Genomic DNA, 354,412 nt, shown 5'->3' with positions numbered 1-354,412 from the left:
GCTAAATACTCCTTATCGACCGATAGTGAACTAGTACCGTGAGGGAAAGGCGAAAAGAACCCCGTTTAGGGGAGTGAAATAGAACCTGAAACCGTGTGCGTACAAGCAGTAGGAGCAGACTTGTTCTGTGACTGCGTACCTTTTGTATAATGGGTCAGCGACTTAATTTATGTAGCGAGCTTAACCGAATAGGGGAGGCGAAGGGAAACCGAGTCTTAATAGGGCGACTAGTTGCATGGATTAGACCCGAAACCTGGCGATCTATCCATGGTCAGGCTGAAGGTTGGGTAACACTAACTGGAGGGCCGAACCCACGTATGTTGAAAAATGCGGGGATGAACTGTGGATCGGAGTGAAAGGCTAATCAAGCCAGGAGATAGCTGGTTCTCCTCGAAAGCTATTTAGGTAGCGCCTCATGTATCACTCTTGGGGGTAGAGCACTGTTTGGGCTAGGGGGTCATCCCGACTTACCAACCCCATGCAAACTCCGAATACCGAGAAGTGCAATCATGGGAGACACACGGCGGGTGATAACGTCCGTCGTGGAAAGGGAAACAACCCAGACCATCAGCTAAGGTCCCAAAATTATGGCTCAGTGGAAAACGAGGTGGGAAGGCACAGACAGCTAGGAGGTTGGCTTAGAAGCAGCCACCCTTTAAAGAAAGCGTAATAGCTCACTAGTCGAGTCGGCCTGCGCGGAAGATGTACCGGGGCTTAAGCCATATACCGAAGCTATGGATGCCGTACTTTGTACGGCATGGTAGAGGAGCGTTGTGTAAGTCTGTGAAGGTGAGTTGAGAAGCTTGCTGGAGATATCACAAGTGCGAATGCTGACATGAGTAACGATAAAGGGGGTGAGAGGCCCCCTCGCCGAAAATCCAAGGTTTCCTGCTCAACGCTAATCGGAGCAGGGTGAGTCGGTCCCTAAGGCGAGGCAGAAATGCGTAGTCGATGGAAAACAGGTTAATATTCCTGTACCGGTTGTTACTGCGATGGGATGACGGAGAAGGTTAGGTTAGCCAACTGTTGGATATGTTGGTTTAAGTGTGTAGGCATGCTTTATAGGAAAATCCGTAGAGCTAAGCTGAGGCATGATGACGAGTCTCAATGGAGACGAAGTAACTGATACCAGGCTTCCAGGAAAAGTCTCTAAGCTTCAGGTAACAAACGACCGTACCCCAAACCGACACAGGTGGATGGGATGAGAATTCTAAGGCGCTTGAGAGAACTCGGGTGAAGGAACTAGGCAAAATAGCACCGTAACTTCGGGAGAAGGTGTGCCCTTGTTAGGTGAAGCGACTTGCTCGTGGAGCTGAAGAGGGTTGCAGTGAACTGGTGGCTGCGACTGTTTATTAAAAACACAGCACTCTGCAAACACGAAAGTGGACGTATAGGGTGTGACGCCTGCCCGGTGCCGGAAGGTTAATTGATGGGGTTATTCTTCGGAAGAAGCTCTTGATCGAAGCCCCGGTAAACGGCGGCCGTAACTATAACGGTCCTAAGGTAGCGAAATTCCTTGTCGGGTAAGTTCCGACCTGCACGAATGGCGTAACGATGGCCACACTGTCTCCACCCGAGACTCAGTGAAATTGAAATTGCGGTTAAGATGCCGTATACCCGCGGCTAGACGGAAAGACCCCGTGAACCTTTACTACAGCTTTGCACTGAACTTTGAACCTACTTGTGTAGGATAGCTGGGAGGCATCGAAGCGTGAACGCCAGTTTGCGTGGAGCCAACCTTGAAATACCAGCCTGGTATGTTTGGAGTTCTAACCTCGGTCCCTTATCGGGACTAGGGACAGTGTATGGTGGGTAGTTTGACTGGGGCGGTCTCCTCCCAAAGAGTAACGGAGGAGCACGAAGGTACACTAAGTATGGTCGGACATCATACGGTTAGTGCAATGGCAAAAGTGTGCTTGACTGCGAGACAGACACGTCGAGCAGGTACGAAAGTAGGTCATAGTGATCCGGTGGTTCTGAATGGAAGGGCCATCGCTCAACGGATAAAAGGTACTCCGGGGATAACAGGCTGATACCGCCCAAGAGTTCACATCGACGGCGGTGTTTGGCACCTCGATGTCGGCTCATCACATCCTGGGGCTGTAGCCGGTCCCAAGGGTATGGCTGTTCGCCATTTAAAGTGGTACGCGAGCTGGGTTTAGAACGTCGTGAGACAGTTCGGTCCCTATCTGCCGTGGGCGTTGGAAATTTGAGAGGAGCTGCTCCTAGTACGAGAGGACCGGAGTGGACGTACCCCTGGTGTTCGGGTTGTCATGCCAATGGCATTGCCCGGTAGCTATGTACGGACGGGATAACCGCTGAAAGCATCTAAGCGGGAAGCCCCCTCAAGATTAGATTTCCCCGAGCTTTAAGCTCCTGAAGGGCCGTAGAAGACCACTACGTTGATAGGTTGGGTGTGGAAGTGCAGTAATGTATGAAGCTAACCAATACTAATTGCCCGTGAGGCTTGACCATATAACCCCAAGTAAGTTGGGTGCGCATAAGCGACAAAACCTTTACTTCCCGAATTAGCTTGCTTATAAAGTAAGCACCAAGTTATGCCTGGCGGCCATAGCGAGTTGGCACCACCTGTTCCCATCCCGAACACAGAAGTGAAACAGCTCAGCGCCGATGATAGTGTGGGAGTTCCCATGTGAAAGTAGGTCACTGCCAGGCTTTAATATAAAACAAGCCCGACGCGAAAGCGCCGGGCTTTTTTTATATTCAAAACTTGTGGTGATTTAACTTGAGCATGGCAACACCCCATGTGACATTTTTGTCTGGAACAAAAATGGACGCCGGTAGGCGCCCGCAGGGTGAGATGCAGGGATGCATCTCATCAAAGTAGGTCACTGCCAGGCTTTAATACAAAAAAGAGCCCATCCAATCGGATGGGCTCTTTTTTTGTCTTGAAGGTTTGCGTTATCCTGCCTGAGCATGTGACCCCCCATGTGACATTATCGCCGGGACAAGCCATATTCCAGACATGGCTTTGCATACACTCCGTCCAGGGAGATAAGCGGTTTTGCATGAGCGAAGCGAGCCCGTAGGGGCAGCCACAGGGAGGTGGCTGATAAAGTAGGTCACCGATAACTGCTCCTGCGTTATCGGCATACATCACATACCTGTGAATAAATGTCGCGCTTTTATATAAAACACCAAGTCGATATCAGAGTTATTGAGTGATATACACGTGAGCTAAAAGTTAGCCATTTGAAGATAAAAAAAGGCGCAGTTTAATGAGACGAGATCTTCCTAAACTTGATTTGATGTAAGACAAAATAAACCTTTCATAGCAACGTTATCTATTCACCAATAATAGTAAGGATAACCAAATCGTTGATATTGCCAATACCTATTATAGTATCCATTATAGGGATAAAAACCGTTATAAAAGAAAGGATCATAAAAAGGATCTCGCTGAATTGGTTGATACAGTTGCCACTTATACATTGATGAAACTTCTAGAACAGGCATGATCAACTCTTTCTGGTCTACTTTTCTTGTCTCCATTCCATTTAGGGTGCCGGTAAAAGTCAGTAACGTCCCTTTTTTGTAAACAACAGGATCAATAAATTCAGTTGTTCTTGCTAGAAAACGACCAGCACTTGATTGACTTGTAACTGGTTTACCGTAATGATTAAGTGGATATTGAACAATTTGCAGGATTGAAGCATCATTATTATTTTCTACACTCACTACTTCGCCACCCCAGCGAACATCCTGATTGGCAAAGTTTTCAATCTGCCCCTGGATTTCATTAAGTTGTAGATCATTACTTGGAGCGGTCGAGATTTGCTTTGGGATATTACTGCAACCGGACAGTAAAACCAGTACAAAACTTGTCACGAAAAATGCAGACATCTGTTTCATTGATTGAACCTTTGAAAAATTGATTTTACCTATTTAGAACAAAACCAATCTAGTATAAGTTTCATTACGAGACTATTTGCGTGGGTCTTTTTATATTTAGGGAGTTTTTTCCTAAAAATGCTGGACGGTTTTAATAATTACTGATAATCTTACCGACAATTTTCTGGTTAAATCTCCCATACTTCACATAATCGCGTTCTCCGCGCGCATCCAAGGTAATCCTGATTTTAAAACCCATTTTAGGTAATACATGAATCTGACAGAACTGAAAAAGCAGTCCGCTGCTGAATTAATGGAACTTGCACTATCCATGAATCTTGAGGGCCTTGCCCGCAATCGAAAACAAGAACTAATATTTGCACTTGTTAAAGCACATGCCAAACAAGGCGATGACGTCTACACTACGGGCGTCTTAGAATTATTACCGGATGGTTTTGGCTTCTTACGTTCGCCCGAAGACTCCTATGTCGCTGGGCCAGATGATATATATGTTTCACCCAGCCAAATCCGCCGATTTCACTTAAGAACTGGCGATACTATTAAAGGTAAAATTCGTCCACCTAAAGACAGTGAACGTTATTTTGCTTTAGTAAAAGTTGATGAGATCAACTACGAAAAACCAGAAAACTCTCGTAACAAAGTCCCCTTTGAAAACCTCACTCCATTGTTTGCCAATGAAAGATTTAATCTTGAGCGTGGCAATGGCAGTACTGAGGATTTGACAGCTCGTATTATCGATTTAGCTGCACCAATTGGTAAAGGGCAACGCGGTTTGGTTGTCGCGCCACCAAAATCTGGTAAGACCATGATTTTGCAATCAATAGCTCAATCAATCGCCTCAAATTATCCTGAAAGCGATCTGATTGTATTATTGATTGATGAACGTCCGGAAGAAGTCACCGAGATGCAGCGTTCTGTAAGAGGAGAGGTTGTCTCAAGTACATTTGATGAACCAGCAACACGTCATGTGCAAGTTGCAGAAATGGTCATTGAGAAAGCGAAGCGCCTTGTAGAACATAAGCATGACGTCGTTATTCTGTTAGATTCAATTACCCGTTTAGCGCGTGCATACAATACAGTCTCGCCTTCATCCGGTAAGGTCCTTACTGGTGGTGTCGATGCAAATGCGCTGCAACGTCCTAAACGGTTCTTTGGCGCGGCCCGAAATATTGAAGAAGGTGGAAGTTTAACCATTATTGCAACGGCTCTGATTGAAACCGGTTCACGCATGGACGAGGTTATTTTCGAAGAGTTTAAAGGTACCGGTAATATGGAAGTATTACTTGAACGTAAATTGGCTGACCGTCGTATTTATCCTGCGATTAATGTCACACGTTCCGGTACCCGTCGTGAAGAATTACTGACTAATGAAGAAGATCTTCAGAAGCTGTGGATCTTACGTAAGATTCTGGCTCCAATGGAACCCATTGAAGCAATGGAATTTCTGATGGATAGGCTAAAATCGACTAAAACCAATGTTGAGTTTTTTGACTCAATGAAGCAAGGGTAATTATCGATTTGTTGTCTGGCCAAGCTGTGCCACCAGCCATTTTTTTAATGGGGCCCACGGCCGCAGGTAAAACAGAGCTGGCAATATTTCTTGCTCAGAATCTTCCCGTAGAAATTATCAGTGTTGATTCTGCTCTTGTTTACAAGCAGATGGATATTGGTACAGCCAAGCCAGATGCACTCACGTTGCAGAAGTATCCTCATCATCTGGTGAATATTCTTGATCCTACAGAGGCTTATTCTGCGGGAAGATTTCGTCAGGATGCGTTGACGTTAATGGATGATATTACCCAGCGGGGAAAAGTTCCGTTACTGGTTGGCGGGACGATGCTGTATTTTAAAACGTTGCAATATGGCATTGCAGAGTTACCAGAAGCTGACGCACAAGTCCGATCAAAACTGGCGAATGAGCTTCAGCAATTTGGCTTGCCGTATTTGCATGATCGACTGGCCAAAATAGATCCTGTTTCGGCAAAACGTATTCATAATAATGATCCGCAAAGATTATTACGTGCCTTGGAAGTTTATGAGATTTCTGGGAAATCATTAACTGAATTAACCAAATATTCAGATTTTTTATTGCCCTATGAAGTCATAAAAATAATTCTATCGCCTTTCGATCGAAAAATTCTGCATCAACGAATCGCCAAAAGATACGAAACAATGATGCAAGCTGGATTTATTGATGAAGTCAGAAAACTGTATCGGCGTGAAGATCTGCATCCAGCATTGCCATCAATTCGGGCTGTAGGCTACCGACAGGCATGGTCTTTTCTGCGCGGAGAGTATGACGAAGCCACCTTTATTGAAAAAGCAATTATTGCTACAAGGCAAATGGCGAAACGTCAGCTGACCTGGTTAAGAGCTCAAAAAGATGGTGTCTGGTTTGACAGCAGTACAGATTTACCAGAACAACAGGTATTGGATTTTATACGTTACAAGCTGGCTACATCCGATAATGCTTGACGATTCTGTGCAGCCTTTTAGAATGCCTAATATACTATTTGAAATTTAACAATAATAACAACGATGGAGTCGACAATGGCCAAAGCCCAATCCTTGCAGGATCCTTTTTTAAACGCATTACGTCGAGAAAATGTTTCAGTTTCAATATATCTGGTCAATGGCATTAAACTACAGGGTCAGATTGATTCCTTCGATCAATTTGTCATTTTACTGAAAAACTCAGTGAATCAAATGGTCTATAAACATGCCATTTCGACTATTGTTCCTGCAAGAAATGTTCAGATAACCCAAGAAGAATAAGGGAGTTTATTGATTGTTTGATCGGCCTGATAGCAATGCAGCTTTTGAAGAGAATTCCGAACAGGAATCCGTTGTTTTAGTTCACCTTGATTTTAATGATCGGGGATTTGATGAAAAACAACAGGAATTCCTTGAATTGGTTAATTCAACAGGTACCAATATTTCAGCCGTAGTGCATGGCAAACGTCAGCGGCCTGATTCAAAGTACTTCGCCGGTTCAGGCAAGGTAGAAGAAATAGCTGAACTTGTAGCAGCCAATGATGCTGCGGTAGTGATTTTTAACCACGAACTCTCTCCCAGTCAGGAACGTAATCTTGAACAGCGGTTAAAATGCCGTGTATTAGGCCGCACCGGTCTGATTCTGGATATTTTCGCTCGAAGAGCCCGCTCACATGAAGGTAAACTTCAGGTAGAACTCGCACAATTGCAGCACCTTTCCACACGGCTGGTTCGTGGATGGACTCACTTGGAAAGACAAAAAGGGGGTATTGGTTTACGTGGTCCCGGTGAAACTCAGTTAGAAACAGATAGAAGGCTGCTTGGACAACGCATCAAATCCCTTAAGAAGCGCCTTGATAAAGTGCGTTCACAACGAGATCAGGGAAGACGCTCAAGACAACGTGCCGGTGTGCCGGTTGTTTCTTTGGTCGGTTATACCAACGTAGGAAAATCAACACTTTTCAATCGAATGACGGCTGCTGATGTTTATGCTGACGATCGTTTATTCGCTACGTTGGATCCTATGTTACGCCGATTAAGGTTAGCAGAAACTGAACCTCTGATAATTGCTGACACAGTCGGATTCATTCGTCAGCTTCCCCATGATTTAGTTGAGTCTTTCAGTTCCACTTTGGAAGAAACACGGGATGCTTCTCTGTTGTTACATGTTGTAGATGCCGCTGCACTCGACAGGGATGAGTTGATGAAACATGTTGACGATGTCCTGCAACAGATAGGTGCTGACGAGTTACCGCAATTGATTATTTATAACAAAATTGATCGCCTGGAAAATGTTCAGCCGAAAATTGAACGGGATCAGCAAGGAAAAATACGTCGTATCTGGCTTTCTGCGCAAACAGGTGAAGGCTTGGATCTATTGAGGATGGCATTACAAGAATATTTTCCTGAGCAACTCTCAGCGATTGAATCAGTCAATTAAAACGGACTTTTGGTTGCTATCGGCAACCATGTCCGTAAAATAGATTCATTCGGTTTCCACATTGAAAATCATAAATTAAATTTTGGAGCGGTACATGGCTTGGAATGAACCCGGTAGTGGTGATAAAGACCCATGGGGTAAGCGTGGTGGTGGCAATGATGGCCCCCTGATCTTGATGAAGTAGTAAAAAACCTACAGCGTAAGTTTGCCGGAATGTTTGGTGGCAAAGGTGGTGGAAATAATACTCAACCGCCAGAAGGCAATAATAATAAAGCCGGTTCAATCGGCGCTGGCTTAATCGCCGCTATTATTTTACTGGTTTGGTTGCTATCCGGAATTTATATTGTCGAACCTGCCGAGCGCGGTGTGGTTTTACGTTTTGGTCAATACAGTCACACAGCTATGCCTGGTCCTCACTGGCATTTCCCTTATCCAATCGATAAAGTTGAAGTGGTTGATGTTGCAAAAATACGTTCTGTTGAGATTGGTTATCGTTCTGCAGGTGGCAGACCAGAAAGTAATGTTTTGTCTGAGTCTTTGATGTTGACGAATGACGAAAATATTGTCGACTTAAAGATTGCTGGCCAATATCGCATTAACGATGCGGCGCAGTATTTGTTTAATGTTCGTACTCCAGACACCATTCTCCGTCAGATGATGGAAAGTGCTGTTCGTGAAGTTGTTGGGCAATCGACAATGGACTTTGTATTAACTGAGGGGCGGAGTGAAGTTGCCACTCGGACTGAGCAACGCTTGCAAGCCATGCTGGATGCTCACGCTACCGGTTTGACAGTTACCAGTGTCAGTATGCAGGATGTTCAACCGCCTGAGCAGGTTCAGTCAGCTTTTGCAGACGTGGTCAAAGCACGTGAAGATGAAGTCAGACAGAAGAATGAAGCTGAAGCCTACGCAAATGATATTATCCCAAGGGCTCGCGGGCAGGCCTTCCGTGATATTCAGGAAGCTGAAGCTTACAAGAGTCAGGTGGTTGCCAAAGCAAATGGTGAAGCCAGTCGTTTTGTTCAGGTTATGACCGAATACGAGAAAGCCCCGTTAATCACCCAGGAACGTCTCTATATTGATGCTATGGAATCTGTCTACAGTCGCAGTCAGAAAGTAATGGTAGATATTGATAGCGGTGGAAACAATGTTCTTTACTTGCCATTGGATAGAATGCGTAGCAGTGGTGGTAATGCTCCTCGTGTAGATTTAAATAACTTGAATTACCCGACAACGGGTAATAGCACCACTACATCCACAACAAGTTCTTCTGATCAAGATGGATCACGTAGCCGGGGAGGACGATAATCATGAGTTCTAAATTTACTACAATTATTTTTATTGTTGTCCTGGCATTGATCACGATGAGTTCTGCCATCTTCTTTGTGGATGAACGTGAGCGCGTTATATTGCTTCGTTTAGGTCAAATTGAACATGCTGACTTTGAGCCGGGTATTCATTTCAAAATTCCATTTGTGAATGAAGTTCGTCGTTTTGATGGTCGTATTCTCAGTCTTGATGCCACACCAGCACGATACCTGACCGGCGAAAAGAAAAACGTTATTGTGGATTCTTTTGTCCTATGGCGTATTTCCAATGTTGCTGATTACTTCACTTCGATGGGTGGAGATGAAGAAAGCGCCAAATTACGCATATCCCAGATTATCAAAGATGGGCTACGTGCCGAATTTGGGCGCCGCACGATTCAGGAAGTGGTTTCTGGTGAACGTTCTGAGATGGTCAGTGGCTTGATGGATGAAGCAAACAGGATTTCAAACGAGTTTGGTATTGAGGTTGTTAATGTCCGCATTAAGCGTATTGATTTGCCTACTGAAGTAAGTTCATCGGTTTACACGCGGATGGAAGCTGAACGTGAAAGGGTAGCGAAAGATTTACGGTCACGCGGTGCAGAAGAAGCAGAAAAAATCCGTTCAGATGCAGACAGACAACGTACCGTAATACTGGCTGAGGCAAATCGCCAATCAGAAATGTTACGTGGTGAAGGTGATGCGATTGCAACCCAAATCTATGCCGATGCGTATGGTCAGAATGAGAATTTTTATTCATTCTATCGCCGTTTAGGTGCATACAAGCATATCTTCCAAGGAGATGACATGCTGGTCATTGAACCGAAAGGTGATTTCTTCAGCAGTTTTAGTGACTTGAATACATTGGAACAGTGAGTGACTCACTGATTCAGAGTCTATGGCTCGCCACCGCATTAATGTTGATTATAGAAGGGATTTTGCCGTTTATTAATCCCACAGCATTAAGGCGAGCCATACTCCAAATTGCCACAATGACGGATCAGCAAATACGCATAACAGGATTGCTGAGTATGCTGGCTGGCCTGTTGATTTTATACTGGGTTAATTAATTTACATGACACTAAAAGAAAGTTGGTTGCTCCCTGAGGGCATCGATGAATTAATGCCTGAAGAGGCTGCACAGCTGGAACGAATGCATCGGCTGTTGGTTGATCGTATGCAAAGTTGGGGCTACCAGCTTGTTGTACCGCCTCTGGTTGAATATCTGGATTCCTTATTAACCGGCACCGCAAAAACCCTTGATCTGCAAACCTTTAAATTGATAGACCAGTTATCCGGCCGATTGCTTGGAATTCGCGCTGATATGACTCCCCAAGTTGCCAGAATCGCTGCCCATCGTTTACGCGATAATTCAGATGTATTACGTCTTTGCTACATCGGTAGCGTATTGCATACATTGCCGGCTGGTCAGGCCAGTTCACGTAATCCGATCCAATTAGGGGCTGAAATATACGGCCATGCTGGTCCAGAAAGTGATATGGAAAGTATCCAACTGATGGTCGAGTTACTGGAGATCAGTGGGGTTTCAGGTTCAATCTCTTTAGATATTGGTCATGTTGGTATTTATCGTGGATTAGCTGATTATGCAGAATTGGATGATGAGCAAGAGCAGGCATTGTTTTCTGCCATGCAACGCAAAGCCTTGCCGGAAATACTGCATTTATTATCAGGTTACGCTATTGCTGAAAACGCTAGTAATATGTTGGCGGCCCTATCCGAGTTGAATGGTGACGTTAGCGTTTTGGATAAAGCAAAACGAATATTACAGGATGCCCCTGATTCGGTATTAAAAGCACTCGACACACTGGTTGTTCTTGCTGAGATGGCAAAACAACGGTTACCAGAGATTCAATTGAATTTTGATCTGGCAGAGCTTCGAGGCTATCACTACCATACGGGAGTGGTTTTTGCGGCTTATCAGTCAAATTCGGCACAGGCGATTGCCTTAGGTGGCAGATATGACGATATTGGTCAGGATTTCGGTCACGCTCAGCCCGCGACTGGCTTCAGCCTGGATCTGAAAAAGCTGGTAACCAGTTTCCCCAAACCAACTGAAAAACGTCAGGTTATAGCGACGCAATGGTCAACTGATCAGCAACAGCTTGAATTGGTCTCAAACTTACGTGAACAGGGAAATATTGTTGTATTTGATTTACCTGGCAGTACCACACAAACTGAAAAAACATTGATTCAACAAGATGGCCGCTGGCAAGTGGTCGATACAGGAAATAACACGCGTGGCTAAAAATATTGTAGTAATTGGTTCCCAATGGGGTGATGAAGGTAAAGGCAAAGTCGTTGATCTGTTAACCGACAGTGTCTCTGCCGTTGTGCGTTTTCAAGGCGGACATAATGCAGGACATACCCTGGTTATTGAGGGCAAAAAAACCATTTTGCATCTGATACCGTCCGGTATATTGCGTGAACATGTTCAATGCCTTATTGGTAATGGTGTGGTGCTATCGCCAGAAGCATTGATCAAAGAAATGAACGAATTGGAAACCAATGGTATTCCGGTTCGCCAGCGTCTTAAAATCAGTGCTGCCTGTCCGTTGATTCTGCCTTATCACGTAGCGCTGGATGTCGCCAGAGAGTCACGCCGTGGCAAAGACGCGATTGGCACCACTGGCCGAGGCATCGGTCCAGCCTATGAAGATAAAGTGGCTCGTCGGGGGCTGCGGCTTGGCGATCTGGCTAACGAGCAAAAATTTGTGGAAAAACTGCGTGAAGTTGTCAGCTTTCATAATTTTGCCTTGATAAATTACTATCAGGCTGCTCCTGTGAGTTTTGAACAGGTACGTGATGAAACTTTAGCCATGCGTGATGTACTGTTGCCAATGATTGCCGATATTCCGGCTATGCTGCAGCAATATTATCTCAACGGTGATCGCGTGATGTTTGAAGGTGCTCAGGGCGCGTTGCTGGATATTGACCACGGAACCTACCCTTATGTCACTTCATCCAATACGACTGCCGGTGGTAGCGCAACGGGTGCGGGTGTTGGACCTTGTCATATTGATTATGTATTGGGTATTACCAAAGCCTATGCTACTCGTGTCGGCGCAGGTCCATTTCCATCAGAATTAAGCTGTGGCATTGGTAAACATTTATCTGAAAAGGGACACGAAAAAGGTTCGACAACCGGTCGTGATCGTCGTTGTGGCTGGCTTGATATGGTGGCGCTAAACCGTGCCAGCTGGATTAACAGCATTACCGGTTTATGTTTAACAAAACTGGATGTACTGGACGGACTGGAAACGATTCGCTTATGCATTGGTTACAAACGCCATGGAGAAGATGTAACCGTTCTGCCACTGAGTGCTGATGAGTTTGAGGGATGTGAACCGGTATATATTGATATGCCTGGTTGGCAGGACTCCACCTTGGGTATCACTGAGTTTGATGCCTTGCCGGAAAATGCTCGTAATTATATTAACAAGATTCAGGACTTGGCCGGTGTGCCGATTGATATTATTTCCACCGGTCCCGACCGCTGTGAAACGATTATTCGCCGTGATTTGTTTAGCTTGTAATTCCTGTTGTAAACCTTATCAAAACGCCCTCTAACAGAGGGCGTTTTTGATCATGGAATTATTTTCTATCAGGTGAAATCGCGGCATATATTGCCGAATAATCAGTATTCTCCAGACCCATAGCAATTGTTTTATCCAGTAATCGACTGATACCTTCTAATGCACTGGTATCAAGACGAAGTTGCTCCCCAACCTCGAGAAATAAACGAGTATCTTTTGCAAGATGTTTGGTCGGGAAATTAGGATCGCTGAAATCACGATTGCGCATACGATCCAGCTTTTTATCAAAGGTTGGAGCATATAAAGCACTTTCACGCAAAATCTGCATAAATTGATCAACGTCAATCCCATTCTCTTCAATCAAGGCCAGACTTAATGAAAAGGTTGCTGTAAGGCCAGCAATTAATTGATTCAACGCTAACTTAATGGTCGCTGCCTGGCCAGTCCTTCCAATATATCGAGGCGTTTCGCCAATCATTTTTAATAAAGGAAGCGCCTGTTGATAATTATCCTCTGTTCCAGCTGCCATCAGAATCAGTTTGCCGCTTCGCGCTTCTGGCAAACTTCCTAAGACCGGGCACTCAAGATATTCTGCACCGGCATTGTTTAGCTGGTGTTCAATGTGCTGCGACTGTTGTGGTGCGATCGTACCCATTTGGATAAACAACTTATCCATAAATGCGCCGGGCGCAACACTGTCCAAAACGGTAGCAATAGCATCGGCATCGCTTAACAGTAAAACGACAATCTCGCTTTTTTCAACAGCTTCACTGGCAGCACTACAGATACGGGCGCCATGTGTGTTTAAATCTGCAATTTTTTCAATACTTCTATTGTAAATACTCAACTCACATTGTTGGGTGAGAAGGTGTTGTGCCAGGGCATTTCCCATAAGGCCACCACCAAGAATACCTATTTTCATAATGACTCCAGTTTGGATGAATTAAAAAGTCTATTCTTACATAGATGCTACGTGCGTTGTGGGATACAATATGTGGGCATTTACAGCCGCTACAGGGGAAAACTGTGTACAAAAAAAACATGAGCATTGCTGATTTTGATGACGAGTTGTTTCAGGCAATTTCTGCTGAAGAACAGCGTCAGGAAGATCACATCGAATTAATTGCTTCTGAGAACTATACCAGCCCACGGGTGATGGAAGCTCAGGGCTCATTGTTAACCAACAAATACGCAGAAGGTTATCCCGGTAAACGTTACTATGGCGGTTGTGAACACGTTGATACCGCTGAAGATTTGGCTATTGAACGAGCAAAAGCTTTATTCGGTGCTGATTACGCTAACGTGCAACCACATTCAGGTTCACAGGCCAATGCTGCAGTTTATCTGGCTTTATTGCAACCCGGTGATATGATTCTGGGCATGAGTCTGGCACACGGTGGTCATTTAACTCATGGCGCAAAAGTCAGTGCTTCTGGCAAAATCTATAACTCCGTGGCTTATGGCATCAGTAGTGATTCTGGTGAAATTGATTACAGTGAAGTTGAACGACTGGCAAAAGAACATCAGCCTAAATTGATCGTTGCCGGTTTTTCGGCTTATTCTCGCATTATCGACTGGCAAAAATTCCGTAATATTGCGGATTCAGTCGGTGCATATTTACTGGTTGATATGGCTCATATTGCCGGCTTGGTCGCTGCAGGCCTGTATCCAAATCCGGTCCAAATCGCTGATGTGACAACCACAACGACTCACAAAACATTAAGAGGCCCGCGTGGTGGTCTGATTCTGGCCAAATCCAATCCTGAAATTGAGAAAAAGCTGAACTCAGCCGTTTTCCCTGGTTTTCAGGGGGGCCATTAATGCATGTCATTGCGGCAAAAGCAGTTGCTTTCAAGGAAGCAATGTTGCCGGAGTTCAAAACCTATCAACAGCAAGTTGTGAAAAATGCCAAGGCGATGGCCAAAGTCTTTATGGCACGTGGCTATGATGTAGTCTCTAAAGGAACCGATGACCATTTGTTCCTGGTCAGCTTTATTGAAGCTGGTTTGACTGGTAAAGAAGTTGATGCCTGGTTGGGTAATGCCCATATTACGGTCAATAAAAATGCTGTGCCTAATGATCCACAATCACCATTCGTTACCTCTGGTATTCGTGTCGGAACACCTGCGGTTACAACACGTGGCTTCAGCGAGCAGGATTGCACCGATTTGGCAGGCTGGATGTGTGATGTTATTGATAGTCATGGTGATGAAAAAGTGATTGCAGCTATTCGTGACAAAGTAATGACGATCTGCAAACGATTGCCAGTTTATTCATAAGTTTGAGCTGACTGATGCGTTGCCCGTTTTGCGGAGCTGAAGATTCAAAAGTCGTCGATTCGCGTCTTTCTTCTGAGGGAGATGCGATTCGACGACGTCGTATGTGTCAGGAATGTAATGAGCGGTTTACCACTTATGAAACCGCTGAGCTGAGTTTGCCAAGGTTGATTAAGCGTGATGCCACCCGTGAAGCGTTTGATGAAAATAAATTACGCGCGGGCATTATGCGGGCCCTGGAAAAACGCCCGGTCAGCATTGACGCTATTGATAATGCCGTAAAAACTATCACTCGACGCTTATGGGCAACGGGTGAAAGAGAAGTGCAAAGTCGTCTGGTGGGTGATTGGGTAATGGATGCATTACGTGAACTGGATGAAGTAGCTTATGTCCGATTCGCATCTGTTTATCGAAGTTTTCAGGATGTGAATGCGTTTCGGGAAGAAATTGAACGTATGGAAAATCGTGCATTATCTGACAAAGACAGCTGAATCTTACGGTCAGCACCAGTTTGTTCCAACGCATCATTCGAATGCGATTACAATCATAACGAACATTAATCTGTGGAGGCATTCCCAATGAGCCAACACGAACAATTTATGGCACAGGCAATACAACTTGCCTGGAAAGGATTATATACAGCAGATCCAAACCCTCGCGTTGGCTGTGTGATTGTAAAAAATGATCAGATAATCGGCCAGGGTTGGCACCATCGTGCCGGAGAAGCACATGCCGAGATAAATGCTCTGCATGATGCCGGACATGATGCAGAAGGTGCAGATTGTTATGTAACCCTTGAGCCCTGCAGTCATTTTGGACGAACTCCGCCATGTGCTGATGCATTAATCCGTGCGGGTATCAAACGTTTATTTGTTGCAATGACTGATCCGAATCCGGTTGTTTCTGGAACGGGTATTCAACGTATTGAACACGCGGGTATTGAAGTCCATCAGGGGATTTTGCAATCCCAGGCGGAACAATTAAATCCAGGCTTCATTCAACGTATGCGCCTCGGCAGACCCTATGTACGAAGTAAAATGGCGATGAGTCTTGATGGCCGCACCGCAATGGCTTCAGGAGAAAGTAAATGGATAACCGGCGCTGAAGCGCGTGCCGATGTACAGAAACTCCGGGCTCGCAGCTCAGCGATCCTGACAGGGGTCGGTACGGTACTGGCAGATGACCCGTTACTTAACGTTCGACATGTAGATGACTGGTATCCTCATGGTGAGAGCATCCGTCAGCCGCTAAAAGTTGTCGTCGACAGTGAACTGCGTATGCCGACTTCAGCCCGGATCCTCAATGACGCTAAAGTATTGTTGTTTACCGCTTGTGAGCGAATGGTTCGCGCTGATGTGGAAACCATTGTATTACCTGCGCCAAACAATCAGGTTGATTTGAGCGGTATGCTGGCTGTATTGGCCAAGCGTGAAATTAATGAAGTAATGGTCGAAGCAGGTGCAGTTTTAAATGGTGCTTTGTTACGATCACAATTAATTGATGAAATGATTTTTTATGTGGCACCAAAACTGATGGGGGATGCGGCCAGAGCCGTATTTCATTTACCGGGCATGGATCGCATGGCGCAAAATATTCAATTACACATTACCGATATACGGGCAATTGGTCAGGACTGGCGTATTACCGCAGTCCCAGAGTACAACGAGGCTTTTTAAACATGTTTACAGGTATTATCGCGGCCGTAGGCCAGCTGAAATCACTGGAATCACGCGGCGGAGATATTCGTTTGCATATTGATCCGGCCAAACTGGATCTGACTGACGTAAAACTGGGCGATAGTATCGCGGTCAATGGTGTGTGTTTAACCGTAGTCGAAATGGCGAGCAGAAGTTTACAGTTTGATGTCTCTCAGGAGACCCTACAACGAACCAGTCTGGGACAATTAAAAAAGGGTAGTGAAGCCAATCTTGAAAAAGCCCTTGCCGTTGGGGATCGTTTAGGCGGTCATATGGTTAGCGGGCATGTTGATGGTTTAGGTGAAGTGATCAGTAAAACGGCTTCGGCCCGTTCCTGGCAATATAAGATAAAAGTCCCGACAGAGCTGGAGCGTTATATTGCAGAAAAAGGTTCAATTACCATCGATGGGGTCAGTCTGACCGTGAATGGCGTATTTGATGGAGGTTTTGATATCAATATCATTCCGCATACGCTTGAAGAAACCATTATCAAACACTATCAAACCGGCACTCGGGTCAATCTGGAAGTGGATTTGATTGCCCGTTACCTTGAACGTCTGTTACCTCAGACTGGCTCCACCATCAGCCGGGATTTTCTCACTCAACAGGGTTATATTCGCTAAATGCAAATCAACAGCACCCAGGAAATTATCGACGACCTCAAGCAAGGCAAAATGGTCATCATCATGGATGATGAAGATCGCGAAAATGAAGGCGATTTAGTGATGGCGGCGGATAAAGTTACTGCTGAAGCCGTTAACTTTATGGCTAAATTCGGTCGGGGATTGATTTGCCTCACATTAACTGAAGATCGTTGCCGTCAGTTGCGTCTGCCACTTATGGTGATCGATAATCAAACACCTTATGCCACCAACTTCACTGTTTCAATTGAGGCGGCTGATGGCGTGACCACTGGTATTTCTGCAGCTGATCGTGCATTAACCATCCAAAAAGCCGTCGCACCTCAGGCTAAACCTGAGGATCTGGTGCAACCCGGACACATCTTTCCATTAAAAGCACAACCAGGTGGCGTTTTAACTCGTGCCGGACATACAGAAGCAGGTTGTGATTTGGCTTATCTGGCAGGCTGTACGCCGGCCGCAGTTATTGTCGAAATTCTCAATGATGATGGCACCATGGCCCGCCGTCCGGATCTGGAAAAGTTTGCCGAAACCCATCAGCTTAAAATAGGCACGATCGCAGATTTAATCAGTTATCGTCTGCAAAATGAAATGACGATTAAAGCGATGTCGACCTGTGAATTTCCCACCGAATATGGTGATTTCACTCTGCACAGTTACCAGGATGATGTAAGTGGTCAAACCCATCTGGCGTTAGTATATGGCGAAATTAATGCAGAACAGGAAACATTAGTACGTGTGCATATGGCCGATCCTTTAGGGGATTTACTGGCATCGAAACGTGAACCAACCCATTGGCCTTTACCGGATGTGATGCAACGAATTCAGCAAGCTGGAAAAGGTGTGCTTGTGGTATTAAGACAGCCAGAACAGAACAAACAACTGGCCGCAAAAATCGCCCGTTATCAGCAGCAGGATCAAGGCGAAGCTGCACCGTTCAAAGCCAGCTGGGATCTGAGAACCTTTGGTGTTGGCGCGCAGATCCTTGCAGATTTAGGGATACGTAAAATGCGGGTGATTGGTACTCCAACCAAGCTGACCGGTGTTTCTGGTTTTGGACTTGAATTAACCGGGTATGTAGAAGACTGAGCCAGTATTAGTGAGTCATCATATTTACATTGTGGCGGGTGAAGCTTCGGGCGAAGCGCATGCCGCTCGTCTGGTGTCCGCATTAAAGCAGCAGCAACCTTCAATCTATATAACGGGTATTGGCGGTGACAAAATGCGGGCTGCAGGGGCTGATATTAGTATTGATTTTGCTGAATTAGCGGTAATGGGACTAGTGGAGGTGATCAAACGCTATCCCAAAATCAAAGGCATTTTTAATCAGGTGGTCGAGGAATTACGTCGTCAGCCACCAGATTTGTTAATTTTGATTGATTATCCTGGCTTCAACCTAAAACTGGCAAAACAAGCCAAAAAACTCGGCATTAAAGTTTTGTATTACATCAGTCCGAAGATCTGGGCCTGGCGGGCAGGGCGCATCGAACAAATCAAACGTGATGTTGATCATATGGCCGTGTTATTTCCGTTTGAACAGGAAATCTACGAGAAAGCAGAGGTTGCCGTTACCTGTGTAGGGCATCCTTTAGTTGATGCTGTGCATACCCAGTTATCCAAAACTGCAGCAAGGGAAAAATTCTTATTAGATAAAGATATTCGGGTTATTGGTTTATTTCCCGGCAGCCGTCGCAGTGAAATTTCAGTCTTACTGCCAGTGATGCTGGAAGCGGCTGAACGAATAGAAAAACGGCATTTTCCGATTCAGATAGTCATTCCCCAGGCCCCCGGTATTGATGAAAGCTTTCTGCAACAGTATCTGGCTGGCTCATGTTTGAATGTAAGGGTTATCAAGGATGATTTTTATGAGGTTATCCAGGCCTGTGATGCGATTGTTGCTGCATCGGGTACCGTGACGCTGGAAATTGCGTTACTGGGAGTCCCCCATTTTATTACCTATAAAGTTTCTCCATGGAGTTACCGGATACTCAAACGTCTGGTGAAAATTCCCTATGTTGGGTTATGCAATATTGTGACAAAACAGCCGGTGATTAAAGAGTTGCTCCAGGATGACGTTACGCCAGTCCGGTTGGAACAGCAGCTAATGGATCTGCTTACCCATCCCCAACGGCAGCAACATGCTGAAAACATTCGTCAGCAGGTCAAACAAGCACTTGGTCCAAGTGGCGGGGCAGAGAATGCTGCCAAACTTGTACTGAGTTTAATTTAATGCAGTCAGTTGTTTTAATTGCTGGAATAGATGAAGTTGGCAGGGGGCCTTTGGCAGGGCCAGTGGTGACCGCAGCAGTCATACTCGATCCTAATAAACCTATTACAGGATTGACCGATTCTAAAAAGCTCAGTGAAAAGCGCCGCGAACAACTTGTCCCGTTAATTGAGGAATATGCTTATGCGTGGGCGTTGGGCCGGGCAGAAGTGGAAGAAATTGATCAATTAAATATTTTGCAAGCCAGCTTATTAGCGATGCAACGTGCAGTGGCCGCTTTGCCTTTTGAGCTGGAACATGCACTGGTTGATGGTAATCATGCCCCCCAATTGACTTGTCCGGTCACCACAATCATTAAAGGTGATTTAAGTGAACCAGCCATAGCGGCGGCTTCCATATTGGCAAAGGTTGCCAGAGATCGTGAAATGTTGGTGTTGGATCAGCTTTACCCTGGCTACGGACTCGCGAAGCATAAAGGGTATCCGACGGTACAGCATCAGCAAGCACTAATGGATTTAGGACCTTCACCAATTCACCGACAGTCATTTGCCCCGGTTCGCCGGGCAATGAGATAAATTAATGCAATTTCCGGCTATCGTCTTTAAGCATGGTATTATTCGCACCTTATGCTTTCGATAAATTCACTCATTAATTCATTCAAACGGATCAAAGCCGGTAAAAAAAGCCGTGCAGCAGCCGAGGGAGCCGCACCACTTATTGTGTCGCGCGCCGATCATAATATTTCTCGACAGTTAATCAGTCCCAGTGCCTTAAAAGTGCTTTATACCCTTAAAGATGCTGGGTTTGAGGCCTATCTGGTCGGTGGCTGTGTACGGGATTTGTTATTAGGTTACGAACCCAAGGATTTTGATATTTCTACCAATGCTCTGCCTGAGCAGGTGCATCGGTTATTTCGTCGCAGCCAGTTAATTGGTCGTCGTTTCAAACTGGTTCATGTGCGCTTTGGTCGTGATGAGATTATTGAAGTAGCCACTTTCCGAGCGCCACCTGAAGCTAAAAATCATGTCGATAAGCAAGGTCGTATCATGCAGGATAATGTGTACGGCACATTAGAGCAGGATGCATGGCGTCGCGATTTCACCATTAACGCCCTTTATTACAACATCAGAGACTTCTCTATTGTTGATTACACCGGTGGTATTGCCGATTTGCAGGCAGGTCTGATTCGCTTAATTGGTGATAAAACCGTCAGATATCGTGAAGATCCGGTGAGAATGCTTCGTGCTGTACGGTTTATGGCTAAATTGGGTTTAAAGCTGGAAGCCGAAACCGAACAATTGATTGTGGATCTGGCCCCATTACTCAGCGATATTCCTCCGGCCAGATTATTTGATGAAACCTTAAAACTGTATTTAAGTGGGCAGGCAGCAGTAACTCACGAGTTACTTTGTCACTACGGTGTGTTTGATCATCTTTATCCTCAAACCGCGGCTTTGTTACATCAGGAAAATAATGGTTTTCCTCGCACTTTGCTGATGAAAGCGTTGGAAAATACCGATAAAAGACTGGCTGACAACAAGCCGGTTACTCCCGCGTTTTTGTTCGCTGCATTATTATGGGAGCCATTGCGCCAACGTTGGCTGGAACTGAGTAAGGAAATGCCCGAAATACCCGCCATGCAGCGTGCTGCCGGTGAAGTATTATCCGAGCAGATTCAAACCGTCGCCATTCCCAAACGCTTCAGTCTGGTTACCCGTGATATCTGGACCATGCAACCACGATTGACACGCCGTCAGGGTAAACGTGCTTTTGCTTTGTTATTGCATCCCAAGTTTCGTGCTGGTTACGATTTTCTGGCATTGCGGGCCCAATCCGGTGAACCTTTGCAAGAGCTGACTGACTGGTGGACAACCTTTCAGCAGACATCTGCTACTGCGCAGGCCGAAATGGTAAATGCTTTAGGTAATGGCGCAGAGACAGATAAACGTAAACCTCGCCGTCGCCGCCGTCGTAAACCTGCTAATAAAAAAGTTGAATAATGCTCGTTTATATTGGACTCGGCAGTAATCTGCAAAACCCACTGCAACAGATAAAAACGGCAATAAATGATGTACAGTCATTAGCCGGAGTAACCATCATCACCGTATCCTCGTTGTATCAGAGCCCGCCCATGGGGCCAGCCGATCAACCTGATTACATTAATGCGGTGATCTCACTGGAAACATCTCTCAGTCCACATCAGTTACTTGATGCTTTACAATCTGTTGAACAACTCCATGGACGCGAACGAAAGCGGCATTGGGGTGAACGGACGCTGGATTTGGATATTTTGCTCTACGGTGAGCAAATATTAGATGATGAGCGACTGAAAATACCGCACCCAGGCATGCATGAGCGGGCCTTTGTGTTATATCCATTGGCCGAAATAGCACCGGATATTGAGATTCCCGGCATAGGTGCTTTACAGCAAATATTGCTCTCCTGCCCGCAAGGTGATTTACAACTAGTGGATAAGATTAGCTTATGAAAACATTGCCACATCGCTATATTGTTGTCGAAGGTCCTATTGGTGTCGGCAAAACCCATCTGGTTAAAAGGTTGGCTGATAGCTTTTCTGGAAATACCTTGTTGGAAGCGCCGGAACAGAACCCCTTTCTGGAACGCTATTACCTGCATCCCAAACAATCCGCATTGCCAACGCAGCTGAGCTTTCTGATGCAGCGCGTTAAATTAGCCAAAACACTACAACAGGATGATTTATTTACCTCATTGCATGTTGCTGATTTCATGCTGGAAAAAGACCGTTTGTTTGCCCAGATATCGCTCGATGATGACGAACTGGCCTTATACAACATGGTTTACGATAGTTTGACCATGCACCATCGGACACCTGATTTGGTGATTTACCTGCAAGCCTCACTGCCGATCCTGAAAACCCGGATTTCTCAGCGTGGTATCAGTTATGAGCAACATGTCGAGGATGCTTATCTAAAACGATTGGCTGATTCCTACGCTGATTTTTTCCATTATTACGATGCTTCTCCATTATTGATCGTTAATGCAGAACAAATTGATTTGGTGAAAAGTGAAGCCGATTATCAGCAATTGCTGGATCAGATCTGCACTATCCAGAGTGGTCGTCAGTATTACAATCCGTTACCGGTGAAAGAGAAAAACTCATGAGCCGTACCAGTCTCAATCAGCTACGTAAAATGAAAGCCGAGCGTAACAAAATTGCCGTGCTGACGGCATATGATTCAAGTTTTAGTCACGTTCTGGAACAGGCTGGAGTTGATATCGTATTGGTGGGTGACTCACTTGGAATGGTCATTCAAGGTCAGGAAAGCACCTTGCCAGTCACGGTCGAGCATATGATTTACCATACCGCCAATGTGATTCGCGGTAGTGAACGTCTGTTTGTGATCACCGATATGCCGTTCATGAGCTATGCCAATACTGATCAGGCTTTGCACAATGCAGCCCGGTTAATGGCCGAAGGCGGGGCGCAGATGGTTAAACTGGAAGGGGGAGCAGAGCTGGTTGAACTAATTTCTGCCTTAACCCGACGTGGCATTCCTGTTTGTGGTCATCTGGGATTATTACCCCAGTCAGTGCATAAGCTGGGTGGGTATCTGGTTCAGGGGAGAGAACAGTCTGCTGCGGATAAAATTCTGCAGGATGCGATTAGTTTGGAAAAAGCAGGTGCCGATATGCTGGTACTTGAGTGCGTCCCTGCGGCATTGGCGAAGATCATCAGTGAAGCGCTAACGATTCCGGTTATTGGCATTGGTGCTGGTGCTGACTGTGATGGACAGGTTTTAGTGTTACACGACATGTTAGGTATCACTCCTGGTAAACGTCCGCGTTTCAGCCATGATTTCCTGGCCGACAGTGGTCACATCCCTGCAGCAATAAGTCGTTATGTTGAAGCCGTTAAAAATGGTGAGTTTCCCACAGCTGAGCAACAGTATTAATGCAAATTGTTGAATCGATTCTGAGCCTGCGTGGTCAGATAAAGACCTGGCGTGCTGATCATCGGACTATTGCCTTTGTACCGACGATGGGAAACCTTCATGACGGGCATATCTCTCTGGTCAAAAAAGCCCAGACTCTGGCTGACAAAGTGGTGGTCAGTATTTTTGTCAATCCATTGCAGTTTGATGACAAACGGGATTTAGCCAACTATCCCCGGACGTTGCAGACAGATATTAAAAAGCTGACTCAGGTGGGCTGTAATCTGTTATTTACTCCTGATACTGAGGTGATGTATCCGCAGGGCAAGGATTTTCATACCTTTATTCATGTGCCTGGTATGGATGACAAGCTCTGTGGTCTTGAGCGACCCGGACACTTTGATGGTGTTGCCACAGTCGTTACCAAGTTCTTCAATATAGTGCAGGCCGATGTTGCGGTGTTTGGTGAAAAGGATTACCAGCAATTATTGCTGATTCGTAAACTGGTGGCTGATTTGAACTTGCCGATTAAGATCGTGGGCGCAGCTACTGTAAGAGAAGATAGTGGTCTGGCGATGAGTTCTCGTAATCAACATTTAAACGAAACGCTGAAACAGCAAGCTGCAGCGTTGTATTCAAATCTGCTTGAACTCAAACAACAGCTGGAGTCTGGCAATCAGGACTATTCGGCTTTACTGGCTCAAGCCCATACGCAATTAACTGCTTCCGGGTTTACATTGGATTATATTGATATTCGTCGGGCAGAAGATCTGCAATTGGCTAATCCTGCAGTGGATAAAGAGTTGCGGTTGTTGGCGGCGGGACGTGTGGGCAGTGTAAGATTGATTGACAATATTGCTTGTAACCTTGCTTGAGCTTTCTTAAAAAGCGATAATATACGGCTTACTAACGGAATTTTGCCAGCTATGCATCTGACACTGTTAAAAGCTAAATTACATCGTGCCTGTGTAACCCATTCTGAACTGGAATATGAGGGTTCATGCGCGATTGATGGCAAATTACTCGAAGCCGCCGGCATTCACGAGTATGAACAAATTCATATTTACAACGTCGCTAATGGCGAACGTTTCGTGACGTATGCAATTCGAGCTGAAGACGGTTCTAATATCATCTCAGTTAACGGTGCTGCGGCACATAAAGCCTCTCCGGGCGATCGCATTATTATCTGTGCATATACTGCTATGAATGCAGAAGAAGTAAAAAGCTTTAAACCGACGTTGGTATATCTGAATGAAAATAATGATATTACCCATATGCGTCATGCTATTCCTGTCCAAGCGGCCTGATTAAACCCCTTAGATATAACGGTTTGTGAGATTGTCACTGAACAGTCATCAAACCGTTATTTTTTTGTCATATGTGTTCTCTAGACTTTGCAGCATGAAGTTACCAGAGAAACCGTATGCTCAATATTGAACAAGCTGTTCAACAAAAATTCCCCAATTTTCAAAATCAAAAACCTTGGGTCAGAATTCCGACGTTAGGCTTTCTCCGAAAAATCACTCATGAACAGGAAGTTAATCGTTTCCTGGAACAGCATAAGCAGCTTGAAGGCTTTGATTTCATTGATGAGGTCCTGGATTACTTCAACTTCAGCTATAGCATTACGCATCGTCATCGTAACAATATTCCGGCTACAGGTCGTGTTGTCATTGTCGCCAATCATCCATTAGGTGCGTTAGATGGGCTATGTTTATTAAAACTGGTGGGTGAAGTCAGGCGTGATGTGAAAATTGTTGCTAATGACATGCTGTTGAATTTTTCAGCATTAAGTTCCTTGTTTCTGCCGGTAGATAATCTCTCCAAATCTACCCGTAAAAGTAGTATAGCCAGGATTGTTGAGTGTCTGAACAATGATGAGGCTGTGATTGTGTTTCCTGCCGGTGAAGTATCACGTATCCGGCCAGGTGGTGTTCGTGATGGTAAATGGAACAGTGGGTTTTTAAATTTTGCCAAAAAAACGCAATCGCCCATTTTGCCGATATATGTTGAAGCCAGAAACTCTTCGCTGTTTTATAGCGCCTCGATGGTTTATAAACCATTGTCAGGCATGATGCTGGCGCATGAAATGTTCAATAAAAACTCCAAAACTATCTCGATGCGGGTAGGGGAGTCTATTGCTTATCAACAGGTTGAACAATTGCCGTTGATAAAGGCCGAAAAAGCCAAGTTATTAAGGCGCCACTTATATCGACTGGCCAAAGGAAAAAAACCGCTGTTTGTCACTGAGCAGACGATTGCCCATCCGCAGGAACGTCGGGCAATCAAAAAAGAATTGCAGCAGGCTGAATTATTGGGCGAAACGGCCGACAATAAAAAAATATATCTGTTTGACTATCAATCAAATTCAGCTGTTATGCAGGAGATTGGTCGTTTACGGGAAATCACTTTCAGACAGGTTGGCGAGGGAACAGGTAAAAGACGTGATTTAGATCATTATGATCGTGATTACCGGCACTTAATTCTCTGGGATGAGCAGGAACTGGAGATAGCCGGTGCTTATCGAATTGGCGAAGTCGCTCGTATTATGAATGCAGGTCGTGATATCTATACCAGTGAATTGTTTCAGTTTACTGCGGCAATGCAGCAATATTTCCCGGTAAGTATTGAATTGGGTCGCAGCTTTGTCAGCCCCAAATACTGGGGTAAGCGCAGCCTGGATTATTTATGGTATGGCATCGGTGCCTACCTAAAACGTTATCCAGAAGTACGGTATCTATTTGGTCCTGTCAGTTTGAGTAATACCTATCCTGATTTTGCCAAGGCGTTGATTGTCAGTTTTTATCAAAAGCATTTTGCCGATGCAGAAAATCTGGCGAAGGGCAGAGTCCCCTATATATTTGATAATGAAATCAAGCAAAGGGTTAATTCAACGTTAGTGAATCATGATGCTGACAATGACTTTACGGCGGTACGCGAGCAACTGGCGCATATGAATGTAACGGTGCCGACACTCTATAAACAATACGCCGATATTTGTGAGCCAAGTGGTGTGCGGTTTATCGATTTTAATATTGATGCCAATTTCGGTAACTGTATCGATGGACTGGTGATGGTCGATCTGCAGCAATTAAAACCAGCTAAACGCAAACGTTATTTAGGTGAAAAAAATACCTAACATCACCCGTGGCAGCGTTTAAGTTTTTTTCCACTGCCACAAAAGCATTTATCATTCCGGCCAAGTTTGATGGGAGGCAGAAATTCACCATCAAGATAAAACCATAGGCCATCCTGTCGACAAAACCGTGACCTTTCATGTAATTGCCCCATCGGATTATCCAGATAAAAGGCAATAAATTCGACCTCAGCTTCATCGCCGTCTTGTGAATGTTCGATAATAGTTAAACCCAGCCATTGTATTGTTTGCATCGTTTGCTGCAAGCTGTTGGTGTCGTCTGGCTGTCGTTGAGATGGATGCAAGGTAGTCTGCAAATAATTGCTCTGTTGCATTACAAACGCACTATAACGCGAACGCATTAACTGTTCAGCCGTGACTGCAGTCTGTTTACCCTGATGTAATAAACCACAACAATCTTGATACGTTTTCCCACTAAGGCAAGGACAGTCTTGGTCACTCATTAAAATACAATCTTCATTAAGTCAGGATGTTGAAAGGTATAGTTAAGTTTTGTTTTAATTTTTTGATTACTGATTATTTTGTATTTAACTTCTGTTTCAGTGTCAAACTCGGGAGCGGGGAGCCCCATCAACTTTCTCGCATAACTATAAAATTCACGTTTGCTGGGATGGGTGTCAGCACAACCGTTAAAGGTTTCTCCCCAGGCTTGCTGTTGCAAAATGGCATCAATAATACCGAGGCAATCATCAAGGTGAATCAGATTCACCGGAGCATCTGCTTGAGGCACACGACGACCATTTCGGAAAAACCTGCCTGGATGACGGCGTTTATCAATCAAACCACTGAAACGTAAGATGGTTGTTTGGAAATGATTGCTGGTTTGAAACTGCTGTTCTATTTCCCACAAGATGCTGTCGTGGTCTTCAGCATGTTCATCCTCATTCACTTCACGATTGAGACTTTGATAAACCGAGGTGGAACTGATAAACAATATCTTTTGAATCGGTGATTTCTCGATTTGCTGAATAAGATTGGTAAAACCAGTTTGATTTTTAGAGGTAATATTTATAATCAGAATTTCGCTATGCAAAAATTCTTGGATATCGGATATCTGGTCAATATCAACATAAAATGCGCTGGCACCAGCTGTAGCAATTTCAGAGAATCTTTCACGATGACGAGTCGATGTTTTTACATGAAAGCCTTGTTTATATAGTTGAGTTGCCAGTGGTAAGCCCAGCCAGCCGCTCCCTAAAATACTGATAGTGTTAATGCTCGTTTCCTTCTAGACAAAGACATAATTTGTCTATTGTGCAGCTTGATGTAGATCAAAACAAACCACTTCGTTACATAGGCCTAACCTATAAACACGTTATGCTAAGGTTATGATCATTACCGGGAGTTACTGATGAAACAGCATATGCAGACTCAACCATTCGAACAATCCTGGCATCACCTTAGTTCAGAGGAAAGTTTGTCACTACTCGAGAGTGACAAGCATGGATTGGATTCCGAAACCGTTGAACAACGTTTGCAGCAATTTGGTGAAAATCATTTGCCTCGGGTTAAAGGGCGTTCAGCAATAGCCAGGTTATTTGCTCAGCTGCACAATTTGATCATTTATGTGTTGTTAGCTGCAGCGTTGCTTACCGCTTTGCTGGGGCATTGGATAGATTTCTGGGTAATTCTTGCGGTTGTCATATTAAACACGCTAATTGGCTTTATTCAGGAGGGAAAAGCCGAAAAAGCGCTTGATGCTATTAAAGATATGCTGGCGCCTCATGCAACAGTAATCCGTAGTGGGCATCGTCTGCAGATTGAAGCCGATCAGTTGGTTCCCGGTGATGTAGTGGTGTTGGAACCCGGTGATAAAGTGCCAGCAGATTTACGTGTTTTCAGCGCAAAAGGCTTACAAATTCAGGAAGCGGTATTAACCGGCGAATCGGTTGCTGTTGAAAAACACAGTGAGCCGGTAGCGGCAGATGCTGTGTTAGGTGATCGATTGTGTATGGCGTATTCCGGCACCTTGGTCACATCCGGTCAGGGACATGGCGTTGTGGTTGCGACCGGAGCACATACCGAGATTGGCCGAATCAGTGGCATGATTTCCGATATCGAAAACCTCACTACCCCGTTACTACAGCAAATTTCAGTATTCTCTCGCTGGCTGACCCTGGTCATTATGGTGATTGCCGGATTGGTATTCAGCTATGGTTACTGGTTGAATCAGACCCCGCCTATTGAGATGTTTATGATTGTGGTTGGTGTGGCCGTAGCGGGTATTCCTGAAGGTTTACCGGCTATTCTGACCATCACGCTGGCGATTGGTGTGCAACGCATGGCCAGTCGCAATGCCATTATTCGACGGCTTCCAGCAGTAGAAACTCTGGGCGCGGTATCCATTATCTGCTCTGATAAAACCGGTACCTTAACCCGCAATGAAATGACGGTTTCCACTGTGATGAGCTCGGTAAATAACTATAGCGTCAGTGGTGTGGGTTATTCTCCAGCGGGTGAGTTTACTATTGATGAGCAGGCCATTGAAACCGAACAGCACGAAATTTTAACGTTGCTTTTACGCTGTGCCGCTATTTGCAATGATTCGGCATTAAAGCGACGTGGTGATGATTGGCTGGCCGAAGGCGATCCGATGGAAGCAGCGATGCTTAGCGCCGCATTAAAGGCAGATTTTACACTGGAGGAGCTGAAACAATTTTACCCAAGACGTGATGTTATCCCGTTTGATACCGCACATCGTTTTATGGCCACCCTGCATCATGATCACCAAGGCCATGACTTTATTGCTGTAAAAGGTGCACCGGAAAAACTCATCGAGCTTTGCCAATTTCAGCGAACAGAACTAGGAGATGTGGAAGTTGATCAGACTTATTGGCATGCACAGATTGAAAAAATTGCAGCAGAAGGCCAGCGAGTGCTGGCCGTGGCCACTAAAACGGTGGAGCAACATACAGGGGAATTGCAGTTTAAAGATTTAGACCAGGGATTGGTGTTACTGGGCTTGATCGGGCTGATTGACCCACCCCGTGAAGAGGCCATTACTGCTGTCAGTGAATGTCATAAAGCCGGTATTCAGGTCAAAATGATTACTGGTGATCATGCCGCAACAGCCAGTGCGATTGCAGCAAAACTGGGTTTGCATCATACGAAAACAGTGTTGACCGGGCACGATCTCACACAACTCAGTGACGCAGAGTTGCAACATGCTGTTCACCAAACTGATGTTTTTGCCCGTACAGCACCGGAGCATAAATTAAGGCTGGTCAGAGCTTTACAGGCCAATGGTCATGTTGTTGCGATGACGGGGGATGGGGTAAATGATGCCCCGGCATTGAAACGAGCAGATGTAGGGATAGCAATGGGACAAGGGGGGACTGAGGCGGCCAAGGAAGCGGCAGAAATGGTGTTAGCCGATGATAACTTTGCTTCGATTGCCAAAGCTGTTAGAGAAGGACGTACGGTATATGACAACTTGAAAAAAGCCATCTTATTTTTACTGCCCATCAATGGAGGTGAATCATTAAGTATTATTGCGGCAGTAATGGCGGGCATGACCTTACCGATCACTCCTTTACAGATATTGTGGATCAATATGGTCAGCTCAATTGCTTTGGCGTTATCTCTGGCATTTGAACCGGGTGAAGAGAATGCCATGAAGTGTAAACCAAGACAACGAGATGAAAAAATGCTCTCCGGGTTTCTGGTCTGGCGTATCAGCTTTGTGTCATTACTGTTTGTTATTGGGGTTTATGGCATGTTTTTATGGACCCAGTCTCAGGGGGCTTCAATTGAACAATCCCGGACATATGCCGTGAATACTCTGGTGGTGATGGAAGTATTTTATCTGTTCAATGTGCGTTGTTTAAACAGTGCATCCTGGTCAATCAAACGGTGGTTCACCTCATCTATAGTGTTTATTTCAATCGGAATGGTCATTTTATTGCAGCTGATTTTTACCTACGCGCCATTTATGAACACATTATTTGAATCAACTCCAATTGGATTACGCCATGGTACCGAGATCATTGCGGTGGGTATTATTATGTATTTGATTTTAGAGCTGGAAAAATGGCTGCGTCGATTTATGAGCAACCATCATAAAGTTGAAGAAACAGTTAGTTAAAGAGAAAATTTGATTGCTCTCAATTGCCCAACGGTTTTATTTTCGTCGGGAAAAGTGTTTTATCAAACGGCGAAGCACCAAAATGATAAAACCGCTTAAACCAAATAAAATTAGTGCTATTGGCCAAGGAATAGCGTGTGGTTTTGGATTAATTGGTGGTTGCTTGTGAAAAGAAGCTGGAATATTACGTTCAGCTAACTCAATAGTAACCCACTCATCCCTATCGGCCGGTGCCGTTTCCACATATTCGCTAAAACTGTAAACCGGTGCATCACCATAGATCCGACTAGATGGTATTTGTGGTATTCGGACAAACCAGATGGCCTCAATAGAATCAGCAAGAATTTTTTCGTAGCTAGAAAGCGATCGTGTTGCTTGACCGGTTGTTAAACGAAGTAAATCTTCCCCAATAGCATCAAATGCTACGGCTGGTAACAGGCGAGTGGTTTCGGTGGTCAGATAATCATAAATCTGTCTGGCTGCATTCAGATCCATTTCAATAATAGCCGTATAAAAATAGGCACCAATCGCCTGAACATAGCCATTTATCCCGCGTGTAGGAATATCCCAGCCCAACGCCCGTAATGTGTCGATGCTGATGCCGGTACAGTTGGCGTCTGCGTGGTTATAAATAAAATGACCCCGATAGAAATAATTCATTACCTGATTAATAGATTGTTGAAATTCTGCTGCTGGCTGATGATTTTTAAGCGTAGCTACCAGCATGTAGGAAGGCCGATAATAATTTTGTCCGGCATTGAGGTCTGCCAGATAGTTGTCCATTGGAGTGACGGCAGCAATAATGCCTTTTTCACTGATGGTTTCCAGATTGTAAAAATTATTGACCAGCCACTCAGCGTAACTGCCATTCTCACCGAACTGGCCGGTCACTACTGCAAAATGCCCTGCCAGAGCTTCATGATCATCTCCCTGAGCACCATTAAGCATCAAGCCTAAAACCGGTTTACCAGCAGCCTCCATGGCAGAGCCGGGCGTTCGCTCCCATAACAGACGACTTTGATGTGGTTGTTGTACGCCGCCATCATCAACCTGAACCAGAGTTTGCAAATCTTCATCTTCGCTGAGTGGCAATAACTGATAATTGTTAATGGCAAAATCCAGCGGCCAGACGGTGCGCGCTATAAATGCATCATTCGTCATTTTGCCGCGTAAACGAATATCGCGTTGTTTAAAAAACTCAGTGGTATTTTTATTCCAGAATGACTGATTTTGTGGAATTTTAGCTATTGTTTCAAAATTGACTTGTGTGCCGTCATCCAGAATAAGTGATTTACCTGATTTATTGAGCCTGGCTGACTCAATTACTGTAGGGGAAGCAATCCATATGGGGATATTGTCATTAATTTCAGCTTGTTTTTCCAGCCATTTGGGTAAGCTGACTGATGCAGAAGATGGCGTTGGTAGGGAAGCAATAATCTCCTCCTCAAAATACCATTTAGCCTGATCTGATAGATGGCAGTTTGTACAACTTCCACTGGTCAGTGGAGGTTGTACCATTTCTGCTGAAACAGGATCAAAAAATGGCGTTGACTGGGCAAAACTTGTGCCCAGCAACACAATGAACAGGGAGGGTAGAAATGACATGCGGCAAGCATATCATGTGACAGCGTTGTTTTTAGCCTGGTGGATTTCGGCTTTTAAAGCCTCATCAAGTTTAAGCTGACGTGCTAGCTCATCCAGATACACTTTTTCCATAAAGCTATCTTCATCAATCATAATCAAACTGGCCAGATACATTTCAGCGGCCATTTCCTGTGTAGATGCTAATTTGGCAATTTCAGCAGGATTAACCGGTTTTTTTAACTCAGAATCTATCCAATGTTTTAGCTCAGAATCATCTGTGATTTGCGCAACTTGCTGATCAATTAACAAACGTTCCTCATCATTAATATGCCCATCAGCTTTGGCGGCACCAATCATGGCTTGTAATATTGCCTGGCTATGCAGTTCAGCTTCTGGAGCGGGTAAGCGGTCTAAGGTTTGTGGCATGGCTTGAGGTGCGGTTTGTTGATTGTTTTGCTGCCAGCTCTGATAAGCTTTAAATGCAACGGCACCCAATGCCGCCACACCGCCATATTTCAGAACACTGCCACCCATTTTGCGAGCTTTTTTATTCCCGAGCAGAAGACCTACCGCTGTTCCCGCCAAAGCGCCCCCACCAGCCCCCGTTAAAAACTGACCAATTTTATTGTCACTGGTATCGGAACTAGTATTTTGCTTGTCGAGAAACTGCTGACCAGATTGCAGAAGTTTATCCATCAGACTGCGTGTGTTCATTTGCTAATATCTCCAGGTTTGGATGTAATTCAAGTGGCTTGCCCGCATAATGTGATTCTCTGACCGCGGTTATATTAAATTGGTTTTACCTTAACTGAATTAACTTAAATGAAAATGAATCCAGCACATCAAAAAGGCTCGTCAAAAGCATTTACCATTATTTTCTGGTTGTTATTAATGGGGTCTCTGACCTTATTTTTTAATGGCTTTATTGAACAGAAATATAATCCTAACCGCCATCTGATGGAGATGGAGGCAGGTCTGGGGACAGATGTGGTGTTATTGCGAAATCAAGCAGGACACTATGTTGCTCCAGGATTTATCAATGGGCATGAAGTGACCTTTTTGCTGGATACCGGTGCAACCAATATCAGCGTGCCGGCAGGAATTGCCAGAGAGGCGGGTCTGAAGCAGGGCCGACAGGCGATGGTCAATACGGCAAATGGCGTGGTTCCTGTGTATTCTACCGAATTAGATACCGTGCAGCTGGGCGCAATCAAATTACAGCATATTCAGGCACATATTAACCCTCATATGTCAGACGATATTGTGTTGCTTGGTATGAGTTTTATGAAGCATCTCGAGATGACGCAGCGTGATGGTACGTTGACGCTCAGTTTACCTGGAATCTGATGTCTGGCCACTTTTTTCAACAGCCCATTTTTCATAATGTGAACCTGGCTCACCCGGTTGAAAACAACACGCCACCCAAAAATTACCTATCAATTCAGTTATCACTGATTTTGCACCATCACTGGTCTGCCACCATTTATTGAGTGCAAAACCTTGTGGCGCCGCCGCATATATACCTATTTCGACATTGGGGAATGCCTCACGATATAAACTGCGAGTTCGTCTGGCATGTACATCACTGGTATGGACGTTTAACCCTTTTAAATCAGTCTCTTTCAACGCCAGCCAGTCTCGCACCATTACCGCACTGAGATAGGTACGTTCCTGTGCGGATTCCGGCGCAGGAATCATAATCAGTTTTTCAGCATCCAGACCATGCTGCACCATAAATGCACCCGCCTGTTCAGCATAGGAAGCATGGGCCGGGCTTAAGAAACGGACATTCGGGCCGCCTGTGGTGATCATATATTGATACTGTTCAGCATTAAATATCGCCAGGGCTGCCAGCAAACTGTCTTCATCCTGCCAGCCTTCCACTACCAGATATGTTCGATCCGCGACTGGATCGGTAGGGGCGAGGATAACGGCCAGTTGTTTTAATAGAAGCAAACTACAAAGGGTTAGCAGTAATAAAATTATTAAACCACCCCAAATTGTTGGAAACCACAACTGGCGTTTTCTAAATAAGCTGAATTTAGACAAAAAACTATCCCTGATAATAAAACAATTATGGTTAAGTCAGAATGGCCTGGCTCAGCCTTCCTGTCCATAACGCTGATGCAAGATGCCAACGCGCTCAACATATACTTCTGTCTCGGCATAGGGGGGATGCCCTTGTAACGTTTGACCGCGCCTGGACCGGCATTGTATGCGGCCGTTGCGAGTTTGATATTCCCATCGAAAGTGTGTAACAAACCGGCCAGATATTTCACGCCACCTTCAATATTCTGTTGCACATCAAATGCATTGGTGACCCCAAGATCTTTAGCAGTACCAGGCATCAGTTGCATCAAACCTTGTGCACCTTTTTTAGATAAAGCTTTGGCATTAAAAGCCGATTCGGCATGAATAACGGCACGGACCAGAGCGGCATCAATTTTATATTTTTTGGCCATGGTTCTGACCGTGTCAGCATAATCGTCGGTATTCAGACTGATGGTATGCCAATTTATCTTTGAAGTGGGATTACAGGCATAACATTCATAAGCCAGAACCTCAAAGTCACCGTTTAACGGTTTCTTATCAGAAAAACTGAAACTTTCCCCATCATTGGAAAGTGATTTATAAATGATGGTTTTATTGCTGTGAATGGATGTGGGCTTACGAACATCGATATCAGCATTACTAAATTCCACCACACCGTCACTGTTTCGGACCTGTTTAATATCATTTGCCAGCACTTCTCCCGTCAATACGAGTGAAAGCAGTGAAATATAAAAAGGTTTAAGCGTCATGGATACTAAAAATAACGGCCAGCTGAGCCAATGACAATAACTATTAAGCCAAGAATGAGATTTGCTCGTACAAATTTGCGAATTTTATCCAGTTCATTAGCCGAGGCGATCCAGTCATGTTCTGCTACAGCCCATTTGAGTTTGCGGTAAGGGTTAAAAAATACATGCATAAACAATAGCATCATGAAAATTCCCAGTAGCAACATGATATGCACATGAATACCGACGGCTCCCATACCGCCCAGCATAAACAGCATGCCGAAGCCGGTAATCAATATCGTGATCACTGACGCCCATACCCATGGAAAAAATCGTTTAAAAACACTTGCCCAAAGTGGAAAGCGCTGTTCGGGTTCAAGTAAGGTCCCAGCAACGGGGCGTAAAAACATAAAAGCGAAAAATAATCCGCCCACCCAGATAACCGAAGCCAGTAAATGTAAACTTATTGTAATGCCCATAATAATTCTCTCTAAGTTGTTATCGTTTTAATGGGAATACCAGCAATTTTCTGCCGCCATTCCTGAGGACCCGTTTGATGTACCGAGCTTCCGCGACTATCAACTGCTACAGTGACGGGCATATTTTCTACATAGAATTCACGAATTGCTTCCATGCCTAATTCTTCAAAAGCTATCAAGCGTGAAGATTTAATTGCTTTTGATACCAGATAAGCAGCGCCACCCACCGCGATCAAATAGGTCGATTGATACTTTTTGATTAAATCGACGGTTTGTTCACCGCGTTCGGCCTTGCCTATCATGCCTAACAGACCTGTTTTCGCCAGCATGGTTTCAGTAAATTTATCCATCCGGGTTGCCGTGGTGGGACCTGCTGGACCGACAATTTCATTTTTAACCGGATCCACCGGACCGACGTAGTATATAAAGCGATTATGAAAATCCAGCCCTTCGGGTAACGGCTTACCACTATCCAGCAAATCAGCAATCTTTTTATGCGCTGCATCCCGGCCGGTTAAAAAATGACCGGTGAGTAATAAGGTATCACCAGGTTGCCATTGTTTAATCTCATCATGCGTTATTGTGTCGAGATTGATATGCCGGGTGTTTTCCGCAGCCTGCCAAGTGATTTCTGGCCAGTCAGTTAAAGAGGGCGGGGTGAATGTTGCCGGACCAGAACCATCCAACGTGAAATGCACGTGACGGGTGGCGGCACAATTAGGAATCATGGCAACGGGAAGCGAAGCCGCATGGGTCGGATAATCCTTGATCTTGATATCCAAAACCGTCGTTAGACCGCCTAAACCTTGAGCACCAATACCCAGTTGATTCACTTTTTCGTATAACTCAACCCGCAACTTTTCAGTGGCCGTTTGTGGGCCACGTTCCAGCAAATCCTGAATATCAATATCTTCCATCAGGCTTTGTTTAGCCATCAGCATGGCTTTTTCTGCCGTTCCGCCAATGCCAATACCCAGCATGCCAGGCGGACACCAACCCGCACCCATTTTGGGAACAGTTTCCAGTACCCAATCCACCAGACTATCGCTAGGATTCAAAATGGTGAATTTGGCTTTATTTTCGCTACCACCACCTTTGGCAGCAATATCAATTTCTATCGTGTTGCCGGGCACCAGTTCGGTGTAAATCACTGCTGGTGTGTTATCACCAGTATTTTTGCGGCTGCCAATCGGATCAGCGACGATAGAAGCACGTAATACATTATCCGGATGTTGATAAGCCTGACGTACGCCCTCATTAACCATATCTTCCAGGCTTTGCTCGGTCTGCCATTGCACTTGCATACCGACTTTGAGAAATATATTAACAATGCCGGTATCCTGACATATCGGCCGGTTGTTTTCAGCACACATCCGTGAGTTGACCAGAATCTGTGCTATTGCATCTTTCGCCGCCGGCGATTGTTCACGCTCATAGGCTTTGCTCATCGCCTGAATAAAATCCTGAGGATGATAATTGGCAATAAACTGCAACGCATCAGCAATGCTTTGCACAAAGTCCTGTTGGCGAATTACTGTCATGTTTATGCTGTTGCCAACTTTTGTTGAATTGCTTCAAGCACACGCTCCAAAGCGAATTCATCCGCTTCACCTGACGCACGATGTTTATATTCAATCACACCGTTATCCATACCACGTTCGCCCAAAATCAAGCGATGGGGTATGCCGATAAGCTCCATATCTGCAAAAGCGACACCCGGACGCAAACCACGATCATCAAGTAATACATCGACACCAGCAGCAAGCAACTGCTGATAGATCTTCTCAGCTTCATCACGAACACGTTGTGATTTATGTGCATTGACGGGCACTAATACCACTTCAAATGGTGCGATCGCTTGTGGCCAGATAATGCCATTCTCATCATTGTTTTGTTCAATAGTGGCTGCAACGACACGAGACACACCAATGCCGTAACAACCCATAGTTATGACCTGAGATTGTCCGGTTTCGGTTAACACCACGGCATTGAGTTTGCTGCTGTAGTTTTCACCGAGCTGGAAAATATGACCTACTTCAATACCTCGGGCAATTTCCAACGTGCCTTGGCCATCAGGGCTAGGATCACCTGCTACTACATTACGTAAGTCTGCTGTTTCTGGTTCTGGACAATCGCGGCCCCAGTTCACTCCGGTCAGATGTTTTTCATCTTCATTGGCACCACAGATAAAATCTGCAATGTTTGCCGCGGCATGATCAACAACCATTGGAATGTTCAGGCCGACCGGACCGATAGAACCGATATTGGCGCCGGTGGCTTCATGCACCTGTTCAGGCGTTACGAACGTTAAAGGAGCAGCAATTAACGGATGTTTTTCCGCTTTGATTTCATTGAGTTCATGATCGCCACGCAGTACCAAAGCGACAACGCTGTTTTTCTCAGCGCCTTCTACCAGCAATGTTTTCAGACATTGCGAAGCAGTTACTTTTAAAAAGTTGCTGACATCCTCAATGGTATGTTTGTGGGGAGTTTCAACGGTTTGCATGGCGGCAGATGCTGCAGGACGCTCACCTGCTGGTTTGACTGCTTCAGCCAATTCAACATTGGCAGCGTAATCACTGCTATTGCTAAAGGCAATCGCATCTTCACCTGAACTGGCCAGTACATGGAATTCATGTGAGGCATTACCGCCGATACTGCCGGTATCTGCCAGTACTGCACGGAAATTCAATCCGATACGCTGGAAAATGCGTGTGTAAGTTGCATACATTTCATCATAGGTTTGCTGCAAAGATGCTTGATCCACATGGAAGGAATACGCATCTTTCATTAGAAACTCACGAGCTCGCATCAAACCAAAACGTGGACGGATTTCATCACGGAATTTGGTTTGAATCTGATAAAAATTAACCGGTAATTGTTTGTAACTGCGAATTTCCTGACGCACCAGATCAGTAATGACCTCTTCGTGAGTTGGGCCATAACAGAATTCACGCTGATGACGATCAGTTATGCGCAATAGTTCAGGACCATACTTTTCCCAGCGCTGACTTTCCTGCCACAATTCAGCTGGTTGCACGGAAGGCATTAATACCTCCTGGGCTCCGGCTTTATTCATTTCCTCACGCACAATTGCTTCGGTTTTACGCAGTACCCGCAAACCCATCGGCATCCAGGTATACAGACCGGATGCCAGACGGCGGATAAGGCCTGCCCGCAACATTAACTGATGGCTGACGATTTCAGCGTCTGCAGGTGTTTCTTTTAAAGTGGAAATGAGAAGCTTCGAAGTACGCATGGAAAAGGTGATTCCTGATTATTGAATTAAAAAACTGCGCTGACACACCGTATCAGCGCAGTTGAATTTTGTTAGAAAGTACTGTGATCCCAGCCCCAGTTTTGTCGTTCGGAGTCGGTCATACTGATGTAAACACGGCTGCCACTGACGCCAATCTGCTCCTCAATCATCGAACATAAAGCATCAGATAACGCTTTGCGGTCGCTGGGCAGGCCAAGCGAACGATAATCCAGAATAGCGGTAGGCTCAGTACTGCCGCCAAAAGACATTGCAGTTTTGGATTCAACAGCCACCATCACATAACTTTCCGGTTTACCAGAAGCCTGCGCTACGGTTTTACTGGCAACTTTAAGTAAGGCTGTTTCATCAGTAATAGGCTGATTGGTCACAATATTTAAATAAGGCATGGTTACTTCTCCTGTTTACAGAATTGGTTAACTTGCTGTTTAAGCGTGCTTATTTTCTGTTGTCTTTCTTCTTCAGTTGGGCGGGTCACATTGCCCTCTGAGTCCATCACGCGCCGACCGGGATTGTCCTGGTACTGCTGTAAATTATATTTGGCAATTCGACAGTTTTCCGCTAAAGCTTCAGCAGCCTGTTCTTCCTGTTGTTGATTTTGTTGTTGCTCCTCACGGGCTTCATCGCTTGCTTTCTGTTGTTCAATCAGCAACTCGATTTCTTTTTTGCCGCTTCCGGATTCATCGACGGTGGAGGGGGGTATCCATTTTTTCATAGGGTTTATCGACAGGCGGGGTTTGTGAGTAGATAACTTCACCATCATCATCAACCCACTTGTAAGCATCCGCCTGAACCGTCATGGCAAGGACTAAAGCAAGACAGCAACAGCTTAATTGCGGTATAAACATCACGGATACCTATAAAATAAATCATTATTCTACGCCAAAGCGCTATTTCATAAAATGTCTGATAATACTGTTCGTTTTGAATTAAAAATTCCGGTGGAAAAAGGCTCCGTAAATGCCATCGATCTGTTAGCTGACCACTGTGAACTTTCCCGTCAGCAAATCAAGCAGGCGATGAGTAAGGGAGCTGTCTGGTTGCAAAAAGGTAAACGCACCCAACGTTTGCGTCGAGCGACAAAAAACTTGAATTCTGGCGAGCTGTTACAGCTTTATTACGATAAGCGTTTATTGGATCAAACCCCTGTACCCCCAAAGTTATTACATGATTTTGGGGCTTACAGTGTCTGGTTTAAACCCGCCGGTATGTTGGCACAAGGCACCGAGTGGGGCGATCATTGCAGTTTACTGCGAGTATCCGAGCTGGCCTTTGCTAAACCGAGACAGAGTTTTCTGGTGCAACGGCTGGATCGGGAAGCTTTTGGATTGATGATTATTGCCCATCAGCAAAAAGCGGCGGCTCAGTTATCTACCTTGTTTCAACAACGAAAGATTGAAAAGCACTATGAGATCGAGGTGGATGGTGACGTTGAATGGCAAAAACTGACCGTTAATTCCCCTTTGGATGGCAAGCATGCTGTCAGCCATTTTGCTAAATGTACTTATGATGCTGATAAAAACCGAACAGTGTTAGCTGTCTCAATTGAAACGGGACGTATGCACCAAATTCGCCGTCATTGCGCATCGATTGGCCATCCCGTCTCTGGTGATAGCCGTTACGGGAAAAAGACTGCAGATGGTTTGCAGTTGAAAGCCAGCCGTTTAGTTTTTGATTGTCCTATTACTCATAAAAAACAAATATTTAGCTGCTGAATACGTTGACATTAGTTTTTTTACGGCGTAATGATCTGCTATCAAAATTCTATGGAAGGGGCCTTTCATGAGTCGGACTGAGCAACAATATGTTTTAGATCCTGAATATGGTCAGTTTTATGGTGATGATGATCGCCGCCGATATCAACGACGTCAGCTGCAAACGCGACGGGAACAGATCCGTTTTGATTTGAGTCATGTGTTACGTCGTTCGGGACGTGATCGCCGATTAGTACCCGGAAATCAACAGACCAGAAAAAATCATTAATTCGGATCCGCCAGACGCATGATCCCGCCTATGTAGAGACTTTGGGAAAGGCCTCTTGCTGCCAGGAAAATGAGCAAGGCAGCCCATAATCCGTGATTGCCAAATGGCTGTAGTAGGTAAAATGCTGGCAGATAGCAACAGAATGCTGAAAACAACATGGTGTTTCGCATTTCCCGGCTGCGTGTTGCTCCAACAAAAAGTCCATCCAGCAAATATGACCATACCGCAATCAGCGGCGCAATAATCACCCAGATAAGATGCATACCAGCATAGTCAATCACCGCCTCTATACCGGTTAATAATCGAATAATCCATTCCCCAAACAACAGATATGTCAGCGAAAACAAAGCCGCCATTAATACTGACCAGAATGCAGTCAAGCTAAGTGCTTTTCTTAACATGGAGGGGGATTTACGCCCTATGGCCTTGCCGGTTAATGCCTCGGTTGCATTGGCAAATCCATCCAGTACAAATGCCATCAGAGTAATAAAGTTCAACAGCACACTATTGGCAGCCAATACTGTATCGCCTTGTCGGGCGCCCTGGGTGGTAAACAGAGCAAAGCAGGAGATGAGCAAAAAGGTTCTGATCATCACATTGCCGTGAACAGTTAAGCCATGCCGGCTTTGTTGCAGCACTTTCTTACTGAGTGATAAATGAATACCGCTTTTATTTAGCCCGTAATGATTGAGTAATACCAGTCCCACTATCAAACCGGTGTATTCAGCGATAACAGATGCCAGCGCAACGCCATCAACATCCATTCCCAGGCCCATGACAAATAAGCCATCCAGTAAAATATTTGTAATATTGATTACCAGCACCATCAGCAAAGCTGCTTTTGACGCTTCACGACCAATCAGCCAGCCCAGTATGGCGTAATTTATAAGTGTCGCTGGTGCGCTCCAGATCCTGATATCAAAGTATATGGCGGCAAATTGTTCGACGTCACCACTACTGTCTACCAGATGCAAAGCCACATCACGTATCGGCATCTGCAGCAGCAATAATATCAAGGCAATTATCAATGCCAACCAGATGGATTGCATTAATACAGCCTGCATTTTTGCGGTACTATTTTCACCATAAGCTTGTGATGTCAGGCCAGTGGTGGCCATTCTGAGAAAGCCAAACCCCCAGAAGACAAAGGTAAAAATCATGCTGCCGATCGCTACGGCGCCGAGATAATGCGCTGCACTGAGATGGCCAACCATCGCTGTATCGACCATTCCCAGCAGTGGGGTAGAGATGTTGGCGATAATCATCGGTCCGGCGATTCGCCAGACCTGACGGTGCGTTACTATGTGTTCTGTCAAATTAACTATCCATCAATATAAGCCCGTCATGTCTCGGGTACCCTGGATTCAAAAGTCGATACAGCTTGGAAAACAATGATTTTAACGAATAAAAACAGCATACCCTATGGATGTGAAGCTGATGTGGATTGAATGGTTAAGTTATGCCGCAGCCGGAATAGTGGCCGGTACGCTTGCCGGGCTGTTTGGTATCGGCGGGGGACTGGTCATTGTACCGGTGTTGGTATGGCTTTTCAGCAAACAAGGGCTGCCGGATCAATATCTGATTCATATGGCGGTTGCCACTTCACTGATGACCATTGTTGTAACATCAATGTCTTCTATCTTTGCGCATTGGCGACTGGGAAATATTTCGATGCTGGCGGTCACCCGTTTGGTTCCAGCATTACTTTTTGGGAGTTTTGGTGGAGCTCTGCTGGCCAGTTTAATCAGCGGTGATATGCTGCAGATATTTTTTGCTACCTTTGCTTTGTTAATGGCATTGCGGATTTGGCTACCTAATGCCAGTACAACGTCTCCTGCATTGTTAAACCGATTGCCTTCGAGTTTGTATGGTTTGTTTAGTGGTGCACTTTCGGCGCTAGTCGGTATCGGTGGAGGAACATTGATTGTCCCTTATCTGCTGATGGCTCGTCTTAACATTCAACAGGCGATTGGATCTGCTGCATGCTGTGGTTTGCCAATTGCCATTGCAGGAGTGATTGGCTTCATTGTGTTTGCTCCAAGTGAAATAAATCAGCAATCTGCCTGGCAAACAGGTTTCGTACATTGGCAGGCATTTCTCGGCATTATCCTGACCAGTGTGATTTTTGCCCAGTTTGGTGCCAGACTGGCAAAGCGGTTACCTGCACATTGGTTGCGCCGTCTGTTTTCGCTGTTACTGATTTGTGTCGCCGCCTATTTTTTCAGTCGATAACGTCTGGGCTTGTTGATCGTTCATCTCACAACAGAGGCGGAGATGAAAGATCAATAAAGCCCTAAAGAGATGTCGGCTTTGATGCTTGGACAGTTTCTTTTATAATTGGCGGGTTTCTTTTACCCCTATTTTTTATTGGAGCAATCGCTTTATGAATCTTGACCGAGTCGGCCCAGGCAGCAATCTGCCTGAAGATATCAACGTTATTATCGAAATTCCTGCAAATGCCAATCCGGTTAAATATGAAGTTGATAAAGCGACTGGCGCGCTGTTTGTTGATCGTTTTATGAATACCGCTATGTTCTATCCGGCAAATTATGGTTACGTGCCGAATACGTTGTCTGATGATGGTGACCCGGTAGATGTATTGGTGGTGACGCCATTTCCATTAATTAACGGATGCGTGGTGGCATGCCGTCCAGTCGGTATGCTGAAAATGACAGACGAAAAGGGCGAAGATGCCAAAGTCGTTGCGGTCCCTCATGACAAAATGTATGACCATGTTAAAGATATCAATGACGTGCCGGAATTTTTGCTCAATCAGATCGCACATTTCTTTGAACATTACAAAGATTTGGAAAAGAACAAATGGGTTAAAATCGAAGGCTGGGCAGGAATTGATGCGGCCAAACAGGAAATTGTGGACAGCGTTTCACGTTACCAAAATGAAGCGAAATAATTATCATTGAATTGATAACTAAATCTGTTTTTGCACACGGCGAACTGATGTATGTCAGTTCGCCGTTTGTCATTTTAAGACTGGAAACATCATGACACAGATAATTGTTCAGGGACCTCAACTCACTCGGGAACTGGCCGATGAAATTGCCGAAAAACTAACGGGGCAATGCCAATGGCGAGACAGTTTTGCATTGATTGAAAATACCCAGCATGCAGATTTGTCGATGTTACGACAACAGTATGCTGTCGATATTAATGTCCTTCCTGCTGAGTTTGAAACAGATAATTGCCGTTTGATAGTAATGGACATGGATTCGACCTTAATCACCATTGAATGTATCGATGAAATTGCGGACTTCATGGATCTTAAACCGCAGGTGGCAGCGATTACGGAGGCTGCAATGCGTGGTGAGATAAATTTTGAAACATCACTTAAACAACGGGTAGCGCTATTAAAAGGACTGCCCGTCGATATGCTGGATCGTGTTTATAACGAACGTCTTATGCTCAATCATGGTGCAGAGTTGATGTTAAAAACGGTGCAGCAGGCCGGAATAAAAACCGCACTGGTTTCGGGCGGATTTACTTTTTTCACCGATAAACTGAAAAAGCGTCTCAATCTCGATTTTACCCAGGCCAATGTACTGGAACATGAAAAGGGTTATCTCACAGGTAAAGTAACCGGTGATATTTGCGGTGCTCAGGCCAAAGCCGATTTTTTAATTAAATGTTGCGCCGAACTGAATATTGAAAAACACCAGGCAGTGGCAATTGGTGATGGTGCAAATGATCTGTTGATGATGGCTGAAGCGGGTATGAGCGTGGCTTATCATGCCAAACCCAAAGTGCAGCAAGCTGCCGATACAGCTTTGAATCACTGTGGTCTTGATGGTGTGTTGGGACTATTGCAACGACCTTAATCAAAGGCGTAATCTTGAATTAACAGCAGGTGCCCCCATCTGCTACAACTAACCAAATAAAGAGGTAACAACAATGGATATTATGGAGCGTATTAAGCAGGCGATTGAATCAAACCCGGTAATTCTGTTTATGAAGGGTACGCCTGAGTTTCCACAATGTGGATTTTCCAGTCGCTCATCACAGGCGCTGACTGCCTGTGGCTCAGAATTTGCTTATGTGAATGTATTGGCTGATCCTGAAGTTCGCGAAAATCTTCACCGTTATGCTGACTGGCCAACCTTTCCTCAGCTGTATATCAATGGTGAATTAATTGGTGGATGTGACATTATTATGGAACTGTACGAAAACGGTGAGCTCAAACAGATGGTTGAAGCAGCGAGTTGATTTTTGCGATGGCAGATAAACATGATCAAGATTGGCAGACCGAGCATGATTTTGCGGTTGCGCCGTCTAAACCTGATTTAAAACAACCACCCAAATATCGGGTGATCATGATGAACGATGATTACACGCCGATGGACTTTGTGGTGGAGGTTTTGGAAACCTTGTTTGATATGGGGCGTGAACGTGCCACACGAACCATGTTACAAGTGCACACTGAAGGACAGGCTTTATGCGGTATCTTTACATTTGAGATCGCTGAGGCCAAAGTGGAACAAGTGAATAGTTATGCCCAAAGACATGGGCATCCTTTACAGTGCACCATGGAACAGGAATGAGATGGCTGCAACGACAATAGGCGGATAGCAATATGCTGAGTAAAGAACTTGAACACACGCTGAGTCAGGCATTCAATTATGCTCGACAAAGATCCCATGAATTTCTGACGGTTGAACATTTATTGTTAGCCTTACTGGAAAATGGACAAGCACTGGCGGTGCTCAAAGCCTGCGAGGTGGATATCAATGCCTTGCGTCAGGATCTGACCGATTTTCTTGCAGATAATCTGCCTACATTGGCCGAAGACAGCGATCGCGAAACTCAGCCAACGCTGGCTTTCCAACGCATTCTGCAACGTGCAGTGATGCATGTGCAATCTTCTGGTGGTGAAGAGGTAACCGGTGCGAACGTACTGGTTTCAATTTTCTCTGAACAGCAATCTCAAGCGGTTTATTTACTGCAGAAGCAAGATGTCAGTCGACTGGATGTGGTCAACGCTATCAGTCACGGCAGCATCGAAAATCTGGCAGAAGAAACCAAAAGCGAAAAGATTGAAGTTGAAGATGGGAATTCCGAAAGTAAAAGTCCATTGGCGTTATATGCCACTAATCTGAATGCCGAAGCCAAACTGGGTCGGATTGATCCATTAATCGGCCGTGCCAATGAGATTGAGCGGACATTGCAGGTGCTATGCCGTCGCCGTAAAAATAATCCTCTGTTTGTCGGTGAAGCCGGTGTTGGTAAAACTGCGCTGGCGGAAGGTCTTGCCAAACGTATTGTTGATGGTGATGTACCCGAAGTGCTGGAGCAGGCAGTGGTTTATTCATTGGATATGGGCGCTCTGGTTGCTGGTACCAAATACCGTGGTGATTTTGAAAAACGTCTGAAAGGATTGTTGCGCGAAATCAAACAACAGGATCATGCGATTCTGTTTATTGACGAAATCCATACCATGATTGGTGCGGGGAGTGCAGGAAACAGTGCGATGGATGCTGCCAATTTGCTTAAACCGTTATTGGCCAATGGCGAATTGAAATGTATCGGCTCAACAACCTATCAGGAATATCGCAGTATTTTTGAACATGATCGTGCTTTGGCACGGCGTTTTCAGAAAATTGATGTGCCTGAACCATCCGTTGCAGAAACCATTGAAATTTTAAAAGGTTTAAAGCCTGGCCTGGAATCACACCACAATGTGCGTTACTCCAATGCTGCAATTGAGCAGGCAGCAGAACTGGCCGCCCGTCATATCAACGACCGTTATCTGCCGGATAAAGCGATTGACGTATTGGATGAAGTTGGTGCTGCCCAACGTATTCTGCCAAAGTCAAAACGCAAAAAAATGATTGGAATCCAGGATGTCCAGCAGATCGTTGCCAAGATTGCTCGTATTCCTGCCAAGACAGTCAGTAATGCAGATAAAGATAATCTACGTAATCTTGAACCGAACCTTAAACACGTTATTTTCGGTCAGGACGATGCGATTTCTGCATTAAGCTCGGCAATTAAAATGGCACGTTCCGGTTTGGGACATCCCGAGAAACCCACTGGTGCTTTCCTGTTTGCAGGGCCAACCGGTGTAGGTAAAACAGAAGTTACTCGTCAGTTGGCGCATATCCTTGGGGTAGAACTGATCCGCTTTGATATGTCCGAGTATATGGAACCTCATACAGTTTCCCGTCTGATTGGTGCTCCTCCAGGTTATGTAGGGTTTGATCAAGGTGGGTTATTAACCGATGCAGTCATTAAACAACCACATGCTGTGTTGTTGTTGGATGAGATTGAAAAAGCTCATCCCGATGTCTTTAACCTGCTATTGCAAGTGATGGATCATGGGACTTTAACGGATAATAATGGCCGTAAAGCGGATTTCCGCCATATTGTATTAGTAATGACCAGTAATGCCGGTGCACAGGAAATGGGCCGCAGCTCGATTGGCTTTACCAAACAAGAGCATCATATGGATGGTACGGAAGCATTGAAACGTGCATTCTCACCTGAATTCCGTAATCGTCTGGACGGTATTATTCAATTCCAGCCGCTTACTAAAGAAGCGATTCTACGTGTTGCTGATAAAGCGGTGCTTGAATTGGAAATGCTATTGCAGGATAAAAACGTGACCATCGAAATTGATAATGATGCGCGTGAATGGTTGGCAGAGCATGGTTACGATGTACAAATGGGTGCCAGGCCAATGGCGCGACTGGTACAGGAAAAAATCAAGCGTCCGTTGGCCGATGAATTGTTATTTGGCAAACTCAGCGATGGTGGCCATGTAAGAGTTATCCTGAAAAATGATGAACTGTTTCTGGATATCGTCAAAGAAACAGAATCTGTGTAACCCTAAACGACAAACCCGGTAGTTATTAACTTAACTACCGGGTTTTTTTATGTCTGTTATATTCCAGAATCCCAGCTTATCGGGACTTATATAACGGTAAGTTATTCACCTGTTTCACAAAATCTTCACATCTTTATATAACAGATGTCGCTAACTCACTGATTATCATAGAGGTGGTCCTAAGTTGTTGAATGTAAACATATATTTTAGTTTGAGCATTTTTTGACCATTTTGTGCAGAGTGCTTAAATATGAACAGCTTAGAGACTAACTCCAAAGTTAAACACAGACTTATCCACAGAAAATGTGAGTAACTTTACCGTTTGATGACACAGCAAAAAACAAGCCAAAAACCTCAAAAAAATCTTTAGAGCTCAATGCCTTTTTGAGCACGGATACCATCACGAAATGCATGTTTGACATCCTCAATCCGGCTGACGGTATCAGCCGCTTCAATGATGCTGTCCGGTGCTCCGCGGCCAGTAATAATCACGTGTTGCATTGCCGGGCGGGCAGCTAAATCAGCTATTACTTTATCTGCATCGAGATATTTCATTTTTAAGACAATATTCAGTTCATCCAGCAGAACCACGTTGATACTGTCATCCTGTAACATCGTTTTAACAATATCCCAGCCTGCTTCTGCGGAAGCTTTATCCTGTTCCAGGTTTTGCGTATCCCAGGTAAAACCATCGCCAACCACGTGATAACTCACCTGCTCAGGAAATCGACGATAAAAAGCTTCTTCGCCAGTACTCATCGCCCCCTTAATAAATTGCACGATACCGACTTTCATATCATGGCCCAATGCTCTGGCAATCATGCCAAAACCGGATGAACTTTTACCTTTGCCGTTGCCAGTTATGCACAGCAATAAACCTTTATCCTTAGTGGCTTTTTGGATCTTCTGATCAACCACTTCCTTGTGACGTTGCATGCGATCTTTATGGCGTTGGCTTTTCTCAGAATCAGTCATAATTTTCCTAAAATAAAACAAAAAATATTAATAATGCAGCTTCAAGCAGTTCCACCATTGCGCCCGCAGTATCACCGGTAAACCCGTTTAATCGACGCTCCATCAGGTAGCGTAGCAATAGAAAAACCAATAACCCAAACAACAGGGCAAACAGGCCGACACTGAATAAAGCCAATACACCGATGAGAAGCATCAACCGGCGTGTATGCACGCCAGATTGCTGTTGTTTGAGGATGCTGCCTAAACCGTGGGGCCGCACATAATCAGTGGTTAAAAACAATAATGGTAAAGCTGTGCGGGCCAGTATCACAGACCAGATTAATGCCCACCAGTTCTGTTCGGCGAGTAAAACTGTCAGCATGACAAACTTAATTAACAGCACTAATACGATTGTCACCACTGCAATAGGGCCAGCTGCCGGGTCTTTCATAATGCTTAGGGTTTTAGCTTTATCGCCAATGCCACCCAACCAGGCATCGGCACTGTCAGCCAATCCATCGATATGTAATGCCCCGGTGATGGTTACCCAGACCGCTAATACCAATATGGCGGAGACCATTGGTGACTGAGATGTCAGGTTCCAGCCCAGAAGGCTTAACACGATACCGATTAGTAAGCCGACAACTGGATAAAACAATAACGAGCGGCCAATATCCTGTGCAGTAAATTCACCCTGCAATCTGACCGGCAGAATAGTTAAAAACTGCAGGGCGATTAACAAAGCTCGCATTAGTTGATGGCTCCGGCGATGGCCGCTTCTTCAAACGTCGCCATTTGATTGTGCAGAGCGCAGGCCATTCTTAGTAACGGAATAGCAACGGCTGCGCCACTGGCTTCGCCTAACCTCATATTGAAGTTCACTAAAGGCTGAGCCTCAAGCGCCTGTAACACCACGCTATGCCCCGGTTCGGCGCTGTGATGACTGAACAGAAACCATTGTCGACTGCCCGGACTTATTTGTTCAGCACATAAAGCCGCCACGCTACTGATAAAACCATCAATCACCACCGGCAATCCGGATTTGGCGCAGTGTAAATAACTGCCGACCATGGCAGCAATTTCAAAGCCACCCAGATAGCGCAAAATGGCTAAGGGAGAATCCAAATGGTTTTTATGTAATAACAATGCTTCGGCGATAATTTGTGCTTTATGCGAAACGCCTTCAGCATTAAGTCCGGTGCCTGGACCGGCCAATTGACTGGCCGGTAGATTCAACATCGCACAGGCCATTGCACTGGCTGCTGTAGTGTTGCCAATCCCCATATCACCAGCAATATAAATCTGGGTACCATTCTGCAAGCTGCATTCGACATTATGTTGGCCAATCAGCATGGCTTGTTGGCATTCGGCTTCTTTCATTGCTGCTTGCTGGTGAAAGTTGGCAGTACCATTAGCAATTCGCTGATCTTGCACACCTTTAATCTCTTCCAATTCACTGACCGTACCAACATTGATAACGTCCAGCGAGGCATCCAAATATTTTGCTAAAACGCTAATAGCCGCGCCACCACTAGCGAAATTACGAATCATCGCCGCGGTAACAGATTGTGGATAGGCTGAAATGTTTTCCGCCATCACACCATGATCAGATGCATAAACGGTGATATGCACATGATCGGCTTGTGGCGTTGTGCCTTGCAGTGCCGCTAGTTGCACTGCTAATTGTTCGAGTTGACCTAATGACCCTGCCGGTTTGGTCAACTGGCTTTGGCGAGTTAACGCTGTATCTGCAGCATTTTGGTCAATCGTTTTGGCAGGTAATGTTAACCACTGGGTGAAATCGATCATTCAGTTTCCTTTCAAAGCATGCGGCAAACCGGCCACGGTGAGGATGACATTATCCATCAGTACGGCAAGTTGTTGATGCAGGCGGCCGGCCTCATCACAAAATCTTCTGGTTAATTCGCCCATCGGCACAATGCCCATACTGGTTTCATTGCTGACCAAAATGATGTCAGCCTGTAGAGTTGGCAAGGTCTCAAGTAATAGTTGGATTTCGTTAGTTAATAAATTCTCATCATCGGTGAGCAGCAAATTGGTCAGCCATAAGGTCAGACAATCCACCAAAAGACATTTATCTGCATCGTCCTGTTGCTGCAATGCAGCGGCAAGATTTAGCGGTACTTCGATAGTAGTCCAATGAGCAGGGCGTTGCTGTTGATGCAATGCAATACGCTGCTGCATTTCACTGTCATCAGCACGAGCCGTCGCCACATAGCAGACGGCTAATTTACTGTTGATAGCGCGTTGTTCAGCCAGTCTGCTTTTACCGGATTTTACACCGCCAAGGATCAGGGTTTTAGCCATTTGCTGCCTTTAAAATAGTCAGTAGTGCTGTGGTATCCATATGCTTCTCAACCATTTCTGCCAGTCGTTCAATATCTGCTTCACGCAAAGCATGATAATCCGAGCTACAGACGTTATTCAGTCCAGCCCATTGCAGTAAGGCATCACAGCTTGTTTGCTGTTCAAATAAACCATGCAGATACGTGCCAATAATCTGATTATCTTCGCTGATCGCTCCATCAGGGCCATGCGATAACTGTAGCAGTGGACGCAATAACGCTTTGCCTTCGCTGACACCGGCATGAATTTCGTAGCCACTGATGGCAGCATTATTGAATAATAACTGTCCCTGATTTTGCCGTAGTTGTTTCTCGGTATGCAGGGTAGTGTACATATCCAGTAAACCGAGACCTTTTTTGCAAGTGCCAGGTGAACCTTCAACGCCGGTTGGATCATCAATCTGCTGACCCAGCATTTGAAAACCACCACAAATCCCCAGCAGTTTGCCCCCGTACCGCAGATGTTTTTGAATCACTGCAGGCCAGCCTTGTTGTTCCAGCCATTGCAGATCAGCACTGACATGTTTGCTGCCTGGCAGAATGATCAAGTCCGCTGGCGGTATCGGTGAATCCGGGCCGATAAATTGTAAGTTTACGTTTGGGTGCAGGCGTAATGGATCCAGATCGGTATGGTTGCTGATACGAGGCATGACCGGCACGATAACGTTCAGTACATTGTCGGCTTTTTCCACCTGCGTAATATTAATCGCATCCTCAGCTTCCAGATGCAGCCCATGCAGATAGGGCAAAACACCCAGAACCGGTTTTCCTGTGCGTTGCTCCAACCAGTCCAGACCGGACTGTAATAAGCTGATATCACCGCGGAAACGATTAATCACAAAGCCTTTAACACGCTGTTGCTCAGAAGCTGACAGAAGATCCAAAGTACCCACCAAGTGAGCAAATACACCGCCACGATCAATATCAGCAACCAGGATCACTGGACAGTCCACGGCTTCAGCGAAACCCATATTGGCAATATCCCGATCGCGCAGATTGATTTCTGCCGGTGAACCGGCACCTTCCACCATTACGACATCATATTGTTTAAGCAGACGGGCATGCGATTCCAATACTGCAGTCATCGCGGTTTGTTTATAGTCGTGATAAAAGCGGGCATCCATGTTGGCAATGGCTTTGCCATGAATAATGACCTGAGCGCCGGTATCACTGTTGGGTTTTAGTAAAACCGGATTCATATCGATATGCGGCGGCAGTTTGCAGGCCTGGGCCTGAACGGCCTGAGCACGACCAATTTCACCACCATCTGCTGTAACAGCACTGTTCAACGCCATATTCTGCGGTTTAAAGGGTGCGACAGAGTAATCCTGTTTGACCAGCCAGCGGCATAACGCGGTTACCAGTGTGCTTTTACCAGCATCAGATGTTGTTCCCTGAACCATTAAAGTCTTAGCTGTCATGGTTGTTCGACCTTCTGTAATGCGGTTTCCAGACGTAGCCAGTCCTGTTCAGTAGCCGGTAAGCCAAACCTTAAGGCTGCCGGTCGATCGAATAATCGACAGAGAATACCTTGTTGGGCCAGTTGATGATGAATGCTGGCAGCATGAGCGGTTTTAACCCATTGAAATAAGGCGCAACCGCCGTTGGGTGCTAATTTATATTGACCGAGCAGCTCTGTCAGTCGTTGGGCATGTTGCGGTAAATACTGACGCGATTGCTGTTGCCAGTTTTTATCAGCTAATGCCTGCGAGGCAATCCATCTTGATGCTGTAGCAATCGGCCAGGGGCCAGATTTTTCGGCTATTTTCTTTAACAAATCAGGGTGTGTGATCACAAACCCGACTCTTACACCGGCCAAGCCAAAAAACTTTCCCAGCGAACGTAAAATGATTAATCCATGCTGGCAAGGAAGTGGTGCCAGACTTTGCTCTGGTGTGATATCAAGAAACGCTTCATCGACGATCAACCAGCCATTACGCATTTGCAAACGTTGTTGCCAGTTTAATAAACGTTGTCTATCAAACGTTTCACCGCTGGGATTATTCGGGTGAATAACAATCACCACATCAAACATATCAATCTGTTGATCCAGCTCAAAACTTTCCAGCGCGACCACTTCATGACCGGCTACCTGCCAGCAATGGCGATGTTCTTCGTATGCTGGTGAAAGGATAGCAACGCGACAAGCTGATCTTAATGTCGGTAAGATTTGTATGGCGGCCTGCGATCCGGCAACTGGCAGAATATGTTCACATTGATAATACGTTTTAGCCTGATCGATTAAATCATCTTCGTTTTCAGGCAGTTTTGCCCAAAGTTCTGCCGGGATCTGTTCTGGAACGGGCCAGCCATTTGGGTTTATACCAGTAGACAAATCCAGCCAATCCTTTAGACCGATACCGTATTGTTTGGCATAAGCGTGAATTCTACCGCCGTGATTAAGCATAAATGATCCCCGTAATAATCCCTATAACGGAAAGCCATAACAGCACACTGTTAGACACTAATCTTAGAGCACGCCCAATATCGTTTGCTTTAGCAATATTTGACGTGCCTAGCAGGGGACGTTGATGCCATTCACCGTGATAGCAGGCAGCCCCACCGAGTTGAACATCCAAAGCCCCTGCACCACTGGCCATTACCGGACCGGCATTTGGGCTGTCCCATAATGGTGCTTGCTGATGCCAGCAACTCAATGCCTTTCGCGTATTGCCAAGCAGGGCATAACTTAAAGCGGTCAGTCGGGCGGGCACAAAGTTTAATAAATCATCCAATCGAGCTGCCGTTTTGCCAAAATAGAAAAAGCGTTGAGTTCGATAGCCCCACATGGCATCCAGCGTATTCACCAGACGGTAGGCAACCACGCCGGCAGCACCACCGATAATAAACCAGAAAAGTGTGCCAAAAACAGCATCGTTACCATTTTCCAGCACTGATTCAATCGTCGCTTTGTTCACATCAATATGATCTTTATCCCGACTGACAATGCGGCTGGTCAATGTTCTGGCGTGTTCGAGATCGCCTTGTTGCATGGCCTGCAGAATAGGTCGGGCATGATCAAAAAGACTGCGATGACCCAGGCAGAGCGTTAATAGCACAACGGAAAACAGGGCGCCCCAGAACGGAATCTGGCTAATCAAATAAGTAATAAATGTAATTGGCACAATACAAATGATTAATGCCAGCATGCCAGCAAAAAACTGAACAAATCGTTGTTGCTTGGCGTGATTAAGATGCGCTTCGGTGTTATTAGCCAAAGCGCCAAAACCAACCAGAGGATGCAACCGTTTCGGTTCACCGACAAACCAGTCAATGATCAAAGCGCTGAGCATGATAATAAAGGTCATGACTTAGTATTGTTTTCCCAGCGGTTTTCAAAGATAAGTTCATCCAGAGGCTGACGTTGTCGCCAGTTTTCCTGCTCCAGCATGGGCTGTTGGTAAAAATCATCAACATGACCCAGACACAGAATCGCCACCGGGCAGGCCCCATTAGGAATCCCCAATAAATCGGCTAATTTTTGGGGATCAAATAAGGAGACCCAGCCCATGCCCAATCCTTCGGCACGGGCAGCCAGCCACATATTCTGAATGGCACATGAGACCGATGCCAGATCCATTTCCGGCAGGGTGCGGCGACCAAAAATATGCGACTCACGTTTATCCATCAACGAGACAACCAACACTTCAGCGCAATCCTTGATGCCTTCAACTTTCAGCTGCAGAAATTCTGTTTCACGCTCACCCAACGCCTTGGCAGTCAGCACTCTTTCATTTTCAACGATTTGATGAATAGCATTGCGGATGCCGGTATCGGTAATCCGAATCATCCGCCAAGGTTGCATCAGTCCTACGCTGGGAGCCTGCCAGGCTGCTTGAAATAATCGCTGCAGAATATCCTGATCGATTGGATCAGCAATAAAATGCCGCATATCACGACGCTCACCAATAGCGCGATATACAGCCTCACGATCCTGGTGATTAAAGCGGTATTTATCCTGACTCATGGGGTAAACCAGCGGGCAATGAGTTCAGGGGCTGACGGAAAATAAAAGTGGATATAGCTGGCTGTCAGGCGTTGTTGCTGAAACACGGCTTCACTGACTTTATTGCCGTTTGGGCATTCAGCATAGAGGATAGCTATGGGTTGATTTTCCAACAAGGAATGGTGGTAGGTATGACCACGTAAAGTGTAATTATCATGAGTAACTTGTTGCAATGCCAAGGCTGTCAGTCTGGCTTGTAATTTGGCATCAGCGGCCAGCACGCCACACATTTCAGCTTGTTGGCCATGCTTATCGGTTAATGTGCGGCACAAATACAGCATGCCACCACATTCAGCCACAACTTGTTTATTGGCATTAATGTATTCACATATCGCCTGACGCATCGACATATTTTGGCTGAGTGTTTCCAGATGCAGTTCAGGATAGCCACCAGGGAGATAAAGGCTATCTACCTCAGGAAGCGTTGTATCCGTTAACGGGGAAAAAAATATCAGCTCAGCACCCATAGCGGTTAAACAATCCAGATTTGCCTGATAAACAAAGGCAAACGCTGCATCCTTAGCCACCCCGATGCGAAGATCTTTTAATAATGCGGGTAAAGCTTCAAAAGGCTGATTGTTGATTTTGATTTGCGGTAAAACAAATTCGGGATTCAGCTGCAGGCTATCTGCCAGTCGGTCCAGACGCTCAGTCAAATCCGTGAGTTCATCAGCCTGAACCAAACCCAGATAACGGCTGGGCAGACTTTCAATTTGACGAGGCATATTAGCAAGACAAGGTAAATCGTTAGGTAAAGCGGACGTCAGCATTTCAGCATGTCTGGCACTGCCCACACGATTGGCCAGAACACCAGCCAACGTCACATCCTGACGAAAGTTGGCTAAGCCGAATGCTAAAGCGGCAAATGTTTGTGCCATGGCACTGGCATCAATGACCGCTAACACCGGGATTCCTATAATGGCAGCTAAATCAGCTGTGGAAGGCGTACCATCAAACAAACCCATCACGCCTTCAATCAGAATGATATCTGCCTGTTTGGCGGCGTCGGCAATCAATTGTCTGGAGTGAGTTTCACCGACCATCCATAAATCAACTTGATAAACCGGATGGCCGGAGGCAAATGACAGGATCATTGGGTCCAGAAAGTCTGGACCCACTTTGAAAATTCGGACCTGTTTACCCTGACGTCGATAATGCCACGCCAAGGTCGCGGTAACGGTTGTTTTACCTTGACCTGAGGCGGGGGCAGCAATAATCAGCGCAGCGCAGGTTTGCGGCTGCTGTGACATTAACGTAGCTGATTACTGCGCTGGCTCAAATTCGCAAAACGGAAGCTGATATGAATCACCGCGGCAGCAGCAATATAAAAGCTTAATTTACTCAGTTTGCCAGGATAGGACTGGACAAACCGGGTCAGATACTCAGCCATGGTTGGATCGACATAACGACCTGAAAACCAGTAAAAACCACCGCCACTGAACAGGCCGGCAACTGCGGTAACCGTCACCAGCGTCATCGCCAGTGTAAACAGAGCAGTCCAGTTAAATTGGTATTTGGATTGAAACCAGCGACCTGCCAGCCACAAACTTCCATATGCAGGCAGTAAAAAGCCATAAGATGGCGAAACACAGAAATTACTGGCGCCGCCTATGTATACCGACATCAAATCCAGCACAACAGCCAGACCTAAAAAAGCCGGAAACCACAATTTTGAGGCCAGATAAAATCCGGCGAGCATAAATACTGCCCAGGAGGCGCTGGGTAAAACGTTGATATCGGCGAAATGATGACCACGAGTCATCACCATTAATAAGACAAGAAGCGCAGCCACGATCAGTTGCTGACGTTGAGACAATAACGACATTGAGATTCTCCGATGTGCTCACCCGCACAACTTGGTTAATAGCATTTTCGGTCAACAGACCAGGATATTTCAGGCCGGTCTCCGGACTCATGAGCAGTGCTGTCACCGGTTGAACACCTTCCCGTAATAGATACAGTGGCGTAACGTTCAACCTGAACTCATTTACCGTTGCGGGGGCAGTGTCGGGTTTATCCATTGTTTGGCTGCACCGACTTCCCGTTTCATCACTTTCGTGACACCTGAAACTGCCGACAGAATAAGGATTAGCAAGCTATATTGTCAATTTGGAAATCATTAATTGTCCTTATCAGGTTTGACGATAAGCCATGGGAGATTTAAGATGCGCGCCTCTTCAGGTGCTTTGATATCCATCAGAGTTAAACGGGAAGTTGGTGAAAAACCAACACTGCCCCCGCAACGGTAAACGTTGAAAATGCATCCAATCAGCCACTGCGATTAATCGTGGGAAGGCGGGTGTACTGGCGCAAGCCACAACGTGAGTCCGGAGACCGGCCTGAAGTTCATCACAACCAACGTGTGTTGTGTGACTTTATTAATCCGGATCGCGGGTGAGCGTATCCCTAGGAGAAAATATGAAACCTTCAACAAAGGCCATGCCTTTGCGTGTCTGTGCACGACTGACTTTGGCGGCACTGGCTACTTCCACCTTCTCTGTTACGGCTCTGGCTGAACAGGAATCCCTTGATGCAATGACGATTACCGCTAACCGGATGCCTACCGAAAATGCGTTGGCACCAAATACGGTTATTACCCGTGCGGATATTGATCGTTTGCAGATTAATGATCTAGCAACTTTGCTTTCACGATTTCCCGGTGTGGATATGACACAAAATGGTGGTTATGGAAAAGCAAGCAGTATTTTTATACGTGGCAACAATAGCGATCACGTTCTTGTTTTAGTCGATGGTATAAAATGGCAGTCCGCTACATCGGGGGGGACAGCATTACAAGATTTTCCTGTTGAGCAAATTGATCGAGTTGAGATCGTTCGAGGTTCTAGAGCTGGGCTTTACGGTTCAGATGCTATTGGTGGCGTGGTTCAAATTTTTACCAAGCAAGGCAAGTCTGGTGAAACAAAACCTTATTTTTCATTAGCTACTGGTACAAAAAATACTCAAAAAGCGACAGCAGGTATTAGTGGCGGAAATGAAAAAACCCGCTATAACGTGGGTTATAGTTATTTAACAAGTAACGGGATAGATGCTCAGGACACTTTAGATGATCCAGTTAGAACATATGCTACGCCTGATCATGATGGTTATCGTAATAGTAGTCTTTCCTTCAATGTTGCTCACCAAATAAGCAATGACTGGTATGTCGGGGCGAACTTTTTAAGAGCAGAAGCATATAACGAATATGATAACGGCCGATTTGTCTTTGGTACTAAGACAAAACAGGAGCCTATTTATCAAAATGTGATTCAACAAGTGATGGGTGTTAACACTAGGTATAAACTCAATGAACTTTGGACGATGAGTTTTGAACTTGCTGAAAGTCGAGATCTTTCCCAAATAGTTCAACAGAGTGAGAATGACTCTAAATTTAATACGCGCCATAGAGAGGCCAGTTGGGTTAATACGTTAACACTTAACGAAAATCACCGAGTCAATCTTGGCTTTGATTATGATCATGACCGTGTTGAAAGTAGCACTGATTACGCTGAAGATTCCAGAGAAAATAAAGCTATATTTGCAAGTTGGCAGGCCAAGGTTAACAAAAATGAGTGGCTACTCAGTGCTCGTTATGACGATAACGAAAGTTTCGGTAATCGAACAACTGGTACAGCAGATTATGGATACTGGCTTAGTGATGACTTAAGATTTTCACTAAACGCTGGAACTGGTTTTAAAGCACCGAGTTTTAATAGCTTATATTTTCCAGGATTTGGTAACCCTGATCTTAAATCTGAAAAATCAACTTCATATGGTGTCGGCTTGGATGGAACTACCACATGGGGACGTTGGGCTGTAAATGCCTATCAAAATAAAGTACATGATTTGATTGCAAATACTACTGATCCTGTTACTGACATTTTTGGCCCATATAACGTTAATGAAGCGAAAATTAAAGGGATTGAATTCGAACTGCATACTTCATTATTTAATTGGGATTTGAGTGCAGATGCGTCATTCTTAAATCCTGAAAATGAAGAAACGGATAATGTTCTGGCAAGAAGGGCAAAACGTTTAGCCAATTTCCATGCTGATCGTCAATGGAGTAAGTGGTCTACAGGAGCAAGCTGGAGGTTAAGAGGCGAAAGTTATAGTGATGCAGATAATGACGTTAAACTTAGCGGCTTTGGATTACTGGATCTCAGGGCTGCATATAATATTGATTCTGATTGGACCATTCGTTTGACCGGACAAAATATGCTGGATAAGGACTATCAGACTGTTGATAGATATTACAGCTTGGGCAGAACAGTTATGTTATCTGTCCATTATCAACCCTAATTTATCAATTTAATAACGCTCGGCCACCACTGGCTGAGCGTTATTCTTAAGTCATACTTCATTCCAGAGTAAGCAAGCTGTTGGATATGTGTTTTCTATTCTTTGATATAGCATTTAAAATGCTTTATGGATAAAGCTGGTCAGCAATAAGGCTTATCTTTTAGAATGGCAGGATTTTCCAGCTATTTCAGAGTTGTCATGACCGATCTTAAAGACAAAGGTTTTGCCACCCGTGCAGTACGTGCCGGACAGGTAAGAACGCCCGAAGGCGAACATTCAGAACCGATTTTCCCAACTTCCAGTTTTGTGTTTGATAGTGCAGAACAGGCAGCAGCAAGGTTTGGCGGTGATGAACCTGGCAATATCTATTCGCGTTTTACCAATCCAACCGTGCGTACTTTTGAACAACGCCTGGCGTCATTGGAACAGGGTGAGTCCTGCGTGGCAACAGCTTCGGGCATGTCCGCTATTCTTGCTACTTTTATGGGCTTATGCGCTGCCGGAGATCATATTGTTTCTTCACGTAGTGTGTTTGGTACGACACGGGTTTTGTTTGATAAATATCTGAGCAAATTCGGCTTGCAGACAGACTATGTACCGTTAACCGATCTGGCAGCCTGGGAAGCGGCGATCAAGCCCAATACCAAAGCATTATTTCTGGAAACGCCTTCCAACCCACTCAATGAAATTGCTGATTTAGCTGCATTATCGGCTTTGGCTAAGCAACATGGCTGCCTGTTAATTGTTGATAATTGCTTTTGTACACCGGCGTTACAGCAACCTTTATTACTCGGTGCCGATATCATCATTCATTCTGCGACCAAATATATAGATGGGCAAGGACGGTGTGTGGGTGGTGCGGTGGTCGGCGATGCACAACGGGTTGGAGAAGAGGTATACGGCTTCCTTCGGTCAGCTGGTCCAACCATGAGTGCGTTTAATGCATGGACTTTTCTGAAAGGTTTGGAAACACTGGATTTACGCATGAAAGCGCATTCAGCCAATGCCAATCAGCTGGCACATTGGCTGCAGCAGCAGAAACAGGTTACCCAGGTATTTTATGCGGGGCTCGAGTCACATCCAGGACATCAATTGGCAAAACAGCAACAATCTGATTTTGGTGGCATTATTGCGTTTGAACTCGAAGGTGGACAGGAAGCTGCCTGGAAATTGATTAATGCCACACAGTTTATTTCGATAACGGCCAATTTGGGGGATACCAAAACCACTATCACCCATCCGGCCACAACAACGCATGGTCGAGTGTCAGTTGAGGCGCGAGCTGAATCAGGTATCAGTGATGGCATGATACGTTTATCGGTAGGCTTGGAAAATGTTGAGGATATTCAACAGGATATACAGCGCGGTTTGGATCTGCTTTAAGCCTGACAAGTAAATAACTGAACTATCGGCATAAAACCTGCATATTGAGTCTGAAATAAAACAATTCGCGTCAGGAAATCGTCAGTAATGACATTTTCTGCCGCTTTTCAAGTCAAACAGGTTGTTTTTATGCAGAGAATATTGAAGCTAGTACTGGTACTGCCGCTCATTTGGTTTGCGTTACCCGGAATCGCGGATACTAACCCAAACGCTGATGTACGCATCATTATTGATGTCTCTGGCAGCATGAAACAAAATGACCCCCAGAATCTACGATCGCCGGGCCTGAGATTATTAGGTGGGTTGATGCCGGGTGATGCTGAAAGTGGTGTCTGGACCTTTGCCCGCTACGTAAACATGCTGGTGCCATTACAAAAAGCTGATGATACTTGGCGAGAACGCGTTCAGCAAAAATCCTCCGAAATTCACTCTCATGGTTTATTTACTGATATTGGGCAGGCGCTGCAAAAAGCCACAGCGAATGTCAAAGTTTCTGATCCAGCCAAGCAACGCAGCATTATCCTGTTATCAGATGGTCTGGTTGATTTGCATCAGGGAAAAGCATCCAGCGATCAATCACGCCAAAACATCATCAACAAGTTGTTGCCACAAATAAAACAAAAAGGCTTTCGAATACACACGATTGCTTTGTCCGAAGATGCTGATCACGAACTGCTTAAACAACTATCACTGGCTACAGATGGCTGGTATCACCAGGTGGATAATGCGGATGAGTTGGAACGTGTTTTTCTGCATTTGTTTGAACAAGCCACTCAACGTGACTCGGTTCCACTTGTGGATAATCGATTTACCATTGATACCAGTGTCAATGAAATGACGATATTGGTGTTTCGTGAAAATGAAACCGATGTCACCCAACTGGTTCAACCGGATCAAAAAAATCAATCATATGAAACTCATGAGTCCTCAGTAAACTGGATGCAGGAAAAACATTTTGATTTGATTACCATCGATAAACCAATGTCCGGAGAGTGGTTTATTGATGGCAATATTGATCCGGATAACAGGGTAATGGTATTAACAGACCTGCGGATGGAAACAATTGATCTGCCAAATAATATTCTTGCTGGAGAGCAGTTTGATATTGTCGCCAAATTAACCGACCATGGTAAACAGATTGATCGACAGGATTTTCTGCAACTGGTTACGGCAGAGTTAAGCACTCAACCACTGCAGGGTGAACCAATCAATAACAAAATGACCTTAAATAACCAGACGGCGACGTTTATGGCAAATTTGGGCAAGCTGTTTGACAGCGGACAAAATGATATTGTGATCACAGCAAAAAGTGATACATTCGAACGTCAGCGGCGACAATCCGTCAACGTAGTAGCGCTGCCATTTGATGTCACTGTTACTCAACTGGATGTTGATAGTCGCAGTCATCGACTGTCTATGTCTGCTGATGCCAGTATGATTGATCCTCAATCTCTGCAAATCTCTGCTTTACTCAGTGCACCAGATGGCAGTGAATTCCCCTACGAAGTATTACGGCAGTCTGAAAATGCCTGGCAGTTGACAGTGGCCGATTTACAACCTGAAACCGCTTATCAATTATCGTTGCAGATCCGGGGAAAACTCCGGCTGGCCGTAATGTTTTTTTACAACCCAAGCCTATCCAGTTGTTTGACGAAGCAGCCGGTGCGTCACTGACAATTACTTCAGAAACGCCTATTGCTGCCGAAAAGGTTAATGATGAGCCATTTGAACCGGTGATAATAGATCCTGTTGCGGATGAACCTAATGCAGAAATACCTAAATCAACCTTCGAGCTTTCTGACACAGTCATTTTAGCTATTGGTAATGCCATTATTGTGTTGTTATTAATAATGGGATTCTGGTTTTGGCATCGCAGCCGTCGCCGGCAGCTTTTACCTGGAGACTTATTATAAATGTCGATGACTGATCCGGTTTTTCAATGGCTTGCCTATGAGCTGGCAGCCATCTTTGCTGTTTTGTTTATCTGGATGTTTATCCGTGCGCATCGCAAACATAAACGCACCAAAGCTGCAGCGGCACGTACTGCCAAATTAATCAAAAATAACTACGAGCAACGTGTGACTGCATTAGGCAGTCAACTGAGCGAACGCTATGGATTAAGCGGTGAAGCACTGGATTCAATGGTCGAGGAATTGGTGCTACGTGAAAAAGAAATTTTTAAATCAATTGTTAATTTGTATTCTGAGCAAGACGAAAAAACACTGCATAACTTTCCTGACCAAATCACCTCGCTAACTGACGCAACCCTCAGCATAATGCAGGCTGATAACGAGCAGCATCCTGATGCCCCGGAGATAGAGGCGGTTGATGAAGAACTGGTCGAGGAATCTGCGGTTGATACTGAATTACCAGAAGAACTGTCAGAGCCTGAAGTTGATACTGAACCGGAAGAAGAACCTGTAGCAGATTTTGATGGTGTATTTGATGATGAGAATGCAGACACCATTGTTGAACAGATGGAAAAGCTTGATGACGAAACGGTTGTTGTCGAAGAGCTAAGTGATACAGATGAAAATTTTGATATTGAACTGGCAGAAAGCGAATCAGATGAAGTCGATGTCGATGATATTTTTGCTCAAAACCAGATTGTTGAGGAGTCTCTTGCCAGTGAATCAGATAATAATCCTGCTGATTCGATGACAGATTTTGATTTGGCTGCGGATGAACAGGCCAAAGAAGATGAACCAGAACCAGAACCTGAACCGGCAAGCAGCTCGATGCGGATGGCTGATTTTCTGAAGACTGACTGGAATCCGGTAATTCCTGATGTTTACGGTAAAACATCCACTGAAACGGAAGTTAAAGAAAACCAGCCAGATATTGAAACCGAGACCGAAACAGTCAGTGCTGCGACTGAACCAAAAGGTATGAAGGCCCACTTGAATAAAGCCTGGACCAATCAGGTGCCTGATATTTATGGAAAATCCACAATTCCTGTAGCAGGTAATGAGGAAATAACTGACGACGGGGCAGCATTTGAACATCAAGAACTGAAATTTCATGCTTTTGAAAGTGATGACTTAGCCCATCAAGGGTTAACTAAGGCTGTTCAGCTAGCCGATATTGAATTAGATATTGAACAAATTGACGAAGTGGATTCAGACGCAAAAGATATGATTTCGGCTACCGAAATTGATGATCTTATGCGTGCCACTGACATGTCGTTAGAAAGTGCTTCTAATGATCTTGAGCAGGAAAATACAGAGTTCGAAAACGTTATTGAAAATGATGCAGAAACCAGCCTCCCTGAAGAAAATAAATTAGCAGAATCTGATATCGATGCCATTGAGTCACATAATGAGCCTGTTGAACAGTCTGAATTAGACACTCCTTTGGCGGAGTTGGATGAGTCAGTTATATCGGATCTCACTTCTGAAGAGACTGCAGAACCTTTCGAACGAACAGAAAGCATTGAACTGGCTGGAAGTGATAATGCAGCTGCCGAAACATTAGAAGAAACTCTGCAACAAAATGAAGAAGATTATCCATCTGTTTCAGAACAAGATTCGTCTATGGATGAACAGGAGATGATAGCCGAGCAGGCAGAGTCTACTGATCTAAACCAACAGCCATTTGAAGAATCTTCAGAACCTAACACTGAGGCAGAAATAAACAGCTTTGCTGAGGAGTTTGCTGAAACGGACTGGGATACAGATTTGTTTATTGAGCAAGCTGATTCCGCTGGGATGGCTGAAGCTCAAGAACCGTCTGCCAGTCAGAATGTACAGGATATCTCCGAAGCAGATCAGCCGTTTGAACAAATTGATTCTGAGGAAATTGCAGCACAGAATGCACATGAAGAATCCGTACAGCCAGAACCAACAGAATTCGAAAATATTGAAGAAACCGCATCAGTAGATGATTCAATTGCTGAGGACATTGAGTTTGCAGTGCAGGAAGAGTCGAATAGCCAGAATTCGCCAGCCAGTGCTGATGTTGAAGTTGATTTCACCGAGCAGCTTTCACCAGAAGAAAAGATGGCAGAAAACTCAATCGAACAACCCGAAGAGTTAGTGTCAGCAGACACTGAAAATGCTGAAGAAGCCTTATCAATGGATGATTTGAGTTCACCAAATATCGAGTCTGATGAACAGCAAGAATCCATTAGTCAGAACTCGGATAGTCATTCTGAAGCAGCTGAATCGCTGGAACAATTTGCATCTACTGAAATGTTACCAGAAGAATCAGCTGAAACTACCGAAGATAAAGATTCATCAGAAATTAACATTATTGAAGAAGCTTCAGACATAGCTGATTCAAATCTTGAAAGCAGTGAGTCCGCTGAACCAGAAGCACCGGTTAGCCAGAATTCATTGGAAAATGTTGATGATGAGGTTGAATCAGCTGAGCAGTTTTCACCAGAGGATATGCTTGCAGAAAATTCAGTTGAACTGCCTGAAGAGTCAGTCTCTGCAGAAACTGAAAATGCTGAAGAAACTCCATCAGCCGATGATCCAAATGCAGAAACAGAAAGTCTCGAATTTGCTGAACTGGATGAGCTGATTAATGGAAATGCTCAGGTTTCCGCTGAAGAACCCAAACCCTTCGCTGAAGCTCCGCCAGCCGATATGGAACTGAATGATACGTCCTCAGCTGATCAACATAAGACTGGATCGGAGCTCAACAATCAAAGCGACTCGATTGAAGAGAGCCAAACAGAGGGCTCGGTTGCCGAAATTCAAACCGAAGCGCCACAAGATAATGAGACTGAAAGCTTATCTGAAATAATGGCGTCACAGCCAAACGATGAAGACGCAATCAGTGATAACCAAACTAAGAATATTGCGGAAAAGGCAGAAGAGCCATTTAATGAGATTGATAAGCTGCGAGCCAAACTGCGGGAGCGAACTGAAAGATTAAAAGCAGCAAGGCAGCAACGGCTAGATGAAACTCAGGCGGAGAATCCATTTGCTGAAACAACATTAGAAGATTCAGCCACTCCCAATCAAAGTCTTCAGCAATCATCTCCAAACGACGCAACAGATATTGCTGCTCTTCAAACTGATCCATTGACCGAAAAGGTCGATACTGAAAATGAATCAAATGATTCTGTTACACAAGATGAGACTTTTCAGTTAACTGAAGAGGAACACTTGCAACAAAAGCTATTAGCCGCGCAAATGTCCGAAGAGGATACTGAACAGACAGACTCAGATGAAAGCCAAACTCCTGCTGAAGCTGAATTATCATCAATTGAGCAGATGGAGGAGAATGAAGCAGAAGATGAAAGCTCTCAATTCCAATCCTCTGAAGAATTAGCAGCACCTGTTGATGATATGGATAATATTTTTGAGAAGGAGACCGAACTCGCTTCTCATGTTAATGAATTGGAAATTTTAGAACAGGATCAAAGTGTAGATAACGAATCGATTCAATTAAATGATGACGTAGAAGCTAATATTTCACCAAATAAAACACCATCGTCAGAAGCTGACGAATGGGTAGCAGAGCTGTTAAATGAAGAGCATCTGGCTGATTCAACGACTGATTTACCGACGGAATCTTTGACCGATGATGACTCAGCAAGCGAAATAATGCAGGCGAGTGAACAAACTATTGGGTCAGAAATAGATCGAACTGAAACAATTTCTGCCGAAGCCGAAGCCGAAGCCGAAGCCGAAGCCGAAGCCGAAGCCGAAGCCGAAGCCGAAGCCGAAGCCGAAGCCGAAGCCGAAGCCGAAGCCGAAGCCTCAGAAGAGCCAACAAAGGCAGAGTTGGATTTTGCCGCCGCACTGGCCGCAGAACAAGCCCAGGCTGAACAGGACCGGAAGCAGACCCAGTCAGAAATAGCCGGTTTTGATATTCCAGAACAGCCCGAGTTACCTGAACCGGAACGTCTCGAATCATTACTTAAAGATGTCGAGAAGTTGCAGGCGACACAATCAGATAATAATGCATCGCTGATTCCTCCAACACAGGAGACACCACTTCCGGATCCTGCGCAATTAGAGAACCTATTGACCGATGTAGATAAATTAACGGCCGTTAAAAAACCGGTGAAAAGTAGAAAGAAACGCAGTGAGTTGCAGGCGATTCTCTCAACAATACCGTCCTTTTCTGGCAGTAATAAAACAAAATACAAATAATCTGAGCATTTTATTGGACTCAGATAATGTGTAAATAGCGATATTTTTAAACGGTCTGATTAACGTTTTGCTAAAATTTCCGTCGTTTAAGCACGGAAAAAATTATGTCAGACCAAATTCATCAGGTAGCCATTATCGGTGGCGGTGTCTGTGGCACCGCGCTACTGTATATGCTGGCTGAATATACTGATCTCAATGATATTGTCCTGTTGGAAAAGTATGCCGGAGTGGCTAAGGTCAACTCCAATGGCCGTAACAACAGTCAGACGATCCATTGCGGTGATATTGAAACCAACTACACATTGGAGAAAGCCACTAAAGTAAAGGCCGCCGCTGAGATGCTGGTGAATTTTGCTGCGGACTTACCTAATGTTGATCAGGTGATTTTCAAATATCCGAAAATGGTTTTAGGTGTAGGCGAGCAGGAATGTCGTCAGCTTCGCCAACGTTACCAGACTTTCCGTGAAGTATTCCCCAAGATGAAGCTATTGGAGAAGTCCGATATCGCTACCTATGAACCCTCAGTGGTTATGGTTAATGGTGAAATGCGGGCGGAACCCTGTGTTGCGCTTGCCGTTTTGGATGATTACAGTGCAGTGGATTATCTGCGTTTATCTGAAGCCTTTGTTGATAAAGCCAAAGCAAAAACCGATAAACAAATCCAGTTAGTGTTTAACAGCGAAGTCGATGACATTGTCGAAAAAGATGGTGTATTTTCGCTGGTCACCGGCGACAAAATCATCCAGGCTCGCAGTGTGGTTGTTTCTGCTGGCGGACACAGCTTATTACTGGCACAGAAAATGGGGTACGGGTTAGAGTTCTCGTGTCTGCCAGTAGCAGGAAGTTTTTATTTCACTCCGCAGGTTCTCCGTGGCAAGGTCTATACCGTGCAAAATGATGCGTTGCCGTTCGCAGCGGTACATGGTGATCCAGATGTGCTGGTCGAAGGTAAAACCCGTTTTGGACCAACAGCACTGTTACTGCCATTGTTAGAGCGTTATAACAACAAAACTTTTTTTGATTTTCTGCGTGTTCTGCGTCTCGATAGCCGGGTAATGAGAGTATTCTGGGACTTATTCAGAATTAAGGATATCCGTAATTACATTTTTAAAAACTTTCTGTTTGAAGTGCCGTTATTACGTCGCTGGCTGTTTTTGAAAGATGCCCGCAAAATTGTTCCTGGCCTGCAATTGAAAGATATTGAATTCGCCAAAGGATTTGGGGGTGTCAGACCTCAGTTGATTGATAAAAAAAATGCCAAATTGTTGATGGGGGAAGCGAAGATTAATCCTGGCTCAGGCATTGTTTTTAACATGACACCATCGCCTGGTGGCACCAGCTGTCTGGAAAATGCTGAAACCGATATGCGGCTGATTGCCAGCCGTTTAGGTGCAACAATTAATGAATCTCAGCTGAAGCAAACACTTCATAAATCAGCAACAACAAATTAATGGCTTCATCACCTTACATTACTGCTGATGGCATGTTCAGGATGAACCAGGAGCTTAGTGAGCGCTGGCAGCGACGCAGGCACGTGGTTCAGGCGCTGGCGGCTGCAGCGGCAGAAGGCGATCGCTCTGAGAATGCAGAATACATATATCGCAAGAAAGAACTCAGAGAAATAGATCGGCGTATTCGTTATCTTCAAAAACGTATTCCCGATTTGATGGTGATTGATCGTATTCCAGATAATCAGGATGCGGTGTTTTTTGCGGCCTATGTAACACTGTTGAAAGATGATAAGGAAGAAGTCCAATACCGCATTGTCGGCCCAGATGAGATTGACCACGCCAAAGGCAATATCAGTGTCGATTCACCTTTGGCGCGGGCGTTGTTAAAAAAGCAGATTGATGATGAAGTTAGCATCCAGGTTCAGGATGGTGGTCATCGTTATCTGATTCTGGACATTAACTATTAATTTGCCGGCTGAATCCGGTAAATTTCGCCATCATCCGTAGAGACATATAACCAGCCTTCAGGGCTTTCAATAACATCGCGGATACGTTTATTCATTGTACGCAGATAGCGTATTTCATCTACAACTTCGTTATCTTGAATTTTGACCCGGTTCAGATGCTGTAACGCCAGTGCACCGGAAAATAAATCACCTTGCCACTCCGGGAAAGCATCACCCTGATATTGCACCAGACCACTGGGTGCAATTGACGGAATATAGACTTTTACCGGATTTTCCATACCGTCTACTTCTTTCTTGCCAACGGAAACTGGAGCGTAATATTCCTTGCCGTGAGAGGCTTCCGGCCAACCATAGTTTTTACCGGCTTCAATCAGATTGATTTCATCGCCACCGCGTGGGCCATGTTCAATGCCCCATAGTTGCTGGGTCTCGACGTTATAAAACAAACCTTGCGGATTACGATGCCCATAACTCCAGATTTCCGGCAAGGCATTACTCTCTCCAACAAAAGGATTGTCCTGCGGGACACTTCCATCAAGTTTCAGTCTTAGAATAGTGCCATTGTGATTGCTTAGCTCCTGAGCTCTATCACGTTCCCCACGATCCCCAATCGAGAAAAATAGATGACCCTGTTGGTCAAACACAATTCTGCTACCGTAATGCTGGCCTTTGCTGGTACGAGATTGAGTGACTAGCAAATCGATCCAATCACTTAGGGTGTTTCCATCCAACTTGGCGCGGGCGAGAGTGGTAGCTCCCTGACCATCTACATTTTTACTGTAAGTAAAATAGATCCAGCCACTTTCGGCATAATCAGGGGATAAGGCAACATCAAGTAAACCACCTTGGCCTTCAGCTTTAACTTCAGGTACGCCAGATATCTCAGTGCTCTCACCAGAATTCAGATTTATCTGGCTTAATTTGCCCTCACGTTGACTGACCAGCATTGTGCCATCCGGCAAAATTGCCATTCCCCATGGGATTCCTAATCCATCTGCAACCTTGTCAATTTGCAACTTTTTATCATTGACGCTACCTGCATGGGCGGTCATTGCAGATGTTAAAATCAATAAAAAAAACAGTTTACTGATCAACTTCATCTAACGACTCCTTAATTTAAGAACTACAGGACAGCATTGAGCAGCCAGGTTTATCTCTGGCCCAGTCCGGGCGTTTGGCAGCGTAATGATGATACTGTGGCTGTTCATCATAAGGACGGTGCATGACTTCCAGAAGTTCATGAATCATGCTGTAATCACCCTCATGGGCTTTATCAATCGCCTGTTGTGATAAGTAATTGCGTAATACATATTTCGGATTAACCAGGTTCATTCTGGTTTTTCTATCCTGATCGCTGGTGCCATCCTGTTGCACGCGTTGCTGATACTGACGCAACCAGTCACCGATATCTTTTTTATCTTCTTTCGATAAAGCATCTGGTGCGTAATAAGCTTCCATCAACGGTTCCAATAGTGCTTCATCGCTGAGGTCCTTCTGTTCACAGCTGACATCGGCTAATTGGCGATAGAAAATCGTCATATCGGTTTCAGCCAATAACAGAATTTTCTGTAACTGCTGATTCAATTCATGATCATCATCACCCTGATACTCGTTCAGCCCCAGCTTATCGGCACGCATCTGTTGCCATTTGTTGGTGTAGAGCTCGACATAATCGGTAAGAATCTGTTGTAACGGCTCAACTTCATCAATCAATGGATATATCGCGTTGCCGAGTTGCAGCAGGTTCCACTGGGCAATCTGTGGTTGGTGTCCAAAACGGTAGCGTTTACCAGTGGCATCGGTGGTGTTAGGTGTCCAGTCAGGATCGTAATTATCAATCCAGCCATAAGGGCCGTAATCAATAGTCAGCCCTAAAATCGAAGTGTTATCAGTATTTAATACACCATGCACAAAACCAACACGCATCCAGTGCACTACTAAATCTGCGGTGCGTTCACAGACTTCTTTAAACCAGGCCAGATAGGTTTCTTTGGAGGGTTCGCCCAAGTGTGGAAAATGATGGCGAATGGTGTAATCAACCAGTAAACGAAGATTGTCGACATCGCCTCGCGAGTTAAACAATTCGTAATTACCAATGCGCAGGAAAGAAGGCGCGACTCGACAGACAATCGCACCTGGCTCAGTTTGCGGGCGGCCATCGTAAAACATATCGCGGACTACGCCTTCACCGGTTGTCACCAGACTTAATGCACGGGTTGTGGGTACGCCAAGATGAAACATGGCTTCACTGCAGAGAAATTCACGCACCGAGGATCGTAATACGGCCAGGCCATCAGCCGAACGGGAGTAGGGGGTTTCACCGGCACCTTTGAGTTGCAACATTTGCAGCTGGCCGTGAATATCCTGAACCTCACCAAGATTAATGGCACGGCCATCGCCCAGTTGTCCGGCCCAGTTGCCAAACTGATGTCCGCCATAGCACATTGCATGAGGCTGCATACCTTTTAAAATTTCATTGCCGGCAAACACGTTAGTAAATTGTCGGCTTTCGCAATCCACCGGTCTGATGCCCAGGTCAGTGGCTAAATCCATGGAATAAGCGACCAGTTCAGGATCGGCAACGGGTGTTGGGTTTACAAAGGTATAACAGGCACCAAGCACCTGACGGCGAACATTTTCAGTATCCGGATCCGCGGGGAGCTCCCGTACAAACCGGTTATCGAACTGCAGCCGTGTCATTGGCGTGGTGGTGGCGTCGTTGGGATTAAATTCTTCAGTAGTCATAGTCTCTATTACAACAGATAGCAGCCGGTGAAAACACCGGCTTTTCGTATTGTTATTGACTGACTAATAGAGTCGGAAAGTTCCTAAAAAAGGACTTAGGGTTTTAGCCCAATGCTTTACGTTGCTGCTGTAACTGACTTAAAGACTGTTCCAGCTCTGCCAGTTTTTCACGTTCTTTGGCAACAACATCTGCGGGCGCCTTGGCAACATAGTTTTCATTACTCAGTTTGCCAGCGGATTGCTTGATAATTTTATCCAGCTTACTGATTTCTTTATCCAGACGGGCAATTTCAGCATCCTTATCAATCAGACCTTCCAGTGGAATCAGGATTTCCATTTTGCCAACCAGTGCAGTAGCAGCGGCAGGCGCTTCACCGCTGAGGAATTCGACCGATTCCAGATTAGCCAGACGGCTGATAAAGTCGTGGTTGTCATGTAAACGTTGTTTATCAATGTCAGCGGCATCCTTGAGCAACACTGGTAATTGTTTTTTCGGGGCAATATTCATTTGTGAACGAATAGAACGAATACCGTTAATAAACTGCATTACCCATTCCATATCGGCAACGGCAGTGCTATCAATTTTACTGCTGTCAGCTACCGGATAGGCTTCACGCATAATGGTAGAGCCTGTTTTACCGGCTAACGGTGCGATGGTATGCCAGATTTCTTCGGTAATAAACGGCATAAAAGGGTGTGCTAAACGCAGCGTGGCTTCCAAAACCCGAACCAGGGTACGGCGGGTACCACGTTTGGCGGCGTCACTTGCAGCATCATTGTTTAATACCGGTTTGGACAGTTCCAGATACCAGTCACAATAGTTATTCCAGACAAATTCATAAATGGCCTGCGCTGCCAAATCAAAACGGTAGCTTTCGATAGCCCGGGTAACATCCAGTTCGGTTTGTTGCAGTAAAGAAATGATCCAGCGATCAGCTAGGCTTAATTCAACGTCAGCGTTATCAATACCGGTATCCTGACCTTCGGTATTCATTAATACGTAACGCGCAGCATTCCATAGTTTGTTACAGAAGTTGCGATAACCCGCGATACGATTCATATCAAAATTGATATCACGGCCGGTAGTGGCTAATGAGGCAAAAGTGAAACGCAGCGCATCAGTTCCGTGCGGTGCGATACCTTCCGGAAATTCCTTACGGGTGGCTTTTTCAATTTTAGCAGCCAGCTGGGGCTGCATCATGCCACTGGTACGTTTGGCGACTAGTGATTCCAGATCGATACCGTCAATAATATCGATAGGATCCAGCACATTACCTTTGGATTTCGACATTTTCTGACCATGTGAATCACGTACCAGACCATGGATATAGACTTCTTTGAATGGCACGTCATCCATAAATTTGATGCCCATCATCATCATCCGGGCAACCCAGAAAAAGATAATGTCAAAACCGGTGACTAAGACACTGGTCGGGTACCAGGTTTTCAATGCCGCATCATCAGCCGGCCAACCCAGGGTGGAAAAGGGCCATAAGGCAGAAGAGAACCAGGTATCTAAAACGTCTTCATCCTGTCTCAGCGCAACAGAGTCCGCTAATTGGTGTTTTTGGCGCACATCGGCTTCATCGTGACCGACATAAATATTGCCTTGTTCGTCGTACCAGGCAGGGATGCGGTGTCCCCACCAGATTTGCCGTGAAATACACCAGTCCTGAATGCCATCCATCCAGTTATAAAAGGTTTTATCCCAGTTGGCCGGGACAAATTTGATTTTACCGGACTGTACTGCTTCAACTGCGGGGGCTGCGAGGACATCGGCTTTGACATACCATTGGTCGGTCAATAACGGTTCGATAACGGCATTGGAACGGTCACCACGTGGCACCATCAGTTTGTGGTCTTGAATGGTTTCCAGTAAGCCTAAAGCCTCGAAATCGGCAACAATTTGTTTGCGGGCTGCATAGCGATCCAGGCCACGATATTTTTCCGGCGCATTGTCATTAATGGCGGCATCAATGGTCAGAATATTGATTTGTTCGAGGTTATGACGGTTACCGACTTCGGCATCATTGAAATCATGGGCTGGGGTGATTTTGACGCAGCCACTACCAAATTCCGGATCAACATAATCATCACCGATAATTGGAATTTCACGGCCAACTAATGGCAGGGTGATGGTTTTGCCGATCAGGTGTTTATAGCGTTCATCTTCGGGATGTACTGCCACGGCCGTATCACCGAGCATGGTTTCAGGACGGGTAGTGGCGACTACAAGATGACCGCTGCCATCGGTTAAAGGATAACGGAAATGCCATAAATGGCCGGCTTCTTCTTCTGATAATACTTCCAGATCAGATACGGCGGTATGTAATACCGGATCCCAGTTCACCAGTCGTTTGCCGCGATAGATCAGGCCTTCTTCGTGTAGTTTGATAAACACATGTTTCACGGCTTCCGACAAGTTGTCATCCATGGTGAAACGATCACGAGACCAGTCCAGAGAAGAACCAAGACGGCGTAACTGACGGGTAATATTGCCACCGGATTCGCCTTTCCAATCCCAGACCCGATCAATAAATGCATCACGGCCTAAATCATGGCGGGTTTTGCCTTCGGCATTTAACTGTCGTTCGACCACCATCTGTGTGGCGATACCGGCATGATCAGTACCCGGTTGCCACAACGTGTTATCCCCTTTCATGCGGTGATAACGGGTCAGCAAATCCATTATGGTGTTATTAAACCCATGACCCATATGCAAACTGCCGGTGACATTTGGCGGCGGCAACATAATGGAGTAGGGCGTGCCTTCACCAGAAGGTTTGAATTCGCCGTTTTGTTCCCACTGTTGATACCAGCGTTGTTCTATTGCATCGGGATTATAGGTTTTGTCCATGCGTCTCTGCGTTTATCTGTTCGGAAAAAGAAAAGCGGGCATTATACCCGCTTAATGTGTGCCCGGTCATGAGTGAGCCGGATTGTCTTAATTGTTTATTTGATGCGTATCCAGATGATAGCCACGATCCTTGTAAAACTGATAGCGAACGCGTCCTTGTTTTTTGATCTCTTCATCGCCATTAATAATTTCTGCCAGCCGTTCAAACTGGCTAAAAAAAGTGGCTGAGCCGGGTTTAAATTGATTAATACATCCATTAATTTGGGTGGGGCAGTGTTTTCATGGCTGATTAATACCGGTGCTTCGATTTTGTTATCCGTTGCAAAAATCTGGTGCGGTACAAAACTGTCTGGGCGAAAAGCCCATAAAGCCTTATCCATCGCTTCACTCTGATTCTGATCTTCAGTATTAATAAACACCTGATGACCCTGAAGATAAGCCTTTTCCGCCAGCCGACAGGCAAATTGCTGTCGGTCAAGCGGATCGGTTGTAGCTAAAATATAAAAACTGACTTTAGTCATGAACGAACTATCAGCCTTCCAGGCGGTTGAGAATATATTGCATCAATAATGGCACTGGACGGCCAGTTGCGCCTTTTTCCTTACCGCCATTCCAGGCGGTACCGGCAATATCCAGATGTGCCCATTTGAATTTCTCAGTGAAACGGGACAGGAAACAGGCCGCTGTTACACTGCCAGCTTCTTTACCGCCGACATTGGCGATATCGGCAAAATTACTGTCCAGTTGTTTCTGATAGTCATCCCATAACGGTAATTGCCATGTCCGATCGAAACTATCATTGCCAGCTTTAAGCAGGTCATCGGCCAGATCCTGGTTGTTTGCCATTAAACCCGTTGCATTGCTGCCTAACGCTACAATAATCGCACCGGTTAAGGTGGCAATGTCGATAACGGTGTCGGGATCAAAACGTTCGCTGTAGGTCAGGGCATCACACAGCAGTAAACGACCTTCAGCATCAGTATTCAGAATCTCAATGGTTTGACCGGACATGCTTGTTACCACATCACCGGGCTTGTTGGCATCGCCATCGGGCAGGTTTTCTGAGCTTGGAATCACACCGATAACATTAATGGGTAGCTGTAGTTCGGCAACGGCTTGTATGGTACCCAGTACGCTGGCGGAACCACACATGTCGTATTTCATTTCATCCATACCCTGAGAAGGTTTGAGCGAAATACCACCGGCATCAAAGGTCAGGCCTTTGCCAACCAAAACAATAGGTTTACTGTCGCCACCACCACCGTAATTCAGGGTAATGAGTTTTGCTGGTTCACGGCTGCCGCGTGAAACCGACAGGAATGAACCCATACCCAATTCAGCGATATCACTTTCTTCAAGTACATCAACGACCAGGTTATCTAAATCCTGTCCTAATTTTATGGCTTGTTCTGCGAGGTAGGTTGGGGTGCAGATATTACCCGGCAGGTTACCGAGTTCACGTGCCAGATTCATGCCCCTGCCAATGGCTGCTCCAGTATCACAAGCTTTTTCAAGGGTATCAATATCTGCTTCGCTAGCCATAAAGCCCAGTCGGGTAAGCGGTTTTTCAACCGGCTTAAACTGACTTTTTGTCTGACTGTAGCGATATAAAGCGGTTTCAGTATTGATAATCGTCTGACGAATTTTCCAGGCAGTACTGCGTTCTTTGACAGGTGTTTCTGCTAAACAGCTGACCGCTTGTGTGGCAGCACTTTCGTTTAACCATTTGGCCATCGCAATACAGGCTGCATTAAAATCATTTTCACTGGTTTTTTCGAATTTTCCGCAACCAACCAACAATATTCTAGGGCTGGAAATGCCTTCAATATCCTGTAGCAGCATTGTTTGACCTGGTTTGCCACTGATATCGCCACGTTCGATTACGCGTTGAATCATTCCTTTACTTGCCGTGTTTAATGTAGCCGCTGCGGGACTTAGTTGGTTGCCTTCAAAAACGGCGACGGCAATACAGTCGATTGACTGTGTTGGCAAAACATCTTTGGTCACAAAATACTGCATGGATTTCTCCTGTTGATGTAGATGGTTTAGACTGCGCTTTTTATTGCAGTGAACTGACTGCCTATTCTAACGAAGACCACTGAATAATGCCCGCCCTAAGACGAATATTTGTTGAGCGTTTCAGCCTGATAGACCGATATATGCTGCGAGAGTTTTTAATTTCTCTGACAGCCGTCATCGGTGTGCTATGGCTGATTTACGTGGCGACGCGTTTTGCCCGCTATCTGGCTCAGGCGGCTGTGGGTAATTTACCGGCAGAAGTCATTTTCAATTTGCTCTGGCTGAATTCCTTTGGCGCATTATCCATTTTACTGCCGATTGGTACATTTTTAGCGGTATTGCTCAGTTTGTCACGTATGAGCTCTGATAACGAACTGACGGTGATCGCGGCCTGTGGAATTGATGGTAATCGTATATTACGCAATGTGGTTGTTTTCAGCGGTACAATGGCGATTATTACAGGCGTTCTGGCATTACTGATTGTTCCAGATGTCTTATCAGGTCGCTATGAAATCGAACAGAAAGCCAAGATTGCTGCCAATACTACAGGTTTGGTCGCGGGGAGTTTTAAGGAAAGCCAGAACGGCGACTGGACCTTTTATTCACAACAGCTCAGTGAAGATAAAACCCACATGGAAAACATCTTTATTGAGATTCATCGTGATGAAAAACCCTTAATTTTCAGAGCTGAGCGTGGACGTTTTGATATTGAATCTGAAACCGGTGATAAATACCTGGTATTGGAAGACGGCTATCGTTACGAGGGTAATGCCGGTGATTTGGATTTCCGCATTGCTGAATACGCAACGCATAGCATGTTGATTGAACGTGGCGAGTCGGTCCAGGTTCGCGAAAAACATAAATCTCTACCCACTGCGGTGTTATGGGAGCGTGGAGAACCTCAGGATCTGGCTGAAATTCAGTGGCGGGTTTCCAGTGCCGTCATGACGATCATTTTGAGTGTAATAGCCATCACCCTGGCGCACACTGGTCCAAGGCAGGGACGTTATGCCGGATTTTTCCCGGCGGTGTTGGTCTATGTGATTTACAGCAATTTATTAGGCGTGACCCGAGCGTGGGTAGAAAAGGGCGATCTGGCTCCGTGGATTGGGGCGATCTGGGTACATCTTTTGATGATTGGCATTATGCTGATGTTACAAAATCGCCTGAAACTCAAACGATTCTGGCAACAACGTAAGCGACCCAAAACAGCATGATTCTGCAACGCTATATCAGTAAAACCATATTAGGCAGTACCGCTTTGGTACTGGTGGTATTAATGTCGCTGTATACCTTTATGGATTTTATTACCGAGCTGGATGACCTGGGTAAAGGTGATTATCAATTACTGGATATACTGACTTATTTAGCCCTGTCGATGCCGAAGCGAATCTATGAATTACTGCCTGTTGCTGCTTTGCTGGGGAGCGTGATTGGTCTGGGAACATTGGCGTCGCAAAGTGAATTGGTGGCAATGCGTTCGGCAGGCGTATCGGTAAAAGACATTAACAAAGCTGTTTTGATTGTCGCCGGTATTTTAATGATTATCGCTGTCGTTCTTGGTGAATTGATCAGGCCTATTACTGAACAAAAAGCCTTGCAGGTGCAAACCTCCGCACAAACCGGAACTGAAGGAAGTCAATCAGAATTTGGTTTCTGGACCCGCGATGGTAACCATTTCAACCATATCGAACGGATACATCGCGATGGTCGTTTTGAAGGGGTTAAGGTCTACGAATTCGATGATAAGCATCAATTGAGGATTGTTACTAAAGCCAGAGAGGCCCGTTACGATAATAATGAATGGCTGATGTTTGATGTGGTGCAAAGCACAATTGATGAAAATGGCGTGGAGGTCAGAGCGATAGAACGCGCTAAATGGCGTTCCAAGCTCAATCCTGGCATGTTGAATGTGGTCGTTGTCCCGCCAGAGTTTTTACCGGTATGGAGTCTGATTGAGTACGTTTCCTACCTTAAATCCAATCATCAGGCTGTTGGTCAATATCAATTGGCATTCTGGAGCAAAATCATGATGCCGCTGAGTTCAGCAGTAATGGTGTTTTTGGCTGTGCCGTTTATTTTTGGTCCATTACGTTCCGCACCGATAGGGGGACGTATTCTGGTAGGTGTTCTGGTTGGGATTGGTTTTCATTTATTTAACCAGAGCTTTCAGCATATGGGGCTGGTGTTTGGTGTTTTACCCTGGCTTGCGGCATCACTGCCAACCATCATTTTTGCCGGCATAGGCATCTTTATGCTGCGAAAGGTGCGTTAGTTAAGGGAGACCCCACGAATCTCTTTATCAAGACCATGAGATTCAAGCAGTATCGCAATCTGCGCACTGTGATCTTTTACCATAGCATTAGCCGCTTTGTAGGATTGTGGATCATTATCACGGAAAGACAGCATAAGATTGACAGAAACTTCCTTAAGCTCGGCAAAAATCGTGGTTAGTGCCTTTTCAGGCCGCTCAGCCAAAAACTCCTGGTTACTGGCCGCAACCAGCTGATTCTCAGCATCTAACAGACTAAAGCTCGGTGAAAAGCCTCGCAGATGCCAGACATTAAATCCTCTGGGATCGTTTCTTTGTTGGTAGAGCTCAAAATACTTTTTTAGCAGTTCCACCTGATTGTAATAACGCTGACTCATCAGGCTGACAAATTGAGGAAGATTATCTTCCGTAAGTGCTTCAAATTCCGAGGCAAAAGATGCCGCTTTTTTCTCATCCGCTTGTACTGAATGAATAGACACAAGCAAAGACAGCATTAATAATCCTAACAGCTGGCGGAGAGTGTTTCTGAACATAAAGGTTAGGAGATAGGACTTCACTGAAGGAACGTTTACAGTCATGATGCTCACCATTGAAAAACATGGGTTGATTATCAATGAGCGTAATGACTTAGTAAAGAGAATGCGTAATGACAGAAACAAAAAAGGCGGTGAGATTTCTCACCGCCTTTTTATTAACGCCCGATAACGCTTGTTATCGGTTGCCTTATATGGCGTCCCCAAGGGGATTCGAACCCCTGTTACCGCCGTGAAAGGGCAGTGTCCTAGGCCTCTAGACGATGGGGACCTAAAACTGTTTTCTTTCGTTTCTTGGTGGAGCTAGGCGGGATCGAACCGCCGACCTCTTGCATGCCATGCAAGCGCTCTCCCAGCTGAGCTATAGCCCCCGAAAGGAAGCGCATACTATAGGGATTGAGTTTTTCTCTGTCAACAGAATATTTGAAAATATTTACATGGACTCCAGATGGTTCCACGGAGATTGTGGTGGCTAGGAAGCCAGCAGGAATGCCATGGTAAAGCTAAGTTATTGATGAATGGTCAATATATTGATTTTGGCCAACTTAATTAAATAGGGGATTTGATGAAAGCACATTTCTGTGCGATAAATTGGCAGTTATTTATTGAATATAGAAGGCCGATTTTTCGGTCATCAAGGCTCACCGGGGATATTGATGCGCAAACTGATAATTCTATCTGCAGGTTTTGTTTCCTGTTTTGCTCCTCTTGTTTTCGCAGAGCCATACCATGTGCCCAGTCACTGTCCCCGACCAGACGCCGATTTTTTTCTCCCTGAAGATGCACTCACCGAACAAAGTGAAGTTGATGTTAAAGCTGATACCGCTCAGTTGGTTGATTTAGGTACTTCTGTATTTACTGGCAAAGTAGATATTCGTCGCGGAGGGCAGCAATTAAATGCCAACCGTGCAACTTACAACCAAACTACCGGTAAAGTGACTGCTCAGGGAGATGTGCGTTTACGTGATAGTCAGATGTCAATATTTGGTGATCAGGCGGAATGGAATATCAATGAAGATCGCGGCACGCTGATTGACGCGGAATATCAAACCAAACAGATGAATGCGCGCGGTGAAGCGAGTCATGTGAATCGTCAGGGCGTACAGTCCACCCAATTAAAAAACGCTACATATACAACCTGTATGGAAGACGATGAATTCTGGAAGTTAAAGGCCGGAGAAGTCGATCTGGATCATGAGGAGGGCGTTGGCCGGGCTTATGATGTTGTGCTGCGTCTTAAAGATGTCCCGGTTTTTTATACGCCATACATCAGTTTTCCGTTAAGTGATGAGCGTAAATCGGGTTTTCTGATTCCTTCCATTGGAAGTTCCAATGAAACCGGCTTTGATGTCAGCACTCCTTATTACTGGAACATTGCACCCGATATGGATGCGACTCTGACACCACGTTATATGTCAGATCGTGGCTTGATGTTGAATGGTGAGTTTCGTTATCTCACAACGCAATCAGCAGGCTTGATTGATGCTGGATATCTCGGCAGTGACAGTCTGCGTCAGAATGGTGATGAAATAAATCCCAACTACAATGAAGACCGGAAACATTTTTTGTATCAACAAAATGGTGTTTATGGCAGCAGCAACCGCTGGGCCACACTGGTTGATTATAACTATGTCTCTGATCGTGATTATCTGGAAGATTTCAGTAGCAATTTAAGCCTGAGCAGTACCACGCATTTAAACCGATTATTAAATGTGAATTATTACGGTGATATCTGGAATTTCGGGGCCACAGTGCAGGGCTATCAGAATCTGTTGGAAGATGTTGAAGATCCTTATCAACGATTGCCGCAATTAACATTGAATGGATTACTACCTGATCAGGCCTATGGACTTAGCTATGAATTCAAGTCTGAATTTACAGCGTTTGATCATGACGAGTTGGTCAAGGGGCAACGATTCAATATGGAACCTGGTGTCAGCCTGCCGATGGGTACCGCAGGTTTTTTTATTACTCCCCGGGTTGCTTTAAACCACACATACTACTCACTGGATAATTTGCAAACCCAAACCCGTTTTGAGGAGAGTAACATTAGCCGGACTTTACCCATAATCAGTATTGATAGTGGATTGGTTTTTGAAAAACCGTTGAAATTTGCCGGCAATAATATGATCCAGACTTTAGAGCCCAGAGCATTTTATCTATATAAACCTTATCGGGACCAGGACGATATTCCACTTTTTGATACAAATTTACGTACCTTTGGTATGGGAAGCATGTTCAGCCATGAACGGTTTACCGGGCCAGATAGAATTGGTGACGCAAATCAGATAACGGTGGGCTTGACAAGCCGTTTTATCAATGAAGAAACTGGTCGTGAAAAATTACGGATGACATTGGGACAAATCCAATACTTCTCAGATCGTAAAGTCAATTTAAGACAAGATGCCAGGGAGACCAGCTCCGATTCTGATTATATTGCTGAAGCGGTGGCTAGCATTACGAAAGAATGGGCGCTCGCTGGCCAGATTCAATGGGATCCAGACAGCACCACCTCCAATATGTCTTCTCTGCAATTACGCTATCGCGGAGAAAATGGAGGAGTCTTCAATATTGCTCATCGTTATCGACGTGATGATGGCATTAACCAGTTTCCGATTGAACAGGCCGATGTGTCTGGAAGTCTGCCGATTAATGATCAATGGAGTGTTATTGGCCGCTATTATCGCTCTTTGATGGATAATACGACGTTAGAAGCTTTGGCAGGTGTTGAATACCACAGTTGTTGCTGGGCAACCCGGGTAGTTTTCCGTGATTACATAAATGATATCAATGCTGACAGTCGCAATAAAGCCATCTATTTTGAAATTGAATTGAAAGGGCTGGGGCGCTTTGGTAAGAAATCCGGTGGCCTGCTCGAGGAAAGTATTCGAGGCTATGAATAAATATAAGCCAGCAGATTCAACTTTCCAATAGATGTTTTTGTCATTAACTCATCTATCTACATTTGAGGTTCTTTAGGTCTTAGACGCTTTGAAACGCTATAATAACGGCCAACAATTTACGGAGTTTGAATAGTTCATGATTAAATATTTGCTTGTCGGCTTATTGCTTGCGAACAGTGTATGGGCAGCGCCGCTTGATCGTATTGTTGCTGTTGTTAATAACGAAATTGTCCTGGATAGTGAGCTGGTCGAGATGGAGCAGACTGTTCGTCAGCAGCTTCGCCAGCGTAATGCCGCAATACCATCCTCTGATATTCTGCGCCGACAGGTCCTTGAACGTCTAATCATGCAAAAACTGCAACTGCAGCGGGCAGAAATGTCAGGTATTCGGGTGGCAGATGACGCGTTGAACGCTGCCGTCCGCCAAATTGCTGAAAACAATAATCTCACCATACGTCAGTTCCGAGATGCACTTGAAAGTGACGGTTATGATTTCACTGAATTCAGAGAAACCATTCGTGAAGAAATGGTTATCAGTCGGTTACGTAAGAGCGAGGTCGAAGATTCTATTGTCGTTTCTGAGCGTGAAGTAGATAACTTTCTGGCAACCCAAAACCTGCAGGGCGATTCTGAGCAAGCCTTCAGACTGTTACATATTTTAGTTGGTATTCCAGATGCACCAACTCCTGAGCAAGTACAGGAAGCCGAAAAAAGCTTGCTGTTATTCAGGATTTATTGGCGGAGGGCGGTGATTTTTCAGAAATTGCTGCAGGATATTCGGATGGTCAAAATGCGCTGGAAGGTGGCGAACTAGGCTGGCGTAAACAGGCTGAATTGCCAACCTTGTTTGCCAGTGTTGTACCCAATCTGGCCGTTGGCGAAGTGAGCGACGTTATACGCAGCGGCAGTGGCTTTCACCTGGTCAAACTGGCTGAAAAACGCAGCGAAGAAACCCATCTGGTTAAACAGACCAAAGCTCGACACATCTTAATCAAAACCAATGAGCTGGTGACTGATGAAGCCGCGGAAAAACGACTTCAGCAATTACGCGAGCGAATCCTCAATGGCGAAGACTTCGCCGAGCTGGCAAAGGCACACTCTGAGGATACCGGATCTGCCATTGACGGCGGAAGCCTCGGTTGGACAAGTCCCGGTGTTATGGTTCCAGAGTTTGAAGAAGTTATGAATGGTTTGGCTGAAGGTGAAATGAGCGATGTTTTCCAAAGCCGTTTTGGTTGGCATTTAATTCAGGTCGAGGAACGCCGTGAACAAAATATGGCAGATGAATTTAAGCGCAATAAAGCGCGTGAACAGTTAAAACAACGCAAAATTGAAGAAGAACTTGAAAGCTGGCTAAGAGCAATGCGCGATGAAGCCTACATTGAGTATCGTGACCTTTGAGTGAGATTTGTCGTATAGCGCTAACTTCAGGTGAACCCGCTGGAATTGGTCCCGATCTGTGTATTCAGCTGGCACAACAGGCCCAACGTCACCAAATAATCGTTATTGCTGATCCAGAGCTGCTTCAGCAACGTGCAGATGAATTAGGGCTACCCATAAAACTGATTGAATTTGATCCAGATTCGGCTCCCAAACCAGTTGAAGCTGGTTGTATCGTCTATCTGGAAAGTAAGCTTGCAGAAACAGTGGTGGCGGGGAAGTTGAATCCTGCTAATTCAGCCTATGTTATTAATATATTGCAACTCGCGCTGAATGGTTGTCTGGATGGGACTTTCGATGCTGTTGTTACCGCACCAGTGCATAAAGGTGTCATTAATGATGCTCAGGTTCCTTTTAGCGGCCATACCGAGTTTTTCGCTGATGGTGCTGGTGTCAATAAAGTGGTGATGATGTTGGCCACACCGGAGCTTCGTGTGGCCTTGGCTACGACACACTTACCGCTTCGCGACGTAAGTGATGCCATTACTCAACAAAGCCTGCTAAAAATTATGCATATTCTGGCTGAAAGTCTACAGCAAGGTTTTGGATTAAAACATCCTAGAATAGCTGTATGCGGCTTAAATCCTCATGCTGGCGAAGGTGGTCATCTGGGTACTGAAGAACAGACTGTAATCGAGCCTGTGATTAAACTCATACGTGAGCAGGGCTATGAATTTAACGGTCCATGGCCCGCAGACACTATTTTTGTAAAGTCACGCCTTGCGGATTATGACGCTGTATTAGCGATGTATCACGATCAGGGCCTGCCAGTGCTTAAGCATCAAGGTTTTGGTGATGCTGTGAATATTACCCTGGGGCTTCCATTTATCCGAACATCGGTTGATCACGGCACCGCACTGGACCTTGCCGGTTCAGGTAAGGCCAGTGCAACCAGCCTGCAGGCTGCAATCAATATGGCTGAAACAATGTCATTAACCAGAAGAACTCCATGACTGATCAGCGACATTATCCAAAAGCACGTAAACGATTTGGGCAAAACTTCTTGCAGGATGAAGCCGTTATAGCGGACATCATCGCGGCAGTAGCCCCTCAAAAAGATCAGCATCTGGTCGAAATAGGACCGGGACGTGGGGCATTAACGGCCTCATTACTGGAAGATGCTGGATTACTGGATGTGATTGAGCTGGATCGGGATTTGGTGCCAATACTGCAAAACCAGTTTAAAGACGCGCCTAATCTACATATTCATCAGGCTGATGCCCTGGAATTTGATTTCAGTGTATTACCCCGGGATGATGAAAAATTAAGGGTGATTGGTAATCTGCCCTATAACATCACTACACCGTTATTATTTCATTTACTCGAACAGGCTTCGTTGATAGAAGATATGTGTTTTATGCTTCAACGAGAGGTCGTAGAGCGCATTTGTGCCGCACCAGGTAACAAAAGCTATGGTCGGTTAAGCATAATGATTCAATACCAATGCATGGTTGAGCAATTATTTATTGTGCCTCCTACAGCCTTTGATCCTCCGCCCAAAGTGGAGTCAGCCATCATTTATATCCAACCAAGAAAGCAATTTTTAGGCGGCGATGTATGTATAAAAACGTTAGGCAGTTTGGTCACACAGGCTTTTAGTCAGCGTCGAAAAACCATCGCTAACACTTTGAAAAATAGTGTTTCCGTGGCGGAGTTGGAGGCTCAGGGGATCGATCCAAAGCTGCGTCCTGAAACCTTATCCGTTGAACAATATGTTGCTTTGGCACAATCCATTAGTGCTTAAAATAAGTATAGGCTATATAAGTAAAAGCTTAAGTACTGATTTAGCAGGAGTTTAGAGCCGGTTCACAAAAAATGGTCATAGTAAATGACACTAATGTTTTACTGTCTTGACACACTGTTTTTGCTGTAGTTAGATACACACAACCAAATGAGACGCGCCGAGGTATTGTGTGTCCTTTGGGACTTTGAATACATAATATAAACGACACGAGGAATTAAGCTGTGAATAAATCTGAATTAATCGATGCAGTTGCTGCGGCCGCAGACATTTCAAAAGCAAAAGCGGCTCTGGCTGTTGACGGCGTGACTTCTGCAGTCACAAAAGCGTTAAGCAAAGGCGATCAAGTTACTCTGGTAGGTTTCGGTACTTTTTCTGTTCGTGAGCGTGCTGCTCGTACCGGCCGTAACCCACGTACCGGCGAAGAAATCAAAATTGCAGCTGCAAAAATTCCTGCATTTAAAGCTGGTAAAGCCCTGAAGGATGCTGTAAACTAGTTTCTTTTTTCTGGGGTGCTTAGCTCAGCTGGGAGAGCATCGCCCTTACAAGGCGAGGGTCGGGGGTTCGAACCCCTCAGCACCCACCAGGAATATCAGGAGCGGTAGTTCAGCTGGTTAGAATGCTGGCCTGTCACGCCGGAGGTCGCGGGTTCGAGTCCCGTCCGCTCCGCCAATACAAAAGAAGGGCGCATTCTATGCGCCTTTTTTTTGCTTAAATTAACCCACACTCGTGAAGAAGGTTCACTCCTATGTTGCATTTCATACGTGATCGCGCCCAAGGTTGGATTGCTTGGTTTATTGTTGGCTTAATCAGCATTCCGTTTGCACTTTGGGGGGTGAATTCTTATGTCTCCGGACCAACCGATACCATCGTTGCAGAAGTTAATGGTGAAGAAATCACCCAAACAGCCTTACTAGAAGCTGTTCAGCGTTATCGTGATCAAATGCGGCAAATGATGGGCGAAGAGTTCAATCCCGAGATGTTTGATAACGCTGAAATTCGTTATGTCGTCCTCGATGATTTGATTGACCAACAACTTATCCGCTCTGCTGCTGATGAACTTGGTCTTCGGATAAGTGACCGTCAAATTGCCCAGTTCATTCAGCAAACCCCTGCATTTCAACGTGATGGCACCTTTGATAGCGAGCAATATCAAATGGTTCTCGCCAGAGCGGGCTTCACTCCCACCTCATATGAAGCCAGCTTACGTGATGATCTTTTGGGCCAACAGCTTATCCAGAGTGTAGAGGGCAGTACCCTGGTCTCCGAGGTTGAGGTAGAAAGATTGTTAAAACTGGAAAATCAACAGCGCGAAATTGCCTTTGGCGTAGTCAAGCTGGAAGATTTTCTTGATGACACCGAAGTTGATGAAGCAGATGTACGTGGTTTCTTTGATGCCAACCAATCAAGCTTTACTTCACCGGAACAAATCTCTCTTGATTATCTGGAACTGTCACTTGATGACATTTCAACACAGGTTGAAGTGAGTGAAGAACAGTTGCAGCAATATTATGTTGATAACAAAGCACAGTTTGTGGGGCCAGAACAGCGCCGCGCCAGTCACATCTTAATCGAAGATAATGAAGAATCAGAGCAGATCCTCGCTGAAATTCAAACCAAACTTGAAGAAGGTCAAACCTTTGAAGAGTTGGCAGAAACCTATTCGGTCGATGTTGGTTCGGCAGCTTCAGGTGGTGATTTAGGGGCTATTCAGCGTGATGTGATGGAGCCGGCTTTTGAAGAAGCAGTGTTTGCTTTAGAGAATGTTGGTGATATCTCTGAACCTGTTAAAACGGAGTTTGGTTATCACATCATTCAATTAACGGATATAGATCAATCCAGCAATGTAGAGTTTGCAGATGTAAAAGAGAAAGTTGAGCAGCAATATAAACGTCAGCAAGCTGAACGACAGTTTTACGATAAAGCTGAAGAATTGGCGAATCTGACCTATGAGAATCCCGAAACACTTGATATTGCCGCTGAAACATTGGGCTTAGATATTAAAACCTCTGGGAAATTTACCCGCAGCGGTGGCAGTGGTATAGCTGAAAACCAGGAGGTTGTGAAAGCGGCATTTTCTGATGATGTATTGAATCAGGAACTGAACAGCCAGGTCTTAGAGTTATCTGATACTCGGTTGGTTGTAGTTCGCAAGAACAGTCATGTTGATGCGACGCTTTTGCCATTTGACTCAGTTGCACCAGCAATTACCGAACAGCTTCGTTATCAGCGTGCAAGCGATTTAGCCTATATTCAGGGCGAATCCAGACTGCAGGAGTTGAAATCTGGTGCATCCGCTACACAAGTCTTTCCTGATACCTGGCAGCCAGCCACTTATTATGGGCGTGATAGTCAGGATATCAGCGCACAAATTCTGGATCAGGCATTTAGATTACCTAACGCTGAATCAACTCAATATGCCGGTTTCACTGCCGATAACGGCAATTATGTTGTCATAGCGGTAAGTGATGTGAAACAGGGCTCAGTTGAAGATGTAGAGCCTGAAATGCGCGATGGACTGGTCTCTAACCTGACCAGACTGAACGGCCGTGTAGAAATGGCAGCATTCCTCAATACATTACGCAGTGAAGCCGACATCGAAATTTATGAGTCACGGGTAACATCTAGCGAAGAAGAGTAGTTCGCTAATCATAATTGCAGATTGAAAAAGGCGCTTTATAGCGCCTTTTTTATAACTAATGTATCAATGACTTTAGCGCCGACGCTGTCACCCCAAATATTGACTACGGTACGGAATCGATCCAGAAACCAGTCCACTGCCAGTAACAGTGCAATACCATCCAGGGGCAAACCTACCGCACTAAGTACGATTACCATGGTGACCAGTCCTGCTTCAGGGATTCCTGCAGCACCAATGGCCGCAAGCGTTGCAGTAATAAACACAATAATCTGTTGAGTCATCGTCAAATCAATGCCGTAGGCCTGGGCTATAAATAACACCGCGGCAGCTTCATAAAGGGCCGTGCCATCCATATTGACCGTGCTGCCCAGTGGCAAAACAAATTTGATGGCTTTATCACTAACATTATTTTCGCGGGCATTTTCCATGGTTAATGGCAATGTGGCTGTTGAACTTGCGGTGCCAAAACCGGTAAACAAAGCTCGACTCATACCAAATAAATACGCTAAGCCTTTGCCAGCAACAAGTTGTAGTAGTAAAAATAGAAAACAAAAATGGATGAATAACCCGGTTAAAACGGTGACCACATGCCAGCCGACAGCCTCTATCTCTTTGAATAATTCTTCACCACCACCCGCCAGACCAATGCGTGCAGCTATTAAAGCGAAAATGCCGATTGGGGCGAAATACATAATCCATATCACCAACTTCATCATGGCTTCATTAATACCATCAAAAACGGCAAATACAGGTTTGGAACGTTCACCAATCGTCGTCAGCGCCATCGCAAACAATATGGCAAAAACAATAATGGGCAATAACTGCATTTCAGTCGCAGAGGCAAATAGATTTGGCGAGATCAGTGACATAATAATGTCTGATGCTCCTGTTCCCTGTTTTTCCAGAATTCGCTCGGGAACAGTAGCTTCTCCGAGCTCGATTCCTGCACCGGGTTGGATGATATTAACCACTACCAAGCCAATAAACACTGCAACAGCCGTAGTAAAACCATAGTAGAGAAGGGTGGAACCACCTAAACGGCCCAGTTTTCGAACATCACCAAGGGCGCCAATACCGCTGATAACCGAGGCAACAATCAACGGGATAATGATCATTTTTAGTGCATTGAGAAATAAATCACCCAGCCAACCGATTTGTAATGACAGGTCACCGAAAAACCAACCAAACAAGACACCAATGATGGCACTCAGAATAATCAAAATTAATAATATGACGGCATGTGAGTGTGGCATGGGCTGCTATCCTCAAATTTATAAGTGCTAAAACAAAAACAGGGCTGAAAGCCCTGTTTTTGTTAACTGGATGAACATCGGTTAAAAATTACTTATCGCCAATACCGACAATATTGTAACCACCGTCAACATAGGTAATTTCGCCGGTTACCCCGGATGCCAGATCGGAGCACAGGAAAGCACCTACATTGCCCACTTCATCAATCGTGACATTACGACGCAATGGTGCATTACGTTCGCCATAGGCCAGCATCTTGCCAAAATCGCCAATACCGGCAGCAGCAAGTGTTTTTATAGGACCAGCAGAAACAGCATTTACCCGAATGCCTTCCGGCCCTAATGAATAGGCCATATATCTTACAGTGGCTTCCAGAGCGGCTTTTGCGACACCCATAACGTTGTAATTATCGATAGCCCGTTCGGCACCCAGATAGCTCAATGTCAATAATGAACCATTACGGCCAGCCATTAATTCTTTACCGGCTTTCGCCAATGCAGCAAAGCTGTAGGCACTGATATCATGTGCAGCGGCAAAACCTTCACGTGTCACACTGTCAACAAAACTGCCTTGCAGTTGTTCACGCGGAGCAAATGCGACCGAGTGAACAATACTGTCCAGGCCATCCCATTGTTTGGCCAGATCATCGAAAACAGCTTTGATTTGCTCATCACTGCTAACATCGCACGGAAAAATTAATGCTGGATTGGAGCCACATTCTTCAGCGATTTTTTCGACGCGGGATTTGAGTTTGTCATTTTGGTAAGTAAAAGCTAATTCAGCACCTTCACGTGCCATGGCATGCGCAATACCGGCGGCGATAGAACGCGAGCTGGCAACGCCAACAATCAATACCCGTTTGCCTTGTAGAAAACCCATGAAGTACTCCAGAAATTTTAAAACCGATAAACTTACCTGATTTTGGCAGGTACTGGAAGAGGCGAGCAGCTTACATTCCCGTTATACTCCCTATTTGCCTGGTTTCAACGTTGGATGATTATGCCCCGATTTTCTGTTGTGCTCTTCTGGATAGTTATTGCATCGCTGACAGGTTGTGATATATCGGCTATCAACTCTCCATACCCTGCAGCTGAGAGTGAAAAAACGGTCAGTTACAGCTCCTTTATGCTGCGGCCAAAACATCTGGATCCCGCCCGTTCTTATTCAGCCAATGAAAGTCTCATTACGGCGCAGATTTATGAGCCGCCCTTTCAATATCATTACCTCAAACGTCCATATCAAATGGAACCATTGACCGCAGCGAAAATGCCTGAAGTGGTCTTTTTAGATAAGAATCAACAAGTATTAACGGGGGCACAACAGACAGCAGAAAATATCGCTTTTTCACGTTACACAATTACCCTGAGACCCGGAATCGCCTATCAACCACATCCCGCATTTGCTCAGGATGCGTCTGGACAATGGCTCTATCACGATCTGGATCAACAGAGTTCTAGTCACCTGAACACTATTGTGGATTTCCCCGAGCAAGCCACCCGGGAATTAAAAGCCGCTGATTATGTATATCAAATTAAACGGCTGGCACATCCGGAAGTGCATTCACCCATTTTAGGTTTAATGAGTGAGCACATTGTCGGTTTGGGTGATTTTGCCGCCACTCTCAATAAACTGCAGCAACAAGGTAAGCCGATTGATTTACGTGAATTAGATATCGCTGGCGTGGAAGCAATTGATGATTATCAATTCCAAATTACCGTGTATGGTCAATATCCCCAGTTGAAGTACTGGCTGGCCATGCCATTTTTTGCTCCCATCCCCTGGGAAGCTGACGTGTTTTACCAGCAGACTGTATTAAAAGATAAAAATATCACCTTAGACTGGTACCCGATTGGAACAGGGGCCTATCAAATGATTGAAAACGATCCTAACCGTCGCATGGTGATGGTTAAAAATCCTAATTATCACGGTGAAATTTATCCCAGTGAAGGTAATCCAGGTGATGCTGCAGCTGGTCTGCTGGATGATGCGGGTTTGCCAATGCCCTTTATCGATAAAATCATTTACACCCTTGAAAAAGAAAGTACCTCTTACTGGGGGAAATTCATTCAGGGGTACTACGATATCAGTGGCTTAACTTCCGACAGCTTTGAACAGGCGATCCAGGTTTCTTCAGGTGGGTCGTTTGGGCTAAGTGAAGATATGATGGAAAAAGGCATTGATTTGCAGGCTGCTGTTGGCACAACTACCCATTATATTGGTTTTAATATGCTGGATTCAGTGGTGGGTGGAGACAGTGAACGAGCACGCAAACTACGTCAGGCGATTGCTATTGCGATAGATCAGGAGGAATTCGTTTCTATTTTCTTTAACGGACGTGGAATTCCTGCCCAAGGACCTATCCCTCCGGGAATTTTTGGTTATCGTGACGGCCGGGAGGGATTGGACCCTTACGTTTATGAATGGCGGGATGACGCGGTACGCACCAAGCCAATTTCTTTTGCCAGAGAACTACTGGCAGATGCCGGATATCCCAATGGTCGAGATGCTGAAACAGGGCAACCGTTAGTTCTGTACTTTGATGTATCTGCTGTTGGACCGGATGCCAAAGCCCAGTTGGACTGGATGCGCAAACAGTTTCAAAAACTTAATATCCAATTAGTGATTCGGTCGACTGATTACAATCGTTTTCAGGATAAGATGCGTCGCGGACAAACACAGATATTCAAAGTCGGCTGGAGTGCTGATTATCCGGATCCGGAAAATTTTCTGTTTCTTTTATACGGGCCCAATGCCAAAGCTATTCATAACGGTGAAAACAGCGCCAATTACCAAAACCCTGAATTCGATAAGTTATTTGAACAGATGCGGGTGATGCCTGACGGTGATGAGCGTCAGGAAATTATCGATAAAATGGTGGATATTGTTCGCCATGATGTGCCGTGGGTATGGGGATTTCATCCCAAACAGTTAACGTTGTTCCACGCGTGGAATAAAAATATCAAACCTAATCTGATGGCAAACAATACATTAAAGTATCATCGGATTGATCCGCTATTACGAGACCAGTTGCGGTCGAAATGGAATCAACCGACCATCTGGCCGCTGATTTTGCTGTTGTTTATTTTTATCATGGCAATGTTGCCAGCTATTTTGATTTATCGTCGAAAAAAACACCAACAGGCTGTCAATACTTGATACTGTTGATTTTGCGTATCATCCGGTACAATTAAACGCGAAAATTGTTATACGACTTCAGGTATCAATTGAGCAGGGAGAAAAGCACGTGGATTTGGCTACTTTACTGGGTTTTTTAATAGCCTGGAGTCTGATTATCGCCACTATTGCTCTTGGGGCAGCGGCGAGCACCTTTGTTAACACGCCTTCTTTCATGATAGTTGTAGGTGGCACCTTTGCCGTCGTCATGATGCGCTTTACCCTCAAACAGTTCATTGGTTCAATGAAAACGGCGACCAAAGCCTTTTTGCATAAATCTGAAGATCCTTCTGAAATTATTGCCAGTGTGGTTGTCTTAGCCGGTATCGCCCGTAAAGAGGGTTTGTTGGCATTGGAACGGCAGGAAGTTAAAAATCCTGCCTTGGCATTGGGTATCCGAATGCTGGTTGATGGTCATGAGCCGGCTGTGGTCAGAAAAGCCCTGAACACAGAAATGAATGAAACGGTCAACCGACATAGCATCGGTCAACAGATTTTCCAGCAAATTGGTGATGCCGCTCCGGCGATGGGAATGATCGGTACTCTGGTTGGTCTGGTTCAGATGCTCTCGAATATGTCCGATCCGAAATCAATTGGTCCAGCGATGGCGATTGCATTACTGACAACCTTATACGGTGCAATGATTGCCAATATGTTTGCATTGCCTGTAGCCGATAAGCTTGCTTTACGCAGTAATGAAGAGCTGATGAATAAAAGTATTATCATTGAGAGCGTAATGGGAATTCAGGAAGGTCAGAACCCGAAAGTATTGGAAGAGTTACTGAAAAATTATCTTCCGGCTTCAAAACGGGATGCTGAAGAGCCAGCCCCGGCCGAAGCTTAATCAGCTGACGACGGCAGAATTCTATGAGTGAGTCTGAAACGCAAAGTTTCAAAAAGCAGCAAAAGAAAGGGTTGCCTGCCTATATGGCGACATTTGCCGATTTAATGTCGTTATTAATGTGTTTCTTTGTTTTGTTATTGTCGTTCGCTGAAATCGATGCCATCAAATATAAAATGGTGGTTATGTCTTTGGAGAAAGCCTTTGGTGTGCAGCGAGAGGTAGTGGATGAAGCCATTCCTAAAGGCACCAGCATCATTGCACAGGAATTCAGCCCGGGCGAACCCAAACCCACACCGCTGAATATTGTCAGACAGGAAACAACTGATGATACGAAAGATGTGTTAAAAATCACTATGGATGCCGAAGCTGTCGCAGAAGCGCAGGCAAAGCAGGTCGCCGAGGAAGTCGAAGAATTTAAAGAAGCGCTGGAATCAGAAATCGAACGTGGTTTGATCGTTGTAGAGAATCAGCTCAATCGTATTGTTATCCGAATTCGTGAGCGTGGTTCCTTTCCCTCTGGCGACGCTACTTTGAACCAAGACTTTGTTCCTATCCTGAAAAAAATTAATGAAGTATTAACGCAGACTGACGGACTAATTGCTGTGGCAGGACATACTGATAACATTCCGATTAATACTTCCCGTTATCGTTCTAACTGGGAGTTATCAACTTCAAGAGCGACTTCAGTAGTTCACGAACTGCTTAAGTACAATACGATTCCACCTGAACGTTTTGTGCTTGAAGGCTATGCTGATACTCGCCCATTAGCCCCAAATGATTCTATTGAAAATCGGGCAATAAATCGTCGTGTGGAAATTGTTGTTCTAAAAGGTTCGCTGGACAGCGAGCTCACCAAGTCCATTGATGATTTGATTCAGCAGCACGATGCAATAGAAAGTGAAATTCAACAAGTCCGTTGAACGTCAAAAGATTGCTGCCATCAAAATATATCTGTCTAAACAATGGTATTATTTTGCAAGTTTTTGATATCAGTTATGACACGATTCATAGCATCGAAACATAAGCACACAAACAAAAAAAGAGCCTTTTACTGGAAAAAAGACGACCGTATAGAAATAATGCAGTCGGTTGTATAAAGGCGCTGACAATAAGAAAGTTAGAGGTAAACATGCAAAAAATTTCCGTGGAAACAGGAATCGTGATCCCATTGGATCGACCAAACGTCGATACGGATGCCATCATACCTAAACAGTTTCTGAAATCGATCAAGCGCAGTGGTTTTGGTCCCAACCTGTTTGATGAATGGCGTTATTTGGATCACGGCGAGCCGGGACAGGATTGTAAAGATCGTCCGCTGAATCCGGATTTTGAATTGAATCAACCACGTTATCAGGGTGGCACGATATTACTGGCACGTGAAAACTTTGGTTGTGGATCGAGCCGTGAGCATGCTGTTTGGGCACTCGAAGACTATGGTATTCGAGTGATTATTGCCCCCAGTTTTGCTGATATCTTTTTTAGCAACAGCAGTAAAAATGGCATTCTCACAATACAACTCGATGAACAGCTGGTCGAAAATTTATTTCATCAGGTCGAGGCTACTCCAGGTTATAAATTGACCGTTGATTTGCCAGAACAGAGCATTTTGTTGCCTGATGGTGAAGTCCTGCATTTCGAAATAGACAGCTTTAAAAAGCATTGTTTGATAGAAGGTCTGGATGATATTGGTCTGACCCTGCAGCATACTGATGAAATCAAAGCTTACGAGGCCCGTCGTCGTGAACAAACGCCGTGGCTGTTTTCCTAATATTTTTTCCATTTATAAGTAATAACATTCATGACAAAGAAAATTGCAGTATTGGCCGGTGATGGAATCGGTCCGGAAATTGTTGCCGAAGCCGTAAAGGTTTTAAATGCTTTTAAACAGGATGGTTTGGCGATTGAACTTGAATACGGTTTGATCGGTGGGGCCGCTTACGATGAAACTGGCAGTCCGCTTCCTGATGAAACCTTGCAAATGGCTAAAGAGGCAGATGCCATTTTGTTAGGTGCAGTGGGAGGCTATAAATGGGAAGCACTGGATATCAGTGTGCGTCCGGAAAAAGGTTTATTGGGTATTCGTTCACAATTAAACCTTTTTGCTAATTTACGTCCGGCTTTGTTATATCCACAATTAGCAGATGCATCCACCCTGAAACCAGAAGTTGTGTCCGGTCTGGATCTAATGATTGTCCGTGAGTTAACGGGTGGGATTTACTTTGGTCAGCCCCGAGGGATCCGTACTCTGGATAATGGCGAGAAAGAAGGCTACAACACACTGGTGTATCGCGAAAGTGAAATTAATCGTATCGGACGCGTGGCATTTGATATTGCACGTAAACGGCAAAGTCGTGTTTGTTCGGTGGACAAAGCCAATGTATTGGAATGCACCGAGTTGTGGCGTGAGACGATGACAACATTGTCCAAAGACTATGCCGATGTCGAGCTAAGTCATATGTATGTTGATAATGCTGCAATGCAGCTAGTGCGAGCACCAAAGCAGTTTGACGTTATGGTGACCACCAATATGTTTGGCGATATTTTGTCAGATTGTGCGTCAATGCTGACCGGTTCGATTGGTATGTTGCCCTCTGCGTCGCTAGATGAAAACGGCAAGGGAATGTATGAACCTATTCACGGTTCAGCCCCTGATATTGCTGGTCAGAACATTGCTAATCCACTGGCAACGATTTTGTCAGCTGCTATGATGTTACGTTACACCCTTGATCAGCCGGCTTTTGCAGATCGTATTGAAGCTGCCGTAAGTAAAGTTCTGGATCAAGGTTTAAGGACAGCAGATATTTTCTCCGCGGGAATGACTCGCGTGACCACTGCTGAAATGGGCGATGCCGTTTTGGCAGCGCTGTAACAAAAGAATTTAGGTGAAATGTGACTAAACAAATTGATGTTGCTGTTGTAGGTGCTACTGGTGCGGTTGGTGAAACGATGCTGGATATCCTGCATAAGCGGAATTTTCCGGTAGGTAAAGTGTATGCATTGGCCAGTGAGCGTTCAGCTGGCTCAACCGTACAATTTGGTAATAAATCGATAATGGTTGAAGATTTGGCCGAGTTTGATTTTTCCAAAGTACAGATAGGCTTGTTTTCTCCTGGGGCCAGTGTTTCTGAAATCTATGCGCCAAAAGCGGCTGCTGCAGGCTGTATTGTTATCGATAACACCTCACAGTTTCGTTATGACGATGATGTTCCACTGATCGTGCCTGAGGTGAATCCAGATGCGGTGGCCGGTTATAAAAAACGTGGCATTATCGCTAATCCGAATTGCTCTACCATTCAAATGCTGGTGGCGTTAAAACCCATTTACGATGCTGTGGGGATTACTCGTATTAACGTTTGCACCTACCAGGCGGTATCGGGAAGTGGAAAACCTGCAATGGATGAGCTTGCCAAACAAACTGCTGCTCTTTTGAATGGTCGCCCGGTGGAAGCTGAAGTTTATCCTAAACAAATTGCTTTTAATGTGATTCCTCAAATCGATGTTTTTATGGATAACGGTTATACCAAAGAAGAAATGAAAATGGTTTGGGAAACTCGCAAAATCCTTGGTGACGAGTCAATACAGGTCAATCCAACCGCGGTCCGGGTGCCTGTCTTTTATGGTCATTCTGAAGCCATTCATATTGAAACCCGTGACAAGATCACTGCTGAAAAAGCCAGAGAGCTGCTATCAGCGTTTGATGGCATCGTCGTGATTGATGAACACAAAGATGGTGGTTATCCAACAGCTGTCACAGATTCCTCTGGTCAGGATCCTGTATATATAGGGCGAATTCGTGAAGATATTTCACATCCAAACGGTTTGAATTTATGGGTTGTTTCAGACAATGTTCGTAAAGGTGCGGCACTAAACAGTGTGCAAATTGCTGAACTTCTGGTAGATAGATACCTCTAGGCATTGCTGAGATTGTCAAGGAAGGGGAGTTAAATGAAACAGAAAACGTTGACCAGTTTGTCGGTAGCTGCGGCACTTGGTTTATTAACTCCCTTACCGGGTCATGCGTTTGGCCTTGGTCAGATAACTTTATACTCTGCCTTGAATGAACCTTTCAGGGCAGAGATTGAGGTCAATGCACTTCAGGATGATGAGCAGGGTAATCTTGAGGTCAGATTGGGTTCATCCCAGGATTTTGAAAGAGCAGGACTGGAACGCAGTTTTTTATTAACCCAGCTGAATTTTGAAGTTATTGAAGAAAGTGATTCCACCCGAATTTTGGTCACTTCTGATTTACCCATCAAAGAACCATTTCTGGGATTTTTACTGGCCGCAACCACTGGTCAGGGAAAATTACTTCGCGAATATATGGTGCTGCTGGATCCACCTAAAGAGCTGTACCCCGGTCGTGGCACTGTGGATTCACCACGCGCACCGAATACTCAATCAACGGTTCCTGCTGCTCCTCGCACAACATCTTCAAATCAGTCAGCCTATACATCTGATCGCTTGACGCAATATAACGTTCAGTCACGCGATACCTTATGGAGCATCGCCGAGAGGACACGGCCCTCAGACGATATTACGATGCAGCAGATGATGATTGGTTTGCTTAATGCGAATCCTAGGGCATTTCAGCAAAACAATGTGAACAGTCTTTACGCAGACAGCACACTTAAAATTCCTGCTACAGAAGAAATTACCCGCCTTTCTGCCAGTGAAGCCAAAGCTGCTGTAGACAGGCAAAATCTCGACTGGCAACAACGCAGTCTTGCTCAGACTGCTTCTCCTGCAGCCACCGTTGATGAAGTTTCCACATCGGAAAATATTGCAGCAGCAGAAAATAATGAAATTGAACCAGAAACCGAAGCGCCAAACGACGCTGAAGATCAATCAAGCTTAACAGAGAGCGATGAAACACTGTCAGATGCTGAGAGTGCACGCTTAAAGTTAATTGCTGCAACGGAAAACAGTTTGCTGGAGGCAGATCCGGAAATTAATGGTGATCCTGATTTACAGCGCATCAGTGAACAATTAACGCTTGCCCAGGAAACCATAGAGTCACAAACCCAGGAAAACATTGATTTCAAAAATCGTATGGACGCGATGGAACGTCAACTGGATACCATGCGTCGTCTTATTTCGCTTAAAGATGCGGATATGGCAAGACTGCAAAGCTTGCTCGAACAAGACGAAACCCAGATGGATTTAGCGACATTGGTAGATGAAGCAAACACCATTCTGGAAAATAGTGAAGCTGAAAGCGAAGCATTAAATGACAGCGACAATAATACCAATCTGAATGATACAGCTGAAGATCCAACCAATCTGGATGCTGTAGATAATGAATGGCAACCGATTGATATTGCTAATGATGAAACAGATGCAACGTCAACTGAAGAAGAACCGCCATCAACAGAAAGCAACGAAAATGTCGCTGAGGAGCCGACAGAATTCGAATCTGTCACCAATGCTGAATCTCCCGAACTGATTGTTGCTGAGTTGGATGAAAATACAGCAGAACCAGCAGAACTGGAAACAGCTGCTGCAGAGGTTGATGCTGCGATAGTTGAAGCTGCTCAGGAACTGAATCTAGACCAGCAACAGCTGGACTCTCTTTACCAGCGGGTTCAAGCTTTTGTCATAGCGCACAAGGTTGAATCATTACTGGCAATCTTATTGTTGCTTTTGATTATCTGGATGATTCTCCGCCGTGGGCAGCGTGAGGTCAGTTGGGATGATGCTGTCAGTAAAATTAACAAAAACAAACCGGCCACCACGACAGCTGAAACCGGTAGTGTAAATATTGTCACCCCGGTTGCAGAAGAGAAAGAGGCAACAACCGAAAGCCAAACCAAATCAGTTGATGAACTGGTCGAACAAGCTGATATGTTTGTTGGTTATGCCGATTATGTACAAGCAGCAACCGCACTTGAACAAGCTTATCAGCAGGCACCCGATGATAAGGAAATTGCTGCAAAATTATTATTCATTTATTACAAGCAACAAAAATCTGCAGACTTCATTGCATTATTGAATACCTCCGGTATTGATGTAACCGATCCGCAGTGGCCTGAGGTAAGAAGCTGGGGCGCTCAGCTATTACCTCATAATCCTTTATTTGCTGAACCCTCTGATGAGGCTGAGGCTGCTATTGAAGAATCCATCGAGGAAGTGCAAACCACTTTTGATACTGAGGATGAGCCAAAAATCGATGTTGATGCCGAAGAAGAAGTGATGGAGACATCCTCTGAGCCTGAGGAGTCGGATCATATAGATTTCAATCTGGATGATTACAAAACCGAGTCAACCACTATTTCCAAGGCTGAAGAAGTCTACCAACGTGATGAAGAGGATTTGTTGCAGTTTGATAGCAGTACATCTGCAGACAAAGACTCAGCAACTGAGCTGGAACAATCAGAACAATCTGAAATTGATACTTATCCTGAAGATGATGATCTGCGAATAGATTTTGAACAGGATAATGTGTTGCAACCGGATTCCTCTGCCCCCGATGTTCTGGACTTGAATATTGATGAGACAGACGATGCTTCAGACCAGCAACCTGATGAGGTTTTATCTGTAGATTCTTTAGATGCTGATGAACTGGATCTCACTAATTTTGAAACTGCAGAACCGACAGAAACTGAAGAAGTTGATGTTATAGAAGATTATCTGAATCTGGATAGCAGTGTTGATGATGATGAACTTGATTTCGATCTCAGTGATTTCGACTCAATCGATGAATCTGAAACCAAACTGGATTTGGCAGCAGCCTATTCCGATATGGGTGATCCTGAAGGCGCAAGAGGTATCCTCGAAGAAGTCCTTGAGCAGGGTACGGATGAACAGAAAAAACGAGCACAGGAACTGCTCGACAATTTGTCTTAACGAGCGCTAAGGTGAGGTTAGCGTTAAGTGTCGAGTATGACGGCAGTAATTTTCATGGGTGGCAGTTTCAGCCAAAACAACGGACTGTTCAGGGCGAATTGCAGAAAGCCGTATCGCTTATCGCCAATACACCGACAGAAGTGTTCGCTGCCGGCCGCACTGATACTGGGGTGCATGCATTAAATCAGGTGGTGCATTTTGATACCGAGGCTATTCGGCAAGAACGAAACTGGCTATTGGGATTGAATTCCAACTTACCCCACGATATCAGTATTAAATGGGTAAAACCGGTTTCAGAAAACTTTAACGCCAGGTTCAGTGCAATAAAACGTCGCTATCGTTATTTAATACTCAATCGTGACAGCCGTTCCAGTGTGCATCATCAACGGATGTGGTGGGTATATAAAAAGCTTGATGAACACCAGATGCAATTGGCTGCTAATAGCCTGCTTGGCCAGCATGATTTTTCAGCATTTCGGGCACAGGAATGTCAGGCCAAAAGTCCGATAAAGACCCTTGATAAATTGATTGTCACTCGTCGTGATGATTGCATTGCTGTGGATGTTGAAGCCCGTTCTTTTTTGCATCACATGGTGCGTAATCTGATGGGCGTATTGGTTCCTGTTGGGGAGGGCAAGAGACCTGTCGAATGGGCTCAACATGTTCTACAAAGTCAGGACCGTAACATGGCGGGTGTTACCGCCCCACCTCAAGGTCTGTACCTGACAGATGTCGTTTATCCGGATGAATTTTTCCTGCCAACAGTGTCAGGTTTTCCAGTGCTCTGGTAAAGTACTGTAGTAACTTCTGGAAAGCTGATAATCCCAAATGAGAACCCGCGTTAAAATATGTGGCATTACGCGTCGTCAAGATGCTGAATTTGCTGTAAAAAGCGGGGCGGATGCTATCGGGTTGGTTTTTTATGAACCAAGTCCTCGCGCTGTAACAATGGCACAGGCTGCCGCAATTACTGCGCAGTTGCCACCATTTGTATCTGCTGTTGGTTTATTTGTGAATGCAACGGCAGAGAAAGTGCGGCAAACACTTGAGCAGGTTCCATTAAGTTTGTTGCAATTTCATGGCAATGAATCCGCTGAATATTGTGCTCAATTCAATATGCCGTACATCAAAGCGGTACGAATGCAGACTGCAAGTGATTTAATACAGGCTGATGAGCATTTTGCTGAAGCTTCAGCCTTATTGCTGGATAGCTATCAACATGGGGTGCCGGGGGAACCGGACAGACCTTTGACTGGTCCATGATTACTGCAGTTAGCAAGCCGCTGATATTAGCGGGTGGTCTGACAACTGAAAACGTTGCAGAAGCTATTCAGCAGGTCTCGCCTTATGCAGTGGATGTAAGCGGCGGTGTAGAAGAGTCGAAAGGACTTAAAAGTAATAATAAAATAAGCGCATTCATGCGAGAGGTGGCAAATGCCTGATATACAGATTGATGACTATTTTAAAAACTACCCGGATGAATTAGGTCATTTTGGACCTTATGGTGGACGCTTTGTTGGCGAAACCTTGATGGGTGCTATTTATGAGCTGGAAGAGGCCTATAAACAGTATAAAAATGATCCAAACTTCCAAGCTGAAATGGATAAAGATCTGGCCGACTTTGTAGGCCGTCCATCACCTATATATCATGCCGAAAACTGGACAAAGAAACTGGGGGAGCCCAGATCTATCTCAAGCGCGAAGATCTCAATCATACCGGCGCCCATAAAGTTAACAATACGATTGGTCAGGCTTTACTGGCTAAGCGTATGGGTAAAACCCGTATTATTGCTGAAACAGGTGCGGGGCAGCACGGTGTAGCGACCGCTACAGTAGCTGCCCGCTTAGGTATGGAATGTGTGGTTTACATGGGCGCGGAAGATGTTGAGCGTCAGGCCATGAACGTTTACCGAATGAAGCTTTTAGGGGCAGAAGTAGTGCCGGTTCAGTCTGGCTCAAAAACGCTCAAAGATGCATTGAATGAAGCCTTGCGTGACTGGGTTACCAATGTGGATGACACCTTTTATATTATCGGTACGGTTGCCGGCCCACATCCTTATCCAGCAATGGTGCGGGACTTCCAATCAGTTATTGGTCGTGAAGCCCGTCAGCAAATGATCAATACCACTGGCAAACTACCCGATACACTGGTTGCCTGTATCGGTGGTGGGTCGAATGCAATTGGCCTGTTCTACCCATTTATTGAAGATGAATCCGTTGCAATGATTGGCGTAGAGGGTGCTGGTCATGGTCTGCAGACAGGGCAGCACTCAGCTCCACTTTCTGCCGGAACTCCCGGCGTATTGCACGGCAATCGCACTTACCTTATTCAGGACGCTGCGGGACAAATTACCGAAACCCATTCCATTTCAGCCGGACTGGATTATCCTGGCGTTGGTCCTGAACATGCATGGTTGAAAGATATCGGCCGCGCACAATACGTTACTGTTACGGATACTGAGGCCCTTGATGCTTTCCATGAACTGACACGCACTGAAGGCATTATTCCGGCTCTGGAAACCAGTCATGCACTGGCTTATGTTTCAAAATTAGCCCCAACGATGTCAGCGGATCAAAGTATTCTTATTAATGTTTCAGGACGTGGTGATAAAGACATGCACACGGTTGCAGCCATGGCTGGTCTGAATTTCTGAGGAATATAAAATGAGTCGTATTAAAGAATGTTTTAAAAATCTTCAGGCAGATGGGCAAACTGCTTTAATCCCTTATGTGACTGCAGGTGATCCTGAACCATGGGTAACCGTTCCACTGTTACATGCTTTGGTGGATGCCGGTGCCGATATTATCGAACTGGGTGTGCCTTTCTCTGATCCCATGTCGGATGGTCCTGTAATCCAAAAAGCCTGTGAACGGGCGTTGAAAAATGATGTCACGCTGGATTCAATTCTGGATATGGTAAAACAGTTCAGAGAGAAAAATAACCATACGCCACTTGTGTTGATGGGATATGCCAATCCTCTTGAAGCAATGGGTTATGAAAAATTCGCCAAAAAAGCCCAGGCTGTCGGGGTGGATGGGGTATTGACTGTTGATATGCCACCAGAAGAGTCTGATGAATTCCTGCGGCTGATGGACGGGCATGATATTGATACGATTTTCCTGGTTGCGCCAACGACATCGGCAGAGCGTATGCAGAAAATCGCCCAACATGCCAAAGGCTTTATTTACTATGTTTCGATCAAAGGTGTGACAGGTGCTGCCGCATTGGAAATTAATGAAGTAACCGCCAAACTGGAAGAAATTCGTAAATACACTTCGTTACCGGTTGGTGTGGGTTTTGGTATCAGAGATGGCCGCTCAGCCGCAGCTGTCGCGGAAGTAGCTGATGCTGTTGTCGTGGGCAGTACTTTGGTACGTTGCATAGAAGAACATTCCAATCGTCCACAGGAATTACCCGCAGCAGTAGCAAGTCTGTTAGCTGAAATGCGTCATGCAATTAATGCGCGTGATTTAGCCAGCGTCTCGGCCTAATAAGCGATAAGGTGACAAAATGAGTTGGTTTGAAAGATTACTTCCATCGAAAATCCGCACCAGTGGCCGCAGCCGCTCGGTACCTGAAGGTGTCTGGTGCAAGTGTCCAGCATGTGACAATGTGCTTTATCGGGCTGAGCTTGAGCGTAACCAGATGGTGTGTCCCAAATGTGATCACCATCAACGGATAAATGCCCGTGATCGACTGAAAAGTTTTCTGGATGAAGATAATCGCCAGGAAATTGGTACCGAAGTTAAACCTGTCGACACTCTTAAATTCAAAGACAGTAAACGTTATCGTGATCGTATTACCCAGGCACAAAAAAATACCGGTGAGAACGATGCACTTTTAGCCATGCAAGGCACGCTTAAAGGCTTACCTGTTGTGGTGGTTGCGTTTGATTTTGGTTTTATGGGTGGCTCCATGGGCTCCGTGGTCGGTGAAAAGTTTGTCCGAGCTGCAAAGGTTGCCTTGGCCAAGAAACTTCCGTTGATATGTTTTTCCGCCAGTGGTGGAGCGCGCATGCAGGAAGGCTTGTTTTCACTGATGCAGATGGCAAAAACAAGTGCTGTTTTATCACAGCTTGAAGAGGCTGGCATCCCGTTTATTTCGGTGATGACCGATCCCACCATGGGCGGTGTTTCAGCCAGTCTGGCAATGCTTGGTGATGTTAATGTGGCTGAACCAAAAGCTTTAATTGGTTTCGCTGGTCCACGCGTTATCGAACAGACCGTTCGTGAAAAATTACCTGAAGGTTTCCAACGCAGTGAGTTTTTGCTGGAACATGGTGCCATCGACATGATTATTGATCGCCGTGAAATGCGCGATCGTCTGAATAATCTGTTAACCATGATGCAAAATCGTATTGCTGTTTAAACCATAGTTTATGCGATTTAATAGCTTGCCACAGTGGCTGGCATGGCAGGAAAAGCTACATTTTACTGAGATAGATCCCGGCTTGGATCGGGTGCGTGCTGTCTGGCAGCAGATGTATGACGACAACAGACTGCCTTTTCGGGTGGTGACGGTTGCCGGCACCAACGGTAAAGGCTCTTCTGTTGCATTATTGGCCTCTATACTCTCAGCTGCCGGCTATCGAACAGCCTGTTACACTTCGCCACATCTGTTGCGTTATAACGAACGCATCGTAGTTGATGGTCAAACGGCGACTGATCAACAGATATGTGAAGCTTTCGAGCGGGTTGATACCGCACGTGGTGACATTTCTCTGAGCTATTTCGAATTTGCCACGCTCGCTGCAGCAGATATTTTCTGTAGACAGAATATTGATATCGCGATTTTGGAAGTTGGTATGGGCGGACGGCTTGATGCGGTGAATCTGTTTGACGCCGATATTGCGCTGATTACGCCGATAGGTCTGGATCATACAGTTTGGCTTGGCGATACCCGGGAAAAGATTGGTATTGAAAAAGCCGGGATAATGCGGGCGAACAACCCTGTCGTCTGCAGTGAACATTCTCCGCCAGTCACCGTTATTGAGAGCGCTCAGAAATTAAGCTCGCCAGCGTATATTGCTGGCAAAGATTTCAATGCTCAATCTGATAAAAATGTATGGCATTGGCAAAATGCCGATTATCAGTTCAAGGGATTACCGTTGCCGGCCTTACTGGGGTGTTATCAGATTCAGAACAGCGCCGCTGTGCTACAGGTCATCAGCCTGCTGAAAGATTCCGGAATGGAAAAAATCAATGAAACAGCCATCCGTGATGGGTTGGCTCACGTCAGACTTGCTGGCCGGTTTCAGATGATTGATGGACCCATTACCCATATTTTTGATGTAACACACAATCAGCAGGGTGCTGAAAATCTGGCAAAACTATTAACGGAAATTCCTTGTCATGGCAAAACCCATGCGGTGATCGCTATGTTGCGTGATAAAGACAGCCAAGCGGTTTTTGATGCCTTGATTCCAGTGATAGATAATTGGTTTCTTGGTGGCTTAAATGGAAGCAGAGGGCAGTCTGCAGAAGATTTGGCAACTGGCCTGCAAGGTAAAATTTCCAATGATCGCATTCATACCAGTGAAGTAGTGGAACAGGCCTATGATTTGGCTTTAGCTAATGCTATTGAAGGGGACCGTATCTTAATTTTTGGCTCATTCCACACAGTAGAAGCCATCATGCGGCATATCCCGGATTTCATTAATGAGCCGTTATCTGCCTCAGCTTGAGGTGTCGTGATACAAGGCCTTAATTTCCTTATCATATCTTTGCTCAACCAGCGCACGTTTAACTTTTAAAGTAGGCGTCAGCAAACCATTTTCAATCGTCCAGGGTTGCAAAGTCAGATGTACTCGCCGAATCCTGGCATAGGCCGGAAATTCAAATAACCACTGTCTGAGTAAGCGGACAAAATGCTGCTGTAAAACTTTTGAGCCAAGACTTTCATTCTGCAAGGGATCCAAACCGAGTTGCTGCGCAATCTGCGGCCAGCTTTCGCCATTAATCACCAGTAAAGCGGCCAAATAAGGTTGCCCTTCACCGACGACTAACGCCTGATCAATCAGGCCATTGCTGACTATGGCGGCTTCAATATCGGCAGGCGGGACTTTTTCGCCATTATTGAGCACCAGAATATCTTTGATTCGACCAACAATATAAATATGTCCGCTTTCGCTGATGTGGGCTTTATCACCGGTATGCAGCCAGCCATCAGCATCAATCGTCTGTGCCGTTGCTTTATGATTATTCCAATAGCCCAGCATATTGCCCGGACCTTTTACCTCAAGCTCTTCATCCTTGCCAATACGGACTTCTACACCCTGAATAGCGCGTCCTACGCTGGCAGGATCATTACTGGAAGGTTCATTAACACTAATCACCGGACTGGTCTCAGTCAGGCCATAACCCTGCAGCAAAACTAAATCCAGTCCAATAAACAATTTAGCGGCGTGGGCGGGTAAAGCAGCACCACCACTGACAGCTAAACGCAGTTTGCCGCCAAGACGCTGATGAAATTTGCTCACAACCAGTTTATGCAGCAATGGCCATAACAGCAGGGATGGCGACCAATATTTCCGACCCTGTTGGTACTGAAAGCGTTTCCAACCGACCTTCACCGCCAGTTTGAAAATTCGACGTTTAAGCCAGCTGCCTTCAGCAAGTTGTTTATGAACCCGATCATAAATCCGCTCGAAAATTCTGGGCACAGCAATCATGATGGTGGGTTGGACTTGCCGCATATCGTCAGCAAGCAGGGGAATACTGCGAGAGAAAACTACTTTTGAACCAGCCATCATCGGCAGATAATAGCCGCCAGTTCGTTCCAATGTGTGTGATAGTGGTAAAAAGGACAAGAAAATATCATCAGGCAGGATTTCAAAAAACTGCAACGAACCATAGGCCACCGACAACATATTATGATGGCTGAGCATGACCCCTTTAGATCGGCCAGTGGTGCCAGAAGTATAGATAATCGATGCCAATTGTTCTGGTGCACAGTGGGGTAGTTTCAACTCAGCAGAAAAAGCTGTATCAAGCCAGTTCTGCAGCGATATCGTGGAGGATTCGTTATCTGTTGTCGATTCATCATGGAACAGCAGCACTCGTTTGACAGAATGTTCTTCGGGTAATACGGCTTGAATGGCTGACCATTGTCTGGAGCTGTTCACTAACAATAAACGTACATCAGCATCCTGTAATATATACGCAACGTTATCCGGCCGGTCATCGGGGTAAAGTGGCACCACTACCAGCCCCAGACTTAAAGCTGCCAGATCGAAAAATATCCACTCTTTGCTATTACGTAAATTGATTGCAACCCGATCACCCTTACGCAGATTTTCCTGTTGCAGCGCTTGTTGCCAGTCGGTTATTTCATCAGCAACCTGTTGCCAAGTTAAACTTTCCCAGCTTTTCTTATCATTATCAAAAAAGCCATAGGCATCTTTATCAGGACTTCTTTTTATCCGTTCACAAGCTAAGCCATACAGCGTTTGGGCCTGATCCGGAGAAATGTAATCATGGGCAGCAGACACAATTAATCAAAGAGCCAGCGTAATTGAACGCCGACGATATCGACTGAACTTTTATATTTACCGGATAATTCATATGTTTGAGTGCCACTTGTGAATGTATCCTCAATGCTGCTGTCTTTCATAAATATATGAGTATAGGCGGCATCCAAAATTATATTATCGCTATAGTGATAACTTGCCCCCAAGGCTAACCAGGTACGATCACTGTCCGGAATTCGAGGAGTTCGACGTTGCGCATTGGGAATCGGTGTTTCATCATAGGCAACACCCGCTCGCCAGGACCAACGGTCATTAGCTTTATATTCCACGCCTAATCCGTAACGCATGGAATTTTCCCAGTCTTCTTCCTTAACCGTATTTAGCCTGGAAACGTCAGAATTAATTTGCAACTCTTCAAAACGGCTCCATCGAGTCCAACTGGCATCGGCCATAACCGACCATTGTGAATTTAATTGGTGAACCAGAGCGATGGATGCCGATTCAGGCAAGGTTACCCGGCCACCAACATTTCCATCCTGAAAGCCAACGGCTGTTGCTTGAGGCTTCACATTTTCCGGTATGCGAAATTTGCCTTCACCGGTTAAGTCATGTGTTATTTTTGAACGATAACTTAAGCCCATGCGTGTTGCTTCAGTAAACTGATAGGTCATGCCCAGGTTATAACCCCAGCTCCAGTCATCGGCAGTGACTTTTACCCGTCCATCGTTGCCTTGGGAGTTACCTTGAAAAGAACCAAAGTTAGCTGCCTGGGAGAGCTCCAGATCGATATATTGCAGATTTACGCCAAAGCCCAATGACAGTTTTTCAGTCGCTTTAAAAGCAATGCTGGGATTAATATTAACCGTAAGCAGATCCGAACGAATCGCATGATAACGTCCCTGCCAGCTATCGCCATAATCGGTCACCAGACCGAAGGGTGCGCCAACACCAATTCCTACGACAGTCTTGTCATTTAATGGATGGGCATAATAAAAATTGGGAACTGCTGCCAGTTCACCGGCATTACTGCCATCACCACCGGTTAAGGGAGTGCCATCGATATTCGAACCGCGATCAGAGAATTCTGCTCTTGGTGCGATCAGATTGAGCCCCATATTCATTTCTTTACGGGATAAATTTGTCATGCCAGCCGGATTGAAAAAAATAGTACTGGCATCATCCGCCACTGCAGCACTACCTGAAAAGGCGCGTCCCAACCCCGTAATGCTTTGTTCTATCAGGGCATAGCCCGCTGCGGCTGCAGAATTACTGGCTGCCCCTAATAAAATATAAAAACCAAATTGGGTTGTACGGGACATGGTCATGGCAGCGTTACCTGGTAAGTGATTAGTTGTTAATTAAGGCAAAACTAGCTTATGCATGCAAATGAAGCAAGTTTGTAACAATTATCGACGCTGAAATAATAAATCCCATACTCCATGTCCCAGTCGATGACCTCGCTGTTCAAACTTGGTTAAGGGACGGTATTCCGGCCGCGGAATATAATCACCTGATATGCTGGTGTTGATAAAATCATGACTTGCCGACAGATCCTGCAACATTTGTTCTGCATAATTCTGCCAGTCTGTTGCCATATGCAGAAAACCGCCCGACTGTATTTTTTGTGCCAGGACGTTAACAAAGGCTGGCTGGATAATTCGACGTTTATGATGACGTTTTTTATGCCAGGGATCCGGAAAATATAGTTGCACGCGATGCAGAGCATTATCCGCAACCTGATTTTTGAGTAATTCCACGGCATCCGTGCAGGCCACCCGCACATTAGTTAAATTATTTTCTTCGATAGCTTTTAACAGTTGGCCCACACCTGGTCGATGCACCTCCACGCCAATGAAGTCGTTCTCCGGTTGGTGGATGGCCATTTCAATCAACGAAGCACCATTACCAAATCCGATTTCAAACACCACTGGAGCGTTACGCCCAAACAGCGCTTGCATATCAATAGATTGGTTATCGGCTTCAATACCAAACTTTGGCCATAAAACATCCAGTGCTTTTTGTTGACCAGGGGTTAAGCGACCCTCACGTTTCACAAAGCTTTTTACCTGACGGAGGCGTTTACCTTCGGTCATTGAATTCACCTTTCAATTAAGTGGTAACTCATCGATATGTCGATGAAAAACAGCGTGACATCATACCGAAGCACTACTGGAAAATCCTTATGGCGATGTATTTAACTGCCGCAGTTTGCAAAAATTGATGTTCTAAATACCAACTATGTGCAGATTTTAGCGTTGGGAAGTTGTCCCATAAATGACAAATCATTAAACAGCTAACCCAGTATTTTTCTGCGATTGATGCGGTACGGCAACAATAAAACCAAAAGCAGGTATTTGAGCATTAAGATGACATAAGCCCAGAAACAGTGCGAAAAAGAGTGATAAGGACTATAATGCGCTGTCTGAATATTAGATCTGATGGATAAACGCCGCTGCAATCAAGCGGCCTCAAATCCCGCTACTTCGATAGTACAAGTAAACGAAAGAGAGACTTAACTTTATGGTTCATCCAGTTTTAGACTCGCTCACCAACGAAGTGATCGAAAGAAGTAAAAAAACTCGCACGGCTTATCTTGCTCGTGTTGACGAAGCTGCAGGGCAGGGTCCTCATCGTCTGACGCTTGGCTGTGGTAATCTGGCTCATGGTTTTGCTGCCTGTGCAGCAACTGAAAAAAGTGATCTGGCTGGTGACAAAAAAGCCAATATCGGCATTATTTCAGCTTATAACGATATGCTTTCTGCACATCAACCTTATAAGGACTTTCCGCCACTTATCAAAGAAGCTGCCAACGAAGCTGGTGGGGTTGCCCAGTTTGCTGGCGGTGTACCGGCAATGTGTGATGGTATTACTCAGGGTTATCCGGGTATGGATCTGTCGCTGTTCAGCCGTGATGTCATCGCAATGTCCACAGCTGTCGGTCTAAGTCATAATATGTTTGATGCCGCAATGATGCTGGGTGTCTGTGACAAGATCGTACCTGGCTTGTTGATCGGGGCGTTAAGCTTCGGTCATTTGCCGACCATCTTTGTGCCGGCAGGTCCGATGCCAAGTGGTCTGCCGAATAAAGAAAAAGTTCGTATCCGCCAATTGTTTGCTGAAGGCAAAGTAGGCCGTGAGGAACTGCTTAAAGCAGAGTCAGAGTCTTACCATAGTCCTGGTACGTGTACTTTCTACGGTACAGCTAACAGCAACCAGATGATGGTTGAAATTATGGGACTGCATTTGCCGGGTGGAACGTTTATCAATCCTAATACCCCGTTACGTGACGAATTAACGAAAGAAGCAGCCCGTCAGGTATTGAAATTTACTGCAATGGGTAACGATTACCGTCCAATCGGTCATATGATCGATGAAAAAGCAATTCTTAATGCGATTATTGGCCTGCTGGCAACGGGTGGTTCAACCAACCACACCATGCACATTGTTGCAGTAGCCCGGGCTGCCGGTATCTTAATCAATTGGGACGATTTTGATCGTCTGTCGCAAATCATTCCTTTATTAAGCCGAGTCTATCCAAACGGCAGTGCCGATGTGAATCACTTCCAGGCAGCTGGTGGCATGGGCGTATTAATTCAGGAATTATTATCTCAGGGCTTGTTACACGAAGACATCATTACGGTTGGTAATGAAAAAGGCTTGAAACAATACAGTCAGGAGCCAAAAATCATTGATGGCAAACTGATTTGGCAGGAAGGTCCTAAAGAATCCCTGGATAAAGAAGTTATTGGCACAGTTGAACAACCTTTCGCCAAGTCAGGTGGTGTACATCTGATTAAAGGTAATCTGGGACGTGGAGTGTCGAAAGTTTCTGCGGTAGATGTTGAGCATCGTGTTGTAGAGGCACCTGCTTTGGTATTTGACGATCAGGACGATGCCGTTGCTGCATTCAAAAATGGCGAACTGGAAAGAGACGTTATCGTGGTCTTACGATTCCAGGGACCAAAATCCAATGGTATGCCGGAACTGCATAAACTCAGTTCACCGCTGGGCGTATTACAGGATCGTGGATTTAAAGTGGCGTTGGTCACTGACGGTCGTATGTCTGGTGCGTCAGGTAAAGTCCCGTCTGCCATTCAAATGTGTCCTGAATCTGCAGAAGGTGGTCCACTGACCCGAATCAAAGATGGCGATATTATTCATCTCGATACCGAAAGAGGCATTATGAATGTGCTGGTAGATGATGAAGAGTTTAATGCTCGTCTGTCTTGCATGATGGCCAATACTGAACATCATTACGGTAGTGGTCGCGAATTGTTTGACAGTTTCCGGGCAGGCGTTTCTTCAGCTGAAGAAGGCGCTATCAATATGTTCAACGTTGAATAATCTTCACCAGAATTAGGGATATCTATTTTTTATGAGCAAAACGATTCACGAAATTATGCAAGTTTCACCGATTGTCCCGGTGATGGTTATTAATAATGTTGAACATGCAGTGCCTTTGGCCAATGCGTTGGTCAAAGGTGGTCTGAAAGTATTGGAGATCACGCTGCGCACTGATGCAGCGCTGGAATCCATCCGTCGTATTAAAGCTGAAGTGCCAGATGCGATTGTCGGTGCTGGGACCATTATCAACATCGAAACGTTAAATGCAGCGATTGATGCGGGTGCAGAATTTATTGTCAGTCCTGGTACCACAGATACCTTGATTGAAGCCGCATTAAAAACCGGTGTGCCTTTATTACCGGGCGTAGCCAATCCTAGTGAAGCCATGCGCTTATTAGAGCGTGGCATTACCGCGATGAAGTTCTTCCCGGCTGAAGCGGCTGGCGGTGTACCCATGCTGAAATCAATTGGTGCCCCAATTCCACAAATTCTGTTCTGCCCAACCGGCGGTGTCAGTCAGAAGAATGTGAAAAACTACTACAGCTTACCTAACGTAGGTTGTGTAGGCGGTTCATGGATGTGTGCAGCGAATCTGGTAGAAGCGGAAAACTGGGATGAAATTACCCGTTTAGCGGCTGAAGCCATTGAGCTTGCTACTAACTAAAAGCAACAGGATTTAGTTAGATTAAAACCGGGCTGGTTTACCAGTCCGGTTTTTTTATTTCTTTAGATCACAATGCCGCGTTCCAACCAGTCCTCTATCAACTGTTTTGCGCCTTGTAACACAACTTCGGGGTTGGGATGCTGCAATACCTCAGCAATGGCTTCAGCGGCTTGCTGGCCAGTCTGACCGTCATCTAATAGATCAAGTAACCCTGCACTAACGGGATTAAGCTCAATAAACTTCACCTGATCATCAGCATTTCTGATATAACAACAGAAAAAATGGCGTTTCGGCAGCTTTATCAGGCAGATTATCCGGCCCGATTTGATGCACGGGGTAATCATAAGCAAAAGTCCAGCTCAGGGGGAGCGTTGCAGAGAGAGTTGCAGGATATCTTGCTGTTCAGTCACTTCACGCTTCACAAAATCCGCATTGGCAATTCCGAGCGCCAACTCAGCCCATTCGTAATGGGCGAGCTCAGCAAGAAAAGGCAACGTCTGATACTGCTGCGGATGTTCTTCGAGATAATGCACAAACTCGCGGGCAATATCATTAAATAAGGGTGAACTGCACCGATGCTCACGAATAAAGTCACGTGCCAGTGCATGCCAGGCAATTTCCCCCAGAATTTGTTTCAATACCGGACAGGCCGTGCTTAAAAAGCTTTCAATATTGTTATAAATCAGCCGCCGATAAATAGCCATGCGCCGCGATTCAACATCGGCTGGCTCAGGGATGCTCTCTGGATCACGCAGATGGGCGGTGAACTGCTGTTGGGTAGTTTTAAAATCAGGCGCTTGCTGCATGTTCAGATCGATATTGTGATTGGATATCTCGAATGTGACCGACTTCTTCAAACAGCGTGTTGAGAGCAGGGATATTAAAATCCCGTTCCAGCAACGTCGGAATCACTCCATGTTGCTGGTAAGTATGCTCAAGCAGTTGCCAAACCGGATCAATTACATCTGCACCATGGGTATCGATAATCAGATCTTCTGCTTCATTATAGTGACCGGCAATATGCAGGTAAGCGATACGTTTACTGTTAAGTGCGTCAATATAAGCATTAGCGTCATAACCGTGATTAATGCTGTTTACATAGACGTTATTCACATCAAGTAACAACTCACAATCGGCTTTTTCCAGTATTGCATTAATAAATTCAATTTCGTCTATCTGCCGGCCTGGTGCCGCGTAGTACGATACATTCTCGATAACCAGTCGGCGTTGCAGAATATCCTGAACCCGAAGAATGCGTTCTGCGACATGCTCAACAGCCTCGTCAGTGAACGGTATAGGCATCAAATCGTAAAGGTGACCCTCATCACTGCAATAGCTCAGATGCTCACTGTAGAGACGAACCTGATGCTGATCCAGAAAGTGTTTAATACGTTTAACAAACGCCTCATCCAGCGGAGCAGGGCTGCCAAGTGATAACGAAAGACCATGACATAGCATTGGAAAACGCTCACTGAATGCCCGCAGTTTTTTGCCCAGCCGACCGCCCATTTCCATCCAGTTTTCTGGTGCGACCTCAATAAAGTCGATAGGCGGGTGATCCAGCTGAATGATTTCATCAATGAAACTGCGTCTTAAACCCAGACCAGCTCCATTGACTGCATAACCTTGTGATCTCATGCTGAAACTCTTATTCATAAAAGTAATTAAAGAGACTCATCTTGATGCGATTTGTTACAACTGAATTGCCAATCGGTTTTATTCCGCCTCCGGAATTTCAAACATCGCACGATCAACGCCTACGTTGCCGGTTTTTGCATCGTATAAATAGACAACCGCTTTGTAGTGGCCGGGTTCGGTAATCGTGGTTTTACCGCTGAACATGCCAGCTGGTCCGGTAAAGTCCAGTGTTACTTCATCAATAGTTTCTTCATCGCGCATCAGAATAGCTCTGGCTTCATAATTATCAGACTGCCAATGACCGTCTTTGGTGATTGGGCAACCACAGAGCAATGAAGCTTTGGTGTAAATATCAACCTGACCATTCTCCAGAACACGGGTCCAGGCATCCACAATAAAGCCGGTCATGGTAATGATAATGCCATCACCCAGAATATCTTTTCCAGGCACCACCCAGCTGGTCAAGCTGGCTTCCTGATAGGCCTGCTGATAACCATAAGGTCCGATTAATTTAAATCGCAGTAATCTTGGCGCATCAATATCCACTTTCGCTAAAAAACCGGCCGTTTTATCATCTGTCAGTCGTTCGCCACGTTTTAATGGGTTTTCGATAAGCACCGCTGTATCGCCAGTGCCACCGTTTATCCATCCTTCATCGAGAATTTCACCTGTTTCAGCATCTTCAACGATGGCGCGAATACCACCGACACTGGTGCCAATAAATTTCGAATCAACTGCTTTCGCTCTGACCATGATCTCTGTTTCTGCAGCGATAGCTGACAGGCTGACTATCATTAGCGCAATAATTACCCAAAAGCGTGTGTACATGTCTCTCCCCCTCCAGACTTGTTTAATTAATCAGCATCATTCGATGCCGCAGACCATGCATCATAGCCCCCGATCATTGAATAGACATTAGTAAACCCAAGCTGTTGCAAGGTTGCTGTTGCCAATGCACTGCGACCGCCTGATTTGCAATACACCACAATAGGACGTGTTTTATCCTGAAAATCGGGATGTGTCTCTATTGAAAACTCCAGCATGCCGCGAGGAATATGTCTGGCATCAGCGATATGACCCTTAGCGTACTCTTCAGGCTCACGTACATCCAGAGCAATGCTGTCATCGTCCAGCATTTGCTGTGACTGGGAAACACTGATTTGCTGTATGGATGCTTTTGCTGCCTGTACCAGATCCGATGCTGTTTTTGCCATGCGATACTCCTGAATGATTTAAACCTGTGACCATAGTAATCATTAATAGTTGTCAAATAAACCAATTGCTTGATAACCCAATTGAGGGTTGCGCTGTTACAATGTTTTTTCTTTAATTTTGTAACCCAGCTGACCAACATCTGCCAAAGCCATAATTCGTTATGACCTTATCCAGAATGTTATATCAGTGCCTGAGACAATTATGCTGGCCTATATTATTCGCCGTATCCTGTATGCCTTTCCTATATTGCTGGGTGTCAATGCACTGACATTTGCATTGTTTTTTATGGTCAATACGCCAGATGATATGGCGCGAATGCAACTAGGCGAACGTTACATTACTGAACAGGCGATTACGACCTGGAAACAGGAACGTGGTTACGACCGGGATTTGCTGTGGAATGAATCCGCCGAAGGTTTCGAAAAACTCACCGATACCATTTTTTTTGATAAATCACTGGCGTTATTCAGCTTTGAATTTGGTCAGGCCGATGATGGGCGTGATATTGGTGATGATATCAAAACCCGTATGTGGCCCAGTCTGGCGATCGCCATTCCGGTATTTATCGTTGGTTTGCTGGTCAATATTACCTTTGCGTTGATGATGGTGTTTTTTCGTGCAACCTATGTTGATCTCGGTGGGGTAGTGCTGTGTGTTGTTTTAATGTCGATATCCAGTCTGTTCTACATTATTGCCGGGCAGTTTGTTATCGGCAAAGTCATGCAGCTGGTACCTATCTCGGGCTTCGGTGAAGGCCTGAGTACGATAAAATTCCTGATTTTACCGGTAGCGATTGGAATTGTTTCAGGTATTGGCTCGGGATCCCGCTGGTACCGCACCTTATTTCTAGAAGAAATTTCCAAGGATTACGTTCGCACCGCCAGAGCAAAAGGCTTATCTGAAGTGCGGGTTTTGTTTCAGCATGTTTTGAAAAACGCGATGATTCCAATTCTGACTGGCGCGGTAGTGGTAATACCAACCTTATTTATGGGCAGTCTGATTCTGGAGTCATTCTTTGGTATTCCAGGCTTGGGTAGCTATACCATTGACGCCATCCATGCTCAGGATTTTGCCATTGTGCGAGCCATGGTGTTTCTTGGCTCAGTCTTATATATCGTAGGTCTGTTACTGACCGATATTTCTTATACTTTTGTTGATCCACGGGTACGAATGGATGGCTGATTCAAAGATTGATATACGCATCCGCGCCTTACAATGTCTTTTAATTAATGATGCCGCTGACAAAGCGCTGCAGACACGTCAACTGGCTGTTGAATGCCGTGAACAAGGTTATGTCATTCAGCATCAGCCATTGAATGTTCCCGCTATCCCAGGCAGACCCGATAAGCCCGACCTGGTCTCGCCACGCGATTTACCGCGGCGACGTAATAATCAGCAAACCGGTCATACCACGTTGATTCATGCCATTTGTCATATTGAGTTTAATGCCATTAATTTAGCATTGGATGCCATTGCCCGTTTTGCCAATATGCCAGATGATTTTTATGGTGACTGGTTACAGGTTGCCGATGAGGAAGCCAAACATTTTTCAATGCTATCTGCCCATTTACAGCAGGCAGGGTATGCCTATGGAGAATTTCCGGCACATGATGGTTTATGGGAAATGGCACAGAAAACCCATCACGATCCCTTAACTCGCATGGCACTGGTACCAAGGGTATTAGAGGCGAGGGGACTGGATGTAACGCCGGGCATGATGAATAAACTGCGTGGCAGTGGCGATTTGGCAGCGGTGGAGATTCTAGAAGTGATATTGCGTGAAGAAATTGGCCATGTGGCAATTGGCACGCGTTGGTTTAATTATCTATGCGAACAGCGTGATCTGGAACCCACTCATACCTTCACGACCTTATTAAAAACCTACTTTAATGGTGAGATACGCGGGCCATTTCATATTGAAGCCCGCAAACAGGCGGGCTTTACTGATGCAGAATTGGATTGGTTAGAACTCAATCGTTAGCTGCTGCTTCTGCAGTTTTGTTTTTCTTTTCCATCTCTGCTTTTTGCCGACGTGATTCTTTAGGATCGGCAATCAATGGACGATAAATCTCAATGCGGTCTTTTGGACTAAGCGTGGCATTCAACTTACAGATTTTGCCAAAAATCCCGACTTTATCATTATCCAGATCGATTTGTGGATAACGTTCCAGAATACCGGAGCGTTTAACGGCTTGTTCCACAGTAGTGTTATCCGGAACTTCCAATGACAAAATCACCTGTTCATCCGGCAGGGCGTAGGCCACTTCTACGGTGATTAATTCAGCGTTAGCGTGTTCCATAAATTTCTCTGGCTCGTACACAAAAAGCTTCAACTAATGAACCGGATATCTGAGTGAATACCGGACCCAATGCCAAATCCAGCAGACGGGTGGAAAATTCAAAATCCATATCCAGCTGTACCCGGCAGCCTTCATTATCCCCAATCGGGCTGAACTGCCAGAATCCTTCTAAATGACGGAATGGACCATCAATCAGCTCAATACGGATGGATTCACCATGTTGCAGTGTATTGCGGGTAGAAAATTCATGATGAATACCCCCTTTTGCAATATCCAGCGTGGCACAAATCACCTTATCATTCTTACTGATAATTTTACTGTCACGGCACCAGGGAAGAAAACTGGGGTAAGCTTCCACATCGTTGACCAGATCAAACATCTGGTCCGGCGAATACATCACCAGTGAACTGCGCGTAATAGTTGTCATTGAGTATTTCTATTGACCTCTAATCAATGTAATCAAAAGATGAAATCCAATACACCCGTCAAACTTACGAATACAACAAAAATCGCTATTGGTGTGACATAACGAACCAAAAAGCGCCATTCGTGATAAATCAGGTTGGATTTAATCCCCAGCTCTTCCTGAGTACTGCGTTGCGACATGATCCATCCGGCAAATATCGCAATGAGCATGCCGCCCAAAGGCAACATAATATTGGCAGTCAGATAATTCAGCAACTCAAAGGCAGTCATATCAAGCCAAGTCCAGTCTTTCAACAGATTAAATGAGAACAAGCTTAACAACCCTAACAACCAGACCAATATACCCACCCAGATGCAGGCATTAAGCCGTTTTATCTCAAAGTTTTCGACCAGCCAGGTGACCACAGGCTCGACCAATGAAATCGCTGAACTCAGAGCTGCAAATACCAGCAACAAAAAGAATATGGCACCAAAAAATGCGCCATTTTCCATATGACCAAAGGCAATGGGCAGCGTTTCAAAAATCAGACTTGGCCCGGCGCCGGGTGACATTTCATTGGCAAAGACCAATGGGAAAATCGCCAATCCAGCCAGGATCGCCACAGCCGTATCCATAAAGGAAATCGCCAGAGAGACTTTAAAAATAGAGGCTTTCTGAGGCAGGTACGAACCATAAACCATAATGGCACCCATGCCCAGGCTTAGCGTGAAAAACGCATGTCCCATCGCCGTTAGAATACCCTCCGTGGTCAGCTTGGAAAAATCCGGTTTGAACATAAAGTTTACCGCTTGATCAAAATACACACCGGTTTGATAAGCATAAGCGACCAGAATCAGCAGGATTAGAAATAAAGAGGGCATTAAAAAGCGTACTGATTTTTCCAGACCATGTTGTACACCACGACTGACAATCATCATGGTCAGCATCATAAACATCGTATGCCAAGCTAAAAGTTTTTCCGGATCTTTCACTAACGACAGATGTAAGTTGCGCGCACCATCAGCCGTCACACCTTCAAATACTCCAAATAATAAGCGAGGAACATAAGCAATTGCCTGACCAGCAATCACGCTGTAATAAGAAAGGATTAAAAAGCCGGCTAAAACGCCAGCGAAACCAAGATATTTCCACAGGGAGGAGGCTTTTTCTTCTTCAGCCAGACTGGCCAGACTGTTAAAAGGGTTTTGTCGACCGCGTCGACCAATCAGAATTTCCGCCATCATGATGGGAACACCGATGGCAAAGATACAGGCAAGATAAACCAGAACAAATGCGCCGCCGCCATATTCCCCAGCAATATAAGGAAATTTCCAGATATTTCCGAGGCCAACAGCCGCCCCCGTTGCTGCGAGAATGAAGGCCCAGCGTGATGTCCACTCACCATGAATCGATTTTAACGGTCTACTCATATCACACTCATTAAAAATAAATAGTCTCGATTCTGGGCGAATTTCCTAAAATGCTCAAGCCAAGCATCAATCTGCCCATGTATAATGCCGCGATGGCCACCAAGAAAAAACCACAAAACACAGATAACACTATCGCCCGTAACCGGAAAGCGCGTCATGAATTTTTTATAGAAGAAAAATTCGAGGCGGGTTTGGTGCTGGAGGGGTGGGAAGTCAAAAGCTTACGTGAAGGCAAAGCTCAGCTGAGTGATAGCTACGTGCTGATTCGTCATGGCGAAGCCTGGTTAGCCAATGCACTAATTACTGCATTGAAAACAGCTTCCACCCACGTCGTTCCAGAACCACAACGCGACCGTAAACTGCTGCTCAATCGTAACGAGCTAAATAAGCTGATTGGCGCAGTTGAGCGCAAAGGCTACACATTGATCCCCCTCGCCATGTATTGGAAGCGGGGCAAAGCCAAGGTCGAAATTGCATTGGCTAAAGGCAAGCAAATGCACGACAAGCGCGCCACCATGAAAGAACGTGATTGGCAGCGTGATAAAGAACGACTGTTTAAAAATATCTAAAGAGATCGTCACGGAACTTTAAAATCCGTATAATGACTAACGTACAACAAACTTTGGGGGCGACCTGGCTTCGACGCGGGTTACGAAACCTAAGGTGCATGCCGAGTACTCCAGTTCTTCTCGTAAAAAAGATTGGAAAAATATAGTTGCTAACGATAACAACTACGCACTAGCTGCTTAATAACCAGTGAATGCCGTCCGACCAGATCCGTGCTTGTGCGTCTGGTATCGGGCGTCGACTCTCACAAGATCGTCTTGACGTATGCTTGGTACTGATTGACTAAAACCTAACAAGATCGCTTCATGTTTTCCCTGTTCATCGGGTAGCTTGAAGTTAAATTAATAGATGAAATAAGCATGTAGAGCTGAAGGCAGAGGATTCGCGGACGCGGGTTCGATTAGTAAAATGGTCGCCATGAGGAGTGATCCTCATTGGAAAAAGAGAGCTCATACGGTGAACGCTAAGGAACAGGGGTTCTATGCCAACGCCGTCCGGTCAATGGGAAACCAGTAAGCCGGCTAGAGACTCATAGGTTCCTAAAGAGATTCGTCTCAATGGAATACTAGGGTGGGTAGAAGATAAAACCGATACTCACAAACGCTCTCCATCTGATAGCAATATCAGATGAAGGAATAGTCCAGGCCTGAATGAAAATTCAGGAGTCACTGTCCCGCCGCCTCCACCATATATACAAATAACCACCTTCGGGTGGTTTTTTTGTTTCTGGGTTTTGATCTTGAATTAAAGAGATTTAACTCATCATTATGCAAAGCATGTTAATCAGTTTTGAGAACCAAGGATGGCGATCTATAAAACGACTAAACAACTTACTCCACCGATTGCTGCTTACATCGCTAGACTGATTGATGGTGAAGCTACTGTCAGATAAATAAGTTGATCTTGCATATAATAAAATTAAGATGCCTTATCTTTGAGTTCGGTAATTTCCTGTGGGAAGATACTTAAAGGTGATCGTAATCTCGAGCAGACCAGTCACTGAGTAATATGTTCAAATTGACGATATGAGTTCTGGCCATGCAGATTATCTAGCTTAGCGTATCTTCGTTCTCCTGATATACGTTTGATAAAGCTTATGTCGTTCTTTTTTAAAAGTAATTCAAATAAATCACTTCTCAAATATATGAGCTCATAATTATTACTATATGAGTCACCTTTCAGATTTGTGTTTAACACAGCAATCTGACCCGTTTCATCATTGTAGGTAAAGTCAGTCGGATCGAAACGAAGGTCAAGTTGGCTCTGGATCCATGGGGACAACGCCAGCCGATCAATACTATTATTAGGGTTGACCGAGTTTTCCCAATAATATTTTGTTATGGTTGGAAAAATTTCTAACCTTTTAAGAATGGGAACCCCTCTTTCTACAGTTCCGCCTCTAGCGATTACCTCATCGCCAATACGTATCTCAGGTTGGTCGAACTGCTGGATCTCATGCCCAACTTGAATATCAAGCGTTGGATTTTCAATATCTGGATGTAGAGCTTCACAATACAGTTCACCAGAGTATATTTCACTACTACTATATATCTCTGGCCATTCAATTCTCTTGTTTTCTGTTATGTGTCTCTCTAGTGAGAGGAAGTCTTGCTTATTTAAGAAAGCTGTATGTATTGAGCAATAAAAGCTTCTATCTAACTTCTTAGACTCTTCAGTTATGAATCCATAAAGGAGAGTCCATTTCTGACCATTCTCAATTTTTTCATTCACACTGGAAAGTTCAGGCAGTTGGTTTTTTAATATCCAATCTTGGGTAGTTGAAGTGGCATCAGAAAGAAATTTAAATTCATTAAGTTCAGAGTAAATAGCCTTACATGGGAAAAAAGGGTCAATGTCTGTTTTGAATCGCTCGTCTCCCCAATATTCAAGTTTTTCATCATCACTAAACTGACCCGCAAGCTCATAATAGGCAATCCAAGAATATTTTTTCCCATATCTTTCAACAGATGACCTACCAAGCCTCCCACTGAAGTGCTCTCTGTCAGCTCCAATTAATTTTTCAACTTTTTCGAATTTTTGATGAGACCACCCTAACTCTTGAACTCTCCAAAGAATGTTTCCACGAGCTAAATTGTAGCCTTGATGTGAGTAGTCATAGTTTGATCTATCTTTAATCAGGCGCCCGATTGTGTAGTTTTCGAAGTCCATTCTAAATGGTGAGTCATACCGAGAATTTACATCCCTGTCTGGTCTGATATTTTCCCAAGTTTTTCTTGGCATTTGCTGAAATGGATGCTGAAAAATACTCTGATCGATGTCTTTTAATTTATCTGGGAAATAAAAATTTATGAGCCGCAGTGTGCAGCTAGCATATTCTCTGGCCAGTAAATGAGTTGTTGAGTTTGGAGCATCGCTAACAAACATATTGTTGTATAGGTTTCTGGCATAAAGAACACTTGCGTCTAGATATTCTGTCGAGTCTATTAGTGTTGTGGCCACTGCATAACTTGATGCCAGTAGTCTTTCCGAGACATAAGGGTCGTTAACATTCAAAAATTCAATAGTTAGATTAAAAATCGACTCTGGAGCTTGTCGACCTAAGTGATACAACAACTCTGTAGCAGCATCCCTAAGATCGATCACTGTCGAAGTAAGCTGCCAAGTATGAAATATCATTTTTAGTCGAATGAGATCGGGAGGAAATTTGAAGCCAGATTTGATGCTTTGTATCTGTTCTCTTAAGCCTTCTATTATTTCCCCGCTATGGCTCCTCAGGTATTCAGTCCAGGATAAATCTCTATCAGCTAAAGATAAGTTGAATAATACTTCGTTGAAGAATTCTCCGTTTAAAGGGTGACCAAGTACATATTTCAGGTTTAGAAGTTGCTTAATACCTCTGTCGGAGAGCCCATGATTAACTAGTAAATAACGATAATTTTCAAGCGTTTCTGAGCAAAAATCTTCTCTGTCAATCAGAGGACTAAGTGCGAGTACACTTGAGCGATATTTTTTGGTACATTGATCCAGAGATGTTGCTTATGGAATGTTTTAGGGGTCAATACAACAAGAGCATGAATAATGTCTTGAGAAAGAAGGTGTTGTCCCTCTAATTCACCGAATAATTTGTCAATAAAATTATTTTCAGAGGCCCAGTCTACTAAAGGCCTACTTCTGTTACTTTCAAGAAGATATTCGGCGACTATGAATCCTCCTAAGCGATCATACACAGGTGTCATTTCATACTTATATGGCTCTTTGCCTTCATCTCTGAAAATTAGCCCCTCTTGGGTCAGCAAATTGACGATATCAGAATCCCAATCGTTGCTTGATTCACTAATCTTGTTCTTGAAATTGTCTTCATTTATGGTGCGCCCACCTTCTAGCCATAAACATTCGCCCAAAAAATATAGGGCTCTTCGGATTTCATCGGCACTGTATTTTCTTGTTAGATTTGTCATGCTGACTATGTTTTGTATTACGTGTTGAATTTGCTCTCTAAAGAGGCTGTATATAGAGGAGGGAAAATAGGAAATCTGAACTTCGCTTTCCGCGTTCCGATTAGTTACATCACAAAAGATCTTGAGGTTCAGGGGATGAGAGAAAAAGTTTACCGGCGCATTAAAAGGATTGGCTATGATTTTATAATGTTCAAAATATGCCCCTATGGCTTTAAGTGTGACTTCTTCGCTAAATCCTTCGGATAAGATCTTAAAAGTTGATTCTGGTAATGCCGAGTCTGCGAAGCTTTCTCTACCAGTGTGGCGCTGATGTCTATTAGGTCTGTAGTAATTTTCATAGCCACTTTCTGATGTTCTTAAAGTGCAGATCAAAACTACATTGGGATATTTGCACAGAACGGGAATTGTGGAGGCCAATAAGTGCTTCCATTCTCTAGGGTCTTGGGCTTCATTCAATCCATCAATAACTATAGGTAAACGCCTTCCTGATCTTTCCCCTAAAGAGTTTATTGCTGAAATTAATGCCTCGAAATTATCTACTTGCTTTTGGTAAAAAATGAAGTTTTGTGCAACATCATCAAGATCCATACCGCTCTTGAGAGTTCTTCCTAGAATTAATATTCCAGCTGATCTGTCTTTTGAAGGAGCAGTTAACTCTGCAGAAAATTGAGTTTTTCCACCGCCAGCATCTGCTATTACTGCAATAAGTTGTTCAGACAGAAGTTTAATAGCTGTTCTGAACTGTTTTTTCGCATCTTTTAGATAAGCTAATGCATTAGTGACAGTCAATGATAATGGTAGGTTGTTGACACGAAGTTTCATTAACGTTTTGTGAACTTCATGCTTCAAATCTTTACTAGCGTCTTCGAGTGTAGATCTTATTTCCTCAATATCATTTCCGTTTATATCTTTTTCAAAGAGATCACAGTAGGTCAAAAGAGTCTTGCATGAGGAATTGAATTTTTCTAGTTGCTCTTTCCAAGGTGAGTAAGCTGAGTTGTTTATTTCTGAGTCAATTTCATCAACAACTTCACTCAAAGTAGACTTAATGTTTGTAAATACATTCCATGCTTCTTTTTCACCAAGCACTCTTCTGACTTGGTGCTCTGCATCCATTTGCTGATGAACTTCAGTAATCCAGCGACTTTTTATCGGGGCTATAGATTTCTGATGTTGCTCAGAGATCATTTTGTTAGTTAATGCGAGTTCGCCAAAATAGCTATTGCGCAAGTCTAGAGCTGGTCCAGACAGAAGCTCGTCTAGATCATCCTGATTCCAAAGATGCAATGTAAATTCATAATTCCCTTGTAATCCGAAGTACCAATCCTGATCGGCTTTTGCCAGAGTTTTATGCGTCCAAAGGAACCAATGACTAATTTGGGAAACATGTTCTTTGGTTTTGTCTAAGGAGTGCAGGATTTGAGTTCTTCCAGAGCTATTTAATTGACCATTCGCCTTGTATCTAAACCACTTATTCTGCCAACCTACTGTCTCGTCTTTTTTCCCCAAACGTGGGTGACTGTCATTCAAAATAATATAGAATTCAACTCCAGGTTGATTTTTCAGTTCCTGCCAACGACCAAGTTCGCTAAAATGCCTCCGAACAACTCCTCGACAGAGCTTTTCAAAATTCTCAGTATCAGAACCTGATAAAGTTTCAAATCTATTCCAGTCCAGCATTCTAGCTACTAATCCTCGTCTGATTCTGTGTGGTCGTGTGCTGAAAAAACTTCTACTTTGGCTCCTTTATGAATCAACAGGCTGACGAATGCATTAACATCATCTGAATCGCCACTAATTTACTAGATACCTTTCAGCCATTTAATATGGCAACCAGAGAGGTACAAATGAGTAGTAAACGTTATCCAGAAGAATTCAAGATCGAAGCAGTCCGTCAGGTAACCGATCGTGGTTACAGTGTTTCCGATGTCGCTGGCCGATTGGATGTCACAACGCATAGTTTGTATGCCTGGCTGAAGAAGTATGGTCCAGATGCCAACAAGCATCGGACCAAGGCAGAAGAACAAGCCGAAATTAACCGGCTCAAGAAAGAATTGAAACGCGTCACTGAGGAGCGTGACATTCTAAAAAAGCGGCGGCGTACTTCGCAAGTCACCCCGAGTGAGGTACGCCTTTATTAAGGCGAATAGCCTGCTTTGGCCGGTCAGACGGCTCTGTTTTCTGCTGGACGTCCATCCGAGCGGCTATTATCAATGGCTCAAAGCGCCGCAGTCCAAGCGCCAGCAAAAAGATCAGCGACTCACAGGCCTAATCAAACAATTCTGGCTTGAGTCTGGTGCGGTTTATGGCTATCGCAAGATTCACAGTGATATTCGTGAATATGGTGAACGCTGCGGTATCAACCGGGTACATCGCTTAATGCGCCTTTCGGGGATCAAAGCTCAAGTCGGTTATCGCCGGCCCAGACAACCGGGTGGTGAATCCCATGTTGTGACACCCAATAAACTACAACGTCAGTTTAATGTGACTCAGCCCAACACTGCGTGGGTCACCGATATTACGCATATCCGAACCCATGAGGGCTGGTTATATCTGGCCGTTGTGGTGGATTTATATTCCAGAAAAGTGGTTGGCTGGTCAATGCAGTCCCGGATCACCAAAGAACTGGTATTGGATGCATTGTTAATGGCTGTTTGGCGGCGTAATCCGTCTACAACCGTCATGGTGCATTCTGATCAGGGCAGCCAGTACACCAGTCACGATTGGAGCGCATTTCTTAAAACGCATGGCCTTGAAGGCAGTATGAGCCGACGAGGTAATTGTCATGATAATGCCGTTGCTGAGAGCTTTTTTCAGTTGCTCAAGCGGGAGCGTGTCCGGCGGAAAATCTACGCAAGTCGAGATGAAGCCAGACAGGATGTATTCGATTACATTGAAATGTTTTACAACACCAAACGGCGGCATGGTTTCAATAATCAGTTGTCACCGGTAGAGTTTGAGAATCGATTTTCGAAGCGGCTGATTAGTGTCTAAAGAATTAGTGGCGATTCATATAAAGCCTGACGGTACAACCACCAGCAAAGCTTACAAGGCGGCTGATGAAAAAGGCCTCTATCTTGAAGTTACCCCCAAAGGCAGCAAATTATGGCGATTTAAGTATCGAATTGGGGGTAAGGAAAAACTCTTGTCTGTAGGGATCTACCCCGATGTCGGTTTAAAAGAAGCCAGAGCAAAGCGGGATGAGCTTAGAAAGCAAGTTGCTGGTGGTATTGATCCATCTGATTTAAGAAAGGCTGACAAGATCGTAAAAGGGGGGATGGATAGCTTTGAGTTTGTTGCTAGGGAGTGGCACACCAAACATAAAATTAATTGGTCAGAAAGCCATGCGTCAAGATCACTGACAAGATTACAAAACGATGTTTTCCCATGGCTAGGTAAAAAGAACATAGGTGATATTAAACCACCAGAGCTATTACAAGTACTTAGACGTGTTGAAGGTAGGGGGCATTAGAAACAGCTCATCGTATACACCAAATATGTGGGCAAATATTTCGTTATGCCGTGGCAACGGGTAGAGCTGAGCGTGATCCAGCAGCAGACTTAAAAGGTGCGCTTCCTCCAGCTAAACCAAAGCATCATCCTTCAATTGCCGAACCTGCAAAAGTTGGTCAGCTAATGAGGGCGATTCAGGGTTACTCAGGAACATTTGTCACTGCTTGTGCGTTGAAGCTTGCACCACTGCTTTTTGTTAGACCAGGTGAACTCAGGCAGGCTGAATGGGAAGAGTTTGATCTTGTTAATGCTGAATGGCGTATACCAGCCCACAAGATGAAAATGCGTGTTCTCCATATCGTTCCTTTATCCAAGCAGGCATTAACAATCCTTCAAGAGCTAGAACCACTCACAGGTTCAGGACAATACCTTTTCCCATCGAATCGCACCATAACTAGACCTATGAGCGAAAACACAGTGAATGGTGCTTTGCGTCGCTTGGGATATACCAAAGAAGAAATGACCGGACACGGCTTTAGAAGCATGGCCTCAACCATTCTTAATGAGCAAGGCTGGAACCGTGACGCTATCGAAAGACAACTAGCTCACAGTGAGCGTGATGGAGTAAGAGCAGCTTACAACTATGCTGAGTACATGCCAGAGCGTAAAAAGATGATGCAATCATGGGCTGATTATCTGGACGGGCTGGCGGCTGGTGCTCATGTGATCCCGATTAATCGAATGGACAAAAAATAGGAGTAAGGATATGAGTAATATTGGAATTATTGCTGTAGATGAGTCTATCCAGGGTATGTTTAAAGCTGGCGACTTTGTAGAGGTAGATGTTGATGTTAACTCCTACATTGGTGAAGGTAACTATGTTTTTCAGTTGGGTGAATCTAAGTTTATAGCTCCAATACAATCTATACCTTACAACGGACTTCAAATCTTACTTGCCAACTACGGAAATGAAAATTTTACTGTGAGAGATGATATGGACTTTAAAATTGTCGGAAAGGCCATCAAAGGTTGGGTAGGCAAAGACATATTATAGAAACGAATAATCTGGTTACAACCAAGCCTAGCCCGACGGGGCGAAAAGCTGGCTTCATTCACTAGTCTGGCTTGGTTTCTTTTTTGAATGTGCGAGGAATGACGCATGAATAATTTGCCTAAACTGGTAAAGCCCTATTACAGCCTCGAGGAAAGTTATCATAGGCTAAAACTAGCAGGTGCCCATTTAGACAAAGTTAATGATGTTTTGCTTTTAGGACAAAATGGCTTAATTGAAATTAGTCTTTTATGTGATGAGATAGCTCACTTGGCCAGTATAGAGTGGGCCAAACCCATAAAATCATCCCGAGAGAAACTATTTAATAGAGAGCTAGAAAACTGTTCAAATTATTACTGTTCTCAAGAAGAGTTAGATCAGTATATGAACGAAATAGAAAATGCTGACTGGGTAATATTACCCGATATTTTAGCTTTAGATTCTACTGATAAAACTGATGAATACCTTACTTATCAGGGGGAGGATGGCATAAATATATTAATTAAATACTTTCAGAATTTAGGTATTGATTCACCAGATGTTTTAGGGAGCAAAGCTGGAGTTAGTAATAAAACTGTCCCAAAGATTAGTTTTTGGAATGGTTTATTTGAGCCTTTCTTGCTTAAGCCATTAAATATTGGTTTTCATTGGAATAAGCAAAATGATATGGAAGGGCCGAGATTTGAAAAGTCTCATTGGCTGGCTACAAATCAAATGGGGAGGCTTTTTGAGCGGCTAGTAGTTGTTGAAATAGAAAGTGAAAAATTTTATGTATGCAAGGATATGGATTTTAATCCCTTAACCGAAAGGGTAAATCTGCACATGCCAGCAGAAATTGGTGGTAAATATAATCCTTCTTACGCATTAGACCATGATCTGGTTGATAAACTAATTAACAAAGAAAACTTTGTTATATCAAAAATAGATTTGCAGAAATTCGAACAGCAACATTTAGGTGTAAATCATGAAATTACTTTAGACAAAGCACCTGATTATTTGGATAAATCAAGTATTTATTATGCTGAAGAGCTTGATATTGCTATCCAAGCACATACAGCAATTTTTAAAGACAAATATGGCAATCCGCATCAAAGTAATAGTGAACGAATTATTAGCTGGTTGTCCAAGCATTTTCCAGAACAAAGTAAAAGTGAAGCTTTTTTAAAAAGAATCAGAACTATTGTTCTTCCTAAAAAGTAGATGACCTAGTAATTCTAGTTTTTTCAATGAGTTATTATTTTTTTAGATTAAAAATATACAACTTTCACCCTTTTGGGTGATCACAACACTATATCTATTCATAGAAAATCATTCCTAACCCGAGCATATCAGCAAGGGATTACGAGGATGATAAAATGACAGAGAAAATCTTAAAGCTATCAGAAGTAAAATTAATCACAGGCCTTTCTGCTAGTTCGATTTATAGAGGTGTTTCTGCTGGCACCTTTCCCCCACAAATTAAATTATCTGAAAGAAGTTCAGGCTGGCTTAATTCAGAAATAAATCACTGGTTGCAGGAACGCATTGAAGCTTCTCGTAATGATAGCGAGGTGGCCTAATGGACAATTCAAGAGAAGGCCAACGCTTAGCTATTCTGAACTATCTTCAAGAGCATGACTTTCTAACTACACTGCAAGCCCGTGATGAGTTGGGGATTATGTCCCCAGCTTCCAGGGTCTTGGAGCTAAGAGAGCAAGGCCACAGGATCATTACTCACTGGACAACCTCAGAAGATAGAACGGGAACAAAGCACAGAGAAGCTAAATATGTGCTGTTTAATAGAGACAAGAAAGCCCCAACCACCAGCGACCAAACTAACGGAAAGGGCTTTGCTATTAGCATCAATGATAATAATCGTGCTGGCGGAATAAGACAATCTTCATCTGAAATATAAGGTGAAAATATGTCTGAAACTGCCGAAAAACTTTTACACGGTTTTAACACAGCGGTTTTAACACATAAAAGCAAAGCCAAACCCAGTACGGGCGAGGCTTTGCCTTTTTCCGAAACGGGCCATAAAGGCGGGTTATTTCTAATATCTAAAGATGTTGAAGAAATAAACCAACTAAATAACAAAGGGAAAAAGCAAGCGGCTCGCAAAAAAACGCGAAATCGAAAAACGGTAATGCGTAAGGATATTTTTGAATATCGAGGAAAAAACTACCGTGTTAATTCAGCAAAGTCAGGACTATATGTTGAAACCCTAAAATCAATGATTAACCAGTTTGAATTAGCAGCTCAAAAATGGAGCCGTGTTTTTGTGTTGAGGTTTGATCTTCATACGCACTATTACACTGGAGATAATAAGCGGCTGAGTAAATTTAATAATCGGTTATTCATGCGATTGAGGCGTGATTATGGTTTTAACGAAATTGGTTTTTGTTGGGCAAGAGAGAAGGAGCGAGCAAAATCACAGCATTATCATTTTGTACTCTTCCTTGATGGGCGATTAATCAGGCACTCAAAAAGGATTAATGAGCTAATCAGAAACGCCTGGGATGATGGAACGGGGGCTTATCACGTACCCGTTATCAATCGGCCTTACTACTTTGGCCTAGGTGAGCAAATAACCGATGATGTTATCTATCGGCTATCTTACCTAGCTAAAGCCAGAGGAAAAGGCTACAGAGACAAACAGGCTAAAGATTTTCAATGCTCTCGCATGAAACCCATATCAACCTGATGGCCCGTAAATGATATTGGTCTAGTAAAAGCATGGTTTACAGACTGATTTTAGTTTACCCAGCATTTACGAATAGAGTTAGCTACTTAAACAAGCCACTACCTCAGAAAGGGTAAATGAAGGTTTTTCTGACATCACTACGCGAGAAGAATATTAAAGACTTTCCCTAAACTGTGCTTTGATCCTTTGTACCCATCATTATTCTGTCTAAGTTGGTCTAGGTAGCATCAAACAAAGGGTAAGATTAAGGGAAGGGTCTACACTGGCAATAGGTCGATTAATATTAACTTGCGTATATGAAAAAAGTGAACGCGCCAGAGCTTTTAAAACAAAGGGTTAGGTGCAAAAGTGAACGGCCTTTTGAACGCTTAAAAGCCCAAGATTAACCCCATGCAAAGGTCAAGATTAAGGCAAGGGTACGGTAAAGAAATTATCTGGAAATGTTTGTCTGTAGAACTAGACAAAACCTCATGTTAGCTATGACGTAATGAAAATAAACCGAGAATTTATAGACCAAAATCCAAGGTATTAAAAAGCAAATATCATCAACGCTTAAATGTTTGCCCGACAGATACGCGCGCGAGGAAATATGCGAGTAACCTACAAATAGATGAATGGATCAAAAAGCAAAGCAGAAATAATTGAACATTTAAAGATTTGGATGGCTTCGCGAAAGCTAACCCCCAAACATGATGCGCTTGTCCCTGAATGGCTAGCGGCTGAAATGTTGCGTTTAAGCCCTGATAAGTTTGTTGAGATTGTCTTATTGGATGATTGTCCACTTAAACCGATTCATAAAGCTGGTGGTAGGTTCTACAGGCTTGAAGATATTGCAGAGTTTTATGAACCTCTGTAGGGGCCATTTCTGTTTTGATGCGCGTTTTTGACCTTGATAAGCATAGAGAATCTGATTGTTACTGTTTAATTAGTTTCGATACCAATACGCGTGTATGTAGCTAGGTACATTATTTACCCAATGGATAGCGAGAAATTTCTCTCTTTGTGGGGTTATTTAAATTTGACTCTTTGTTAAGCGGGAGAATATTTTGTGATCTCTATCACACTTCTATGGAGGGAGTCCCGTGAAAGCTATCCTGTTTTTCTTTGTTATTTTCTTTTCGTACAATATCAATGCTGCGACATTATCCACCGCCTTAACCTTAAATGGCCTTCAATGGGCTCAACTTTCCGACACCACTTATCTTTATGTTCCTGATGTTTATGATGCTTGTGGGAATAGTGGCGGCACATGCAATGGTGTAGTTGATGGTAAAGACTTAACCGGTTGGCGATGGGCAAGCCAGTCAGAGGTTAATATGTTGATCAATGATTTTTTCGGGGTTGGCTACCCGTTCATTGCAAGCGGAATTGATACATCACCCTGGTTTGATTATTTCCCCCAAACGGGCGGTGAATCAAATATTGTCTTCACAATTGGCTTGTCTGCTGATTTCGTAACTTATCTGGACGGCAATCTAATTCCCAACTCATCTTCAACCAGGTATATCTATCTAAACACAGATACTATGCTTGGCGGAATTGGGATCTATAATCCTTTTGACACTACATTCGATCAATATGGTTTTGGGTACGCACTTTATCCCTACAGTGTTTTTATGGTTAAAGGCAGTTATGTGCCGCCTTCACAAGTACCATTACCTGCCAGTTTGTTTTTGTTTGCTCCTGCATTGCTTGGTTTAATTGGCTTGAGGCGTAAATGGTCTTAACCTTGACTGACAAGCGAGTAGCTGTCTGGCTGCTCGCTCAATTCCATTTATCTACTGTTGATTTTTCTTATGAAAGCTATATTTCATCAGTGATCAGCTATTGATTACCCTTGGCTCTCATAGTCTTTAAAATGGCTGTAAATTAGATAATAACTAACATTAAGAAAGTAAACACTGTTCATTGTGCTGGTGGTCTTGCCCTCTGTATGTTTCGGGCTTTATGACTGAACAAAAGTGAACAGACTTTAGAGGGAAACTTTACTCTATAAAAAGGGATTGTCGCGAGTCACTGTAAGCATGTTTTCTGACACAGTAAAAAAGGCTAGATTTTTATTAAGTCGAACCTTACAAAACCTGATGTTTGAATTTAAGGGTTGATCAGATGGGGGTATCTTTTGGGGTATCTTGAAAAATAATATTTAACAAAGCTATATATTATGCGCGTTTTAGCTATAAATTCGAGTGACGCCGCCCCACCAAAACAAAAATTAACCACCTTTGGGTGGTTTTTTTGTGCCTGAAATTTGCTCAAATTAAATATTCAATTGAACGCTGAGAGTCGAAATCTCTTTCCGATACTCATGCATGCGAATGTTGCTTAGGTGGCAGATTCTCACGGAGGATCGTGTGAACCAGAATAAAAACCCCAAAATGGGACTGATCGTCCCCATCTTGGGTATTAATGAATGGTGATGGTCAGATAAGTGGTTAGGGGGGCACTGAGGACCATGGGGACCAGAACATTAAATATAGTTTGAACCCTTAAAGTTAAAATCTCGTTTCCACGCTCCAGTGTGGTAATGCGATTTAGCTTTTCGGCAACTTCCAATCCGGCCGAATGTAATGACAGGTATATCCGGTTGGATAATGTTGCAGGTAATCCTGATGTTCGGGTTCTGCTTCCCAGAAATCACCGACAGGTTCCACTTCAGTAACAACTTTGCCTGGCCATAATCCAGATTGGTTTACATCTTCAATCGTCTGCTTGGCAATTTCGGCTTGCTCATCGCTGGTGTAATAAATTGCTGAACGATAACTCATGCCCCGATCATTGCCTTGTTGGTTAGGAGTGGTTGGATCATGGATCTGAAAGAAAAACTCCAGTAACTGTCTGTAAGTAATCTGCTCAGGATTAAAGATGATCTCAATACCTTCAGCATGTGTGCCATGGTTTGGATAAGTGGCATTTGGAATATCGCCGCCGGTGTAGCCGACTCGCGATGAGATAACGCCTGGTAATTTTCGAATTAAATCCTGCATACCCCAGAAGCAGCCTCCGGCCAGTACGGCACGTTCAGTATTTGTCTCGCTCATTTTGTTTCACCTAAGGTTTCTGAAAACAGATTTTTAAACTCGTCGTAACCTTCTGCTTCAAGCTCTTCAACGGGAATAAACCGCAGGGATGCTGAGTTGATGCAATAACGCATGCCACCGGCTTCTTCAGGGCCATCAGGGAAGACATGACCTAAATGACTGTCACCATGTACTGAGCGAACTTCAACACGGCGCATGCCCAGGCTGTCATCAAAATTTTCGTTCACATTTTCACTCTGCACTGGACGGGTAAAGCTTGGCCAGCCAGTTCCGCTATCAAACTTATCTACTGAAGCAAATAAGGGTTCACCAGAAACTACATCGACGTAAAGCCCAGCTTCGTGATTGTCCCAATAAGCATTATCGAATGGTGGTTCAGTACCGCATTGTTGGGTGACGTAATGTTGCTCAGGTGATAGTTGTTCAACAACTTTGGGTGACTTTTGGTATTTCGTCATGACAATCAGCCTTTTGATTAAAGAGTAATCGTGAAATGGTTTATTGATAAATTAAAGACCCGTCAAAAATACAGTCCGTTCCCATTTAACAATAACGAAAATAACGTGGAGAAAAGTGGGCTCGCTCTATTGCTTATGGTGAAAACGGTCTTAACAATCAGCTTCCACTACCTCAATACGGCCAACATCTTGGTTATTTTTATCGGAATAGACATATACAAGCTTGGCACCCGCCTTTAGAACAGGCTGCATATCAGCATTACTGCAAAGGCTGGCAAGCAATTTGGGTTTGATATCCTCCAGCACCGCCGTCGGATTCACATCGTCAATAGTGACATTGGTTAATGAATAATAATAAGTCATCAAATCGCCGGGACCGGCTAAAGCCTTAATAAGCTGGGTTTCATCATCGATTTTGATGGGCGCTCGGGAATTAATGAATTTTTCAGCCTCCATAAAACCTTCCTCAATCGTTGTCTCGGTTGGCAATTCCTGACCATTGTCAGAAGTGAGGTAGGGTGAAGGCGTATTTATCAAACGCGAAGCTATCATGATAATAGCAACGAACAGAATTATGCCGATGACGAAAAGTAACTTTTTATTCATTATGCTGCCTGATTTTTTATACGTTTATTATAAAGAGAATGTTAGCAAGCTTACCGATCACTAGGGAGAAAACAAAATCCTCTTTATTAAAACTGGTTCTGACGGGGGCAATGTTGTTCATTATAGGAATTAGTGCTTAGGCAGAAGAAATCAATTAGACCAATCGTGCATAGCGTTGTGTATTTGTGGCTCCCACGGTGGACCGTGGGAACCAGTATTCGTTAGAAAACTTAGCGTGACTGCATACGCTCAATCGTTGTGGTCAATACGCGTTTCATTTTATCGGTCGCGCCGGTAAACGCTTGTTTGATGGTCGCGGCATCATGGGTGACCACGTTGGGTTGGTGGCCTTCTATCCGGGCTTCGATCAGGCAACGGATATCATCAGCACCGCCACGATTTTCACTGTTTTGATCACTTAGATGTACTTCGACACGAGTAACGTGTTCATCGAATCGTTTGAGAGAATGTTGTAGTTCCTCACGAATAGAGTCGGTGAGCGTGTCATCGCCTGGAATGTGGCGATCGGTATTAACCTGAATTTGCATGCAACCTCCATTGAGTGAAATAAAACCTAGGGTCTGTTGAGATTCCAGCAGTGGCGGCTCTGAAAGCTCAACAGACCCAAATAAGACAATCACAATTATTAAACATTCCGCTGTCTCAACTGGAATGACCAAATCACTATAAAGGCAATTTATTTAATGTCCTTTAACCCAAAGCAAGCCGAACTTCAGGTGAACCTTGTTAGACTCAGGTATTGATTCTTTATTCAGGAGCAGAGATATGCAGCATCGTTATCTATACAGCGCAGTTATTGGCGTTTTGGCCGTTAGTCTGAATGGTTGTGGTGATACCGCTAAAATCCCTCCACAATCTGATTATGGCCCTGATCCACTGATAACCCAACCGGATAATACCTTGATACCGACAGTGAATATCGCGCCGGCAGTGGGATGGCCAATAGATGGTAAACCTCTGGCTGCAGAAGGATTGGAGGTAAATCGTTTTGCTATGGATTTGGATCATCCACGTTGGTTGTATGTGTTGCCGAATGGGGACGTATTGGTGGCTGAATCAAATGCACCCAAAACCGAAAAACCGGATCCGGGTATTAAAGACTGGATAAAAGGTTTGGTGATGAAAAAAGCAGGGGCTGCCGTGCCCAGTGCTGATCGAATTACATTGCTGCGGGATGAAGATGGTGATGGGGTAGCTGAAACACGCCATGTCTTTCTGGATGATTTACATTCACCCTTTGGCATGGAGCTGATTGGTAATGATTTTTATGTTGCTAATACGGATAGCATTGTGCGTTTTCCCTATGAAGAAGGGCAGACGCAAATTACCGCCGAACCAGTACATGTGACGGATTTACCAGGTGGCCCAATTAATTATCATTGGACCAAAAATATTATTGCCAATGAAGATGGCACTTTACTTTATGCCACGGTCGGTTCAAACAGTAATATTGCTGAATACGGGATGGAAGCGGAAGAAAATCGTGCCGCTATTCTGGAAGTAGATCTGGAAACGGGTGAAAAGCGGCTTTTCGCTTCAGGGTTGCGTAATCCGAATGGTCTGGCCTGGCAACCTGAAAGTGGTGAGTTGTGGACTACGGTTAACGAGCGCGATGAAATCGGTAGTGACCTGGTCCCGGATTACATGACATCAGTGCAGGATGGTGGATTCTATGGCTGGCCATATAGTTATTATGGACAATATGTTGATGAACGTGTTGAACCACAACGCCCTGATTTGGTAGAAAAAGCCATCAAGCCGGATTATGCGCTGGGTGCACATACCGCTTCGATAGGGCTCGCCTTTTACGAAGACGACTTACTGGCTGATAAATATCAGAATGGGGCTTTTATCGGTCAGCATGGTTCATGGAATCGTAAGCCGTTAAGTGGCTATAGAGTGATCTTTGTGCCTTTCTCCAATGGTGAACCCTCTGGTAAACCACAAGATATTCTGACTGGATTTGTTGATGGTAGCGGCGATGCTATGGGACGCCCGGTCGGTGTTGTCGTTGATAATCAAGGCGGTTTGCTGGTGGCTGATGACGTTGGTAATACCATTTGGCGGGTAACGCCTATAGAGGATTAATGGGTTTCGCTCCAGACTCGTTCCCACGCATCTGCGTGGGAACGTAAATGGGGTTATTCTCCCCACTTTGATATCATGTTTCGGCTTTTATCATTGATAGTCCAAACATATGCCACAGATTCTGCTCGACAAAACGCATCCCCCCATTATTCAGGCGGCTATCAATCTAGGCGATTGGCTACTAAGCCTGGAAAACCTTTCGGAGCAGGATAAAACTGCGATTAAAGCTGTGCAGGATGCTCTGCAGAAATTGCCGGAAATCGACGATGATATTCTGGCGATGTATGGATTCAGTTTTGAGCGTGGCGATGCCTATGATGGGTTAGTCCGCGGCTGGGATATTTCACTGGAATATAATGCAAATGATCCCGAACAGCAGGGCGGATTAGAGATTTTCAGTTCGTATATTCCGCTTCCCGATACCACGGATCCAGTAGTGTTGGCCGAAAAGAAACAACGCGAAGTGTATTTCCAGTGGCCGGTGGGAGATATCTGCAGTTTTATTAAAGCGGAACAGGCTCAGCAGTGGATTGATGATGTCAGCCAGCCATTACAGTTTATAGAGGCGGGTGATCGACTGCGGATAGAAATTGTCTATCAGAACTTTTACGCAGAGCATGAATATCCGCTGATTTCAACCGCTTGATGTGCTTCGTTATTTAAGCAGGTTTTCCTCGTCAGATGTATTCAGTTCATGAGCCACTTGTCTGGAAATTGTAGGATCAGTGGCAATATCCACAGTCGATGCTTCAGCCGAAACGTTTGGTAAAGTGGATTCTGTCTCAGGTAATGCATCAGCGGGTTCTGGCTCCAGATTCGTTTCATCATTTATCAGCTGCAGTCGATGTACTGGTTGATGAAATGTAATGCCGGCTTCATCAAACCCGATTTTTATCAGGCGAATAGCTTCACTGCGGGCTTTGGCAAAATCACTTTCATGTTGATTAATCCAGGCCATAAAGTGCAGATCGACGATATTTTCACGTATATCAGCAATCAGCACTTGTGGACCCGGCTCAGCTAGCAGTCCCTGCATATTTTGCAGAATTCCTAAGCCCAGGCGGCGAGCCTTGATCAGATCGATCTCGGCAGAGATAGCCAGTGTAAATTCAAAACGACGTAAGGGATTGCGAGTGTAATTGATCATGACCGACGTGATCATCGTGCTGTTGGGAATACGTAAATGGTTGCCATCAGCTGTCATCAGCACGGTATCTCGGGAAGTCAGCCGAACCACATTACCGGTGAATTCAGCTATTTGAATAGAATCACCGATTTTGAATGGATTCCGTGCACTGAGCAGTACACCGGCCAGATAGTTTTCGACAATATTGCGAAACGCAAAACCTACAGCGAGGCCAAATACACCTGCCACACCAAGCAGTGCTCCCACCAGCGCCGTTGCATCGAGGATCTGTAACGCAATTAGAAAGCCGATGCCAACAATCAGGATTCGTATAATGCGTCCACCCAGATCGGTGGCGAGTTCGGAAAGCCCTATACGACTCAACCAGGCACTGCGGTTACCGACCCAGCGACCGAGCAGCCAAAAGAAAATGATGGTGATGATTGCCACCAGAAAAATGGGCAGACTGCGGATCAATGAAGCAAGCATTGCTTCGATTTTTTGTGTCGTGGGTTGTACGCGGGTGGAAATGTCCATTAGCTCATTGAGCCGGTTTTGCACATAAATAACGCCCTCGACCCGACTGGCTAGCGCTACCAGATCACGTCCGGCGCGAGCGCTGGAGACGCTACCACTGAGGATTACCACTCCGGAATCGACTGTGACCTCAACATCTTCATAGCTTTCGATAACGTTCAGAATGTCGCTCAACCGATTTTCAATAGCTTGATCATCCGGTGCATTCGTTACCTGTATTTCAGCGCCTGCATCAACTAACTCCTCACTGTATATTGCGGGCATCCATAGCAGCGTGGTTATCAGTAAAAGAAAGCGGTAATTCATTTGTATCTCCTGCCGGAATTTTTCAGGTAGCCATGACAACAATCCTCACTGCTTTATCAACCCAGGTTATTTACAGCTGCAGTGATTTCAATGAGGATAGCGGCTTGTTATCTGGATATTACTTGTTTTGTGTGTTCTTGCGTTGAGCATACTGACCTTAAATAAGGAAATAAATCAGTTTGAATAGATTCAAGCAGTTGGGCTCTCGTTTAGTGCACTCAAAACATATGTTGTGGGGTGTTGCTTTCGCTTCATTTATGGAGTCACTGATCGTCCCCATCCCACTGGAAACCATTTTGATTCCTTTAATGCAGGCTCGTCGGAAGCTGCTTTGGGCTATTAGCGCCATGGCATTACTGGGCTGTATTTTTGGTGCGGCGCTGGGCTATGTAATTGGCTATTTTGTATTTGGTCTGATCGGCGAGCAACTGATTGCTATGCTGTCGACGCCTGAGCAGTTTGAAACTATTCGTCAGCAAATTCATTTACATGGTTTCTGGTATGTATTGAGCGTCGGAGTTACGCCGATTCCATTTCAGATTGCCATGTTGGCGGCGGGTGTGACGGGCTATTCATTTTTACTGTATATGCTGGCAACCACCATTTCTCGTGGTCTGCGTTATTTTGGTCTGGGTCTTTTGGTGTGTCTGTTTGGTAATCAGACACAAAAAATGTTTGAAGAAAACAAAATCGGTGCGTCGATTTTTATTCTTGTATTGATTGCCGTTATCTGGAGCGTGTTGTTGTTCGGTGGTTAATTTTTTTATCACGGGATAGTGAATTTTTCCTTGCCTGATGAGGAAACGATTCGTACACTTGATTAACTGTTTCAATTAATCAAGTGATTTATGACTACTCGCTCAAATACACATGGTGGTCGGCGCGTCGGCGCCGGCCGCAAAAAAGGCTCCGTGATCAAAGAACCGACAACCGTGATACGTATTCCTGAGAGTCAAAAGCCTGTAATCACTGATTTTCTGGCGGCTTATCGACGCAGGCAGTCCGCGCCATTGCAAGACCAGCCAATGGAGTTTGAACGTCCAATCATTGCACCCGCTAAACGTAGCTGGCCATTATTCAGTTCCAAAGTGGCGGCGGGTTTTCCCTCGCCGGCAGATGAACATGTCGAAAAACGACTGGATCCCAATGAATTCCTGATTGATGACGAAGAAGCGACATTTTTTGTCACCATTCAGGGCTATTCAATGATCGACAGTGGTTTATTGCCCGGCGATAAAGCGGTGGTGGATCGCTCTAAAAATGCCAGTATCGGGGATATTGTACTGGCGGTTGTCGATGGTGAATTTACCATTAAACTGCTGGCAAAAACCAAACAGGGTGGCCCACGATTACTGCCGTCCAATCAGTCAGGCGAGTATAAGCCGATTGAAATCAAAGACGGTATGCAGTTTGAAATCTGGGGTGTGGTCACCGGTTCGTTTCGGCGTTTTAAATAATGTCACGCAGTATTGCCCTGATCGACGTGAATAACTTTTACGTTTCCTGCGAGCGGGTATTTAATCCAAAACTGGCCGGTAAGCCGGTGGTGGTGCTCAGTAATAATGATGGCTGTGCAGTCGCGAGAAGTAACGAGGCCAAACTGCATATCCCGATGGGGGCACCGTGGTTTAAGTTTCAGCAAATAGCGAATGAGCAGCAGATCATCGCTTTATCATCCAACTATGCGTTGTATGCCGATATGAGTAATCGGGTGATGCGTATTCTTAATCAGTTTTCGCCCGATCAGGAAGTGTATTCAATTGATGAGTGTTTTCTGGATCTAACCGGTTTCCAGCATCTTGATTTACTGCAATATGGCCAGCAGATCCGTCATCGGATAGCACAATGGACTGGATTGCCGGTCAGTGTCGGTATCGGTGCCAGTAAAACGCTGGCCAAGCTGGCCAATCACTGTGCCAAAAAACGGGGTGAATTTGATGGGGTTTGTGATTTTAATCAGCTGAGTCCAAGCCAGCTTAATTGTTTGCTGGCGGAGCTGGATGTCGGTGAAGTATGGGGCGTTGGTCGTAAACTGGCAGTGAAGTTGAAAACACAGGGCATTTACAGCGTTTTGGATTTAAAACAAGCCAATGCTGAAACCCTGCGGCGCCAATACAGTGTGGTGATGGAAAAAATCGTACGTGAACTCAATGGTATCAGCTGTCTGGAGCTGGAATATGCCATCACTGACAAAAAGCAGATATTAAGTTCGAGAAGTTTTGGTATTCCGGTGACGGATATGAACAGTCTGGCCGAATCCATCAGTCTGTATACCAGTCGTGCGGCTGTAAAACTGCGACGGCAGTACTCGGTGGCGCGGATGCTCCAGGTCTATATCCGTTGCAGTCCTTATCGCAGTGGGGAGGCTTTTTACGGCAATAGTCTGATGGTAGCGTTGCCGATGGCTTCTGATGACACGCGTGTATTGGTCAAACATGCGCTGAGTGCATTGAAAAAGATGTATCAACCCGGATTTAACTATGCCAAAGCCGGCATTATGCTCACCGAACTGCAGCCGAAAAGTGGGCAGCAGCAGGACTTGTTTGCGCCGAATCAGGATGCTAAATCCGGACAGTTAATGACGGTGATGGATATCATTAATAACACGATGGGCCGGGACACCTTGCAACTGGCCAATCAGGGCTTTAAACGTCCGTGGAAAATGAAGCAGGAACATAAAAGTCCAAGCTACACAACAAAGTGGGGAGAAGTATTAACGGTCAGTTAAATAAATGCTTTTTAACTACTCTTATCACAGTTCAGTGAAACAAAAGCGATAGCCTAAAAATAAGGCGAGTATCATCAAATTATCGCGCCAGATATGTTTTGGCCGAACTCAGAGAGCATTATCATGAACATCATTCGTCAAACTTCACTTATCGTCCTTTTAGCAACAGCCATCCTCGCAACAGCGGGTTGTGGCAATATGTCCAGCCGCGATAAAAGCACAGCGGCAGGTGCCGGTATCGGTGCCGTAGGCGGAGCTATTTTAACCGGTGGTAGCGCCGTTGGTACTGTTGGTGGAGCAGCAGTAGGCGGTGTTATTGGTAGCCAGGTTGGTAAAGATTAATTCACCAGAACCATGCGACCAAAAAAGCCCTGTCAGCGATGACAGGGCTTTTTTATTTAAAACGCTTTCATTAATTAAGGTGGTTTACTTCACCCGCATAGCATTTTCTACTGATTTCACTCCAGCGACACTGCGTGCCACGACAACAGCGCGTTCAATGTCTTCCTGTGAATTAACAAAGCCGCTTAATTGCACAACGCCTTTAAAGGTCTCCACATTGATCTCGGCAACTTTCAGTGTTTCTTCATTGAGAATAGCTGCTTTGACTTTAGTGGTAATCACACTGTCATCAATGTATTCGCCAGTACCGGACTGGGTGGATGTAGAAGCACAACCACTAATTGTCAGTATCCCCACGAGAGGGACAATAAACAATGTGCAGAAAAGTAAGGGTTTAGTAATGGATTTCATAAGGTTTTCCGGAAAAGTCGTTTGAAGCTGGTTTGATGATTAAAGTAGATGTCTAACGACATAAAGACTCAACTTTTCCAGGGTAGGGAGAGCCAGAATAATAAAATTGATTTGGCCCATTTTGCTTGGCGATATACATAGCACTGTCAGCGCATGTCATTAAAGTCGTTGCATCCACTCCATCATCCGGGTAGACACTGATACCAATGCTTGCCGCTAAAGTTATGTCGTTATCGTTAATTTTTTGAGGTGCTGCAATCGCTGAAAGTATCTGCCTGGCCACAAGGATGGCATCTTCGGGATGTTCTATTTCGCTCAGTAATATCAGAAACTCATCGCCGCTACGTCGACAAACCGTGTCGGTGGTACGGAGACACTGTGTTACCCGTTCGGCGACTGATTTGAGTAATAAGTCACCGGTTAAATGCCCGAAGCTGTCGTTTGATTTTTTGAAATCGTCCATATCAAGAAAGAGCAATGCAACACGCTTATCATGTCGATCCGCTATGCCAAGCGATTGCGATAAACGTTCATTAAATAAGGCCAGATTGGGTAAGCCAGTCAGGTAGTCATACCATGCCAGTCGGTTGGTTTTTTCCATTACCAGATTTGATTTGGCGACATTGTGAAACACAATCACTGCACCACAGACTTGCTGATCACGGTTATGGATAGGTGCTGCCGAGTCTTCAATTTCAACCTCAGAGCCATCTTTGGCAATTAAAATACAGCCGATTGCCAGCTCAACTGTTCTATTTTCTAACATAGCCTTATTTGCTGGATTAGGTGCCGTTTCCCGAGACTCACCATCAATGATATTAAACACAGTGAGCAAAGGTTTGCCGATAGATTGCTGGCGTTCCCAGCCGGTTAAACGCTCCGCCTCAAGGTTGAGATAAGTAATATTGCCTTCTAAATCGGTTGTCAGCACTGCATCACCAATCGAATCGAGGGTAACTTGAGCGCGTTCTTTTTCCTCGAATAAGGCGTTTTCGATTTGTTTCAATGTACTTTCCATGGCTTTACGCTCGGAGATATCTTCAACCATTAGCAAACTGGCAAATGGATATTCAGCGTCTTCCAGCATGCTGGCATGGAGACGGGCCCATATCATCGCGTCATCAGCCCGTATGAGGCGTACATCATCCTGCAGGGGGGTACGGTTTAAAACAGCTTGTTTCCACTTTTCATTCAGTTGAGCAGAATCTTCTATATAAAGACAAGCGTGCCAGTCTTGATGAAGCAGTTCCCCGGCGGCATATCCGAGAATGTTGGTATATGCATGGTTAGAATATAAACACCGACCTGCTTTATCGCACAGGATAATGCCTAACGGAAAATCATCACACATTTTTTTCAGATTATCGTAATCGAGTTTATCTCTCTGAACTTTTGGAAGGATTTGCCATATTGAACCGCTGTCCGTCCTACGGGTTCGCAAAGTACGCATAACCTATTTCACCCGTTCCGTGTTGAATTATGAAACAGACGGGGTGAAACATAATTAACAGGTTTTTTTATTGAGGAGCATGAATATTCAAAGATAAATTTGGTTTTCATAACGGCTTTTCCTCCCCATTAAGTTTTTCAGCTTAATTTTCAGGATAAAGAAAACAGCAGTATTCGTATGTACGTTTTCGCACAAACCAATAAATTGTAATGTTGTTTTTTTGAGAGTTATGTGCGATACCGTACAAACAAGCCGAGAGTATTTATGTGTTAATAAATAGTGGGATCGCGTTTGTATGGACTCAATGACTGACACGGATTATGTGTGAGGAGTAAACATCAGATAAACGGATATTTATAGATCATTAAATTGTGAGCGTATGAGCCAAGAACAAGACCCCAGTAAAAATAAGATTCTGGCATCACTACTAAATCAAGCACGTGAAAGATTTTATCCGGGTTTAGAATTGGTTAAGATGCCTTTAGGGGAGGTGCTTTATTCTCCTGATAAACAGATTAACCATGTGTATTTTCCGACTACAGCAATAGTGTCTTTATTAAATGTTATGGAAAGTGGCGCTTCAGCGGAAATCGCTGTGGTCGGTAATGAAGGCATTGTTGGGATCTCATTGTTTATGGGAGGCGAAACGACCTCCAGTTGGGCCGTGGTGCAAAGTGAAGGATATGCTTACAGATTATCAGGCCGATTGTTGAAAAAAGAGTTTTTTCGAGCGGAAAAATTACAGCGTTTACTGTTGCGCTACACCCAGTCGTTAATCACTCAGATGGCACAAACAGCATCATGTAATCGTCACCATACGGTCGATCAGCAATTATGCCGTTGGTTATTATTAAGTCTGGATCGGTTGCCGTCCAATGAGCTTAGAATGACCCAAGAGTTGATTGCAAATATGTTGGGCGTGCGCCGCGAAGGTGTTACCGAGGCAGCAGGGCATTTGCAGAAAGCGGGGTTGATTCAATATTCCCGAGGCAAAATCACCGTAATAGATCGCAAAGGTTTGGAAGAACGTGTTTGCGAATGTTATCAAGTTGTCAAAAGAGAAACAGACAGATTAATGAAGGATAACGAAGTCGATTAAATGACATTGTTCACATCGGCGTGGGCTGGCCAAAAGAGAAGACTCTAGAGATTAATACGACCTTTCATTAATAAGCGTAGAGTAAACCTCTTAATGACATAAATTTTTCAGTGTCATTTTATGAGCAATACTGGAGTACCACATTGCTAATTTCTGAAGTCCAACTAATCAATCATCTTATTACTGATTTACCTGCACTGGAAAGAAATCGGCTTTTGGCCGAGTGCGAGCTGGTAGATTTAGTATTTGCTGAGATTCTGACGGAACCGAATGAGGCCATGCAATACGCCTGGTTTCCCAATCAAGGTTTTATCTCGTTGACGGTCCCAGTCGATAAAAGTTCAAACCTAGAAGTAGGACTCATCGGCAATGAAGGTATGTTGGGAAATACCCTGGTTTTGGGTGTGACTATAGCGCCATTGCATTCATTGGTACAGGGGGCAGGACAGGCTTTACGTATTCCAGTGGCTAACTTGCTGCAGCAGATTAAACAAAGCCCCATTTTGGAAGCGATGTTAAAAAAATATTTGTATGTCACCATGGTGCAATTATCTCAGACTGCAGGCTGTACCCGATTTCATTTAGTCGAAGCCCGGCTGGCTCGCTGGTTATTAATGACTCGTGATCGGGCTGAATCCAATGAGTTTCGCATTACCCAGGAATTTCTTGCCTACATGTTGGGGGTGCGTCGCGTCGGTGTTACCCGAGCAGCCACGGCATTGCACAAACGGCAGTTAATCAAATATCACCGAGGCAATATCACCATTCTGGATGTGAAAGGACTCGAAGCATCTGCGTGCAGTTGCTATAAAATTGATAAAAAAACCTACAAACGGATTATGCAGTGAGTGGCTTAAAAAATATTGACTGGTAATTGGTACGCCAACGCACAGACGTTATCCGCTTTTGTTTATATCGTGTTTTTTTCAATGAGAGGGAATGATCATGACTACAAGTACTATCTTATTAATTATCCTGGTTCTGTTATTAGTCGGAGTAATTCCTTCATGGCCACATAGTCGAAACTGGGGTTATGGTCCGACAGGATTGATCGGTGTGTTGGTGATTATATTGTTGGTTTTATTACTGACCGGTCGAATTTAACCCATAAGTCCTGCAGGCCCACTTTAAAAGTGGGCCTGATTGCTTTTAGTCTGAAACGTTGACCTTTTCACCTTCATCCAATCTTGCGTTAGGATTGAGGATGACACGATCTTCAGCTATCAGCCCCGATAGAATCTCAACCTCACTATTATCCAACCGACCGACACGAACGGTTTTGATTTCCACCTGGTTATCCGCATTGACCAGCATCACCGAAGGTTTACCTTTAATAGTCTTTAACGCATTAACCGGGATACGCACTGTATCCACTTTTTCGATTGCCTGAATCGTCAGTTCTCCACTGACCCCGGCCGGAATTGTCAGGTCGGTATTTTCCAGTAGATATTCCACCCGCATTGTTCCGGTTTCACGATTCACTTCACCTGAAATACGAGAAAATGGGACTTCAATTTGCTGATTCGACATATCAGGCAGCGTAAATTGTGCCGACTGTTGCTTATCAATATTGAATAGCTGGGTCTGGGGAATATCTACAATAACCCGTAATTTATCGCTGCGGCTTATACGGAACAACGGCATATCATCACTGCGTGTAATTCGATTACCACGCTCAGCCTGGCGACGGGTAACGATGCCATCAAATGGTGCCACAATCTCGGTATAGGCGAATTCATTTTCCAGCTGCTCCAGTCTTGCTTCATAAGTGGCTAATGTGGCTTTGGCAACAGCCAGCTCTGCTTCTTTTTCATCTACTTCGGTTGCATTCACGGCGCCGGAATCACGTAAATTAATGTAGCGTCTGGCCACTTTTTCAGTCAGATCCAGCATGGCTTTCTGGCGCTTTATTTCAGCCTTGGCCTGTAGAATTTCCTGCTCCAGTTCGGGGGAAGACAGTTTGGCTAACAGGTCACCTTGTTTAACTTCATCACCAATATCCACGTAACGACTTTCGACATAACCATCAGCTCGGGCAAAAATATCCGACTGTTCAATGGCCTCGACGCGTGCATTGAATACCAGTGGCTGATAATCAGTTATGTGTTTTGGTTGAGCGACCCGCACCGAGAGAGTTTCAGGGGTGTTAGCAGAGGATTGTTCGATATTGGCTTCGCTGGCAGGTTGAATTAAAAACCACACCGGAACAGCGATGACCGCAGCAACTATGATTGTCTTGGTTATATTTGACATGGTGAGGACCTCAAATTGTCGGCAGCTTGATGGGCTGCGGACGTTTAATAAATTGCATGATCATGCTGAAAGTCCATGGCACTAAAAACAGTGAGGCAAATGTACCCAGCATCAAACCACCGATAACCGTCCGGGCCAGTGGTGCATTTTGTTCACCCCCTTCGCCAAGCGCCAATGCCATCGGCAGTAAACCAATAATCATGGTGAGAGCGGTCATTAATACAGGTCTTAGCCGTGTCGAAGCTGCTTCGCGAGCTGCTTCAAATGCTGATTTACCTGCCACCCATTGATCTCGAGCAAAGGTCGTGACCAGAACGCTATTGGCAGTTGATACGCCAATCACCATGATAAAACCCATTAACGCCGGTACGCTGATATTCGTTCCAGTAAGCATTAAGCCGATGATCGCGCCAGATATGGCAATGGGCGCGCCGGATAATGCAACTAGAGGCATGATCCAGGAGGCGAAGTTAAACAGCATGATGATATAGATGAAAAATACCGCCAGTAAAAAGCCGAACAGCAGGTCACGGTAAGCTTCATCCATGGCTGCTGCCTGTCCCATGATTTCAATATCATTACCGGGAACGACGTTTTGTTTTAATTCATTCACAATCTGCTGCGTGGCTTTATAAACCGAGCCTAAATCTGTGTTTTCGGTATTGATTAACACATTGACGGTGGGTTTCAGCATGGTGCGACCAATGCTTCCAGCGACATTTCGTGGGGTAATAGAAGCAATACTTGCCAGTGGCACAGTCACCTGGGGATCAGAAGTCTGAATCTGCAAGTTCATAAGATCATCGGTGGTGCGTAATTTGTGTAATGGCATACGGGTTTGCACTTCATAGGAAAAACCAAACACCGGATCGGACCAGAAGCTGGGGGAGACGGTACCGGCAGAGCCTAAAGCACCTAACAGACTGTTCATGGTGTCTTGTGTGGTCACACCGAGTTCAGCTGCACGTTTGCGATCCAGGTGCACATAGTATTCAGGCAACGCAAATACTTGCTGAAAACCAATATCGACAGCGCCTTCGACGTTTTGCATCTTTTCAATGAGGGTTTCCGCCTTGGCAATGCTGGCTTGCAGATTTCGGCCGGTAAACCGCACATCAAGTGCTGTCGGTGTACTGCCGGATAATGTCTGATTGGTGGTATCTGCCGCTTGAGCAAATAATGTAACTTCCGGAAATTTTTGTTTCAGCATCTGCCGAATCGCCGATTCATATTGACTGGTGGGTTGATGACCTTTAGCTAACTGAATTTGTAATTCTCCATCGTAGGACCCGATAGTAAAACTGTCTATCCAGGCACGATTAATGGAGTCGGGCATGCCAATGTTATCAAATACAAAATCAAGTTCCTGTTCGGGGATTATTTTGCGTATTTCCTGCTGAATCTGTGCAAACTTATCGGCCGTTTGTTCAATGCGAGTGCCAGGTTCGGCCCTTAGATAAAGCCTCATCAGACCCGCATCAGTTTTTGGAAAGAAATCCCTGCCGAGATCCTGAAGTGCAAATCCCGCCGCTGTGACGATAACAACACCAATCAATGGTGCAATCACAATGTGACGCTGCAATTTACCAATCGTATTTTGTAAATGCTGCTGACCATTATGCAGCCGTTGTTCCAATGCCAGATGTAAATGGACCAATGGATTTTTGGAGTGTTTATTTACGGCTTTCTCATTGGTGAGTAAAAGTCTGGCCAAGGCAGGAACTACGGTGCGAGATAATAAATAAGAGGCAACAAGACAGGCAATGACTACAATCGCCATTGGCTGAAAGATATAACCTGCCACACCGGTTAATAAAAATATCGGTGAAAAAACGATACAGGTGGAAAGTGTGGAAACAAGTTCAGGGAAGGCAACTTCACTGGCGCTGGTCAATATGGCCCGACTTGGCTCCATGCCATCGGCCAGGTGACGTTTGATATTTTCAATTTCCACTAATGCGTTATCAACCAGAATGCCAATGGCCAGTGCCAGTCCACCCAAGCTCATTAAATTCAAGGTGTTGCCGGTTAAATTTAATACAAAAACTGCTGTCAGCAATGATAATGGAATAGAGGTCAAGACAATCAATGTGGCCCGTGATGATCCCAAAAACAGCAGTACCATTAATGCGACCAGTGAGCCGACGATAAGAATTTCCATTTCAATATGATGTAATGCCGTGTTCACAAACACCGACTGATCAAAAATTGGCGATATGGTAATGCCCTCAGGTGCCGCAGCCTGAATTGAAGGGAGTCGTTCGGTTAGTTCATTAATAATGTCTACAGTCGAAGCACCGCCCAGCTTAATCAATGACACCATGACCGCATTTTGTCCGTTGACGCGGGCGATATTAGTCTGCAACGCGGTGCCATCCCGAACATCAGCGACGTCACGTAGCAATATCAGTTCGCCATCTCGGGAGCGAATCGGCAGATCCTCAAAATCAGCTACTGCCTGTGGACTGGCATTAACAGTGATTTGCAGTTCATTCTGCGCTTCACGAATGCTGCCTGATGGCAGTGTCAGGTTCTGTTCATTAATCGCCTGCGTTACGTCACTTGCTGTTAACCCTTGAGCAAATAACGCCTCAGGATCCAGATCCACCATGATCTGCCGGGTGGCACCACCATAAGGCAGGGTCATGCGAATGCCATTAATGGATTGAACCATGCCACGCAACTGTAACCGTGCAAAATCAGCCAGTTGGCCATCAGTCAACGTATCTGAAGACATGACCAGCTGGATAATCGGCGTACTGGATTGATTGTATTCGGCAACCAATGGCGGTGAAGTACCTTCCGGCATTCGCCGACGGATGGTTTGCGATACACCGGTGACCTGCGCCATGGCATTGGCAATATCAACTTCGGGATGAAAGTCGATATGAATGACTGAGGTGCCATTCAGGGTTTGTGAACGAATTTCCTTAAGGTTATCGACATTGTTCATAATCGCTACTTCGCTAAAAGTAGTGATTTTTGATGCCATTTCATTGGTGTTAAGACCGTTATAGGTCCATACCACTTTTATAGAAGGTATATTGACGCTGGGAAGCACGTCGACGGGCAATTTCAGAAAACTGATTAAACCTGCTGCAAATATCAGCAGGCTTAAAGCGGCCACAGAATAAGGTCGGGTTAGAGCATAACGCACCAGCCACATAAATAGCTTCTCATGTTATTAGTAAATGTTGGGAGGTTTGGTTGCAGTGACGTTACGCAACCAATTCTTGAAGCGTAGAGTGCAGCGACAAAATTAAGGCAATGTTAACGTTGTCTTAATTCAGTTAAACGAACATAACGTTTTTATTTCGGGTATTGACCGATGTATGTATTGATTGTGGAAGATGATGCTTTAATGGGTGAGGGCATACAGGCCGGTCTGACGGCATTAGGCATTCAGGCCGAGTGGGTAATGAATGCCGGAGGAGCTGAAACGGCCATGGCCACCGCCAGTTTTGATGCCGTTATTCTCGATCTGGGCTTGCCAGACGAAGATGGCATGCATTTACTCAATCGCTGGCGGGAGCGTGGAAATAACTTACCGGTATTAATATTAACTGCCAGAGATGCAGTACCTGATCGCGTCAGTGGTTTACAGGCCGGTGCGGATGACTATATGAGTAAGCCATTTGATTTAACAGAACTTGCCGCTCGCCTGCATTCTTTAAGTCGCAGAGCGGCAGGACGTGCCACCCAGACGATTCAGCACGGTAGTCTGCAATTTGATCCCTCCACTTTACAAGTCTTGCTAAACAATAAACCGCTGAATTTATCCCGTCGTGAAATTACCGTATTGGAAACCCTTTTGCAGCAACCCGGCCGAGTGGTTACCGCTGCACAGTTGCAGGATCGTCTTTATGGCTGGGCCGAAGGCATTGAAAGTAATGCTGTAGCCGTACATATCCATAATTTACGTCGTAAACTGGGTGATGACTGGATTGAAACGGTTCGGGGCATGGGATATCGATTGGGAGCGCTCAATGAGCCCCGCTAAAGCCAAGGACTATTTACGCTGGCAGTTACTATGGCGGATTGGCATTGCAGTGCTGTTGATGTGGCTGCTACTGGCTCCGTGGTTGCTGATGAGTGTGCAAAAGGAAATGCAGAATACTCTGGATAACCGTCTTGCCGCTTCCGCCAAAATGCTGATGTCTTTAATGTCTCAATATGATTTGGATCCGCTGGTAAATGGCGGTCAACGCAATGCTTTATTTGATCCGGCTGAAAATCTTGATTTACCTGCGACACTTGCCTGCAAGGTAGCCAATGTCGCGGGAGATATTATCGCGGTATCCCATGATGCTCCTGAAAACGTACTGACCACTACGCAGCAAGGCTACCAAAATCGATTGCAGGATGGAGAGCCGTGGCGTGTGTTTAATTTGTCTCAGGGGGGATTGACCATTACCACCGCTGAACGATTGGAAACCAGAGATACGTTGATGCGGTCGGTGGTGATCGCCGCTGGACTACCGTTTTTCCTCAGTCTGGCGGGCACTTTGGCCGTAGTCTGGTTTGGTATTTTGCATGGATTTAAACCATTGCATAGCTTGACTCAGAATATGGCCAGACGTAATACCGAAGATCTTACCTCGTTAGTCTGGGAGCAACGCCCGGCCGAAGTACGCCCGCTGGTGGATGAGATCAATCGACTGTTGCAACGCATGCAGCAGTCTTTGTTACGGGAACGCCGGTTTACCGGTGATGTGGCGCATGAATTACGTACGCCATTAGCTGGAATTAAAACCCAGCTACAGGTCGCGCGACTGACGCAGGGAGGCAAGGCCATGCATGCCCTGGTGCAGGCAGAAAAGGCGACGGACAGGTTACAACGAACGCTGGATCAGCTTTTATTACTCGCCAGAGTAGAAGGCGATGGGCAATTAGCTGAAAGTACCCATTTACCAGTAGCTGAAATTAATAATATGGCATTGAGTGATGTTCAACATCTGGCAAGACAACACCAAGTGACATTGCGTTGTAATGATGGTGTGGATGAAAAGATCCATGCTTCGGCAATCTTATTATCGGCTGCTTTACGTAATTTGCTGGAAAACGCCATCCGTCATGCACCAGAGAATAGTGTAGTTACCCTGTCAGTTAATTTGGATAAACAGCAACTATGCTGGACGGTAGAAGATGAGGGCCCTGGCGTGTCGGAAAAATTGCTCACTGAGCTAACCCGACGCTTTGTCCATGGTCACCATAGTGATGGAAGCGGTCTGGGGCTGGCAATTGTTGATGCCATTGTCAGACGTTTTAAAGGTGAGCTTAATATCGAAAATGGCAACACCAACGGTTTGCGGGTCACCATCAGAATTCCACTGCCATCCAGTCTGGCTGAAAATGAAAATAACCTAGGGTAAGCTGGAATCTCAATTGTTTTTCAAGTCACTGCTAATGCAGTGGACTTAGCTGTGGGTTCCATATACGTTGCCACACCCAATTTAAGCCTTCTTTTGCATTTCTCTGCATACCCAATTGTTGTGGTCCTACTGAAATAACATTGCCATCACGTATCTCTGCTAGTTTAAAACGAAAGAAATAATTGGGTTCCATGCCCATACGTAAATCTGTCGCAACAATCATATTGTCCTGTTGCTCAAGCTTGAAGTTGTCCTGAGTAAACCAGTTTATTCTTTTGATATAGGTTTGATCGGGCAGAAGTTTTTTCAGCTCCATGCCTCGCTCGAATTGGGTAAATGAAAATGCTGTGTCGCCGTCAAAAATCGAACGAAAACCTTCGTAATAAACCTCTTCATCAATTACCACAATCCGCCATAACAGGGTATTTAACGGTGCCGGAGTGATTTTAATATGCTGATAGTCAATCTGTTGTTTTTGTAATGCCTGTTCGGTTTGCTGTGTTATCCAGTATTGGGCTGCATAGCTCCAGCCAAGATAAGCCGTGCTGAAGATAAGACTACCGATCATGACAGCATGGCTCAGCCGTTTTCCGGCGGCCAGAAGTATTGCCAGGAAGCCTGCAGCGAGTGGCAGACTATAGAGCGGATCGATAATAAATATACTGCCAATCGACGCAGGTGGAGGCATAAAGGGCCAGAAAAGCTGCGTTCCATAAACGGTCATTGCATCCAGTCCACTATGGGTAATCCACACCAACCAGATCAACGCCAGCCATCGTCGAAAATCCACTCTCTGATCCAGTTTACTCATTAGCCAGGCCACTAACGGTGCAAGCAAACTGTGCACAATCCATGAATGGGTCCAGCTCCGGTGGAAAGTCATGGTGTCCAGGTCATTAGCATATTGGATGAATACATCAAGGTCCGGCAAGATACCGAAAGCAGCACCATACAAAACAGAAGCTCTGGGCGCTTTGCGTCCTGCAACGCTGTAAGCCACTGCACTGCCAAGTAACGCCTGCGTAATCGTATCCATGAATGTAATGACTCCTTATTGTGACTGTTAAGCAGACCTGAACAGCGGAATTATGGTTCGTTGATCAGCTTTAAATCTATCTTAATAAAAATTCTGGGAAGATATCTTGCGCTGATAGGAATTAGTCCTGTAAATTGCAGGAAATATCTCCTGCTTTATTGGAATCTCAGTTATGAAACACCCCATGCCAAGCCCAACGCCGGGACAGGCCGATTTACAACCTATTATTCAAGCCCTTAACACCGGGCAGGCAGGTTTTGCTGAATCGGCAGCAAAAAAACTGCTTAAAGCTTATCCGCGTTCTTTTCCGGTATTAAATCTTTATGGCAATGCCTTGGCAGCGCAAAATAAATTTAAAGATGCGGTTAGTGTGTTTCGTAAAGCTACTGAAATTGACCCTAATGTACCCGAGATTTACTTCAACATGGGTATTTTATTGACCAATTTGAATCGTATTGACGAAGCGATTAACAGCTATAAAAAAGTACTGAGATTGAAACCCGAATTGACAGATGCCCTTTATAACCTGGGCTATGCATTGCAATCCCAAAACCGCTTTGAAGAGGCGGGTCAGTATTATCAAAAAGCCATTGAACAACAGCCGAATTTCCTGGAAGCCATTGCCAATCTTGGCGTTTGTCTGCAGGAACAGGGTCGGTTGGAAGAATCGGTAGCGATATATCAGCGTGCGTTAACGATTTCACAGGATGCCCAACTGTATTTTAATCTTGGTACAGCACTTAAAAATCAGGGAAAACTGGCCGATGCCATTGCTGTCTATAATCAGGCGCTGGAATTAAAACCAGACTATGCTGAAGTGCATAGTAATATCGGTGAAGTTTTGCGCGATCAGGGACGTTATGATGAATCAGTTGCTGCCTACAAACGGGCATTGGAGCTGGATCCCAGTTTACCTTTGGCAAATTACAGTCTGGCAGTCTATTTCTATGACAGTGGCGATTTGCCGCTGGCTTTACGCTATTTTCAACAATCGCAGTACGCGGATTGGCAAGAACGTTCTTTATATTGTCTGTATAAAACCGAGCGCTTTGAGGAATTCAAACAGGGCTTGGACCAACTGAAAAAAGCCCGCCATAGTTCGCCATTTCTGGCGACACTCGCAGGACATTACGCCGAAAACTTTGGCACGGTGAATGACTATAATTTCTGTAAAAATCCGTTGGATCTGGTTTGTCATGTGCAAGTGCCGGAATTAAAAGGCGATAGCGAGCTGCTAAAACAACTGCTGGCGGATATCGAACAGGCCGATATTGAAGAGAAAAGTCAGGGCCGCCTGCATCATGGTGTGCAGTCTGCAGGAAATTTGTTTAAACGCTCAGAGGCCAGCTTTCAGCAAATCGCCAAATTGGTAGCGCGTGCCATAGATGATTATCGCGAAAATCTAAAAGGTGAAAGCGGTATTTTTGCCAAAGGGTTCCCTAAGCAAACCGTGTTTGCCAGCTCCTGGTACGTCAGAATGAAAACCGGCGGGCATTTAACCTCCCATATTCATGAAGAAGGTTGGGTAAGCGGAGCGTTGTACCTGGCAGTACCCAAGCAAAAAACACATCCCGATGAAGGCAGCATTGAGCTAAGCACCCATGGGGATGATTATCCCAAGCAACATGACAACTTTCCCAGCAAAACCATCGCACCTGAGGTTGGGGATATTGTGATGTTTCCATCATCGGTATTTCATCGCACGATTCCCTTCAACTCGGATGAGGAACGGATTTGCATTGCCTTTGATCTGAAACCGGCCTGAGCCGGTTCAACGTGGACTGACCTGAAATACACCCACTAATTGGGATAATGTTTGGGCTGTATTACGAACCATTGTCGAACGAGATTGCAAAGCACTGACCGCTGACTTTAATTGTTCAGCAGATACTCCTACTTGTCGGGCAGTATCGCCGTGTATATGGCTGTTGTTTGCCAGTTGTTTGATGGTGGAGAACATCTGTTCGACCAGAATATGCAACTCACCATTATCGCTTGAAGCTTGTTCAGTCATTTTCAAACTTCTGTCGACGTTTTCCACTCCAGTTTCCATAAAGCGCATGGCTTCCTGAGTTTCCTGTTGCATGCCTTCAATCATGCGTTGAATTTCGTCGGCAGAATTCGCTGTGCGTGAGGCCAAATTACGAACCTCATCGGCCACGACTGAAAAACCTCGGCCATGCTCGCCGGCCCGGGCCGCTTCAATAGCAGCATTTAATGCCAGCATATTGGTTTGATTAGTAATTTCAGTGATAACATTGATTATCTTGCCGATTTCAGAGGTTCGGTCATTCAGTGATCTGACTGAATTAGCCGTATTTTCAACGACGTTGCGTATCTCTTGAGTGCCTTTGCGGGCACTTTCAAATTGAACCCGAGCGTCTTCCACGACTCGGTCCATTTCAAGTTTCATGGTCTCGGCGGTTTGATTAGCCTGGCCGATATCCTCTATTTGCTCTTTCAACAGATCGAGCATTTTAGTTATCGCGTCGGTCACTTCTGCTGATACCTGATAGGCCTCACGGTTGGTATCTAACATGGATTTATTGGTTTGGTGTACGTCGTGACTGGAAAAAATTACCTGTCCGACGATGCCATCCAGATTATCGATAAAACTGTTAATCCAGCGACCCATGTCGCCTGTTTCATCGGCCATCATTTTTTCATTATTCAGGCGTTGCCGGAGATTTCCCTCACCCTCAGCAATCTCCTGGATAACTCGTGTCATTTCATTCATTCGATCTGCAAGTCGTTTAGTACTGAATTTACGGATCAGTAATGCAATGATAATCATCATGCAAACGGATACCGTGTCGATAGCAAATTGAGGTAGCGTGGTGAAATAGTGTAAAGCGCTGTTTACCCCCACCAAGGCTATCATGCCTGAGACAAAGCTTTTCAATAAGCTGACATTCACTGAACGGCGACGGTAAACCTCTTCCAGGTCGCCCTCACACATCATTCCCCAACGATCAGGAGAGCCTGTTAATTGAAAAGTCACACCTTTACCAATGACGGGAATATGCCGGTAATCTGAATAACCAGGATAAGTGACAAACAGGTTTTCGCCATTGCGAATAGTTTCGCGTACCCCTGGGTGTAATTGGCCAGTCGCCGGATCGGTAAACCGAATTTCGAACTCGGTATGCCGATTAACTTTAACCACTCCCCAATGGGTGTTTATGCCGGACTTAAGATTTTCACCATGCGAGAAAGTGTTATCTTCAAACCGTGATCGGGACAGAGCAACGCCTTGCTGAATCATCGGGTCAAAACGTGATTCCACCATAAAAATATAGTTGTCCCCAGACTCTGTATAAACATGACCTGCTTCGCGTTGAATTAAATCACTTACTACGTCATTGGGTACACGGCCACATAACGCACCAACAACCTGATCGCCGTTTACTAACGGCAGATAAAACATCAAAGTCACTTCATCATGAAACTTTGAACTTGAGGGCCCAATCTTGAGCGTTAACGGATCGGTATAGGGACCATGCAAAAAGGACTGTTTCAGACCTTGTTCAACGGCGTTGTTATTCAGATCATGCTGGCCGATATGTGCTGAATAAGTCGATTGGATCACTCGACCGCTCTTTTCAATAATAAATATCTCGGAAAAATGTTTAGCAGAGTTCAGCCGTTGTTCAAGCAGAGAGCTATCCATATCACCGAGAGAACCGGGTAATTGCTCTGCGAGTAGCTTGAGCTGATTCCATTGGGAATGCGTCCATTGCTGTAGTAGTTTGACACGAGTTGCCGCAATTCCTTCGAATGTATGTTCAACTTCGGCATAGGTATCACGATTGAGATAACAGCTCCATCTCATGGCAAACTTTCCCGTTTGACCAAACCAGGGGAGCCAGCGTCGTTCAGCAACACTTAAATTCATCGACTGACTTTTTAAAGACATAGTAATTGATACCTTAGTTAGGAATACTCCAAAAGGGGTAGGCAATTTCTAAACCAGTCTGTGAAGTCGATTAAAAACAAGTGGTTAATCGTTAAAGAGAAAAAAATACCGCACTGGGTTGGTGCGGTAGGGGAGGAGCAGCGGGTTTTATTAGTGCACTTAAAAAGAGTAATGTAAATACCTGTTTTACAAGTCTATTATCTATGATTATTGTTGGATGTTATAGATTTTTGACGACGTCCAATACTTCATCAATATGTTGTTTGACTTTGACATTTCGCCATTCATTGATCAGCTTTCCTTCTGTATCGATAAGGAATGTACTGCGAACAATGCCCATGTATTCACGTCCATAATTTTTCTTCAGCTGCATCACGCCAAACAAGTTACAGACTGTTTCATCAGCATCAGAGAGTAAGTCAAAGGGAAACTGCTGTTTTTCCTTGAAGTTTTCATGAACACGCACGCTGTCTCTGGATATCCCGAATATCAGTGTGTTGTGAGCATTAAACGTCTCAATATGATCACGGAAATTCTGACCTTCCAATGTGCATCCTGGGGTGTTGTCTTTGGGGTAAAAATAGATAAGCACATTCTTGCCATGCAAGTCGGAAAGCCGGATGTTTTTATCGCCAGTGGAAGGCAATTCAAAATCCGGTACGGTTTGCTGTAAATTAACTGTAGTCATTAAACGTTCTCCATTAGTGATTATTTTGCTGGCAGTACCTTACCCAAAGCAGTCCGGTCTTGTCATCTACTGGCTGGCAAAGTACCATGCCAGTTTATTTTCGCGGAGTCTGATGAATATGTTCAGCGGCAGTATGGTAGCTCTGGTAACACCCATGCGGGCGGATGGCTCGTTAGACGGTGAAAGCCTGCGCAAGCTCGTTGATTTTCATATTCAAAATGGCACCAGTGCGATTGTGGCTGTCGGTACTACTGGTGAGTCCGCTACATTAAGCATTGATGAGCATACAGATGTAATTCGTCAGGTGGTGGAGCAGGCTGCGGGTCGCATTCCCGTCATTGCCGGTACCGGTGCCAACTCTACCGAAGAAGCCATTGAACTGTCCCATTACGCTAAACAATTAGGTGTTGCGGCCGTTCTGTTGGTCACACCTTATTACAACCGACCGACTCAGGAAGGTTTGTATCTGCATTTTAAAGCGATTGCTGAAGCGGTGGATATTCCGCAAATCCTCTATAACGTTCCAAGCCGCACAGCCTGTGATTTATTACCGGAAACCGTTGGTCGTCTGGCCAAAATCGGCAATATTATCGGTATTAAAGAAGCGACCGGAGATGTACGAAGAGTGTCGTTAATTAAGGAACTGTGTGACGATAGTTTCGAACTTTATACCGGCGAAGATGCCAATACCGTTGATTTTATTCTGGCGGGTGGTCGTGGGGTCATTTCAGTGACTGCGAATGTGGCACCTGCCTTAATGAGCCAGATGTGTGAATCTGCTTTGAAGGGTGATGCTGATAATGCCCGTGAAATAAACGATAAATTATCTTTACTGCATCAGCGGTTATTTTCTGAATCCAATCCTATTCCGGTTAAATGGGCTCTCCATGAAATGGGTCTGATACCGGAAGGGATACGTTTACCAATGACAGTTTTGTCTGAACAATTTCATCAACCGGTTCGTGAGGCGCTGGTCACTGCCGGTGTTCTGAATCCCTAAGTGAGTGAATGTAATTAAATGAACACAAATCGTTTTAAGTTGAAAGCCTGTGGAGTGCTGGTCGCAGTAAGCGTTTCAGGTTGTGGGTTAATGCCATCACTGGATGAGGTTGCTCCTGATAATACCCAAAAGTATCGTAAAGCAGAAACAATGCCACCGTTGGACATTCCACCTGACTTGAGCACATCACGAATCAACGATCAAATCGCTGGCAATCAGCAAAGCTCAGCAACGTATTCCGAATATGAAGAAGCCAGCACCAATCCATTAGCAGCGCGTTATAACATCACTCCAGAATCCAAACCTGCTTTATCGGGCGAGGGGGATGATCGGCATCTGGTCGTTCCGGGAGACCGTGATGAAACCTGGCAACGTATTGAAGCTTTCTGGGCGGATATCAATATGAATATTCACCGTAAAGATCAGCGTATTGGTCTGATGGATACCCAGCCGGACGTTGATGGCTATGCCTATCGTGTTCGTATGGAGCGCGGAGATGTAAATCGTTCGGCTCGAGTTTATGTGAATGGTGTAGATGATACCAATCGCAACAATCAGAAAGATGAAGCGATGCTGCGTCAGTTGGCTGAATATCTTGGTGGCTTATACCAACAGGATAAAGCACGTGCTGAGGCCTCTTTGCCAAGCTCAGCAGCACAACAAACTGAAGCGCGTGTCATTTTGTTGGATGAAGCCGAAGGTCAACAGGCTTTATTGGTGGAGCAGGAATTCACTACCGTTTGGGATCGTGTCGGTCGGGTATTGGATAGCCGTGGTTTTGCTGTTGAAGATCGTGACCGTTCACGTGGTACATATTACGTGCGCTACCTGGATCCATTTAACGAAGCTGAGAGAGAAGAACCTGGCTTCTTTGGTCGTATGGCTTTCTGGAAAGATGACGATGAGGTGGCGCCTGAAGAGTACTACTACATCAAACTTATTTCAGATGCGTCAGATACCCGTATAACCGTACTGGATTCTGAACAGGTTCGTACTTCTTCAGAAACAGCGAAACGTTTACTGGGTCTGATTCAGGAACAATTGACTCAATAATGCGCTTTGCATCACTTGGCAGCGGTAGCCGGGGCAATGCAACACTGATTTCACAGGGAAAAACCACAATTCTGGTGGATTGTGGTTTTTCTGCTCGTGAAACTGAAAAACGTCTGCGGCGTGTTGGTCTGACGTCTTCGGACCTCACCGCTATTCTGGTGACACACGAGCATGCCGATCATATCGGTGGCGTTCGAGTTTTATCACAGAAATTCAATATTCCGGTTTATGCCACACCCGGCACGGCAGCAGGTTTACCTGTTGATGTGATGCCGCATATTCACGAGTTTAGCTGTCATGAGCGTTTCAATGTTAATGATATTGAAGTCTCACCGTTTCCGGTGCCACACGATGCGCGTGAACCCAGTCAGTTTGTGTTCCACAACGGTGATTTCCGCTTAGGCCTGTTAACCGATGTTGGTTTTATCACACCGGTGATCGAGTCAGCTTTGACGTTGTGTGATGGGCTGATGCTGGAAGCGAATCATGATATGGCAATGCTGGATCAGGGGGAATACCCGGAATATTTAAAACAGCGGGTCGGTGGACGTTTTGGTCATTTAAATAACGTGCAATCTGCCGAATTACTTGCGAAAATTGACACCTCACGCTTGCAACACATTGTTGCAATGCATATCAGCGAAAAAAATAATTCTCCGACCTTGGTGAGTCCTTTATTTGCTGATGCACTGAACTGCACACCAGACTGGATTGGCATCGCTGAACAAGATGCCGGATTTGACTGGCGCGAACTTAAAAAAGCCTAAGAGAAAACACCATGCAAAAATTACAGCAACTTTATGCCGGTAAAGCCAAAAGCGTCTTTGCTACAGAAGACCAGGATTATGTTGTGCTCAGTTTTCGGGACGATACATCGGCATTTGATGGTGAACGTATCGAACAATTAAGCCGTAAAGGTGAGATTAATAACAAGTTTAATGCATTTATCATGGAGCAATTGGCCAACGCGGGTATTCCGACGCATTTTGAAAAACTGCTTAGTGCCAATGAAGCGCTGGTCAAAAACATGAAAATGATCCCGGTGGAATGTGTGGTGCGTAATGTGGCTTCAGGCAGTCTGGTCCGCCGGCTTGGCGTGGAAGATGGAATGGAGCTTAACCCGCCGGTATTTGAGTTTTTCCTGAAAAATGATGCTTTACATGACCCAATGGTTAATGAATACCATATCGCCACTTTTGGCTGGGCTACCGATGAACAGGTCCAACGCATGAAAGCGTTGACCTTTGAAGTCAATCAGGTGTTGAAAAAACTGTTTGCCGATGCCGGGATGATTCTGGTGGATTACAAACTGGAATTTGGTGTGTTCAAAGACGAAGTCTATCTCGGTGATGAGTTCAGCCCGGATGGATGCCGTTTATGGGATGCTGAAACCCGTAAAAAACTCGATAAAGACCGCTTCCGTCAGGGATTGGGTGGTGTTATCGAGGCCTACGAAGAAGTTGCTCAGCGAATTGGTGTGCCTTTGTAGTTGATATAAGCACAGAGACACAGAGGGCACAGAGGTTTTAAAAGATTTATCCGCAGATTACGCAGATTATTCACGTCATAATATCGAACGGACCTTGTTTCATTAATCTTAAGATTGATGAATTTAAAAAACTCAGTAGGTTGGCGTTGAGCCTGCGAAGCCCAACATCTTGTTTATGTCGGGTTACGCTGCGCTAACCCGACCTACATTATTTTTAAACTGTGTTTCTGTGGTTTGTATTCTTTTAATCTGCGCCCATCTGCGTAATCTGCGGATAAAAATACAGCTGATATGAAATAGTCGTTGTTTCTATCCAACGCTCCTTGCCACTCGATCAATCAGCCGACATAATCCTTTTTTGTTTATTCGCCAGAACAGGGAAGCTTATGTCGCGTTATCTCTCAAAATACCCACTATTGCCGCAGCAGCCAATTGAATGGTTACTGGCATTACTCTTCCTGGTATCTCCCTTTTATCTGGCCTCCAGTCTCGGTGGCACTGGATTTGATCTACCATTTAATATCACCGTCTGGGCGGCGGCGACATTAGTTATTGCTTATTCAGTCTGGTATTTCTGTGGGCAGGAAAAGCTGCTTCTTCCAGCAAATTACAAAGGTCTTTTGGCGTTACCTATTGGAATTCTGCTGGCTGCAGCACTTGCTGGCGTTCAGGATCCAATTACCTGGCTGTTTCGAATTGTGTATGTGATGGCAGGGGTTATTTTTCTGTTTGGTCTATTTCAGTTTCGGCTGAAAAACACCGATAGGATTTTGTTGCTGATTGCTATTGCAACCCTTATCCATAGTCTCGTTGGTGTTATTCAATTGTTTGAGTTACCAATTTTGCAGAATTGGATCCCACGTACCTCGATAGTGACTGCTACCGGTGTTTTTCAACAGGTCAATGTGATGGCCAGTTTCCTGACTACCGGCATATTGGTTTCAGTTTATCTTTGTTTAAGACCGATTGCTTATAAGCGTTTTTATCTAAAAGTCTTTTTACTACTAACCATAGGTATTGCGGCTTATGTGATGGTTGCAACAGGTTCAAGAATAGGACTGTTATCAGGCGTATTAGGATTACTAATGTTGCTCATAGCCTATCGAAGTCAAGTCAGTAAAAACTGGAAAACGATGGTTTCTGCTTTATTGCTAATTGTGGTGGCCAGCTGGTTAGCAAAAGAAGGGTTACACAGAACATTTGATAAATCTTACCAAATGGTAGCAGCGCAATATTCAGATCAACGTCTGAGTATTTACCGAATTTCTCTTGATGCTTTTTCTGAAGCCCCAATAAGAGGACATGGTATTGGCAGTTTCCTGGAAAAATTTGGCTTGGCTTCTTCTGCGTTTTATCAACAACATCCTACTGCAAATATGCCAGGTTATATAGCCCATCCACATAATGAACTTTTGCAATGGGCCATTGAAGGAGGATTATTGGCTTTACTGGGCATTCTTATAGCGATGTTCAGTGTGTTGTGGTTCGTATTCAAACATAAACATCAAAGAATACTTGCCTATCTTGCATTATTACTACCGATAACTTTTCATACACAAGTTGAGCATCCCTTTTACCTATCCTCATTTCACTGGTTTATTTGGTTAACATTATTATTTGGATTACTTAACCATCATTTAAAATTCAAGCAGAATCTGCTTAGTGAAGCAGCGAATAAATCACTTCGGGTTTTAATCCTGCTTTTGCTAAGCATTTCATTAGTCTTTTTATGGCAAACCGCACTGGCGCAACAGCAGCTATATACCTATTTGACTCAATCCCAGCAATCTCCCCAACTTAATCATGTGTTAAGTAATATGTATTACAAAAACTATGCTGAGAAGATTGTCATGCGAACACATCTGCATGATGCAATTGTAAGAAAGGATGCAGAAAAACTTATTCAGGTTGTGAGTTGGTTTGAATACGAACTGAATAAAAAACCAGAGTTAAAACTATTTGAAGACGTAATTAATGGTTATTTTGCTATGGAAAAGCCTGAAAAGCGTTGTGAAACCATTCGTAAAAGTTTGGAGTATTACCCGGCAAATAAAGTTTTAATTAAACTACAAAAAGATTGTTTAGCAAGAAACTGACAAAAAACGTCATAAACTGACGTGCCTGAGTAATTTGCGAATATTGAAAATAAATATTTAAATCTTAACTAACTGTTTTTAAAAATAAAAAAACATTGGCATGGAGAGTGCTCTATTAATTTGGAGCACAAAGCTTGTCGTCTATTTACGGAGATTGAAATATGAAAAAAACACAACAAGGTTTTACATTAATTGAATTAATGATTGTTATCGCGATCATTGGTATTTTGGCGGCAATCGCTTTGCCTGCGTACCAACAATATACTGAACGTGCCCGTTTTTCTGAGGTGGTATTAGCAACTTCTCCTCATAAAATTGCTTTTGAAGTTGCAGCTCAATCTGGTCGCCTAACGGCTTTAGCTGATGCTGATGCTGGTTCTAATGGTATTCCTGGTGCTGTAGGTGCATCTGGATTTGTTAATAGTGTCACAATGGTTGATGGTGTTATTACAGCTACAAGTCAAAATATTAATGCTGCTAATGATGATTATACATTAACTCCAGATGGTATAACCGCACCTATCCAATGGACAGTTGGTGGCTCTTGCTTAGCAGCCGGCCTTTGCTAATAAATATTGTTGAATTTTGTTAAAAGCCCCGATTCATCGGGGCTTTTTTGTAAGGAGCGGGTTAATTTTCAACATTAAAATATAATTGATATAACTATAAATCAGATATAAGTTTCACTAAAATCCGAAATATCTAAAATCCTTTTTGACAGCTGTCCCTAAATTGCTTTCAATTGCCCCATAAATTCTTAATTGGGGAATCCCGTGGAAAATTATCCAAAAATAATCACTGTTGGCTGGCGAGAGTGGTTGAGCTTGCCTGAGTTGGGTATTCAACAAATCAAAGCCAAGGTGGATACTGGAGCCCGAACTTCCGCCATCCATGCCTTTTCGGTTGAGCCGATTGATAAGAACGGTGAGCTTTGGGTAAGATTTGGGGTGCATCCCAATCAACATGATACCGAGACGGAAATCTGGTGCGAAGCGCGAGTTAAGGACGAGCGCAACGTTACTGACTCGGGTGGTCACACAGAAAAACGTTATGTAATTGAAACGCCACTGAGCGTTGGCGGGCATAGCTGGCCGATTGAAATTACCCTGACCAATCGCGATACTATGTTGTTTCGAATGTTACTGGGACGTACTGCCATGACGACTGGTAATATATTGGTTAATCCGGCATTGTCCTATCAAGCAAGCCCCGCATTCCACGACACTACCCAAGCGCCTAGAGATGAAGCGCTTGATGGAGAATCTGCATGAAAATAGCCATTTTGTCCCGTAATTCGAAGCTGTATTCCACTCGCCGATTGGTTGAGGCAGCGGAGGCACGAGGTCACGAAGTGGATGTGCTGGATGTGCTGCGTTGTTATATGAATATCACCTCGATGAAACCGGAGGTGCATTACAAGGGCGAGAATCTGACCGGTTATGATGCGGTGATTCCTAGGATCGGGGCTTCGGTGACCTTTTACGGAACTGCTGTACTGCGCCAGTTTGAAATGATGAATGTATATCCACTGAATGAGTCAGTGGCGATCAGTCGTTCACGCGATAAACTTCGCGCTCTGCAATTACTGTCACGCCGCGGAATTGGTCTGCCAGTAACGGGGTTTGCACATCGTCCGGATGATGTCGACGATTTAATCAAGATGGTCGGTGGTGCGCCGCTGGTGATTAAATTATTGGAAGGTACCCAGGGCATCGGTGTGGTATTGGCAGAGACTGCTGGGGCAGCTGAGAGTGTTATCGAAGCCTTTATGGGCATGAAAGCCAATATCTTGGTGCAAGAATTTATCAAAGAAGCCGGCGGTGCGGATATTCGCTGTTTTGTAGTGGGTGAGAAAGTGGTTGCCGCAATGAAACGCCAGGGTAAAGAGGGCGAGTTCCGATCCAATCTGCATCGTGGGGGCAGTGCCAATTTAATCCGCATTACACCGGCAGAGCGGGCTACCGCTGTCAGGGCAGCCAAAACGATGGGTCTGAATGTGTGCGGTGTGGATTTATTGCGTTCGAACCATGGACCAGTCGTGATGGAGGTTAATTCTTCGCCAGGGCTTGAAGGTATCGAATCAGCAACCGGTAAGGATATTGCCAGTTTGATTATTGATTTTATTGAAAAGAACTCTGTTTCAGGAACCACTAAAACCAAAGGCCGTGGTTAATGCCTGACGAGTTGATTATTGCCGGGCAAAAAATCGGCCCCGGACAAAATAAAGTAGTTGATGTAGCCCTACCGGATTTGTATATGCATACCTCTTTGAGTATGCCTGTTCAGGTGATGCGTGGACGACGTGACGGGCCTGTTTTATTTGTGTCCGGTGCGGTACATGGAGATGAAATTGTCGGCGTGGAAATAATTCGTCGGCTGGTTAGAAGTAAACGGCTTAAAAGCCTTAAGGGGACGTTGATAACCATCCCGGTGGTTAACGTATATGGTTTTATCAATCAAACGCGTTATCTGCCAGACCGCCGGGATTTAAACCGCTGTTTTCCCGGTTCTGAAGAGGGTTCTCTGGCGGCGCGCCTCGCCAATCTTTTTATGAGCGAGGTGGTGAATAAGTGTACCCATGGCGTAGATTTGCATACTGCAGCCATACACCGCGATAACCTGCCACAGATTCGTGCAGCGTTGGATAATCCTGCCGTTGAAGAAATGGCGAGAGCATTTAATGCCCCGGTTATTTTGAATTCAGGCTTGATTGAGGGATCTCTACGTTATGCCTGTCAGCAGGCCAATGTGCCGGTTATAGTCTATGAAGCCGGTGAAGCATTACGTTTTAATGAACTGGCGATTCGTGCTGGTGTCAGAGGCGTGTTGGCGGTAATGCGTAAGCTGGGCATGTTAACTGAATCCCGTACGAAACATTTAAAACCGGTAGAACCATTTGTCGCGCGTTCAAGCAGTTGGGTGAGGGCACCGCAAAGCGGAATTTTCAGAATGCTGGTTCCTATGGGAGCCCACGTGACCAAAGGCGATATTCTGGGAATGGTCGCGGCCCCATATGGTGATGAAAAATCGGAAACCAAAGTGGTCGCAATCTGTAGTGGCGTGATCATTGGCAGAACCAATATTCCTCTGGTCAATGAGGGTGAGGCGCTGTTCCATATTGCGCGTTTTAATCGCCCTGACGAAGTTGCGGACAGTGTGGAGGCGTTCAATACCAATCTGGATCCATCAACAGATACCAGCGTTCCAGAAGAGCAACCAATTATCTAGGCCTGCGATTCATCTCGTTACGTAGTAGTGCTGTCATAATATTTTTGCAATTTATCCGTAAAATAGTGACAATCCCGCGATTTAACTGAAGCCAAAGGGGGTCATACTGATGACACAAACCCATGCCAATCTTGATACACACTCACCTGATGTTGCCCCTGAAGAATGGAGTGCGCAACATAGCAGTAAGCTTTATGGTGTGCGTGATTGGGGGACGGATTATTTTGATATTTCCGCCGATGGCAATGCGGTCGTCAGTTTGCAGTTTGGTGAAAAGACTATTCATGTTCCATTGATCGATATTGTTAATGGAATGAAAGAGCGTGGCCTGGATATGCCCGCTGTATTACGCATTGAAAACCTGCTGGATTTGCGAATTACCCAACTGAACGAGGCTTTTGCCCGGGCGATTAAAACAGCTGGTTATAAAAATCACTATCGCGGTGTATTCCCAATTAAGGTGAATCAGCAATGCCACGTTATTGAGGAAATTGCTGATTATGGTCGTCGCTACCATCATGGTCTGGAAGCGGGCAGTAAAGCCGAATTAATTATTGCTATTTCACAGCTTCGTGACCATGACAGTTTGATTATCTGTAATGGATATAAAGACGAAGAATTTATTGAACTGGGTTTATATGCCCGTCAAATGGGGATTCCATGCTTTTTTGTATTGGAAACCGCCACGGAGCTTTCCACGATTCTGGAACGCAGTAAAGCATTAGGGATTGATCCGCTGATAGGTTTACGTATTCGTCTGGCTTCGACAGTTGAAGGTCATTGGAATGGTGACAGTGGAGACCGTTCTATTTTTGGCCTTTCTACCAATGCACTGCTTGAAGTTATCGACCAGCTCAAAAAAGCCGATATGTTGCATTGCCTGCAGTTACTGCATAGCCACTTAGGCTCACAAATTCCCAATATTCGTAATATCCGTAGTGGCGTAATGGAAGCCTGCCGTTTTTACACTGGCTTAATCGAAGAAGGCGCACCGATGGGCTATATGGACCTGGGTGGCGGTTTGGCAGTTGACTACGAAGGTGCTCGTTCTAACAGCACACACAGTATGAACTACGGCCTGGACGAATATTGCTACAACATTATCGAAACCTTGCAGGAATGTCTGGATCCGCTGGATATCGAACACCCAGTCGTCATTACTGAATCTGGTCGGGCATTGATTGCCTATTCTTCCATGTTGTTATTTAACGTATTGGAAGTCCGTGATCATAAACCTGGCACGATTCCGGAGATTGTTCCGGATGATAGTCCGGATATGCTGGTGAACCTCTATGCCGTGCTGAATAATGTAAAACTGCAGAACCTGCAGGAGTGTTACAACGATGCCATATATTATCGTGATGAATTACGTGAGTTATTCCATCACGGTCAGGCAACCCTCCGTGAACGGGCTTTAGCCGAGAATGTTTCATTGGCCATTTTGGAAAAAATCTCAGAATTGTTGCCCCAGGCACGCAGGGTTTCTGCTGAACTGGAAAGTCTGCCAGAGTTACTGTCCGATATTTATTACGGTAATTTCAGTCTGTTTCAATCGTTGCCGGATATCTGGGCAATTGATCAGATCTTCCCCATCATGCCGATTCATCGCTTGAATGAAAAACCCACTCGCGCAGCGGTCATCGCAGATATGACCTGTGATTGTGATGGCAAAATTGATTCGTTTTCCTATGAAGAGGGTATTCGTAAAACGTTGCCATTACACCCACTTATAGAGGGTGAGGAATATTATCTGAGCGTATTTCTGGTTGGAGCGTATCAGGAAACCCTTGGTGATTTGCATAACCTGTTTGGTGATACCAACGTGGTCAGTGTGCATATTAACGAGGATGGCAGCTTTGATTTTGTCCGTGAGTTTCATGGCGATAGTATTGCCGATGTACTCAGCTACGTGGAATACGATCCGAAAGTAATGCAGGAACAATTCCGGAAATTGGCTGAACAAGCTGTTCGAGATGGCAAGATTTCGGTTCCAATGCGTCAACAAATGTTACGTGCCTTCAGCGACAGCATGAATGGCTACACCTTCTTTGAAAGATAACTGCAGATTTATAAGGATTCAGCAATGTCAAAAGTGATCATTATTGGCGCCGGTGGTGTTGGCGGCGTCGTTACGCATAAATGTGCCCAATTACCGGAAGTATTTTCGGAGATTATTCTGGCCAGCCGTAATGAAGACAAATGTAAAGCCATAGCAGCGCAGCTGGATCGCCCAATCCGCACTGCTCAGGTCGATGCCGATAACGTGCCAGAACTGACTGCTTTACTGGAAAAGGAAAAACCAGATCTGGTCATCAACGTAGCGTTACCTTATCAGGATTTGCATATCATGGACGCCTGTCTGGCGGCTGGTGTTGACTATCTGGATACAGCTAACTACGAACCTTTGGATACCGCCAAGTTTGAATACAGCTGGCAGTGGGCCTATCGTGAAAAATTTGAAAATGCCGGTTTGATGGCATTACTCGGCAGCGGTTTTGATCCCGGTGCCACCAACGTTTTTACTGCCTATCTTGCCAAACATTACTTCGATGAAATCCATGAGCTGGATATTATTGACGTCAATGGCGGCGATCATGGTTATCCATTTGCCACCAACTTCAATCCGGAAATCAATATTCGTGAAGTCACGGCAGAGTGTCGTCACTGGGAAAATGGTGAATTTGTTACCACACCGGCCATGTCAAAAAAGCCAGCTTTACCTGTCCAGAAGAGGTTGGTAACTACAATATTTACCGTATGTACCATGAAGAACTGGAATCACTGGTAGTGAATTTCCCGACTTTGAAACGTGCCCAGTTCTGGATGAGCTTTGGTGATAGCTATCTTAAACATCTGGAAGTACTGGGTAATGTCGGTATGACCGGTATTGACCCAATTGATTTTAACGGTCAGCAGATCGTACCGATTCAGTTCCTCAAAGCTTTGTTACCAGATCCTTCAACACTTGGCCCTCGCACCAAAGGTAAAACCTGCATTGGTTGCGTAGTGAAGGGTGTTAAGGATGGTAAAGAGAAAATTGTGTATCTCTATCAAATAAAAGACCATCAGGATTGCTACGCTGAAGTTCAGTCGCAGGCGATTTCTTATACCACTGGTGTACCGGCCATGATTGGCGCCAAAATGATGTTGGAAGGCAAGTGGAAGAAACCGGGCGTCTGGAACATTGAACAGTTTGATCCGGATCCATTTATGGAAGATATGAATAAATATGGACTGCCTTGGGAAGTGATTGAACTGGATGATTTCAATCTCGACAATTGACCTTATGGAGCTATAAAAAATTAACCACAGAGATACTGAGGGCACGGAGGAAAAGTATACATCCGCAGATTACGCAGATGGACGCAGATTTTTAATTTTAATATGAATGTAGGTCGGGTTAACGTAGCGTAACCCGGCAAAAATAATCTGCGAGAATCAGCGTAATCTGCGGATAAAACACTGTGATCTTCGTGTCTCTGTGGTTAATAAGTGTTAATAATACAAATTAACTATCATTTTCAGGTATTTGAAAATAATGCAATTTACTGATTTTACCAAGCTGGATTTATCTCGATTGCCGTCGCCTTGTTTTGTGGTGGACGAGGTGGCTGTTGAGCGTAATTTACGCATTCTGAATCATGTGCAAACGGCCAGTGGTGCAAAAGTTCTGGCTGCTTTGAAAGCATTTTCAATGTGGTCTTTGGCACCGTTGACCGCCAAATATCTGAGCGGCACTTGCGCCAGTGGTTTGCATGAAGCTCGGCTTGGTTTTGAAGAATACGGTGGGGAAGTGCATGTATTTGCTGCGGCCTTCAGTCAACAGGATATTGATGAACTGCTGACCTTTGCCCACCACATTGTGTTTAATTCTTGTGGCCAATGGCTGCGGTTTCGTGATCAGTGCCTGGCAATGCAAAAACAGCGTCCAGATTTGCATTTTGGTTTACGAATCAATCCAGAACATTCTGAAGGTGCAGTGCCAATTTATGACCCGTGTGCTCCCGGTTCACGTTTAGGCATTCCGTTATCGCAACTGGATGAAACTGCATTGGATGGTATTTCTGGGCTGCATTTTCATACTTTATGTGAGCAAGGATTTGAACCATTGCAGCGAACTGTGGCGGCTATGGAAGCGAAGTTTGGCCATTTGCTGCCACAGATGCAGTGGGTGAATTTTGGTGGTGGCCATCATATTACGGCTGATGGCTATAACATCGATGGTTTAATTCAACTGGTTCAGGATTTTAAACAACGGCATCAAGTCGAAGTATATCTGGAACCGGGTGAGGCGGTGGCAATTGGTACTGGTATTTTGAGTTGCGAGGTGCTCGATATCAGCTGGAATCACCTTGATCAGGCGATTCTCGATACATCTGCTACCTGTCATATGCCCGACACGTTGGAAATGCCGTATCGTCCGGATATCACCGGTGCAGGTTTGCCTGATGAAAATTCACATACCTATCGATTGGGAGGATTAACTTGTCTGGCGGGTGATGTGATCGGTGATTACAGCTTTGATAAGCCACTGGAAATTGGTCAACGTCTAGTATTTGAAGATATGAGCCATTACACCATGGTTAAAACCACGACATTTAATGGCACCAAATTACCGGCATTGGCTATTTGGAATTCCGAAACCGATGATTTACGTGTAGTCAAAAGCTTTGTCTACAGCGATTTTAAAGAGCGACTGTCATGAACACCGAATTGAACGAAGAATTTCCGATTTTCCTGGGCTCCGAGATTGACCAGGCCGATCCAAAACAGGCGATGTTCCATGTTTTGCCTGTTCCGTATGAAAAAACGGTCTCTTATGGTGGCGGCACCAATAAAGGGCCTTCAACGATTTTGAATGCATCCTGGCAGCTGGAAAAATGGGACGGCAAAAGTAATCCATGTGATTTGGGCATCTATACTTGCCCGCCAGTCGATTGCAGCGTTAGCTCGCAACAGGTGATTGATAACATTGCTAATGCCACCGCTGAAATCATCCGTAATGGCGGAATTCCTGTAGTGTTAGGTGGTGAACATACCGTGACCTATGGCGTCATTAAAGGGTTAAAAGATGCCGGCATCGAAGATTTTGGTATTGTGCAGATTGATGCCCACGCTGATCTGCGTCATGCCTATGAAGGCGATATTTTGAGCCATGCCTCAGTAATGAAACGTGCTGTGGATATGGGTATCCCGTTATACCAACTGGGAATTCGTGCATTTTGTGAAGAAGAGATGCAGGTGCGAGAGGAGTTTGGTGTGTATTACCAGGATGCCGATGAATTGGTGCCGAATAATATCAACAGCATTACCTTGCCCGATGATTTCCCGAAAAAAGTGTTTTTTACGGTGGATATTGATGGTATGGATCCGAGTGTGTTTCCTTCAACAGGCACACCAGTACCGGGTGGCCTGAGTTGGTACCAGACATTGAATCTGTTTGAATCGGTTGCCAAACAACGTGAAATTATTGGTTTTGATGTAATGGAGTTTGCACCAATTGAAGGGTTTCATGCATATGACTTTGCTGCATCAATGCTGACCTACAAGTTAATGGGGATCACTGCTCGTAGTCGTCAATGATTTTTTGCGGTTAAAAAAATTAACCACAGAGACACGGAGGGCACAGAGACAAAAAATAGATCCGCAGATTACGCAGATGGACGCAGATTTATAATTTTTAACAGGACTGCAGGTTGGGTTGATTGTGCGAAACCCAACATCATCTAAGCATTTGTGCTTTGTCGGGTTTCATAAATTCAACCCGACCTAAATATTGTTAAAAAACTTAGGTCGAGTTAGCGCAGCGTAACCCGACAAAAATAATCTGCGAAAATCTGCGTAATCTGCGGATAACTTTAAAATCTCCGTGCCCTCCGTGTCTCTGTGGTTAATTAGCAGTTTTTGCTTTTCTTTGAAGCGTTTACACGTTAAAATTCGCGGTTTTTTTACTCTCTGGGGTCTGCGACATGAGCCAAGCTACAATCACATTGCTGCAAAACTACTACGATGCGTTCAACCGTCAGGATATGGATGCGTTTTTAAATATGCTGACTGATGACGTTATTCATGATGTTAACCAGGCCGGACGCGAAATTGGTAAAGAAAAATTCTCTGCATTTATGGACCGCATGAATGCCCATTACAAAGAACAAATCGTGGATATTTCCATCACCACTAATGAAGCGGGCGATCGTGCTGCTGTTGAATTCACCGTACTAGGCGAATATCTGAGCACCGATGAAGGTTTGCCAGAAGCTAACGGCCAGAAATACAATCTGCCTGCTGGTGCGTTTTTTGTGATTCGTGATGGCAAAGTGGCACGCATCACTAACTACTACAACCTGGAAGACTGGGTTAAACAAGTCGTCGGTTAAACTGCAGGCCAATCAGCCAGGCTGGGATGTTCTATCCAGCTTGGCTTTTTTATGGTTGCCTTTCCATTGCACTAAGTGAGATAACTATGCTGGAATTGAAACGCTTATCAGGCGAAGCACTGAATCAATTTATCCCGGAACTTGCCAGATTACGCATTGAGGTTTTCCGTGATTTTCCCTATCTCTATGATGGTGATCCGGATTACGAAGCTCGCTATCTGCAAACCTATATCGAAGCGCCTGACAGCGTGATTGTTTTAGCTTTTGATGGCGATAAGGTCGTTGGTGCATCGACGGGTATTCCGCTGAGATATGAAACTGATGAAGTTAAAGCGCCGTTTATCAAAGCGGGTATTGATGTTGATAGCGTATTTTATTGTGGTGAATCGGTCTTGTTGTCACAATACCGTGGCAAAGGTGCCGGCGTAGCGTTTTTTGAACATCGTGAGCAACATGCACAAGAACTGGGCGGATATGAATTCAGCTGTTTTTGTGGAGTACAGCGCCCAGAAGACCATCCACGCCGACCCTCAGGTTATAAGCCTCTTGACAACTTCTGGCGTAAACGCGGCTATGAAAAGCATCCTGAACTCAACACGACATTCAGCTGGAAAGAACTGGATGAAGAGCATGAGTCACCTAAGCCGATGACTTTCTGGATGAAAAAACTTTAGAGTCTGTTGAACATTAATAGTGCTTCTGAAAGAACGATAGACTCTAGTAATTTTGTTTGTATATCAACAGCTTGTTATTAAAGACATTAATAAGCCGTTAAAAATATATTATCTGGCATTGAAGTAAGGCTAAAAAGCCCAATCTTATATGTCTCGCTAACGATTTCCCGAGTTTGATGTAAATGAGCAAAGTAAAAGTCGCTGCAGCACAGTACGATATTGGTTTTTTCAAAGACTGGTCGCAATTCACTGATAAATTGACGCAGTGGGTAGCCGAAGCCGTTGAAGAGAAAGCCAAACTACTGGTGTTTCCCGAATATGGCAGTATGGAACTGGCCTCACTCTTTGGTGAAGCCATCTATACCGATCTTGGTAAGCAATTACATTCAATGCAGGATGTCTATGCGGACTGGCAGGATTTGCATCATCAACTTTGTAAACAATACGATGTGATGATGCTGGCCAGCACATTTCCGGTTCTGCAGGAAGACGGCACATTCCGTAATCGTGCCAATCTCTATGGACCGGATGGGCTGATTGGTTTCCAGGATAAATTGATCATGACCCGATTCGAAAATGAGCAATGGTTAATTCATCCAGGCCAACAGATTAAAGTGCTGGATACCGATGTCGGGCGTATTGGGGTCAGTATTTGCTATGACATTGAATTTCCATTGATTACCTATCAGCAGGTTAAGGCTGGCGCCGATTTGATTTTGGCCCCAAGTTGTACCGATACGCAGGCTGGTTTCCATCGGGTGCGGATTGGCTGTCAGGCACGGGCTTTGGAAAATCAATGTTATGTTGTGCAATCTCCTACATTTGGTGAAGCTCGCTGGTCAGAAGCTGTTGATGTGAATACCGGGCGTGCCAGTATTTATACCCCGGTGGATTATGGATTTACCGATAACGGTATCTTGATTGAAGGCGTAGCTGACAAGCCTGGTTGGGTCTGTGCTGATCTGGATTTGACTGAAATTGCCCGCGTTCGCGAGGAAGGTCAGGTCTTTAATTACCGAGATTGGCCTTTACAACACACATTAACTGGACCTGAGCAAACTCGCTAAACACTTTAAACACCGCTGTTATAGAGGTGTTTTTCTTTGTATCAGCCAATAGCCCTGCAAGCAGTGTGGATGCAGCCAGTTTTAGCAGGGTATAAAATATTGAGTCTAATTTAGCTTTGAAATTTACAGGAGTCGTGCATGACTAGCCCCGCGCAAATTGAGGAAATCGTCAAAAATTATCAGGATCCATCAACACTGATAACACTGGGCGACACCCGCGCCACGGTCAAAGTATCGCAGGACGATAATCAGACACAGGTCGATGTGACTTTGGGTTATCCGGTCAAAGGCTATGCTGCAGAACTGGCACAAAACCTAAAACAATTGATTGAAGCGGAAGGCGCAGCGAATGTAAGCGTCAATATCACAACTAAAATTGTAAAACATAAAGTACAGCAGGGTGTGCCAGCGCTGGAAAATGTAAAAAATATTATTGCCGTGGCCTCAGGTAAAGGTGGGGTAGGTAAATCTACCACGTCCGTTAATCTGGCATTGGCTCTGGCAGCTGAAGGCGCCACCGTGGGTATTCTGGATGCTGATATTTATGGTCCAAGTCAGCCGCGTATGCTTGGCACCACTCAACGTCCTGAATCAGTTGATGGCAAATCAATCGAACCAATTGAAAGCTATGGTATCCAAAGCATGTCGATTGGTTTTTTAATCGATGAAGAAGAACCAATGATCTGGCGTGGCCCGATGGTGACGCAGGCTTTGCAGCAAATGCTGGGCGATACCAATTGGAAAGAGCTGGATTATCTGGTGATTGATTTACCACCGGGTACCGGCGATATTCAGCTGACCCTGTCACAGAAAGTACCGGTCAGCGGTGCAGTCATCGTCACTACTCCACAGGATATTTCCTTACTGGATGCCCGCAAAGCATTGAAAATGTTTGAAAAAGTAAAAGTACCAGTACTCGGCGTAGTGGAAAATATGAGTACCCATATCTGCAGCCAGTGTGGTCATGAAGAGCATATTTTTGGTGCCGGCGGTGGACAATCAATGGCTGATCAATATGGTGTGAATATGCTTGGCAGTTTGCCACTGGATATTCATATCCGCGAAGATGCTGATAATGGTCAGCCGACGGTAGTCAAAGATCCAGATGGAGATATCGCTTTAGCCTATCGTGTGATAGCTCGCCGAATCGCCGCCAACCTGGCAATGCAGGGCAAAAATTATTCCGCAGCATTCCCGAATATAGTTATCAAGAACGACTAATCAAGCTATCATCAACATCTTTTGAGCAAATTGACGGATTATGAGCATAAAATCAGATAAATGGATCCGGCGTATGGCCGAACAGCAAGGTATGATTTCGCCTTTTGAACCAGGACAGGTTCGTGAACAAGAAGGACAACGTATTATTTCCTACGGCACGTCCAGTTACGGTTACGATGTACGTTGTTCAACTGAGTTTAAAATTTTTACCAATATCAATTCGGCGATTGTTGATCCAAAAAACTTTGATGCCAGTAGTTTTGTTGATATCAATTCTGATGTCTGCATCATTCCGCCAAATTCGTTTGCTTTGGCTCGTACTATTGAGTCATTTAAAATTCCACGCAATGTTTTGACTATTTGTCTGGGAAAATCTACCTATGCGAGATGCGGCATTATTGTTAATGTCACACCATTGGAACCAGAATGGGAAGGCCAGGTCACCCTGGAGTTCTCCAATACCACGCCATTACCTGCCAAAATTTATGCTCACGAAGGTGTAGCACAAATGTTGTTTTTTGAATCTGATGAAGTCTGTGAGACCTCTTATGCTGATAGGGCTGGTAAATACCAGGGTCAGCAGGGCGTGACTTTACCAAAATCCTGATTGAGATTATGACTGTGCGCAATATCAGCAGATTCGTTTTACCAGGGTTGCTGTTATTGCTGGTTGGTTGTGAAGATCGTCCGCAACAAATTTATCAGTGGCAGCATAGTGAGGGTAGCTATGCCGCTACCTTTTCAGCAGATGGAAAATTTTTGCTATCAGCCGATGTCGATGCCGCCGCCAGACTATGGGACCTGCAAAACAATCAGGTGAAATACAGCTGGCAAAGTGAGCAGAAGGAAACGGTTCGCAGCACTACCGTGGCATTAGCTAAATCCAGTCCGATTGCCGCTACCGTAGAACTTGATACGGTGATGTTATGGAACACGGATAACGGAATGCCAGAAAACAGACTGACATTTCCATTGCGCGTGAAAGCACTAGATATTTCGCCTGATGGCCAGTTTTTGCTATTAGCACTGGCAGATAGCACAGCAGTTTATTTTGATATTAACGCCAACCGGGTTCTTCATGTATTTGAACACGATGGTACTGCAGTCGATTCGCCGGTGAAGCATCCTATTAATACCGTGGCTATTTCACCGGATGGTAAAATGGCTTTAACTGGCGGTGATGATCGGACTGCTCGGTTATGGGATCTGCAGAGTGGGGAGCAGTTACAGAACTGGGTGCATGGTAATACTGTGACTCTGGTGAAATTTGATCCACAAAATCGTTTTGCATTTACCGCAGCGGATAATGACCATGCTTATCTTTGGTCATTGGCGGATGGCAGTCTGCAATCTCAGCTACGCAGTTCCGCCTGGCCAAAATCGTTGCCAGTTCCAGAATTCCCGGTTTTTAATACGACCACAACGGCCGTTAATTTTTCAGAAGATGGCATGTTACTGGTAACCGGGCACGCGGCAGAACGAATTTGCGTCTGGCAATTACCCCAAGGTGACAAATTACGTTGCTGGAAAGTGACCAGACAGAATCCACTTAATCCTGGAATGGTCATACAGGCTGTAGCGTTTAATGCCAATGCAAGCGCTGTATTGAGTATTGCTGGGACCGGTGAAGCCCAGCAATGGCAGTGGAGGTAAACCTCATGTACAAACTTGTGTTTTTTGTTCCTGAAACCCATAAAGAATTGGTTAAAGAAGCCATTTTTAATGCCGGAGCAGGACATTTTGATGGTTATGACTGCTGCAGTTGGGAAACACAAGGTATGGGCCAGTTCCGACCTTTAGAAGACAGCCAGCCATTTATTGGTGAAAACGGAAAACTGGAACAAGTAAACGAATATCGAGTTGAAACGATTTGCTCGAACGAGACTATCAAAGCTGTTGTCTCAGCGTTGAAACTCGCACATCCATATGAAGAGCCTGCTTATCAGTACTGGCCAGTTAATCAAGAGGATTTTTAATTTAATGAACGCACCTGCGTCCCCTAAAACGATTCGTCTCGCGGATTACACCGTCCCGTCTTATCTGGTCGACAACGTTGATTTGCATTTTGATCTGGACGCTTCAACGACTCGTGTGACCAGTATTCTGAACATGCGGCGTAATCCAAAAGGGCCAGGTGAAGCCTGTGTATTAAATGGCGAGCATTTAGAGTTAATAAGTATCAAACTTGATGGACGGACATTAACTGCCGCAGAATTTCAACGCTCCAATACTCAGCTGGTGTTGCCGACATTACCGGAAAAGTTTCAGCTGGAAATCGTCACCGAGATTTATCCAGATCAAAATACCGCGCTAGAAGGCTTATATCATTCAGGCGCGTTGGTTTGCACTCAATGTGAGGCAGAGGGCTTTCGACGCATCACCTATTATCCGGATCGCCCTGATGTGATGGCCGTATTTAGCGTGACCATCACGGCTGAGAAACAGAAATGGCCAATTCTCTTATCAAACGGTAACTTGCAAGAGCAGGGTGAATTAGCGGATGGACGCCATTGGGTTCGCTGGCATGATCCACATCCTAAACCCTGTTATTTGTTTGCTTTAGTTGCCGGTGATCTCTATATGCAACAGGACAGCTTTACGACCTTAAGCGGACGTGACGTGACCTTGCAGATCTATGTCGATAAAGAAAATCACGATAAATGTGATCATGCACTGGTGTCTTTAAAGCAATCCATGCGCTGGGATGAGGAGACTTATGGCCGTGAGTACGATTTAGATGTCTTCATGATTGTTGCCGTCAATGATTTCAATATGGGGGCGATGGAAAACAAAGGGCTGAACATCTTTAATGCTGCCTGCGTTTTGGCCAGTCCTAAAACGGCTACGGATAACGACTTTTACACCATACAAAGCATTGTCGGCCACGAGTACTTCCATAACTGGTCCGGTAATCGGGTGACTTGTCGTGACTGGTTCCAGTTAAGCCTTAAAGAAGGCTTTACCGTGATGCGGGATCAATCTTTCAGTGCGGATTTGAATTCTGCCGCGGTGCAACGAATTGATGATGTTGATCAGTTACGCAGTTTGCAATTTGCTGAAGATGCCGGTCCGATGGCGCATCCTATCAGACCCGATAGCTATATCGAAATCAGTAACTTTTATACCGTGACCATTTACGAGAAAGGTGCGGAAGTTGTACGCATGATCAAAACCCTGGTTGGCGAAGAGGGGTTCCGTAAAGGCACTGATTTATATTTTGACCGCCATGATGGTCAGGCAGTGACCACGGACGATTTTGTTAAAGCTATTGAAGATGCCAACCGTATTGATTTAACCCAGTTCAAACGTTGGTATTCCCAGGCCGGAACACCGGTTATTACAGCCACTCATCAATATGATGCAACAAAGAAAATATTGACCTTAACCTTGCAGCAATCTTGCCCGGCCACACCGGGACAGACCGAAAAACAACCATTTTTAATTCCAGTTGCAATGGGGTTACTGGATGCTGCAGGTAATAGTTTGCCTTTACAATTGATTGATGAAGCTCAACCCTATGATAACGACACCCGCGTACTTGAACTAAGCGAAGCAGAGCAAGTATTCCGTTTTATCGGGGTAGATAACAAGCCGATTGTCTCTTTACTTCGTGGCTTTTCCGCGCCAGTTAAATTACTGATTGAGCGTGATAATGAAGAACTTGCGTTTTTGATGGCCAATGAAAAAGACAGTTTTAATCGTTGGGATGCCGGACAAAGTCTCTTCATCCAAGTCATGCTGTCTTTAATCAACGATTATCAGCAAGATAAAACGCTGCAATTGCCGGAAACTTTGTCAAAACAATGTGCTGCTGTATTAGAGGATAAAACGGCTGATCCCGCATTGGTAGCGCGCATGCTGACATTGCCCTCAGAGAATTATCTGGCAGCACAGATGAAAGTAGCTGACGTGGATGCCATCCATAGTGTGCGTAAATTTGTAAAAGATACCCTGGCAACGCAGTTGAAAGCCCAGTTTGATGCTTTGTATCAGCAGCATAATTTGCCAAATGTGCCGTATCAGTTTAACTCAGAGCATATGGGAAGACGCAGCCTGAAAAACGTCTGTCTGGGCTATCTGATGGCAACCGGCGATCCGATGCAAACTCAGCGCTGCCTGAAACAGATGAAACAGGCAGATAATATGACAGACACTCTGTCTGGTCTGCGTCTGATGGTGGATCAGCCAGGTACCGAACGTGAACATGCCTTGCGCGCATTTTATGAGCAATGGCAGCATGACCGGCAGGTGGTGGATAAATGGCTTACTGTGCAGGCTCTATCCAGCCTCCCGGATACATTGATTCGGATTAAAGGGTTGATGAAACATCCTGCGTTCAGCATTAAAAATCCAAATAATGTTCGGGCGTTAATCGGTCAGTTTTGTCGTAACAATCCAGCGTTATTTCACGCAAAAGATGGCAGTGGCTATCGTTTCCTGGCTGAACAGATTTTGGTGCTGGATAAAATTAATCCGCAGGTGGCTTCGCGGCAATTGGGTGCATTCAATTCCTGGCGCCGATATGATGCAAAACGCCAGCAAATGATGCGCGATGCATTGCAAAATATTGCTCAGCAGCAGGATCTCTCATCTGATGTCTATGAGATCGTTAACAAATATCTGGCGGATTAATGAAATTTGAATTACATCCTCAGTTAGCTGCGGACACATTTCTGATCGGTGATTTACCACTGTGCCGAGTGTTACTGATGAATGACGCCCGTTTCCCGTGGGTGATTCTGGTGCCACGTCGCAAAGATATCAGTGAAATTTATGATCTTTCGATGCAGGATCAGCAATTACTCTGGCAGGAGTCAGCATTAGTCGCCGAAAAACTGATGAAACTCACCGAGGCCGATAAAATGAATATTGCGGCATTGGGAAATGTGGTTCCGCAGTTACATGTGCATCATGTGGCTCGCTTTAAAACTGATGCCGTCTGGCCAAAACCGATCTGGGGCCAGGGCGTAGCTGTGCCGTATAGTGATTCAGACAAACAACAAATGCTGCGTAATTTAAGCGATATGTTTAGAGGTTTTCTTGTTAGTGGCCAAAGCCTTAACGTTTAGACTTAATGTCGATAGAGAAGAGGCGATGCGCTACTATCGAGGCGAAGCTTCTGCTGTGGTTGCGATAACCGATTCGGGACAATCTCTACAGTTTCCTGCATTGCATGTTCGGCGTTTTATTACACAAAGCGGTATTCATGGTCGCTTCAAAATCCGCTTTGATGACAATCATAAAATGATCAATCTGGAACGTATCTCAGATTAAAGGCTTAGTCCGCTATTTCTCTTTAGGTGAATACACCAGGTAACTACCTGAAGCAATATCATGCCAGCTGAGTTTATCGGGGCTCAGCCACAACCACCAATATCCCAAACCTAATGGCAGCCAGGAAAAGAGGCCGACCATAAAGCGCAGAAATGCCTGCTGCCAGTTTATCCCGGTATTATTGCCGCTGATGAGATAAATCCGCCATGCACGCATGCCAAGTGTTTGTCCGCCATGGGTCCAGAACCAGCCATAAAAAATAAATGCCACGCCCAGCAGATAGACAAAAAAGAATGGATTATTGGCACCGATTGCTTCACCGCCATTAAGGGCTACCGCAACGGCAGCGGCGACTAACAGTACCGAGACCAATAACATGCTGTCATACAACATCACAGCAAGTAGTCTGAAGGGGCTGGGTTTACGGGGTGTGGAACTATTTTCAGTCATCATTAAAGCTCAATTTTATTGGGCGAATTCGGGCGTATAAAGTATCATTATCGCTTTAATTTTCTCTGAATTGGGTTTCAAATGCTGCAATTGGTTGGCCGTCCGGCTTTCTCTGCTTTCCGAATTGAAAAATTGCTGCGCGCTATCCGCGCTGAAGTCGCTGCAGTCAGTGCGTTAAGAAGTGAATATCACTATTTCGCTGAACTGGAAAGTGATGGTCAACTTAATCAAACGGATCTTGTTACCCTGGGGGAGATGCTCGAAGCCAGTAAAGGCAGTAGCAGCGCGCAAGCTCAGGAAAACCTGTTTCTAATTACTCCGCGTCCCGGGACTATTTCGCCCTGGTCCAGTAAAGCGACCGATATTGTGCATAACAGCGGTTTAACAGACATTGTTCGGGTTGAACGCGGTATCGCTTTTTATGTCACCTGCCAATCTACTCTCAGCAGTGAACAACGCGCTACGATTGCAGCAAAATTGCACGATCGCATGATTGAAAGTGTTTTTGATAATGAAGAAGACGCTGAACAATTGTTCATGCATACAGCCCCAAGACCATTATTATCTGTAGATATCCTTAACGGTGGACGTCAGGCACTGGTTGCAGCCAATCAAGATCTGGGTCTTGCTCTGGCTGATGATGAAATTGATTACCTGTTTGATAATTTCACAGCACTTAATCGTAATCCGAATGACATAGAATTAATGATGTTTGCTCAGGCGAACTCTGAGCATTGCCGTCACAAAATATTCAAGGCTGACTGGATTATTGATGGCAAAACCCAGGATCGCAGCCTGTTCGATATGATTCGTTATACTCACGAACAACATCCTGAAGGTGTCGTTAAAGCTTATAACGATAACTCTTCCGTTATCGAAGGCCCACGCAGCCATCGTTTTCAGGTAGATATGAGTGATAATCACTACTGCTACGAAGGCGAGCAGCAGCATATTCTGATGAAGGTTGAAACCCATAATCACCCAACGGCTATATCACCTTTTCCTGGTGCGGCGACTGGTGCCGGCGGTGAAATTCGTGATGAAGGTGCCACCGGACGTGGCTCTAAACCTAAAGCAGGTTTAACCGGTTTTTCGGTTTCAAACTTGCAGATTCCCGGCTTTGAACAACCATGGGAAACCAATTACGGCAAACCGGCCCGTATCGCTTCTGCTTTGCAAATCATGATTGATGGCCCATTAGGTGGCGCGGCATTTAACAATGAATTTGGCCGCCCCAATTTATGCGGTTATTTCCGCACCTATGAAGCTAAAGTGCCATCTGATGATGGCTTTGAAATGCGGGGTTATCACAAACCCATCATGGTAGCTGGTGGGCTGGGTAGTATTCGACCTCAGCATGTTGAAAAACATATCATGCAACCAGGCACGCAGCTGATTGCGCTTGGTGGCCCGGCAATGTTGATAGGTCTGGGGGGCGGTGCAGCTTCCTCGGTGGCTTCCGGTACCAGTGAAGAGGGACTGGATTTTGCTTCGGTGCAACGCGGTAATCCGGAAATGGAGCGCCGTTGTCAGGAAGTTATTGATCGCTGTGTGGCACTTAATGATAAAAATCCAATTGTTTCGATTCATGACGTTGGTGCCGGTGGTTTATCCAACGCGTTTCCGGAGTTAGTGGATGACAGTGGTCGTGGCGGGCGATTTGAACTTCGGGTCATCCCAAATGATGAACCGGGCATGTCACCGATGGAAATCTGGTGTAATGAATCTCAGGAACGCTATGTATTAGGCGTAAACCCTGAAGATATTGAGTTGTTCCAGGCCATTTGTGAAAGAGAACGCTGCCCCTGGGCGATTGTAGGTGAAACCACCGAAGACCAGCATCTATTGCTGGGTGATGCCCAATTTGAAAATAATCCAATCGATATGCCGTTATCGCTGCTATTGGGTAAGCCGCCAAAAATGCTGCGCGATGTCAAACATCACAGCATACCTAAACCCGAGTTGGAACTGAGTGGTATTACTGTTAGTGAGGCATTGGAGAGGGTATTAAAACTACCAACGGTCGCCAGCAAAAACTTTCTGATTACCATCGGTGATCGCAGTATAACTGGCCTGGTGGCCAGGGATCAGATGGTAGGCCCCTGGCAGGTGCCGGTTGCCGATTGTGCAGTAACGCTGGCAGATCACCACGGCTTACTGGGTGAAGCCATGTCAATGGGGGAACGTACACCTTTGGCGGTTATTGATGCTCCGGCATCGGGTCGGATGGCGATTGGTGAAGCATTAACCAATATTGCTGCGGCGGATATTGAGAAAATAAGTGATATCAAACTGTCAGCCAACTGGATGGCCGCATGTGGTCATAGCGGCGAAGATGCTTTGTTATATGACACTGTCAAAGCCGTTGGCATGGACTTATGCCCGCAACTGGGCATTGCCATTCCGGTGGGTAAAGATTCGCTGTCGATGAAAACAGTCTGGGAGGAAAAGGGCGAAACCAAAGCGGTTACTTCGCCGTTATCACTTATTATCAGCGCATTTTCGCCTGTTACCGATACCAGTAAAACGCTTACGCCACAATTACGGACCGATCTGGGTGAAACCCGTTTAATTTATCTGGATCTCGGTCACGGTCATAACCGTCTGGCAGCCTCAGCTCTGGCCCAGGTTTATAATCAGGTTGGGCATCGTGGTCCGGATGTAGACGATGCACGTACTCTGAAAAACTTCTTTGCGGCCATGCAGCAATTGAAGCAGGACCAACTGGTTCTGGCATATCACGATCGCAGTGATGGGGGTCTTATCACCACTTTATGTGAAATGGCTTTTGCCGGGCATTGTGGTCTGAATATCAATTTGAATGGACTGGGTGAAGCTTTACCAGTGCTGTTTAATGAAGAACTGGGTGCCGTCATCCAGATCAAGGCTGAATATCAAGATGCTGTACTGGAAGTTCTGCAGCAGTTTGATTTAAGCAAACACAGTCATATTATTGGTGAAGTCTCAACAGATCAAACGATTCAAATAAGCGTTAATAATGAACAAGTATTAAACCAGCGTCGTCAGGTATTACAAAAATTCTGGGCTGAAACCAGCTACCGGATGCAGGCATTGCGTGATAACCCTGATTGTGCCGAGCAGGAATTTGCTGCATTGGATGATGAGCAAGATCCCGGTTTGCACGCTAAGCTGAGTTTTGATCTCAAAGAACAAGTCGCCGCGCCATTTATTATCAGTGGACAGCGACCTAAAATGGCGATTCTGCGTGAGCAGGGTGTCAATGGTCAGCTGGAAATGGCCGCAGCATTTGATCATGCTGGCTTTACTTCAGTGGATGTACATATGAGCGACATTGTTGAAGGTCGCGTTTCTCTGGCTGATTTCAAAGGTCTGGTGGCCTGTGGTGGTTTCTCATATGGTGACGTTCTGGGAGCCGGGCGTGGCTGGGCCAGTACCGTTTTACACAATGCGCGTGCACGCGATGAGTTTGCGACGTTTTTTGCCCGTGAAGATACCTTCTCGCTTGGCGTATGTAATGGCTGTCAAATGCTGTCACAATTGAAATCATTGATTCCTGGCAGTGAGCATTGGCCGCGGTTCAGTCGTAATTTGTCTGAACAGTTTGAGGCACGTTTCTCATTGGTTGAAATCACCGAATCACCATCAATTCTGTTGCAGGATATGGCGGGTTCGATCATGCCTATTGCCGTTGCACATGGAGAAGGGCGGATTGACTTCAGCGAAGGTGGCAGTATGTCGGACGCGTTAGTGGCGATGCGTTATGTAGATCATTATGGTCAGCCCACTGAGCGTTATCCTTTTAATCCTAATGGTTCTGCAAATGGACATAACGGTTTTACCACCACAGATGGCCGTGTCACTATTCTGATGCCGCATCCAGAACGGGTCATCCGTAGTGTTCAGCATTCATGGTATCCAGATGACTGGGGCAAAGATGCACCATGGTTAAGGGTGTTCCATAATGCAAGACGTTGGGTCGGCTAAAAAATTGAATACCTCTTGAGTCCATCAAGGGGTATTTTTTTATCTGAGGATAAAAGCATTACGCTTAACGCCTATGACTGACTCAACCAACAACCAGTGTTACTTGGCAGGACGTTTGATGCGTCTGCTGATACTAATAATGCTATTGGCGTCTCACGGAATACTGTTTGCAGCCACCTCTGAACAAAAAGATCTCGAAAATTGGCAATATCGTTGGGGAGATTCACCATTTGTTGATGGAAAACCGGTATGGACCATGCCGGATCAGGAAAGTCATGCCGACTGGCAGTCCATTCCCAAGCCTACCTATCCTCCTGATCGGCAGGGCCAAGAAAATATCTGGTATCGCACCACTTTGCCAGATATAAATCTGATCGATCCAGTCGTGTTTATTTCCAGTATTGATTTAATTGCCGAGGTTTATCTCGATCAGCAGCTTATTTATCGCTTTGGTGAATTTGATGCGGAGGGAAAGGGGAGTATGCGGGGTGGCCATGGCATATCATTGGTCTGCCAGATGATTTTGCTGGCCGTACGCTATACTTCCGGGTCTATTCTGACTACACCGATATTGGTTTGTGGGGAGAAAAGAAGCTGCTTGAACGCTCTGCAGCATTACTGAATATACTCAATAATTCGCATAGCGATTTAGTGATTTCGGCATTCTTTTTCTTTATCGCACTGATTGCATTTGCATTTTCTGCAATGCGCGGTGATAACCGTGAGTTTATATATCTTGGATTATTTTCACTTGCCAGTGCAGGAAATCTGCTGGGAGAAAGCCAGGCATTACAACTACTGATATATGCGCCGTTAGCAAAAACCTATTTAGCGGCTATATCGTATTTTTCGATTCCGATTTTTATCGCATTGATACTCAATTACTGGCTCGCCGTACAAAGCGGTAAATTGATGCTGCGTATCGCCCAAATGCATATGCTTTATGTAGTGCTGTGTCTGTTATTAACATTGTTTGGAGCCTGGCACCTGGCCCATTTCTACCCGATTTTCGATATGTTATTTGTTATCACACTGGTGATCATGCTTTGGTTTTGTATTCGTCATTTCACGGTGATGAATACCGAACAAAGGTTGGTCATGGGGGCGTTTGGAATTTATGCCATATTTTTTCTGATTGATATGATTATTGCTCATGGTTTTGTGCCCTGGGTGAACTTTCCATTGGCCTTTGGCGGGTTAATCTTTGCGTTAATTCTGGTGGTTGTTTCGTTAAGACATTATCGGCAGATCCAACTGGCTTTAAAAGAATTAAATGTGTTGCTGGAACAGAGGGTGAGCGAACGAACTGCTGCTTTACAGAATTACGTGTTACTTGAACAGCAACGGGCAAATCAACTGGCTTTGATCAATGACTTCAGCCTTCGACTGGAAACCCTGATAAGTCGACTACAACCTAGCCAGAGCCTGCAGCAGGCCGGTAATATGATTTGTCAGGAATTACATAAGGTTTTTGCACCACTACAGCTGCGTGTATCGACCTTCAATGAATTTGCGGATTTATCACCAAATTCTGTTTTGAATGATAAGTATCGAATTGAGATTGATGATTTGCGGCTGGGTAAACAAACGTTCATTACCTTTGAACTGCTGGATCTTTCCACTGAAACATCAGAAATGCGGCAAGTGATTGAACAATTTATATTCAGGGCAATTGATAGATTAAGCGTGACGTTGAGTGGTATCAAGCATAGAGAAGACCTGCATATCATGTCATTTGAAGATGCTTTGACTGGCTTGAAAAATCGCCGGTATTTTGATGATGCCCTGCAACGTGAACTCCAACTTGCTGAGCGTTATCAACAATCATTATCTCTGCTGATTTGTGATATCGATAATTTCAAACAGTTTAATGATCGTTTTGGTCATGACGCGGGTGACATGGCATTGCGTATAGTTGCTTCATTGATGTTAGAGCATTTTCGTGAAACAGATATACCCTGTCGTTACGGTGGCGAAGAGTTTGTTGTATTGATGCCGGCCGCCCATCTTCAGGACGCGTTGGATCGAGCCAATACGTTATTGGAAAAAATTGCTGCCAAAACGATTATTTATCAGGACAAAGAGTTGGGCAGTTTGACTATCTCGGTGGGTATTAGTAGTTGGGATGGACGAGGAGATATACCACACCAGCTGCTACAGAATGCTGACAAGGCCCTGTATCGGGCAAAACAGTCTGGTCGAAACCGTGTAGAGGTTGCCTCTCCTTAGATCATATAAAGGGTAATTATTTTGCAAAGTGAAAATTTATGTAAAGGTGTGCTTCACGCCCAAGAGTAATGAATTTAATCCGTTAGAATATAGTCAGAAGTTTATAAATTGAAAAAAATAATAAGGACAGTGTATGAAAACCCTATTCACGATAATGATCGCAGCAATTTTTACCGTCAGTCTGGCAGGTTGTCAGATGAGTAAACAAAACGTGGGGGCTGGTTTAGGCGGTGTTGCAGGTGGTGTACTTGGTTCTAATGTTGGTGGTGGAACTGGACGAACCGCAGCCATCATAGGCGGTACTATTTTAGGGGCAATGGTGGGTGGTCATATTGGTAGTGAAATGGATGAGCTGGACAGACGCCGCACATATGAAACATTTGAAAATACCCCTACAGGACGTACTAATTCCTGGAATAATCCTGATACCGGAGCACAATACAGTGTTACTCCTACCCGTACCTATGAAACGAATGACCGCCCATGTCGCGAATACGAGATGGACGCCTATATTGACGGGCAACGTGAAGTCGTTAAAGGCACTGCTTGCCGTAACGCCAATGGGGAATGGGTAAATCAGTAACCCACAATAAACCTGATAAAAAAACCGGCGTCAGCCGGTTTTTTTATGGCTAAAATAAATTTCAGGACTGTTTCTTTGGGCAGAATGGACCAATCTGCCAAAAATGACGACATTTAAACTCATCTTCACACTCAGCGAGTTGGTTTGAGTATTTTTTGGCTCGTTCACTTACCTGCCTGGCTTTAAGCTGTACCTGTGGTTTAGCCTGATAACTACCGCGCCGATAGCCGGTTTGACCTTCATGATATGCCAGGTATAGATGTTTAGGGTTATCCATAGAGATATCTAACATGCGTTGACTGCGTTGGTTGTACCAACCGATAAAGTCTGTGGCATATTTCATATGTGTCCGACGGGCCAAGGGACTGGCGTTATCTGCCAGATATTCCTGCCAAACCTGATTTTGCGCCTGGGCATAGCCATAAGCAGATGATGTTCGTGACCAAGGAATTAAGTCCAGTAATTTGCTTCTAGGTGGGCGAACAAGGCTTTGAAAACTCGATTCCGATTGTATAAAAGCCATTTGTGAGGAAACAGGGGTTCCCCATTTTATTTCTGATACTTTTGCGTAGTCATACCAACGGGGTTGTTCACGAAACAACTCACATAGATTCTGTTGATTGTCAGGCAGGTTAACTGTGGTATCGGAGCAGCTGGTCGTTATTAAAACGAATAGCAATAACATGCTTACAATCGACAACTTAATAAAAAGTTCATGCATCAATAAAGCTTTTGCTGGACGAGCTGTCATCATGATATTGCCAAATTAGTTTGGTAAAAGCATTACATGTCAGAATAGCAGAGCCACTTTCAGAATTATGCATTACAGCGAGTCTTTTATAAATGGAATTAACTATAGATATACATACGTCTCTGGGGTTATTTATCAGCCTTGCAATACTGGCCGCCATACCAAGTATAAGCGTGCTATTAGTCTCCTCCAGAGCCGCTGTATACGGCTTCAGCCATGGTGCTGCCGTAGCTTTGGGCATTGTGATGGCCGACATTCTGTTTATCAGTATTGCACTATATGGTATGGGCTTGTTACTGCCATTAATAGGTCACTGGGAATTGCTTATCCGGATGCTGGCAGCGGCGTATCTATTCTGGCTGGCAATACTGCTTTGGCGTCAAAAAGACTTGAAACAACCCGCTTTACAAGTTGATCCACGGATCTCATTAAAAAGCAGTTTTTTAATGGGGTTTATTGTGACATTGGCAGATCATAAAGCGATTCTGTTTTATATGGGATTTTTCCCTGCCTGGGTCACATTAAGTGAGTTAACCCTTACCGACACCGGTGTTATTTTTCTAGTGACGTTTATAGCGGTAGGAGGGGTAAAGTGTGTTTATGCCTTTCTGGCAGCAACTGTCGGTCAGTCGTACTTCAAACAAGGACATCAATACTTGAATAAACTGGCCGCAATATTGTTAGTCGGTGTCGGAGCAATGATAGTTTTATCATTATGGAAATAACCATATAAATGTATGGCTTTACAGCTATAAGAGGTATATCAAACGTTCATTAAAGGACTTTAATGAAGAAAATGCTGGCAGTAGCATTATTTTTCTGTCATTTGTTATAAATGACGACAGAAAATAAACTGAAACAGATGAATAATTCATCCGGTTCTTGGGGGGAAGATGATTGATAAAATATTTTTAGCCAGGTTAATGGTCAGCGGATGGTTTTAGGTGTTTGTTAATCACGTTATACATGCGATCTGCTAATGATTGGCTCTAAACCAGTTTTTCTGTTCAGCCGATATCTGAACTTACAGATTGTTAAAGCGATGGTGCTGGTTGGGCTGGCCTATTATTTTGGTGCCCTGGTGGCCATTCATCAGACCATCACCCCCGAAGGTATCGCCATCCTCTGGCCTCCCAATGCGATATTACTGGCAGCATTTCTGATTTATCCAAAACATTATCTACCCTTTGTTGCAATAGCCGGCATCATTGCAGAGCTAGTAGCGTCTATCCCGGCATTTCCGGTCTGGGCAGCAAGCTGTTTTGCAATAATCAACATTGCTTCGGTTTCACTGGCAGCTTTTTTTATCCGACGCAAAAGTGGTCAGAATTTTAATTTCAAAAACCTTAAAAATGGTGCATGTTTTTTATTTTTTGCGCCATTTTTATCGGCTTCATTCGCCGGGCTTTCTGGAGCTATCGTCTATGTATTAATGGGGCGAACCGACACCAGCTATATTAATTTATGGCAGTTGTGGTGGTTTGGTGATGCGTTGGCCATGCTGGTATTAACGCCATTGATTGTGGTTTTATGGCGCTGGCTCCAGGCAGGGCAGCCACAATTTAAATTACATTATTTATTGGAAGCATTAATTCTCTGGACGGCTGTGATTGTGATTGGTTATCAAAGCTTTACCGTTGAAGCCTATGAAAAAGCTTTTTTGTTTTTCACGCCTATCTGGTTAGTATTGCTTGGTATTTTGGCTGCAATTCGCTTGGGCGTCGTCGGTGCAGCAGCAACGGTTGCTTTGATTACCGTTTTTGCTGTCGAACACTTAATGCGTGGTACCCATCCGATAATCGTCAATACACCACAGAATGCCGTTTGGCTGACGCAGGAATATCTTGCCATTATTGCTGTCGTCTCGATTGGCCTGGCGATGCTGATTCAAGAGATTTCTGATCAACGTGATGTGCTTAAACAACATGAAAATGCATTAAAAGCACAAAACCAGTTTTTAGAGGAGCGGGTGAACGAACGCACTTTGGCATTGAAAGAGGTCAATCAAGCATTGCAAAAAGCCAATGAACGATTGGCTAAAAGTGCCGCAACTGATGAGCTGACGGGTATTCCCAACCGGCGACATTTTCTCGGTGAAGTACAGCGTGAGTTACAGCGTTTAAGGTTGGATGGACAAACTGCCAGCGCCATAATGATCGACCTGGATCACTTCAAACAGGTCAATGATAACCTGGGGCATGAAGCCGGCGATTTAGTGTTGTGTAATATTGTAGAGCCGATCAGTAGTGCTATCAGGCCCAGAGATTTATTTGGACGTATGGGGGGAAGAGTTTCTGGTTTTTTTATCCGGCGCTGATCATGAATTGGCTAATACGGTGGCTGAACGTATTCGAGCGGAAATTGAATCACTTGAAGTTCTTTACCGAAATCAGAAAATCAACGTTACAGCTAGTCTCGGCGTGGCGCAATGGGATGGACGCAGTCATCTGGATGAATTGTTTCATCAGGCTGATAAAGCACTATATCAAGCGAAAAACAGGGGAAGAAACCAGGTGGCTAGTTTAACTCAGTCAGACTCCGACTCAAACGACAGACCATCACACGAAAATCATTTTGAGCTGCCTTAGGTTTTTTTATCTTTTATCTCCGATGCTGTTGTCATCTTTAGAGATAACCAAGCTTTATTCAATCGTTCAGTTCAGGTAAGCGACTGGCTCCCCAGCTACGATGAATACGATCTATTACACGTTGTAATTCTTCAGATTTGACCAATGCAAATTGGCCAGGCTCTAACGGATCATAATGAAATATGTACAACCGCGAGGCAAACTCCTCAAAAGGCAAGGATGCTTCGCCAAACCGTTCAGAATTTCCCGACGTACTGACCTGAATATCATCGCCCCAGTTCTGACCGCTGTCATTGTTGGGATTGTAGAAATAGACTCGCATGACACTATTTGGATCCAGTGTAACCCTTAAGATAGTAATCGCATGCCAGCCAACAAACCGCAGGGCACTATCAGTAACCGCAATACCTGCCGGTTGAGGATGAATCAAAGGCTGATTGTCATTGTAATAGGGGTGATAACTGGCATAGAAATGTCTAAGAAACACCTCCAGCTGCATTAGTTTGCCTGAGGCTACATCAACATTAATACTGAATCCGCGACCACACCACCAGCCATGAAACTCCGGATTAACCCAGCGATGAGGATCACCCTCACGATCAATACAGCAACGGCCCATTTCGGCATAAATCCGATCCAGATGCGGTACCAGGATAAGTGAAACCGGATCCAGATCCATGGGTAAATGACTGGCGAGACCTGAAAGACTGTCTTGTGATGAAATTGCCTTACCTTCGAAATGCATAATGATTTCATCATCACGTGCCGCCCAAACCACCATCTGTAAAAGATAATCCGGATCGTTATAGGCCCACATCGACATCGCTCTGGCCGACTGACAGGTCGGGTTATTACCCTGGCCAATGCCTAAAGGCTGTCCAAGCACACATAACACGCCTTCCAGTAATCGGCTGCTTGCACCTGGAGAATCGCCAAATAACGAATTCAAACGTTCTTCTGCCGCTGGAGAGAGAGGGAGCGATAATTGTCGCCATAAAGAGGGCGCCATTGCAGGTTGATAAAGAATGCCACGCTCCAGCATTAAGGAAAGACCGTAAACAGCTTGAGCGGTTTCAGGATGAATAGCTTTAGCAATAAGTGCCCGTACCAGATCACTGAAACTCAGCAGACAATCTCGACCGGTAGAGGATAAGCCCAATGCCTCACTTAACAGATAATCAGTTTCTTCCGATAAATGTCTGAGTAATACAGAGTGATAGGGCGACACCAGACCGGTATCATGCATCGCACGGGCAAAACCGCTGGCTTCATATTGAAGTGCAGCATTGTCCATGCTCTGCAGTCGTTGCTTATAAATTTCGACGCCCGGATCTTCTCTACAGGCCTGTGTTGGCCCGAACAGACTGCTAATCAATCGATCGGCGCCCTGACCACTATTGCCCATATCAATATCGGGATTTTGGCGGCAGATAGCAATTTGCGTCACCATCTGTTTGACATGATCGACTTGAATAGGCCGTTGCTGCAGAATTCGCCAGATTTCATCAATTAATTGATCAATAACGTGCTCATAGCCAATGCTTTCTGCCAGATGGTGCAACAAGCCCCGACTGATCTCAGCCAAACGACCCTGCAATTCCCGTTCTGCTTCATCGGCTGCCGAAAATAAGCGTTTCAGATTAACGGCCAGTACCTGTGTCAGAAAATGATGAGCCTGTTCTGACGAAATTTCCGGATGCACATATTCCTGTTTGGTCACTGCCAAAAACCTTAATTCGCTTAAGGTTTCAATAATCACCGTATAGACATCATTACTGAGCAGTGCCGGCGCACTCAGCGCCGGTATCAGGATCTGCGGTTTGGCATAATCTGAATTATCAAACGCACCAGCTTTTTCGATACGCTCAATATGCTGTGAAATAATCTTGAAGCCACCATCGGCATGCAAAACCCGCTTGACGGTATCAAACAAGCGCCCAGCCTTGGTAGGCTTGCTAAAACTTGGCGCCTGTTCCAATTGCTTAATGGCTTCATCCAGACGTTCAATCAACAAGGACTGATTCGGATCTGGATATTCAATGACATTGGATTCAATCAAACTGTTTACCTGCTTTCTGCTTTTACTGCATGTGTGCTTAGGGCTTGTTTATCTTTCATATCCAACACTGCTGGAGGCTATTTTTCCGTCCTACAAGGCGGAAATGATGCGATGTAGTTGTTCTACATAAGTCATTTCCAACGACGTAGGGCGGGAAAATAGCCCCAGCCCTTCGGGTTGTGACTGAAAAAGCGCCACTCTACGTTACTAGTCGCTTATTTAGAATAACTAAAAGGCGCTCCTCGTGCCTTGATTGACGCTTTTTCAGCTCACAACAGAGATGGAGATGAAAGATTAACAAGCCCTAGAGTAATCGACTAAATATAGAAATCCAATGATTCCTGTTCTTTTAGTAAATCACGCATCACGACGGGATCTTTGCCGAAGAAGTATAGCAAACCCCAATGTGTACCAAAGGCGGTGCGTTTAGTGACGGTTTCTTCCAGTGGTGCAGTCAATTCATGATAATCGAAATAGGGATTATCTTCGGTTTCCTGTGGAATTTCCAAACGGCTGACCACGCGACGACGAGGATAAACCCCAAAGCATCCAGCGACGCCTTTGGCATCCACTACTTCTTTCGGGAAGAAGCTGCTGATTTCTTCTTCAGTCGTTTTCGGATCGAAAGAAAGAATCAACGCATGGTAAGCATTAAAGCCATATGCCCGCTGTAGTAATTCAAATACTTTAAAACCGGGTGGACGATAGGCGACTTCACCGAAGTACATTTCACCATCACTGGTAACAAAGTATTCCGGATGTACAAAACCGAATTCAATATCAAACGTTTTAATCAGTTTTTCGATCTGTCTGGTTATTTCTGGACGATATTGTTCAAGTTCAGGCGTTGCCGGAACAAACACTGAATAACCTAACGTGACATATTCCGAAATATTCAGAAAACGAATTTTACCGTTATGGATCCAGGCCTCGACAGCAAATTCCCAGCCATCCAAATGCGACTCCATTAATACCGGAAATTCTTCATCCGGAATCATATCCACTTCGTCAGGTGTACGAATCACCCGGTGTCCAAGACAACCTGCTTTATCAAATGCTTTCAGATGAATAGGGTCATTAGGATCGCCATCCAATTTGAGTAGAGTCTGATTAACGCGTTTCAGAAAACGGACTACATCATCTTTATCATGTGCTTCTTCAAAAATACCAACCCGAATGCCACCCAGCTGAGCACGACGCTTCATCAAGGCTTTATCACGTAATAACAGTGACTGACCAAATAGTCTGGGGTTATTCATTAACACTGAGTTGATTGCTCCGGCCCATTCAACCGTTTCTTCAAATAAGGGAATCGCCACATCAACACCGGCTTCCTGCAGTGTTTGGGCGATTTCAAGCGAACGATCATTGAGTCGTTCAAAATTCCATTTGATATAGGGAATGTTGTGTTCAGTGCAATATTCTTCTGCCCAATCAGGCGCGACGACAACATATTGTCGATCGAATGATTCGGCAGCTTCAACAGCGTTCAGACTCCATCCCAGTAATGCGATATAACCTTTATCTGGATTGAAGCTGTGTTTCGCTGATTCTGCCATAAATTACCACCTTTGAAATTTAATAAATAAAACAATACCTTACAGATTTCACGGTGATATTGATAATCACCGGAACTGTTTAAAGGTCATTGAAGGACGCCATCGTCATGCAGGGGGCCAATGCCCATGCGAGATATAATGAGACACTAAAGGGGACTGATTAAGGCTAAATTGGTTTCATCTGCGGGAATTTAACAAGGCTAAATTAGCTTCTTAGTGTGGATAAACGGCAACATATCGGCTTGGGTTAAAGGCGCGGGCCATTAATAAGGCAAGTATTCCAAGTCCAGTGAGAGCAACCCAGGCCATAGTGAAACTTTGCAATGAATCACGCATCCAGCCCGCGATCCATGGTGCGATAGCTGCAATCATTGAGCCTATACCCTGAACAAACCCAGCCAGTTTGCCAGCCAGCAGAGAGTTTGTTTGATGATCCATGGTCACTATTAATGCCATGGGGAATATCCCGCCAATACCTAACCCGGCAATCGCTGACCACAACCATAAACTTATATCCGGTCTAAATGCCATACCACCAAATCCAATAATTTGCAGTGTACATAGCACATAAAGAATTCGGCGCCTGTCGATATTTTTAGCCGAAAGAGCGGGAAATAATAAACCGGCCACGACTTCCATCGCAGTGAGAAGACCAAGCATCAGGCCGGCCTGCTTTGCAGTGTATCCTTGTTCTATGGCATAGGGTGATAACCAGGCCAGAACACAGACATAACAGCTGGAACCCAATGAAAAAAAGATTGCCAGATACCAGCTGCGCCTATTACGCCATAGGCCCGGAGTAGCCACAATTTGTGCGTCATCATCCTGAAAACGTTTTGCATCGGGCTTGTAAAACCACCAGGCTATCAGTGCTATTAATGCCAGCAGACTCCAGCTGCCCAGACCCATCCGCCAGCCGTATTCAGCTTCAATGAACGGGGAAATCGACGCTGAGATTGCTGCTCCCAACATAATGCCGGTGATATACAGCCCCATCATTCTAGGATGTTGTGAACCGTAAATATTTTTGATCACCATTGGCATCAACGCCTGAATCAGGGCGATCCCCAGTCCAGCCAATAACGCAGTGATGATCAGGTTACTGGCATCGAAAGCCCATAAACGTAATGCCGCAGACAAAACAATCAGCACAATTGAAAAGAGAATGATTTGATTTACACCAAAACGATGGGCGAGTTGGTAACCGGCGAGACAAAACAGTCCCATTGCAAATACAGGCAGGGTTGTCAGTAATGATGCGAGCTTGAAGCTTAGGGTTATATCCTGTTGAATCGCAGGAAGTAGCGGGCCTACTGAAGCCAGGATAGGCCGCAGATTTAATGCTACCAGCACAATTACCACAGCAAAAATAATTTTCTGCAGAGCTGAAGCGTCGTGTTCTCTGGCGGACATGCCATTCCTTTAATTTGGTTTTTATTGAAGAGAAAGAGTTGCTGCAAATCAGCTACACGCCATTTTGGCGGGCAAGGGAAAACTAAGCAAATAGTTAGATGGCGCGAATAGTGATTATTACAGCGGGTTTAAGTTGGGCAGGGGAGTTTATCTATTGTTCAAATTCAATTGTTCATGCAGCTAATTGACAGGAGGCACAAAGGTGAATGGAGACAGCAAACTGCTGCCTCCAGGAGCAACCTTCTCAGGAAAGCAGCTTCTCGCGCTTGGGATCATAAAACGGTAATTTAACCAGTTCACCAGCAAGTCGCTTCTGCTGACCATCCAGTTTTCCAACTTCAAGCCGGCTTCCAATGTGAGCAAAGTCGGGAGCGACTCTAACCATGGCTATGTGTTTACCCATTAACGGCGAATAAGTCGCACTGGTCACAATGCCTACCGGGAATCGGCCGCTATATACGTGATCTCCATGTGCCGCAGGATCGCCTCCTTCAAGCAGCATGCCCATTAGTTTATGACGACTTGCAGGAGCATGACGGGCCAGTGCGTCACGGCCAATAAAGTCTTCTTGTTTACTATCGAGTGGCACACTGAATCCGGTGCCGGCTTCAAATGGTGTGATTTCATGGGTAAATTCATGATCAGCCATACTTAAACCAGCTTCTATACGCAATATATCCAGCGCATCAAAACCCATAGGCGCAATATCATAAGCCTGACCGGCTTGCCAGACAGCATCCCATACGGCCGGTGAATCATCCGGATGGCACCAGACTTCATACCCTAGCTCACCGGTATAACCGGTGCGTGAAATCATCACCGGAATGCCGGACGGTCCACTAAGACGTCCAATGGTGAAGTGAAACCATTTGAGTTTTTCCACACTGGGTTGGCTGTCCGAAGTCCAGACTATTTCGCTTAGTAATTCGCGGCTTTTCGGCCCTTGTACTGCCAGATTATCCAGTTGTTCAGTTGCATTGCGAATACTGACTTTAAAACCTTTTTGCTCAGCTTTTTCCCGCATCCAGACACCGGTATATTCCGCGCCGCATATCCAGCGATAGGCTTGTTCACCCATCCGGAAAATAGTACCGTCATCAATCATGCCGCCGGTTTCCAGACATATTGCTGAGTGAGCAATTTCGCCAATCGCCATGCGGCTGACATTCTGGGTTAATACATATTGTAAAAAGGCCACGGCGTCCGGGCCGACCACTTCGAATTTACGTAATGCTGATAAATCCAGCACCGCTACTCGTTCACGACAGGCCAGGTATTCTGCATTGGCTCCCCAACCATCGTATTCATTGGCGACCCAATAGCCGGCATAGTCGATAAATTTTTTGGTCAGTTCAGAAGTTCGGTTATGAAAACCGGATGCTTTGGTCATGCGAGGTAACTCCTCAGAAGTGGTTCGATGGGCAATGGCGCGGGGAAAATTCTGTTCGGCGCCATAAATACGCACATGAATATCGGTGGGCTGCCAGCCATTGGCCGGATCAATATCATCCGGACAGGCCGATGAGGCACAGATAAGATCCCGATCGGCGCGAAACAATACATAATCGCCGGCACGCGACCAGGGTTCATCCATAAAGACAGCACCTGAATCATCAATCGCCGTGTTAAAGAATAAGTTGATCGCTGGCCAGCCAGCACGTGGAGCGATGCCAAACGGTGCCAGTACCCGGTTAAAATTCTCGGTGCAGCTGATATGCCCAAAATAACCGTTGTCGTCGTAGTATTTTGGCGTGCAGGCTAACAGGAAACTGTCATGACGACCGACGGTATCCTGTACCACTTCCACCATCGATAACAGATCGGTTCCCAGAAAACGTGAGTGCAGACCGGGAACCGGATTACTCAAGCCCATCACCGTCCGGGTTGCGGTCGCATCAAGACCAACTTCAATGCCCTGTTCCAAGGCTTGTTTATCAAAGGCGACAAAGTCGGAGCATTGCTTACCATGAACATCGATAATCTGGATCCATTCGCCTTTCTGGACTTCATAGGTTTTTGCTGAGGCGAGAGGGATTCGCAACTCGGATTTAATCGGGCCTAAAGGCTCCGGCAATGAATCGTTGTTGGGTTCGGCGTAGGTGACTTTTATATCAATCTCTGTCACCGGTGACTGTTGAACCACCGTCATTTTTGCACCCGCCGCGACGATGATGACGTTAAGCTCGTTGAGTGCTGTTAAATTTGCCGTCTCTGACCCTGAGATAGATAGAACCTGCTCAAGATGGCTCGAATCAATTTGCCAGTTTGCCAATTGACCACGTAATTGTTCTGCAGCTGCCCCTGTCTGCTCAAGCTGTTGTTTGATAGTCACTGCTGGAACAGGGGGCGGTTATCCAGGAGCTCTGGCGCCGATTTGCCATTGGAATTCAATACGATAAGTTCACTGTTCTGCGCTTTATCCTGGCTGGATATTGCCAGTTTATCGCCAGCCATCAGCGAGAGTTTTATCGCTTGATGCCCCGCTAATCGATAGTGTTTGATAACCTTTTCTGAGGGGGAAGTGAAAAAATAATCTTTCCCCCATTGTTGTTGTTGCAGTTCTAACATCTGTTATTCCCAATTACGAAAAATCTGCGATAAATATGAGCTTATCTGGTGCATTTTTTCAGTTTTTCGCAACATTAAAGTGCATAAAAGGAAGTTGCTTTTCCCAAAAAAATGGCTGCTTGTTACTAACACACTATTTATCTTCAACAAGATTGCAGCAATTCTCCTGATGGCATACCTCATTGGGGTTACCCCGGCTTGAATTGACTTTAGATGGCATAAAAACTGCTGTCTCCAGCAAGGAAAACCTCGCGTGATGACGCTTTACACTGATAAATGGTATTCGTGGCTATTTGTCTTTTACTGGCCCAAAGCTGCCGGTAGAGATAAAAAAGACCTCAGCCGAAGGACAATGGAGTCATGCTCAATATCAAACGGAAAAACTGGCCAACGATACAAGAATGGTTGAGTCAGCAATTACAGTTTGTAAAACATAAAAATAAACCCAAACCTCCTCTGGACTTGAATGATCTGGCTTTTAAACTGGCAACCGCCAACGATATTAATGAAATTCTGCCCAAGGTACTCTCTTCGTTACAGGGATTGATAGATGAGCAATTCATTCCTGCTGAGCAGGGCGATCTACTGGTCTTATTCAGCAACCCATTAACGTCAGAATCATTTTTGCATCATTCGATGGAACAAGCGCCATCACAAAAATTGATTCAGAGTCTGCATCAGCATTTCACTATCAGAAGGCCAGAAGAAAATGGTTATATTCATCTGCAGATAAACGGAACTTCAGTTACATGTGTTCCAAGCCGTCTTTTTGAGCATGATAATCAGACCATTTGGCTTTTGATGGTTTTCAGTCAGGCATTGCCGAATGAAAAAAAACTCAAATGGGAAATGGTGTTAATGGAGCAGATTATTGCCAAGGGTTTACAAGCCTGGTTTCAACGTGAGAGCAAGGTTAAACAGGCGTTGGCTGCAGAACGGGCGATTTATGCTGCAGAGCTGCATGATTCACTGGCCCAGGTGCTGGGTTACCTGAAACTTAAAAGTGCCAAGCTTGATAAGTTATGTCTCAAAACAGAGTTTGCCGAGCTGAAGCCGATTACTGAGGATTTGGCTGCCTATACCCAATGTGCCTATCATCAGACTCGTGAACTGATCACTGCCTCGCGACTGACCATGCAAAGTGAGAGTCTGTCCCAGGGCGTGACCAATTCGGTAAGAGAATTTGAACAGCAGTCAGCAATTGTATTTGAATTGGATAACCGGTTGCCAGCGAATCTGTTGCCACCGAAACAGTCTATTCAGATCCTTTACATTATTCGTGAAAGTCTCAGCAATATCGTACGGCATTCTCATGCAAGCCATGCCCGGGTCAGACTGATATTGAAAGACCCCAGGAAACTGCATATCCAGGTCGAAGATAACGGCACAGGCATTGATTTCGCAGCAGCGCGTAGTGACAGTTTTGGTTTGCAAATAATGCATGAGCGTGCCGAGCGGGTGGGCGCAAAACTGCAAATATCGCAACGGCATGATGGTGGCACATTGGTGCAACTGGATATGGATATTGGAGATAAAGTATGAAGCCTATATCCGTGGTCGTGGTAGATGATCATCCACTGTTTCGTCGTGGGGTAGTGGAGCTGCTAAATGACAGTGATGAACTGACAGTGATTGCTGAATATGATTCTGCCAGGTCGTTATTAAACAATTTAAGCAATACCTATCCGGATATTCTGTTACTCGACTTACAGATGCCAGAGCAGTCGGGACTAGACGTGCTCAAACAGCTTCGCAACCATGATGAGCAACTCAAAATCATTATTATCACCGCCTGCAATGATCAGGAAGTTTTACTTGAGGCGTTGCGTTCCGGGGCTAACGGTTTTCTGCAAAAAGATACACCGCCGGATGAAATCCTCTCCCAACTGATATCAGCGGTAAAAGGCAATGTGGTGATCAACGCCGGAGCCGTCACATCTCTTGCATCACATCTTCGCGAACATAAAACGGAAACCGGCAACCAATCGAATGCGGCGTTTACCCAGATGACAGAACGGGAACGTGAAACGCTATTTTATATATCCAGGGGGTTGAACAATAAATTGATTGCCCGCGAGTTAGGGATTAGCGATGGCACGGTCAAAGTGTATGTCAAAAACCTGTTGCGTAAATTGAATCTGCACTCGCGACTGGAATTGGCGGCATGGGCTCACAATAATCACTCGGCTGATTTGCCGGACCGGGAAGGCTGAAATGACCCTACTTAAATGGCCAAATAAAATCGTTAACTCCGCCCCCACAGCATCACAATTGACCCAGCTGCTAAATAGTCTCAGTGATGTCGTCATGATGCTCGATGAACAGCATCAGATAATAATGATTAATCAGTGTTGGCAGGATATTACCGGTATCAGCATAGAGCAAACCCAAGGCAAGGTGTTTACTGACTTTCTCCATCCAGAGGATATTTCTAACTGGATACAGTTGTTGCAGAACATGCGTTGTGAAGCAAAAGAAGTTATCTGGTTTCGCCTGATAAGTGCCAGTGGCGAACTGCGCTGGTGTGAAATGCGCTTACAGTCAGTGGAAAAAAATAAACTCTATCCATTGTCGGCCACACTTTGTGATATTACCCCCCAGGTTCGTAATGAGCAGGTGCGTCATGCCAGCTACCGGAGTTTGCAAAGTCTTGTGGATCGTTTACCGGCCATGTTGTATCGAGCGCGAAACAATATCAGCTGGTCGATGGAATATGTCAGTGAAGGCTGTGAATATGTAACCGGTTACAGTGCCCAAACTATGTTGAATCAACCACAGGTGTCACTGGGGGCGATGATTCATGCAGCAGATGCAGGCTATGTCTGGGAGCAGGTGCAGATCGCTCTGGAAAACCAAAACACGTTTACTATCCAATACCGTCTGACCCAGGCAAATGGAAATGAAATTGTAGTTCTTGATAAGGGGAGGGGGTTGTATTCCGAGAGTGGAATGGTACTTGGTGTTGAGGGAATTATTTTTCAGATAGCTGAATAAATAGGTATTTTTCCACTTAATTAACCACTTACCCTGTTTGGGATACCCATAGAAGAGGATTTTTCATCACGCCATAGCAAGTTACTTTTACGCTGACAGCTGCATTAAACGCAGCCTCATGTTTATAAATAACTTTGATGGAGTGAACCTATGTCAACTCGAGTAGCGGTACTTGGCGCTGGACCCAGTGGCCTTGCACAACTTAGAGCATTTCAATCCGCCCAGTCAAAAGGGGCTGAAATTCCAGAAATAGTCTGCTTTGAAAAACAAAGTGATTGGGGCGGTTTGTGGAATTACACATGGCGCACCGGCCTGGATGAAAATGGTGAACCGGTACATGGCAGTATGTACCGTTACCTTTGGTCTAATGGTCCCAAGGAATGTCTGGAATTTGCCGATTACACTTTTGAAGAACATTTCGGTAAACCGATTGCCTCTTATCCACCGCGCGAAGTGTTGTTTGATTACATTAAAGGCCGGGTAGAAAAGGCCGGTGTACGTAAATATATCCGTTTTAACACCGCTGTTCGCAATGTAACCTACGATGATGCCAGTCAAAAATTCACCGTCACAGTTCAGGATCACAGCACAGATACGGTTTACGCTGAAGAATTTGATTACGTGGTCTGTGCTACTGGCCATTTCTCTACGCCAAAAGTCCCCACCTTTGAAGGCTTTGATAAATTTGGTGGACGTATTCTGCACGCCCATGACTTCCGTGATGCGTTGGAATTTAAAGACAAAGATATTTTGCTGGTGGGCAGCAGTTATTCTGCGGAGGATATCGGTTCGCAATGTTACAAATACGGTGCCCGCAGTCTGATTAGCTGTTATAGAACGGCACCCATGGGCTATAAATGGCCGGAAAACTGGGATGAAAAGCCTAATCTGGTCAGAGTTGATACCGATACGGCCTATTTTATCGATGGCAGTTCGAAAAAAATTGATGCGATTATTTTATGTACCGGCTATTTACATTACTTCCCATTCCTCTCCGATGATTTACGCTTAAAGACCAACAATCGTTTGTGGCCGCTGAATCTCTATAAAGGCGTGGTCTGGGAGGATAATCCGAAGTTTTTCTATCTTGGCATGCAGGATCAATGGTACTCATTCAATATGTTTGATGCGCAGGCCTGGTATGTTCGAGACATTATCATGGGGCGTATTGCATTACCGTCAAAAGCTGACATGAAGGCGCACAGTATGATGTGGCGGGAGAAAGAGCTGACGCTGGAAACGGCTGAAGAAATGTATACCTATCAGGGCGATTACATCCAGGAATTAATTGATGCCACGGACTATCCTTCATTTGATATTCCAGCCGTCAATCAGACTTTCCTGGAATGGAAATATCATAAGAAGAAAAACATTATGACCTTCCGTGATCACTCGTATCGGTCGCTAATGACCGGCACTATGTCGCCACCTCATCACACCCCTTGGTTGGAGGCTTTGGATGACTCGCTAGAAGCCTATTTGTCTGACAAAAGCGAAGTGCCCGTTGCTAAAGAAGCCTAACAACACAAGTATGCTCACAAACTAGGATAATAAAATGACGGGATTAACCAAAATTGTCGATAAAACAGTCGCACCTATCGAGACTGATCTGGATGGATGGACCAAGGTTGAAGGCAATCCAACCATGAAAACCTGGATTGAATATACCAGTCCTGATGAATCAATGATCACCGGGTGTTGGGAAGCGACACCAGGCCTCTATCATGCGGTTTATGCTGGATGGGAATTTGTACATCTGATTGAAGGCGATGTAGTGGTTACGCCGGATGATGGTGAGCCACAAAGTTTCGGACCAGGAGATGCGTTTATGCTGGAGAAAGGTTTTAGTGGAACCTGGTTGATTAAAAGTAAGGTTTATAAACACTTTGCTATCAAGTTAAAGTAATGTTCATAAACTCAATAAGGAGTGTGCCTGAAAGCATGCTCCTTTTTTGATTCGCTAATAATGGATGTAAAGCAATTTCGAAATGATAAAAGCAATTTTTACAGCAAGCGAAAATCTGGGTGGGCAACGACAAGTCCCGGAAATTGATCTGGTTGCGGGAAAAGGTATTAAAGGCGACCGCAATTTTGATAGAAGCCAATGGCCGGGGCAGAACATTACCTTTATCGAACAGGAAGAAATCAGTGAGTTTAATCGGCGTTTTTCGCAGCAGATTAGTCTGTCTGATACCCGGCGGAATGTAATTACCGAAGGCGTCCGTCTTAACGATTTAGTTGGACAGGTTTTTCGGATTGGCGATGTCAGTTTCAAGGGCGTAGAACTTTGTGAACCTTGCTCTACCTTGGGCGCATTACTGGAAAACGATAGCATAAGCAAAAAAGCTATCGTCAAAGCATTTACGCATAAAGCCGGACTGCGTGCCGATGTTCTGTCAGATGGTCAAATCAGAGTGGGAATGCAGATTGAACCTGTCGTGAAGTAGCCAGCTTTATCCAAGCTACTCCACCACAGAAAGCTTTATCTATTGGTATCAGATTCCCGATGTAAAACATCCAATAAAGCAAACATTGCTTGTCTGCTTCGTTTCAGCTGATCGATGTTATCCATTAATTCCACTTCCTTTTGTACAAACTCGGTCTCGGGCAAGGGATGCTTTTCCAATGCCAGAAAGGCTTCAACCGTGCCAGGCTCAACTTCCAGATGAAACTGTAATGCCCAAATCCGCTTGCCAAAATAGAAACCCTGACAGGGAGTAATCCTACTATCGGCAAAACAACGGGTATTTTCAGGTAACTCTACACAATCTCCATGCCAGCTAAGTGGGGTTAAATCATCAGGCATCCATGTTATTTCGGGATCGATTTTATTGACGGAAAACCAACCGATCTCCTGTTGAGCATTTGGATATACTTTGGCCCCCATGGCTGATGCAATTAACTGACAGCCGAGACAAATCCCCAGCACAGTCTTTTCTGCGTCAATCGCTTCACGGATAAGTTGTTTTTCACCAATCAGCCAGGGATAGTTGGTTTCATCATAAGTGCTCATAGGCCCACCCATAATGATTAACCAGTCAAACTCGGTGACTGAAGGTAATTGAACATGCTGATCCAACCGATAAGTAGTCAATTGAAACGGTTTATCTGCAAACCAATGCCGCATGGAACCAATCCATTCGCCATCAGCATGCTGAAAGATAGCGACTTTCTGCATTCGCAACTCCAAAATCTGATTAATACAGATAGCAGGGAGCTATCTGAAAAAAGTAAACTGCGAATCGCGGCGTTACGAGCAGTATGTGAACGATAGCGAATACTAATAGAAAAGCATAGTCTTGGGGCCTGTAAATCTTTCATTTCTGCCTTGTTGGAAAAAAATAGCCTTCAGCATTAGTCGCCTTGAAAAATCAAAGGCCAACAGAATGATTTAAATCCAATATTTATCATCAAAATCTATATTCAACTAAGGTTGCTAACGATCTTAGCTATAACCGTGAAGGTTTCAATTAAATGTTGCGTCACATTAAGCTACTGATTAAACATAAAAAAAATGTGGTGCCCCATTTTTACTCACTTTACGCACAATTGTGGTGCAAACTGGTTTACAGTTGATGAAATATAGGATTACTATCACTCCGGCAACCCTATAGTTAAAAAAAGTTATAAATAAAATTTGTCGAGGAACGGGTTGTTAATTTAATAAAAATCAACGGAGAGAACGTATGTCAAAGTTAACTGCATTATCAATAAGTATTGCTTTATTAGGAGCTATTTGGGCGTACCTGGCTTTAGGTCCATTAGCTGGTTTTGTTTTGGTCTGGGCAGGTTTTATTGCCTGGGCATGTTTCTTCCATACCGGTGCTGATATGCCGGCTTTACAGAAAACCATTGTGGGCATGAGCTATGGTGCGGTGATTGCTGGCATTGCTTTATTGTTAGCGACTACCAACCCGCTGGGTTTACCAGGTGTTGTAGGAACCGCTATTTATGTCGGTGTAACCGTATTTTTCCTGGTTATTGTGGCCAGATTTGATTTGTTATCGGTGGTACCAGCCAATGTTTATGGTTATGCCGCAACTGCCGCATTTGGTTTACAAACAGCAAATGCTGGAAGTGCCATAACTATGGATATGACTAATCCTGTATTGATCATCATTCTTTCCACGATTCTTGGTGCGGTTTTTGGTTTGTTATCTGCCAAACTGGCTGCTGCAATCGAAAAGAAATCTTAATATTGAACCGCATTTAAGCGGTTTTTTTATAACCATTTCAGGGCCGGTATAACTGAAAGATATTTCAGTTATACCGGCCCTGAGTTATGAATACTCCGTTAATCATGGATATTGAATTGCGATGAATTTGTTGACATGCTCATCGCACCCATTTTAATAAAATAGATTTGGACTTTTATGCGTTCAGCCATTTTTCTACTATTAATTTTATCCACTATTGTACTGGCCACATTTCCCATTTTCTTTACCTGGGCTAATCGTGTTGAACCCAGTTTTATTGGTTTACCGTTTGCCTTTCTCTGGCAGATTGCCATGGCGTTATTAGGCGCCTTTTTTCTGGCTTGCTGGTATCTGGTTGAGAGTCGTAGTGGTGATCTGGATATTGAAGTAGAGTCGGAGGCATCAAAATGATTCCAATGTTGATGCTGGCGGGTTTTCTGGGACTTATCCTATGGATAAACCGTCGTCAGATGGGCGTGAAAACGCTGAATGATTATGCAACAGCAAGTCATAGTATTGGGGTGTTGGGTATTACCTTAGGCTTTCTTGCTACCTGGTATGTCGGTGCCGGGTATACCGTGTTTTCAGGGTTTGCCGTCAGTTTTGGCATGATCGGTATGTACGTTATTCCTTATGGCATTATCACCATGCTGGTGATGTATCTGGTCGCTGAAAAATCCTTTATCTGGGGCAAGAAATATAACATCCGTACCCAGTCAGAACTGCTGGGGTTACGTTATCGAAGCGATGCAATCCGGGTATTAACAGGTTTTGCCGGTGTAGCGTTATCAGTACCGTGGTTATTAATGGAGTGGTACACCATTGGTTACGTTTTTAATTATGCGACTGATGGATTTATAAGCCCGTTACTGGGCATGATCATCGGCATATTTGTGGTGGTGTTTTATGTCGCACTCGGTGGCATGCGTTCAGTTATCACTGCCAATATTATTCAGGGTCTGTATATGCTGATTGCGGGATCAGCCATTCTGTTATGGGTTATTTATACCCAGCTTGGCGGTATTGAAGGCGCTATGCAACGCATATTGGAACAAAGCCCCGAAGCATTAACCTTTCCCGGTCCCGGCTGGGATATGTCGCCAAATTACTGGATGGCGATTGTCATAACCAGTGGTCTGGGCGGCTTTATGTGGCCATGGGTCTATAACAAGTTATTTGCTGCAGACAGTATTCGTACCATCAAACAATCGGTGTTATTTGCGCCGACGCTGGGTATTCTGTCATTCGGTTTACTGTTTCTGCTGGCAATGGCATTACATCCACTCCCATTTGCTCAACAAAATCCTCAGGAAGCAATGTTCTGGATCCATAGTCAGGCAGGTGCATGGCCGTTGGGGTTCTTTGCGGTGCTGGTAATGGCGGCAAGTCTGGGGACGGTGAGCAGTATCCTTAATGCTATGTCTACCGCAATTTCAGGTGATCTGGCACAGGTCATTAAACGTGATATCAGTGAGAAAACTGCCTTGCAAATTGCCCGTTGGTCAGTAGTTTTTATGAGTATCGGTGCATTGATTGGGGCTTATATACGAGAAGGGCAATTAGTGTTTCTGGCGTTGATGACTTATCAGGGCATGATTGTTTTATCTCCGGTGGTGTTACTTGGGTTGTATTGGAAGCGTGCCAATAAAATCGGTGCAGTGAATGGGTTTTTGGCGGGGATGGCAGTATCATTTGGCTTAACCATCTTTGAGCCAGCATTTATCATCACTTATGGCTGGACACCCGGCGTGTATGGCTTTTTAACCACATTGAGTATTATGCTGATTGCTGGATACTGTCGACCGGTAGAGTCACATGTGGAAAAACTCTGGCAGGATATTGCCATAGCAAAAAGCACCAAGCCCACAGGAAAATTAGCTACTGCAAAATCAAATTAGTTGTGATGAAAAATTATAACCGTTTGCCAAATTGTGGATGGTTAATGGCTTTTGGCTGGCTAATGCTGAGCATAAGCTCACCGTTAGCTCACAGCAAGGAGCAGGAGTCAGCCGGAAATGTTGTGCTGTTACATGGTTTGGCTCGCACAGCAGGCTCAATGGATTCGATGGAAAAACATCTGAACAAAGCAGGGTATAAGGTATGCAATATTGATTATCCTTCCCGCAAACATCGTATCGAGAATCTGACCAGCGAATTTGTTGTACCAGAAATCCAACAATGTTTCGGTGATGTTTTAACACCTTTGCATTTTGTCACCCATTCACTGGGAGGTATTATTGTCAGGCAACTCGCGGTGGAACATCAGCAAATCAAAATTGGCAGGGTAGTAATGTTATCGCCGCCTAATCAAGGCAGCGAAGTGGTCGACAAACTGGGCACCTGGGGCTTATTTGAATGGATAAACGGGCCTGCCGGCAAGCAACTGGGGACAACAGAAGACGCTATACCCAACCAGTTGGGACCAGCCACTTTTGAACTGGGTATTATTACTGGAAACCGCTCGATCAATCTGATCTTATCGACGCTGATTCCCGGACCCGATGATGGCAAGGTTTCCATCAAAAATGCACGATTGGATGGCATGCAGGATTTTCTGGTGGTTGAGCAAACACATCCGTTTATTATGGCGAACGATACGGTGCAATCGCAGACCCTGCATTTTCTGCAAAACGGGACTTTCCAGCATTAATTCATCATTACTTTATTGAACGGGCAAATATCCCGCTGTTTGCAGTCAAAAAACTGTTTGGGTTTTCTGCAGTCACTGTTAGGGTGAGTAATCGTATTTTAGGAGAACCGTATGCCGTTAATGACCCGTGCAACCAGATACTTCCTGGCGTTGATATTGTTTGCCAGTGCTGCCTCTGTCATGGCCGATGACTATCAGAAGCATGACTATAAGACTCTGGTGCTGGATATTCTGATTACTGGAGATAGCTCAGTAACCGGCGATAAAGCCGAGAACGCAGAAAAGATTGCCAAGTTCAGTGAACATCTGCGAAATGAATTAGACGATAAGACGCAGTTTAATATCATCAACGATGCCGATTCTCTGACGAAAGTTAAAGCGTTTGATGAAAAGCACGATCTGCATTATTGCAATGGTTGTGAACTTACCTTAGCGAAAGAGCTGGGTGCAGAGTTGGTGATTGTGCCAAATGTATTTCGTATGAGTCATCTGATTTCAACATTACATGTTGAGTTTAAAGAAGTAGAGTCAGGAAAGCTGATAAAGCGTAAATCCTATGATTTTCGTGGCAACACTGATCAGGCCTGGGAACGTGCAATTAAATATGCCATGCGTGATTTAAAGGACTGGAATAGAGATTAATTTAGGGTCTGTTTATCTGCTTTACCAACAAAAACCCCGGCTTTAAGCCGGGGTTTTTTATGAATTAAAGTAATTTTTAACCCTGCATAAAGCAGGAATAAACCCTACTTAATTTTTTCAAACGCCGCATTTTCATGACGGATAATTGAAATAATCAATCCGGCAATAATGGCGGCTGTGCCGATTGCAAATAGCACCAAAGCAAAAGGGTTATCTGCAAAGGTAAAATAGGCACTGACGTTTTCCCAGGTTGTAATTGAACTTCCCATAATAATGCTCCTTAGGTTTCAGAATTGGCTAATTTGTTAGGCACTTCACTGGTGGTCAGATCCGTCATAGCGGGTACGCCGCCTTCCGGATAAGGTTTAGCCAGGAGTTCAACCTCATCAATACCGATATCTTCGCAAGCTTCAGGTACACGCAGGCTGTTGGCTTTTTTCAGTAAGAATGACAAGCCATACCCTGGTACAAAGCCCATCAGCCCCATTACTGCAGCCCCGATGAGCTGGCCAACAAAGCTAATTTCCGGTAAACCTTCTGCATTAGGTGTTCCACCGGCAAATACACCGACCAGAACAACCGCAACAACACCTGTGAAACCATGAACACTGACAGCGCCGACCGCGTCATCAATACCACGTTTTTCCAGGAACTTGGCAAATTGAACTGCCACGATACCAGTAGTCACGGCAATGATGAACGCAAGTGAAGGAGAGTAGATATCCAGACCAGCTGCTACAGAGATAATACCGACCAGACCACCAGACATGGTCCAGAATGGGTCACGTGTAGCGATGTAGCAACCAATAATACCTCCGGCAAATCCCATCAGCGTATTAAAAGCAAATGCTGAAAGGTTAGTAGGTGTTCCATAAATTGTGGTCCAACCTGTCTCACCACCATTAAAGATGATGCAACCACCGAGGAACCCGAAGAAACCAAAGATAATCATCATCAGGCCAATCAATGTCATTGGCAGGCTGTGAGGAGAAATGATTTGTGGCACACCGTCAATGAACTTGCCTTTACGAGCACCCAGGTTCATCAAAACACCCAGAGTAAAGAAACCCGCTACAGCATGTACAACGCCAGAAGCACCGACATCGTGATAACCAAATTCGGTTAACAACCAGCCATCTGGATGCCAGCCCCATGCGCCTGCCATAATCCAGACCACACCACCCAGGAAAATAGTCAGTATGAGAAACGCACTGACCCGTATCCTTTCAATAACCGCCCCGGAGAGTATTGACCCGGTTGTGGCCCCGAATAAGGCAAATGCTGCCCAGAAAATCCCGGTTCCCATATCCTGAACATCAGGACCCATACTGGCAGCCCATGGTAATGCAGCTGCTGCTTCAATCGGGACAAAACCATTAGGAAATGCGTTATAAATCCACCAGCCAAACAGATAAAATGCCGGAATAATCAGTGCGATAGCAAGAATATTCTTGATACCGGCTGCAAGTGCGTTTTTACTTCGTGAAGCGCCCATTTCATAGGCCAGAAAGCCTGCATGTATCATTAACATGATGGCAGTACACCACCAATAAAAAACTTCTACATTCATGGCCTGATGCATTTCGAATACAGCTTGCTGGGCATCTAACGCTGCCTGCAAGGATTCTAGTGTTGGCGAGTTTTCCATCTTACTATCCTCATTTTAGTTAAAGTCATTTCCCGTTTACCCCTTTTCGGTCAACTTTGTTGTCCAGCAAAAAGCTGGTTTGAACGGCGCTGCTATCAAGGACTTTTTCAAGCGATCGATCCTTGATAGCAACACCAGAACACTGGAGCCTGCGAGCTTCACTCAGCAGATAAAGGCATTTGTGTGCTGCAGTAGCATAGGAAAGCCCAGCTTGCCGCACGTTGGAGATACAATTTCGTTTGTCATCGGTCAGGCCACGTTTAGGCGACCAGGTCATATACAAGCCAAGACTGTCCGGCGAACTGAGACCGGGACGTTCGCCAATCAGCATCAATACCGCCTTGGCATTAAGTGCTTCTCCGATATCATCACCAATGGCCACGCGGCCCTGTTGAACCAAGGTGATCGGTGCCAGTGTGAAGTCCTCAATGCCGTCGATTAATATCGGCAGCAAAGCGCTAATAAAAGGCACGACATTTTGATGAATCGCAGTGGCAGATAAGCCGTCAGCAATGACCAGCGCAAGGTCATAAGGCGTTTTTGTGTAATATGGTTTCAGGCTGGTAAAACTTTCCTCATCCAACTGTCGTCCATAATCAGGACGTTGCAGATAGGTCACACGATCGATGGCTCGACTATGTAATATCAGTGGCGGTTGAGTAGTGATTTGTGGAAAATCCTGCTGCAATTGGAGCAGCTGCTGTTGCAATGTTTCAACATCCAGCTCGGTATGCACCGCATCACGAGCCTGAGCATGAGCCAGTTGAAATTCCAGAGATTCCCGGGTTGGCGTACTGACCCCGGCACGACCAAGACCAATACGAGCTGCAGTGAACTGTCTCAACTGACGCCATGGATTATGCGTCACCATGTCATCGACAGCCTTGTATTGATCCGTTATCAGCACGTCTTTATCCTCAACCATGAAAATGCCTCACGGCTGAGCTGTTCAGTGAACCGGCGAAGGCTGGAGGTAAATGATTGGTGAGTTGGGCCAGTCCAGCGTTACTCATGATTTGCATTTTTTCCAGCCACGCTTCAAATTCTGGCGCGGCACCCAGACCCAACACCCGTCGGGCATATAACGCATCATGAAATGAGGTGGTCTGATAATTGAGCATGATGTCATCTGAGCCGGGAATGCCCATCACAAATGAGCAGCCGGCCGTACCAAGCAAGGTCAGCAGATTATCCATATCATTCTGATCGGCTTCGGCATGATTGGTGTAGCAGACATCACAGCCCATTGGCAGCCCTAATAACTTGCCGCAGAAATGATCTTCCAGACCGGCGCGAATGATCTCTTTGCCATCAAACAGATATTCAGGACCGATAAATCCAACCACTGTGTTGACCAGTAAAGGACTGAATTTTCGAGCCACTGCATAAGCACGTGCTTCGCAGGTTTGCTGGTCGAGTCCATGATGAGCGTTGGCGGATAAGGAACTGCCTTGTCCGGTTTCAAAATACATCACGTTCTGGCCGACCGAGCCTCGATTCAACGATAAAGCAGCTTGTTGGGCTTCAGCCAAGATGGACAGATTAAAACCAAAGCTGCTATTAGTTTTTTCCGTTCCCCCGATCGATTGAAAAACTAAATCTACCGGAGCACCATTTTCAATACATTCCAGTGTATTCGTGACATGAGTGAGGACGCAGGATTGTGTTGGGATTTCATACAAAGAAATCACTTCATCCATAAGATTCATTAATCGCGTGGCCTGCGTCACATTATCGGTTGCCGGGTTAATACCAATAACCGCATCCCCAGAACCATATAAAAGACCATCCAGCATACTGGCCGCGATGCCATTGACATCATCGGTCGGGTGATTAGGTTGCAGTCTGGTAGACAGGCGCTTGGGTAAACCGATGGTGTTGCGAAAAGCTGTAATCACTCGACATTTCTGGGCGACCAGAATCAAATCCTGATTACGCATAATTTTGCTGACAGCAGCAGCCATTTCCGGGGTAATGCCAGCACTGATTTGTTTAAGGACTTCTGTGCTTGCGGTATCGGTTAGTAACCAATTCCGAAAATCACCTACTGTCAGATGAGAGATAACTGAAAATGCTTCTGCATCATGTTCGTCGATAATCAGACGCGTAACTTCATCATCTTCATAAGGTACTAACGTTTCATTCAGAAATGTTTTTAAAGGCACTTCAGCTAATAGCAATTGAGCGACAGCACGTTGTTCTGCTGATTCAGCAATAACACCGGCCAATCGGTCTCCCGAGCGGGCAGGGGTCGCCTTTGCCATCAATTCAGCTAAATCTGCGAATTGATAGGTTTTGCTGCCCAACTGATATCGATAGCTTTGGCTCATAAACTGCTTTAAATCCAATTAGATGGAATAAAAATTGCACCTGAATAAACAAAGTTTACAAACTATGAATGCGATATCTATACCGGCCGAATATCGAAAATCGGCAAAATAATATTGGGTTTATATTCAGTTACTTACTTAGGCAGCACCGGCATTATTATTAAAACAGGTAAAGCAGATGACCGATAATCCAGAAAAATTTGCACCTAAACAAAGCGGGACTGTATCTAAATGGTGCGTTATGGAGGCCACAGACGCCGACGAGCAGGCCCATAACCTGAAAAACTGGCAACAGCAGTATGATCAGATAAGTAACGGACGCTTTTACGGCAAAATTGAAGAAGTACTGTTTGATTCAGTCCATGCATTTCGAGAGCACACCAGCCAAACCGTAAGACAACAATGTAATGTATGGCCTAACGCAATCTGGCTGGGTTTTTCAGCAGATGAAAAATCCTGCCGTATCAATGGCCATCATGTCAGTAGTGATCATCTGATGATTCGGCCTGGCAATACCCAGTTTGAATTAGTCACCCCAGAACAATTCAATATTTTTGGCATTGTCATTAATCAAGCCACGCTTCATGCTTTCGCTCGTAAACAAGGTATCGAATTAGATAACAGTTTGTTTTATTCGCCATTGAGATTCTGGCAGTCCGACAAACTGAATTCACTGCGCTATTTGTTAAATGATGTTTTGAAGCCACAGAAAGACCATCTGATCCGACAGCATCAGGAAGATATTTTAATTATGGCAGTGCTGGAGATTCTGCAACAAAACGAGCAGCAGATTCATGAAAAACCGAGCTTTGTGAAACGCCGTGCCGTGGTAGAAAAGGTCACAGCGTATCTGGACTCACATCCGGATAAACCTCTCAGTATTACGGATCTGTGTGATCTGGCACATGTCAGTCGTCGTACCCTGCAATATTGTTTTGAAGATGTATTGGGAATAAGCCCGCTTAAATGTATGCGGATTTCAAGGCTCAATGCGGTAAGACGGATTTTGCTAAACGGGTTAGAGGACGAGCAGACCATCTCAATGATTGCCCAGCAATGGGGCTTTTTTCATGCCGGGCAGTTTACCCATGATTACACCAGTCTATTTGGTGAGAATCCTTCCGTTACAGCAATGCGCCATCAACAAGTCTTAGCGGAAAAACAGGTTATTCAAACCTGAAAGCGGTGAGCACTCGATGGTTAAGGGATGATAGCTTTCGCATAACTTTCAGTTTCAATATCTACCGTTTCCAGCGTTATAGAAGTAGTTTTTAACGCAAGTTTTTCCAACTGTTGTAATACCAGCTTGGTTAACTGTTGCTTCTGTTCTGTGGTGCGGCCGTGATGCAGACGGATAGTGACATGGATAAAATCGATACAGTCCTCCGCTAGTCGAAAATACTCATAAGCCAGTGCTCGGGTTTTAATATGGGATGACTCAAATAAAGCCGATTCCAATACCCCATGATGAACGGCCTCCACCAATAGGTCTGGTGAGATATCCAATGAGCTGGAAAATTCAATAATGCAATGTGGCATAGTGACCTATCTCAAAAGCAGATAAAGACATATCAGCACTGATATCGCTGACAAACCTAATGAAAAAAATAAGAGATTTCGATAGGTTTTAACCTGCTTTTTGGCTTCTTCAGCAGCCGTTTCAAAGCCACTGATCGCCTGCTGCATATTTTCAGCCAGCACATGAATGGATTGAGCGTTCTGTGTTGCTGCTTTTTGCAATTCTTCTATCTGTTTAACCACAACCGGATCGGCTTTGACCGCTTCGGGTTTGGCAGTAAATGCCGGTATCGCATAGGCTGCAACTTGGGCTACATACGGCGCAACAGCCTTGATAATCGGGAGAAATTGAATGGCCATAAAAAACTCTTTTTTTAGGGGTAAACAATGAACTTTAATTTTGATACAAACATCGCAAATGTTACAGAAAGCACCAAGAGTTGCGACACCCTCAAAGCGCCAATATCGGCTAAAAAGCCGCACTAATACAGCTGAAAATTCAGTTGACTCAAGCGCAGACTAGGCTTTTTTTAAACGATAAAACAGCAAAACCTTCAAGACGGGTAAAGTGCACATCAACTAGCCCTAATTTGATAAGCTATCCGACTATTCTTTATCTGTACAAAAATTCATCATTAATGAACTAAAATGGCGCGTCAATGTGACATTGTGGATTTGCTTTGGTCTATTGACCACAGGAGTTGGCGGTTCCCTTCAGAAAATTATGATCAAACCCGCTTTTAACTATTCGATCTCATACAAGGAGACATCGTGAACAAGGCACTCATTTCGGTTCTTGGCAATGACCAGCCAGGCATTATGGCAGCAGTTGCCACGGTTATTACCGAGCATGGCGGTAATATTGAAAACCTGAGCCAAACACTGCTTCAATCGGTCTTCGGCGCATTATTAATGGTTTCAATGCCAGAAGACGCTCAGTGTGAAGAATTACACAAGGCTCTCCAGCAGGTAGGCCAGAAAATGCGTTTGTCGATTCACGTTGATCCCTGGGATGAGCAACCAACACCCTGGCAGGAAAACCCGCCCGAAGTACAACCTTACATTCTGACCGTAATCGGCCCGGATCGACGGGGTCTGGTGGCTGAAGTATCCACCCAACTCGCCCGTCATGGGGTGAATATCACCAATATTCAGGCGATTTTCAAAGGCGGTAAGAATCCGATGGATAATCTGATGGTGTTTGAAGTTGATGTACCGCGTTCAACCATCATGCAGGATTTGCGTGATGCACTCCATGAAGTCGGCCAGAGACTGGATATCGAAATTGATACGCAACATCGCAAGATCTTCGAATCCGTGAGCAACATCAGTAATTAAGGAACCTCTCATGCTCAACGAAAAAGACATTATTTCAACTTTGATGATGGTGCGGGAACAAAACCTGGATCTTCGCACCGTCACTGTTGGCATCAACCTGACCGATTGCGTCAGTCATGATCTGGAAACATTCAAACGTAAAATTTACGACAAAATCACCCGTTATGCTGGCCAATTGGTGGCTTCCTGTAACCGCATTGAAAGACGCTACGGTATTGAAGTTGCCAATAAACGTATTTCCATCAGCCCAATCGGTGTTGTCGGTGCACCTTTCAGTTCAGAACAATTAGTTGAGGTTGCCGTAACGCTTGATAAAGCGGCGCATGAACTGGGTGTGGATTTTATTGGTGGTTTCACTGCTTTGGTAGAGAAGGGCATGAGTAAGGGCGATCAGGCTTTGATCGAAGCCATTCCACAGGCGCTGACGGAAACGCAACGAATCTGTTCATCCGTCAATGTGGCCAGTACGCGTGCCGGTATCAATATGGACGCGATTCTCAAGATGGGCCAAATCATCAAACAGGCTGCAGAGCTCACTGCAGACGATGATGGCCTGGCCGCTGCGAAATTAGTGGTCTTTGCCAATATTCCTCAGGATGTGCCGTTTATGGCCGGTGCTTATTTAGGCATCGGTGAAGCAGATGCGGTTGTCAGTGTTGGTGTCAGTGGTCCCGGTGTAGTTAAAGCGGCTTTGGAAAAAGCCTTGGCTGAAGATGAAAATATGGATCTGAGCCGTGCGGCGGATGTCATTAAACAAACCGCAGCCAGACTGACACGTGCTGGTGAGTTGGTGGGCCGTGAAGTGGCACAATTACTCAATCTGCCATTTGGTATTGTCGACTTGTCGTTGGCACCGACACCGAATCGTAATGACAGTGTTGGTGAAATCTTTGAAGCGATTGGAATACCGGCGTTTGGTGCGCCAGGCAGTACCGCGTTTTTATCCATGCTCAATGATGCAGTGAAAAAAGGTGGTGCGTTTGCCAGTTCACATGTGGGTGGATTAAGTGGTGCGTTTATTCCGGTTTGTGAAGATTTGACCATTGCTGAGTCGGCTGCAAACGGTACCTTGAATCTTGAAAAGCTCGAAGCCATGACGGCTGTCTGTTCGGTTGGTCTGGATATGGTGGCTTTACCTGGAGATACTTCAGCTGAAATGCTATCAGCGATTATTGCTGATGAAATGGCAATTGGTGTTATCAACAAAAAAACCACAGCAGCAAGATTGATTCCAGCACCCGGCAAAAAAGCAGGTGATATTGTGCGGTTTGGTGGTCTGTTGGGTGAAGGTCCAGTGATGGCTGTCAATATGGGGAATCAGGAAAACCGCTTTGTTCGCTTAGGTGGCCGTATTCCGGCACCGATTCAAAGCCTGGTGAATTGATTTAATGTCCCACGCCAACGATGTTGGCGTGGGCATTTTCCGAATCTTAAATTGAATGAAAAAACTTGTTTTACAGTTTGTCATCCAACAGTGGGATAAATCCCAACTCACAGAACATCATGAAAATTTAAGACAGGCGCTACCTGATCGTTATCACCTTAGTAATGAGGTGTCAGCATTAGTTGATGATAGAGTGCTGTTGGAACAATTTGGTGATGACGTTTCCGGTAATCGTCTTCAATATCTGCTGCTAGAAGATCAATTGTTAATTGACCGCTTTCGTTTTGATCTCGTCGCCCAGACAGTTGAATTCAAACCCCGTTTACAGGCTGATGAACCACCGATATTACTCACTTCACTAAAAGAAGGCTGGATACAGTGTCAGTACCAATGGCGCTACCGAATGGATGAAGGCGGTTATATTTACTGGCTTTATGAAAATGTGGTCGTAAATGTCTGTTTCGCAGAACAACTCGACCCAGGTGTTTTTGTAAACTCATCTCCCACCCAACGTTTTACATCTCTGCTGAGCTGATACATCTAACTCTCGCAAAAACCATAAAGCGTATTCACTTTAATTCATGCGAGAGGATGAGATGGAGAGCACAGGTTTTTAATGACGAAATCTTTATAATTGCATTAAATTTCTAGGGGACAATTTATTTTCTTTCCGTAAGGTAAAAGTCTCTGGTTTTAGTGAAAATTATCCCTTGTAATTAGAAGGTAATATGCCTAAGATGCCCCGGCATTCTGAGATGGTTAAAATTAATTAACTGTTCTGCTTAACTATTTTTAATTATCTGTCTAGAGTCAGTAATCCCTTGAAATTATTAAAATTAATCGGTAAAAAACAGACGGGGTATTGACCATCTATCTAATGAACACCTCAGCCAAACCAAAGCTTGAAAGCCTCTCGTGAACAGCTATGTAGCCGATACTTCACCGGTTGCTATAGTGAAGTTTTGTTTGCAGTCTAAACAGCAGATAGCAATTCTCGACAGTACAGCTTCGATAATTGATATTTTTGGTTTTACTGCAGCAGAAATTATTGAAGATGCCTCATCGGCTTGGATGAGCGTTGATTTTGATGATCGTGGCATTATTCTGCAGAAAATGGCTGATTCAGCCCAAACGATGCAACCTCTGAATCTGGGATGGCATGTGTTACATCCGCAGAAAGGTAAGATTTTGGTGGATTGCAAAGCTATGCCGGAAGAGGATTCAGAAATGGGTACGGTATGGCATGGTTATTTTCAAAATATCACCGAACTTAAACGCACCGAGCAGGAAAATAAATCCCATCTGTGGTTTCTTGAATGTCTGGATCAGGTCAACCGGGCCATACAGGGAACCAATGATCTTGAGCAGATGATGAGTGATGTTCTGGCAGCGATCCTATCGTGTTTTGAATGTGATAGAGCATGGCTGTTATATCCTTGTGATCCAACAAGTCCCACCTGGCATATCCCCATGGAGCAGACTACTCCTGACTATCCCGGTGGTCTGGCTGCTGGAATAGATTTCCCAATGACAGAGCAGGCTGCCCAAGGGCTGCAAACCTATCTGGCCTCCAGCGAACCAGTAACGCTGATAACTTCTATCGAGAGTCCTGAAGCCCCAGAGTTTCTGAGAGAACATTATATTCGCTCAGTCATCGGTATGGCCATTTATCCAAAAACCGGTAAACCCTGGGTGTTTGGTTTGCATCAATGTTCGTATGAGCGAGAGTGGACCAACGACGAAAAACGTTTATTCAGTGAAATCGGTCATCGTTTGTCTGATGGCTTGACCAGCTTGCTAATATATCGCGATCAACGTGAAAGTGATGAGCGCTTTCGGCAAGCTTTTGAATTTGCTGCGATTGGAATGGGCGTGTTGTCCTTAAGTGGTCAGTGGTTACGCGCCAATCATTCCATTTATGAAATGTTCGGCTATTCAGAAACTGAATTACTGCAAATGACCTATCAGGAAATGACTCACCCCGATGATTTGCAAAAAGGACAAGCGGAGCTTGATCGGCTGATTGTTGAGCAAATTCCCTATATGCAGATTGAAAAACGTTATCGGCATCAAAACGGGGACTATTTCTGGGCGAGACTCACAGCCAGTATTGTCAGAGGAACAAACAACCAGCCGCTCTATTTCGTTTCACAGATTGAAGATATTGAAGAGCGTAAGAAATCTGATCAAAGCATCGCACTGTTAAATTTTGCTATCAATCAGGTAAAAGAGTGCATTTATATGGTTGATAGAAAGGGAGGCATCAAATATGTCAATCATGAAAGCTGCCATACCATGGGATACAGCTACGAAGAGTTAATAGCGATGTCGGTCCCGCAGATTGATCCTAACTTCTCTCAGCAGGTGTGGGATGAACATTGGCAAGCACTCAAACAAGAAGGTTCTGTTCGTTTGGAAACCCTTCATAAAACAAAAAATGGCAGGATCATTCCAGTCGAGGTGAATGCCAACTATTTTGAATATGGTGGTATTGGTTACAACCTGGCTTTAACGCATGACATCACGGAAAGAAAAGCGGTTGAAAATGCTTTGCGTGAGCAGGAAGAACGTTTCCGGCAGCTTGCCGATAATATTGAGGAAGTTGTCTGGCTGACCGACCTCTCAATGGGTCATCTGCTTTATATTAGTCCTGCCTATCAAAGCATCTGGGGACGCAGCTGTGAAAGCCTTTATGAAAAGCCATCGTCCTGGTTGGAAACCATTCATCCTGAAGATATCAATAACGTCAGTCAGGCACTTGCTCAAGGCAAAGTGACTGGCGAATACGATATCGAATTTCGCATTGTTCGTCCTGATAGCAGCATTCGTCATATTCAACAAAGAGCCTTTCCGATATTGAATGAAGCTGGCGAAGTGTATCGAATTGCCGGTACCGCCCAGGATATAACAGAACGGAAAGAGCAGGAAGCACACATTGAATATCTTGCCTATCATGATTCATTAACCGCTTTACCAAACCGTTTATTGACAATGGATCGTCTGGGGCATGCAATTACCCATGCTACTCGTCATGCCGATGTACTGGCTGTTTTATTTCTGGATTTGGATCGTTTCAAAACCATCAATGATTCACTTGGTCATCAGGCAGGTGACTTGCTGTTACAGCAGGTTGGTTCACGCCTGCTTGGAGTATTACGCGAAGAAGATACTATCGGCCGGGTGGGAGGTGATGAATTTCTGATTTTGCTCCCCAGTATTAATACACCTGACGATGTGGCACATGTCGCCCAAAAGCTACTCGACATTTTATCTCCACCCTTTATGGTCGTAGGTCATCAATTACATGTTAATGCCAGCATTGGGATCAGTTTGTGCCCCCGAGATGCAGTCAATGCTGAAACATTAGTGAAATATGCTGATACAGCGTTATATCTGGCAAAAGAGCAAGGCCGAGGCGTTTTCCGTTTCTTCAGTCCCGAACTGGATGATCGGGTTCATGCACGACTGCAATTGGAAAATGATTTACGAAATGCGATGCATACAAACCAGCTGTACTTGCATTTTCAGCCGTTAATGGATTTAGCGACGGGAGAATGCATTGGTACAGAAGCGTTACTAAGGTGGTCTCATCCTAAAATCGGCCTCATATCTCCAGCCACTTTTATTCCGGTTGCGGAAGAAACAGGTTTGATCTTACCGATTGGTGATTGGGTTTTACGGACCGCCTGCCTGCAGGCAAAAAAATGGTTCGAGGCCGGTAAAACGAATTTTCGGATGGCAGTTAATCTGTCACGCAGACAATTGGACTATGTCGACCTAGCTACAGATATAAAACGAATTCTTGATGAGACAGGTTGTCCGGCACATCTATTGGAGCTGGAGGTCACCGAATCCAGTGCCATGCAGAACCCTGAACAGGCTATTGTTATCTTAAACTCGCTTCATGAAATGGGCATTTGTCTGGCAATTGATGATTACGGAACTGGCTACTCAAGTCTGGCCTATTTAAAACGTTTCCCGTTTGATCGACTTAAAATTGATCGATCATTTATTGATGGTATCCCAGATGATGCTGATGATATGAGCATTGTGCATACAACCATTATTCTGGCGAGACAATTGCGTTTAACGGTGATTGCCGAAGGCGTGGAAACCCAGGCCCAGTGTGATTTTCTCAAGAAACATCAATGTGATGAAATTCAGGGCTATCTGTACGCAAAACCAATGTCGAGTGAAGATGTCGAAACCCGGTTTGGATTCATCAACACATCCCCTGATTGATCTGTACTGTGGAGTAATCATTCAACTTTTATGAGTTGAAATGATGTGTTCTTTAGCGCAACTGGCCAGGCCAATAAATAAAATGGCAAAAATTATAGTGGTTAACCACAGCTACGTAGCGGCCCAAAGGCTGATAAAAACTAAAACAGCAAAACCAGGACGATGCCATCAATGAATGACCGCAAGCGGTTTTTCCTGACGTTTAAGTGAATAATTCCGACGGTTCATGAATAACTGCACAGATTGATAGCACGAACAGGTCGATAGCTTAGTAGTTACAGACTGGTGAGATGCTTGTCAGATGCCCGACAACACGTAAGAATATGTTATGGATAAACCTCTTCTTGATTCATTTAGCGAATACGTAGACTTACTGCTCGACGCCATTTGTGCTGTGGATGAAGACAGCCGGATTATCTATATCAGCAATGGAGCGCATCGCGTTTTCGGCTATCCAGCCGAAGAATTGATAGGCAAAAGAATGCTGGATCTGCTTCATCCCGAAGATCATAATAAAACCCAGCAAAGTATTGATAGTGTTATGCAGGACAAACATGTCCTGGATTTTGAGAACCGCTATATACGAAAAGATGGCCAGGTGGTGCATCTGCTGTGGTCCACCAGTTGGTCAGACAAGCACAAAATGCGATTGGGCGTTGCCCGTGATATCACCCGCATTAAAGCCGCAGAGGAAATGCAAAATTCGCTGATTGCGATATCAGACACTGCGCACCGAACCAACGGTATCAAACAGATCTGCCAGCAAATTCTCTTTCATCTCGACTCTCATATCTCCATCGCGACCTTCGGCGTCGAAGTTTCGCCCATAAATGATTCTAAATGGCACACTATTTTTGAGAGTGTGGGCGGCTGTATGCACATGCTGAAAAATGAGGTGAAGCTTCGTATTGCCAGTGATAATCAAATCGTGCTCCAAAAAATTGATGACAAATTAATGTTATTAGTGCCGCTGGAGTTTGATGAAGAGTCTCACGGCATTATTGGCCTGGCTTTAATGGAACAAGATTATTCGCTGAATGAAAATGATCGAGCGTTATTAACTTTTACCGCTTTACAGGTTGCCACCGCCATTGAACGCCATCAACGATTTGAACGACTGCAACACTTGGCTTTATATGATGCGTTAACCGGCTTGCCTAACCGTGAATTATTTCAGGATAGGGTGCAACGTTCATTATTAAGAGCCAAGCGTGAACAAAACCATTTTGCTCTGATGTATATGGACCTGGATAAATTCAAAGAGGCCAATGACACTTATGGTCATGCGGCAGGGGATTATCTGTTAAAGGAAGTAGCAGGACGCATTACGGATTGTGTGCGAGAAACCGATACCGTCGTAAGATTTGGTGGAGACGAATTTGTCGTGCTACTGGAAACGGTGGAAAATCGCTTGGGTGCATTAGGAGTAGCCGAAAAAATCCGCTTGGCACTGGCAGAGCCCTATGAATGGCAAGAACATGAAATAGAACTTTCTGTCAGTATTGGTATCGCGCTGTTTCCTGAGCAGGGAGAGGATATCACCCAGCTCCTAGCCGCCGCCGATGAAGCCATGTACAAAGCCAAAAAGCGTGGAAAAAACTGTATTCGTTGAACAGTTCAACGATTGTTTAAGTTGCCCCTGGAAGTGCGATTTTGTTTTATCCATTTCTCTTCGAACTCACTAATGGTGAGAGGGTAGGAGAAGAAATAACCCTGAGCATAATCACAGCCTAAGATTTTTAATTCATTCGCTGTTTCTTCATCTTCAACACCTTCAGCCAAGGTTTTCATACCAAAAATCTGTGCCGTTGAAATGATGGTTTTAACGATCGCCATATTTTTACTGTCATGGAGCATATTGCGGATATAAAACATATCGATTTTGAGAATGTCAGCCTCAATGTTTCGCAGGTAGCTGAGCGAAGAATGTCCCATCCCAAAATCATCAATCGCCAGAACAAAGTTTTCCTGTTTGAGTTTTTTAATGATTTCTATCGCAGTTTCGGGGTCATACATGATTCCGGTTTCGGTCAGTTCCAGCTCAAAATCCGTCGGGCTTAAACCTGATTGTTTTACCTCGGCAATAAATTCATCAATGAAAACCAAATCATCAATACTTTTAGCAGAAATATTGATTGCCATGCGAATCCCCTGATCCGTAAACAAAGTATGACCTTGTTTTTTCCAGGCGTTCAGGGCATGAGCCGTTAACTGTAAAACCAGTTTAGTGACTTCATTGATTAAGCCGCGTTCTTCGGCAATAGGAATAAATACACCGGGGGGAACACTACCCAGAGTGCTGTCATCCCAGCGTAACAGTATTTCGGCACCGGTAAGTTGATGGGTCTGAGCATTAACTTGAGGTTGAATTCGGATAGAGAAACTATCGGGATCAAATTTCAGTGAATATTCAATCCGTTTCGCGATGAGGGATCGGCGTTGGATTTCTTCGCCAAGTTTTACGTTAAAAAAGTAACTGGGTTGTGATTTTTCTTTAGCAATATCCAAGGCGATTGCGGCACCCCGGGTAAGCGTTTCAAAGGTCTCTGCATCTTGTGGAAATAAAGCAATACCAGTTCGGGTATTCACCATGACTTTTGAGTCTGCAATCGTGAAAGGTGCCTTTAATGTATCCTGCAATCGTGCCACCATCATTGCTGCGGCATCGGCAGATTTCACTGCTGCTGCCAAGGCAAAGACTTCACCATTGATTCTGGCAAGCGAATCAAATTCCCGATCAATTGCTCTTTGATCGATATCGAAATTTCTGTGGTCATCGCTAAAAACATAACGTATCAAGGTATCGGCACTTCTGATGGTACTGGCAATACGTCGGCCGACAGCGTGCAACAAATCATCCCCGGCGATATAACCAAGTGTTTCTTTCACATCTTCGTGATTGACCAAATCGAGGTAAACAACTGCGATGGTGTAGTTAAAGCGTTTAGAGAGTTCCAGCAGATGTTTGACACGATCACTAAACAGATTTTTGTTGGCAAGCCCGGTTAATTCATCAAAATACGCCAATTGTTTAATTCTATTTTCTTTGGCCCTGATTTCAGTCAAGTCGCGCCACACCACCTGAATGCAAGCCTCTCCATGAAAGATAACTGGGGTCAGGGTTACCTCGGTAGGTGTATTCTCACCATGGATGGTGTTTTGCAGCCATTCAAAGCGTTGATAGCCCTCAGTCAATGCTTTGGAAATATAATGTTTGGCAAGATGTTTACTGGATTCCCCTACTTGGTTTGCAGGAGAAATCTTTAATGGAGATAGACCGATCAAATCCTGACGTGATGACACGCCATAAAGCTTAACGGCGGCATCATTACATTCGGTAATGACCATATCTTTGTTAATGATCCCGATCGCATCAGCTGATTTTTGCAATAAAATCGCAATCTGTGTTTCATTTTGCTGACGTAATTCATCGTTTTCATGCAAAGTTTCGGTTAATTGATCACGTAGTTTCCGTGCCTCATACAGGCTTTCCAAGGTTTCCAGAATGGGCGTCAGACGTTTTACTGTCTTCTCGGTGTAACCTTCTTCGGCATTTGCCAGCCCTATCATGCCGACAATATTGCCATTGTGATAGAAGGGGAGACCCATATAGGAGTTCAATGTGGGATGCCCTTCGGGAACGCCCCCAGAACGGCTATCTGAATTTGGTGAATTGGCAATAACCGGTTTACCGGTGGTCATAACGCTGCCAAGCAAGTTATGGTGGTTATGAAACTCCAGTCCATTAGCCTGATTGGATTCATACAACGCCCGGGTTTCATCATTCCATGCAATATTAGTCAGCGCTCGAAGCTTCAGATATGGGGCATCATTCTCGTCATTTAGTACATCGCCAATCAAACCAAAAGCACTATTGGTGAATTCGATGAGCTCGTTTAACAGCAACTCCAAAGCACTGTCATAGGATGCATTCAGAATAAAAGCCTTTTGAATACGATCGATGGTTTGTTGCAGATTTAATTGATCCTCATATTTATCAGAAACTTCTTGTCTGGCAGCATGGATCGACTTATGACTTGCATACATGTATGCATCAAATGCCAGAGTAATATCTAATAAGGCAACCTTGTATAAAGCGTTGATGGAGGGTTCAATTAAAGCGGGCGTTTGTGAGAGGATTTTAGCAATGTAATGGCAGGTCAGTTCTAGGTAAACGGCGTAAGAGCCAATGTACCACTGCGTTGTCAGACCCACTCGTTCATGGGCAATACCAACACGAATACGATCCTTGGCGTAATCCAGGTCATATTCACCAGCAGTCAGTCTACGAAAATAAGTTTTTTGGGTGGATTGTAGTCGGGCTCGGACTTCAGGATCTGCCAGTAACTCCTGAGCAAAATCGAATGACATCAAATGGTCGTAAAATGCGTTAATCAACTCGGTTTCATAGATCTGCAGGGGCACATGCAAGGCAAGAAGTAGCTCAATGTCTTCAGTACGTAGGCGGATCAAATCCTTGCGGTTGTGAAAACTCGTCTCATTGAGCGATATATGTCCAAATATATCTTCCATCGCGTGCATCATCCTTAGCATCCATTTTTCTAAGAGCCGCTTTGCAGAGCTAAAGTTTCAACTTTTTAATCAATTGATGACTAATTTAGTCAACTATTTATGCGGTGTTTAAAATATACTGCTTTTACGTGAAAATGCATAATCCGCTATTGGGTCTGATTTCCCAGCGCCAGTTAGCGCTACCCTATAATGCCCCTCCAACTTAGAACAGCAATGGCAACGCCGATAATGACACCTAACAAACCCAGAATTAAGTCACTGTATGGTTTGTCTTTTCTGGGGCCAGGGATCAATACAGACTCAGAGGGATTTTTCGGGTTGTAATAAATTTTGATATCACTATTAACTGGGTATTGATCGGCAAACTCTAGAGTTTCCGGGTACATCACCGTATAAAAGGCGGGTAATGTTCCAGTGTAGTTCTGGCCGTTAATTTGGTAGTTATATTCTACATTCAGCTTTTCAACTTCTTTTATTTGCCCACCTAAATTTCGTGAACCCCAAAGCAGCACTTCAGTCAGTTGTCCAGTAACGCTGGGCCAACGTTGGCTTGCCACTGCTTTCTGATAACTGGTCACAGAATGCTTTAACAAATAAATGCCAAATAGGGTTAACGCCGATCCTGCTAATAAAGCTATGTTCATTGCTTTAACTCTTTAATGTCAAACGCCATGCTCAGCCTGGATTTTTAATAAAAACATCATAAAAAATATAATGTTAATAACCGTAAGGCCTCGCATTAGCTTTTATCCAGATTGTTGTTAATTTTGTTCATGAATAACTACAACAATATCTTCAGCATCACTGAGGTTTACCGTGGTTTTATCGAGCCGTTCAGCACCTTGGGCCCAACTGCTTATCAGTTGTAATGAGAAAATATTTTTAAACTTTTATCTTTCCATGATTAATTGAGTAGCTCTCAGCTAATCCCCGTTGAGGGTATAAACGAATTTCCACTTCCACAAATTCACCCTTTAACAATTTTTTTTGAAAGGTAGCAATCCTTTATGGTCTGTGCAAATCTGCTAATCATCCTCTTTATATGCAATTGATAATGATTTAGATTAAGGTTAACATGTTGTGCTTTTAAAATTTAAATGGAGAAATTGATGCCACGGAAAAAGCTCTCACAACAAATGTTGTTTTTGTTACCAACGCTATCCTTATCGCTCGGGGTAATGGCCGATGAAGACGCTGTTAAACTGGACGAACTAACCATCACTTCAACCCGCTCTGACACACTGCTAAAAGATTCTCCACAGGTCGTTACCGTTATAAGCCAGGAAGAAATTCAGCAGCAAATGGAATTCTCCAGCGATACCTCTCAGGTGCTCAGCAGTTTGCTCCCATCTTTTTCTCCCAGCCGACAAAAATTGAGCAGTGCAGGGGAAACCTTTCGTGGTCGCTCTCCTCTGTTCCTGATAGATGGTGTTCCACAATCGAACCCATTAAGAGACTCTCAACGTGATGGGCACACCATTGATTTATCAATGGTTGAGCGTATTGAAGTGATTCATGGGGCAAGTGCCATTCATGGTTTGGGTGCTACCGGTGGCATTATAAATTTTATTACCAAGCGACCTACGGCCAATACACTAAAGCAACGTATGTCGGTTTCAACCACCATGCCGTCCAACAAAATTGATGCTGAAACCATGGGCTATCGGGCTGATTACAGCTTGCTGGGAAGCCAGAATAATTGGGAATACAGTCTGGGCTTGAGTTATGAAACGCAAGGCCTGTATCTGGATGATGACGAGGATCCTATCGGCGTCGATAACACACAGGGTGATCTGATGGATTCACGCAGCTATGACGTCTTTGCCAAATTGGGTTACTGGTTTGATGATAATCAGAACCTGGAATTGTCCATCAACCGTTTCCAGTTGGAAGGGGATAATAACTACACCAGTGTCGATGGCAATTTGGCCAACGGTACCCCCACAACCTCCATTAATGCGACCCCAATGGGGGATGCACCGAGAAACCGGGTATTAACTACCAGCCTGACCTATAAAAACTTTGATTTGGCGGGAATGGAATTTACCGCCCAGGCTTATCGGCAGGAATTTGAAGCATTATTTGGTGTTACAGACTCCACAAGTTTTGTTGACCCGGTTCTGGCCCCGGAGGGTTTTGATCAATCACAAAATGAATCCGATAAAAACGGCGCCAAATTCACCTTAATGAAAGATGGCTTATTTGATGACAAGCTCAAACTTACAACCGGTATCGATATCCTTGAAGACACCACCGAACAGCGTTTAATGCTGACCGGTAGAAGTTATGTGCCAGAGACGCAATTCAAAAACTACGCACCCTTTATTCAAGCGCAATTCAAGCCAATGGAATCTGTAGTATTCAATACCGGTTTACGTTACGAAAAAGCCAAGTTGAATGTCGATACCTATCAAACCGTGGCAAGTAAAAATGGTGTGACAGTGGAGGGCGGTAATCCTGAATTCAGTGAAACATTATTTAATATTGGTACGGTAGTCAGCCCAACCTCCTGGTTGAGCCTGTTTGCTAACTATTCTGAAGGTTTCGGTATGCCAGATGTAGGCCGGGTTTTACGTGGAATTGATACACCAGGACTGGACGTCGATAATTTTCTCGATTTAAAACCGATAGTGACAGAAAACAGTGAAATTGGCCTTCGTATTGATTGGCAGCAAGTCAACTTTGAAATCAGCTATTACCAATCAGATTCTGATTTGGGTTCCCGACTGCAACAAGTTGGTGATGATTTTTTCATCCAACGTGAAGAAACTGAAATTACTGGTGTAGAAACGACTTTGGGGTATCAAGTAAATAAAGCCAACCATCTGCAACTCAGTTATTCACATATCAATGGTCGCTCAGATAGTGATGGGGATGGTCAGGTAGATAGAGATCTGACCGGTGCTGATATTCCACCAAATCGTTTAATCGCCAGCTGGTCAGCAAACTGGTCACCTAAAGTAAGCTCTTTTATTCAGGCTAGTCACAACTTTACTCGCCGGTTTGATGAGAACCCTGAACTGGATTTCGACAGCTATACCCTGGTCGATGCTTCAGTCGGCTATAAACTACCAGCCGGTAAACTCAACCTGGCGTTTGCTAATCTGTTGAATAAAGATTACTTCACCTACTATTCACAGTCTGCACAGGCCAATCCAACCCGTTATTTTAAAGGTCGTGGCCGGACGGTAACGTTGGGTTACTCACTGGATTTTTAACAGCAGATTATCTTGGGCTTCGTGCCTTAGTACCGACTTACCATAAACGCTCGTTCCCACGCTCTTGTGTGGGAACGCGCTTATACAAAAAATTCCAAACCTATTTAAGTCACTAAACTCTTTAATCAGGAATCTCTGCTTCAACCAGCTTGGCCAGTTGTTCAAGTGATTCTTGCCATCCCAGATAACACATTTCAACTGGAATGACCGCTGGAATACCTTCCTGAACAATACTCAATTCCGTTCCACAACTCACTGATTTTAAGTCGATTGAAACCACCATTTCACCGGGAAGATTTTCGTCATCAAAACGATCCGTGTGGCGAATACGTTCATTAGCCACAAGCTCTACAAATTCGACAGTGAAAGTATGACTGTTGCCAGTACCGAAGTTTGTGAAAGACATCCTGTAGCCACCACCAGCGCGAACATCAATTTCATGGACCGTCCCAATAAACCCATAGGGAGGGAGCCAATATTCTAAAGCGCTTTTCTCTGTAAATGCCTTATAAACTCGCTCGGCTGGAGCTCGCAAAACGCGGTGTAATCGAACTGTACCTGTTTCATTCAACATAACAATATCCTTAATTTTGATTTATTCAGATTAGGAATAAATCAGTTAGTAGCTGTAGTGGAACAGAATTTCCAACTTGAAGCTTTGGAAGACCTCTGTCTCTACTGGATTGTCGAACGAGACTTCACGAGATCGACACTGTGGGGAAAAATTACTACATAGGGGAAGGATATAAAAAGACTGAGTTGGCTAATCCACTGATTCTCAAGAACAATATTTACAATTCATATATAAATTTATAGTTGTTGAAATGCAGCAGGTTTTGACACTGTTCCACATAAGTTTTATTTGAATAAAGAATGCATGGTGGGGCGCAAAATGAATGATGATATTTCCGGAAGCAGCTGGCGCCTGCCGGCTGATAGTCGTCGATCCAATCAACCAGAATGCGCTTGTCGGTTTATAAAAACGGCTGATAATGGAAAATTCTGAACTGAAACCTGTTTACATAATTGCAGGATGTTCTTCTAATTCAGTGAAAAGGGTATTTATTATTATTCTTTGCTGTGCTTTCAAGGCTGCCATCAATTTTGCATCGCGATGATATACATCGGGTCTGAATTCCAACCGACCATCGTCTAATGCCCTAGCTGTCCAGTAGTCCATCAAGATCGGTACGCTGGCAGGCAAGGGGATATTGCGTGTCTGTTTATTAAGCAAGGCATCGTTTATTGCGTTTTGGGTTTTCTGACTTGCACCAACGAAAAGTTTGTCCGCCAGTTGTTTGGCCGCTTCCACACGTACACAGCCGGAGCTAAAGGTACGCTTGTGGCTCGCAAACAGACTCTGATAGGGAGTGTCATGCAGGAATACGGAAAAAGGGTTGGGAAAACGGAAGACCACCAGACCAAGCGCATTGCTTGGCCCCGGATCCTGACGAAGCTTAATAGGACCTGGGTTTTGCCAGTCAATAGTGGCAGGATTTAATTCACGTCCATCCCGATCCAGTACTCTGAGTCGATTTTTGGCTAGATACGCTATGCTCCGCCGAATCTCGGGCAGCTTGTCTTGACGGTAAATGGTGGGGGGCACTGTCCAAGTGGGACTGAAGGTAAGGTGGGTTATGGAGGATCGAAGGATGGGGGTAGGGCGGCGTGCAGTCCCAACCTGCACCCTCCCTTGCCAGCCGATTTCTCCCTCATGAGTATAGGTAGCCTTTGCCCCGGCAATGTCAACCAGTAAAAGGGTGGGTGAGATTTCCCGCGCTAGCCAGCGCATACGCTCCAAGTTGATCTGTAACTGCTCCTCACGATAATTACGTGACAGATTAAGAGCGGCCAGCGTCTCGGGTCCCACAACTCCGTCTACCTTTAGGCGATGACGTGCCTGAAAATCCTTCACCATTTCCACCAGTTCTGCATCGTAGTGATCAGTGATATAAGAATGACGAACATTTTGCTGATCGACGCCGTTGATCTGTGATGCCAATCGTTGGCGGAGAATAGAAACTCTGACATCCTCCATGCCGGGTTTCAGTAGGGGGCCAGGTGGTACGATAGGCCAACTTACCTCACTATGTAGCTCGTGCCAGTTCTTGTAAGCTGAGCGTAATTTTCGGTATGCGGGTAATTTGGGCCGGGCGCTATCAAAACTGGCGCTGATGTTCTGCAGCCCCCGGCGAGCCACAACACCAAGGTTGTCAAGAGATGCGGCTTCGACCCCGCTGCTTTTATCCTCAACGAGTCGCCAGAGGGGGCAATATCTGAACGATCGAGTAAACCATACTGCAAGTGGTAGAGCGCTGCCAGATAGGCCGTAGACGCCAATAGATCGCGGCAGGCCAAGGTTTCGCCATCTGCACTGCTGATGGATCGCCATTCTTCCAGCTGCAAGAGGCCATACATCTTTGGATCCAGGCCATCCCATTTTACATCCGCAAGGGCAGCAAGCAAGCCATCATAGCGCCCAATATCCGACCACAGAGGAGCTGAGAAACTGTTACCGTATAAACTTTGCAGCCAGACCGCCTGGGATTGTGAACTGCTAGAGTCCGGGACACGACAAAGTCCGCCGTCAGACATAATCGGAGCAAGATCGCTGGCAAAATCTCCTAGTGAATTATTCACCGCCAACACCTGACAGGACCATACCGAAATGGCGAAAAAGCATGCAGTTAAAGCACACCACTTTGGTAACAAAATGTACAACCTTCTTGCTCCATTCTCCAAGCCTGTTAGAATCCCTTAACCATAACATTGTTAATTCGGGATGCGAACGAATTGTGCTGTTCGCACCATTATTGCGGTTCTGACATATGGACTCAGCCCTGATAGGGGCACCAGAGCACTATTAGGGGAAAACATTGATGCACAAGCCCTCATCCCGGCGCCATACGACAGCTTTTATCTTTAGCCTGATGCTGATCCTTTCCGTTCCATCTCTTGCCGCAGATAAAGCCCGAATGCTTTCGCTACTTACGGAAGACTTGGCCATTCAGGCCCCCAACATGAATCGAGCCGTACTGGACAAAGCCATTTCCGCGATGAGGTGTGCGGTCAATCATGGTGCTGACCAGGCGGACCGACTGGCGGTCATCGATTTTTCTTTACCTTCAACCGAACCACGCTTGTGGATATTTGATTTGAACAGCCGTTCACTGATTCTCGAGGAGCTGGTGGCCCATGGTCGCAACTCAGGTGATAATGTAGCGACCAAATTTTCCAATGAACAAGGCAGCCATCAGTCCAACATCGGTCTGTTCCGGGCTTCAGAGAGCTATATAGGCCGGCACGGTTATTCCCTGCGTATGGATGGCTTGGAACCTGGTATCAATGATCGCGCTCGAGAACGGGCAATCGTTATTCACGGTGCTGACTACGTGAACAATCAATGGATCAAACGCCATGGCCGCATCGGCCGAAGCCATGGATGCCCTGCAGTAAGCCGGGATGTTGCCGATCAGGTGGTGGATACACTTAAAGACGGCCAGTTTGTCTTTTCTTATTACCCTGATGATCATTGGCTTGCGACTTCCCCTTATCTCAACTGTCAACCCAAACGGGTGGCGGCAATTCTGCCACCAATCAACAATAAGGGTAGTTGATAGAGTCATCAGCGCGCACAAAACCAGTTTACTTGTGTACAAGCGATAACCAGTCCTGATGTCCTTAACCGTCTCATAAAGTTAGTGCTGAAATGATGTATTGTTAATGCTTCAACTTACCCCTTGATTTTCATAAAATTTAGAGTAAGCACGCATCGTTTCAATGTTCTTAATGCACTCATTAAATAAGTTTTACGCTACCAACATAATTAACCATCCAGCATTAATTACAAACCGAGTGTGTAATTCACATAAGCAGTGGCTGAGCCAGTACTTTGAAAAGGTAATTGTTGGTAGTAAAAATCTACTGCAATTCGTTGATTACTGGCGGGGCTGAAATAAGCACCAATGCTTGCCACAGGACGCGTGCGATTAAGACTGTCGTTAAAATTTTCACTGGTTAAGCCACTGACGCCCGTCGCTGTTAAATCATCTACGGAGTGAGAAAGGTCGTGTTCAATACCCACGCTACCAGTGAGATTCACTTTGTCTGTCAGTTTTTGATTGAGCTTCATACCCACTAAAGCAACGGTTGAACGGTCTTCAAGAGCGGCATAGGTCAAAGGCGAAAAGATAGAACCTTCTTCTGTATAGGCATCCTGTTTGATTCGGGTATAACGCAAAGCGGCATATGGCCTGACTAAGGTTCTCGCTTCATTCACCAGAAAGCTATAACTTAATTCACCCACATAGCTTTGTGTATTGATGGACGTGTCACCAACACCGGCTTCTGAGGTATTAGTGATCTCGCGTGTGGTGGTTAAATTTTTATCTTGGTACGCATTGGCAATTTTAACTTGATATCCCAAGTGATCTGCATTTTGATTCCAGACTATAAATATTCCCATCAGTGGATTTGCATTTGAAATATCCACACTGTCGACGGTATCAGTATTGAAATTGTGGTTTAAAAAGCCACCAAAGCGAAGGGTTGGTGTGGCTTTGTAGCCCGCTACGATTACGGCAGAAGTCTCATGCGTGCTGGGATTATCCACATAGGTCTGTTGACCACCCACAGAGACACAAAAACCTCTGGTATCAAATAAATCACAGTCATAAGTGTTCATGTTGGCAAAGTTTGTAGCGATAAGCTGCTGTGAAAATCCGCCGCGTAGGTCTGATGCTAGAGATTGAACAGAGGCTTGGGTATCAACAACGGATGGGCCGGCAAATTTAAATAATAAATCCCAGGCATTTAAAATCGACTCATTTGCTACCAGGCTGTAGCTATAGCTGCCATAAGTACCTGTTGTACCCGAAATATCGGCTATAGACGTAAATTCTTGCAGGACATTCAGATATCTTCCTTCGGAGACGACTGATGCATCGACGCCGGCAACAAGTGTGGTTCCCGTATTACCATAAATGTTAAGTGCCATACTGCCAGAGGAACGTGTGCCGTAAAGCTGACCATAATCCGTAGGGCTATTGATAATGATGTTGTAACTTTCGGGCAAATTACCCACGATTTTTATCGGGTTAGAAAGTCGTGCACCTTGTAAATTATTAAAAACCTTTATCGAGGCATTAACGTTGTTGATGCTTCCGAAAATACCGTTATAGTTGCCAAAATCACCCGTAATACGACCGACATTGGTTAATGAGTTGATGGTTGCTGCATTAGTAATACCGTATCTTACCGAACTCGACATTTGGCCAAAGTTAATCACCTCAACGTTGCCAGGCGAACTATTCCATAATCCCCATTGGTAATAGGTATCGATGGTTCCGTAATTGACTACTCTAGCTGATGTGGAGGTGGCCAAAATCACCACAGATCGACCCTTGACACCAGAAAACGCATCATTGTATACCGTAACACCGGAGGCAATCGTGACATCCGCCCCGGTATCAAGGGTTAGTCCTTTTACGTTATCTCCATTACAACTGGCTGTCACTTCCAGGGTAGTTGTGACTGTCACGCCGCCATTACACAGGGCAAAAGCAGGTCGGGTAAACAACACCAATAAGATGGAAATAATTAACTTCAACTCTGTTACTCCAGTGAGCAAGCATTAATACTGCAAATTTTTTGGTTGAGCAGCGGAAAGTAAAACTACGTTTTTTTATTGAGATTACTAATCGCTTAGAGTAGAAGTTGATAAGTAACTTATTATTTCAATTGATTAAATTTATTTTGCTAAATGCCTTTGGATTTCATTCTTGAGTACTTCAATTATGGCACTCAGACCAAGGCTTTAGGAATTTTTCACAGGTTATCACTTTTTAAATGACGTGGTTAAAATTGTTTATAAAGGATTACAAATTCAGCATAAAAAATAATTGAATAAAGGAGAAATTTTTTAATTATTCTGTAACTCAAAAAATATAACTAATTTATATAGATAAAAGTAAATATTAATAGTCAGGTTTATATTTTTATCTTATAAATGGAAGTCAAAGTAAAGTCATTGTTCCAAAGATGAACATTAGTGATAGGTTGAAAACCATTCTCAATTTTTCTGAACGATTTACTCAATTAGTGTCAAAACAGTAACTGACTAATCAATCAGAGGAGTTATTTTGTCGATTAAGGATATACGTCCACTGCTTTTTGGTGTGCTTACCATTTCATTAATCCCTGCCTGCTCAAGCGAGTCTCAACGGGCCAACCAAAATCTGGCAGCACCATCTGAAAGTGGTGTCTTACACGTTGCCACACGTAACGGTTCAACTACCTATTATTTAGACCGTCATGAAAATCCTGCCGGACCTGAATATGCGTTGATAACAGATTATGCTGCCGCACGTGGTTGGGAGGTTGAGTGGACAATGTATGACTCCACCTCAGCAGTAATCAAAGCACTCGACAATGCTTCAGTACATCTGGCCGCAGCAGGCCTTACCTTTAACACTCTTCGTAATGCAAAATACGCTAAAGGCCCAGCACATACCGAAGTGACCGAACAACTGGTTTGTCATCGGGAACTGAGTCCATTACCTGATTCATACGATAGCTTAAGCGATTTTGAGATTGTGGTGACGGAGGATTCCAGCTACGTAGCTACTCTCACTGAAATTAATGCTGATTATGCTGACATACAGTTTCGTGAAGATTCACGAACCAGTGAGTTGATACTTACCGCGGTGGCAGAAAAAAACATTCAATGCTCAGTGGCTGATGCCAATATCGTCAATATTATGCAACGGCATTTTCCCTATCTGGAAGTTGCCATGGACCTCACCGATGGCCGTAATCTCGGCTGGTATGCACCTAATAAATTCAGAAGCATTGCTAACGACGCGCATGAGTGGATGAACAGCCGTGAAGGTGATGAAGCCATTGGTCGGATGGAAAGTCGTTATTACAGCTATATCAGTGAGTTTGATTTCGTTGATTTACGTGCGCTCAATCGTAGTATTGATAAACGCCTGAAACGTTATATCGATGAATTCGAAACAGCAGAAGAAAACACTGGTATACCCGCTGACCTGCTGGCCGCCCTGGCGTATCAGGAATCAAACTGGAATCCAAAAGCCGTATCCCCAACGGGAGTGCGTGGCATCATGATGCTCACCCAGGCAACAGCCGAAGAACTGGGCGTGGAAGATCGCACTGATCCTGAAGAAGCTATCGATGGTGGCGCCCGCTATCTTGCTGATCGCCATCAACGCTTACCTGAATCAATTCCCGAGCCCGATCGAACTTACCTGGCACTTGCCAGCTACAACATTGGTCGAGGCCATTTATTAGATGCCCGGCAGCTGGCCCGTGATTTAGGTAAAAATCCGAATTCCTGGTCAGATATGCGTGAGGTCCTGCCATTGAAAGCGGACAAACGATATTACCCCAGCACCCGTTATGGTTACGCTCGAGGTTATGAACCTGTTCATTTTGTGCAACGTATTCGTAACTATCGTGATGTGATTAAGCCGGTTTTTACAGATTAACATCACAAAGAAAACGGGTAGGTTGGGTTGAGTTTACGAAACCCAACAATTCCATACATATCCTGTTGTCCTGTTGAACTTGTAACGTTTAAGAGAATTGTTGGGCTTCGTACCTCAGCGCCAACCTACCATACACCTCGTTCCCTTGCTCCTGCGTAGGAACGGACTTAAGCTGTAAATCTTACTGGCAAAGTTGTAAAAAGTTCATTTCCTGAGAATCTGAAATGTTGGGCTAGAAACCAACAGGCACGGCCAGTAACCATCTCCGAGGTATATTTTCAACTGGCATTGTCCTTGCGTTAATTGCTGGTAGACAACTTAAGCGCTTAGACCATAAGTAAGGTTAGCGCTCAACTTATCAGGAGGACAACCAATGCAAAATTCAGCGAATAATAGTAAATCTCTGCAAGGCAAAAAAATTGCGTTTCTCGTGACCGACGGCTTTGAGCAAATCGAATTGACTACGCCCTGGGAGCAAATCAAGCTTGCAGGCGCCGAAACAGAGTTGATAGCGCTCGAAGAAGGCAAAGTTCATGGCTTTAACCATCTCGACAAAGGCGATGCATTTCAGGTAGACAAAAGCGTCGCTGATGTATCGGCCGGTGATTATGATGGTCTGGTATTACCTGGCGGTGTTGCTAACCCGGATGCATTACGTACCGACCAAAATGCAGTTGAGTTTGTCCGTGGTTTTTTCACTGAACATAAGCCTGTGGCGGCGATCTGCCATGCCCCTTGGACACTAGTCGAAGCAGATGTACTTAAAGGGCGAAAACTGACATCCTGGCCAAGCCTGCGCACCGATATTCAGAATGCGGGCGGTAACTGGGTCGATCAGGAAGTAGTGGTGGACCAAGGGTTGGTGACCAGCCGAAAACCAGATGATCTCGAAGCTTTCTGCAGCAAAGCCATTGAAGAATTCGCCGAGGGTAAGCATGACCGCCAGCGGGCCTGATTAGACAGATTCGAGATCGAAAAGGGGGCGAGTTTATTTTAGTTAAATAAATCCGCCCCTTTTTTTAGTTAATTGACACCTGGATTTTCAAAATAGGGTAGGTTGAGTTGAGTTTACGAAACCCAACAATTAGATAACGTTGCGTCATTTATGAAGTGTTGGGCTTCATGCTTCAACCCAACCTACGGGATCTGTCTCTTTTAATTGTTGATCGTTTGATTTATCCGTCAATTGACATTCAATACCATGTAACTAATCACGACATACCGTAGAAATTTACCCGCTGTAACCAGTATAAGAAACCACTTTAAGCGAACCCGCAAAACACCTGCCATAACGGTTAATGGGTCACCGATTATTGGAACCCAAGCAAAACACAACGCAAACATGCCGTATTTAACAAAGCGCTGTTCTGCTCGTACGAAATCAGCTTCCGACATCCTTAACCACTTTTTTACCACAACCAAGCTAGCCCAGTAACCTAAAGCATAGTTTGTGAGTGAACCCAAAACGTTTCCTGTTGTTGCAATGATTACGAGCGTCGTGGGTGATAAACCATTCAGCAATAACGCACTCAAAACAATTTCTGAGCTTAAAGGTAAAATCGTCGCGGCTAAAAATGCAGAGATAAAAAGACCAATATGTCCGAGTTCTGATAAATATTCCATGATGCTCAATGTCTGTAGCACGGACAAAAATTGAAATAAATGGGGTCAGTTACCATTGATAGTTGTGAAGCAAATTTCAATCGACTCTGACCCTATTGATTCCTTGATTTTCAGAGTAGCAAGTAAACTTTTCAAGTTGGCTGACCCCTTGAACCCTTGGCCTGAGCCCAGTTCACCAGCTTAACAAACAGACCATTCAGTTCTGACTGCAATGCAGCAGCACGGGCAGCAGAATATGGGGCAGGAGAGTCACCTTGAACTTCGTGCATGTAGCTTTGCTGAGCTATTTCCAACTGCAACCCGTGAACCTGACTGGAAGGCTGGCCATAATGACGGGTTATCCAGCCACCTTTAAACCGACCGTTATGCACGAAAGAAAAATTACCACCGGATAAATGCTTTTCGACCAGAAGGGCAAGGTCTGGTGCGCAGCTTCGACCACTATTCGTACCCAGGTTCAAGTTGGGCAAAGTGCCGTCGAACAGTCGCGGACATTGTGAACGAATCGAGTGGGCGTCAAACAGAATGACAATGTCGTGATCCAGCAACAACCGGTCCAACTGCCCCCGAATAGCGGCATGGTAGGGTTCAAAATACTGCTTTTTACGACGTTCAATTTCTGCGTCGTCAAGAGGCGCTGAATACAGCGGCTGACCATCAAAACGGGTTGTTGGGCAAAGCTCTGTGGTGGCCTGGCCAGGGTACAATGACTGACCGGAAGGATCGCGGTTTACATCGACCACGCAGCGGGAAATAGCAGTACGAACGGTGGATATTCCCATTGAGCTGACAAAATCGTACAACTGGTGCACATACCAGTCGGTATCTGTCAGGGCTTGTTCGGTCGAACAGGCAAGCTGAGATTGGATAGAGTCGGGGATTTGCGTTCCGGTATGCGGTAAGCTCACCAGTACGGGGGCGCTACCCTGATTGATTTCCAGCCATTCGGTTGTCATCATTGAAGCTCCAAAATAAAACTTTGAGTTGTGGCCTTTCTCAGACCGTTAGCCAAAGGAGGTAGAAAACCGTGCTACCAAATCGTAAAAACAAGTTGGCTGACCCCTTGATATCCATTGATTAGGTCTATCCATTCTTTTTTCAAGTTGCTACCCCTGATATTATTGGGATCCATCAGGTAGCTTGTAGCGTCTGCTTTAATGTCATGTGATGTCAGAAAAACACTCCTCAAACAAACCGATATAACTGGAACATCAAACTCTCTGACCCTATTGTTTTTGTACATTGTTATAAAATATCAAAATCTATAAGCACTATCATTCAACGGTCTGTCCATCACGCCCAAGTTTTCAATTGTTAAAGCACCAGAGGGAGATGTTATAAAGCTTAATGAGTCATTTTTTGGTTCGCTTACGGTATAAGCTTGATTGCCAATGATATTTGTGTAAAAGGAGTTATAGGTTTTGCTGTAGTCGATATGTTCTCCATATGGAACTTGGCTTGCTGTAATTAGGATATATTTTTGATTCGGTGACGATTCTTTATCTATTTTAATAAATAACTCAAAGTGGTTATTTCCCCTTATGGACCACCTAACAAAGCTTAAATGATTAGGACCTGATTCTCTCAATATTTTATAGTTCTCATCAAGGATATAGATTTTAGGTAAAAATAATTGAATTGGTGATGTGTTTTTTTCTTGTGTATACGTAACAAGCTTGTAATAAGTAGTGCCAGATAATTTAGATATATCGAAAAGTTTGTAATGGCTTTTAAAATCATTGAAATCGGTAGCATGGCTATTTTCTAACATTGTGAAGTGAATAGTTTCTTCACTTAACATTTCTTTGTTCATCATTTCGGGTGTGACGCAGCAATCCGATGTATTCAAATGTGCAAGGCGCTCATTTTGAGTTTTTATTGACCCTTCAATCTCTGGTCTGTAGTTGTAAGTGCTACATCCCGTTGATAACAGAGAAGTAATAAGCATTAAACTTATTGAAATAAACTTCATAATTACCCTTTTTTATAACGGCGTGTTAATGAGGCTATTGGCCTCATAATTATTATTATCAGGTGGTCTTCTAATTCTGAAATTAATGGGGTCAGACACCACTTATTGTTGGATGGAGCTAAAAAGTACTACTACTCCCTAGAGCTTAAATAGGCTCTCAAATAGTGCCTGCAGCTTATTGTGTCCCAGACTATTCATTAGCGCCACGTTTCGTATTGGAACTTGATCGACATCAGGATATTCCACAATAGCTCGCTCAAGACTCGCCTCCCTAATAAGATGCAACAAGGGGTAGGGAGAGCGGTTTGTATAATTCTCTGCATCGTCCGGATTTGTTCCACCAAATTGGTAATCTGGATGGAAACTGGCGATCTGATAGGTACCTTCCAGTCCCATATCCAAAAGGAGGTTATCAGCATTACTTAAAAACTGATTGTAATCATAAAAGTCCTGCAATACATGTGGGTGAATCAGCAGCGTAGTTTCAACTGACGGATCACTATTGAGCAGTTCCAGCTCGTCTTGCAGTGACATCAACAATTGCTCTTCCGTTATCGCTCTTATGGTAGCAAAGCGCACCCGATTGTTCAGCATCTCATACTTAGCAAACGGGCAAAGATTCATTTCCATCACAAAAGTGTTAACCCACTGCCGGACCGATAGAACAATTTTATCGTCATTTCGGATCGCACTTGGTCGTGATAATTTCTTCATTCGTCTTTCATATATCGTCACCCAAAATCAAACACTCTGACCCTATTGATTTCTATTTTCAGCTCGGTTTGACCTGATTTGCATACCGTCCACAAAAACCCGCAGCAATATCTAAATAACTTTCTACTTGTTCATCAGTGAAAACGTTTTGCTCAATCAATTTTTTAATATTTTTAAGTGTTTGGTCTTTATCAGTATTCGGGTTATAAATAGCTCTGGTTACTTGTGAATGAATGCCGATGAAATATTGCAAACATACTTCCTGAAGTAAAGCTCTGGAAATCTCTGCTTCAGTAACTAAGAGAGCAGATAAAAAATTTCCACTTTCTAACGTTTTCTTGATTGAATGACTACGATGTTCTAAACCATAGGGACTGTTAAAGTTTATCCATAAGCCATTTTCCAAAAGATCTTTTTTAAGACAGTTATATTTTTGAAGTTTGGCATCCGCTATTTTATTCAGTCCCATTGGTTTCTCCTCAAAGAGATTTAGTAAATCTAATTCAGTTCTTTATATTTTTACACTGATCTCAAATATAATTGTTTTGAAGTGAGTTTCAATCGACTCTGACCCCTTTTGATCTTGCCCTTTATTGAGCTGCTTTTGCTTTCCTCATTCTATTTAATGCCTCTTTTTCTAATGATTGACAGAATTGTATAAATTCATCTAATCCAGCTTCTGTCACAACTTGTATATGAGCTAGTTTGGGTTCTTTTTTGTGATAATAATTAATGATGAGAGTGGAACGATCTACTTGTTGTATCTTTCCATCAATCAATTCAAATAGAGAATCTTTTATCAATAAAACTGGCATATACAGGAAATGCCTGAAATATTGGACCGCTTCATGATCGTCATAAATGTTTTCCCACAATTCGAGTTGTTCCTCGCAATACTGAACAATTTTTGAAATTCCTGTGTGCATTGCTTCGGGATGCAATGCCATAAGTTCATCCTTTTCTTTTTTTTGATGAAATGAGCAGTATTGAGTGAAAACGTGATCATTGTTGGCTATCAATTTGTCATAGTAAGTTGAATCTAGCACACCATAACTCACATTATCTGGAACAGTGAGGGCTTCCTTCAAACCACACCATTCTTCAATGTTAGGATTTGAACGAAACTCTGATAAAAGCAATATTGGGAATGTATTATTTTTTACTTCGAATACATATTCGATTTTGCTGCAAGCCCTAATGCTAGAGTCATGAGTATGATCACCATAGTATTCAGCAATAATATCTAGTTCACGAGCTTTACCTGTAATTGGATCCTCTATTACCTGATTGGCTTGCACGAAAAAACCAAGTGATGACAACTTTTCAGATATTGTTGATTCAAGTAAGTACCCTGAGCGTTCGAGTGCGCTATACATATCTTCTGTTGATATCTTCATTTACTGACCTATATTTTTATGAAAGCTATGAGATGAGCATCGAGTTATTTAAATTATTTGATCTGAGAATCTTCAATAATTTTAAGTAAGTCACTAGCCACAGCAATACGATCAAATGCTGAAATCATGTCCAGATCTACATCACGATGAAAGCTCGAATTTCTGTAGAAGCTGAATGCTCCAGTTATGTAATTGAGAAAAGCAGCTCTTTCATTTTTAGGAAGACTGTAATTAGTGAGAATGCCATCTTCGGGGTGAAAGGCCTTTTTTAACAAGCGCTCACCAAATAGTTCAGAACCTGCCCCAACTTTTTTACGGGTAAATACTTCAATAGCTTTGAATGCTTGTATAACTGCGCTCTCATAATGATTATTCTTTAGAAGTGAAAAACACTTTTCTACAATAATCGGGTGTATATACGTTTCAGGCATTAATGCATATTTTTCAACGACTTTTCTGAATTCGCGCTCTGGAAATCTAAACCCTTTTTTAGTGGGGAAAAACACATCTTCACCTTCAAGATCATAACCTCGTTGGTATTGACGAATATCAATGTGCGATTGAGGACTGAGTTTATATTTAACTCGAGTAAATCGAACCGGTTTAAAGCTACCAGGATTTGCTTCGGCTATTATTTCTTGAAACTCAATTTTTGCCTCAATTTCATCTTTAGACATCGATTACTTTCTTCCTTGTTTCCATAAGTTGAAATCGATAATGTCGGTCTTTTTGGGTGATAATTCGACAAAAGGATTTGATTTACTTCTCACAAATTTTTCAAGAACCTTTCTAGCTTCTTTGATTGTTCGAAATCCATTGTGATGCAGATACCTTCCAAATAGTCGTAGGTCAGTGTCAAATAGCTCTAATTCAACCGCAGCATGCCTGCATATTTTATCTTGGCATACCATTGTTCCAAATGTTTTCTGAGAGACAGGTTTTCCACTTTTGGTCAATTCCTCTTCCATGAACATTCCTCTGAAAGTTTTTCTTTTCCCCCATGCACCTGCGTGGGGACAGACTTGTTTCATTCAATTTATTATGGAGCGCTGCTTAATGCCGTCCCTAGCAGGTATTTGTTAGGTTTTTTCGTATGTTCCAAAAACAACGTAGTCTTCATCATTTTTATCTTTTATAACTTCACTCTTCGTCCTAAACGAGATCTTGTTCTTTTGAATTAGATTCGAAAATGAAGGCTGAATTTGACCATTCTTTGTAATCAGATTTGTAATATAGAAGGTCTTGAAATGGCTAAATGAATGTTTGAATACAGTTAGACTGCTGGGATCGCTTGGTGGATTCATCTCATGAAATCTCGAAAATGTCACAAGTAATGATGAATCTTTTTCCATACCATACTGGCCAAGCTTATCTGCCAGAACGTCTCTCGATGACCCAAAATGAACTTTGTAATCTCTAGGTGCACTTGATGAAATATTCTCAATGAAACTTAGCCTCATCTCATCTTTGGTATCAAAAACACCAAAATTTTCCTTTAGGGCTTTAAATATTTTCTCACCAGCCTCTTCATTTGCAAACATGAAACATGCTATTGGGGGGCTTTTCAGACTTGGATCTGACACAAATGCCATTCCTGACCACTTTGCTTCATTCCAGAGATCAACATCAATAATAGAGCTAATAAACATTGATTTTCGCTCTTTCTGTTCGAGCTCATCAATGAGTCTTTCTGCTGGCTTTTCACCTAACGGTGGCCGTTTAGACTTGCTTGTACCATGTAGCCTATTAATCAACCGTTCCTTGCTTGACTCATCATCGAGCTGGTAATAGGTGTATGGTTGCAAAGGTAGAGGGATATGAGGTCTATTGTGACTATCAAATATAACAGGAATAAATTTTGTGTTATTTGTACTCAATCCATACAATTGTTGCAGTATAAGTGAGGTCTCCCACTTTACCCCTAAACCATCATCGCTGCCCGAGAAATCGTTAGCTCTCTCGTAAAAGAGCTTTGAACAGCAAACTATTACAAAATCAGCTTTTTGTATCTGCCGCATCATCCATTTAGGCCACCCCTCAGCAGGAGCCTCTTCATACTGATCTATCTCTGAATCAATTCCTTTACTTCTTAATAAATTGGAAAACTCAAGGACATTATTTGACAACTCTACGGATTCATGTGCGTAGCTGATAAAAACCTTTGTGGGCAATTTCCTATTCTCCAAATTTGCTCCTACTATGGTTCAAGTGAACCTAAAGCATTTTAATGAGGCTGATTTCCTTATCATTACTCTTGGGAGGCCATCTAATTCTAAGCCAACCAGTCTCGAATAAAATAAATAATTGAATGATTTATACAAATGATCAACTGTAAGTAAGTTTAAATACTATTAAAAAGTCAATGACTTGAAATATACGAAAAGGCTAGTTAGTAATTTACTTTTCAAACTGCCTTTTCAACAAAACATACAAAGCCCCAGTTCCACCATCCTCAATTGTTGCACTGCAAAACGCCAGTACGGCATCACTTTGTCTGAGCCAGTGATTGAGTTTGCTTTTTAAAACCGGTTTGTTATCGCGTGATCCCCAGCCTTTGCCGTGAATGATTCGCACGCAACGTATCTTTTGTTCCTGACATTGTTCTAGAAACTGGGAGAGGGTGGGTTCGGCTTTGGCGAGGGTGAGACCGTGTAAATCGAGTTCAGCTTCGAGATGCACTCTGCCACTTTTGAGTTTGGCGAATTGGCGGTTTTGAATGCCGTCGCCACGATATTCCAGATACTCTTCGTTACCCACGGTTTCGGGGGCAAATAGACTGGAAAACTCGCTGCTGTCATGGGTGAGTTCGGCTGCGGAGGGCTTTCTGACCGTTGGCGGCGGCGGTGGTTTTCGATGAACTAATCGGTCGTGTTTGATCGGCTCGGCGTCGCTCATTTCATTGCGAAACAAGGAAAACTCGTCGTCATCATTTTTATTTTTGTTATCTGCCATGGCCGATGTTGCCTGAATTCATGCCGTTTGATGTGACCCATTGTGCCAGATGATGCTTGTGTAAAAAATCATTTTTAGTTTAGGATGATTTCCACTTGTCGGGGTGCCCCCTCTGAATTATCAGAAAGGGCTGAGATGAAACCCGTTGAACCTGAAGAGGCTAGAACCTCCGTAGGAAACAAGCCGGAATGCCGGTACGTCTGATTGTCTGACTGTAGCCGCCGTGTATCTCCATCACCTTGTTCGCGAAAGCGCAACGTCTTCATTTCCCCGACTTTTTTATTCAAAAAGGGGAAATCAGATGTCAGCAGCCAATCCAAAAGTCATTGATATTAAAGACCGTAGTGGCATTACTACTCAGCCATTACCAGGTTCTGAAAAAATCTATATTACCGGCAGTCGTGATGATCTGCGGGTGCCATTTCGTCAAATCTCTCTGACCGATACACCGAACCGTGATCCTAATCTGCCGGGTGAGCCGAATGCGCCGGTGATGGTTTACGACACCTCTGGTATTTACACCGATCCCACTGAAACAATCGATCTGGAAAAAGGCTTAACGCCGATTCGTCAGCAATGGATTGAGGAACGTGACGATACCGAAGTATTACCCGCATTCAGTTCCAACTTCACCCGTGATCAGGATGGGCAGGAATTTGATATTCCGCTGTTCACCAATCGTCGTCTGCCACGCAAAGCCAAACCCGGCAAAAACGTCAGTCAGATGCACTATGCACGTCAGGGTATCATCACCCCGGAAATGGAATATATCGCCATTCGCGAAAGCATGGGCCGTGCTGCACTGCAAGCCAAAGGCGAATTGCCAGCCGATAAACCCAATCACATTACCCCGGAATTTGTCCGTAAAGAAGTCGCCGAAGGTCGTGCGATTATTCCAGCCAATATCAATCACCCTGAAGCTGAGCCGATGATTATCGGTCGTAACTTTCTGGTGAAAATCAACGCTAATATCGGTAACTCTGCTACCACGTCCTCGATTGAAGAAGAAGTGGAAAAGATGGTGTGGAGCACCCGTTGGGGTGGTGACACGGTAATGGATTTGTCGACTGGTAAACATATTCACCAGACCCGCGAATGGATAATCCGTAATTCACCGGTGCCTATCGGTACCGTGCCGTTGTATCAGGCCTTGGAAAAAGTGAATGGTATTGCCGAAGATCTGACCTGGGAAGTGTTTCGCGATACGTTGATTGAACAGGCCGAGCAGGGCGTCAGCTACTTTACGATTCATGCTGGTATTCGTCTGGCGCATATTCCTCTGACCGTAAATCGCACCACCGGTATTGTGTCGCGTGGTGGTTCGATTATGGCGGCCTGGTGTCTGGCACATCATGAAGAAAGCTTTTTGTATACGCACTTTGAAGACATTTGCGAAATCATGAAAGCCTATGATGTGTCGTTCTCGCTGGGGGATGGTTTACGTCCAGGTTCACAGGCCGATGCCAACGATGAAGCCCAGTTTGCCGAACTGCGTACTTTGGGTGAATTAACCCATATTGCCTGGAAGCATGATGTGCAGGTGATGATTGAAGGGCCGGGTCATGTGCCAATGCACAAGATCAAGGAAAACATGGATCTGCAATTGGAAGTCTGCCACGAAGCGCCTTTCTATACCTTGGGGCCGTTGGTCACCGATATTGCACCAGGTTATGACCATATTACCTCGGGCATTGGTGCGGCGATGATTGGCTGGTTTGGCACGGCGATGCTGTGTTATGTGACACCTAAAGAACATCTGGGTTTGCCAAATAAAGATGACGTTAAAACCGGCATCATTACCTACAAAATTGCAGCGCATGCAGCCGATTTAGCTAAAGGTCATCCGGGTGCTCATGAACGTGATGATGCAATTTCCAAAGCACGCTTTGAATTCCGTTGGGAAGATCAATTCAATCTCGGGTTAGACCCGGATACTGCCCGTGCTTTCCATGATGAAACCCTGCCGAAACCGAGTGCTAAAGTGGCGCATTTCTGTTCTATGTGTGGACCAAAATTCTGCTCAATGAAGATTTCACATGATGTGAAAGAGGCGTTTACTGTGAAGTCAGAAGAGTTCAAGGCGGCTGGCAGCAAAATCTATCATCAGGTTTGATTGGATCGGATTCAGAACGCTATGAAGCATTATCTGATTATCGGTAGCGGTCTGATTGGACGCCTGACAAGCTGGCGTCTGATTCAGACTGGTCATGCCGTGACGATTCTGTCATCAGACGATAAAGCCGGTACCGACAGTGCCGGTTTTATTGCGGCTTCGATGATCGCGCCATTTACCGAAGCGGTGACCGCAGATCGGTCGATTCGCGATCTAGGTATTCAAAGTCAAGCGCTGTGGGATAAATGGCTGGCTGAGTTTGAAAAGCCAATATTTAATCCGCAGAGCGGCACGTTGGTCGTCGCGCACGAAGGCGATAAGGCTGAACTGGCACGGTATAAACGGCGTGCAGCACATATTCTGGATCCGACTGATTATCAGCAAATTGACGCTCAGCAGTTACAAAACCTGTCACCTGAACTGGCCGAGAATTTTCGGTCGGCGTTGTATTTCCCGCAAGAGAGCTGTCTGGATAATCGCCAGTTTTATCAGCAGGTCGGTGAGTTTCTAACTAAGCACGCCAATTGGCAAACCATTGAACCGATTGAAACGCTAAACAACGCTACATTGGAACGACTTTGTCAGCAAACGCTTGGGCATTCGCTGGATAAATTTACCTCGGTGATTGATTGCCGGGGCAATGGCAGCAAGTTGGATCTGAAAGACTTGCGTGGGGTTCGCGGTGAGGTGCTGCGTGTCCATGCGCCGGAAGTGAATCTGCAACAGTGCGTACGCTTAATGCATCCTCGTTATCCGCTGTATCTGGCCCCCAGACCGGATCAACAATATGTCATTGGGGCGACGGTAATTGAATCCGAAGATCGGTCACCAGTGAGTGTACGTAGTGCTATGGAATTGCTATCAGCGCTTTACAGCATTCATAAAGGTTTTGCAGAAGCCCGAGTGTTGGAAATGCGGGCGCATTGCCGGCCGGCATTACCTGATCATTTACCCACGATTCGCCAGCAGGAGTGGGGTTATCAAATCAATGGCCTGTATCGGCATGGTTATTTGTTGGGGCCGGTAATGGTCGACCAATTACTGACAACATTATCAGAACAAACAGATTCGGGAGTGCGTTATGCAAGCTGAGTCGATTCAACCCATTTCACTTATTTTGAATGAACAGCCCATAGAAACCACAAGCTTTAATTTGCAGGCGTTTCTGGCTGAGCATGGCTGGATAGAAGGCCGGTTTGTGGTGGTGATTAACGACAATATTATCGCCAAATCAGCACATCCAAACTATCAATTATCAGCAGGCGATCGCATTGATGTGCTGTCGCCGATCAGTGGAGGCTGAAATGCAGGCATCTGACTGGACCGTTTACGGTCAAACCCTTAGTAGCCGTTTATTTATTGGTACGGCGCTTTATCCTTCACCTCAAGTGATGTGTGATGCCATTAAAGCATCAGGCGCTCAGGTGATTACCGTATCTCTGCGTCGGCAAAGTGCCGGGCAGGCCAATAGCGGTCAGCAATTCTGGAACATGATTGAAGCGCTGGGCTGTCATTTATTACCCAATACAGCGGGTTGTTACAGTGCAGCCGAGGCAATTAAAACAGCCCATATGGCCCGTGAGTTATTTGAAACTGACTGGATCAAACTCGAAGTATTGGGTGACAGCTTTAACTTGCAACCGGATCCGTTTGCTCTATTGGAAGCGACCAAAACCCTGATTGCCGATGGCTTTAAAGTCTTTCCCTATTGCACTGATGATTTGGTGCTGTGCCAGAAACTGGCGGATGCAGGTTGTGAGGTTTTAATGCCCTGGGGTGCGCCAATAGGTACTGGTCAGGGATTGCTTAATCCTTATGCGTTGAGAACATTAAGAGAACGCTTGCCGGAAATGACTTTATTAGTGGATGCCGGCATTGGTAAACCCTCTGATGCAGTGCAGGCGATGGAGCTTGGTTATGACGGCATTCTGTTAAATACCGCGGTGGCCGAAGCACTTGAACCGGCGCTTATGGCTGAAGCGTTTAAACAATCCATCAATGCAGGACGTCTGGCATTTGAAGCGGGCATTATGCCAAAACGTGATTCCGCCAAGCCCAGTACACCGACGTTAGACCAACCAATCTGGCAGCAACATGGCTGATCATTCACAAAAAGCTATCTTATTAATCGGTGGCATGGATCCTCAGGGGTGTGCTGGTCTGACAGCAGATATCCAAACCGTGAGCCATCATGGTTTTCATCCTGTTCCGTTAATTACCTGTGTGACGGAACAGACACAAAGCGGTATGCGTGCATTAAATCCACTAACGGCTGAGAAATTTCTCAAACAATACGAAAGCTGTATTGCGGATTTTGACATTGCTGCTATCAAAATTGGTTTGATACCTGATTTGGAGATAGCCGAGGCGATTGAACGTATTCTTAAAATCCATGATGTGCCAATAGTGATGGATCCGGTGATGGCGGCTACGAGTGGGGGAAAGCAGGCTACGCCGGAAATATTGGAGTTTGTGCGTAACTCCGTCTTACCCAAGATCACGTTGCTGACGCCAAATTTACCTGAGATAGCGTATCTCTCTGAGAATGTCACCGGCTCGGTGGAGAAGCAGGTCCGCCATTTAATTGAAGAAGGATTGTCAGCGTGTCTGGTGAAAGGCGGGCATGGCGATCAAAGTTTTGTGTCGGATTATTTTGCCAATGCGTTTGGCCATTTCTATTGTTATCAACCACGGTTGAATAAAAATGTTCGTGGCACTGGCTGCGTGTTGGCTTCCAGTCTGGCGTGTTATCTAGCACAAGGCCAAGATATACGTGATGCAGTGATTTTATCGCGCAGTTATATCAACCGCGGGATTCGGGAATCGCAGACATTAGGGCCTTATCAGCTGTTTTCTCATCAACAGCAACCATTTGAACTTCGAGATATTCCACGACTGAGTTATACCCCGGATCTGATTGGAAAAAGTTTTAGTTTTCCCGAATGTCCAGAACGATTGGGAATCTACCCGGTGGTGGATAGTGCGGATTGGGTCAATCGTTTATTAACCATTGGCATCAAAACCATTCAATTGCGGTTGAAACAAACGGATAACGCATTTCTGAATACTGAGATTGCCAGTGCGGTGGATATCTCTCATCAACATGGTGATATTCAGTTTTTTGTGAATGATCACTGGCGTATGGCGATTGATAATGGTGCGTATGGTGTGCATTTGGGCCAGGAAGATTTACATGATGCTGATTTACTGGAAATCGAGCAGGCCGGATTGCGATTAGGGATTTCGACCCATTCATATTGGGAACTGGCCAGAGCCTTAGCGGTAAACCCCAGTTATATTGCTTTGGGACCGATATTTGAAACTGACAGCAAACAAATGCCGTGGCAACCCCAAGGGTTTGATCGGTTAGCAGAATGGATACGCTTATTAGATGGGCATACGCCGCTGGTTGCCATTGGCGGGATTGATCTGCCGCGTGCAACAGCGTTGCATAAAACCGGGGTGGGGTCAGTGGCAATGATTTCAGCGATTACCAAAGCAGCTGATTATCAAAAAGTCACCCATGATTTACTGACGTTATGGCGTCATTCAGCGAATTAAACGTAATTCCGTACGGCGGTTTTGGGCACGACCCTCAGGTGTTTTATTACTCGCAACAGGCTTGTTATCACGATAGGAATGCGTTTCGATAATGCCTTCGTCGATTTCAGCCTGTTCAATCAGAAAGTTTTTCACCACTTGCGCGCGTTTATCTGAAAGCTCGGTATTCAGTTCTCTTCGACCAAAACTGTCGGTGTGCGATTCGATAATAATGCGGGTGATGCTGTCATCCACTTTCAGATACTCCGCCAATCGTTTCATCCGTTGAGAAGCACTGTTGTCGAGAATGGCTTTTTCGGATTCAAAATACACACTGAATTGCTTTAAATCGTTAAAACTATCCGGGTGCATTTTGTCTGAACATTCCTGAAACTCGCGCATGGCGGGCAGAAATTGCACATTGGATAAAATCACGCTGACCGGTTGAATGCTGCTTTGCGAGGCATACTGCAGTTGAACGAATTGACCTTGTTGCAAAGCCGCCAGCGCTTTTTGCGCCGCATTACCTTCCACCCTGAATTCACGCTGTCCATAGCTGATGGGCAGAGTCACTAACTTTTGTCTGACCTGATCGAACTGCCAGGGCGTGTTGATGATCATCAGTTCAGCAGTGTTTTGCGAAGCGGGATGATCTGCCGTGGAAATAGTAAGCTGCAGCGGCTCACCATTTTCGCGATGAAAAAGGATATCCCCAAAATCCGTAACGTCATGGCTTAAGCTGCAGGAAAGCGGTGATTCTTCAGTCTGCCATTTTGCTTCGTGCACAGCCGATTGATAAACCGTGTCTGCAACAACGGGAGAGGCAAATAATAAAAACAGTAAAAACTTCATCAGTATTGGATTACGCTGTGTACGTTAAAGTCAGTTAGTAAAGAACGGCCATTCAGCCCAGTGATTTCCATCAGGAATGCACAGCCAACCACATTACCACCGAGTAGTTGGATTAATTCACAACTGGCCTTGGCCGTGCCGCCGGTGGCAAGCACATCATCAACAATTAAAATATTGTCGTTTTCTGCCAAGGCATCGGCATGAATTTCCAGGCTGGTTTCACCATATTCCAATTGGTATTCGACCTTATGGGTAGTGTGAGGCAGTTTGCCGGGTTTGCGCAGTGGAATGAATCCGACCTCTAGCATTGAGGCGGCGAGTGAACCAAAAATAAAGCCCCGGGCTTCCATACCAGCGACGGCAGTTATATTGGAATTTCGATAGGGTGCAATCAGCAATTCAACGGCCTGACGCAGTAAGACAGGGGATTGCATTAACGGGGTGATGTCTTTGAATAAAATGCCGGGTTCGGGAAAATCTGCGATATCGCGGATCTTGGTTTTTATCTCGTCCATCTGACGCCTAAATTATTTGAGAAGGGATGGTCACCACCAGTATTATAACGGCAGGTTTCGTTGGGTCTATTTTTCTTTGAGTTTCAACCATTACTGGGACGCAGTTTTTCCATTCATCCAGGCGGTAATGAAAGCTAAATTGACCCTAAACACATTTTCCAGAAAATTTTTTCAGGAGTACAACATTTCGTGATTCACAGATGGCAGAGAGTGCTGGTTTTCGTTCTGTTCAGTTTATTGACCGGTTGTTTTGGCTTTGGTGGTGGAGATAAAGAAGCTGACGATATGCAACCGCGTTTTTATATTGTCGATGTTGATCGAGGTAATGTTGCTGCGGAGTTTGCCCAGAACCGGGTTTTACGCATTAAACCTGTTCGTATAGCACCCCATTATCGCACCGAGAATATTGTGTTTCGTATTGGCGACAATGAATATCAACCGCAGGCAGGACATGTGTTGCTTACTGATCCGCAGGTAATGTTTACCTCACAATTACAACGATGGTTGTCTAAGAGTGGTTTATTCAGTGCTGTCATTACCGATGATTCTCAACCAGCAGATTTAGTGTTGGAAGCGGCAGTCACCAAACTTTATGGTGAAGAGCGCGCCGAGTATCCGCCGCAGGCTGTTTTAGAAATGCAGTTTTTTATGAGTCCGGGCGATGCTGATCGTAGCAAGATGCTGTTTCAAACCGGTTTTCGTGTTGATGCATCGATTGATGAAACAAACCCGCAAACCGTTGTAACTGGCTGGCAAAATGCGCTGGAAGAAATTCTCGCGACGTTGGAGCAGGATTTGAGCGATTATTTTGATAAAGCTGGTACACCCTAGCAGTATCTTATAAACGTGCAGGAAATCGCTCAGAGTGGTAGGATTACTCCTTTGTTATGGTTAGCATCTGTTCGGGTTTTGGCAGCAGAAATTTTTGTCTGAAACTTCAACAAGCTAGGCTTGCTTTTGTTCATTTTGGAAGAATATTAAATGTCTGAGATTGCTCTGGAACTGGACTCGATCAGTATCGAAGATGAAATGAAACAGTCCTACCTCGATTACGCAATGAGCGTTATCGTAGGACGTGCCTTACCGGATGTCCGGGACGGTCTGAAACCTGTTCACCGTCGTGTTTTATATGCAATGCGTGAATTAGGAAACAGTTGGAACAGCCCATACAAAAAATCTGCACGTATTGTCGGTGACGTTATCGGTAAATATCACCCTCATGGTGATACTGCTGTTTATGACACGATGGTACGTATGGCCCAGCCGTTCTCAATGCGCTATATGCTGGTTGATGGTCAAGGTAACTTTGGTTCAGTCGATGGTGATCCACCTGCCGCGATGCGTTATACCGAAGTGCGTATGGCGAAAATCGCCCACGAAATGCTGGCCGATCTGGACAAGGAAACTGTTGATTTCATCCCTAACTATGATGAATCCGAATCTGAGCCAGCTGTTTTACCCACTAAATTTCCAGCGTTATTGGTCAATGGTTCCTCCGGTATTGCCGTGGGCATGGCAACCAATATTCCGCCACATAATCTGACAGAGATCCTGAATGCCTGTATTGCGATTATTGATGATCCGAGTGTTACTACTCGTGATTTGATGGAATTCGTTCCCGGCCCGGACTTTCCGACTGCCGGTATTATCAATGGTGCCAACGGTATTGCTGAAGCCTATGAAACCGGCCGTGGTCGTGTTTACATGCGTGCTCGCGCCGAAATCGAAACCAATGAAGCCACTGGTCAGCAAAGTATCATTGTCCACGAGCTGCCATATCAGGTTAACAAAGCACGTTTGCTGGAAAAAATCGCCGAGCTGGTCAAAGAGAAAAAAATCGAAGGTATTTCTGCCCTGCGTGATGAGTCTGATAAAGACGGCATGCGTATGGTGGTGGTCATCAAACGTGGTGATGTGCCCGAAGTTATTCTGAACAATCTATATCAGCAAACCCAGTTACAAACGGTGTTTGGTATCAACATGGTGGCGATCGTTGATGGTCAGCCACGCACGTTGGGCCTTAAACCAATCCTTGAAGCTTTTATTCGTCATCGCCGTGAAGTGGTGACTCGTCGTTCGATTTATGAACTGCGTAAAGCCCGTGACCGTGCCCATATTTTGGAAGGCCTGGCCACTGCACTGGCGAACATTGATGAAGTTATAGAGCTGATTAAAGCTTCGCCAAGTCCGTCTGAAGCCAGAGAAGCTTTATTATCGCAAGGCTGGCGCAGCGAAATGATTCTGGAAATGCTTGGCGCTGCTGGTGCACAGGCTTCACGTCCAGAAGATTTGGCCGCTGAATTTGGTCTGGTAGAAGGACAATATTATTTATCGCCGGTTCAGGCCCAGGCTATCCTGGATATGCGTCTGCATAGACTGACCGGTCTGGAACAAGACAAAATCCTGCAGGAATACCGTGAAGTTCTGGATCAAATCCGTGACTTGCTGGCTATCTTGAGTGACCCAGACAATCTGATGGCTGTTATCCGTCAGGAATTAGTAGCAATTAATGATGAGTATGGTGATAACCGCCGTACCGAAATTCTGGATACTCATCTGGATCTGACATTGGAAGATCTGATCACTGAAGAAGAGATGGTGGTCACTTTATCGCATGCTGGTTATGCCAAAACACAGCAGTTGGATACCTATCAGGCGCAACGCCGTGGTGGTAAAGGTAAAGCAGCCACTTCAATGAAAGATGAAGATTTCATTGAACATCTGTTTATTGCCAATACGCATGACACTTTATTGTGTTTCTCCAGTACCGGTAAGGTTTACTGGAAGAAAGTTTATGAATTACCACAAGGTGGCCGTACGGCCCGTGGTAAACCGATTGTGAACTTGCTGCCTCTGGAAGAAAACGAACGTATCAATGCGGTATTGCCTATTCGTGAGTTTGAAGCCGATAAATTTATCTTTATGGCAACTGCTAGTGGCACGGTCAAGAAAACGCCATTAGTCGATTATTCTCGTCCACGCGCCAACGGTATTATTGCGGTCGATCTGAAAGACGATGACAAACTGGTTGGGGTAGCATTAACGGATGGTGAGTCTGATGTCATGCTGTTTAGCAGCAACGGCAAAGTTATCCGTTTCCCTGAAACCGATGTTCGCTCAATGGGCCGTGTTTCCCGTGGTGTTCGTGGTATGCGTCTGGCCGATGGTGAACAGATCATTTCGTTGATTATTGCTCAGCAGGAAGGTGCCATTCTGACAGCAACCGAGTTCGGTTACGGTAAACGCACCAACCTGGAAGAGTATCGTGTCCAGGGTCGTGGTGGTCAGGGCATTATTTCAATCCAGACTTCTGCACGTAACGGTCAGGTCGTCGGTGCAGTACAAGTCTGTGACGAAGATCAGATCATGTTGATTACCAATGGCGGTACGCTGGTTCGTACACCTGTTAAACATGTTTCTCTGGTAGGACGTAATACTCAGGGTGTACGTCTGATTAATCTCAGTAATGAAGAAAAACTGGTGGGTCTGGAACGCGTTATTGAAGATGAAGATCAAGATATCGACGATCTGCCACACACTGATGATTTAACGGAAGAATAAGCACTTTGAGAGCCTATAACTTTAGTGCCGGCCCAGCGATGTTGCCGGACGATGTAATGCTGACTGCTCAGCAGGAAATGCTGGACTGGCATGGTACCGGTATGTCGGTGATGGAAATGAGTCACCGAGGTCCTGAATATACCTCGATCGCTGAACAGGCTGAAGCCGACTTACGTGAATTGATGGGGATTTCGGATGATTATGCCGTGCTGTTTTTACAGGGCGGTGCGTCCAGCCAGTTTTCGATGATTCCGATGAATCTGCTTAATGGCAAATCACATGCGGATTACTTTAATACCGGCGCCTGGTCGGAAAAAGCCATTACCGAAGCCGGTCGTTACACTAAAGTAAATGTGGTTGCTGATGCCAAACCATCGCATTACCGGACCATACCCGATAAGTCTGAATGGCAGTTATCGGATAATGCGGCTTATGTGCATTACACGCCAAATGAAACGATTCATGGAATCGAGTTTGCAGATATTCCTGAAGTAGGGGATACCCCATTAATTGCGGATATGTCGTCAACCATTCTGTCGCGTCCGATTGATGTGAATCGTTTTGGGCTGATTTACGCTGGTGCTCAAAAAAATATTGGTCCTGCAGGACTGTGTATTGTTATTGTGCGTAAAGATTTGATTGGTAAAACCTTGCCGGGAACACCTGTGATGTTTGACTACAAAGTTCATGCGGATAATGGCTCAATGTATAACACACCGGCAACTTACAGCTGGTACCTTGCTGGTTTAGTTTTTCAGTGGCTGAAAAAGAAGGGTGGTTTAGAGGGCATGGCTGAAATCAATCAGCGAAAAGCCACTAAACTCTATGCCGCGATTGATGGCAGTGATTTTTATGCCAATCCGGTTGATATTCGCTATCGCTCATGGATGAATATTCCGTTTACATTGGCAAACAGCGATCTGGATAAACAGTTTCTGGCGGATGCAGCCAAAGAAGGCTTGCTCACACTTAAGGGGCATCGTGATTTGGGCGGAATGCGTGCCAGCATCTATAACGCTATGCCTGAAGCCGGGGTTGATAAACTGATATGGTTTATGTCTGAATTTGAGCGCAGGTTTGGTTAAACATGTCCGAGAAAAAAGCTCTTCAAGCCGTTCGTGAGCAGATTGATAAAGTCGATAAGCAACTTCAGGACTTATTAAACGAACGCACGGCACTAGCGCATCAGGTTGCAGAAATAAAACAGCAATCCGGCGAACAAGCAGATTTTTATCGCCCTGAACGTGAAGCGATGATTTTACGTCAGGTAATGGAACGTAATGTAGGCCCACTATCTGATAAAGAGATGGCCAGATTATTCCGCGAAATCATGTCAGCTTGTCTGGCCGCAGAAAAACCATTACGTATTGCCTATCTTGGACCGGAAGGCTCGTTTACTCAGGCCGCTGCTTTAAAACATTTTGGCGGATCTGCAGAACTTCATCCGGTGAGTACGATTGCCAACGTTTTCAGTGCTGTTGAAACAGAATATGCCTGTTACGGAGTGGTGCCAGTTGAAAATTCTACTGAAGGTATGGTCAATCATACTTTGGACAGATTTGTCAGTTCACCCTTAAAAATCAATGGTGAAGTGACACTTCCGATACATCACTACCTGTTGAGTAATGCTGCACAGCTTGCTGATATTAAAAAGGTTTACGCCCACCCACAGGCGCTGGCTCAATGTCGACAGTGGTTAGGTGATCAATTGGCCCAGGCTGAACTGATTCCTCTGGACAGCAATTCCGAAGCAGCAAAACGTGTTGCTGAAATGAATCATGATAGTGCAGCAATTGCGGCCAGCACGGCAGCAGAAATTTATGGATTAAAAGTCCTGGCCAGCAATATTGAAGATGAAGCGGGCAACACAACGCGGTTTCTGGTCATTGGTCGTCAGCATGTGGGACCGTCAGGTGTGGATAAAACCGCATTGTTGGTCTCCACAAAAAATAAACCGGGTGCATTACAAAACTTACTGAAACCTTTAGCTGACAAAGGCATTAGTATGAGTCGAATTGAATCCCGACCTTCACGGAAGGGCATCTGGGAATACGTCTTTTTTATTGATATTGACGGTCATTGTGAGGATCCGACGGTTGCCAGTGCATTACAGGAACTGGAGTCGGAATCTTCTGTTTTCCGCGTTTTAGGTTCTTATCCAAAGGCAGTGTTGTAAATGACCAAACTGGTATTAGCCAATCCACGAGGTTTCTGTGCCGGAGTCGATCGGGCCATTGAAATTGTAGAGCGTGCTCTGGAGTTATTCGGTGCACCGATCTATGTTCGCCATGAAGTTGTGCATAATCGTACCGTGGTCGAAGACTTACGCAACAAAGGTGCAATTTTCATTGAAGAATTAGCCGATGTACCAGATAACAGTACATTGATTTTCAGTGCACATGGTGTTTCCAAAGCCGTGCAGGAAGAGGGCAAACAACGTGGCCTGAAAGTGTTTGATGCCACTTGTCCGTTAGTCACCAAAGTTCACCTTGAAGTCGCCAAACATGAAAAAGTTGCCCGTGAATGTATTCTGATTGGGCATTCCGGTCATCCCGAAGTCGAAGGTACAATGGGTCAATATACTGCTGATCCAACAGCGATGTATCTGGTTGAATCACCAGAAGATGTCGCTAAATTAACAGTCAAAGATCCCAATAACCTGTCGTTTGTCACTCAAACCACTTTATCGGTTGATGATACCAGGATGGTGATTGATGCTTTGCGTGAACGCTTTCCAAACATCACTGGTCCCGGTAAAGATGATATTTGCTATGCGACACAGAATCGTCAGGATGCAGTAAAACGTCTGGCCGAAAATTGCGATCTAGTGCTGGTAGTAGGATCCATAAATAGTTCAAACTCTAACAGACTCAAAGAGTTGGCGACGAAACTTGGCACAGAATCTTATCTGATTGATGATGCCAATGAAATTGATGAAAACTGGTTAAAAGATAAAAAACAAATCGGTTTAACTGCTGGAGCTTCAGCCCCGGAATCGTTGGTTCAGGCTGTGGTGGATAAGCTGAAAATGTTGGGTGTTGACGCGATTATTGAAGATAAAGGTCAAATCGAAAATATTGCTTTTTCTTTACCGAAAGCACTTAAAGTAGATATTTCCAGCCTCAGAAAATCAACTTAAGGACAGCCATGCCCTTTCTGCCGGTATTCCTTTGGACCGACATTCTGATTTTTCTTCTGCTCGCTGTTATTACTGCCGGCATATTCTATCTTCGTAGCAAACCACATTTACGTTCCCCCTGGATAACGGTAATGCAACGTAAGCGTGGTGTTATCTCGATAATTATTCTGCTCAGTTACGTCACCATTGGCTTTCTGGACTCATTACATTTTCGAGTCGCACTGGATTCGGAAACAACCGAACAGCAACATTATTCAACTGAAGTGCTCAGTGTGCTTGACTGGATGGTTACGCCGATTCGCACCCAGGTTGAAAAAACCTATTCTGCCCCGTTTGCTACGCATTTATTTGTCAAAGAAATGCAGATTATTCAGGGAGGGCAGCTGGAATACAGCTATCCAGAACTGAAATACTCCGCAAAGCATCTGCAATCTGAATCTGAAAAGTGGACAGATATCGCTTCAAGCGTAGCCAAGAGTACAGCCGCAGCGATTTTGTTAATGCTGCTGATCATGGCTATTTACATTTTCTATCGGAAAACACGTTACCAACAAAATCTATTTGCCGAGCTGAAGCGAATAATACGCGGCGATTCGGATTATCCGATACGTACCTTTTATCTGATGCTTTTTATGCTTATCTGGCTGAGTATCACCTTAATTGTTTTAAGCCAGAATTATCATGTATTTGGAACAGATAAAGTTGGTCAGAGTGTGCTTTATCAGGCTTTGAAAAGTATCCGAACGGGGCTGGCAATTGGCACTTTGACCACCTTGATAATGTTGCCGCTGGCGATATTTTTAGGCATCAGTGCCGGCTATTTCAAAGGCTGGATTGATGATCTCATCCAGTACATTTACACCACATTGAATTCCATACCGGGAGTGTTATTGATTGCTGCAGCCGTTTTGATGTTACAGGTTTATATCAATAACCATCCTGACAGTTTTGCCACCGTGGCCGAGCGGGCCGATCTGCGGTTACTGTTTCTCTGTCTGATTCTTGGTGTCACCAGCTGGACAGGTTTATGTCGAATTCTGCGTGGTGAAACATTAAAACTGCGTGAAGCAGAATATGTACTGGCAGCCAGATCATTGGGTGTAAGTGGTTTCAATATCCTGCATCGACATATTCTGCCCAATCTTATGCATATTGTGCTGATTACTGTGGTACTGGATTTCAGTGGTCTGGTACTGGCTGAAGCGGTGTTGTCATATGTTGGTGTAGGTGTTGATCCTTCCATGATTAGCTGGGGCAATATGATTAACAGTGCCCGACTGGAAATGGCAAGAGAACCAGTGGTCTGGTGGTCGTTAACTGCCGCCTTTATCTCGATGTTTATACTGGTGCTGGCAGCTAATCTATTTGCTGATGTGGTACGCGATGCCTTTGACCCACGAATGCAGAAAGCACGATGACCTCGCCAGTCTTATTAGAAGTTACTGGCCTTAGAACCTGGTTTGATAGCAAAGATCAGCCTTATAAAGCCGTTGATGGTATTGATTTTCGTATTCATCAGGGTGAAACCTTCGCCTTATTAGGTGAGTCAGGCTGTGGCAAATCCATCAGTGCATTATCTTTAATGCGTTTAAATCCTTACCCGGCCAGCCGAATTGTGGCCGGTGAAGTCAAGTTAGATGGAGAGGATCTGCTTAAACTTTCTGAAGCGAACATGGAATCCATTCGCGGCAGACGTGTTGCGATGATTTTTCAGGAGCCGCAAAGCTCGTTGAATCCGGTATTAACAATTGGTCAACAAATCGGTGAAACGCTGCGTTGGCATTTCAAACTCTCTTCACAAGAAGTACAGCAGAGAAGCCTTAAATTACTGGATTCGGTAGGAATTCCAGATCCATTACGCCGTTTGAAAGATTATCCGCATCAATTATCCGGTGGGATGAAACAACGGGTGATGATTGCGATGGCGCTGGCTGGCGAACCCGAATTACTGATTGCTGACGAGCCAACAACGGCATTGGATGTGACAATTCAGGCACAGATCCTGGATTTACTCAAACAAATTCAGCGTGATACGGGTATGGCGATTTTGCTCATCACTCATGATCTTGGTGTGGCTGCCCAAATGGCCGATCAGATTGCTGTTATGTATGCCGGACAAATCGTTGAACAGGCTGACAGGCAGACGTTTTTTGACAGTCCTCAGCATCCTTATTCACAGAAATTATTTGAAGCATTACCCAGCGAACAGAAACGTGAACAGCGCCTGACGGTGATTAAAGGCAATGTTCCGCCGTTGAATCAGCATTTTGTCGGCTGTCGTTTTGCTGAGCGATGTGATCATGCCTGGGATCATTGTCAGCAACATGAACCACGGTGGATTGAGAGCAATCAAGCCGGGGTTCGATGTCACTTATACGATTCTGCTGTAGTGTCATCGAAAGTGGAGACTAAAAAACCATTACATGCATCCCATCTGTCGGATGTGGTTCCTTCACAGGTACATGCACTTGATGTCAGAGGATTGAAAGTTCATTTCCCCATTCGCAAAGGCATCCTGCAACGTCAGGTAGGCCAGATTAAAGCTGTGGATGGGGTTAATCTCAGCATACATAACGCTGAGACACTAGCGTTAGTCGGAGAGTCTGGTTGTGGCAAAACTACGGTAGGAAAGGGCATTCTGCAATTGGTCAGGGTGACCGCGGGTGAAGTACGTTTTCAGGGAAAAGTCTTAAACAGACTCTCGCAACGTGAGTTAAAACCTTATCGTGGTGAACTGCAGATCATTTTTCAGGATCCATTTTCCTCAATGAATCCACGGATGACCGTTGAGCAGATTATTGAAGAGGCGATCAGTGCTACTGAGATTCGAAAAGATCCGAAAGCAAAGTCCAGTCACATTGATTCCTTGCTGGAACGTGTTGGTTTAAGGCCTGATATTCGCCATCGTTATCCACATGAATTTTCTGGTGGACAACGCCAAAGAATATGTATTGCCCGGGCTTTGGCGACAGAGCCTGAATTGATTATCTGTGATGAACCTACCAGCGCACTGGATGTATCTGTTCAGGCACAGATCCTGAATTTACTACGCGATATTCAGCATGAATTTGGCCTGTCATTTCTGTTTATTACCCATAATATCGGTGTAGTCGATTATCTTGCCCATCGCGTTGCCGTAATGTATCTGGGTAGAATAGTGGAGCAGGGCAGTCGTCAGCAAGTACTGGATTCGCCGAAACATCCTTATACGCAGGCTTTATTGGCAGCAGTTCCGGACATCGGCAAGCAGGCCATACAGGTTGCGGTAAAAGGTGAATTGCCTTCACCTGCCAACCCTCCTGCAGGATGTCACTTTCATCAGCGCTGCCCACATGTAATGCCCATTTGCCATGAGCAATATCCCTCAATTACCGTGCTGGAAAATGGGCATCAGGTGAATTGTTTTTTATATGAAGAGAATGAAGATGGACAAACAGACCCAAACTGAACTTGAAGCTGCCGCTTTTCGCAGATTAGTTGCGCACTTACAGGAACGAAAAGATGTGCAGAATATTGATTTGATGAACCTGGCCGGGTTTTGCCGTAATTGCCTTTCAAAATGGTATCTGGCAGCGGCAGAAGAGCAGGGCGTGGCCATGGACTATGATGCAGCCCGTGAGCATGTCTATGGCATGTCTTATGAAGAATGGAAACAGAAATATCAGAAATAAAATTTAGAACAAGGCAAGTTGCCAGCCAACATATTACTGTTTGCTGGCATTTTCTCTAAGCACTTTCGCCAGTGCTTTGGTTTTGTCATCCACAATGATTTGGTTTGCTGGCATCAATTTGATGCTGGTGATAGTTATCTTGAGCTGGCGCACGTAATTACGGCAGTTATGACAAATAAATAAATGCAGCTTGAATGCCATACGTTGCCGAAATGACAGATCTTTATCCAGATAGTCACTGGCAAGTTGTTCAATTTGGCGGCATTTAAGCATGTTAATCATTATCCTGATACTGAGCGATTTTCTGTTGAATTGCAGAGCGTGCACGATGTAGCAATACTCTTGCATTAGACGCAGAGAGGTCGAGAATATTACAAATTTCCGACATTGATTCACCTTCCAGATCATACAAGCTCAATACTGCTTGCTGTTGTGGTGGCAGTTGTTCAAAAGTCTTGCTGATGATATCGCTGAGTTGGTCGTTGGCCAGAATGGCTTCAGGTGTTTCAAGTTCCCACTGCGAAACCGGTTCTTGCCAATGACCAGTATGATCAAAACGATCTGCGGTTTCTTTTTCCTGCCAGTTTTCATCCAGCGAAACCTGTCGTTTTTCTCTGCGAAGTCTGGTTTTGGCGGCATTGGCTGTGATTTGAATCAGCCAGGTATTCAGGCTGCTGCGACCGGCAAATTCACTCAATGACCGAATGGCTGACATCCAGGCATCCTGAGCAATCTCTTCTGCGAAGGCTTCCCCTATAATAGCTTTGGCAATGGTTACCATTCTTGGATGATAGAGTGCTACAGCTGTTTCAAAAGCGGTTGAGTCACCTTCAAGCATGGCATCAATTAATGCGGCATCATTTTCGTAGAAGTGCGAATCACGCTTGTCTGTCATGTTTGTTAATGAATCCTGACGCCAGCAGCCTAGTCTAATGCCTCAAATGTATAGGCCTTACGAAACAGCTGATATTAATAACGGATGCATCTTGTGCCTGCAAGTAAAAAAGTTTGTGGTCGATCATTCGAAGTGCATTTTATGTATGGTGATCGACTTAGTGAATTCGATAACGAAAGGCAGCAATCAAAAAATGTTTTTTGACTAAAAAGACAGGTGTTTTTCAGAAAATCGCATAAAAGTTTGTAACAAATGATTTGCTGGTCAGTCTATGTCAACAAGCCCGGTTATGAAAGTCGGGTTAATCATGTGACTCAATACATAAGGAATTTAAACATGGCTATGAACAAAAAAACTTCTATCGCATTGGCTGCCAGTGCAGCGATGACTGCAGGTCTGGCTTTTTCACCAATTGCTGCTGCAGATAGCAATCCATTCCAATCAACCGAATTAAGTCATGGATACATGCAATTGGCTAAACATCACGAAGAAGGGAAATGTGGCGAAGCCAAGTGTGGTGAAGACAGTAAAAAAGATGCTGAAGGCAAATGCGGTGAAGCCAAATGTGGCGAAGACAGCAAAAAAGATGCTGAAGGCAAATGTGGTGAAGCAAAATGCGGTAATAAATAATCCGGTATTTGTGATTCATATTAAAAACAGGGGCTGCAAGCCCCTGTTTTTCTTCTAGGGACAACCACTATGATCCAGTTGTTAAAAAACTTACAGTGGTCATTGAATACCACGCGTAAAGTGGACTTTTTGGCGCCTTTATTATTGAGAGCTTACCTGATACCGGTTTTCTGGGTAGCTGCCAATAACAAATGGAATCCATTCAATCCCGAGAGTTCATTACAAAGCACCATAGACTGGTTTGCTAATCCGGACTGGGGATTGGGGTTACCGTTTCCTGAGCTGATGGCTTATATGGCTTGGGGAGCAGAGTATTTTGGCGCTATTTTATTATTGTTGGGACTTGCCGTGCGCTGGGTCAGCATTCCATTGATGATTACCATGCTGGTTGCTGCGTTCAGTGTGCACTGGAAAAACGGCTGGCAAGCAATTCATGATCCGATGAGTGCATTTGCTGCTGAAAACGCGGCGGAAGCGATAGATCGTTTGGACCGGGCCAAATCAATCCTTCAGGAATATGGAAATTATAGCTGGCTGACGGAACATGGCAGCTTTGTTGTACTCAATAATGGTATAGAGTTTGCCGCAACCTATTTTGTGATGTTGCTGGCATTGTTCTTTATCGGGGCTGGTCGATATATCAGTATTGATTACTGGTTAGCCAAACGTTATATGGCAAATGAGGTGCATCATGTGGATTCGTAAAAAACATTCGTGGGATATTCCTGAGTCAGAAGTCACGGACTATCAGGTCTATTTGAACCGTCGACAATTTATTAATGGTGCAGCGGGATTGGCTGCAGCAAGTGCAATGCCACTGAGTTTCGCTGCTAAAGCACCAAACGGAGAAGCTTTTACTGATTTGCAGCAAAGCGATTTTTCCACTGAGGAAAAAACAACGACATATGAATCTATTACCACCTATAACAATTTCTATGAATTTGGCACTGACAAGGAATCTCCCTCGGCATTAGCCGCCGATTTTCCTGATCGCAGCGAGCCATGGATGATTACTGTGGATGGTGAGTGTGATAAACCAGGTAAATATGATTATAGTGAGCTAATCAAAACCCAGACATTGGAAGAGCGTATTTATCGTCTGCGTTGTGTCGAAGGCTGGTCGATGGTGATTCCCTGGGTAGGTTTTCCGTTAGCCGAAATCCTTAAACAGGCTCAACCCAACTCCAAAGCCAAATTTGTTGAATTTACCACGCTGTATGATCCTGAGCAGATGCCGGGACAACGTCGTCGTGTGCTAAATTGGCCTTATCGTGAAGGATTGCGCATGGATGAAGCCATGCATCCTCTAACGTTGCTGGCTGTTGGTCTGTATGGCCGTGAAATGCCGGGGCAGAACGGGGCGCCGATCCGTCTGGTGGTACCGTGGAAATATGGTTTTAAAAGCATCAAATCCATCGTGCGGATCCGTTTTGTTGAAGAAATGCCATTAACCGCCTGGGTTCAGGCCAATGCCGGTGAGTATGGTTTTTATTCAAATGTAAACCCGGATGTGAACCATCCACGTTGGAGCCAGCGACGGGAAAGACGCATTGGTGAGTTTCTTAAACGCGAAACGCTGATGTTCAATGGCTATGGAGACGAAGTCGCAGAGCTGTATAGCGGCATGGATCTTAAACGATATTTCTGATGCAAAAACATATCACCAGTCTGAAACGGCTGGTTTTTATCATTTCGTTATTACCACTTAGCTGGCTGATCTATGCATTGCTGACCGATAAGCTGGGTGCTAATCCTATAGAAGCGGTAACTCGGGACACCGGCGTATGGGCATTGCGCTTTATTATGGTGACTTTGTTGATATCACCACTACGTAAACTGACGGGTATCAATCACTTTATCCGCTTTCGCCGAATGCTGGGACTTTTTGCTTTCTTTTATGCAAGCGTGCATATGCTGCTGTATCTCGGACTGGACCAGTTTTTTGATGTACAGGAGATATGGCTGGATATTGTTAAACGTCCTTTTATAACCATTGGTTTTATCAGCTTTGTCTTGCTGATTCCATTAACGGTTACCTCTACCGACAAGATGATGAAACGCCTTGGTGGTCGTCGCTGGAAAAAATTACATTATTTAATTTATCTTATTGTCGTGCTTTCTTGTGTGCATTTTTATATGCTGGTCAAGCAAGATAAAACTGAACCATTAATTTATTTTTTCATTGCTATCCTGTTGCTTGGCTTCAGGGTATTCAGCCAGCGCAGGCGTAGTCAATCAGCCGCTTCATAAAGCTTATTTAACCGGCTTTTACAGCAGTTTTTTGTTATAAATTTTTTCCACAAGGTTTTGATTTTCTTGTCAGAATGGCGCTGTAGCACGCTTTTGTCGGCGTGCTGCAGTGTGAATTAAACAAAAACTGTTACAATGTGCGGCTGTAATTTATCGCGTTGAGATTTAAGAAGGTATATATGACTGATTTTGTCGATCACGATCCACAAGAAACGCAAGAATGGTTGGACGCTCTGGAATCTGTGCTGGAAGCGGCCGGTGACGAAAAAGCCCATTTCATTATTGAAAAACTTATTGATAAGGCCCGCCGTAGTGGGGTAAACCTGCCATACAGTGCCAATACTGCATACGTTAATACCATTCCGGTGGATCAGCAGGAACGTATCCCCGGTGACCAGGCAATGGAGCATAAACTACGCTCTTATATCCGTTGGAACGCGATGGCGATGGTGGTTAAAGCCAATATGAAACCTGGCGCAGTCGGTGGACATATTGCGAGCTTCTCATCAGCCGCAACACTTTATGATGTCGGTTTTAACCACTTCTACAGAGGTAATGATCATGAAGACGGTGCCGATATGGTGTTTGTTCAAGGTCACTCTGCACCGGGTATTTACGCCCGTTCTTTCCTTGAAGGTCGTCTGACCGAAGAACAACTGGATAATTTCCGTTTTGAAGTCGATGGCAAAGGCCTGTCTTCCTATCCACATCCATGGCTAATGCCTGATTACTGGCAATTCCCAACAGTATCAATGGGGCTCGGACCGATTCTGTCGATCTACCAGGCACGATTCATGAAGTACATGCATCATCGTGAAATTGCCAAAACAGCAGGCCGCCATGTATGGGCTTACTTAGGCGATGGCGAGATGGATGAACCGGAATCTTTGGGTGCAATCACTCTGGCCGGTCGTGAAAAACTCGACAACCTTATCTTTGTAGTGAACTGTAACCTGCAACGTCTTGATGGTCCGGTTCGTGGTAACGGCAAGATTATTCAGGAACTGGAAGCCTTATTCCGTGGCGCTGGCTGGAATGTATTAAAAGTCATCTGGGGCAGCGGCTGGGATCAATTGCTGGCTCGTGATACCGATGGCTGGTTGCTGAAACGCATGGAAGAAGTGGTTGACGGCGAATATCAGAATTACAAAGCCAAAGACGGCGCCTATGTGCGCAAGCACTTCTTTGGTAAATATCCGGAATTGCTCGATATGGTCTCAGACATGACCGACGAGGATATCTGGCATTTGAGTCGTGGTGGTCACGATCCACGCAAGATTTACGCAGCTTATAAACAAGCAGTAGATCATGTCGGCCAACCAACTGTTATCCTGGCTAAAACCGTTAAAGGTTATGGTCTGGGGCAGGCGGGTGAAGGTCAGAACACAACGCATCAGCAGAAAAAAATGGAACTGGAGCACATGAAACGCTTCCGTGATCGTTTCAATATTCCTATTCCTGATGATGAAATTGAAGAAATTCCATATATCAAACTGGATGATGACAGCGCGGAGAAAAAGTACCTGCTGGAACGTCGTAAAGAATTAGGTGGATTTATCCCTAAACGGAATCACAGTGCCCCTGCATTGGAAATTCCGCCATTAAGCATTTTTGATGCAGTACTGAAAGACAGTGGTGATCGTGAGTTATCTACCACCATGGCCTTTGTCCGGATATTAACCGCATTAATTCGTGATAAGAAAATCGGTAAAAACATCGTTCCAATCGTGCCCGATGAAGCACGTACCTTTGGTATGGAAGGCTTGTTCCGTTCGATTGGTATCTATTCATCTTCCGGCCAGATGTATGAACCAGAAGACTCAGGCAAGGTCATGTGGTATCGCGAAGACACCAAAGGCCAGATCCTGGAAGAAGGTATTAACGAAGCCGGTTCGATGTCTGAGTGGGTTTCTGCAGCAACGGCTTATTCCAACTACAACGTGAATATGGTTCCGTTCTATATTTACTACTCAATGTTTGGTTTCCAACGGGTAGGTGATTTGTGCTGGTTGGCTGGTGATATTCAGGCCAAAGGCTTCCTCATCGGTGGTACAGCAGGTCGCACGACATTAAATGGTGAAGGCTTGCAGCATCAGGATGGTCACAGTCTGATTCTGGCTAATACCATTCCTAACTGCCTGAGCTACGATCCGACTTATGCCTATGAAATGGCTGTTATCGTTCATGAAGGTATGCGCCGGATGTACGAAAATCAGGAAGGTGTGTTCTATTACATTACCGCGATGAACGAAAACTATACTCACCCGGCAATGCCTGAAGGTTCGGAAGAGGGCATCATAAAAGGTCTGTATAAGCTTAAATCTGGCGGAAAACACAAAGTTAAAGCGCAATTGATTGGTAGCGGTACCATTTTGCGTGAAGTTGAAGCCGCGGCTGAAATGCTTGAGAAAGACTGGAATGTCTCTGCCAATGTATGGAGTGCGACCAGTGTGAACGAACTGGTTCGTGAAGGCATGGATGTTGATCGTTATAACCGTCTGCACCCAACTGCTGAGAAAAAACGCAGCTACATTTCACAATGCATGGATGAGCAGGATGGGGTTGTGGTGGCTTCCACAGATTATATGCGTCTGTATGCTGAGCAATTACGTCCCTGGATCAAACAACGTTATGTTGTTTTGGGTACTGATGGTTTTGGCCGCAGTGATACCCGTGAAAGATTACGTAGCTTCTTTGAAGTGGATCGTTATCATGTGGTTGTTGCTACGCTCAGCGCGCTGGCTGATGAAGGCACTATTAAATATGATGTGGTTGCCAAAGCCATCAAACAGTACAAGATTGATGCTGACGCAACGAATCCAGTGAAGGTTTAAAACATGGCAGATTTAATCGAATTAAAAGTCCCGGACATTGGTGATTTTGACAGTGTCGAAATTATCGAAGTGTTAGTTGCTGAAGGTGATTCAATCAATGCTGATCAGGAAGTGATCACCATTGAATCCGATAAAGCGATGATGGAAATTCCATCATCGTTAAGCGGCACCATTAAGGAAATGAAAGTCAAAGTGGGTGATAAAGTCAGTGAAGGTTCAGTTATTGCCTTGATTGAATCTTCTGATGCCGGTGCTGAAGAAAACGAAAAGCCGGCTGAAAAAGCAGCTGAGAGCAAACCAGCAGAGAAAGAAAAACCTGCTGCGGCTGAGAGTAAACCGGCGCCAACTCCTACTCCTACAGTAGCGAATCCTGAGCCAGAAAGAACTGAAACATTACCTTATGCACCGGATACCGGTTCAGCTAAAAAACCTTCACATGCATCACCTTCAGTACGGCAGTTTGCACGTGAATTAGGTGTTCCTTTGGCTGCAGTTGTCGGCAGTGGTCAAAAAGGCCGTATTACCAAAGAAGACGTGCAGAATTTTGTTAAACAGGTGATGAATGCACCTGCACCAAAAGCTGCTGAAGGCACTGGTATTCCATCGGTTCCAGTCATTAACTTTGAACAGTTTGGCGAAATCGAAAGCAAAGAATTATCACGGATCAAGAAAATTTCCGGCAAACATCTGCATGCATGCTGGTTAAATATTCCACATGTCACACAGTTTGATGAAGCTGATATCACCGAATTGGAAGAATTCCGCCAAGAAAACAAAGAAATGGCTGCCAAGAAAGGTGTCGGCCTGACACCATTGGTATTCATTATGAAAGCCGTTGTTGCTTGTTTGAAACAGTATCCGGAATTTAATGCTTCGTTAAGCGAAGATAAACAAAGCCTGATTTACAAAAAGTATTACAACATTGGTGTGGCTGTTGATACGCCAAACGGTTTGATGGTGCCGGTGATTCGTGACGTTGATAAAAAAGGCTTTCTCGAACTTGCCGGTGAACTGGGCGAAATCAGTTCCCGGGCCCGTGAAGGAACATTAACAGCCAAGGATTTACAGGGCGGAACATTCTCTATTTCCAGCCTTGGCGGTATCGGTGGTCAATTCTTTACCCCGATTGTGAATGCTCCTGAAGTCGCCATTCTTGGCGTCAGTAAACACCAGATGAAACCAATCTGGAACGGAAAAGAATTTGAACCACGACTGATGTTGCCATTGTCGATTTCATATGATCATAGAGTGATAGATGGCGCTGCCGGTGCACGCTTTACGGTGATGCTGAATAACATGTTGTCTGATATCAGAAAGGTCTTGTTATGAGTTTGATTGAAGTCAAAGTACCGGATATCGGCGATTTTGATGCGGTTGAAATTATTGAAATCCTGGTTGCTGAAGGTGATTCAGTTAGTGAAAATCAGGACATTATTACGCTTGAATCTGACAAAGCCGCGATGGAGATTCCAAGTTCAGCTGCCGGCATCATTAAGTCTATCAACGTAAAAGTGGGTGATAAGGTCGCTCAGGGTGATGTCATTCTCTCTGTTGAAAGCGAAGCGGATTCTGCAGCTGAAGAAAAACCTGAAGCACCTAAAGCAGAAACTGCTCAGTCAGAACCCGCTGAAACAGAAAAGCCTGCTGAAAAACCCAAAGCAGCAGCTGTAACTAAATCTGAAGTACCTACCGATGCTGATATGCATGCTGAAATAGTTGTATTAGGTTCCGGTCCCGGTGGTTACACGGCAGCATTTCGTGCTGCTGATTTAGGCAAGCAGGTGATTCTGATTGAACGTCACCAACGAATTGGTGGGGTGTGTCTGAATGTTGGTTGTATTCCTTCAAAAGCTCTATTGCATACCGCCCACGTAATTAATGAAGCAAAACATATTGCTGAAAATGGGGTGACCTTTGGCGCACCGAAAATTGATATTCGCAAAGTCGCAGATTGGAAAGACGGAATTGTTGGCAAGCTGACGGGAGGATTATCAGCGTTGGCCAAGCAACGTAAAGTAACTGTAGTACATGGTGAAGCACAGTTCTCCGGTACCAACGTAATGCAGGTCAAAACGGAAGATGGCGATAAAACCATCAGTTTTGAAAACTGCATTATTGCTGCGGGTTCACGTGTCACGAAAATTCCGGTATTTCCCAATGATGATCCACGAATGATGGATTCTACTGATGCACTGGAGCTCGAAGATATTCCTAAGAAGCTACTGGTCATTGGTGGCGGCATTATCGGTCTTGAAATGGCGACCGTATACAACGCTCTGGGTTCTGAAATCAGTGTAGTCGAATTACAGGACAGCCTGATCCCCGGTGCTGATAAGGATCTAGTTAAACCGTTACATAACCATATCCAGAAACAATACAAAGCGATTTATCTGAAAACCAAAGTCAGCAAAATCGACGCGTTAAAATCTGGTCTGAAGGTCACCTTTGAAGGTGATAATGCACCGGACCCACAAACCTACGACAAGATTCTGGTCGCAGTGGGCCGTTCACCCAACGGTAAACTGATTAATGCAGAAGCTGCTGGTGTGGATGTAAATGATTATGGCTTTATTGAGGTCAATCAGCAGATGCAGACCAATATGCCGCACATCTATGCGATTGGTGACATTGTCGGTCAACCGATGTTGGCTCATAAAGCAACACATGAAGGTAAGGTTGCTGCTGAGCATATTGCCGGTAAAAAAGTGGCCTTTGATCCGATGACGATACCTTCAGTTGCCTATACTGATCCTGAAGTTGCCTGGATGGGTCTCAGCGAAGATGAAGCGAAAAAACAGGGCATTGATTACGTTAAAGGTGCCTTCCCATGGGCTGCCAGCGGTCGTAGTTTGAGTTTCGATCGTGATGAAGGTCTGACCAAAGCCTTGTTTGATAAAGAAACCGGGCGTTTATTAGGTGCAGGTATTGTCGGGCCCAATGCTGGTGAATTAATCGCTGAAGCGGTATTGGCACTGGAAATGGGGGCTGATGCAGAAGATATCGGATTAAGCATTCATCCACATCCAACCTTGTCGGAAACGTTTGCCTTTGCTGCGGAAATGGCTGAAGGCAATATTACGGATTTGATTCCACCTCGTAAAACATTACATTCCAAGTAATATCAGTCTATCCGTTCGAGACTTTTTGTCTCGAACGGATAAATAACCTCATATAGTAATCAGTAATGAACTGCTTTTCATGCAGCGGAACCGAGCGGTGATAAATCAGCTATGACCAGAGAAGCTTCTTTGCTTAAACCTCCGCTAAAATGGGCTGGTGGCAAACGCTGGTTAATTCCCAGACTGTTGAAATTATGGAAACAGTTTCCGGATCATCGACTGGTCGAGCCTTTCTGCGGTGGATTGTCTGTAGCGTTGGGATTAAATCCTGATAAAGCATTGTTAAATGATCTGAACCCGGCTTTAATCAATTTTTATCAGCAACTGCAGCAAGGTCTGACAATTGATTTGCCACTGGCAAATGATGAGCAGCTCTATTACCAATATCGTAAACAGTTCAATGATATTTCAGCACATACAGACGCTGAACGTGCTCAATTATTTTATTACTTGAATCGCACTGGTTATAACGGCCTATGTCGTTTTAATAAAACGGGTGGTTACAACGTGCCATTTGGTCGTTACAAAACAATCAATTATGTAAGCGATTTTGCGCCTTACCAATCGGTATTAAATCAGTGGGAATTCAGCAATATGGATTTTGCCCAGCTGGATATCCGACAGAATGATTTTATTTATGCTGATCCGCCCTACGATGTGCCATTTCGGCAATATTCCCAGCAGGGGTTTGACTGGGATGACCAGGTTCGATTAGCCGAGTGGCTGGCAAATCACGACGGACCAGTGGTACTGTCAAATCAGGCAACGGATAAAATCAAAAAACTCTATCGTGACTTAGGGTTTACCCTGAAATTTCTTGATGCACCTCGGACAATAAGCTGTAAAGGCGATAAACGGCAGGCTGCAAGAGAAGTGCTTGCTTTACGTGGATTTTGATACAATAACGCACCAATTTTTAATTTCTTCGATACAGGATTTCTTCCCCCATGTCTGACATCAAAAAAGTCGTTCTTGCCTATTCTGGCGGTCTGGATACTTCCGTTATTCTTAAATGGCTGCAGGATAAATATCAATGTGAAGTAGTGACCTTTACAGCTGATCTGGGTCAGGGTGAAGAAGTTGAGCCAGCACGAGCCAAAGCAAAATCGTTGGGCATTAAAGAAATTTACATTGAAGATTTACGTGAAGAATTTGCTCGTGATTATGTGTTCCCAATGTTTCGTGCCAATGCCATCTACGAAGGTGAATATCTCTTAGGTACATCAATTGCACGTCCTTTGATTGCCAAACGTCTGGTTGAGATTGCGGCTCAAACCGGTGCAGAAGCTGTCTCGCATGGCGCGACTGGTAAAGGCAATGACCAGGTGCGTTTTGAACTTGGGGCGTATGGTCTGAACCCGAACATTAAAGTGATTGCTCCGTGGCGTGAGTGGGATTTGTTATCACGGCAAAAACTGTTGGATTATGCTGAACAACACGGTATTCCAGTTGAAATGAAACAAGGCAAAAAATCGCCTTATTCAATGGACGCCAACCTGCTGCATATCTCTTACGAAGGAGGTATTCTCGAAGATCCATGGGCTGAAGCCGAGGAAAGTATGTGGCGTTGGTCTGTATCACCGGAAAATGCCCCTGATAAAGCAACCTACCTTGAACTGAGTTATGAAAAGGGCGATATCGTTGCCATTAATGGCGAGCGTATGACGCCTGCTCAGGTGATGATTTATCTGAACAAAGTCGCTGGTGAAAATGGGGTAGGTCGACTGGATATCGTTGAAAACCGTTATGTGGGCATGAAATCACGTGGCTGTTATGAAACACCTGCAGGAACGGTTATGCTCAGAGCGCATCGTGCGATTGAGTCATTAACACTGGATCGCGAAGTCGCTCATTTGAAAGATGAACTGATGCCACGTTATGCCAGCATGATTTATAACGGTTACTGGTGGGCACCGGAACGGCAGATGATGCAGACAATGATAGATGCATCACAGACATCCGTGAATGGTGATGTCAGAATAAAACTGTATAAAGGCAACGTCATAGTTGTTGGCAGACAGTCAGCCACCGACAGTCTGTTTGATGAATCCATCGCCACATTTGAAGATGATGCTGGTGCCTACGATCAGAAAGATGCAGAAGGTTTTATCAAACTTAATGCGTTAAGGTTAAAAATAGCAGGGAAGAAGAAAAGATAGGCATACGGATTTTGTCGGAGTACTTATGAAACATAGCGAATATGAAGAGCGGACTGCCGAATGGATGCGGCTTGCGTTTTCAAAAATGAACCAATATAAAATCGCTCCAACTCCGGCAAATTATGCGCTTTGGTTTGAGTACGTTTCCGGTACGAATATGGCTTTGGTAGAGGCCGTAGATAATGAAATCGAACTGACGGGAAAAATTACTGAACAGCAAATCCGTTTATTACACGAACAGTTCTTTGACGAGGATAAAGATAGAGCTGCGATGTTTGAGATGCGTCAGGAATTGGCGCGTCTTCTCAAACAGACCTTGAACTATATCTATACGGGCGTCACTACTACCGATCGAAGCAACAGTCATTTACAAAGCATGTTGAGTCGCCTGCAACCGGACTTAAACCGTCAGCAACTGCATACGCTCATTGAAGAAGTGCTTATTGAAACCCGACTGGCCGTTTCGTCTGGGGAATTGCTCAACGAGCAGTTAAACAGTGCGATGGCAGAAGTTGCTGCATTGAAAAAAGAGTTAAGTGATTCCCGACGTGAATCGATAACCGATAGTTTGACTGGATTAGCTAATCGTAAACATTTTGATGAGCTAATCAACGAGATGACCCGTGATGCAGATATTAACGGCATGGATGTGTCGGTCATTTTCTGTGATATTGATTTGTTCAGTGTTATCAACGAAAAACATGGCCAGCTAGTGGGAGATCAAGTGCTCAGAGTGATTGCTGAGTTGTTGAGAAAATCATTAAAAGGTCGTGATTTGGTTGCCCGCTATGGCGGTGAGGAATTTGCTGTTATTTTGCCTAATACCAGTGTGCAAAACGCCCGTCAGCTGGCTGAGAGCATTCGTCAGGATATTGCCAGCAAACGAATCCAACGCAAGGATACCCGTGAACCACTTGGTGCAATCACCATGTCTTTTGGTGTGGCGCGGTATGTCCCTGGTGAAGGCGTTGACAGTTTCCTGCAGCGTGTTGATCGGGCGGTTTATCTGGCAAAACGCAGCGGACGCAACCATGTTTCTGATGCGCCGCCGCCAATTATCTGATTAAAAACTATCCGTAAAAAACACTTCTTCGAGTGGTAACTGGCCCGCTCGAGGACGTGCATCTTCAAGCTTTTTCCCAACGGTAATCATCATCACAATAATATGATCATGCGGTAAATTGATGATGCGGGCGACTTTATCAAAGTCAAAGCCATCCATCGGGCAGGAATCATATCCCATGCCTCTTGCCATCAACATAATATTCATGGCTGCAATGCTGGCCGAGCGAACGCACTCATCACGCTGGCCTTGATGATGGTTGGTATAATAATTTTCGATCGCTGGCAGTATGGCATTCTGTGCTGCCTGTGGAGCATGTTGCCAATAGCGTTCAGGCTGTTTTTCCCACGCATTCAAATCAGCGCACAAAACCAGCAGTAAAGAGGAATCTACTACTTGGGCCTGCCCCCATGCGGCTTCCAAAATTTGCTGGCGTTTTTCAGCATCTTTTACCCGGACAAATCGCCAGTGCTGAATATTAAACGCAGTAGGTGAGAGGATGGCATGTTCCATCAACTCATTAACTTCTGCTTCAGTCATTTGATGTGCCGGGTCATAGTGTTTGACCGAGCGACGAGTTTGAATCGCTTGTTTTATATCCATTGTTTTGCAGGGGTACTCAGTTAAGTTCAATTTTGAGATACAGCCATTGTTGTTCATCCTGATGACTGCGATAGGTTTTTGTATTCGTTTGCTGGCGTTGTTGTTCACCAATCTGGCCAATTAAAATCCATTGATTTAGCGGACCATTGACCGTGGTCAGTAAGCTGGTTGTTGAGATATCACCATTACGCTGCATCTTAGAGAATAATGGCAGGATATCGACCCGGGCCTGTTGATTGCCGAGAATATTCACTCTTGCCTGAAAGCCATTATCCAGTTGAATGTACTGGGTCGTTTCCTGAACTGCAATACCACCATGAGGGTAAAAAATAAGCTGTTGCTGATTATCAGCGACAGCGCGGCCCATTTGTATATCAATAGGCTGACCGGCAATACCCCTTGCCTGGTACTGCTGATCCCGTTCTCGACTGTTTTTGGTGGACCAGCGATTTATTTCCACGGATGAATTTTTCGGGTTCTCTAAATCAATATTAAGTTGATCATCGGCAAAATGTTCATCATTTAACTGTTGCTGGGTTCGCAGCACTGTGACTGTAAGGCTCTGCTGCCTGCTATCGAGCTGTTTGACCAAACGCTCTATTTCCTGAAAATTTTGTGTCGAACTTTTGATAATCAACAGATTGTCATGGCCACTAATGGTTGTGTAGTTGTCTATCATGGGTTCAATCATGGGCAGTATTTCCGCCGCAAGTCGATGTTGCAATTCAATGGTGCGTATTTGATCGGCGTGGGCGGGTAATGCCAGCAAGAAAAACACTAGCGAAAAGATGATTTTCATAAATGTAACCGCCTTGTCGCAACATCTGCAGAGCTGTGATTCCAGCATTCTTCAAATTGTTGTTTGAGTTCCCGGACTATCAAAGGATCATGCAGATTAGCCTGACCTTGATAGCGTTGATTGTTGAGACAACGTAAATAGCCGGAATGATCCACCAACATCACTATATTTTTTGGTCGTTGTTGTTTTTCTGAAAGAATATTCACGCTGATCGAACTGGTGAGTTTAGCTATTAACGGTAGCAGTCGATGGGAATTAATAATGCTACTTTGGGTTTCATCTACTAATATTCTTATCTGCGTACGGCGACTATTGATGCAAAGTTGTTTCAAACAGTCGATTACTAACGGATGATCAAGTAGAACCATATCCATCTCACTGCCCAGAAAACAGATTTCCCGATGGGCAGTTTCAACCAAAGCCAAGGCAGCCGCAGCTGCCTCATGTTTTCCATCAAATGCGATGATTTGATTAGTGTCGGCCTGGTTAGAATTATCAGTCATTTAACAGTTTCTTGCCTGTTCAACAGCGTTACCGATATAACTTGCAGGCGTCATTTCTTTTAACGCAAATTTAGCGGCATCTGGCAAATCTAGAGTATCAATAAATTCATGCATGATTTGTTTGTTGACTCTCTGTCCACGAGTTAATTCTTTGAGCTTTTCATAAGGATTCTCAATTCCATATCGACGCATAACCGTCTGGATAGGTTCCGCTAACAACTCCCAGTTGGCATCTAAATCTGCAGCCATTGTTTCGGGAGCAGCTTCCAATTTGCTAATACCTTTCAGTGCAGAGCTGTAAGCCAGCATGGAGTGAGCAAAACCGACGCCGATATTGCGTAAAACGGTGGAGTCAGTCAGATCGCGCTGCCAGCGGGAAATAGGCAGTTTCATTGCCATATGATCGAAAGTCGCATTGGCAATACCCAGATTACCTTCTGCATTTTCGAAATCAATTGGGTTAACTTTATGTGGCATGGTGGATGAACCGATTTCGCCTTTAACGGTTTTTTGTTTGAAGTAACCAATGGAGATGTAACTCCAGACATCACGACAGAAATCAATCAGCACGGTATTAAAACGAATCATTGCCTGAAACAGTTCAGCAACATAGTCATGCGGTTCGATCTGGGTGGTGTATTTGTTCCAGCGCAGTCCCAGTCCAGTGACAAACGCATTGGCCATCATTGGCCAGTCCACATTAGGATAAGCCGCATAGTGGGCATTGTAGTTACCGACTGCACCGTTCATTTTCCCGTAAAGTAAAACCGCGGCGACGTGAGTGCGTTGCAGTTCAAGACGCTTTACAACATTGGCTAATTCTTTACCCAGTGTGGTGGGAGAGGCCGGTTGACCATGAGTGCGAGACATCATTGGTGTTTCAGCCTGTTCCTGTGCCAGTTTCTTCAGTGCACCTATTAAGGTGTCCATTTCCGGCAGAATAACGTTTTCCCGGGCATTTTTAAGCATAATGCCGTAAGCAGTATTATTGATGTCTTCCGATGTGCAGGCAAAATGAACAAACTCATTTACCGCATCCAGCTCGGCATTGTTTTTGAATTTACGTTTAATGAAATATTCAACCGCTTTCACATCATGGTTGGTTTCACGTTCGATAGCTTTAATCTCAGCCGCGTCTTCTACCGAGAAATCATTCATCAAATCGTTGAGGAATTTTTCGGCGTCTTCACTCAGTTTAGGTACTTCCTGGATATCTGCATTGGCGCCGAGTAAATGTAACCAGCGGCATTCCACTTCAACACGGGCTCGCAGCAGACCATACTCACTGAAATAGGGGCGTAAAGCCTTTGTTTTATCGGCATAACGACCATCAACTGGCGAGATGGCAGTAAGAGCAGTTAATTCCATGAAAACTCCATTAAAAATAAGCTGAAAATTGGCCGAAATTATAGCAGAACTCAGTCCTGATTCTGGATTTGATTCAGTTTGCTTTGTGAATTTGCGTTAAAATAACGGCCATCTTAGTTTCAACTTCGGAGCGTTTTCGTGCTGCAAGAATATCAAAAACATGTTGAAGAGCGTGCCGCAGAGGGTTTACCGCCTCTGCCGTTAGATGCAAAACAGGTATCTGACATCATTGAAGGGCTTAAACAACCTCAAAATACCGATAGAGAAGCACTGCTTGAGCTACTGATTCACCGCGTTCCACCCGGCGTGGATAAGTCAGCTTATGTAAAAGCGGGTTTTCTGGCGGCGATTGCCAAACAGGAAACACAATGTGATTTGATAACACCGGTTTATGCGACTGAACTGCTCGGTACCATGATGGGGGGATATAACATCCAACCACTGATTGAGTTACTGGATTATGACGCAACCGCAGAGGCAGCAGAAAAAGCGCTTTCCAAGATTGTTATGGTTTATGACGCCTACCATGATGTAGTGGAAAAAGCTGAAACCAACCAATACGCCAAGCGCATTTTACAATCCTGGGCTGAAGCTGAATGGTTTTTATCCCGACCACCGTTAGCTGAAGCGATTACGCTTTCTGTATTGAAAGTCCCGGGTGAAACTAATACCGACGACTTATCACCAGCAACAGAAGCCTGGAGTCGTCCTGATATCCCGTTACATGCCAAAGCGATGCTGGTCAGCAAAATGCCTGACGCGCTGGATACCATTATCTCGCTGAAACAAAAGGGTCATCCCATTGCTTATGTCGGTGATGTTGTTGGTACCGGATCTTCGCGTAAATCTGCGATCAATTCAGTGCTCTGGCACATGGGGCACGATGTGGCGTATGTCCCGAACAAACGCCAGGGCGGTGTTATTTTAGGGAATAACATTGCGCCTATTTTCTTTAATACCGCGGAAGACTCTGGTGCCTTGCCAATCGAATGTAATGTCGATCAACTGGAAACAGGTGATGTCATTACGATCAAGCCATATGAAGGTAAAATTTATAACGAAGCCGGTGATGTCGTTTCTGAATTCACTTTACGGCCAACCACTATTGCTGATGAAGTACGTGCCGGTGGCCGTATCCCTTTGATTATAGGTCGTGGTTTAACCGATAAAGCTCGCGAAACATTAGGTATGCCACCATCAGATGTTTTCAAACGCCCTGTAGAACCTGTTCATAGTGATAAAGGCTTTACGCTGGCGCAGAAGATGGTCGGTGTGGCCTGTGGTGTGGAAGGTGTGCGTCCAGGTGCCTATTGTGAACCTAAAGTCACCACCGTCGGCTCGCAGGATACAACTGGGGCAATGACCCGTGATGAGTTGAAAGAATTAGCCTGTCTGGGCTTCTCGTCTGATTTGGTGATGCAGTCTTTCTGTCATACCGCGGCTTATCCAAAACCGGTTGATATCAAATTACAGCATGAATTACCGGAATTTATCAGTACCCGCGGTGGTGTGTCATTACGTCCTGGTGACGGGGTTATTCATTCCTGGTTAAACCGGATGATCTTACCTGATACCGTTGGTACCGGTGGTGATTCGCATACCCGTTTCCCGATTGGTATCAGTTTCCCTGCTGGATCAGGTTTAGTAGCGTTTGCCGCTGCGCTTGGCGTAATGCCATTGGATATGCCGGAATCAGTATTAGTCCGTTTTAAAGGCGAAATGCAACCCGGTATCACGTTACGTGACCTGGTGAATGCTATTCCCTATGCGGCTATTCAGGAAGGATTGCTGACGGTTGAAAAGAAAGGTAAGAAAAATATCTTTAATGGCCGTGTTTTGGAAATTGAAGGTTTACCAGATCTGAAAGTCGAGCAGGCATTTGAACTGTCAGATGCATCGGCAGAACGTAGTGCTAATGGTTGTACTGTCAGATTAAATAAAGAACCGATCATTGAATTTTTGAATTCCAATATCTCATTAATGGAATGGATGATTGCAGAAGGGTATGCCGATGCCAGAACACTGCAACGTCGCATAGATGCCATGCGTGCATGGCTGGCTGATCCTCAATTGCTTGAGCCGGATGCTGATGCAGAATACGCTGCGGTTATCGAGATTGATTTGAATGAAATCAAAGAGCCATTACTGGCCTGTCCGAACGATCCGGATGATATCAAACCCTTATCCGAAGTCGCTGGTGCTCACATTGATGAGGTGTTTATTGGTTCCTGTATGACCAATATTGGTCACTATCGTGCCGCCGGTAAAGTGCTGGAGAAAATGGGTAATCTGCCCGTTAAATTGTGGGTTGCTCCGCCGACCAAGATGGATCAGCATCAATTAACGGAAGAAGGTATCTACAGTATCTTTGGTCGTGTTGGTGCCCGCACTGAAACGCCGGGTTGCTCGTTATGCATGGGTAACCAGGCACGGGTGGCTGATAATGCCACAGTGGTCTCAACTTCTACCCGTAACTTCCCGAATCGTCTGGGTAATGGAGCCGATGTTTATTTATCATCTGCAGAACTCGCGGCGGTAGTGGCCAGTTTGGGGCGTATTCCAACAGTTGCCGAATATCTGGAGAAAGTTGCCGGTATTCAGCCAATGGCTCATGAGATCTATCGTTATCTGAACTTTAACGAGTTGGAGCACTATCAACGTGCTAAAGCTAGTTAAATTGGTAACTCACAGAAACCAAAAAGGGCTGTTTTCACAGCCCTTTTTTATGACTATTATTGGTAACGAGCTTTATTAGGTTTGAGCGTGTAAATCTGTCGCTGCCTGTAATAATTTATTGCTCTGCAATAAAAACTGCCAGCGTCTGCCACCTTTCTGTTGCCATAACACTGCAGCGCGAATTCCAGACAGCAGCAGAGCACGAATACGATTAACGTTATCAGCTTGCTGCAGATAAGTGGAATCACCAAACACCTGAATACGCGGCGTGAGTTCACTGACGGTACGCTGATAGATATCGGCGAAACGGGCAATTACCTGCGGACTGGTGATGCTGCCAAAGTATTCAATCTGTTGCGGAATCTGATCCAGTTCACGGGTAATCAGATCCAGCATTGCGGGGCGCTTTGCCAGTTTGCGTTGCAAGTGCAAAATTCCGATTGCATAGCGCAACACCACAATATCGCCAGGTTGTTTACGTTTCGATAGCTGATTATTGAACTGACGGATCCCCGTTGTTAATTTACTGATTTCACCATAAACCGATTCAGTATCAGGCGCATCCATCACCAGTAAACTCTGCAGCATGGTCTGCATATCATCGTTATCGACCTGACCGGTTTCAGCAATCTGCTGCACTAAAGTCACGGATTGCATCAAAGCGGAGAGAGCAATGACACGATCATGAATAATTGTTCTCTGACTCATGGATGCATCCCCGGAGCGTTGGTATCGATAATAATGCCACCGCCCAGACAGACATCATCCTGATAAAACACAACAGATTGTCCTGGTGTGACGGCGCGTTGTGGCGAGTCAAATTCAACCTGAATATTGCCTTGTTCATCCTGAGTGATGAGGCAGGGCTGATCTGGTTGACGATAGCGGGTTTTTGCACTGGCACGACATGGCAATTCCGGGGCTTCGCCAGCCACCCATGAAAGTTGTTCAGCGGTAAGTTTAGTGCTGTAAAGCCATTCATGTTCACCTTGAACAACATATAAAATTCGCTTTTCCATATCCTTGCCAGCCACAAACCAGGGCTCACCGCTGCTGTTTTTACGACCACCAATGCCAAGGCCCTGGCGTTGGCCGAGGGTGTAATACATTAAGCCTGAATGTTCACCAATTTTTTCGCCTTCCGGGGTGCGCATTTCACCGGGCTGAGCCGGAATGTAACGCCCCAGAAATTCGCGAAAACGTCGCTCCCCGATAAAGCAGATACCGGTGCTGTCTTTTTTGTCGTGATTGATAAAGCCAGCTTTTTCGGCAATCTGACGCACTTCGGTTTTTGGTAATTCGCCCAACGGGAAAAGAGTACGGGATAATTGCGCCTGACCAAGGGTATACAGGAAGTAACTCTGGTCTTTGCTGTTATCCAGGCCTTTCAATAACTGAAATTTACCTTCATGTTCGCGCACTCGTGCGTAATGACCGGTGGCAATCAGATAACCACCCAATTCCATGGCGTGATCTAAAAAAGCTTTAAATTTGATTTCACGATTACACAGAATATCGGGATTCGGCGTGCGGCCCGCTTTGTATTCATCCAAGAAATGTTTGAATACATAATCCCAGTATTCCATAGCGAAATTGGCTTCATGAAAAACGATGCCCACTTTATCAGCAACTGATTGGGCGTCTTTGCGATCATCCTCAACAGTACATTCGCTTTCATCCGCATAGTCGACCCAGTTTTTCATGAACAGACCTTCAACATCAAAGCCTTGTTGTTTAAGTAACAACGCTGAAACAGAGGAGTCCACGCCGCCGGACAGACCGACAACTATTTTTTTGTGTTCAGACATAATTAATCAGTTAATAAATCAAGTGGATAGCGTTTTCCAGCGAGGTAATCCTGTAAACATTGCTCGACTAAAGGACTGCGAAACTGTGATCGACGCTGTTTGATAGTGTCAGCATCCAGCCAGACAGCCTGATGAATGTCAGTATCCAATGGTCTATCCAGCTTTTCCCCCAGGCTTCCGCTAAAACAGAAACGAATATAGGTATTTTCAGTTTGCTGATGTCGCCAGCGATAGATACCAATCAACGACTCAGGCGTAAATTGCCATGCTGTTTCTTCCAGTGTTTCCCGGATAACCGCTTCAATCAGGCTTTCTCCGTCTTCGAGATGGCCGGCTGGCTGGTTGAGTTTGAGTTCGCTGCCGATCATTTCCTCGACCATCAGAAATTGCTGGTCGCGTTCTATTACGGCGGCTACGGTGGTTCTTGGAGTCCAAATCATCAGCGTATTTTATCACGGTCTGAAAATTAACTTCGCACCATTGTCCGGGTTGCAGATCATTTAATTGCCAGGGGCCAATCGCTACGCGGATCAATCTTAATGTTGGATGGCCGACTGCAGCAGTCATACGGCGTACCTGTCGGTTTTTGCCTTCACTGATTTGCAATTCCAACCACTGGGTTGGAATCGATTGTCGAAATCGTACCGGCGGAACTCTTTCCCACAAATCAGGTTCATTGATAAGTCTGGCATTAGCCGGTTTGGTCAGACCATCTTTTAACATGACACCCTGTTGCAATTGTTCAAGCGCAGCAGCATCCGGAATGTTTTCCACCTGAACCCAGTAAGTTTTGCTTAATTTATGTCGTGGATCGCTGATATGATGTTGCAATTGACCATCGTCGGTCAGCAATAATAATCCTTCACTGTCCCGATCTAACCGACCTGCCGGATAGATGTCCGGTATATCTATGTAGTTCTTCAGTGTCTTACGACCGTCGCTATCGCTGAATTGAGTCAACACGTCATAGGGTTTATTAAATGCAATTAGTCTGGTCATGGTTATATCAACGCCATAGATCATGTAAAATGCCACTTTTAACTTCAGGAGCCGTGCATGGCATATCAACACATTAGTGTACCGGAACAGGGTGCAGCCATCGGCGTTAATGCCGATTATTCATTGAATGTACCTAATCAACCGATTATCCCTTTTATCGAAGGTGATGGCATCGGTATCGATATCACACCGGCCATGATTGATGTGATTGATGCGGCAGTGAACAAAGCCTACAACGGCGAACGCAAAATTTCCTGGATGGAAGTCTACGCTGGCGAAAAAGCCACACAGCTTTATGGTGCTGAAACCTATTTGCCAGAAGAAACCATTGATGCGTTGAGAGAATATTCGGTATCGATCAAAGGTCCGTTAATGACGCCAGTGGGAGGCGGGATTCGCTCTTTGAATGTGGCATTACGTCAGACGCTTGATTTATATGTCTGTCAGCGCCCGGTACGTTATTACCCTGGTACGCCAAGCCCGGTTAAAGCACCCGAAAATATCGATATGGTTATCTTCCGCGAAAACTCAGAAGATATTTATGCCGGTATTGAATGGGCTGCCGGTACACCTGAAGTTCAGAAGGTCATCGACTTTCTGCAAAAAGACATGGGTGTCAGCAAAATCCGTTTTCCTGAAACCTCGGGGATAGGCATCAAGCCGGTTTCCAAAGAGGGAACAGAGCGACTGGTACGTAAAGCCATTCAATATGTTATCGACAATGACCGTGATTCATTGACCCTGGTACATAAGGGTAACATCATGAAGTTCACCGAAGGGGCTTTCAAACAATGGGGCTATGACCTTGTTGAAAAAGAGTTTGGTGCTACGCCGCTGGATGGTGGGCCCTGGAAAACCTTTAATAATCCAAATACCGGTAAAAAAATCGTTATCAAAGACTCGATAGCCGATGCATTTTTACAGGAAATTTTATTGCACCCTAAAGATTATGATGTGGTTGCCACATTGAATCTGAATGGTGATTACATTTCTGATGCCCTTGCTGCACAGGTTGGGGGAATTGGCATCTCACCGGGTGCAAATTTAGCGGATGCCGTTGCGATGTTTGAAGCAACACATGGCACAGCACCGGCTTTGGCTGGAAAAAATAATGCGAATCCGTCATCATTAATCCTATCGGCCGAAATGCTTTTAAGACATTTAGGTTGGGGCGAAGCGGCAGATCTGGTCGTTTCCGGCGTCTCAGGCGCCATTTCTAATGCGCGTGTCACCGGTGATTTAGCTCATGCTATTGGCGTCGATGCGTTGAGTTGTAGTGATTATGCTGCAGCTGTTATTCAAAACATGTAAGGAGTTTCCATGAAAGTTGCAGACAACAAAGTAGTCGTGATCGACTACACGCTCACCGACAACAGCGGCACAGTCATTGATAGCAGTGAAGGTGCCGGCCCGCTGGCGTATCTGCATGGCGCTGGCAATATTATCCCTGGTTTGGAAGATGCCCTGGCGGGCAAAGAAACGGGCGATAAAGTCCAGGCCAGTATCGAACCAGCAAATGCTTATGGCGAACGCCATGATGCGCTAAAACAGGATGTACCTGCTGAATTATTCAGTGGTGTAGAAAAAGTTGAAGTGGGTATGCAATTTCAGTCCGAAACCGAGCAAGGCCCGGTTTTGGTCACTGTAGTAGCAATCAATGATGAAACTGTTACCGTCGATGGAAATCATCCTCTGGCTGGCGTACATTTGAACTTTGACGTTGAAATCCGTGAAGTTCGTGAACCAAGTGCAGAAGAGCTTGAACATGGACATGTTCATGGTGAAGGCGGTCACCAGCACTAAAAACTAAAACTTAGATTTAGTCTCAAAGACGGGCATTGTGCCCGTCTTTTTGTTTCAGACGTAGAATTTAATGCAAACTATAGAACAACTAAAACAACAATTTGCTATTGCTGATCGCCTGGATTTTTCAATGGGGCCGTCAGAATGTGTAATGATAAATATCAATACGCCTCATGCCAAGGCACGTATAACAACTCAGGGTGCGCAGGTATTATCTTACCGCTCTGCACATGCATTACATGATCTATTGTTTTTGAGTCGAATGAGCCGTTATGGTGATCGGCGGGCAATTCGAGGAGGTGTCCCGGTCTGTTGGCCATGGTTTGGTGTTGATCCCAGTGGTAAAGGCCGTCCTGCTCATGGTTTTGCACGTAACCGTGTTTGGGATTTGATTGATGTGCAACAGACTGAAAATGATGGCATTAAATTGACTCTGTCATTATCACCGGATCCTAAGGACGAACAGCTTTGGCATTGTGCTTATAGTTTGAAAATGGTGATTGAGATCAATGAACAGCTAACTTTATCCTTAACTACTGAAAACCTTGATCAAGAAAGTTTTGTTATCTCACAGGCATTGCATACTTATTTTGCAGTGGGAAATATCGAAAAAACTCAGGTGAGGGGGTTGAGCAATCATCATTATCTCGACAAGGTAGAAAATTTTCGTGAGAAACTTCAGGCTGGTGAGATCGTTTTTAACGGCGAAACAGACAGAGTGTATTTGAACAGTCCTGACAAGCTATTTATTGAGGATTCTGACTGGGCACGCCGCATTGTGGTAGAAAGTTCAGGTTCAAATACCACAATAGTATGGAATCCTTGGGATAGGGTGGCAACATTAAAAGATATGACTGATGACTCGTATCAGTACTTTGTCTGTGTTGAAACGGCCAATGCCGCCAATAACAGTATCAGTTTGGCACCGGGTGAATCGCATACGATTTCAGCTGGTTACAGAATCATGCCATTGGGTTAGAAAGTGACATTTCAATCTCAGCTGTTCAACAACGATATAGAGTGTGCTTAAATCCAGCGGTGACGTAATTCTTCACGATGTAAAGCCAGCCATTGGATAGCAATAATCGGAATCGCCGAGATAATTTTACCCGTTTCCAGCAAGGCATAGACTTCATCGAATGATAATACACTGACTGAGATATCTTCATCTTCCTCATCCAGGCCATGTAATCCACCAATATGGGTGCTATCTATGCGTCCACAAAACAGGTGTAATAGCTCGGATGTACCGCCGGGAGAGGTGAAAAACTCACTTATCTTGATCATTTCCAGTATTTCACATCCTGATTCCTCAACGGCCTCGCGATAGGCCACGGATTCTGGTGTTTCGCCAGGTTCAATTGCCCCAGCCACAATCTCAAGAAGCCACGCACGCTCATCATTTAGTTGTATGGCGCCGGGACGAAATTGTTCGATAATAACCAACGCATCTTTTTGTGGATCATAAAGTAATACCGCAACACAGCTTCCACGATGAAAGACTTCTCGGGTTAGCGGTGCACTCCAGCCACCTTTGTATAATGTATGTTTTAAAGAGACAACTTTTAAACTAAAAAAACCGCTATAAGCGGTTGTTTCTTCAATGATTTCAAACTGTTTTTTGCTCATCAGTTTTCCTTACATTTCAGGGATGTTATTCGACAGGGGTAAATGCTGATTTTGATATACCCTCTACACGACGCAATACCGCAGTAAATTTGGTGCCATCTTTTTCAATGTGCTCCAGTTTGACCGGCAAATAATTCAATTCCGGTGCACACCACAAAGTGGTTTCCCGATCCTTGTCGCTGTCTCTATCACGTTGTCTTTTGAATTTAACAGTGTTTATGCTGCCAAGTGGTGTAGTTATCGTTTCCTGCTCAAGTCTTTTGATCTGATAATGTTTTAGACGGCCGCCATCTGCAATTAAATAATTAAAGGTTTTCTGTTTGGGATTCTGCAGCAAATCCAATCTCAGTTGTACCTGATAAACATGTTTTTCCAATGTACTATCTTCAATTTCAAGATCCCATGGATGAACCCTGTCATCTATATGTACGGAGCGATTACGCCAATCAAAGTCCATGCGTAAATATTTATCTTTTTTGCCACCATTGCGTTGATAAAGATATTGACGGGGCTTAATCTGCTGTTGGGAGAGGGTCCATAAGCTGGTTTCCTTGACCGTATCGCGTTTGAATAAAGCAACTACACCTTTGGCCTTAGTCGCTGAACGAAAGCGATGCAAACCATCTGTTAAGGTTTCCAGCTGCTGGTTCAGCTCGCCAGCCTGCAAACCATTCATATTGATTTCATATTGTGCAGAATAATCAGCTAGGTCTTGAGCACAAACCGTAGCAGACATAAACAGCAACACCAGGTAGGAAAAATAGCGCATGAATAATCAGTTCTGTTGTTGAATCAGCAACCTTAAGGCATCAGGATAAAGCTTATGTTCCTCAATCAACACTCTGGCTGCCAGAGTGTCTTCAGTATCATTTTCCAGAATAGGTACTTTAGCCTGTAATATTATCGGTCCGGCATCCAGTTCCTCGGTAACAAAGTGTACCGTCGCACCATGTTCTTTTTCACCGGCTTCGATGGCTCGTTTGTGCGTATGCATACCTTTGAATTTAGGTAACAGCGATGGATGAATATTGATTAATTTATTCGCATAGTGCTTAACAAATCCTGCGCTCAAAATCCGCATAAAGCCAGCTAATACAACATAATCCGGAACAAAAGAATCAATCAGCTTCATCAGCTGTTCATCAAACGCTTCACGACTTGTAAAAGCCTTGTGATCCAGTATTCGGGTGGCAATGTCAGATTGCTGAGCAAATTCCAATCCAGCTGCATTGGGACAATTACTGATTACGGCAGCAACCTCCGCATCCAACTCATTTACCTGAATCGCTTTAACAATTGATTGCATGTTGCTGCCACGTCCTGAAATCAGGATGACCAACTTGGGTTTCAAGGCAGTAGTCATTTAATAATGACTTGTTCTTCGGTGTCACTATTTTCAATATGGCCAATACGCATAGCCGTCTCACCCAGTGCAGTCAGAATCTGTACGGTTGCATCGGCATCCTGCTCAGCTACACAAACCACCATGCCAATACCATTATTAAAAGTGCGATACATCTCACGATCGACCACATTTCCCTGCTGTTGCAGCCAGTCGAAAACGGCCGGTCTTTGCCAGCTTTTACTATCAATAATTGCCGTTACATTTTCTGGTAATACGCGGGGAATGTTTTCCAATAAACCACCACCGGTAATATGAGACAATGCGTGAATATTAATTTTTTCATGTAGTTGTAGTAATGACTTAACGTAGATTCTGGTCGGTGCCAACAGTTTTTCACCTAATGTTGCACCATCAAATGACATATTCAGATCAGCTTTGCTGACTTCAATAATCTTGCGAATCAATGAATAGCCATTTGAGTGTGGTCCGGAAGACGCGATCCCGATAATGGCATCACCAGCTTTTACCTGAGATCCATCAATAATGTTGTCTTTTTCTACAATGCCGACACAAAAACCTGCTAAATCAAAATCACCTTCCTGATACATGCTTGGCATTTCAGCTGTTTCGCCGCCTACCAATGCAGCCCCTGATTGAAGACAGCCTTCAGCAATACCGCTGACAACATCCGTTGCTACATCAATATTCAGTTTTCCGGTGGCATAATAATCAAGGAAGAATAACGGTTCCGCGCCAAGAACCGCGATATCGTTGACGCACATGGCAACTAAATCAATACCAATGGTGTCATGTATTCCAGCCTCGATTGCCAGTCTTAATTTGGTGCCAACACCATCTGTTCCTGAGACCAAAACCGGTTGTTTATATTTATCGAGCGGTAGTTCAAACAGGCTGCCAAAACCACCCAGTCCAGCCATGACACCAGCACGACGGGTTTTGGCTGCTAAGGGTTTGATACGCTCGACAAGCGCATTTCCGGCTTCAATATCAACACCGGCATCGCGGTAACTGAGAGCTTGGTTTGATTGGGTAGGTGGAACGACTGGATCGGTCATGCTGGCTTCCTGATTATTTGGACATCACACACAAAAAACAGCGTGTTAGAATACCACAATGCCTAGATTATTTTTCTCACTGATTTTCGTTTTCGCTGCGTCGATTGTCTCCGCCGCGGAAGTTACTGATTTATATCAAGCTCAAGCACCTGTTGCTTCGCAGAGTGAAGAAGATCGTCAGCGACTCGCGCCGGAATTGCTCAAACAGGTGGTAGTAAAAGTCGTTGGTGACCGTCGCGCGGTGGAGCAGGCAGATATTTCTGCTCTGGTAACCGATGCAGACCGGTATGTCGATCAATATTATTATCAGCAAATTCCAAATCCTGACAGCGATGTTGCGGAACAACAATTAGCTTTAACGCTCGAATTTAATGCTGAAGGCATCAATAACGCCTTACAACGAATCGGGTTGCCAGTATGGGACAAAATCCGACCTGAGACACTGTTCTGGGTGGCTATTGAGTACGCAGGGAAACAACAATTGATTGGGGAAGGTGATGAAGATTCATTACTTTTTCATATCGAACAGGCAGCAAAAAAACGCGGTATTCCGTTATTGTTGCCATTGATGGATCTTGAGGATCAGACTCAGCTGACTTTTAACGATGTTGCCACGGGTAATAATACTGCTGTAAAACAGGCCTCCGAGCGATATGGTTCTTCTGTCATTGTGTCAGCTCGTTTACGGGGTAATGAGGAATCTGTCGAAATAAGTTGGCAGGCATTGCTTGGTGAAGAGGTTGAGCGCTGGTCAAGTCAGGGTGATGTTAAAACAGCGATTCAAAACGGGGTGGATGAGTTTGCTGATCGGCTGGGTAGACGGCTGAATATCTCATTCAGTGAATCAGGTAATACCGAAATGGAAATTCATGTTTCTGGTATTGAAGACTACGATGGCTACAGTCGACTAATGGATTATCTGGGAAGCTTACAGGTCGTTTCGGATATTAAAGTCGGTAGCTTGGGCAGTGAGAAGCTCGATTTGGTTTTACTTATTCAGGCTGAGCCGGAAAAATTCAGACAATTACTAGCGATGGGACGGGTAATTGAGCCCGATACCACTGATGATAGCGGCTCTCAATACAGGTTATTACCTTGAGTCCACGGGATATTCCCAACCTCATTTGTGTATTTCGAATTTTATTAGTTGGCCCTATTGTCTGGCTGATGATTGAAGAAAAGTTTTCCACTGCATTGATTCTGGTGGCCATCGCTGGTATTTCTGATGGTGTGGATGGTTTTCTGGCTCGTCATTTTCACTGGCAAAGTCGTCTGGGCTCTATTCTTGATCCACTAGCAGATAAATTTCTGCTGGTCGCAACATTTACCACATTAACCTATATGCAACTATTACCCTTGTGGCTATTATTGCTGGTGTTTGGTCGAGATTTACTGATTGTTTGTGGTGCTTTGATTTATCATTTCAAATTCGGTGAATATGAACTGTCTCCGCTCTGGAGCAGTAAAATCAATACAGTTTTTCAGATTGCTTTAGTGTTGCTTGTTATTTTGCAGCAAGAATGGCTTCCGCAAGTAGCGACATGGAGTACAACCTTAATCTGGTTGGTGGTGGCAAGTGTCATCATTAGTGGTAGTGAATACATTGTGGTATGGGGGACAAACGCGTGGCGTCAGATGAAAAAAAGCTCATGAGTGATACCAATAAATTCCTGTTGCTAGGGCTATTGATTTTATCTGGCTGGCTAATGATGGAGTTATCTTCTGTTTTAACACCATTTTTTATTGCGGCATTATTGGCTTATCTGGGAGACCCACTGGCCGACAGATTGGAAAACTATCGTTTATCCCGCACTTTAGCGGTATGTGTTGTTTTCGCTATATTTGTGCTGACGGGAATGATTTTATTACTTATTTTTATTCCCATGCTTAGTGCTCAACTGGCATCTTTATTTGAAAAACTGCCAGCTTATCTGGATCAACTGCAAAACTCGCTGGAGCATGTGTTGCAAAGAGTCGGTTTATCAACAGATATGATCGACCTTAATACCGTTAAAACCGCTTTGCAGGATTATTGGTCGGAAGCGGGAAAAATGGCGGGTGATGTCTTTGGATATATGACCCGTTCAGGCCTTGTGATATTGCAATGGTTAACCAATCTGATCCTTATCCCGGTACTGACGTTTTATCTGTTGAGAGACTGGGACGATCTGGTGGCCAGGTTTCGCGAATTATTGCCGCGTAAACATGCAGACAAAATCATTAAGATTAGCGGTGAATGTGACGATATGCTGGCAGGCTTTTTACGCGGGCAGTTGATGGTCATGCTGGCCTTATCAATCATGTATTGTATCGGTCTGACATTGATTGGACTCGACCTGGCTTTACTAATTGGAGTGATAGCCGGTATTGTGAGTTTTGTACCATATCTTGGTTTATTTATTGGTATTCTGCTCGCCGGTCTTGCAGCCTATTTACAGTTTCAGGAATGGTTACCCATCCTGTGGGTCGTTCTGACATTCGGTTTTGCACAGATGGTTGAAGGAATGTTTCTGACACCTCGATTTGTGGGCGAACGGATTGGTCTGCACCCCGTGGCAGTTATTTTCGCAGTGATGGCTGGTGGCACATTATTCGGGTTTGTCGGTGTATTGTTAGCACTGCCAGTGGCCGCTGTAGTGATGGTTTTGTTACGGCATGCTCATCACCGCTACCTAAACAGTCATCTGTATTCCTGAGCAGCAGGTGATGAATAAGCAGGAAATACAGCTGACGCTGCGGTTAACACCGCATGAAATCTTCACGATAGATAACTTTATCTTTGAAAGCGATGAGTTAGCCTCTGTTGTGGATGCGTTCTGCCTGGAAAAAAACCTGATTTTCTCTATCTTTGGGGAGAGTCCGGGGTTGGTAAAACCCATTTGAATCTGGCAATTGCCGAACGCCTGCAAAATCAGGGGTATCCGGTGAGTTATATTAATCTGCAGGAACTTCGCGATACAGCAGATGCTGAGGTATTAGCTTCCTTAGTACAGAGCCATGTTGTCTGTTTGGATGATCTGCAGGCAATCTGTGGCGATGCTGCATGGGAAGAGGCGTTATTTCACTGCTTTAACCGTTTACGTGAGAAAGAGCATAAATTACTGATTTGCGCTGATCAGAACCCGGCACAATTAGCCATTGAATTGCCTGATCTTCGATCCAGACTGGCAACGGGATTAATTTATCAATTGCCTTCAATGACTGATGCATTGAAACAACAGGCGTTGATCAGTCATGCACAGAGTAGAGGATTGATTTTGCCTGAAGAAGTAGCCCAATATCTATTACGCCATTACAGCCGGGATATGCCGTCATTGATGTTAGTATTGCAACGTCTCGATAAAGCGTCTTTACAGGCACAGCGTCGATTAACCATTCCATTTGTCCGGGAAGTTATACAACGTGGCTGAAAAGCCATCAGTGACAATTATCTGGCCTGGTTTAGCCACTGCGATGCAGGAAATTAATCAGTCTTTATTACCCGAAGAACTGAAAAAATTATTAAAAAAAGCACATTTCACTGCTAACAACCATACGTTTGAAAAAGCATTAATTCAGCTTTTTAGTTCCAGGCTCCTCACAGGTGCTGATTTGCCCGCTTCGGCATTACGAAATCCAGGTCAACTAAGTCTTTGCGCTGATCCGTGTTATCTGCATGCTGATCGAGATCGTCTTTTATTGTTTTCAATTAATGATTTAACAATGGAAGAGGGCACCCAGCTTAGAGAATGCATTCAACCTTTATTGAATGATTTTGATGCACAACTGGTGCCTAATGATTTAAACCATTGGTCAGTTTGGTTGGAAAATATGCCCGATATTTCCCTAACGGCAATGCCATCACTGATTGGTAAGTCGGTAGTCTCAGCGTTACCGACCGGACAGGAACAAAATGCCTGGTTACGTTTGAATAATGAAATTCAAATGGCTTTATTTGAACATCCGGTTAATCAACAAAGACAGTCAGCTGGCAAATTGCCAGTGAATAGTCTCTGGTTTTGGGGCAAGGGAGACTGGCAACCGTCTACCAATGGATGGGATAAGGTCTATGGCGATTCGACTTTATTAAAGTTACTGTCCTCTGCGTGTTCTGTCAGCTTTAACTCTTTTTCTGAGTGGAAACCTGAGCAGTTGGGAGGTGGAAATCAATTACTGCTGTTACCGGAACTGGATTTGCAGAATGATTGGCAGCAACGCTTGCAGCTTGTGACGGCACAACAAATTTTGCCTTTAAAACAAAAATTACGCCGTTATCAAATTCAACAGTTACGTTTAATCATTCCTGAACATGGCCAATATCAGTGGCGCTGCTGGGATGTATGGAAGCCTTGGCCATTATGAATATTCAACAGCGTAATATAGGTGATATCAGTGAATTACCTGAGGAATGGCCAGCATGTATTCGAAGAATCATGGCGGCGAGGGGTATTGTTAAAGCAGATGAATTAACCTTTGATTTAGCTGGATTGCCAAAACCCTCGGAAATGCTGGGGATGGAAGCAGCCGTAACATTATTGATCAAGGCATTACAGCAGCAATGGCGAGTAATGATTGTGGCGGATTTTGATAGCGATGGCGCTACCAGCTGTGCAGTAATGATGCGTGGTTTGCGCATGATGGGGCTGCAACATATTGATTTTATCGTTCCAAATCGATTCGTGCATGGTTATGGCTTAACCACAGAATTACTTAACGAAATTGATAGTGAAACCCAGCCGGATTTATTGATTACCGTGGATAACGGGATTGCCAGTCTGGATGGGGTTGCTCTGGCCAAACAACGTGGTATGCAAGTGTTGATCACTGATCATCATCTTGCCGCAGAACAATTGCCAAAAGCCGACGCTATCGTTAATCCTAATCAACCCGGAGATAACTTTCCCAGCAAAATGCTGGCAGGGGTTGGGGTGGCATTTTATGTGCTGGTCGGTCTGCGGCAGGGATTACGTGATATTAACTGGTTTGAATTACAGCAACTGGCAGAACCTCGTCTGGTGGAATTGCTGGATTTGGTCGCATTGGGCACCGTCGCCGATGTCGTGCCTTTGGATAGGCTCAATCGCACACTCGTGGATCTTGGACTGAAACGTATGCGGCAGGGACGCGCCTGTGCAGGTATCAGCGCTTTATTACAAATTGCCGGTAAGGATATCAATCGCTTATCTGCACAGGATTTGGGCTTTGCCATTGCGCCGAGGTTAAATGCAGCGGGCCGTATGGAAGATATGGGGTTGGGCATTGATACCTTACTGACGGATAACTTTGCTATGGCTCAGCAAGCTGCTCAGTTGCTGGATCAGATTAATATTGAGCGTCGCTCGGTTGAACAAGGCATGCAGCTGGAAGCTCTGACGATGCTGGAAAAACTGCAGCTGAATGAAACCACTCAGGCAGCTGCTTATTGTTTATATGACGAAAGCTGGCATCAAGGGGTAATCGGATTACTCGCCTCTCGAATTAAAGAAAAACTGCATCGGCCAGTCATCGTGTTTGCACCGGGCGAACCTGGTGAAATCAAAGGTTCAGCGCGCTCTATAACGGGCGTTCATATTCGTGATGTCCTGGTTAATGTCGCTGCTAAATATCCTGATTTAATTTTACGCTTTGGCGGACATGCGATGGCAGCAGGGTTAACATTAAAGCAGAACGACTTTTCATTGTTTGAGCAGGCATTCAGGGAAGCTGTTCAGCTTTCAGCCGATCCCAGTGTATTTGAACGCGCTTTGTATTCTGACGGTGAATTATCGGCGCAGGAACTGAACCTGCAGCTGGCCGAGCAATTACCGGTTCTGGCGCCATGGGGTCAGGCTTTTCCGGAACCACAGTTTCATGGACAGTTTGTGTTACAGAATTATCGTCATGTCGGTCAGCAATCAGACCATTTGCGTTTAACCGTAAAACTGGATGATGGGCGTGAAATCACGGCAATGGCGTTTCGTCAAACAGCTCCAGTATGGCTCCAGATTGGACAGAAGATTGGCTTACACTACCGTCTGGATGTAAATGAGTTTCGACAAAGCAAATCACTACAGTTGCTGGTTGATAATCTGTTGCCGAGTTAAATATCCAGAGTTTGAATAGTTACCTGCTGTCTAAAATCGGCCAGTTCATCACCGTGAAATAATTCTGTTCCGGCGTGCATGACGGTACCGGCTCCACAGGCAATACCATAACGCAGTGCTGTTTCGGGCTGATCATCAAGGCAGAAACCGGCCACCAGCCCCGCGACCATTGAATCACCTGCACCCACAGTAGTATTCACTGGTACTGATAACGCTTTCGCATAAAAACTGTTGCTCGGACTGACTAATAGAGCTCCTTGATCACCTAAAGAAACACAGACATGTTTAACACCGGACAACTGCAGTTTTCTGGCGCATTCAGCAATTGATTCGATAGTGTCGAGTTTTATTTGTAGCAGGGTTTCCAGTTCATACAAATTAGGTTTAATTAAAAATGGTTTCGCCTCAATTGCCAAACGCAATATGTCACCATGACTATCGACGACAGTTCGTCCACCATGTTGCTGGATTTTATGCACCAAATCAGCATACAGAGAGGTTGGTACAGTGGGCTGGCAGGATCCGGTAAGAATGCCATAACCATTCCCTACAGCATTGGCAAAACTTTCCACCAGTTGAGTTAACTGGGCTGCCGGGACAGGTGTGCCAGCATCAGTGATTTGAAATTGAGATTGTGTATCAAGCTCAATAATCGTGCTGTTAATACGCGTCTGTCCTGAGACATGATGGAACAGAACATTGGGTAGTTGTTCATCAAGCATGTCTTGCAAAATCTCACCAATGGAACCGGCAATGACACAATAAGTTGTTGCCTCTACCTGCATACGAAACAAAGCCCGGCCAATATTGATACCATTACCCCCTGGATCATGACGGGCAGCATCGGAACGTGATTTTTGGTCGGGGATTAACTTTTTGACATGGTAAGTCACATCCAAAGCGGGGTTTAAACATAAAACATGAATGTTTCCCGATGACGACGTCATTACTGTCTCCATTAATAAGATTTGTTCGATAAAATGATGCTCAGCAGACCAATAGTAAACTGCATTTCTGATAAAGGCTCCAAATGAAACCAACTCATGTCGCGGTATTCAGCGCAAAACCTTATGATCAGGCCTATCTCACGAAAATGGCCGATGAGCAAGTATCATTATGTTTTTATGAAATGGCGTTAAATCCTATGACAGCAGCATTGGCCAAAGATGCTGAAGTGGTCAGTGCGTTTGTTAATGACGATATATCGGCTGAAACGCTTAAAACGCTGGCAGAAAATGGTACCCGTTTAATCGCCTTACGCTGTGCCGGAGTTAACCAGGTAGATTTAACGGCTGCTAACAAGCTTGGTATCACCGTCGTCAATGTGCCAGCTTATTCTCCCTATGCTGTCGCGGAACATACTATTGCGTTGATGTTGGCCTTAAGTCGGAAGATCCCTCGGGCTTATAATCGCGTTCGCGATGGTAATTTTTCTCTGGATGGGCTGCTGGGTTTTGATTTTTTCGGTAAAACCGCGGGCATTATCGGTGGTGGTAAGATTGGTTTATTGGTTGCCGAGCGATTACGGGTATTTGGCTGCCAGGTTTTGATTTATGAACCGCATAACGCTGCAACAGCCGAACAAGCAGGTTTTGACGTAGTGACACTCGACAGCTTGCTTGGTCAAAGCGATATTATCAGCCTGCATTGTCCATTAAATGATGCAACACATCATATTATTAATGCTGCCAGTCTCAGGCTGACCAAGCCGGGAGTAATGCTGATTAATACCAGTCGCGGAGCCTTATTAGATACGGTTGCCGTACTGGATGCCTTGAAAGCGCTGCATATTGGCTATCTGGGAATAGATGTCTACGAACAGGAAGGCAGTCTGTTTTTTGAAGACCATTCCACCGATATTATTCAGGACGATATATTCCAGCGTTTATTGACCTTGCCAAATGTGCTGGTCACCGGACACCAGGCCTATTTTACCCGTGAAGCATTGCAGCATATCGCTCAGACAACGTTGCAGAATATTGATGATTTTATGATGGATAAGGCACTGAAAAACAAAGTGGAAATACGTTAAGTGTTTGATGAAATCTTCACCAGCATCAATAAGTTGATGCCGGATTTTAAAGCCAGACCGCAACAAGTTGAAATGAGTCGCTTTATCCATCAGCGTCTACAACAGTCGCAAAATAGAATGGCGGTAGTGGAAGCGCCAACCGGTGTGGGGAAAACGCTGGCATATCTCAGTGGTGCCATTGAAACAGCTTTGAACAGTAAAAAATTACTGGTTATCAGCACTGCAACAGTTAATCTGCAACAGCAGTTGATTCAGAAAGATCTGCCACAGTTTTCAGCCGCTTTGCCGCAACCGATACGTTTTATGCAGATCAAAGGTCGCCGCCGTTATGTCTGCCCCAGCAAACTGGCACAACTGGCAACCACACCAGAACAGCAGGATTTAACGCTGGATGTGGATCAGAAATATCAGCAAGTATTAAGACAAACTCAAGCAAATAATCTGTTTCAGGATTGGGATGAACATCGCTGGGATGGTGATCGTGATAGCCGGACCGATGCTATTGATCCGGCTCTCTGGCATGAAGTATCCACTGATTCAGAAGGCTGTGCCGGTAAGAGCTGCCGCTATTTCATCAGCTGTCCATATTATCTGCTGCGTAAGGAAATGCAGCTGGCACAGGTGGTGGTGGTGAATCACGATTTATTACTCAGTGATGCTGACTTGGGCGGTGGGCTGGTATTGCCCAATCCTGAAGAGCTGATTCTGGTGTTTGATGAAGCACATAATCTGCCACAAAAAGCGCTGGGACATGCCGCCAAAGCATTGAACTTTGCCCAGCTTTATCAAACGGTTGAAACCGCTGACAGTCTGATGAAAAAGCTGCCCACTGCTTTGGCTTTCCGGCAGCATGACTTTGGTTATATGTTTAAGGAAATTCGTCAGGATTTACCAGCCATCATCAATCTGTTGCATCAATTGCTGGATATTCTGGGCAGTGATGCCACAGTAAATGAAATGCTGGAAGGCCGTATCAGTGAGCCACGGATTTTCTGGGGCAGTCCGTTACTTAATGCCTTGTTTATTCCCTGCCAGAACCTGTTACAACGAGCTAATTCCATCTATAAGCATTTCTCGCTGATTGGCAAATGGATTAAAGAAGGGCTGGAGAAAACCCAATTAAGTAATAAGGTTGGTGAAGCATTATTACCGCAAGTGGGAACGGTACAGAATATTTTTGGTTATCTGATTGATTTTATGGCGCTGTTTCTCGATGAGGATAAAGCCGAGCGCCCACCTAATGTGCGCTGGCTGGCACAGGAACAGTTTGCCAAACAGCATACGCTGGTGATTCATGCCGGGCCGATGACAGCGGCAGGTTTTCTGGATCGCAGTTTATGGCAGCGGGCTTATGGGGTGGTAATGACATCAGCCACGTTACGAGGCATGGGATTATTCCAGCGTTTCCGGGCGGATTGTGGCTTACAGCGTTACGATGAAAAACACTTTCTGGCGCTGCCTTCACCGTTTCGATATCAGCAGCAGGCTGTGCTAAAACTGCCGATGATGCAGTATTTACCCAATGAAAATCTGCCGCAATGGCAGCAGGAAGTGGTCAGCCAACTCAAATCAATTATTGATATTCAAGCGGCGACACTGGTGCTATTTACCTCACGCCAGGTGATGTTGCAGGTATATAAGCAATTGCCATTGTCATTGAAAAATTTGATTCTTTTACAAGGTGATCAGCTGTCGCCCAAAAATATGATCGTCAAACATATTCAGCGGATTGAAGCGGGGCGGGGCAGTATTATTTTTGGGATGGATCGGTTTGCCGAAGGCGTCGATTTACCCGGCAATTTATGTACCCATGTAATCATTACCAAACTGCCATTTCCAGTATTTACCCGCCCGATTGAACAGGCACGTCAGGAGTGGATCATAAAACGCGGCGGTCAGCCATTTATCAGTTTGTCATTACCGGCTGTCAGCGTGAAGTTGATTCAGGCCTGCGGTCGTCTGTTACGAAAAGAAACTGATTCCGGCCAAATAACCATCCTGGATCGTCGGTTGTTAACCAAAAATTATGGCAAACAATTACTGTCTCATTTACCGGATTACCAGGTAATAACCGAATAAAAAAAGCCCGGCGAGACCGGGCTTTCAGGGTGTATCAACAAACTTATTCAGTACGGCTGGTAACTTCCAGCAAATGATAGCCAAATTGTGTTTTAACCGGACCCTGAACGGTGTTAACCGGGGCGGAAAAAACAACTTTATCGAATTCCGGCACCATCATGCCTGGGCCAAATTCACCCAGATCACCGCCTTGGCGGCTGGATGGGCAGGAAGAATTTTCTTTGGCGACGGCAGCAAAGTCTGCGCCTTCTTCGATTTCACGTTTCAATTCCAGACAGATTTCTTCACTGTCCACCAGGATGTGTCGTGCGGTTGCTCTAGCCATAATAGTTCCGTAATTGATTTGTAAATTGCTGACTTATGCCAGCTGTTTTAACAGGGCCTTGGCCGTGGCTTCTGAAGAAGCCGGGTTTTGTCCTGTAATCAGTATGCCATCCGTAATCACGAATGAACTCCAGTCGTCACCTTTCTCGAAATTTGCGCCACGTTGTTTCAGGGCATCTTCAAGTAAAAATGGTACAACATCAGATAAGCCTACCGCATCTTCTTCACTATTTGAAAATGCAGTGAGCTGTTTACCTTTAATCCAGGGCTCATCGCCAATGGTTTTGACATGTAACAAAACAGCAGGTGCATGACAAACTGCAGCTACTGGTTTATTGGCGAGCACGAAACTTTCAATCAGTGCAATTGATTTTTTATCTTCGGCTAAATCCCATAACGGACCATGTCCGCCTGGGTAAAACACTGCATCATAATCAGCGGCGTGTACGTCGGCTAATTTAACTGTGTTTGCCAATCGGTTTTTAGCTTCAGCATCATTTTCAAAACGGCGGGTAGCATCCGTTTGAAAGTCAGGCTGATTGCTTTTTGGGTCAAGTGGTGGTTGCCCACCTTTGGGTGAGGCCAGAGTTATTTCTACCCCAGCATCTTTCATTGCGTAATACGGTGCTGCAAGTTCTTCTAACCAAAAACCGGTTTTTTCACCGGTATTGCCAAGCTTATCGTGCGAAGTTAGTACCACTAATATTTTCATGGTTATGTCTCCTGAAATCTGTGGTTTTGAGGAATTATTCAATGTTGCCTACCTGATATGGGGTTACGGCGATAAAATTCAAGCAATATTGCATTTCATTCTTATCGTCGTAAACTCGCATAATGCTCTGAAAGATCAGCAAACCCTAAAATAATAACAGCGAGAGAAAACTATGAAAAAAGAAACGATTTGTCTGCATGAAGGTTATGAAACTGATCCCGTTACAAAATCCTGTGCGGTGCCAATTTATCAAACAGTCGCTTATGAATTTGATAATGCCCAGCATGGAGCCGATTTATTCAATCTGGATGTGCCAGGCAATATCTACAGCCGCATTATGAATCCCACCTGGGATGTGTTGGAAAAGCGGGTAGCTGCTCTGGAGGGTGGCATTGCTGCTTTGGCCACGTCAGCCGGTAGTGCTGCGATTCATTATGCCATTATTACTATTGCTGAGGCCGGCGATAATATTGTGACAACACCGCAGCTTTATGGTGGAACCTATACCTTATTCGCCCATATGCTTCCTAAAATGGGGATTGAGGTACGCTTTGCCTCAAGCGATCAGGCCGCTGATTTGGAAAAACTGATTGATGGCAAAACCAAAGCGGTTTTCTGTGAATCAATCGGTAATCCGGCCGGTAATATTGTGGATATTGAACCCATTGCAATAATGGCACATAAACATGGTGTTCCAGTGATCATTGATAACACTGTGGCAACACCGGCTTTACTTAATCCAATTGAATATGGTGCTGATATTGTTGTGCATTCCCTGACCAAATACATGGGCGGTCATGGCACAACCTTAGGCGGTATTATTGTAGATTCTGGCAAGTTTCCCTGGGCTAAACACAAAGAAAGATTTCCGGTATTGAATCAACCAGAACCGGCCTATCATGGTGTGGTATACACCGAGCAATTTGCTGAAGCCGCTTTTATTGCCAGAGCGCGGACCGTACCTTTACGGAATACCGGTTCGGCATTGTCACCAATGAATGCGTTTCTATTATTACAAGGTATTGAAACGTTACCATTACGTATGGAACGACACTGTGACAATGCCATTGCAGTCGCTAAATATCTGCAACAGCATCCTAAAGTAGAGTGGGTGAACTATGCCGGACTGCAAGGAGATAGATATTTCGATCTGGCACAGAAATATTTCAATGGTAAACCTTCATCAATTCTCACATTCGGTATTAAAGGTGGCTTTGATAATGGCGTGAAATTCTATGATGCACTGAAGCTGGTCAAACGACTGGTGAATATCGGTGATACCAAGTCACTGGCCTGTCATCCCGCTTCGACCACTCATCGTCAGCTGGAAGAAGCCGAACTTAAAGCCGCGGGGGTCACACCGGAAATGCTTCGCTTATGTATTGGCATTGAGCATATCAGTGACATTATTGATGATCTGGAACAGGCCTTTTCAGCAGTTTGACTGGAAGATCCCGGCTCGATTAATTGAGCCGGGATTTTTATAAAAGTTTCCAGTGGATGGTCTCACCGGCACGCATAGGCACCAGTGTTTCATCTGCGAACTCCAGCGTGTCGGGAACCTGCCAGTCCGTTTTTTGCAAGGTGATTTTCTGTTCGTTTCTCGGCAGGCCATAAAAATCCGCACCGTAAAAGCTGGCAAACCCTTCGAGTTTATCCAGACATTCATAGCTGTCGAACACTTCGGCATACAGCTCTATTGCCGCATGGGCGCTGTAGATGCCCGCGCAACCACAAGCATTTTCTTTACTGTCTCGAGTATGTGGTGCACTGTCGGTTCCCAAAAAGAATTTCGGATTACTGCTGGTTGCAGCGGCAATAAGCGCTTTCTGATGGGTATTACGTTTCAGCACTGGCAGGCAGAAATGATGAGGCCGAATTCCCCCACCAGCATATCGTTACGATTTAGCAGTAAATGATGTGGGGTTATCGTTGCTGCCACAAAGTTGCTGGCCTGAGCGACAAAGTCTGCAGCATCTTTGGTCGTTATATGTTCAAAAACAATTTTCAGTTCTGGAAAGTCTCTTAACAGTGGAATCAGTTTTTCGTCAATGAACGCCTTTTCACGATCAAAAATATCGGTTTCGTGATGAGTCACTTCACCATGCAACAATAAAGGCATACCTGCCTTTTGCATTGTTTCCAGTGTTTTATAACAGTGAGTAATGTCCGTGACCCCAGCATCTGAATTTGTTGTTGCACCCGCCGGGTAGAGTTTGACGGCTTTAATGAATTTGGCTTGTTTCGCCGCCACAATATCTTGCGGAGTAGTATTATCAGTCAGATACAAGGTCATCAAAGGTTCAAAGTCAGACTGGGCTGGACGCGCATCCAGAATGCGTTGTCGATAAGCAGTGGCTTGTTCTACATTGGTCACTGGAGGGCGCAGGTTAGGCATAATAATTGCGCGTTTGAAACATCTTGCGCTATCTGTAACAGTACGCTTTAAGGCATTATTATCGCGCAAGTGGAGATGCCAATCGTCTGGTTGGCTAATGGTAAGAGAATTTAATGCTGATTTTTTCATAAAGCAGATTATGCCATAGCTGTTTAGCTTTGCAGTTGAAAAGTTGTTTCTGACAAATTAGCGATACTGCATCAGAAGGCGGTTTTTCTTGACCTTGACGGGCATTCACAGTAACTTTACCCGTTTGATATTTTGAAGCAGATCGCGTTAGCGATACGAGAGAGGAAGACGTGGAATTAAGCGGCGCCGAGATTCTGGTCCATTGTCTAAAAGACGAAGGGGTTGAGTATTTGTTTGGCTATCCGGGTGGTGCAGTGCTGCATATTTACGATGCACTGTATAACCAGGAAGAGGTCAAGCACATTCTTGTGCGCCATGAACAGGCAGCAACCCATGCTGCAGATGGTTATGCGCGCGCCACAGGTAACCCTGGTGTTGTATTGGTAACGTCCGGTCCTGGCGCAACCAATGCGGTAACCGGTATTGCTACAGCTTATATGGATTCGATTCCAATGGTGGTTATCACCGGTCAGGTGGCGACGGCCAATATCGGCAGTGATGCATTTCAGGAAGTTGATTCGGTTGGTATTACCCGCCCATGCGTTAAACATAACTTTTTAGTTAAAGATATTAACGATCTGGCAGAAACCATTAAAAAAGCTTTTTATGTAGCAACAACAGGCCGTCCTGGTCCAGTTGTGGTTGATGTACCGAAAGATATTACTGATCCCAATATCAAGATTCCGTACGTTTACCCGCAGAGCGTTCAAATGCGTTCTTACCAGCCTGTTACTAAAGGTCATCCTGGTCAGATAAAGCGTGCAGTTGAGTTGATGCTGAGTGCCAAAAAACCAATGATTTATACCGGTGGTGGTGTCGTGTTAGGTAACGCTGCTGAACCATTACGTAAGTTTGTCAGCACTTTGGGTTATCCGGTGACTTCCACTTTGATGGGACTTGGTTCTATACCCTGGGATGATCAACAGTTTCTCGGCATGCTGGGGATGCACGGCACCTATGAAGCCAATATGGCAATGCATGATTGTGATGTGCTGATTGCGATTGGTGCACGATTCGATGATCGGGTAACCGGAAAAATTGCTGAATTCTGTCCGCATGCCAAGATCGTTCATATTGATATCGATCCGTCATCCATTTCCAAGACAATTTCAGTAGATGTGCCGATTGTTGGTAATGTTGCCGATGTTCTGAATGACATGAATCAATTGCTTTCAGCCAGCAAGACCAAACCTGATCAAACAGCGTTGACTGACTGGTGGAATATCATTAACGGCTGGCGTGCTAAAAAATGTATGTCCTATGATCGCAATAGCGATCAGATAAAACCGCAGGCAGTTGTTGAGATGGTTCATGAAATCACTAACGGTGATGCCTATGTAACCTCAGATGTTGGTCAGCATCAGATGTGGGCGGCACAATACTATGGTTTCAGCAAACCCAACCGCTGGATTAATTCAGGTGGTTTGGGAACGATGGGCTTTGGTTTGCCTGCAGCGATGGGTGTTCAATTGGCATTTCCTGAGGAAACGGTCATCTGTATTACAGGTGAAGGTAGCATCCAGATGTGTATTCAGGAGCTATCGACCTGTCTGCAGTACGGTTTGCCGGTAAAAATTGTAGCGTTGAATAATCGTTATCTTGGCATGGTGCGTCAGTGGCAAGAGTTTTTCTATCAGAATCGTTATTCACATTCCTATATGGAATCCTTGCCTGATTTTGTCAAACTGGCAGAAAGTTATGGTCATGTGGGTATTCGTATTGAACGGGTTGAAGATTTGCGTCCCAAACTGGAAGAAGCCTTTGCGATGAAAGATCGCCTGGTGTTTCTGGATATCGTGACTGATCAAACTGAAAACGTGTATCCGATGATCGCTCAGGGTAAAGCGCATAATGAAATGCATATGTCGCCCTATTGCGATCTACCACAAGATCCAGAGCGGGAGCTGTCATAATGCGTCATATCATCTCGATTCTGATTGAAAATGAAGCAGGGGCCTTATCGCGTGTTGCGGGGTTATTTTCTGCACGTGGCTATAACATTGAATCGTTAACTGTTGCGCCAACTGAAGATGCGTCGCTGTCACGGATGACGATTGTCACAACCGGTACTGATCGAATTATTGAGCAGATAACCAAACAGCTTAATAAACTTGTAGATGTTGTGAAGTTGATGGAGTTGTCTGAAGGTCCGCACATTGAGCGGGAAATGATGCTGATTAAGGTCAAGGCTGCGACCATGGATCAACGTGACGACGTCAAACGTCTGTCTGATATTTTCCGTGGACATATTATTGATGTGACTGCTTCGACCTACACGATTGAACTGACGGGGGCTGGCAGTAAGCTTGACTCGTTCATTGAAGCTCTATCTGAACATAAAATACTTGAAACCGTACGCAGTGGCGTCTCGGGCATTGCCCGTGGCGAAAAATGTCTGCAATTGAATTGATTTAAAAACGAAGGAATTGATAATGAGTTTGAATATCTATTACGACAAAGATTGTGACCTGTCGCTGATCCGTGGCATGAAAGTCACAATTATCGGCTATGGTTCACAAGGCCATGCTCACGCCTGTAACCTGAAAGATTCCGGTGTTGATGTAACTGTAGCTCTGCGTGCGGGTTCGTCTTCTATTGCTAAAGCGGAAGGTGCGGGTCTGAAAGTTGCCGATACCGCATCAGCTGTAAAACAAGCTGACTTGGTAATGGTGCTCACACCGGATGAGTTCCAATCTTCTTTGTATAAAGATGAAATTGAACCAAACCTTAAACAAGGTGCTGTTTTGGCTTTCGCTCATGGTTTTGCGATTGTTTATAACCAGATTCTGCCACGTGAAGATCTGGACGTCATCATGGTTGCTCCAAAAGCACCAGGTCATACCGTTCGCAGTGAATTTACCCGTGGTGGTGGTATTCCTGATTTGATCGCTATTGAACAGGATGCCTCAGGTAAAGCCAAAGCAATCGCTTTATCTTATGCCTCAGCTATTGGTGGCGGTCGTACCGGTATCATTGAAACTACTTTCCGTGATGAAACTGAAACGGATCTGTTTGGTGAGCAAGCGGTATTATGTGGTGGTGCAGTAGAATTAGTTAAAGCCGGTTTTGAAACATTGGTGGAAGCAGGATATGAGCCTGAAATGGCTTACTTCGAATGTTTGCATGAACTGAAACTGATTGTTGACTTAATGTATGAAGGCGGTATCGCCAACATGAATTACTCAATTTCTAACAATGCAGAATATGGTGAATACGTTACTGGCCCGAAAGTCATTAACGAAGAAAGCCGTTGGGCGATGCGTGAAGCGTTGAAAAACATTCAGGAAGGCAAATACGCCAAACAGTTTATTCAGGAAGGTCAGTCTGGCTATCCCGAAATGACGGCTATGCGTAGGCTGAATGCAGAGCACCCGATTGAAAAAACCGGTGCCAAATTGCGTGAAATGATGCCTTGGATTCAAAAAATCGTCGATAAAACCAAAAACTAATTAGTTTTTTGAGTTGTCCTCAAACAAGGGCAGGTTGCTTGGCAATCTGCCCTTGTTTTGTTTATGAAGGTACGGATGTCATAATGAAACTACTTCTTCTCTGAATACAGGACATTTATGGATAATCATGAAGAACAACAAAAACGCGGCATTTACCTTTTACCGAATCTATTTACCACAGCTTGCCTGTTCGCTGGTTTCTACGCCATTGTCGCTGCTATAAGAGGCGACTTTACCACTGCAGCAGTCGCAATCTTTGTTGCGATGATTATGGATGGGTTGGATGGACGCATTGCTCGTTTAACCAATACCCAGAGCGCTTTTGGAGCAGAGTATGACAGCCTTGCCGATATGGTTGCCTTTGGTCTGGCGCCTGCTTTGGTCATGTTTGAATGGGCTTTGAATGGTTTGGGTAAGTTTGGTTGGATGGTGGCATTTATTTACGCTGCCTGCGGTGCGTTACGTCTCGCACGCTTTAATACTCAGGTAGGAATTGCTGATAAACGCTATTTTCAAGGATTGCCAAGTCCTGCTGCCGCAGCCTGTATCGCTGGCTGGGTCTGGGTAGGACATAACAATCAACTGGATCCTTCATTGTTATCATTTGTAGGTGTGCCACTGACGTTTGCCACCGCAATCCTTATGGTCAGTACTGTGCGTTACCACAGTTTTAAAGAACTGGATTTGCGTGGAAAAGTACCCTTTATGGTGATGCTGGGCTTGGTGTTGGTTTTTGCACTAATTGCAACAGATCCGCCAATTGTCCTTTTCACCGCATTTTTACTTTATGCGATTTCCGGACCTGTTTTTACACTGATTCAATTACGTAAGCATCGTAACGAACGCGCACAATCAAAATAAACCAACGGATAGTAGTGAGACCAACCATTTCTCACATCAGTGCGAGAAATAGATGTTTATGAGGAAAAATAATCTTGCAATTCTTTCTGCAACCCTCATTTAACCTCATTATAATGACAATAAAAAATGTGCTCAGCGATGAGCAGAATGTTCGGAGCGAGCGAAATGAAAGACCAGTTAATAATATTTGATACCACGTTGCGTGATGGGGAGCAGAGTCCTGGCGCATCGATGACCAAAGATGAAAAGGTGAGGATTGCCAAATCTCTGGAACGTATGCGGGTTGATATTATTGAGGCTGGTTTTCCAATTGCCAGTATAGGTGATTTTGAGGCCGTGCAAGCTGTTGCTAAAGCGGTTAAAGACAGTCGTATTTGTGGCCTGGCTCGTGCCCTGGACAAAGATATTGATCGGGCCGGTGAGGCGCTTAAATCAGCCAATGCGTCTCGAATTCATACCTTTATTGCCACCTCACCCATCCATATGCAGATGAAATTGCGGATGCAGCCGGATGAAGTGATTGAGAATGCTGTAAAGGCGGTGAAACGGGCACGACTTTATACTGATGATGTTGAGTTTTCACCGGAAGATGCCGGGCGCAGTGATCTGGACTTTCTCTGTAGGGTGCTGGAAGCTGTTATTGATGCCGGCGCTAAAACCTTGAATATTCCGGATACTGTTGGTTACAACCTGCCGCATCAATTTGGCGAATTAATCAAAAATCTGCGGGAAAGAATTCCAAATTCGGATAAAGCCATTTTCTCGGTGCATTGTCACAACGATTTGGGTTTGGCGGTGGCTAATTCGCTCTCAGCCGTTATGAATGGTGCCCGACAAGTTGAATGTACCATTAATGGGTTGGGCGAAAGAGCCGGCAATGCTTCTTTAGAAGAAGTGGTGATGGCCGTGCGAACACGTCAGGATATGTTTGATTGTGATACCCGCCTGGATACCACACAAATATTGGCAGCTTCACGTCTGGTTTCAGGTGTCACCGGTTTTGTAGTGCAGCCGAACAAAGCGATAGTCGGTGCCAATGCCTTTGCCCATGAGTCCGGTATTCATCAGGATGGTGTACTGAAAAATCGCGAAACGTATGAAATCATGCGAGCTGAAGATGTGGGCTGGAACACGAATCGTATGGTTCTTGGCAAACATTCCGGACGCAACGCCTTCCGTTCACGATTAAAAGAGTTGGGAATAGAACTGGAGTCCGAAGAAGATTTAAATACAGCATTTATGCGGTTTAAGGAATTGGCAGATAAAAAACACGAAGTTTTTGATGAAGATATTCAAGCACTTGTCAGTGATACCTTGACGGAGGATAACGAGCGGATTCGCTTGATTTCAATGCGAGTATGCAGTGAAACTGGAGAGATTCCGGTAGCCAATGTCACCCTTGCGGTTGACGATAGCGAAGTTAAAACCGAGATGAAAGGCAGTGGACCGGTTGATGCCGCTTTTAAAGCGATTGAATCAATGGTACAGAGCCATACGGAATTGCAGTTGTATTCTGTAAGCAACATTACCAGTGGCACCGATTCTCAGGGAGAGGTCAGCGTCCGGCTGGAAAAAGGTGGTCGTATTGTCAGTGGTCAGGGTACTGACACTGATATTGTTATCGCTTCAGCCAAAGCTTACATCAATGCCCTCAATAAAATGTTATTGCCCTCTGATCGGGCGCATCCGCAAGTCTGATGAGTTTATCTGCTGAACAATATTTTGCACTTGAACAGATGGGTATTCCTGTCTGGGTGCAAAGACAAGATGACGCTGTTCAACCTGATTTAACCACTTCGGAAAGTGAAATTGTTAATCATATTGACTATACAAATTCGTGGTTAGTTATTTCTGAAAATGCACTTACACCAATGGAAAACCGACTGTTACGAGCCATTTTTGTTAGTATTGGTATTAGTCTGGACGATGTGACAGTGATGGATAAGCAGTATGTAAACGTTCTAAAGATGTTTTCGGCTGATAAAACCGTAGCATTGGTATTAGGTTCAGAATTGGCAGCGAAACTGAACGTAAAGCCCCATGAAGCATTATCCTGCCAGCAACTCGAAAATAATCTGCAAACGTTGGTCGGGCCAAGTCTGCGAACAATGCTGGAGCAACCACTGCTTAAGTTCGAGATGTGGCAAACTATCCAGAGACTTCGGAACTTAAGAGCATACCCGAGTGACTGAGTTAGCAATTAGTCATATGCAACTGGCAGATATAGAAAAAGTCTGGCAGATTGAAAAACAGTCAAATCGTTTTCCCTGGTCCAAAGGTAATTTTGAAGACTGTCTGAAAAGCGGTTATCGAACATTTCTCTACGCAATAGATAATGAGATAATTGGCTACAGCGTTGTACAATCTGTACTGGACGAAGTTCATTTACTGAATATTTGCGTCAAACCCGGTCATCAGGGTAAAGGCTTTGGTAGACAAATTCTGAATCATGTTATTGAGATTGCACTGGAGCAATCTGCTGCAATTATTGTATTAGAAGTTCGAGCCAGTAACTTCAGGGCTCAACAGCTTTATTTATCAACCGGTTTTAATGAAATGTCAGTACGTCGAGGTTATTATCCTGCTGAACAGGGCAGGGAAGATGGCGTTTTGATGGGACTGGAACTTGGCATGTTCGCGCAGCTTGGTCAAAACTTGCTATAAGACATGCCCTCACTTAGACTAACGTGTTTACGTTGGTTATTTTCAATCAAGGAGATTTTTTATGGCTTTTGAATTGCCACCACTTCCTTATGCAAAAGATGCTTTGGAACCACACATCTCTGCAGAGACTCTTGAATACCATTACGGTAAACATCACCAAACATATGTAAATAACCTGAACAATCTGGTTCCTGGAACCGAATTTGAAGGTCAACCGCTGGAAACCATTATCACTAAATCCAGTGGTGGTGTTTTCAATAATGCTGCACAGGTTTGGAATCACACTTTCTACTGGAACTGCCTGACACCGAATGGCAAAGATGCTGTTTCTGGTGATCTGGCTGCTGCAATTGATGCCAAGTTTGGTTCATTTGCAGAATTTAAAGATCAATTTACCAAGTCAGCGACCACAAACTTCGGTTCAGGTTGGACATGGCTGGTAAAAAATGCTGATGGCAGCATTGAGATTGTGAATACCAGCAATGCTGGTTGCCCGCTTACAGCAGGCCAAACACCATTACTAACCTGTGATGTTTGGGAACATGCCTACTACATTGATTACCGAAATGCCCGTCCTAAATATCTGGAATCATTCTGGACACTGGTAAATTGGGATTTTGTTGCGGCTAATTTCGCGGCATAAACGTTAAGATTAGTCAGTAGTCTTATGACTGCTGACTGATTCGTTATATAATTTATGGTTTTTGGAATATGGCAGTTTTCTTTTGAAACTGCCATTTTTCGTTTCAATCCAGCAGAAATATCTGCTGATATGTCGCCTTGAAAAACAGGCAGGGAGATAAATGCCATGACCGAATCTGTCATGCCTACTTATGGACGTTTGGATATTACTTTTGCTAAAGGGGAAGGTGCTTGGCTGACTGATACCCGTGGCGAACGATATCTTGATGCATTAAGTGGTATTGCGGTTTGCAATCTTGGGCATTGCCACCCTGCGGTGACGCGAGCGATTTCTGAGCAGGCGTCAACATTAATACATACCTCGAATATGTACCACATCGAAAAACAGCAGCTATTGGCAGATAAGCTGACACAAGTGTCTGGTATGGAACAGGTTTTTTTCTGTAATTCCGGTGCTGAGGCAAATGAAGCAGCCATTAAAATTGCCCGTAAATATGGTCACAGCAAAGGCATTGATAAACCGGTGATTATTGTTATGGATGGCAGCTTCCATGGTCGGACAATGGCGACCTTAACGGCAACCGGTAATGCCAAGGTTCAGGCTGGTTTTGAGCCATTGCTTCCTGGCTTTGTGCGGGTTCCATTCAATGACATTGATGCGGTACGCATGGCGGTCAGCCACTGGCCTGAAGCGGTAGCGGTCTTAGTTGAACCGGTTCAGGGTGAGGGCGGTATCAAGGTTCCCGACAGTGAATATTTGTCTGCTATTCGGGATCTCTGTACGCAGCGCAAATTATTGATGATGCTCGATGAAGTACAGACAGGTGTGGGTCGGACTGGAAAATGGTTTGCCTTTCAACATAAAGCGGATTTATTGCCGGATGTCATGACGTTGGCAAAAGGTTTGGGCAATGGTATGCCTGTAGGCGCCTGTCTGGTTGCTGGTTTGGCTAAAGGCGTATTACAGGCCGGTAATCATGGTTCAACATTTGGTGGTAACCCGTTAGCCTGTAGTGCTGCTCTAGCCGTTTTGGAGACGATTGAAAAAGAACAGTTATTGGGTCATGTCAGCAGACTGGGTGAGCAGATGTTTCAGCAATTTAAACAACAGCTGGGCAAGACTGAAGGCGTGAAAGAAGTACGTCATCTGGGCTTTATGTTTGGTATTGAGCTCACCACGCCATGTGCAGAACTGGTTAAATTGGCTTTGCAGGAAAATATTTTGATCAACGTAACATCTGAAAAAGTTATTCGTTTATTGCCGCCAATGATTATTAATGCTGAGGAAGCGGTGTTGATCGTCAATAAGGTAAGTCAATTGATCAAAACCTTTCTGGCGTCACGGCCTGTAGAGAGCGTAGCCTGATATGAGACATTTTCTTACGCTTAAGGATTTATCGCCAGCCGAACTGGGGCAGTTGATTGCACGTGCCACAGAACTGAAAAAGATGCACAAGGCGGGCGAAATCTACCAGCCATTGAAAAATAAAGTCCTGGCAATGATTTTTGAAAAATCTTCAACTCGTACCCGCGTATCGTTTGAATCAGCGATGGTGCAGTTTGGTGGTGGTTCAATCTTTTTATCACCCGATGATACCCAACTGGGCAGAGGCGAGCCGATTGAGGACTCCGCCAGAGTCATTTCCAGCATGGTTGATGCCGTCATGATCCGAACCTTTGAGCATAGCAAGATTGAAACCTTCGCTAAATATTCATCGGTACCGGTGATCAACGCCTTGACTGATGATTTTCATCCCTGTCAATTGCTGGCTGATATGCAAACCTATCAGGAACATCGTGGTGATATTCGTGGAAAAACGGTTGCGTGGATTGGTGATGGCAATAATATGTGTCATTCCTATATTAATGCTGCTCAACAGTTTGGTTTTAATTTAAATATTGCCACCCCTGAAGGCTATGAGCCCAAAGCAGAGGTTATCAATGCAGTAGATGCACAGGTTCGCCTGTTTAATGACCCTGTACAGGCTGCTGAGCATGCTGATTTAGTGGTAACCGATGTATGGGCCAGCATGGGGCAGGAAGAGGAACAGCGAAAACGAGAAGCCGCCTTTGCTTCGTTTCAGGTGGATAAAAAGGTCATGCAACATGCCGCTACAAATGCATTATTTATGCATTGTCTGCCAGCACATCGTGGTGAAGAAGTCACAGCAGATGTCATTGATGGCCAGCAAAGTGTCGTTTGGGATGAAGCTGAAAATCGACTTCATGCGCAAAAAGCCTTACTGGAGTTTCTCTGCGCCTGAAGGCCGTTAAATGTCGAGTTGCTTGGCCAGTACAGTTAAGCGCTCGACCGTTCCAATATCAGACCACTGACCCTGATAATGTTGCCCAGTCGCTTTTTTCTGCTTCATAACCTCAACAAAAAATGGCTTTAAGGCACGTTTGGCAACCGGATGCTCTGCAAACATTTCCGGACGGTAAATTCCAATACCACTGAATGTCAGTTTTGGTTCACCTTCAAGTGATAGCAAACCTTCTGAATCAAGATAAAAATCTCCGGCAGGGTTGTGCGCAGGATTATTCACCATAACCAGGTGACATAGTTGCTCTGTAGATAACTCAATCTTGGCGAGATCAGCAAACGGAAAATCTGTCCAGATATCGCCATTTACCACCAGAAAAGGTTCATTGCCTAGCACTGGTAATGCCTGAATTATTCCACCAGCGGTTTCCAGCCCGCCAGCGACTTCAGCTGAATATTCAAAATGGGCATGATAGCGTTCACCACTGCCCAATATTGGCTCAAATTGCTCACCAAGATGAGCATGATTAATCACAATATCATTAAGCCCTGCATCGACCAGTTTCTCAATCAGATATTCAATCAAGCGTTTTGGACCAGCATGCAGCAAAGGTTTAGGAGTGTGATCGGTAAGCGGTCTGAGCCGTTCACCGCGACCTGCTGCGAGAATCATTACTTTCATATTATGGCCGCAATTTTAGGTTGTTCAATAAGATATTGATAGAGATTTTGTAGCTCTGGATAGCGCTCACAAACTTGATAGACATAATTTAAAGTCAATGCTAAATCATTCATATAATTAGGTTTATTGTCGCGATAATTCAGGCGACAGAAGATCCCAAGTATTTTAAGGTGGCGTTGTAAGCCCATTAAATCAAACCAACGAGGAAATTTTTCTGCTTGCTCGGTTGTTAACAATCCATGTTGTTGTGCCTGTTCAATATAATATCCAACCCACTGCTGTTGTTCAGCCGAAGACCATTGGATATACACATCACGCAACAATGAAACTAAGTCATAACTAATGGCGCCAATCACGGCATCCTGAAAATCAATTATTCCCGGTTTTTGTCCCTGCAGGTACATCAGATTTCGTGAATGAAAATCTCGATGCACAATAACCTGAGGTTGTTCTAAAGCGTTTTGCGTTAAAAATTCAAATGTTGCAGCTAACCATTCGGGCGGATGTAATCCCAAATGGCGCTGCAAAAACCAGTCATCAAACAGCAGTATTTCACGTTGTAATAATGCGGCATCATATTGAGGTAATGAATGGTTTTCGCAGGGAATCAGCTGCAGGGTTATCAGACTGTCAATGGCTTTTTTATAAAGCTCATCAGCCGTTTCAATGGATAGCTGTGAAAGGTAAGGGGTATTACCCAGATCGCTCAGTATTAGAAACCCCTGCTGCAGATCCTGCTCGTAAATATGGGGTACATTCAGCCCGTATTGCTCCAGCAATGTCGCCACGTGAATGAATGCATGATTATCTTCATGCTCCGGAGGCGAATCCATAACAATAAAACTGGCATCCATTTGCTGTAATCGAAAATAACGTCGAAAACTGGCATCACTGGAGGCAGGTGTTAACGAATAGTTTTTATCGGTCACGAAGTCTTGCAACCATTGTTGCAATTGTTGAAAGCGTATATCTTGTTTATGGTTCATCTGGGATGTGCGTTATTAAGTTTAAGAAATTATCCCAACAAGTGAGATAACTGCATTGAATTGGATGGCAGATTGTAGCGTATTCGCACTCAATGGGATAATTTGACCTATAAGCGCGGTCTCAGCATGGCAACAAAAAAACTATAAATATCTGGAGAGGATGTAATGATTAAGCACTATCTGGCTGCTGGTTCACTGGCAATTTTCAGTACTTTTGCAATAGCAGAAGAATCGATCCTGACCCCTTGGGATATGCCCCAGGAAGCCATTAATGAAATGACAAGTAATATCACCGCTTACAACAAGTGCATGATGCAATCACGGTTAAATGCCAGTAAAACCGGCAACTCAGCTACACAAAATGCTGATGATATTCTGCAATCATGTGAACCTAAACTCGACGAACTGAAAGAATTGTTGACGGCTAATAATGTGAATCCCGGTCTTACCGAAGGAATGGCAAGAAGTTTACGTTCAAAAGCAGCCCGTCAGTTGATGGGACAGACGATGAACAATTTGGCAGCTCAGGCTGCAGCAATGGAAAACGTTGAAAAAAGTAAAAAGCAATAAACGTGGTTTAATCGCACTGCTGTGCCAACACATCCACACCTTCGTTGGCCAGCAGTTCTATCAAGCGAATCAGCGGTAAACCAATCAAACTATTTGGATCCTGTCCGCGCAACTCCTTAAACAGGCTGATGCCAAATCCCTCCGATTTAAAACTTCCTGCGCATTGATAGGGCTGTTCATTGGTTAGATAAAACTCAATCTGTTCGGCAGAAAGTGCTCTGAAAACTACTTCAAAATAATCGACTACAGATTGCATATTTCCCGTGGCAGCATTAAACAAAGCCAGTCCGGTCATAAACGTTACGGTATTACCGGAAGCTGCAGAAAGCTGTTCAATCGCTTTGAGATGATTTCCTGGTTTACCCATCACCTGACCATTCAATACGGCGACCTGATCAGAGCCAATGATAAGGCTGTCAGGATACTGTTCAGCAATTTTACGGGCTTTGCTTTCTGCCAGTCGTCTTACCAGGTGATCTGGTGTTTCATTGGGATTTGGGCTTTCATCAATATCTGGTGAAGCTGTCAGAAAGCTCAAATGTAATTTAGCAAGCAGTTCAGCACGGAAAGGGGAGCTGGAACCTAAAATTAATGTTTGCATGCGTGGTAGTTAACCTAGGTGATGACAGTTGGAACATTGCGACCAGTAAGCGATTTGATTTTGGCAAGACTATCAGCAAGCTCAATCAAATCCTTCAGTCGTGTTTGGGTGTCCTCAAATAATTTATCTGGATTATCCTCGATAGCTTCGATATATACCCTTAGAGTTGCCCCTTGGGTGCCGGTGCCGGATAGTCTGAAAATAATACGGCAACCATCAGTAAAGCCAATACGGATACCCTGGTTTTCAGCAATGCTTTTGTCGACTGGATCGTGATAACTGAAATTATCCGCATAATCGACGATATAACCATTCAGAGACTGACCCGCTAAGTCAGGCAATTTCTGCTGTAACCCTTCCATCAACTGATTGGCTATCTCGATTGGAATTTCTTCATAATCATGGCGAGTGTAATAATTTCGACCATACTTCTGCCAGTGCTGACGTACAATTTCACTGACAGATTGCTGTCTGATTGCCAGAATATTCAGCCAGAATAATACTGCCCATAAACCATCTTTTTCCCGGATATGATTAGAGCCGGTGCCAAAACTTTCTTCACCGCAAATAGTTGCCATATCAGCATCAAGAAGGTTGCCAAAAAACTTCCAGCCAGTCGGTGTTTCATGCATGGGGATATTTAAAGCATGAGCGACACGATCAGCGGCCTGACTGGTCGGCATGGAACGGGCGATACCTTTAAGTCCTTTTTGATAAGCCGGAATTAATTCTGCATTCGCTGCCAGTATCGCCAGACTGTCGGAAGGAGTGACAAATATACCGTGACCCAGAATCATATTGCGATCGCCATCGCCATCCGAAGCCGCACCAAAATCCGGACCAATATCGGCAAACAATTCTTCCACCAATTCTGCGGCGTAGGTTAGGTTGGGGTCAGGATGTCCGCCGGCAAAATCGGGTTGTGGAACACCATTAATGACCGTACCAGCTTCTGCACCCAGACGTTTTTCAAGGATTTCTTTTGCATAAGGGCCAGTTATGGCATGCATGGCATCAAAACGCATTTGGAAACGACCATTGCATAGCAGGGCTCTGATGGCCGGGAAATCAAAAATATCAGACATCAATTCAGCATAATCGGCAACCGGATCAATAATATCAATCTGCATATCCTGTAAATATTGTGTACCAATTTCTGTCAACGAAATATCTGCACATTCCAATATCTGGTAAGAAGAAATATGTTGACTGTTATTGTAGATAGCTTCTGTAATACTCTCGGGAGCCGGTCCACCATTACGGATATTGAACTTGATACCAAAATCACCCTCCTGACCAGCAGGATTGTGGCTGGCTGAGAGTATCACGCCACCAAAGGCATGGTATTTACGAATGACACAGGAAGCTGCTGGCGTTGACAGCAGCCCATGCTGGCCGATAATCAGTCTTTTAAAACCATTGACTGCTGCCATTTTGACAATTGTCTGGATGGCTGTTTGGTTATAAAATCGCCCATCTCCACCAATAACTAATGTCTGATCTTGAGTGTCACCAACAGAGTCAAACATTGCCTGTACAAAGTTTTCCAGATAATGTTTTTGCTGAAAAACCCGGACTCGTTTACGCAGTCCAGACGTGCCAGGACGTTGATCATTAAACGGCTGACTATTGATGGTGGTCGACATGATATTTCCTGAAAATGGCGAATAATTTCTGATTGGTTAATACAATGTAATTTTGCTTTCCACTGTGATTGTGTCTCACTATACTGAGAACATGTTACGGTCTCAACACTTCAGTAATGCCGCTTTAATGCGAATAGCAAGTTATGCGTCGGTCATTACTGCATTAGCGCTTATTACTGCCAAGTTAACCGCCTGGTATATTTCTGATTCCATGAGTATTCTGGCAAGTCTTATTGATTCCAGTCTGGATTTGCTGGCGTCTCTGGTGAATTTGCTCGCCATTCGGCATGCCCTTCAGCCCGCGGATAAAGAACACCGTTTTGGTCATGGTAAGGCCGAGCCTCTTGCTGCATTAGGTCAGTCCATGTTTATCACTGGTTCTGCGATAATGCTGTTGTTTCAGGCCAGTGGTCGACTGATAACTCCTCAACCCTTAACGACCGGTATTGAATTGGGAATAGCGGTGATGCTGTTTTCCATGCTTGCCACCATCGGTTTATTGTTTGTGCAACGCTTTGTCATCATTAAAACTAATTCGTCTGCCATTCGGGCCGACTCTCTGCATTATCGATCTGATTTATTAATCAATTTCAGTGTCATTATCGCGCTGTTTTTATCCCATTTTGGGTTAATTTGGCTGGATCCGCTCATGGCGATTTTCATCGCAATTTATGTTTTGTTCAGTGCCTGGAGAATATTAAGAGATGCTGTTGATCTATTAATGGATCATGAAATTACTGATAAAGAGAGACAACAGATAATCCAAACAGCCTTAACGCATTCTCAAGCAAAAGGTGTACATGATTTACGCACCAGACGCTCGGGTACCACCACCTTTATACAATTACATCTGGAACTGGATCCCGAACTGAGTCTGCAACAGGCCCATGATGTCAGTGTGGCAGTAAGTCAGGATATTCAGGGGTTATTTGATGAGTCAGAAGTTATAATTCATCAGGATCCAATCAACAATCAGTCAATTGAACAAAGCCCGGCTTAATCGCCGTATAATATAAATTTCGGGAGTACCATTCATTTGCTTGAAGAATTTTCTGTAGAGTTGGCCGTCGGGCTAAGCATTGTTGCAGTAATTATTATCTGTTTACTCTATCGGCTTTTTTTTCGTAGAAGTCCTTCACAGCTCCAAATCGAGCAAGTGTTAAAACCCTACAAACAGGATGAACTTAACAATGTCATTCTTCCAGACGGGGTCGGCGGTATACTGGAAATTGAAAAGCTTTTTCTGCTGGAACAAGGTATTTTGATTTTGCGGGACTATCCAATTAGTGGTCATTTATTCGGTGCAGAACAAATTGAACAATGGACGCAAATTGTTGATGGGCGGAGTTATAAATTTACTAACCCCCTGCATCATCTTGAAAATGCGCGGCAGGCCATCCGCTCTTTGATTCCTAAAATGCCGGTATTCTGTCATGTGGTTTTTACTGCAGAGAGTAATTTTCCCAAAGGTAAGCCCGCATCCGTTTCAGTATTGACGAGTTTTGAACAGGATATGCAGAGGTTGTTTAATAGCCCGAAACTGCCAAAAGAGAGCCGAGAACAAATGTGGAACGTGATTAAACAAAATATACGCAACGATGCTCAATCATTGATCAGGGAGTAAACGTGGAGACGGGGACAAAACCATTGGTAGTGGCTATTTCATCACGTGCTTTGTTTGATTTGGATGAAAGCCACCGTATCTACGAAGAGCAGGGCACAGAGGCCTATTGCCGCTTTCAGATAGAAAATGAAGATGTGCCTTTGGAACCAGGTGGGGCATTTAATCTGGTCAAAAAGTTACTTGCCTTAAACGACAATAACCCTAAAACACCGCGGGTTGAAATTATATTACTGTCACGTAACAGTGCGGATACAGGATTACGGGTTTTCAATTCAATTCAGCATCATAATTTAGGCATCATCCGCGCCGTGTTTACTTCCGGCAGCAGTCCTTATCGGTACGTTGCACCATTTAGCGCCAACCTGTTTTTGTCTACCAGCCCGGAAGATGTTCGTATGGCCCTTGAGGCAGGTATTGCCGCTGCGACTATCCTGCCATCAAATCTGGGACATAACTCTGAGTCAGAACAATTACGCATCGCCTTTGATGGGGACGCTGTCATCTTTTCAGATGAATCTGAAAGAATATTTAAAGAACGCGGTCTTGAAGCCTTCACCGAAAATGAGCAGCAAACAGCCAGACAGGCGCTATCGGGTGGTCCCTTTAAAGACTTTTTAATGGCCCTGAATAAAATTCAAACTGAATATCCAGAAAACAGTTCGCCGATTCGTACTGCATTAGTCACCGCACGTTCTGCTCCCGCTCATGAACGTGTCATCCGTACTTTGAGAGAATGGGGCATTCGTATTGATGAAGCCATTTTTCTGGGTGGGATGGAAAAAGGGCCTTTCCTTAAATCGTTTGGTGCTGATATCTTTTTTGATGATCAGGAACGACATTGCATTTCTGCAAGAGATCACGTGGCAACAGGCCATGTTCCGCATGGCATTGCCAATCAGCTTATATTGAAAGATAACAACGAATGACACCAATTCCTGTTGCCGCACAACGGTTTATCCATCAGCTGACCAATAAACACATGCCGGTATTTCCAAATACCATGTTGGAGATTAACCAGATTCTCGAGCAGGAAGATAGCGCGGCAGTTGATGTTGCGCAGGTCATTCTTCGTGATGCAGCATTAACCAGTCGTTTGCTGAAAATGGCCAATAGTGTTTACTACAATCCTCAGGGTCACCATATTAATACTGTATCGCGGGCATTGATGTTGTTGGGGTTTGAACAAGTCAAAGTGCTCGCGCTGACACTGGTGTTGATTGACTCTCTAAAGGCCACCAAACGCCACGACAAAGTACTTAAGGAAATGGCTGTTTCTCTGCATGCCGCTGTTCAGGCACAAAATATGGCAATCCTCTGTCATTCCGAAACGCCTGAGGATATTTTTATCGCTGCATTGTTATCACGTTTAGGACATTTAACTTTTTGGGCGTTTGCTGATGACAAAACCGTAACCGCGTTTGAAAACCAGGATTGCAGTGTTGCTGCCGAGAGTGACGTGTTGGGTTTTACGCTTCAGCAACTTACTCAGGGCCTGGCAGAAGCCTGGTCGTTAAATGATTTATTAATCGATAGTTTTCGGCCGAATGTGAAATCCGAATCCGTTCTAATCATTAGATATGCTGGACAGTTGGCGATTGAAACCAGTAAAGGTTGGAATGCGGACAAACTTAACCCATGGTTTGAGAAAGTTGTCTCGTTGACACACCAAAAACTGGAAACCTTGAAACCCTCTGTATATGACAGTGCATTGTCGGCACAAAAGTTACTTAACCTCACCGGTAGTGAGCGTGTGAGAGGTTTGATACCACTTCCTCCAGAATTAAAAGCTGAAGGAGAGCAGCAGGATTTTGTGAGTGATTTTGAAGAAACCTCAGATTATCCGGCACCCGACCAATCTATGCAGCTACGCATTCTGCAAGACATTTCACAAGCTATCCAGGAGCATTGTGGTATCAATCTGATACTGGAAATGGTGATGGAGGGTATTTATCGCGGCGCGGGAATGGATAGAGTGATTTTTGCCGTATTATCCGCAGATAAAAAGCAACTGAATTGTCGTTATGTACTTGGCAATCAAAACGAACAGTTTTGCGAGTTGTTTCAGGTATCAATGGAGAGCAATGCTCAAACCCTTTTTAAAGATTTACTCGCTGCTGAAGATGCCGTATTGATCGACGACTCACAACCTGCGCTGTTAAAAAAACTGCACAGGGAAAGTAATCAACTAATGGCGGGCAAACCTATGCTGGCGATGCCGTTAAAAAAATCTAACAAACCGGTGGGGTTATTTCTGGCTGACAGACATGCTTCTGAGCGAGGATTAAATCGTCAGGATCTGATCGCTTTTCGTCAATTTTGCCAGCAGGCATCATTGGCATTCACCTTTTTGACAATACAAGGCTAGTTTTGGTTAGTTTATCTGGCTATAATGGCCGACTTGATTTGATATGAATGCATATTAATAACGATTTGCGAGAGTGGCGGAATTGGTAGACGCGCTGGATTTAGGTTCCAGTAGGGTAACCTGTGAGAGTTCGAGTCTCTCCTCTCGTACCATTTACAATTGTCGGCGCATAGACGCCAGCAATGCGCTTAATCCCCGTGTTTGAGGTTTAAAGAATGCAAGTAACTGTAGAAAATGTCAGCGAACTCGGTCGTAAAATGACCATCACCGTGGAAGATGCAAATATTGAACAGGCTGTTGAAAAACGCTTGGTTTCCATCCGCCCGACTGTTCGAATGGCTGGTTTCCGTCCCGGTAAAGTTCCGATGAAGATGCTGGTTAAAACGCATGGTCCCTCAGCACGCCGTGATGTGATTGATCAGATTGTTCAAGACAGCATGCGCGAAGCGTTCACTCAAGAAAATGTTAATCCTGCAAGCCCTCCTCATATCGATAGCATGAAAGAAGAAGATTCAACATTAATATATACGTTGAATTATGAGATCTTTCCTGAAATCGATGCAGTAAAGGTAGACGATATCAAGCTGGAAAAAACCGTTGCAGAAGTCAGTGACGAAGATGTCGACAAAATGCTTGAAACCTTGCGTGAGCAACGCATGACATGGGAACCATTAAAACGTGCCGCTAAAGAAGAAGATGGTGTCACCATCGATTTCGTCGGCAGTATTGATGGCGAAGAATTTCAGGGCGGTAAAGGTCAGGATGTTCTCGTTGTCATTGGTAATAACAGTATGCTGCCTGAATTTGAACAGCAACTGGTTGGCGTCAAACCCAACCAGGAACTGACTATTTCAATGACCTTCCCGGAAGATTATCGCGCTGAGCACCTGCGAGGTAAAAAAGCCGATTTTGCTGTCACTGTTAAACAGGTGGCCAAAAAGAAATTGCCAAAACTGGACAAAGAGTTTGCTGAAATGTGTGGCGTTGAAGGTGGCTTAGCCGCTTTGAAAAAAGAAGTCCGTTCAAATATGGAACGTGAACTTGCAGCGGCACTTAAAAATGTGAACAAGCGCAAAGCAATGGATAGTGTTGCAGCCAATAATGAAATTGCTTTACCTGAAGCACCGGTTGAGCGTGAAGCTAATTACTTGATGGAACAGGCTAAGAATAACCTGCGCAATCAAGGTGTTAACGTTGAAGGCTTACCTTTTGAATTAAGTAATTTCAAGGAAAATGCAGAAAAACGTGTCAAACTGAGTCTGCTTATCGGTAAGATTATTTCTGATAACAACATTCAACCTGAAGAAAAACGGGTTCGTGAAGCCATTGAAGCTATTGCTGCCAGTTATGAAGATCCTGAAGACGTTATGAACTATTACATGACCAATCAGGATAAATTATCTGAAATCCAAATGATGGTTGTCGAAGATACTGTTGTTGAATGGATCTACGATAATGTTAAAGTTGAAGAAAAAGCATCTTCATTTTCTGAAGTGATGAATGCTGTAGCCTAAAGGCACTAGCAAGTTTTTTTACAAAGACAGCCCGTGCTCAAACTTTTGGGCACGGGTTATTTTTTATTTGGCATTAAAACAGGACCGCTATGAGCACTAAATTTTCTGAGCAACTCAATCCAGTTCAAAATGCATTGGTTCCAATCGTAGTTGAACAAACTTCACGTGGTGAACGTTCTTACGATATCTATTCCCGTCTGCTAAAAGAACGTATTATCTTTTTAGTGGGTCAGGTTGAAGACCATATGGCGAACTTGATTGTCGCCCAGATGTTGTTTCTTGAATCTGAAAATCCGGACAAAGATATTCATCTTTATATCAATTCGCCGGGTGGTGCTGTGACCGCCGGTCTGGCAATCTATGACACAATGCAATTTATCAAACCCCAAGTCAGCACTTTGTGTATTGGTCAGGCCGCCAGCATGGGCGCATTATTGCTCACTGCGGGTGCTAAGGGAAAACGTTTTGCCTTGCCAAACTCACGCATTATGGTGCATCAACCTTTAGGCGGATTTCAGGGGCAGGCATCGGATATCGATATTCATGCAAAAGAAATTTTAAGCATTCGTGATCGATTAAATGGAATTATGGCCCATCACACTGGTCAGGATATTAAGAAAATTGAACGTGATACTGACCGTGATAATTTCATGAATGGTGAACAAGCAGCAGAATATGGTTTAATTGATTCTGTTATGAAAAGCCGACCTGAAGAAAAGTCTTGAGCAATCACAAACGTTAGGAAAGTAGTGCGATGAGCGATGACAAAAAAAACGACGACAAATTACTTTACTGTTCATTCTGCGGTAAAAGCCAACATGAAGTTAAAAAACTGATCGCTGGACCTTCAGTATTTGTCTGCGATGAATGCGTTGAACTTTGCAATGATATTATTCGTGAAGAGCTACAAGAAAAAACCGATGAGGCCGCTGATTCGAGATTGCCATCACCCCATGAGATTGATTCAGCGCTAAACAATTACGTTATCGGTCAGGCAAAAGCTAAACGAGTGTTATCGGTAGCGGTATACAACCATTACAAACGACTTCGTCACGGCACCAAAAACGATGATGTTGAGTTATCCAAAAGTAATATCCTGCTAATTGGACCTACAGGTAGTGGTAAAACGCTTCTTGCTGAAACCCTGGCAAGACAGCTTAATGTTCCATTCACTATGGCTGATGCCACTACATTAACCGAGGCCGGTTATGTGGGTGAAGACGTTGAGAACATCATTCAAAAGCTGCTGCAGAAATGTGAATACGATGTCGAAAAGGCTGAAACCGGTATTGTCTACATCGATGAAATCGACAAGATTTCTAAAAAGTCTGATAACCCTTCCATCACACGTGATGTGTCAGGTGAAGGTGTCCAGCAGGCTTTATTGAAGTTGATTGAAGGCACCATCGCTTCTGTACCACCTCAAGGTGGCAGAAAACATCCGCAACAGGAGTTTTTGCAGGTTGACACCAGCAAGATCCTTTTTATCTGTGGCGGTGCATTTGCCGGATTGGATAAAGTTATCCGTAACCGTACCCATAAAGGTGGCATTGGCTTTTCTGCTGATGTTAAGAGTGTCGATTCCAACTCACCAACAAGTGAAGCATTACGTGGCGTTGAGCCAGAAGATTTAATCCAATATGGTTTGATTCCTGAATTTGTAGGTCGTTTGCCGGTAGTTGCAACGCTTGAAGAGCTTGATGAGGCTGCTTTGGTGCAGATTTTAACTGAGCCGAAAAATGCGCTGACCAAGCAATATGAAAAACTGTTTGAACTGGAAAACTGTGAGCTGGAATTCAGAGCGGATGCGCTAAGAGCCATTGCCCGCAAAGCAATGGAGCGTAAAACAGGTGCTCGCGGTTTGCGTTCCATTATTGAAAACGTCCTGTTGGACACCATGTTTGACCTGCCGTCTTTGGATAATGTGACCAAAGTGGTTGTTGATGAGAGTGTTATCAACGGTGAAAACACGCCTATTTTGATTTACGAAGATCATCCTGCTGATCTCGCTTCAGGTGATAAATAATTTCCAACCTGTTGGATCTTTAAATTTTTGGCTGATATCGACGCGTCCGGTTTCTCCGGACGCTTGATTTCTTGATGCCTGTCCCCATATTGTTTTCACGAACACAATTACTGTGTCAGTTGACTCCCTTAAGAGGTCCGCATTGATGGAAAAAGAATTTGAAACTACATTAACTGATGGCAATGCACTGCAAAAAGTGCCTGTGCTGCCTCTTCGTGATGTTGTTGTATATCCTCACATGGTTATTCCTTTGTTTGTTGGACGTGAAAAATCCATCAAAGCACTTGAACATGCTACCGATGAAAACAAGCAAATCCTGCTGGTCGCTCAAAAAGATTCCGGTGAAGATTCACCTGCGCCCGAAAATCTTTATGAAACCGGAACGCTTGCCAATATTCTGCAATTGTTAAAATTACCTGATGGTACCGTGAAGGTATTGGTTGAGGAACGCAACGTGCCAAAGTTGCTTTGTATGATAATAGCAACGCATTTTGCGAGGCAGAAGTTGCCAGTTTTATCGATGAACATCCTGATCAGCGTGAGGCTGACGTTTTAATGCGCACGTTGCTCAGTCAATTTGAGCAGTACGTCAAACTCAACAAAAAAATTCCACCTGAAGTTATTGCTTCTTTATCGAGCATTGAAGACCTCGCGCGCATGGCGGATACCGTTGCTGCGCATATGACGTTAAAACTTGAAGATAAGCAGCTGTTATTGGAAATGGCGGATGTAAAAGACCGCATTGAAAAATTAATGGCTTTTCTGGAATCGGAAATCGATATTCAGCAGATTGAAAAACGCATTCGTAATCGCGTCAAAAAACAGATGGAAAAAAGTCAGCGCGAATATTATCTGAACGAGCAGCTTAAAGCCGTGCAGAAAGAGCTTGGCGAGTTGGATGACACTGGTAATGAAGTCGAAGAATTAGCGGAAAAAATTGCCAATGCGGGCATGAGCCCTGAAGCACGTGACAAAGCTGAATCTGAGCTGAAAAAATTAAAAATGATGTCGCCGATGTCTGCTGAAGCCACAGTGGTTCGCAACTATATCGAATATCTACTCGAAGTGCCGTGGAAAAAACGTTCACGTGTCACTCTGGATCTGGATCACGCTCAGAAAGTGCTGGATGAAGATCATTATGGTCTGGAAAAAGTTAAAGAACGCATTATTGAATATCTCGCTGTCCAGAAACGGGTAAAAAAACTGAAAGGCCCGATTCTTTGTTTGGTTGGACCGCCTGGTGTTGGTAAAACATCGATTGCTCAATCAATTGCGCGTGCGACTAATCGTAAATTTAGCCGAATGGCTTTGGGTGGTGTACGTGATGAAGCTGAAATCCGTGGTCATCGTCGTACATACATTGGTTCAATGCCGGGTAAAGTGATTCAGAATATCTCCAAAACCGGTGTGCGGAACCCATTGTTTTTGCTAGATGAAATAGACAAGATGGCTCAGGATTTTCGAGGCGACCCCGCTTCGGCATTGCTGGAAGTCCTTGATCCTGAACAGAATTCAACATTTGCCGATCATTACCTGGAAGTTGAATATGATTTGTCTGATGTGATGTTTGTTTGTACTGCAAATACACTTAATATTCCGGATGCATTGCGTGACCGGATGGAAATCATTCGACTGGCGGGTTACACCGAAGATGAAAAACTGAATATTGCCTTACAGTACCTGCTTCCAAAAGCTATTAAAGACAATGGTTTAAAGGCCGGAGAAATTGAGATTACCAGAAGCTGCAGTGATGGAAATCATTCGCCGTTATACACGCGAAGCGGGTGTTCGTAATCTGCAACGCGATATCTCGAAAATCTGTCGCAAACTGGTTAAACAGATTCTTCGTGAATCACCTAAAGAGACAGTGGTTGTAACAGCGGATAACCTGGAAGATTATCTTGGTGTTTACCACTATCAATATGGTGTTGCCGAGGAAGATGATCGCATCGGTCAGGTCACTGGTCTGGCCTGGACTGAAGTCGGTGGTGAATTACTGACTATTGAATCTGCGGTGATGCCAGGTAAAGGTAAAGCGAGTTATACCGGTAAACTGGGTGATGTGATGCAGGAATCTATTCAGGCAGCAACCACTGTTGTTCGTTCAAGAGCAGTAGAGTGGGGTATTGCTGAGGATTATCTTCAAAGTCACGATTTGCATATCCATGTTCCTGAAGGTGCTACACCAAAAGATGGTCCTAGCGCGGGTATCGGTATGTGTACGGCGCTGGTATCTGCGATTACCGGAATTCCGGTTAAATCCAATGTGGCGATGACTGGTGAAATCACGTTGCGTGGTGAGGTCCTGGCAATCGGTGGTTTGAAAGAAAAATTGCTTGCTGCACATCGCGGTGGTATTGATACGGTTTTAATTCCCAAAGATAACGTCAAAGACTTACGGGAAATTCCAGATAATGTAAAATCCGGTTTGGAAATTATTCCGGTACGCTGGATTAATGAAGTTCTGGAAAAAGCCTTGCAACATATGCCAACAAAAGTGTTACCGACTCCGGATACTGCAACTGTTCTGCCGCCAGAACAGGCCAGTTTTCACGAAGTTAATACACAAAACCGGCACTAATCTGATAAAAGCGAGTAGCGGAGATTTATGATGACCCAAAAACAACAACAGCGTTTAATCGGGACGCTATTGCTTGTCTTTTTCATCGCCGTGCTCGCTTATATCGTTTTATCCAAAGTTAGTCAGACAGAATCCGGCAGACAGGAAGTCGAAGAAGAACCCATTCAGTTTTCATCGGTGATTGAGCCTTTACAGGAAAAGGTAGATGATGACTCAGAGTTGGAAACAGCTATGTCTTCCTCCGAAGCTTTTGTCGATATTGATCCTAAAGTTAAAGACAATACTGCTCCGCAGCTACCTGACGCTTTTGTGTCAGAACCTGTCACACCTGAAACTGTAGCACCAGCTCCTGTAACACCTGAACCTGAAACTGTAGCACCAGCTCCGGTACCTGAGGCTCCCAAACCTGCTCCCGCGCCAAAAGCTCCCGAACCTGAACCGGTAGTAGAAGCTCCAGCTCCCAAGATAAGTCAACCCGAGCCTAAAACAGAATCGACTCCTGCTCCGGCAGAAGCAAATTCGCGCTGGATTCTTCAGTTAGGCAGTTTTTCAATGGAAGCGAATGCAATCAGTCGGAAAAAGCAGTTGGAAGAGCTGGGTTATAAACCTACGATTGAGCAAACCCGTTCAGGTGGAAACGTTATTTATCGAGTGAGATTGCAACCGAGTGCAGATCGATCTGCTCTGGAAAAAACTGCTGAGTCAATACGTAACCAATTGAATATAAATACCCAGGTTTTCCCATATCAGTAATGCATCACAAACAACTCAATTAACTAGTTATTTAAAGTAAATATATTGGGTTCGTTTGTGCAATTCTGATAAAATTCTCCTTTTAACACGCTCGCTCGACGCGGAGTCATAATGAACTGGGTAGATTATTTAATAATCGGCATTATTTTGATTTCGTCGGGCATCAGTATCGTTCGCGGTTTTATAAAAGAAGTACTTTCGTTAATTAGCTGGATAGTGGCGATTTGGGTTGCATTCATGTTTTTTGCAAACTTCGCCAGTTTGTTAACGCCCTATATTGATACAGCTACACTACGTCTATTTATTGCATTCTTTGTCTTATTTGTTGTCACATTAATACTCGGGGCACTGGTTAATCATTTGATTTCACAATTGGTTGAAAAAACAGGTCTCAGCGGCACTGACCGTGCTCTGGGAGTGATTTTTGGTATTCTTAGAGGTGCAGCAATTGTCACTATATTAGTGTTGGCTGCCGGAGTAACACCCATGCCATCTGACAGTTGGTGGCAAAATTCTTTATTGTTACAACACTTTGAAGATCTGGCGATTTGGGTCAAACAGTTTTTACCAGCTGATGTCGCCGAACACGTTAACTTCAACTAATCCTGACAGGGTCTTAATATATGTGTGGAATTATCGGAATCGTAGGTCATTCAGAAGTCAACCAGGCACTTTATGACGGACTGACCGTTCAACAACATCGTGGTCAGGATGCCGCGGGAATCATGACGTGTGACCAGAACGGACGGTTTTATCTTCGCAAAGATAATGGACTGGTAAAAGATGTTTTTCATACCCGTCATATGATTCGTCTGAAAGGTTCAATGGGCATTGGCCATATACGCTATCCTACCGCGGGGTGTTCCAACTCAGCTGAATCCCAGCCATTTTATGTCAACTCGCCTTTCGGTATTGCACTGGCCCACAATGGTAACCTGACCAACACACAGCTGTTATCAGATCAATTGTTTAAAAGTGATCGTCGTCACCTTAATACCGGTTCAGATTCCGAAGTGTTATTAAATGTACTTGCTCACGAATTGCAGACTTCCGGAAAGCTCAAACCACAACCCGAAGATATTTTCAAAGCGGTTTCAGAAGTACATAAACGTTGTAAAGGTGCATATGCTGCAGTAGCGATGATTGCTGGCGTGGGTATGTTGGCTTTCCGTGATCCCTATGGTATCCGTCCTGCCGTTATTGGCAAGCGCGACTCAGAGCAGGGTACCGAGTATGTTGTGGCTTCTGAAAGTGTCGTGATGGACACGCTGGATTTCGAATTTATGCGTGATGTCCAGCCGGGAGAATGTATCTTTATTGACATGGAAGGCAGTTTCCACAGCCAGCAATGTGCAGAGAACCCTGTTAAATCACCCTGTATCTTTGAATACGTTTATTTTGCCCGTCCTGATTCAATGATGGACGGTATCTCTGTTCACAAAAGCCGTATGCGAATGGGCACTAAACTGGCAGAGAAAATCAAGCGCGAATTTCCTGATCATGACATTGATGTGGTCATTCCAATTCCCGATACCAGTCGCAGCGCTGCATTACAACTTTCATATGATTTAGGTGTGGTTTACCGCGAAGGCTTTATTAAAAACAGATATATCGGCCGGACGTTCATTATGCCCGGACAACAGCAACGTAAAAAATCAGTGAGACAAAAGCTCAATGCTATTGACCTGGAGTTTCGTGATAAAAATGTGTTGCTGGTTGATGATTCAATCGTCCGTGGTACAACTTCCCAGCAAATCGTGCAAATGGCTCGAGATGCTGGCGCGAAAAAAGTCTATCTTGCTTCCGCCGCACCACCAGTTCGTTTCCCTAATGTGTATGGTATTGATATGCCTTCACCCTCTGAATTTGTTGCGCATAATCGCAATGTTAAGCAAATTGCAGAAGAGCTGGGTGTAGACTGGTTGATTTATCAGGATTTAAACGATCTGGTTGAAGCCATTAACAAGAAAAGTGATGTTAAACGCTTTGATACGTCCTGTTTCGATGGTGATTACATTACCGGCGATATTGATGAAACCTATTTGTATTACATTGATGCGCTGCGTAATGACATGTCCAAACAGACTGAAGAAGAAGGTAACGTTACTATTGAGCTACATAATGACGTTTAAATTGCACAGTCATCGTACTAATTTCAAACGTTTGATTCCTGCTGAAATCAGCAGGAATCAACAGCTTTTTGCTGTTTGATACCAATTCTTATATAATCCCGTCGATTATGCATCAGCAATTGCCAAAAGAGATTGATCCGTTTCGTTTTGCTCACAGCGGTTTACAGATAGCGGGGGAAATCCCGGTCAGTAAAATGTCGCGGTTGAGCGAAATGTTGCACGACAATTCAGGAACAGTGTCGGTCGATATGCAGTTTGATATTGATACAACCGGCACGCCCTATATGCGTGGACAGTTTGCTGTAACGGTTAATCTGTTATGTGAACGTTGTATGGAGCCGATGGCTCATTCAATGAACATTACAACGATATTGGCACTGGTTCGGCACGAAGGGAAAATTGAAGGTCTTGCCGAACAATACGAGCCATGGATCTTGAATGATGCAAAACAAGTTGATCCGGCACAGATTGTGGAAGATGAGTTAATACTTGCCTTACCAATAGTGCCAAAACATGATTATCCATGTTTGCCAGAAGAATTATGGCAAGCAGGAGATGAAGAAATTGAGCCTGAAAAACCAGTCTCACCGTTTGCCGTTTTATCTTCGTTGAAATCGAAGAAATAATTTATTTGTCGTTTTGGGTTTAGGAGTTTAAGCCATGGCTGTTCAAAAGAGTAAAAAGAGTCCTTCACGTCGCGGTATGCGTCGTTCACATGATGCATTAACCGAGTCAACATTAGCAGTTGATTCGACTTCAGGTGAATTACACCGTCGTCATCATGTTACTGCTGACGGTTACTATCGTGGCCGTAAAGTCATTGCTGATAAGAGTGAATAAGGCTTAACAGAAATTGACTTTAACAATTTCGATTGATGCTATGGGCGGGGATCACGGACCTCAAGTCGTGATCCCCGCTGCTATATCAACACTGCAAAGGCATTCTGATGTAGAGCTGATTTTAGTTGGCGATGAAGCCATTATTTCAGCAGAAATAGCTAAACATCAGTTCAGTGATAAACACCGGATGAAAATTCAGCATGCCTCCCAAACAGTTGGTATGGATGAACCTCCTTCTTCGGCTCTTCGCGGCAAAAAAGATTCTTCCATGCGGGTAGCTATTAACCTGGTGAAAGAGGGGCAAGCGGCTGCTTGTGTCAGTGCCGGTAATACCGGTGCCTTGATGGCCACTGCGCGGTTTGTGCTGAAGACGCTGCCGGGAATTGAGCGTCCTGCAATCATTACTGCCTTACCCACTATGCGTGGTCATACTTATGTTCTCGATCTGGGGGCTAACGTAGACTCAACTGCAGAACATCTGGTGCAGTTCGCATTAATGGGGTCTGTGTTAGCCGAGTTGATTGATGGTAAGCCTAATCCCACTGTTGGCCTGCTAAATGTTGGTGCAGAGGAAATCAAAGGTAATGAGAGGGTTAAAGAAGCTGCTCGTTTATTAGCCAAGACTGATCTCAACTACTACGGCTATGTCGAGGGCGATGGTCTTTATCATGGCGAGGTCGACGTATTGGTCTGTGATGGCTTTGTGGGGAATGTTGCGCTGAAAGCCAGTGAAGGTGTGGCGCATATGATCCGACATTATTTGCGTCAGGCGTTTCATCGTAACTGGTTAACTAAAATTGCCGGATTAATCGCTTCTCCTGTGTTGAAAAGCTTTAGCAAAGAGCTTGATCCTCGTGCATTTAATGGCGCAAACCTGATTGGTTTACAAGGTATTGTGATTAAAAGTCATGGTGGCGCAGATACATTTGCTTTCAGCAATGCAATTAATATCGCCATTCTTGAAGCCCGAAAAGACGTTCCAAAGAATATTACTAAACATCTTGAAACTCTTTTAGAGGAACAGATGTTGTGATTTATTCCAGAATTGCCGGAACGGGCAGCTATTTGCCGGAAAAATTTCTGACCAATATTGAACTCGAGTCAATGGTTGAAACCAGTGATGAATGGATTACCGATCGTACTGGAATTAAAAAACGACATATTGCCGGTGATGACGAAACGACAACAGATTTAGCTTATTTTGCCGCCAAAAATGCTATTTCTGCAGCGGGTATAAAGCCGCGTGATATAGACATGATAATTGTTGCCACAACGACGCCAACTCGGATTTTTCCAAGTACAGCCGCACTGGTCCAGCAAAAACTGGGAATTCATGGTTGCCCAGCATTTGATATTCAGGCGGTTTGTACTGGTTTTGTCTACGCACTGACCGTTGCGGATAAATTTATTAAGTCTGGCAGTGCAAAAAATGTTCTGGTCATTGGTGCGGAAACCTTATCTCGGATTGTTGACTGGACTGACCGCAATACCTGTGTTTTATTCGGTGATGGCGCCGGGGCAGTCGTGTTACAGGCATCTGCTGAACCCGGTATCATGTCGACTCATATTCATTGCGACGGTAGTTTCAATGAACTGTTACATGTCCCAACAGGACCTGGAAGTACTATTACTGAAGATCCTGCCTATATTGAAATGCAGGGTAATGACGTTTTCAAAATTGCTGTAAAAACCCTGAGTAAAATTGTTGACGAAACACTGGCGGCTAACCAGCTAAAGAAACATGATATTGACTGGCTCATCCCACATCAGGCGAATATTCGTATTATCGCTGCGACAGCCAAAAAGTTGAGCATGTCGATGGAAAGTGTTGTTGTCACGGTTCAGGACCATGGTAATACCTCTGCGGCATCTATTCCGCTGGCACTGGATGTTGCCGTGCGTGATGGTCGTATCAAGCGTGGAGAAACATTATTGTTTGAAGCGTTTGGTGGTGGTTTTACCTGGGGCTCAGCGCTCATCAAATTCTAATCTGAGGTATTTTTACCAATGCATTCAGCTTTTGTCTTTCCCGGCCAGGGTTCACAATCTGTTTCCATGTTAGCCGAGTTATCTGAATCCTTTCCGCAAGTGCAGCAGACATTTGCAGAAGCCAGTGACGCCCTTGGCTATGATTTATGGGCACTTGTGCAAAATGGACCTGAAGCCGAACTCAATCAGACCGATAAAACTCAACCTGCCATGCTGGCAGCAGGCATTGCTGTCTGGCGTTGCTGGGAATCAGTAAGTGATGATAAACCAGCGTATCTGGCCGGCCATAGCCTGGGCGAATATACTGCATTGGTTGCCGCTGGCGCTTTGGATTTTAAAACAGCCATCAAACTGGTGGAAAAACGTGGCCAGTTCATGCAACAGGCCGTTCCTGCGGGTGAAGGGGCTATGGCCGCCATCCTTGGTCTTGATGATGACACTGTAAAAGCTGTCTGTGAGCAGGCGAGTGATGCCGGAATCGTTGAAGCAGTGAATTTTAATTCACCTGGTCAAGTAGTTATTGCCGGCAGTAAATCAGCAGTTGATAAAGCCGTAATGATGGCTTCGGAAAAAGGCGCCAAACGCGCCTTGTTATTGCCGGTGAGCGTTCCTTCGCATTGTGCGTTGATGCGACCAGCCGCTGAGAAATTATCAGCTGAGCTTGAGTCTGTCTCTATTCAAACGCCGAACATCCCAGTAATTCATAATACCAGTGTCACCTCTACATCTGATCCAGACCAGATTCGCCAATTACTGGCACAACAGTTATACAATCCTGTGCGTTGGGTAGAAACTGTTGAGTGGTTTGCTGCCCAGGGCGTTGAGATTCTGGTTGAATGTGGACCGGGTAAAGTTCTGGCTGGTTTAACCAAACGTATTGATAAAACCTTACAGGCCTTACCGGTATTTGATTCGGCTACATTGCAAAAAACTCAAGAAGTATTAGGAGAACCATCATGAGCCTACAAGGTAAAGTTGCTTTGGTGACTGGTGCAACTCGCGGTATCGGCCGTGCTATTGCATTAAGTCTCGGTGAACAGGGTGCCACCGTGATTGGTACTGCCACCTCAGAAAAGGGGGCTGCTACCATCAGTGAATACCTGCAGGCAGCCGGTATTAAGGGAAAAGGTCTGGTGTTGAACGTGACGCAGGAAAATGCCATTGATGAGACTGTTACGGCGATTGAAGCCGAATTCGCCGCGCCGGATATTCTGGTCAACAATGCTGGTATCACTCGTGACAATTTACTGATGCGGATGAAGGATGAAGAATGGGACGATATTATCAACACTAATCTCACACCAATCTTCAAATTAAGCAAACGTTGCATACGTGCTATGACCAAAGCCCGTTGGGGTCGCATTATCAATATCACATCAGTTGTTGGTGTAATGGGTAATGCCGGTCAAACCAACTATGCTGCTGCTAAAGCCGGTGTAATTGGTTTCAGCAAGTCATTAGCCCGTGAAGTCGGTGCTCGTGGGATTACGGTAAACAGTGTTGCTCCCGGTTTTATAGACACTGATATGACCAGTGGGCTGCCTGAAGCACATAAAACCGCATTACTGGAACAAGTTCCGGTTAAACGCCTCGGAGAAGCAGAAGAAATTGCCGCTGCTGTCAGCTTTTTGGCCAGTTCTTTAGCAGGATATATTACTGGCGAAACGCTGCACGTAAATGGCGGCATGTATATGAATTAAGGGCCTGAATCTATTTAGACTCAGGTTTTTTATTGTGGAGATATTTTTAGGACAAGGCTTCCAGCTTGTCTCCGCAGTGCTCGCACTATAAAATGCGAGCACGTTGTTTGTACTTAACCACCAAAGGAAACAGATGTTATGAGTGATATTGAAGCTCGTGTTAAAGAAATTGTTGTTGAACAATTAGGTGTAAATGCCGATGAAGTAACTGCAGATGCTTCATTTATTGATGATCTGGGTGCTGACTCGCTGGACACTGTAGAGCTGGTTATGGCACTGGAAGAAGCATTTGAATGTGAAATTCCTGACGAAGAAGCTGAAAAGATCACCACTGTTAAAGAAGCTGTCGCTTATATTAATTCTGTTCAGTCTTAATATTACAGATTGCTTCAGATGTAGCCGTCTAGCGTGCAGGTCATGCTAGACGGCTATGTCGTATCTATAGAGAAGATTTGCATGAGGAAAACTGATGTCTAAAAGACGCGTTGTGGTTACCGGGCTGGGCGCGGTAACACCGGTCGGTTTATCGGTAGCAGAAAGCTGGGAGAATATCCTGGCTGGCAAAAGTGGTGTGGCTCCGATTACATCATTTGATGTAACTGATTTCCCAGTTCGTTTTGGTGCTAGCGTCAAAGACTTTGATGTTGAGACAGTTATTTCTCGTAAAGACGCTAAAAAAATGGATACTTTTATCCATTACGGAATTGCGGCAGCGGTTGAAGCTATTAAAGATGCCGGATTAGAAGTGACCGATGCCAATGCTGAACGTATTGGTGTGGCTATTGGCTCCGGAATTGGTGGCTTACCAGGTATTGAAGCTGGCTATGACAGCTTTTTAAATGGCGGGCCACGTAAAATTTCACCATTTTTTGTGCCCAGTAACATCATTAATATGATATCCGGTAATTTATCGATTATGTATGGTATGAAAGGGCCAAATACTGCCATTGTCACGGCATGTTCTACCGGAACACACTGTATTTCGGCTGCCGGTCGCATGATTCAATATGGCGATGCTGATGTGATGATCGCCGGCGGTGCTGAGATGGCGACATCCAAAACCGGTTTAGGTGGTTTTGCTGCGGCACGTGCTCTGTCGACCCGTAATGATGATCCACTTGCTGCAAGCCGTCCGTGGGATAAAGATCGTGATGGCTTTGTATTGGGAGATGGTGCTGGTGTCATTGTCCTGGAAGAATATGAACACGCCAAAAAACGTGGCGCTACCATTTATGCCGAATTAATTGGCTCTGGAATGAGTAGTGATGCTTATCATATGACCATGCCATCACAAGGTGGCGAGGGTGCAGCCCGTTGTATGGTCAATGCAATGAATGATGCTGGCATTAATCCAGAAGATATTCATTATATTAATGCTCACGGTACTTCTACCCCTGCAGGTGACGTTGCAGAAACGCAGGCGATTAAAACCGCTCTTGGCAATGCCTCAGAGCAGGTCGCAGTCAGTTCAACCAAATCAATGATTGGTCACTTGTTAGGTGCTGCAGGTGGTGTTGAAGCGGTATTCAGTATTCTGGCCATTCGTGATCAGGTTGCACCACCCACCATCAATCTGGATAACCCGGATGAAGCATGTGATCTTGATTATGTTCCACATACTGCTCGACAAATGCCTATCGATATTTCCATGTCGAATTCATTTGGCTTTGGTGGCACCAACGGTACTGTTATTTTCAAAAAACTCGATTAGTCGGTGACGGATGATTCTGATTAACGGCCAACCCGAAAACAGAATCGAAGTTACAGATCGAGGTTTGCAATATGGCGATGGTTTGTTTGAAACCATCGCCTATCGTAATGGGCAACTCGAATATTTCGCCCAGCATCTCTCCAGATTGCTTGAAGGCTGTCATCGGCTGAAAATTGCCTTTCCTGTTGAACAACAGCAATCTCTCGCGGGAGAAGTCCATACTGTTTGTCGTCAATTGAATAATGATGCAGTTATTAAAATCATGGTTACTCGTGGTTCCGGTGGACGAGGGTATCGTTATCAAACTGATATGCAAACCAGCCGAATTATCAGCACGCATGCTATGCCAAAATATCCCGAATCCCACCAGTCCGGCATTACTGTGCGCCTCTGTCAACAGCGTTTGGCGATCAACCCCGCATTGGCTGGAATCAAACATCTTAATCGTCTGGAACAGGTGCTTGCACGAAATGAATGGCAGGACGACTGTATCGTAGAGGGTTTAATGCTTGATTATCAGAATCAATTGATAGAGGGAACAATGTCGAATGTGTTTCTGGTACATAACAACCAATTATCGACGGCGGAGCTTTCAGACTCAGGAATCGCTGGTATTATGCGTCAACAGCTGATTAAAATTGCTGACAGATTGTCGATACCCCTGCATATCACATCGCTGACCATTGATGATCTCAAGTCAGCGGACGAAGTGTTTGTCTGCAACAGTTTGATTGGCATATGGCCAGTGACTCGTATTACTGATCTTGATATGCATTACAGTCATGGTCCAATTACTCAAACGTTGCAGCACACTTTAAATTCACTGAACAGAAACGAATGAAAATACCTTTATATATCAAACTGCTTTTTTTAGTCGTAGTAGCTGCGATTATCGCGTTAGTTGCCTGGAGCGAATATCAGCGATTCCTGCATCAGCCGGTTAATTTAATAGAAGATGAAACGATTTTTACTATTTATCCAGGTGATAACATCAGTAAAGTTAGCCAGCGTCTATACGATAGTGGTTTGAGCCCGGTCCCCAGTGTTTATCTGGATATTTATGCTCGAATGCAAGGCAATGCGCAGCAGATAAAGGCCGGTGAATATCGGATTGAATCTGACGCCACTTTACCGGATTTATTAAATCTCTTTATCAGTGGCAAAGTTGTCCAATACTCCATAACCATCGTGGAAGGCATGACAGCCAAGCAGTTATTTGAAAAAGTGCTGGGGCATCCAAAAATTAAAAAGACACTGCCCGAATTGAACAATGAAACAGTTCGTGAAGCGTTATCTATAGAAAATGAATGGGTTGAAGGTTTATTTTTACCTGAGACATACCATTTTCCTGCCAATACAACTGATGTCCAGTTTTTAAGGCGTGCCTACCAGAATATGCAGGTTCAGCTGGAGAATGCCTGGCAGCTGATGACAGAAGAGCTACCTTATGATTCAGCATATGAAGTACTGATCATGGCGTCCATTATCGAAAAAGAGAGTGCCGTACCCGAAGAGCGCCCTGAAATTGCCGGTGTCTTCGTTCGCCGTCTGGATAAAGGCATGCGTTTGCAGACTGATCCGACTGTTATTTATGGCATGGGTGACAGTTACGATGGCAATATCCGTAAAAAAGATCTGCAAACGGATACGCCTTACAATACCTATACCCGATTTGGTTTGCCTCCAACACCAATCTGTTTGCCCAGTAAAGAATCCATTGAAGCTGCAATAAATCCAGCTGAAGGCAGCAGCCTGTATTTTGTTGCCGGTGCGGAAAACGGTGGTCATGTTTTCTCGGACAATCTGGAGGATCATAATCGAGCTGTTAGAAAATACTGGAAAAACAAGCAGATAACACAATGAATGGAAAATTTATCAGTATCGAAGGCATTGAAGGTGCCGGTAAATCGACCCAACTGCAGTTTATTGCTGATTATATTCGCTCACACGGTAAACAGGTTGTAGTGACCCGCGAGCCAGGTGGCACCCCTTTGGGCGAAGAAATCCGTGAGGTGTTACTCAAGCCAACTGATCAGGCGATGGCTGAAGATACTGAGTTGTTGTTGATGTTTGCTGCTCGTGCTGAGCACATCCAACAGGTTATTTTGCCAGCATTAAAACGTGGTGATTGGGTTGTTTCTGATCGTTTTGTTGATGCTACGTTTGCCTATCAAGGTGGCGGGCGAGGAATTAATGAACAACGCATAAAACAGCTTGCTGAATGGACCTTGCAAGGCTGTAATACGGATGTCACATTTTTATTTGATTTGCCCGTGGCTTTAGGTCAAACCCGGGTAGAACAACGACAACAGCAAAAAGATCGGTTTGAGCAGGAAAAACAGGTGTTCTTTGAACGCGTCAGGAATTGTTATCTTGCCCGTGCTGAGGCAGAACCGAAGCGGATCAAGCGAATTGATGCCAGCCAGAATATTGAAGCGATTCAGCAACAACTCAAACATCAGCTGACTCCATTACTGGAAGCAACACTTTGATGACAGCGCTTTTCCCATGGCAACAGACGGTCTGGCAACATATCGTTGACAGAGTAGAGCAACAGCGTATGCCGCATGCTGTCTTGTTGACGGGTGTCTCCGGACTGGGGAAAAAGCAGTTAGCCGGCAAAATGGCTGAGAGTTTATTATGTCTTGCTGCTGACAAACAGTTTAACGCCTGTGGTGTGTGTCACAGTTGTCAGATAATGCAGGCAGGGAATCACCCTGATCATCTGACTATTCGTTCGGAGGAGGCCGGTAAATCGATCAAAATCGACCAGATTCGTGCACTAAAAGAAAAACAATCACTTACCCCAAGCGTTGCCAATTGGAAAACAGTGGTAATTGAGTCAGCAGATTTAATGACCAACAGTGCTGCAAACAGTTTATTGAAACTGCTTGAAGAACCACAGAACAATACTATTTTAATCTTAACCACCAATGCAGTACATCGACTGCCAGTGACTATTCGCAGTCGTTGCCAGCAGATGCATCTGTCAACTCCCGATTATTCGATGACATTAAAATGGCTGGATTCTCAGGGCGTTGCTACTGATGCTGATCAGTTACGAAAAATTTCCTCATTAACGCTGGATGCGCCTTTTGCTATCGTCAATGCGCTCGAGACCAATGAGTGGCAGTCATATCAACAGATTCAGCAGGATTTTGATCAATTGATACAACAGCAGGCAAATCCCGTGCAACTTGCCAGCCAATGGCAACAACTGGATCTGGTTAAAGTGATGCATCAATTGTTATCGACTGTTAAAGCCCGACTTCAGCAGCAGTATTTGGAGTATGCTGATGCCAGTCTAACGCAGCATTACTGGCCTATCGCTGATTGCATAGTGAGTACAATAAAGCTAATATCATCTTCAAATAACTACAACAAGACGTTGTTAATTGAAGACTTTATGGTTTCAGTGATGCGTATTACCCAAACCAAAGCAGCAAATCATTAATCTCGTCACCGGCAAATAATTAAAGAGTTTTTATATGAGCATGAATCCACGTAAAGGCATCCTCTCACTGAAAATAAGTGATCAGAACATGCTGTATCACTCTTTCATGCCTTTTCTGAAGAATGGTGGCTTATTTATCCCCACCAATAAACCCTATCAAATGGGCGAAGAAGTCTTTATTTTGCTGACCTTACTGGATGAGCCGGAAAAAATACCTGTTGCCGGCACTATTGCCTGGATTACCCCTAGAGGCGCGCAGGGCAATCAGGCTGCGGGCATAGGCGTGCACTTTAGTGAAGGTGACGGCGGTGCCAATGTGGTCCGCGGCAAAATCGAAAACCATCTGGTCGATAAATTGAAATCAGATAAAGCCACCTATACGATGTAAGAAAAATGGCGGTGCTCATGCCGTCAGCAACCGGGTTATTTATGTATATTGATTCACACTGCCATCTGAATTTACTGGCTGACCAACCTGGCGGTATTGCCGCAATGGTTGCCGAGGCCAGGGAAAACCAAATTGAACATATCCTTTGTATTGCCATTGATAACGACAGTATTGCTGAAGTTCGTCAACTTGCTGAGCAGTATCCACAGCTCACAGCCAGTGTAGGAATTCACCCCAATGTGGATCAAGCTGGCACACTCAGCACGGAACAATTGATTGAACTGGCTAACCATCCAAAAGTAATAGCTATTGGCGAAACCGGTTTGGATTATTTTCGTAGCGAAGGTGATTTGGGCTGGCAACGGGATCGTTTCAGTTACCATATTGAAGCCGCCCGACAGACTAAAAAACCATTGATCATTCATACCCGTGAAGCACGTGAAGATACCATGACAATGCTGGAAAATGAGAATGCCAAAGATGCAGGCGGCATTATTCATTGTTTTACCGAAAACTGGGAAACGGCAAAACGTGCTTTGGATATTGGTTTTTATATCTCGTTATCCGGTATCGTGACATTTAAAAGTGCCCGTGAGTTACAGGAGGTTGCTCAAAAACTGCCTCTGGATCGTATTCTGATTGAAACCGATGCTCCTTATCTGGCTCCGGTTCCTCATCGTGGTAAAACCAATCAGCCAGCATATGTTAAACATGTCGCCGCTTTCCTGGCTGAATTAAGGGGTGAGTCAATAGAAGAGATTGCTGCAGTGACCACCGAAAATTTTTACCGTTTGTTTCCCTCTGCCAGACTGGCTGCTTGATGAATAGAAATTTCGTCGCTGCGTTTAAATATTTTTTAATTGTTTGTATTGGAATTTCTACACTTTCAGGTTGTGATCAGCCTTCTGCCAAACTAAAACCGCTTAGCCAGGATGGCGTGATCCTAGCTTTTGGTGACAGTCTGACCTTTGGAACCGGTGCTGCGCCAGAACAGAGTTATCCCGCCTTGCTTGCTGAAATGACTAACCGCAAAGTGATCAATGCAGGTGTACCCGGTGAAGTCAGCAGTGATGGTAAAAAGCGTTTAGCAAAACTTCTTGAAGAAACCAAACCTGATCTGGTTGTGTTGTGCCATGGTGGTAATGATCTATTGCGTAAGCAGAGTCGAACGCAACTACAAGCAAACCTTCAAACGATGGTGGATGAGATAATCGCTTCAGGTTCGCAGGTAATATTAATTGCCGTACCTGCGTTGGGTCTCAATTTAGCACCATTACCACTTTATCTTGATATTGCTGAATCAAAAGGTATACCCGTCGAGCCGACTATTCTCAGTGAGGTGTTAATTGATTCATCATTAAAGGCTGATCATGTGCACCCGAATGCGCTTGGCTATCAACAATTCGCGCAATCAATACATCGTTTACTCATTGATTCTGGTGCAATTAGTCGCTAGGGTCTGTTGATCTTTCAAAGCCACAACAGAGGCGGCTATGAATGTTCAACAGACACTGATTCAATTGGCTGCTTTATTTAATGTGATTTTTTAAAGTTTTACCATGGGAAGACGATACAGGAATTATTAGGAAATAATCCCGTCAGCCCCTGGAGCCAGCATGTTGAAGTCATTATCCGTCAAAGCAAAAATGTTGCTTTTAAGTAGCCTTATGGTTGTCGGGATTATCATCCTGGCAGTAATACTTAGCCTTGGCATGCATTCACTTGTACAAATTGGACAGTCAGCCGCATTGAGTCTTCAGGCTGAAACCACAATGCGAAACTTACGAATAAATGAAAAAGACTTCCTGGAACGACGGGATCTGAAATATCAAACTGTTTTTAATGACAATATCAGCTTATTAACACAGCAACTCTCTCAGTTGAATGCTGAACTGCAATCTGAAAATATTCAGATTAAACAGATTCCACAACTGCTTACCTTAATCGAACAATATCATACGGCATTTAACGAGATAGTCGCTTTACGGCAGACTATCGGACTCAGTCATAAAGATGGACTTTACGGCAATCTCCGTAGCTCAGTTCAGGAAGCTGAAAAGATGCTTGGCAATTTTCAAAATGATGCTTTATTGAAAGATATGCTGATGTTACGCCGTAATGAAAAAGATTTTATGTTGCGTAGAGATGTGAGCTACTTCGAAACCTTTAATAATAACCTCAGCGTTTTTTATCAAAATTTGCAGCAAAGCTATTTAAGTGACTTTGAGCAACGGCAGATATCAGATTTGATGATGAAGTACAGCGATGACTTTACTCAGCTGGTCAATGCTGAACAACAATTTGGTTTTAACGAAGATTTAGGTCGGATGGGTGAAATGCGATCGATTGTCTATCAAATACAGGACTTACTTCATACCACATCGGAACAAATAACTGATGAAGTTCTGGCACACGAAAGATCCATTTTTATTACGGCTATTATTTCAATTGTGTTGATTTTAGCCATCTTGGTTCTATTATCCAGATTCATCAGTCGTAGTGTAGTGAATCCCATCAATTTGCTGGCTGAAGTGATGAAACGGGCACAACAAAATAAAGATCTCACAGAGCGCGCAGATATAGAGGGTAAAGATGAAATAGTGCAGATGGCACATGTTTTTAATCAGATGATGGGCGTTTTCAGTAACCTGATTCAAGAAGTCTTTGATTCGTCCAGACAGCTCAACGTGGCTGCTGAAGAGTTAACCGTCATTACCGGGCAAACAAGTCGTGGTGTAATGAGCCAGCAAAGCGATAGTGAACAGGTTGCCACAGCAATGAATGAAATGGCGGCCACAGTCCAGGAAGTGGCACGTTATGCTTCGCAGGCTGCTGATGCTTCGCGTACAGCAGATAACGAAACCAAAGCCGGAAAACAAGTGGTGATGGATGCAATTGACGGAATCAAGCAACTGGCGAAACAGGTGGAAATGGGGGCAGTATCGATCAAGGATTTACAAAAAGAAAGCGAAAATATTGGTAGTGTACTTACTGTCATTCAAGGGATTGCCGAACAAACCAATTTATTGGCTTTAAATGCCGCGATTGAAGCCGCCAGAGCTGGTGAGTCAGGTAGAGGTTTTGCTGTGGTGGCCGATGAAGTCAGAACACTCGCTAAACGTAGCCACGACTCAACAGAAGAAATTAAAAAAATAATCGAACGACTGCAAAAAGAAGCCGAAAAATCGGTTCAGGTAATGGATGAAGAGCTTGAGCAGGCTAACCGTAGTGTTGAAAAAGCAGAGAAAGCGGGCCAATCTTTGGATGTTATAGCCGAATCAGTTGCCTCGATTCGTGATATGAATACCCATATTGCCAGTGCGGCAGAGGAACAGTCAGCCGTTGCTGAAGAGATAAACCGAAATATTGTCAGTATCGCTCAAGTGGCTGAGGAAAATGCTGAAAGTACCAATCAAACCACGTTAACCAGTCAGGAATTGGCCAGACTGGCGAATGGACTGGAAACACAAATCAGTCAGTTCAAAATTTAATATTTCACTAGCCGGTTAGGCCAACTCTGGTATATCTTGGTAAACAGAGTTGGCCTTAACTATTAGAAGTGGGTAAAAAAATTGAGTAATAACTCTGGGGCTCATGATTATCTGTTAACCGTGCTAATGAACCAGCACAACCAAGCTGTCTTTATTTTTCGCGAGAACTTACTGTTAACTGCAAACTCAGAGGCTTTGCGGTTAATCGAAGCTTCTGATGAAAACGATATTATTGGCTTGCCATTTGAAGCATTTTTTGCTGAAGAACTAGATAGAAATACATTCAATCCACGATCTCCATTTCATTCCCCATTAACCCTTATTGGTAGAAGCGAGGCTCAGCGCTACCCAGCAACATTAGTTTTGGATGATGATGACAACAAATTGCTGGTTATCTTATCCAGCGAAATTCTTCCAGGTCCGGTACAACAATGGATGGCTACAGACCTCGGTGCTTCTCCAACGCTTATAGGTCACTGGGTCTATACCCCTGAAACATCAAATTTGTGGTGGGGGGAACAGACATTTGAAATATTTGCAAAATCATTAGAAGAGTTTTCTCCCACACTGGGAGGTCACTTACAGCAGGTACATCCGGATGATAAAGCTGACGTTACACGGGCTTTCAATCGTGCGATTGAACAGCAGGACAGTCTTGATGTGTGTCACCGGATATTAACGGCTGATAATGAATTAAGGTTTATCCGACAACGTGCCACCTGGCAGCCTGATAAAAATGAATTATTTGGCACAGTGCTGGATTTGACAGATATTCGTCAACATATGGGTCATATAGATCATATGTTACGTTTGATGGATGAAAGTCAACGTATAGGTCATATGGGAAGTTGGGAAATCAACTTGCTCAATGACAAAGTAACCTGGTCTGAACAGACGGCTGAACTCTTTGGCATAACGCTTGAAGAATTTGATGGAACAATAGAGAGTTTTCAGCAATTTATTCTGCCAGAAGATATAAAAACTCTGGAATCAGCACGGGCAAAACCCAGTAACAGCGGTATAGTAGAGGCTGAATATCGAATTACCCGTAAAGACGACGCAAGCATTCGCTGGTTATTTGAATGTGGCAAATCAGTATTTAATGCCAGTGGTCAGGAAGTTCGTCGTTTAGGCATGATTATCGATATCACTGAACGTAAACGCCTGGAGATGATACAAAAACTGGAATCCAGCATGGTTGAAGCCGTGGCTTCCTCTCTGGATTTACAACAGATTATGGAGCAAATTGTACTGGGGATCGAAGAAATTCTGCCCAATACCATCGCTTCCATTTTACTGATTGATGAAGAGGGTAAACGCCTGCTGCATGGTTCTGCACCCAATTTACCGGTCAGTTATAACGATGCCATTCATGGCGAGCCTATAGGCCCGCTTGCGGGCTCATGTGGAACAGCAGCATTTCTTAAAAGGCCAGTCATTGTATGTGATATTGAAAATGATCCTCTGTGGGAAAATTATCGCAACTTTGCATTGGCTTATGATTTAAGGGCTTGCTGGTCTCATCCTATATTTGATGAAAAACTTAACGTTATCGCGACTTTTGCCATTTATCACAACACGGTAAAAACCCCGGAACCCGAGCAGCTTGATACTATCGAGCGTATATCAAAAATTATTTCTATTGCCATTGCCAAGCACCGCAATGAAGAACGAATTCGTCGTAGCGAAAGCCGGTTTCGTCAAGCATTTCAGGATGCAGCTACCGGTGTGGCCATTGCCTCAACAGACGGCCGTTTTCTGGAATGCAATCAAGCTTATTGTGAAATGCTGGGGTATTCAGCTGAAGAACTGACGCAACTGGATTTTCATCAGCTTACCCATCCTGATGATAAAGAACAGAACCAGCAGGAAATCAGCGATATTCTGCTTGGTATCCTTGATAGCCGTATTCTGGAAAAACGCTACATCCATAAAACCGGCGAAACGGTCTGGGCAAGATTAAGTATCACCTTGCAACGTGATGACAGTGGCAATCCGTTGCATCTTATTGCCATCACCGAAAATATTACCAATACCAAGCTTGCCGAGGCGCAGCGTTCTGAGGCCGAACGATCATTAATGCAGTTATTGCGAAATCTGCCAGGGGTTGCTTATCGTAGTCTATGTGATGAGCAATGGACTATGCTCTATGTAAGCGAAGCATTCGAACGTTTAACCGGCTATAACGCTGAAGATGTTATCGGCAACCAGAGGATTGAATTTGCCAGCCTTATCCATCCAGATGATCGCGAGAAGATGTATGTTGAAACAATAAAAGCAATTGAGCAAAACCAGCCGTTTCAGGTCGAGTATCGAATAATTCATAAAGATAGTGGTATCCGCTGGTTTTGGGAGCAAGGTAGCGGTGTAAGAGATAAAGATGGCAACATAGTAGCGATTGAAGGCTACATGACCGATATTACGCTGCAAAAAGAAGCAGACGCCAATATTAGGGAGAGTGAGCAACGCTTTCAATTATTATCCAAAGCAACCAACGATGCGATCTGGGACTGGGATCTCCTGACAAACGAACTTTGGTGGAGCGATAGTTTTGCAACCTTGTTTGGCATTGATACCCAATCAAAAAAACCTTCTATTAAAGGCTGGGAAAAACGCATTCATCCTGATGAGCGTAATCGAGTCCTAAACAACCTTAAGCGAGCAATTGAAACCCAACAGCAGAGCTGGTCAGAGAACTATAAGTTTCAACGTCAGGATGGGGACTATGCAGATGTTATTGACCGGGGTTATGTTATTTACAATAGCGCTAACGAAGCAATCCGAATGGTTGGCGGTATTACGGATATAACCGATCGTCTTGAAATAGAAGAAAAATTACGACAATCCCAACGATTGGAAGCCGTTGGCCAGTTAACCGGTGGCGTCGCTCATGACTTTAATAACTTGTTGACAGTCATTGTCGGCAATGCCGAAATTATTACTGAGTCACTTGCCAGCGATTCCAAACTACGCGGCCTTTCTGAAATGATCCAGGAGGCAGCAGACCGCGGAGCAGAATTAATTCGCAGTTTGCTGGCCTTTTCCAGAAAGCAGGCACTGGATCCAAAACATATTGATGCCAATCAATTATTAAATAATTTTCAGGGGTTACTAAGCCGATCAATTGGCGAGGCGATTCAGCTTGAGCTGGCGTTGGAACCAGATCTCTGGTTGGCGCAGGTAGATCCGGGACAATTGGAAAATGCGCTGTTGAATCTGGCCATCAATGCGCGTGATGCGATGCCATCAGGTGGCAGGTTATTAATTGAAACCCTCAATGTTTCACTCTCCGAAGACTATGGTTCACAACACGATGTTACCCCGGGTGATTATGTCATCATTGGGGTGTCAGATACCGGGGTAGGTATTGCTCCAGAGAATCTGGATAAAGTGTTTGAACCGTTCTACACCACAAAAAGCAAAGATAAGGGTACGGGTCTTGGTTTGGCGATGGTCTATGGATTTGCCCGACAGAGTTATGGTCACATAAACGTTTATTCGGAAGTCGGTCAGGGAACGACCATCAGACTGTATTTACCCCGCTCACCTGAGGAGGTTGCGACGGCAGAAAACGCTTCTGTACTGCATATTCAACCGCAAATCGGCAATGAAAGCATACTTGTTGTTGAAGATGATGAATTGGTTCGCAATTATGTTATTTCGCAATTAGAGTTTATGGGATATAAGGTAATAAGTGCATCAAATGGAAGCGAAGCAATGGAAATCATTCAAAGTGATGCAGATATTGACTTATTATTCACCGATGTGGTGATGCCAGGCGGTATGAGTGGAAGAGAGCTGTCTGATAAGGCGCAGCGAATCCGACCACAATTAAAAGTTTTGTTCACTTCAGGATATACCGAGAACTCTATCGTCCATCATGGTCGGTTGGACCCTGGAGTCATGTTACTGAGTAAACCATATAGTCGAGATGAACTTACCACGAAAATCCGAAAGTCTTTGCAGAACGAGTCATAAATGTCAAAGTGTCTACAGAGTTTATTTTTATTGGATAACCAAGAGTAATCTGGGGCGATGACCGAATTAAAAGTACTCATTCTGGATGACAACAATCTCACTGCAAGAGCAATTGCTAATGTCGCTGAATTTATCGGTCTGTCAGCCAAAATAACCTCTGACTTTCAAAGTTTTCTGGAGATCATCAATGACTGGAGCCCACAATATCTGATTATTGATTTGATTATGCCGGATATGGATGGGGTGGAAGTACTTGGCGAATTGGGCCGTATGCAAATCGATGCTCAGTTAATCATCACAAGTGGCGCCGGGCAGCAACTATTACATGCTGCAGCACGTTCGGCCGGTGCGCATGGTCTTAATGTTCTGGGGATTCTTCCCAAGCCCTTTAATCCCAAAGCTTTCCGGGATTTGATTAAAGCTGAATCCATCAACACAGCTGACAACACCTTTGGTCAGCAACTCCGCGCTGAAAACCAGACCAATACCCTTACCGTCAATGAGCTGGAACAAGCGATTAACGCGCATGACATTTATCTGGTATATCAACCAAAAGTATCCTGTGTCAGTGGCACGCTAACTGGCCTTGAAGCGCTTGCACGCTGGCAGCACGCAGAAAAGGGCTTCATTTCACCGGAAAAATTTATTCCCTTAGCCGAACAGAATGATCTTATCGACAAATTAACCTTACAGGTATTTGAACAGGCATTACCTTTTCTAAATCAGCTTCAGGAAGCCGATCCGTCGCTAAAAGTCCAGAACAGGGGCTTATTGCTTTCGGTCAATATTTCTGCGGCATCACTCAGTAACCTCGAGCTATTCAAACAAATTGAAATGCTTTGTGAAGCCCATAATATCAAACCGGATCAACTGATCCTGGATTTGACGGAAACAGCCGCAATGGATGACCCTGTGATATCTCTGGATATTCTGACCAGACTGCGACTGCGAGGATTTCGTTTATCCATAGATGATTTTGGGACCGGTTTTTCGTCGATGTTGGCCTTGGTTCGTATGCCGTTTTCAGAAGTCAAAGTGGATAAAACCTTTGTCATGACTTCTGCGGATTCACGCGAATCAAGACTGGTTATTAAGGCGATTATTGAACTTGCCCACAGTCTGAACATGCAGGTGGCTGCAGAAGGAATTGAAGATAATGCTGCACTGGAGCTGCTACGTAAAATGGGCTGTGATCAGGCTCAAGGATATTTTATTGGTCGTCCCATGTTACCTGAGGCTTTTATTGACTGGTCGAAAAACACGTCAGAACATATTGATTTACAAAGACTTAAACGCCTACATGGTCTGGGACTTCTGGATAGTGAACCGGAACATCGCTATGACCGGTTAACCAAACTTTGTACACGTTTATTTGATGTGGAGATTAGCCTGATTTCGCTGATAGACGAAGATCGACAATGGATAAAATCGTCACAGGGATTCAGTCAACGGCAAACCGAACGTTCAGTGGCATTTTGTAATCAGACGATTGCTCAGGAAGATATTTTTGTTATTTCCGATACGCTGAATGATAAACACTATGCAGAAAACATCATGGTTACGTCAGCACCCCACATAAGGTTTTATGCTGGTTGTCCAATTCGGGCAAGATCGGGGGAGAAGTTGGGGGCTTTATGTTTAAAACACTCTATTCCCAGAACTTTTACAGATAAAGATAAACAATTATTAAAACAACTGACCGAAATGGTCGAAGAAGAAATCGACTATAACCCACTGTTAGATGAAGATAAGTTGACCGGCTTACTGAATCGTGAGGCTTTCGAACGCAGAGCACAAAAATTACTGAATATTTTTGTACCGTACCAAGCCAGTATTACCATGTATTACTTTGATGTGAATAATTACAAGCGCATCTCCCATGCTCACGGGATTTCTGCAGGTGATGAAGCCCTTATTCATTTTTCCCGAATATTGACAGAAATCTTTACCGATACAGAGTTAATATCTCGACTGGTCGATGACGAGTTTGTCGTTTTGAGTGTATGTGAGCAATCAGAAAACAAACTGGAACAACTGGCTGACGCAGTAAAAAACTATAATGCTAATGTCAGCCCACATCTAAATGTAGAATATACTGTTGGTACGGCTTCCAGTCGCTCGATGGACAACATCGATTTGCAATCTCTATATATGTACGCAGATACCGATCTATACGAGCATAAAAGTCACTAGGGCTTGTTGATCTTTCATAGCCGTCTCTGAAAGTTCAACACAGCTTAAAGCGGTTGAAATATAAAGCGATGGACCAATATTAAAGGTAGTTCATTAATTTTTACTACTTCACACCAAAACATTCACAATATTTTGCATTAATTCTTCTAACATAATGATTGTTAGAATCGAAGTATATTTATTTTAATTATATGGAAATCCAAACATATAGTTTCTATTTATATATAGTTTTTGTTATTTTGTGCAGACTCAAAGCTCAACTTTTAAGAGATAAGCCAACAACATGAATATCAGGTTGCCCAACGCTCCATTAACCGATGAACAATTGCAACAGCTTAATAATTTACTGCAAGGCCTGGAAGGCTGGCAGGTAGATTGGCTGTCAGGCTATTTGTCAGGTTATCGTGCGGCTCAGGGTGGAACAGCTGCTACGGAAGCTGCACCTTCTCTGCCGGACCAAACGATCAAACTGACCGTGCTTTATGGTTCACAAACCGGTAATACCGAAACGGTTGCCGGCCAACTAGCTGAGAAAGCAAAATCCAGTGGTATTGAAGTCAAATTATGGGATATGGCGGAATACAAACCACGAGAACTGAAGAACGAGCAATATCTGGCAGTCTTAACTTCGACACATGGTGAGGGTGAGCCGCCTGATAACGCAATGGATTTATATGAGTTTCTGGGAAGCCGTAAAGCACCTGGTTTAAAGGGTTTGAAATACAGTGTGCTGTCACTGGGTGATTCCAGCTATGAATATTTCTGCCAGACCGGCAAAGACTTTGATGAACGTCTGCAAAAACTTGGTGCAACCACAGTAATTCCTCGAGTTGATTGTGATGTGGATTATGATGATTTGGCGGAAAAATGGATCGCTGAATTTGTTGAGTCACTGACCAGCTCCATGCAGGCCAGTGCCGCACCACCGTCAGCCTCTGCTGCAATGAGTCAGCTTGAAACCTCCGTTCAATATGATCGCAAACATCCATTTTCTGCACCTTTGCTGGAAAACCAGATCCTCAGTGGTCGCGGTTCCAGCAAGGAAGTGCGGCATATTGAAATTTCACTTGAAGGTTCGGGATTGCACTACCAGCCGGGTGATGCATTAGGTGTATATCCACAGAATGATCCCGTTTTGGTCTCCATGCTGATTGATGCGCTGGGATTCGATGCTGATACTCCAGTAGAGCTTGAAGAACAAACCGAAACTTTAACCAATGCATTGATGCATCATCGTGAAATTACCGTGCTGACCCGCCCATTGGTCGAAAAATGGGCTGAATTGGCGCAATCCGATGAACTGAATAAGCTGATGGAAAGCAAAGCTGCTGTCACTGAATGGATCCGAGGCCGTGATGTTCTGGATTTAGTTCAAAGCTATCCATTAGCCGATATAGATGCCAACGGTTTTATCAAGTTGCTGCGTAAATTGCCGCCACGATTGTATTCGATTGCATCCAGTCAGGCCGCAGTTGATGAAGAAGTACATATCACCGTGGCAACGGTTCGGTATAACGCCCATAACCGTGAACGGGGCGGTGTAGCCTCAACCTGGTTAGCCGATCGCTTGGCCGAAGATGCCACTATTCCGGTGTACATCGATCCCAATAAAAACTTCAAATTGCCTGCCGATGACGATGCGCCAATTATTATGATTGGTCCTGGCACCGGCGTGGCCCCATTCAGAAGCTTTATGCAGGAGCGTGAAGAGCGAGGAGCTCGGGGACGTAACTGGCTGTTCTTTGGTGATCAGCATTTCCTGACTGATTTTCTCTATCAGACCGAGTGGCTGGCCTGGCGTAAATCTGGATTATTAACCCATCTGGATGTGGCATTTTCTCGTGATCAGACCGAGAAAATCTACGTACAGCACCGTATTCGTGAAAAATCCATTGAAATATGGAACTGGTTGCAGGAAGGAGCCTATCTATATGTATGTGGTGATGCGGACAATATGGCACCGGATGTTAATGAAGCCCTGATTGATATTATCAGTCAGCAAGGCAATAAAAGCCGCGAAGATGCCACTGAATATCTGCGTCAGCTGACGCGTGATAAACGCTACCAACGTGATGTGTACTAATGAATACAAAATTACCTGAAG

326 protein-coding genes, 5 tRNA genes, 2 rRNA genes, 1 other RNA gene, 9 pseudogenes and 3 riboswitches (2 of these 346 cut by a window edge) are annotated in these 354,412 nt (G+C 44.7%); of the genes and pseudogenes, 228 read left to right on the top strand and 115 right to left on the bottom strand.

From position 1 onward, the window contains the following. Positions 1 to 2,475 (top strand): 23S ribosomal RNA (locus AC08OG_RS10220); it begins 426 nt to the left of the window's first position. Positions 2,476 to 2,561: 86 nt separating this feature from the next. Further along, a 5S ribosomal RNA gene (rrf, locus tag AC08OG_RS10215) occupies positions 2,562 to 2,676 on the top strand. A gap of 633 nt (positions 2,677 to 3,309) precedes the next feature. Here the strand turns inward: rrf and AC08OG_RS10210 are convergent. Further along, complete coding sequence (locus AC08OG_RS10210; RefSeq protein ID WP_292357713.1) at positions 3,310 to 3,873, bottom strand: Slp family lipoprotein; 564 nt, start codon at positions 3,871 to 3,873, stop codon at positions 3,310 to 3,312. 250 nt (positions 3,874 to 4,123) lie between these two features. Between AC08OG_RS10210 and rho the strand changes: the two genes are divergently transcribed. From rho to AC08OG_RS10160, 10 genes and pseudogenes are all read left to right on the top strand, one after another. Continuing rightward, positions 4,124 to 5,383, top strand: a complete 1,260-nt coding sequence (rho, locus tag AC08OG_RS10205) for a transcription termination factor Rho (RefSeq protein WP_014707466.1) — start codon at positions 4,124 to 4,126, stop codon at positions 5,381 to 5,383. A 47-nt stretch (positions 5,384 to 5,430) separates the two neighbouring features. After that, positions 5,431 to 6,348 (top strand): tRNA (adenosine(37)-N6)-dimethylallyltransferase MiaA, encoded by a 918-nt coding sequence (gene miaA, locus AC08OG_RS10200; protein WP_482929444.1) that lies wholly within the window; start codon positions 5,431 to 5,433, stop codon positions 6,346 to 6,348. A gap of 75 nt (positions 6,349 to 6,423) precedes the next feature. Further along, positions 6,424 to 6,633: pseudogene (gene hfq, locus AC08OG_RS10195) on the top strand (RNA chaperone Hfq); the annotation flags it as partial. A gap of 28 nt (positions 6,634 to 6,661) precedes the next feature. After that, positions 6,662 to 7,807 carry a ribosome rescue GTPase HflX gene (hflX, locus tag AC08OG_RS10190; RefSeq protein ID WP_482929443.1) on the top strand — a complete coding sequence of 382 codons (1,146 nt, stop codon included), beginning with the start codon at positions 6,662 to 6,664 and terminating at the stop codon, positions 7,805 to 7,807. A gap of 94 nt (positions 7,808 to 7,901) precedes the next feature. Continuing rightward, positions 7,902 to 7,975: pseudogene (locus tag AC08OG_RS10185) on the top strand (protease modulator HflK N-terminal domain-containing protein); the annotation flags it as partial. A 45-nt stretch (positions 7,976 to 8,020) separates the two neighbouring features. Beyond that, entirely contained in the window at positions 8,021 to 9,115 is a 1,095-nt protein-coding gene (gene hflK, locus AC08OG_RS10180) for an FtsH protease activity modulator HflK (RefSeq protein WP_482930543.1), read from the top strand. 2 nt (positions 9,116 to 9,117) lie between these two features. Beyond that, the gene (gene hflC / locus AC08OG_RS10175) at positions 9,118 to 9,990 is read left to right on the top strand and encodes a protease modulator HflC (RefSeq protein ID WP_292357704.1); all 873 of its coding nucleotides are present in this window, start codon (positions 9,118 to 9,120) and stop codon (positions 9,988 to 9,990) included. Further along, entirely contained in the window at positions 9,987 to 10,184 is a 198-nt protein-coding gene (locus AC08OG_RS10170; RefSeq protein ID WP_292357702.1) for a DUF2065 domain-containing protein, read from the top strand. The genes hflC and AC08OG_RS10170 overlap by 4 nt, the downstream gene beginning before the upstream one ends. Positions 10,185 to 10,189: 5 nt before the next feature. Then, positions 10,190 to 11,380 (top strand): ATP phosphoribosyltransferase regulatory subunit, encoded by a 1,191-nt coding sequence (locus AC08OG_RS10165; protein WP_292357700.1) that lies wholly within the window; start codon positions 10,190 to 10,192, stop codon positions 11,378 to 11,380. Beyond that, complete coding sequence (locus tag AC08OG_RS10160) at positions 11,373 to 12,668, top strand: adenylosuccinate synthase (protein ID WP_482929442.1); 1,296 nt, start codon at positions 11,373 to 11,375, stop codon at positions 12,666 to 12,668. Before AC08OG_RS10165 ends, AC08OG_RS10160 begins: the two co-directional genes overlap by 8 nt. Before the next feature lie 58 nt (positions 12,669 to 12,726). Here AC08OG_RS10160 and AC08OG_RS10155 read toward each other — a convergent pair whose 3' ends face one another. After that, the gene (locus AC08OG_RS10155; RefSeq protein ID WP_292357696.1) at positions 12,727 to 13,590 is read right to left on the bottom strand and encodes an NAD(P)-dependent oxidoreductase; all 864 of its coding nucleotides are present in this window, start codon (positions 13,588 to 13,590) and stop codon (positions 12,727 to 12,729) included. Positions 13,591 to 13,694: 104 nt separating this feature from the next. Between AC08OG_RS10155 and glyA the strand changes: the two are divergent. From glyA to olsF, 14 genes and pseudogenes are all read left to right on the top strand, one after another. Beyond that, positions 13,695 to 14,947 (top strand): annotated as a pseudogene (glyA, locus tag AC08OG_RS10150) (serine hydroxymethyltransferase). Between the two features lie 14 nt (positions 14,948 to 14,961). Then, positions 14,962 to 15,435, top strand: a complete 474-nt coding sequence (gene nrdR / locus AC08OG_RS10145) for a transcriptional regulator NrdR (protein ID WP_292357693.1) — start codon at positions 14,962 to 14,964, stop codon at positions 15,433 to 15,435. 87 nt (positions 15,436 to 15,522) lie between these two features. Then, a complete protein-coding gene (ribD, locus tag AC08OG_RS10140) occupies positions 15,523 to 16,620 on the top strand; it encodes a bifunctional diaminohydroxyphosphoribosylaminopyrimidine deaminase/5-amino-6-(5-phosphoribosylamino)uracil reductase RibD (RefSeq protein ID WP_292357691.1) in 1,098 nt (365 codons plus the stop codon). A 2-nt stretch (positions 16,621 to 16,622) separates the two neighbouring features. Further along, the gene (locus AC08OG_RS10135; protein ID WP_292357690.1) at positions 16,623 to 17,264 is read left to right on the top strand and encodes a riboflavin synthase; all 642 of its coding nucleotides are present in this window, start codon (positions 16,623 to 16,625) and stop codon (positions 17,262 to 17,264) included. Continuing rightward, positions 17,265 to 18,371: a bifunctional 3,4-dihydroxy-2-butanone-4-phosphate synthase/GTP cyclohydrolase II gene (gene ribBA / locus AC08OG_RS10130; RefSeq protein ID WP_292357688.1), complete on the top strand. Its 1,107-nt coding sequence runs from the start codon at positions 17,265 to 17,267 to the stop codon at positions 18,369 to 18,371. Between the two features lie 10 nt (positions 18,372 to 18,381). Beyond that, a complete protein-coding gene (gene lpxB / locus AC08OG_RS10125; RefSeq protein WP_292357685.1) occupies positions 18,382 to 19,512 on the top strand; it encodes a lipid-A-disaccharide synthase in 1,131 nt (376 codons plus the stop codon). Beyond that, complete coding sequence (rnhB, locus tag AC08OG_RS10120) at positions 19,512 to 20,084, top strand: ribonuclease HII (RefSeq protein ID WP_292357683.1); 573 nt, start codon at positions 19,512 to 19,514, stop codon at positions 20,082 to 20,084. Before lpxB ends, rnhB begins: the two co-directional genes overlap by 1 nt. Positions 20,085 to 20,135: 51 nt before the next feature. Beyond that, positions 20,136 to 21,509: a polynucleotide adenylyltransferase PcnB gene (gene pcnB / locus AC08OG_RS10115; RefSeq protein WP_482929441.1), complete on the top strand. Its 1,374-nt coding sequence runs from the start codon at positions 20,136 to 20,138 to the stop codon at positions 21,507 to 21,509. Beyond that, positions 21,509 to 21,997, top strand: coding sequence for a 2-amino-4-hydroxy-6-hydroxymethyldihydropteridine diphosphokinase (gene folK, locus AC08OG_RS10110; protein WP_292357680.1), 489 nt, complete (start codon positions 21,509 to 21,511; stop codon positions 21,995 to 21,997). The genes pcnB and folK overlap by 1 nt, the downstream gene beginning before the upstream one ends. Beyond that, entirely contained in the window at positions 21,994 to 22,653 is a 660-nt protein-coding gene (locus AC08OG_RS10105) for a deoxynucleoside kinase (RefSeq protein ID WP_292357678.1), read from the top strand. The genes folK and AC08OG_RS10105 overlap by 4 nt, the downstream gene beginning before the upstream one ends. Further along, a complete protein-coding gene (panB, locus tag AC08OG_RS10100; RefSeq protein WP_292357676.1) occupies positions 22,650 to 23,444 on the top strand; it encodes a 3-methyl-2-oxobutanoate hydroxymethyltransferase in 795 nt (264 codons plus the stop codon). Before AC08OG_RS10105 ends, panB begins: the two co-directional genes overlap by 4 nt. Then, positions 23,444 to 24,298: a pantoate--beta-alanine ligase gene (gene panC, locus AC08OG_RS10095; protein WP_439503523.1), complete on the top strand. Its 855-nt coding sequence runs from the start codon at positions 23,444 to 23,446 to the stop codon at positions 24,296 to 24,298. Before panB ends, panC begins: the two co-directional genes overlap by 1 nt. Positions 24,299 to 24,349: 51 nt before the next feature. Further along, positions 24,350 to 24,730: an aspartate 1-decarboxylase gene (panD, locus tag AC08OG_RS10090; RefSeq protein WP_292357672.1), complete on the top strand. Its 381-nt coding sequence runs from the start codon at positions 24,350 to 24,352 to the stop codon at positions 24,728 to 24,730. 116 nt (positions 24,731 to 24,846) lie between these two features. Further along, positions 24,847 to 26,562: a bifunctional ornithine lipid synthase OlsF gene (gene olsF / locus AC08OG_RS10085; RefSeq protein WP_292357670.1), complete on the top strand. Its 1,716-nt coding sequence runs from the start codon at positions 24,847 to 24,849 to the stop codon at positions 26,560 to 26,562. 2 nt (positions 26,563 to 26,564) lie between these two features. Here olsF and AC08OG_RS10080 read toward each other — a convergent pair whose 3' ends face one another. Both AC08OG_RS10080 and AC08OG_RS10075 read right to left on the bottom strand, forming a co-directional pair. Further along, on the bottom strand, positions 26,565 to 27,023 hold the full coding sequence (locus tag AC08OG_RS10080) for a YchJ family protein (RefSeq protein ID WP_482929440.1): 459 nt from the start codon (positions 27,021 to 27,023) through the stop codon (positions 26,565 to 26,567). Continuing rightward, entirely contained in the window at positions 27,023 to 27,781 is a 759-nt protein-coding gene (locus AC08OG_RS10075; RefSeq protein WP_482930542.1) for an SDR family oxidoreductase, read from the bottom strand. The genes AC08OG_RS10080 and AC08OG_RS10075 overlap by 1 nt, the downstream gene beginning before the upstream one ends. Before the next feature lie 150 nt (positions 27,782 to 27,931). Between AC08OG_RS10075 and AC08OG_RS10070 the strand changes: the two genes are divergently transcribed. Beyond that, a complete protein-coding gene (locus AC08OG_RS10070) occupies positions 27,932 to 30,664 on the top strand; it encodes a cation-transporting P-type ATPase (protein ID WP_482929439.1) in 2,733 nt (910 codons plus the stop codon). Positions 30,665 to 30,700: 36 nt separating this feature from the next. Here AC08OG_RS10070 and AC08OG_RS10065 read toward each other — a convergent pair whose 3' ends face one another. Continuing rightward, entirely contained in the window at positions 30,701 to 32,269 is a 1,569-nt protein-coding gene (locus AC08OG_RS10065) for a hypothetical protein (protein WP_482929438.1), read from the bottom strand. 12 nt (positions 32,270 to 32,281) lie between these two features. Then, positions 32,282 to 32,962 (bottom strand): tellurite resistance TerB family protein, encoded by a 681-nt coding sequence (locus AC08OG_RS10060; RefSeq protein WP_482929437.1) that lies wholly within the window; start codon positions 32,960 to 32,962, stop codon positions 32,282 to 32,284. Between the two features lie 108 nt (positions 32,963 to 33,070). Between AC08OG_RS10060 and AC08OG_RS10055 the strand changes: the two genes are divergently transcribed. Then, entirely contained in the window at positions 33,071 to 33,595 is a 525-nt protein-coding gene (locus tag AC08OG_RS10055) for a retropepsin-like aspartic protease family protein (RefSeq protein ID WP_292398445.1), read from the top strand. Here AC08OG_RS10055 and AC08OG_RS10050 read toward each other — a convergent pair. From AC08OG_RS10050 to AC08OG_RS10015, 8 genes are all read right to left on the bottom strand, one after another. Then, positions 33,581 to 34,204, bottom strand: a complete 624-nt coding sequence (locus tag AC08OG_RS10050) for an ElyC/SanA/YdcF family protein (RefSeq protein WP_482929436.1) — start codon at positions 34,202 to 34,204, stop codon at positions 33,581 to 33,583. The genes AC08OG_RS10055 and AC08OG_RS10050 overlap by 15 nt on opposite strands. Positions 34,205 to 34,233: 29 nt before the next feature. Beyond that, positions 34,234 to 35,049, bottom strand: a complete 816-nt coding sequence (locus tag AC08OG_RS10045; RefSeq protein ID WP_482929435.1) for a lytic transglycosylase domain-containing protein — start codon at positions 35,047 to 35,049, stop codon at positions 34,234 to 34,236. Between the two features lie 5 nt (positions 35,050 to 35,054). Next, entirely contained in the window at positions 35,055 to 35,507 is a 453-nt protein-coding gene (locus AC08OG_RS10040) for a CopD family protein (RefSeq protein ID WP_292357653.1), read from the bottom strand. Between the two features lie 11 nt (positions 35,508 to 35,518). Continuing rightward, on the bottom strand, positions 35,519 to 37,048 hold the full coding sequence (locus tag AC08OG_RS10035; protein ID WP_482929434.1) for a fumarate hydratase: 1,530 nt from the start codon (positions 37,046 to 37,048) through the stop codon (positions 35,519 to 35,521). Between the two features lie 2 nt (positions 37,049 to 37,050). Further along, complete coding sequence (locus AC08OG_RS10030; protein WP_292357649.1) at positions 37,051 to 38,766, bottom strand: proline--tRNA ligase; 1,716 nt, start codon at positions 38,764 to 38,766, stop codon at positions 37,051 to 37,053. A gap of 71 nt (positions 38,767 to 38,837) precedes the next feature. Further along, positions 38,838 to 39,173, bottom strand: a complete 336-nt coding sequence (locus AC08OG_RS10025; RefSeq protein WP_292357647.1) for a phenylpyruvate tautomerase MIF-related protein — start codon at positions 39,171 to 39,173, stop codon at positions 38,838 to 38,840. Between the two features lie 2 nt (positions 39,174 to 39,175). After that, positions 39,176 to 39,499, bottom strand: a complete 324-nt coding sequence (locus tag AC08OG_RS10020) for a hypothetical protein (protein ID WP_482929433.1) — start codon at positions 39,497 to 39,499, stop codon at positions 39,176 to 39,178. Further along, positions 39,465 to 39,632: a DUF4124 domain-containing protein gene (locus tag AC08OG_RS10015; protein WP_482929432.1), complete on the bottom strand. Its 168-nt coding sequence runs from the start codon at positions 39,630 to 39,632 to the stop codon at positions 39,465 to 39,467. Before AC08OG_RS10015 ends, AC08OG_RS10020 begins: the two co-directional genes overlap by 35 nt. A 54-nt stretch (positions 39,633 to 39,686) precedes the next feature. Between AC08OG_RS10015 and AC08OG_RS10010 the strand changes: the two genes are divergently transcribed. Beyond that, complete coding sequence (locus AC08OG_RS10010) at positions 39,687 to 40,499, top strand: RluA family pseudouridine synthase (RefSeq protein ID WP_482929431.1); 813 nt, start codon at positions 39,687 to 39,689, stop codon at positions 40,497 to 40,499. Between the two features lie 67 nt (positions 40,500 to 40,566). Continuing rightward, on the top strand, positions 40,567 to 40,767 hold the full coding sequence (locus AC08OG_RS10005; protein ID WP_292357641.1) for a hypothetical protein: 201 nt from the start codon (positions 40,567 to 40,569) through the stop codon (positions 40,765 to 40,767). Here AC08OG_RS10005 and AC08OG_RS10000 read toward each other — a convergent pair. After that, positions 40,764 to 42,083 carry an MATE family efflux transporter gene (locus tag AC08OG_RS10000; protein WP_482929430.1) on the bottom strand — a complete coding sequence of 440 codons (1,320 nt, stop codon included), beginning with the start codon at positions 42,081 to 42,083 and terminating at the stop codon, positions 40,764 to 40,766. The genes AC08OG_RS10005 and AC08OG_RS10000 overlap by 4 nt on opposite strands. A gap of 106 nt (positions 42,084 to 42,189) precedes the next feature. Between AC08OG_RS10000 and AC08OG_RS09995 the strand changes: the two genes are divergently transcribed. From AC08OG_RS09995 to clpA, 6 genes are all read left to right on the top strand, one after another. Further along, the gene (locus AC08OG_RS09995; RefSeq protein WP_292398430.1) at positions 42,190 to 42,999 is read left to right on the top strand and encodes a sulfite exporter TauE/SafE family protein; all 810 of its coding nucleotides are present in this window, start codon (positions 42,190 to 42,192) and stop codon (positions 42,997 to 42,999) included. Between the two features lie 151 nt (positions 43,000 to 43,150). Next, the gene (gene ppa / locus AC08OG_RS09990) at positions 43,151 to 43,678 is read left to right on the top strand and encodes an inorganic diphosphatase (RefSeq protein WP_292357635.1); all 528 of its coding nucleotides are present in this window, start codon (positions 43,151 to 43,153) and stop codon (positions 43,676 to 43,678) included. A gap of 91 nt (positions 43,679 to 43,769) precedes the next feature. Then, the gene (serB, locus tag AC08OG_RS09985; RefSeq protein WP_482929429.1) at positions 43,770 to 44,600 is read left to right on the top strand and encodes a phosphoserine phosphatase SerB; all 831 of its coding nucleotides are present in this window, start codon (positions 43,770 to 43,772) and stop codon (positions 44,598 to 44,600) included. Positions 44,601 to 44,673: 73 nt separating this feature from the next. Continuing rightward, positions 44,674 to 44,985, top strand: coding sequence for a Grx4 family monothiol glutaredoxin (grxD, locus tag AC08OG_RS09980; RefSeq protein WP_014707423.1), 312 nt, complete (start codon positions 44,674 to 44,676; stop codon positions 44,983 to 44,985). Between the two features lie 8 nt (positions 44,986 to 44,993). Beyond that, complete coding sequence (clpS, locus tag AC08OG_RS09975) at positions 44,994 to 45,320, top strand: ATP-dependent Clp protease adapter ClpS (protein ID WP_292357631.1); 327 nt, start codon at positions 44,994 to 44,996, stop codon at positions 45,318 to 45,320. Positions 45,321 to 45,352: 32 nt separating this feature from the next. Next, on the top strand, positions 45,353 to 47,602 hold the full coding sequence (gene clpA / locus AC08OG_RS09970) for an ATP-dependent Clp protease ATP-binding subunit ClpA (RefSeq protein ID WP_292357629.1): 2,250 nt from the start codon (positions 45,353 to 45,355) through the stop codon (positions 47,600 to 47,602). Between the two features lie 366 nt (positions 47,603 to 47,968). Here the strand turns inward: clpA and cobO are convergent, their stop codons facing one another. The 10 genes from cobO to AC08OG_RS09920 are packed head-to-tail and all read right to left on the bottom strand — an operon-like array spanning position 47,969 to position 56,753. Beyond that, positions 47,969 to 48,577: a cob(I)yrinic acid a,c-diamide adenosyltransferase gene (gene cobO / locus AC08OG_RS09965; protein WP_292357627.1), complete on the bottom strand. Its 609-nt coding sequence runs from the start codon at positions 48,575 to 48,577 to the stop codon at positions 47,969 to 47,971. A 7-nt stretch (positions 48,578 to 48,584) separates the two neighbouring features. After that, the gene (locus AC08OG_RS09960) at positions 48,585 to 49,307 is read right to left on the bottom strand and encodes an adenosylcobinamide-GDP ribazoletransferase (protein WP_482929428.1); all 723 of its coding nucleotides are present in this window, start codon (positions 49,305 to 49,307) and stop codon (positions 48,585 to 48,587) included. Continuing rightward, positions 49,307 to 50,365: a nicotinate-nucleotide--dimethylbenzimidazole phosphoribosyltransferase gene (gene cobT, locus AC08OG_RS09955; RefSeq protein ID WP_482929427.1), complete on the bottom strand. Its 1,059-nt coding sequence runs from the start codon at positions 50,363 to 50,365 to the stop codon at positions 49,307 to 49,309. Before cobT ends, AC08OG_RS09960 begins: the two co-directional genes overlap by 1 nt. Then, positions 50,366 to 50,884, bottom strand: a complete 519-nt coding sequence (gene cobU, locus AC08OG_RS09950) for a bifunctional adenosylcobinamide kinase/adenosylcobinamide-phosphate guanylyltransferase (protein ID WP_482929426.1) — start codon at positions 50,882 to 50,884, stop codon at positions 50,366 to 50,368. Further along, entirely contained in the window at positions 50,877 to 52,343 is a 1,467-nt protein-coding gene (locus AC08OG_RS09945) for a cobyric acid synthase (RefSeq protein WP_482929425.1), read from the bottom strand. The genes cobU and AC08OG_RS09945 overlap by 8 nt, the downstream gene beginning before the upstream one ends. After that, the gene (gene cobD, locus AC08OG_RS09940) at positions 52,340 to 53,329 is read right to left on the bottom strand and encodes a threonine-phosphate decarboxylase CobD (protein WP_482929424.1); all 990 of its coding nucleotides are present in this window, start codon (positions 53,327 to 53,329) and stop codon (positions 52,340 to 52,342) included. Before cobD ends, AC08OG_RS09945 begins: the two co-directional genes overlap by 4 nt. Beyond that, complete coding sequence (gene cbiB / locus AC08OG_RS09935; protein ID WP_482929423.1) at positions 53,322 to 54,230, bottom strand: adenosylcobinamide-phosphate synthase CbiB; 909 nt, start codon at positions 54,228 to 54,230, stop codon at positions 53,322 to 53,324. The genes cobD and cbiB overlap by 8 nt, the downstream gene beginning before the upstream one ends. After that, entirely contained in the window at positions 54,227 to 54,889 is a 663-nt protein-coding gene (gene bluB, locus AC08OG_RS09930; RefSeq protein WP_292357613.1) for a 5,6-dimethylbenzimidazole synthase, read from the bottom strand. Before bluB ends, cbiB begins: the two co-directional genes overlap by 4 nt. Next, positions 54,886 to 56,178: a cobyrinic acid a,c-diamide synthase CobB gene (locus AC08OG_RS09925; RefSeq protein ID WP_482929422.1), complete on the bottom strand. Its 1,293-nt coding sequence runs from the start codon at positions 56,176 to 56,178 to the stop codon at positions 54,886 to 54,888. Before AC08OG_RS09925 ends, bluB begins: the two co-directional genes overlap by 4 nt. Then, the gene (locus tag AC08OG_RS09920) at positions 56,178 to 56,753 is read right to left on the bottom strand and encodes a hypothetical protein (protein ID WP_482929421.1); all 576 of its coding nucleotides are present in this window, start codon (positions 56,751 to 56,753) and stop codon (positions 56,178 to 56,180) included. The genes AC08OG_RS09925 and AC08OG_RS09920 overlap by 1 nt, the downstream gene beginning before the upstream one ends. A gap of 55 nt (positions 56,754 to 56,808) precedes the next feature. Beyond that, positions 56,809 to 57,011, bottom strand: a riboswitch (cobalamin riboswitch). A gap of 79 nt (positions 57,012 to 57,090) precedes the next feature. Continuing rightward, positions 57,091 to 57,285, top strand: a riboswitch (cobalamin riboswitch). A 61-nt stretch (positions 57,286 to 57,346) separates the two neighbouring features. Here AC08OG_RS09920 and AC08OG_RS09915 point away from each other — a divergent pair. The 7 genes from AC08OG_RS09915 to greB all read left to right on the top strand — a co-directional run bounded on the left by AC08OG_RS09915 (position 57,347) and on the right by greB (position 68,635). Continuing rightward, positions 57,347 to 59,227 (top strand): TonB-dependent receptor domain-containing protein, encoded by a 1,881-nt coding sequence (locus AC08OG_RS09915; protein WP_482929420.1) that lies wholly within the window; start codon positions 57,347 to 57,349, stop codon positions 59,225 to 59,227. Positions 59,228 to 59,425: 198 nt separating this feature from the next. After that, a complete protein-coding gene (locus AC08OG_RS09910) occupies positions 59,426 to 60,610 on the top strand; it encodes an O-succinylhomoserine sulfhydrylase (RefSeq protein ID WP_482929419.1) in 1,185 nt (394 codons plus the stop codon). 87 nt (positions 60,611 to 60,697) lie between these two features. Continuing rightward, entirely contained in the window at positions 60,698 to 62,284 is a 1,587-nt protein-coding gene (locus AC08OG_RS09905) for a vWA domain-containing protein (RefSeq protein WP_482929418.1), read from the top strand. Continuing rightward, positions 62,254 to 62,523: a hypothetical protein gene (locus AC08OG_RS09900; protein ID WP_482929417.1), complete on the top strand. Its 270-nt coding sequence runs from the start codon at positions 62,254 to 62,256 to the stop codon at positions 62,521 to 62,523. Before AC08OG_RS09905 ends, AC08OG_RS09900 begins: the two co-directional genes overlap by 31 nt. Further along, positions 62,524 to 66,717, top strand: coding sequence for a hypothetical protein (locus tag AC08OG_RS09895; protein WP_482929416.1), 4,194 nt, complete (start codon positions 62,524 to 62,526; stop codon positions 66,715 to 66,717). A gap of 104 nt (positions 66,718 to 66,821) precedes the next feature. Further along, positions 66,822 to 68,168 (top strand): FAD-dependent oxidoreductase, encoded by a 1,347-nt coding sequence (locus AC08OG_RS09890; protein ID WP_482929415.1) that lies wholly within the window; start codon positions 66,822 to 66,824, stop codon positions 68,166 to 68,168. Then, a complete protein-coding gene (gene greB, locus AC08OG_RS09885; RefSeq protein ID WP_292357598.1) occupies positions 68,168 to 68,635 on the top strand; it encodes a transcription elongation factor GreB in 468 nt (155 codons plus the stop codon). The genes AC08OG_RS09890 and greB overlap by 1 nt, the downstream gene beginning before the upstream one ends. Here greB and AC08OG_RS09880 read toward each other — a convergent pair. The 5 genes and pseudogenes from AC08OG_RS09880 to AC08OG_RS09860 form a co-directional block, all read right to left on the bottom strand. Then, on the bottom strand, positions 68,632 to 69,735 hold the full coding sequence (locus AC08OG_RS09880) for a PQQ-dependent sugar dehydrogenase (protein ID WP_482929414.1): 1,104 nt from the start codon (positions 69,733 to 69,735) through the stop codon (positions 68,632 to 68,634). The genes greB and AC08OG_RS09880 overlap by 4 nt on opposite strands. Positions 69,736 to 69,751: 16 nt before the next feature. Then, positions 69,752 to 71,380: a protein adenylyltransferase SelO gene (locus AC08OG_RS09875; protein WP_482929413.1), complete on the bottom strand. Its 1,629-nt coding sequence runs from the start codon at positions 71,378 to 71,380 to the stop codon at positions 69,752 to 69,754. Positions 71,381 to 71,483: 103 nt separating this feature from the next. Continuing rightward, on the bottom strand, positions 71,484 to 74,237 hold the full coding sequence (locus AC08OG_RS09870) for a valine--tRNA ligase (protein ID WP_292357592.1): 2,754 nt from the start codon (positions 74,235 to 74,237) through the stop codon (positions 71,484 to 71,486). Between the two features lie 87 nt (positions 74,238 to 74,324). Continuing rightward, positions 74,325 to 74,758: pseudogene (locus AC08OG_RS09865) on the bottom strand (DNA polymerase III subunit chi). Positions 74,759 to 74,768: 10 nt separating this feature from the next. After that, complete coding sequence (locus AC08OG_RS09860) at positions 74,769 to 76,256, bottom strand: leucyl aminopeptidase (RefSeq protein WP_292357589.1); 1,488 nt, start codon at positions 76,254 to 76,256, stop codon at positions 74,769 to 74,771. Positions 76,257 to 76,342: 86 nt separating this feature from the next. Between AC08OG_RS09860 and lptF the strand changes: the two genes are divergently transcribed. Both lptF and lptG read left to right on the top strand, forming a co-directional pair. After that, positions 76,343 to 77,473, top strand: a complete 1,131-nt coding sequence (gene lptF, locus AC08OG_RS09855; protein WP_292357588.1) for an LPS export ABC transporter permease LptF — start codon at positions 76,343 to 76,345, stop codon at positions 77,471 to 77,473. Further along, on the top strand, positions 77,470 to 78,531 hold the full coding sequence (gene lptG, locus AC08OG_RS09850) for an LPS export ABC transporter permease LptG (protein ID WP_292357587.1): 1,062 nt from the start codon (positions 77,470 to 77,472) through the stop codon (positions 78,529 to 78,531). The genes lptF and lptG overlap by 4 nt, the downstream gene beginning before the upstream one ends. Here the strand turns inward: lptG and AC08OG_RS09845 are convergent. Beyond that, positions 78,528 to 79,022, bottom strand: a complete 495-nt coding sequence (locus AC08OG_RS09845) for a hypothetical protein (protein ID WP_482929412.1) — start codon at positions 79,020 to 79,022, stop codon at positions 78,528 to 78,530. The two genes, lptG and AC08OG_RS09845, sit on opposite strands and share 4 nt — an antisense overlap. A gap of 82 nt (positions 79,023 to 79,104) precedes the next feature. Between AC08OG_RS09845 and AC08OG_RS09840 the strand changes: the two genes are divergently transcribed. Next, complete coding sequence (locus tag AC08OG_RS09840; protein ID WP_292411202.1) at positions 79,105 to 79,233, top strand: hypothetical protein; 129 nt, start codon at positions 79,105 to 79,107, stop codon at positions 79,231 to 79,233. A gap of 23 nt (positions 79,234 to 79,256) precedes the next feature. Here the strand turns inward: AC08OG_RS09840 and AC08OG_RS09835 are convergent. Next, positions 79,257 to 79,332: transfer RNA gene (locus AC08OG_RS09835), tRNA-Glu, on the bottom strand. 24 nt (positions 79,333 to 79,356) lie between these two features. Beyond that, positions 79,357 to 79,432 (bottom strand) — tRNA-Ala (locus AC08OG_RS09830). Positions 79,433 to 79,717: 285 nt separating this feature from the next. Here AC08OG_RS09830 and AC08OG_RS09825 point away from each other — a divergent pair. The 9 genes from AC08OG_RS09825 to AC08OG_RS09785 all read left to right on the top strand — a co-directional run bounded on the left by AC08OG_RS09825 (position 79,718) and on the right by AC08OG_RS09785 (position 87,786). After that, positions 79,718 to 81,964, top strand: a complete 2,247-nt coding sequence (locus AC08OG_RS09825; protein ID WP_482929411.1) for an LPS-assembly protein LptD — start codon at positions 79,718 to 79,720, stop codon at positions 81,962 to 81,964. A gap of 136 nt (positions 81,965 to 82,100) precedes the next feature. Continuing rightward, a complete protein-coding gene (locus AC08OG_RS09820; RefSeq protein WP_482929410.1) occupies positions 82,101 to 82,778 on the top strand; it encodes a SurA N-terminal domain-containing protein in 678 nt (225 codons plus the stop codon). Next, a complete protein-coding gene (locus tag AC08OG_RS09815) occupies positions 82,700 to 83,365 on the top strand; it encodes a peptidylprolyl isomerase (RefSeq protein ID WP_482929409.1) in 666 nt (221 codons plus the stop codon). The genes AC08OG_RS09820 and AC08OG_RS09815 overlap by 79 nt, the downstream gene beginning before the upstream one ends. Continuing rightward, a complete protein-coding gene (gene pdxA, locus AC08OG_RS09810; protein ID WP_482929408.1) occupies positions 83,362 to 84,357 on the top strand; it encodes a 4-hydroxythreonine-4-phosphate dehydrogenase PdxA in 996 nt (331 codons plus the stop codon). The genes AC08OG_RS09815 and pdxA overlap by 4 nt, the downstream gene beginning before the upstream one ends. Then, positions 84,354 to 85,148: a 16S rRNA (adenine(1518)-N(6)/adenine(1519)-N(6))-dimethyltransferase RsmA gene (gene rsmA / locus AC08OG_RS09805; protein WP_482929407.1), complete on the top strand. Its 795-nt coding sequence runs from the start codon at positions 84,354 to 84,356 to the stop codon at positions 85,146 to 85,148. Before pdxA ends, rsmA begins: the two co-directional genes overlap by 4 nt. 221 nt (positions 85,149 to 85,369) lie before the next feature. Further along, positions 85,370 to 85,642, top strand: a complete 273-nt coding sequence (locus tag AC08OG_RS09800; protein ID WP_014707392.1) for an HU family DNA-binding protein — start codon at positions 85,370 to 85,372, stop codon at positions 85,640 to 85,642. 13 nt (positions 85,643 to 85,655) lie between these two features. Next, positions 85,656 to 85,731, top strand: a tRNA-Val gene (locus AC08OG_RS09795). A gap of 9 nt (positions 85,732 to 85,740) precedes the next feature. Then, positions 85,741 to 85,817, top strand: a tRNA-Asp gene (locus AC08OG_RS09790). Between the two features lie 76 nt (positions 85,818 to 85,893). Then, positions 85,894 to 87,786 carry a SurA N-terminal domain-containing protein gene (locus AC08OG_RS09785; protein ID WP_482929406.1) on the top strand — a complete coding sequence of 631 codons (1,893 nt, stop codon included), beginning with the start codon at positions 85,894 to 85,896 and terminating at the stop codon, positions 87,784 to 87,786. 35 nt (positions 87,787 to 87,821) lie between these two features. Here the strand turns inward: AC08OG_RS09785 and AC08OG_RS09780 are convergent, their stop codons facing one another. Next, positions 87,822 to 89,039, bottom strand: a complete 1,218-nt coding sequence (locus AC08OG_RS09780; RefSeq protein ID WP_292357579.1) for a dicarboxylate/amino acid:cation symporter — start codon at positions 89,037 to 89,039, stop codon at positions 87,822 to 87,824. An 88-nt stretch (positions 89,040 to 89,127) separates the two neighbouring features. Continuing rightward, on the bottom strand, positions 89,128 to 89,916 hold the full coding sequence (locus AC08OG_RS09775) for an enoyl-ACP reductase FabI (RefSeq protein ID WP_292357577.1): 789 nt from the start codon (positions 89,914 to 89,916) through the stop codon (positions 89,128 to 89,130). A 120-nt stretch (positions 89,917 to 90,036) separates the two neighbouring features. Here AC08OG_RS09775 and AC08OG_RS09770 point away from each other — a divergent pair, with 120 nt between their 5' ends. The 14 genes and pseudogenes from AC08OG_RS09770 (at position 90,037) to folC (ending at position 105,582) form a co-directional block, all read left to right on the top strand. Next, positions 90,037 to 92,193 (top strand): ABC transporter substrate-binding protein, encoded by a 2,157-nt coding sequence (locus AC08OG_RS09770; protein WP_339640594.1) that lies wholly within the window; start codon positions 90,037 to 90,039, stop codon positions 92,191 to 92,193. Positions 92,194 to 92,281: 88 nt separating this feature from the next. Next, entirely contained in the window at positions 92,282 to 93,055 is a 774-nt protein-coding gene (gene pomA / locus AC08OG_RS09765; RefSeq protein ID WP_292357573.1) for a flagellar motor protein PomA, read from the top strand. 23 nt (positions 93,056 to 93,078) lie between these two features. Next, positions 93,079 to 93,975: a MotB family protein gene (locus tag AC08OG_RS09760; RefSeq protein ID WP_292357571.1), complete on the top strand. Its 897-nt coding sequence runs from the start codon at positions 93,079 to 93,081 to the stop codon at positions 93,973 to 93,975. A 209-nt stretch (positions 93,976 to 94,184) separates the two neighbouring features. Beyond that, positions 94,185 to 94,823, top strand: coding sequence for a 3-isopropylmalate dehydratase small subunit (leuD, locus tag AC08OG_RS09755; protein ID WP_482929405.1), 639 nt, complete (start codon positions 94,185 to 94,187; stop codon positions 94,821 to 94,823). Between the two features lie 30 nt (positions 94,824 to 94,853). Next, entirely contained in the window at positions 94,854 to 95,924 is a 1,071-nt protein-coding gene (gene leuB, locus AC08OG_RS09750) for a 3-isopropylmalate dehydrogenase (protein ID WP_482929404.1), read from the top strand. A gap of 20 nt (positions 95,925 to 95,944) precedes the next feature. Beyond that, on the top strand, positions 95,945 to 96,967 hold the full coding sequence (locus AC08OG_RS09745; protein ID WP_292357566.1) for an aspartate-semialdehyde dehydrogenase: 1,023 nt from the start codon (positions 95,945 to 95,947) through the stop codon (positions 96,965 to 96,967). 33 nt (positions 96,968 to 97,000) lie between these two features. After that, positions 97,001 to 99,898, top strand: coding sequence for a FimV/HubP family polar landmark protein (locus tag AC08OG_RS09740; RefSeq protein ID WP_482929403.1), 2,898 nt, complete (start codon positions 97,001 to 97,003; stop codon positions 99,896 to 99,898). An 11-nt stretch (positions 99,899 to 99,909) separates the two neighbouring features. Continuing rightward, the gene (gene truA, locus AC08OG_RS09735; RefSeq protein WP_292357563.1) at positions 99,910 to 100,689 is read left to right on the top strand and encodes a tRNA pseudouridine(38-40) synthase TruA; all 780 of its coding nucleotides are present in this window, start codon (positions 99,910 to 99,912) and stop codon (positions 100,687 to 100,689) included. 37 nt (positions 100,690 to 100,726) lie between these two features. Then, positions 100,727 to 101,161 (top strand): phosphoribosylanthranilate isomerase, encoded by a 435-nt coding sequence (locus AC08OG_RS09730; protein ID WP_482929402.1) that lies wholly within the window; start codon positions 100,727 to 100,729, stop codon positions 101,159 to 101,161. Continuing rightward, positions 101,158 to 101,340: a phosphoribosylanthranilate isomerase gene (trpF, locus tag AC08OG_RS09725; protein WP_482929401.1), complete on the top strand. Its 183-nt coding sequence runs from the start codon at positions 101,158 to 101,160 to the stop codon at positions 101,338 to 101,340. Before AC08OG_RS09730 ends, trpF begins: the two co-directional genes overlap by 4 nt. Beyond that, positions 101,333 to 102,552: pseudogene (gene trpB, locus AC08OG_RS09720) on the top strand (tryptophan synthase subunit beta). Before trpF ends, trpB begins: the two are co-directional and overlap by 8 nt. Positions 102,553 to 102,562: 10 nt before the next feature. Further along, positions 102,563 to 103,390 carry a tryptophan synthase subunit alpha gene (gene trpA / locus AC08OG_RS09715; RefSeq protein WP_292357558.1) on the top strand — a complete coding sequence of 276 codons (828 nt, stop codon included), beginning with the start codon at positions 102,563 to 102,565 and terminating at the stop codon, positions 103,388 to 103,390. Between the two features lie 19 nt (positions 103,391 to 103,409). Further along, the gene (accD, locus tag AC08OG_RS09710) at positions 103,410 to 104,267 is read left to right on the top strand and encodes an acetyl-CoA carboxylase, carboxyltransferase subunit beta (RefSeq protein ID WP_292357556.1); all 858 of its coding nucleotides are present in this window, start codon (positions 103,410 to 103,412) and stop codon (positions 104,265 to 104,267) included. 10 nt (positions 104,268 to 104,277) lie between these two features. Continuing rightward, a complete protein-coding gene (gene folC / locus AC08OG_RS09705; RefSeq protein WP_482929400.1) occupies positions 104,278 to 105,582 on the top strand; it encodes a bifunctional tetrahydrofolate synthase/dihydrofolate synthase in 1,305 nt (434 codons plus the stop codon). Here folC and AC08OG_RS09700 read toward each other — a convergent pair. From AC08OG_RS09700 to trmB, 3 genes are all read right to left on the bottom strand, one after another. After that, a complete protein-coding gene (locus tag AC08OG_RS09700) occupies positions 105,574 to 107,388 on the bottom strand; it encodes an AMP-dependent synthetase/ligase (RefSeq protein ID WP_318988106.1) in 1,815 nt (604 codons plus the stop codon). The two genes, folC and AC08OG_RS09700, sit on opposite strands and share 9 nt — an antisense overlap. Positions 107,389 to 107,390: 2 nt before the next feature. Further along, complete coding sequence (locus AC08OG_RS09695) at positions 107,391 to 108,692, bottom strand: OmpP1/FadL family transporter (RefSeq protein WP_318988107.1); 1,302 nt, start codon at positions 108,690 to 108,692, stop codon at positions 107,391 to 107,393. An 81-nt stretch (positions 108,693 to 108,773) separates the two neighbouring features. Then, positions 108,774 to 109,460, bottom strand: coding sequence for a tRNA (guanosine(46)-N7)-methyltransferase TrmB (trmB, locus tag AC08OG_RS09690; RefSeq protein WP_482929399.1), 687 nt, complete (start codon positions 109,458 to 109,460; stop codon positions 108,774 to 108,776). Between the two features lie 427 nt (positions 109,461 to 109,887). Between trmB and edd the strand changes: the two genes are divergently transcribed. Continuing rightward, on the top strand, positions 109,888 to 111,711 hold the full coding sequence (gene edd, locus AC08OG_RS09685; RefSeq protein ID WP_482929398.1) for a phosphogluconate dehydratase: 1,824 nt from the start codon (positions 109,888 to 109,890) through the stop codon (positions 111,709 to 111,711). Between the two features lie 31 nt (positions 111,712 to 111,742). After that, complete coding sequence (locus tag AC08OG_RS09680; RefSeq protein WP_014707368.1) at positions 111,743 to 112,375, top strand: bifunctional 4-hydroxy-2-oxoglutarate aldolase/2-dehydro-3-deoxy-phosphogluconate aldolase; 633 nt, start codon at positions 111,743 to 111,745, stop codon at positions 112,373 to 112,375. A gap of 62 nt (positions 112,376 to 112,437) precedes the next feature. Here the strand turns inward: AC08OG_RS09680 and AC08OG_RS09675 are convergent, their stop codons facing one another. The 5 genes from AC08OG_RS09675 to AC08OG_RS09655 form a co-directional block, all read right to left on the bottom strand. Next, positions 112,438 to 112,719 carry a PqqD family peptide modification chaperone gene (locus tag AC08OG_RS09675; protein WP_482929397.1) on the bottom strand — a complete coding sequence of 94 codons (282 nt, stop codon included), beginning with the start codon at positions 112,717 to 112,719 and terminating at the stop codon, positions 112,438 to 112,440. A gap of 15 nt (positions 112,720 to 112,734) precedes the next feature. Next, positions 112,735 to 113,181: an HvfC family RiPP maturation protein gene (locus AC08OG_RS09670; RefSeq protein ID WP_482929396.1), complete on the bottom strand. Its 447-nt coding sequence runs from the start codon at positions 113,179 to 113,181 to the stop codon at positions 112,735 to 112,737. Beyond that, on the bottom strand, positions 113,165 to 114,013 hold the full coding sequence (locus tag AC08OG_RS09665) for an HvfB family MNIO-type RiPP peptide maturase (protein ID WP_482929395.1): 849 nt from the start codon (positions 114,011 to 114,013) through the stop codon (positions 113,165 to 113,167). The genes AC08OG_RS09670 and AC08OG_RS09665 overlap by 17 nt, the downstream gene beginning before the upstream one ends. 78 nt (positions 114,014 to 114,091) lie before the next feature. After that, positions 114,092 to 114,841 carry a hypothetical protein gene (locus tag AC08OG_RS09660; RefSeq protein ID WP_482929394.1) on the bottom strand — a complete coding sequence of 250 codons (750 nt, stop codon included), beginning with the start codon at positions 114,839 to 114,841 and terminating at the stop codon, positions 114,092 to 114,094. Positions 114,842 to 114,867: 26 nt separating this feature from the next. Beyond that, on the bottom strand, positions 114,868 to 115,227 hold the full coding sequence (locus AC08OG_RS09655; RefSeq protein WP_292748628.1) for a rhodanese-like domain-containing protein: 360 nt from the start codon (positions 115,225 to 115,227) through the stop codon (positions 114,868 to 114,870). Positions 115,228 to 115,429: 202 nt separating this feature from the next. Here AC08OG_RS09655 and AC08OG_RS09650 point away from each other — a divergent pair, with 202 nt between their 5' ends. After that, entirely contained in the window at positions 115,430 to 116,410 is a 981-nt protein-coding gene (locus tag AC08OG_RS09650; RefSeq protein ID WP_482929393.1) for an ABC transporter permease, read from the top strand. Then, positions 116,403 to 117,209 (top strand): ferritin-like domain-containing protein, encoded by an 807-nt coding sequence (locus AC08OG_RS09645; protein ID WP_318988112.1) that lies wholly within the window; start codon positions 116,403 to 116,405, stop codon positions 117,207 to 117,209. The genes AC08OG_RS09650 and AC08OG_RS09645 overlap by 8 nt, the downstream gene beginning before the upstream one ends. On the opposite strand, the gene AC08OG_RS09640 is transcribed toward AC08OG_RS09645, so the two are convergent. The 3 genes from AC08OG_RS09640 to AC08OG_RS09630 are packed head-to-tail and all read right to left on the bottom strand — an operon-like array spanning position 117,199 to position 119,364. Beyond that, entirely contained in the window at positions 117,199 to 117,528 is a 330-nt protein-coding gene (locus AC08OG_RS09640) for an RnfH family protein (RefSeq protein ID WP_318988113.1), read from the bottom strand. The genes AC08OG_RS09645 and AC08OG_RS09640 overlap by 11 nt on opposite strands. Next, positions 117,515 to 117,955 (bottom strand): type II toxin-antitoxin system RatA family toxin, encoded by a 441-nt coding sequence (locus tag AC08OG_RS09635; protein ID WP_292357532.1) that lies wholly within the window; start codon positions 117,953 to 117,955, stop codon positions 117,515 to 117,517. The genes AC08OG_RS09640 and AC08OG_RS09635 overlap by 14 nt, the downstream gene beginning before the upstream one ends. A 32-nt stretch (positions 117,956 to 117,987) precedes the next feature. Further along, a complete protein-coding gene (locus tag AC08OG_RS09630; protein WP_482929392.1) occupies positions 117,988 to 119,364 on the bottom strand; it encodes a sodium-dependent transporter in 1,377 nt (458 codons plus the stop codon). 92 nt (positions 119,365 to 119,456) lie between these two features. Between AC08OG_RS09630 and smpB the strand changes: the two genes are divergently transcribed. Then, positions 119,457 to 119,933 carry an SsrA-binding protein SmpB gene (gene smpB / locus AC08OG_RS09625; RefSeq protein ID WP_292357723.1) on the top strand — a complete coding sequence of 159 codons (477 nt, stop codon included), beginning with the start codon at positions 119,457 to 119,459 and terminating at the stop codon, positions 119,931 to 119,933. 63 nt (positions 119,934 to 119,996) lie between these two features. Further along, positions 119,997 to 120,334: a transfer-messenger RNA gene (gene ssrA / locus AC08OG_RS09620) on the top strand. A 593-nt stretch (positions 120,335 to 120,927) separates the two neighbouring features. Here the strand turns inward: ssrA and AC08OG_RS09615 are convergent. From AC08OG_RS09615 to AC08OG_RS09605, 3 genes are all read right to left on the bottom strand, one after another. Further along, on the bottom strand, positions 120,928 to 122,568 hold the full coding sequence (locus AC08OG_RS09615) for a hypothetical protein (RefSeq protein WP_482929391.1): 1,641 nt from the start codon (positions 122,566 to 122,568) through the stop codon (positions 120,928 to 120,930). 296 nt (positions 122,569 to 122,864) lie between these two features. Next, entirely contained in the window at positions 122,865 to 125,030 is a 2,166-nt protein-coding gene (locus AC08OG_RS09610) for a hypothetical protein (RefSeq protein ID WP_482929390.1), read from the bottom strand. An 8-nt stretch (positions 125,031 to 125,038) separates the two neighbouring features. Continuing rightward, on the bottom strand, positions 125,039 to 125,149 hold the full coding sequence (locus AC08OG_RS09605) for a DUF6375 family protein (protein ID WP_482930541.1): 111 nt from the start codon (positions 125,147 to 125,149) through the stop codon (positions 125,039 to 125,041). Between the two features lie 48 nt (positions 125,150 to 125,197). On the opposite strand from AC08OG_RS09605, the gene AC08OG_RS09600 reads away from it, so the two are divergent. From AC08OG_RS09600 to AC08OG_RS09555, 10 genes and pseudogenes are all read left to right on the top strand, one after another. Next, positions 125,198 to 126,344, top strand: a protein-coding gene (locus AC08OG_RS09600) for an IS3 family transposase (protein ID WP_482929389.1) whose coding sequence is annotated in 2 segments (ribosomal slippage) — positions 125,198 to 125,448 and positions 125,447 to 126,344 — 1,149 coding nt in all. Because the reading frame shifts where the segments join, the coding sequence is not laid out codon by codon here. Then, positions 126,337 to 126,863: pseudogene (locus AC08OG_RS09595) on the top strand (tyrosine-type recombinase/integrase); the annotation flags it as partial. The gene AC08OG_RS09600 and the pseudogene AC08OG_RS09595, both read left to right, overlap by 8 nt. Before the next feature lie 9 nt (positions 126,864 to 126,872). Next, positions 126,873 to 127,559, top strand: a complete 687-nt coding sequence (locus AC08OG_RS09590; RefSeq protein WP_482930540.1) for a tyrosine-type recombinase/integrase — start codon at positions 126,873 to 126,875, stop codon at positions 127,557 to 127,559. A 10-nt stretch (positions 127,560 to 127,569) separates the two neighbouring features. After that, positions 127,570 to 127,857 carry a hypothetical protein gene (locus AC08OG_RS09585; RefSeq protein WP_482929388.1) on the top strand — a complete coding sequence of 96 codons (288 nt, stop codon included), beginning with the start codon at positions 127,570 to 127,572 and terminating at the stop codon, positions 127,855 to 127,857. Positions 127,858 to 127,962: 105 nt separating this feature from the next. Then, positions 127,963 to 129,054 carry a hypothetical protein gene (locus AC08OG_RS09580; RefSeq protein ID WP_482929387.1) on the top strand — a complete coding sequence of 364 codons (1,092 nt, stop codon included), beginning with the start codon at positions 127,963 to 127,965 and terminating at the stop codon, positions 129,052 to 129,054. 155 nt (positions 129,055 to 129,209) lie between these two features. Next, positions 129,210 to 129,413 carry a helix-turn-helix transcriptional regulator gene (locus AC08OG_RS09575; RefSeq protein WP_482929386.1) on the top strand — a complete coding sequence of 68 codons (204 nt, stop codon included), beginning with the start codon at positions 129,210 to 129,212 and terminating at the stop codon, positions 129,411 to 129,413. Beyond that, positions 129,413 to 129,748 (top strand): helix-turn-helix domain-containing protein, encoded by a 336-nt coding sequence (locus tag AC08OG_RS09570; protein ID WP_482929385.1) that lies wholly within the window; start codon positions 129,413 to 129,415, stop codon positions 129,746 to 129,748. The genes AC08OG_RS09575 and AC08OG_RS09570 overlap by 1 nt, the downstream gene beginning before the upstream one ends. Positions 129,749 to 129,757: 9 nt before the next feature. Further along, positions 129,758 to 130,537, top strand: coding sequence for a YagK/YfjJ domain-containing protein (locus AC08OG_RS09565; RefSeq protein ID WP_482929384.1), 780 nt, complete (start codon positions 129,758 to 129,760; stop codon positions 130,535 to 130,537). A 610-nt stretch (positions 130,538 to 131,147) separates the two neighbouring features. Beyond that, a complete protein-coding gene (locus tag AC08OG_RS09560) occupies positions 131,148 to 131,393 on the top strand; it encodes a hypothetical protein (RefSeq protein WP_482929383.1) in 246 nt (81 codons plus the stop codon). Between the two features lie 226 nt (positions 131,394 to 131,619). After that, positions 131,620 to 132,264: a VPLPA-CTERM sorting domain-containing protein gene (locus AC08OG_RS09555; RefSeq protein WP_482929382.1), complete on the top strand. Its 645-nt coding sequence runs from the start codon at positions 131,620 to 131,622 to the stop codon at positions 132,262 to 132,264. Between the two features lie 807 nt (positions 132,265 to 133,071). Here the strand turns inward: AC08OG_RS09555 and msrA are convergent. The 4 genes from msrA to AC08OG_RS09535 all read right to left on the bottom strand — a co-directional run bounded on the left by msrA (position 133,072) and on the right by AC08OG_RS09535 (position 135,190). Continuing rightward, entirely contained in the window at positions 133,072 to 133,578 is a 507-nt protein-coding gene (gene msrA, locus AC08OG_RS09550) for a peptide-methionine (S)-S-oxide reductase MsrA (RefSeq protein ID WP_482929381.1), read from the bottom strand. After that, entirely contained in the window at positions 133,575 to 134,036 is a 462-nt protein-coding gene (gene msrB / locus AC08OG_RS09545) for a peptide-methionine (R)-S-oxide reductase MsrB (RefSeq protein WP_439503487.1), read from the bottom strand. The genes msrA and msrB overlap by 4 nt, the downstream gene beginning before the upstream one ends. A gap of 150 nt (positions 134,037 to 134,186) precedes the next feature. Then, the gene (locus tag AC08OG_RS09540) at positions 134,187 to 134,642 is read right to left on the bottom strand and encodes a hypothetical protein (protein WP_482929380.1); all 456 of its coding nucleotides are present in this window, start codon (positions 134,640 to 134,642) and stop codon (positions 134,187 to 134,189) included. A gap of 230 nt (positions 134,643 to 134,872) precedes the next feature. After that, positions 134,873 to 135,190 carry an HPF/RaiA family ribosome-associated protein gene (locus AC08OG_RS09535; protein ID WP_292357519.1) on the bottom strand — a complete coding sequence of 106 codons (318 nt, stop codon included), beginning with the start codon at positions 135,188 to 135,190 and terminating at the stop codon, positions 134,873 to 134,875. A 238-nt stretch (positions 135,191 to 135,428) separates the two neighbouring features. Here AC08OG_RS09535 and AC08OG_RS09530 point away from each other — a divergent pair, with 238 nt between their 5' ends. Further along, positions 135,429 to 136,751: a PQQ-dependent sugar dehydrogenase gene (locus AC08OG_RS09530; protein ID WP_292357517.1), complete on the top strand. Its 1,323-nt coding sequence runs from the start codon at positions 135,429 to 135,431 to the stop codon at positions 136,749 to 136,751. Positions 136,752 to 136,860: 109 nt separating this feature from the next. Next, a complete protein-coding gene (locus AC08OG_RS09525; RefSeq protein ID WP_292399325.1) occupies positions 136,861 to 137,397 on the top strand; it encodes a hypothetical protein in 537 nt (178 codons plus the stop codon). Between the two features lie 9 nt (positions 137,398 to 137,406). On the opposite strand, the gene AC08OG_RS09520 is transcribed toward AC08OG_RS09525, so the two are convergent. Next, positions 137,407 to 138,720 carry a mechanosensitive ion channel domain-containing protein gene (locus AC08OG_RS09520; protein ID WP_482929379.1) on the bottom strand — a complete coding sequence of 438 codons (1,314 nt, stop codon included), beginning with the start codon at positions 138,718 to 138,720 and terminating at the stop codon, positions 137,407 to 137,409. Between the two features lie 212 nt (positions 138,721 to 138,932). Between AC08OG_RS09520 and AC08OG_RS09515 the strand changes: the two genes are divergently transcribed. The 4 genes from AC08OG_RS09515 (at position 138,933) to AC08OG_RS09500 (ending at position 141,790) form a co-directional block, all read left to right on the top strand. After that, entirely contained in the window at positions 138,933 to 139,478 is a 546-nt protein-coding gene (locus AC08OG_RS09515; RefSeq protein WP_482929378.1) for a YqaA family protein, read from the top strand. A 90-nt stretch (positions 139,479 to 139,568) separates the two neighbouring features. Further along, positions 139,569 to 140,177, top strand: coding sequence for a LexA family protein (locus AC08OG_RS09510; protein WP_318988136.1), 609 nt, complete (start codon positions 139,569 to 139,571; stop codon positions 140,175 to 140,177). Then, positions 140,177 to 141,448, top strand: coding sequence for a Y-family DNA polymerase (locus AC08OG_RS09505; protein WP_482929377.1), 1,272 nt, complete (start codon positions 140,177 to 140,179; stop codon positions 141,446 to 141,448). Before AC08OG_RS09510 ends, AC08OG_RS09505 begins: the two co-directional genes overlap by 1 nt. Positions 141,449 to 141,571: 123 nt before the next feature. Next, a complete protein-coding gene (locus AC08OG_RS09500) occupies positions 141,572 to 141,790 on the top strand; it encodes an osmotically-inducible lipoprotein B (protein WP_292399315.1) in 219 nt (72 codons plus the stop codon). Positions 141,791 to 141,874: 84 nt separating this feature from the next. Here the strand turns inward: AC08OG_RS09500 and AC08OG_RS09495 are convergent, their stop codons facing one another. Together AC08OG_RS09495 and AC08OG_RS09490 are read right to left on the bottom strand one after the other, a co-directional pair. Continuing rightward, positions 141,875 to 142,201, bottom strand: a complete 327-nt coding sequence (locus AC08OG_RS09495; RefSeq protein WP_292357505.1) for a BON domain-containing protein — start codon at positions 142,199 to 142,201, stop codon at positions 141,875 to 141,877. Positions 142,202 to 142,253: 52 nt separating this feature from the next. After that, entirely contained in the window at positions 142,254 to 143,651 is a 1,398-nt protein-coding gene (locus AC08OG_RS09490) for a PAS domain-containing protein (RefSeq protein ID WP_482929376.1), read from the bottom strand. 379 nt (positions 143,652 to 144,030) lie between these two features. Here AC08OG_RS09490 and AC08OG_RS09485 point away from each other — a divergent pair, with 379 nt between their 5' ends. The 3 genes from AC08OG_RS09485 to AC08OG_RS09475 all read left to right on the top strand — a co-directional run bounded on the left by AC08OG_RS09485 (position 144,031) and on the right by AC08OG_RS09475 (position 145,854). Next, the gene (locus AC08OG_RS09485) at positions 144,031 to 144,750 is read left to right on the top strand and encodes a Crp/Fnr family transcriptional regulator (RefSeq protein WP_292399306.1); all 720 of its coding nucleotides are present in this window, start codon (positions 144,031 to 144,033) and stop codon (positions 144,748 to 144,750) included. A gap of 143 nt (positions 144,751 to 144,893) precedes the next feature. Beyond that, positions 144,894 to 145,598: a Crp/Fnr family transcriptional regulator gene (locus AC08OG_RS09480; protein WP_292399302.1), complete on the top strand. Its 705-nt coding sequence runs from the start codon at positions 144,894 to 144,896 to the stop codon at positions 145,596 to 145,598. 97 nt (positions 145,599 to 145,695) lie between these two features. Further along, positions 145,696 to 145,854 (top strand): DUF3309 family protein, encoded by a 159-nt coding sequence (locus tag AC08OG_RS09475; protein ID WP_292357497.1) that lies wholly within the window; start codon positions 145,696 to 145,698, stop codon positions 145,852 to 145,854. A gap of 45 nt (positions 145,855 to 145,899) precedes the next feature. Here AC08OG_RS09475 and AC08OG_RS09470 read toward each other — a convergent pair whose 3' ends face one another. Together AC08OG_RS09470 and AC08OG_RS09465 are read right to left on the bottom strand one after the other, a co-directional pair. Next, a complete protein-coding gene (locus tag AC08OG_RS09470) occupies positions 145,900 to 147,003 on the bottom strand; it encodes an efflux RND transporter periplasmic adaptor subunit (RefSeq protein ID WP_439503473.1) in 1,104 nt (367 codons plus the stop codon). 10 nt (positions 147,004 to 147,013) lie between these two features. After that, entirely contained in the window at positions 147,014 to 150,169 is a 3,156-nt protein-coding gene (locus AC08OG_RS09465; protein ID WP_482929375.1) for an efflux RND transporter permease subunit, read from the bottom strand. A 162-nt stretch (positions 150,170 to 150,331) separates the two neighbouring features. Between AC08OG_RS09465 and AC08OG_RS09460 the strand changes: the two genes are divergently transcribed. Then, a complete protein-coding gene (locus AC08OG_RS09460) occupies positions 150,332 to 151,003 on the top strand; it encodes a response regulator (RefSeq protein WP_292399293.1) in 672 nt (223 codons plus the stop codon). Beyond that, positions 150,990 to 152,375: an ATP-binding protein gene (locus AC08OG_RS09455; RefSeq protein ID WP_482929374.1), complete on the top strand. Its 1,386-nt coding sequence runs from the start codon at positions 150,990 to 150,992 to the stop codon at positions 152,373 to 152,375. Before AC08OG_RS09460 ends, AC08OG_RS09455 begins: the two co-directional genes overlap by 14 nt. A gap of 31 nt (positions 152,376 to 152,406) precedes the next feature. Here AC08OG_RS09455 and AC08OG_RS09450 read toward each other — a convergent pair whose 3' ends face one another. Further along, positions 152,407 to 153,411, bottom strand: coding sequence for a metal-dependent hydrolase (locus tag AC08OG_RS09450; protein WP_292399291.1), 1,005 nt, complete (start codon positions 153,409 to 153,411; stop codon positions 152,407 to 152,409). 172 nt (positions 153,412 to 153,583) lie between these two features. On the opposite strand from AC08OG_RS09450, the gene AC08OG_RS09445 reads away from it, so the two are divergent. Continuing rightward, a complete protein-coding gene (locus AC08OG_RS09445) occupies positions 153,584 to 155,176 on the top strand; it encodes a tetratricopeptide repeat protein (protein ID WP_482929373.1) in 1,593 nt (530 codons plus the stop codon). A gap of 6 nt (positions 155,177 to 155,182) precedes the next feature. Here the strand turns inward: AC08OG_RS09445 and AC08OG_RS09440 are convergent, their stop codons facing one another. Both AC08OG_RS09440 and bcp read right to left on the bottom strand, forming a co-directional pair. Beyond that, positions 155,183 to 157,327: a methyl-accepting chemotaxis protein gene (locus AC08OG_RS09440; protein ID WP_482929372.1), complete on the bottom strand. Its 2,145-nt coding sequence runs from the start codon at positions 157,325 to 157,327 to the stop codon at positions 155,183 to 155,185. 220 nt (positions 157,328 to 157,547) lie between these two features. After that, positions 157,548 to 158,015, bottom strand: a complete 468-nt coding sequence (gene bcp / locus AC08OG_RS09435; protein WP_318988149.1) for a thioredoxin-dependent thiol peroxidase — start codon at positions 158,013 to 158,015, stop codon at positions 157,548 to 157,550. Positions 158,016 to 158,133: 118 nt separating this feature from the next. Here bcp and dapA point away from each other — a divergent pair, with 118 nt between their 5' ends. The 24 genes from dapA to AC08OG_RS09315 all read left to right on the top strand — a co-directional run bounded on the left by dapA (position 158,134) and on the right by AC08OG_RS09315 (position 181,494). Further along, a complete protein-coding gene (dapA, locus tag AC08OG_RS09430) occupies positions 158,134 to 159,015 on the top strand; it encodes a 4-hydroxy-tetrahydrodipicolinate synthase (protein ID WP_482930539.1) in 882 nt (293 codons plus the stop codon). Between the two features lie 18 nt (positions 159,016 to 159,033). After that, positions 159,034 to 160,068 (top strand): outer membrane protein assembly factor BamC, encoded by a 1,035-nt coding sequence (gene bamC, locus AC08OG_RS09425; RefSeq protein ID WP_292399280.1) that lies wholly within the window; start codon positions 159,034 to 159,036, stop codon positions 160,066 to 160,068. Further along, on the top strand, positions 160,068 to 160,835 hold the full coding sequence (locus AC08OG_RS09420; protein ID WP_292399277.1) for an MBL fold metallo-hydrolase: 768 nt from the start codon (positions 160,068 to 160,070) through the stop codon (positions 160,833 to 160,835). The genes bamC and AC08OG_RS09420 overlap by 1 nt, the downstream gene beginning before the upstream one ends. Before the next feature lie 11 nt (positions 160,836 to 160,846). Continuing rightward, on the top strand, positions 160,847 to 161,557 hold the full coding sequence (purC, locus tag AC08OG_RS09415) for a phosphoribosylaminoimidazolesuccinocarboxamide synthase (protein ID WP_292357475.1): 711 nt from the start codon (positions 160,847 to 160,849) through the stop codon (positions 161,555 to 161,557). 386 nt (positions 161,558 to 161,943) lie between these two features. Continuing rightward, positions 161,944 to 163,653 carry an O-antigen ligase family protein gene (locus AC08OG_RS09410; protein WP_482929371.1) on the top strand — a complete coding sequence of 570 codons (1,710 nt, stop codon included), beginning with the start codon at positions 161,944 to 161,946 and terminating at the stop codon, positions 163,651 to 163,653. A 161-nt stretch (positions 163,654 to 163,814) separates the two neighbouring features. After that, positions 163,815 to 164,222, top strand: coding sequence for a pilin (locus AC08OG_RS09405; protein ID WP_292399272.1), 408 nt, complete (start codon positions 163,815 to 163,817; stop codon positions 164,220 to 164,222). A 204-nt stretch (positions 164,223 to 164,426) separates the two neighbouring features. Then, positions 164,427 to 164,924: an ATP-dependent zinc protease family protein gene (locus AC08OG_RS09400; protein ID WP_292399270.1), complete on the top strand. Its 498-nt coding sequence runs from the start codon at positions 164,427 to 164,429 to the stop codon at positions 164,922 to 164,924. Further along, the gene (rimK, locus tag AC08OG_RS09395) at positions 164,921 to 165,826 is read left to right on the top strand and encodes a 30S ribosomal protein S6--L-glutamate ligase (RefSeq protein ID WP_014706795.1); all 906 of its coding nucleotides are present in this window, start codon (positions 164,921 to 164,923) and stop codon (positions 165,824 to 165,826) included. Before AC08OG_RS09400 ends, rimK begins: the two co-directional genes overlap by 4 nt. Further along, on the top strand, positions 165,826 to 166,881 hold the full coding sequence (locus AC08OG_RS09390) for a succinylglutamate desuccinylase/aspartoacylase family protein (RefSeq protein ID WP_292357466.1): 1,056 nt from the start codon (positions 165,826 to 165,828) through the stop codon (positions 166,879 to 166,881). Before rimK ends, AC08OG_RS09390 begins: the two co-directional genes overlap by 1 nt. A gap of 109 nt (positions 166,882 to 166,990) precedes the next feature. Continuing rightward, positions 166,991 to 168,940: a biosynthetic arginine decarboxylase gene (gene speA / locus AC08OG_RS09385; protein WP_292399266.1), complete on the top strand. Its 1,950-nt coding sequence runs from the start codon at positions 166,991 to 166,993 to the stop codon at positions 168,938 to 168,940. 24 nt (positions 168,941 to 168,964) lie between these two features. Beyond that, positions 168,965 to 169,669, top strand: coding sequence for a saccharopine dehydrogenase family protein (locus tag AC08OG_RS09380; protein ID WP_482929370.1), 705 nt, complete (start codon positions 168,965 to 168,967; stop codon positions 169,667 to 169,669). Beyond that, positions 169,639 to 170,163 carry a saccharopine dehydrogenase family protein gene (locus tag AC08OG_RS09375; RefSeq protein WP_482929369.1) on the top strand — a complete coding sequence of 175 codons (525 nt, stop codon included), beginning with the start codon at positions 169,639 to 169,641 and terminating at the stop codon, positions 170,161 to 170,163. The genes AC08OG_RS09380 and AC08OG_RS09375 overlap by 31 nt, the downstream gene beginning before the upstream one ends. Positions 170,164 to 170,419: 256 nt before the next feature. Then, positions 170,420 to 171,586: a carboxynorspermidine decarboxylase gene (gene nspC, locus AC08OG_RS09370; RefSeq protein WP_482929368.1), complete on the top strand. Its 1,167-nt coding sequence runs from the start codon at positions 170,420 to 170,422 to the stop codon at positions 171,584 to 171,586. Continuing rightward, on the top strand, positions 171,583 to 172,464 hold the full coding sequence (speB, locus tag AC08OG_RS09365) for an agmatinase (RefSeq protein ID WP_292357458.1): 882 nt from the start codon (positions 171,583 to 171,585) through the stop codon (positions 172,462 to 172,464). Before nspC ends, speB begins: the two co-directional genes overlap by 4 nt. A 386-nt stretch (positions 172,465 to 172,850) precedes the next feature. Beyond that, positions 172,851 to 173,258, top strand: a complete 408-nt coding sequence (locus tag AC08OG_RS09360) for a ketosteroid isomerase-related protein (protein WP_014706801.1) — start codon at positions 172,851 to 172,853, stop codon at positions 173,256 to 173,258. Positions 173,259 to 173,344: 86 nt separating this feature from the next. Beyond that, positions 173,345 to 173,932: a GNAT family N-acetyltransferase gene (locus AC08OG_RS09355; protein WP_292399255.1), complete on the top strand. Its 588-nt coding sequence runs from the start codon at positions 173,345 to 173,347 to the stop codon at positions 173,930 to 173,932. A gap of 182 nt (positions 173,933 to 174,114) precedes the next feature. Then, complete coding sequence (locus tag AC08OG_RS09350; protein ID WP_292357453.1) at positions 174,115 to 174,999, top strand: carbon-nitrogen hydrolase family protein; 885 nt, start codon at positions 174,115 to 174,117, stop codon at positions 174,997 to 174,999. 138 nt (positions 175,000 to 175,137) lie between these two features. Beyond that, positions 175,138 to 176,220: an iron-sulfur cluster carrier protein ApbC gene (gene apbC, locus AC08OG_RS09345; protein WP_292357451.1), complete on the top strand. Its 1,083-nt coding sequence runs from the start codon at positions 175,138 to 175,140 to the stop codon at positions 176,218 to 176,220. A 40-nt stretch (positions 176,221 to 176,260) separates the two neighbouring features. Beyond that, positions 176,261 to 176,827: a dCTP deaminase gene (gene dcd, locus AC08OG_RS09340; RefSeq protein ID WP_292357449.1), complete on the top strand. Its 567-nt coding sequence runs from the start codon at positions 176,261 to 176,263 to the stop codon at positions 176,825 to 176,827. Between the two features lie 8 nt (positions 176,828 to 176,835). Further along, a complete protein-coding gene (locus AC08OG_RS09335; protein WP_292357448.1) occupies positions 176,836 to 177,873 on the top strand; it encodes a WD40 repeat domain-containing protein in 1,038 nt (345 codons plus the stop codon). 5 nt (positions 177,874 to 177,878) lie between these two features. Continuing rightward, complete coding sequence (locus AC08OG_RS09330) at positions 177,879 to 178,196, top strand: YqfO family protein (RefSeq protein WP_292357446.1); 318 nt, start codon at positions 177,879 to 177,881, stop codon at positions 178,194 to 178,196. A gap of 4 nt (positions 178,197 to 178,200) precedes the next feature. Further along, positions 178,201 to 180,852, top strand: coding sequence for an aminopeptidase N (gene pepN / locus AC08OG_RS09325; protein WP_482929367.1), 2,652 nt, complete (start codon positions 178,201 to 178,203; stop codon positions 180,850 to 180,852). Further along, complete coding sequence (locus AC08OG_RS09320; protein WP_292399248.1) at positions 180,852 to 181,289, top strand: HIT domain-containing protein; 438 nt, start codon at positions 180,852 to 180,854, stop codon at positions 181,287 to 181,289. The genes pepN and AC08OG_RS09320 overlap by 1 nt, the downstream gene beginning before the upstream one ends. After that, on the top strand, positions 181,267 to 181,494 hold the full coding sequence (locus AC08OG_RS09315; protein WP_482929366.1) for a DUF2835 domain-containing protein: 228 nt from the start codon (positions 181,267 to 181,269) through the stop codon (positions 181,492 to 181,494). Before AC08OG_RS09320 ends, AC08OG_RS09315 begins: the two co-directional genes overlap by 23 nt. A 12-nt stretch (positions 181,495 to 181,506) precedes the next feature. On the opposite strand, the gene AC08OG_RS09310 is transcribed toward AC08OG_RS09315, so the two are convergent. Beyond that, positions 181,507 to 181,947 carry an RDD family protein gene (locus tag AC08OG_RS09310; RefSeq protein ID WP_439503459.1) on the bottom strand — a complete coding sequence of 147 codons (441 nt, stop codon included), beginning with the start codon at positions 181,945 to 181,947 and terminating at the stop codon, positions 181,507 to 181,509. A gap of 78 nt (positions 181,948 to 182,025) precedes the next feature. Here AC08OG_RS09310 and purL point away from each other — a divergent pair, with 78 nt between their 5' ends. From purL to AC08OG_RS09290, 4 genes are all read left to right on the top strand, one after another. Beyond that, entirely contained in the window at positions 182,026 to 185,910 is a 3,885-nt protein-coding gene (purL, locus tag AC08OG_RS09305) for a phosphoribosylformylglycinamidine synthase (RefSeq protein ID WP_482929365.1), read from the top strand. 118 nt (positions 185,911 to 186,028) lie between these two features. After that, positions 186,029 to 186,532 (top strand): hypothetical protein, encoded by a 504-nt coding sequence (locus AC08OG_RS09300; RefSeq protein ID WP_482929364.1) that lies wholly within the window; start codon positions 186,029 to 186,031, stop codon positions 186,530 to 186,532. Beyond that, positions 186,487 to 188,139, top strand: a complete 1,653-nt coding sequence (locus AC08OG_RS09295; RefSeq protein WP_482929363.1) for a sensor domain-containing diguanylate cyclase — start codon at positions 186,487 to 186,489, stop codon at positions 188,137 to 188,139. Before AC08OG_RS09300 ends, AC08OG_RS09295 begins: the two co-directional genes overlap by 46 nt. A gap of 133 nt (positions 188,140 to 188,272) precedes the next feature. Continuing rightward, positions 188,273 to 188,722, top strand: coding sequence for an RT0821/Lpp0805 family surface protein (locus tag AC08OG_RS09290; protein WP_292357434.1), 450 nt, complete (start codon positions 188,273 to 188,275; stop codon positions 188,720 to 188,722). Between the two features lie 61 nt (positions 188,723 to 188,783). Here AC08OG_RS09290 and AC08OG_RS09285 read toward each other — a convergent pair whose 3' ends face one another. Further along, positions 188,784 to 189,476, bottom strand: coding sequence for a transglycosylase SLT domain-containing protein (locus AC08OG_RS09285; RefSeq protein ID WP_482929362.1), 693 nt, complete (start codon positions 189,474 to 189,476; stop codon positions 188,784 to 188,786). Between the two features lie 89 nt (positions 189,477 to 189,565). On the opposite strand from AC08OG_RS09285, the gene AC08OG_RS09280 reads away from it, so the two are divergent. After that, on the top strand, positions 189,566 to 190,198 hold the full coding sequence (locus tag AC08OG_RS09280; RefSeq protein ID WP_482929361.1) for a LysE family translocator: 633 nt from the start codon (positions 189,566 to 189,568) through the stop codon (positions 190,196 to 190,198). A gap of 254 nt (positions 190,199 to 190,452) precedes the next feature. Beyond that, positions 190,453 to 191,991: pseudogene (locus AC08OG_RS09275) on the top strand (GGDEF domain-containing protein); the annotation flags it as partial. A 128-nt stretch (positions 191,992 to 192,119) separates the two neighbouring features. On the opposite strand, the gene AC08OG_RS09270 reads toward AC08OG_RS09275, so the two are convergent. The 5 genes from AC08OG_RS09270 to AC08OG_RS09250 form a co-directional block, all read right to left on the bottom strand. Next, positions 192,120 to 194,120, bottom strand: a complete 2,001-nt coding sequence (locus AC08OG_RS09270; RefSeq protein ID WP_482929360.1) for a hypothetical protein — start codon at positions 194,118 to 194,120, stop codon at positions 192,120 to 192,122. Between the two features lie 317 nt (positions 194,121 to 194,437). After that, complete coding sequence (locus AC08OG_RS09265) at positions 194,438 to 195,679, bottom strand: ATP-grasp domain-containing protein (protein ID WP_292357424.1); 1,242 nt, start codon at positions 195,677 to 195,679, stop codon at positions 194,438 to 194,440. A 213-nt stretch (positions 195,680 to 195,892) separates the two neighbouring features. Continuing rightward, a complete protein-coding gene (locus AC08OG_RS09260) occupies positions 195,893 to 197,092 on the bottom strand; it encodes a cyanate transporter (RefSeq protein WP_439503452.1) in 1,200 nt (399 codons plus the stop codon). 244 nt (positions 197,093 to 197,336) lie between these two features. Next, positions 197,337 to 199,424 (bottom strand): DUF1989 domain-containing protein, encoded by a 2,088-nt coding sequence (locus tag AC08OG_RS09255; protein WP_482929359.1) that lies wholly within the window; start codon positions 199,422 to 199,424, stop codon positions 197,337 to 197,339. After that, positions 199,421 to 199,660, bottom strand: a complete 240-nt coding sequence (locus AC08OG_RS09250; RefSeq protein ID WP_482929358.1) for a hypothetical protein — start codon at positions 199,658 to 199,660, stop codon at positions 199,421 to 199,423. The genes AC08OG_RS09255 and AC08OG_RS09250 overlap by 4 nt, the downstream gene beginning before the upstream one ends. A gap of 360 nt (positions 199,661 to 200,020) precedes the next feature. On the opposite strand from AC08OG_RS09250, the gene AC08OG_RS09245 reads away from it, so the two are divergent. The 6 genes from AC08OG_RS09245 to AC08OG_RS09220 all read left to right on the top strand — a co-directional run bounded on the left by AC08OG_RS09245 (position 200,021) and on the right by AC08OG_RS09220 (position 205,101). Then, the gene (locus AC08OG_RS09245; protein WP_292357417.1) at positions 200,021 to 201,202 is read left to right on the top strand and encodes a sensor histidine kinase; all 1,182 of its coding nucleotides are present in this window, start codon (positions 200,021 to 200,023) and stop codon (positions 201,200 to 201,202) included. Next, entirely contained in the window at positions 201,199 to 201,873 is a 675-nt protein-coding gene (locus tag AC08OG_RS09240) for a response regulator (protein ID WP_482929357.1), read from the top strand. The genes AC08OG_RS09245 and AC08OG_RS09240 overlap by 4 nt, the downstream gene beginning before the upstream one ends. Position 201,874: 1 nt before the next feature. After that, positions 201,875 to 202,654, top strand: coding sequence for a PAS domain-containing protein (locus AC08OG_RS09235; RefSeq protein ID WP_292357413.1), 780 nt, complete (start codon positions 201,875 to 201,877; stop codon positions 202,652 to 202,654). A 150-nt stretch (positions 202,655 to 202,804) separates the two neighbouring features. Beyond that, entirely contained in the window at positions 202,805 to 204,175 is a 1,371-nt protein-coding gene (locus tag AC08OG_RS09230) for an NAD(P)-binding domain-containing protein (protein WP_482929356.1), read from the top strand. A 34-nt stretch (positions 204,176 to 204,209) separates the two neighbouring features. Continuing rightward, positions 204,210 to 204,560 (top strand): cupin domain-containing protein, encoded by a 351-nt coding sequence (locus AC08OG_RS09225; protein ID WP_482929355.1) that lies wholly within the window; start codon positions 204,210 to 204,212, stop codon positions 204,558 to 204,560. Between the two features lie 82 nt (positions 204,561 to 204,642). Then, positions 204,643 to 205,101, top strand: coding sequence for an MOSC domain-containing protein (locus AC08OG_RS09220; protein WP_482929354.1), 459 nt, complete (start codon positions 204,643 to 204,645; stop codon positions 205,099 to 205,101). Between the two features lie 35 nt (positions 205,102 to 205,136). On the opposite strand, the gene AC08OG_RS09215 is transcribed toward AC08OG_RS09220, so the two are convergent. Continuing rightward, positions 205,137 to 205,832: a type 1 glutamine amidotransferase gene (locus AC08OG_RS09215; RefSeq protein WP_439503446.1), complete on the bottom strand. Its 696-nt coding sequence runs from the start codon at positions 205,830 to 205,832 to the stop codon at positions 205,137 to 205,139. A gap of 508 nt (positions 205,833 to 206,340) precedes the next feature. Here AC08OG_RS09215 and AC08OG_RS09210 point away from each other — a divergent pair. From AC08OG_RS09210 to AC08OG_RS09190, 5 genes are all read left to right on the top strand, one after another. Next, complete coding sequence (locus tag AC08OG_RS09210) at positions 206,341 to 206,850, top strand: DUF1097 domain-containing protein (RefSeq protein ID WP_482929353.1); 510 nt, start codon at positions 206,341 to 206,343, stop codon at positions 206,848 to 206,850. A 177-nt stretch (positions 206,851 to 207,027) separates the two neighbouring features. Continuing rightward, positions 207,028 to 207,261 carry a hypothetical protein gene (locus tag AC08OG_RS09205; protein ID WP_292357390.1) on the top strand — a complete coding sequence of 78 codons (234 nt, stop codon included), beginning with the start codon at positions 207,028 to 207,030 and terminating at the stop codon, positions 207,259 to 207,261. Next, positions 207,258 to 208,748: a sodium:solute symporter family protein gene (locus tag AC08OG_RS09200; protein WP_439503443.1), complete on the top strand. Its 1,491-nt coding sequence runs from the start codon at positions 207,258 to 207,260 to the stop codon at positions 208,746 to 208,748. The genes AC08OG_RS09205 and AC08OG_RS09200 overlap by 4 nt, the downstream gene beginning before the upstream one ends. Positions 208,749 to 208,792: 44 nt before the next feature. Then, positions 208,793 to 209,500, top strand: coding sequence for an esterase/lipase family protein (locus AC08OG_RS09195; protein WP_439503442.1), 708 nt, complete (start codon positions 208,793 to 208,795; stop codon positions 209,498 to 209,500). A gap of 111 nt (positions 209,501 to 209,611) precedes the next feature. Further along, entirely contained in the window at positions 209,612 to 210,142 is a 531-nt protein-coding gene (locus AC08OG_RS09190) for a DUF3280 domain-containing protein (RefSeq protein ID WP_439503441.1), read from the top strand. Between the two features lie 104 nt (positions 210,143 to 210,246). Here the strand turns inward: AC08OG_RS09190 and AC08OG_RS09185 are convergent, their stop codons facing one another. Genes AC08OG_RS09185 through AC08OG_RS09170 form a run of 4 tightly spaced genes read right to left on the bottom strand, consistent with a single transcriptional unit; the run spans position 210,247 to position 214,120 of the window. Beyond that, the gene (locus AC08OG_RS09185; RefSeq protein ID WP_292399202.1) at positions 210,247 to 210,411 is read right to left on the bottom strand and encodes a hypothetical protein; all 165 of its coding nucleotides are present in this window, start codon (positions 210,409 to 210,411) and stop codon (positions 210,247 to 210,249) included. 11 nt (positions 210,412 to 210,422) lie between these two features. Beyond that, entirely contained in the window at positions 210,423 to 211,790 is a 1,368-nt protein-coding gene (locus AC08OG_RS09180) for an ammonium transporter (RefSeq protein WP_292357383.1), read from the bottom strand. Positions 211,791 to 211,815: 25 nt separating this feature from the next. Then, positions 211,816 to 212,715: an ethanolamine ammonia-lyase subunit EutC gene (gene eutC, locus AC08OG_RS09175; RefSeq protein WP_482929352.1), complete on the bottom strand. Its 900-nt coding sequence runs from the start codon at positions 212,713 to 212,715 to the stop codon at positions 211,816 to 211,818. After that, positions 212,708 to 214,120 (bottom strand): ethanolamine ammonia-lyase subunit EutB, encoded by a 1,413-nt coding sequence (locus AC08OG_RS09170; protein ID WP_482929351.1) that lies wholly within the window; start codon positions 214,118 to 214,120, stop codon positions 212,708 to 212,710. The genes eutC and AC08OG_RS09170 overlap by 8 nt, the downstream gene beginning before the upstream one ends. A 178-nt stretch (positions 214,121 to 214,298) precedes the next feature. Here AC08OG_RS09170 and AC08OG_RS09165 point away from each other — a divergent pair, with 178 nt between their 5' ends. Next, positions 214,299 to 215,300: a helix-turn-helix domain-containing protein gene (locus AC08OG_RS09165; protein ID WP_482929350.1), complete on the top strand. Its 1,002-nt coding sequence runs from the start codon at positions 214,299 to 214,301 to the stop codon at positions 215,298 to 215,300. Between the two features lie 20 nt (positions 215,301 to 215,320). Here AC08OG_RS09165 and AC08OG_RS09160 read toward each other — a convergent pair whose 3' ends face one another. Together AC08OG_RS09160 and AC08OG_RS09155 are read right to left on the bottom strand one after the other, a co-directional pair. Beyond that, positions 215,321 to 215,659: a 5-carboxymethyl-2-hydroxymuconate Delta-isomerase gene (locus AC08OG_RS09160; RefSeq protein WP_482929349.1), complete on the bottom strand. Its 339-nt coding sequence runs from the start codon at positions 215,657 to 215,659 to the stop codon at positions 215,321 to 215,323. Between the two features lie 6 nt (positions 215,660 to 215,665). Beyond that, positions 215,666 to 215,998 (bottom strand): hypothetical protein, encoded by a 333-nt coding sequence (locus AC08OG_RS09155; protein WP_292399190.1) that lies wholly within the window; start codon positions 215,996 to 215,998, stop codon positions 215,666 to 215,668. Between the two features lie 411 nt (positions 215,999 to 216,409). On the opposite strand from AC08OG_RS09155, the gene AC08OG_RS09150 reads away from it, so the two are divergent. The 5 genes from AC08OG_RS09150 to AC08OG_RS09130 all read left to right on the top strand — a co-directional run bounded on the left by AC08OG_RS09150 (position 216,410) and on the right by AC08OG_RS09130 (position 224,214). Then, positions 216,410 to 216,976 (top strand): glycine cleavage system transcriptional repressor, encoded by a 567-nt coding sequence (locus tag AC08OG_RS09150; protein WP_292357372.1) that lies wholly within the window; start codon positions 216,410 to 216,412, stop codon positions 216,974 to 216,976. A 10-nt stretch (positions 216,977 to 216,986) separates the two neighbouring features. Further along, on the top strand, positions 216,987 to 218,360 hold the full coding sequence (locus tag AC08OG_RS09145; RefSeq protein ID WP_318988182.1) for a PFL family protein: 1,374 nt from the start codon (positions 216,987 to 216,989) through the stop codon (positions 218,358 to 218,360). Positions 218,361 to 218,415: 55 nt separating this feature from the next. Continuing rightward, positions 218,416 to 218,895, top strand: a complete 480-nt coding sequence (locus tag AC08OG_RS09140) for a hypothetical protein (RefSeq protein WP_482929348.1) — start codon at positions 218,416 to 218,418, stop codon at positions 218,893 to 218,895. Between the two features lie 380 nt (positions 218,896 to 219,275). Then, on the top strand, positions 219,276 to 222,602 hold the full coding sequence (locus tag AC08OG_RS09135) for a bifunctional diguanylate cyclase/phosphodiesterase (protein ID WP_482929347.1): 3,327 nt from the start codon (positions 219,276 to 219,278) through the stop codon (positions 222,600 to 222,602). Between the two features lie 328 nt (positions 222,603 to 222,930). Further along, positions 222,931 to 224,214, top strand: a complete 1,284-nt coding sequence (locus AC08OG_RS09130) for a PAS domain-containing protein (protein WP_482929346.1) — start codon at positions 222,931 to 222,933, stop codon at positions 224,212 to 224,214. Positions 224,215 to 224,219: 5 nt separating this feature from the next. On the opposite strand, the gene AC08OG_RS09125 is transcribed toward AC08OG_RS09130, so the two are convergent. Further along, the gene (locus tag AC08OG_RS09125; RefSeq protein WP_482929345.1) at positions 224,220 to 227,135 is read right to left on the bottom strand and encodes an EAL domain-containing protein; all 2,916 of its coding nucleotides are present in this window, start codon (positions 227,133 to 227,135) and stop codon (positions 224,220 to 224,222) included. 179 nt (positions 227,136 to 227,314) lie between these two features. Beyond that, positions 227,315 to 227,779, bottom strand: a complete 465-nt coding sequence (locus AC08OG_RS09120) for a DUF3592 domain-containing protein (RefSeq protein ID WP_439503432.1) — start codon at positions 227,777 to 227,779, stop codon at positions 227,315 to 227,317. Positions 227,780 to 228,244: 465 nt separating this feature from the next. Between AC08OG_RS09120 and AC08OG_RS09115 the strand changes: the two genes are divergently transcribed. Then, complete coding sequence (locus tag AC08OG_RS09115; protein ID WP_482929344.1) at positions 228,245 to 230,353, top strand: TonB-dependent receptor; 2,109 nt, start codon at positions 228,245 to 228,247, stop codon at positions 230,351 to 230,353. Positions 230,354 to 230,474: 121 nt separating this feature from the next. Here the strand turns inward: AC08OG_RS09115 and AC08OG_RS09110 are convergent, their stop codons facing one another. The 3 genes from AC08OG_RS09110 to AC08OG_RS09100 form a co-directional block, all read right to left on the bottom strand. Beyond that, on the bottom strand, positions 230,475 to 230,927 hold the full coding sequence (locus AC08OG_RS09110) for an SRPBCC family protein (RefSeq protein ID WP_292399168.1): 453 nt from the start codon (positions 230,925 to 230,927) through the stop codon (positions 230,475 to 230,477). Between the two features lie 444 nt (positions 230,928 to 231,371). Beyond that, complete coding sequence (locus AC08OG_RS09105; RefSeq protein WP_482929343.1) at positions 231,372 to 232,391, bottom strand: L,D-transpeptidase family protein; 1,020 nt, start codon at positions 232,389 to 232,391, stop codon at positions 231,372 to 231,374. A gap of 41 nt (positions 232,392 to 232,432) precedes the next feature. Next, positions 232,433 to 232,948, bottom strand: coding sequence for a L,D-transpeptidase scaffold domain-containing protein (locus tag AC08OG_RS09100; protein WP_482930538.1), 516 nt, complete (start codon positions 232,946 to 232,948; stop codon positions 232,433 to 232,435). A gap of 284 nt (positions 232,949 to 233,232) precedes the next feature. On the opposite strand from AC08OG_RS09100, the gene AC08OG_RS09095 reads away from it, so the two are divergent. Further along, on the top strand, positions 233,233 to 233,970 hold the full coding sequence (locus tag AC08OG_RS09095; protein ID WP_482929342.1) for a murein L,D-transpeptidase catalytic domain family protein: 738 nt from the start codon (positions 233,233 to 233,235) through the stop codon (positions 233,968 to 233,970). 227 nt (positions 233,971 to 234,197) lie between these two features. Here the strand turns inward: AC08OG_RS09095 and AC08OG_RS09090 are convergent, their stop codons facing one another. Beyond that, entirely contained in the window at positions 234,198 to 235,961 is a 1,764-nt protein-coding gene (locus AC08OG_RS09090) for an autotransporter outer membrane beta-barrel domain-containing protein (RefSeq protein WP_439503429.1), read from the bottom strand. A gap of 532 nt (positions 235,962 to 236,493) precedes the next feature. Here AC08OG_RS09090 and mltF point away from each other — a divergent pair. Both mltF and AC08OG_RS09080 read left to right on the top strand, forming a co-directional pair. Beyond that, positions 236,494 to 237,861: a membrane-bound lytic murein transglycosylase MltF gene (gene mltF / locus AC08OG_RS09085; protein WP_439503428.1), complete on the top strand. Its 1,368-nt coding sequence runs from the start codon at positions 236,494 to 236,496 to the stop codon at positions 237,859 to 237,861. Positions 237,862 to 238,234: 373 nt separating this feature from the next. Beyond that, positions 238,235 to 238,816, top strand: coding sequence for a type 1 glutamine amidotransferase domain-containing protein (locus AC08OG_RS09080; RefSeq protein ID WP_292357348.1), 582 nt, complete (start codon positions 238,235 to 238,237; stop codon positions 238,814 to 238,816). Positions 238,817 to 239,043: 227 nt separating this feature from the next. On the opposite strand, the gene AC08OG_RS09075 is transcribed toward AC08OG_RS09080, so the two are convergent. The 10 genes from AC08OG_RS09075 to AC08OG_RS09030 all read right to left on the bottom strand — a co-directional run bounded on the left by AC08OG_RS09075 (position 239,044) and on the right by AC08OG_RS09030 (position 246,519). Beyond that, positions 239,044 to 239,484 carry a YqaA family protein gene (locus AC08OG_RS09075; RefSeq protein ID WP_439503427.1) on the bottom strand — a complete coding sequence of 147 codons (441 nt, stop codon included), beginning with the start codon at positions 239,482 to 239,484 and terminating at the stop codon, positions 239,044 to 239,046. 131 nt (positions 239,485 to 239,615) lie between these two features. Further along, positions 239,616 to 240,443 carry an N-formylglutamate deformylase gene (hutG, locus tag AC08OG_RS09070; RefSeq protein ID WP_482929341.1) on the bottom strand — a complete coding sequence of 276 codons (828 nt, stop codon included), beginning with the start codon at positions 240,441 to 240,443 and terminating at the stop codon, positions 239,616 to 239,618. Positions 240,444 to 240,739: 296 nt separating this feature from the next. Next, a complete protein-coding gene (locus AC08OG_RS09065; protein ID WP_439503425.1) occupies positions 240,740 to 241,456 on the bottom strand; it encodes a hypothetical protein in 717 nt (238 codons plus the stop codon). A 138-nt stretch (positions 241,457 to 241,594) separates the two neighbouring features. Further along, a complete protein-coding gene (locus AC08OG_RS09060; RefSeq protein WP_439503424.1) occupies positions 241,595 to 242,170 on the bottom strand; it encodes a DUF1415 domain-containing protein in 576 nt (191 codons plus the stop codon). 58 nt (positions 242,171 to 242,228) lie between these two features. Continuing rightward, positions 242,229 to 242,639 carry a hypothetical protein gene (locus AC08OG_RS09055; RefSeq protein ID WP_439503423.1) on the bottom strand — a complete coding sequence of 137 codons (411 nt, stop codon included), beginning with the start codon at positions 242,637 to 242,639 and terminating at the stop codon, positions 242,229 to 242,231. A gap of 121 nt (positions 242,640 to 242,760) precedes the next feature. Next, positions 242,761 to 243,567, bottom strand: coding sequence for a hypothetical protein (locus tag AC08OG_RS09050; RefSeq protein WP_439503422.1), 807 nt, complete (start codon positions 243,565 to 243,567; stop codon positions 242,761 to 242,763). Between the two features lie 53 nt (positions 243,568 to 243,620). After that, a complete protein-coding gene (locus tag AC08OG_RS09045; protein ID WP_439503421.1) occupies positions 243,621 to 244,244 on the bottom strand; it encodes a TIGR02391 family protein in 624 nt (207 codons plus the stop codon). Positions 244,245 to 244,247: 3 nt separating this feature from the next. Next, on the bottom strand, positions 244,248 to 244,535 hold the full coding sequence (locus AC08OG_RS09040; RefSeq protein WP_439503420.1) for a hypothetical protein: 288 nt from the start codon (positions 244,533 to 244,535) through the stop codon (positions 244,248 to 244,250). A gap of 111 nt (positions 244,536 to 244,646) precedes the next feature. After that, positions 244,647 to 245,753 carry an SEFIR domain-containing protein gene (locus AC08OG_RS09035; protein WP_482929340.1) on the bottom strand — a complete coding sequence of 369 codons (1,107 nt, stop codon included), beginning with the start codon at positions 245,751 to 245,753 and terminating at the stop codon, positions 244,647 to 244,649. A 211-nt stretch (positions 245,754 to 245,964) separates the two neighbouring features. Beyond that, on the bottom strand, positions 245,965 to 246,519 hold the full coding sequence (locus tag AC08OG_RS09030; protein WP_439503418.1) for a Smr/MutS family protein: 555 nt from the start codon (positions 246,517 to 246,519) through the stop codon (positions 245,965 to 245,967). A gap of 89 nt (positions 246,520 to 246,608) precedes the next feature. Then, a riboswitch (TPP riboswitch) is annotated at positions 246,609 to 246,714 on the top strand. Between the two features lie 106 nt (positions 246,715 to 246,820). Here AC08OG_RS09030 and thiC point away from each other — a divergent pair. The 5 genes from thiC to thiE are packed head-to-tail and all read left to right on the top strand — an operon-like array spanning position 246,821 to position 252,193. Then, a complete protein-coding gene (gene thiC, locus AC08OG_RS09025; protein ID WP_439503417.1) occupies positions 246,821 to 248,632 on the top strand; it encodes a phosphomethylpyrimidine synthase ThiC in 1,812 nt (603 codons plus the stop codon). A 21-nt stretch (positions 248,633 to 248,653) separates the two neighbouring features. Beyond that, the gene (locus AC08OG_RS09020) at positions 248,654 to 249,724 is read left to right on the top strand and encodes an FAD-dependent oxidoreductase (protein WP_482929339.1); all 1,071 of its coding nucleotides are present in this window, start codon (positions 248,654 to 248,656) and stop codon (positions 249,722 to 249,724) included. Beyond that, on the top strand, positions 249,714 to 249,935 hold the full coding sequence (gene thiS, locus AC08OG_RS09015; RefSeq protein WP_482929338.1) for a sulfur carrier protein ThiS: 222 nt from the start codon (positions 249,714 to 249,716) through the stop codon (positions 249,933 to 249,935). Before AC08OG_RS09020 ends, thiS begins: the two co-directional genes overlap by 11 nt. Before the next feature lies 1 nt (position 249,936). Then, complete coding sequence (locus AC08OG_RS09010) at positions 249,937 to 250,734, top strand: thiazole synthase (RefSeq protein WP_318987697.1); 798 nt, start codon at positions 249,937 to 249,939, stop codon at positions 250,732 to 250,734. Then, positions 250,727 to 252,193 carry a thiamine phosphate synthase gene (gene thiE / locus AC08OG_RS09005; RefSeq protein WP_482929337.1) on the top strand — a complete coding sequence of 489 codons (1,467 nt, stop codon included), beginning with the start codon at positions 250,727 to 250,729 and terminating at the stop codon, positions 252,191 to 252,193. Before AC08OG_RS09010 ends, thiE begins: the two co-directional genes overlap by 8 nt. On the opposite strand, the gene AC08OG_RS09000 is transcribed toward thiE, so the two are convergent. Together AC08OG_RS09000 and AC08OG_RS08995 are read right to left on the bottom strand one after the other, a co-directional pair. Beyond that, positions 252,182 to 253,024, bottom strand: coding sequence for an OmpA family protein (locus AC08OG_RS09000; RefSeq protein WP_482929336.1), 843 nt, complete (start codon positions 253,022 to 253,024; stop codon positions 252,182 to 252,184). The genes thiE and AC08OG_RS09000 overlap by 12 nt on opposite strands. Next, on the bottom strand, positions 253,024 to 253,539 hold the full coding sequence (locus AC08OG_RS08995; protein WP_482929335.1) for an adenine phosphoribosyltransferase: 516 nt from the start codon (positions 253,537 to 253,539) through the stop codon (positions 253,024 to 253,026). The genes AC08OG_RS09000 and AC08OG_RS08995 overlap by 1 nt, the downstream gene beginning before the upstream one ends. A gap of 189 nt (positions 253,540 to 253,728) precedes the next feature. Between AC08OG_RS08995 and AC08OG_RS08990 the strand changes: the two genes are divergently transcribed. The 8 genes from AC08OG_RS08990 (at position 253,729) to AC08OG_RS08955 (ending at position 263,910) form a co-directional block, all read left to right on the top strand. Next, entirely contained in the window at positions 253,729 to 254,370 is a 642-nt protein-coding gene (locus AC08OG_RS08990) for an ABC-type transport auxiliary lipoprotein family protein (RefSeq protein WP_292399116.1), read from the top strand. Between the two features lie 150 nt (positions 254,371 to 254,520). Continuing rightward, complete coding sequence (gene gyrA, locus AC08OG_RS08985; RefSeq protein WP_292357320.1) at positions 254,521 to 257,100, top strand: DNA gyrase subunit A; 2,580 nt, start codon at positions 254,521 to 254,523, stop codon at positions 257,098 to 257,100. 5 nt (positions 257,101 to 257,105) lie between these two features. Beyond that, positions 257,106 to 258,185: a 3-phosphoserine/phosphohydroxythreonine transaminase gene (gene serC, locus AC08OG_RS08980; RefSeq protein ID WP_482929334.1), complete on the top strand. Its 1,080-nt coding sequence runs from the start codon at positions 257,106 to 257,108 to the stop codon at positions 258,183 to 258,185. Positions 258,186 to 258,187: 2 nt separating this feature from the next. Then, positions 258,188 to 259,276: a prephenate dehydratase gene (gene pheA, locus AC08OG_RS08975; RefSeq protein ID WP_292357317.1), complete on the top strand. Its 1,089-nt coding sequence runs from the start codon at positions 258,188 to 258,190 to the stop codon at positions 259,274 to 259,276. Continuing rightward, on the top strand, positions 259,277 to 260,239 hold the full coding sequence (gene ispH, locus AC08OG_RS08970) for a 4-hydroxy-3-methylbut-2-enyl diphosphate reductase (protein WP_482929333.1): 963 nt from the start codon (positions 259,277 to 259,279) through the stop codon (positions 260,237 to 260,239). It begins immediately after the preceding gene. Between the two features lie 8 nt (positions 260,240 to 260,247). Then, positions 260,248 to 261,657 (top strand): ABC transporter permease, encoded by a 1,410-nt coding sequence (locus AC08OG_RS08965; protein ID WP_482929332.1) that lies wholly within the window; start codon positions 260,248 to 260,250, stop codon positions 261,655 to 261,657. Continuing rightward, entirely contained in the window at positions 261,654 to 263,687 is a 2,034-nt protein-coding gene (locus tag AC08OG_RS08960; protein WP_482929331.1) for an ABC transporter ATP-binding protein, read from the top strand. The genes AC08OG_RS08965 and AC08OG_RS08960 overlap by 4 nt, the downstream gene beginning before the upstream one ends. Then, positions 263,665 to 263,910, top strand: a complete 246-nt coding sequence (locus AC08OG_RS08955) for a DUF1244 domain-containing protein (protein WP_292357309.1) — start codon at positions 263,665 to 263,667, stop codon at positions 263,908 to 263,910. Before AC08OG_RS08960 ends, AC08OG_RS08955 begins: the two co-directional genes overlap by 23 nt. A 33-nt stretch (positions 263,911 to 263,943) precedes the next feature. On the opposite strand, the gene AC08OG_RS08950 is transcribed toward AC08OG_RS08955, so the two are convergent. After that, positions 263,944 to 264,183 carry a zf-HC2 domain-containing protein gene (locus AC08OG_RS08950; protein ID WP_292357307.1) on the bottom strand — a complete coding sequence of 80 codons (240 nt, stop codon included), beginning with the start codon at positions 264,181 to 264,183 and terminating at the stop codon, positions 263,944 to 263,946. A 1-nt stretch (position 264,184) separates the two neighbouring features. Continuing rightward, positions 264,185 to 264,805, bottom strand: a complete 621-nt coding sequence (locus tag AC08OG_RS08945) for an RNA polymerase sigma factor (RefSeq protein ID WP_292357305.1) — start codon at positions 264,803 to 264,805, stop codon at positions 264,185 to 264,187. A 336-nt stretch (positions 264,806 to 265,141) separates the two neighbouring features. On the opposite strand from AC08OG_RS08945, the gene AC08OG_RS08940 reads away from it, so the two are divergent. The 10 genes from AC08OG_RS08940 to AC08OG_RS08895 all read left to right on the top strand — a co-directional run bounded on the left by AC08OG_RS08940 (position 265,142) and on the right by AC08OG_RS08895 (position 276,860). After that, entirely contained in the window at positions 265,142 to 265,435 is a 294-nt protein-coding gene (locus tag AC08OG_RS08940) for an HvfA family oxazolone/thioamide-modified RiPP metallophore (protein WP_292357303.1), read from the top strand. Positions 265,436 to 265,504: 69 nt separating this feature from the next. Beyond that, entirely contained in the window at positions 265,505 to 266,140 is a 636-nt protein-coding gene (locus AC08OG_RS08935; RefSeq protein WP_292357301.1) for an HvfX family Cu-binding RiPP maturation protein, read from the top strand. Next, on the top strand, positions 266,127 to 267,083 hold the full coding sequence (gene msrP / locus AC08OG_RS08930) for a protein-methionine-sulfoxide reductase catalytic subunit MsrP (protein ID WP_482929330.1): 957 nt from the start codon (positions 266,127 to 266,129) through the stop codon (positions 267,081 to 267,083). The genes AC08OG_RS08935 and msrP overlap by 14 nt, the downstream gene beginning before the upstream one ends. Further along, positions 267,083 to 267,685 carry a protein-methionine-sulfoxide reductase heme-binding subunit MsrQ gene (locus AC08OG_RS08925; protein ID WP_482929329.1) on the top strand — a complete coding sequence of 201 codons (603 nt, stop codon included), beginning with the start codon at positions 267,083 to 267,085 and terminating at the stop codon, positions 267,683 to 267,685. The genes msrP and AC08OG_RS08925 overlap by 1 nt, the downstream gene beginning before the upstream one ends. A gap of 179 nt (positions 267,686 to 267,864) precedes the next feature. Beyond that, positions 267,865 to 270,519: a pyruvate dehydrogenase (acetyl-transferring), homodimeric type gene (gene aceE / locus AC08OG_RS08920; protein WP_292357295.1), complete on the top strand. Its 2,655-nt coding sequence runs from the start codon at positions 267,865 to 267,867 to the stop codon at positions 270,517 to 270,519. A gap of 3 nt (positions 270,520 to 270,522) precedes the next feature. Continuing rightward, positions 270,523 to 271,848 carry a dihydrolipoyllysine-residue acetyltransferase gene (aceF, locus tag AC08OG_RS08915; protein WP_292399100.1) on the top strand — a complete coding sequence of 442 codons (1,326 nt, stop codon included), beginning with the start codon at positions 270,523 to 270,525 and terminating at the stop codon, positions 271,846 to 271,848. Then, on the top strand, positions 271,845 to 273,638 hold the full coding sequence (gene lpdA / locus AC08OG_RS08910) for a dihydrolipoyl dehydrogenase (RefSeq protein ID WP_482929328.1): 1,794 nt from the start codon (positions 271,845 to 271,847) through the stop codon (positions 273,636 to 273,638). Before aceF ends, lpdA begins: the two co-directional genes overlap by 4 nt. Positions 273,639 to 273,749: 111 nt before the next feature. Continuing rightward, positions 273,750 to 274,535 carry a DNA adenine methylase gene (locus AC08OG_RS08905; RefSeq protein WP_292357289.1) on the top strand — a complete coding sequence of 262 codons (786 nt, stop codon included), beginning with the start codon at positions 273,750 to 273,752 and terminating at the stop codon, positions 274,533 to 274,535. 50 nt (positions 274,536 to 274,585) lie between these two features. Further along, a complete protein-coding gene (locus tag AC08OG_RS08900; RefSeq protein WP_292357288.1) occupies positions 274,586 to 275,797 on the top strand; it encodes an argininosuccinate synthase in 1,212 nt (403 codons plus the stop codon). 25 nt (positions 275,798 to 275,822) lie between these two features. Next, on the top strand, positions 275,823 to 276,860 hold the full coding sequence (locus tag AC08OG_RS08895; protein WP_482929327.1) for a GGDEF domain-containing protein: 1,038 nt from the start codon (positions 275,823 to 275,825) through the stop codon (positions 276,858 to 276,860). Here the strand turns inward: AC08OG_RS08895 and AC08OG_RS08890 are convergent, their stop codons facing one another. The 4 genes from AC08OG_RS08890 to purB are packed head-to-tail and all read right to left on the bottom strand — an operon-like array spanning position 276,861 to position 280,133. Continuing rightward, positions 276,861 to 277,463 (bottom strand): nitroreductase family protein, encoded by a 603-nt coding sequence (locus AC08OG_RS08890; protein ID WP_292357285.1) that lies wholly within the window; start codon positions 277,461 to 277,463, stop codon positions 276,861 to 276,863. Between the two features lie 16 nt (positions 277,464 to 277,479). Beyond that, positions 277,480 to 278,262 carry a secretin N-terminal domain-containing protein gene (locus AC08OG_RS08885; protein WP_292399088.1) on the bottom strand — a complete coding sequence of 261 codons (783 nt, stop codon included), beginning with the start codon at positions 278,260 to 278,262 and terminating at the stop codon, positions 277,480 to 277,482. Next, positions 278,259 to 278,765 (bottom strand): DUF7931 domain-containing protein, encoded by a 507-nt coding sequence (locus tag AC08OG_RS08880; RefSeq protein WP_482929326.1) that lies wholly within the window; start codon positions 278,763 to 278,765, stop codon positions 278,259 to 278,261. Before AC08OG_RS08880 ends, AC08OG_RS08885 begins: the two co-directional genes overlap by 4 nt. After that, positions 278,766 to 280,133, bottom strand: a complete 1,368-nt coding sequence (gene purB, locus AC08OG_RS08875) for an adenylosuccinate lyase (RefSeq protein WP_292357279.1) — start codon at positions 280,131 to 280,133, stop codon at positions 278,766 to 278,768. A gap of 138 nt (positions 280,134 to 280,271) precedes the next feature. On the opposite strand from purB, the gene acnB reads away from it, so the two are divergent. Further along, positions 280,272 to 282,809 (top strand): bifunctional aconitate hydratase 2/2-methylisocitrate dehydratase, encoded by a 2,538-nt coding sequence (gene acnB, locus AC08OG_RS08870; RefSeq protein WP_292399079.1) that lies wholly within the window; start codon positions 280,272 to 280,274, stop codon positions 282,807 to 282,809. A gap of 75 nt (positions 282,810 to 282,884) precedes the next feature. On the opposite strand, the gene hflD is transcribed toward acnB, so the two are convergent. Genes hflD through AC08OG_RS08850 form a run of 4 tightly spaced genes read right to left on the bottom strand, consistent with a single transcriptional unit; the run spans position 282,885 to position 285,616 of the window. Beyond that, the gene (gene hflD, locus AC08OG_RS08865) at positions 282,885 to 283,517 is read right to left on the bottom strand and encodes a high frequency lysogenization protein HflD (RefSeq protein ID WP_292357273.1); all 633 of its coding nucleotides are present in this window, start codon (positions 283,515 to 283,517) and stop codon (positions 282,885 to 282,887) included. Next, a complete protein-coding gene (mnmA, locus tag AC08OG_RS08860) occupies positions 283,514 to 284,617 on the bottom strand; it encodes a tRNA 2-thiouridine(34) synthase MnmA (RefSeq protein WP_292357271.1) in 1,104 nt (367 codons plus the stop codon). The genes hflD and mnmA overlap by 4 nt, the downstream gene beginning before the upstream one ends. Positions 284,618 to 284,619: 2 nt before the next feature. After that, complete coding sequence (locus AC08OG_RS08855) at positions 284,620 to 284,997, bottom strand: NUDIX hydrolase (RefSeq protein ID WP_482929325.1); 378 nt, start codon at positions 284,995 to 284,997, stop codon at positions 284,620 to 284,622. Next, positions 284,918 to 285,616, bottom strand: a complete 699-nt coding sequence (locus AC08OG_RS08850) for a pseudouridine synthase (RefSeq protein WP_292357268.1) — start codon at positions 285,614 to 285,616, stop codon at positions 284,918 to 284,920. Before AC08OG_RS08850 ends, AC08OG_RS08855 begins: the two co-directional genes overlap by 80 nt. 57 nt (positions 285,617 to 285,673) lie before the next feature. Here AC08OG_RS08850 and icd point away from each other — a divergent pair, with 57 nt between their 5' ends. The 3 genes from icd (at position 285,674) to AC08OG_RS08835 (ending at position 288,398) form a co-directional block, all read left to right on the top strand. Continuing rightward, a complete protein-coding gene (gene icd, locus AC08OG_RS08845; protein WP_482929324.1) occupies positions 285,674 to 286,927 on the top strand; it encodes an NADP-dependent isocitrate dehydrogenase in 1,254 nt (417 codons plus the stop codon). A 9-nt stretch (positions 286,928 to 286,936) separates the two neighbouring features. Beyond that, a complete protein-coding gene (locus tag AC08OG_RS08840) occupies positions 286,937 to 287,419 on the top strand; it encodes an FKBP-type peptidyl-prolyl cis-trans isomerase (RefSeq protein ID WP_014707250.1) in 483 nt (160 codons plus the stop codon). Between the two features lie 70 nt (positions 287,420 to 287,489). Continuing rightward, positions 287,490 to 288,398 carry a D-hexose-6-phosphate mutarotase gene (locus AC08OG_RS08835; protein WP_439503402.1) on the top strand — a complete coding sequence of 303 codons (909 nt, stop codon included), beginning with the start codon at positions 287,490 to 287,492 and terminating at the stop codon, positions 288,396 to 288,398. A gap of 47 nt (positions 288,399 to 288,445) precedes the next feature. Here AC08OG_RS08835 and AC08OG_RS08830 read toward each other — a convergent pair whose 3' ends face one another. From AC08OG_RS08830 to purM, 4 genes are read right to left on the bottom strand one after another with little or no spacing between them, the layout of a single operon-like run. After that, positions 288,446 to 289,048: an NUDIX domain-containing protein gene (locus AC08OG_RS08830; RefSeq protein WP_439503401.1), complete on the bottom strand. Its 603-nt coding sequence runs from the start codon at positions 289,046 to 289,048 to the stop codon at positions 288,446 to 288,448. Between the two features lie 25 nt (positions 289,049 to 289,073). Then, positions 289,074 to 289,784 carry a DUF3108 domain-containing protein gene (locus tag AC08OG_RS08825; protein WP_292743999.1) on the bottom strand — a complete coding sequence of 237 codons (711 nt, stop codon included), beginning with the start codon at positions 289,782 to 289,784 and terminating at the stop codon, positions 289,074 to 289,076. Between the two features lie 39 nt (positions 289,785 to 289,823). Continuing rightward, positions 289,824 to 290,411 carry a phosphoribosylglycinamide formyltransferase gene (gene purN / locus AC08OG_RS08820; protein ID WP_292357262.1) on the bottom strand — a complete coding sequence of 196 codons (588 nt, stop codon included), beginning with the start codon at positions 290,409 to 290,411 and terminating at the stop codon, positions 289,824 to 289,826. Next, positions 290,408 to 291,469, bottom strand: coding sequence for a phosphoribosylformylglycinamidine cyclo-ligase (gene purM, locus AC08OG_RS08815; protein ID WP_482929323.1), 1,062 nt, complete (start codon positions 291,467 to 291,469; stop codon positions 290,408 to 290,410). The genes purN and purM overlap by 4 nt, the downstream gene beginning before the upstream one ends. 58 nt (positions 291,470 to 291,527) lie before the next feature. Between purM and AC08OG_RS08810 the strand changes: the two genes are divergently transcribed. The 7 genes from AC08OG_RS08810 to recJ are packed head-to-tail and all read left to right on the top strand — an operon-like array spanning position 291,528 to position 297,531. Next, the gene (locus AC08OG_RS08810) at positions 291,528 to 292,568 is read left to right on the top strand and encodes a DUF2066 domain-containing protein (protein WP_482929322.1); all 1,041 of its coding nucleotides are present in this window, start codon (positions 291,528 to 291,530) and stop codon (positions 292,566 to 292,568) included. Next, positions 292,565 to 293,122 carry a CDP-alcohol phosphatidyltransferase family protein gene (locus AC08OG_RS08805; protein WP_292357257.1) on the top strand — a complete coding sequence of 186 codons (558 nt, stop codon included), beginning with the start codon at positions 292,565 to 292,567 and terminating at the stop codon, positions 293,120 to 293,122. The genes AC08OG_RS08810 and AC08OG_RS08805 overlap by 4 nt, the downstream gene beginning before the upstream one ends. Then, entirely contained in the window at positions 293,119 to 294,165 is a 1,047-nt protein-coding gene (locus tag AC08OG_RS08800) for an AI-2E family transporter (RefSeq protein WP_292357256.1), read from the top strand. Before AC08OG_RS08805 ends, AC08OG_RS08800 begins: the two co-directional genes overlap by 4 nt. 10 nt (positions 294,166 to 294,175) lie before the next feature. Further along, positions 294,176 to 294,352 carry a hypothetical protein gene (locus tag AC08OG_RS08795; RefSeq protein WP_482929321.1) on the top strand — a complete coding sequence of 59 codons (177 nt, stop codon included), beginning with the start codon at positions 294,176 to 294,178 and terminating at the stop codon, positions 294,350 to 294,352. Further along, complete coding sequence (hda, locus tag AC08OG_RS08790) at positions 294,349 to 294,879, top strand: DnaA regulatory inactivator Hda (RefSeq protein WP_482929320.1); 531 nt, start codon at positions 294,349 to 294,351, stop codon at positions 294,877 to 294,879. The genes AC08OG_RS08795 and hda overlap by 4 nt, the downstream gene beginning before the upstream one ends. Continuing rightward, positions 294,872 to 295,810, top strand: coding sequence for a hypothetical protein (locus AC08OG_RS08785; RefSeq protein ID WP_439503397.1), 939 nt, complete (start codon positions 294,872 to 294,874; stop codon positions 295,808 to 295,810). Before hda ends, AC08OG_RS08785 begins: the two co-directional genes overlap by 8 nt. Continuing rightward, positions 295,771 to 297,531, top strand: coding sequence for a single-stranded-DNA-specific exonuclease RecJ (recJ, locus tag AC08OG_RS08780; RefSeq protein WP_482929319.1), 1,761 nt, complete (start codon positions 295,771 to 295,773; stop codon positions 297,529 to 297,531). Before AC08OG_RS08785 ends, recJ begins: the two co-directional genes overlap by 40 nt. Here the strand turns inward: recJ and AC08OG_RS08775 are convergent. After that, a complete protein-coding gene (locus AC08OG_RS08775) occupies positions 297,528 to 298,478 on the bottom strand; it encodes a 1-phosphofructokinase family hexose kinase (RefSeq protein WP_482929318.1) in 951 nt (316 codons plus the stop codon). The two genes, recJ and AC08OG_RS08775, sit on opposite strands and share 4 nt — an antisense overlap. A gap of 83 nt (positions 298,479 to 298,561) precedes the next feature. Here AC08OG_RS08775 and AC08OG_RS08770 point away from each other — a divergent pair, with 83 nt between their 5' ends. Both AC08OG_RS08770 and dinG read left to right on the top strand, forming a co-directional pair. Next, positions 298,562 to 299,563, top strand: a complete 1,002-nt coding sequence (locus tag AC08OG_RS08770; RefSeq protein ID WP_482929317.1) for a 2-hydroxyacid dehydrogenase — start codon at positions 298,562 to 298,564, stop codon at positions 299,561 to 299,563. Continuing rightward, positions 299,564 to 301,642 carry an ATP-dependent DNA helicase DinG gene (dinG, locus tag AC08OG_RS08765; RefSeq protein WP_482929316.1) on the top strand — a complete coding sequence of 693 codons (2,079 nt, stop codon included), beginning with the start codon at positions 299,564 to 299,566 and terminating at the stop codon, positions 301,640 to 301,642. A 43-nt stretch (positions 301,643 to 301,685) separates the two neighbouring features. Here dinG and AC08OG_RS08760 read toward each other — a convergent pair whose 3' ends face one another. Together AC08OG_RS08760 and AC08OG_RS08755 are read right to left on the bottom strand one after the other, a co-directional pair. After that, the gene (locus tag AC08OG_RS08760) at positions 301,686 to 301,967 is read right to left on the bottom strand and encodes a peptidylprolyl isomerase (RefSeq protein ID WP_069295382.1); all 282 of its coding nucleotides are present in this window, start codon (positions 301,965 to 301,967) and stop codon (positions 301,686 to 301,688) included. Positions 301,968 to 302,000: 33 nt separating this feature from the next. Next, complete coding sequence (locus AC08OG_RS08755) at positions 302,001 to 302,678, bottom strand: type 1 glutamine amidotransferase domain-containing protein (protein WP_292357241.1); 678 nt, start codon at positions 302,676 to 302,678, stop codon at positions 302,001 to 302,003. A 172-nt stretch (positions 302,679 to 302,850) separates the two neighbouring features. Between AC08OG_RS08755 and AC08OG_RS08750 the strand changes: the two genes are divergently transcribed. Continuing rightward, positions 302,851 to 304,122 carry an O-acetylhomoserine aminocarboxypropyltransferase/cysteine synthase family protein gene (locus tag AC08OG_RS08750; protein WP_439503392.1) on the top strand — a complete coding sequence of 424 codons (1,272 nt, stop codon included), beginning with the start codon at positions 302,851 to 302,853 and terminating at the stop codon, positions 304,120 to 304,122. Between the two features lie 37 nt (positions 304,123 to 304,159). On the opposite strand, the pseudogene pyrC reads toward AC08OG_RS08750, so the two are convergent. Further along, positions 304,160 to 305,205, bottom strand: a pseudogene (gene pyrC / locus AC08OG_RS08745) (dihydroorotase). 170 nt (positions 305,206 to 305,375) lie between these two features. Here pyrC and AC08OG_RS08740 point away from each other — a divergent pair. From AC08OG_RS08740 to argF, 10 genes are all read left to right on the top strand, one after another. Beyond that, a complete protein-coding gene (locus AC08OG_RS08740; protein WP_292399053.1) occupies positions 305,376 to 307,118 on the top strand; it encodes an acetolactate synthase 3 large subunit in 1,743 nt (580 codons plus the stop codon). Continuing rightward, positions 307,118 to 307,615, top strand: coding sequence for an acetolactate synthase small subunit (gene ilvN, locus AC08OG_RS08735; RefSeq protein WP_292357234.1), 498 nt, complete (start codon positions 307,118 to 307,120; stop codon positions 307,613 to 307,615). The genes AC08OG_RS08740 and ilvN overlap by 1 nt, the downstream gene beginning before the upstream one ends. A gap of 28 nt (positions 307,616 to 307,643) precedes the next feature. Next, complete coding sequence (gene ilvC, locus AC08OG_RS08730) at positions 307,644 to 308,654, top strand: ketol-acid reductoisomerase (protein WP_292399453.1); 1,011 nt, start codon at positions 307,644 to 307,646, stop codon at positions 308,652 to 308,654. A gap of 117 nt (positions 308,655 to 308,771) precedes the next feature. After that, on the top strand, positions 308,772 to 309,515 hold the full coding sequence (pssA, locus tag AC08OG_RS08725; RefSeq protein ID WP_292357232.1) for a CDP-diacylglycerol--serine O-phosphatidyltransferase: 744 nt from the start codon (positions 308,772 to 308,774) through the stop codon (positions 309,513 to 309,515). Positions 309,516 to 309,680: 165 nt separating this feature from the next. Beyond that, positions 309,681 to 311,213, top strand: coding sequence for a 2-isopropylmalate synthase (locus AC08OG_RS08720; RefSeq protein WP_292357230.1), 1,533 nt, complete (start codon positions 309,681 to 309,683; stop codon positions 311,211 to 311,213). Beyond that, positions 311,213 to 311,707, top strand: coding sequence for a DNA polymerase III subunit psi (locus tag AC08OG_RS08715; RefSeq protein ID WP_482929315.1), 495 nt, complete (start codon positions 311,213 to 311,215; stop codon positions 311,705 to 311,707). Before AC08OG_RS08720 ends, AC08OG_RS08715 begins: the two co-directional genes overlap by 1 nt. Next, positions 311,700 to 312,179, top strand: coding sequence for a ribosomal protein S18-alanine N-acetyltransferase (gene rimI / locus AC08OG_RS08710; protein WP_292357226.1), 480 nt, complete (start codon positions 311,700 to 311,702; stop codon positions 312,177 to 312,179). The genes AC08OG_RS08715 and rimI overlap by 8 nt, the downstream gene beginning before the upstream one ends. A 61-nt stretch (positions 312,180 to 312,240) precedes the next feature. Further along, a complete protein-coding gene (gene sodB / locus AC08OG_RS08705; RefSeq protein ID WP_014707224.1) occupies positions 312,241 to 312,822 on the top strand; it encodes a superoxide dismutase [Fe] in 582 nt (193 codons plus the stop codon). A 165-nt stretch (positions 312,823 to 312,987) separates the two neighbouring features. Further along, complete coding sequence (locus tag AC08OG_RS08700; protein ID WP_482929314.1) at positions 312,988 to 314,187, top strand: acetylornithine/succinylornithine family transaminase; 1,200 nt, start codon at positions 312,988 to 312,990, stop codon at positions 314,185 to 314,187. Position 314,188: 1 nt separating this feature from the next. Next, positions 314,189 to 315,085, top strand: coding sequence for an ornithine carbamoyltransferase (argF, locus tag AC08OG_RS08695; protein ID WP_292357222.1), 897 nt, complete (start codon positions 314,189 to 314,191; stop codon positions 315,083 to 315,085). Between the two features lie 6 nt (positions 315,086 to 315,091). Here argF and murU read toward each other — a convergent pair whose 3' ends face one another. Together murU and AC08OG_RS08685 are read right to left on the bottom strand one after the other, a co-directional pair. Then, positions 315,092 to 315,766 (bottom strand): N-acetylmuramate alpha-1-phosphate uridylyltransferase MurU, encoded by a 675-nt coding sequence (gene murU, locus AC08OG_RS08690; RefSeq protein WP_482929313.1) that lies wholly within the window; start codon positions 315,764 to 315,766, stop codon positions 315,092 to 315,094. After that, positions 315,763 to 316,752 carry an aminoglycoside phosphotransferase family protein gene (locus tag AC08OG_RS08685; RefSeq protein WP_292357218.1) on the bottom strand — a complete coding sequence of 330 codons (990 nt, stop codon included), beginning with the start codon at positions 316,750 to 316,752 and terminating at the stop codon, positions 315,763 to 315,765. The genes murU and AC08OG_RS08685 overlap by 4 nt, the downstream gene beginning before the upstream one ends. Positions 316,753 to 316,917: 165 nt before the next feature. On the opposite strand from AC08OG_RS08685, the gene AC08OG_RS08680 reads away from it, so the two are divergent. Further along, positions 316,918 to 317,322 carry a hypothetical protein gene (locus tag AC08OG_RS08680; protein ID WP_482929312.1) on the top strand — a complete coding sequence of 135 codons (405 nt, stop codon included), beginning with the start codon at positions 316,918 to 316,920 and terminating at the stop codon, positions 317,320 to 317,322. Between the two features lie 7 nt (positions 317,323 to 317,329). Here the strand turns inward: AC08OG_RS08680 and AC08OG_RS08675 are convergent, their stop codons facing one another. After that, positions 317,330 to 317,923 carry a Maf family protein gene (locus AC08OG_RS08675; protein WP_482929311.1) on the bottom strand — a complete coding sequence of 198 codons (594 nt, stop codon included), beginning with the start codon at positions 317,921 to 317,923 and terminating at the stop codon, positions 317,330 to 317,332. Between the two features lie 14 nt (positions 317,924 to 317,937). Beyond that, positions 317,938 to 319,572, bottom strand: a complete 1,635-nt coding sequence (locus tag AC08OG_RS08670) for an alpha-D-glucose phosphate-specific phosphoglucomutase (RefSeq protein WP_482930537.1) — start codon at positions 319,570 to 319,572, stop codon at positions 317,938 to 317,940. Positions 319,573 to 319,660: 88 nt separating this feature from the next. Here AC08OG_RS08670 and AC08OG_RS08665 point away from each other — a divergent pair, with 88 nt between their 5' ends. From AC08OG_RS08665 to AC08OG_RS08510, 32 genes and pseudogenes are all read left to right on the top strand, one after another. Then, the gene (locus AC08OG_RS08665; protein ID WP_482929310.1) at positions 319,661 to 320,569 is read left to right on the top strand and encodes a cation diffusion facilitator family transporter; all 909 of its coding nucleotides are present in this window, start codon (positions 319,661 to 319,663) and stop codon (positions 320,567 to 320,569) included. A 36-nt stretch (positions 320,570 to 320,605) separates the two neighbouring features. Beyond that, positions 320,606 to 321,193, top strand: coding sequence for a nuclease-related domain-containing protein (locus AC08OG_RS08660; RefSeq protein ID WP_292357210.1), 588 nt, complete (start codon positions 320,606 to 320,608; stop codon positions 321,191 to 321,193). A gap of 2 nt (positions 321,194 to 321,195) precedes the next feature. Continuing rightward, positions 321,196 to 322,119, top strand: coding sequence for a 5'-nucleotidase (locus tag AC08OG_RS08655; RefSeq protein ID WP_482929309.1), 924 nt, complete (start codon positions 321,196 to 321,198; stop codon positions 322,117 to 322,119). Beyond that, on the top strand, positions 322,116 to 323,558 hold the full coding sequence (locus AC08OG_RS08650) for an HDOD domain-containing protein (protein WP_292357206.1): 1,443 nt from the start codon (positions 322,116 to 322,118) through the stop codon (positions 323,556 to 323,558). Before AC08OG_RS08655 ends, AC08OG_RS08650 begins: the two co-directional genes overlap by 4 nt. Positions 323,559 to 323,625: 67 nt before the next feature. Continuing rightward, positions 323,626 to 323,710 (top strand) — tRNA-Leu (locus AC08OG_RS08645). Positions 323,711 to 323,773: 63 nt separating this feature from the next. Then, complete coding sequence (gene tig, locus AC08OG_RS08640; RefSeq protein WP_292357204.1) at positions 323,774 to 325,072, top strand: trigger factor; 1,299 nt, start codon at positions 323,774 to 323,776, stop codon at positions 325,070 to 325,072. An 89-nt stretch (positions 325,073 to 325,161) separates the two neighbouring features. Continuing rightward, complete coding sequence (gene clpP / locus AC08OG_RS08635; RefSeq protein WP_292357202.1) at positions 325,162 to 325,797, top strand: ATP-dependent Clp endopeptidase proteolytic subunit ClpP; 636 nt, start codon at positions 325,162 to 325,164, stop codon at positions 325,795 to 325,797. A gap of 29 nt (positions 325,798 to 325,826) precedes the next feature. Then, a complete protein-coding gene (clpX, locus tag AC08OG_RS08630) occupies positions 325,827 to 327,098 on the top strand; it encodes an ATP-dependent Clp protease ATP-binding subunit ClpX (protein ID WP_292399022.1) in 1,272 nt (423 codons plus the stop codon). A 145-nt stretch (positions 327,099 to 327,243) separates the two neighbouring features. Beyond that, a pseudogene (gene lon / locus AC08OG_RS08625) lies at positions 327,244 to 329,679 on the top strand (endopeptidase La). 27 nt (positions 329,680 to 329,706) lie between these two features. Further along, positions 329,707 to 330,432, top strand: a complete 726-nt coding sequence (locus tag AC08OG_RS08620) for an SPOR domain-containing protein (RefSeq protein ID WP_292399016.1) — start codon at positions 329,707 to 329,709, stop codon at positions 330,430 to 330,432. Positions 330,433 to 330,543: 111 nt separating this feature from the next. Further along, positions 330,544 to 331,035, top strand: coding sequence for a CvpA family protein (locus AC08OG_RS08615; RefSeq protein ID WP_292357195.1), 492 nt, complete (start codon positions 330,544 to 330,546; stop codon positions 331,033 to 331,035). Positions 331,036 to 331,055: 20 nt separating this feature from the next. After that, a complete protein-coding gene (purF, locus tag AC08OG_RS08610) occupies positions 331,056 to 332,564 on the top strand; it encodes an amidophosphoribosyltransferase (RefSeq protein ID WP_292357193.1) in 1,509 nt (502 codons plus the stop codon). Positions 332,565 to 332,632: 68 nt separating this feature from the next. Then, entirely contained in the window at positions 332,633 to 333,190 is a 558-nt protein-coding gene (locus tag AC08OG_RS08605) for a YceD family protein (protein WP_292399013.1), read from the top strand. Positions 333,191 to 333,224: 34 nt separating this feature from the next. Next, positions 333,225 to 333,404, top strand: a complete 180-nt coding sequence (rpmF, locus tag AC08OG_RS08600; RefSeq protein WP_014707203.1) for a 50S ribosomal protein L32 — start codon at positions 333,225 to 333,227, stop codon at positions 333,402 to 333,404. A 13-nt stretch (positions 333,405 to 333,417) separates the two neighbouring features. Further along, positions 333,418 to 334,437, top strand: a complete 1,020-nt coding sequence (gene plsX / locus AC08OG_RS08595; RefSeq protein ID WP_292357189.1) for a phosphate acyltransferase PlsX — start codon at positions 333,418 to 333,420, stop codon at positions 334,435 to 334,437. Continuing rightward, positions 334,434 to 335,393 carry a beta-ketoacyl-ACP synthase III gene (locus tag AC08OG_RS08590; protein ID WP_292357186.1) on the top strand — a complete coding sequence of 320 codons (960 nt, stop codon included), beginning with the start codon at positions 334,434 to 334,436 and terminating at the stop codon, positions 335,391 to 335,393. Before plsX ends, AC08OG_RS08590 begins: the two co-directional genes overlap by 4 nt. 18 nt (positions 335,394 to 335,411) lie before the next feature. Further along, the gene (gene fabD / locus AC08OG_RS08585) at positions 335,412 to 336,353 is read left to right on the top strand and encodes an ACP S-malonyltransferase (RefSeq protein ID WP_482929308.1); all 942 of its coding nucleotides are present in this window, start codon (positions 335,412 to 335,414) and stop codon (positions 336,351 to 336,353) included. Then, a complete protein-coding gene (gene fabG, locus AC08OG_RS08580) occupies positions 336,350 to 337,093 on the top strand; it encodes a 3-oxoacyl-ACP reductase FabG (RefSeq protein ID WP_482929307.1) in 744 nt (247 codons plus the stop codon). Before fabD ends, fabG begins: the two co-directional genes overlap by 4 nt. A 138-nt stretch (positions 337,094 to 337,231) precedes the next feature. Continuing rightward, positions 337,232 to 337,468 (top strand): acyl carrier protein, encoded by a 237-nt coding sequence (gene acpP / locus AC08OG_RS08575; protein ID WP_014707198.1) that lies wholly within the window; start codon positions 337,232 to 337,234, stop codon positions 337,466 to 337,468. 94 nt (positions 337,469 to 337,562) lie between these two features. Continuing rightward, positions 337,563 to 338,804 carry a beta-ketoacyl-ACP synthase II gene (gene fabF, locus AC08OG_RS08570; RefSeq protein WP_292357180.1) on the top strand — a complete coding sequence of 414 codons (1,242 nt, stop codon included), beginning with the start codon at positions 337,563 to 337,565 and terminating at the stop codon, positions 338,802 to 338,804. 10 nt (positions 338,805 to 338,814) lie between these two features. Then, a complete protein-coding gene (gene pabC, locus AC08OG_RS08565) occupies positions 338,815 to 339,645 on the top strand; it encodes an aminodeoxychorismate lyase (RefSeq protein ID WP_482929306.1) in 831 nt (276 codons plus the stop codon). After that, entirely contained in the window at positions 339,642 to 340,667 is a 1,026-nt protein-coding gene (mltG, locus tag AC08OG_RS08560; protein WP_482929305.1) for an endolytic transglycosylase MltG, read from the top strand. Before pabC ends, mltG begins: the two co-directional genes overlap by 4 nt. Next, on the top strand, positions 340,664 to 341,296 hold the full coding sequence (tmk, locus tag AC08OG_RS08555; protein ID WP_482929304.1) for a dTMP kinase: 633 nt from the start codon (positions 340,664 to 340,666) through the stop codon (positions 341,294 to 341,296). The genes mltG and tmk overlap by 4 nt, the downstream gene beginning before the upstream one ends. After that, on the top strand, positions 341,296 to 342,258 hold the full coding sequence (gene holB, locus AC08OG_RS08550) for a DNA polymerase III subunit delta' (RefSeq protein WP_482929303.1): 963 nt from the start codon (positions 341,296 to 341,298) through the stop codon (positions 342,256 to 342,258). The genes tmk and holB overlap by 1 nt, the downstream gene beginning before the upstream one ends. A gap of 34 nt (positions 342,259 to 342,292) precedes the next feature. Then, positions 342,293 to 342,646 (top strand): PilZ domain-containing protein, encoded by a 354-nt coding sequence (locus AC08OG_RS08545; protein ID WP_292357171.1) that lies wholly within the window; start codon positions 342,293 to 342,295, stop codon positions 342,644 to 342,646. 41 nt (positions 342,647 to 342,687) lie between these two features. After that, entirely contained in the window at positions 342,688 to 343,467 is a 780-nt protein-coding gene (locus tag AC08OG_RS08540) for a TatD family hydrolase (protein ID WP_292357715.1), read from the top strand. After that, positions 343,467 to 344,102 carry an arylesterase gene (locus AC08OG_RS08535; RefSeq protein ID WP_292357169.1) on the top strand — a complete coding sequence of 212 codons (636 nt, stop codon included), beginning with the start codon at positions 343,467 to 343,469 and terminating at the stop codon, positions 344,100 to 344,102. The genes AC08OG_RS08540 and AC08OG_RS08535 overlap by 1 nt, the downstream gene beginning before the upstream one ends. A 160-nt stretch (positions 344,103 to 344,262) precedes the next feature. Continuing rightward, positions 344,263 to 346,137 carry a methyl-accepting chemotaxis protein gene (locus AC08OG_RS08530; RefSeq protein ID WP_482929302.1) on the top strand — a complete coding sequence of 625 codons (1,875 nt, stop codon included), beginning with the start codon at positions 344,263 to 344,265 and terminating at the stop codon, positions 346,135 to 346,137. Between the two features lie 81 nt (positions 346,138 to 346,218). Continuing rightward, entirely contained in the window at positions 346,219 to 350,115 is a 3,897-nt protein-coding gene (locus tag AC08OG_RS08525; RefSeq protein ID WP_482929301.1) for a PAS domain-containing protein, read from the top strand. 57 nt (positions 350,116 to 350,172) lie between these two features. Then, positions 350,173 to 352,308 (top strand): EAL domain-containing protein, encoded by a 2,136-nt coding sequence (locus AC08OG_RS08520; protein WP_482929300.1) that lies wholly within the window; start codon positions 350,173 to 350,175, stop codon positions 352,306 to 352,308. A 283-nt stretch (positions 352,309 to 352,591) separates the two neighbouring features. After that, the gene (locus AC08OG_RS08515) at positions 352,592 to 354,391 is read left to right on the top strand and encodes an assimilatory sulfite reductase (NADPH) flavoprotein subunit (protein ID WP_292748579.1); all 1,800 of its coding nucleotides are present in this window, start codon (positions 352,592 to 352,594) and stop codon (positions 354,389 to 354,391) included. Further along, positions 354,391 to 354,412, top strand: the 5' end (the start) of a protein-coding gene (locus tag AC08OG_RS08510) for an NADPH-dependent assimilatory sulfite reductase hemoprotein subunit (protein ID WP_482929299.1). Its footprint extends 1,679 nt past the window's final position; only the first 22 of its 1,701 coding nucleotides appear in the window; its start codon is at positions 354,391 to 354,393; the stop codon falls past the right edge of the window. The genes AC08OG_RS08515 and AC08OG_RS08510 overlap by 1 nt, the downstream gene beginning before the upstream one ends.

It is taken from the genome of Methylophaga sp. F7 (genome assembly GCF_056863975.1).
Note: the sequence above shows the minus strand (reverse complement) of the source record. Positions and strands in the feature narration are given on the sequence as shown.

Bases quoted from the DNA above. Each gene is read 5' to 3' on its own strand.
- AC08OG_RS09045 (WP_439503421.1), bottom strand. From the start codon at position 244,244: ATGTCTAAAGATGAAATTGAGGCAAAAATTGAGTTTCAAGAAATAATA.
- cbiB (WP_482929423.1), bottom strand. From the start codon at position 54,230: ATGACCTTTATTATCATGCTCAGCGCTTTGATCATTGACTGGTTTGTC.
- AC08OG_RS09405 (WP_292399272.1), top strand. From the start codon at position 163,815: ATGAAAAAAACACAACAAGGTTTTACATTAATTGAATTAATGATTGTT.
- AC08OG_RS09655 (WP_292748628.1), bottom strand. From the start codon at position 115,227: ATGGCAAAAACAGCATCGGATCTGGTACAGGCAGCAAAAGCATCCATA.
- AC08OG_RS09350 (WP_292357453.1), top strand. From the start codon at position 174,115: ATGAGCAAAGTAAAAGTCGCTGCAGCACAGTACGATATTGGTTTTTTC.
- AC08OG_RS09115 (WP_482929344.1), top strand. From the start codon at position 228,245: ATGCCACGGAAAAAGCTCTCACAACAAATGTTGTTTTTGTTACCAACG.
- ilvN (WP_292357234.1), top strand. From the start codon at position 307,118: ATGCGTCATATCATCTCGATTCTGATTGAAAATGAAGCAGGGGCCTTA.
- AC08OG_RS09840 (WP_292411202.1), top strand. From the start codon at position 79,105: ATGATGCTCACCATTGAAAAACATGGGTTGATTATCAATGAGCGTAAT.
- AC08OG_RS09465 (WP_482929375.1), bottom strand. From the start codon at position 150,169: ATGTGGCTGGTGCGTTATGCTCTAACCCGACCTTATTCTGTGGCCGCT.
- AC08OG_RS09410 (WP_482929371.1), top strand. From the start codon at position 161,944: ATGTCGCGTTATCTCTCAAAATACCCACTATTGCCGCAGCAGCCAATT.
- AC08OG_RS08995 (WP_482929335.1), bottom strand. From the start codon at position 253,539: ATGGACGAGATAAAAACCAAGATCCGCGATATCGCAGATTTTCCCGAA.
- AC08OG_RS09330 (WP_292357446.1), top strand. From the start codon at position 177,879: ATGTACAAACTTGTGTTTTTTGTTCCTGAAACCCATAAAGAATTGGTT.
- AC08OG_RS09650 (WP_482929393.1), top strand. From the start codon at position 115,430: ATGCTGGCCTATATTATTCGCCGTATCCTGTATGCCTTTCCTATATTG.
- AC08OG_RS09520 (WP_482929379.1), bottom strand. From the start codon at position 138,720: ATGAATTACCGCTTTCTTTTACTGATAACCACGCTGCTATGGATGCCC.
- AC08OG_RS09585 (WP_482929388.1), top strand. From the start codon at position 127,570: ATGAGTAATATTGGAATTATTGCTGTAGATGAGTCTATCCAGGGTATG.
- leuD (WP_482929405.1), top strand. From the start codon at position 94,185: ATGCAAAAAATTTCCGTGGAAACAGGAATCGTGATCCCATTGGATCGA.
- bluB (WP_292357613.1), bottom strand. From the start codon at position 54,889: ATGAGTCAGGATAAATACCGCTTTAATCACCAGGATCGTGAGGCTGTA.
- AC08OG_RS09945 (WP_482929425.1), bottom strand. From the start codon at position 52,343: ATGACAGCTAAGACTTTAATGGTTCAGGGAACAACATCTGATGCTGGT.
- AC08OG_RS08685 (WP_292357218.1), bottom strand. From the start codon at position 316,752: ATGAACCATAAACAAGATATACGCTTTCAACAATTGCAACAATGGTTG.
- mnmA (WP_292357271.1), bottom strand. From the start codon at position 284,617: ATGTCTGAACACAAAAAAATAGTTGTCGGTCTGTCCGGCGGCGTGGAC.
- AC08OG_RS08530 (WP_482929302.1), top strand. From the start codon at position 344,263: ATGTTGAAGTCATTATCCGTCAAAGCAAAAATGTTGCTTTTAAGTAGC.
- AC08OG_RS09680 (WP_014707368.1), top strand. From the start codon at position 111,743: ATGAGCAAAACGATTCACGAAATTATGCAAGTTTCACCGATTGTCCCG.
- AC08OG_RS09040 (WP_439503420.1), bottom strand. From the start codon at position 244,535: ATGGAAGAGGAATTGACCAAAAGTGGAAAACCTGTCTCTCAGAAAACA.
- clpP (WP_292357202.1), top strand. From the start codon at position 325,162: ATGAGCACTAAATTTTCTGAGCAACTCAATCCAGTTCAAAATGCATTG.
- AC08OG_RS09460 (WP_292399293.1), top strand. From the start codon at position 150,332: ATGTATGTATTGATTGTGGAAGATGATGCTTTAATGGGTGAGGGCATA.
- AC08OG_RS08680 (WP_482929312.1), top strand. From the start codon at position 316,918: ATGATTAAGCACTATCTGGCTGCTGGTTCACTGGCAATTTTCAGTACT.
- AC08OG_RS09880 (WP_482929414.1), bottom strand. From the start codon at position 69,735: ATGAAGTTGATCAGTAAACTGTTTTTTTTATTGATTTTAACATCTGCA.
- AC08OG_RS09890 (WP_482929415.1), top strand. From the start codon at position 66,822: ATGTCAGACCAAATTCATCAGGTAGCCATTATCGGTGGCGGTGTCTGT.
- AC08OG_RS08960 (WP_482929331.1), top strand. From the start codon at position 261,654: ATGACCTCGCCAGTCTTATTAGAAGTTACTGGCCTTAGAACCTGGTTT.
- AC08OG_RS09380 (WP_482929370.1), top strand. From the start codon at position 168,965: ATGTCAAAAGTGATCATTATTGGCGCCGGTGGTGTTGGCGGCGTCGTT.
- AC08OG_RS08620 (WP_292399016.1), top strand. From the start codon at position 329,707: ATGATGACCCAAAAACAACAACAGCGTTTAATCGGGACGCTATTGCTT.
- AC08OG_RS10070 (WP_482929439.1), top strand. From the start codon at position 27,932: ATGAAACAGCATATGCAGACTCAACCATTCGAACAATCCTGGCATCAC.
- grxD (WP_014707423.1), top strand. From the start codon at position 44,674: ATGGATATTATGGAGCGTATTAAGCAGGCGATTGAATCAAACCCGGTA.
- AC08OG_RS09375 (WP_482929369.1), top strand. From the start codon at position 169,639: ATGTACCATGAAGAACTGGAATCACTGGTAGTGAATTTCCCGACTTTG.
- AC08OG_RS08700 (WP_482929314.1), top strand. From the start codon at position 312,988: ATGACCGAATCTGTCATGCCTACTTATGGACGTTTGGATATTACTTTT.
- AC08OG_RS09895 (WP_482929416.1), top strand. From the start codon at position 62,524: ATGTCGATGACTGATCCGGTTTTTCAATGGCTTGCCTATGAGCTGGCA.
- AC08OG_RS09080 (WP_292357348.1), top strand. From the start codon at position 238,235: ATGCAAAATTCAGCGAATAATAGTAAATCTCTGCAAGGCAAAAAAATT.
- nrdR (WP_292357693.1), top strand. From the start codon at position 14,962: ATGCGTTGCCCGTTTTGCGGAGCTGAAGATTCAAAAGTCGTCGATTCG.
- purN (WP_292357262.1), bottom strand. From the start codon at position 290,411: ATGACTACTGCCTTGAAACCCAAGTTGGTCATCCTGATTTCAGGACGT.
- AC08OG_RS09000 (WP_482929336.1), bottom strand. From the start codon at position 253,024: ATGAAGTTTTTACTGTTTTTATTATTTGCCTCTCCCGTTGTTGCAGAC.
- AC08OG_RS08750 (WP_439503392.1), top strand. From the start codon at position 302,851: ATGAAAAAAGAAACGATTTGTCTGCATGAAGGTTATGAAACTGATCCC.
- greB (WP_292357598.1), top strand. From the start codon at position 68,168: ATGGCTTCATCACCTTACATTACTGCTGATGGCATGTTCAGGATGAAC.
- AC08OG_RS09925 (WP_482929422.1), bottom strand. From the start codon at position 56,178: ATGTCACAGCAGCCGCAAACCTGCGCTGCGCTGATTATTGCTGCCCCC.
- AC08OG_RS08935 (WP_292357301.1), top strand. From the start codon at position 265,505: ATGATCCAGTTGTTAAAAAACTTACAGTGGTCATTGAATACCACGCGT.
- purL (WP_482929365.1), top strand. From the start codon at position 182,026: ATGCTGCAATTGGTTGGCCGTCCGGCTTTCTCTGCTTTCCGAATTGAA.
- AC08OG_RS08855 (WP_482929325.1), bottom strand. From the start codon at position 284,997: ATGGTCGAGGAAATGATCGGCAGCGAACTCAAACTCAACCAGCCAGCC.
- AC08OG_RS08515 (WP_292748579.1), top strand. From the start codon at position 352,592: ATGAATATCAGGTTGCCCAACGCTCCATTAACCGATGAACAATTGCAA.
- AC08OG_RS08715 (WP_482929315.1), top strand. From the start codon at position 311,213: ATGAGTTTATCTGCTGAACAATATTTTGCACTTGAACAGATGGGTATT.
- AC08OG_RS10210 (WP_292357713.1), bottom strand. From the start codon at position 3,873: ATGAAACAGATGTCTGCATTTTTCGTGACAAGTTTTGTACTGGTTTTA.
- AC08OG_RS09240 (WP_482929357.1), top strand. From the start codon at position 201,199: ATGAAGCCTATATCCGTGGTCGTGGTAGATGATCATCCACTGTTTCGT.
- fabD (WP_482929308.1), top strand. From the start codon at position 335,412: ATGCATTCAGCTTTTGTCTTTCCCGGCCAGGGTTCACAATCTGTTTCC.
- AC08OG_RS09535 (WP_292357519.1), bottom strand. From the start codon at position 135,190: ATGCAAATTCAGGTTAATACCGATCGCCACATTCCAGGCGATGACACG.
- AC08OG_RS10005 (WP_292357641.1), top strand. From the start codon at position 40,567: ATGAGTCGGACTGAGCAACAATATGTTTTAGATCCTGAATATGGTCAG.
- AC08OG_RS08535 (WP_292357169.1), top strand. From the start codon at position 343,467: ATGAATAGAAATTTCGTCGCTGCGTTTAAATATTTTTTAATTGTTTGT.
- AC08OG_RS09575 (WP_482929386.1), top strand. From the start codon at position 129,210: ATGACAGAGAAAATCTTAAAGCTATCAGAAGTAAAATTAATCACAGGC.
- lptG (WP_292357587.1), top strand. From the start codon at position 77,470: ATGATTCTGCAACGCTATATCAGTAAAACCATATTAGGCAGTACCGCT.
- AC08OG_RS09740 (WP_482929403.1), top strand. From the start codon at position 97,001: ATGAAACAGAAAACGTTGACCAGTTTGTCGGTAGCTGCGGCACTTGGT.
- dcd (WP_292357449.1), top strand. From the start codon at position 176,261: ATGAGCATAAAATCAGATAAATGGATCCGGCGTATGGCCGAACAGCAA.
- msrA (WP_482929381.1), bottom strand. From the start codon at position 133,578: ATGAGCGAGACAAATACTGAACGTGCCGTACTGGCCGGAGGCTGCTTC.
- AC08OG_RS09010 (WP_318987697.1), top strand. From the start codon at position 249,937: ATGCAGGCATCTGACTGGACCGTTTACGGTCAAACCCTTAGTAGCCGT.
- AC08OG_RS09050 (WP_439503422.1), bottom strand. From the start codon at position 243,567: ATGAAGATATCAACAGAAGATATGTATAGCGCACTCGAACGCTCAGGG.
- AC08OG_RS09960 (WP_482929428.1), bottom strand. From the start codon at position 49,307: ATGCGAGCTTTGTTAATCGCCCTGCAGTTTTTAACTATTCTGCCGGTC.
- AC08OG_RS09565 (WP_482929384.1), top strand. From the start codon at position 129,758: ATGTCTGAAACTGCCGAAAAACTTTTACACGGTTTTAACACAGCGGTT.
- ispH (WP_482929333.1), top strand. From the start codon at position 259,277: ATGACCAAACTGGTATTAGCCAATCCACGAGGTTTCTGTGCCGGAGTC.
- AC08OG_RS09225 (WP_482929355.1), top strand. From the start codon at position 204,210: ATGACGGGATTAACCAAAATTGTCGATAAAACAGTCGCACCTATCGAG.
- trmB (WP_482929399.1), bottom strand. From the start codon at position 109,460: ATGACCGAAGGTAAACGCCTCCGTCAGGTAAAAAGCTTTGTGAAACGT.
- panB (WP_292357676.1), top strand. From the start codon at position 22,650: ATGAGCCGTACCAGTCTCAATCAGCTACGTAAAATGAAAGCCGAGCGT.
- AC08OG_RS10135 (WP_292357690.1), top strand. From the start codon at position 16,623: ATGTTTACAGGTATTATCGCGGCCGTAGGCCAGCTGAAATCACTGGAA.
- AC08OG_RS09075 (WP_439503427.1), bottom strand. From the start codon at position 239,484: ATGGAATATTTATCAGAACTCGGACATATTGGTCTTTTTATCTCTGCA.
- tmk (WP_482929304.1), top strand. From the start codon at position 340,664: ATGAATGGAAAATTTATCAGTATCGAAGGCATTGAAGGTGCCGGTAAA.
- AC08OG_RS08840 (WP_014707250.1), top strand. From the start codon at position 286,937: ATGAAAGTTGCAGACAACAAAGTAGTCGTGATCGACTACACGCTCACC.
- AC08OG_RS09095 (WP_482929342.1), top strand. From the start codon at position 233,233: ATGCACAAGCCCTCATCCCGGCGCCATACGACAGCTTTTATCTTTAGC.
- trpF (WP_482929401.1), top strand. From the start codon at position 101,158: ATGATTACTGCAGTTAGCAAGCCGCTGATATTAGCGGGTGGTCTGACA.
- AC08OG_RS08850 (WP_292357268.1), bottom strand. From the start codon at position 285,616: ATGACCAGACTAATTGCATTTAATAAACCCTATGACGTGTTGACTCAA.
- AC08OG_RS08795 (WP_482929321.1), top strand. From the start codon at position 294,176: ATGAATAAGCAGGAAATACAGCTGACGCTGCGGTTAACACCGCATGAA.
- AC08OG_RS09505 (WP_482929377.1), top strand. From the start codon at position 140,177: ATGTCACGCAGTATTGCCCTGATCGACGTGAATAACTTTTACGTTTCC.
- lptF (WP_292357588.1), top strand. From the start codon at position 76,343: ATGCCCGCCCTAAGACGAATATTTGTTGAGCGTTTCAGCCTGATAGAC.
- AC08OG_RS09905 (WP_482929418.1), top strand. From the start codon at position 60,698: ATGACATTTTCTGCCGCTTTTCAAGTCAAACAGGTTGTTTTTATGCAG.
- purB (WP_292357279.1), bottom strand. From the start codon at position 280,133: ATGGAATTAACTGCTCTTACTGCCATCTCGCCAGTTGATGGTCGTTAT.
- AC08OG_RS09140 (WP_482929348.1), top strand. From the start codon at position 218,416: ATGAAAAAACTTGTTTTACAGTTTGTCATCCAACAGTGGGATAAATCC.
- purF (WP_292357193.1), top strand. From the start codon at position 331,056: ATGTGTGGAATTATCGGAATCGTAGGTCATTCAGAAGTCAACCAGGCA.
- cobU (WP_482929426.1), bottom strand. From the start codon at position 50,884: ATGGCTAAAACCCTGATCCTTGGCGGTGTAAAATCCGGTAAAAGCAGA.
- AC08OG_RS09180 (WP_292357383.1), bottom strand. From the start codon at position 211,790: ATGGAAAACTCGCCAACACTAGAATCCTTGCAGGCAGCGTTAGATGCC.
- AC08OG_RS10055 (WP_292398445.1), top strand. From the start codon at position 33,071: ATGAAAATGAATCCAGCACATCAAAAAGGCTCGTCAAAAGCATTTACC.
- AC08OG_RS09100 (WP_482930538.1), bottom strand. From the start codon at position 232,948: ATGTCTGACGGCGGACTTTGTCGTGTCCCGGACTCTAGCAGTTCACAA.
- pssA (WP_292357232.1), top strand. From the start codon at position 308,772: ATGGATAATCATGAAGAACAACAAAAACGCGGCATTTACCTTTTACCG.
- AC08OG_RS09170 (WP_482929351.1), bottom strand. From the start codon at position 214,120: ATGAGCCAAAGCTATCGATATCAGTTGGGCAGCAAAACCTATCAATTC.
- panD (WP_292357672.1), top strand. From the start codon at position 24,350: ATGCATCTGACACTGTTAAAAGCTAAATTACATCGTGCCTGTGTAACC.
- cobD (WP_482929424.1), bottom strand. From the start codon at position 53,329: ATGCTTAATCACGGCGGTAGAATTCACGCTTATGCCAAACAATACGGT.
- AC08OG_RS09220 (WP_482929354.1), top strand. From the start codon at position 204,643: ATGATAAAAGCAATTTTTACAGCAAGCGAAAATCTGGGTGGGCAACGA.
- AC08OG_RS09125 (WP_482929345.1), bottom strand. From the start codon at position 227,135: ATGGAAGATATATTTGGACATATATCGCTCAATGAGACGAGTTTTCAC.
- AC08OG_RS09195 (WP_439503442.1), top strand. From the start codon at position 208,793: ATGGCTTTTGGCTGGCTAATGCTGAGCATAAGCTCACCGTTAGCTCAC.
- AC08OG_RS10105 (WP_292357678.1), top strand. From the start codon at position 21,994: ATGAAAACATTGCCACATCGCTATATTGTTGTCGAAGGTCCTATTGGT.
- panC (WP_439503523.1), top strand. From the start codon at position 23,444: ATGCAAATTGTTGAATCGATTCTGAGCCTGCGTGGTCAGATAAAGACC.
- AC08OG_RS09530 (WP_292357517.1), top strand. From the start codon at position 135,429: ATGCAGCATCGTTATCTATACAGCGCAGTTATTGGCGTTTTGGCCGTT.
- AC08OG_RS09485 (WP_292399306.1), top strand. From the start codon at position 144,031: ATGAGCCAAGAACAAGACCCCAGTAAAAATAAGATTCTGGCATCACTA.
- AC08OG_RS10035 (WP_482929434.1), bottom strand. From the start codon at position 37,048: ATGACAGTAATTCGCCAACAGGACTTTGTGCAAAGCATTGCTGATGCG.
- fabG (WP_482929307.1), top strand. From the start codon at position 336,350: ATGAGCCTACAAGGTAAAGTTGCTTTGGTGACTGGTGCAACTCGCGGT.
- AC08OG_RS10010 (WP_482929431.1), top strand. From the start codon at position 39,687: ATGTCTGATAATACTGTTCGTTTTGAATTAAAAATTCCGGTGGAAAAA.
- AC08OG_RS09245 (WP_292357417.1), top strand. From the start codon at position 200,021: ATGCTCAATATCAAACGGAAAAACTGGCCAACGATACAAGAATGGTTG.
- msrB (WP_439503487.1), bottom strand. From the start codon at position 134,036: ATGACGAAATACCAAAAGTCACCCAAAGTTGTTGAACAACTATCACCT.
- AC08OG_RS09185 (WP_292399202.1), bottom strand. From the start codon at position 210,411: ATGGGAAGTTCAATTACAACCTGGGAAAACGTCAGTGCCTATTTTACC.
- tig (WP_292357204.1), top strand. From the start codon at position 323,774: ATGCAAGTAACTGTAGAAAATGTCAGCGAACTCGGTCGTAAAATGACC.
- AC08OG_RS09665 (WP_482929395.1), bottom strand. From the start codon at position 114,013: ATGAGATCACAAGGTTATGCAGTCAATGGAGCTGGTCTGGGTTTAAGA.
- AC08OG_RS09265 (WP_292357424.1), bottom strand. From the start codon at position 195,679: ATGGCAGAATCAGCGAAACACAGCTTCAATCCAGATAAAGGTTATATC.
- AC08OG_RS09760 (WP_292357571.1), top strand. From the start codon at position 93,079: ATGAGTGAGTCTGAAACGCAAAGTTTCAAAAAGCAGCAAAAGAAAGGG.
- clpA (WP_292357629.1), top strand. From the start codon at position 45,353: ATGCTGAGTAAAGAACTTGAACACACGCTGAGTCAGGCATTCAATTAT.
- AC08OG_RS09065 (WP_439503425.1), bottom strand. From the start codon at position 241,456: ATGAAGTTTATTTCAATAAGTTTAATGCTTATTACTTCTCTGTTATCA.
- AC08OG_RS08885 (WP_292399088.1), bottom strand. From the start codon at position 278,262: ATGAAAATCATCTTTTCGCTAGTGTTTTTCTTGCTGGCATTACCCGCC.
- AC08OG_RS09610 (WP_482929390.1), bottom strand. From the start codon at position 125,030: ATGCTGGACTGGAATAGATTTGAAACTTTATCAGGTTCTGATACTGAG.
- AC08OG_RS09875 (WP_482929413.1), bottom strand. From the start codon at position 71,380: ATGACTACTGAAGAATTTAATCCCAACGACGCCACCACCACGCCAATG.
- dapA (WP_482930539.1), top strand. From the start codon at position 158,134: ATGTTCAGCGGCAGTATGGTAGCTCTGGTAACACCCATGCGGGCGGAT.
- AC08OG_RS09280 (WP_482929361.1), top strand. From the start codon at position 189,566: ATGGAATTAACTATAGATATACATACGTCTCTGGGGTTATTTATCAGC.
- AC08OG_RS09285 (WP_482929362.1), bottom strand. From the start codon at position 189,476: ATGATGACAGCTCGTCCAGCAAAAGCTTTATTGATGCATGAACTTTTT.
- AC08OG_RS08665 (WP_482929310.1), top strand. From the start codon at position 319,661: ATGTTACGGTCTCAACACTTCAGTAATGCCGCTTTAATGCGAATAGCA.
- AC08OG_RS09495 (WP_292357505.1), bottom strand. From the start codon at position 142,201: ATGAAATCCATTACTAAACCCTTACTTTTCTGCACATTGTTTATTGTC.
- serB (WP_482929429.1), top strand. From the start codon at position 43,770: ATGACACAGATAATTGTTCAGGGACCTCAACTCACTCGGGAACTGGCC.
- leuB (WP_482929404.1), top strand. From the start codon at position 94,854: ATGACAAAGAAAATTGCAGTATTGGCCGGTGATGGAATCGGTCCGGAA.
- ppa (WP_292357635.1), top strand. From the start codon at position 43,151: ATGAATCTTGACCGAGTCGGCCCAGGCAGCAATCTGCCTGAAGATATC.
- miaA (WP_482929444.1), top strand. From the start codon at position 5,431: ATGGGGCCCACGGCCGCAGGTAAAACAGAGCTGGCAATATTTCTTGCT.
- AC08OG_RS09020 (WP_482929339.1), top strand. From the start codon at position 248,654: ATGAAGCATTATCTGATTATCGGTAGCGGTCTGATTGGACGCCTGACA.
- AC08OG_RS09785 (WP_482929406.1), top strand. From the start codon at position 85,894: ATGTTGCATTTCATACGTGATCGCGCCCAAGGTTGGATTGCTTGGTTT.
- AC08OG_RS10015 (WP_482929432.1), bottom strand. From the start codon at position 39,632: ATGTTTATACCGCAATTAAGCTGTTGCTGTCTTGCTTTAGTCCTTGCC.
- thiC (WP_439503417.1), top strand. From the start codon at position 246,821: ATGTCAGCAGCCAATCCAAAAGTCATTGATATTAAAGACCGTAGTGGC.
- AC08OG_RS08615 (WP_292357195.1), top strand. From the start codon at position 330,544: ATGAACTGGGTAGATTATTTAATAATCGGCATTATTTTGATTTCGTCG.
- rnhB (WP_292357683.1), top strand. From the start codon at position 19,512: ATGCAGTCAGTTGTTTTAATTGCTGGAATAGATGAAGTTGGCAGGGGG.
- AC08OG_RS09580 (WP_482929387.1), top strand. From the start codon at position 127,963: ATGAATAATTTGCCTAAACTGGTAAAGCCCTATTACAGCCTCGAGGAA.
- sodB (WP_014707224.1), top strand. From the start codon at position 312,241: ATGGCTTTTGAATTGCCACCACTTCCTTATGCAAAAGATGCTTTGGAA.
- AC08OG_RS09645 (WP_318988112.1), top strand. From the start codon at position 116,403: ATGGCTGATTCAAAGATTGATATACGCATCCGCGCCTTACAATGTCTT.
- AC08OG_RS10155 (WP_292357696.1), bottom strand. From the start codon at position 13,590: ATGAAAATAGGTATTCTTGGTGGTGGCCTTATGGGAAATGCCCTGGCA.
- fabF (WP_292357180.1), top strand. From the start codon at position 337,563: ATGTCTAAAAGACGCGTTGTGGTTACCGGGCTGGGCGCGGTAACACCG.
- AC08OG_RS09490 (WP_482929376.1), bottom strand. From the start codon at position 143,651: ATGCGTACTTTGCGAACCCGTAGGACGGACAGCGGTTCAATATGGCAA.
- AC08OG_RS09300 (WP_482929364.1), top strand. From the start codon at position 186,029: ATGCGTCTGCTGATACTAATAATGCTATTGGCGTCTCACGGAATACTG.
- AC08OG_RS08905 (WP_292357289.1), top strand. From the start codon at position 273,750: ATGACCAGAGAAGCTTCTTTGCTTAAACCTCCGCTAAAATGGGCTGGT.
- AC08OG_RS09660 (WP_482929394.1), bottom strand. From the start codon at position 114,841: ATGTACACACGCTTTTGGGTAATTATTGCGCTAATGATAGTCAGCCTG.
- AC08OG_RS09630 (WP_482929392.1), bottom strand. From the start codon at position 119,364: ATGAGTAGACCGTTAAAATCGATTCATGGTGAGTGGACATCACGCTGG.
- clpX (WP_292399022.1), top strand. From the start codon at position 325,827: ATGAGCGATGACAAAAAAAACGACGACAAATTACTTTACTGTTCATTC.
- AC08OG_RS09105 (WP_482929343.1), bottom strand. From the start codon at position 232,391: ATGGAGGATGTCAGAGTTTCTATTCTCCGCCAACGATTGGCATCACAG.
- pabC (WP_482929306.1), top strand. From the start codon at position 338,815: ATGATTCTGATTAACGGCCAACCCGAAAACAGAATCGAAGTTACAGAT.
- AC08OG_RS08890 (WP_292357285.1), bottom strand. From the start codon at position 277,463: ATGGATATAAAACAAGCGATTCAAACTCGTCGCTCGGTCAAACACTAT.
- folC (WP_482929400.1), top strand. From the start codon at position 104,278: ATGCGATTTAATAGCTTGCCACAGTGGCTGGCATGGCAGGAAAAGCTA.
- AC08OG_RS08810 (WP_482929322.1), top strand. From the start codon at position 291,528: ATGCCTAGATTATTTTTCTCACTGATTTTCGTTTTCGCTGCGTCGATT.
- AC08OG_RS09060 (WP_439503424.1), bottom strand. From the start codon at position 242,170: ATGAAGAAATTATCACGACCAAGTGCGATCCGAAATGACGATAAAATT.
- AC08OG_RS08945 (WP_292357305.1), bottom strand. From the start codon at position 264,805: ATGACAGACAAGCGTGATTCGCACTTCTACGAAAATGATGCCGCATTA.
- AC08OG_RS08900 (WP_292357288.1), top strand. From the start codon at position 274,586: ATGTCTGACATCAAAAAAGTCGTTCTTGCCTATTCTGGCGGTCTGGAT.
- AC08OG_RS08895 (WP_482929327.1), top strand. From the start codon at position 275,823: ATGAAACATAGCGAATATGAAGAGCGGACTGCCGAATGGATGCGGCTT.
- speB (WP_292357458.1), top strand. From the start codon at position 171,583: ATGAACACCGAATTGAACGAAGAATTTCCGATTTTCCTGGGCTCCGAG.
- cobT (WP_482929427.1), bottom strand. From the start codon at position 50,365: ATGATCGATTTCACCCAGTGGTTAACATTACCTGCCAAAACGATTGAC.
- AC08OG_RS08540 (WP_292357715.1), top strand. From the start codon at position 342,688: ATGTATATTGATTCACACTGCCATCTGAATTTACTGGCTGACCAACCT.
- AC08OG_RS10020 (WP_482929433.1), bottom strand. From the start codon at position 39,499: ATGAAAAAATGGATACCCCCCTCCACCGTCGATGAATCCGGAAGCGGC.
- AC08OG_RS09695 (WP_318988107.1), bottom strand. From the start codon at position 108,692: ATGACCATGTCCCGTACAACCCAATTTGGTTTTTATATTTTATTAGGG.
- argF (WP_292357222.1), top strand. From the start codon at position 314,189: ATGAGACATTTTCTTACGCTTAAGGATTTATCGCCAGCCGAACTGGGG.
- AC08OG_RS09110 (WP_292399168.1), bottom strand. From the start codon at position 230,927: ATGTTGAATGAAACAGGTACAGTTCGATTACACCGCGTTTTGCGAGCT.
- AC08OG_RS08925 (WP_482929329.1), top strand. From the start codon at position 267,083: ATGCAAAAACATATCACCAGTCTGAAACGGCTGGTTTTTATCATTTCG.
- AC08OG_RS09860 (WP_292357589.1), bottom strand. From the start codon at position 76,256: ATGCAGTATTTTGTGACCAAAGATGTTTTGCCAACACAGTCAATCGAC.
- AC08OG_RS09500 (WP_292399315.1), top strand. From the start codon at position 141,572: ATGAACATCATTCGTCAAACTTCACTTATCGTCCTTTTAGCAACAGCC.
- AC08OG_RS09540 (WP_482929380.1), bottom strand. From the start codon at position 134,642: ATGAATAAAAAGTTACTTTTCGTCATCGGCATAATTCTGTTCGTTGCT.
- AC08OG_RS09320 (WP_292399248.1), top strand. From the start codon at position 180,852: ATGAAATTTGAATTACATCCTCAGTTAGCTGCGGACACATTTCTGATC.
- AC08OG_RS09560 (WP_482929383.1), top strand. From the start codon at position 131,148: ATGAATGGATCAAAAAGCAAAGCAGAAATAATTGAACATTTAAAGATT.
- AC08OG_RS09920 (WP_482929421.1), bottom strand. From the start codon at position 56,753: ATGTCGTTATTGTCTCAACGTCAGCAACTGATCGTGGCTGCGCTTCTT.
- AC08OG_RS09915 (WP_482929420.1), top strand. From the start codon at position 57,347: ATGAAACCTTCAACAAAGGCCATGCCTTTGCGTGTCTGTGCACGACTG.
- AC08OG_RS09570 (WP_482929385.1), top strand. From the start codon at position 129,413: ATGGACAATTCAAGAGAAGGCCAACGCTTAGCTATTCTGAACTATCTT.
- AC08OG_RS10045 (WP_482929435.1), bottom strand. From the start codon at position 35,049: ATGACGCTTAAACCTTTTTATATTTCACTGCTTTCACTCGTATTGACG.
- icd (WP_482929324.1), top strand. From the start codon at position 285,674: ATGGCATATCAACACATTAGTGTACCGGAACAGGGTGCAGCCATCGGC.
- AC08OG_RS09360 (WP_014706801.1), top strand. From the start codon at position 172,851: ATGAGCCAAGCTACAATCACATTGCTGCAAAACTACTACGATGCGTTC.
- murU (WP_482929313.1), bottom strand. From the start codon at position 315,766: ATGAAAGTAATGATTCTCGCAGCAGGTCGCGGTGAACGGCTCAGACCG.
- AC08OG_RS08955 (WP_292357309.1), top strand. From the start codon at position 263,665: ATGGACAAACAGACCCAAACTGAACTTGAAGCTGCCGCTTTTCGCAGA.
- AC08OG_RS09475 (WP_292357497.1), top strand. From the start codon at position 145,696: ATGACTACAAGTACTATCTTATTAATTATCCTGGTTCTGTTATTAGTC.
- clpS (WP_292357631.1), top strand. From the start codon at position 44,994: ATGGCAGATAAACATGATCAAGATTGGCAGACCGAGCATGATTTTGCG.
- AC08OG_RS09445 (WP_482929373.1), top strand. From the start codon at position 153,584: ATGAAACACCCCATGCCAAGCCCAACGCCGGGACAGGCCGATTTACAA.
- thiS (WP_482929338.1), top strand. From the start codon at position 249,714: ATGCAAGCTGAGTCGATTCAACCCATTTCACTTATTTTGAATGAACAG.
- aceE (WP_292357295.1), top strand. From the start codon at position 267,865: ATGACTGATTTTGTCGATCACGATCCACAAGAAACGCAAGAATGGTTG.
- AC08OG_RS09640 (WP_318988113.1), bottom strand. From the start codon at position 117,528: ATGGAACACGCTAACGCTGAATTAATCACCGTAGAAGTGGCCTACGCC.
- bcp (WP_318988149.1), bottom strand. From the start codon at position 158,015: ATGACTACAGTTAATTTACAGCAAACCGTACCGGATTTTGAATTGCCT.
- hflD (WP_292357273.1), bottom strand. From the start codon at position 283,517: ATGAGTCAGAGAACAATTATTCATGATCGTGTCATTGCTCTCTCCGCT.
- AC08OG_RS09730 (WP_482929402.1), top strand. From the start codon at position 100,727: ATGAGAACCCGCGTTAAAATATGTGGCATTACGCGTCGTCAAGATGCT.
- ribBA (WP_292357688.1), top strand. From the start codon at position 17,265: ATGCAAATCAACAGCACCCAGGAAATTATCGACGACCTCAAGCAAGGC.
- AC08OG_RS09055 (WP_439503423.1), bottom strand. From the start codon at position 242,639: ATGGGACTGAATAAAATAGCGGATGCCAAACTTCAAAAATATAACTGT.
- edd (WP_482929398.1), top strand. From the start codon at position 109,888: ATGGTTCATCCAGTTTTAGACTCGCTCACCAACGAAGTGATCGAAAGA.
- hutG (WP_482929341.1), bottom strand. From the start codon at position 240,443: ATGATGACAACCGAATGGCTGGAAATCAATCAGGGTAGCGCCCCCGTA.
- acpP (WP_014707198.1), top strand. From the start codon at position 337,232: ATGAGTGATATTGAAGCTCGTGTTAAAGAAATTGTTGTTGAACAATTA.
- AC08OG_RS09355 (WP_292399255.1), top strand. From the start codon at position 173,345: ATGCTGGAATTGAAACGCTTATCAGGCGAAGCACTGAATCAATTTATC.
- AC08OG_RS08720 (WP_292357230.1), top strand. From the start codon at position 309,681: ATGAAAGACCAGTTAATAATATTTGATACCACGTTGCGTGATGGGGAG.
- AC08OG_RS09215 (WP_439503446.1), bottom strand. From the start codon at position 205,832: ATGCAGAAAGTCGCTATCTTTCAGCATGCTGATGGCGAATGGATTGGT.
- gyrA (WP_292357320.1), top strand. From the start codon at position 254,521: ATGTCTGAGATTGCTCTGGAACTGGACTCGATCAGTATCGAAGATGAA.
- rho (WP_014707466.1), top strand. From the start codon at position 4,124: ATGAATCTGACAGAACTGAAAAAGCAGTCCGCTGCTGAATTAATGGAA.
- AC08OG_RS08950 (WP_292357307.1), bottom strand. From the start codon at position 264,183: ATGCTTAAATGCCGCCAAATTGAACAACTTGCCAGTGACTATCTGGAT.
- AC08OG_RS09165 (WP_482929350.1), top strand. From the start codon at position 214,299: ATGACCGATAATCCAGAAAAATTTGCACCTAAACAAAGCGGGACTGTA.
- AC08OG_RS08520 (WP_482929300.1), top strand. From the start codon at position 350,173: ATGACCGAATTAAAAGTACTCATTCTGGATGACAACAATCTCACTGCA.
- AC08OG_RS09130 (WP_482929346.1), top strand. From the start codon at position 222,931: ATGGATAAACCTCTTCTTGATTCATTTAGCGAATACGTAGACTTACTG.
- AC08OG_RS09390 (WP_292357466.1), top strand. From the start codon at position 165,826: ATGCCTGACGAGTTGATTATTGCCGGGCAAAAAATCGGCCCCGGACAA.
- AC08OG_RS09845 (WP_482929412.1), bottom strand. From the start codon at position 79,022: ATGCTGTCTTTGCTTGTGTCTATTCATTCAGTACAAGCGGATGAGAAA.
- AC08OG_RS09210 (WP_482929353.1), top strand. From the start codon at position 206,341: ATGTCAAAGTTAACTGCATTATCAATAAGTATTGCTTTATTAGGAGCT.
- AC08OG_RS08760 (WP_069295382.1), bottom strand. From the start codon at position 301,967: ATGGCTAGAGCAACCGCACGACACATCCTGGTGGACAGTGAAGAAATC.
- AC08OG_RS09635 (WP_292357532.1), bottom strand. From the start codon at position 117,955: ATGACAACTATTACGCGCAGTTCACTGGTGATGTATTCGCCGGACCAG.
- AC08OG_RS09250 (WP_482929358.1), bottom strand. From the start codon at position 199,660: ATGTTAGAACTGCAACAACAACAATGGGGGAAAGATTATTTTTTCACT.
- AC08OG_RS09260 (WP_439503452.1), bottom strand. From the start codon at position 197,092: ATGTCCGCCAGAGAACACGACGCTTCAGCTCTGCAGAAAATTATTTTT.
- mltG (WP_482929305.1), top strand. From the start codon at position 339,642: ATGAAAATACCTTTATATATCAAACTGCTTTTTTTAGTCGTAGTAGCT.
- AC08OG_RS08775 (WP_482929318.1), bottom strand. From the start codon at position 298,478: ATGACGTCGTCATCGGGAAACATTCATGTTTTATGTTTAAACCCCGCT.
- AC08OG_RS08940 (WP_292357303.1), top strand. From the start codon at position 265,142: ATGGCTATGAACAAAAAAACTTCTATCGCATTGGCTGCCAGTGCAGCG.
- AC08OG_RS09825 (WP_482929411.1), top strand. From the start codon at position 79,718: ATGCGCAAACTGATAATTCTATCTGCAGGTTTTGTTTCCTGTTTTGCT.
- AC08OG_RS10060 (WP_482929437.1), bottom strand. From the start codon at position 32,962: ATGAACACACGCAGTCTGATGGATAAACTTCTGCAATCTGGTCAGCAG.
- AC08OG_RS08800 (WP_292357256.1), top strand. From the start codon at position 293,119: ATGAGTGATACCAATAAATTCCTGTTGCTAGGGCTATTGATTTTATCT.
- smpB (WP_292357723.1), top strand. From the start codon at position 119,457: ATGGCCACCAAGAAAAAACCACAAAACACAGATAACACTATCGCCCGT.
- AC08OG_RS09450 (WP_292399291.1), bottom strand. From the start codon at position 153,411: ATGGATACGATTACGCAGGCGTTACTTGGCAGTGCAGTGGCTTACAGC.
- rimK (WP_014706795.1), top strand. From the start codon at position 164,921: ATGAAAATAGCCATTTTGTCCCGTAATTCGAAGCTGTATTCCACTCGC.
- thiE (WP_482929337.1), top strand. From the start codon at position 250,727: ATGGCTGATCATTCACAAAAAGCTATCTTATTAATCGGTGGCATGGAT.
- nspC (WP_482929368.1), top strand. From the start codon at position 170,420: ATGCAATTTACTGATTTTACCAAGCTGGATTTATCTCGATTGCCGTCG.
- folK (WP_292357680.1), top strand. From the start codon at position 21,509: ATGCTCGTTTATATTGGACTCGGCAGTAATCTGCAAAACCCACTGCAA.
- AC08OG_RS09420 (WP_292399277.1), top strand. From the start codon at position 160,068: ATGCGCTTTGCATCACTTGGCAGCGGTAGCCGGGGCAATGCAACACTG.
- AC08OG_RS09205 (WP_292357390.1), top strand. From the start codon at position 207,028: ATGCGTTCAGCCATTTTTCTACTATTAATTTTATCCACTATTGTACTG.
- AC08OG_RS10030 (WP_292357649.1), bottom strand. From the start codon at position 38,766: ATGCGTACTTCGAAGCTTCTCATTTCCACTTTAAAAGAAACACCTGCA.
- AC08OG_RS09870 (WP_292357592.1), bottom strand. From the start codon at position 74,237: ATGGACAAAACCTATAATCCCGATGCAATAGAACAACGCTGGTATCAA.
- purC (WP_292357475.1), top strand. From the start codon at position 160,847: ATGCAAAAATTACAGCAACTTTATGCCGGTAAAGCCAAAAGCGTCTTT.
- AC08OG_RS09820 (WP_482929410.1), top strand. From the start codon at position 82,101: ATGATTAAATATTTGCTTGTCGGCTTATTGCTTGCGAACAGTGTATGG.
- msrP (WP_482929330.1), top strand. From the start codon at position 266,127: ATGTGGATTCGTAAAAAACATTCGTGGGATATTCCTGAGTCAGAAGTC.
- pheA (WP_292357317.1), top strand. From the start codon at position 258,188: ATGTCCGAGAAAAAAGCTCTTCAAGCCGTTCGTGAGCAGATTGATAAA.
- hflK (WP_482930543.1), top strand. From the start codon at position 8,021: ATGTTTGGTGGCAAAGGTGGTGGAAATAATACTCAACCGCCAGAAGGC.
- AC08OG_RS09145 (WP_318988182.1), top strand. From the start codon at position 216,987: ATGCTCAACGAAAAAGACATTATTTCAACTTTGATGATGGTGCGGGAA.
- eutC (WP_482929352.1), bottom strand. From the start codon at position 212,715: ATGGTTGAGGATAAAGACGTGCTGATAACGGATCAATACAAGGCTGTC.
- AC08OG_RS09995 (WP_292398430.1), top strand. From the start codon at position 42,190: ATGGATGTGAAGCTGATGTGGATTGAATGGTTAAGTTATGCCGCAGCC.
- AC08OG_RS09525 (WP_292399325.1), top strand. From the start codon at position 136,861: ATGCCACAGATTCTGCTCGACAAAACGCATCCCCCCATTATTCAGGCG.
- pepN (WP_482929367.1), top strand. From the start codon at position 178,201: ATGAACGCACCTGCGTCCCCTAAAACGATTCGTCTCGCGGATTACACC.
- AC08OG_RS08650 (WP_292357206.1), top strand. From the start codon at position 322,116: ATGACACCAATTCCTGTTGCCGCACAACGGTTTATCCATCAGCTGACC.
- AC08OG_RS09190 (WP_439503441.1), top strand. From the start codon at position 209,612: ATGCCGTTAATGACCCGTGCAACCAGATACTTCCTGGCGTTGATATTG.
- AC08OG_RS08675 (WP_482929311.1), bottom strand. From the start codon at position 317,923: ATGCAAACATTAATTTTAGGTTCCAGCTCCCCTTTCCGTGCTGAACTG.
- AC08OG_RS08545 (WP_292357171.1), top strand. From the start codon at position 342,293: ATGAGCATGAATCCACGTAAAGGCATCCTCTCACTGAAAATAAGTGAT.
- lpdA (WP_482929328.1), top strand. From the start codon at position 271,845: ATGAGTTTGATTGAAGTCAAAGTACCGGATATCGGCGATTTTGATGCG.
- olsF (WP_292357670.1), top strand. From the start codon at position 24,847: ATGCTCAATATTGAACAAGCTGTTCAACAAAAATTCCCCAATTTTCAA.
- AC08OG_RS10080 (WP_482929440.1), bottom strand. From the start codon at position 27,023: ATGAGTGACCAAGACTGTCCTTGCCTTAGTGGGAAAACGTATCAAGAT.
- purM (WP_482929323.1), bottom strand. From the start codon at position 291,469: ATGACCGATCCAGTCGTTCCACCTACCCAATCAAACCAAGCTCTCAGT.
- speA (WP_292399266.1), top strand. From the start codon at position 166,991: ATGACACAAACCCATGCCAATCTTGATACACACTCACCTGATGTTGCC.
- AC08OG_RS09770 (WP_339640594.1), top strand. From the start codon at position 90,037: ATGCCCCGATTTTCTGTTGTGCTCTTCTGGATAGTTATTGCATCGCTG.
- AC08OG_RS08755 (WP_292357241.1), bottom strand. From the start codon at position 302,678: ATGAAAATATTAGTGGTACTAACTTCGCACGATAAGCTTGGCAATACC.
- cobO (WP_292357627.1), bottom strand. From the start codon at position 48,577: ATGACTGATTCTGAGAAAAGCCAACGCCATAAAGATCGCATGCAACGT.
- AC08OG_RS09155 (WP_292399190.1), bottom strand. From the start codon at position 215,998: ATGGCCATTCAATTTCTCCCGATTATCAAGGCTGTTGCGCCGTATGTA.
- AC08OG_RS10065 (WP_482929438.1), bottom strand. From the start codon at position 32,269: ATGTCATTTCTACCCTCCCTGTTCATTGTGTTGCTGGGCACAAGTTTT.
- AC08OG_RS09470 (WP_439503473.1), bottom strand. From the start codon at position 147,003: ATGTCAAATATAACCAAGACAATCATAGTTGCTGCGGTCATCGCTGTT.
- AC08OG_RS09335 (WP_292357448.1), top strand. From the start codon at position 176,836: ATGACTGTGCGCAATATCAGCAGATTCGTTTTACCAGGGTTGCTGTTA.
- AC08OG_RS09615 (WP_482929391.1), bottom strand. From the start codon at position 122,568: ATGATATTTCATACTTGGCAGCTTACTTCGACAGTGATCGATCTTAGG.
- bamC (WP_292399280.1), top strand. From the start codon at position 159,034: ATGAACACAAATCGTTTTAAGTTGAAAGCCTGTGGAGTGCTGGTCGCA.
- AC08OG_RS08825 (WP_292743999.1), bottom strand. From the start codon at position 289,784: ATGTCTGCTACGGTTTGTGCTCAAGACCTAGCTGATTATTCTGCACAA.
- AC08OG_RS09200 (WP_439503443.1), top strand. From the start codon at position 207,258: ATGATTCCAATGTTGATGCTGGCGGGTTTTCTGGGACTTATCCTATGG.
- ribD (WP_292357691.1), top strand. From the start codon at position 15,523: ATGAGCCAACACGAACAATTTATGGCACAGGCAATACAACTTGCCTGG.
- AC08OG_RS08830 (WP_439503401.1), bottom strand. From the start codon at position 289,048: ATGAGCAAAAAACAGTTTGAAATCATTGAAGAAACAACCGCTTATAGC.
- AC08OG_RS09160 (WP_482929349.1), bottom strand. From the start codon at position 215,659: ATGCCACATTGCATTATTGAATTTTCCAGCTCATTGGATATCTCACCA.
- AC08OG_RS09290 (WP_292357434.1), top strand. From the start codon at position 188,273: ATGAAAACCCTATTCACGATAATGATCGCAGCAATTTTTACCGTCAGT.
- AC08OG_RS09910 (WP_482929419.1), top strand. From the start codon at position 59,426: ATGACCGATCTTAAAGACAAAGGTTTTGCCACCCGTGCAGTACGTGCC.
- AC08OG_RS09775 (WP_292357577.1), bottom strand. From the start codon at position 89,916: ATGGGTTTTCTACAAGGCAAACGGGTATTGATTGTTGGCGTTGCCAGC.
- AC08OG_RS10040 (WP_292357653.1), bottom strand. From the start codon at position 35,507: ATGGGCATTACAATAAGTTTACATTTACTGGCTTCGGTTATCTGGGTG.
- pcnB (WP_482929441.1), top strand. From the start codon at position 20,136: ATGCTTTCGATAAATTCACTCATTAATTCATTCAAACGGATCAAAGCC.
- AC08OG_RS09120 (WP_439503432.1), bottom strand. From the start codon at position 227,779: ATGAACATAGCTTTATTAGCAGGATCGGCGTTAACCCTATTTGGCATT.
- rsmA (WP_482929407.1), top strand. From the start codon at position 84,354: ATGACTGATCAGCGACATTATCCAAAAGCACGTAAACGATTTGGGCAA.
- AC08OG_RS09310 (WP_439503459.1), bottom strand. From the start codon at position 181,947: ATGATGACTGAAAATAGTTCCACACCCCGTAAACCCAGCCCCTTCAGA.
- trpA (WP_292357558.1), top strand. From the start codon at position 102,563: ATGAGTCGTATTAAAGAATGTTTTAAAAATCTTCAGGCAGATGGGCAA.
- AC08OG_RS09675 (WP_482929397.1), bottom strand. From the start codon at position 112,719: ATGATTACCCCGTGCATCAAATCGGGCCGGATAATCTGCCTGATAAAG.
- AC08OG_RS10165 (WP_292357700.1), top strand. From the start codon at position 10,190: ATGACACTAAAAGAAAGTTGGTTGCTCCCTGAGGGCATCGATGAATTA.
- accD (WP_292357556.1), top strand. From the start codon at position 103,410: ATGAGTTGGTTTGAAAGATTACTTCCATCGAAAATCCGCACCAGTGGC.
- AC08OG_RS09030 (WP_439503418.1), bottom strand. From the start codon at position 246,519: ATGGCAGATAACAAAAATAAAAATGATGACGACGAGTTTTCCTTGTTT.
- AC08OG_RS09440 (WP_482929372.1), bottom strand. From the start codon at position 157,327: ATGTCTTTAAAAAGTCAGTCGATGAATTTAAGTGTTGCTGAACGACGC.
- AC08OG_RS10025 (WP_292357647.1), bottom strand. From the start codon at position 39,173: ATGCCTTATTTAAATATTGTGACCAATCAGCCTATTACTGATGAAACA.
- AC08OG_RS08880 (WP_482929326.1), bottom strand. From the start codon at position 278,765: ATGACTGATAATTCTAACCAGGCCGACACTAATCAAATCATCGCATTT.
- AC08OG_RS08965 (WP_482929332.1), top strand. From the start codon at position 260,248: ATGCCCTTTCTGCCGGTATTCCTTTGGACCGACATTCTGATTTTTCTT.
- apbC (WP_292357451.1), top strand. From the start codon at position 175,138: ATGACTAGCCCCGCGCAAATTGAGGAAATCGTCAAAAATTATCAGGAT.
- holB (WP_482929303.1), top strand. From the start codon at position 341,296: ATGACAGCGCTTTTCCCATGGCAACAGACGGTCTGGCAACATATCGTT.
- AC08OG_RS09510 (WP_318988136.1), top strand. From the start codon at position 139,569: ATGACTACTCGCTCAAATACACATGGTGGTCGGCGCGTCGGCGCCGGC.
- AC08OG_RS09235 (WP_292357413.1), top strand. From the start codon at position 201,875: ATGACCCTACTTAAATGGCCAAATAAAATCGTTAACTCCGCCCCCACA.
- AC08OG_RS09455 (WP_482929374.1), top strand. From the start codon at position 150,990: ATGAGCCCCGCTAAAGCCAAGGACTATTTACGCTGGCAGTTACTATGG.
- aceF (WP_292399100.1), top strand. From the start codon at position 270,523: ATGGCAGATTTAATCGAATTAAAAGTCCCGGACATTGGTGATTTTGAC.
- AC08OG_RS08770 (WP_482929317.1), top strand. From the start codon at position 298,562: ATGAAACCAACTCATGTCGCGGTATTCAGCGCAAAACCTTATGATCAG.
- rpmF (WP_014707203.1), top strand. From the start codon at position 333,225: ATGGCTGTTCAAAAGAGTAAAAAGAGTCCTTCACGTCGCGGTATGCGT.
- AC08OG_RS08835 (WP_439503402.1), top strand. From the start codon at position 287,490: ATGCAAACTATAGAACAACTAAAACAACAATTTGCTATTGCTGATCGC.
- hflC (WP_292357704.1), top strand. From the start codon at position 9,118: ATGAGTTCTAAATTTACTACAATTATTTTTATTGTTGTCCTGGCATTG.
- AC08OG_RS09230 (WP_482929356.1), top strand. From the start codon at position 202,805: ATGTCAACTCGAGTAGCGGTACTTGGCGCTGGACCCAGTGGCCTTGCA.
- AC08OG_RS09780 (WP_292357579.1), bottom strand. From the start codon at position 89,039: ATGCCACACTCACATGCCGTCATATTATTAATTTTGATTATTCTGAGT.
- AC08OG_RS09670 (WP_482929396.1), bottom strand. From the start codon at position 113,181: ATGCAGCAAGCGCCTGATTTTAAAACTACCCAACAGCAGTTCACCGCC.